The organism is Roseibium aggregatum (genome assembly GCF_017309185.1).
Classification (GTDB): domain Bacteria; phylum Pseudomonadota; class Alphaproteobacteria; order Rhizobiales; family Stappiaceae; genus Roseibium; species Roseibium aggregatum_B.
The window spans coordinates 56271-514208 of the sequence record NZ_JAEKJZ010000002.1; the positions used below are offsets into that span (position 1 = coordinate 56271).

The 457938-nt window shown below is 61.3% G+C and carries 420 protein-coding genes, 1 tRNA gene and 2 riboswitches (1 of these 423 cut by a window edge); of the genes, 229 read left to right on the forward strand and 192 right to left on the reverse strand.

Features of this window, described 5'->3' with window-relative positions; genetic code table 11:
- Window positions 1-62 precede the first annotated feature (62 nt).
- The 3 genes from JF539_RS12450 (at window position 63) to JF539_RS12460 (ending at window position 2456) form a co-directional block, all read left to right on the forward strand.
- On the forward strand, window positions 63-1031 hold the full coding sequence (locus JF539_RS12450; RefSeq protein WP_207140998.1) for a GGDEF domain-containing protein: 969 nt from the start codon (window positions 63-65) through the stop codon (window positions 1029-1031).
- A 100-nt stretch (window positions 1032-1131) separates the two neighbouring features.
- The gene (gene msrB / locus JF539_RS12455) at window positions 1132-1602 is read left to right on the forward strand and encodes a peptide-methionine (R)-S-oxide reductase MsrB (RefSeq protein ID WP_207140999.1); all 471 of its coding nucleotides are present in this window, start codon (window positions 1132-1134) and stop codon (window positions 1600-1602) included.
- A 104-nt stretch (window positions 1603-1706) separates the two neighbouring features.
- Window positions 1707-2456 (forward strand): substrate-binding periplasmic protein, encoded by a 750-nt coding sequence (locus tag JF539_RS12460; protein WP_209017262.1) that lies wholly within the window; start codon window positions 1707-1709, stop codon window positions 2454-2456.
- 27 nt (window positions 2457-2483) lie between these two features.
- Here JF539_RS12460 and JF539_RS12465 read toward each other — a convergent pair whose 3' ends face one another.
- Window positions 2484-2897, reverse strand: a complete 414-nt coding sequence (locus JF539_RS12465) for a winged helix-turn-helix transcriptional regulator (protein WP_207141522.1) — start codon at window positions 2895-2897, stop codon at window positions 2484-2486.
- 150 nt (window positions 2898-3047) lie between these two features.
- Between JF539_RS12465 and JF539_RS12470 the strand changes: the two genes are divergently transcribed.
- Both JF539_RS12470 and JF539_RS12475 read left to right on the forward strand, forming a co-directional pair.
- On the forward strand, window positions 3048-3905 hold the full coding sequence (locus tag JF539_RS12470) for an SDR family oxidoreductase (RefSeq protein ID WP_207141000.1): 858 nt from the start codon (window positions 3048-3050) through the stop codon (window positions 3903-3905).
- A gap of 144 nt (window positions 3906-4049) precedes the next feature.
- Window positions 4050-5288, forward strand: coding sequence for an MFS transporter (locus tag JF539_RS12475; protein ID WP_207141001.1), 1239 nt, complete (start codon window positions 4050-4052; stop codon window positions 5286-5288).
- On the opposite strand, the gene JF539_RS12480 is transcribed toward JF539_RS12475, so the two are convergent.
- Both JF539_RS12480 and JF539_RS12485 read right to left on the reverse strand, forming a co-directional pair.
- Window positions 5272-5475, reverse strand: coding sequence for a hypothetical protein (locus JF539_RS12480; RefSeq protein ID WP_207141002.1), 204 nt, complete (start codon window positions 5473-5475; stop codon window positions 5272-5274). The two genes, JF539_RS12475 and JF539_RS12480, sit on opposite strands and share 17 nt — an antisense overlap.
- Window positions 5476-5582: 107 nt before the next feature.
- Window positions 5583-5796, reverse strand: a riboswitch (cobalamin riboswitch).
- Window positions 5797-5856: 60 nt separating this feature from the next.
- A complete protein-coding gene (locus tag JF539_RS12485) occupies window positions 5857-6489 on the reverse strand; it encodes a hypothetical protein (RefSeq protein WP_207141003.1) in 633 nt (210 codons plus the stop codon).
- A 55-nt stretch (window positions 6490-6544) separates the two neighbouring features.
- On the opposite strand from JF539_RS12485, the gene JF539_RS12490 reads away from it, so the two are divergent.
- Both JF539_RS12490 and JF539_RS12495 read left to right on the forward strand, forming a co-directional pair.
- Window positions 6545-8629: a S9 family peptidase gene (locus JF539_RS12490; protein WP_207141004.1), complete on the forward strand. Its 2085-nt coding sequence runs from the start codon at window positions 6545-6547 to the stop codon at window positions 8627-8629.
- A gap of 197 nt (window positions 8630-8826) precedes the next feature.
- Window positions 8827-9210, forward strand: coding sequence for a hypothetical protein (locus tag JF539_RS12495; protein WP_207141005.1), 384 nt, complete (start codon window positions 8827-8829; stop codon window positions 9208-9210).
- Between the two features lie 6 nt (window positions 9211-9216).
- Here the strand turns inward: JF539_RS12495 and JF539_RS12500 are convergent, their stop codons facing one another.
- On the reverse strand, window positions 9217-10131 hold the full coding sequence (locus JF539_RS12500; RefSeq protein ID WP_207141006.1) for a LysR family transcriptional regulator: 915 nt from the start codon (window positions 10129-10131) through the stop codon (window positions 9217-9219).
- A 100-nt stretch (window positions 10132-10231) separates the two neighbouring features.
- Here JF539_RS12500 and JF539_RS12505 point away from each other — a divergent pair, with 100 nt between their 5' ends.
- The 3 genes from JF539_RS12505 to JF539_RS12515 are packed head-to-tail and all read left to right on the forward strand — an operon-like array spanning window position 10232 to window position 11221.
- The gene (locus JF539_RS12505; protein ID WP_207141007.1) at window positions 10232-10561 is read left to right on the forward strand and encodes a putative quinol monooxygenase; all 330 of its coding nucleotides are present in this window, start codon (window positions 10232-10234) and stop codon (window positions 10559-10561) included.
- Window positions 10558-10776, forward strand: coding sequence for a DUF2798 domain-containing protein (locus JF539_RS12510; protein WP_207141008.1), 219 nt, complete (start codon window positions 10558-10560; stop codon window positions 10774-10776). The genes JF539_RS12505 and JF539_RS12510 overlap by 4 nt, the downstream gene beginning before the upstream one ends.
- Before the next feature lie 19 nt (window positions 10777-10795).
- Entirely contained in the window at window positions 10796-11221 is a 426-nt protein-coding gene (locus JF539_RS12515) for a RidA family protein (RefSeq protein WP_207141009.1), read from the forward strand.
- 181 nt (window positions 11222-11402) lie between these two features.
- Here the strand turns inward: JF539_RS12515 and JF539_RS12520 are convergent, their stop codons facing one another.
- The 5 genes from JF539_RS12520 to JF539_RS12540 all read right to left on the reverse strand — a co-directional run bounded on the left by JF539_RS12520 (window position 11403) and on the right by JF539_RS12540 (window position 14441).
- Window positions 11403-11894 (reverse strand): GNAT family N-acetyltransferase, encoded by a 492-nt coding sequence (locus JF539_RS12520; protein ID WP_207141010.1) that lies wholly within the window; start codon window positions 11892-11894, stop codon window positions 11403-11405.
- A 25-nt stretch (window positions 11895-11919) separates the two neighbouring features.
- Window positions 11920-12852 (reverse strand): c-type cytochrome, encoded by a 933-nt coding sequence (locus JF539_RS12525; RefSeq protein ID WP_207141011.1) that lies wholly within the window; start codon window positions 12850-12852, stop codon window positions 11920-11922.
- 46 nt (window positions 12853-12898) lie between these two features.
- Window positions 12899-13360: a c-type cytochrome gene (locus tag JF539_RS12530; protein WP_207141012.1), complete on the reverse strand. Its 462-nt coding sequence runs from the start codon at window positions 13358-13360 to the stop codon at window positions 12899-12901.
- A 231-nt stretch (window positions 13361-13591) separates the two neighbouring features.
- On the reverse strand, window positions 13592-14194 hold the full coding sequence (locus JF539_RS12535; RefSeq protein ID WP_207141013.1) for a superoxide dismutase: 603 nt from the start codon (window positions 14192-14194) through the stop codon (window positions 13592-13594).
- Window positions 14195-14204: 10 nt separating this feature from the next.
- Window positions 14205-14441 (reverse strand): hypothetical protein, encoded by a 237-nt coding sequence (locus JF539_RS12540; protein WP_207141014.1) that lies wholly within the window; start codon window positions 14439-14441, stop codon window positions 14205-14207.
- Between the two features lie 33 nt (window positions 14442-14474).
- On the opposite strand from JF539_RS12540, the gene JF539_RS12545 reads away from it, so the two are divergent.
- Window positions 14475-15668 carry a YbfB/YjiJ family MFS transporter gene (locus tag JF539_RS12545; protein ID WP_207141015.1) on the forward strand — a complete coding sequence of 398 codons (1194 nt, stop codon included), beginning with the start codon at window positions 14475-14477 and terminating at the stop codon, window positions 15666-15668.
- 18 nt (window positions 15669-15686) lie between these two features.
- On the opposite strand, the gene JF539_RS12550 is transcribed toward JF539_RS12545, so the two are convergent.
- A complete protein-coding gene (locus JF539_RS12550) occupies window positions 15687-16544 on the reverse strand; it encodes a branched-chain amino acid aminotransferase (protein WP_207141016.1) in 858 nt (285 codons plus the stop codon).
- Between the two features lie 268 nt (window positions 16545-16812).
- Here JF539_RS12550 and JF539_RS12555 point away from each other — a divergent pair, with 268 nt between their 5' ends.
- The 6 genes from JF539_RS12555 (at window position 16813) to JF539_RS12580 (ending at window position 22895) form a co-directional block, all read left to right on the forward strand.
- The gene (locus JF539_RS12555; protein WP_207141017.1) at window positions 16813-17247 is read left to right on the forward strand and encodes a VOC family protein; all 435 of its coding nucleotides are present in this window, start codon (window positions 16813-16815) and stop codon (window positions 17245-17247) included.
- Window positions 17248-17368: 121 nt separating this feature from the next.
- Window positions 17369-18031, forward strand: coding sequence for a haloacid dehalogenase type II (locus tag JF539_RS12560; RefSeq protein ID WP_207141018.1), 663 nt, complete (start codon window positions 17369-17371; stop codon window positions 18029-18031).
- Between the two features lie 376 nt (window positions 18032-18407).
- Complete coding sequence (gene dctP, locus JF539_RS12565; RefSeq protein WP_207141019.1) at window positions 18408-19514, forward strand: TRAP transporter substrate-binding protein DctP; 1107 nt, start codon at window positions 18408-18410, stop codon at window positions 19512-19514.
- 266 nt (window positions 19515-19780) lie between these two features.
- A complete protein-coding gene (locus tag JF539_RS12570) occupies window positions 19781-21115 on the forward strand; it encodes a TRAP transporter small permease subunit (RefSeq protein ID WP_207141020.1) in 1335 nt (444 codons plus the stop codon).
- Between the two features lie 4 nt (window positions 21116-21119).
- The gene (locus JF539_RS12575) at window positions 21120-22475 is read left to right on the forward strand and encodes a TRAP transporter large permease (RefSeq protein WP_207141021.1); all 1356 of its coding nucleotides are present in this window, start codon (window positions 21120-21122) and stop codon (window positions 22473-22475) included.
- A 114-nt stretch (window positions 22476-22589) separates the two neighbouring features.
- A complete protein-coding gene (locus JF539_RS12580; RefSeq protein WP_207141022.1) occupies window positions 22590-22895 on the forward strand; it encodes a hypothetical protein in 306 nt (101 codons plus the stop codon).
- A 14-nt stretch (window positions 22896-22909) separates the two neighbouring features.
- Here JF539_RS12580 and JF539_RS12585 read toward each other — a convergent pair whose 3' ends face one another.
- The 3 genes from JF539_RS12585 to JF539_RS12595 are packed head-to-tail and all read right to left on the reverse strand — an operon-like array spanning window position 22910 to window position 27528.
- Window positions 22910-23329 carry a GFA family protein gene (locus JF539_RS12585; RefSeq protein ID WP_207141023.1) on the reverse strand — a complete coding sequence of 140 codons (420 nt, stop codon included), beginning with the start codon at window positions 23327-23329 and terminating at the stop codon, window positions 22910-22912.
- Between the two features lie 36 nt (window positions 23330-23365).
- On the reverse strand, window positions 23366-25531 hold the full coding sequence (gene scpA / locus JF539_RS12590; protein ID WP_207141024.1) for a methylmalonyl-CoA mutase: 2166 nt from the start codon (window positions 25529-25531) through the stop codon (window positions 23366-23368).
- A complete protein-coding gene (locus JF539_RS12595) occupies window positions 25528-27528 on the reverse strand; it encodes a methylmalonyl-CoA mutase family protein (RefSeq protein WP_207141025.1) in 2001 nt (666 codons plus the stop codon). The genes scpA and JF539_RS12595 overlap by 4 nt, the downstream gene beginning before the upstream one ends.
- Before the next feature lie 532 nt (window positions 27529-28060).
- Here JF539_RS12595 and JF539_RS27700 point away from each other — a divergent pair.
- Window positions 28061-28771: a LuxR C-terminal-related transcriptional regulator gene (locus JF539_RS27700; RefSeq protein WP_236042481.1), complete on the forward strand. Its 711-nt coding sequence runs from the start codon at window positions 28061-28063 to the stop codon at window positions 28769-28771.
- 101 nt (window positions 28772-28872) lie between these two features.
- Here JF539_RS27700 and JF539_RS12605 read toward each other — a convergent pair whose 3' ends face one another.
- Both JF539_RS12605 and JF539_RS12610 read right to left on the reverse strand, forming a co-directional pair.
- Window positions 28873-29280, reverse strand: coding sequence for a DUF4332 domain-containing protein (locus tag JF539_RS12605; RefSeq protein WP_207141027.1), 408 nt, complete (start codon window positions 29278-29280; stop codon window positions 28873-28875).
- Between the two features lie 44 nt (window positions 29281-29324).
- Window positions 29325-29705 (reverse strand): DUF2780 domain-containing protein, encoded by a 381-nt coding sequence (locus JF539_RS12610; RefSeq protein ID WP_207141523.1) that lies wholly within the window; start codon window positions 29703-29705, stop codon window positions 29325-29327.
- Window positions 29706-29870: 165 nt separating this feature from the next.
- On the opposite strand from JF539_RS12610, the gene JF539_RS12615 reads away from it, so the two are divergent.
- The 7 genes from JF539_RS12615 (at window position 29871) to JF539_RS12645 (ending at window position 38045) form a co-directional block, all read left to right on the forward strand.
- Window positions 29871-31430 carry a helicase HerA-like domain-containing protein gene (locus JF539_RS12615; protein WP_207141028.1) on the forward strand — a complete coding sequence of 520 codons (1560 nt, stop codon included), beginning with the start codon at window positions 29871-29873 and terminating at the stop codon, window positions 31428-31430.
- 200 nt (window positions 31431-31630) lie between these two features.
- Window positions 31631-33460, forward strand: coding sequence for a mechanosensitive ion channel family protein (locus JF539_RS12620; protein WP_207141029.1), 1830 nt, complete (start codon window positions 31631-31633; stop codon window positions 33458-33460).
- 168 nt (window positions 33461-33628) lie between these two features.
- Window positions 33629-35017, forward strand: a complete 1389-nt coding sequence (locus tag JF539_RS12625) for a dipeptidase (RefSeq protein ID WP_207141030.1) — start codon at window positions 33629-33631, stop codon at window positions 35015-35017.
- Between the two features lie 33 nt (window positions 35018-35050).
- Complete coding sequence (locus JF539_RS12630; RefSeq protein WP_207141031.1) at window positions 35051-35632, forward strand: TIGR00730 family Rossman fold protein; 582 nt, start codon at window positions 35051-35053, stop codon at window positions 35630-35632.
- Between the two features lie 145 nt (window positions 35633-35777).
- Window positions 35778-36368, forward strand: coding sequence for a DUF1131 family protein (locus JF539_RS12635; RefSeq protein WP_207141032.1), 591 nt, complete (start codon window positions 35778-35780; stop codon window positions 36366-36368).
- Window positions 36369-36444: 76 nt separating this feature from the next.
- Window positions 36445-37440, forward strand: a complete 996-nt coding sequence (gene meaB, locus JF539_RS12640; RefSeq protein ID WP_207141033.1) for a methylmalonyl Co-A mutase-associated GTPase MeaB — start codon at window positions 36445-36447, stop codon at window positions 37438-37440.
- On the forward strand, window positions 37437-38045 hold the full coding sequence (locus JF539_RS12645; RefSeq protein ID WP_207141034.1) for a pyroglutamyl-peptidase I: 609 nt from the start codon (window positions 37437-37439) through the stop codon (window positions 38043-38045). The genes meaB and JF539_RS12645 overlap by 4 nt, the downstream gene beginning before the upstream one ends.
- Before the next feature lie 25 nt (window positions 38046-38070).
- Here JF539_RS12645 and JF539_RS12650 read toward each other — a convergent pair whose 3' ends face one another.
- Window positions 38071-38646 (reverse strand): TetR/AcrR family transcriptional regulator, encoded by a 576-nt coding sequence (locus JF539_RS12650; RefSeq protein WP_207141035.1) that lies wholly within the window; start codon window positions 38644-38646, stop codon window positions 38071-38073.
- A 215-nt stretch (window positions 38647-38861) separates the two neighbouring features.
- On the opposite strand from JF539_RS12650, the gene JF539_RS12655 reads away from it, so the two are divergent.
- Window positions 38862-39341: a YHS domain-containing (seleno)protein gene (locus JF539_RS12655; protein ID WP_207141036.1), complete on the forward strand. Its 480-nt coding sequence runs from the start codon at window positions 38862-38864 to the stop codon at window positions 39339-39341.
- Window positions 39342-39492: 151 nt separating this feature from the next.
- Window positions 39493-40863: a TIGR03808 family TAT-translocated repetitive protein gene (locus tag JF539_RS12660; RefSeq protein WP_209017264.1), complete on the forward strand. Its 1371-nt coding sequence runs from the start codon at window positions 39493-39495 to the stop codon at window positions 40861-40863.
- A gap of 41 nt (window positions 40864-40904) precedes the next feature.
- Here JF539_RS12660 and JF539_RS12665 read toward each other — a convergent pair whose 3' ends face one another.
- From JF539_RS12665 to JF539_RS12675, 3 genes are all read right to left on the reverse strand, one after another.
- A complete protein-coding gene (locus JF539_RS12665) occupies window positions 40905-41708 on the reverse strand; it encodes a dimethylarginine dimethylaminohydrolase family protein (protein ID WP_207141037.1) in 804 nt (267 codons plus the stop codon).
- 74 nt (window positions 41709-41782) lie between these two features.
- Entirely contained in the window at window positions 41783-42805 is a 1023-nt protein-coding gene (locus JF539_RS12670) for an asparaginase (protein ID WP_207141038.1), read from the reverse strand.
- Window positions 42806-42840: 35 nt separating this feature from the next.
- The gene (locus JF539_RS12675) at window positions 42841-44019 is read right to left on the reverse strand and encodes an aminotransferase (RefSeq protein ID WP_207141039.1); all 1179 of its coding nucleotides are present in this window, start codon (window positions 44017-44019) and stop codon (window positions 42841-42843) included.
- Window positions 44020-44208: 189 nt separating this feature from the next.
- On the opposite strand from JF539_RS12675, the gene JF539_RS12680 reads away from it, so the two are divergent.
- Both JF539_RS12680 and JF539_RS12685 read left to right on the forward strand, forming a co-directional pair.
- Entirely contained in the window at window positions 44209-46002 is a 1794-nt protein-coding gene (locus JF539_RS12680) for an SPFH domain-containing protein (protein WP_207141040.1), read from the forward strand.
- Window positions 46003-46329: 327 nt separating this feature from the next.
- Window positions 46330-47727, forward strand: a complete 1398-nt coding sequence (locus JF539_RS12685) for a hypothetical protein (protein WP_207141041.1) — start codon at window positions 46330-46332, stop codon at window positions 47725-47727.
- A gap of 70 nt (window positions 47728-47797) precedes the next feature.
- Here the strand turns inward: JF539_RS12685 and JF539_RS12690 are convergent, their stop codons facing one another.
- The gene (locus JF539_RS12690) at window positions 47798-48493 is read right to left on the reverse strand and encodes a hypothetical protein (protein ID WP_207141042.1); all 696 of its coding nucleotides are present in this window, start codon (window positions 48491-48493) and stop codon (window positions 47798-47800) included.
- A 262-nt stretch (window positions 48494-48755) separates the two neighbouring features.
- On the opposite strand from JF539_RS12690, the gene JF539_RS12695 reads away from it, so the two are divergent.
- Window positions 48756-49781: a formamidase gene (locus tag JF539_RS12695; RefSeq protein ID WP_207141043.1), complete on the forward strand. Its 1026-nt coding sequence runs from the start codon at window positions 48756-48758 to the stop codon at window positions 49779-49781.
- A gap of 84 nt (window positions 49782-49865) precedes the next feature.
- Here JF539_RS12695 and hisI read toward each other — a convergent pair whose 3' ends face one another.
- The 4 genes from hisI to JF539_RS12715 form a co-directional block, all read right to left on the reverse strand.
- Window positions 49866-50354: a phosphoribosyl-AMP cyclohydrolase gene (gene hisI, locus JF539_RS12700; RefSeq protein WP_207141044.1), complete on the reverse strand. Its 489-nt coding sequence runs from the start codon at window positions 50352-50354 to the stop codon at window positions 49866-49868.
- Window positions 50351-50992: a GTP cyclohydrolase I FolE gene (folE, locus tag JF539_RS12705; protein WP_207141045.1), complete on the reverse strand. Its 642-nt coding sequence runs from the start codon at window positions 50990-50992 to the stop codon at window positions 50351-50353. The genes hisI and folE overlap by 4 nt, the downstream gene beginning before the upstream one ends.
- Window positions 50993-51172: 180 nt before the next feature.
- The gene (locus JF539_RS12710; protein WP_207141046.1) at window positions 51173-51970 is read right to left on the reverse strand and encodes a metal ABC transporter permease; all 798 of its coding nucleotides are present in this window, start codon (window positions 51968-51970) and stop codon (window positions 51173-51175) included.
- Complete coding sequence (locus JF539_RS12715; protein ID WP_207141047.1) at window positions 51970-52722, reverse strand: metal ABC transporter ATP-binding protein; 753 nt, start codon at window positions 52720-52722, stop codon at window positions 51970-51972. Before JF539_RS12715 ends, JF539_RS12710 begins: the two co-directional genes overlap by 1 nt.
- Window positions 52723-52806: 84 nt before the next feature.
- Between JF539_RS12715 and JF539_RS12720 the strand changes: the two genes are divergently transcribed.
- The 3 genes from JF539_RS12720 to JF539_RS12730 all read left to right on the forward strand — a co-directional run bounded on the left by JF539_RS12720 (window position 52807) and on the right by JF539_RS12730 (window position 57849).
- The gene (locus JF539_RS12720; RefSeq protein ID WP_207141048.1) at window positions 52807-53904 is read left to right on the forward strand and encodes a zinc ABC transporter substrate-binding protein; all 1098 of its coding nucleotides are present in this window, start codon (window positions 52807-52809) and stop codon (window positions 53902-53904) included.
- 330 nt (window positions 53905-54234) lie between these two features.
- Window positions 54235-55824, forward strand: coding sequence for a SulP family inorganic anion transporter (locus JF539_RS12725; protein WP_236042482.1), 1590 nt, complete (start codon window positions 54235-54237; stop codon window positions 55822-55824).
- Between the two features lie 210 nt (window positions 55825-56034).
- Window positions 56035-57849, forward strand: coding sequence for an adenylate/guanylate cyclase domain-containing protein (locus JF539_RS12730; RefSeq protein WP_207141049.1), 1815 nt, complete (start codon window positions 56035-56037; stop codon window positions 57847-57849).
- A gap of 27 nt (window positions 57850-57876) precedes the next feature.
- Here JF539_RS12730 and JF539_RS12735 read toward each other — a convergent pair whose 3' ends face one another.
- Window positions 57877-58743, reverse strand: a complete 867-nt coding sequence (locus JF539_RS12735; RefSeq protein WP_207141050.1) for a MurR/RpiR family transcriptional regulator — start codon at window positions 58741-58743, stop codon at window positions 57877-57879.
- Window positions 58744-59014: 271 nt separating this feature from the next.
- On the opposite strand from JF539_RS12735, the gene JF539_RS12740 reads away from it, so the two are divergent.
- The 4 genes from JF539_RS12740 to JF539_RS12755 are packed head-to-tail and all read left to right on the forward strand — an operon-like array spanning window position 59015 to window position 62904.
- A complete protein-coding gene (locus tag JF539_RS12740) occupies window positions 59015-59980 on the forward strand; it encodes a Bug family tripartite tricarboxylate transporter substrate binding protein (protein ID WP_207141051.1) in 966 nt (321 codons plus the stop codon).
- Entirely contained in the window at window positions 59977-60945 is a 969-nt protein-coding gene (locus JF539_RS12745; RefSeq protein ID WP_207141052.1) for a BMP family protein, read from the forward strand. The genes JF539_RS12740 and JF539_RS12745 overlap by 4 nt, the downstream gene beginning before the upstream one ends.
- Window positions 60945-61391, forward strand: a complete 447-nt coding sequence (locus JF539_RS12750; RefSeq protein WP_207141053.1) for a tripartite tricarboxylate transporter TctB family protein — start codon at window positions 60945-60947, stop codon at window positions 61389-61391. Before JF539_RS12745 ends, JF539_RS12750 begins: the two co-directional genes overlap by 1 nt.
- A 4-nt stretch (window positions 61392-61395) precedes the next feature.
- Window positions 61396-62904 carry a tripartite tricarboxylate transporter permease gene (locus tag JF539_RS12755; protein ID WP_207141054.1) on the forward strand — a complete coding sequence of 503 codons (1509 nt, stop codon included), beginning with the start codon at window positions 61396-61398 and terminating at the stop codon, window positions 62902-62904.
- A 306-nt stretch (window positions 62905-63210) separates the two neighbouring features.
- Here JF539_RS12755 and JF539_RS12760 read toward each other — a convergent pair whose 3' ends face one another.
- From JF539_RS12760 to JF539_RS12820, 13 genes are all read right to left on the reverse strand, one after another.
- Window positions 63211-64503 (reverse strand): amidohydrolase family protein, encoded by a 1293-nt coding sequence (locus JF539_RS12760; RefSeq protein WP_207141055.1) that lies wholly within the window; start codon window positions 64501-64503, stop codon window positions 63211-63213.
- A gap of 15 nt (window positions 64504-64518) precedes the next feature.
- Window positions 64519-65463: an ABC transporter permease gene (locus JF539_RS12765; RefSeq protein WP_207141056.1), complete on the reverse strand. Its 945-nt coding sequence runs from the start codon at window positions 65461-65463 to the stop codon at window positions 64519-64521.
- Entirely contained in the window at window positions 65460-66542 is a 1083-nt protein-coding gene (locus JF539_RS12770; RefSeq protein ID WP_207141057.1) for an ABC transporter permease, read from the reverse strand. The genes JF539_RS12765 and JF539_RS12770 overlap by 4 nt, the downstream gene beginning before the upstream one ends.
- Window positions 66539-68086: an ABC transporter ATP-binding protein gene (locus JF539_RS12775; RefSeq protein WP_207141058.1), complete on the reverse strand. Its 1548-nt coding sequence runs from the start codon at window positions 68084-68086 to the stop codon at window positions 66539-66541. Before JF539_RS12775 ends, JF539_RS12770 begins: the two co-directional genes overlap by 4 nt.
- Window positions 68087-68184: 98 nt before the next feature.
- The gene (locus JF539_RS12780; RefSeq protein ID WP_207141059.1) at window positions 68185-69192 is read right to left on the reverse strand and encodes a BMP family protein; all 1008 of its coding nucleotides are present in this window, start codon (window positions 69190-69192) and stop codon (window positions 68185-68187) included.
- Between the two features lie 212 nt (window positions 69193-69404).
- Window positions 69405-70229, reverse strand: coding sequence for a transporter substrate-binding domain-containing protein (locus tag JF539_RS12785; RefSeq protein ID WP_207141060.1), 825 nt, complete (start codon window positions 70227-70229; stop codon window positions 69405-69407).
- Between the two features lie 28 nt (window positions 70230-70257).
- Window positions 70258-70911, reverse strand: coding sequence for an SH3 domain-containing protein (locus JF539_RS27890; RefSeq protein WP_207141061.1), 654 nt, complete (start codon window positions 70909-70911; stop codon window positions 70258-70260).
- A gap of 228 nt (window positions 70912-71139) precedes the next feature.
- Window positions 71140-71490 (reverse strand): RidA family protein, encoded by a 351-nt coding sequence (locus tag JF539_RS12795; RefSeq protein ID WP_207141062.1) that lies wholly within the window; start codon window positions 71488-71490, stop codon window positions 71140-71142.
- 38 nt (window positions 71491-71528) lie between these two features.
- Window positions 71529-72632 (reverse strand): NAD(P)/FAD-dependent oxidoreductase, encoded by a 1104-nt coding sequence (locus JF539_RS12800; protein WP_207141063.1) that lies wholly within the window; start codon window positions 72630-72632, stop codon window positions 71529-71531.
- On the reverse strand, window positions 72629-73111 hold the full coding sequence (locus JF539_RS12805; protein ID WP_207141064.1) for a GNAT family N-acetyltransferase: 483 nt from the start codon (window positions 73109-73111) through the stop codon (window positions 72629-72631). Before JF539_RS12805 ends, JF539_RS12800 begins: the two co-directional genes overlap by 4 nt.
- A 2-nt stretch (window positions 73112-73113) precedes the next feature.
- Entirely contained in the window at window positions 73114-74043 is a 930-nt protein-coding gene (locus JF539_RS12810; RefSeq protein WP_207141065.1) for a 3-keto-5-aminohexanoate cleavage protein, read from the reverse strand.
- A 421-nt stretch (window positions 74044-74464) separates the two neighbouring features.
- Window positions 74465-75820, reverse strand: a complete 1356-nt coding sequence (locus tag JF539_RS12815; RefSeq protein WP_207141066.1) for an aspartate aminotransferase family protein — start codon at window positions 75818-75820, stop codon at window positions 74465-74467.
- 209 nt (window positions 75821-76029) lie between these two features.
- The gene (locus JF539_RS12820; RefSeq protein ID WP_207141067.1) at window positions 76030-76446 is read right to left on the reverse strand and encodes a VOC family protein; all 417 of its coding nucleotides are present in this window, start codon (window positions 76444-76446) and stop codon (window positions 76030-76032) included.
- A 497-nt stretch (window positions 76447-76943) separates the two neighbouring features.
- Between JF539_RS12820 and JF539_RS12825 the strand changes: the two genes are divergently transcribed.
- From JF539_RS12825 to JF539_RS28015, 3 genes are all read left to right on the forward strand, one after another.
- Window positions 76944-77738 carry an ABC transporter ATP-binding protein gene (locus tag JF539_RS12825; RefSeq protein ID WP_207141068.1) on the forward strand — a complete coding sequence of 265 codons (795 nt, stop codon included), beginning with the start codon at window positions 76944-76946 and terminating at the stop codon, window positions 77736-77738.
- The gene (locus JF539_RS12830; protein WP_207141069.1) at window positions 77735-79282 is read left to right on the forward strand and encodes a hypothetical protein; all 1548 of its coding nucleotides are present in this window, start codon (window positions 77735-77737) and stop codon (window positions 79280-79282) included. Before JF539_RS12825 ends, JF539_RS12830 begins: the two co-directional genes overlap by 4 nt.
- A gap of 499 nt (window positions 79283-79781) precedes the next feature.
- The gene (locus tag JF539_RS28015) at window positions 79782-80576 is read left to right on the forward strand and encodes a hypothetical protein (RefSeq protein ID WP_207141070.1); all 795 of its coding nucleotides are present in this window, start codon (window positions 79782-79784) and stop codon (window positions 80574-80576) included.
- Window positions 80577-80595: 19 nt separating this feature from the next.
- On the opposite strand, the gene JF539_RS12840 is transcribed toward JF539_RS28015, so the two are convergent.
- The 3 genes from JF539_RS12840 to JF539_RS12850 form a co-directional block, all read right to left on the reverse strand.
- A complete protein-coding gene (locus JF539_RS12840) occupies window positions 80596-82605 on the reverse strand; it encodes an ATP-binding protein (RefSeq protein WP_207141071.1) in 2010 nt (669 codons plus the stop codon).
- A 678-nt stretch (window positions 82606-83283) separates the two neighbouring features.
- The gene (locus JF539_RS12845) at window positions 83284-85083 is read right to left on the reverse strand and encodes a flavin-containing monooxygenase (RefSeq protein WP_207141072.1); all 1800 of its coding nucleotides are present in this window, start codon (window positions 85081-85083) and stop codon (window positions 83284-83286) included.
- A 447-nt stretch (window positions 85084-85530) separates the two neighbouring features.
- Window positions 85531-87273: a sigma-54-dependent Fis family transcriptional regulator gene (locus JF539_RS12850; RefSeq protein WP_207141073.1), complete on the reverse strand. Its 1743-nt coding sequence runs from the start codon at window positions 87271-87273 to the stop codon at window positions 85531-85533.
- Window positions 87274-87818: 545 nt separating this feature from the next.
- Here JF539_RS12850 and JF539_RS12855 point away from each other — a divergent pair.
- The 3 genes from JF539_RS12855 to JF539_RS12865 all read left to right on the forward strand — a co-directional run bounded on the left by JF539_RS12855 (window position 87819) and on the right by JF539_RS12865 (window position 89554).
- Entirely contained in the window at window positions 87819-88277 is a 459-nt protein-coding gene (locus JF539_RS12855) for a hypothetical protein (RefSeq protein WP_207141074.1), read from the forward strand.
- A 273-nt stretch (window positions 88278-88550) separates the two neighbouring features.
- The gene (lysM, locus tag JF539_RS12860; protein ID WP_207141075.1) at window positions 88551-88985 is read left to right on the forward strand and encodes a peptidoglycan-binding protein LysM; all 435 of its coding nucleotides are present in this window, start codon (window positions 88551-88553) and stop codon (window positions 88983-88985) included.
- 299 nt (window positions 88986-89284) lie between these two features.
- Window positions 89285-89554: a hypothetical protein gene (locus JF539_RS12865; protein ID WP_207141076.1), complete on the forward strand. Its 270-nt coding sequence runs from the start codon at window positions 89285-89287 to the stop codon at window positions 89552-89554.
- Between the two features lie 82 nt (window positions 89555-89636).
- Here the strand turns inward: JF539_RS12865 and JF539_RS12870 are convergent, their stop codons facing one another.
- The 5 genes from JF539_RS12870 to JF539_RS12890 form a co-directional block, all read right to left on the reverse strand.
- The gene (locus tag JF539_RS12870) at window positions 89637-91022 is read right to left on the reverse strand and encodes a homospermidine synthase (protein ID WP_207141526.1); all 1386 of its coding nucleotides are present in this window, start codon (window positions 91020-91022) and stop codon (window positions 89637-89639) included.
- An 832-nt stretch (window positions 91023-91854) separates the two neighbouring features.
- Window positions 91855-92406: a GNAT family N-acetyltransferase gene (locus tag JF539_RS12875; RefSeq protein ID WP_207141077.1), complete on the reverse strand. Its 552-nt coding sequence runs from the start codon at window positions 92404-92406 to the stop codon at window positions 91855-91857.
- 11 nt (window positions 92407-92417) lie between these two features.
- Window positions 92418-93548, reverse strand: a complete 1131-nt coding sequence (locus JF539_RS12880; protein WP_207141078.1) for a type III PLP-dependent enzyme — start codon at window positions 93546-93548, stop codon at window positions 92418-92420.
- Window positions 93549-94148: 600 nt separating this feature from the next.
- On the reverse strand, window positions 94149-95093 hold the full coding sequence (locus JF539_RS12885; RefSeq protein WP_207141079.1) for a pyridoxamine 5'-phosphate oxidase family protein: 945 nt from the start codon (window positions 95091-95093) through the stop codon (window positions 94149-94151).
- Between the two features lie 85 nt (window positions 95094-95178).
- On the reverse strand, window positions 95179-95799 hold the full coding sequence (locus JF539_RS12890; protein WP_207141080.1) for a glutathione S-transferase family protein: 621 nt from the start codon (window positions 95797-95799) through the stop codon (window positions 95179-95181).
- Window positions 95800-95976: 177 nt separating this feature from the next.
- Between JF539_RS12890 and JF539_RS12895 the strand changes: the two genes are divergently transcribed.
- From JF539_RS12895 to JF539_RS12905, 3 genes are all read left to right on the forward strand, one after another.
- Window positions 95977-96882, forward strand: a complete 906-nt coding sequence (locus JF539_RS12895; protein WP_207141081.1) for a LysR family transcriptional regulator — start codon at window positions 95977-95979, stop codon at window positions 96880-96882.
- A gap of 136 nt (window positions 96883-97018) precedes the next feature.
- A complete protein-coding gene (locus JF539_RS12900; protein WP_207141082.1) occupies window positions 97019-97396 on the forward strand; it encodes a VOC family protein in 378 nt (125 codons plus the stop codon).
- Window positions 97397-97471: 75 nt separating this feature from the next.
- The gene (locus tag JF539_RS12905; RefSeq protein WP_209017268.1) at window positions 97472-97867 is read left to right on the forward strand and encodes a GFA family protein; all 396 of its coding nucleotides are present in this window, start codon (window positions 97472-97474) and stop codon (window positions 97865-97867) included.
- 18 nt (window positions 97868-97885) lie between these two features.
- On the opposite strand, the gene JF539_RS12910 is transcribed toward JF539_RS12905, so the two are convergent.
- The gene (locus JF539_RS12910) at window positions 97886-98887 is read right to left on the reverse strand and encodes a hypothetical protein (RefSeq protein WP_207141083.1); all 1002 of its coding nucleotides are present in this window, start codon (window positions 98885-98887) and stop codon (window positions 97886-97888) included.
- A gap of 213 nt (window positions 98888-99100) precedes the next feature.
- Complete coding sequence (locus JF539_RS12915; RefSeq protein ID WP_207141084.1) at window positions 99101-100189, reverse strand: EF-hand domain-containing protein; 1089 nt, start codon at window positions 100187-100189, stop codon at window positions 99101-99103.
- 324 nt (window positions 100190-100513) lie between these two features.
- Between JF539_RS12915 and JF539_RS12920 the strand changes: the two genes are divergently transcribed.
- Together JF539_RS12920 and JF539_RS12925 are read left to right on the forward strand one after the other, a co-directional pair.
- Window positions 100514-101242 carry a response regulator gene (locus JF539_RS12920; protein ID WP_207141085.1) on the forward strand — a complete coding sequence of 243 codons (729 nt, stop codon included), beginning with the start codon at window positions 100514-100516 and terminating at the stop codon, window positions 101240-101242.
- Window positions 101239-102684: an ATP-binding protein gene (locus JF539_RS12925; RefSeq protein WP_207141086.1), complete on the forward strand. Its 1446-nt coding sequence runs from the start codon at window positions 101239-101241 to the stop codon at window positions 102682-102684. Before JF539_RS12920 ends, JF539_RS12925 begins: the two co-directional genes overlap by 4 nt.
- Before the next feature lie 17 nt (window positions 102685-102701).
- Here JF539_RS12925 and JF539_RS12930 read toward each other — a convergent pair whose 3' ends face one another.
- The 3 genes from JF539_RS12930 to JF539_RS12940 all read right to left on the reverse strand — a co-directional run bounded on the left by JF539_RS12930 (window position 102702) and on the right by JF539_RS12940 (window position 103993).
- Window positions 102702-103118, reverse strand: a complete 417-nt coding sequence (locus JF539_RS12930) for a cupin domain-containing protein (protein ID WP_207141528.1) — start codon at window positions 103116-103118, stop codon at window positions 102702-102704.
- 166 nt (window positions 103119-103284) lie between these two features.
- Window positions 103285-103629 (reverse strand): antibiotic biosynthesis monooxygenase family protein, encoded by a 345-nt coding sequence (locus JF539_RS12935; protein WP_207141087.1) that lies wholly within the window; start codon window positions 103627-103629, stop codon window positions 103285-103287.
- A gap of 28 nt (window positions 103630-103657) precedes the next feature.
- Window positions 103658-103993, reverse strand: coding sequence for an NIPSNAP family protein (locus JF539_RS12940; protein ID WP_207141088.1), 336 nt, complete (start codon window positions 103991-103993; stop codon window positions 103658-103660).
- A 78-nt stretch (window positions 103994-104071) separates the two neighbouring features.
- Here JF539_RS12940 and JF539_RS12945 point away from each other — a divergent pair, with 78 nt between their 5' ends.
- A complete protein-coding gene (locus tag JF539_RS12945; protein ID WP_207141089.1) occupies window positions 104072-104773 on the forward strand; it encodes an ArsR/SmtB family transcription factor in 702 nt (233 codons plus the stop codon).
- Between the two features lie 523 nt (window positions 104774-105296).
- On the opposite strand, the gene metH is transcribed toward JF539_RS12945, so the two are convergent.
- From metH to JF539_RS12960, 3 genes are all read right to left on the reverse strand, one after another.
- Window positions 105297-109025 (reverse strand): methionine synthase, encoded by a 3729-nt coding sequence (metH, locus tag JF539_RS12950; protein ID WP_207141090.1) that lies wholly within the window; start codon window positions 109023-109025, stop codon window positions 105297-105299.
- Window positions 109026-109245: 220 nt separating this feature from the next.
- Window positions 109246-110160 carry a methylenetetrahydrofolate reductase [NAD(P)H] gene (gene metF / locus JF539_RS12955; RefSeq protein ID WP_207141091.1) on the reverse strand — a complete coding sequence of 305 codons (915 nt, stop codon included), beginning with the start codon at window positions 110158-110160 and terminating at the stop codon, window positions 109246-109248.
- Window position 110161: 1 nt separating this feature from the next.
- Entirely contained in the window at window positions 110162-111172 is a 1011-nt protein-coding gene (locus JF539_RS12960; protein WP_207141092.1) for an ArsR/SmtB family transcription factor, read from the reverse strand.
- 334 nt (window positions 111173-111506) lie between these two features.
- Between JF539_RS12960 and JF539_RS12965 the strand changes: the two genes are divergently transcribed.
- The 3 genes from JF539_RS12965 (at window position 111507) to JF539_RS12975 (ending at window position 115507) form a co-directional block, all read left to right on the forward strand.
- Complete coding sequence (locus JF539_RS12965) at window positions 111507-112505, forward strand: HAD family hydrolase (RefSeq protein WP_207141093.1); 999 nt, start codon at window positions 111507-111509, stop codon at window positions 112503-112505.
- Window positions 112506-112509: 4 nt separating this feature from the next.
- Window positions 112510-114504, forward strand: a complete 1995-nt coding sequence (locus tag JF539_RS12970) for a multiheme c-type cytochrome (RefSeq protein WP_207141094.1) — start codon at window positions 112510-112512, stop codon at window positions 114502-114504.
- 217 nt (window positions 114505-114721) lie between these two features.
- Entirely contained in the window at window positions 114722-115507 is a 786-nt protein-coding gene (locus JF539_RS12975; RefSeq protein ID WP_207141095.1) for a hypothetical protein, read from the forward strand.
- Between the two features lie 21 nt (window positions 115508-115528).
- Here the strand turns inward: JF539_RS12975 and JF539_RS12980 are convergent, their stop codons facing one another.
- The 3 genes from JF539_RS12980 to JF539_RS12990 form a co-directional block, all read right to left on the reverse strand.
- Entirely contained in the window at window positions 115529-116392 is an 864-nt protein-coding gene (locus tag JF539_RS12980) for a hypothetical protein (protein ID WP_207141096.1), read from the reverse strand.
- Window positions 116393-116402: 10 nt separating this feature from the next.
- Window positions 116403-117410 carry a hypothetical protein gene (locus JF539_RS12985; protein ID WP_207141097.1) on the reverse strand — a complete coding sequence of 336 codons (1008 nt, stop codon included), beginning with the start codon at window positions 117408-117410 and terminating at the stop codon, window positions 116403-116405.
- A gap of 223 nt (window positions 117411-117633) precedes the next feature.
- Entirely contained in the window at window positions 117634-118719 is a 1086-nt protein-coding gene (locus tag JF539_RS12990) for a DUF2336 domain-containing protein (RefSeq protein WP_207141098.1), read from the reverse strand.
- A 521-nt stretch (window positions 118720-119240) separates the two neighbouring features.
- Between JF539_RS12990 and JF539_RS12995 the strand changes: the two genes are divergently transcribed.
- The 3 genes from JF539_RS12995 to JF539_RS27705 all read left to right on the forward strand — a co-directional run bounded on the left by JF539_RS12995 (window position 119241) and on the right by JF539_RS27705 (window position 122028).
- The gene (locus JF539_RS12995; protein ID WP_207141099.1) at window positions 119241-119474 is read left to right on the forward strand and encodes a hypothetical protein; all 234 of its coding nucleotides are present in this window, start codon (window positions 119241-119243) and stop codon (window positions 119472-119474) included.
- Between the two features lie 308 nt (window positions 119475-119782).
- Window positions 119783-121543, forward strand: coding sequence for an adenylate/guanylate cyclase domain-containing protein (locus JF539_RS13000; protein ID WP_207141100.1), 1761 nt, complete (start codon window positions 119783-119785; stop codon window positions 121541-121543).
- The gene (locus JF539_RS27705) at window positions 121540-122028 is read left to right on the forward strand and encodes a GNAT family N-acetyltransferase (RefSeq protein WP_207141101.1); all 489 of its coding nucleotides are present in this window, start codon (window positions 121540-121542) and stop codon (window positions 122026-122028) included. Before JF539_RS13000 ends, JF539_RS27705 begins: the two co-directional genes overlap by 4 nt.
- A 217-nt stretch (window positions 122029-122245) precedes the next feature.
- On the opposite strand, the gene JF539_RS13010 is transcribed toward JF539_RS27705, so the two are convergent.
- From JF539_RS13010 to JF539_RS13035, 6 genes are all read right to left on the reverse strand, one after another.
- Window positions 122246-122596, reverse strand: a complete 351-nt coding sequence (locus JF539_RS13010) for a hypothetical protein (RefSeq protein ID WP_207141102.1) — start codon at window positions 122594-122596, stop codon at window positions 122246-122248.
- Between the two features lie 70 nt (window positions 122597-122666).
- Window positions 122667-123314 carry a hypothetical protein gene (locus tag JF539_RS13015; protein WP_207141103.1) on the reverse strand — a complete coding sequence of 216 codons (648 nt, stop codon included), beginning with the start codon at window positions 123312-123314 and terminating at the stop codon, window positions 122667-122669.
- A 104-nt stretch (window positions 123315-123418) separates the two neighbouring features.
- Window positions 123419-124786: a hypothetical protein gene (locus JF539_RS13020; RefSeq protein ID WP_207141104.1), complete on the reverse strand. Its 1368-nt coding sequence runs from the start codon at window positions 124784-124786 to the stop codon at window positions 123419-123421.
- Window positions 124787-124863: 77 nt separating this feature from the next.
- The gene (locus JF539_RS13025) at window positions 124864-126204 is read right to left on the reverse strand and encodes a TfuA-like protein (protein ID WP_207141105.1); all 1341 of its coding nucleotides are present in this window, start codon (window positions 126202-126204) and stop codon (window positions 124864-124866) included.
- A 3-nt stretch (window positions 126205-126207) separates the two neighbouring features.
- Window positions 126208-127425, reverse strand: coding sequence for a YcaO-like family protein (locus JF539_RS13030; protein WP_207141106.1), 1218 nt, complete (start codon window positions 127423-127425; stop codon window positions 126208-126210).
- Window positions 127426-127571: 146 nt separating this feature from the next.
- Window positions 127572-131093 (reverse strand): indolepyruvate ferredoxin oxidoreductase family protein, encoded by a 3522-nt coding sequence (locus JF539_RS13035; RefSeq protein WP_207141107.1) that lies wholly within the window; start codon window positions 131091-131093, stop codon window positions 127572-127574.
- A gap of 149 nt (window positions 131094-131242) precedes the next feature.
- On the opposite strand from JF539_RS13035, the gene JF539_RS13040 reads away from it, so the two are divergent.
- Complete coding sequence (locus tag JF539_RS13040) at window positions 131243-131722, forward strand: Lrp/AsnC family transcriptional regulator (protein ID WP_207141108.1); 480 nt, start codon at window positions 131243-131245, stop codon at window positions 131720-131722.
- Window positions 131723-131737: 15 nt separating this feature from the next.
- On the opposite strand, the gene JF539_RS13045 is transcribed toward JF539_RS13040, so the two are convergent.
- Window positions 131738-133006, reverse strand: a complete 1269-nt coding sequence (locus JF539_RS13045; RefSeq protein ID WP_207141109.1) for an NAD(P)/FAD-dependent oxidoreductase — start codon at window positions 133004-133006, stop codon at window positions 131738-131740.
- Window positions 133007-133146: 140 nt separating this feature from the next.
- On the opposite strand from JF539_RS13045, the gene JF539_RS13050 reads away from it, so the two are divergent.
- Window positions 133147-134121, forward strand: a complete 975-nt coding sequence (locus JF539_RS13050; protein WP_207141110.1) for a sodium:proton symporter — start codon at window positions 133147-133149, stop codon at window positions 134119-134121.
- Window positions 134122-134185: 64 nt separating this feature from the next.
- The gene (locus JF539_RS13055) at window positions 134186-134968 is read left to right on the forward strand and encodes a DUF2259 domain-containing protein (protein WP_207141111.1); all 783 of its coding nucleotides are present in this window, start codon (window positions 134186-134188) and stop codon (window positions 134966-134968) included.
- A 9-nt stretch (window positions 134969-134977) separates the two neighbouring features.
- Here JF539_RS13055 and JF539_RS13060 read toward each other — a convergent pair whose 3' ends face one another.
- Window positions 134978-135817 (reverse strand): helix-turn-helix domain-containing protein, encoded by an 840-nt coding sequence (locus JF539_RS13060; protein WP_207141112.1) that lies wholly within the window; start codon window positions 135815-135817, stop codon window positions 134978-134980.
- Between the two features lie 127 nt (window positions 135818-135944).
- Between JF539_RS13060 and JF539_RS13065 the strand changes: the two genes are divergently transcribed.
- The 3 genes from JF539_RS13065 to JF539_RS13075 all read left to right on the forward strand — a co-directional run bounded on the left by JF539_RS13065 (window position 135945) and on the right by JF539_RS13075 (window position 138820).
- Window positions 135945-136334: a hypothetical protein gene (locus tag JF539_RS13065; RefSeq protein ID WP_207141113.1), complete on the forward strand. Its 390-nt coding sequence runs from the start codon at window positions 135945-135947 to the stop codon at window positions 136332-136334.
- A gap of 83 nt (window positions 136335-136417) precedes the next feature.
- Complete coding sequence (rpe, locus tag JF539_RS13070; protein ID WP_207141114.1) at window positions 136418-137089, forward strand: ribulose-phosphate 3-epimerase; 672 nt, start codon at window positions 136418-136420, stop codon at window positions 137087-137089.
- 120 nt (window positions 137090-137209) lie between these two features.
- On the forward strand, window positions 137210-138820 hold the full coding sequence (locus JF539_RS13075) for an APC family permease (RefSeq protein ID WP_207141529.1): 1611 nt from the start codon (window positions 137210-137212) through the stop codon (window positions 138818-138820).
- A gap of 196 nt (window positions 138821-139016) precedes the next feature.
- On the opposite strand, the gene JF539_RS13080 is transcribed toward JF539_RS13075, so the two are convergent.
- Together JF539_RS13080 and JF539_RS13085 are read right to left on the reverse strand one after the other, a co-directional pair.
- A complete protein-coding gene (locus JF539_RS13080) occupies window positions 139017-139364 on the reverse strand; it encodes a hypothetical protein (protein WP_207141115.1) in 348 nt (115 codons plus the stop codon).
- 144 nt (window positions 139365-139508) lie between these two features.
- Window positions 139509-140258, reverse strand: coding sequence for an SDR family NAD(P)-dependent oxidoreductase (locus tag JF539_RS13085; RefSeq protein WP_207141116.1), 750 nt, complete (start codon window positions 140256-140258; stop codon window positions 139509-139511).
- A 95-nt stretch (window positions 140259-140353) separates the two neighbouring features.
- On the opposite strand from JF539_RS13085, the gene JF539_RS13090 reads away from it, so the two are divergent.
- The gene (locus JF539_RS13090; protein ID WP_207141117.1) at window positions 140354-141274 is read left to right on the forward strand and encodes a LysR family transcriptional regulator; all 921 of its coding nucleotides are present in this window, start codon (window positions 140354-140356) and stop codon (window positions 141272-141274) included.
- A gap of 16 nt (window positions 141275-141290) precedes the next feature.
- On the opposite strand, the gene JF539_RS13095 is transcribed toward JF539_RS13090, so the two are convergent.
- Complete coding sequence (locus tag JF539_RS13095; RefSeq protein ID WP_207141118.1) at window positions 141291-141773, reverse strand: NUDIX hydrolase; 483 nt, start codon at window positions 141771-141773, stop codon at window positions 141291-141293.
- Between the two features lie 159 nt (window positions 141774-141932).
- Between JF539_RS13095 and purB the strand changes: the two genes are divergently transcribed.
- From purB to JF539_RS13115, 4 genes are all read left to right on the forward strand, one after another.
- The gene (gene purB / locus JF539_RS13100; RefSeq protein WP_207141119.1) at window positions 141933-143261 is read left to right on the forward strand and encodes an adenylosuccinate lyase; all 1329 of its coding nucleotides are present in this window, start codon (window positions 141933-141935) and stop codon (window positions 143259-143261) included.
- A gap of 201 nt (window positions 143262-143462) precedes the next feature.
- Window positions 143463-144212, forward strand: a complete 750-nt coding sequence (locus JF539_RS13105; RefSeq protein ID WP_207141120.1) for a metallophosphoesterase family protein — start codon at window positions 143463-143465, stop codon at window positions 144210-144212.
- A gap of 38 nt (window positions 144213-144250) precedes the next feature.
- Window positions 144251-144805: an RBBP9/YdeN family alpha/beta hydrolase gene (locus tag JF539_RS13110; protein ID WP_207141121.1), complete on the forward strand. Its 555-nt coding sequence runs from the start codon at window positions 144251-144253 to the stop codon at window positions 144803-144805.
- A gap of 264 nt (window positions 144806-145069) precedes the next feature.
- The gene (locus JF539_RS13115) at window positions 145070-145414 is read left to right on the forward strand and encodes a BA14K family protein (protein WP_207141530.1); all 345 of its coding nucleotides are present in this window, start codon (window positions 145070-145072) and stop codon (window positions 145412-145414) included.
- 350 nt (window positions 145415-145764) lie between these two features.
- On the opposite strand, the gene JF539_RS13120 is transcribed toward JF539_RS13115, so the two are convergent.
- From JF539_RS13120 to JF539_RS13130, 3 genes are all read right to left on the reverse strand, one after another.
- A complete protein-coding gene (locus JF539_RS13120; protein ID WP_207141122.1) occupies window positions 145765-145983 on the reverse strand; it encodes a hypothetical protein in 219 nt (72 codons plus the stop codon).
- Window positions 145984-146142: 159 nt separating this feature from the next.
- The gene (locus JF539_RS13125; RefSeq protein ID WP_207141123.1) at window positions 146143-146928 is read right to left on the reverse strand and encodes an HpcH/HpaI aldolase family protein; all 786 of its coding nucleotides are present in this window, start codon (window positions 146926-146928) and stop codon (window positions 146143-146145) included.
- A 226-nt stretch (window positions 146929-147154) separates the two neighbouring features.
- Window positions 147155-147478 carry a DUF1476 domain-containing protein gene (locus tag JF539_RS13130; protein WP_207141124.1) on the reverse strand — a complete coding sequence of 108 codons (324 nt, stop codon included), beginning with the start codon at window positions 147476-147478 and terminating at the stop codon, window positions 147155-147157.
- A gap of 308 nt (window positions 147479-147786) precedes the next feature.
- On the opposite strand from JF539_RS13130, the gene purC reads away from it, so the two are divergent.
- The 6 genes from purC to JF539_RS13160 all read left to right on the forward strand — a co-directional run bounded on the left by purC (window position 147787) and on the right by JF539_RS13160 (window position 150637).
- On the forward strand, window positions 147787-148551 hold the full coding sequence (gene purC / locus JF539_RS13135) for a phosphoribosylaminoimidazolesuccinocarboxamide synthase (protein ID WP_207141125.1): 765 nt from the start codon (window positions 147787-147789) through the stop codon (window positions 148549-148551).
- A 101-nt stretch (window positions 148552-148652) separates the two neighbouring features.
- Window positions 148653-149192 (forward strand): hypothetical protein, encoded by a 540-nt coding sequence (locus tag JF539_RS13140; RefSeq protein ID WP_207141126.1) that lies wholly within the window; start codon window positions 148653-148655, stop codon window positions 149190-149192.
- A gap of 109 nt (window positions 149193-149301) precedes the next feature.
- Complete coding sequence (gene purS, locus JF539_RS13145; protein ID WP_207141127.1) at window positions 149302-149541, forward strand: phosphoribosylformylglycinamidine synthase subunit PurS; 240 nt, start codon at window positions 149302-149304, stop codon at window positions 149539-149541.
- A 17-nt stretch (window positions 149542-149558) separates the two neighbouring features.
- A complete protein-coding gene (locus JF539_RS27710) occupies window positions 149559-149666 on the forward strand; it encodes a phosphoribosylformylglycinamidine synthase-associated small membrane protein (RefSeq protein ID WP_207141128.1) in 108 nt (35 codons plus the stop codon).
- Window positions 149667-149677: 11 nt separating this feature from the next.
- Window positions 149678-150343 (forward strand): phosphoribosylformylglycinamidine synthase subunit PurQ, encoded by a 666-nt coding sequence (gene purQ, locus JF539_RS13155; protein ID WP_207141129.1) that lies wholly within the window; start codon window positions 149678-149680, stop codon window positions 150341-150343.
- Between the two features lie 39 nt (window positions 150344-150382).
- Window positions 150383-150637: a DUF2164 domain-containing protein gene (locus JF539_RS13160; protein ID WP_207141130.1), complete on the forward strand. Its 255-nt coding sequence runs from the start codon at window positions 150383-150385 to the stop codon at window positions 150635-150637.
- A gap of 22 nt (window positions 150638-150659) precedes the next feature.
- Here the strand turns inward: JF539_RS13160 and JF539_RS13165 are convergent, their stop codons facing one another.
- Window positions 150660-151463: an AraC family transcriptional regulator gene (locus tag JF539_RS13165; RefSeq protein WP_207141131.1), complete on the reverse strand. Its 804-nt coding sequence runs from the start codon at window positions 151461-151463 to the stop codon at window positions 150660-150662.
- Window positions 151464-151574: 111 nt separating this feature from the next.
- Between JF539_RS13165 and JF539_RS13170 the strand changes: the two genes are divergently transcribed.
- Window positions 151575-152111 (forward strand): peroxiredoxin-like family protein, encoded by a 537-nt coding sequence (locus JF539_RS13170; RefSeq protein WP_207141132.1) that lies wholly within the window; start codon window positions 151575-151577, stop codon window positions 152109-152111.
- 234 nt (window positions 152112-152345) lie between these two features.
- Here the strand turns inward: JF539_RS13170 and JF539_RS13175 are convergent, their stop codons facing one another.
- Window positions 152346-152585: a DUF1127 domain-containing protein gene (locus JF539_RS13175; RefSeq protein WP_207141133.1), complete on the reverse strand. Its 240-nt coding sequence runs from the start codon at window positions 152583-152585 to the stop codon at window positions 152346-152348.
- A 102-nt stretch (window positions 152586-152687) separates the two neighbouring features.
- Here JF539_RS13175 and JF539_RS13180 point away from each other — a divergent pair, with 102 nt between their 5' ends.
- The 3 genes from JF539_RS13180 (at window position 152688) to JF539_RS13190 (ending at window position 155846) form a co-directional block, all read left to right on the forward strand.
- Window positions 152688-154196 carry a PLP-dependent aminotransferase family protein gene (locus tag JF539_RS13180; protein WP_207141134.1) on the forward strand — a complete coding sequence of 503 codons (1509 nt, stop codon included), beginning with the start codon at window positions 152688-152690 and terminating at the stop codon, window positions 154194-154196.
- Window positions 154197-154277: 81 nt separating this feature from the next.
- The gene (locus tag JF539_RS13185; RefSeq protein WP_207141135.1) at window positions 154278-154799 is read left to right on the forward strand and encodes a hypothetical protein; all 522 of its coding nucleotides are present in this window, start codon (window positions 154278-154280) and stop codon (window positions 154797-154799) included.
- Window positions 154800-154862: 63 nt separating this feature from the next.
- Window positions 154863-155846: a calcium/sodium antiporter gene (locus JF539_RS13190; RefSeq protein ID WP_236042483.1), complete on the forward strand. Its 984-nt coding sequence runs from the start codon at window positions 154863-154865 to the stop codon at window positions 155844-155846.
- Between the two features lie 15 nt (window positions 155847-155861).
- On the opposite strand, the gene JF539_RS13195 is transcribed toward JF539_RS13190, so the two are convergent.
- Window positions 155862-156536 carry a class I SAM-dependent methyltransferase gene (locus JF539_RS13195; RefSeq protein ID WP_207141136.1) on the reverse strand — a complete coding sequence of 225 codons (675 nt, stop codon included), beginning with the start codon at window positions 156534-156536 and terminating at the stop codon, window positions 155862-155864.
- The gene (locus JF539_RS27905) at window positions 156511-156996 is read right to left on the reverse strand and encodes a MarR family winged helix-turn-helix transcriptional regulator (protein ID WP_207141137.1); all 486 of its coding nucleotides are present in this window, start codon (window positions 156994-156996) and stop codon (window positions 156511-156513) included. The genes JF539_RS13195 and JF539_RS27905 overlap by 26 nt, the downstream gene beginning before the upstream one ends.
- 212 nt (window positions 156997-157208) lie before the next feature.
- Between JF539_RS27905 and purL the strand changes: the two genes are divergently transcribed.
- The 3 genes from purL (at window position 157209) to grxD (ending at window position 160127) form a co-directional block, all read left to right on the forward strand.
- Window positions 157209-159407 carry a phosphoribosylformylglycinamidine synthase subunit PurL gene (gene purL / locus JF539_RS13205; protein WP_207141138.1) on the forward strand — a complete coding sequence of 733 codons (2199 nt, stop codon included), beginning with the start codon at window positions 157209-157211 and terminating at the stop codon, window positions 159405-159407.
- Between the two features lie 42 nt (window positions 159408-159449).
- Window positions 159450-159683: a BolA family protein gene (locus JF539_RS13210; RefSeq protein WP_207141139.1), complete on the forward strand. Its 234-nt coding sequence runs from the start codon at window positions 159450-159452 to the stop codon at window positions 159681-159683.
- A 111-nt stretch (window positions 159684-159794) separates the two neighbouring features.
- Window positions 159795-160127, forward strand: a complete 333-nt coding sequence (gene grxD, locus JF539_RS13215) for a Grx4 family monothiol glutaredoxin (protein WP_207141140.1) — start codon at window positions 159795-159797, stop codon at window positions 160125-160127.
- A gap of 73 nt (window positions 160128-160200) precedes the next feature.
- On the opposite strand, the gene JF539_RS13220 is transcribed toward grxD, so the two are convergent.
- Entirely contained in the window at window positions 160201-160800 is a 600-nt protein-coding gene (locus JF539_RS13220) for a hypothetical protein (protein ID WP_207141141.1), read from the reverse strand.
- 433 nt (window positions 160801-161233) lie between these two features.
- Between JF539_RS13220 and JF539_RS13225 the strand changes: the two genes are divergently transcribed.
- Entirely contained in the window at window positions 161234-161515 is a 282-nt protein-coding gene (locus tag JF539_RS13225; protein WP_207141142.1) for an antitermination protein, read from the forward strand.
- Window positions 161516-161916: 401 nt separating this feature from the next.
- Here JF539_RS13225 and JF539_RS13230 read toward each other — a convergent pair whose 3' ends face one another.
- Window positions 161917-163341, reverse strand: a complete 1425-nt coding sequence (locus JF539_RS13230) for an aldehyde dehydrogenase family protein (RefSeq protein ID WP_207141143.1) — start codon at window positions 163339-163341, stop codon at window positions 161917-161919.
- 16 nt (window positions 163342-163357) lie between these two features.
- Window positions 163358-164332, reverse strand: coding sequence for an NAD(P)-dependent oxidoreductase (locus tag JF539_RS13235; RefSeq protein ID WP_207141144.1), 975 nt, complete (start codon window positions 164330-164332; stop codon window positions 163358-163360).
- A gap of 112 nt (window positions 164333-164444) precedes the next feature.
- On the opposite strand from JF539_RS13235, the gene JF539_RS13240 reads away from it, so the two are divergent.
- Window positions 164445-165323 carry a LysR substrate-binding domain-containing protein gene (locus tag JF539_RS13240; protein WP_207141145.1) on the forward strand — a complete coding sequence of 293 codons (879 nt, stop codon included), beginning with the start codon at window positions 164445-164447 and terminating at the stop codon, window positions 165321-165323.
- 150 nt (window positions 165324-165473) lie between these two features.
- Here JF539_RS13240 and ttcA read toward each other — a convergent pair whose 3' ends face one another.
- Window positions 165474-166415, reverse strand: a complete 942-nt coding sequence (gene ttcA / locus JF539_RS13245; protein WP_207141146.1) for a tRNA 2-thiocytidine(32) synthetase TtcA — start codon at window positions 166413-166415, stop codon at window positions 165474-165476.
- Between the two features lie 162 nt (window positions 166416-166577).
- Between ttcA and JF539_RS13250 the strand changes: the two genes are divergently transcribed.
- A complete protein-coding gene (locus JF539_RS13250) occupies window positions 166578-167066 on the forward strand; it encodes a LysM peptidoglycan-binding domain-containing protein (RefSeq protein WP_207141147.1) in 489 nt (162 codons plus the stop codon).
- Window positions 167067-167177: 111 nt separating this feature from the next.
- Here the strand turns inward: JF539_RS13250 and JF539_RS13255 are convergent, their stop codons facing one another.
- Together JF539_RS13255 and JF539_RS13260 are read right to left on the reverse strand one after the other, a co-directional pair.
- Window positions 167178-167834, reverse strand: coding sequence for a VPLPA-CTERM sorting domain-containing protein (locus tag JF539_RS13255; RefSeq protein ID WP_207141148.1), 657 nt, complete (start codon window positions 167832-167834; stop codon window positions 167178-167180).
- Window positions 167835-168328: 494 nt separating this feature from the next.
- Window positions 168329-169351, reverse strand: a complete 1023-nt coding sequence (locus tag JF539_RS13260) for an AraC family transcriptional regulator (RefSeq protein WP_207141149.1) — start codon at window positions 169349-169351, stop codon at window positions 168329-168331.
- Window positions 169352-169587: 236 nt separating this feature from the next.
- On the opposite strand from JF539_RS13260, the gene JF539_RS13265 reads away from it, so the two are divergent.
- The 7 genes from JF539_RS13265 to JF539_RS13295 all read left to right on the forward strand — a co-directional run bounded on the left by JF539_RS13265 (window position 169588) and on the right by JF539_RS13295 (window position 177877).
- Window positions 169588-170916, forward strand: a complete 1329-nt coding sequence (locus JF539_RS13265) for an NAD(P)/FAD-dependent oxidoreductase (protein ID WP_209017272.1) — start codon at window positions 169588-169590, stop codon at window positions 170914-170916.
- Complete coding sequence (gene peaA, locus JF539_RS13270) at window positions 170913-172478, forward strand: quinohemoprotein amine dehydrogenase subunit alpha (RefSeq protein WP_207141150.1); 1566 nt, start codon at window positions 170913-170915, stop codon at window positions 172476-172478. Before JF539_RS13265 ends, peaA begins: the two co-directional genes overlap by 4 nt.
- A 14-nt stretch (window positions 172479-172492) precedes the next feature.
- On the forward strand, window positions 172493-173929 hold the full coding sequence (peaB, locus tag JF539_RS13275) for a quinohemoprotein amine dehydrogenase maturation protein (RefSeq protein WP_207141151.1): 1437 nt from the start codon (window positions 172493-172495) through the stop codon (window positions 173927-173929).
- Window positions 173926-174258, forward strand: coding sequence for a quinohemoprotein amine dehydrogenase subunit gamma (qhpC, locus tag JF539_RS13280; RefSeq protein ID WP_207141152.1), 333 nt, complete (start codon window positions 173926-173928; stop codon window positions 174256-174258). Before peaB ends, qhpC begins: the two co-directional genes overlap by 4 nt.
- Window positions 174259-174281: 23 nt before the next feature.
- Window positions 174282-175370 carry a quinohemoprotein amine dehydrogenase subunit beta gene (gene peaD / locus JF539_RS13285; RefSeq protein ID WP_207141153.1) on the forward strand — a complete coding sequence of 363 codons (1089 nt, stop codon included), beginning with the start codon at window positions 174282-174284 and terminating at the stop codon, window positions 175368-175370.
- 96 nt (window positions 175371-175466) lie between these two features.
- Window positions 175467-177221, forward strand: coding sequence for an ABC transporter ATP-binding protein (locus tag JF539_RS13290; protein WP_207141154.1), 1755 nt, complete (start codon window positions 175467-175469; stop codon window positions 177219-177221).
- On the forward strand, window positions 177218-177877 hold the full coding sequence (locus JF539_RS13295; protein ID WP_207141155.1) for a hypothetical protein: 660 nt from the start codon (window positions 177218-177220) through the stop codon (window positions 177875-177877). The genes JF539_RS13290 and JF539_RS13295 overlap by 4 nt, the downstream gene beginning before the upstream one ends.
- A gap of 16 nt (window positions 177878-177893) precedes the next feature.
- On the opposite strand, the gene JF539_RS13300 is transcribed toward JF539_RS13295, so the two are convergent.
- The 5 genes from JF539_RS13300 to JF539_RS13320 all read right to left on the reverse strand — a co-directional run bounded on the left by JF539_RS13300 (window position 177894) and on the right by JF539_RS13320 (window position 181161).
- The gene (locus tag JF539_RS13300; protein ID WP_207141156.1) at window positions 177894-178073 is read right to left on the reverse strand and encodes a hypothetical protein; all 180 of its coding nucleotides are present in this window, start codon (window positions 178071-178073) and stop codon (window positions 177894-177896) included.
- Between the two features lie 171 nt (window positions 178074-178244).
- Window positions 178245-178679: a hypothetical protein gene (locus JF539_RS13305; RefSeq protein WP_207141157.1), complete on the reverse strand. Its 435-nt coding sequence runs from the start codon at window positions 178677-178679 to the stop codon at window positions 178245-178247.
- A gap of 18 nt (window positions 178680-178697) precedes the next feature.
- Window positions 178698-179381 (reverse strand): hypothetical protein, encoded by a 684-nt coding sequence (locus JF539_RS13310; protein ID WP_207141158.1) that lies wholly within the window; start codon window positions 179379-179381, stop codon window positions 178698-178700.
- 80 nt (window positions 179382-179461) lie between these two features.
- Window positions 179462-180343 (reverse strand): hypothetical protein, encoded by an 882-nt coding sequence (locus tag JF539_RS13315; RefSeq protein WP_207141159.1) that lies wholly within the window; start codon window positions 180341-180343, stop codon window positions 179462-179464.
- Between the two features lie 134 nt (window positions 180344-180477).
- Window positions 180478-181161, reverse strand: a complete 684-nt coding sequence (locus JF539_RS13320) for a Crp/Fnr family transcriptional regulator (RefSeq protein ID WP_207141160.1) — start codon at window positions 181159-181161, stop codon at window positions 180478-180480.
- Between the two features lie 308 nt (window positions 181162-181469).
- Here JF539_RS13320 and JF539_RS13325 point away from each other — a divergent pair, with 308 nt between their 5' ends.
- From JF539_RS13325 to JF539_RS13340, 4 genes are read left to right on the forward strand one after another with little or no spacing between them, the layout of a single operon-like run.
- A complete protein-coding gene (locus tag JF539_RS13325) occupies window positions 181470-182393 on the forward strand; it encodes a siderophore ABC transporter substrate-binding protein (protein ID WP_236042484.1) in 924 nt (307 codons plus the stop codon).
- Window positions 182390-183385, forward strand: a complete 996-nt coding sequence (locus JF539_RS13330; protein ID WP_328809249.1) for an ABC transporter permease — start codon at window positions 182390-182392, stop codon at window positions 183383-183385. Before JF539_RS13325 ends, JF539_RS13330 begins: the two co-directional genes overlap by 4 nt.
- Entirely contained in the window at window positions 183378-184319 is a 942-nt protein-coding gene (locus tag JF539_RS13335) for an iron chelate uptake ABC transporter family permease subunit (RefSeq protein ID WP_207141161.1), read from the forward strand. Before JF539_RS13330 ends, JF539_RS13335 begins: the two co-directional genes overlap by 8 nt.
- Window positions 184316-185077 carry an ABC transporter ATP-binding protein gene (locus JF539_RS13340; RefSeq protein ID WP_207141162.1) on the forward strand — a complete coding sequence of 254 codons (762 nt, stop codon included), beginning with the start codon at window positions 184316-184318 and terminating at the stop codon, window positions 185075-185077. Before JF539_RS13335 ends, JF539_RS13340 begins: the two co-directional genes overlap by 4 nt.
- Window positions 185078-185091: 14 nt before the next feature.
- Here the strand turns inward: JF539_RS13340 and JF539_RS13345 are convergent, their stop codons facing one another.
- A complete protein-coding gene (locus JF539_RS13345; protein WP_207141163.1) occupies window positions 185092-185379 on the reverse strand; it encodes a DUF2218 domain-containing protein in 288 nt (95 codons plus the stop codon).
- Window positions 185380-185467: 88 nt separating this feature from the next.
- Window positions 185468-187429 carry a TonB-dependent receptor domain-containing protein gene (locus JF539_RS13350; protein ID WP_209017273.1) on the reverse strand — a complete coding sequence of 654 codons (1962 nt, stop codon included), beginning with the start codon at window positions 187427-187429 and terminating at the stop codon, window positions 185468-185470.
- Window positions 187430-187703: 274 nt separating this feature from the next.
- Here JF539_RS13350 and JF539_RS13355 point away from each other — a divergent pair, with 274 nt between their 5' ends.
- Window positions 187704-188699: a helix-turn-helix domain-containing protein gene (locus tag JF539_RS13355; protein ID WP_207141165.1), complete on the forward strand. Its 996-nt coding sequence runs from the start codon at window positions 187704-187706 to the stop codon at window positions 188697-188699.
- Window positions 188700-188791: 92 nt separating this feature from the next.
- Here the strand turns inward: JF539_RS13355 and rpsD are convergent, their stop codons facing one another.
- From rpsD to JF539_RS13370, 3 genes are all read right to left on the reverse strand, one after another.
- On the reverse strand, window positions 188792-189409 hold the full coding sequence (gene rpsD / locus JF539_RS13360) for a 30S ribosomal protein S4 (protein ID WP_207141166.1): 618 nt from the start codon (window positions 189407-189409) through the stop codon (window positions 188792-188794).
- A gap of 234 nt (window positions 189410-189643) precedes the next feature.
- On the reverse strand, window positions 189644-190447 hold the full coding sequence (murI, locus tag JF539_RS13365) for a glutamate racemase (protein WP_207141167.1): 804 nt from the start codon (window positions 190445-190447) through the stop codon (window positions 189644-189646).
- A gap of 152 nt (window positions 190448-190599) precedes the next feature.
- Window positions 190600-191406, reverse strand: a complete 807-nt coding sequence (locus tag JF539_RS13370) for an RNA methyltransferase (protein ID WP_207141168.1) — start codon at window positions 191404-191406, stop codon at window positions 190600-190602.
- 44 nt (window positions 191407-191450) lie between these two features.
- Here JF539_RS13370 and JF539_RS27910 point away from each other — a divergent pair, with 44 nt between their 5' ends.
- A complete protein-coding gene (locus tag JF539_RS27910) occupies window positions 191451-191582 on the forward strand; it encodes a hypothetical protein (protein ID WP_268957554.1) in 132 nt (43 codons plus the stop codon).
- Between the two features lie 219 nt (window positions 191583-191801).
- Here the strand turns inward: JF539_RS27910 and JF539_RS13375 are convergent, their stop codons facing one another.
- Window positions 191802-196703: a 5'-nucleotidase C-terminal domain-containing protein gene (locus JF539_RS13375; RefSeq protein ID WP_207141169.1), complete on the reverse strand. Its 4902-nt coding sequence runs from the start codon at window positions 196701-196703 to the stop codon at window positions 191802-191804.
- 902 nt (window positions 196704-197605) lie between these two features.
- Here JF539_RS13375 and JF539_RS13380 point away from each other — a divergent pair.
- The 5 genes from JF539_RS13380 (at window position 197606) to JF539_RS13400 (ending at window position 203560) form a co-directional block, all read left to right on the forward strand.
- Window positions 197606-199822, forward strand: a complete 2217-nt coding sequence (locus tag JF539_RS13380; protein WP_207141170.1) for an NADP-dependent isocitrate dehydrogenase — start codon at window positions 197606-197608, stop codon at window positions 199820-199822.
- Between the two features lie 76 nt (window positions 199823-199898).
- Window positions 199899-200618: a hypothetical protein gene (locus JF539_RS13385; protein ID WP_207141171.1), complete on the forward strand. Its 720-nt coding sequence runs from the start codon at window positions 199899-199901 to the stop codon at window positions 200616-200618.
- Between the two features lie 303 nt (window positions 200619-200921).
- Window positions 200922-202118 (forward strand): RNA ligase RtcB family protein, encoded by a 1197-nt coding sequence (locus JF539_RS13390; RefSeq protein WP_207141172.1) that lies wholly within the window; start codon window positions 200922-200924, stop codon window positions 202116-202118.
- Complete coding sequence (gene prfH, locus JF539_RS13395) at window positions 202115-202756, forward strand: peptide chain release factor H (RefSeq protein ID WP_207141173.1); 642 nt, start codon at window positions 202115-202117, stop codon at window positions 202754-202756. Before JF539_RS13390 ends, prfH begins: the two co-directional genes overlap by 4 nt.
- Before the next feature lie 93 nt (window positions 202757-202849).
- Entirely contained in the window at window positions 202850-203560 is a 711-nt protein-coding gene (locus tag JF539_RS13400) for an HAD family hydrolase (RefSeq protein ID WP_207141174.1), read from the forward strand.
- A gap of 43 nt (window positions 203561-203603) precedes the next feature.
- On the opposite strand, the gene JF539_RS13405 is transcribed toward JF539_RS13400, so the two are convergent.
- Window positions 203604-209981 (reverse strand): Ig-like domain-containing protein, encoded by a 6378-nt coding sequence (locus JF539_RS13405; protein WP_207141175.1) that lies wholly within the window; start codon window positions 209979-209981, stop codon window positions 203604-203606.
- Here JF539_RS13405 and JF539_RS13410 point away from each other — a divergent pair.
- The 5 genes from JF539_RS13410 to JF539_RS13430 all read left to right on the forward strand — a co-directional run bounded on the left by JF539_RS13410 (window position 209980) and on the right by JF539_RS13430 (window position 215356).
- Complete coding sequence (locus JF539_RS13410) at window positions 209980-210168, forward strand: hypothetical protein (RefSeq protein ID WP_207141176.1); 189 nt, start codon at window positions 209980-209982, stop codon at window positions 210166-210168. The two genes, JF539_RS13405 and JF539_RS13410, sit on opposite strands and share 2 nt — an antisense overlap.
- Before the next feature lie 513 nt (window positions 210169-210681).
- Window positions 210682-211092, forward strand: coding sequence for a hypothetical protein (locus JF539_RS13415; RefSeq protein ID WP_207141177.1), 411 nt, complete (start codon window positions 210682-210684; stop codon window positions 211090-211092).
- An 11-nt stretch (window positions 211093-211103) separates the two neighbouring features.
- On the forward strand, window positions 211104-211625 hold the full coding sequence (locus tag JF539_RS13420; RefSeq protein WP_207141178.1) for a hypothetical protein: 522 nt from the start codon (window positions 211104-211106) through the stop codon (window positions 211623-211625).
- Window positions 211626-211793: 168 nt separating this feature from the next.
- A complete protein-coding gene (locus tag JF539_RS13425) occupies window positions 211794-213011 on the forward strand; it encodes an NADP-dependent isocitrate dehydrogenase (protein ID WP_207141179.1) in 1218 nt (405 codons plus the stop codon).
- Window positions 213012-213160: 149 nt separating this feature from the next.
- The gene (locus JF539_RS13430; protein ID WP_207141180.1) at window positions 213161-215356 is read left to right on the forward strand and encodes a non-ribosomal peptide synthetase; all 2196 of its coding nucleotides are present in this window, start codon (window positions 213161-213163) and stop codon (window positions 215354-215356) included.
- 39 nt (window positions 215357-215395) lie between these two features.
- Here the strand turns inward: JF539_RS13430 and JF539_RS13435 are convergent, their stop codons facing one another.
- Window positions 215396-216790: a PLP-dependent aminotransferase family protein gene (locus JF539_RS13435; protein WP_207141181.1), complete on the reverse strand. Its 1395-nt coding sequence runs from the start codon at window positions 216788-216790 to the stop codon at window positions 215396-215398.
- A gap of 78 nt (window positions 216791-216868) precedes the next feature.
- On the opposite strand from JF539_RS13435, the gene JF539_RS13440 reads away from it, so the two are divergent.
- Together JF539_RS13440 and JF539_RS13445 are read left to right on the forward strand one after the other, a co-directional pair.
- Window positions 216869-217816, forward strand: coding sequence for an EamA family transporter (locus JF539_RS13440; RefSeq protein ID WP_207141182.1), 948 nt, complete (start codon window positions 216869-216871; stop codon window positions 217814-217816).
- A gap of 151 nt (window positions 217817-217967) precedes the next feature.
- Window positions 217968-218615 (forward strand): glutathione S-transferase family protein, encoded by a 648-nt coding sequence (locus JF539_RS13445; RefSeq protein WP_207141183.1) that lies wholly within the window; start codon window positions 217968-217970, stop codon window positions 218613-218615.
- 8 nt (window positions 218616-218623) lie between these two features.
- Here JF539_RS13445 and JF539_RS13450 read toward each other — a convergent pair whose 3' ends face one another.
- Entirely contained in the window at window positions 218624-219319 is a 696-nt protein-coding gene (locus tag JF539_RS13450) for an aspartate/glutamate racemase family protein (RefSeq protein ID WP_207141184.1), read from the reverse strand.
- A gap of 152 nt (window positions 219320-219471) precedes the next feature.
- On the opposite strand from JF539_RS13450, the gene JF539_RS13455 reads away from it, so the two are divergent.
- Complete coding sequence (locus JF539_RS13455; protein ID WP_209017274.1) at window positions 219472-219840, forward strand: hypothetical protein; 369 nt, start codon at window positions 219472-219474, stop codon at window positions 219838-219840.
- Here JF539_RS13455 and JF539_RS13460 read toward each other — a convergent pair.
- The 3 genes from JF539_RS13460 to recA all read right to left on the reverse strand — a co-directional run bounded on the left by JF539_RS13460 (window position 219834) and on the right by recA (window position 225354).
- Window positions 219834-221126 (reverse strand): cyclic nucleotide-gated ion channel, encoded by a 1293-nt coding sequence (locus tag JF539_RS13460; RefSeq protein ID WP_209017275.1) that lies wholly within the window; start codon window positions 221124-221126, stop codon window positions 219834-219836. The two genes, JF539_RS13455 and JF539_RS13460, sit on opposite strands and share 7 nt — an antisense overlap.
- 205 nt (window positions 221127-221331) lie before the next feature.
- Window positions 221332-223989, reverse strand: a complete 2658-nt coding sequence (alaS, locus tag JF539_RS13465) for an alanine--tRNA ligase (RefSeq protein ID WP_207141186.1) — start codon at window positions 223987-223989, stop codon at window positions 221332-221334.
- 291 nt (window positions 223990-224280) lie between these two features.
- A complete protein-coding gene (recA, locus tag JF539_RS13470) occupies window positions 224281-225354 on the reverse strand; it encodes a recombinase RecA (RefSeq protein ID WP_207141187.1) in 1074 nt (357 codons plus the stop codon).
- A 338-nt stretch (window positions 225355-225692) separates the two neighbouring features.
- On the opposite strand from recA, the gene JF539_RS13475 reads away from it, so the two are divergent.
- Complete coding sequence (locus JF539_RS13475) at window positions 225693-226616, forward strand: PfkB family carbohydrate kinase (RefSeq protein WP_209017276.1); 924 nt, start codon at window positions 225693-225695, stop codon at window positions 226614-226616.
- A 113-nt stretch (window positions 226617-226729) separates the two neighbouring features.
- A complete protein-coding gene (locus JF539_RS13480) occupies window positions 226730-227647 on the forward strand; it encodes a pseudouridine-5'-phosphate glycosidase (protein WP_207141537.1) in 918 nt (305 codons plus the stop codon).
- On the opposite strand, the gene JF539_RS13485 is transcribed toward JF539_RS13480, so the two are convergent.
- Window positions 227644-230109 carry a mechanosensitive ion channel family protein gene (locus tag JF539_RS13485; RefSeq protein WP_207141188.1) on the reverse strand — a complete coding sequence of 822 codons (2466 nt, stop codon included), beginning with the start codon at window positions 230107-230109 and terminating at the stop codon, window positions 227644-227646. The genes JF539_RS13480 and JF539_RS13485 overlap by 4 nt on opposite strands.
- Window positions 230110-230425: 316 nt before the next feature.
- Here JF539_RS13485 and JF539_RS13490 point away from each other — a divergent pair, with 316 nt between their 5' ends.
- The 4 genes from JF539_RS13490 to JF539_RS13505 all read left to right on the forward strand — a co-directional run bounded on the left by JF539_RS13490 (window position 230426) and on the right by JF539_RS13505 (window position 234891).
- Window positions 230426-231631, forward strand: coding sequence for a cell surface protein (locus tag JF539_RS13490; RefSeq protein ID WP_207141189.1), 1206 nt, complete (start codon window positions 230426-230428; stop codon window positions 231629-231631).
- 63 nt (window positions 231632-231694) lie between these two features.
- Entirely contained in the window at window positions 231695-232624 is a 930-nt protein-coding gene (locus tag JF539_RS13495) for a DUF6384 family protein (protein ID WP_207141190.1), read from the forward strand.
- A 37-nt stretch (window positions 232625-232661) separates the two neighbouring features.
- Entirely contained in the window at window positions 232662-234119 is a 1458-nt protein-coding gene (locus tag JF539_RS13500; protein WP_207141191.1) for a hypothetical protein, read from the forward strand.
- A 280-nt stretch (window positions 234120-234399) separates the two neighbouring features.
- On the forward strand, window positions 234400-234891 hold the full coding sequence (locus JF539_RS13505) for a hypothetical protein (RefSeq protein WP_207141192.1): 492 nt from the start codon (window positions 234400-234402) through the stop codon (window positions 234889-234891).
- A gap of 40 nt (window positions 234892-234931) precedes the next feature.
- Here JF539_RS13505 and JF539_RS13510 read toward each other — a convergent pair whose 3' ends face one another.
- The gene (locus JF539_RS13510; protein ID WP_207141193.1) at window positions 234932-235663 is read right to left on the reverse strand and encodes a S1 family peptidase; all 732 of its coding nucleotides are present in this window, start codon (window positions 235661-235663) and stop codon (window positions 234932-234934) included.
- Window positions 235664-235823: 160 nt separating this feature from the next.
- Between JF539_RS13510 and JF539_RS13515 the strand changes: the two genes are divergently transcribed.
- From JF539_RS13515 to JF539_RS13540, 6 genes are all read left to right on the forward strand, one after another.
- A complete protein-coding gene (locus JF539_RS13515; protein ID WP_207141194.1) occupies window positions 235824-236435 on the forward strand; it encodes a CDP-alcohol phosphatidyltransferase family protein in 612 nt (203 codons plus the stop codon).
- Entirely contained in the window at window positions 236432-237358 is a 927-nt protein-coding gene (locus JF539_RS13520) for a phosphatidate cytidylyltransferase (protein WP_207141195.1), read from the forward strand. The genes JF539_RS13515 and JF539_RS13520 overlap by 4 nt, the downstream gene beginning before the upstream one ends.
- Before the next feature lie 51 nt (window positions 237359-237409).
- A complete protein-coding gene (locus JF539_RS13525; protein WP_207141196.1) occupies window positions 237410-238039 on the forward strand; it encodes a lysophospholipid acyltransferase family protein in 630 nt (209 codons plus the stop codon).
- Entirely contained in the window at window positions 238023-238568 is a 546-nt protein-coding gene (locus JF539_RS13530) for a hypothetical protein (protein ID WP_207141197.1), read from the forward strand. The genes JF539_RS13525 and JF539_RS13530 overlap by 17 nt, the downstream gene beginning before the upstream one ends.
- Before the next feature lie 141 nt (window positions 238569-238709).
- On the forward strand, window positions 238710-239681 hold the full coding sequence (locus JF539_RS13535; protein WP_207141198.1) for a hypothetical protein: 972 nt from the start codon (window positions 238710-238712) through the stop codon (window positions 239679-239681).
- Between the two features lie 4 nt (window positions 239682-239685).
- Window positions 239686-240099 (forward strand): hypothetical protein, encoded by a 414-nt coding sequence (locus tag JF539_RS13540; protein WP_207141199.1) that lies wholly within the window; start codon window positions 239686-239688, stop codon window positions 240097-240099.
- 42 nt (window positions 240100-240141) lie between these two features.
- On the opposite strand, the gene JF539_RS13545 is transcribed toward JF539_RS13540, so the two are convergent.
- The gene (locus tag JF539_RS13545) at window positions 240142-241020 is read right to left on the reverse strand and encodes a LysR family transcriptional regulator (RefSeq protein WP_207141200.1); all 879 of its coding nucleotides are present in this window, start codon (window positions 241018-241020) and stop codon (window positions 240142-240144) included.
- Window positions 241021-241133: 113 nt separating this feature from the next.
- On the opposite strand from JF539_RS13545, the gene JF539_RS13550 reads away from it, so the two are divergent.
- From JF539_RS13550 to JF539_RS13620, 15 genes are all read left to right on the forward strand, one after another.
- On the forward strand, window positions 241134-241973 hold the full coding sequence (locus tag JF539_RS13550) for a putative hydro-lyase (protein ID WP_207141201.1): 840 nt from the start codon (window positions 241134-241136) through the stop codon (window positions 241971-241973).
- A gap of 23 nt (window positions 241974-241996) precedes the next feature.
- Window positions 241997-243043, forward strand: coding sequence for a TRAP transporter substrate-binding protein (locus tag JF539_RS13555; RefSeq protein ID WP_207141202.1), 1047 nt, complete (start codon window positions 241997-241999; stop codon window positions 243041-243043).
- A gap of 10 nt (window positions 243044-243053) precedes the next feature.
- Window positions 243054-243587 carry a TRAP transporter small permease subunit gene (locus JF539_RS13560; protein WP_207141203.1) on the forward strand — a complete coding sequence of 178 codons (534 nt, stop codon included), beginning with the start codon at window positions 243054-243056 and terminating at the stop codon, window positions 243585-243587.
- Window positions 243584-244864 carry a TRAP transporter large permease gene (locus JF539_RS13565; RefSeq protein WP_207141204.1) on the forward strand — a complete coding sequence of 427 codons (1281 nt, stop codon included), beginning with the start codon at window positions 243584-243586 and terminating at the stop codon, window positions 244862-244864. The genes JF539_RS13560 and JF539_RS13565 overlap by 4 nt, the downstream gene beginning before the upstream one ends.
- 14 nt (window positions 244865-244878) lie before the next feature.
- Window positions 244879-245532, forward strand: coding sequence for a DUF2848 domain-containing protein (locus JF539_RS13570; protein WP_207141205.1), 654 nt, complete (start codon window positions 244879-244881; stop codon window positions 245530-245532).
- Between the two features lie 214 nt (window positions 245533-245746).
- Window positions 245747-247030, forward strand: coding sequence for an amidase family protein (locus JF539_RS13575; RefSeq protein WP_207141206.1), 1284 nt, complete (start codon window positions 245747-245749; stop codon window positions 247028-247030).
- A gap of 154 nt (window positions 247031-247184) precedes the next feature.
- Window positions 247185-248612, forward strand: a complete 1428-nt coding sequence (atpD, locus tag JF539_RS13580) for a F0F1 ATP synthase subunit beta (RefSeq protein WP_207141207.1) — start codon at window positions 247185-247187, stop codon at window positions 248610-248612.
- On the forward strand, window positions 248609-249088 hold the full coding sequence (locus JF539_RS13585) for a F0F1 ATP synthase subunit epsilon (protein WP_207141208.1): 480 nt from the start codon (window positions 248609-248611) through the stop codon (window positions 249086-249088). The genes atpD and JF539_RS13585 overlap by 4 nt, the downstream gene beginning before the upstream one ends.
- Window positions 249085-249366, forward strand: coding sequence for an AtpZ/AtpI family protein (locus JF539_RS13590; protein WP_207141209.1), 282 nt, complete (start codon window positions 249085-249087; stop codon window positions 249364-249366). The genes JF539_RS13585 and JF539_RS13590 overlap by 4 nt, the downstream gene beginning before the upstream one ends.
- On the forward strand, window positions 249363-249662 hold the full coding sequence (locus JF539_RS13595; protein WP_207141210.1) for an ATP synthase subunit I: 300 nt from the start codon (window positions 249363-249365) through the stop codon (window positions 249660-249662). Before JF539_RS13590 ends, JF539_RS13595 begins: the two co-directional genes overlap by 4 nt.
- Window positions 249662-250399 (forward strand): F0F1 ATP synthase subunit A, encoded by a 738-nt coding sequence (locus tag JF539_RS13600; RefSeq protein WP_209017277.1) that lies wholly within the window; start codon window positions 249662-249664, stop codon window positions 250397-250399. The genes JF539_RS13595 and JF539_RS13600 overlap by 1 nt, the downstream gene beginning before the upstream one ends.
- Window positions 250396-250647: a F0F1 ATP synthase subunit C gene (locus JF539_RS13605; protein ID WP_207141212.1), complete on the forward strand. Its 252-nt coding sequence runs from the start codon at window positions 250396-250398 to the stop codon at window positions 250645-250647. Before JF539_RS13600 ends, JF539_RS13605 begins: the two co-directional genes overlap by 4 nt.
- Window positions 250648-250662: 15 nt before the next feature.
- A complete protein-coding gene (locus tag JF539_RS13610; protein WP_207141213.1) occupies window positions 250663-251397 on the forward strand; it encodes a hypothetical protein in 735 nt (244 codons plus the stop codon).
- Complete coding sequence (locus JF539_RS13615) at window positions 251390-252919, forward strand: F0F1 ATP synthase subunit alpha (RefSeq protein WP_207141214.1); 1530 nt, start codon at window positions 251390-251392, stop codon at window positions 252917-252919. Before JF539_RS13610 ends, JF539_RS13615 begins: the two co-directional genes overlap by 8 nt.
- Window positions 252916-253785: a F0F1 ATP synthase subunit gamma gene (locus JF539_RS13620; RefSeq protein WP_207141215.1), complete on the forward strand. Its 870-nt coding sequence runs from the start codon at window positions 252916-252918 to the stop codon at window positions 253783-253785. The genes JF539_RS13615 and JF539_RS13620 overlap by 4 nt, the downstream gene beginning before the upstream one ends.
- 13 nt (window positions 253786-253798) lie before the next feature.
- On the opposite strand, the gene JF539_RS13625 is transcribed toward JF539_RS13620, so the two are convergent.
- The 9 genes from JF539_RS13625 to flgB all read right to left on the reverse strand — a co-directional run bounded on the left by JF539_RS13625 (window position 253799) and on the right by flgB (window position 261093).
- Window positions 253799-254233: a cupin domain-containing protein gene (locus JF539_RS13625; RefSeq protein WP_209017278.1), complete on the reverse strand. Its 435-nt coding sequence runs from the start codon at window positions 254231-254233 to the stop codon at window positions 253799-253801.
- An 8-nt stretch (window positions 254234-254241) separates the two neighbouring features.
- Window positions 254242-254859, reverse strand: a complete 618-nt coding sequence (locus JF539_RS13630; RefSeq protein WP_207141216.1) for a hypothetical protein — start codon at window positions 254857-254859, stop codon at window positions 254242-254244.
- Window positions 254860-254977: 118 nt separating this feature from the next.
- Window positions 254978-257530, reverse strand: a complete 2553-nt coding sequence (gene cckA / locus JF539_RS13635; protein WP_207141217.1) for a cell cycle histidine kinase CckA — start codon at window positions 257528-257530, stop codon at window positions 254978-254980.
- 151 nt (window positions 257531-257681) lie between these two features.
- Complete coding sequence (flhB, locus tag JF539_RS13640) at window positions 257682-258761, reverse strand: flagellar biosynthesis protein FlhB (protein ID WP_207141218.1); 1080 nt, start codon at window positions 258759-258761, stop codon at window positions 257682-257684.
- A 19-nt stretch (window positions 258762-258780) separates the two neighbouring features.
- Window positions 258781-259554, reverse strand: coding sequence for a flagellar biosynthetic protein FliR (fliR, locus tag JF539_RS13645; RefSeq protein WP_207141219.1), 774 nt, complete (start codon window positions 259552-259554; stop codon window positions 258781-258783).
- A 12-nt stretch (window positions 259555-259566) separates the two neighbouring features.
- Entirely contained in the window at window positions 259567-259833 is a 267-nt protein-coding gene (fliQ, locus tag JF539_RS13650) for a flagellar biosynthesis protein FliQ (protein ID WP_207141220.1), read from the reverse strand.
- Window positions 259834-259859: 26 nt separating this feature from the next.
- On the reverse strand, window positions 259860-260174 hold the full coding sequence (locus JF539_RS13655) for a flagellar hook-basal body complex protein FliE (protein WP_207141221.1): 315 nt from the start codon (window positions 260172-260174) through the stop codon (window positions 259860-259862).
- A gap of 65 nt (window positions 260175-260239) precedes the next feature.
- Window positions 260240-260650 carry a flagellar basal body rod protein FlgC gene (gene flgC, locus JF539_RS13660; RefSeq protein ID WP_207141222.1) on the reverse strand — a complete coding sequence of 137 codons (411 nt, stop codon included), beginning with the start codon at window positions 260648-260650 and terminating at the stop codon, window positions 260240-260242.
- Window positions 260651-260688: 38 nt separating this feature from the next.
- Complete coding sequence (gene flgB, locus JF539_RS13665) at window positions 260689-261093, reverse strand: flagellar basal body rod protein FlgB (protein ID WP_207141539.1); 405 nt, start codon at window positions 261091-261093, stop codon at window positions 260689-260691.
- A gap of 419 nt (window positions 261094-261512) precedes the next feature.
- Between flgB and JF539_RS13670 the strand changes: the two genes are divergently transcribed.
- The 3 genes from JF539_RS13670 (at window position 261513) to JF539_RS13680 (ending at window position 265115) form a co-directional block, all read left to right on the forward strand.
- Window positions 261513-263162 (forward strand): flagellar biosynthetic protein FliO, encoded by a 1650-nt coding sequence (locus tag JF539_RS13670; RefSeq protein ID WP_207141223.1) that lies wholly within the window; start codon window positions 261513-261515, stop codon window positions 263160-263162.
- 5 nt (window positions 263163-263167) lie between these two features.
- Window positions 263168-263929 carry a flagellar type III secretion system pore protein FliP gene (fliP, locus tag JF539_RS13675; RefSeq protein WP_207141224.1) on the forward strand — a complete coding sequence of 254 codons (762 nt, stop codon included), beginning with the start codon at window positions 263168-263170 and terminating at the stop codon, window positions 263927-263929.
- A gap of 106 nt (window positions 263930-264035) precedes the next feature.
- A complete protein-coding gene (locus JF539_RS13680) occupies window positions 264036-265115 on the forward strand; it encodes a DUF2336 domain-containing protein (RefSeq protein WP_207141225.1) in 1080 nt (359 codons plus the stop codon).
- A 149-nt stretch (window positions 265116-265264) separates the two neighbouring features.
- Here the strand turns inward: JF539_RS13680 and JF539_RS13685 are convergent, their stop codons facing one another.
- The 5 genes from JF539_RS13685 to JF539_RS13705 all read right to left on the reverse strand — a co-directional run bounded on the left by JF539_RS13685 (window position 265265) and on the right by JF539_RS13705 (window position 272760).
- The gene (locus JF539_RS13685; RefSeq protein ID WP_207141226.1) at window positions 265265-269503 is read right to left on the reverse strand and encodes a hypothetical protein; all 4239 of its coding nucleotides are present in this window, start codon (window positions 269501-269503) and stop codon (window positions 265265-265267) included.
- 176 nt (window positions 269504-269679) lie between these two features.
- Window positions 269680-270411, reverse strand: coding sequence for a MotE family protein (locus tag JF539_RS13690; RefSeq protein ID WP_207141227.1), 732 nt, complete (start codon window positions 270409-270411; stop codon window positions 269680-269682).
- Entirely contained in the window at window positions 270408-271010 is a 603-nt protein-coding gene (locus JF539_RS13695; RefSeq protein WP_207141228.1) for a DUF6468 domain-containing protein, read from the reverse strand. Before JF539_RS13695 ends, JF539_RS13690 begins: the two co-directional genes overlap by 4 nt.
- Window positions 271007-272203, reverse strand: a complete 1197-nt coding sequence (gene fliM / locus JF539_RS13700; protein ID WP_419247682.1) for a flagellar motor switch protein FliM — start codon at window positions 272201-272203, stop codon at window positions 271007-271009. Before fliM ends, JF539_RS13695 begins: the two co-directional genes overlap by 4 nt.
- 50 nt (window positions 272204-272253) lie before the next feature.
- The gene (locus tag JF539_RS13705; RefSeq protein ID WP_207141230.1) at window positions 272254-272760 is read right to left on the reverse strand and encodes a flagellar basal body-associated FliL family protein; all 507 of its coding nucleotides are present in this window, start codon (window positions 272758-272760) and stop codon (window positions 272254-272256) included.
- 280 nt (window positions 272761-273040) lie between these two features.
- Between JF539_RS13705 and flgF the strand changes: the two genes are divergently transcribed.
- The 5 genes from flgF (at window position 273041) to JF539_RS13730 (ending at window position 277404) form a co-directional block, all read left to right on the forward strand.
- The gene (gene flgF, locus JF539_RS13710; protein ID WP_207141231.1) at window positions 273041-273784 is read left to right on the forward strand and encodes a flagellar basal-body rod protein FlgF; all 744 of its coding nucleotides are present in this window, start codon (window positions 273041-273043) and stop codon (window positions 273782-273784) included.
- Window positions 273785-273807: 23 nt separating this feature from the next.
- Window positions 273808-274590 carry a flagellar basal-body rod protein FlgG gene (gene flgG / locus JF539_RS13715; RefSeq protein ID WP_207141232.1) on the forward strand — a complete coding sequence of 261 codons (783 nt, stop codon included), beginning with the start codon at window positions 273808-273810 and terminating at the stop codon, window positions 274588-274590.
- 18 nt (window positions 274591-274608) lie between these two features.
- Window positions 274609-275589, forward strand: a complete 981-nt coding sequence (gene flgA, locus JF539_RS13720; RefSeq protein ID WP_207141233.1) for a flagellar basal body P-ring formation chaperone FlgA — start codon at window positions 274609-274611, stop codon at window positions 275587-275589.
- Window positions 275589-276338 (forward strand): flagellar basal body L-ring protein FlgH, encoded by a 750-nt coding sequence (flgH, locus tag JF539_RS13725; protein WP_207141234.1) that lies wholly within the window; start codon window positions 275589-275591, stop codon window positions 276336-276338. The genes flgA and flgH overlap by 1 nt, the downstream gene beginning before the upstream one ends.
- 259 nt (window positions 276339-276597) lie before the next feature.
- Window positions 276598-277404: a lytic murein transglycosylase gene (locus JF539_RS13730; RefSeq protein WP_207141235.1), complete on the forward strand. Its 807-nt coding sequence runs from the start codon at window positions 276598-276600 to the stop codon at window positions 277402-277404.
- Between the two features lie 94 nt (window positions 277405-277498).
- Here JF539_RS13730 and dksA read toward each other — a convergent pair whose 3' ends face one another.
- Together dksA and JF539_RS13740 are read right to left on the reverse strand one after the other, a co-directional pair.
- Window positions 277499-277915: an RNA polymerase-binding protein DksA gene (gene dksA / locus JF539_RS13735; protein WP_207141236.1), complete on the reverse strand. Its 417-nt coding sequence runs from the start codon at window positions 277913-277915 to the stop codon at window positions 277499-277501.
- Window positions 277916-278077: 162 nt separating this feature from the next.
- Window positions 278078-278500, reverse strand: a complete 423-nt coding sequence (locus tag JF539_RS13740; RefSeq protein ID WP_207141237.1) for a flagellar assembly protein FliX — start codon at window positions 278498-278500, stop codon at window positions 278078-278080.
- Between the two features lie 343 nt (window positions 278501-278843).
- On the opposite strand from JF539_RS13740, the gene JF539_RS13745 reads away from it, so the two are divergent.
- From JF539_RS13745 to flaF, 9 genes are all read left to right on the forward strand, one after another.
- Window positions 278844-279986 carry a flagellar basal body P-ring protein FlgI gene (locus tag JF539_RS13745; protein ID WP_209017281.1) on the forward strand — a complete coding sequence of 381 codons (1143 nt, stop codon included), beginning with the start codon at window positions 278844-278846 and terminating at the stop codon, window positions 279984-279986.
- Complete coding sequence (locus JF539_RS13750) at window positions 279986-280294, forward strand: rod-binding protein (protein WP_209017282.1); 309 nt, start codon at window positions 279986-279988, stop codon at window positions 280292-280294. Before JF539_RS13745 ends, JF539_RS13750 begins: the two co-directional genes overlap by 1 nt.
- Window positions 280295-280789 carry a hypothetical protein gene (locus tag JF539_RS13755; protein ID WP_209017283.1) on the forward strand — a complete coding sequence of 165 codons (495 nt, stop codon included), beginning with the start codon at window positions 280295-280297 and terminating at the stop codon, window positions 280787-280789.
- Window positions 280790-281035: 246 nt separating this feature from the next.
- The gene (locus JF539_RS13760; protein WP_207141238.1) at window positions 281036-281431 is read left to right on the forward strand and encodes a hypothetical protein; all 396 of its coding nucleotides are present in this window, start codon (window positions 281036-281038) and stop codon (window positions 281429-281431) included.
- Window positions 281432-281831: 400 nt separating this feature from the next.
- The gene (locus JF539_RS13765; protein WP_207141239.1) at window positions 281832-283334 is read left to right on the forward strand and encodes a flagellin; all 1503 of its coding nucleotides are present in this window, start codon (window positions 281832-281834) and stop codon (window positions 283332-283334) included.
- Between the two features lie 414 nt (window positions 283335-283748).
- A complete protein-coding gene (locus tag JF539_RS13770; protein ID WP_207141240.1) occupies window positions 283749-285251 on the forward strand; it encodes a flagellin in 1503 nt (500 codons plus the stop codon).
- Window positions 285252-285539: 288 nt separating this feature from the next.
- Entirely contained in the window at window positions 285540-287039 is a 1500-nt protein-coding gene (locus JF539_RS13775; protein WP_207141241.1) for a flagellin, read from the forward strand.
- Between the two features lie 105 nt (window positions 287040-287144).
- A complete protein-coding gene (gene flbT, locus JF539_RS13780; RefSeq protein WP_207141242.1) occupies window positions 287145-287639 on the forward strand; it encodes a flagellar biosynthesis repressor FlbT in 495 nt (164 codons plus the stop codon).
- On the forward strand, window positions 287521-287898 hold the full coding sequence (flaF, locus tag JF539_RS13785; RefSeq protein ID WP_207141243.1) for a flagellar biosynthesis regulator FlaF: 378 nt from the start codon (window positions 287521-287523) through the stop codon (window positions 287896-287898). The genes flbT and flaF overlap by 119 nt, the downstream gene beginning before the upstream one ends.
- Before the next feature lie 280 nt (window positions 287899-288178).
- Here the strand turns inward: flaF and JF539_RS13790 are convergent, their stop codons facing one another.
- The 3 genes from JF539_RS13790 to JF539_RS13800 form a co-directional block, all read right to left on the reverse strand.
- The gene (locus tag JF539_RS13790; RefSeq protein ID WP_207141244.1) at window positions 288179-289717 is read right to left on the reverse strand and encodes a flagellar protein; all 1539 of its coding nucleotides are present in this window, start codon (window positions 289715-289717) and stop codon (window positions 288179-288181) included.
- A gap of 7 nt (window positions 289718-289724) precedes the next feature.
- Window positions 289725-291578, reverse strand: a complete 1854-nt coding sequence (flgK, locus tag JF539_RS13795) for a flagellar hook-associated protein FlgK (protein ID WP_207141245.1) — start codon at window positions 291576-291578, stop codon at window positions 289725-289727.
- A gap of 73 nt (window positions 291579-291651) precedes the next feature.
- Window positions 291652-293037, reverse strand: coding sequence for a flagellar hook protein FlgE (locus tag JF539_RS13800; RefSeq protein ID WP_207141246.1), 1386 nt, complete (start codon window positions 293035-293037; stop codon window positions 291652-291654).
- 302 nt (window positions 293038-293339) lie between these two features.
- Between JF539_RS13800 and JF539_RS13805 the strand changes: the two genes are divergently transcribed.
- Genes JF539_RS13805 through JF539_RS13835 form a run of 7 tightly spaced genes read left to right on the forward strand, consistent with a single transcriptional unit; the run spans window position 293340 to window position 300254 of the window.
- Window positions 293340-294185: an AAA family ATPase gene (locus tag JF539_RS13805; protein ID WP_207141247.1), complete on the forward strand. Its 846-nt coding sequence runs from the start codon at window positions 293340-293342 to the stop codon at window positions 294183-294185.
- Window positions 294186-294201: 16 nt separating this feature from the next.
- Entirely contained in the window at window positions 294202-294741 is a 540-nt protein-coding gene (locus JF539_RS13810) for a hypothetical protein (RefSeq protein WP_209017284.1), read from the forward strand.
- 46 nt (window positions 294742-294787) lie between these two features.
- Complete coding sequence (locus JF539_RS13815) at window positions 294788-295297, forward strand: SixA phosphatase family protein (protein ID WP_207141248.1); 510 nt, start codon at window positions 294788-294790, stop codon at window positions 295295-295297.
- Between the two features lie 46 nt (window positions 295298-295343).
- On the forward strand, window positions 295344-296837 hold the full coding sequence (locus JF539_RS13820; protein WP_207141249.1) for a YcjX family protein: 1494 nt from the start codon (window positions 295344-295346) through the stop codon (window positions 296835-296837).
- Entirely contained in the window at window positions 296834-297910 is a 1077-nt protein-coding gene (locus tag JF539_RS13825; protein ID WP_207141250.1) for a YcjF family protein, read from the forward strand. Before JF539_RS13820 ends, JF539_RS13825 begins: the two co-directional genes overlap by 4 nt.
- 56 nt (window positions 297911-297966) lie before the next feature.
- The gene (locus JF539_RS13830; RefSeq protein WP_207141544.1) at window positions 297967-299142 is read left to right on the forward strand and encodes a vWA domain-containing protein; all 1176 of its coding nucleotides are present in this window, start codon (window positions 297967-297969) and stop codon (window positions 299140-299142) included.
- Entirely contained in the window at window positions 299139-300254 is a 1116-nt protein-coding gene (locus JF539_RS13835) for a hypothetical protein (protein ID WP_207141251.1), read from the forward strand. The genes JF539_RS13830 and JF539_RS13835 overlap by 4 nt, the downstream gene beginning before the upstream one ends.
- A 9-nt stretch (window positions 300255-300263) precedes the next feature.
- Here JF539_RS13835 and JF539_RS13840 read toward each other — a convergent pair whose 3' ends face one another.
- Entirely contained in the window at window positions 300264-300692 is a 429-nt protein-coding gene (locus tag JF539_RS13840) for a universal stress protein (RefSeq protein WP_207141252.1), read from the reverse strand.
- Window positions 300693-300762: 70 nt separating this feature from the next.
- A complete protein-coding gene (locus JF539_RS13845) occupies window positions 300763-301551 on the reverse strand; it encodes an AraC family transcriptional regulator (RefSeq protein WP_207141253.1) in 789 nt (262 codons plus the stop codon).
- Window positions 301552-301769: 218 nt separating this feature from the next.
- Between JF539_RS13845 and JF539_RS13850 the strand changes: the two genes are divergently transcribed.
- Window positions 301770-302996, forward strand: a complete 1227-nt coding sequence (locus tag JF539_RS13850) for an MFS transporter (RefSeq protein ID WP_207141254.1) — start codon at window positions 301770-301772, stop codon at window positions 302994-302996.
- 445 nt (window positions 302997-303441) lie between these two features.
- On the opposite strand, the gene JF539_RS13855 is transcribed toward JF539_RS13850, so the two are convergent.
- From JF539_RS13855 to JF539_RS13865, 3 genes are all read right to left on the reverse strand, one after another.
- Window positions 303442-303762 (reverse strand): 2Fe-2S iron-sulfur cluster-binding protein, encoded by a 321-nt coding sequence (locus JF539_RS13855; RefSeq protein WP_207141255.1) that lies wholly within the window; start codon window positions 303760-303762, stop codon window positions 303442-303444.
- Between the two features lie 108 nt (window positions 303763-303870).
- On the reverse strand, window positions 303871-304233 hold the full coding sequence (locus tag JF539_RS13860; protein ID WP_209017285.1) for an Hpt domain-containing protein: 363 nt from the start codon (window positions 304231-304233) through the stop codon (window positions 303871-303873).
- Between the two features lie 250 nt (window positions 304234-304483).
- The gene (locus JF539_RS13865; protein WP_209017286.1) at window positions 304484-304696 is read right to left on the reverse strand and encodes a hypothetical protein; all 213 of its coding nucleotides are present in this window, start codon (window positions 304694-304696) and stop codon (window positions 304484-304486) included.
- 384 nt (window positions 304697-305080) lie between these two features.
- Between JF539_RS13865 and JF539_RS13870 the strand changes: the two genes are divergently transcribed.
- Window positions 305081-310867 (forward strand): antitoxin, encoded by a 5787-nt coding sequence (locus tag JF539_RS13870; RefSeq protein ID WP_207141257.1) that lies wholly within the window; start codon window positions 305081-305083, stop codon window positions 310865-310867.
- 77 nt (window positions 310868-310944) lie between these two features.
- Here JF539_RS13870 and JF539_RS13875 read toward each other — a convergent pair whose 3' ends face one another.
- The 5 genes from JF539_RS13875 to JF539_RS13895 all read right to left on the reverse strand — a co-directional run bounded on the left by JF539_RS13875 (window position 310945) and on the right by JF539_RS13895 (window position 316208).
- Window positions 310945-311478, reverse strand: coding sequence for a MarR family winged helix-turn-helix transcriptional regulator (locus tag JF539_RS13875; RefSeq protein ID WP_207141258.1), 534 nt, complete (start codon window positions 311476-311478; stop codon window positions 310945-310947).
- A gap of 126 nt (window positions 311479-311604) precedes the next feature.
- Complete coding sequence (locus JF539_RS13880) at window positions 311605-312210, reverse strand: ABC-type transport auxiliary lipoprotein family protein (RefSeq protein WP_207141259.1); 606 nt, start codon at window positions 312208-312210, stop codon at window positions 311605-311607.
- A gap of 26 nt (window positions 312211-312236) precedes the next feature.
- Window positions 312237-314231: an MlaD family protein gene (locus JF539_RS13885; protein ID WP_207141260.1), complete on the reverse strand. Its 1995-nt coding sequence runs from the start codon at window positions 314229-314231 to the stop codon at window positions 312237-312239.
- Window positions 314232-314241: 10 nt separating this feature from the next.
- Window positions 314242-315051, reverse strand: coding sequence for an ABC transporter ATP-binding protein (locus tag JF539_RS13890; protein WP_207141261.1), 810 nt, complete (start codon window positions 315049-315051; stop codon window positions 314242-314244).
- Window positions 315052-315059: 8 nt separating this feature from the next.
- Window positions 315060-316208 carry an ABC transporter permease gene (locus JF539_RS13895; RefSeq protein ID WP_207141262.1) on the reverse strand — a complete coding sequence of 383 codons (1149 nt, stop codon included), beginning with the start codon at window positions 316206-316208 and terminating at the stop codon, window positions 315060-315062.
- Between the two features lie 152 nt (window positions 316209-316360).
- Between JF539_RS13895 and dgcN the strand changes: the two genes are divergently transcribed.
- The 4 genes from dgcN (at window position 316361) to JF539_RS13915 (ending at window position 320209) form a co-directional block, all read left to right on the forward strand.
- Window positions 316361-317374 carry an N-acetyltransferase DgcN gene (dgcN, locus tag JF539_RS13900; RefSeq protein ID WP_207141263.1) on the forward strand — a complete coding sequence of 338 codons (1014 nt, stop codon included), beginning with the start codon at window positions 316361-316363 and terminating at the stop codon, window positions 317372-317374.
- The gene (gene dgcA, locus JF539_RS13905; protein WP_207141264.1) at window positions 317371-318354 is read left to right on the forward strand and encodes an N-acetyl-D-Glu racemase DgcA; all 984 of its coding nucleotides are present in this window, start codon (window positions 317371-317373) and stop codon (window positions 318352-318354) included. Before dgcN ends, dgcA begins: the two co-directional genes overlap by 4 nt.
- A gap of 29 nt (window positions 318355-318383) precedes the next feature.
- Window positions 318384-319070, forward strand: a complete 687-nt coding sequence (locus JF539_RS13910) for a helix-turn-helix domain-containing protein (protein ID WP_207141265.1) — start codon at window positions 318384-318386, stop codon at window positions 319068-319070.
- A gap of 83 nt (window positions 319071-319153) precedes the next feature.
- Entirely contained in the window at window positions 319154-320209 is a 1056-nt protein-coding gene (locus JF539_RS13915) for a calcium-binding protein (RefSeq protein WP_207141266.1), read from the forward strand.
- A 54-nt stretch (window positions 320210-320263) separates the two neighbouring features.
- On the opposite strand, the gene JF539_RS13920 is transcribed toward JF539_RS13915, so the two are convergent.
- Window positions 320264-321427: an MFS transporter gene (locus JF539_RS13920; protein ID WP_207141267.1), complete on the reverse strand. Its 1164-nt coding sequence runs from the start codon at window positions 321425-321427 to the stop codon at window positions 320264-320266.
- A 119-nt stretch (window positions 321428-321546) separates the two neighbouring features.
- Between JF539_RS13920 and JF539_RS13925 the strand changes: the two genes are divergently transcribed.
- Entirely contained in the window at window positions 321547-322671 is a 1125-nt protein-coding gene (locus JF539_RS13925) for a protein phosphatase CheZ (protein ID WP_207141268.1), read from the forward strand.
- Window positions 322672-322834: 163 nt separating this feature from the next.
- Here the strand turns inward: JF539_RS13925 and JF539_RS13930 are convergent, their stop codons facing one another.
- The 4 genes from JF539_RS13930 to JF539_RS13945 form a co-directional block, all read right to left on the reverse strand.
- Window positions 322835-324178, reverse strand: coding sequence for a globin-coupled sensor protein (locus JF539_RS13930; protein ID WP_207141269.1), 1344 nt, complete (start codon window positions 324176-324178; stop codon window positions 322835-322837).
- A 228-nt stretch (window positions 324179-324406) separates the two neighbouring features.
- The gene (locus JF539_RS13935) at window positions 324407-325420 is read right to left on the reverse strand and encodes a threonine ammonia-lyase (RefSeq protein ID WP_207141270.1); all 1014 of its coding nucleotides are present in this window, start codon (window positions 325418-325420) and stop codon (window positions 324407-324409) included.
- 149 nt (window positions 325421-325569) lie between these two features.
- Entirely contained in the window at window positions 325570-326619 is a 1050-nt protein-coding gene (locus JF539_RS13940) for a glycosyltransferase family 4 protein (protein ID WP_207141271.1), read from the reverse strand.
- A complete protein-coding gene (locus tag JF539_RS13945) occupies window positions 326616-327419 on the reverse strand; it encodes a UDP-2,3-diacylglucosamine diphosphatase (RefSeq protein ID WP_207141272.1) in 804 nt (267 codons plus the stop codon). The genes JF539_RS13940 and JF539_RS13945 overlap by 4 nt, the downstream gene beginning before the upstream one ends.
- Window positions 327420-327670: 251 nt before the next feature.
- On the opposite strand from JF539_RS13945, the gene JF539_RS13950 reads away from it, so the two are divergent.
- Window positions 327671-328450 (forward strand): SDR family oxidoreductase, encoded by a 780-nt coding sequence (locus JF539_RS13950; RefSeq protein ID WP_207141273.1) that lies wholly within the window; start codon window positions 327671-327673, stop codon window positions 328448-328450.
- Window positions 328451-328550: 100 nt separating this feature from the next.
- Here the strand turns inward: JF539_RS13950 and JF539_RS13955 are convergent, their stop codons facing one another.
- Window positions 328551-329825: an OmpP1/FadL family transporter gene (locus tag JF539_RS13955; protein WP_209017287.1), complete on the reverse strand. Its 1275-nt coding sequence runs from the start codon at window positions 329823-329825 to the stop codon at window positions 328551-328553.
- A gap of 540 nt (window positions 329826-330365) precedes the next feature.
- Here JF539_RS13955 and JF539_RS13960 point away from each other — a divergent pair.
- Window positions 330366-331208 (forward strand): fumarylacetoacetate hydrolase family protein, encoded by an 843-nt coding sequence (locus JF539_RS13960; RefSeq protein ID WP_207141275.1) that lies wholly within the window; start codon window positions 330366-330368, stop codon window positions 331206-331208.
- Window positions 331209-331230: 22 nt separating this feature from the next.
- On the opposite strand, the gene JF539_RS13965 is transcribed toward JF539_RS13960, so the two are convergent.
- From JF539_RS13965 to JF539_RS13975, 3 genes are read right to left on the reverse strand one after another with little or no spacing between them, the layout of a single operon-like run.
- A complete protein-coding gene (locus JF539_RS13965; RefSeq protein WP_207141276.1) occupies window positions 331231-332343 on the reverse strand; it encodes a TRAP transporter substrate-binding protein in 1113 nt (370 codons plus the stop codon).
- Window position 332344: 1 nt separating this feature from the next.
- Complete coding sequence (thiD, locus tag JF539_RS13970; RefSeq protein WP_207141277.1) at window positions 332345-333151, reverse strand: bifunctional hydroxymethylpyrimidine kinase/phosphomethylpyrimidine kinase; 807 nt, start codon at window positions 333149-333151, stop codon at window positions 332345-332347.
- Window positions 333152-333187: 36 nt separating this feature from the next.
- On the reverse strand, window positions 333188-333961 hold the full coding sequence (locus tag JF539_RS13975; RefSeq protein WP_207141278.1) for a hydroxyethylthiazole kinase: 774 nt from the start codon (window positions 333959-333961) through the stop codon (window positions 333188-333190).
- Window positions 333962-334029: 68 nt separating this feature from the next.
- A riboswitch (TPP riboswitch) is annotated at window positions 334030-334140 on the reverse strand.
- 122 nt (window positions 334141-334262) lie between these two features.
- Here JF539_RS13975 and JF539_RS13980 point away from each other — a divergent pair.
- Together JF539_RS13980 and JF539_RS13985 are read left to right on the forward strand one after the other, a co-directional pair.
- A complete protein-coding gene (locus JF539_RS13980) occupies window positions 334263-334499 on the forward strand; it encodes an Lrp/AsnC ligand binding domain-containing protein (protein ID WP_207141279.1) in 237 nt (78 codons plus the stop codon).
- Between the two features lie 32 nt (window positions 334500-334531).
- Window positions 334532-334942, forward strand: coding sequence for a hypothetical protein (locus tag JF539_RS13985; protein WP_207141280.1), 411 nt, complete (start codon window positions 334532-334534; stop codon window positions 334940-334942).
- 133 nt (window positions 334943-335075) lie between these two features.
- Here JF539_RS13985 and JF539_RS13990 read toward each other — a convergent pair whose 3' ends face one another.
- Complete coding sequence (locus tag JF539_RS13990) at window positions 335076-336074, reverse strand: DMT family transporter (RefSeq protein WP_236042485.1); 999 nt, start codon at window positions 336072-336074, stop codon at window positions 335076-335078.
- Window positions 336075-336425: 351 nt separating this feature from the next.
- Here JF539_RS13990 and sbmA point away from each other — a divergent pair, with 351 nt between their 5' ends.
- Window positions 336426-337439: a peptide antibiotic transporter SbmA gene (gene sbmA, locus JF539_RS13995; protein WP_207141281.1), complete on the forward strand. Its 1014-nt coding sequence runs from the start codon at window positions 336426-336428 to the stop codon at window positions 337437-337439.
- Between the two features lie 202 nt (window positions 337440-337641).
- Here the strand turns inward: sbmA and JF539_RS14000 are convergent, their stop codons facing one another.
- The 5 genes from JF539_RS14000 to JF539_RS14020 all read right to left on the reverse strand — a co-directional run bounded on the left by JF539_RS14000 (window position 337642) and on the right by JF539_RS14020 (window position 343403).
- Complete coding sequence (locus JF539_RS14000) at window positions 337642-339939, reverse strand: xanthine dehydrogenase family protein molybdopterin-binding subunit (RefSeq protein WP_207141282.1); 2298 nt, start codon at window positions 339937-339939, stop codon at window positions 337642-337644.
- Window positions 339940-340071: 132 nt separating this feature from the next.
- Entirely contained in the window at window positions 340072-341133 is a 1062-nt protein-coding gene (locus JF539_RS14005) for a succinylglutamate desuccinylase/aspartoacylase family protein (protein ID WP_207141283.1), read from the reverse strand.
- Entirely contained in the window at window positions 341130-342035 is a 906-nt protein-coding gene (gene rimK / locus JF539_RS14010) for a 30S ribosomal protein S6--L-glutamate ligase (RefSeq protein WP_207141284.1), read from the reverse strand. Before rimK ends, JF539_RS14005 begins: the two co-directional genes overlap by 4 nt.
- An 88-nt stretch (window positions 342036-342123) precedes the next feature.
- On the reverse strand, window positions 342124-342597 hold the full coding sequence (locus JF539_RS14015) for an ATP-dependent zinc protease (RefSeq protein WP_207141285.1): 474 nt from the start codon (window positions 342595-342597) through the stop codon (window positions 342124-342126).
- Between the two features lie 209 nt (window positions 342598-342806).
- Window positions 342807-343403, reverse strand: coding sequence for a VOC family protein (locus JF539_RS14020; protein ID WP_207141286.1), 597 nt, complete (start codon window positions 343401-343403; stop codon window positions 342807-342809).
- A gap of 242 nt (window positions 343404-343645) precedes the next feature.
- Here JF539_RS14020 and JF539_RS14025 point away from each other — a divergent pair, with 242 nt between their 5' ends.
- Both JF539_RS14025 and JF539_RS14030 read left to right on the forward strand, forming a co-directional pair.
- Window positions 343646-344626, forward strand: a complete 981-nt coding sequence (locus JF539_RS14025) for a DMT family transporter (RefSeq protein WP_207141287.1) — start codon at window positions 343646-343648, stop codon at window positions 344624-344626.
- Between the two features lie 116 nt (window positions 344627-344742).
- The gene (locus JF539_RS14030) at window positions 344743-345366 is read left to right on the forward strand and encodes a hypothetical protein (RefSeq protein WP_207141288.1); all 624 of its coding nucleotides are present in this window, start codon (window positions 344743-344745) and stop codon (window positions 345364-345366) included.
- A gap of 207 nt (window positions 345367-345573) precedes the next feature.
- On the opposite strand, the gene JF539_RS14035 is transcribed toward JF539_RS14030, so the two are convergent.
- The 3 genes from JF539_RS14035 to ade form a co-directional block, all read right to left on the reverse strand.
- Window positions 345574-347244 carry a long-chain-fatty-acid--CoA ligase gene (locus JF539_RS14035; RefSeq protein WP_207141289.1) on the reverse strand — a complete coding sequence of 557 codons (1671 nt, stop codon included), beginning with the start codon at window positions 347242-347244 and terminating at the stop codon, window positions 345574-345576.
- A 302-nt stretch (window positions 347245-347546) separates the two neighbouring features.
- A complete protein-coding gene (locus JF539_RS14040; protein WP_207141290.1) occupies window positions 347547-348704 on the reverse strand; it encodes an AAA family ATPase in 1158 nt (385 codons plus the stop codon).
- A 5-nt stretch (window positions 348705-348709) separates the two neighbouring features.
- The gene (gene ade, locus JF539_RS14045; protein ID WP_207141291.1) at window positions 348710-350431 is read right to left on the reverse strand and encodes an adenine deaminase; all 1722 of its coding nucleotides are present in this window, start codon (window positions 350429-350431) and stop codon (window positions 348710-348712) included.
- A 345-nt stretch (window positions 350432-350776) separates the two neighbouring features.
- On the opposite strand from ade, the gene JF539_RS14050 reads away from it, so the two are divergent.
- The 8 genes from JF539_RS14050 (at window position 350777) to eda (ending at window position 360493) form a co-directional block, all read left to right on the forward strand.
- Window positions 350777-352096 carry an ROK family transcriptional regulator gene (locus JF539_RS14050; RefSeq protein WP_207141292.1) on the forward strand — a complete coding sequence of 440 codons (1320 nt, stop codon included), beginning with the start codon at window positions 350777-350779 and terminating at the stop codon, window positions 352094-352096.
- A 27-nt stretch (window positions 352097-352123) separates the two neighbouring features.
- Window positions 352124-353140 carry a sugar ABC transporter substrate-binding protein gene (locus JF539_RS14055; RefSeq protein ID WP_207141293.1) on the forward strand — a complete coding sequence of 339 codons (1017 nt, stop codon included), beginning with the start codon at window positions 352124-352126 and terminating at the stop codon, window positions 353138-353140.
- A 178-nt stretch (window positions 353141-353318) separates the two neighbouring features.
- Window positions 353319-354368 (forward strand): ABC transporter permease, encoded by a 1050-nt coding sequence (locus JF539_RS14060; protein WP_419247683.1) that lies wholly within the window; start codon window positions 353319-353321, stop codon window positions 354366-354368.
- Window positions 354344-355141, forward strand: a complete 798-nt coding sequence (locus JF539_RS14065) for an ATP-binding cassette domain-containing protein (RefSeq protein ID WP_209017288.1) — start codon at window positions 354344-354346, stop codon at window positions 355139-355141. The genes JF539_RS14060 and JF539_RS14065 overlap by 25 nt, the downstream gene beginning before the upstream one ends.
- 81 nt (window positions 355142-355222) lie before the next feature.
- Window positions 355223-356170 (forward strand): carbohydrate kinase family protein, encoded by a 948-nt coding sequence (locus tag JF539_RS14070; protein WP_207141295.1) that lies wholly within the window; start codon window positions 355223-355225, stop codon window positions 356168-356170.
- A gap of 97 nt (window positions 356171-356267) precedes the next feature.
- Window positions 356268-357743 (forward strand): glucose-6-phosphate dehydrogenase, encoded by a 1476-nt coding sequence (zwf, locus tag JF539_RS14075; protein ID WP_207141296.1) that lies wholly within the window; start codon window positions 356268-356270, stop codon window positions 357741-357743.
- A 152-nt stretch (window positions 357744-357895) separates the two neighbouring features.
- A complete protein-coding gene (gene edd, locus JF539_RS14080; RefSeq protein WP_207141297.1) occupies window positions 357896-359716 on the forward strand; it encodes a phosphogluconate dehydratase in 1821 nt (606 codons plus the stop codon).
- Window positions 359717-359854: 138 nt separating this feature from the next.
- Window positions 359855-360493, forward strand: a complete 639-nt coding sequence (gene eda / locus JF539_RS14085) for a bifunctional 4-hydroxy-2-oxoglutarate aldolase/2-dehydro-3-deoxy-phosphogluconate aldolase (protein ID WP_207141298.1) — start codon at window positions 359855-359857, stop codon at window positions 360491-360493.
- 33 nt (window positions 360494-360526) lie between these two features.
- On the opposite strand, the gene JF539_RS14090 is transcribed toward eda, so the two are convergent.
- A complete protein-coding gene (locus tag JF539_RS14090; protein ID WP_207141299.1) occupies window positions 360527-361105 on the reverse strand; it encodes a PilZ domain-containing protein in 579 nt (192 codons plus the stop codon).
- 267 nt (window positions 361106-361372) lie between these two features.
- Here JF539_RS14090 and JF539_RS14095 point away from each other — a divergent pair, with 267 nt between their 5' ends.
- The 6 genes from JF539_RS14095 (at window position 361373) to JF539_RS14120 (ending at window position 366022) form a co-directional block, all read left to right on the forward strand.
- Complete coding sequence (locus JF539_RS14095) at window positions 361373-362164, forward strand: delta-class carbonic anhydrase (RefSeq protein WP_209017289.1); 792 nt, start codon at window positions 361373-361375, stop codon at window positions 362162-362164.
- Window positions 362165-362319: 155 nt separating this feature from the next.
- A complete protein-coding gene (gene pgi / locus JF539_RS14100; RefSeq protein ID WP_207141301.1) occupies window positions 362320-363942 on the forward strand; it encodes a glucose-6-phosphate isomerase in 1623 nt (540 codons plus the stop codon).
- A gap of 288 nt (window positions 363943-364230) precedes the next feature.
- On the forward strand, window positions 364231-364500 hold the full coding sequence (locus JF539_RS14105) for a glycine zipper domain-containing protein (protein ID WP_207141302.1): 270 nt from the start codon (window positions 364231-364233) through the stop codon (window positions 364498-364500).
- Window positions 364501-364588: 88 nt separating this feature from the next.
- Window positions 364589-364858 (forward strand): lipoprotein, encoded by a 270-nt coding sequence (locus JF539_RS14110; RefSeq protein WP_207141303.1) that lies wholly within the window; start codon window positions 364589-364591, stop codon window positions 364856-364858.
- 95 nt (window positions 364859-364953) lie between these two features.
- On the forward strand, window positions 364954-365226 hold the full coding sequence (locus JF539_RS14115) for a hypothetical protein (RefSeq protein ID WP_207141304.1): 273 nt from the start codon (window positions 364954-364956) through the stop codon (window positions 365224-365226).
- 142 nt (window positions 365227-365368) lie between these two features.
- On the forward strand, window positions 365369-366022 hold the full coding sequence (locus JF539_RS14120) for a class I SAM-dependent DNA methyltransferase (protein WP_207141305.1): 654 nt from the start codon (window positions 365369-365371) through the stop codon (window positions 366020-366022).
- 72 nt (window positions 366023-366094) lie between these two features.
- Here JF539_RS14120 and ald read toward each other — a convergent pair whose 3' ends face one another.
- Window positions 366095-367234 carry an alanine dehydrogenase gene (gene ald / locus JF539_RS14125; RefSeq protein WP_207141306.1) on the reverse strand — a complete coding sequence of 380 codons (1140 nt, stop codon included), beginning with the start codon at window positions 367232-367234 and terminating at the stop codon, window positions 366095-366097.
- Between the two features lie 180 nt (window positions 367235-367414).
- On the opposite strand from ald, the gene JF539_RS14130 reads away from it, so the two are divergent.
- The 3 genes from JF539_RS14130 to JF539_RS14140 all read left to right on the forward strand — a co-directional run bounded on the left by JF539_RS14130 (window position 367415) and on the right by JF539_RS14140 (window position 369610).
- Entirely contained in the window at window positions 367415-367885 is a 471-nt protein-coding gene (locus JF539_RS14130) for an Lrp/AsnC family transcriptional regulator (protein ID WP_207141307.1), read from the forward strand.
- Window positions 367886-367985: 100 nt separating this feature from the next.
- Window positions 367986-368861 carry an SMP-30/gluconolactonase/LRE family protein gene (locus tag JF539_RS14135; protein ID WP_207141308.1) on the forward strand — a complete coding sequence of 292 codons (876 nt, stop codon included), beginning with the start codon at window positions 367986-367988 and terminating at the stop codon, window positions 368859-368861.
- A gap of 266 nt (window positions 368862-369127) precedes the next feature.
- On the forward strand, window positions 369128-369610 hold the full coding sequence (locus tag JF539_RS14140; RefSeq protein WP_207141309.1) for a phosphate-starvation-inducible PsiE family protein: 483 nt from the start codon (window positions 369128-369130) through the stop codon (window positions 369608-369610).
- Window positions 369611-369678: 68 nt separating this feature from the next.
- Here the strand turns inward: JF539_RS14140 and JF539_RS14145 are convergent, their stop codons facing one another.
- The 11 genes from JF539_RS14145 to JF539_RS14195 all read right to left on the reverse strand — a co-directional run bounded on the left by JF539_RS14145 (window position 369679) and on the right by JF539_RS14195 (window position 379491).
- Window positions 369679-370875, reverse strand: coding sequence for a BatD family protein (locus JF539_RS14145; protein WP_207141310.1), 1197 nt, complete (start codon window positions 370873-370875; stop codon window positions 369679-369681).
- Window positions 370869-371483 carry a hypothetical protein gene (locus JF539_RS14150; RefSeq protein WP_207141311.1) on the reverse strand — a complete coding sequence of 205 codons (615 nt, stop codon included), beginning with the start codon at window positions 371481-371483 and terminating at the stop codon, window positions 370869-370871. Before JF539_RS14150 ends, JF539_RS14145 begins: the two co-directional genes overlap by 7 nt.
- Window positions 371480-372370 carry a VWA domain-containing protein gene (locus tag JF539_RS14155; RefSeq protein WP_207141312.1) on the reverse strand — a complete coding sequence of 297 codons (891 nt, stop codon included), beginning with the start codon at window positions 372368-372370 and terminating at the stop codon, window positions 371480-371482. The genes JF539_RS14150 and JF539_RS14155 overlap by 4 nt, the downstream gene beginning before the upstream one ends.
- Window positions 372367-373308 (reverse strand): VWA domain-containing protein, encoded by a 942-nt coding sequence (locus tag JF539_RS14160; RefSeq protein WP_207141313.1) that lies wholly within the window; start codon window positions 373306-373308, stop codon window positions 372367-372369. Before JF539_RS14160 ends, JF539_RS14155 begins: the two co-directional genes overlap by 4 nt.
- The gene (locus tag JF539_RS14165) at window positions 373305-373691 is read right to left on the reverse strand and encodes a hypothetical protein (RefSeq protein WP_207141314.1); all 387 of its coding nucleotides are present in this window, start codon (window positions 373689-373691) and stop codon (window positions 373305-373307) included. Before JF539_RS14165 ends, JF539_RS14160 begins: the two co-directional genes overlap by 4 nt.
- The gene (locus JF539_RS14170) at window positions 373678-374517 is read right to left on the reverse strand and encodes a DUF58 domain-containing protein (RefSeq protein WP_209017290.1); all 840 of its coding nucleotides are present in this window, start codon (window positions 374515-374517) and stop codon (window positions 373678-373680) included. The genes JF539_RS14165 and JF539_RS14170 overlap by 14 nt, the downstream gene beginning before the upstream one ends.
- Window positions 374511-375461 (reverse strand): AAA family ATPase, encoded by a 951-nt coding sequence (locus JF539_RS14175; protein ID WP_207141315.1) that lies wholly within the window; start codon window positions 375459-375461, stop codon window positions 374511-374513. The genes JF539_RS14170 and JF539_RS14175 overlap by 7 nt, the downstream gene beginning before the upstream one ends.
- A 369-nt stretch (window positions 375462-375830) precedes the next feature.
- Window positions 375831-377156, reverse strand: a complete 1326-nt coding sequence (locus JF539_RS14180; RefSeq protein ID WP_207141316.1) for a histidine kinase — start codon at window positions 377154-377156, stop codon at window positions 375831-375833.
- Window positions 377156-377827: a response regulator gene (locus JF539_RS14185; protein ID WP_207141317.1), complete on the reverse strand. Its 672-nt coding sequence runs from the start codon at window positions 377825-377827 to the stop codon at window positions 377156-377158. The genes JF539_RS14180 and JF539_RS14185 overlap by 1 nt, the downstream gene beginning before the upstream one ends.
- A gap of 158 nt (window positions 377828-377985) precedes the next feature.
- Window positions 377986-378570: a hypothetical protein gene (locus JF539_RS14190; RefSeq protein ID WP_207141318.1), complete on the reverse strand. Its 585-nt coding sequence runs from the start codon at window positions 378568-378570 to the stop codon at window positions 377986-377988.
- A 90-nt stretch (window positions 378571-378660) separates the two neighbouring features.
- The gene (locus JF539_RS14195; RefSeq protein ID WP_207141319.1) at window positions 378661-379491 is read right to left on the reverse strand and encodes a rhodanese-related sulfurtransferase; all 831 of its coding nucleotides are present in this window, start codon (window positions 379489-379491) and stop codon (window positions 378661-378663) included.
- 437 nt (window positions 379492-379928) lie between these two features.
- Between JF539_RS14195 and JF539_RS14200 the strand changes: the two genes are divergently transcribed.
- The 5 genes from JF539_RS14200 to JF539_RS14220 all read left to right on the forward strand — a co-directional run bounded on the left by JF539_RS14200 (window position 379929) and on the right by JF539_RS14220 (window position 385559).
- Entirely contained in the window at window positions 379929-380456 is a 528-nt protein-coding gene (locus JF539_RS14200) for a PAS domain-containing protein (RefSeq protein WP_207141320.1), read from the forward strand.
- Entirely contained in the window at window positions 380431-381768 is a 1338-nt protein-coding gene (locus JF539_RS14205; RefSeq protein ID WP_207141321.1) for a methyl-accepting chemotaxis protein, read from the forward strand. Before JF539_RS14200 ends, JF539_RS14205 begins: the two co-directional genes overlap by 26 nt.
- Window positions 381769-381939: 171 nt before the next feature.
- Complete coding sequence (locus JF539_RS14210) at window positions 381940-383217, forward strand: malonyl-CoA decarboxylase (protein WP_207141322.1); 1278 nt, start codon at window positions 381940-381942, stop codon at window positions 383215-383217.
- Window positions 383218-384057: 840 nt separating this feature from the next.
- Entirely contained in the window at window positions 384058-384750 is a 693-nt protein-coding gene (locus tag JF539_RS14215; protein WP_207141323.1) for a hypothetical protein, read from the forward strand.
- Window positions 384747-385559 carry a hypothetical protein gene (locus tag JF539_RS14220; protein ID WP_207141324.1) on the forward strand — a complete coding sequence of 271 codons (813 nt, stop codon included), beginning with the start codon at window positions 384747-384749 and terminating at the stop codon, window positions 385557-385559. The genes JF539_RS14215 and JF539_RS14220 overlap by 4 nt, the downstream gene beginning before the upstream one ends.
- 729 nt (window positions 385560-386288) lie before the next feature.
- On the opposite strand, the gene JF539_RS14225 is transcribed toward JF539_RS14220, so the two are convergent.
- The gene (locus JF539_RS14225; RefSeq protein WP_207141325.1) at window positions 386289-387230 is read right to left on the reverse strand and encodes a LysR family transcriptional regulator; all 942 of its coding nucleotides are present in this window, start codon (window positions 387228-387230) and stop codon (window positions 386289-386291) included.
- A 165-nt stretch (window positions 387231-387395) separates the two neighbouring features.
- On the opposite strand from JF539_RS14225, the gene JF539_RS14230 reads away from it, so the two are divergent.
- From JF539_RS14230 to JF539_RS14250, 5 genes are all read left to right on the forward strand, one after another.
- Complete coding sequence (locus tag JF539_RS14230) at window positions 387396-388361, forward strand: TAXI family TRAP transporter solute-binding subunit (protein ID WP_207141326.1); 966 nt, start codon at window positions 387396-387398, stop codon at window positions 388359-388361.
- Window positions 388362-388388: 27 nt separating this feature from the next.
- The gene (locus tag JF539_RS14235) at window positions 388389-390254 is read left to right on the forward strand and encodes a TRAP transporter permease (RefSeq protein WP_207141327.1); all 1866 of its coding nucleotides are present in this window, start codon (window positions 388389-388391) and stop codon (window positions 390252-390254) included.
- Window positions 390251-391588: an acyclic terpene utilization AtuA family protein gene (locus tag JF539_RS14240; RefSeq protein ID WP_207141328.1), complete on the forward strand. Its 1338-nt coding sequence runs from the start codon at window positions 390251-390253 to the stop codon at window positions 391586-391588. The genes JF539_RS14235 and JF539_RS14240 overlap by 4 nt, the downstream gene beginning before the upstream one ends.
- A 4-nt stretch (window positions 391589-391592) precedes the next feature.
- On the forward strand, window positions 391593-391910 hold the full coding sequence (locus tag JF539_RS14245; RefSeq protein WP_207141329.1) for a hypothetical protein: 318 nt from the start codon (window positions 391593-391595) through the stop codon (window positions 391908-391910).
- Window positions 391911-391991: 81 nt separating this feature from the next.
- A complete protein-coding gene (locus JF539_RS14250) occupies window positions 391992-392726 on the forward strand; it encodes a YrhK family protein (RefSeq protein WP_207141330.1) in 735 nt (244 codons plus the stop codon).
- 80 nt (window positions 392727-392806) lie between these two features.
- On the opposite strand, the gene JF539_RS14255 is transcribed toward JF539_RS14250, so the two are convergent.
- Complete coding sequence (locus JF539_RS14255; protein WP_207141331.1) at window positions 392807-393781, reverse strand: D-2-hydroxyacid dehydrogenase family protein; 975 nt, start codon at window positions 393779-393781, stop codon at window positions 392807-392809.
- A gap of 188 nt (window positions 393782-393969) precedes the next feature.
- Between JF539_RS14255 and JF539_RS14260 the strand changes: the two genes are divergently transcribed.
- From JF539_RS14260 to JF539_RS14280, 5 genes are all read left to right on the forward strand, one after another.
- Window positions 393970-394857 (forward strand): NAD(P)-dependent oxidoreductase, encoded by an 888-nt coding sequence (locus JF539_RS14260; protein ID WP_207141332.1) that lies wholly within the window; start codon window positions 393970-393972, stop codon window positions 394855-394857.
- Between the two features lie 198 nt (window positions 394858-395055).
- Window positions 395056-396153 (forward strand): tripartite tricarboxylate transporter substrate-binding protein, encoded by a 1098-nt coding sequence (locus JF539_RS14265; RefSeq protein ID WP_207141333.1) that lies wholly within the window; start codon window positions 395056-395058, stop codon window positions 396151-396153.
- Between the two features lie 54 nt (window positions 396154-396207).
- The gene (locus tag JF539_RS14270) at window positions 396208-398223 is read left to right on the forward strand and encodes a tripartite tricarboxylate transporter permease (protein WP_207141334.1); all 2016 of its coding nucleotides are present in this window, start codon (window positions 396208-396210) and stop codon (window positions 398221-398223) included.
- The gene (locus JF539_RS14275) at window positions 398220-399335 is read left to right on the forward strand and encodes a 4-oxalomesaconate tautomerase (RefSeq protein WP_207141335.1); all 1116 of its coding nucleotides are present in this window, start codon (window positions 398220-398222) and stop codon (window positions 399333-399335) included. The genes JF539_RS14270 and JF539_RS14275 overlap by 4 nt, the downstream gene beginning before the upstream one ends.
- Window positions 399332-401017 (forward strand): thiamine pyrophosphate-binding protein, encoded by a 1686-nt coding sequence (locus JF539_RS14280; RefSeq protein WP_207141336.1) that lies wholly within the window; start codon window positions 399332-399334, stop codon window positions 401015-401017. Before JF539_RS14275 ends, JF539_RS14280 begins: the two co-directional genes overlap by 4 nt.
- Here JF539_RS14280 and JF539_RS14285 read toward each other — a convergent pair.
- Window positions 401011-401904 (reverse strand): LysR family transcriptional regulator, encoded by an 894-nt coding sequence (locus JF539_RS14285; protein ID WP_207141337.1) that lies wholly within the window; start codon window positions 401902-401904, stop codon window positions 401011-401013. The two genes, JF539_RS14280 and JF539_RS14285, sit on opposite strands and share 7 nt — an antisense overlap.
- 61 nt (window positions 401905-401965) lie before the next feature.
- On the opposite strand from JF539_RS14285, the gene JF539_RS14290 reads away from it, so the two are divergent.
- Window positions 401966-402691: a transporter substrate-binding domain-containing protein gene (locus JF539_RS14290; RefSeq protein WP_207141338.1), complete on the forward strand. Its 726-nt coding sequence runs from the start codon at window positions 401966-401968 to the stop codon at window positions 402689-402691.
- Between the two features lie 22 nt (window positions 402692-402713).
- On the opposite strand, the gene JF539_RS14295 is transcribed toward JF539_RS14290, so the two are convergent.
- From JF539_RS14295 to JF539_RS14310, 4 genes are all read right to left on the reverse strand, one after another.
- Window positions 402714-403367 (reverse strand): dienelactone hydrolase family protein, encoded by a 654-nt coding sequence (locus JF539_RS14295; protein WP_207141339.1) that lies wholly within the window; start codon window positions 403365-403367, stop codon window positions 402714-402716.
- A 62-nt stretch (window positions 403368-403429) separates the two neighbouring features.
- Window positions 403430-404404 (reverse strand): TAXI family TRAP transporter solute-binding subunit, encoded by a 975-nt coding sequence (locus JF539_RS14300; protein WP_207141340.1) that lies wholly within the window; start codon window positions 404402-404404, stop codon window positions 403430-403432.
- 43 nt (window positions 404405-404447) lie between these two features.
- A complete protein-coding gene (locus tag JF539_RS14305) occupies window positions 404448-406382 on the reverse strand; it encodes a TRAP transporter permease (RefSeq protein WP_207141341.1) in 1935 nt (644 codons plus the stop codon).
- On the reverse strand, window positions 406379-407269 hold the full coding sequence (locus JF539_RS14310; protein ID WP_207141342.1) for an amidohydrolase family protein: 891 nt from the start codon (window positions 407267-407269) through the stop codon (window positions 406379-406381). The genes JF539_RS14305 and JF539_RS14310 overlap by 4 nt, the downstream gene beginning before the upstream one ends.
- 783 nt (window positions 407270-408052) lie before the next feature.
- Here JF539_RS14310 and JF539_RS14315 point away from each other — a divergent pair.
- The 4 genes from JF539_RS14315 (at window position 408053) to JF539_RS14330 (ending at window position 413164) form a co-directional block, all read left to right on the forward strand.
- Window positions 408053-409039 carry a sugar ABC transporter substrate-binding protein gene (locus JF539_RS14315; RefSeq protein WP_207141343.1) on the forward strand — a complete coding sequence of 329 codons (987 nt, stop codon included), beginning with the start codon at window positions 408053-408055 and terminating at the stop codon, window positions 409037-409039.
- A 156-nt stretch (window positions 409040-409195) separates the two neighbouring features.
- Window positions 409196-410974, forward strand: a complete 1779-nt coding sequence (locus tag JF539_RS14320; RefSeq protein WP_207141344.1) for an FAD-dependent oxidoreductase — start codon at window positions 409196-409198, stop codon at window positions 410972-410974.
- Window positions 410975-410986: 12 nt separating this feature from the next.
- On the forward strand, window positions 410987-412771 hold the full coding sequence (locus JF539_RS14325) for a thiamine pyrophosphate-binding protein (RefSeq protein ID WP_207141345.1): 1785 nt from the start codon (window positions 410987-410989) through the stop codon (window positions 412769-412771).
- 24 nt (window positions 412772-412795) lie between these two features.
- Window positions 412796-413164, forward strand: coding sequence for a cupin domain-containing protein (locus tag JF539_RS14330; RefSeq protein WP_207141346.1), 369 nt, complete (start codon window positions 412796-412798; stop codon window positions 413162-413164).
- Window positions 413165-413185: 21 nt separating this feature from the next.
- On the opposite strand, the gene JF539_RS14335 is transcribed toward JF539_RS14330, so the two are convergent.
- Window positions 413186-414163 (reverse strand): LysR substrate-binding domain-containing protein, encoded by a 978-nt coding sequence (locus JF539_RS14335; RefSeq protein WP_207141347.1) that lies wholly within the window; start codon window positions 414161-414163, stop codon window positions 413186-413188.
- Window positions 414164-414346: 183 nt separating this feature from the next.
- Here JF539_RS14335 and JF539_RS14340 point away from each other — a divergent pair, with 183 nt between their 5' ends.
- From JF539_RS14340 to JF539_RS14360, 5 genes are all read left to right on the forward strand, one after another.
- Window positions 414347-415612: an ABC transporter substrate-binding protein gene (locus JF539_RS14340; RefSeq protein ID WP_328809250.1), complete on the forward strand. Its 1266-nt coding sequence runs from the start codon at window positions 414347-414349 to the stop codon at window positions 415610-415612.
- A gap of 83 nt (window positions 415613-415695) precedes the next feature.
- Window positions 415696-416571 (forward strand): branched-chain amino acid ABC transporter permease, encoded by an 876-nt coding sequence (locus JF539_RS14345; RefSeq protein WP_207141348.1) that lies wholly within the window; start codon window positions 415696-415698, stop codon window positions 416569-416571.
- On the forward strand, window positions 416571-419105 hold the full coding sequence (locus JF539_RS14350; RefSeq protein WP_207141349.1) for a branched-chain amino acid ABC transporter ATP-binding protein/permease: 2535 nt from the start codon (window positions 416571-416573) through the stop codon (window positions 419103-419105). Before JF539_RS14345 ends, JF539_RS14350 begins: the two co-directional genes overlap by 1 nt.
- A gap of 21 nt (window positions 419106-419126) precedes the next feature.
- Window positions 419127-420584 carry an aldehyde dehydrogenase family protein gene (locus tag JF539_RS14355; protein WP_207141350.1) on the forward strand — a complete coding sequence of 486 codons (1458 nt, stop codon included), beginning with the start codon at window positions 419127-419129 and terminating at the stop codon, window positions 420582-420584.
- Window positions 420585-420642: 58 nt separating this feature from the next.
- Window positions 420643-421365 (forward strand): SDR family oxidoreductase, encoded by a 723-nt coding sequence (locus tag JF539_RS14360; protein WP_207141351.1) that lies wholly within the window; start codon window positions 420643-420645, stop codon window positions 421363-421365.
- 96 nt (window positions 421366-421461) lie between these two features.
- On the opposite strand, the gene JF539_RS14365 is transcribed toward JF539_RS14360, so the two are convergent.
- Genes JF539_RS14365 through tcuA form a run of 3 tightly spaced genes read right to left on the reverse strand, consistent with a single transcriptional unit; the run spans window position 421462 to window position 424803 of the window.
- Window positions 421462-422274: a sugar phosphate isomerase/epimerase family protein gene (locus tag JF539_RS14365; RefSeq protein ID WP_207141352.1), complete on the reverse strand. Its 813-nt coding sequence runs from the start codon at window positions 422272-422274 to the stop codon at window positions 421462-421464.
- Entirely contained in the window at window positions 422274-423419 is a 1146-nt protein-coding gene (gene tcuB / locus JF539_RS14370) for a tricarballylate utilization 4Fe-4S protein TcuB (RefSeq protein ID WP_207141353.1), read from the reverse strand. The genes JF539_RS14365 and tcuB overlap by 1 nt, the downstream gene beginning before the upstream one ends.
- Window positions 423412-424803 carry an FAD-dependent tricarballylate dehydrogenase TcuA gene (tcuA, locus tag JF539_RS14375; RefSeq protein ID WP_207141354.1) on the reverse strand — a complete coding sequence of 464 codons (1392 nt, stop codon included), beginning with the start codon at window positions 424801-424803 and terminating at the stop codon, window positions 423412-423414. The genes tcuB and tcuA overlap by 8 nt, the downstream gene beginning before the upstream one ends.
- A gap of 181 nt (window positions 424804-424984) precedes the next feature.
- On the opposite strand from tcuA, the gene JF539_RS14380 reads away from it, so the two are divergent.
- Complete coding sequence (locus JF539_RS14380; protein WP_207141355.1) at window positions 424985-425674, forward strand: GntR family transcriptional regulator; 690 nt, start codon at window positions 424985-424987, stop codon at window positions 425672-425674.
- A gap of 83 nt (window positions 425675-425757) precedes the next feature.
- Here the strand turns inward: JF539_RS14380 and JF539_RS14385 are convergent, their stop codons facing one another.
- The 10 genes from JF539_RS14385 to JF539_RS14430 all read right to left on the reverse strand — a co-directional run bounded on the left by JF539_RS14385 (window position 425758) and on the right by JF539_RS14430 (window position 434644).
- Window positions 425758-426192 carry a hypothetical protein gene (locus JF539_RS14385; RefSeq protein ID WP_207141356.1) on the reverse strand — a complete coding sequence of 145 codons (435 nt, stop codon included), beginning with the start codon at window positions 426190-426192 and terminating at the stop codon, window positions 425758-425760.
- 450 nt (window positions 426193-426642) lie between these two features.
- Window positions 426643-427170, reverse strand: coding sequence for a 2,4'-dihydroxyacetophenone dioxygenase family protein (locus tag JF539_RS14390; RefSeq protein ID WP_207141357.1), 528 nt, complete (start codon window positions 427168-427170; stop codon window positions 426643-426645).
- Between the two features lie 30 nt (window positions 427171-427200).
- On the reverse strand, window positions 427201-427902 hold the full coding sequence (locus tag JF539_RS14395; protein ID WP_207141358.1) for an SDR family NAD(P)-dependent oxidoreductase: 702 nt from the start codon (window positions 427900-427902) through the stop codon (window positions 427201-427203).
- Complete coding sequence (locus JF539_RS14400) at window positions 427899-428822, reverse strand: sugar kinase (RefSeq protein WP_207141359.1); 924 nt, start codon at window positions 428820-428822, stop codon at window positions 427899-427901. Before JF539_RS14400 ends, JF539_RS14395 begins: the two co-directional genes overlap by 4 nt.
- Before the next feature lie 59 nt (window positions 428823-428881).
- The gene (locus tag JF539_RS14405; protein WP_209017292.1) at window positions 428882-430087 is read right to left on the reverse strand and encodes an L-dopachrome tautomerase-related protein; all 1206 of its coding nucleotides are present in this window, start codon (window positions 430085-430087) and stop codon (window positions 428882-428884) included.
- A gap of 28 nt (window positions 430088-430115) precedes the next feature.
- Window positions 430116-430766 (reverse strand): RraA family protein, encoded by a 651-nt coding sequence (locus JF539_RS14410; RefSeq protein WP_207141360.1) that lies wholly within the window; start codon window positions 430764-430766, stop codon window positions 430116-430118.
- A gap of 61 nt (window positions 430767-430827) precedes the next feature.
- Window positions 430828-431820, reverse strand: a complete 993-nt coding sequence (locus tag JF539_RS14415) for a C-terminal binding protein (protein ID WP_207141361.1) — start codon at window positions 431818-431820, stop codon at window positions 430828-430830.
- Between the two features lies 1 nt (window position 431821).
- A complete protein-coding gene (locus tag JF539_RS14420) occupies window positions 431822-432835 on the reverse strand; it encodes a DctP family TRAP transporter solute-binding subunit (protein ID WP_207141362.1) in 1014 nt (337 codons plus the stop codon).
- A gap of 16 nt (window positions 432836-432851) precedes the next feature.
- On the reverse strand, window positions 432852-434141 hold the full coding sequence (locus JF539_RS14425) for a TRAP transporter large permease (protein ID WP_236042486.1): 1290 nt from the start codon (window positions 434139-434141) through the stop codon (window positions 432852-432854).
- Window positions 434138-434644 carry a TRAP transporter small permease gene (locus JF539_RS14430; protein WP_207141363.1) on the reverse strand — a complete coding sequence of 169 codons (507 nt, stop codon included), beginning with the start codon at window positions 434642-434644 and terminating at the stop codon, window positions 434138-434140. The genes JF539_RS14425 and JF539_RS14430 overlap by 4 nt, the downstream gene beginning before the upstream one ends.
- Window positions 434645-434804: 160 nt before the next feature.
- Between JF539_RS14430 and JF539_RS14435 the strand changes: the two genes are divergently transcribed.
- The gene (locus tag JF539_RS14435) at window positions 434805-435449 is read left to right on the forward strand and encodes a GntR family transcriptional regulator (protein WP_207141364.1); all 645 of its coding nucleotides are present in this window, start codon (window positions 434805-434807) and stop codon (window positions 435447-435449) included.
- A gap of 270 nt (window positions 435450-435719) precedes the next feature.
- Entirely contained in the window at window positions 435720-436820 is a 1101-nt protein-coding gene (locus JF539_RS14440) for an AbrB family transcriptional regulator (RefSeq protein ID WP_209017293.1), read from the forward strand.
- 179 nt (window positions 436821-436999) lie between these two features.
- Here JF539_RS14440 and JF539_RS14445 read toward each other — a convergent pair whose 3' ends face one another.
- Window positions 437000-438235, reverse strand: a complete 1236-nt coding sequence (locus JF539_RS14445) for a calcium-binding protein (protein ID WP_207141365.1) — start codon at window positions 438233-438235, stop codon at window positions 437000-437002.
- Between the two features lie 281 nt (window positions 438236-438516).
- On the opposite strand from JF539_RS14445, the gene JF539_RS14450 reads away from it, so the two are divergent.
- Both JF539_RS14450 and JF539_RS14455 read left to right on the forward strand, forming a co-directional pair.
- Complete coding sequence (locus JF539_RS14450; RefSeq protein ID WP_207141366.1) at window positions 438517-438963, forward strand: hypothetical protein; 447 nt, start codon at window positions 438517-438519, stop codon at window positions 438961-438963.
- Window positions 438963-439226 carry a hypothetical protein gene (locus tag JF539_RS14455; RefSeq protein WP_207141367.1) on the forward strand — a complete coding sequence of 88 codons (264 nt, stop codon included), beginning with the start codon at window positions 438963-438965 and terminating at the stop codon, window positions 439224-439226. The genes JF539_RS14450 and JF539_RS14455 overlap by 1 nt, the downstream gene beginning before the upstream one ends.
- A gap of 425 nt (window positions 439227-439651) precedes the next feature.
- Here JF539_RS14455 and JF539_RS14460 read toward each other — a convergent pair whose 3' ends face one another.
- Both JF539_RS14460 and JF539_RS14465 read right to left on the reverse strand, forming a co-directional pair.
- Window positions 439652-440359, reverse strand: coding sequence for a hypothetical protein (locus JF539_RS14460; RefSeq protein WP_207141368.1), 708 nt, complete (start codon window positions 440357-440359; stop codon window positions 439652-439654).
- A 706-nt stretch (window positions 440360-441065) separates the two neighbouring features.
- The gene (locus JF539_RS14465; RefSeq protein ID WP_207141369.1) at window positions 441066-442076 is read right to left on the reverse strand and encodes an alpha/beta hydrolase; all 1011 of its coding nucleotides are present in this window, start codon (window positions 442074-442076) and stop codon (window positions 441066-441068) included.
- A gap of 54 nt (window positions 442077-442130) precedes the next feature.
- Here JF539_RS14465 and JF539_RS14470 point away from each other — a divergent pair, with 54 nt between their 5' ends.
- Window positions 442131-442742 carry a GNAT family N-acetyltransferase gene (locus JF539_RS14470; RefSeq protein WP_207141370.1) on the forward strand — a complete coding sequence of 204 codons (612 nt, stop codon included), beginning with the start codon at window positions 442131-442133 and terminating at the stop codon, window positions 442740-442742.
- A gap of 259 nt (window positions 442743-443001) precedes the next feature.
- Here the strand turns inward: JF539_RS14470 and JF539_RS14475 are convergent.
- A tRNA-Lys gene (locus tag JF539_RS14475) sits at window positions 443002-443077 on the reverse strand.
- Between the two features lie 639 nt (window positions 443078-443716).
- Between JF539_RS14475 and JF539_RS14480 the strand changes: the two genes are divergently transcribed.
- A complete protein-coding gene (locus tag JF539_RS14480; protein ID WP_207141371.1) occupies window positions 443717-445492 on the forward strand; it encodes an acetolactate synthase 3 large subunit in 1776 nt (591 codons plus the stop codon).
- A 26-nt stretch (window positions 445493-445518) separates the two neighbouring features.
- Window positions 445519-446094 (forward strand): acetolactate synthase small subunit, encoded by a 576-nt coding sequence (gene ilvN / locus JF539_RS14485; protein ID WP_207141372.1) that lies wholly within the window; start codon window positions 445519-445521, stop codon window positions 446092-446094.
- Window positions 446095-446186: 92 nt separating this feature from the next.
- On the opposite strand, the gene JF539_RS14490 is transcribed toward ilvN, so the two are convergent.
- Window positions 446187-446627 (reverse strand): hypothetical protein, encoded by a 441-nt coding sequence (locus JF539_RS14490; RefSeq protein ID WP_207141373.1) that lies wholly within the window; start codon window positions 446625-446627, stop codon window positions 446187-446189.
- Window positions 446628-447071: 444 nt separating this feature from the next.
- Here JF539_RS14490 and serA point away from each other — a divergent pair, with 444 nt between their 5' ends.
- Together serA and JF539_RS14500 are read left to right on the forward strand one after the other, a co-directional pair.
- A complete protein-coding gene (gene serA / locus JF539_RS14495) occupies window positions 447072-448316 on the forward strand; it encodes a phosphoglycerate dehydrogenase (protein WP_207141374.1) in 1245 nt (414 codons plus the stop codon).
- Window positions 448317-448719: 403 nt separating this feature from the next.
- On the forward strand, window positions 448720-449208 hold the full coding sequence (locus JF539_RS14500) for a hypothetical protein (protein WP_207141375.1): 489 nt from the start codon (window positions 448720-448722) through the stop codon (window positions 449206-449208).
- A 25-nt stretch (window positions 449209-449233) separates the two neighbouring features.
- Here JF539_RS14500 and JF539_RS14505 read toward each other — a convergent pair whose 3' ends face one another.
- The 3 genes from JF539_RS14505 to JF539_RS14515 all read right to left on the reverse strand — a co-directional run bounded on the left by JF539_RS14505 (window position 449234) and on the right by JF539_RS14515 (window position 452581).
- Window positions 449234-450493, reverse strand: coding sequence for a sensor domain-containing diguanylate cyclase (locus JF539_RS14505; RefSeq protein ID WP_207141376.1), 1260 nt, complete (start codon window positions 450491-450493; stop codon window positions 449234-449236).
- Window positions 450494-450740: 247 nt separating this feature from the next.
- Window positions 450741-451370 (reverse strand): DUF1826 domain-containing protein, encoded by a 630-nt coding sequence (locus JF539_RS14510; protein WP_207141377.1) that lies wholly within the window; start codon window positions 451368-451370, stop codon window positions 450741-450743.
- Window positions 451367-452581, reverse strand: a complete 1215-nt coding sequence (locus JF539_RS14515) for a GTP-binding protein (protein ID WP_207141378.1) — start codon at window positions 452579-452581, stop codon at window positions 451367-451369. The genes JF539_RS14510 and JF539_RS14515 overlap by 4 nt, the downstream gene beginning before the upstream one ends.
- A gap of 211 nt (window positions 452582-452792) precedes the next feature.
- On the opposite strand from JF539_RS14515, the gene JF539_RS14520 reads away from it, so the two are divergent.
- The 4 genes from JF539_RS14520 to JF539_RS14535 all read left to right on the forward strand — a co-directional run bounded on the left by JF539_RS14520 (window position 452793) and on the right by JF539_RS14535 (window position 456892).
- A complete protein-coding gene (locus JF539_RS14520) occupies window positions 452793-453242 on the forward strand; it encodes a thiol-disulfide oxidoreductase DCC family protein (RefSeq protein WP_207141379.1) in 450 nt (149 codons plus the stop codon).
- A complete protein-coding gene (locus JF539_RS14525) occupies window positions 453235-454971 on the forward strand; it encodes an SDR family oxidoreductase (protein ID WP_207141380.1) in 1737 nt (578 codons plus the stop codon). Before JF539_RS14520 ends, JF539_RS14525 begins: the two co-directional genes overlap by 8 nt.
- Window positions 454972-455225: 254 nt before the next feature.
- Window positions 455226-455975 (forward strand): pyridoxine 5'-phosphate synthase, encoded by a 750-nt coding sequence (locus JF539_RS14530; protein ID WP_207141381.1) that lies wholly within the window; start codon window positions 455226-455228, stop codon window positions 455973-455975.
- A 131-nt stretch (window positions 455976-456106) separates the two neighbouring features.
- Window positions 456107-456892, forward strand: coding sequence for a hypothetical protein (locus JF539_RS14535; RefSeq protein WP_207141382.1), 786 nt, complete (start codon window positions 456107-456109; stop codon window positions 456890-456892).
- Window positions 456893-457122: 230 nt separating this feature from the next.
- On the opposite strand, the gene JF539_RS14540 is transcribed toward JF539_RS14535, so the two are convergent.
- Entirely contained in the window at window positions 457123-457737 is a 615-nt protein-coding gene (locus tag JF539_RS14540) for an MliC family protein (protein ID WP_209017295.1), read from the reverse strand.
- A 114-nt stretch (window positions 457738-457851) separates the two neighbouring features.
- Window positions 457852-457938, reverse strand: partial view of a siderophore-interacting protein gene (locus tag JF539_RS14545; RefSeq protein WP_207141383.1) — the final stretch only. 711 nt of this gene lie beyond the right edge of the window; 87 of the gene's 798 nt are visible here — the last part of the coding sequence; its start codon lies off the right edge, out of view; it ends in the stop codon at window positions 457852-457854.

Genomic DNA, 457938 nt, shown 5'->3' on the forward strand with positions numbered 1-457938 from the left:
TAAATGCCATTTCAATTTAAGTAGGGTGCCTGATCGGGTTTTTAAGTGAGGCAAAGAAGGCGATGGACAGCACGAAGGAAGCCGAATCCGGAACAGGCCTGCTCCATCCGTCGGCAATCGACTTTGAAACACTGGTAAACCTGAGCAGCGAAGCGATCGCCGTGATCGCGCTCGACGGCACGCTCGCGTTCGTGTCTCCCGCCGCGGAGAGACTGTTCGGCTGGAGTAAGGAAAAACTCGCCGGTCAACTCTCCGATCTGGTCTACCTCAGTGCGTCCGATCCGGATGGGGAACTGATGCACCGGATCCTCTCCGGTGGCGCGACACCCGACATCCCCCTGCCCCATGCGGATCTCCAGTTCCGATCCGCCTACGGCCCGATGATATGGGCGGAGGCCAAGGCGCATCTCCTTGTCGACGCCACCAGCACCCCTTACGCCTTCGCCGTCTATTTCCAAAATATTGCGAAGCGCAAGGACCTGGAAAACCGGCTTGAGGCCGCAACCCAGACAGATGCCCTGACCGGCCTGTTCAACCGGGGTGCTTTTGAAGACAGTCTGAGACGCGAATGGGCGATCGCCGTTCGGGAGAAGACACACACCGGACTGATAAAGGTGTCGCTCGACAAGTTCGAGGCCCTTGCCGAACGCTATGAGCCTGGCATCGCGGAAGAATGCCTCACGAAGGTCGCCCAAACGCTCAAGGAGACCGCCCGGCGACCGGCCGACGTCGTCGCGCGTACCGGCACTTCGGAGTTTTCGCTGCTGCTTCCCAGAACCCACGAAATGGGCGTCGAAACCATCAGCGCTTATATCCACGTCGCCATTCGGGACCTCGCCCTTCCCAATCCGGACAACAAGGCTGGAAGCGGCGTAGAGACGGCCTCTGTCGGCGCGGCTTGCGCAATTGTCGAAAAGGCAGGCGTTTCCGAAAGCTTTGAGACGATCCTGGCGGCTGCGGAAAACTGCGTATTTCAGGCCAGGCAGGAAGGCGGCAACCGTGTGAAGACGGTAACGAAACATATAGGTTAATGAAGCCTTTTCCCCTGACGCGCTTGCCTCGGATTCTCCTGTCTCCTATTTCTGTCGTGTCCCCAGCGATTTATGAAGAGTTGAAAGCCAGGAAATCGGTATGAGCAACGACGCCCCCCGCAAAACCGATGACACCAGGAAAGTCAGAAAAACCACCGCGGAGTGGATGCAGCAGCTCACGCCCGAGCAATTCTACGTCACGCGGCAGTCCGGTACGGAACGCCCGTTCACCGGCCCTTACTGGGACAACAAGCTTATCGGACGTTACGATTGCATCTGCTGCAATGCGCCCCTGTTCATGTCGGACACCAAGTTCGACGCGGGTTGCGGCTGGCCGAGCTTTTTCGACAAGGTCCATCCCGAGGCCGTGCGCGAACTGGAGGATCGCTCTCATGGCATGATCCGCACGGAAATTCGCTGCAGCACCTGCGATGCGCACCTCGGCCACGTCTTTCCCGATGGCCCGGAACCGACCGGATTACGATACTGCCTGAATGGCCACGCCCTGAATTTTGCCCATGGCGGCCAGACGCCCTCGAAATCGGATTCCGCTTCGGAAGAAGAAGCCTGAAGGCACCGGATTTTCAGTTCCGCGCTCCCCGGCCCTTTATAGTCCCGTAACGGAATCACGGGTAAAAAGTCCTATAATGTTTAATACCGGGGCGAGAGGCGAGCGTGAATTTCATTCCCAGGACACTACTGCGGACCGCGGGTCTTCTGACCTTGGCCCTGTTGTTGACAACAACGCAGGACCAAAGAGCCTCCGCGGCAGAGCGGATCGTTGCCTACACGGCTTACCTCCCTCCACTCTCCATCGATAAAGTGCAAAAAGGAATCGCAACCGAACTCATGGAGCTTGTCGGCGAAGAGGCCGACCTGGAGATGGATTTCCGGTTCGCCCCCTGGAAACGGGCTCAGGTTCTCGCGGAAAACACGCCGGGGAGCCTGATCTTCACGATTGCCTATTCGAAGGCAAGAGCAGACAGGTTTCAGTACATCGCGCCACTCATTTTCACCGAAAGCGCCTTTATCTCACTCGATGACTCAATCGACAGCTTCGAACAGGTCGTTGCGGCGGGAAAAATGGTCGGCGTTCATCTCGGCAGCCAGCGAAGTAAAATTCTGAAACGCGAGGGGGTCGAGAAATTCATTGAGGTTTCAAGTGCCGAACAAATGGCCACCATGCTGAAAGCCGGCCGCATCGACACCTGGTACACGATGAACCTCAGAGCGGTGCACATCTTCAAGAAGATGGGGTACGACAGTGGGAAACTCGTCATCGGCGCCCCGGTCAGCCACGGCGTGCAGTGGCTTGCCGCCAACAAATCCCTGGATCCGAAGATCCGGGCGCGATTGGCCAAGGCGATCTCGAAAGTCCGCAGGGATCCGCGGTTCTGGGAAATCGTGGACCGGTATTCGGGCTAGGACCGGCCGCAATCGACAGCAACGGCCTCATTCCCCCATCCGGGACATCTCAGCCGTCGCAACCTGTTTTGTGCTGACCTGGCCTTGAATCCGGCCGATATTCACCTCTATCCAGTCCGCCAGTTCGCGCACCTTCAAGGCCGCTTCCTTTCCGATCGGGGTCAGGCTGTAGTCGACATGGGGCGGCACCACCGGATGGGAAATCCGGTTGACGAAACCATCCGCCTCAAGGGCCTGCAGGGTTTGCGCAAGCATCTTTTCGCTGACCCCGCCGATCCGCCTGCGTAGCTCGGAAAACCTGTGCCCCCGCTCCAGCAGGACGATCAGCACAAGAACACCCCAACGGCTTGTCAGATGCCGCAGGACGTCCCGGGACGGACAGTTCCGGTTCAGGAGTTCGCCGCGTCTCACCTGATCTGAAAGAGTGTGTTCGCCATCCATTTCCATCCGCTCACGCCTCATCGTCTTGAAGACACAGGCACACTTTTTTTTTCAAAACTTACCTTTATGTATGTACTAACAAAAAGAAAGCATGGCGTCTACATAGCCCTTGTCGATTGAAACTCTGCTGCGAAATCCAGGAGAAATGCCATGCTTGCAGTCACAGGAGCCAACGGACAGTTGGGCCGTCTCGTTCTCAAACACCTTGAAAAAATCACCGACGCCCCGCTTCGCGCCCTCGTGCGCTCGCCGCAAAAGGCGGAGGACCTCGCATCGGACAGGATATCTCTGGCCAGGGCGGATTATGACGATCCGTCGACGCTTGTACCCGCATTGACGGGGGTCGACAGACTTCTGCTTATCTCGGGGTCCGAGGTCGGCAAAAGGTCGGCTCAGCACGCGGCCGTGATCGATGCCGCGAAAACGGCCGGCGTCGGTTTCATCGTCTACACCAGCTTGTTGAACGCGACCCGCTCGAGCCTGATCCTGGCCGGCGAACATGTCGAGACCGAAAAGAAGCTCGAAGCCAGTGCCCTCCCGCACGTCATTCTCCGCAACGGCTGGTACCTGGAGAATTTCACCGGAACGATCGCCTCGGCCCTCGAACACGGCGCGGTCGTCGGAGCGAGTGGCGAGGGTAAATTCTCGGCCGCGGGACGTGAAGACTATGCAGAAGCCGCCGCGATCGTCCTCGCCGGCAAGGACACCTCCAACCGCATCCTCGAACTCGCAGGCCATCCGGCCTTCTCCCTGAAGGACCTTGCTCTTGAGGTTTCGAGGCAATCGGGCCGGGAGATCCCGTTCCAGAACCTGTCGGAAGAAGACTACAGGAACGTTCTGATCGGCGCCGGCCTGCCGGAAGGTTTCGCCGCGGTTCTGGCCGACTCGGACCGCGGAGCGGCTCAGGGCGAACTCTTCAACGAAGCGACAACGCTTCAGGGTCTCATCGGCCACCCGACGAAGTCCCTGGCCTCCCTGATGTCCGGCACCGTAACAAACGGATCGTAACCGGACAGGATCGCCTTCGGCGGCGCCCGCCTGCGACGGCGCCGCCAATCCATTCCAAAAACTGCTGTCAAATTTCAATTATATTTGTTGGTCGAATGAATCGCGGACTGGTACCAAGAACCAGAAGACATTCGAAAGCCAGCCATGCAGCAGTCAACCCTATCCGATACCTTTGCCCAGGACGGCACCTACGCCTGGTTCCGGCTGGCCGTGTCGATCCTGCTCAGCACGCTGGGCGGCGCCGGCATGTGGGCGGTGGTCATTGTGCTTCCGGCGGTTCAGACCGGTTTCGGGATCGACCGGGCGGATGCGTCCCTGCCCTATACCGCCACCATGGTCGGCTTCGGCGTCGGCAACTACCTCCTCGGCCGCGTCGTCGACCGGTTCGGGATCGTCCCGCCGCTGATTGCCTCGGCCGTATTCCTGGGCATCGGCTTCGCGTTGGCCGCCATGGCCCGGGACATCTTCCTGTTCTCGCTCGCCCAGGGCGTCTTTATCGGTCTCGGCACGGCGGCGACCTTCGGCCCCCTGCTTGCCGACATCTCCCACTGGTTCCTCAAACGCCGGGGCCTCGCCGTCGGCTGCGCGGCCTGCGGCAATTATCTCGCCGGCGTTCTCTGGCCCTCCTTCATTCAATGGCACCTGCAATTCGCGGACTGGCGGGAGACTTACCTTCTGATCGGCGGCATCTGTCTCGTGACGATGGTTCCGCTTGCCCTGATCCTGCGGCGTCCGCCTCCCGAGGCGTTTCTCTCCGCCTCTTCCGGATCCAGCGCTTTCGGCACACAGACGACCAGCCTGTCACCCGCCGCCCTGCAGATGCTCTTGATGATCGCGGGCGTTGCCTGCTGTGTCGCCATGGCCATGCCCCAGGTTCATATCGTCGCCTATTGCGTCGATCTCGGCTATGGCGTGGCGCCCGGCGCCGACATGGTCGCGGTGATGACCGGGGCCGGCGTGATCAGCCGGCTTTCCTCCGGTTACATCGCGGACAAGATCGGCGGCGTGAAGACCCTGTTGATCGGATCCGTGCTGCAATGCGCCTCTCTGTTCCTGTTCATTCCCTTCAACGGCCTGACCTCGCTTTACCTGGTCTCGCTGATCTTCGGGCTCTCCCAGGGCGGCATCGTGCCGAGCTACGCCGTCATCGTGCGCGAATACCTGCCCGCGCGCGAAGCCGGACAAAGGGTCGGGCTCGTGATCATGGCCACAATATTCGGCATGGCGCTTGGCGGCTGGATGTCCGGCTGGATCTACGACCTCACCGGCTCCTATAACGCCGCCTTTCTCAACGGCATCGCCTGGAACGTGCTCAACATGGCAATCGCGGTGTTTGTGCTGATGAGCGGACGCACAGGAACGCAGGCTACGCTTCGTCGTTGACCGGTCTCACGACGCCGTCGCGCAGCCCTGTGGGAAACGGTGTCGGCACACTGGCTGCCTTGGCACCGGGGTCGTGAAGGCCCTGTCTGTTCGGCCTCATCGCCCGTGCCGCACGTTCGCTCAGACCGCTGGCGAACACCAGCAAATCGGAATTTTCGGCTAAAGTTTCCTGAGAAGTCCGGTCCATATCGCCCTCCGCGATTGCACGGAATGACGGAGGAACCGAATGTCGAAACGTGTCAGCAAACGCTGAGAAACCATGTCACTCGCTCCTTCCGGACACCCCGCCCGGGTTGAGGTTGAAGTTGAAATGGCAGGTCTCCTGACTTGCGGGTCGCCGCTTGCCCGATCCTTCCCGGACATTCGTCCAGTGGAAACTACAGGTTCGCTCGCCGCTCACAGTTGCGGGGGCAGTCACGGATTTGGCGCATATGTCCACGCCGCACCGTGTTCCCTTTTAATCCCGGGCCAGTGACTGGAACCGGGAACCATCTCCTTTTAAGTGCAGAGTTCCAATGCGCGTGTCAATGGTCGATACCGGCAGTCCAAACGTCGCTGATCTGGAAACTTAAAGCTGGCTCAAAGAAGGAGGGGCGACCCTCATCATCCTTTGCAGGGGGGACAGATCGAATTGACAGGTCTTCCAGTTTCTCTTGCGTGGAATTGCCTTCATCACGTGCTTGAAATTTTGCGGCACCAGTTCGTCTTTCATGTAAGCGAGCGGGCGCAAGGGTATCATCCCCTTGAACAGGACCGCGAATTGCATCCTGGTCATCACCTTGCCTTCGGAAAGAAAAGGACGGCCCGTTTCCGGATCGAAGCCGGATGTGTCCACAGTATCGATAAGTTGCGCATAAAGTCGCATGGCGTGGTCCGAACAGTTCGTTTCTTCCAGATAGTCGAGTTCCTCGACAAATTCCGGCGACTGGAACAGCCATTTGTGCGTCTTGGTCGTTTGCCTCTCGTTGAACACTTTACGGCGGGCGGCACCTTCTTCGACCTTGCTCTCTTGAATATCCGCAAAGCTCGTTTCAACGGTCGGTTTTGTCGGGCCAAAACCAATTGTCAGCCAGGCTCCGGCAACAAGCCCGACCAGACAGATCAGAAAATAGTCGAACGCAACCTTCAAAACACAACACTCCAAATTAGTGTCCTTCCGATAGCGTACAACTTTTAATAAACGGTGAGTGGCTCGCGACAAACCAGCGATTAGCTTCCCTCTTGCCTTCGAAAGGCAAAACGCCTACCTCGATGCCATGAAAAAAGACGCTCTCCCCCCCTGCGCCGACGCGCGCCCCGTCAAGCACGAAACCCACGGCATTTCCCGCCAGGACGACTATGGTTGGCTGCGCGCCGACAACTGGCAGGAGGTCATGCGCGATCCCTCCACGCTCGACGCGGATATCCGGGCCTATCTGGAAGCGGAGAACGCTTACCAGGAAGCCCAGATGGCGCCGACAAAAGAGCTTCAGGACACGCTCTTTTCGGAAATGCGCGGCCGGATCAAGGAAGATGACAGCTCCGTCCCCTCGCCGGACGGCCCCTACGCCTACGGCATGAAATACGAAACCGGCGGCCAGCAGCCGATCGTCTTCCGCACGCCGCGTGACGGCGGCAAGGAAACCATTCTGCTTCATGGCGACAAGGAAGCCGAGGGCAAGAGCTATTTCCGGATCGGCGGAGCCGGACATTCCCCGGACCACAAGCTGATCGCCTGGGCTTACGACGACAAGGGCTCGGAATTCTTTTCGCTGCGCCTGCGCGACAGCGAAACTGGCAAGGATCTCGATTACAGCATCGAGGACACGGCCGGCGGCGGTGTCTTTTGCGCGGACAGCAAGTTCATCTTCTATATCCGCCTCGACGACAATCACCGGCCGTCGAAACTGTTCCGCCACGAAATCGGCACGGACCCGGCCAAGGACGTGCTGATTTATGAGGAAAAGGACTCCGGTTTCTTCATGGGGGTCGGCAAGACCCAGTCGGGCGAGACGATCCTGATCGACATCCACGATCACGAGACCTCCGAAGTCTGGATGATCCCCGCCGATAAACCGACCTCCGACCCGGTTTTGATCGCGCCTCGCGAGACCGGCATCGAGTACTCCATCGACGATCACGGTGACACGCTCTACATCCTGACAAACGCGGACGACGCCGAAGACTTCAAGATCGTCACGGCACCGAAGAAGGCGCCCGGCCGGGACAACTGGACCGATCTGGTTGCCCACAAGCCGGGCTGCCTGATCCTGTCCCACTGCGTCTACAAGACATTCATGACCCGGCTGGAACGCGAAGACGGCCTGCCGCGCATCGTGATCCGCCGGCTGGTCGACAACGTCGAACATTCCATCGCCTTCGACGAGGAGGCCTATTCTCTCGGCATGGGCGGCGGATACGAATTCGCCACGGACACGATCCGCTTCACCTATTCCTCAATGACCACGCCGTCGCAGACCTTCGACTACAATGTCGAGACCCGCGCACGGGTGCTGCGCAAGGAACAGGAAGTGCCGTCCGGCCACGACGCCTCGGACTATGTCACCCGCCGCCTGATGGCACCGGCGGCTGACGGGGAAACCGTTCCGGTCTCCCTGCTCTACCGAAAGGACACGAAGCTCGACGGCTCCGCACCGCTGCTGCTCTACGGCTACGGCTCTTACGGCATCACCATTCCGGCCAGCTTCAACACCAATTGCCTGTCCCTGGTGGACCGGGGATTTGTCTACGCGATTGCGCATATCAGAGGCGGCAAGGACAAGGGCTTCCGCTGGTACAAGGACGGCCGGCGCGAGAACAAGAAGAACACCTTCACCGACTTCATCGCGGCCGCCGATCATCTGGTGGCGCAATCCTTCACGTCGCACGACCGGATCGTCGCCCAGGGCGGCTCCGCAGGCGGCATGCTGATGGGCGCGGTCGCCAATCTGGCGCCGGAAAAATTCGGCGGCATCATCGCGGAAGTCCCCTTCGTCGACGTGCTTGCGACCATGCTGGACGACACCTTGCCGCTGACCCCGCCGGAATGGCCGGAATGGGGCAATCCGATCGCCGACAAGGCGGCCTACGAATATATCGCCTCCTACTCGCCCTACGATAATGTCGAGGCGAAGGACTATCCGGCGATCCTCGCCGTCGCGGGCCTGACCGATCCGCGCGTGACCTATTGGGAACCCGCCAAATGGGTTGCCAGGCTGCGGGCGACGAAAACAGGCGATGCGCTGCTCATGCTGAAGACCAACATGGACGCCGGCCACGGCGGTGCTTCCGGCCGCTTCGACAGGCTGAAGGAAGTCGCCCTCAACCAGGCCTTCTCCCTGATGGTGGCCGGCAAGGCATGACAATCCATTCGAACTGTTGACGGAATCGGCCCGGGAGCGGGAGATCTTCCTCCTCCCCTCCCGCAACGGCCGCGACCGATTGGCACCAGTCCGAAAGTCCTTCGCTCGTGACTTGATTTTGGCGAAGTCATCGGATCAAGTGTCCTTGGAAACCTGCCCGCCGGGACTCACCCGGGACCTTCTTACCGGAGCTTGCCATGCGCCGCCGCCTCTTCGATCCGGTTTTCTCCGGAAAAAGACTGAAATCCGGTCTGCGGCTTTTTGCGGGAGCCGCGGCAATATTCAGTCTGGCTGCCTGTCAGCAGACACCGACGGTTGAGGATCTGCTGTTCGCGCCGACCGTCAGTGCGACCCGGGCTTCCATTCCCTCCACCTACAACACGCCCTATGACTGCCGCTCCTTTACCGGATCCGGCTGGAAAGGCATTGCCAGCGGAAGAGTGGACAGGTTCTCCGGGAACTTCCTTTTTTCCAACGCCGGATGCTTCAAGACCAAGGCTGAATGTCAGGCCTATCTGAACATCATGAGCGGCTACATTATCCAAACCCGCTATTTGCGCTGCGCACCCTATTCCGCCTAGAGGTCTTCAGATCTCATCGCCCGGGAGCCCGCCCTGGAAAACCGGACGCGCTTCAAGATACCGTTCCATGAAATCGCGAAGACACTTCGCCCGGGCGCTCAATAGCCGACCTGTCGGCCAAACCGCGAAAACATCCCGTTTCTGCCCCTGCCAGCGCGGTAAGACGCGCTGAAGCGTCCCGTTAGCGAGCCCCTTGACGCATTCCGTCACCGGCAACAGGGCGATTCCGTGACCATCGGCGGCAAACTGACTTGCGAGGCCTATGTCGTCGACGGCGATCGAGGCGTTGAGATGAAGCGTTTCCTGTGCCTCCGTCTCCCGCTCGGCAAGCTGCCAATGCGGCAGGGCCGAAACCCAGATCAGTTTGTGCGCCCTCAGATCCTGAGGCGATTCAAGCGTCTCCGCTGATGCCAGATACTCCGGAGACGCGACCAGCACCGTGGAGACGCTGCCGAGACGTTTTTGATACAGACGCAGATCCGTTTGCGGCCCGATACGCAGGGCCAGGTCGATCTGGTTTTCCATGAGGTCCTTTGGCTCGTTGCTGAGGGTCAGTGTCAGATGGATGTCGGGATAGGCCTTCAGGAACGCGGACCACATCGGTTCTAGAACGCCGACCGAGATATTGGTCGGCGCCGCGACCTTTAATCGCCCCCGCGTAGCGTGGAGATCCGCCATCAGTCCTTGAAGCTCGGTCTCCGCCTGCCGGACGAGATCCGCGAAGGTCTCGTAATACGCTTCCCCTTCAGAAGTGAGCCTGAACTTCCGGGCGGAGCGGTGAATGAGTTGTGCCCCGATTTCCTCCTCCAGCTTGCGCAAGCGGCGGGTGACCGTGGCGGCCGGCAATTTCAGATATTTGGCCGCCGCGGACAGACCTCGGTTTTGCGCGATGTGAACAAAGAGCGAAATATCGTCAAGCATGATTCCAATTTCGGAATTTTAATATCCATTCCTGGATATCGATTTTCAAAATCGGAATCAATATCTCTTCCATGTCGAAACAACAGCCACGGAGGCAGCCTTGCCAAACTATTTTATCAGCGCTGGAATCGAGCTACAGCAGGGAGCGGACCTGAAACAGGCGGAGAACGGGTTGCGCCTTCTCGCCGAACAGACCCGAACCGAACCGGGATGCATCCTGTTCGAGATCCGGCAGAACCTGAAAGAGCCACAGAAATTCATGTTGTGGGAGTGCTGGACCGGACCGCAGGCTCTGGCGGACCATTTCGAAATGCCGCACACCAAATCCTACCTCGCACAGAACCTGACTCAGGTCCGCTACATCGAGGAACTCGGAGAAATCGGCGAAACCCGAACCATTCACCCAAGGGAGATACGAAGCCACTCATGAGACAGAGATTGATCGCAGCCTTTTTGATGTCCTCCGGCCTGTCATTCCTGATGTCCTGTTGGGTGACGTATATCAATCTCGGCTGGTCGGACCTCTTTTTGAACCAATGGATGGGCGCTTTCCGCCTCGCGTGGCCGGTCGCTCTGGTCAGCGCCTTTTTCCTCGGCCCGCCCGTTCAAAGGGCGTCCGCCTACCTCTCCAGCCGCCTTCCCTGATTTGAGCCAAGGAACCGCCATGACGCTCACACGCCGGAACTTCGAAGAACTCGGATTGCCCGCCGGGCCCTATACCCATGCCGTAACCCACGGGTCCACCCTTTACACCTCAGGCTTGACCGCATTTGGTACACGGGCGCAGACCGGAACGGCCGGCGAGCAGACCGGTTCCGTTCTTGATCAGTTTGAATTCATTGCGGAAAAGCACTCAGCATCCCTTCAGGATCTCGTCAAAGTCACGATTTTCGCAACCGACCCGGTGGATATTCCAGCCATTCGTGAAACCTTGGAAGCCCGCTATGAGGACAATGTCCCGGCAAGCTCGCTGGTGTTGATTTCCGAACTGTTCGATCCCGACCTTCGCGTGGAAATGGAGGCGATCTTTGCCCTAAGGAGCAAACAGGCAGAAATACAACACCGCGTTGAAAATGAGACGGCTTCGTGAAACTACGGCTTTTCAAGACGCCACAACTGCCCTACATCCGCAAATAGGCACAGCGTTGCTAGTGAGTCTCAGGTCTGTGCGCAGACAATGCGAATAAGATATAATCAATAGCACTGAACCACCTGTTTCGGCAGGTGGTTTTCTTTTCCAAGGAACCGGTTTCGCTCCAGGAAAAGACAGTTCAAAGCACTTTTCGGAAGAACACCGTTTCTTCTATCGGGGTCACGTAATAGGCTTCCGTTTCCTCAAATCCGGCGGCCTGGTAGAGCCTGATGGCGCCACGCATGCTTGGCAGCGTATCCAGCACCATGTCCCGGTAGCCCGCGTTTCTGGCGGCGGCGACGACCCTTTCGACCAAAGCCGCCCCGATGCCGAGGCCACGCCCGTCCGGCAAGACGTAAAGCCGTTTCATCTCGCACGAGCCTTCCGTCCCGAACGGACGCAGGCCCACGCATCCCAAGACCTGCCCGTCCCCGCTTTTCGCCAGAAAGAGGGATCCCCTAGGCGGGGCGTATTTTCCCGGCATCGAGGCCAGTTCTTCCTCAAATCCCTGGTAGGAAAGATCGATACCCAGCCAGTCGACGTATGCTCGGAACAGAACCTTGACGGCCTCCAGGTCGTCCCGGTTTTCGACCGGGAAAATGGCAAAGGGGTCTGTCTGGTCTATCGGCATTCAGTCTCTATGCGTGTCGGACGGATCAATTCGGTTGCACGGCGACCGGCGGAATGGCCTTCAGATAGGCCGCGATCGCTTCGCGGTCGCTTGCCGGGAGTTTCGCCATGTTCTCCTGGACGTGAACCATTTCCCCGCCGACGGAATCGTATTCCGGCGTAAAGCCGCTTTCCAGATAATAGGCAATATCCGCAGCGTTCCAACCGCCAAAACCGCCGTCTGTGGGCGTGATGTCGGGAATGGACCCCTCACCGGTTTGCGCCGGCGCGCCCCCGAGCCACCTTGTCAGCTCCAGGCCACCGGCGAAATCGCGCGGCGTATGGCATTCGCCACAATGCCCGGGCCCTTCGACCAGATACCGTCCGCGCTCCCACAGCACGGTGTCCAGACCGTCTTGCGTCACGGGCTCGGAAATCACCGGTCCCGGTTTCAGATAAAGGCGTTTCCAGAGGCCGATGCCACGCCGGAGATTGAACGGAAACCCGAGATCATGATCCGCGGCCTTTCCGTCGACCGACGGCAGGGTTTTCAGGAAGGCGAAAAGGTCGCCGAGGTCGTCCGCGCTCATCCGAATGTAGGACGTATAGGGGAATGCCGGATAGTAGTTGCGCCCGTCCGGAGACGTGCCGTGTGTCATGGCATTCGCGAAATCCTCAAGCGACCAGCTGCCGATGCCGTCCGCCGTGTTTGAGGAAATGTTCGGCGCTACGAAGATGCCGAACGGCGTTTCCAGCCGGAGACCGCCGCCGAGTTTCAGGAGATCCTCCCCCTTGGCCCCGGATGCGGCGTGGCAGGAAGCACAGCCCCCTGCCCAGAAGACCAGCTCCCCATTGGCGGCATCGCCTTGCCTGAGCGCGGACGCGTCCTCCGCGCTCATCCTTGTGGGGGCGGAGAGAGCCCATGCCGCACCCGCCGCGGTCGCGCCAAGCAAAGCCAGGACCAGAATCGCCTTTTTCATCGGGCCTCTCACCATGTCGTTTCACACCGTGGCGGTTACGCCGACGTCAGTTCTTCTTGCGGTAGGTTTCGTGGCAGGATTTGCAGGTTCCCATGACCGGGCCGAAGGCTGCCTTGAAGCTGTCGAGATCCGCGGGGCCATCCTTGCCGGATGCCGCGGCCGCTTGCTCGGTCGCCGCCGAGAATTTGGCAAGTTCCGCCGCGAACCCGTCCGCGTCGTCCCAGATGGTGGCAGCGGCACCGGTATCGCCTTCGCCTGTCCCTTCCGGGAAGAATGCGCCGAACGACAGCGAGGCAGCCCGCATCGTTGCTATCGCCGCCTTTCCGGCCGCCGGAGAATAATCGACCCCGCCTTTCATCATGCCACCACCGAGGCCAGCCGCCGCACCGACGGAGCTCATGATGGCCTTACGCACAGCGACCGGATCATCGGCGGCCTGAGCCATGCCGGCCGTGAAACAAAGTCCCGCGAGCACGCCGAATGCCCCGAGTTTACGGTTAATGCGCATATCACTCTCCCTCTCGATCAACGCATCCGAAGATGCCAAACGCACAAGGTGGAGTACAGCGCATGAAAACCATGACAATAAAATCACGGTCCCGTGATCCGTTGTGGAAATTTGTAACGAACTGTAGCGCAGACCGGATTTGCGGGGTTGGTGCCGGCTAACCGCCTGCCGCAAAACGAAAAACCCCGGCCCTTGCGGACCGGGGTCTTCCAATGCCTTCAACCGGCAGCGTTACTTGGTCGCAGCTTCGTAGAGTTCCAGGACGTAGTCCCAGTTGATCATGCTGTCGACAAAGGCTTCCAGGTACTTCGGACGCGCGTTGCGGTAGTCGATGTAATAGGAGTGTTCCCAGACGTCGCAGCCGAGGATCGGCGTCGCACCGTGCACGAGCGGGTTCTCGCCGTTCGGGGTTTTCATGATTTCAAGCTTGCCGTCCTTGACCGCGATCCAGGCCCAGCCGGATCCGAACTGGCCGACGCCGGCCGCGATGAAGTCGGCGCGGAACTTGTCGAAACCGCCGAGATCGCTGTCGATCGCGGACGCAAGCGCGCCAGGCAGGGAGGTGCCGCCACCGTCCTTCTTCATCCATTTCCAGAAATGGATGTGGTTGTAGTGCTGGCCGGCATTGTTGAACAGACCCGCGTTGGTGCCATAGCTGCCTTTGACGATCTCTTCCAGGGACTTGCCTTCCAGACCGCTGCCGGCAAGCAGTTCGTTGCCTTTGGTGACATAGGCCTGGTGATGCTTGTCATGGTGAAACTCGAGGGTTTCAGCAGACATGTAAGGGGCAAGCGCATCGTAGGCGTAGGGAAGATCGGGCAATTCGAAAGACATGACAAACTCCTCAAATGGTCTGTGACCGACAGCCTGTGCGCTGTCCTGCGCCGGCTCTGTCACCGCGGAAAATAGAAAAGCCGGACGCTTCCGGCAAGCGCCGGACCCAAAATAAAATAATTTTTTTCTTTTCTTTTTCAGGGAACCAAATCCGGTATGGCGAAATACGTCCGGTTTCTTTGGCAGTGACATTTCCAAAAGGCCGTGGCAGGCTTGCCTCGCCCGCGACATTCGGCGCGTTCGTCAAAGACGTTTCGCCACAAAATCCAATGAGGTTCTCATGCCGTCAGAAGACCGCGCTCCGGTCGCGCTCGCCCTTGGCGGCCTGTTTTCCCTTGCAGCGGCCATGGGGATCGGCCGCTTCGTCTACACACCGATCCTGCCGTTCATGAGCGAAGGGCTTCCCCTGCCCGCCGACGACGCGGGACTGATCGCGGCGGCCAACTTTCTCGGCTACCTGACAGGCGCGCTGGCGGGGGCCGCGAGATCCCTGCCCGGCAATCCAAGAACCTGGTTTCTGGGCGGCCTTCTCGTCAGCGCCCTGACAAGCGCTGCCATGGCGGCAACGACGTCTCTTGAGGCTTTTCTCGCGATCCGGTTCGTCAGCGGTATCGCCAGCGCATTCGCGCTGGTCTTCTCCACGACGCTTGTGCTGGACCGGCTGGTTCAATCGGGCCGCGGCGGTCTTTCGGCATTGCATTTCGCGGGCGTGGGCTGTGGCATAGCCTTTTCCGCCCTGCTCGTCGCAACGCTTGCCCGTTTCGATCCGGACTGGCGTGCTCTCTGGCTGGGAAGCGCGGCGGCGACCCTGCTTTTCATGGCGGTGGCGGCCATCCTCGTGCCTGGCCAGACACAGGCCAAGACACAGGCCAAGGCCCAGGCCACGGCTCCATCGCCCGCCCAAGGTGCCCCGGAAAACCAAAAAGGGTACATGAACGGCGGGCTGATGCGCCTGATCCTGGCCTATGGCCTGTTCGGCTTCGGCTATGTGATCACCGCAACCTTTGTCTCCACCATCGCGCGCACCACTCCGGCACTTCAGTCCAGTGAGCCCTATGTCTGGCTGACTGTCGGCCTTTGTGCAGCCCCGTCCATTTACATCTGGAACCGGATCTCCGCGAACGCGGGTGTCCGAAGGGCCTTTGCATTCGCCTGTCTGCTGGAGGCCGCCGGCGTCGCTCTGACCGCCCTGACTCTGGAACCCGGTCTGTTCCTTCTGGGCGCCGCCCTGCTGGGAGTCACATTCATGGGCATCACCGCACTTGGACTGATGGAGGCAAGGCGTCAGGCTACGCCGGCGGGACCGGCCGCCGTCCGGCAAATCCTGGCTGTCCTGACCGCAAGCTTCGGCGTCGGGCAGGTTGTCGGCCCCTGGGTTGCGGGTGAACTCCACGCGGTCACGGGATCGTTTTCCACTGCTTCGCTCGCCGCAGCCGCGGCGCTCGTGGTAGCCGCCGGGCTCGCGGTTTTCTGATTCTGGAGCCTCCGCCGGTCAGGCGTGGGAAAAGTCCCAGTAAAGCTCGCGCGCCCGGGCCGCGATCGGGCCGGGCTGAAGGTCGCGGTCCTCGATGCGCTTGACGGGAACCACCTTGTTGTAGTTTCCGGTCGAGAAAATCTCGTCGGCCTCCAGAAACTCGCCATATTGCATGGTGCGCTCGAACACATCGTAACCGGCGGACCTGAGAAGCTGGATAACCCGCTGGCGGGTAATGCCGTTCAGGAACGTTCCGTTGGGGGCAGGCGTATGCACCTTGCCGTCCTTGGCCATGAAGATGTTGGCCGATGTCAGTTCCGCGACATTGCCGAGCAGGTCGCGCACCACGGCGTTGTCGAAGCCCCGCCCCTTCGCCTCCAGCATGGCCCTTGCATTGTTCGGATAAAGGCACCCGGCCTTCGCGTTGACCGGCATGGATTCCATGGTCGGTCGGCGATAGGGCGACAGGGTGATGCTCGAGGCGGCATCCTTCGGCGCCATCGGCGCGTCGAACAGACATAGGCAGAAGCGCGTTGTCTCCGGATCCGCGGAAATAACGCCGGCGCCATCCCCTTCCGCCCAATACATCGGCTTGACATAGAGCTGCCGGTCGCTGGAAAACTTGGCGCAACCTTCCCGCGTGAGCTCAACCATCTCGCCAACCGCCATCGTCGGCTTCAGGCCTAGCGCAAGCGCACTGTCATTCACCCGCTGACAGTGGAGATCCATGTCCGGCATCACGCCTTCGAAAAAGCGACCGCCGTCGAACACGCTGGACCCCAGCCAGGAAGCATGGGTGCGCGGACCCATGATAGGCGGATTGCCCTCATGCCATGTGCCGTCGATCCAGGTCCAGGTGTCGCTCGATCCGCTCATGTGGCGTTCCTCTTTTCCGGCGGGTCTTCGGTTTTGTGCCGACACAACACCGGTCCATCCGCAAGGTCAATAGCCTACCGGAAAATTGCAGAAAGTTGCTCTTTTTCTTTCCGGTAATGCCACAGACCCAAAACGCCTGATCCCGAAAACTCTGTTTTCAGCACAAATATTCCTGCACACAGGTCACCCGCGCGGGCTGTGTTATTGATTGACACGCCGCATAAAATGTTCTCTTTATGTTCCTATCTTGAAGAAACGAGAATCTACCATGGAACAACGCATTTCAGCGATAACCCTCATCGTGCCCGATGTCGCCGAAGCCCGGCGTTTTTTCGAAGAGGGTCTCGGCTGGCAGGTGAATGCCTCCCCCTCGCCCGAAGTTGTTTTCTTCCAGATCCAGGGCACCGTTTTCGCGCTCTACCAACGCGAGGCCCTGGCAAATGAGATCGGCCGCGCGGTGACCGATCAGCCGTCCGGCGCCGTTACACTGGCCTGGAACGGCCGGTCGGAACAGGCTGTCGACGAGGCCTTCGAACAAGCTGTCGCCGCCGGCGCCCTGCCCGTAAGGCATCCCGACAAGGCCTTTTGGGGCGGCTATTCCTCCTACGTGGAAGTGCCTGGTGGCCATCTTCTGGAAATTGCCTACAACCCGTTTTGGCCAATCCGCGCCGATGGCGCGGTCGAGCTGCCGCCACCGGCGTGATTTAGTCTCGTTTGGGCAAAACTTTTGTCGCAGGTATCGGCCTTGACGCCGAGGCTGCCCCGGGGTTCTCTTCCGCAATCCCGGATTGCTCCGGCGAAAACAGGCGTTGGAGGTCTGAATTATGGCGCATGCCGCTTTTGTGTTCGATGCATATGGCACCCTGTTCGATGTGCATGCCGCGGTGCGCAAGCATGCTGAGAAACTCGGCCCCGACGCACAGCGCCTGTCCTCGCTCTGGCGGGAGAAGCAACTGGAGTATTCCTGGGTCCGGGCCCTGATGGGGCAATACAGGGATTTCTGGGAATTGACGCAGCAGGGCCTGGACACCGCCTTTGCACTGGTGCCATCGGCCGACAAATCCCTGCGCGAGGAACTGCTCAGCGCCTATTGGGAACTCGACTGTTACCCGGAAGTGCCCCAGGTACTCACCGCTCTGAAAGCAACCGGCGCCAAGATCGCGATTCTTTCCAACGGCTCTCCGGACATGCTCGAAGCCGCGGCGAAGGCGGCGGGCCTCACCGAACTCTTCGACGAAATATTCTCTGTCGACGCCCTGAAGACCTTCAAGACCGATCCCCAGGTCTATGAAATGGTCACGACCCATTTCCGGATCTACCCGGAGGAAGTCTCCTTCCAGTCGTCCAACCGCTGGGACATTGCAGGCGCCACGGCTTTCGGCTTCAGAAGCGTCTGGATGAACCGGATGGGGATGCCGGACGAGTATCCCGATCTGGCGCCGCAGGCCGTATTGGCCGACCTGACCGGACTTTCGGCACTCGGCTGATTGCCGGAACCGAACCCCAGAAGACAGTCCGGACACCGCCGGGACAATCGTCTGGTCGCCCGGGCGAATATGCTCGCATGAAACGCAGCCCTCCGGTTGAATTTATTCAAAACTTTGACAGTACGATCTTTTATTTCCAAAAAAGAAAAGATGTTTTGCGCGGAACTCAAGCTTGCAGGATTTCCTGCTTGTAATATCCTCCCGATTGTATGGGAGGAATGGAAGTGTTGCGCACTTCCTCAATGTCAAATCCAGGGCTCTGAAAAACAATAACTTACAGATGCTTACTGGCTGACTGAGCAGAAAGATAAAGGGGTTCTTGAGGAGGGACCCCGCGCACGCGTTCATTGTCTCCCGGTCCGCAAGGGAGGAGACCATGACTAAACTTACCACACGCAGGCAGGCCCTGAAGAAAATCGCCGGGGCCGGCGCTGCCGGAGCGGCAACGCTTGCCGCACCGCATATCGCATCGGCCCAGGGCCAGACGACCACCTGGAAGATCCAGACATCCTGGCCCGGAGGCGCAGGCCTCCAGATCTTCAAGGACTGGTGCGGCACCATTGTCGAGAAAACCGGTGGGGAACTGGCTTTCCAGCCGTTCGGCGCGAACGATGTCGTCGGTGATTTCCAGCTTTTCGACGCCGTCAAGAACGGCGTTCTGGACGCCGTCAACCCGTTCACGATCTACGCCCAGGGAATCATCCCGGCCGCGACGTTCCTGACCAGCTATCCGCTCGGTCTGCGCAACCCGCACGAATGGGATGTGTTCTACTACTCGCTCGGCGGCCTCGAAATCGCGCGCGAGCTGTACGAAGCCCAGGGCATGAAATTCGTCGGTCCGGTTCATCACGGCCCCAACATCATCCACTCCAAGGTCCCGATTCGCTCCATCGACGACTTCCGCGGACGTAAAATGCGTCTGCCGGGCGGCATGGTCGCCGAAGTCTTCACGGAAATCGGGGCGGAAACCACGGTTCTGCCCGGCTCGGAAATCTTCCCGGCTCTTGAAAAAGGCACGATCGACGTGGCCGACTACGTGGGACCGGCAGTGAACTACTCGCTCGGCTTCAGCCAGGTGACCAAATACATCTCCATGGGCCCTCCGGGCTTCATGTCGCTGTATCAGCCGGTCGACCTCATGGACATCACGGTCGGCATGGATGCCTGGAACGCGCTCAGCCCGGCCATGCAGCAGTTCGTGGAAATGGAAACCCATGTCTATTCGGACGCGCATCACGCCGCGATCCAGAAGGCCGACCAGGAAGCCTGGGTCAAGTTCGAGGAAGACGGCACGGAAATCACCCGCCTCAGCCAGGAAGACGTCGAACTGATGACGGAAGTGGCGGTGCCGATCTGGTTCAACTACGCGAACCGGGACAAGGACAGCGCCCGTATCTTCAAGATCCAGCTCGACTACATGATGTCCGGATCCCTCGGATACGTGACCCCCGACCTGGTCGAAGGACTGGAACTCGACCTTTAAGCCCGGGCACGCTGTTGAAAACCGGGACGCTGATCGGTCGTGCCCCGGCAAGCGGAGCGCGACCCCACGGCCACTCGTTCCCAGAGCGGTCTTTTGCCGGTCCCGCATCTTCGCCAAAGCACCCTGCGGGGAAGATCCCGGGGGCTTACATCAACAGCCTGCCAGGTCGCAGAAAACGGACCCGCGCGAACATCTTGCGCGGGTCCGCTTGAATTCAACCGGAAGAACTTTCCCCAAGGGCACTTGGGAAGGTGGAAGGTTCCTGCATGCCTCATCTGGACTTCACGCTGCCGCATTGGGCCTATTGGCTCGGCTTGCTCATCTTTCCGCTGGTCGCGGCCAGCCTGGCCAAGCGGCCAAAGCCGAAGGAACGCCGTTACTCGGCGGTTCTCGGATACTTCATCCTAGTCACCGGCGGCATCCTCGGACTGCACAGGCTGTATCTGAGGAACCTGATCGGGCTGGTCTACATCCCCGTTTTCGTCTGCATCCTCTTCGCCAATGCGCAAAGCCAGAGCGCGCGCTCCATCGTTTCGGACGCGGCCAACCTTGTCCGCCAGTCCGAGCGCACGCTCGAGCGGGAAACGGAGCGGGTCAAGATCGCCGAGGCGGACCTGCCGGAGATGCGCCAGGCCCTTGCGGAGGCGGAAGCCGACGCGGAGGCCGGAAGCTTCGCCGAGCGCAGAGCGGAGCGCAACGTCAAGCGCGCGGAGCAGCGCATCGAACAGGGCCGCGAACGTATAGCGGAAGCCGAGGCGATACTCGAAACGGCGAAACCGGCCGCTGAAGAGGCCCGCGGCACACTCAGTTTCTGGGGCAATATCGCGAAATACGCTTTCTGGCTGCTGATCGCCGGCGTTCTGATCGACGCTCTTCTCCTGCCGTCCCTGGTGCGCAAGGCCAACGCAAACCTGCCGCCGGAACCGGAGCTCAGCGAGGCGGAGAAGAAGCTGAAAGCGTTGGAGGAATCCGAGCGCAAGGACGACGCAAGCCACGTCTCCGCCGGATGGACCGGATGGATCGACCGCCTGTCGCTCTATTGCGGCGAGTTCGTCAGCTATTGGGCCGTGATCGCCGTCCTCGTCTATTATTTCGAGGTGATGAGCCGCTACGTCTTCGGCAGCCCGACCAACTGGGCGCATGAGGCCATGTATCTGATGTTCGGCATGCAGTACCTGATCGCCGGCTCTTACGCCATGCTGACGGAATCCCATGTCCGGGTCGACGTTTTCTATGCGCCCCTGTCGAAACGGCGCAAGGCCGTCGTCGACCTCTTGACCTCCATCTTCTTCTTCATCTTCGCGGGCACCCTTCTGGTGACCTCCTGGATCTTCGCCTTCGACGCCATCGCCGTGCCCTCCGGCAACGCGCTGGTATCCGACTGGGCGCGCGGAGAGATCACATTCGGTGAAGTGCTCGGCACCTGGTCTCTCGGCCAGTGGAGCGACCCCAACGTTCGATGGGGGGAAATCAGCTTCAACGAGTGGGAAGTGCCGCTCTGGCCCATGAAGTGGGTCATGGTTCTCGGCGGCCTGCTTCTGGTGCTTCAGGGTATATCGAAATTCGCGCAGGACATCCGCGCGCTGACGGGCAAGGCGTAACGCAATGGGACTTGAAATCGGAATTGAGTGGCTGACACTCATCATGTTCGGCTCGCTGCTGGTCCTGCTCATGGCGGGGCTGCCTCTGGCCTTTGTAACCGGCGGTCTGGCCTGCGTGTTCCTGTTCGTCCTCGGCGACGAACGCGCGCTCAACATCGTGCCATCGCGCATCTTTCCGCTGATGACCAACTACCAGCTCTCTGCGATCCCGCTGTTCATCTTCATGGCGTCGATGCTGGAGAGAGCCGGCATCATCAACGAGATGTTCGACGTCATCTACAAGGTGCTCGGAGGGGTCAAGGGCGGCCTCGCGGCGGCAACCATCATCGCCTCGACGGTCCTGGCCGCGATGGTCGGCGTCATCGGCGCGGCGGTGGTCACCATGGGGATCATTGCCCTGCCCGCCATGCTCAAGCGCAACTACGACCCGAAGATCGCCATGGGGTCGATCATGGCCGGAGGCACGCTGGGCATTCTCATCCCGCCGTCGATCCTGGCCATCATCTATGCGGTGGTCGCCGAACAGTCGGTCGGCGAACTCTTCATCGGCGCCGTCATACCGGGCCTGCTGCTCTCCGGCCTTTACGTGCTTTACGTGATCATCAGCTGCACCATCGATCCGAAGAAGGGCCCCCCGATCCCGGTGGAAGAACGGATACCGTTCAAGGAAAAGGTCAGGCTGATGTCGAACATGTCCGCGCCGATCGCGTTGATCGTGATCGTCCTCGGCGTGATCTTCACCGGTGTGGCAACACCGGTCGAGGCCGCCGGCATCGGGACTTTCGGCGCGATCATCGTCGCAGCCATTCACCGCAATCTCGACTGGCAGACCCTGCGCGAAGCCTCACTGACAACGCTCAAGGCCTCCGCCATGGTCATATGGATCATGTTCGGCGCGACGATCTTCGTCGGTCTCTATGTGCTGGAGGGCGGACAGCAATTCGTGCAGGGCGCGCTGGAGGCGACCGGCCTCGGGCCCTGGGGTATTCTGATCATCATGCAGGTCGTGCTGGTGGTGCTCGGCATGTTCCTCGACTGGGTCGGCATTCTGCTGCTCTGCGTGCCGATATTCGTGCCGATCATCAAGGCGCTCGGCGCGGCCTCCTTCGGCCTCGACAACCCGGACGATCTCGTTCTCTGGTTCGGCGTTCTCTATCTGGTCAACATGCAGATGAGTTTCCTGTCGCCGCCATTCGGCTACGCGCTCTTTTACCTGCGCGGCGTGGCTCCGGCGGAAATCCCGATGACCGATATCTTCAAGTCGGCCCTTCCCTTCCTGGCACTGCAGATCCTCGGACTTGTCCTCTGCATGCTGTTCCCGGAACTGATCACCTGGCTGCCCAACCTCGTGTACGGATAACAAGGGAATCGGCTGGCGCGGTCGGACGCGCCAGCCTCGCACAAGTTCGCCTTTCTATCTGTACATCCGCAAATTTATCGATAGTCAACTTGCGGAGAGCACAGGCGAACAACCATGGGCCGCACAAAGTTTTTTCAAGAGAACCAGCCGGCTCCGGCAACGCGAACCCGGCTGCGCGGAGGGACCTTGCTGGACCTCGACAAGGCGCCGATCTGCGCCTGCACGCTCTATGATCTCGAGGACGGCAATATCGGGATCGTCCTGCCAGAGGACGACACAAAAGTTCCCGGCAAGGTCATTGTGAACGACGAGAAGGACCGCACCACGACCGCCGTCCGGATCCGCTGGCGCATGGGGCCCTATCTTTTCACAAGCTTTCTGGAAGAGCCTGTGCCGGCCGGGTCAGTCAACTCGGTCTGAACCGTCGGCCGCCTTCAGGTCCTGGGCACCGTCATTTCCTCGAAGCATTCGATGCTCCGGTCCACCGGATCCCAGGAAACGGCGCGGGAAACATAGATATTGCGCACCGGCCGGACACTCTCCGGATCGTCCAGCGACGACGCCCTGACGACCACGAGTCCCTCCATGCCGTCTCGCGTATGAAACACTGCGCTGCCGCAGACCGGGCAGAAGCGCCGGTTGATCGACCGCCCGCTGTCCGCCGTCTTGACGTATTCCGTGAGCTTGCCGGTCAATGAAAACGCGTCTTCGTCGAAGACGGTATGGGTGGCATGCCCCGTCCCACCGATCTTGCGGCAATCCTTGCAGTAGCACTGAGCGGTGATCGTCGGCGGCGCATCGCAAACGTAACGCACGGCTTCACACAGACATCCTCCGGTCAAACGCGTGCTCATCAAGACATCCTCCCGGCAAGTTGCGAACTCAGGCGGCTACTCCGCCGCCTCGGCCGGCTCATAGCCAAGCTGCTCGTTCAGTTTCCCGATCAGTCCAATGGCGGCCTCCGCGATGACCGTTCCCGGCGGGAAGATCGCCGCGGCCCCGGAGCGGTAGAGTTCGTCGTAGTCCTGAGGCGGCACGACACCGCCAACGACGATCATGATGTCTTCGCGCCCCTCGTCGGCAAGCGCCTTCTTCAGCGCGGGCACCAGGGTCAGGTGACCGGCCGCCAGCGACGAGACGCCAACCACATGCACGTCGTTTTCGACCGCCTGCCGGGCGGCTTCCTCCGGTGTCTGGAAGAGTGGCCCGATATCGACATCGAAGCCGAGATCGGCGAAGGCCGAAGCGATCACCTTCTGGCCGCGGTCGTGGCCGTCCTGCCCCATCTTGGCCACCAGGATACGCGGCCGGCGGCCGTCGTTTTCCTCGAAGGCCTCGACCAGTTTCTGAACCTTGTCGAGCGTTCCGGACATGGCGCCGGCCTCCCGCTTGTAAACCCCGGCAATCGACTTGATCTCCGCCTTGTGCCGGTCGAACACCTTTTCCATGGCCAGCGAAATCTCACCGACGGTCGCCTTGGCCCGCGCGGCCTTCACGGAGAGATCCAGAAGATTGTCCTCTCCCGAGCGCGCGCAGTCCGTCAGAGCCGTCAGAGCGGCCTGGGTTTCCGCCTCGTTCCGCTCTTCGCGCAGACGTTTCAGCTTGTCGATCTGCGCGGCACGGACCTGGGCATTGTCGACCTTCAAGACGTCGATCGCCTGTTCGTTGTCCGGCTTGTACTTATTGACACCGACAACGGTCTGAACACCGCTGTCGATCCGCGCCTGGGTCTTGGCGGCCGCTTCCTCGATCCTGAGTTTCGGAATGCCCTTCTCGATGGCCTTCGCCATACCGCCGAGGCTCTCCACCTCGCGGATGTGCTCCATGGCCTTCTCGGCGAGATCCGAGGTCAGCTTCTCCACATAGTAGGAGCCGCCCCAGGGATCGATGGTCCTGGTCGTGCCGCTCTCCTGCTGCAGGAAGAGCTGCGTGTTGCGGGCGATGCGCGCGGAAAAGTCCGTCGGCAGGGCGAGCGCCTCGTCGAGCGCGTTTGTATGGAGCGACTGGGTATGGCCCTGGGTCGCCGCCATCGCCTCCACGCAGGTACGGATGACGTTGTTGAACACGTCCTGCGCCGTCAGAGACCAGCCCGAGGTCTGGGAATGGGTTCTCAGAGACAGGGATTTCGGGTTCTTCGGCTGGAAGTTTTCCTCCATCAGGGTCGCCCAGATCAGCCGTGCGGCCCGAAGCTTGGCGACTTCCATGAAGAAATTCATGCCGATCGCCCAGAAGAACGACAGGCGCGGCGCGAACCGGTCGATATCCATGCCGGCTGCAACACCCGCGCGGGCGTATTCGATACCGTCGGCAATGGTGTAGGCCAGCTCCAGATCCGCCGTCGCCCCCGCTTCCTGCATGTGGTAGCCGGAAATCGAGATCGAGTTGAAGCGCGGCATGTTCTGGGACGTATACTTGAAGATGTCCGAGATGATCCGCATTGAGTGCTTCGGCGGATAGATGTAAGTGTTGCGGACCATGAACTCCTTCAGAATGTCATTCTGAATGGTGCCCGAAAGATCCTTCTGATCGACACCCTGCTCTTCGGCCGCCACGATATAAAGCGCCAGAACAGGAAGGACCGCGCCGTTCATGGTCATGGAGACGCTCATCTTGTCCAGCGGAATGCCGGAAAAGAGCGTGCGCATATCGTAGATGGAATCGATCGCCACCCCGGCCATGCCGACATCGCCCGAAACGCGCGGATGGTCGCTGTCGTAGCCCCGGTGGGTGGCGAGATCGAAGGCGACCGAAAGTCCTTTCTGGCCCGCGGCCAGATTACGCCGGTAGAAGGCGTTGGAATCCTCAGCCGTCGAAAAGCCGGCATACTGGCGCACCGTCCAGGGCTGCTGGACATACATCGTCGGGTAAGGCCCGCGCAAATAAGGCGGCAGGCCCGGCCAGGTGTCCAGATGCTTCAGGCCATCCAGATCCGCGGCCTTATAGACCGGAGACACATCGATATCCTCAGGTGTCCGCCAGCTTGGCCGGTCTCCCGGTTCCGCCGCGTCGAGGAGGTTCTTGAAGGGGACTTCGGAAAAGTTCGGGATCCTGCTCATGCCGGGACCTCCAGATCTGACGGTGCGACACCCAGATGGGCATGCGCCTCTTGCAGGAGGCTCAACAGATCGCACCCCGCAAAAAGATAGGTATCGATCCCGGCTTCCCTGTATCGCGTTTCATTGGCCCCGGGCTTGCCGGCCAGATAGAGGTGGCTCGCCCCGGCGGTTTTCAAGGCGCGGGCGGCTGTTTCGGCTTCAGCCTCGTAGATGTCGTCGGAGGACACCAGACAGGCAATCGTGGCGCCACTTGCCTTGAAGGCGGCCGTGAGATCCTCGATGGACCCGTAAACCTCAGCCGCAACCGCCTTGAGACCGCCGGCGGCAAAGGCGTTGGCACTCCAGGTTGCCCGCGCGGTGAACTTGGCCAAAGGCCCAAGGCTGGCCAGGAACACCGCCGGAGCGGCCCCGGTATCGATCGTGAAGGCGTCCGCCGCCGCGCGCAACCGCTCGAACGGTTCCGACGCACGGAAGGCCTCCAAAGACTTGAGGCTCTTGAGATCCGGTCTTTGTTCCAGCCGCATGGAGAGATCCGGCAAGGGCTGCCCCTCGAGGGCAGACTTGCACAGGGCTTTGAACCAGGTGCCGCCATCGGGCTCCGGAAGGCCTTCAAGCGGTGGCCGGCGGCTGGTCAGGTCGTGGCCTTCGCTGTGAAGAACATCGACCGGTTTCTCGAAAAGGTCCGGAAACTCGCTGACGCCGGTGATTGGCCGTTTCCGCCCGGCGACATTCTTTTCCAGGTCGCTGCGCGCCGAAAGGACCCGCTCCTGAATGAAGCCCTTGTGCAGCGCCTCGAAAACCCCGCCTGCGGCCTCGATTTCCTGGAAGAAAACCCAGGCTGCCGTGCAAAGGCTTTCGGTCCGGTCCTCGATGGCGCCGGATCCCGCAGCCGGATCCATCACCTTTGCAAGATTGCTTTCTTCCAGAAGAATGGACTGCGTATTGCGCGCGAGCCGCCGGGCAAAGGCGTCCGGCAACCCGGCTGCCAGTGTATGCGGCAGAACGCAAACGCTGTCGGCACCGCCAACGCCGGCCGCGAACGCGGCCACGGTGTTGCGCAGGAGATTGACCCAGGGATCGTTGCGGGTCAGCATCCGATGCGACGTGGACATATGCAGATGCATCGGTGATTGCGGCAGTCCGGCCCCGTCCAGAACGCAGGACCACAGAGCCCGGAAGGCGCGTGCCTTCGCGATGGTGCCGAACTGGTCGGCGTCGGCGGTCAGGTTGACGGAAATCCTGCCCGCCCAGTCTTCCGGCGCGAGTTTCGTACGCTCCAGCGAACGCAGATGAGCCGCGGCGCAGGCCAGCACAAGCCCGAGTTCCTGCGCCGGCGTTGCGCCCACGGAATGCCAGACCCGGCCGTCCGCCTTGACAACGCGGGCAGGACTGCCGAGACCGGCAACCGCCTCGACAATATCCCGGAAATACCGGTTGGCGACATCCATATCCGGCACAGAGAAGCCATGCATGGCAACCCATGCATAGGGATCTATCGAGGAAAATACCCGGACCGTCGTCGGGTCGATGCCTTGCTTGTCAAGATAAGCGAGCATCAGAGCCAGAACCTCGACGTTTTCACGCCCGGCCTCAAGCCTGATGTCTATAAGGTCTGGCTGCACGCCGTTCAAAAGCGCCGCCATACCCTCCATGTCCTCAATCCAGATGCCGTGACCATAAGAGGTCAGCGCACTGGAAAAGACCAGCTCAAGCCCGCTGGCGCCACCGACAAGATCCTCAAGGATCTGAGCGTTCGCCTTTGCCGGATCCGGAATATCGATCCTCTGGACGACGGACCAGTCGCCGTCCGCCGGGCGCAGGACACGGGCCGGCACGTCTGACCTGCGCGGATAAAGCGGCGCGATCTCCAGGCCGTCATCCGTTTTTCCGAACAGTTTTTCGCGCGGAACGCCTTTCAACGCCTTGTCGACAGATGCCCACCATGCCTCTTCGTCGGCGGTGTAAAAGCTCTCCGGTCCGGTGAAGCTGAGCGGCATTGCGTTCGTCTCCCTGAGCCAATCGGCTTTATTTTGTGCAAAGGCGTGTTGTTTTTGTTTTAGTCCCAGCTCGCGAAACTTTGCAACTCAGCACAAAGGGTAAGGTTTGTCCGCGCGCAGTTCAACGTTTTGACCTCTTGCGAACGCCGTTGAATTGCCCCTCTCCCGCAGTCCGGGTTTGCTTATCTCAACAAGAATGTTGTTGCACGAAGGGTTCACCGATTCTTGAGGCGAAAAAGTCAAAAACAAGAACTTAAGTATCAAGTTTTGCATTGCAAAAGATGGAAACAGACAATTTTTTGGCGCATTAAGTCAACTTAGCCATTTTTCCCTATTGGTACGATCATCAATTGTATTGTAGCTTAGCGTTGTTGACGCATGGGAAATTCACTCCCAACAAGAAGTGCGCAACGTTCGGGTCCTGTTTCACCTCCCTCACAGGTGATGCCGGATGCGCGATCCAACCCATCTGCGGACGTTTCCGGAAACACCGGAGCGGTCGCAAAAATAGCGGCAAACAAAGCCGCAAAGGATGTGCACAGTGCTTGATCAAACAGAATTGAAAAGCAAGCTGAGAGCTATTTCGGAGGCAAACGCCGCCCATCACGTTCTCGACATTTTGGAATCCAATCTGCGGCGCATGGGGGCAACGCATATTCTCATTACCGGCCTGCCGATGCCGAACCGCCCGATCGACAGTCTTGTTCAGCGGTTCCGGTGGCCGGACCAGCGCAACGACGGCATCGAAAGCACGTCGCTTTCCGCAAATGACAGCGCCCTCATGCTCGGCCTCGGCTCCAACCGGGCCCGGGTCTGGACCATCTCCGCAGGCGACATGGAACATTCCGATCTGCTCGCTTCCGCCGGTGAAGGCAGCCAGATCGTCGTCGTCCCGGTGACGGAACTCTATCCGTTCCAGGCCTTCGTCTTCGCAAGCGGTCCGTCTCTCCAGGTCAACAAATACGATCTGTCCAATCTCGAAGTTCTGTCGGCCGCCGCCTTCGCACGCCTGCGCGAACTGGGTGTGATATCCGGACAGCGTCCGGGCGCTCTGTCGACCCGCGAGCGCAGGGTTCTGGAACTGACCGCTTTCGGCAAGACAGCGGGCGAAATCGCGGATGTGCTCGAGATTTCCCAACGGACTGTTCACGCCCATCTGCAAAACGCCAGCGTGAAGCTGAACGCCTCCAACAAGACCCACACGGTGGTCGAGGCGCTGCGCTACGGCCAGATCAGCGTTTGAAACGCTCCGTTCGGCCGAGCAGCCGATCGATAATATAAAGGCGCGCCAACGGCGCGCCTCTTTTTTTGCCTGAGGGGTCTTCCCGGAAGACCTGCCTGTTTTCAGTAGGTCATCATCGCCGGCAGTTCCTTTGCCTGCTCGACCCATTTTGAAACCTGGCTTTCGCTTGGAACCTGACGCACGAGTTTCTTGTCCTCGTTCACTTCCTTCATTTTTTCCGCCAGGTTGGCCGCGTTGCGGTGCTTCAGTTCCTTCACCGTGTCGACGCCGGCCGCCTCAAGGAGCTCCGAGTATTCCTCGCCCACACCACTGATTCGCATCAGGTCGGCCATGTTGGCCCATTTCAGGATACGCTTGCCGTCAATGCCGGTCTCCTCTTCCAGAGCCTTGCGGCCCTTGGGGTCCTTTGCACGTTCCAGGTAAGCTTCCGTTGTCTTGATCCCCAACTCACCCAGTTTGGCGGCATAGGTCGGGCCGATGCCTTCGATTTCGTCGATGGAATAGGACATGCGCACTGAACTCCCTTTGAGACCGGCGGCAGAACCTGGGACGGTCAGATAAGCTGGCTCAACCCCGGAATTTTAGAAATCACTTCATCAACAACCTCGTCCCCGGCAGTTTCCTTAGCATAGGCAACCAGTTCTTTGGCAACACTTTGCACACCGTTCATGCTGAGACCGGCACTTGTCAATTCGTTCAGAGCCGCCATGGCGCCCATTGTTCCGCCCATACGGCTCAAAAAGCCGCCTCCCGCGCCTGCCGCCTCACGCTCCGCCACGAGATCTTCCGTCCCGGGCAAGGCATCGAAAATCTGCCGCATCTTGTCGTCCGGCGCTTCCTTGTTGAGGAAACCGAGAATGATGCCGACGGCCTTTTTCGCAAGGTCCTCGTCAATTCCAGCCGAAGTCATGATTCGGTTGATGAGTTCGTTCATGCAGCACCCCTGAAATAAATTTAAGCCCGCTTCGCCGGGCGATTCCTTCCAGCACTCTATACAGCCGGACGGGCAAGAACGTCGACAATTGCGGCAAACGGAAGCGCGCTTTTTCGAAAGGGCTTTGATAGGCTGCACGAAACGGGTCGGGATTCGGGGGAAAAGGTGAAGGGAACAGGCAGTATCTTTATCGGTGCCAGCACCAAGGATGAAACTCTGACACTCAAACTCGCCAACCGGCACGGCCTGATCGCGGGCGCGACCGGTACCGGCAAGACGGTGTCCCTGCAAATCCTGGCAGAGGGGTTCTCCAATGCCGGCGTTCCGGTTTTCTGCTCCGATATCAAGGGCGATCTATCCGGTCTCGCCGTGGCGGGAGCTTCCAAGGACTTCCTGGAAAAACGGGCCAGGGAAGTCGGTCTGGAAAAAACCTATTCGTATGAAGCCGTGCCGGCTGTGTTCTGGGACCTGCTCGGCGAACAGGGCCATCCGATCCGAACCACGATCTCCGAGATCGGTCCCCTGCTCCTGGCGCGCCTACTGGATCTGAACGACACCCAGGAAGGCGTGCTCAACGTCCTGTTCGAACTCGCCGACGACGAAGGCCTGCTCCTTCTGGACCTGAAAGACCTCCGCGCCATGCTGGTCCATGTGGCGGAACGGGCGTCCGAGCTGTCAACGGTTTACGGAAACGTCTCAAAGGCCTCCGTTGGCGCCATTCAAAGGCGCCTGCTCGTGCTGGAGCGCGAAGGCGGCGAGCATTTTTTCGGCGAACCGGCCCTCGACATCCGCGATTTCATCCGCTCGGCGCCGGACGGGCGCGGCGTCGTCAACATCCTGGCCGCCGACAAGCTCATGACGTCGCCACGGCTCTACGCAGTCTTTCTGCTCTGGCTCCTGTCGGAACTTTTCGAAGAGCTTCCCGAGGTCGGCGACCCCGACAAACCCAAGCTGGTGTTCTTCTTCGACGAGGCTCACCTTCTGTTCAGCGAGGCCCCGAAGGCTCTGATCGAAAAAGTGGAACAGGTGGTACGCCTGATCCGCTCCAAAGGGGTTGGCGTCTATTTTGTCACGCAGAACCCGCTTGACATCCCCGAAACCGTCCTGTCCCAACTCGGCAACCGGATCCAGCACGCCCTGCGCGCCTTCACCCCGCGCGACCAGAAGGCCGTGCGAGCCGCCGCGGAGACCTTCCGCCCCAATCCGGATCTCAACACCGAACGGGTCATCACCGAACTCGGCGTGGGCGAAGCGCTGGTCTCCACGCTGGAAGGCAAAGGCATTCCCTCCGTCGTCCAGCGCACGCTGATCCGCCCGCCCTCCTCGCAGCTCGGTCCGGTCACCGAGGCCGAACGACGAACGCTCATCCAATCGAGCGCGGTATTCGGTCTTTACGAACGCACCAAGGATCGGGTGTCCGCCTATGAGGTTCTGCAGTCGCGCGCCGAGGAGGAACAGCGCCAGGAACAGCGGCGCCGGGAAAAGGAAGACACGCAGGCCCGCAAGCATGGCGAACCCCGCCGCTCGCGCTCCGGTTTTCAGCTGCCGGATTTCGGCAGGGACGACCGTCCGCGCAAGGAAAGCGTGGAACGGCGCTCGCGCCGCCGCAGCCAGCGCGACACGGTTCTGGAGGCCGGCCTCAAATCGGCGGCCCGAAGCCTGGGTACCTCGCTCGGCCGGGCCTTGGTGCGCGGTCTTCTCGGCTCTCTGAAAAGAGGCAACTGACGAGCCAAATCAAAACGGACGCCACGCCAAAGCAATCGGCCAGTAACCCGATCCTTACTTCTTGCAATTAAAGTCAGACCCGACTTCCAGTTGCGAGTAGTGAAATGTTCTCCGATTGCTTTTCCTTGTCTTTTTTCACAAGACCGTTCCTCAACAAGCCGCCGTCGGGAAGACGCCTCGCCGGAGCGGTTGCGGGCGTCATGATCGCAATTGCCACCGGCACCTGCGCAGCCATCGCGGAACCGGCACCGCTAGACACCGCGAACGGAAAACAGTCTCACGATCTCCCGACGGAACGCCTTCAGCAGGCCCGGGACTTTCTGCGCAACAATCCGATCTCCCCCCCCGACACCGCCAGCCCGCGCGCCACGCTGGAAAGCTTCCGCTTCATCATGGGTGAGGTGACGACGCTGTGGCAGGAAATCCGGGCCTCCTACGAGAAAGGCAACAATGTCTTCCTGACAGTTGAGCAGGAGGACCAGCTTGTGCTCCTCGAAGCGCTTCTGGAAAAGGCCGGTCAGACTCTCGACCTCTCGGAAATCCCAGACACCTCGCGGGAACGGGCCAGCATTGAACTGGTGCTTCAATTGCAGGAGATCCTGGACCGGATTCCGCCCATCGATCTGAGCACCGTACCGGGCGAAACCGCCGGCACCTTCCGCACACCTCACAAGGGTGACAATCTGCCCGAACACTGGACCCTTCCGGGAACCAGCCTCACGCTGGTCCGCCAGCCGGACGGGGAACGTCACGATCACTATCTCTTTTCCGACGATTCCGTTGCTCGAATTCCGCAAGATTATGCGCTCTTGCGTGCCCTGCCCATTCGCGCGGACCGCGGCGAAGACCTGTTCGAATATTACATCTACACGCCGGGCAACCTGATCGCCCCGCGCTGGTATGAGTATCTCAAGCAGGGCCCATCGTGGCTGCACCGGCATTTCGCCGATCAGGCCTATTGGCAGTGGCTGGTCCTGGCCGCTCTCGTTGCCGCCTATCTCGGCGTCATCGCCGTCTATGTGCGCTGGCGAAGATGGCGCGCCGTCTCGATCCACGAGCGGACCCGTGCGTTCAACGCAATCCTTCATCCTCTGGCCGTCGTCGGCGGTGCGCTTCTGTTCCGCTACATCTGCGAGGATCAGATCAACATCACCGGCGCGCCGCTGCAACTGATCGGGACCGCCACGACCGCAGTCGTCTGGTCCGCCCTGTCCTGGCTGGTCTATCACTGCCTGCAGTTCTTCTACGTCTGGGTGGTTCAGGGCCCGTCGAACCAGACCGGGCTGGACGCCAGCCTGTTGCGCACCGGTTACCGGGTCGCATCCCTTGCGGTCGCACTTCTGGTTCTGGGCTACGGCGCAACGAAAATCGGCATTCCGATCTACGGCGTGATTGCCGGTCTCGGTGTCGGCGGTCTGGCGATCGCGCTTGCCGCCCAGCCAACCATCGAGAACCTGATCGGCGGCATCATCCTTTACGCCGACCGCATGGTGCGTGTCGGCGAGTATTGCGAGTTCGACGACCTTTCGGGGACCGTCGAGGCCATCGGCATCCGCTCCACGCGGATCCGCGCGCTCGACCGCACCCTGATCACCGTCTCAAACGCGGATCTGGCGAAACGCAAGATCATCAACTACAGCCATCGGGACAAGTTCCATTTCCGACACAAGATCGGACTGCGCTACGAAACGCAGCCACAGGCGCTGAAAGCCATACTGCTGGAAATCATGGCCTATCTGGAAGGTCACGAGAAGGTCGAGGAAGACCCGCTGCGCGTCCGCCTGATCGGGTTCGACGACTATGCCCAGACGATCGATGTCTATGCCTATGTCAACGCTTCCAAGATGGACGAATTCCTCGAAATCCAGCAGGACATGCTGTTCGCGATCCACGACATCATCGCCCGTTGCGGTTCGGATTTCGCCTATCCCTCCTCCACCGTCTATCTGGGCCGAGACCAGGGCTTGCCGGACTCGCGGATCGAGGAGGTTGCGGACGGTTCCCGGCAGTCCGACCCCCGCGCGGCCTGAAAACCCGGCGACACGTTTGGACCTTTTGATGCGGCGGAACCTTACCGGAGCCGGTTCGCACGAACGAACCGTTTGCGCTCCGCGTCATGTTATGGCCTGTTAGGATCTATCCGACAGGCCTGAGTCCCTTTGGCCTGATCCTGACCGTTAAAATCTCAAGGATCCGTCATGAGTTCCATCGACAAGGTTCTGGCGCGCATCGACGCCAACCTCGACAACAGTCTCGACCGCCTGTTCGACCTGTTGAAGATCAAGAGCATTTCCACCGATCCGGAATTCAAGGCTCCGTGCCGGGAAGCCGCCGAGTGGCTTGCAAAGGAACTGACGGGCATCGGCGTCGAGGCCTCCGTGCGCGACACGACTGGGCATCCCATGGTCGTCGGGCACCGCAAGTCCGGCAAGCCCGGTCCGCATGTGCTCTTTTACGGCCACTACGACGTCCAGCCCGTCGATCCGCTCGAACTCTGGAAAAGCGATCCGTTCGAACCACGCATCGAAACGCGAGAAGACGGCAGCAAGATCATCGTCGCCCGCGGGTCTTCCGACGACAAGGGCCAGCTCATGACCTTCGTCGAGGCCGCCCGCGCCTTTATCTCCGAGACCGGAGACCTGCCTGTCGACGTGACAATCCTGTTCGAAGGTGAGGAAGAATCCGGTTCACCGTCGCTGCACCCGTTCCTGACCGCAAACAGGGACGAGCTTTCCTGCGACCTGGCGCTTGTCTGCGACACATGCATGTGGAACGCCTCGACCCCGGCGATCGCGGTCACGCTGCGCGGCATGGTCGGTGACGAGATCATCGTCAAGGCGGCCAGCCGCGACCTCCATTCGGGCATGTACGGCGGTTCGGCGCAGAACCCGAACCACATCGTCGCCGAAATCATCGCCGGGCTTCATGACGAGAACGGCAAGGTCACCCTGCCCGGCTTCTATGACGGCGTCATCGAGCTGCCCGAGGATGTGACCAAGATGTGGGACGAACTCGGCTTTTCCGTCGAGGAGTTCCTCGGCGATGTCGGCCTGAAATATCCGCGCGGCGAAAAGGACCGCACACCGCTCGAACATATCTGGTCGCGGCCGACGGTCGAGGTCAACGGCATGTGGGGCGGCTACCAGGGCGCGGGCTCCAAGACGGTGATCCCAGCCGAAGCCCATGCCAAGTTCACTTTCCGCCTCGTCGGCGACCAGGACCCGGACAAGATCCAGGACGCCTTCCGCGCCTATGTCCGCTCCAAGATCCCCGCCGACTGTTCTGTCGACTTCATCGCCAAGGAAGGCAGTCCCGCGCTCAGGCTGGACTTCGCCATGCCCGCGCTCAAAAAGGGCAAGACCGCCCTTAGCGAAGAATGGGGCAAGGAAGCGGCCCTGATCGGCATGGGTGGCTCCATTCCCATCGTCGGCGATTTCAAGCGGATGCTCGGAATGGACACGCTGATGATCGGCTTCGGGCTCGAGGACGACCAGATCCATTCGCCGAACGAGAAATACAACCTCACCAGCTTCCACAAGGGCATCCGCTCCTGGGCACGGGTGCTCGACGAACTGGCCAAGAGCTGATCCAACTGCCGTTTTCTTTTCCTGGAGACGATCATGAAGTCCATATGTGTGTTTTGCGGCTCCAGTCTCGGCGCCCTAGAAGCTTACGCGGACGCGGCTGTCGCGACGGGCCGCGCCATCGCCGACAGGGGGTATCGTCTGGTCTACGGCGGCGCCAAGGTCGGACTGATGGGCACGGTCGCGGACGCCGCGCTGGCAGCCGGTGGTGAAGTCGTCGGCGTGCTCCCGAGAGCTTTGCAGGAAAAGGAGATCGGACACGAAGGTCTCAACGAATTGCACCTCGTCGGCTCGATGCACGAGCGCAAGGCGCTTATGGCAGAGCTTTCCGACGGGTTCATCGCCATGCCGGGCGGTGTCGGCACCCTGGAGGAAATCTTCGAGGTCTGGACCTGGGGCCAGCTCGGTTATCACGTGAAACCCTGCGGTTTCCTCAACATCGAGGGCTACTACGATCACCTGATTGCCTTCCTCGATCACCAGACCCGGGAGGGTTTCACCAAGAAAGCGATGCGCGACATGGTGCGGATCGCAGAAAGCCCTGAAAACCTGCTGGAGCTTTTCGATTCCTATGCTCCGCCCACGACCCCGAAATGGATCACCGGCGACGAAACCTGACCGGCGGGCTCGTTCAACCAAGGAGCCTCACCCGGTTGTTCACAAATGCACCCGGTGTCTTTGCAAAGCCGGCGGCAGTTGCTAAATCACCGTCGGAGCCGCGAAATAAAAAGCGGCCGGACCAATAACTTTGTGTGTCTTCTCAATGCGTTTCTTTTCCTGGGGCATTGCCCTGTTCGCCAGCGTTCTTGCCTCCGCCTGTGTTCCGGCAGACGGTCTCGACGGCACCTCCAGCCGGCTCGTTTCCACGTCGGATCTCACCCTCGTCAAGATCACCGAAGACAGCATCGGCGGCATTAACAGCGACACGCCCTACAGTTCCAAGGCGATCGAGGCGGCCCTTCCGGGCTTCACGACGGAAGGCATTCAGACCGCCACTGAGAACGCCACCGAATGGGCGACCGCCGCCTTCAACACGGACGGCTTCCAGGTCCTGCAGGTGTTCAAGGCCAAGAACGGCAAGATCCGGACCGTTCACGGCGTCACTCATCACCTGATGGGCCCCAACGGCGAACGCATCGGCATGACCTTCTCCGACATCGGCTCCGCCCGCTCCGACTGCCGTGTCGGCAAGAACCTTTGGCGCGGCATGGCGATCTGCAGGTCGGAAGGCCACCCGAACGTGGAACTGGTCTACGCCATTCCCGGCTACCAGGGACCGTTCGACCGGCTTCCGCCGTCGAAGGAACTGTTCGACGCCCAGCTGCAGCGGATTTTGTGGACGCCGAAGGCCTGATCCCCGGGGGCATCGGCCACGCCCTCCCCCAAAAGGCACAGTGACCTCCGCCGATTCTTGCCTTATGCCTTGTCCCATGACGACACGGGCAAAGATCGATCCGAAAGACCTCGCGGCCGACATCCTGGCCGGAAAGCGCGCCGCGCTGGCGCGCGCCATTACGATGGTGGAATCCCGCAAGCGTGAGCACCGGCAGATCGCGAAAGACCTGCTGCAGATCCTCCTGCCTGAAACCGGCAAGGCGTACCGGGTCGGGATCACCGGCGTGCCCGGCGTCGGCAAGTCGACGACCATCGACACGCTCGGCTCCAACCTGACCGAGGCGGGCCACAAGGTGGCCGTGCTCGCGGTCGATCCGTCCTCCACCCGGACCGGAGGCTCGATCCTCGGCGACAAGACCCGGATGGCGCGGCTCGCCGTGGACCCGCAAGCCTTCATCCGCCCGTCCCCCTCCGCCGGCACTCTCGGCGGCGTCGCCGCGAAAACCCGCGAGACCATGCTCCTGTGCGAGGCGGCAGGCTTCGACGTGATCCTGGTGGAAACCGTCGGCATCGGCCAGTCGGAGACCACCGTCGCCGACATGGTCGATTTCTTTCTGGTGCTGATGCTGCCCGGCGCCGGCGACGAACTACAGGGGATCAAGAAGGGCGTTCTGGAAATCGCCGACATGATCGCCGTCAACAAGGCCGACGGCGACGGTGCCCTCAGAGCCCGCTCCGCCGCCTCCGACTACCGCGCCGCCCTGCACATCCTGGCCCCGAGGTCGCCCAACTGGTCGCCGCCCGTCATAACGGTCTCAGGGCTCGCCAACGAAGGCCTCGACCATCTCTGGGATCAGATCGAAATCTACCGGACCCGCATGCAGGCAAGCGGCGAATGGCAGGACAAGCGCAGCCGTCAGCAGGTCGCCTGGATGTGGGACATGCTTCAGCAGCGCATGATGGAGGCGCTCAAGACCAACCACAAGACGGCGGACCGGCTGAAGGTGCTTGAGGAAAGCGTGCGCGAAGGCAACGCCGCCGTCTCCGTCGCCGTGGACGAGCTGGCCTCTCTGATGGGTCTCAACGAATGAAGACACCGGACAAGACCATCCTGGTGACCGGTTTCTCACCCTTCCCCGGCGCTCCGGTCAATCCGACGCAGGTGCTGATGCACCGTCTGCCTAAACGGCTTTCAAACCGCGAGACCGGCATCGATTTCGTCTTCCGCGTCCTGCCGACCACCTGGGCGGCCCGCGCCGACACAACGGCCAGGCTGCTCGAGGAGTTGCAACCCGATGCCGTGGTGCATTTCGGCCTCGACGGCACGCGACGGACGATCAACATCGAGACCCGCGCCGTCAACCGCGCCACGCGCATCCGACCGGACGCCTCCGGGCGGAAACCGGCACAGCCGGTCCTGACACCCGGAGCTGTGCGATACAGACCGGCGACCCTGCCCGCGCGTCCCTTGCGCGACGCGGCCCTGAGCGCCGGTGCTCCTGCGAAGATATCCGCCGACGCGGGCACGTATCTGTGCAACGCCACCCTCTGGGACACGCTCGGCTCCGGTACTCCGGCCATCTTCGTTCACGTGCCTTCGCTACCAAGGGGACGGCACGACCGAAGACCGGGGTTCACTTTGATAGAGGAAGCGGCGGTCCGGATCCTACTGGAAACCGCGAGACGGCTGCGCTGAAGCCATCGTTTCACTCTGGCCTCCGTTAATCGAGCAGCCGCTCGACCTGCCGGATGCAATCGCCCGCCATCTCGCGGGACAACCCGGCGCGGCCCAGGACGCGCAGGCCGAAATACGCGGAAAGCAGGCCTCTTGCCGTCTCGCGAGCCCTGGTTTCGTCAACCTCGGGAAGCTCTCCAACAGCCCTGAAAAACGCATTTTCCAGCCGCCGCACCATGGCTTGAAGTTTGGCTTCCGCTTGTCGGTCCGCGGCCGCCTTGTCGACAAGCGCGTTGCACAGGAAACAGCCGAGCCTGTCGCCGTCTTTGTGGGCGGCTTCCGCAACCTTCGAAAACAGTCCGAGGATACGAGCCCGGCCGGAACCCATGTTCGGGTCCGTCAGATATCCCACCGTGCCGCTGACGACCCGTTCGTTGTAACGGTCGAGCGCGGCCAGATAGACCGCGTTCTTGTCCTGAAAGGCCTTGTAAAAGGACCCTCTGGTGATCTGCATGACCCGAAGCAGGTCGTTCAACGAGGCCTCCTCGTAGCCGACATCCCAGAAAAGTCTCATGGCTTTGTCCATGGCCTCGTCGGGATCGAATTCACGTGGTCTTGCCATTTCTGCTCCAGTGTCCGGTTCCCGGTGGCTGCCTCACACCAATGTCAGCATCCGTCACACGCAAGTGTTTTGGACTTTACAGTTCCAAATCCTATCTCGGGTTCACCGGCAGGAAGCGACCCTTTCGACTAGTTAGGTACTAAATGGTACCGAATTATGTCCTTGCGTATTCCTCTCCCCGCCGGCCACGAACAACCTCTTGGGAGTCTCTAGAAATGTTTGCAAATCTGATCCGCAGCTCTATTGCCGCCGCCGTCGTTGTCACCGGCCTGGTCTCCAGCGCTTTCGGCGCCGGCGTCGACGTCAACGCAACCGTTACCGGCCTTGCCCTTCGCGGCGTCGATCCGGTGTCCTACTTCACCGAAGGTGCGCCGCAGGACGGCAACTTTGCCATCACCGCGGTCCATAACGGTGCCACCTACCGGTTCACTTCGGAAGAAAACAAGGCGCTGTTCAACCAGAACCCCGAGAAATATCTGCCGCAATACGGCGGTTTCTGCGCCTTCGGCACCGCGATGGGCGTCAAGGTGGACGGAGACCCGGATCTCTGGAAAATCGTTGACGGCAAGCTCTACCTGAATCTGTCCCAGAGCATTCAGGAACGCTGGAACACGGACGTTTCGGGTTTCATCGAGAAGGCCGACGTCAACTGGACCGACATCAAGGACGCCAACCCGGATGACCTGAACCCTTAATCGGCGCGTCCGGACGAAGCTGAAACCCGGCCGGGCTTCCGAGCCGGGTTTTCTTTTGGCTCCAGGCCTTTCGGCATGGCCCTTGCAGTTTTCCCCTCCAGAACCGCCGCGTTTCCCGATGCGGCCGGAAAACAGCAAGTGGCATGGGCTTATGAAACGGAATCTTCCCAGACTGAACCGCCGCGCGTTCCTTGCCGGGACAGGACTGTGCCTAATCGGGACAGCCGCACAAGCGCAGATGAAGGTCGCGGACTTGCGGGGATCGATCGATTCCGCCGATCTCGGACTTTTGCCAAACGCTGTCGACGACCAGTCCGCCCAGTTTCAGAATGCGGTGAACCGGGCCGTGGAACGCGGCCGGGCGCTGTTTCTGCCCGCGGGAACCTATCCGGTGTCGAACCTGCGCCTGCCCTCGGGAACGCTGATCGTGGGCGTGCCGGGCCGGACCCGGCTCGTTTATCAGGGCGGCGGCGGCCAGCTACTGCGCGCAGAGGGCGTCAGCAACATCGGCTTGACCGGCATCACTTTTGACGGCGCCAACCGCGCCATCGGCGATTTCACCGAGGGGTTGCTGCATTTCATCGGTGTCCGGACCCTGGAACTCGACAACTGCGAGATCGCGGGTTCGTCCAAGATGGGTGTCGTGCTGGACCGCTGCTCGGGCCGGGTGGAAAACTGCCGGATATCCGGCGCGGCCGAAGCGGGCCTGCGCTCGAACGAGGCCGTCGGACTGCGCATTACCGGCAACACGGTCTCCGACTGTGCCAATGGCGGCATCTGGGTGCATCGCTGGCGCGACGGCGAAGACGGCACCATCGTCTCCGGAAACCGGGTGGAACGGATCGGTGCGCGCTACGGCGGCACGGGTCAGTTCGGCAACGGCATCAACGTGTTCCGGGCCCATGGCGTGATGGTCTCCAACAACCGCATCGCCGATTGCGCCTTTTCCGCGATCCGCTCCAACACCGGCTCCAACGTCCAGATCATCGGCAATTCCTGTCTTCGCTCCGGCGAGACCGGTATCTATTCCGAATTCGCCTTTCAGGGCGCGGTCATTTCCAACAACATCGTCGACGGTGCGACCACCGGCATTTCCATCGCCAATTTCATGGACGGCGGCCGTCTGTCCGTGTGCTCCGGCAACCTGGTGCGCAACATCAAGGAAGACGGCCCCTATCCGCCGGAAGTCGCCGGCTTCGGCATCGGCATTTCCGCCGAGGCGGACACCGCACTGACCGGCAACGTCATCGAGGGCGCGCCGAAATTCGGCATGATGCTCGGCTGGGGGCCTTACATGCGCAATATCTCGGCCGCCCAGAACGTGATCCGCGATTGCGGCACGGGCATCGCCGTCACGGTGGTGGACGGCTCCGGCCCCGCGGTGATCACCGGCAACATCGTCCAGGGCTCGAAGAACGGCGCGATCCGCGGCTATCGCTGGCTGGAGCGAACGACCGGCGAGCTGAACGGCGCATCGGAGTTTTCGAACCTGACTGTCGAGGGCAATCAGATCGCCGCGTGACAAAATGGCGAGCTGAACCGAAACTGCAAACGCCGAAAAACCTAGCTCTCCAGGGCAAAACGCAAGGACAGGCAGGACAGCCCGCCATCCACCTTCCGCGCTTCGTGGGTCGGCAGGACGACGGTCTTGAAACCGGCTCCCTCGATGACCTCGAGTGTTTTCCGATAGCCTTCCGGCACCAGCACGACATCGTTCACCCGGATGACGTTGGCGGCATACTCCTCGCCGTCGGGAACAACCACGACCTTGCGGTCTCCGAAAAACCCGCTGTCGGCCATGATCCTGGTGGCGAGGATGACGTTGTCGCCGAGGGTGGAACAGGCGGTCTTGAAATGGAGCACGCCCTCCGGCGTTTCGCAGACTTCCGCCCGGTATCCCCAGCTTCTCAGAAGACCGGCAAAGGCCTCGGCCCCCTCTTCGTCGGTTCGGGCGGACAGCCCGATCACGATCGTGTCGTCGAGGGTCAGGATATCGCCGCCGTCGACGTGACCGGTTCCCGGCAGATCCACGACCTTCGAAAACCGCGCCTCGAGCGCCGGGACAATCTCCCGCCCTTCCCCTTCCCGGCTCGGCGCGCCCGGCCTGAGCCGGATGGCGCCCTCCGGCAGGCAGAAAGCCGGATCCTCGACGAAACAACTGTCGGGATAGGCTTCCAGAGCCGGCAGCACATCGACCTTCAGGCCGGCGTTTTCCAGAGCCTTGACATAAAGCGCGTGTTCCGCGCGAAAGGCCGCGCCGCTCGGGTCTCCGGCATCTACGGCGCGCAGACCGTTTGCCACGCTGTCCGCCGGAATACGTGTGATGGCATGCGTGAAGCGAAAGGACAGGCCCGGCTGGTGGGGCATGACAGGACTCCTGTTAATTCAAAATATCAAATAAAGGCTACAACTGACTGATAAGCAGAGAGGAGGAGACCTTCTTACACATCCTTCAGAGCCGATAACAGCGCCTGCGTCGGCTTGATATGACCGGCTTGCGCACCGCGACGGGTCAGAACCGGCGGGTTGACCAGGCCATCGAGCAAAGCGGCTTCGTCGTCGCTGAGGTCGAGCAGCGCTTCGAGCACCGCCGCCATCATAACTTCCGCCGCGCGGGTCGCCCCGTCGTCGCATTTGAGCGCGACGCCATATCCCAGTTCCGGCAGGGAGGCGCAGAACACCCCTTCCGCACCGGTCTTGACGAAGACCCGGCCGCGAAATCCCTCCATGACCTTCGTGCAGAAGCGGTCCGCGCCCGCAACCATGTAGGGTTCGTTGATACAGGCATCGTAGAGCTGCCGGGCGGAATCGGCGCGCAGCGGCTCAAGCCCCTCGCCCGTGCCGAAGGCGGCGAAGGCCCGGGCGAAACTTTTCAGCGGCGACGCATAGGTCGGAATGGAGCAACCGTCGATGCCGCAGACATCTTCGGAGAGACTGTCGCCGGTCAATTGCGCCATCACGCTGCGGACTTCCCGCTGTACCGGGTGCTCCGGCTCGATATAGCCGCGCGTCTCAACGCCCATGACCTTGGCAAGACCGAGAAAGCCGGCATGCTTGCCTGAACAGTTGTTGTGCAACCCGCAGGGGACCTCGTCAGCCAGGATAAGCCTGGCCGCGTCTTCCATGCGTTTCGGCCATTGCGGCCCGCATTCCAGCGCGTCTTCCGTCAATCCCGCCTTCAGCAGCATGACCCGGGCGGAATTGGCGTGCACCTCTTCCCCGTTGTGGGAGGCGCAGGCGAGCGCCAGCTCCGCGTCGGTCAAGTCCAGCGCCTCGGCCGCACCCGATTCCACCAGAGGCAGCGCCTGCAGCGCCTTGATGGCGGAGCGGGGAAAAACGCGTGCATCCACATCGCCTATTCCGCAGACGACACGGCCTTCCGTGTCCACGATCGCAACACTGCCGCGATGCGTGCTTTCGGTCAGGTTGCCGCGGGTAACGTCCACCAGTGCCGGATTGTCCATGAAACTTTCTTCCCGCTCTTCGTTGCCCCAAAAGCCTATGCGGATTCGGCCCTTTCCGCAGTCAAAAAGGCAGAAAGTCGCGCCAGTGCCTCGTCGATCACCCAATCCTGCTTGCAAAAACAGAAGCGGATATAACCGGACGGGGCATCCGACCCGTAAAAGGCCGAGACCGGCACGGCGGCAACGCCCGCCTCCCTGACCAGGGTCTCGCAGGCGGCCACGTCCGTTTCTCCAAGACCCAGACCTTCGAAACCGCAGGTCAGAAAGTAGGTCGCCGCGCAGGGCAAGACCGAGAAGCCGAGGTTCTTCAGTCCGCGCGCCATCCGGTCGCGCTTCGCCGTCAGATCCCCTGCCAGCTCCTCGTAATAACTGTCGTCCTTGCCGAGACCGTAAGCCACCGCCTTCTGCAGGTTGGGCGGCGTGGTGAAAGTGACCCACTGATGCGCCTTGGCGATCGGATCCATGAGCGCCGCCGGGCCGGTGACGTAACCGACCTTCCAGCCGGTGAGCGAGAAGGTCTTGCCCGCGGAACCGATCCGTACCGCGCGCTCGCGCATGCCCTCGAACGTCATCAGCGGACGATGTTTGGCACCGTCGAAAACGAGATGCTCGTAAACCTCGTCGCAAATCGCGTAAACATCGTGCTTGATGCACAGATCGGCGACGAAACCCAGTTCCTCATCCGAAAACACTTTCGCCGTCGGATTCATGGGATTGTTGAGCAGGATCGCCTTGGTCTTGTCCGAAAAAGCCGCTTCCAGCGCTTCCTTGTCGAGACGCCAGTCGGGCGGCGTCACCCGAACACGCACCGGCACGCCGCCGGCCTGTTTCACCAAAGGCAGATAACAGTCGTAAAGCGGTTCGATCAGCACGACTTCGTCGCCCGGCGACACCAGTGCGAAGATGCAGTCCGCCAGCGCCTCTGTCGCTCCCGACGTCACAAGGACCTCGGTTTCAGGATCGACCTCCAACCCGTGGAAGCGTCTGTTGCTTTCGGCCACAGCCTTGCGGAGTTCCGGCAGTCCAAGCATCGGCGGATACTGGTTGGGCCCGTCGATCAGCGCCTCAGCCGCGGTCTTGCGGATGTCCTCCGGCCCGTCCACATCCGGAAAGCCCTGCCCCAGATTGACGGCCTGATGGGTTCTGGCAAGGCGCGACATGGTCTCGAAGACCGTGGTTTCGATGCCTGTGAAAACCGGATTGGTCGGTTTCATGGTTCCTCCCAAGGTGTTTCGGCCGGTTCTAATCCTCCCTTTTAGGACAGTCGAGAAAATTCGCCTGCTGAGATCGTCAAACATGGAAATCCTGGATTTTACAGAAGCTTCGTTTGACAGGACTTCTGACGCTAGGTCAGATGACCCGCAGATTTCTTGCGGATTCGAACCGTTAACGGGGGACCGACGATGCTCAGCGTTGTTTTGGGATTTTTGGCCATTTTCATCGGCGTCGCCGCCGTGTTGCGCAGAACCGGAGCGCCGGTCGGCAGCAACCGCCTGGTTCAGGCGATCGCAAATCCATTCGCGGGTATCGTCCTGATCCTGGTCGGGCTGTTCCTGCTCCTGTCCACCTCCTTCATCTTCGTCGACGCCAACGGCGTCGGCCACCTGAAGCGCATCTATGCCTTCAAGGAACTGCCAGAGGGCCGCATCATCGCCCTGGACGGCGAAAAAGGCCCGCAGGCGCAGATCCTCGGCCCCGGCTTTCACTTCATCCCGCTGGTCCGCGTGCTTTACGATTTCGAGGAATGGGAAGTCGTCACCATCCCGGAAGGCTACTACGGTCAGCTCACCGCGCTTGACGGCGGCGCCATGCCGTCCGGCATGTTCATGGCTCCCGCCATTCCCGACGCGGAGGTCGGCGACATGCTCAAGGCGGAGAGCTTCCTGACCCAGGGCGGAATTCGGGGCCCGCAGGAAACGGTCCTCAAACCCGGCCAGTACCGCCTCAACCGCTATCTCTTCGACGTCCGCCTGGACGAGAACACCAATGCGACCATCATTCCGGCCGGCCACGTCGGTGTGGTCAAGTCCAACGTCAGCCAGCCGGGCATCAACTGCGTCGAGGAGGAGGTCTCCGCCTCCACAGCGTCCCGCGAGGCCTTGTCCGTTCCGCTCGTGCCGCGCGGCTGCGTCGGCATCTGGAAGGACCCGCTCTTTCCCGGCGCCTATTACCTCAACCGTCAGGCCTATGAGGTCACTCTCGTCGACACACGCGTTCAGACCTGGGAGTACAAGGGCGGCTACACCAAGCGGATCATCGATCTTTCCGTCGACCAGCAGGGCAATATCCAGCAGAACGAGCGCTCGGTTCAGGAACAGATCCCGGGCGACGCCGCCGACCGCGCCGTCTTCGTCAAGGTCGAGGGCTGGGACATACCGCTGGAGCTGCGCGCCCTCGTCCAGGTCGACCCCTCCAATGCCCCGGTCGTGGTCGGCTCCGTCGGCGGTCTTGAAGAAATCGAGAACCGCATCCTGACGCCGGCCATCCGCTCCATCGTGCGCAACGTCGCCGGTGCCTCGATCCGCGTTCCGGACAAGAATCCGGACGGCACGCTGGTTCAGCCCGCGAGCTTCACCGTACGCCCGACCAGGGTGCTCGACCTGATCGAGAACCGCGACGCCCTGGAACAGACCATCGAGCAGCAGATCAAGGTCGAAGGCAACAAGGCCGGGGTCGATATCCGCGAGATCCGCCTCGGCGAACCGGCGATCCCGCCGGAACTTCTCGTCTCCCGCCTGCGCGTGCAGCTCGCCGATCAGCTTTCGACAGCCTACGAGCGCGAAACGGACGCCCAGCAGAAGCGCATCGAGACCGAACAGGCACGCTCCACGGCCGACGAGCAGCCTCGTCTGGTGGAAGCGCAGATCGCCGTTCAGGTCGCCAATCAGCGCGAGCAGGAACGCGCCGCCCTAGGCCGCGCGGAACGCCAGTATCTGGAAGAACTGGCCCGCGGACAGCGCGCCCAGGTCGATGTTCTCGGCCAGGATCGGGTCGCCCTGCTCCAGGCGCTCGAAAAGCTGCTCACCTCGCTCGAGCGCAAGCCGGAACTGGTTGCTCTTGTCGGCAAACTGGTGCCGAACACGATCGTCGGCGGCGACGGCGGATTCGCCGGCGCGGCCGCGCTTCTGGGCGCCAGCCTGGGCCAGGCCCAGCAACCGCAACAGCCTGCAACCGGAAACCGGCCGGCGGCACAGTAGCGCCACGACCCCGACCGCCTTTGGCAGGAGACCCGGGACCTTTTCGGTCCCGGTCTGCCGGGATTGGCCGAACAAAAGGGACACCCGCGCCCACAACCGCAACGCAACAAAAAGTTGCGCAGCGTTTCGACAAATCTTGAAATTGCCGCAGCGGTATTTTTATGGCATCCTCAAAGGGTTGGCACAGGACCAACTCTCAAGAAGTAGGCACCGAACTGCGATTGTAGCAGTGCATCGTCAGCGGTTGATAGCCGCAGATGAGCGCCGGGACGGGGACTTCGGGCGGCCGTACCCAATAATTTCAGTACCAAAGAATTTTGGTATAATATGTTGATTTCGCTTTATTTTCCGTTCTCGGACCAGAGACGGTTGCTCCACCGGGATTTCGTTCCGATCGAAAAGCCGCATTGGCCCGTGCCGGACGATCCGGGCGGCCATATGCGCGGGATAGGCTCCGTCCGCCATCGCTGGAAACGGGGGTTCGAAGGCTGGGTTGGCGAAGACATGCTGGTCATCGGCGGATCGTCCTTCCGATTGGCCCTTCCCTTCAAGGACCCCGATGGACGCCTTGGCCGAATCCGGCTGATACGGAAGGCCTGCTTCTTCGACGGCATCCTCAACGGCCGGTTCGAATTTCTCATTTCCACCGAGAGAGAAGCCGGCACGAAGGATGAGATCAAGAGCCTCGTCGACTACCTGCTTCAAACGAAACTTCGCCTGCGAGACGGGAGCGGAAAGCTGCTGTTTCAGAGTGTTCTCGGCCAAGGTGGCAAGGCGGCTACCAACCTGTGGGCCAATGCTTCGACCCATCATAGGGAGGACGCCCACGCGGACGCCGTTCTGGCGCGCCGCCCCTTCTGCGTTGTCGAAAACGATCTGCCTCTGGAAGGACCGAAGTCCGGCATCGTCCAATACGCGTCGGATCGGTTCAACGTCTTCGCCGACATCGACCGCCTCAAGGACAGGCGGACCTTCTGCGATCTGTTTCTCTTGTCTTCGGATGCCGGTGATCGGGCGGGCCGCAATTCCGAAGTCTGGCAGACGACGCGCTATCTCAGGACCTACACTTTCCGCCTTATCCAGGACGTGGAGGCGGTTTCAAATTTGCTGACATCCCGAAAGATCGACATCGAAGACGATCGTGCGCAGTTGATTTTCAATCTCTACACCAAGCACATCTACCGCGCCGAACAGAGACTGACCGATTTTTCAGCCGGATACCTGATCGCCATGGGCTACGCCGCCTTCGAAGCCCTGTTTCCGGGCCGCTACGAGGATCTAAAGACTCGCATCCTGTCCTCCAGGATCCGGCCAAACGTTGCGAAAAAGCTTCTCAAACTCCTGGAAGATGCGGAAGCGTCCCAGCAGACGGTCAACCAGTACTACAAGCAGGAGATCATCATGGGCGACAAATACAGTGATATCGACGTTAAGGGTGAAGGCATCGCCATCGGCAGAGGCGCTTCCGCCACAGTCAGCAAGGGCGACAACGCAGATATTGCGGAAGTGATCCGGGAAATCGCCAAAACCATCCGCGAAACCAAGGATCGGCCGGATGCGGAAGTGCAGGCTGTTCTTGCGGAAAGCGCCGCCGAAAAGCTCAAGGAGGGCGACGAGAAAACGGCCGGAAGCCTGTTGTCCAAGATGTCCGGCTGGGCACTTGACCTTCTCAAGGCCTCCGGCACGGCTGCGGTCGCCGCCCTGGTCAAGTCCTACATGGGCTGACCTCCGGAAAGGTGTCAGGTTCTCCGGCGCCCCCGCCTGGTCGTCTCACGCGTCCAAGCCGCAACAGCGGTCAGCTGCGATTGTCCTCGCTGTCCCCCGCGGGCAGCCGGCGCCGCAACGCGTCTTCGACGAGAGGGACCAGATCCCGATGCCGCTCGTGCAGGTAATGATAGAAGGAATAGTGTTTCAACGTTGCTGAAAGCGGATAGATGTCATCCGCTCCAAGCCGGGTGATGATCTTCCTGGCAGGTGCCTCCGCAGCATATGCGATATCGAGGCGCCCCTGGTTCAGCATGGCGAACAACTGGCTTGGGTTTTCAACAGCCCAAACCTCCTTCGATCCCTTTGCCGCGTTTTCCGCAAATAACGCGCCCCTGACGTAGCCGGCACGATAATTCTTGAGGGCTTCGCCGGACAGGGTCTCGAGTTCGGGACGGTTCGTGAAACCATATGTCGCCATTGCCGCGAGCGGCACGTCGACCCTGACAAGCGACGGATATCGGTCTCCAATCAGATCGATGCGCACAACCTCCCCATCGCTTTTTCCCGCTGCGGCGTTCAGGATCGAACGGCTTGCCTTTTCGAAAGACACGTCGATCGCAATACCGAGGTCCGCATACGCGTCTCGCAGCACTTCTACGGCTTGAGGCGTAACGCCCGGCGCCTCGAAGGTGGAAAAATGAAGAACGGATTGCGCAAGCCCGGCCTCTGTGAATGCGGAAGCGAACAGGACGGTGCAGACGGCAAAACGAAACAGTCTCTTCACCCGGTTCATTGTCCTTGCTCTGTGCCTGGGTTCCGTCTCACGGTCCGTGGACTTTCCCTGCCCCCTCGAAACCAGAAGTGTACCACGGCGCGTTACAACTCGTCCAAATTCCCGGAATCAACAATAACAATATGTTGATTTAATTAAGTTTTGAACGCTTCGGAAACGTCACCTGCCCCGAGTCAGTCAGTTGACGTATTCGCCGGCGGAAAAGCCTGTGCTAGCAATTATGATATAACATTACGTTAGAAAGGAGCATGTTGTGGCTAGTACAGGCAGTGTCAGTGCATGGGATGAAGCCCTTCTCGTTGCGATGATCCAATACCCCGTCCCCGTAGTGACCGGACCGGAAGACATTCAGACGCAGGTCCAGCAGATCTGCAAAGCAGTCGACAGCACAAAGGCAGGTTATCCGGATCTCGACCTTATCGTGTTTCCCGAATACTCAACCCAAGGGTTGAACACGGCGATCTGGAGCTACGACGAAATGCTCCTGACGGTCGACTCCCCGGAAATCGGCGCCTTCAGGGAAGCCTGCAGGCGCAACAAGGTCTGGGGCGTATTCTCGCTGATGGAGCGCAACGACGACCCGTCGCTGCCCCCCTTCAACACCGCGATCATCGTCAATGCGGATGGCGAGTTGGCCCTGCATTACCGCAAACTCCAGCCCTGGGTTCCGATCGAACCCTGGTACCCGGGCAACTACGGCATGCCGGTTTGCGACGGCCCGAAGGGCTCGAAGCTCGCGGTTTGCATCTGCCATGACGGCATGTTCCCGGAACTGGCCCGCGAGGCGGCCTACAAGGGTGCGAACGTCTATATCCGCATTTCCGGCTATTCGACGCAGGTCAACGATCAGTGGATCTGGACCAACCGGACCAATGCCTGGCAGAACCTGATGTACACCATCTCCGTCAACCTGGCAGGCTACGATGGCGTCTTCTACTACTTCGGCGAAGGCACCGTCTGCAACTACGACGGCAACGTCATTCAGCAGGGCCATCGCAACCCCTGGGAAATCGTCACGGCCGAGCTTTTCCCGCGCCTTGTCGACAAGGCCCGCGAGAACTGGGCCCTGGAAAACAACATCTTCAACGTCGGATGCCGCGGGTATGTCGGTAAGCCCGGCGGTGAGACAGAGAATTATCTCACCTGGGTGCAGGACCTGGCGGAGGGAAAATACAAGCTCCCCTGGGACGACAGGATCCAGGTCCGCGACGGCTGGAAATACTATCCCGAAGGCCCGAAACTCGGCTCGATGGCCAAGTCGCAAACAGCCGCGGAATAGCTTTCAACAAAGGCTGTATGACCGGCAGCCCCCGCCGGGGCGGGCGCATCGCCTGCCCCGGCGCTTCCATTGTACGGGTTTCCCTTACAATTGCGTCGGATTCGGCGCATCGCCATAGACTTCGACCGGATCGAAGACCTTCTCTGTTTCGACGAAGGAGAGCTCGATCGCTCCCTCGCCGGGATTCACCGGAACCGTCCGGTAAAAACAGGATCGGTAACCGACGTGACAGCTCGCCCCCCCGGCCACTTCGACACGGAGCCAAACGGCGTCCTGATCGTCGTCGATCCGGATCTCAGCCACCTTCTGGACCAACCCGCTGGTCGCTCCCTTGTGCCAGAGACACTTCCGGCTCCGGCTCCAGTAATGGGCCTCTCCTGTCTCGATCGTGCGCAAAAGGGCTTCTTCATTCATCACGCCCATCATCAGCACTTCGCCCGAGACGGCATCCGTCGTGACCACCGGCAGGAAGCCGGCGGCATCGAATTTCGGCGCAAGAAACCTGCCTTCTTCCACCTGCTCGACCGAAACGCGTTCGGAAAACGAACGGCCCAAGGATTTGCTGCACGTCATTGACCGTATCCTTTGCCGGAAAGGTTGAGGGAAGAAAGAAAATCCCCACGCAGGTCCGCATCGCTTCGAAACTCGCCCAGGAGCCGGCGGGTCACCATGCTGACGCCCGGCTTTTTGATACCGCGCGTGGTCATGCACATATGCGCCGCCTCGATGACCACGGCCACGCCGCGCGGCTGAAGGACTTGCTGAATCGTGTCGGCGACCTGTGAGGTCAGCGTTTCCTGAATCTGCAGCCGTTTGGCGAAGACTTCGATGACCCGGGCAAGCTTGCTGATACCGACGACGCGGTCGGCCGGAAGATAGGCCACATGCGCCTTGCCGACGATCGGCACGATATGATGTTCGCAATGGGATTCGAAGCGGAGATCCCTGAGAACGATCATGTCGTCGTAATCGTTTGTCTCTTCAAAGGTGCGGGCAAGCAGTTCCGCCGGATCGCTGTCATAGCCTTCGAAAAATTCTTCATAGGCACGCACGACACGCGCCGGCGTGTCGATCAGACCTTCCCGATCCGGGTCGTCCCCCGCCCACTCAATCAGCAGACGGACGGCCGCTTCGGCGTCGGCGCGGTCAGGCTTTTTGCGCGGCGCTTGTTTTCTCCCGGACACGGCTGCGGGGCTCACAGCATAGGTCATTCGCTTCTCTTCTCCATCGTCCACATTCAAATAGAATTGATGTTATTTCATTACATTCCAAATTCGTTCACGTGCGAAACAAGAGCGTCGAAAAGCCACTTTTTGCTACCGTGAGGTCATGTTCATCGCTGTCTGCCTCGTGGACGCATTGAGACCTGCGTTAGGGTACGGGCCCTGAAGTCATTTTTGCGCAACACGCAGGGCCGATACCAAGGTCGAAAGCAGAAACAATACCGCCGCGACGCTGACGATCGTCGGACCGGTCGGGGTGTTGAACCGGTAGGCCGCCAGAAGTCCGGCCAGGGAAGCCAGCCCCCCGATCAGGCCCGCAATCACCGCCAGCGCCTCCGGCGTCCTGCTGAACGGCCGTGCCGTTGCCGCCGGAACGATCAGCATGGCCGCGATCAGCAGAACCCCGACGACCTTGATCGCGACCGCGACGACGATCGCGAGAGCAACGATCAAAACCAACTGCTCCCGTTTCGGGTCCACTCCCGCCGCATAGGCAAGATCCTGGTTGAGAGTTGCCGTCAAAAGGGCCGACCAGCGCCAGCCGATCAGGATCAGGACCAACACGGCTCCGCTCCAAATGATGGCAAGGTCATAGGGCCGGACGGCCAGGATATCGCCGAAGAGATAGGCCATGAGGTCGATACGCACACCGCTCACGAACGAAACGGCCACCAGTCCGACGGCCAGTGCCGAATGCGCCAGAACCCCGAGAAGCGTGTCCATCGCGTAACCCCGGCCGCTCAAGGTCGAGACCGTAAGCGCCATGACGATCGAGACCGTCAGGACACAGGCCAGAACCGAAATGGAAAGGGCCAGAGAGATCGCGACGCCCAGGATCGCCGCATGCGCGGTCGCGTCGCCAAAATAGGCCATTCGTCTCCAGACCACGAAACATCCAAGCGGCGCGGCCGCGAGCGCCACCCCCAGACCGGCCAGCGCGGCCCGCACCATGAAATCGTCAAGCATTACTGTGCCGCCTCCGGCCGTTCTCCCGTGTCATCGCAAAGGTGATCGTGCCGATGACCGTGATGGTGTCTGTAAAGGGCAAGAGCCCCTTCCGTTCCTTCGCCGAAAAGCGCCCTGTACTCCGGCGCCGACGCCACCTGTTCGGGCTCTCCCTGACAGCAGATGTGACCGTTCAGGCAAATGACCCGGTCGCTCGCGCTCATCACCACATGCAGATCGTGACTGACCATGAGAACGGCGCAACCGAAGCTGCGGCGCACGTCTTCGATCTGCCGGTAGAAACGCGCCGTACCGGGCTGGTCGAGCCCCTGCGCCGCCTCGTCGAGAATGAGAAGATCGGGATGGTCTAGCAAGGCCCTCGCCAGAAGAACGCGTTGAAACTGCCCTCCGGACAGACCGGTCATCTGGCGTTCGCCGAGATCCGGCACACCCGCCTGCTCCAACGCAACGCGGACCTTGTCGCGCCCCACCCTGCGCGGCAGTCCCAGAAACCGCTTGACGGTCATTGGCAGGGTCGCATCGATATGCAGCCTTTGCGGAACGTAGCCGATACGTAATCTGTCGCGCCGGTCCACCCGACCGGACGCCGGCTGAAGAGCGCCGACAATGACCCGCAGCAGGGTCGACTTTCCCGACCCGTTGGGACCGACAATGGTCACGATCTCTCCAGGGCAGATTTCGAAGTCGATGTTGTGAAGAACGGTGTTTCCGCCGAGACGAAGCGAAAGGTCTGAAATTTCGACAAGGTTCATGAGGGAGTGGCAGTCTGTCTTGATATGTTATTACGTAACATATACACGTTAAGCGCATGTCACACAATGAGTTGGAGATATTCCATGCGCAAAACTATGCTGGCCGCCGCCGTATCCACCCTGGCACTCACGGCCTCCGCCCGTGCGGAAACGCCGTCGGTTGCGGTCGACATCGCTCCTGTCCATTCGCTTGTCGCCAAGGTTATGGAAGGTGTCGGCACGCCGGACCTGATCGTGCAGCAGGGTGCGTCTCCGCACGGGTATTCGCTTCGCCCGGCCGAGGCGGAAGCACTGGAACACGCGGATATCGTGTTCTGGGTTGGCGAACCCCTGGAACCCTGGCTGGACCGGTCAATAGAGGCCCTGGCTGCTGATGCCAGATCGGTGGAATTGATGGAAACCGAAGGCACGACCGAGCTTGAGTTCCGCGAGGGCGCGACCTTCGAGAAGCACAGCCATGCTCACGGCGATGATCACGACGATCACGACCATGACGAAAAGCACGAAGCACATGACGACCACGATCATGACCATGACGAGAAGCATGGAGCCCACGACGACCACGGTCATGACCATGACGAGAAGCATGAAGCCCATGACGATCATGACCATGAAGAAGGCGAAGACCATGACCACGCCGCGCATGACGGCCATGACGATCACGACCACCATGGCCACGATCCCCATGCCTGGCTCGATCCGGAGAACGCCCGTGTCTGGCTGGACGTGATCGCAGCAAATCTCTCCGAACTGGATCCCGAACATGCGGCCACCTATGCGGCGAACGCGGCTGCGGGCAAAGAAGAACTGGCTGGCCTGATCGGAGAGATCAAAGCAGAGCTTGAAGGCGCCCAGGGCAAGAACTTCATCGTTTTCCACGATGCCTATCAGTATTTCGAAAACCGGTTCGGCATTTCCGCCACCGGCTCGATCAGACTGGGGGATGCATCGGATCCGAGCCCGGCCCGGATTGCCGAAATCCGCGACAAGGTCGCCGATCTGAAGATTTCCTGCGTCTTCTCCGAACCCCAGTTCAACGCGGGACTGGTCGAAACGGTGTTTGAGGGAACCGACGCCAAGATCGGCGTGCTCGATCCGCTCGGCGGCAATCTGACCGTCGGACCGGATCTTTACCCCCAGCTTATCCGCGATCTTTCGGGCAGCATCTCTTCTTGCCTGTAAGACCGAACACCTGGCCTGGAGCGGATTAACCGCTCCAGCACCGCACGCGGCTCAGCGGTGTGAAAACAGTTGCTGAGCCGAAAACCGGCGCATCCCTTTCCCGCCGGTCGCAAACAGGCGGGTCGCACCGGGGACACGGTAAGATCATGCCTCGGGAACCGGCGCAATTTGAGAGTGTACCTGTTCCCGCAGCCTGGCCTGACGGCCGCAGCCTTGCTGCGATGCAAAAAATCGATTAGAAGAACTCCAAATTGATATAGGTCAAATCGCCGGCAGATACTGGCCAGGCGTGACCGTCAAAACAAAACCCAAGAGAATTTGGAGACATTCTTGTCCGTACGTGCCGAGGCCACCGAGCCCGTTCAATCTGTCAAGCTGGATGCGTCCCGCGTAAAAACCGAGCTTCTTGCGGGGCTGACCGTTGCACTTGCGCTGGTTCCGGAAGCTGTCGCTTTTGCCTTTGTTGCCGGTGTGAACCCGCTCGTCGGCCTGTATGCCGCCTTTTTCATCGGACTGATCACCGCGTGTTTCGGCGGGCGTCCGGGCATGATTTCCGGCGCGACGGGTGCGCTGGCTGTCGTCATGGTAACCCTGGTCGCCAACCACGGTGTCGAATATCTGTTCGCGACCGTCGTTCTGATGGGAATTATGCAGATCGGTGTCGGGGTCCTCAAGTGGGGCAAGTTCATCCGCATGGTGCCGCACCCGGTGATGCTTGGCTTCGTCAACGGCCTCGCCATCGTCATCTTCCTCGCCCAGCTCGGACAGTTCAAGGTCCCGGACGGCCAGGGCGGCCTTGAATGGATGAACGGGTCCCAGCTTTATCTGATGCTGGGACTCGTTGCCCTTACCATGGCCGTGATCTGGTTCCTGCCGAAACTGACCACGGCCTTCCCGGCGCCGCTCGCCGGCATTCTTGTCGTCTCGGCTCTTGTCCTCGGCTTCGGCCTCGACACCCGCTCCGTCGGCGATCTCGCCTCGATCTCGGGCGGCCTGCCGGACTTCCATATTCCCATGGTGCCGCTCAATCTGGAAACGCTGGAAATCATCTTCCCCTATGCGGTGATCCTCGCCGCGATCGGCCTGATCGAATCCCTGCTGACGCTCAATCTCGTTGCCGACCTGACCCACACCAAGGGCGGCGCGTCGCGCGAATGCGTGGCTCAGGGCGCGGCGAACGTCGTAACCGGCTTTTTCGGCGGCATGGGCGGCTGCGCCATGATCGGACAGTCCATGATCAACGTGAAGTCCGGCGCCCGTACCCGTATCTCGGGGATTTCGGCGGCGCTCTTCCTGCTGTCCTTCATCGTCATCGCCTCTCCCTTGATCGAACGGATCCCCGTCGCCGCCCTGGTCGGCGTCATGTTCATGGTCGTGATCGGCACATTCGCCTGGGCAAGTCTGAAGATCGTGCACAAGATCCCGTTGACCGACGCCCTCGTCATGGTCGTGGTTACCTGCGTCACCGTCTATTCGGACCTTGCCGTCGCCGTTGTCGTAGGCGTGATCATTTCCGCCCTCGCCTATGCCTGGAACGCGGCCAGCCGCATTGACGCGCGCATCGGCACCAGCAAGGAAGGTTGGAAGGTCTACCGCTTGTCCGGCCCGCTCTTCTTCGGCTCCACCACCGGCTTCACCGATCTTTTCGATCCGGCGAACGACCCGGACGACGTGGTTGTGGACTTCATCGACAGCCGCGTTGTCGATCACTCCGGCCTCGAAGCCATCGATGCGCTGGCCTCCAAATACGAGACTGCCGGCAAGCGCCTGCACCTGCGCCATCTGTCCCCCGACTGCCAGAAGCTGCTCGACAAGGCCGGCAATCTGGTCGAGGTCTCCGTCCTGGAAGACCCTGATTATGAAGTCGCTGTCGACTACGGCCACACATTTGATCCCCAGGAACCGCAAAAGGCCACCTGAGGCCGAGGCAGGACATCCTTTGAGGGTGATTGCACCGGGACCCGCGCCTGTCTGGCCGCGGGTCCTTTCCGTTTCAAAGCGCATCTGCGGCGTAAACGCATTTCCGCATTGCCCTGACAACCGGTCTTTGAAAAAGTCCCGTCATGCACCCGTTCCGAATCCCTACGGGAACGAGTGCGGCCGCCGTGAAACCTGGTCCGGGACAATAACGTGTCAGTCCGCAACAAGCTCTTCATCACCCCGACGCTGTCCACCGTCATCGGCTCCTTCGTCCTGATCACCGCGGCGGCCATCCTCATCATCCAGGTGATCACATCGAACGGTCTCATCCGCCAGCTCGGCGGCGAGATCGTCGACCTCGGACTGGACTCTGCGGAGACCGCTATCGCAGAGCAGCTACACGCCATCACCGAAGCGGCAACCTTCACCGAAAAAGCCTGGTCGCGACACCAGCTCGACTTCAACGATCCGGACACGACACTGACCTACCTCTTCGGCGCAGTCGCTCCGATGGAGCAGGTTTCCTTTCTGGCCATGGTGAACGCGGAAGGAAACGGCGTCTTCGTGGAACGTGGCGAAGACGACGGCACCCTGCTCGGCAACACGATCTCGCTCACGCGCGACACTCCAACACTCACCCCTCTCTTCGAGAAGGCGGCCGGCGCCACCGATGCGTTCTGGAGCGAGGAGATCTTCATTCCCGAACGCGAGCACACCTATTTCATCTACACCCGCCCCCTCATCGAGGATGGCGACTTTCGCGGCAGCGTCTTGATCGGCATGTCGCTGTACCGGATGTCGGAGCTCACATTGCATGTCTCGACCGACGACATCAGCGTGTTTCTCCTGAAAGAGGGGTCGCACGACATGGTCGCGCACCCGAACCTCCACGAACGGTTCCACCACCTGAGCGCCGAAAATCCGCTTCTTTCCATCGGCCGGGTCCCCGACACGTTCCTGAAGGATTACCGGGAGATGACCCGGCTCGACAACGTGGCCTTCGACCTGGCCGAAGACCTCGACCTGCACGAGGGGATCGATGACGACGGACACAAGCGTTTCGTCATCCTGGAAAAGAAAAACGTCAACCTCGAAGGTCTTCCGGTCAGGATCGGCGTGCATTTTCCTGCCGAGTTTCTCGAACAGCCATTCAAGCAGCTCCTGGTCGCGATCGTGACGGGCGCTGGACTGCTGGTGCTGTCTCTGCTCGGCGCCATTGTGCTCGCCCACCGGATCGCCCAGCCGATCAAGCGGGCCGCGCTTGCCGCCAAGGAAGTCGCCGGCCTCAATCTGGATGCCATAAAGCCCCTGCCGGCGAGCGTCATCAGCGAAGTGGACGACCTCTCGACCGGCTTCAACGCCATGGTCGGCGGCCTGACCGCCTTCAATCGTTACGTTCCCAAAACACTGGTGCAGAAACTCTTGAGCGAGGGCCGCGCGGACGCTCCGCCGGAAGAACGCGAGGTCGCCGTGCTGTTCAGCGACATCGTCGGCTTCACCTCCGCGTCCGAAGGCATGTCCGCGACCGAAACGGCCGCTTTCGTCAATCATCACCTGTCCCTGCTCGGTGCGGAAATAGCCAGGCAAAACGGCACCATCGACAAATACATCGGCGACAGCATCATGGCCTTCTGGGGGGCGCCTGAGCGCCTGGACAATCCGGCGGAAGCCGCCGCGCGAGCCGCCCTCGGCATGGCGGCGGCGATCAGGAACGACAACCGGAAGCGGATCGCGGACGGCAAGGCGCCCGTCCACATCCGGATCGGGCTGCATATGGGACCTTTGGTGGTCGGCGACATCGGTGCGCCGGAGCGGGTCAACTACACGGTGATCGGCGATACGGTCAACGCGGCCTCCAGGCTCGAAAGCCTCGGCAAGGAAATCGATCCGGACGCCGATGTGATCATCCTCGCGTCGCGGGAAATCGCCAGAAATCTGTTCGCCGATATCGACTGGGCGGCGATCGGTCCGCATACCGTAAAAGGCCGCAACGAGCCCCTTGAAGTCGTGCGGCTGGTCATCTGACAACTGAGCGGCGCGGCTCCGGACGCCCTACCACTCGACCTGCAACAGCTTCTCGTTCACCGCGTCGACCGCGCGCAGGCGCTCACGCCCTTCCCTGCCGCTTTGCAGCGTTGCCCGCACGACGATCTGGTGGCAGAGCGCCAGTACCGCCGCGTGATTGAACTGCGGTCCGTCGGAATGGGTATGGCAATGGAAATGCCAGCGTGCGTCTGCGTGCCTCGCCATGCTTTCGTCCGAAATCAGCGCAAGTTCGGCGCCGGCCTCGAGGATCGCGTCGAGCAGACGCTTGGTTCCGGCCACCCTCCGCCGGAGCATGATCGCGATGACAAGATCTCCTTTTTGAATCCGCGCAACATGCTCGCCGAGCGTTTCCCCGCCTTGCGGAAACACCACGACTTCCGGGACGATCTTCGTAAGCTGCCAGAAAAGATAATGCGCAAAGGAAAAGCTGATACGCTGGCCGGCGATCCAGACCTTCCGGCTGGACAGGACCGCGCGTGCAAGGTCATCGAGCTCCCCCGCGTTCAGCTTGCCGAAGGTCCTGTCGAGATTGTCCTTCTCCTCGCGCATGTCCAGCGCCAGGGCGGCCGCGTTCGCTTCCGGCTCGGCATGCGCGAAGAATGCGCGAGACCCCGTCGCGCGCTCGTCCCGCACGGCCTTCTTCGCCTTGTCGTAACTTTCGAAGCCGATCCGCCGGATGAAACGTGAGACCGTCGCCTTCGAGACGTCGCACAGCCTGGCAAGCTCCTGGGCATCATAGCTGCCGAGTTCACCGGGAAAGTCCAGAAGGAACTCTCCAAGGCGCCGTTCCGCCGGACTGAGGTCCGTCAGGACCCGCTGGACACGGCTCAGAAAGGGTTCGTCTGGTTCGTGACTTTGAAACTCCGATTTCATACACGCAGTAAACGGTTTCACAACCCAAATGGCAAGAGCAATCGGATGACGGCACATCTGAGGAATGCTCCGAGAAACCTCGAAGCCGGAAAAATCACTAAATTCCGCCATTTTTTCTTAAGTTTCCGCTCAAGCCTTGATCACTGTGATCATATTTTCAGCAACAGGGTTATCTGCCTATATTTTCGCTTGCGCGAATTTTGAAATCATAATTTCATGACGTGGAACTCAAGTTTCTGAAATGGACTTCCCAACTCAGCGGAGTAACGACATGCCTGCAGCTTCCCGACTGACGATTGCCATCCTTGCCGCCGGTGTTGCGCTCGCCGCGCCGGCCGCCGCCGAAGCCGGTTACCCGGAACGGCCGGTTCGTATCCTTGTGTCCTTTCCTCCCGGCGGCTCCAGCGATCTGGTCGCAAGGCTGCTGGCGGAAGAACTGAGCAGCAATCTCGGGCAGCAGTTCGTCGTCGAAAACAAACCCGGCGCCGCCGGCACCGTCGCGGCCACCGAACTCAAGAATGCGGACAACGACGGCTACACCCTGATGCTGTCCAACCTGACACCGTTCAGCGTCGCGCCTACCCGTTTCCCCGACACACCCTATGATCCGGTCGCCGATTTTTCGCACATTGCCTATCTCGGCGCGGTTCATCTCGGGATGTTCGCCTCCCCTGAACTCGGCACCGCCGACATGGCGTCCTTTGTGGAAAAGGCCAAGGCTGAACCAGGCACCATCGACTACGGCTCTTCCGGTGTCGGCTCCTGGGGCCATGTTTTCGCCGTAGCCTTTGAAAACACGGCCGATGTCGAGCTGTCTCACATTCCCTACAAAGGATCGGGCCCGATGCGCCTCGACTTCCGCGCCGACGTCATCCCTGTGATGTTCGACGCCGTGCCGCAGAACCTGCCGAATGTCGAGGAAGGTAACGCCATTCCCCTTGCCGTGAGCAGCCCGGAACGTCTGGACATCCTGCCCGACACGCCGACCTTCACCGAACTCGGTTACGATATTGTCGCCGAGAACTGGCTGGGCATTTCAGGCCCCGCGGGTATCGATGCTGAAATCGTCGACACGCTTCAGGGCGCTCTTGCCAAGGCGCTCAAGTCCGACGACATCGCCAAGCAGTTCGACACCTGGGGCATCGTCCGCTCGGACATGTCGAGCGAAGAGTTCACCGACTATGTCGCGGCTTCGGCCAAGACCTGGGAGCCACTGGTCAAACAGGCGAGCAAATGATGCGCATTACCCCCGTATCCGCCGCCGGAAACGGATTGCCTGAAATCGCCGTCGTCGTCGTCGGCGAGGCCAACGACGAGGGCTTCAACGCCAGTGGTCTTGCGGGGGTGCATGCGGCTGACCGGGACGCATCCGCGAGGCTCAGCATCATAGATGGCCTCACCTACGATGCCGCGGCCATAACGGCGAGCCTCAGAACCGTCCTGCCGGACTTCGACGGGCTCGTTTTTATCGGCGGCCAGGGGGACAGCGTCATGCCGGACCTCTCCCGCGCATTCCCGGACAAGCGTTTTGCCATCGTGCAGGGAAAGGTTCTCGGACCGAACCTCGCCTGCTACGACGTCGCCCAGGAGCAGTCGGCGTTTCTCGCCGGCTGCCTCGCGGCCTGGCAGACACGCACGGGTACCGTGGGGCACCTGTCCGGCCACCGTGTCCGGCCGGGACTGAATGCCCGAGCGGCCTATGTGGAAGGCATTCGCCATGCCGATCCGTCTGTCCGCGTGCTGACCTCCTTTTGCGGCACGCAGGACGACAACGCCGTGACCCGGGTCTGGGCGGGAGCACAGATCGATGCGGGCGCGGACATCATCTTCACCATGCTCAACGGCGCGCGCGCCGGCGCCATCGATGCCTGCCGCGCCGGTTCGGCCTGGCAGATCGGCAATGCGCTGGACTGGGTCGCCCGGGAGCCCGACGTCTTCCTGGCTTCCGCCCTTGCCCGGATCGACCTCGGGGTCGAACGCGCGATATCCGATCTGACAGCCAAAACGCCGCCCCCCGGTGCCGTCTCGCTCGGCCTTGCGGAAGGCGATTATGTCGGTCTCAGTGTCGGCACAAGCGTTCCAAATCACGTCGCGGACCGGCTCCAGGAAGTCACCGAGGCGCTTCGGGACGGCAGGATCGGCTTCCGCACGGATTATGAGGGTCCCGAATTCCAACCGGAGCCGGCCACGGAGGCGCGCTGATGCTTATCCAAAAACTCAAGGCGCAGGCCGGTACGCTTCTCCTCCTGGTCATCGCGCTGACCTTCGTTGCAGGCGCCTTGACTGTGCTTGAACTCGGCACACCACGGCGTATGGGACCTGGTGCCTTTCCGCTGATCGCGGGCCTGATCCTTACCGGACTTTGTGTGGTCACGCTGTTCAGGGACCTTCGTATGCCCGCCGCCTATCAGGTGGCGGACTGGCGGTCGGTCGGCTCCGTCGCCGCTGCCGTCGCGGTTTTTGCCATCGTGACGCCCCTCCTCGGCGTCCTGCCCGCGGCCGGCGCCTGCGCCTTTGCTGCCAGTTTTGCCGTCGGCAGTCTGTCTCACGCACGGCGCGCCGCCCTCGTGACCGGCGCCGTGCTGGGTGTCTGGCTCATTTTCCTTGTCGGTCTGCGGCTGCCGCTTGAGGCTTTCAGGGGGTTCTAAGGCAATGCTGGACAATCTCGCTCTCGGTTATGCCACAGCCACGACGCCTTCGAACCTTTTTTATTGTTTCGTCGGAACCTTCCTGGGCACATTCATCGGCGTCCTGCCGGGATTGGGACCGCTTGCCGCGGTCGCGATGCTCCTGCCCGTCTCTTTCTACCTGCCGCCGGAGACGGCCCTGGTGATGCTGGCAGGTGTATATTACGGTGCCGAGTACGGCGGCTCGATCGCGTCCATCCTGCTCAACATTCCCGGCACGCCTTCCTCCTCGATCACCTGCATCGACGGGTATCCCATGGCACGGCAAGGCCGCGCCGGTGTTGCCCTCCTTATGACCGCGCTCGCTTCCTTCTTCGGCGGCGTCTTCGGCATTCTCGTCATCGCGGGTCTTGCACCCGCCCTCGCAGAATTCGCCCTCCTGCTGCAGCCCGCCGACTATTTCGCCGTCATGCTGCTTGGTCTTGTCGCCGCGTCCGTCGTCAGCAACTCCGGCACCCTGCGGGGCGTCATGATGGTGTGCCTCGGCGTCCTCCTTGGCAGCATCGGCGTGGACATCAACTCAGGGGAGACCCGCTTTACCGGCGGCGTCCAGGATCTGCGCGACGGTATCGGCCTCGTGGTCGTCGCCATGGGGCTCTTCGGCGTGTCAGAAGCGATGATGTCCGCGCGCGGGGCAACACCCTCCTACGCCACCGAAAAGGTCTCCTGGAGTCGTTTTCTGCCGGAGACTGGTGAATGGCTGCGTTCCCTTGCCCCCGCTCTCAGAGGAAGCCTCGTCGGGAGTTTCTTCGGCACCTTGCCGGGCACTGGCCAGACCGTCGCCTCTTCCATCGGCTACGCTTTGGAAAAACGCGTCTCGAGAAACCGCGACCAGTTCGGCAAGGGTGCGATCGAAGGCGTCGTCGTTCCTGAGTCCGCCAACAACGCCGCCGCCCAGACCGCCTTCATCCCGACACTGACCCTCGGCATCCCGGGCAGCACCACAATGGCGCTGATGATCGGCGCCCTGATGATCCACGGCGTCACGCCCGGCCCCCGGCTGATTTCCGAACACCCGGCGCTATTCTGGGGCCTGATCGTCTCGTTTCTCTTCGGCAACCTCTTCCTGCTGGTGCTCAACATTCCCCTGATCGGCATCTGGGTGAAGCTCCTGCAGATCCCGCATTACTTTCTCTACCCGGCCGTCGTGGTTTTGATTTCCATTGGCGTCTACAGCATCGATCACAGCCTGTTCGACGTCTGGACGATGCTCGGCTTCGGTCTGCTCGGCTACATTCTGCGGCTCTACCGCTTCGAACCCGCGCCCCTGCTCATCGGCTTCATCCTCGGCCCCATGATGGAGGAATACCTGAGGCGCGCCATGCTGCTTTCGCGCGGCGATCCACTGGTCTTTTTCGAACGCCCCGGCAGCGCCATCCTGATCGGCATTTCGGCGGTGCTTCTTGTGCTCACAGCCTTGCCGAGGCGCAGGCGCAAGGTGCAAGCCAATGAGGAAGTCGTGGAAAGCCGTTAGCCATCCGCCGAATCGAAGACACGACGTCAAAGCTGACACCGGACTTAACGCCTCAGCACTGCGTGCTCCCTCTCCCATTGGGACAGGTTATCTGGTGCCCTTGGCAAACGCCCAAAGAACATTCGGCAGCTTCCCCGAGTGTCACCCCGGCGGAGCGAAGCGAACAGCCGGGGCCCACTCGCTGATCCTCAAATCGAAGCAGTCGTGATTTTCAAAGAGACTTCGAGTTTCTCTGCTGCTCTGCAAACGAGTAGGCCCCGGGTCTCACTGCGTTCGCCCGGGGTGACACCCGGACAAGCTGCCAGCTCAATGCTCATGCGGCGCGTAGTCGGCCGGATCGACGGTATCAGGCCGCCCGTCCAGCATCAGGCTGGCCTGCCGCACGGGCGTCTCCGAGATCACCCGGCCACCCCGGACGACCTTCAAACGGGTCGCCTTCAGCCGGATCGCCTCGATCGTGTCGCGGGCCTGAAGCAGAACGAAATCCGCCTTGCAGCCCTTCTCCACACCGTAGCCTTCCAGTCCCATCGCCCTGGCCGGATGGGCGGTGACGCAGTCGTAGCAATAGCGGATCGCCTCCCGGCTGGTCATCTGCCCCACGTGCAGCCCCATGCTGGCGACCTCCAGCATGTCGCCGGAGCCCATCGAATACCAGGGATCCATCACGCAATCGTGGCCGAAGGACACGTTGATGCCATAGGCCCGCATTTCCGGAACCCGGGTCTGTCCCCGGCGCTTGGGATAGGTGTCGTGGCGGCCCTGGAGCGTGATGTTGATCAGCGGGTTGGCGATGGCATGCACCTCCGCTTCGGCAATCAGCGGCAAGAGCTTGGAAACGTAGTAATTGTCCATGGAGTGCATCGACGTCAGATGCGATCCGGCGACCCGCCCCTGAAGGCCAAGCCGCTGGGTTTCATAGGTGAGCGTCTCGATATGACGCGACATGGGATCGTCGCTCTCGTCGCAATGCAGGTCGACCATCAGCCCGCGTTCCGCCGCGATCTCGCACAGCCTGGCGACCGAGCTTGCACCGTCCGTCATGGTTCGCTCGAAATGCGGGATCCCCCCGACGACATCGACGCCCATGTCGAGTGCTTTCAGAAGGTTCCTTTCCGCCGTCGGCGAGCGGTAGAGCCCGTCCTGCGGAAAGGCGACGAGCTGAAGATCGATGTAAGGCTTGACCTTCTCGCGGACCTCCAGAAGCCCCTGAACGCCGGTGAGCTTGTCGTCGCAGACATCCACATGGGAGCGGATGGCGAGAAGTCCCTGGGAGACGGCAAGGTCGCAATAGCGCAGCGCTCGCTCCACCACCGCCTCGACCGTCAGGATCTCTTTCAGCTCTCCCCAGAGCGCGATGCCCTCCAGAAGCGTACCGCTCTGGTTCATGCGCGGCAGGCCGAGCGAAAGCGCCGCGTCCATGTGAAAATGGCAGTCGACAAAGGGCGGCGAGACCAGCAACCCGCCGGCATCGATCACCTGCCCCGCTTCGCCCTCAATGCCCTTTTCAACGGCGGCGATCCGCCCTCCGGAACAGGCGATGTCCATGCCCTTGCGGCCGTCGGGCAGCGTTGCGTTCTTGACGAGAAGATCAAAACTCATGGCTCAAGTCTCTGGTTAGCGCTGGCCGCGGAAATAAGGCACGAGCAACGCGCGGGGATAATCGGCGCGGCGCGCGACGACCACAAGGGCGGCGATTGACAGAAGATACGGCATCATCAGGAACACCTGGCCCGGAATGAAGCTGCCGACTTCCGTCTGCAGCCGCACCTGAAAGGCATCGAAGGCCCCGAACAGGAGCGCTCCCAGAAGTGCCTTGCCCGGACGCCAGGACGCGAACACCGTCAGCGCGATGCAGATCCAGCCCCGGCCATTGACCATGCCGAAGAAGAACGCGTCGAAGGCAGACATGGTCAGGAAAGCGCCGCCCAGCGCCATGATGGAAGATCCGGCAACGACCGCGCCGATCCGCAAGCCATAGACGGAGAGCCCCTGGGACTCCACCGCCGACGGATTGTCCCCGACCGCCTGAATGGCGAGGCCGAGCGGCGTCCGGTAAAGCACATAAGCGGTCGCCAGAACCAGAGCGAGCGCCAGAAAGGTCAGCGATGTCTGCTGGAAAAGCGCCGGCCCGATGAACGGCAGATCGGAGAGGACCGGGATATCGAGCGGCTTGAAGGCCTCGATACGCGGCGGTGACGACACATCCGGCAGGGCCGTCCGGTAGGTGAAGTAACTCAAGGAAGTGGCGAACAGGGTGACCCCGATCCCGGAGACATGCTGCGACAACCCGAGCGGCACGGTCAGGATGGCGTGGATCAGGCCGAAAAAGCCGCCGGCGAGCGCCGCGACGAGCACGCCTCCCCAAAGCCCCGCCCCGAGCCAGACCGCCATCCAGCCGGCCATGGCGCCCGCGGTGAAGATCCCTTCGATGCCGAGATTGAGCACCCCGGCCCGTTCGCAGATCAAGGCACCGATCACGCCGAAAATCAGCGGCGTCGCGATCCTGAGCGAGGCCGCCCAGAAATTCGCGGAGAGAAGGATGTCGAGAATTTCGCTCATTCGGCAGCCTCCCGGGACCTGGGCACTCCGATGAACCGAACCCTGAAGCGCAGGAACAGGCCGGAGACGAGCACGCACAAGAGCGCCATGGCGACGATCAGGTCGGCGAGATAATTGGAAACGCCGGTTGCGCGGGACATGGAGTCCGCGCCGACGAAAATGCTGGCGATGAAGAGCGCCGCGAAGACAACGCCGATCGGCGAAAGCCCGGCCAGCATCGCCACCACGATGCCGGAATAGCCGAAGCCCGGCGATAGATCCGCCGTCAGATAGCCCTTCAGTCCTGCGACCTCGCCAACGCCTGCCAGGCCGGCCAGCGCACCGGACAGAAGTCCGACCCGGACGAAAGTCGCCGTCACCGGAATGCCCGCGTGCTTCGCCGCCGCCGCATTTTCTCCGACCGCCCGGATCTCGAAGCCCCAGACGGTGCGTTTCAGAAGAAAGTAGACCCCGAGTGTCGAGACCAGCGCGATCACCAGTCCCCAATGGATGCGCATGCGGTTCATCAGCTTGGGCAGTGCCGCGCCGTCCAGGATCGGTTCGGATTGCGGCCAGCCCATGCCCATCGGATCCTTCATCGGCCCTTCGAGCATCATCTGTACGAAGAGCAGAATGACGAAGTTCAAAAGAAGCGTGGTCACGACCTCGTCGACCCCGAGACGGGTTTTCAGAAGCGTCGGTCCGAGCATGACAAGTCCGCCGGCCAGCGCCCCCGCCAGAACCACCAGCGGGATCAGAACATAGGACGGCCCGGAGACCATGCCGGTTCCGACCGCCACCGCCGCAAGCGCACCCGCATAGAGCTGACCTTCAGCGCCGATGTTCCAGAGCTTGGCCCGAAAGGCGACCGCGGCGGCCAGGCCTGTCAGGATCAGCGGCGTGGCCCGCGTCAGCATCTCGGTGAAGGCGAAAACCGATCCGAAGGCGCCCTTGACCATCAGGCCGTAGGCTTCGAACACGTTGAGGCCCGCAAAGAGCATCGGGACAGAGGCAAGGATCAGGGCAACGACGGCGGCAGCCACGGAAACGGCGATCATGCGCCCGAGCGAGGCCGGTTCCCTGGGTTCGAAACGGATCATGCAGCATCCTCCGCGCCATGTCCGGCCATGCGCAGCCCCAGGGTCCCGCGATCGAGCGTTTCCGTCGGCTCCGCGTTAGAGAGCTCGCCCCGGTGAATGACGGCGATACGGTCGGACAGGCGCATCAACTCGTCGAGGTCTTCGGAAATCAGGATCACCCCGGCGCCCCGCGCCCGGGCCTCGAGAAGACGACGGTGCACATCCGACGTCGCGCCGACATCCAGACCGCGCGACGGCTGGGCCGCAAGCACGACCCTCGGTTCGGTTTCAAGCGTCCGGGCAAGCACGATCTTCTGAATGTTGCCGCCGGACAGAAGCCGCGCCGGACTGTCCTCGCCCTGGCAGCGGATGTCGTAGGCCTTGATCATCTCTTTCGCGCGGGTCCGCATGGCCGCGAAGCGCAGGAGACCGAACCTCTGGTTCTCCGGTTTGCGGATCGATTCAATCGCCAGGTTTTCCGAAACGGTCATCGCTCCGACAATCCCGTCATGGTGGCGGTCCTCCGGTATGCGGGCAAAGCCGAGATCGATCATGGAACGTGCGTGGAGCGACCCGAGCCCCTCCCCCTCAAGTAACAGCTCGCCGGAGCGAACGGGCTCCAGACCGGAGATGACGCGCGCCAGCATGGTCTGGCCGTTGCCGGAGACACCTGCGATCCCGAGGATCTCACCCGCCTTGAGATCCAGGGACACATCGCGCAGCGCGTCGCGCCCACCGCCGGCGGAAACGTTTTTCAGGCTGAAAAGCACCGCGCCGGGTTCCCCCGGTTCGCGCGCCGTCTCGGCGATTTCGTGACCGACCATCAGTTCGGCAAGCTGGCGGCGGTCGCATCCGGACGTCTGCAGATCGGCCACCTTGCGCCCGCCGCGCAGGACAGCGACCCGGTTGGACGAGGCAAGCACCTCGGCGAGCTTGTGGGAAATGAAGATGATGCCGAGGCCTTCCCCGGCGAGTTTCTTCAAGACGGAAAAAAGGGTTTCGGATTCCTGCGGCGTGAGAACGGCGGTCGGTTCGTCCAGCACGAGCACCCGGGCGTCCCGGTAGAGCGCCTTCAGGATTTCGACGCGCTGTTTCTCCCCGACCGAGAGCTGGGAAATCCGCGTGTCCAGATTGACCGACAGCCCGGAGCGGGCCATCAGGTCGTCCAGCTTCTTGCGTGCAGGCGCCCGGGACGACTTGAGCGCGGCAAGAGGCTCGGTCCCAAGCAGGATATTGTCGAGCGCGCTCAGGTTCTCGGCCAGCGTGAAATGCTGGTGGACCATGCCGATGCCCGCTTCAAGCGCCGCACTCGGCGAACCGGGCTCGAGCGCATCGAGCTCCCCGGACGGGTCGGCGACCAGAACCCTGCCTTCATCGGCAACGTAATGGCCGAAGAGAATATTCATCAGCGTGGTTTTGCCCGCGCCGTTTTCCCCGAGCAGGGCCAGGATTTCTCCCTTGCCCAGGTCGAGCGAGACGTCGCCATTGGCCGTCAGCCCGCCGAAACGTTTGGTGATGCCCTCCAGCTTGAGAACAAGCGGGGCCTCTTGTGACCGGACCGTCATTCCACCCTCTAACAACCGGTTGCGCGAAACGGCCGCGCGACACATTCAGGCGCCGCGCGGAGAGCCGGTGGCGCTTGCGCGCCTCCGGCCTTGTCCGATCACATGGTGGATTTCGGCTCGGTGTCGTTGACGTTGACGCGGAAGAGACCGTCCATGATCTCCTGTTCCTTGTCCTTGGCTGCCTTCACCGCATCCGCCGGAGCAAGGCTCTCGTCGACGACAAAGCTGCCGCCGCCGGGGCCCATGAAGCTGAAGGGGCCGTAGTCGGCCGGCTCGAAGCTGCCGCCCTTGACGGCTCCGACCGCCTTGTCGATGGTCGGCTCCATGTGCCAGAGCGCGGAGGACAGGATGGTGCCCGGGTAGTCGCCGGCCGTATCGATGACGTTGCCGATGGCCAGAATGCCCTTTTCCTTGGCCGCGTCGGAGACGCCGAAGCGCTCGGCGTAGAGGATGTCCGCGCCCTTGTCGATCATCGCGAAGGCGGATTCCTTGGCCTTGGGCGGATCGTACCAAGAGTTGATGAAGGTCACGAGGAACTTGACGTCCGGATTGACGGATGTCGCGCCTTCCATGAAGGCGTTCATCAGCCGGTTCACTTCGGGAATGGCGTAGCCGCCGACCATGCCGATGACGTTGGACTTCGTGGTCGCGCCCGCGATCATGCCCGAGAGATAGCTCGGCTCGTGGACCCAGTTATCGAAGACGGAAAAATTCGGCTGGGCCGGACCGAAGGACGAGCCCATCAGGAAGGCCGTGTCCGGATATTCGGCTGCCACCTTGCGCGCGGCGCGCTCCACGGCGAAGGCTTCGCCGACGATCAGGTCCATGCCCTGCTCGGCGTATTCGCGCATGACACGTTCATAGTCGGTGTTGGCGACGTTTTCGGAGAAAGTATAGGTGATCTCGCCCCGGTCCTGCGCGGCATTGAGCGCCTTGTCGATTCGGCTCACCCACTGCTGCTCGACCGGAACGGTGTAGATCGCCGCGACCTTGATCGGATCCGCCGCGACGGCGGCAACCGGGGAAAACCCGGCGGCGGCGGTCAGAGCGAGCCCTGCCGCGAGAACGGCCCTGCGGGCCCTTGAGAACGGTTTTTGAAACGCCATTTTTCACCCCTGGATTTTTAATTGATTAAAAGAGATGACCACAAAACTTGCATGCCCACAAGTTGTGCTGACGTTGTGCCGGACATTTTTTGAACAATTGGGAAAATTTTTCAAACGGAGCCGCAAAGCATGCGTGAACACGTTCAAACGCACAATTTGAGGATGCACGTTCCTTCCTCAAGCCTTGGCTGAGCAGCTCCATCGGGCGGCGGTTATTCCGCCTTTTCGGAATAACCTTCCAGCATGTCGAGCCACTCGCCGCTTTCAAACCAGTAGACCTGAAGATCCTCAAGGAAACCGTTGGCCTCGTTCTCCACGATCCAGGCATTGAGGAAATTCAGCATGTGCGGGCTGTCCGGCCGGGTGACCATGCCCTGCCGGGTGGAAACAAGCGGTGTCTCTTCGGCGGCATAGCGGCCAGGATCCCGCGCGACGATGAAGGCGGGGTAAGGTGTCGGAACAATCGCACCGCTGACGGACCCGTCAAGGAAGGCGTCGCGCATGGCGGCCGGGTCTTCGTAAGGGACGAGTTCCGAGGATTTGAAATCGTTTGTCGCGGTCGCCTCGGCGATTGAACCTTTGAGCACTCCGATGCGAATACCCTCGTGATCATAGCCGCTTCCCGCCGCACCTTCCGGCAGGCCGGTCTTGTCGACCACCAGTGTGAAGTCCGTTCCGCCATACGGAGACGAGAAATAGACCTCCCGCGCACGATCCGCCGAAATCGATACACCGGAAATAATCACATCGACGTCGCCCGCCTTCAGGCTGGCGAAAAGCTCGTCGTAGGGCATTTCGACAAAGGTCAGGTCCACGCCGAGGGAACCCGCGACGGCCGAGGCCACGTCGATTTCGTACCCCATGCGTCCGCCGGTCTTGTCGTTGGCCAGCCAGGGAACGAGATTTTCGCTGGCGATGCCGACCTGAAGCGTGCCGCGGGATACTGCGTCCTCCAGGGCTTCGGCCGCAACCCCCGGCGCAACGGACAGGCTGGGGAGAAGCAGCGCCAGAGCAGTCAACACACGTGTTTTGGTCATATCTGTCACCTCGTCAGGGACGGGAAAATTAGCGGCGGCGTTGACCGCGCGGAGGCCTCGGCGCCGGACGCGTCCCCGGCCTGGGCTGGAAACTCGGCGGGCGCGTGCTGGGCCGGGACGGCTGCGGGGGACGGACAATCGGACGCCCCGGTTTCGGCGGCTGAACCGTCGGCGGCCGGTTGGCAGGCGGACGGTTCGCGGGAGGACGCACGATCGGATGGGTCGGTTTCGGCGGGCGCGCGATCGGCGGGGTCGGCTTCGGTGGACGGGTGCCGGGAGGCCGGTTGCCCGGGGGCCGGTTCGCGGGCGGTCTTGGCCGGTAGATCGGATAGTTCCGCCGAATGATCGGCAAACCGATATAGACGCCCATCGAGACAACGGGACGGCCATAATAGGTGCCGGACCCGGCATAGGCGAGATATCGTCCGGAAGCCCAGCCGCGCACACCGGCATACAGAATGTCACACCAGCCGTAGCCGTCCGTGCACTGGTAGACCGATACCAGCCCGCCCCGCGGAATGCTTCCCAGAACCTGGTAACTGGTTCCCGGACCGGCCCGGAAATTCAAGGTGGTGGTCGCGGTCGCCTGCCAGGAGGTCTGGGCGCCGGACGGGCCCGGCACCAGCCAGAGCACGGCAGCGAAAACGATCAGGAGCGGTAACCTTGGGGACGGGAATGCCATGGAAGAAACCCCTGAAATTTTCGGCAGCGATATCGAATTGAAATGCAGGGGGCTTGAACCCCGGCACTTCGGAATTAAAGCCGGTTATCCGCAGTCCCGACAAGTGTTTTCGGCCGGGTAAGTATTGATCATTACCAATGGCGGCGCGCGCGAACCGGCCGCGCGCGCCCGGGCATGCGCCCTCAATTGCGGCCCCTTCTCAAGACGAGCCCCGCTGTCAGACGTATGTCAGGCCACTGCCGCGACGACGATGATCTCGACCTTGTAGTCGGGCGTCGCCAGGCGGGATTCGCCGCAGGCGCGGGCCGGCGGATTGGCCGGATCGACCCAGGCGTCCCAGACCGCGTTCATCTCGGCGAAGTCGTCCATGCTTTCCAGCCAGATCGTCGCCTGCAGAATACGGGATTTGTCGCTGTCGGAGCGTTCCAGAAGAGATTCGATCTGCTCCAGGATGGTTTTTGTTTGGGCGGTGACGCTCTCGCCCGGCTTGCCGACCTGACCGGCAAGCCAGACAGTTCCGCCGTGAACGACGGCCTGGCTCATGCGCGGACCGCTGTCGAGACGTTTGATATCGGACATGCTTGCACTTCCTTGCTTTGTTGGAAAAAATTTTCCGCTCACGCCATGACGCGGGACGGATTGAGAGCCTGGACGACCTCGTCCGCCAGATCCGGTGCGCGCGAGAGGCACAGGTCGGCGGCAAGCTGCGACAGGGCCGGCGCCGTCTGCACGCCGTAACCTCCCTGCCCCGCCAGCCAGAAGAACCCCTCGGTGTCCGGCGCGAAGCCCACCACGGGCGTCCGGTCGGCGACGAAACTGCGCAGGCCCGCCCAGGAGCGCTCCACCCGCGTCACCTCCATCGTCACCGCCTGCTCGAAGCGGTGAAGGCCTTCGGCGAGCACCATGTCGTCGGGCCAGGCGTCATGCGGTTCGACCGGGTCCTCGTCCGCCGGAGAGACCATCAGCTTGCCCGCGTCGGGCTTGGCGTACCAGGTCTCCGACGCGCTGGCGACGAGCGGCCAGCCGGTGACATCCACGCCTTTCGGCGGCGGCACGATGGCCGCGGACCGGCGCATGGGCACGAGCCCGACCTTGAGCACCTTCGCCAGACCCGCGACCACATCCGCCCAGGCGCCGGCCGCATTGATCAGAACGGGTGCCTCGAAGGTTCCCTTCGGCGTCTCGACCCGCCAGACGCCATCGGTGCGGGCGATACTCTGCGCCGGCGCATCCGTAACGAACCGCGCGCCGTGCCGCCTGGCCAGCCGCGCGAAGCCCTGCAGGAGCCGGTCGACATCAATGTCGCGCGCATCGCGTTCGATGGCCGCCGCCGCAAGGCCGTCCCGGCGCAACAGCGGAAACAGCGCAACCGCTTCGTCCGGCGTCAGACGCTCCATGCCGTAGGAGCCTTTCAGATAGGTCTCCAGGGCATCGACTTCGTCGTCCCGCGCGATCAGCATCTCACCGCGCGGCGACAGCAGGCTCTCCTCCGAGATCCCCTCCGGTTCGACCAGCACCGCCTCGGAGGCGGCGGTAATGGCCCTGAGGGCCTTGTTACCGTAATTGCGGATATAGATCGCGGCGGAGCGGCCTGTGGAATGACGGCCGAGCGCGTCCTCCATTTCCAGCACGATGACTGCGGCCTCGGGCGCGAGACGCGCGGCGGCCCCCGCACCGGCGATGCCGCCACCGATAACCAGGAAATCGGCTGTTTCTGTCATGACGATTTCCTCAATGCGCTCAACCCGGGCTCCATCAGATCCATGACGGCTTCGCCTTCCCTGGCCTCGAAGCCCAACCGGTCGTAGAACCGGCGCGCATCCGGATTGTCGTCATAGACGGCGAGTTTCAGGAATGTGACGTTCCAGCTTTCCGGCGCATGGTCAAGAGCTGCTGCCAGAAGCCTTTGCCCGAGCCCTGCCCCACGCGCCTCCGCCGAGACCCAGAGGTCGGACACATAAAGCCCGGCGCCACCACGCGTGGTGGAAAACACCGGCGAGGCCAGAAGCGCTCCGGCGGTCTCCTGCCCCCGAAGCGCAATCAGCGCGAAGAAGGCCGGCGGCTCGGAAAAACCGTGAGCCAGCAGGTCGTCGACGCTGGCTTCGTGACTGTCGCCGAGATCCTCAGAAAGCCGGGTCAGGGCCTCGTGAAGCCTTTCGGCGTCCTCGGGTTCCACCTTTTTGATGACGATCCCGTCCATCGTCAGAACCCTACCTTCGCCGCGCCCTTCAGGCCGAGCATCTCCCTGGCGTCCTCAGGCGACGCCACCGTCCGCCCGAGCTCCTCGGCGATCTTGCAGATTTTTTGAACCTGGTCGGCGTTGGAGCGGGCCAGTTCGCCGCGCGCGATATAGAGATTGTCCTCAAGCCCGACGCGCACGTGACCGCCCATGCTTGCCGCGATTGACGCGAAGGGGATCTGCTGACGCCCGGCGGCCAGAACGGAAAAGAGGTAATCGCCGCCGAACAGCTTGTCGGCCATGCGCTTCATGTGCTGCAGGTTTTCCGGGTCGGCGCCGATGCCGCCCAGGACGCCGAAGACAAACTGGATGAAATAAGGCGGCTTGACGAGACCCCGGTCGGCGAAGTGGCGCAGCATGTAGAGATGGCCGACGTCATAGCACTCGAACTCGAAGCGCGCGCCCCGCTCCGCGCCCATGCGGATCAGCACCTGTTCGATATCCTTCGGCGTGTTCTTGAAGACGAGATCGTCGGAGGTCTTCAGGAACGGCTGTTCCCAGTCGTGCTTCCAGGTGTCGTAACGGTCCGCCAGCGGATAGAGCGCGAAGTTCATCGTGCCCATGTTGAGCGAGCACATCTCCGGCTGCGCCTTGAGCGGCCCTTCCAGACGGTCTTCCAGGGTCATCACCGCGCTGCCGCCGGTCGTCAGATTCACCACCGCGTCGCAGCCTGCCTTGATCTCCGGCAGGAAAGCCATGAAATCCGCAGCCTTTGCCGACGGCTGGCCGGTCTCCGGATTGCGGGCATGAAGATGCAGGATCGCGGCGCCGGCCTCCGCCGCCCCGATCGCCTGCCTGGCAATCTCTTGCGCCGTCACCGGCAGATAGGGCGACATGGTGGGCGTGTGGATGGAGCCCGTCACGGCGCAGGAAATGATGATCTTGTCTGTCACGGTCGAGTTCCCCCCGCTTCTGTCCGGTTCAGGGTTCGAGACCCCTCGAAAGCCATTGGAATTGCGTCTTCTTTCCCATTTTCAAGGCAGCCTGGCAAGGTACACCGTCGCCGCACGCACCCCTCTCCTCCTGAGCAGGTAGGAGTAATCACAACTGGCGCCGCCACGCGCCTCTTCCCTTATGGATGTAACGGAAAGACTGACAAAATCCTCTGACCGTCATTCCGGACAGCGTGCCGAGAAGCGGCATCGCATGAGCCGGAATCCAGACATCAGCGCGAGCGACAGCGAGCACATATTCTCGTAACTTCCTTTTCTCATTTGAGCATTGAGCGCCTTTGGCGCAGATTATGTCTGGATTCCGGATCTGCGTTCGGCTACCGCCTCACTTGTCCGGAATGACGCTTCGAGGGGTTGTCTATCACCCGACCCGCGCGCCCTGCCGCGAAATCCTGTCCAGAAGCTGGCGCAGCGAAAGGTCCAGGCCTTCGACGATTTCCGCGATATGGTCGGGCGTCGAGATCATCGGTGGGGCGACGATGAAGTGGTCGCCGCTGTAACCGCCTCGCGTCCGTCTGGAATAGATGATCAGGCCGTTCTCGTAAGCAATGTCGACCAGTTGGTTGTAGACATTGAGCTCCGCCGGCAGCGGCCGTTGCGTCGCCTTGTCCTCCACCAGCTCAAAAGCCAGCAGCAGCCCCTTGCCGCGCACGTCGCCGATGATCGCGTATCGCTCCATCAGCTTTTCGAGTTCATCCTGCAACAGCGTGCCGATCTCCGCGGCATTGCGGCAAAGGTCCTCCCGCTCGATCTCCTCCAAGACCGCGAGCCCCGCGGCGCAGGCGAGCGGATTGCCGGCATAGGTGAAGCCATGCAAAAAGCCGCCCGCGTCGAGCACGTTGGTCACGATGTCCGTGCGCGCGACCATCGCCCCGAGCGGCGCGTAACCGGCGGCAAAGCCCTTGGAGATGACCAGGATATCCGGATCGACGTCCCAGTGCTCGCCGGCGAAGAATTTGCCCGTTCGCCCGCCGCCGGACATGACCTCGTCGTGGATCAGGAGCACACCGTAGCGGGTGCAGATCTCCCGGATCCGCTGCATGTAGCCTGCAGGCGGCACCAGCGCGCCGGTGGAAGCCCCGCCGACTGGTTCGACGATGAAGGCGAGAATGGTTTCCGGCCCCTCGGCCAGGATCTTCTCCTCCAGCATGTCGGCATAGTGGTGGCCCGTCGCATCGTCGTTGGGATCGAGCCCGTCGAGATAGGCCCGGGGCGCCGGGATCTTCGGCATGGGCCGCATCATCGGGTCGAAGGGAGCGGTCAGCGGCGCATAGCCGGTGAGCGCAAGCGCGCCCAGTGTACAGCCGTGATAGCTCGGCTCGCGGGAAATCACCTTGGTGCGCTGCGCCTCGCCGATGGCGACCGCGTTCTGGCGCGCCAGCTTGATGGCGCTTTCCACCGCTTCCGAACCACCGGAAACGAAAAACACCTTGTCGAGGCCTTCCGGTGCCAGGCCCGCCGTCCTAGCGGCCAGGTTTTCCGCCGGCTCTGTTTCGAAATGCAGACGGTAGCCGAAGGTCGACTTGTCCATCTGCACCTTCATGGCCTCCAGAACGCGCGCGTTGGAATGGCCGATATTGCAGACCATGGCGCCGGACGATCCGTCCAGATAGCGCTTGCCGTCCTTGTCCCACATGTAGACGCCCTCGGCCCGGTCCAGCACCGGCCGCCTCTGGCGGGATTGATAGAAGAGATGGGAGGTTTGGGACTGGCTCATGGGGGGCGACCGGCTACGATGGAAGGAACCCCACTGATGGCATTGTTCCGCTTCACCGGCAAGGCATGCCGTGCCCTGCCGCGCTGCCGCACCGAAACTTGATGCCGCAGGCCCTCACTTCTTTGGAGCATGTCGCGCTTAATGGGAAATTTCCTGCATTGCGACGTGCGCTGGCGGGGTGTTGAAAAGTCCGGGTCTCCTTCGTCCCTCTACCCGTCCCGTCCGGGCTCGTCCGGGTCGTCGGAAAAAAGCGCGATCTTGTTTCCTCCGGGATCGCGCAGGTAGGCGACGTAAAAGCGGGGGCCGTAGGCCTCCCGGAAGCCCGGCCCGCCCTCGTCTGAGCCGCCCGCGGCAAGACCTGCGGCATGAAGCTCGCGCACCTGCTTCTGGCTGCGTGCCCGGAAGGCGATCATGGTGCCGTTCCCGGCCGAGGCCGGACGTCCGTCGAAGGGCGGCTTGATATAGACATCCGGTTGCGCGGCAAACCGGTCCGGCGGTTCGGGCAGCGTGTAGCTCAGCCCCTCGGAACTCTCCTCGAAATCATAGCCTAGGCCCGGCAGGAACGCGCAGTAGAACCGCTTCGCGGCCGCGACGTCATCGGCCCCGAGAGTGACATAGGCGATCATGCGGCTGGCTCCTTTTCGGGAGGTTGCTGAGTGAAAGGAGTTTACGGCATCGTCGCGGGGAGCGAACCCACAAAATTCCTGAGCCCGAAGCTGCGCGGGATCGCTCATTCCGGCGCGTTGCCGCCCCTCGAAAGACCGGCTGTTCCCAGCCGACCGCCCCCCCCCAGGCCGTCATTCCGGCCAGCGTGCCGCGAAGCGGCATCGCGTGAGCCGGAATCCAGACGTCAGCGCGAGCAACAGCGAGCACATGTTCTTCTATCTATCTGTTATCATTTGAGTATTGAGCGCCTCCGGCGCGAATATGTCTGGATTCCGGATCAGCGCGCAGCTGCGCTGCACTTGTCCGGAATGACCGTCCGAGGGTTTGTCGGTAGTCTGACTGTCCCGCCCCGCTTTTTTCGTCCAAGAGGCATCGATGCACGCCAAAACTCCCGGTTTTACCCTACTGAAAGGTCCCCACGGTAGACTTGTCCAAACCTCCCATGGACGAGAGACAGATGCCGTCTTCCAGTACCGCTTCCCTCGAAATTCTTAATCTTCACAAGCGCTTCAGCGAACCCGCCGTCAACGGGCTCTCGCTGAAGGTGCGTGAGGGCGAATTCTATGCCCTGCTGGGCCCGAACGGCGCGGGCAAGACGACAACGCTGCGGATGGTCGCGGGACTGCTCCAGGCCGATGCGGGCTCCGTCAGGATCTGCGGTATCGATGCCTTCGCGGACCCGATTGCCGCCAAGCAGGTCCTGGCCTGGGTCCCGGACGACCCGATGGTCTACGACAAGCTGACACCGGTCGAATATCTCGAGTTCGTGGCGGGCCTCTGGAACATGCCGCCGGACCTCGCGCGCTTCAGGGCCGACAGCCTGCTCGACTCCTTCGGGCTTGCCCCCCATTCAAACGAACGCTGCGGCGGGTTCTCGAAGGGGATGCGCCAGAAAGTGGCGCTCGCCGGTGCCCTGATCCACGAGCCCCGCCTGATCATCCTCGATGAGCCGCTCACCGGACTTGACGCAGGCTCCGCGCGACAGGTGAAGACGGTGCTCACCGGTCTTGTCGCTGAGGGCGTGTCGATCATCATGACCACCCATATCCTTGAAGTCGCGGAGCGCATGGCCGACCGGATCGGGATCATCGCCCGCGGACAGCTCGTTGCCGAAGGAACGCTGGAGGAGCTGCGCACGCGCGCCAGCGCCGACGGCCATTCCCTGGAAGACATTTTCCTGGAAATCGTGGGCGGCGGCGAAGGAGACCTCCATGAGCGCGCGGCGGATGACCTCGACGAGAAGGTCGCATGAGAGCGGTCCCGGCGCCTTCCGCCCTGATGCGGTTTTCCCGCCATGAGCTGCGGCTTGCCTGGCGCGACTGGGCCTGGATGTTCTCGGGCTGGCGCAACACCAGCCTGCGGCGCACGCTGATCGGCATGGGCCTCTTCTACGCGGTCATGCATCTGGTCGCCTACGCCGTGCTGTCCCCCCGTTTCGCCGCCGGGTTTGCGCTCGACCAGACCGCGCTGGCCATGCTTTCGGTGACGGTGCTGCTCAGCTTCACCATGATGCTGTCACAGGCGATGGAGTCGGTGACGCGCGCGTTCTACGCGCGCGACGATCTCGACCTGATCCTGTCGTCCCCCGCCCCCTCCCGCGACCTCTTTCTCGTGCGCATCGTCATGATGGCTTTGACAAGCTGGGCGATGTCGGCGCTGGTCATTTCTCCCTTCCTCAACGTTGCGGTGGCGCTGGACGGCGTGCACTGGCTCGCGGGCTATGCGGTTCTCCTGGCGGTCTCGCTGACCGCGACCGGAGCCGGTGTGCTGATCACGCTGTCGCTGTTCAAAACGGTCGGCGCGCAGCGCACGCGCTTCCTCGCGCAAATCCTGGCGGCGGTCGTCGGCGCGTCCTTCCTGATCGGGATGCAGGTGGTCGCGATCCTGTCCTTCCGCTCGATGTCCCGCTTCACGCTGCTCGATCCGGCCTTCCTGGCGGAGCATGCGCCGGGCGCGAACTCCGCGTGGTGGGTCCTCGCCCGCGCGGTCACCGGTGAGACCGGCGCGCTGATCCCGGTCCTCGCGGTGTCCGTTTTCTTTTTCGCGGCCGGCGCCTGGCGCGGCGCGGTCCAGTTCCGCAGCATTGTCGTGCTGGCGCTCGGGGTGACGGAAAAGACCCCGCGCGGACGCGCATCGGACCGGAGCTTTCGGGGCTATTCGCCCCTTGGCGCGCTCGTTTCCAAGGAACTCAAGCTGATTGCCCGCGATCCCTGGCTGATCTCCCAGACGCTGATGCAGGTTCTCTATCTCATCCCGCCCGCCGTCATGCTCTGGGTCAGCCTTGGCGACACCGCCGGGGTTTCCGTGATCGTCGCCCCCGTTGTCGTCATGGCGGTCGGACAGCTTGCCGGCGGCCTTGCCTGGCTGACCATCTCCGGCGAGGACGCCCCCGACCTGATCGCAACGGCCCCCGTCTCCGCGTTTACGACGCTCTGGGCGAAGGTGCTATCGGTCCTGGCGCTGATCGGGGCCCTGCTGCTGCCGATCACGCTGAGTCTGGCGCTCGTCTCGGTGTGGGGTGCCGCGGTCACCGCTGCCGGCGCCATGATCGCGGCGGCAAGCGCCATCCTGGTTCAGCTCTGGTTCCGCGCCCAGGCCAAACGCACCAATTTCCGCCGCCGCCAGGTCGCCTCGAAGGCCTCAACGCTCACGGAAGCCGCCGCCTCGATCGCCTGCGCGGCGGGCACGGCCCTCGTCGCGGCGGGCAGCGCGCTGGTGCTCCTCCCCCTTGCCCTGCTCGTGTGCGTGCTCGGGATCGCCTGGAGCCTCCGTCCGAAACACGGCGTGCAGGCCTGAGGGGGCGCGCGCGATGTCGTCGGCCCCGACAGCGACATAGGCCATTATGCGGCGGGTTCCTTTTCGGTGGTTTGCTTGGTGCAAAGAGTTTACTGGATCGTGCCGGGGTGTGGGACCATAGAATTCAGCGAAACAAAGTTTCGCAGGATCGGCCATTTTGCTCTGTTGTGGTGAAAGCCCGCTTTGCGTCCCCATCTCAAACGTTGGCTGGTTCTCGGTCGTATCTGCAAAGCTGTCATTCGCGGTGCGACATACGAGGTGTAAAAACTTGGAGAGCCCCCGTTCGCTGCCCTCGGCCCCAAGGCTCGAGAGGGGCGGTGGGTTGACTTGGGGGATGTAACTTTGCCCAGTGGATGAAGCTGAAACCGCAAGATCATAAGGTAGCGATTGCGATCGTTCAAACTTTTGCTGTAACAGAAATTCCAAATTCCCATCAGGCAAGCTTTGCGACGAGACATGAGTCGCACTCTGCTGCCTCTACTCTAAAAAAGGTAACCACGTGACTGTCGAGGATCGTCTTCCGGATCAGTTTTCACGGGACTTGCTTGCGGGCAGTCTCATGGTCGCCAAAGATCAGAAGAATCCTGTTCGTTTGCATCTTGCGGCGGCCGGATTGAGAGAATTGTTCGGACACATACTGCATGCGGACGCGCCTGACGATGAAGTACGCGCATGCGCTTGGTTCAAGCAGGAGCCGAACACGAAGACTGTTACGCGTCTTCAAAAAGCCATCTATTCCACCCAGGGCGGTCTGTCAGACGCATTCGTCGAACGGTTGGGATTGGACGTCGAAGATTTGCACCGCGCGGCTATCCGGTCGATAGAAGCCCTGAACAAAGCAACGCATGTTCGACCCGACACGCTGGTAAACGACGAAGCGGCCATCAAGTCATTTATCGATGAAGCCCTGGCGGCGCTTGAAGGTCTACTTCTGTCATTTTCTGAAGGACGAAGTGCCGTCAAAGAGGCCTTGGTGGATGATGTCTATCGTGCAATGTCGGACGCGTTGATCGAGCGGACCTTCGACGACATTGATATTCTGGCGGGCAAAGGATACGAAATCGACCCTTGGATCGACGATGCCGAAATCGAAATTGAAGCATTGGGTTCACAGGTGATCCTTGTGCGCTTTTCAGGCGTTGCAAATGTTACCTTGCACTACGGCTCCAAGCACGACGCTGTGGAAATCCAACATGACTTTCCATTCTGGCTGAGGTTCGAAGCGCCGGTTAAAAAGCCGACTGAGCTAACCCTTGTTGCCCATCATTTCGACGATACGTCCTGGTACACTTGAACAAAGCCCTGCTTGAAGGCTACTCCGCCGCCACGCCTTCTTCTGCATCAAGGGCCGAGATTCGTTCCCTCACCTCCTCACTCAGGTAGTCTGCGTTGATCGTACGCAGGTACCGCAAAGCTTCTTTGTCATTGGCCTGATACTCTAGGCGGCGCTTGTAAAAGGTCAGACGCCCCTCGGCTTCCTGGATGATTTCTCCCCAAGTCTTAGCCCAGACACGTATCTTGATCGGGTCATCAATTTCTAGCACCAGCCCACGAGGCTTGTCCTTTTGCCGGGCTTCGAACTCCGCATCTTTCGTGAAGCGGTTGGCCACAGCAACGAAGTCCCATTCGACGTTCGGGTGTTTGAAACGGTCATCAAGGGCCACAGCCTTTGCGTACTTCTTGATTTGGTTGATGACGTCTTCGTTTAGGTTCTGGCTAGGGCGCTTTAGCTCAATAACAAGGTGTTTTCGATCTTCATCGGTGGCCGTCGGCATACGGCACGACAGCATCAGATCAACGATGGCGGCTTTGCCTTCGGCGTCGAGAACGGGAGTACTTGGCGCGAGTGTCTTCCGTGCGGTACCATTGTCATTATCACTGCCCAGCACTTCGATATGGCTGCGCAGAACGGCGGACAGATCCTCGTCGTCGTTCATCAGGTTGAACTGCTCGCCGAATATCCATGTCTCTTGGGCGATAATTCTGTGAAGTTGGGACCGTTCGAGCAACTGATGTTTGGACTTTGGTTCAAATACCAAAATCTGTAGGGCTCGCAAGAACTCGAGACGATCGGTGACCGCTTTTGCGGCATTGATAACAGCTGTGAGGGAGGTTTTGCGAAGAAGGTCTGCCAGTTCCTCTTGCTTCGCCTTGGGAAGGTCTACAACGCTCTCCAGAATTGCAGGTAAGGCACCGGGTCCGGTCTCAATCGCGGCCTTTACAAGTTGAAGGATTAGTTTTTGCTGCTTAGACGGAGCCTTATCAAAGTCAGGGCTATAGTCGGCCAAATTCAATGCGACGACATCAAAGACTTGTCTTTCATTGATTTCGATGGGATCAGACGCTTTTCCTTCATAGGGATAGATCTTTGCCTCTTTCCACTCCTGAATTTTACCACGAGAACGCTCTGCTTCGCGCTCGCGAAAGTGCTCGCGCAACTTGGCTTTCGCTGCCTCGACAAGTGCCATGGAGGGCGGATCGAGCTCTATCAGTCCTTCCGAGTTATCGTCCGCAAGGTCCTGAAAATGGTCTGCGGTCAAATATGCTGTGAAGTCGAAGCCACGTGCATGAATCCCCGGAGCCATTTCGTGGAAACTGAAACGGCCGGGTAGGCAAAGCATCAGCTTTCGTTCGACCTTCTTTTTCCAGTCAATAATATTTAGTGTGGCTTTGTACTCATGACTATCTTCGGTAATCGCCGTAATTTCATACGGCGTGACGTCGCGAATTGCGTCTCGTGCGTCGATCTCTTCGCCATCATAGATGATACGGAAATCGGGGTCCTCGTAGAGTTGGAGCGCGAATACATCCCGGACCTGCTCGGCGAACCCATCTGCCGACCAAATTTCGAAATCTCGAACGACATTTTCGATTTCTACGGTGCAACCCTTGTTCGGGGACGGGACTGTATCTGAAATCGTGAAGCGTTTCAGATCCGATTTTTCACCACTGATAGAAAACTTCTTTCCAGCATGATGCGAAACCCACGTTACGCGCTCGCCAAGAGCAAATGCCTTGAAGCGGCCCTGTCCCTTTTCTCCATGGATTATTCTGCCACCGCTGGTCTTAACTGCCCGCTTCTTCCAGGAGCCACCCAATGATTGAAATAATGCTTCAACCTCGTCAGCCGGAATCCCGGTTCCATTGTCGACGACTCGAATGACGTCTAGTTTTGTAAGTTGGCCCTCTTCAAGCTCTACTTTTACTTCGCGTGCATCTGCATCGTAGGCATTCCAAATGAGTTCCGAAATGGCTGCCAGCGGTTTCGCGGTGGTAACTCGCTGAATATGATCATTTTCAACTTTAATCTCAATTTGCTGCACGGATCGGACCTCTGTGAGCGCTCAATTCCTGAACTAATCTCATGCGCCGACCGTGTTTTCAACCTGCAAGAGTAGCGTCCCACTCTCGTTTCATCCAAAGATCGGCCGAAGTCTGTGTTTCCAGGACTTCGCCTCGCCGCATGTTGTTAACGTCCCAACAGATAGAACTCCGCAATCCCCCGTTTCCCCTCTGCCGGCCAGAACTGCGCGAGAGCATCGATGAACTACCGGGTGAATTCCCGCACCTCGGCAAAGGTTAGTGTGCCATTCCGAGCGAAAAGTTCCGAAAGTCAGACAGAAAGCCAAGGCTCTACCGCACTCGTCGGTCTTGGTGGCAGGCGGCTTAAGGCCCTCATCAACGATCTCCGTCTGTGATAAGTGATGCAAAATGCACAACTGTAGGTCTGGTGAATTCAGCAAAGCAGTGCGGCGTCTTTGCGAGTGACCCAAAAGGGCCGGTATTGCCGACGCTTTCAGGGCCGACGAATGTCAGCTAACCGCAAACCGAGCACGCCAGCCGCCATTCCGCTCCCGGCCCCAAATCAGCCGTCTTCTGATTGACCTGCAAGACCTCGCGTAACACGCAACGCCCCACAACAAAAAGACCGGACACGCCACCCCACCTCACCCCGGTGAAGCACCGCGCCCGGCCTCAAATTCAAGCTCCCGCTCTCCCCGTCAACTCAAATGATGCACCGCCTGCAGCCCGTAGACCGGCGTCGGGACGCCCTCCATCCGGGCCTTGAGCTGCAGCGCCAGGAACTGGGAATAATGGCGCGACTGGTGGAGGTTGCCGCCGTGCATCCAAAGGTTCGGCACCTGGGTCGGCTTCCACATGTTGCGCTGTTCGCCTTCCCAGGGGCCGGGGTCCTTGGTGGTGTCGGAGCCTAGGCCCCAGCATTTGCCGAGCTTGTCCGCCGTTTCCTGGCCCATCAGGTCGGCCACCCAGCCGTTCATGGAGTTGTAGCCGGTGGCGTAGACGACGAGGTCGGCGTCGAGATGCGTGCCGTCGTCTAGGTTGACGCCGGTCTCGTCGAGCGAGACGACCTGGCCGCGCTTGAGCTTGATCTTGCCGTCGATGATGAGCTGGCTCGCGCCGACATCGATGTAATAACCCGAGCCGCGGCGCAGGTATTTCATGAAGAGGCCGGAGCCGTCGTCGCCCCAGTCGAGCCAGAAGCCCGCCTTTTCAAGGCCTTCATAGAAGTCCTTGTCGCGTTCCTTCATCTGCTCATAGGCCGGGATCTGGAACTCGTGCAGGATCTTATAGGGCAGCGAGGCGAAGATCAGGTCGGCCTTTTCGGTGGTGACGCCGTTGCGCACCGCTTCCTCCGAATAGAGCGCGCCGAGGCCGATCTCCATCAACGTGTCGGAGCGCACGATATGGGTGGAGGAGCGCTGCACCATGGTCACGTCCGCGTCGTTTTCCCAAAGGGCAGCGCAGATGTCGTGGGCGGAGTTGTTGGAGCCGACGACGACCACCTTCTTGCCGCTCCACCGGTCCGGGCCGTCGTGTTCGGAGGAATGCTGCTGCACGCCCCTGAACTTTTCCATGCCGGGGAAGACGGGCATCCGCTTCTTGCCGGACATGCCGGTCGCCATGACGAGCTGCTTCGGGTGCAGCACGACCTCCTCGCCGTCGCGGTCCACAACGACGGTCCATTCGCCTGTCTTTTCATCGAAGCTGGCGAATTTTGCGGTGGTGCGGGTCCAGTAGTTCAGCTCCATCACCCTGGTGTACATTTCCAGCCAGTCGCCGATCTTGTCCTTGGGCGCGAAGACCGGCCAGTTCTCGGGGAACTTGATATAGGGCAGATGGTCGTACCAGACCGGGTCGTGCAGGCAGAGCGACTTGTAGCGCTTGCGCCAGCTGTCGCCGGGCCGGTCGTTGCGCTCCACGATGATCGTCGGCACGCCGAGCTGGCGCAGGCGGGCGCCGAGCGCGATGCCGCCCTGGCCGCCGCCGATGATCAGGCAGTAGGGCTGGGTCTTGTAGCCGAGTTCGGCCGCCTCGCGCTCGCGCTCCTCCTTCCAGGTCTCGCGGTGCTTGCCCGCGCCGTGCTTCGCGCCGAGCGGGCGGTTGAAGCCGGAGGGTTCCTCGAAGCCCTTCAGCTCGACCATCGTGGTCAGCAGCGTCCAGATCTTGCCGTCCTTCAGCCGCATCAGGCCGTAGCCGCGCGCCACGTCTGTCTCGAAGCTGATCCAGGCGGTGATGACGCCGCCCTCCTCCGTGGGCTCCTCGCCTTCCGCCAGCAGCCAGTTTTTGGGTCTGGTCGTGGAAAGCTGGTGCTTCAGCATGTCCTCGACCTGGTCCTTGCCTTCCACCGTCTTGATGTTCCAGGTGAAAGTCACCAGGTCGCGCCAGTAGCAATCGTCCTGAAACATCTCCCGCGCCCGGGCGATGTCGTTTGTCTCCAGCGCCTCGCCGAAAGCGTCCAGAAACGCCTGGGTCCGGCCCGCAACAGTCTTGTCGAGCATGTGCTCCTCCCTTTCTTGTTGGTTGTTGATCCTCCAGCCTCGCGATTATCGGGGGGAAGCGTCCACAGGCAACGGGTTCCGGGCCCGAGACGGCGCAAACGGGGAGGAAAGCGCGCGCCTCGTTGCGCGCGCAACGGCGCGCAACACCAGGCAACGGCCGCGTTGTGTCAGGGCGCGACAGCTAGGGTACGGACTCATAAAATTGTGCTTTCAGGCGTCAATCGGGCACAGAAAAGCAAGGAAGAGCCTGCAGAGCTATGCTTTCGCATAGGTCAAAGGCTTTGACGCGGCTTTTCAACGCCCGATTGGTGTCCTCCGGATCGCTCAGGAAAGGGCTGTCTCCCGCGTTGCAAAATCTTGAAAACCTACCGGGTTTCCTGCGCTTTCACGCCTTGAATACAGTCCTTTCCTGAGCGACCTGAACGTACAATTTTATGGGTCCGTACCCTAGGGCCGCGTCAGGCCCGCCTTGCGGATGCGCCGCAGCACGGTGGAGCGGTTCACGCCGAGCCGCCGTGCCGCCTGCGCCATGTTCCAGCCGCAGGCGGCAAGCAGCGCTTCCAGGTCGCCCGCGCCTTCCGGCTCCGGTTCGGCCCGCTTCGGCACGGCGGGCAGGTCCGGCAGGTCGATGACCGAGCCTTCCGACAGGGCGACCGCGACATCCAGAAGCTGCTCCAGCTCCCGGATATTCCCGGGCCAGGCGCGCGATTTCAGCTCGGCCCGGGCCGCCGGCGACAGGCGCATCTCGGCCGTGCAGCGCCAGCGCAGCAGCCGGTCGATCAGCCAGTCCAGATCGGCCCGGTGGCGCAGCGGCGGCAGCGCCAGGGTGGCGCCCGCGACACGGTAAAACAGGTCTTCGCGCAAGATGCCCGCGAGCTCGGACGCGTGACAGCGGCAGGACGCCACGACGCGAAGGTCGCTCCGCCGGTCGAGCAGCGCCAGGAGTGCTGCCTGCCCCTCCGGCGGCATGTCCTCGATCCCGCGCAGGAACAAGGTGCCGGGTGCGGCATCGGCAAGGGCCTGGAGCGCATCGGCCCCGGTGCAGCGGACGGCGTGAAAGCCGCGATCCTTCGGGCCAGCCACATGGATCGCCCGGGCCAGCCGCTCCTTGCCGGTGCCGGTCTCGCCGGCGATCAGCAGCGGCACCTGCGTCGGTGCAAGCCGCGCCGCCTGCGCCAGAAGACGGCCCAGCGCCGGATCCGCCCCGGCGAAGCTGCCGAGCGCGCCCGGCAACGCCGTTTCGCGTTGCCTGAGGGCAGAGATCGTCTGCGGGGTCTGGGGCGCGATGGCGTGACCGTAGAGGCGGCGTCCGTCCTTCAGCCGCAACACCCGCTCCTCGGTCGGCCGTCCGCGCATCAGCTCCGGCAGATCGTCCACCGAAAGTTCCAGCCAGTCGTCGATCCGCGTGCCGATCAGGCTTCCGGCGACCTCCGGGTCGAGCGCCCGCCGCGCGCCCGAGGTCATGCCGACGATCCGGCCCGACCCGTCGAGCGCGACGGCGGCTTCGGGATCGACCTCCAGGAACTCGGGGCTGGTCGAGAAGCGCAGCACCCAGTCCCGCCGGGTCGTCGCCATCAGGTTGGCCATCTCGACCCGCCGCGCGGAGGCCGTCACCAGCCCCATGGCGAGGTTCTGCGAGGATTTCGGCGACGGCGAGCGCAGGAGCGAGATGTCGAGCACCGCGGAAAACTCGCCCTTCGTGTCGAAGATCGGCGCCGCGGTGCAGGAAAGCGGCGTATGCGCCAGTCCGAAGTGGTCGCTCTGGTGAATGGTAATCGCCTTGCCGGTGACGATGCAGGAGCCGACACCGCAGGTGCCGGCCAGATCCTCAGTCCAGTTCGAACCGAGATAAAGCCCGGCCTCGCGCAACTGGTCCTCAAAGCGCGGATCGCCGAAGAAATCAACGCAAACGCCCTTGGCGTCGGCGAGAAGCAGGACATAATTCTGTCCCGCGACCTGCTGGAACAGCGTCTGAAGGCCGGAGCGCGCGGTGGCGACGAGGCGTTCGGACTGCTCGCGGTGCTCGCGCAGCTCGGCTTCCGTCACCACATGGGCGGGATCCGGCCGCGCGGGATCCATGCCGTAGGTCTGAACGCAGCGCCGCCAGCTTTCCGCGACCAGGCTGTCCCGCCCGGTTTCCACGCCGCGCAACACACGGTCGATTTCATCGACATGTTCGAAATCAAGCATCGCGTCCTCCCAAACGGTTGCTCCTGCCGACTGTTGAAAAGCCTGTTTCTTTTTCGGTGTCACCCCGGGCAAGCGAAGCGCGACCCGGGGCCCATTCGTTTCCAGAGCCGCCGATTGCCCGGAAACCGTCCGGATACCGTCAGGCTCTTTACGCTCCGGAACCGCGAATAGGCCCCGGCTCTCCACTTGCGCTCCGTCCGGGGTGACAAACCGCAGCTTTCGTCAACAGCACCCTACGATAGCGCTTCGGAGGATCAGGCGCCATGCAGACCTTGATGGGCGTCTTTGCGCAGGATCGCTGACCGGTTTTTGACGGACCTTTGGTGAAGGCGCGCGGTTGCGAAATCTCCGGACGGATCCGGGCGCGATCTTGCCAACGGCCGCCCGGCTGGCCTATCCATTGGACCGGGCGACGCAGCGGACGAGTCGGAACCGGCCAGGCCCGGCTCCGGTACGCGAGTGCGATGCAAGCCTCACATGCCACCACGCAGGATGACGGGCCTCGGCGCCAACCGCCCAAGATCGATCTTCAGGAGATTAAGATCATGAAAGTAAAGAAGATTTCTGATCTCATTGACTGGACCCGGGCCATGCACCATCAGCTTGCCGAGCGCATGGCCGACGGCTCCGCGCAGCACCAGCAGGAACTGGCCAGGATGCTGCTGTCCTATCTTGCCGATCACGAGACGGCTCTGGAGAAAATCATCGACGGCTTCGAGCAGCGCGCCGATTCCAGGGCCCTTAACACCTGGGTATACGACTACCTGGAGCACAAGCCGATCGATCTCCGCAGCGGCGGCGACGTCCCCTTCGCGGACATGGACTTCGACGAGATCTGCAAGTCGCTGTTCGACGTGCACAACCAGGCGATCGATCTCTATCGGGAATTGCACAGGCGCGTCGACATTCCCGAAGCGAAGGAACTGCTTCAGGCCCTTCTCGATATCGAGGAGCACGAGACGATGCGTCTCGCCCAGCAGACCAACCGGATGCGGGACATGTAGCAATTTGGCGAGCGCTGCCCACGCGGACGGGAGAACCGGCCGCCCGGGCAGCGCTGCAGCGTCCGGTGGCCGCGTTATCGCGCAGGCCGCTGCATGGCCGCAGTCATCCGCCTGAAGGCGGCGGCCGCACGAAAGCTGCGGAGTTTCCGTGCCGCAGGGGCAATTTTCCTTTCGTCCGCCCCGCAATTCTGCAACATGACCCGGTAACGTGAATTGGCCGCGCCCCGGATGACCCGGCGACCGCGGCACAAGCAGTTTTGGAAGGACAGGGACATGGGATTCTTCGATTTCGTAAAGGACGCAGGCAAGAAGCTCTGGGGCGACGACGAAGCGCCGGAAACGGGCGCGGAAGCGATTGAGAAGGAAGTCGCAGCGCTCGGCCTCGACGGCGACGTCAAGGTCGAGGTGAGCGGCGACACGGTCAAGATCGCGGGCGCGGCGCCGACCCAGGAAGCGCGCGAGAAACTGATTCTGGCCGCCGGCAACGTGCTCGGCGTCGCCAAGGTGGAAGAGGAAATCGCGGTGGCGGCAAGCGAGCCGGAAGCGACGTTCCACACGGTCGAAAAGGGCGACACGCTCTGGGCCATTTCCGAGAAGGCCTATGGCAACGGCGCGAAATACGAGGCGATTTTCGAGGCCAACAAGCCGATGCTGTCCCATCCGGACAAGATCTATCCGGGCCAGGTGCTGCGCATTCCGGCCCTCTGACACTAGACACGGCCTCTGGCGGCGCCTTCCGGGCCGCCGGATGGCACTCTGTCGCGTCCGCGCTGACGAGGCCGGGTTCTGCCAAAGTCTCCTTCCGCGATACCCGGCGGGTGGTGGAAGGCCCCACTTGCGACCCCTGAGAAGACGATCTTTCGCTTCTTGCTCCCGGCGAATCGCTTGGGCTTTGATCGCATGACAACCCATGATACAGAAAATCGATAACGCACCTGAAATGCGTAAGGTCAGGTATTGATTTCAGACTTTTGGGGGCCGGGGTGGCGATTTGTTTCAAGGCGGGAGTGGCAGCAGCTCTCATCATTTCCGGTGCGTTCCTGGGCGGGTGCCAGTCGACATCCACCAATCAGCCGGAACCGAAGAACGCCTGCGAAAAAGCCAAACAGGCCGGGGATTACAACACGCCCGTAGGGCGCACCGTAGCCCGGGCGATATGTACGGGTCAGGCAGAAAAACTGAGCCGCAAGGAATACTATGTCTGGGCCTGGCGGGAACACACCCGGCAACGGACCTGCCAAATGAACACCGGAGAGCTTTGTCCGGTCGACTTTTAAGGCCTGCACCAATCGACCGTTGGTCTTGAGTTTTCTTTCCGTAGCGGCCCGCGCGCTCTCCGGCGCGGGCCGCTATGCTCAATCAGCGCACCAGGATGTTCCGGAACTGCCAGGGATCCTTGGTGTCGAGGTCTTCCTTGTAGAAGCCCGGACGGCCTTCCAGCGGTGTCCAGTCGGTGTAATAGCCCTTGACCGGTCCGAGATAGGGGCTCTGGATTTCAAGGCAGCGCTTGTAGTCCATCTCGTCGGTTTCCACGATGCCGGCTTCCGGGTTCTCCAGCGCCCAGACCATGCCGGCGATGACGGCGGAGGTTACCTGGAGGCCGGTGGCGTTCTGGTAAGGCGCGAGCTTGCGGGTTTCCTCCACGGAAAGCTGCGAGCCGTACCAGTAGGCGTTCTTCTTGTGGCCGTAGAGCAGCACGCCAAGCTCGTCGATACCGTCCTGCAGCTCGTCTTCTTCCAGCACGTGCAGCTTGTCCTGGATCTTGCCGGCGGAGCCGAACAGCTCATGCAGCGACAGCACCGCCACATTGGCCGGATGATAGGCATAATGGCAGGTCGGCCGGTAGGTGACCTTCTTGCCGTCTTCGACGGTGAAGAAGTCGGCGATCGAGATCGCCTCGTTATGGGTCACCAGGAAGCCGTATTGCGCACCCGGTGTCGGGCACCAGGTCCTGACACGGGTGTCGGCGCCCGGCTGTTCCAGATAGATCGCCGCCTGGCAGCCCTTCTTGTGCTTTTTGGCGTTGGACGGTTTCCAGGTCTCATGCGTTCCCCAGCCCAGTTCGGCCGGCTGGAAGCCTTCCGACAGGAATCCTTCCACGGACCAGGTGTTCCAGAACTCGTTCTGCGGCTTCGGTTCCTTGGCGCGCTGGGTGTCCCGCTCGGCGATGTGGATGCCCTTGACGCCCACCTTCTTCATCAGCTTCGCCCAGTCCTTGCGGGACTTCGGCTCCTTGAATTTCACGCCGGTGTCGGTGGCGATATCGACGAGCGCCTGCTTGACGAACCAGGACACCATGCCCGGGTTCGCGCCGCAGCAGGAAACCGCCGTGGTGCCGCCCGGCTTCTTCGCCTTTTCCTTGCGGACTGTTTCGCGCAGGGCATAGTTGGTGCGGTCCGCCGCCTTGGCCTTGTCGTCGAAGTAGAAGCCCGGCCAGGGCTCGACCACGGTGTCGATATAGAGCACACCGAGCTTGCGGCAGAGCTTCATCAGGTCGAGCGACGACGTATCGACGGACAGGTTGACAACGAAGCCCTGCCCCTCGCCTTCGCTCAACAGCGGCGTCAGAACGTCCTTGTAGTTTTCCGGCGTCAGCGCGACCTTCTCGAACCGGTAGCCCCGGTCGGTCACGAGCTTCGCTTCCGTGTCGACCGGATCGATGACGGTGAAGCGGGACTTGTCGAATTTGAAATGGCGCTCGATCAGCGGCAGGGTTCCCTTGCCGATGGACCCGAGACCGATCATCACCACAGGACCGGTGATGGTGCCGTGAACCGGCCAGTTGTCCTGCGCGACCGAGGTCTTGGGGGCTGCTTTCGGGGCTGCCTTTTTGGCGACAGGCTTTTTCGCCGCAGCCGGTTTGGCGGCGGCGGGCTTTTTCGCGGCGGGCTTGGTCGCGGCCGGCTTGGCGGCAGAGGCTTTGCGCGTTGCGGGTTTCGCGGCAGCGGGCTTGGCGGCGCTTGACGCTTTTTCAGCGGTGGGCCGGGTCGCGGCAGGTTTCCTTGCAGCGGCCGGTTTCGTGGCGGCCGGCTTTTTCGCGGTGGCGGGCTTGGCGGCTGCCGGCTTGCTCGCCGCCGGCTTGGCAGCGGTGGCGGGCTTCGCCGCGGCTGGTTTCGCCGCCGCCGGTTTGGCGGCGCCCGACGCGGTGGCGGCCGTTTTCTGAGCGGCGGCCCGGGTGGCCGCAGGCTTCTTGACCGCAGCGGGCTTTGCGGCCGCGGGTTTCTTCGCTGCGGCAGGCTTAGCGGCGGAAGATCTGCTTGCCGCCGGCTTTGTGCCGGCAGGCTTGCTTGCGGCAGGTTTTGTGGCGGCCGGTTTTGTGGCGGCCTGTTTCGCCGTGGCCGGTTTACGGGTTGTCTTCGGTGCCGGTTTCTTCGGCGCGCCGCCGTTGCTTTCGTCGGTCATTTATAAGCTCCAGTATCTCAACATCCCGCCGCCCGGCCTTACCGGATCGGGCAAAGGGGGGCCGTCTGCACAGAGGCGCACAAATTGCACCTTTCGCAAGGTGTGACGGTTTTTTCCCGAAAATTCAAGCCCGCGGCCGCTTTTTGTTGAAAAGCCCGGCCGCGAGGCTGCCTCGTCAAATCGCTTGTGGAAACAGGGACAGGCCGGTGGACAGCCCGATGCTCCCGGCCGCATCCAGGGCTCCCGCCGCCGTCAGCTCCCCGTTCAGGCCGGAAAGATGCCCTTGTGCGAGTTCAACCGCGAGAAATCTGTCATAGGCAACCGGTCCCGGCAAGGAAACGGCATCGAGCCGGCCGGCGGCAAAACCGAACCGGGCATAGAACGGCAGGTCTCCGACAAGAATGACCGACCCGTGGCCATGCAGAACCGCCTGGTTGAGCGCGTGACGCATCAGGCGGTCCCCGACCTTCAGGCCCCGGCGGCTAGGATCCACGGCCAGCGGACCGAGCAGCAGGGTCTGCGCACCGTTGCGGTCCACCACGGACCAGAGTCGAACCGTACCGACCAGCACACCTTCCGCGTCGAGCGCGGCATAGGCGAAAACCGGCAGACGGCCTTCGCGCAGGCGTTCTGACGTCTTGGCGAAACGCTCCTCGCCGAAACACAGGTCGAGAAGCGCCTCGCGGGCACCGGTATGCACCGGTGCCTCATCGACGATTTCAATCATGGCGAAAGCCTTTAGATAACGAAGGAAGCCAGCGGCGCGAAGCCGTTGAAGCCGACCGAGGAATAGGTCGTCGTGTAGGCGCCGCACGCCTCGATCAGGACCTTGTCGCCGATGGAAAGGCTGACCGGCAAATGGTAGGGCGTCTTCTCATAAAGTACGTCGACGCTGTCGCAGGTCGGACCGGCCAGCACGCAGGGCGCGGTAATATCGCCGTCACGCGGGGTGCGGATCGGATAGCGGATCGCCTCGTCCATGGTTTCGGCCAGGCCGTGGAACTTGCCGATGTCGAGATAGACCCAACGCACTTCTTCTTCCGCGGACTTGCGCGAGATGAGCACGACTTCCGCCTCGATCATGCCGGCGTTGCCGACCATGCCGCGGCCCGGTTCGATGATCGTCGACGGCAGACGGTTGCCGAAATGCTTGGTCAGCGCGTGGAAGATCGCCTCGCCGTAGCTCGGCACGCCCGGAACGTCTTTCAGGTAACGGGTCGGGAAGCCCCCGCCCATGTTGACCATCTTCAGCTCGATGCCGCGCAGCGCCATTTCCTGGAAGACGCCTGCCGCCATGGCGAGAGCGAAATCCCAGGCTTCGAGGTTGGCTTGCTGGGAGCCGACGTGGAAGGAGACGCCATGGGCGCCAAGGCCGAGACGGTGGGCGTGTTCCAGGACGTCGGGCGCCATTTCGGGGTCGCAGCCGAATTTGCGGGAAAGCGGCCACTCGGCGCCGACGCCGTCGCACAGGACCCGGCAGAAGACCCTGGAGCCAGGGGCAACGCGGGCGATCTTTTCAACTTCTTCGACGCAGTCGACGGCGAAGAGGCGGACACCGTAGTCGTAGGCACGCGCAATGTCCTTCTCCTTCTTGATTGTGTTGCCATAGGAAATGCGGTCGGCGGATGCGCCGGCCGCCAGGACCATTTCGATTTCGCCGACGGAGGCGCAATCGAAGGACGAGCCCAGGCTTTCCAGCAGCGACAGGATTTCAGGAGCCGGGTTGGCCTTCACCGCGTAATAGACGGAAGTGTCCGGCAGGGACCGGGCGAAGGCTTCGAAATTCTCGCGGACAATGTCCAGGTCGACAACGACGCAAGGGCCGTCGGCATCGCGCAGGCGGAGGAAATCTCGGATACGGTCGCTCATTGGGGGGCTCCCCTCTTTCTCAATCTCTAGCCGCAGGCACGCTGATTGGCTGGCGCGCGCGCTGCGTTCACGTCGCAGGGTGCCGCAAGCGCACCGGGCCTCCCCCGGGATGGAACCGGAGGCCGGGTTGACCTGCAGCGACGGTTGGGCAACGCGGCTCGAAAATCGAGCGCACTGCTTTCCCGCGTCGGGAATGCCGTTGATTGGATCGGGGAAACCGAACCGCACGTCGGGCAAGGATGTAACAAGTGCCTCTTCAGTGACGCCGGAGGTTGGAGACCCCGGCAGAGACCAAAAAAGCCCTCTTACGTCGTTGCTTTGAGCCGTCCGAACCTGCTGCCCGCCCCTTGGCGGTTTTCTTGGCAGCGGCCCCTTAAGAGATGTCCGTTTTCAACATCCCATGAACGGCCTCGGGCACGTGCGAATTTGGGCAACGGGTATATGCGCTGCTTTGCCGCCCGGCGCAAGGGGAAATACGCTTCGACCGGATTTTTTTCCCGGAAGTAACGACAGACGAATTCGCGCGGCATTTCAAAGCCCGGCCGAAGGACTATCCGAATGGCCGGACCCGTTCCTCGTGCGTTGTTCGGGGGTGAGAACTCAGCTGTCCGAACCCGCGCCGTCCTCCCAGCGCAGGCGTGATCCGTCTGACACCTCGACGATCTCCTCGATGGCGAACGTCACGGTGCGGGAGGCCATCGCCTCTCCGCTGTCCTCATCCAGACCGAAATCGATCCGGGCCCGCCCCGTCAGTTGCAGGAGCCTGCCCGCGCTGAAATCGATGAACAAAAGCCCCGCGCGCGGATCGAGCAGGATGTTGCCGAGCGTGTTGTAGAACCTGTTCCCCGCGAAATCCGGAAAACGGATCTCCCGTGGGGTTACCACCTCGACAAATCCCGGTTCGCCGCCGCGATGGGACACATCCATCCCGAACGTCCTGTCCTCCTCCCCGCTGCTTTCCGCGTCACGATAACCCGAGGCGATGAAGAACGTGTCCGCGGCCGCGATCCAGGACATCTGCGCCTCATTGAGGTCTTTCCCGCGCCGGGACGACGGCGACAGCGGGGTTTCCACCCGCGTGTGCCGGCGTTCGCGGATATGTTGCGGGCAATTCCCGAAGGACTGGTCGACGGCAAGCGTGAGGGCTCCGTCTGCGGCGGGAAGGACGCGGCCGTTGACCCGGTTCCGGCGCCGCGTTGCCGGCTCGATCCCCAGGACGCCCAGATCCGCCCCCAACGCGAATCCCTCTTCCAGGGCATCGCCGGAGACCGGCCGGGCGGCGATCCTCAGCCGCGTTGCCTCGGGCGACGTGACGAACCCTTCGTCGCCTTCCAGTAGCGTGGCCCACGGGCGGCCGGCCCGGTCGCGGGCAGAGACGACAACAAACGGGAGAGCTGAAAAGAACTCCCGGTGCTGATCCGGCATGAAACCGCGGATGGCCCGGCCGGCCCAGGATTCCACATCCCGCGCTCCAAGCCTTTCCTGTATCCGCCGTTCGCCGCGGTGAAACGGCGAAGGGCCGGTCGGTCTGTTTCTTTCAAACATGGGACAGAATCCTCTCGTTGAGCGGAAAACGGACCGGGAGTTCTCCCGGTCGCCAGGTACGGGTTTCAAGGCGCGTTTAGCGCCTTCAGGCGGCGAGACCCGCCTTGGTCGCCGGCATGGCCACGAACCCCGGAAGGGCCTCGATGCGTGCCAGCAGGGCACGAATGTTCGGATAAGGATCCAGGGAAACATTTCCCTCCGGTGCATGCGCCGTGTAGCTGTAGAGCGCGACATCGGCGATGGTCGGACGATCTCCGACGAGCCAGGCACGACCGTCCAGATAGGTCTCCAAATAGTCGAAGGCTGTCTTCGCGACGGTCTTGGCGCGCTCCGGATCGAGCGGACTGCCGAACACGTTTATCAGCCGCGCGGCCCCGGGGCCGTTGGCGAGTTCCCCTGCGGCAAAAGCCAGAAACCGGTGGACTTCCGCTTCCTGAAAGGGATCCGACGGCAACCAGTCCGGTGCATATTTCTTCGCCAGGTAGACCAGGATCGCATGGGAATCGGCCAGCACCGTCGCGCCGTCCTCGATAACCGGGACCCGGCCCTGAGGATTGAGCTTAAGGAACGGGTCCCGCTTGTGTTCTCCGGCGCGCAGATCGACCTCGACCAGTTCGTAGTCGAGCCCGGTCAGGCTCGAGAACAGTTCAACCCGATGGCAATGGCCCGACAAGGGAAAACGGTGGATCTTGATCGTTTTGGACATGTTGGCTTCCTTCTCGCTTCGAAAGGTCATGGAGGGGCCGGATCACTCGCTCGCCGGCCACCGACCGCAATATGGTGAGAGACCGGGATGGAAAAAATCTTCGATTTCATTCAATGATTATGTACATTTTGGAGATAAAAACCGACCGTTGCTCTGAATAGCCGAGAGCCTTCAAAGATGGACAGGATTGAAACCATCCGCGCCTTCGTCGCGGTTGCTCAGGAAAACTCCTTCACGGCAGCCGGCCGAAGGCTGGGCCTGTCGACCAAACTTGTCAGCAAATACGTCCGCCACCTTGAACAACGGCTGGAGACCCAGCTCTTCAATCGCACCACCCGAAGCGTCGCCCTCACCGACGTCGGGATATCCTATCTGGAGCGCTGCCGGCCGATCCTGGACCAGATTGACGATCTGGATTCCCTGGTCAGGGAACGCCAGAGCGCCCTGGCGGGCCCCATCCGGCTGACGGCGCCGACCGGGTTTGGCAGCACCCGCCTTACCGAAGCGCTCGTGCCGTTCCTGCAGGAGCATCCGCAGATCGAGCTCGCCATGAAACTGACCGACACCCGTGTTGCACTGATCGAGGAAGGTCTGGATCTTGCGATCCGGATCGGTTCGCTCCCGGATTCGACCTTGATCGCACGCAAGCTCAGCGACATGCCGATGGTTCTGTGCGCCTCTCCGGACTATCTGGAACGCCGCGGCCGGCCGGAAGACCCGGAGGCGCTCGCCGCCCACAGTTGCCTCGCCGACAGCAACCAGCCGGAACAAAATGTCTGGCGGATCCGCTCCCAGGGCAAGGAACATGTCCTGAAACTCGACGCGGCGATCCAGTGCAACGCCCCGGGCGCGCTCGCCACGATGGCGCTCGGCGGCCTGGGCATTGCCCGCTCTCCGCTCTACGCGGTGGAGAACCATCTTGAAGCCGGGCGCCTCGAGCCGGTTCTGCCGGACTGCGAGACAACCGTTCTCGGCGTCTACGCGCTTTATCCGCCAAACCGTCATCTCAGCCGGCGGCTAAGGGCCCTGATCGATCATCTCGCCGGTGAGTTCGGCATGCGCTGGTCGCCGGGGCTCCCGTAGTGCCAAAGGGCGTTGCCGCAGGGCGACCGATGGGCTATCAGGAAATCAGGCACCGTCCTGACCCAGCGGCTACGCTCCGGCAAACCGGCACCGACCGGTCCCCGTGGACACCGCAATCCGCACGACAGGATAAGGAATGCCTTCAATTTCTCCCGATACCCAATATCTCGGCCGCATCGCTGCAACGCTCGGCGTCACGGATATCGACCGCTCTTTCAGGATCTACCAGTCGGTTTTCGGCTTCGAAAAAGTCTTCGAAAACGGCGACCCGGTCGGTTTCATGATCCTGAAAAAGGACGAGGCCGAACTGCACCTGACCCTGCAAAAAGGCTACAAGGCCCCACCGTTCAATCAGGCGCACATGCTGGTCGCCGACGCGGAAGGCGCCTTTCAAGCCTGCCGTGAACATGGCTTGAGGATCATCCGGAACCTTCAGGACAAGGACTACGGCCTGCGCGCCTTCGTTTTCGCCGACCCTGACGGCAACCGGATTGACGTGGGCCAGTCCATCTGACGCTGAAAAGACGGTGCAGAATGCTCGCATCGTCGTTCCGCCCGCCGGAAGGACTGGCAAGAGGAAGGACGAAACATGCTTGAGGGAACCTGTCATTGCGGCGCGGTTGTCTGGCACCTGAACGCAAGGCCTCAATCGATCACGGCCTGCAACTGCACCGTCTGCCGTCGCTACGGAGTTTTATGGGCCTACGGCCACATCGGCCACGATATCCATGTCGAAGGGAAGACCGCCTCCTACCGGCGCAAGGACGGCGGTGACATCGACTTTCACTTCTGCGCGACATGCGCCAGCGTTACCCACTATGTCGGCAGGATCGCCGACAGGCACGGCCGCTACCGGACGGCGGTCAACATGCGCCTGACCGATCCCGACGGGATCGCCGGTCTGCCCATTCGCCACTTCGATGGTCTGGACACATTCAACGAGCTGCCCCGGGACGGCAGGACCGTTCGGGACATGTGGTTCTGAACGGAAGAGCCTTGCGTCTCAGGCGACCTTGTCCATCAGCGGATGAAGCGCCGGATGAATGTTCGGGCTCTCTTGACGGATGAAGCGCAACAGCGCCCTTTCGTTCTCGTGCAGGACACCGTCACGGCCAATCCTGTCCACGAGCCAGGCGGCCTCGTCTTCCGTGACCACTTCGTTGATGGCGATCTCCGCTTCCATGGCCGCTCCTCTTGCGGCAAAGGGATCCGGCCGCTCCCGGTAAGCGTCGCGGACGCCGCCAAGTCCCCCGCCAAACATCTTGCCGAAGAAACCGCTGATCCCGCCCTCGTAACCGCCGGGCTGGTTAAGCCAGTCCTCCCTTGCAAGCGCGACCTCGCGCGGCGGCGGTGTGAAGCCGGACAAGGCCATCAGGTAGCTGGCGACCGCTTTCGCAAACAACTCCGACCACGCCGGTGCGTTTTCCGCTTCGAGCGTCGCATCGTTCAGGTCGAACAGAACCTCCGCTTCCGGACGGGAAATCGCGACGCCGCCGCATCCGGCGCCCGCATAAAGCACCCGTCGGAGCAATTCAACTTCGCCGTCGCAGATCACGCCCGGCTTCAGCTGAGCGCCGCCGCGGGTCGCGCCCTCGCCTCTCAGAACCAGCTTCGCGACGGCGCGCAGCGCGAAGATCTCCAGCTCCTGCGGGGCTTCGCGGGCTTTTTCGAGCACGTGCAGAACCGCATCGAGCTCCGTCCGCGAACAAACGCGGCCGTCATACGTGATCTGGCCGATCAACCAGGCGGCATTGTCCTCCGAGACATAGCCCGCCGGCCTCGCCTGATGCACCAGAATGTCTCCGACCGCCTCCGGAAAGAGTTCGTACCAGGTCTCGGCGTAAGTCAGAGCCGCATTGTTCAAGGTAAACAGGGAAGCCCCTTCGTCCAGCGACACCGCCATGTCGCCGTAAATGTAGCGGCGCAAGGTAACGACATCGTCTTCGCTGACGTGCCCCGCGGCAATCCGGTCGGCGGTAAAGTCCAGCAAGGTCGGCTTGGTCATGAAGTCCCCCATAAAAGTGACAAGAGACCCTAGCCGCAAAATCTTGATATTCCCGTAACGGGAGACCGGATTGACGCAAGGACTTGAACGCGCGGCAACGAAGAAAGGGAGCCGGAAAGGAACCGGCTCCCTTATCGTTTCCCCGCTCATTGGGGGTGTTCTGGGCGGGAAAACGTCTCCGGCCGTGGGCTTAGCCGAAGAGAGCGAGTGCCGTCAGCCGCGCTTGTGCCAGCCTTTGCCACCCTTTTTACCGCCACGGCCCTTGAAGTCGGCATCGGTGATCACACCGTCGCCGTTACGGTCAAGCCGTTTCATCATGCGTTCCGTGCGCGCGCCGTGTTCCTCTGCGCTGATGCCGAGGCTGCCATCAGTGTCCATGCGCTGGAACATGCCGACCACGCGATCTTCATTGATGGCCAGCCACAGGGGACCGAAGTCTTCCAGAGTGAAGGAACCGGACCCGTTGGTATCGGCAAGCGCGAAAAGCTCCCCTTTCCGGGTGTCGAATTCCTCACGGGTCACCTTGCCGTCGCCATCCGTGTCAAACACGCCCAGGACCATTCGGGCCGATCCGCCATGGCCATGACGCCCGGAGAAGTGATCCCGGCCCGGACCGCGCCGGCCCCAGCCTTCGCCACGCGGGCCACCGCGTTCCTTGTGCTCCGCACGCTGGCCGCGGCGTTCGCCGCGCGGACCGTCACGGTCGTCGTCGTCAGCACGCTTGCCGCCGCGCTTTTCGCCCGGGCCGCGCGGACCACGATCGTCGTCGTCACGCATGCCGGGGCCGCGACCACCATGGACGCGTTCAAGCGTACCGTTGCCGTCCCGGTCCAACCGGCTGAACAGACGGTTCGCCGCCAGGTCCGTCTCTTCCTTGGTCACGTTGCCGTCGCCGTCCTTGTCCAGGAACTGAAAGCCGCGGACCATGAAGTCCCTGGAGCGGTCCAGGAACTGGACCTGGAATTCCTCAAGGGAGATTTCCCCGTCGCTGTTACTGTCCGCGGCGGCGAAATGGGCCTCACGGCCTTCCTTGATCTCCGCTTCGGTGATGATGCCGTCGCTGTCCAGGTCAAAGCGGTCGAACAGACGCTCGCCGGCAAACATGCCACGGCCCGGCCCAAAGCCGAAACCTCCGCGTTCGCCCATCATGGCAAAACGTTTTCCGGCGATCTGTTGAGCGCTCTGTTCTCTCTGCCCTGAGGCAGCGCCCCCCTGCGCCGATGCGGGAAGGGTGGTGTAAAGCGCGGTTCCGGCAAGGCTCGCGGCAAGAACGGCGACACCAAACTTTCTGAACGGGTTCATGTCAACAACTCCTCGGTTGGTTGATGCGTGGTTGGCGTTTCTCACGCTCCCGATGCGCTAGGCGAAGGATCTGTCCGCAGCCCCGCTCAGCGCATGGGGAGCGTGTGAAACGCAGGCTATAGGTAGGAGGCAATTGTCGCAGGAATACCGCCGGTAAGGGCTCCAAGTGTCGCCATCTGTCCCTTGGGACTTCACCGACACAGTTTGTTACAAGTTCGGCTCGCACAGGGAGGGTGCTGTTATTATTTTAGCCGTAGAAACCAAAAGACTGACGTCCGTCTCCGGCTCCCACGCCGGTTTCGGGCAGGAACACTGGAGCACAAGGTGAGCGATCCAAGCCCGCATATCCTGGTCGTGGACGACCATCGCGACATCCGCGAGACCCTGGCCCGCTATCTGATCAAGAACGGTTTGCGCGCCACCGCCGCCGAAAACGCCGCCGCCGCCCGCAAGGTCCTGAAGGTCGCCTCGATCGATCTCGTGGTGCTCGACATCATGATGCCGGGCGAGGACGGCCTGTCGCTGTGCCGCCATCTGGTGGAAACAGGATCGATGCCCGTCATCCTGCTGACCGCAATGGCGGAAGACACCGACCGTGTGATCGGGCTTGAAATCGGCGCGGACGATTATGTGACCAAGCCGTTCAATCCGAGGGAACTGCTGGCGCGCATCCGCGCGGTCCTGCGCCGGACCTCACTGGTTCCCAAGGAGCGCGACCCCATCGATCAGGAAAAACTGTCTTTCGACGGCTGGTCCCTGAACGTATCGCGGCGCGAACTGATCGATCCGGACAACAACTCCGTCGCCCTTTCCAGCGGCGAATTCCAGTTGCTGTGCGCCTTCCTGAAACGACCCAAAATGGTTTTGAACCGGGACCAGCTGCTCGATCTGACCACGGGGCGCACACCCGCGGTCTTTGATCGCTCCATCGACAATCAGGTGTCGCGTTTGCGGCGGAAGATCGAAGCCGATCCCAAAGACCCGAAGCTGATAAAAACCGTCTGGGGCGGAGGCTACATGTTCACCGCCGACGTGAAAGACGGGCTTGAATGAAAACGTCCAGACCAAACAAGAAGCTTCTGACCTTCCTGTGGCCGAAGTCCTTGGCGTCCCAACTGATCGTGCTTCTGGTGCTGGCCATCGTCGCGGCGCAGGCGTTGAGCGTCTGGATCTTTCACGACGAACGCCGGATCGCGCTCGTCGCGGCGGCCAGGGACAATCTCCTGATGCGCGCCGTCTCCGTCGCAAGCCTTCTTGAAGAAATGCCGCCCGCCCTCCAGGACAGGTTGTTGACGGCCAGCAGCAGCCGGAATGCCGTGTTCTGGCTGAACGCGACGCCCTTTGCGCCGGAACCCGGTCAGTCCCGGTTCGAAGAAAAGCTTCAGTCGATCGTCGCCAGGAACCTGCAGGACGGACATATCGTCCATGTCAACGTCCTCGCCGACGAAAAGCGAGGCTTGCGCAAGAAAGATGACGACGATGACGATGACGACGCCCGTGACTGGAGAAAGGTGCCCAAGCACGAGCGACAGGCGAAATTGCGCAAGGCATTGCGCAAGGCGGAGGATCTCAGGCTTTCCATAAGGATCTCGGACGGCCGCTGGCTCAACATCGCCACCAGCTACCGCCCGCCGCGCATTCCCTTCATTCCAATTCTGGTTCAGCTGCTGCTGACCGTAATCGCCACGGGACTGATCGTCGGATTCGTTATCAGACGGGTGACCCGGCCACTCAAGGAGCTTGCGGTCTCGGCGGAGAAATTCGGACGCGGCGAAGACCCTGTACCGCTTGAACCCAGCGGCCCGGGTGAAGTGCAGGCGTTGACCCATACATTCAACAACATGCGCGACCGCCTGAGCCGGTTCGTGAAGGATCGCACACGCATGCTGGCCGCCATCAGTCACGATCTCAGGACCCCGATCACCTCGCTGCGGCTCAGGGCCGAGTTCATCGAAGACGACGAAAACCGGGAAAAGATAATCGAGACACTCGACGAAATGGCTGCCATGACGGAAGCCACCTTGCGCTTCGCCCGCGACGAGGCTCAGACGGAAGCAGCGCAGAACGCCGATCTCGGCGCGATCCTGGAAAGCGTTGCCGGCGACCAGCAGGACCTTGGCAACGACTGCGCGGTCGACCTTGACGAGCGGATCGTTCTGCCCTGCCGCCCGGTCGCCCTGAAACGCGCGCTGCGCAATCTCATCGAAAACGGCATCCGCTACGGTGAAAGCGTAACCGCCAGCCTGTCGAAGGAAAGCGGCGAAGCAGTCATCCGCATTTCGGACAAGGGACCTGGCATTCCCGAAGACCGTCTGAAGGACGTGTTCGAACCTTTCGTGCGCCTTGAGGAGTCCCGCAGCGAGGAAACCGGCGGCATCGGCCTGGGACTGGCGATCACCCGCTCGATCATCCATGCCCACGGTGGCACGATCACGCTCAGAAACCGTGATGAAGGCGGGCTCGAGGCGGAAGTCCGGCTGCCGTTATCGCAATAGCGATTGAAACGGTGCGATTACTTCCGTCGCGAGACCAAAGCGCCCTCGAAAGTGGCATCGTCGACCGCTTCCAGCCACTCGGCCGCCACCCCGTCCTGCGCTTCCTGGATTGCCAGGTGAACCATACCCGTGTTCGGTCCCGCGCCATGCCAATGCTTGAGACCGGGTGGGATCCAGACGACGTCGCCCGGCAGGATGGACAACTTGTCCTGTCCCCACACCTGGATGAAGCCGGCGCCCTCCAGAACATGAAGGGTCTGGCCGAGCGGGTGGGTATGCCAGTGGGTACGTGCCTTCGGCTCGAAGGCGACCCGCAGGGCCATGACGCGCGCCGGCGCGGGGGCCTCGATCACCGGGTCCTGCCACACGGTTCCGGTGAAATACTCCGGATTGGCCCGTTTCGTCGGACGGGACCCGGCTTCGTAAACGGTCAGCACACTCACGGCGTCTCCTTTCCAGTCTCATCGATCGCGGTTCCATGACGGAGGTCCACCTTGTCAATTGATCAAGACAACACCCGAAATGGCAAGACTTATTCAGACGAATGTATCCTGGAACGCATAGCGCTGACAGAACCGGGCGGTTCCGAATGTCCCGGTCTCAGCCGTTCATTTCCCGGCTGTCCTGCGGTGCTTCGGCGCGCTCCTCCATGCCGTAGTCGCGCAGCACATGGGCCACGCGCAGACGGTAGTCCTTGAAAAAACTTGTCCGCCCGGCCTTCTGCGCCTTGCGGTGCTGGCTGAGCCTGCGCCATTCGTTCAGGGCGTCCTCGTCCCGGAAAAAGGAAACAGACAGGAGTTTGTCCGGATCGGTCAGGCTCTGGAAGCGCTCCACGGACATAAACCCATCGATCTGTTCGACCAGCGGCCGCATCTCCGCGGCCATGTCGAGATAGGCCTGTTTCTTCTCCGCATGCGGGATCACTTCGAAAATGACTGCGATCATCGGTCTGGTCCTCTCCCTATGCCGAGGGTCATAAACAACGGCCCTTGGTAGTGCCGTGCGGCACGGAGGCAAGTTTCAGGAAGGTGCGGTCCTCCTGCAAGATGAATTTTTCCTTCATCGCGAAGGCGTAGTTCTCCCGGCCGAGCGGATCGGCTGCCAGCCTTGCCCGATAGGCTTCGTAAGCGGCCAGATTTTCCAGGGAATAGACCCCGTAGGCGAGCGTCGTAGAGCCCTCATGGGGAGCAAAATAACCGATCAGATCGGCCCCGCAGCGCGGGATCGCCTGCCCCCAGTTGCGGGCGTATTCCTCGAAAGCCGCCTTTTTCGTCGGATCGATTTGATAGCGGATGAAACAAGTGATCACGGCATGTCCTTTTGTGTGGTTTTGAACGCCTCTGTGTGTCATGGTTTCCCGCACAGATGCTTCGATGGAGATCGAACCATGAAGGACGGACCTGATATTGCCCGCATCGGCGCGCTGATCGGCGATCCCGCCCGCGCCAATATCCTGAGCGCCCTAATGAACGGCAAGGCTCTGACGGCAACGGAACTGGCGGCGGAAGCCGGCATCACCGGACAGACCGCCAGCTCACATCTGAAAAAAATGATCGAGGGCGGACTGCTTTCCCAGAACAAACAGGGACGGCACCGCTATTTCACTCTGGCCGGCCCGGAGGTCGGCGCGACACTCGAGGCCCTGATGGGTCTGGCCGCCCGCAAGGGGCATCTGCGCACCCGCACCGGCCCGAAAGATCCGGCGCTGCGCAATGCCAGGGTCTGTTACGATCATCTTGCAGGAGACATTGCGGTGCGGATTTTCGACAATCTGAGCGCCCGCGGGTTTCTGGAGGCCTCATCGGACAAGGGAGGTCTTCGGCTGTCTCCCTCCGGCTCGGACTTTGTGTCAAGCCTCGGCATCGACCTCGCCGCGCTCCATGCCAGCCGCCGCCCCATGTGCCGGGCCTGTCTCGACTGGAGCGAACGGCGCAACCATCTTGCCGGAGGTCTCGGGGCTGCCATGCTGACCTGGTTTGAGAAGCAGGGCTGGGTGATGAGGGAGCCGGACAGCCGCGTCGTTCACATTTCCGCCAGGGGTCGGTCCGAATTGTTCGGGCTGTTTCCGGCCGCATGGCCCCAAAAATAAAAAACCCGGCTCGGGGCCGGGTCTTGCAAGAGGTGGGCAGACGTTTGGGGCAGTTAACGTCTAACGTTTTTCTTCTCATTATTGTTGGGGCCTGCTCAGGTCAGGCCCTTTTTCCGGACCCCGGAAAGGGCTCCCGAATACTCGGCATTGCTTCCCGCCAGGAGCGATAAAGCCGCGCGGGTAACCACGCAAGGCGATTCCGATTGTAGTCCTGACGGTGCTGAACCAGAAGAGATCTGGCTGTGTGCACATTCATTTCTGTTCTCCTTTGTTGTGCCCAGTTTCCCCGCGCGCCAACATCATGACGAATATATTAGCGCACATTGTGCACTTTTCAAGGGCGCACATTGTGCATTTTGTAGAAAATTGGTCTTTTCTTTCCGAGACCAATAAATTCGCTCTAAAAAATAATGTGCCTCCCGGGGCAAAACCACGGAAGGCACATGAACTTCGGATAAACAAATCGGGAGGAGCGCTCACGCCAACCTGAAACAGAGCGCCGTGCGGAATGTTCCGGTCGGGACTACTCCGCCGCTTCCATCCGCGCCGGATCGTAGTTCAATATCGGCGCCAGCCACCGTTCGGCGAACGCGACATCCCATCCCTTTCGGAACGCATAGTCCTCGACCTGGTCCCGTTCGATCTTGCCAACGCCGAAATAGTGGCTGTCGGCGTGGCCGAAGTAGAGCCCCGACACGGACGAGCCCGGCAGCATGGCGCGGCTTTCGGTGAGCTGGATACCCGTCAGGCGCTCCGCGTCGAGCAGTTTGAAGAGCGTATCCTTCTCGGTGTGATCGGGCTGTGCCGGATAGCCCGGAGCGGGACGAATGCCTGAATACTTCTCGGCGATGATATCTTCGACACCAAGCGCTTCGTCCGCGGCATAGCCCCAAAGATCCTTGCGCACGATCTCGTGCAGCTTCTCCGCGAAGGCCTCGGCCAAACGGTCCGCAAGCGCCTGGGACAGGATCTTGTTGTAGTCGTCCCCTTCCCGCGCATAGCGGGCCGCCAGTTCGTCCTCGCCGTGACCGGAGGTGACGGCAAAACCGCCAACCCAGTCCTTCACGCCGCTTTCCAGAGGGGCCACGAAGTCGCTGAGCGCCACGTTCGCGCGCCCACCTGCGGTTCGGGCCATCTGCTGGCGCAGGGTGTGGAACGTCGCAAGCGTTTCAGACCGGTTTTCATCGGTGAACAGGCGGATATCGTCGCCGACCGCGTTGGCGGGCCACAGGCTTGCGACGCCCCTTGCCGTCAGGAGTTTCTTCTCAACGATCTCGTCGAGCATGCGCCGTGCGTCGTCGTAAAGCGCCTTGGCTGCCGGACCGTAGCGGTTGTCGGTCAGGACCGCAGGATAGCGTCCCTTGATCTCCCAGGTCGCGAAGAAGGGCGTCCAGTCGATCAATGGCACCAGGTCTTCCAGCGGGAAGTCGTCGAAAACCGTCGTTCCGGGGGTCTTCGGCGCGACCGGAGGCTTGCCTGCGAAATCCGGCTTGAAGGCGTTAGCCCGCGCTTCCGCAATCGAGGTGCGCTGCTGCTTGCCCCGGCCCGCGGCGTGTTTTTCGGCGATATCGGCATATTCGGTGCGGATTTCCGAAAAATAGGGATCCCGCGCGCCTTCGCTCATCAGCTTGGAGGCAACACCGACCGCACGCCCAGCATCGGTCACGTAGATCGCCTGGCCGCGTTCGTAGTTCGGATGGATCTTCACCGCCGTGTGGATCTTGGACGTGGTCGCGCCGCCGATAAGAAGCGGCATCTCCATGCCTTCACGCTCCAGCTCGGCGGCCACATGGCACATTTCGTCGAGCGAGGGCGTGATCAGGCCGGACAGACCGATAATGTCGACCTTTTCCTGCCGTGCCGTTTCGAGGATTTTCGCGGCAGGAACCATGACCCCGAGATCGATGACCTCGAAATTGTTGCACTGGAGAACCACGCCGACGATGTTCTTGCCGATGTCGTGGACATCGCCTTTCACCGTCGCCATCAGGATCTTGCCGGCTGAAGACTGGCCGGTCTGGCCCAGTTCTTCCTTTTCCTTCTCCATGAAGGGCATCAGGTAGGCGACCGCCTTCTTCATGACACGGGCGGACTTGACCACCTGAGGCAGGAACATCTGGCCGGAACCGAACAAGTCGCCGACCACGTTCATGCCGTCCATCAGCGGCCCCTCGATCACATGGAGCGGCCGATCGAAGGACTGGCGGGCCTCCTCCGTATCCTCTTCGACGAAGTCGGCAATGCCGTGCACGAGTGCATGCTCCAGTCTCTTGGCGACGTCGAAGGTGCGCCATGTGAGATCGGCTTCCCGTTTCTTGCCACCCTCGCCTTTCCAGCGCTCGGCGGCTTCCAGCATGCGGTCGGTCGCGTCGTCGCAACGGTTGAGAACCACATCCTCGCACAGCTCGCGCAGTTCCGCGTCCAAGTCGTTATAGACCGCGAGCTGGCCTGCGTTGACGATGCCCATGTCCATGCCGCGCTTGATGGCGTGGTAGAGAAACACGGAATGCATCGCCTCGCGCACCGCCTCGTTGCCGCGGAAGGAGAACGACAGGTTCGACACACCGCCCGAGACATGGGCATGGGCCAAGTTCTCGCGGATCCAGCCGGTCGCCTCGATGAAATCGACGCCGTAATTGTTGTGCTCCTCGATCCCGGTCGCGACCGCGAAGATGTTCGGATCGAAAATGATGTCTTCCGGCGGAAAACCGACCTTTTCCGTCAGGATCTTGTAGGAGCGCGCGCAGATTTCGGTCTTGCGCTCGAAGGTGTCGGCCTGCCCGGTCTCGTCGAAGGCCATGACCACGACGGCCGCGCCGTAGCGGCGGACTTTTTTGGCTTGCTCGATGAGAGCCTCTTCGCCCTCCTTCATAGAGATGGAATTGACGACGCCCTTGCCCTGGATGCATTTCAGGCCAGCCTCAATGACGCTCCATTTGGAACTGTCGATCATCACCGGCACCTTGGCGATGTCCGGCTCGGCAGCGACCAGATTGAGGAAGGTGACCATGGCTTCTTCCGAATCCAGCAGCCCCTCGTCCATGTTGATGTCGATGATCTGTGCGCCGTTTTCCACCTGCTGGCGGGCGACGTCGAGCGCCGTGGAATAGTCGCCTTCCTTGATCAGCTTGCGGAAGCGCGCCGACCCGGTGACGTTCGTGCGTTCGCCGACATTGACGAAGTTGGTTTCCTTGGTGACCACGAAAGGCTCGAGGCCGGAAAGACGCATATGCGTCTCGACAACCGGTATGACGCGCGGCGCCTTGTCGGCCACGGCTTCCGCGATTGCCTTGATGTGGGCGGGTGTGGTGCCACAGCAGCCGCCGACTACATTCACGAGCCCTGCGGAAGCGAACTCCGCGACAAGACCGGCCATATGCTCCGGGCTCTCGTCATATTCGCCGAACTCGTTCGGCAGGCCGGCATTGGGATAGGCGCAGACCAGCGTGTCGGCGACCCGGCCCAGCTCATCGATGTGGGCACGCATTTCCTTGGCGCCGAGCGCGCAGTTGAGGCCGATGGTGAGCGGAGACGTATGCCGCACCGAGTTCCAGAAAGCCTCCGGCGTCTGCCCGGAGAGCGTGCGGCCGGACAGGTCGGTGATCGTGCCTGAAATCATCACCGGGAGGATCTTGCCGGTCTCCTCGAAGACCTCATCGATTGCGAAAAGCGCCGCCTTGGCGTTGAGCGTATCGAAGATGGTCTCGACCAGGATGATGTCTGCACCGCCCGCGACAAGACCGCGTACGGCTTCGGCGTAGGCGATACGAAGATCGTCAAAGGAAACAGCCCGGTATCCGGGATTGTTTACATCCGGAGAGATCGACGCGGTACGGTTGGTCGGCCCGAGCGCCCCGGCGACAAAACGCGGCCGGGACGGGTCCCTGGCCGTGACCTGATCGCAGGCTTCGCGGGCGAGCTTCGCGCTTTCGAAGTTGAGTTCGTAGGCGAACTCCTCCATGCCGTAATCGGCCTGGGCGATGGTGGTGGAGGAAAACGTGTTGGTCTCGACGATATCCGCACCAGCTTCCAGATAATCGACGTGGATCTTGCGGATCGCGTCCGGCAGGGTCAGGCTCAGGATATCGTTGTTGCCCTTGATGTCGCTCGGCCAGTCGGCGAAACGCGTGCCTCTGTAGTCGGCCTCCTCCAGCTTCAGAAGCTGGATCTCCGTGCCCATGGCCCCGTCCAGGACGAGAATGCGGCTCTTGGCAAGGTCGCGGAGGCGCTCGAAGGCGTCTGACTTGATCACGGGTTCTTCCTTCCAGATAGACTGGTCTGCTTGTGTAACGGCGCCTCAATGCACAGAGTCGCCAGTTGATTTGCTGTTTTGTCCCAACGGGTGCGGCTTCACCCTTCACTCCCGTCCCGGGTGCGAAGGGTAGCGGTAGGGTTCCCTTGCCGGGGCGTTGGAGACCACCCGGACAAGGTTCGCTGTTTCTTCTAAATGGAAGGAGCCTCCCCTACCCCTTTCAAGCCGCCAGATCTTCCCGCGTCTCCGGCTTTCCCATGCCCAGCATATGGCAGATGGCGAAGGTCAGGTCGGCGCGGTTCATGGTGTAGAAATGGAAGTCGGCGATGCCGCGGTCGACAAGGTCCATGACCTGCTCGCAGGCAACGGCGACACCGACCAGCTTGCGCGTTTCCGGATCGTTCTTGAGCCCGGCGAAGCGGCGGGCGACCCATTGGGGGATCGAGGTGCCGCATTTGGCCGAGAAAACCATGGTCTGCTCGAAATTGTGGATCGGCAGGATGCCGGGAACGACCGGAATGTTGATGCCCGCCGCCGCGATCCGGTCCAGATAGGCGTCGAAGAGATCGTTGTCGAAGAAGTACTGGGTGATGATCCGATCCGCACCCGCGTCGACCTTGCGCTTCAGATTGTCGATTTCGCTCTGCCAGCTGCCGCTTTCCGGGTGTTTTTCAGGGTACCCGGAGACGGAGATGTCGAAATTCGCGATTTTCTTGACGCCCTCCACGAGATCGGACGCATAGGCATAACCGCTCTCATGAGGCACATAGCGCGAACCGATGCCTTCCAGCGGATCGCCGCGCAGCGCCACGAGGTGACGGACGCCGAGATCCCAGTAGTCCTTGACGATGCCGTCTACTTCTTCCTTCGAAGCGCCGACGCAGGTCAGATGCGCGGCGGGCGCAAGATCCGTCTCCTTCAGGATCCGGTCGACCGTCTTGTGGGTGCGCTCGCGAGTCGAACCGCCGGCACCATAGGTCACGGACACGAAGGACGGACCGAGCGGCTCAAGCCGTTCCACCGTGCTCCACAGCGTCTCCGCCATCTTGTCGCTCTTTGGGGGAAAGAACTCGAAGGACGCCGTGATCGGCGAAGCGGCAGCCTGATGGGAACGGCGCGGATGAATGGCAGACATGTTATGCGACCTCTCGGGACGTATTTTGCGCAGGCAGGTCCGTGACGATCCGGCGGTCACGGGCAAGCCACAGTGTAACGGTTAGGTTGGTATCGTTGTCTTCACCCGGCACGAGGTCGGTGACCTCCTCCAGGTCCAGTTCTAGCGCCTCAAGCCAGCGCTCCATCTGCTCCCGGGAAAAGCCGAGACGGCGATGGGCATGCTTGTCGCGCAGGAATTCAAGCTCGTGCGGGGCAAAATCGACGATCAGCAGACGACCGCCGGGCCTCAGCGCTCGTGCGGCCTCCGCCAGCGCGCGGGCAGGTTCCGCCAGGAAATGCAGCACCTGATGGATCGCCACCACATCGAAGGACCGCGGTGGCACGTTCAGGGCATAGACGTCGCCATGGCGCACTTGCGCGTCACTCAGTCCCGCCTTGGCCAGATTCGCCCGGGCGACCGCGAGCATGTCGTGGGAGGCGTCGACGCCGAGGGCGGACCGGTATTGATCCTTGAAGACTTCCAGAAGCCGGCCGGTGCCGGTACCCAGATCCAGGAACGTCTGGAACGGCTTGTCGCCGAGCGCCTTGCGCATGGCGGCTTCCACGGCGTCTTCGGAGACATGCAGGGACCGCTCCCGGTCCCAGGTCAACGCCCGGGCGGCAAAATAGGCGGCCGCTTCCTCGGCCTTGGCTTTGCGGACAGCCTGGAAACGTTCCTGATCGGCGGCAAACACCGGATCTTCGGCGGAAATGCGCGCCACCAGGTCGCGGGCCAGATGCCCTTCGGGACCGTCGGCCAGCCGGTAATAGACCCAGGAGCCTTCGGGGAAACGCTGGATCAGGTCGGCCTCGGCAAGAAGCTTCAGGTGGCGGGAAATGCGCGGCTGGCTCTGCCCCAGGATCGCGGTTGCGTCCTTGACCGTCAGTTCGCTTTCCGCCAGCAGCGCCACCAGACGCAGGCGCGTCGCCTCGCCGACCGCCCTGAGGGCGGCAAGGGTGTCATCCAGGGAAAGGGTCTGCTCTTCGGTCATGCGCTCAGCCAACAATGTCGATATAAAGATATCTTTATATCATATCGACAGGCGATACAAGAGGCAGCGCTCCGCTACTTACGAATTGGTTCACAATCCCCTAATCCGGAAACTGACGGCTTGTCAGACGGCCCTGCGAGACAGTTGAACCAAGGCAAGGAGAAAATTCGGCTTGATCCGGGCCGGCTTCCAGAGGACAACTTAACGTTACGGGAGAGAATTGTTTTCCACGGCCTTCGCGAACGGGCCCCGGCGCAAAAACGGGAAGAAGGCCGCCGCTCCGATCCCTTCCGGAACGGAGTTCGGTTAAGAAACAAATCGAGAGGACACGTCCATGAATTGCAGAGCCGTCATTGCAGGTTTCAGCACCGCATTTGCGGCCGTGTTCATTTGGACCGCGAGCGCTTTCGCACAACCCGCGCCTCTTGCTTCCTGGAACGACGGCGCGTCCAAACAGGCCATTGTCGAATTCGTCGAGGCTGTCACGGCCGATGGCGGCCCGGACTATGTCGCACCGGCCGACCGGATCGCCACATTCGACAATGACGGCACGCTTTGGGTCGAGCACCCGATGTACACCCAACTCGCCTTCGCACTCGATCGGGTCAAGGCCCTGGCTTCGGAACACCCGGAATGGAAGACCACCCCGCCGTTCCAGGCCGTTCTTGAAAACGACATGGAGGCCCTCGGCAGGTCCGGACACAAGGGGCTCATGGAGATCATCGCCGCGACCCATGCAGGCATGAGCACCGACGCGTTTGAAAAGATCACCTCCGACTGGATCGCGACAGCAAGACACCCGAGATTCCACAGGCCCTATACCGACCTTGTTTATCAGCCGATGCTCGAACTCCTCGATTACCTGCGCGCAAACGGCTTCAAGACCTTCATCGTTTCCGGCGGCGGCATCGAGTTCATGCGGCCGTGGACCGAGGAGGTCTACGGCATTCCGGCGGAACAGGTCGTCGGCTCATCCATTGTGACCGAGTACACGGTCGTCGACGGCCTGCCAGAACTGATGCGCTTGCCGGAGATAGCCTTCGTCGACGACAAGGCCGGAAAACCGGTCGGAATCCTGACCCATATCGGCAAACGCCCGATCGCCGCCTTCGGCAATTCCGACGGCGACTACGAGATGCTGCAATACACGACGGCAGGTCCCGGCAAACGCCTCGGCATGTTCGTTCACCACGACGACGCCGACCGGGAGTATGCCTATGACCGGGACACTCATTTCGGCAGGCTCGACAAGGGGTTGGACGACGCCTCGAAGGAAGGCTGGCACCTGATCAGTATGAAAGACGACTGGAACCAGATTTTCCCCGGGAAATAACTCCGTGCGGGCACAGACTTCTTTCGGCCTCACCGCCGCCGGTTACCCCCTCGCTGTCACGATCGCTCTGATCCTGGCATCGCTTGTCTGGGGCGGTGCGGCTTTGGGCCAAGAAAACGCGCCCGCCTCCCCGCCAGCCCATGTCGGCACGCCCGTCTGCTCGGGATGCCACACGGAGGAAGCAGCCGCCTGGAAGCAGTCCCATCATGCGAAGGCCTGGATGCTCCCCGGCCCTGACAGCGTCGACGGTGACTTCGACAACGCGCAATTCACTCACAAAGGCAGGACGAGCCGTTTCTTCGAAGCGGAGGGCGCCTATTTCGTCGAGACGGAAGACGTCCCCGGCGAGCCGCAGACCTACAAGGTTGTCGGTGTCGGCGGGATAGCCCCGTTGCAGCAGTATCTCGTGGAAACGGAGCCAGGACGCTTCCAGTCCTTAGACATTGTCTGGGACCAGGAACAAAGGCGCTGGTACCATCTTTATGGCGAAGAAGCGCCACCTCCCGACGACGGCCTGCATTGGAGCGGTCCCTACAAGACCTGGAACAGCCGCTGCGCGGAATGTCACGCCACCGGCTTTGAGAAGAACCACGATCTTAGAACGAGGTCCTATTCCAGCAGGCAATCGGAAACCGGTGTCGGCTGCGAAGCCTGCCATGGCCCCGGTGAAGCGCATCTGGCCTGGGCAGCGAATCCGCAGACCTATGAGGCAAGTCCCTTCCCCGGCACGGGCGCACGCGGACTGGTCATCGGTTTTGAAAAGGATCTGCCGGAAACGGAGATCCAGCAATGCGCAGGCTGTCATTCACGGCGGGAAGCATTTCAGGACGGCAATCCCCTGCCCGGAACGCCCTATCACGACGCCTATCGTCTCGCCCTGCTGCGCCCGGGTCTCTATCATGCCGACGGTCAGATCCTCGACGAGGTCTATGTTTACGGCTCCTTCCTGCAATCGAAAATGTATTCCAGCGGCGTACGCTGCTCGAACTGCCACGAACCGCACAGCGGACAGATGAGTGCGGAAGGCAACGCGGTCTGCACCCAGTGCCATTCACCGGCCGGGAACGCCGAGTTTCCCATGCTCACAAGGAAACTCTACGACGACCCCAGCCATCACTTTCACGCAACAGGAACGCCTGGCGCCGAATGCAAGTCCTGCCATATGATCGAGCGGACCTACATGGGCATCGACGGGCGGCGCGACCATTCCTTCCGCGTGCCGCGCCCGGACCTGTCGGCGAAGCTCGGCACGCCAAATGCCTGTACCGATTGCCACAAGGAAAAGGCCCTGTCCTGGGCAGCGGGCGAAATTGCAGATCGGTTCCCGAACGCGAAGCACAGGCCCGCGCACTACGGCGAGGTTTTTGCAGCCGCCCGGCAGCAACGCGGCGCCCACGAGGAAGACCTGCTGGCGGTCGCGGATCAAAGGACGTTCCCCGGGATTGTCCGCGCCACGGCCCTGGAACTGCTCCAGGCAAGCGCCGCACCGGAAGTCGCCGGCAAGGCAGCGCCGCTGATCGAAGACGACGACCCGCTCGTGCGTGCCGCGGCCGTCGCCCTGCAGCTTCACGCGCCTCCGTCTGAACGGCTGCAGCGGATCGCACCGGCACTTGACGACGAATTCCGCTCCGTGCGCATGGCCGCCGCCCGGCTGTTGATCGGCGCGCCCATAGCCCAATTGCCGAAGGCGGCGGCCGAAGCCGCCGGTCGCGCCACACGGGAGTGGCAAGTGTCTCTCGCCAACAAGACCGACTTTCCCGAAACCCATCTCGCATTGGGGGGCATGGCCCTGTCGATGCGCAATCAGAATGCAGCTCTCGCCGCTTTTGAGGAAGCAACCCGGCTCGATCCTCAATTGATCGACGGCTGGATCATGCAGGTCCGTGTCAGGATGGCCATCGGCGATCTCGCAGGCGCGCAAAAAGCGCTGCAAAAGGCTCTCCTGGCAAACCCGGAGGATCCCAGCCTGAGCGCATACAAAACGCAACTTGGACGCTGAAGACAATACGATCGCAATACAATTGCAATTTAGCAACAGTCTTGAAGACCTTTGAACAAGAGGCTGCGAAGCAGGACCAATCAGCGAGAAACAGTGTTATGCTTCTAAGAGCCGAAACTATTTCGGAACACAGATCTTCCCCTAGGAGACTTCAGGCGATTTAGCGTGGGGCCGAACCGGAAGGTCTCCTTGAGCCGGCAAGAGCGGGGCAGGAACGATGCTGAAAGATGGTCTCTCAACACTCGCGGGCGCCGTTGCGATCGTTGCAACTCAACTACCGGCTCTGGCGGCTGACCTGCCATTGGAGCCGCAGCCGGCGCCTTCCCGGATCGTGGAAGACCGCTGGACCTTCAAGGTCACACCCTATCTTTGGGCGGCGTCGCTAAACGCCGAAACCCGGGCGGGCGACAGCCTGGAACTGCCGTTCCGCGATGTGCTGAAGAACCTCAACATCGCCCTGATGGCGACGGCAGCGCTGGAAAAGGGACGGTTCGGGTTCTATTCCGACCTTGTCTACATGCATCTGGAAGGCTCTGAATCGACGACGGCAAACCTCGTCAACGGTCCGTTGAATGCAAGGCTGGACGTGACGATGCAGAGCTTCATCACGACCAATTCCCTGGGCTATGCGTTTGTCGAAACACCGAGCACCGAAATCGCCGGGTTCGGCGGCTTTCGGTATCTCTGGCTGAAAACCGACCTCGATTTCTCCCTTGGCGGTTTCAGTGCCAGCGCCAGCACCGACGGCCAGGTAATCGATGCGGTCGCCGGCCTGCGCGGAGAAACCAGGTTGGCGGATCGCTGGTCCGTCGTCTATTACGGCGACATCGGCACCGGCCAGTCGGACCTGACATGGCAACTCTACGGCGCGGTTGGCTACGACATGAAATATCTGGATCTGTTTGCCGGCTACCGCTACATGGGCTGGCGCTTCGACGACGTGGCCAACCTCGACAGTCTGGACGTTCACGGCCCGGTCATCGGCGCGCGCTTCCGCTTCTAGCGCAGCCGCAGCCGGCCCAATTCACCCCTTTTTGCCGGCCAGCATGTGATCGAACCGCCCTTCCTGAACGCAGGCGGGCAAATCCTCCGGCGGGATGAGGTCCGTTCCTAGCAGTTCGCGCTCGTAAAGCTTGAAAATGTCGCTGGTATCGACGGTCTGTCCGTGAACCACAGAGGCGAGTTTGGTCCTGAAGGCCTCCAGTCCCCCCATGGACGAGAAGTGCCATCCGGCGTCGGGAATGATTTTCACCGGCCGGCCGATACCCGACAGGCTGTTGTTCCGGATCCTCAAGAACGGCTGGGTCACAAAGCCCGGGACATAGGCCTTCTTGGTCATTCTCGCCTTGGTCCGGCGTAATTGCTGCGGTGTCGTCAGGTATTTCTTCTCAATCATCCGCGAGCCCAAAAGCCAGGTCTTGTCCGGAACGACCCGGTTCAGATGATGCTTGTACAGACCCTGTTCGAACACCAGCAGCCTGCCCTTATAAAGCCGCCTTTCCAGAACCGTTTCAAGGACCGATGCCCGAACGATCTCGTCGACATCGGAAAGCAGGATCAGGTCGTCGCCGTCGCAATCTTCAAGCGCACGCGCGATGCAGTTGCGCTGAAAGTTCTCCCGCTCCCAGTCTTTCTTGCGCCGGTGCTGGTAGACGCCGAGTGCCGGAGGCAATTCGTCGGGAAACTCGACCTGCACATCGATTATCTTGTCCGCCCAGGCTGAAAAACGCTCCCGGTTTTCCTTGAAATAATAGGGTTTTTCCGTGCCGCGCTGGGTCTGATTGGCCTCCACCAGAACGAAACGGTCGACGAACGGTCCCATTTCGCGCAGGCGGATTTCCAGAAGGTCGAACTCGTTATGGAAGACGAAGCAGTCGAAAAGTTTCACCTGGGGCTCCTCACAAGCTCTTCCAAAGCCTGAACTGGGCGCGCATCGCTTTTTCCTGGAGGAACCGTATCGTCTTGAACATGGGCGACAACGTAAGGCCGGCGGACGGATGGGCACCGGACAGGAACACCTCCTCGAAGCGTTTCATCACCGGTTCGGGACGGTAGCCCTCGACCGAAGTCCGCGCCAGCTCTCTGTCTTTTGAACTCGGCTGGTACTGCGTCAGCAGCCGCACCAGATCCCCTCGCGTCCGGTAAAGCCACTCCGTCTTCGGCGTCATGCGGACATGGTTCCGGTCCATCCCGCCGGCCCAGCTGAACACGGGTTTGCCGAGCATCAGAAACTCCGCGATCGCCAGCCCGAAGCTCTCGCCGATCTTCTTGGCGTTCAGCCCGGCATCGCAACTCGCAATGAACCGCGCCTTTTCCTCAGGATCGACGATGGAGGGCAGGAAGAGCGCACGCGGATGATCGACAAATTTTTCCGTGTTGACGAACAGGAAATAGAGATCCGGCCTCTTTTCAAGCGACACCTCGACCGCCTTCTGGGCGAAAGGAATGTTGAACTGGTCGTAGCCTCCATAACGGCCGACCACGAAGGCGGTGTCCGGAATGTTCAACGCCGGGCGAAGGCTTCCCACAGCCTCCGGCAGATCCACGATATGCGGCACGGCCGGCGCCTGTCCGCCACTCATCCAGTCCGCCAGCCAATCCGAGACATAAGCGTAGACGTCACCGTGGGGCTCGAAATGGCGGAACACCGCATGAATGCCCGAGCGCCCACCGGCAAGGTCCAGAGGCCGTTTCCGGCCCTCGCGGATGTAATAGCAGAAGTCGAGCTGATACGGTTCGCTGACGGTCCGGCCGTCGTCACCGGAGGAGATCGGCACCAGCCGCAAGGTCTTTTTGAATTTCTCGACCACTTGCGGAGCGCTCTTGGCTTCGCTGTAGAAGACCACCGCCTCGTGGCCGAGAACATCCTGAACGCCGCGGGCATAATCGTAAATCGCGACGCTCATGCCTCGCTCGTTGATGCCCCCAGCCTGAAATCCGATCCGCATGCCGACCCTGTTTTTAGTTCGTGGCGGACCGATATCGGATTTCACGCGCAAGGTCCATGCCGGAGGCCGGAAAGGCGTTGGGGGCGCGGCTCACGATGCCGGGAGGGCCTGGGAGTGGCCACACGAACAAAAAGCCCGGCACAGGGCCGGGCTTGCAAATGCGGAAACCGTGACCGGTTCCTCAGTTCAAGACGGTCGAGGTCCAGTGAGACATTTTCCGTTTGGCCTCCGCGATCGTCATGCGCTCGAAGAGCGCCATGGACTCGCTGCGCACTTCCGGGGTCAGCCGGTGCCGCCACGGACCGATGGACAACAGCGAACTGATCGTGATGGACGAAAAGCCGGATGCCTTTGCAAGTATGACAAAGGGCTCAGGATTCGGCCGCACCATCCAGTGGCTCATTTCCTCGACGCCCGCGCGCACCAGCCAGGAAAAGGTGGCGACCGCCTCCGCGAACCGGTCCTCGGAAGCAAACCGGCGCAAGGCCGCTTCGTTGACCATTCCGCGTTTGGCCAGCAGGATCACCCGGCTGCGCGCCGTTTCGAAATCGTAGCGGCCCAGCCAGTACTGGTTGGACATATGCTGGGCCGCCACGTCTGCCGCTTCGTCCAGACGCACGGCTTCTTCCTCTCGGCCGGCTGCCTGGAGCTTCTTGCGCACCTCTTCGCTGGCGACCGCCACGAGGCTGGCAATATGCGCCTCGGCAAGGTCACCGCGTTCACTCAGCGAAAGCTGCAGCGTCGCATCGGCCGCCGCGTCACTGATCAGGACCATGAGCGAAGCGTCGGAGAGCGACGCACCTTCATTGCCGGCAACCTTCCGCTTTACCTTCAAATCGCCCTTGCGCACGAGAACGTCGGTCACCTCCTCAGAGAGGACTTCGCGCTGCGCGATTGCGAAACAATGGGTGTTGCCGCGCTTTTCCGCAATCTTGATCAGGTCGGTGTCGCGCAGGACAGTCGATCTGACCAGGATCGGTTCGGCCACCTCGATATCGTCATCCGCGAGCCGGCGGATGGTTTCCTCGGGTCCGCGGCGCAAACTTGACATTTGTTCCGCCACATAGCGGCGGACCTCTGCCTCGACCATATCGACGAGCCGCAGGAGAACCGAATCGTAAATATCGACCTGCTCGTCGGAGCAGCGGTCGGATGTCAGGGCGAACAGGGTTGCGACGTGCCGGGCGAGTTCCGCCCGTCTGGCGCTGCCAGCTTCACCGGTCAGCTCCGAAAAGTTCACCAGTTCTGTTTTCAACGCTTCAGTCATTGCTCGATACCAATTTCCATGTGTGCCTATCTGGCGTCGATAGCCACAATGGACCCGAGATTTAAAGAAGACCGAAACACGCTTTTAGAGAATGTAATTGTCTTTTTGTAAAACTTGATAGAAATTCTAAACGCATCGGAACGATCCACGGCAGAGCATTGTTTTTAAAAGATTATCCCGGAAAAATCGCTGCATTCAAAACCCAATTCCACACTCTGAAAGGCCTGTTTTTTTTGAAAATAAACGGCAAAAACGCCGAAATTCGACCTTTTCCAGCGGCGTTCTCGATGAATTTGTTAATCCGCCTCACGTGATGCCGAGACCATAGCCTCATCACCTTGCCTGACCCTTGCCTTCGGCTCCTCCAGACCACTCGACGCCTCTCGACCGAACCCCTGTTTCGCAATGCGCGGGATAGGCGCGACCTTCAATTTAAAAAGGAAAACATTTTTATATCCTGAGGCCATAAGTTGAGATATAAAGAAAGAAAAATATTTCTTTATTAGGAGGCCACGACGCTCATGGCGAAACCGTTCCCGGCCGTTCCCCGCTCCCGGACAGAGCGGCGCTGTAGCTTCCTGAAGAAAACCGCAAGTCTGTTCAGACGCTGGCTGACGCCTTTCCTGCCCCGTCGAAAACGGCGGCGCATTCCCGACGATCTGCTCCATGACGTTCTTCCCGACACCGCCCTGAGAGCGCGCGAGGAACTGCACCGGCAAGGCGCACCGTCTTCGAGAGACCTCAACGACCGATGAAGGACACGGGGCGCGAAGGAAAGCAAAACGAGATCGTGCCCCCCCTTCATTGATTGGCGAGCTTCGGGAATAACGGATCGTACGAAAACTGAGAGACCGCTTCCCGGGTTCAGGACAGTTCTCCCCCGGCGCCGCGAAAGGACCGGCTTCCCCGGCACGCTTCGGAACCGGAAGCATCGCGTCCGCTCTCGACACCCGGATTCGAGTTTTCTAGTGTGGGCGTTGCAGCTATAATGCTTTTGGAACAAGTTTCTCTTGTCGCCTATTCCTTTTGACCGAATTCAAACTCACGCCACGCGGACCATGGGATGATTGCTCAACAAAAACGCGGCAATGAACTATCCGCAGTGCTGTTCGCAGATATTTGCGGCTACAGCCATCTCATGTCGACCGACGAAGACCGGACCGCCAAACGCGTTGAGCAAGCCATCAATCTGGTCAGGGCTCTGGTGAAGGACTACGGCGGGTCGGTGGAAAATATCGCCGGCGACGGTATCCTGGCGCTCTTCAAGAATGCCTCCCAATCGATCAAGTTCGCCATTCAGATGCAACAGGAATTCCAGAAGGATGCCGTCTGGAACTCCGACAAGTTCCCCATTCAGTTCCGTGTAGGCATTAATCTCGGGGAAGTGCGGGAAAGCGCCAACGGCATTCAGGGACACAGTGTCAACCTCGCATCGAGAATCCAGGGGGTCGCCGAACCGGGCCAGATCTGCGTTTCGGCCGCTGTCAAACAGACGGCACGGAGCCTGGAGAACGTCCATTTCAGGACACTGGGCACGCCCTCCCTTAAAAACATTCAGGAACCCGTCGAAATATTCGCCATCGTTCCTGTCAACGAGGGCGAAGCGCCGCCTGATCCGGTTGTTCACCGCAAGCCTCTGAATGACCGGAAGAAAAACGAGAGTTCGATTGCGGTTCTGCCTTTCAGCAATATCACCGGCGAACCCCAACTCGTCCATCTCTGCAACGGCCTGGCCGGAGACATCATTGGAAACCTGACGCGGTTTCAGGACCTGCATGTCATTGCGCAAAGATCGTCATCCGCCTTCGCGGAAAAATTTCAGGAACCGAGCCTGATTGCCAAGAAACTGGGCGTGCGGTACCTGGTCGACGGTGGCCTGCAGCGCGCGGGAAGCCGGGTCCGTATCCTGGTGGAACTGGTCGAGGCACAGTCGGACCTGACGGTCTGGTCGGAACGCTTCGACGGCGACATGGGAGACATCTTCGATTTCCAGGACGAAGTGACCGCAGTCATCGCCTCCCGCCTTTCAGCCGAGGTCAATGCGGCGGAACTGCGCCGCCAGCGCGAAAATGCACCTTCCGATCTGCAGGCCTACGGACTGATTTTACGCGGCAAGGAAGTCTACCGGCGGCTTGACCGTGAAACCAACAATCATGCCCATAGCCTGTTCAAACAGGCCGCGGGGGTCGATCCCGGGTATGCCCGCTCCTACGTCGGCATGTCGCGCATGTTGAACGATGCCTGGCGTTTCAACTGGGCGGACCCGCCGGAGCAAGCGCTCGACGAGGCCTTGCTTCAGGCGGAAAGGGCAATCGGTCTGGCACCGAGCGACGCCCGGGGGCACGCGGCGTTCGGGCTGGCCTGCCTTTACAAGCGCCAGCACGAGGAGTCGCTTGCCGCCTATGAACGCGCGATCGAGTTCAATCCCAATGACGCAGACGTGCTGGCCGAGATGGGGCATTCCGTGTGCTGCAACGGCGATCCGGAACGCGCGGTGGGTTTGATCAAGAGGGCCATGCGGCTGAACCCCTGTTACCCGGACTGGTATCTCTGGCATCTGGGCGAAGCCTTTTTCGACATGCAGGATTACAAGTCGGCCGTTAAGACCCTGAAGCAGATGCATGACAAGACCGAAGGCTATCGCATGCTGACAGCCAGCCATGCGTTGATGGGAGATATCTCAACGGCCAACCGCTATGCGGAAAGGCTCCTCGCCACGCATCCGGAATTCACGATCAAGCATTGGGAAAACGTTCCGCCGGACCGCGAGCCGGGCCCTCGCGAACGCTTGATGGAGGGATTGAGGAAGGCTGGTTTCAAGTGAGCGATGAAGAAAAGTCACTGAAGCACGCGGTTGATCCGGTTTACCCATCCCAGAGGCCCTACCGGCTTCGCCCCGCCGTTGCATCCGATTTTTCTTTTTGCCGGACGCTTTATATCGAGACCATGTTTCCACTTCTGGAAGCCCTGGGCCGCCTGGACTGCGAGCGCGCTGAGAAGGCTTTCGAGACGTACTTCGATTGCAACGAAATCAGATTGGTGATGGTCGAGGAAACGGTGGTCGGCTGGATCCAGGTGTCGGAAGAACCTTCCCGGTTGAATCTCGACCAGATCTATCTGCTTCCCTCTTACCGCAACCGTGGCCTGGGCACGCTTCTGATAGAAGATGTCATGAAAAACGCGACCGCGATGGAAAAGCCGCTTCACCTCTCGACGGTGAAAGGAAATCCGGCAATCTCCCTCTACAGACGTCTCGGCTTCACCTTTTTCAGTGAAGACGAAACCAAGATCCATATGCAGTGGCAGTAACGCTTGCCCGCGTCCAGCGGCAGAGAACCGTCTCCCCTTCCCGTCCAGACCCCGGGTTCATAGAGTCCGGTTTGCATGTCGAACGCGAAGCCGCCAATCCGCCTTGTTGGGAGCCCCGTGATAAACCCCTGCAGCATGCATAAGCATCATTCTGCCGGGACTTCCTCGCTCGCCGTTTCCGGATAGTCACCTGAAAGCCGAGTTTTGGGGCCGAACCCTAAACTTTCGGAATCCTCTGAACAAAGAAGGCGTTTTCCGCGTCGGGCTCCATTTGCGTCTGCTGACCTCCGACCATGAACAAGGCTTCGATCTCGACGTTGAAGGACCCGTTCGCGCTTTCGTCGATCTCGACGTCTTTGCACTCGATCGCGGTCACTCCGATGACGTCGCATTGCTCCTCGGGAACGCTCACGGTGCCTTCAGCGCCGGACGCGGGCGTGAACTTCACCTTGACCTTTTTGCCCAACACCAGGTCGTGGCCGATGCTGGGAAAAATCAATATCTTGGTTTTGAGGGCTTCCCCCGTAGGAACATTCTTGTTGTCCGGGCTGCAAGACAAATCCGCCATTCTGAACTTCCCGCTTTTGGGCTTTGGGCCAAACGTTTCAAACTTGGTTCATTTGCCGACGCTGCCAGCGTCAGTCGCTGTTACCGCCATAGGCCTTGCCGCCGCTGTACGCCTTGCCGCCACTGTAGGCCTTGCCACCGCTATACGCTTTGCCGCCGCTATAGGCCTTTCCGCCGCTGTACGCCTTGCCACCGCTATAGCCCGACGCAGCCGCACCGGCCTCCGCTTCCAGCAGGATCTTCTCAAGCGGACCTGTTTCGGGGTCCAGCCTGATAAGATAGTCCCCCTTGTCGTATGACCAGACCATGATGTCGTCGGAGAATGCGGTACCGTTTACCGCAGTGCCGCCACGGTCGACACTGCCCGGCTGCCGGGCCAACCTTCTCTTCTCGGTCGACTGTTGCGGAACAGGCCCCTCCGCGGCGGTTCCTGCCCCGTGAACGAGGAAAATCTGCGGACGGGCAAAGTCGTAATACTGCCCTTCAAAGGCATACCCGTAGATGCGCGCGAATTGCGCTTTCCGGTGTTCGGTGGTCTCGTCAACCAGCAACTGTTTGATCAGTTGATTGTTCTCGCCATACCTCGGGACAGGAGCGGTAGACGTCTCGTTGGGTGGCGGACTCTTCTTCCTGGGGTCCGAAGGGTGCTTGTATTCCATATCCTCCATGACCCGGCCAAAAAGTAAAATCTCTGAAGTACTAAAAAGCGTTTCCGGCATGGAAGCCCCCCGGTGACCTGACACATTTACCGCTCAAACTACCGCCATAGTAGCATGGACCCTAGGGAAATCTACCGCAAACCAACTCTCTAACGCTTTGGAATTTACCCGTTTCCCATGCGGGCAAGCGCCATGCGAGTTGAAAAAGGCAGGTGGGAACATCCATGCCCGGCCGCTCCGTGGTCCTGACCGTCGGCAACCAGTGTCCGTGCGGAAAAGGCGTGGCTCGTTTCGTCCGGCGGCGTGAGACGGGGGCCCGCCGACACTTCACCGATGCCCCGGTTCCGCATGTTCACGGAAATGATCCGTTCGAAACGGCCACCGGTAACTTCCCGGTCGGCTGCGAGCATCGCCTGCGCGACATCTTCATAATTCAGGGTCAAGGACGACAGCCGTCGCCAGGTTCCGGCCAAAGCGATGCCCATATAGTCCCGCGCGCCGGCAAGCGCTTCCGCGAACTCATCCGGATCCTTCCGATAGGCTTGGTCAAAGAGCGGTTGAATGATTGCGACATAGTCGGGATCGTTTTCAATCCTGTCCGACAGATCCTCCAGATGCACCGAAATGAGCCCCGCTTCCACCAGATTTTCGTGAAAGACATCGACCAGGATATCGAACATTGCTCCGGTCAAAGGCTGCGACAGGTCGTGCTCGCTCGTCCAGCCGTCCTTGAATTCGAACAGGGTCCGATTGTTGGACGCCAGGCGCAATTGCTCCTGGTTTGAAACCTCCCCAAATCTGTTGAGATGGTTGAAAGTGTAAAGATTGCCGCGGCTTTCCGCCAACAGATCGTTCATCGGGGACTGGAAATGCATGAGCGAGATCAAGGAGACCAGGTCGGCCGCGGACTCGTGAAAGCCGAAATACTCCCCGTGAACGTCGTTCGTGTCCGGTATGCCGACCTCCTTGTAGATGATGAGGTGCCCGACTTCATGAGACAGAACGTCAAAGCTGAGGCCGAAATTCACATGCGCGCCGCTTTCATGCTCGTAAGAGCCGATTTCCACCGAACCGAAGCCGGCAAAGGCGTTGTCCAGACCGCGCAGGAACAAGATCTCCAGCCGATCGTAATGGCCGGAGAAATGCCATTCGATCGGATGGCCGAAATAGCCCTCCCAGATATCCAGCGTGAACCGGATCGAGCCGTAGGCATGGGCTTGCTCAAACTGCGGCGTCCCGAATCTCAGGTGGTCGAAGTGGCCTTCCGGACCGGGCTGCGCCGGAGGACGGATAGGCCCCTCCCAGGGCGGCTTGAAATGAACGGTACGACCCGAATGCTGGTAATATCCGTAGGGACTCTCCTTGCCCACCGGATCGATCACATACATGCGGTCGTCGGACGGCCCCTGGCTGGCGCTGCCCGCCGGTGTCGAGACCCAGACCAGCTCAGGCGTTCCCTCGTCCTCGAGACTGGGTAGATTCGGGAACAGCAGAAACCGGGTTCCAGGATGCGGAACTGATTTTGGATCCATGGGCTTTTTCTGCTTTCTCTTGTTCCGCAATCGCCGGCAGGGTGACCGCACCGCGTGCTTGTGCCAAGCGAAACAGACTATGGCTCATCTGACCGGGTCAGACTTTGCCGAAAAGAGTATTCCCGGGCGATCATTGAATCAAAATTGCTGCGATCTTCAATGTCAATCATCTTCAGATGATCATCAATACTTTCAGGCAAGGGTTGTCCGAGACAGGTTTCGAAGTACCAAAGCCGAAGACCGGCAACGGAAAACCCGCCGTCCAGGGTATCTTCTTCTCCAACCGGCGATTGATCCATAGCGGATTTCAATCCGGCCCTGTGGGCCAGCTCTTCGTAGGTGCCGTCAATTTTCAGTTCCGCGAGCAGAAACTGCGGGGCGCTGGACGCGACATACCGGCCAAGCGCATCGATACGGGCCTCCTCTGTAATCAGCGCATGAAGACCGGTCTCGTCGAGCCCGTTCCGCTCGCACCAGGATCTGAGGTCTCGGGTTGAATAAAGTCCGCGGTTCTCGCGGAATTTACGAAGCGTTCCGGGGAAATCCCCTTCCCCGGCTGTGGTTCCGCCTCCGCCCGGTTCGCTTGCCAGAAAACGTCCGGCGGCCCTGCGCCTGATGGCGCAATAGGAGTCGGGTTGCAGGCGCAGTTCGTCCAGAACCGCCACGCCCGTCCGGGCCTCCGGCGGGTTCGACGGGGTTGCATTGACCAGCCGGTCCCACATCACTGTCCATTCGAAAGCAAAAGACGGGACAGCCGGCCTGTCTCCCTGCGCGAGCCAGCTGGATACCGCATCGAGAAGCGCCAGCGCGTCTTCCTTTTTCTGATCGACCCGGCCTGTCGCCAGCCAGTTCTCCAGAGCCTGCCCGGCTTCGCTCATGTCCTCCAGACCCGCTACTGCCTCAAGCAGAGTGGTCCACTTTCGCTCGGGATAATAGGAGGATTTGGCGATATCGGCGAAACGGGACGCGGAACGCTCGTCCAGAATATGCTCGGCGACGGCCTTCCTCAACGTGGCGCGAATATTGACCATGGGTTCGCAAAGCGAGGGATATCCCAGTTCCGCGGGCCCGTGCAGCACCGCCACCTCGTCGTCGTCCTGAAGCGACCCGTCGCGAAAGGCCTCAAAGATATCGCCGACGCCGACCATCCCGAACTTGCAGAGTTCCGTGGCTCGAAGCGCGCCCATGCTGGATGCTCCGAAAACGGCGACGCCTTGCTCGATGGCCCACAGGATCTCCTTGTGCCAGACGGACGCCGCCCCCTGGAAATACCCGTCGATCAGACCGATGACCGATGGCCCGGATTGAGCGGCGAGATAGATATCGCCCATCTGGGCCGGCGGCCGGACGTCCGCCTCGAGCCGGCTGTCAATCTCGGCCTTGCTGATCGTCGGCCCGGCAAACAGGATCGTCTTCATGCGTCAGGCGTGTCCGGCACGCAGTCCCGGCAGGTAATCTTCGTGATCGTCCGGGCCTTCAAGGCCCGGGATGACGATCCTGACCACCGGTATCTGAAAGGCGTCGTTCGTGAGATCGACGCACAGCACCTTTTCAATACCCGCCTTGCCCAGTCTATCCAGCATCGTTTCAACGTCACTTTCGAAACTGTCGCCGGATCGGTCCACGAAGCGCGCAAAATCAAGAGGCTTCGGGGAGAACAGATCCATGAGCCTTCTGGCATGATTGTTTTTCTCTGTAATTTCATCTGCCTGGTATTCGCTCCGCCCAAGGTCGTCACGGGCGCCGGCGATATAGTTTGTCCTGACCTGTATGGCTTCGGTTATTGCCCGTGAAACCGCGATTGCCGGATCCAGATGGCACCCCGCCCCGCCGCCGGAATGGCCCAAGGGGACCTGCTCATCGACAATCAGGCAATAAAATGCCGGAATACCCACGTCACTGGTCATATCCCAGATGCCGGCCGCGAAGCCCGCCCGGCGCAGGGCTTGGAGGGAAACGAGGCACTCCGGGTCCGCAATCGTCGAAAGGTCAATTCGCGTCGTGGCGCGGGCCTTATCGGAAAGCCGGTTCCACAGGCTGTTGGCGTCCCGCTCCACAACCTCACAAATGCCGTGGGCAATCGCCTCAAGGATGTGATTTCCCGAGGCAAGTCCGTTCGTGCAGGACACAAAACACCCGCTTCCGGTGATGGCCGGCACCGTATAATTGGAGTGGACCATTTCAAACGGGAGCCAAACCGCTGTGCCTGTTGAAAGCTCCCGGCCTTCGATCCAGAAGATCCGGCGGTCCGGATGCCACGCACCTGACTTCAACTTGGGCAAGGCGTCCACGTCGACCAGATCATGATGAGCGGAAAACTCGTTGTAACTGCCGAATTTCAACGGCAGGACAATCCGCTCCGCGTGATAGTTTTCAATTGCCTCCATGGCGGCCGACGCCATGGCTGCGTCCAGAGACGTGCCTTTACCCTGCGAAATCGAAACCGACCTAGAGTTTGGGCGTACGGCCGAGACGACGGGCACGCCTATCCGGTCGAGACCGGTGAGATTCGCCAGCCTGGTAATGCCCATCTCGTCCAGAAAGGGCTTCACCTTTGCCAGCGTGCGCCCGGGAGGCACGGTTCTGTGTGTGCCTTCCCTATAGCGCTTGGCGGAATTGTCGAGTTCCTGAACGGGCATGTTCTTCCATTGGCTTGTTGCCGGAAGAACATCTCACACCGCATGAAATGACAATGCAATACGCATCGGTTTTTTCACCGAAACACGCGAAAGCATCGCACGGTCGACACACCGGGATGCTTCACATGCGATTGCCCTGGAGCGGCTTATTCCGCGGCAGCAAGGAACTCCTTCGCGGTGTCGGCCTGGTGGTTGCCGCCATCGCCGCTCTTGTTGAACCGTTCCAGCAGCGCCTGACGCTTTTCCGCAGCTTTCTTGAGGTTGGCTTCCTTGACCGGGCCAAACCCGCGGATCATGTCCGGGATACGGGCAACCTCAACCAGAAGGCCGTAATCGCCATCCGGCAAGCGATTGAGGAGCCTCGCGATATCCGCCTCATAGCTGGCGATCAGCGCCCGCTCCGCCTTGCGCTCCGCGGTCCGGCCGAACGGATCGTACCATTTGCCACGAGCGCCCTTGAACTTCGCAAGCAATGAGAAAGCACTGAAGACCCAGGGACCAAAGGCGATTTTTTCCGGGCGTCCGGTTTTCGGGTCCTTGCGATGAGCAAGGATCGGCGGGGCGAGATGAACCTTGAGTTTCTTCGGATCCTCGAACCGCTGCGCGATCTTTGTCCTGAAAGCCGGATCGGAGTAAAGCCGCGCGACCTCGTATTCGTCCTTGTAGGCCATGACCTTGAAGAGCATGTCCGCCACGGTCCGTGTCAGACGCAGGGTTCCCGCACCGTGCGCCTCGTCCTGCGCCTTCACCTTCGCCACAAGATCCGAATAGCGCGCCGCATAGGCCGCGTTCTGATAGGCGGTCAGTTCCTTCGCATTGAAGGCGATCTTCTCGTCCAGTGTGAAGGTCTCGGGTTTTGCTTCCGGCGGCAGCGCCATGAGGAGCTTGTCCGCGTTCGCCGCGAGCACCCGCCCGGCCCGGAAGGCCTTGATGTTGTTGGCAACGGCGGCGCCGTTCAGCTCCAGCGCGGTTTCGATCGCCTCGCCCGACACCGGCAGCGCGCCGCTCTGATAGGCCATGCCGACGAGCATCATGTTGGCATAGATCGCGTCGCCCAGGAGTTTTTCGGCGATATCGGCCGCATTGACCGGCAGATAGGTTCCCGATGCCGCGCGCAGGGCCTCGTCCATGCGCATCTCGTCGAAGGAAAGGGTCTGCTTCAGCACGAACTCGGCCGTCGGCGCCACCTTGGTGTTGGCAACCGTCAGGGTCTGGCCGCGATGGGCAAGCGTCAGCTGGTCCGCGTTGCTGGCGACCACCATGTCGCTGGCGATCAGAAGATCGAGACTTGCCGCCGGAACCCTTGGCCCCTCGATGGCCCTGTCGCTGGCGGCAAAGCGCACGTGAGAGGTCACCGGCCCCCCCTTCTGGGCAAGACCGGTCATGTCCAGTGTGGAGGCCTGCTTGCCGTCGACATGAGCCGCCATGGCGAGCACCGCGCTGATCGTGGTGACGCCCATGCCGCCGATTCCCGCGATGAGCGCGTTCTGCGTACGCTCCAGAGAGGCCAGCTCCGGCTGAGGCAATTCCTCGGCCAGCGCATCGATATCGACATCCGCCTTCTTCGGCTTCTTCAGCGCGGCCCCTTCCACTTCCACGAAGGACGGGCAGAAGCCCTTGATGCACGAAAAGTCCTTGTTGCAGCTTGACTGGTTGATGACCCGCTTTTCGCCAAACGGAGTCGCCAGAGGCTCGACCGACAGGCAGTTGGACTGGACCGAGCAGTCGCCGCAGCCTTCGCAAACCCGGTCGTTGATGAACAGCCGCATGTCCGGATCGGGAAACTGTCCACGCTTGCGCCGGCGGCGCTTTTCCGCCGCGCAGGTCTGCTCGTAGACGATCACGGACACGCCCTTGTAGGTCTGCAGGTCTTCCTGCACATCCATCAGCTCGTCCCGGTGGAAGATCTTTGTACCGGGTGCGAGATTTGACCAGGAACCGTAGTTTTCCGGGGTTTCCGAAACCACCGCAATGCGCTCGACGCCTTCGGCTTCCAGTTGGCGCGTGATCTGCTCGACGCTGAGCTGACCGTCGACCTTCTGACCGCCGGTCATGGCGACCGCGTCGTTGTAGAGAATCTTGTAGGTGATCGGTATGTTGGAGGCGAGCGCCTGTCGGATCGCCAGGATGCCGGAATGAAAGTAAGTGCCGTCGCCCACATTGGCGAAGACATGGCTGTCTCCGGAAAACGGCTGCTGGCCGACCCAGAGAATACCTTCGCCGCCCATTGCGATCTGGCCCTCGGTGGACCGGCCCGCCATTTCCGTCATCGCATGGCAGCCGATACCCGGCATCGAGCGGGACCCTTCCGGGGTTCTGGTGGAAGTCGAATGCGGGCAGCCGGAACAGAAATAGGGAATGCGGGCAGCCCGTTCCGCATGGCCTTGCGCCCACATCGCCTGTTTGGTCATCCGGGTCGCCACCGCACGCATGTCGTCGGAGACCATGTCCTGCGGCAGCCAGGCCGTCAGCCCCTCGATCAGCTCGCCGACGGAAAGTTCCAGCACGTCGGAGAGGAAATGCGATCCGTCCGGGCGGCGCTTGCCCCAGATCTCCGGGCGGCTCATGTCCGGCCAATGATAGGAGATGTCCTTGATCTGCGGCTCCATGAAGGCCCGTTTGTGCTCAACGACAAGAAGACGTTCCGTGCCGCGCGCGAAATCCCTCAGGCCGGTGGGTTCGAGCGGCCAGGTCATGGCAACCTTGTAGACGCCGAGCCCCATCGCCCGGGCCCTGTCTTCGTCGATGCCCATCAGATCGAGCGCCTGCAGCAGGTCCCGGTAGGCCTTGCCGGTGGTGACGATGCCGAATTTCGCATTGTCACGCATTCCGAAGGCCACCCGGTCGAGACCGTTGGTGCGCACATAGTTTTGCGCGGCCGGAATCCGCAGATCCCGCACCAGGCGTTCCGTCTCAAGCCTGTTGCCAAGCAGAAGATCGCGGTTCTGACGGTAGTCCTTGCGCGGATCGCCTTCCAGCGGCCGGACGAGCTGCAAACGGCCAGGCGTAATGTCGATCGTCGCGGACGCATCCATGGTGTCGGCGACACAGATCAGCGCGGTCCACAGGCTGGTGAAACGCGACATTTCCAGGCCGTGTAGGCCGAAGTCGAGAACTTCCTGGATATCGGAGGGATTGAGCACGGGCATTTCGGCATGCTCGAAAAAGAACTCGCTCTGAGCCGGCAGTATGGAGGACTTCGCCAGATGGTCGTCGCCGGCCAGCGCCAGCACGCCACCGTTGCGGTCGGTGCCGGAGGCATTCGCCTGCTTGAGCGCGTCACCGGCCCGGTCCACGCCCGGAGCCTTGCCGTACCAGATGCCGAAGACGCCGTCATAGTCTGTTGCCCGGCCGATCCCGCCCTCTCCGCGCAGCTTCTGGCTGCCCCAGACAGCAGTCGCGCCGAGTTCCTCGTTCACGCCCGGCTTGAAGACCGCGTCGATGGCCTTCAGGTAGCGCTTGGCCCGCATCAGTTCCGTGTCGTAGCCGGCCAGAGGAGAACCGCGATAGCCGGAGATAAAGGCGCCGGTCTTCAGGCCCGCCTGCCTGTCCAGCCGCGCCCGGTCCAGAACAATGCGAACAAGCGCCTGTATGCCGGTCAGATAAACCCGCCCGCCCGTGGCGACATATTTGTCTTCCAGCGTCACGGTTGGCACATGCACATTCATCCGACGTCCTCCTTAACGGCCACATGGCTCGGCCGCGCTCTCCCGCGCAGGCTACTGTTCAGATTAATATCATCCTTTTCTCACGCAATTTCTGTGCTATCGTGACAATAATCCATCCAGAGGCAGAATAAATTTTTCCCAAATAACCGATGACCGACAAATATCTTCTCGACTCTTCCGATATTCGCGTTCTCCGCGTGCTGCAACGGGATGCTTCCCTTTCCATTGCGGAGGTCGCCAAGGAAGCCGGCATGAGCCAAACCCCTTGCTGGCGCCGGATAAAACGGCTCAAGGAACAGGGAATCATCCGGCAGATCACAGCGATTATAGACCGGGAATCGGTCGGTTTGGGCTTTGTCGCCTATTCTTTTGTCAAATTGGCGGTGCCGAGCCGGGAAAACATGGAAACCTTCGACAAGCTGGTGCATCACTGGCCGGAGGTCGTGACCTGTGAGCGTATCACCGGCGCGGTCGACTATCTGATCAAGGTGGTCACCGACGACATCAAGACCTATGACAACTTCCTGCGCCTTAAACTCCTCGACAACACCCTGGTCTCCGACGTGCAGTCGCGCATCGTCGTCAACACGGTCAAGGATACGGTGGCATTGCCCTTGCGGGAAAACTGACGCCCGGTCGGCCACTCACTCCCAAAATCTCAGCGGCGACAGCCCCGTCAGGTCGACGGCCGGCGTTTTACCGACAATCGCCTCGGCCAGAAGCCGTCCGCAGACCGGTCCGAGCGTGAAGCCATCATGCGCATGACCGAAATTGAACCAGAGACCCGGGCTCACCGGCGAGGCTCCGATGACGGGAAGCGAATCCGGAAGGCATGTCCGGCAGCCCATCAAGGGCGTCTCCTGGAGTGCCTTTCCGAGCGGAAACAACTCTTCCGCCCGCTTCTTCGCGTGTCTGACGGCTATCGCATTTGGCGGGGCATCGCGGACAGCGAGTTCGATCCCCGTCGTCAGACGGATACCCCGATCCGTCGGGGCCAGCGCAAATCCGTTTTCGATATCGACCACCGGCCTCGACAGCGAAGCTCCGGAGACAGCACGGAAATGCATATGATAGCCACGCAGAACCGCCAGGGGATAGGTTTCGCCAAGCCCGTTCAGAACCTCCTGGGACCAGGCGCCCAGCGCAAGCACCGCATGGGGAGCGAAGACGGTTCCGCGCTCGCTTTCCAGAAGCCAGCCACCGCGCTGGCGCTGCAGCTTCCGCGCATCCGCTCTGAGATAACTTCCGCCTTCCTGGACGAACCCGCGCCAGAAGGCATCGACAACGCCTCCCGGATTGGAGACCGACCAGCTCTCCGGCCAGTGAAGGCCCTTGAGATTGGACCTCTTCAATCCGGGTTCCAGCGCCGAAACCCCGTCTTCCGCAAGTTCCTCGTAGGCCACGCCGAACACCCTTGCATAGTAGCGTTCGACCTCCGTCTTGCGGTAGGCCTCATCCGTTCTGGCGAGCTGCAGCCAGCCGCCCCGGCGATAGAACCGGTCGGCATTTGTTGTGCCGGCCAACTCCAGATGCTCCTCGACCGCGAGAGACCGCAGGGGCGCGATGGTTCTGGAATAGGCATCGGCGTCCGCTCCGTTGCTCGACTTCCGATACCGGCTGAGCCAGGGCGCCAACCGCAAAAGCGACCCGGGGTGGCAGGTAACCGCGCGTGAGGGACCGAACAACAGGCCAAGCAGTTGGGCCAGGCCGGCGGGCAAGACGTGCGGCACGAAGCCATTGCGCTGAATGATACCGGCATGTCCGGAAGAAGCCTCTTCCCCCGGATGGGTCCGGTCGACAAGAGCGGTGTCGAGCCCCAGACGGCGCAGATGGAGCGCCGTCGAAACACCGGCGATGCCGGCGCCGAGCACCATCACATCGAAGGAGTGGTATTGCCTTGCCTTTTTTGCCATTCCCGCTCCGGCGGCCCTTCGGGCTCTGGCTTCAGGACCCCGGATCCTTTAAGAGAGTTCTTTAGCCTGATGAACGACCTGAGCATCGGGTATCAGACCTAAGTGCCTGCCATGATTTGCACAAACTGGAGACAATCTAGATGATTCGACAGCTGGGCGCAGGGGTGGCATGGCTCGGTCGGCATGGAACCGCGGCTCTGGCTGTGAGTATTTTCATCGGCATGGCGCTACCGGCGCTGTCGAGCTATCTGCGGCCCTATCTGACGCTTGCCGTTTTCAGCCTGCTGACGCTGGCCTTCCTGCGCGCCGACCCTTACGCCATCAAGCAGCGTCTGCGGCATCCGGCGCTTCTGATTGCCGGGCTGGTCTGGATGATGCTCGGCGCCCCCCTCCTCACCTATGCCGCAATCGAGCTGACAAACCTCCGCGCCCTCGGTCCGGAAGTCATCCTTGCACTCTATATCGCAACCGCGGCCCCTCCGGTGATGGCGGCCCCCGCCTTCATCTACCTCCTCGGCCTCGACGCAACGCTGAGCCTGGCGCTTTCCGTGGCGGCTCTGATCGTGACCCCGCTCACCGCGCCCCTGGTCGGCCAGCTCATGCTCGGCCCGTCGCTGCCGCTCAGCGTGACCGGGCTTGCGGTCCAGCTCTCGCTGCTGCTTACCGGCGCCTTTGCGGTTTCCTTTCTCCTGCGCAAGCTCGCCGGTCCGGAACGGCTTGCCCGCAGCGCGCACCACGTCAGCGGCCTGAATGTGCTCCTGCTCCTGTTCTTCGCCATCGCGGCCATGGACGGGGTCGCGGTCAGCTTCGTCACAAAACCCCTGTTCACGCTCGGTCTGACGGGCCTGACCTTCGTGCTCGCCCTGTTGCAGATCGCCCTGCCGCTGATTATCTTTGCGCCTGCGACCCGCGAGGACGCCTACGCTATCGCCCATACCTGCGGTACGCGCAACATGGGGCTGATGGTGGCCGCCTTTGGCGGCACCATACCGGAATTCACCTGGCTCTGGTTCGCGATCGGCCAGTTTCCGATCTACATGCTGCCCATGTTCCTGAAGCCCTTCGTGCGCGTTTATTGTCATCTGAACAACAAAAGTGTGACGCCACAGACCTGACAGAGGCCGGTTGAAATCCTAAGACCGCGAAACCTGAGATTTATGGGTTTCAAGGGAGCGCCCGATGACCGTCTTTCAAGAAGATTTCAAAACCTCTTTCCTCTCGGCCTTTCTGAGCCTGCCAGTGGTTCTTGCCTGTCTCGCTCCCGTTGCACAGGCCGGCGACACGGCCGAGGCTCAGATCCTCGGCTTTTCGAAGGACGGGGCCTATTTCGCCTTCGAGCAATACGGGATCGAGGACGGCTCCGGCTTTCCCTACTCGGAACTCTTCGTGCTTGACGTCGCCCGGGACGCCTGGGTGAAGCCCGCGCCCTTCTATCTGCGTAACGAAAACATGGACGAAATCGAGGGTGAGAACGGCGCGACCGACTGGGACGCGCTGCTGTCTGCGGTGCGTGCGGAAAACCGCGCCAACGCACAAGAGCTGCTGCGGACGACGAAAATCGCCGGAAAAGGCAAGACCGTCGGCCACAATCCGCGCACGGAAATCACCGCGGACCCGCACCGGATGGCCGTCCATCCGCGCAACTTTCACCCTCTGGTCGAAGACCCGGTTGAACTGAGCCTGAGTGAATATGAGTTACCCTCGAAAAGATGCGCGGGCTACAGCATCGAGGGGACGAAGGGTTTCCGGCTGACCATGACCTACAAGGGTAAAACCCGTATCCTCAACGAGGATACCGGCATTCCCGAGAGCCGACGCTGCCCGCTCGGCTACCGGATCGAACGCATTGTCACCCATTTCCCCGAAAACGGCGCCCCGGTGTTTGCGGTTCTGGTGCAGATGGACGCTCACGGTTTCGAGGGCCCCGACCAGCGCTACCTGGCGATTACCGGGCGCTTATAATTCCGCCGGTCAGAGCCGCCCTTCAAGAAGGCGCCGGAACGCTTCCGCGGTAAAGTCATTGGCGGGAAAGAAAGCCTCGATCGCCAGTTCGGACAAGGTGACGTCGAGTGCCGTACCGAAAACCGTCGTTGTCGTCAAAAAGTCCAGCGGCCCGGCCTCACTTGCAAGTTTCAGCGGCACGGCGACACCGCCGAAGACGGATGTATCCGTTTCACCCGCATCCCGCCCTGCTGAAGGATCAGGATACGCTTTCAGTTCATCGATGAGGTCAATCAGCTTGGGATCGGCTGAAACCTCGACCTGCTCCGCCAGACGGGCAAGGATATGATCGCGCCATTCCCGAAAATTCAGGATGCGAGCTGCAAGGCCTTTCGGATGCAGGCTCAGGCGCAGCGCATTGACCGGAGGCTGCAACAGCTCTGGATCGACCCCTGCGAGAAACGGTTCGATCGCGGCGTTGGCGAAAACCATGGTCCAATACCGGTCAACCGCAATGGCCGGGTGTGGTTCATAGCCTTTCAGAATCTGCCGGACAGCACCGATGGCCACATGAAGAGCCGGATCGTCCAGCGACCGCTCGCCGTGAACCGGCGCGAAACCGGCGGCGACCAGCAGCCGGTTCTGTTCGCGAAACGGAACAGCCAGATGTTGGGCCAGCTTCAGAACCATCTCCCGGCTCGGCGAGGACCGGCCGGACTCCAGAAAACTGAGATGGCGTTGCGAAATTCCGGCCTCGAGGGCCAGATCGAGCTGGCTTCTCCGCCGCCGCTGGCGCCATGCGCGCAACAGATCGCCCACGGACGGACCGGTACTGGAAGGCGCAACAGGAAAAAGAAGGCTTTCACTCATCGGCAGAGCTTACACGGTTGGACCGCCCGAATTCCATTACCTCTCGCGTAATCGACGCGAGACAAAGAACCGGCCACCGTACCTCAACGGACGACAGCGGGTTGTCCATTACCGGAAAAGGTCTTCCATGATGAATCTCAAGTCCCTCGTCGTCTTCGATGCGGTTGTTTGCGCGGCATTCGGACTGCTGCTGATTTTCGGAGCGTCCCTGCTGGAGCGCCTGACGGGAATCCCTGAAGCGTTTTCGTTCCTGTGCGGCTTGTTCCTGATGCCCGTCGCCGCATTCATGGCCGTCATCGCCTTGCGTTTTGTAACGACCCCGCCGGCGGTCTGGGTGATTGTCCTGGGCAACGCGGCCTGGGTCGCGGCAAGCCTGGTCCTGCTCACACCGGGACTGATAGCCTTGAACGCGTTTGGCGTCGTCTTCGTCCTTTTCCAAGCGGTTTTCGTCGCGGTGCTTGCCTGCCTTGAAGCGAAAGCCTTGCTCTTCAGCAGCCCAACCGCGGTTGAGCGCTAGTTCGCCGCCCTTTGTCTTGCGCCGTCCGCGAAGGCGTGCTAGCGGGCCTGCATCCTGCAAAACAAGTTTCTGGAGCACACCGGATGACCCGCCCGCTCGCCATCGCCCCCTCCATCCTCGCCTCGGATTTCTCCAAGCTCGGTCAGGAAGTCCGCGACGTTGTGGAAGCCGGGGCCGACTGGATCCATCTCGACGTGATGGACGGCCATTTCGTGCCCAACATCACCTTCGGACCGGATGTCATTGCCAAGCTTCGCCCGCACACGGACAAGATCTTCGACACTCACCTCATGATCGAGCCCTGCGATCCCTATCTGGAAGCCTTCGCCAAGGCGGGCTCCGACATCATCACGGTACATGCCGAAGCCAGCACCCATCTCGACCGCTCGCTGCAGGCGATCCGCGCGCTCGGCAAGAAGGCCGGCGTGTCGCTGAACCCGGCGACCCCTGAAAACGTCCTGGAATATGTCCTCGACCGGCTCGACCTCATTCTGGTCATGACCGTCAACCCGGGCTTCGGCGGTCAGAAGTTCATCGAGGCCATGGTGGACAAGACCCGGCGCATCAAGGCGATGATCGGCGACCGTCCGATCGACCTCGAAATCGACGGCGGCGTCACCCCGGAAACGGCCCCGCTGGTCGCAGAAGCCGGCGCGAACGTGCTGGTGGCAGGGTCCGCCGTCTTCAAGGGCGGAACGGTCGAGAGCTATGCGGCCAATATCGCCGCGATCCGGAAGTCTGCGGAACAGGTCTAGATCCCCTATCCTTTAAAAACTTCGGCTTTTTCCAACGTCCGGAGGTGATGTGACTTTCCGTTGAGACGTTCCCTGCATTACCCTGTCCGTGACAGGACTGGGGGAATCGTCTTGGCGCATATGCATCGAAATATCGGCCTGCTGGGCCTGACGTTCGTCGCGATCAGCGGTATACTGGGGTCAGGCTGGCTGTTCGCGCCCCTGCTGGCGGCGCAGGCCGCGGGGCCTTCGGCGCTCATCGCCTGGGGGATCGGCGGCTTCTCCATGCTGCTCCTGGCCGCCACCTTCGCCGAAATCTCCACCATTCTGCCGGTCGCCGGCGGCATCGGCCGGGTGCCGCATTTCTCCCACGGTTCCGTGGTTTCCATGACCATGGGCTGGACGGCCTGGGTCGGCTACAACACGACGGCGACCATCGAGGTCGAGGCCGTTCTGCGCTATTCCAAGACCCTGGCGCCCTGGCTGTACGGATCCGATGGCCTGCTTTCGGCGGCAGGCCTCGGCGTCGCCTGCTTCCTGCTTCTGGTCTTCACGGTGCTCAACGCCTTCGGCGTCAAGTTCTTCGCCCGCCTCAACACCGCACTCACCTGGGTGAAGATCCTGGTCCCCGGCCTGCTCGCCGCCGTCATCCTCGCATCCGAATTCCGCTATGCCAACTTCAGCGCCTACGGCGGGTTTGCCCCCGAAGGCATCAAGGGAATCCTCTCCGCGATCTCCACAGGTGGCGTGATCTTCGCCCTGATCGGGTTCCGCCATGTGATCGACATGGCCGGGGAAGCGAAGAACCCCAAGGTCAACGTGCCCCTGGCCCTGGTTCTGAGCCTTCTTGTCAGTCTTCTGATCTATGGAGGACTTCAACTTGCCTTTCTCGGCGCACTTGACGAAACCCAGCTCCAGGGCGGCTGGCACTCGCTGAGTTTTCCGGGAGAACTCGGTCCCATGGCCTCGCTTGCGACCGCGGTCGGCGCCCTTTGGATCGTCAGCATCCTGGACACCAGCGCGCGCATTTCCAGCTTTGCCTCAGGCCTTGTCTCCGTCGGCTCCAACGCCCGGCTGGGTCTCGCCATGGCGCAGAACGGCCTCTTTCCGAAATTCATGGAAACCCTGTCGGAACGCGGCGTTCCGCTGTTTGCCCTGATGGTGAATTTCGTGGTGTCCGCGCTCTTCTTCATAGCGCTCCCCTTTAAGGAGGTCCTGGCGCTCAACACCTCCTCCATCGTGTTGTCTTTCGTCGTCGGCCCGGTCGCCGTGCTGGCCTTCCGCCGCCTTCTGCCGGACACGCCCCGCGCCTTCGTCCTGCCGGCCGCCCCCTTCACCGGCTGTTTCGCCTTCATCGTCGCCAGCCTGATCATCTACTGGTCCGGCTGGAACACAATGGGACACCTGGGGATCTGCCTCGCCGTCGGCTTTTGCCTGATGGCCTTCCGGGTGACACGCGGCGGCGTGGAAAGCCTCGATTGGCGGGAGGCGCTTTGGCTCGCACCTTACCTCGCGGGTCTGATGGTGTTGTCTTATCTCGGCACTTTCGGCGGCGGTGCCGGGCTGATACCGGTCGGACCCGATATCCTGGCCGTCGGGCTGCTCGCCACCGCCGTCTACGTCCTCGCCTTCCGCCTCGCCCTCAAGCCGGAGAAGTTCGAGCGCTACATGGCGGAGGAATTCAAGGACGAAGTTGAGGAATACGGAGCAGGCGGCGAAGGTCCACTGGAGGAGCCCGGCGCAAAATACTGATATTTTTTTGCAAGATTGCTCCAGCCCCCTCCCAGCAGTCATCCCGGCCAAGCGTAGCGCGAGCCGGGATCGGAGAGCCACTTCCCTCACGTTTTCAATGTTTCGCCACCAACACCTCGGCTCCCCACCGCCGGATCTCCGCTTGCGCTCCGTCCGGGGAGGAGGCGGAGCAGGCGCAGTGAATACAGGGCGCAGCTCAGGGCAGGTAGGTCAGGCTTTCAAGAAAGTAGCCCCCCTCGGCCTCGAAAAACTTCGCCAGAACGCCCTTGTCGTAAAGCTCGGAGCCTTCTTCCCAGTCCGGATCGTACTGACAGCCGACGTAGACATGGTTCGGGTTTTCCGCGTCGATCTCGGGGTCGTAGCTCAACGCCCATTCCGGCGTGGTGTCGCAGGCCCCAAGACTGGAAATGGCGGCCGCGAGACCGGCGGCGCCGGACGCCGACGACAGGATTTTCTTGAAGTCCGGCTCCGTGGCTCCGGCAGGACCTGAAACCGGAAGGATGGCTGCGACGAACAGAGCAAGTGACAGCGATCTGGGGATCATCTGGTTCTCCGAAAAAAGGATGGCCTAAGGGCCGCTGATTAAGACCACAAATGTTTAAAAGACTTCATTACGAGATTTGTCTGAACGGCCTGTCCGGAGACCCGACGGTTTCCGGACAGGCTCTGGGGCGCCGATCGTCAGCGGTCAGGAAACCGCCATCCCGCCGTCGACATGCAACTCGATGCCGTTCACGAAGCTGCCTGCGCCGGAAACGAGAAACAGCGCCGCTTGCGCGATCTCTTCCGGCTGGCCGAGCCGGCCGGCCGGGATCATGCTCGCCATGCCTTCAAGGAACGCAGGCCGTTGGTCCTCGGACACGCCCAGCTTGGCGAGGATTTCCGTGTCGACCGGTCCCGGACTGATGACATTCACCCTGATTTTCCGGTCCTTGAGTTCCCTGACCCAGTTCCGGGCAAAGGCGGAAATCGCGGCCTTCGTGCCGGCATAGAGCGTGTGGTTGTCCAGAACCTTGGTCGCAGCCAGAGAGCTTGTCAGAAGGATACTGCCGCCGTCGCGCAGAACCGGCAATATGGTCTGCACACCGAAAAAGACGCCGCGTGTGTTGATCGAGAAATGACTGTCGAATTCGTCCGGCGTGACCATCCGGGACGGCTTCAGATCGATCACCGCCGCATTCGCGATGTAGATATCGGCTCCACCGAACCGGTCCCGGACCAGAGCGGCCACCTCGACATGATGTTCGATATCGGCGACATCGCCACACACGCCGATCGCGCCGTGGCCGATTTCCGCGACGGCTCTGTCCAGAACATCCTGGCGGCGCGCGGTGACGATCACCTGAGCACCGCTGGACGCCAGCAGCTTTGCCGTTTCCTTGCCGATGCCGCTGTTGCCGCCCGTGACGATGGCGACCTTGCCTTCAAGTTTTTGCATGGTTTGATACTCCGTTGACACGGAGCGATATAGCCGCGCCGGCGGATCGTCATTAGATATGCCTTGCGCACAGGAGCTGTGTCGAGGAGGCCGGAATGTCAAACCTGCTGGCGGAGTCGTCTGGGCTCGTAGCCTTTGTCCGAAGCGTCGAAAGCGGGTCTTTCTCCGCGGCCGCGCGCGAACTCGATACCGCGCCCTCCGCGGTTTCCAGAAGCATCTCGCGGCTTGAGGGGAAGCTTGGCGTTCGATTGTTTCTGCGCTCCACCCGCGCCCTGAGGCTCACGCCCGACGGTCAGGCCTTTTTCGAACGGATTGCCCCGCTGCTGAAAGATCTGGACAGCGCCGACGAGGTTCTTGCAACGGGCCTGTCGGGCAGGCTGAAAATCAGCCTGCCGAACGAACTGGCCAGAGCGCTCACGGCTCCAATTCTCGAAAAGCTCGCAAAACCCAACCCGGCGCTTGAACTGGAAATCGGCATGAGCGACCGTCACGCAGACATCATTCGCGAGAATTACGACGTCGTCTTTCGCGTCGGCTATCTGCGGTCCAGCGAACTGACCGCCAGGAAACTTGCCGGGTTGCCGATGGTGATCGTGGCGTCCCCCGAATTTCTCTCCCGGCACGGAGAGCCTCACTCGGCAGACCACCTGGCATCCCTGCCTTTCGCCCGCTACGTGGCGAACGCCTCCCCGTTCGAGATCACATTCGCCGACGGGACGTCGATACGTCCGACGGGTCAGGCCGGTTTCGATTCGAGTTTCGGCCTGCACGAGGCCGCCCGCCTAGGAATGGGCGCCGCTTACCTGATGGAATGTGTCGTCGCGGAGGATATGCGCAGCGGCAGACTTGTCAGACTGGTCCCGGATCTGCCGCTGCCCAGCCAGCCTTTGCACGCCGTCCATGCCTTCGGCCGCAATGTGCCGAAGAAGGTATCGGCGCTCTGCGACCTGGTCTCGATGGAAATCGGCAGCCTTGCCGGCCCGGGAGAGCTTTCAGGCCCGCATGAGAAGGCTTGATCTTCAGATCGAGGCCTCAGCTGAAAAGCCTGCCGGGACGGCGGATGATTTCCGGCTTGGCAAGCTTGTCCGAGAGACCTGACGGATAGAGTTCAAGCCCTCTAGACGCCAGATCGTCCAACGTCATCCATCTGGCGGTTCCCCGCGTCTCGTCGCTTTCCAGAAAGTCGAAGCTGTCCTTGCCGTAAAAGCTGCTGTCGGTGAAATGGGCATGGCAGAGAAAGACGATTTCATGGCCGGCCGCACCGTGATGCTCGTAGAGGTTCTCCATCGTGAAATGGCTGTCGAGCAGCGAGATCCGGGCCCCGAGTTCTTCCAGAAACTCCCGCTGCAAGGCATCGCGCCAGGGTTCGCCGAATTCGACTGTCCCACCAAGCGGACGCATGCCCGTCACCCGTCCGCTGTCGTCGCAAACTTCCGACAGAAGCAGAGCGTCGTCCTGCCAGATCAGGGCAAGCGCTTTTACCGTAATCGTGTTGGCCGGGCGCCAGATGGTCATCGCAGTCTCCCCAGGGACGGTCCCCACCGCCGTCACGACGGTTAAAATTCACATCGCGCCGCCCCCGGCAAGCAAAAACCGTCCCTTCGCATTGAAGGGACCGCCCCCCTCTGGTATTCCGCTGCCAGATTTTTCCTTTATCAAGAGGTCCTGCCCGCGATGATCCCGCGCTACTCCCGCCCCGACATGGTGTCCATCTGGTCGCCGGAATCGAAATTCCGCATCTGGTTCGAGATCGAGGCTCATGCCTGCGACGCGCTGGCGGAACTTGGCGTTATCCCTCAGGAAGCCGCAAAGACCATCTGGGAAAAAGGCGGCAGCGCCACCTTCGACATCGAGCGTATCGACGAAATCGAGCGCGAAACCAAGCATGACGTCATCGCCTTCCTGACCCATCTGGCCGAAATCGTGGGCCCGGACGCGCGCTTCGTGCATCAGGGCATGACTTCCTCCGACGTGCTCGACACCTGCTTCAACGTCCAGCTGGTCAAGGCCACCGACCTCCTGCTGGAGGACATGGATGCGCTGCTGGCAGCAATCAAGCGCCGGGCGATGGAGCACAAGGACACGGTCTGTATCGGCCGCTCCCACGGCATTCACGCCGAACCGGTGACCTTCGGTCTCAAGATGGCCGAGGCCTACGCGGAATTCGACCGCTGCCGGACCCGCCTTCTGGCCGCCCGCGAGGAAATCGCCACCTGCGCCATCTCCGGCGCGGTCGGCACCTTCGCCAACATCGACCCGCGCGTCGAGGAACATGTCGCAAAGGCCATGGGGCTGAAGGCGGAGCCGGTTTCCACCCAGGTGATCCCGCGCGACCGTCACGCCATGTATTTCGCGACCCTCGGCGTGATCGCCTCCTCGATCGAACGCGTCGCGACGGAAGTCCGCCACCTGCAGCGCACGGAAGTTCTGGAGGCGGAAGAGTTCTTCTCCAAGGGCCAGAAGGGCTCGTCGGCCATGCCGCACAAGCGCAACCCGGTACTGACGGAAAACCTGACCGGTCTCGCCCGCCTGGTGCGCGGCTATTCCATTCCGGCGATGGAAAACGTGGCGCTCTGGCACGAGCGCGACATCTCGCACTCCTCCGTGGAGCGCATGATCGGTCCGGACGCGACGGTGACCCTCGACTTCGCCCTTGTCCGCCTCACCGGCGTCATCGACAAGCTGATGGTCTACCCGGAGCGCATGATCGGCAACATGGACCGGCTCGGCGGCCTGGTGCATTCGCAGCGCATCCTGCTCGCCCTCACCCAGGCTGGCTCGTCCCGCGAGGACGCTTACCGGCTCGTGCAGCGCAACGCCATGAAGGTCTGGGACAGCTATCAGGTGGCCGGATCGGCGTCCGTCGACTTCCTGACCGAGTTGCTCAACGACGACGACGTGCGCAAATACCTCTCGGAAGACGAAATCCGCGACCGCTTCGACCTCGGCTACCACACCAAGAATGTCGACGTGATCTTCAAGCGGGTCTTCGGAGACGACTGAACCGGGGCGCGACCCTGCCGGTTTCCAGGCCACCGGCACACTCCTTCCCGTTCTCGTGGCTTCCATGGCTTGACCATGGGACCCGTGCCGTTTCATATCCGGGGACGAAGAAAGAGCTGCAGGGCCGGGCTTGCCGGATCAAGTCCGGCAATGACCTGCGGCCGGGACCATAGACCCTTTTGATCTCCGATAGGCATCTTCATGAAAATCGCGCTTGTGTCCGATATCCACGGCAACGTTCTTGCCCTTGAGGCGGTCCTGAAAGACCTGAAGGCCGAGGCCCCGGACCTGGTCGTCAATCTCGGTGATTGCGTCTCCGGCCCGCTCTGGCCGGAGGAGACCGCGGTTCTTCTGCATGAACACAAATGGCCGACGGTGCGCGGAAACCACGACCGTTTCGTGCTCGACGATCCGATCGGTGAACTCGGGCCCACCGACCTGTTCGCGGCCGAGCGCCTGTCGGCGGAAAGCCGCGCCTGGCTTGAGACCACAGAGGCGACGATCCGGCTGGACGGAGGTATCCTGTTGTGTCACGGCACGCCAGATAACGACAACAGATACCTCACGGAAAAGGCCGAGGGCCCGAAGGGGCACCTTCCGGACGAAACCGCCCTGCTGAATGAACTGAAGGGTGAGGCAGCGCCGATAATCTGTTGCGGACACTCACACATTCCACGGGTGATCAGGCTGGAGAAAACCGGTCAGATGCTGATCAACCCCGGGAGTGTCGGCCTTCCCTCCTACCAGGACGACCATCCGCACAAGCATGTCATGGAAACAGGCAGTCCGCACGCGCGCTATGCACTGATGACCGACAACAACGGCGCCTGGAACTTTCAGCAGAAGATCCTGACCTACGACTGGGATGCCGCCTCCCGCGAAGCGGACAAGAACGGCCGTCCGGACTGGGCCCGTTCACTCAAGCACGGCTTCTACGGACCGCTGTCCTGAACGGTGCCGAACCGAGCTGCAACCACCGAGGCTGAACTGTGAAGATTTCAGAGACCGACATTCTCCTCATTCCAGGCTACGGCAAGACGCTGCCCGGCCACTGGCTGTTGCGCTGGCGCGACAAGATGGCCACGGCCCGCGTGGTCAAGCAGGCCGAATTGCACGCACCCAGCAAAAAGGAATGGCTGGACAAGCTAGTGAAAGACGTCGAGGCCTGCCAGAAACCTGTCGTCCTCGTGGCCCATTCGCTTGGCTGCATTCTGGTCGCCCACGGCGCCCACGCGCTGAAAGACAAGGTAAAGGGGGCCTATCTTGTCGCCCCGTCCGACTGGGATCGCGACGGCCTGGTCGAGGGGTTCGACGGCGGCGACTTCAGACCGGTCCCGAAGGACCCGCTCCCCTTCCCTGCCCATCTGGTCGCAAGCCGCAACGATCCGTTCTGCGACTACCAGCGTGCCCAGGAGTTCGCGAAAGCGTGGCGCGCAAGCTTTCAGGATGCAGGCGAAGCCGGCCATCTCAATCTTGAAAGCGGCCACGGCCCGTGGCCGGAAGGATTGATGTCCTTCGCCCACTTCATGAAGCGGCTGGGATAGCGCATCGAACATAAGCCCGCTTCGGTTTTTCCAGGGAGACGCAACGCGCTCAAAATCCCTTGGAAACGCAGGGAAATACTTTTCAGATTTTTGGAAATATCAGGAAATAAATTTGCCGAAGTTCGGCCATCTGTTTTTCGTAGTGTTTAAACTGGGAAAACAATGACGAACGGTGACGTTCGACAATATTCCAACAGGTATTTTTTGAAAATTAGAGAATTTAGAAAGTGCGCGGCAATGAGGTCGAAAAATTTCTTTTTGCGAATGCTTCTTACAGGCGCGATCGGGCTTGCATCGATTGCGTCAGCGGTCGCTTTTCCCATATTGCAAACGGCTGACGACTTCCGGTTAGAAAGCAGGCCGCAAAGCTATCCGGTTCAGTTTGGAGGCCCTCCTCCACCTCCCGGTGGCGGTTGGCGCCCGCCTCCACCGCCCCCTGGCGGCTATCGGCCTCCTCCTCCACCTCCTGGTGGCTACAGACCGGGACCTTTACCGCCACAGCACTATAACTGGTGCGCGCGCAAATACCGGTCCTATCGTCCTTACGACAATACCTTCCAGCCTTATCAGGGGCCGCGCCGGTCATGCCGGTCTCCATTCTGGAACTAGAAGCCCTGCAAGACTGAAATCGGTAACTCGGCCGGTGGCCCACCCCACCGGCCGATCTTTTTCTGTCCCATTGCCAAAGGCCCGGAAAGGCCGGACCGACGCCTGGGTCTTGAGCGGGCTTTAGGGTATGGACCCATAAAAATGTACATTCGGTCGCTCAGGAAAGGACTGTATTGAAGCTTTCGCAACGCAGGAGACAGCCCTTTCCTGAGCGATCCGGAGGACACCAATCGGGCATTGAAAAGCCGCGTCAAAGCCCTTGACCTATGCGAGAGCATAGCTCTGCGGGCTTCTCCTTGCTTTTCTGTGCCCGATTGGCGCCTGAAAGCACAATTTTATGGGGCCGTACCCTAAAGCTGCGGCGTCGGTTTCGGCCCCATGAGAGTGCCGATCTTGCGGGCGACGACATAGCTCACCGGAACGGCGACCAATGCCCCGGCCACAGCGCTTCCAATCAGCAGGAGCGGATTGAAATCGTTCACGCCGTAAACAGTCAGCGGTACAAGTGCCCCCGCGCCGGCAAGCGTCGGCCCGATGACGATGAAGAGAATTAGTGCCAGCTTCCACATGGGAGCCTCCCTCTAGGAAAGCGGCGGCAATCCGTCCGAATCCAAAGATCCCTAACCGTCGCAAGTCAATACTTGCCGATATTCGAATAAATGAATTCTATGTCCTTGACCCAGGTCAACTCAAGGCAAGAAAGAACAAGCCATGGTCGCGAACCTGTTTCAATCGGGACCGCTCAGGCCTTCGACTTCCTTGAGCGCCGCGCGGGCGGCGTGATCGAGGAAGATCGTGTCGAGACCGTAGTTGATCAACCTGAAGCCCTGACGGACCGCTTCGTCCGCCTTGTCTGCGCTCAGACAGAAGATCCCGGCAAGTTTGCCCGCGGCAATCGCCCGTTGCGCGATCTCTCCGCAGGCATTCGCGGTCCCCTCGCCATTCGGGTCGAGCGCGCCGCCCTTGCTCAGGGAAAGCGACAGGTCGCTCGGTCCCACGAAAACGCCATCGAGTTCCGGCACCGCCAGGATTTCGTCCAGCGCATCGATGGCGTCCTGGGTCTCGATCATGGCCATGGCAAGCGTCTGGGCGTTGGCCGCCTTCAGATATTGCTCGCTTGTCTGGCCGCTCAGCATGGCGGCCCGGAACGGCCCCCAGCTCCGATCGCCCTGCGGCGGATATTTGACGGAGCGGGCGAAATCTTCCGCTTCGCGCCTTGAATTGATCATCGGCGCGATCAGGCATTCGGCCCCCATATCGGCAAGCCGGCCCGCCATGGCATTGTCTCCGACCGGAATGCGCACGATCCGGTGCGCTCCCGCAAGAGCGATCAAAGGCAGCGACTCGCAGGCCGAAGCGAAATCGTGCATGCCATGCTGCAGATCGACGGTCACCGCTTCGTAGCCCGACCGGGCCATAAGTTCCGGCACCAGCGGCGCGGCGACGAAGGACCAGCCCGTGATCGCCGGTTTTCCGGACCGCAGTTTGTCGGCCAGGGTGGTTTTCTCGTTCAAGTGACAGCCTCCCGATAGTGCACCAATCGTCGTCGGTGTTCCCCCATCAAAGGCGCAAGAACGGTGCGGGTGCAAGTGTCCATCTCGCGAATTCGCATCTTCGGCAACCTCTTTCCCCGGCAACCGGTCCGCCTTGAGAGAAAATTTTGCCGATCTGACAAGGTACAAAAAACCCGCCGGGGACGGCGGGTTCATTTTCGAAACGCGATGAGGCGTTGATGAACGCTCAGCCTTCGTTCTGAAGCTGTTTGACTGCTTCGGCCATCAGCTCTTCCATGGTGCGGCGAATCTGATGATCGGACTGGTCGACGTTGCCGGCATCCAGATCGGCGCGAATCTTGCGGAACACATCCTCGTCGCCCGGCTCCTCGAAATCCGCCCGGACCACTTCCTTGGCATATTCGTCGGCCTTTTCGCCTTCATAGCCCAGCAGGCCGGCAGCCCAAAGTCCCAGCAATTTGTTGCGCCGCGCGTTCGCCTTGAACCGCAGCTCCTCGTCATGCGCGAACTTGTTTTCAAACCCTTGCTCGCGCTTGTCGAACGTGCTCATTCTCGTTGCCTCCTGAACTGCGCTGATGCACTTCCCCCCATATGGGGGCGATTTGGCCTCTTGCATATCCCCGCAAGGCCAGCAAATCAACGCAGTACCTTCACGCTTGCGCCAAAAGCATAACAAAGCGCCGGATCTCCCGGAAACATAAGATTGTACTTTTGTTCGGCTTCGGGTAAGTTCCGCGCCGCAAATTAGGGTTTGCCGCCTCAACGCGCCCGCCGGTCGACGGAAGTCCCGGTGGAACCAGGACAAGGTAAGCAATGACCCTTCCGATGGTTTCTCTAAAAAACGATACGGTATAGCCCATGAACCGCCGCCGGCGCATTTATGAAGGGAAAGGCAAGATCCTTTACGAAGGTCCGGAACCGGGTACCCTGGTCCAGCACTTCAAGGACGACGCCACCGCCTTCAATAACAAGAAACACGAGATTGTTGACGGCAAAGGCGTGCTCAACAACCGGATTTCGGAGTTCATTTTCAACAATCTGAATGCCATCGGCATTCCAACCCACTTCATCCGCCGCATGAACATGCGCGAGCAGTTGATCCGCGAAGTCGAGATCATCCCGCTGGAAGTGGTCGTGCGGAACGTCGCTGCCGGCTCCATCTCCAAGCGCCTCGGCCTTGAGGAAGGCACGCAGCTGCCGCGCTCCATCATCGAGTTCTACTACAAGAACGACGAACTCGACGATCCGATGGTCGCCGAGGAACATATCACAGCCTTCGGCTGGGCCACGCCCCAGGAGCTCGACGACATCATGGCGCTGGCCATCCGAGTCAACGATTTCCTCACCGGCCTGTTCCTCGGCGCCGGCATCCGCCTCGTCGACTTCAAGATCGAATGCGGCCGCCTGTTCGAGGGCGACATGATGCGCATCGTCGTCGCCGACGAGATCTCGCCCGACAGCTGCCGTCTGTGGGACATAGAGACCAACGACAAGATGGACAAGGACCGCTTCCGCCGCGACATGGGCGGCATGCTGGAAGCCTACCAGGAAGTTGCCAAGCGCCTCGGCATCATGGTCGCCAACGAGCGCCCGGCCGGCTCCGGCCCGACACTGGTGCAGTAACGCAACACACCCCGCAATCCTTGCGCGCATTTCTAGCGCAAGGATTGTGAGCTTCCCAACAGCACACTAACAATCCCCCTGTTAAAAATGAGGGGGGTGTCATGTTTATTCGTTCAATTGGTTTTTTGAAATTCCTTGCACTGCTGCTTGTTTGCGGCCTGCTATCTGCCTGCCAGACCTCGGGGCTGAAGCCTGGAAGCATCCAGACGAGCTACGCGCCCTCCGGTTGGACCAAGAGAACCGCGAACGGCATCACGGGTTACGTCTGTCATGTCCCACGCTGCAAATCCGACCGGGCCATCGGTTATGGCCCGATCCGGATAAGAGGCAACTTCGAAGAAGCCATCAAAAGCAACGAATTTTCGCCTGAGCTCTTCAATGCCATCAGTAATGTCTACACCATAGCTTCCAAGGGACAGTGGAAACTTCGGGCGACGAGGCGCATCGTTCGCAAGGATTATGCGGGCCTCGATTTCGCTGGTTATGTGCCCACCCGCAGTGGCCGGGTCTACGCCAAGGGCCGCCTGATCGTGCAGAACAACCGTGCATCCGCCCTCTTCGCACTTGCACGCAGCCAGGGCCTCGCCAACAGTTATTTCAGTAAATACATGGGTGCGACGTCGATAAAACGCATTCCGTAAATCCCAGCTTTTCCCGTCAGACCTCTTTCGCTTTTTGGGCTCCTCGTGTATGGGGAGCCCAATCTGTTTGTCACCGCCAGTGTCGCGGTCCGTAGCGGGAACCACACTCATGAAAGCACGCGTGATCGTCACCTTGAAAAACGGTGTCCTCGATCCTCAGGGAAAAGCCATCGAAGGCGCTCTCGGCGGTCTCGGCTTTTCCGATGTCGGATCCGTCCGCCAGGGCAAGGTGTTCGACGTCGAGCTGAGCGGAACCGATCAGGCCGCCGCGAAAGCCGAACTTGAGCAGATGTGCGAAAAACTGCTCGCCAACACCGTCATTGAGAATTACGCGATCGAAATCGCTTGAACATAAAGGCGAAGGCATTGGACGAGGACACCCGCAAGGCCATAAGCTTCATGGCGGTCAAGGCGGCGATCTTCATTCTGTTGCCCGCCGTGGCGGCCGTGATCGCCGTTCTCGTTCTGCTTTAGGGTCTAGCTCCATGAAAACCGCCGTCATCGTTTTTCCAGGCTCCAACCGCGACCGTGACATGTTCCACGCCCTGGAACTGATCACCGGCTCGCGCCCGCAGCATGTCTGGCACACGGAAAGCACCCTGCCGGATGTGGATCTGGTGGTGGTGCCCGGCGGCTTTTCCTACGGCGATTACCTGCGCTCCGGCGCGATCGCCGCCCGCTCGCCGATCCTGAAGGACCTTGTCGCCAAGGCCGACAGCGGCGTTTCGGTGCTGGGGGTCTGCAACGGTTTCCAGATCCTGACGGAAGCCGGACTGCTGCCGGGAGCGCTGATGCGCAACGCGGGCCTGACTTTCGTCTGCAGGGAAGTCCTGCTGGAAACGGTCAACACCGCGACCCGCTTTTCCGAAAAGTTCCGGAAAGGCCAGGTCTGGCGCTGCCCGGTTGCCCATCACGACGGCAATTACTTCGCCGATGCCGATACCTTGCAGCGGATCGAGGACAACGGCCAGGTCGTGTTCCGATACGCCGATAGCACCAACCCGAACGGTTCGATCAACGACATCGCCGGCATCATGAACGAGAAGGGCAACGTGCTTGGCATGATGCCCCACCCGGAAAACCTGGTGGAACCGCTCCACGGCGGTCTCGACGGCCGGCTCCTGTTCGAAAGCCTGCTTGACGCGGCCTGACACTCCCGCTCTTCCGGAGCACGGTTAAAGGAGCCGGACATGAGCGATTTCGAACTCGACAAGGACACGAGAACCCGTCTCGCCGGCCAGATCCAGCGCTTCATGGACGAGGAACTGGACGTTGAGATCGGCAACATGGACGCCGGGTTCCTGATCGATTTTCTGAGCGGCACGCTCGGCGCCCATTACTACAATCTCGGCCTGAAGGACGCTCAGGCTCTCTTTGCACGCAAGGCCGACGACATCGTCGACGAGATTTACGCGTTGGAGCGCAAGCCCGACGACAGAGGGTAAGCAGGAGTGAGGCGTGCCCGGCTCAGGCTGCCTCGTTGCCCCGCTTTTTAGGTGAGTGTCCGAAACGTCTTGAATAGGCTCTGGAAAACGCCGCCGGGCTGGCGAAGCCGCACAGGCTCGCGACGATCTTCACCTGACGGCCCGTTTCCAGCTCCGCCCTGGCGATATCGAGCCGCCAGTTGGAGAGATAGCCCATCGGTGTTTCGCCGACGAGGTCCTTGAAGGTGACGGCGAATTGCGTGCGCGACATGCCGGCTGTCGAGGCCAGCTTTTCAAGCGTCCAGGCTTCCCCCGGCGCTTCGTGAATGGCAACCAGCGCGACCGCGATGCGCGGGTGCGCCAAACCGCTCAGAAGCCCCGTATCCGCTTGCCCCTGTTCAAGGGCATGACGCAACAGCCGGATCACCACCACTTCGCACAGCCTTTGAAAGGCCGCCTGCCCGCCGCAGCGCGGCGTGGTCACCTCCTCGATCAGCGGCATGACAACCGCGGTCAGATAGGGCTCCTCGCTCAGCGACACCGACAGGCAATCCGGAAGCGCATTGACGAGGTGCTTGCCGATACCCGAAATCCTGATATGCGCCGCCACGAGCACCGCCTCGTCCGGCACGGGCCTCATCTGGGGAAAGTCCCCGGCGCCGTCGTCGCTTATAGGCGAAAACACCAGCCGCAGTTCGCCGCCACCGTTTCGATACACCTTCAGGTTCGCGTTATCCGTGTCATTGCCACCGGTCATCGCATTGACCACCTGGACCCGCAACCGGTCGATCAAGGACGACAGCCGATCCAGCTTGCCGCTGAAAGACACTCGGTAAGGGGCGGACACTTCCGTACTCCTGATCATATTTTTAGGATGTTTATGCGTAGATCGTTCACTACCTTAAAGGCATTCACGGCAAAAAGTGAAGTCCTTTCCCTTTCGAACCCAGGAAAAAAGATGCTCATCCCACGCCAACCGGTCCCGTCACTCAAGGTTGAAACACTATCCTCCGGCCTCTTCGATCTATCCGAAGACGGAGCGGATTTCGCAACGCTGGTCGTCTTCTACCGCGGCCTTCATTGCCCGATCTGCGCAACCTACCTCAAGGAACTCGGACGCCTGACGGCCGACTTCGCCCAGAAGGGCGTAAAGACGATCGCGGTTTCCTCGGACGACGCGGACAGGACCCGGCAAATGGCGGAAAAGGTCGCCCAGCCTGACCTGCGCTTCGGCTACGGCCTGCCTCTGACCGTCGCCCGGGACTGGGGTCTTTTCATTTCCACCAGCCGGGGCAAGACCTCCATCGGCATCGAGGAACCGGCACTCTTTTCCGAACCGGGTGTCTTCCTGGTAAGGCCTGACGGCACACTCTACTTCGCGTCCGTGCAGACCATGCCGTTCGTACGGCCGCATTTTTCGGAAATGGTCGGCGCGCTCGATTTCGTTCAAAAGAACGACTACCCGGCACGCGGGGAGTATACCGGGACCGTCTAGGGCTTCATGCAACGACGTCTATTTTCGAAAAAATGCCGGGCACGGGCTGCATCGTGCCCGGCATCTTTCATGAGGCGCCTGCGGCACCCCACGATCCGATCGCGCTCTTTCAAAACAGGCGGTTGGCTTGTTCTGGCGGCGAAGGCCTCGGCCACGCCTCCCAAACCAGACACAATCGCCTGTTTTAAGAGAGCGCGATCCGGGAGTTGCGCCGCCGATACATGGCCACCGGCATCAACGCCCGCCTCTGTAGCGCGTATCGATATCCCAGAAAGGACGCGTGGCTTCCTGGAGCGCGGCTTCCCGGCTCAGGCCCAGATCTTTCAGGGCAGCATCCGACAAATCGCTTAGCTGCCTGCGGGTCTGGCGCGTCCGGGACCACACGGCCAACCGGTTGAAAAGGGACCGAAGAAGGCTGCGCCTGAACCGGAAACGGGACAATTCACTCCCGCCGATTGTTTCTATTGAACTCATTTTCTTTCCTTTCAAGGGTGACAATGCACCATCGCCACGCATTGTATCGCACCAATCATATGAATTGACTCAATCTTGGATGCAATATATTAAATTGTCACCATGACAAATTGGCATCCAACACTTCCCGAGGGACAGGGTCCGCTTTATGTCCGGCTGGCTGACCGGATCGCTGAGGACATCGCCACGGGAACCCTGCCCGCCGGAGTGAAACTGCCTCCGCAACGCGATCTGGCCTATGACCTTGGCGTCACGGTCGGTACCGTCGGCCGGGCCTATGCCGTCGCACGGCAGCGAGGCCTTGTGAGCGGAGAGGTCGGCCGGGGCACTTATGTCCTGGGCAGCCGCGCGGAGACCGCCCTGGTGGAGGATGCGAAACCGGATCTCACCCGCGACACCACGGGGACGGGTGCCGGACCAATGGGGACACGCGCTGTGTCCTGGGTTCAAGGCGCAATGGAGGCTCCGTCCGACACGGCCTTTGCGGGCACCCGGATATCGGTGCCGGCCCCGGAGGCCATCCGCTTCGACAGCACCTCCGCGCCGGAAATCGGTCAGGCCGAAGCTATCCGCGAACTGACCACCGCGATAACCCGCGACACGCCGCACGAAATCGCCAGCTACACCCGCGACGTGCCGGACAGCTGGCGCATTGCCGGGCAAAAATGGCTGTCACGAAGCGGCTGGCAACCTGACGCCGGCAGTATCGTTCCCACCACCGGCGCGCAGGCCGCCATCATGGCGATCGTCGCGGCGACCACGGCCCCCGGAGACCAGGTTGCTTTCGAGACCCTGACCTACAGCTCCATCGCGCGCGGCGCCGCCCTGACGGGGCGCAGGCCGGTTCAGATTGAGCGGGACGACCAGGGCCCCCTCCCCGACGACCTTGCCCGGGTCTGCGCGCAGCGCCATCCGAAACTCCTGTTCGTGATGCCGTCCATGCACAACCCAACAACCGGACTGATGGGCGAGGACCGGCGCGCCGAGATCGTCGCCGTCGCACGGCAGCATAATCTCTGGATCATCGAGGACGAGGTCTATGGCTCCCTCAGGGAAACCGGGCTGACACCCCTGGCCGCCCTCGCTCCGGAACGGACCTTTCACGTCGGATCGCTGTCCAAGTCGGCCACCGCCGGCGTTCGCGGCGGCTGGGTCTCCAGCCCCACGCCGCATGCGCAAAGGCTCTATACGGCGCACAAGATGCTGACCGGAGGCATTTCGTTCCTTCTGGCCGAACTTTCCGCGCGTCTCGTGCTCACCGGCACGGCGGAAAGCTTCCGTGGGAAGATCCTCGAGGAAATCGCCGCCCGGCAGAGCCTCGTGCAAAAACACCTCGGCGCGTTCGAACGGGAAACGGCCCCCGACTGCCCGTTCTTCTGGCTGAAGGTTCCCGACCCTTGGCTTTCCGGCACCTTCAAGGCCGCGGCGGCGGCCTCCAACGTCCTTGTCGATGACGAAGACGAGTTCAAACCCGGCCGGTCGGACAAGGTTTATCACCGCGTGCGCATCGGCATCACCAACCCGCTGACCCGTGGGGAGACCGAGGACGGCATCATCGCGCTGAAGAACCTCCTGGAAGACGGCACGGCCTGCTACGACAGTTTCGAGTAAGGCTTCCCGTGTTTCGACGGGCTTGGTCCGGGCCCTTTCCCCTGCCATACTCGTGCATGTGCTCTCCGGAGGCCGCGCACGATGAAGCATTCCACGCCGATCTGGATCAAGCTTACGGGCGCTGCCCTGCTTCTCTACTGCACCGTCGTGCTTGGCACGGTCTACCGCTATAACCAGGCCATCCTTTCGAAAGCCGACTATGCGGAAATCACCGGCGGCGGCTTTATTTACAACTACCGCATTGCCGACATCCGCAGCGGCATCACCGTCGGACTGCAAAAGCCCCTGCCGCTTGGCACCCGTCTTGTCGCGGAATTTGAAAACCCCGCCGGCGGCACAATCTCAATCGAAAAAGCGGTCTCCCATGCGAGACGCACCTACAGCTTCGAAACGCCTTCATTGTCAGGTGTCGAAGCGCAGCACAGCTACGCCGCCGTGCTGCGGGTGATCGACCCGCATACCGGCCGGGAGATCGAACGCCATGAAAAGGTGTTGAAAAGCACGGTTGTCCCGAAAGCCATGCCTTCCAAACCGCTGACGATCGGGCCCGGTTATTTCCCCAACCCGGACCTGACACCAGGACCGAAAGGGAAATTCAGGTGATCCCGATCCCAGATGCACCTATTGTGCGGCGGGGCCCCAATCCCCATTTGGCGGGAACCTCCTTTGAAGGTCTCCGAAAAAATGGTCGCGATTGAAATTCTGCTCGGGTTAGTCCTGCTGGTCGCCGGTGGCGATATCCTCGTGCGCGGGTCCGTTGGACTGGCCCAGCGCTTCGGCATCTCCGAACTTCTGATCGGGCTGGTGCTGGTCGGCTTCGGCACGTCGACGCCGGAACTCATGACAAGCCTTCTTGCCGCCATGAACGGCTCGCCCGGCATCGCGGTCGGCAATGTCGCCGGATCGAATATCGCAAACATCCTGCTCATCCTGGGCCTGTCCGCGCTGATCTGTCCGATCGCGGTCAAACCGGCCGCGCTCCTGCGCGACGGGCCGGCGAACGCGCTTGCCGCCATCGCCTTTGCCGCCCTTGCGCTTTCGGGAAGCGTCGGCCGCCTGGAAGGCATCGCCCTTCTGACCGCTCTTGCAGTCTATCTCGTCGTCACCTACCGGATGGAAAAAGGCCAGGACACCCCATCCGCCGAGCTCCACCGCAGCGAGGCGCAATCCGTCACCGCGCAACCGGCCGCGTCCGGTCTGCTGCTCAACCTGCTCCTGGCTTTCGGCGGATTGGCGATGATCCTCGGCGGCGCCCATTTCCTGGTGACCGGCGCAACCAGTTTTGCCGCGGCTGCAGGTGTGAGCGACGCCGTGATCGGGGTTACCGTCGTGGCCGTCGGAACGTCCCTGCCGGAACTGGTGACCTCCGTCATTGCCGCCTTCAGACGGCAGACGGACATCGCGCTCGGCAATATCCTGGGTTCGAACCTTTTCAACATCCTCGGCATTCTCGGCGTGACGGCGGCGTTCGCCCCCTTGCAGGTCCCGGGCGAAATTGCCGGCTTCGACATATGGGTGATGCTGGCGGCCACCCTGGCGCTGATCGTCTCTTCCATGAGCGGCTGGCGGATCTGCCGCAAGGAAGCCGCTCTGATGCTGATCGCCTTTGCCGGCTATGCGGGGATCGTGACCTTTAATGCCCTGGTCTGACCGAACGACCGCGGGTCACGAAGGACCGGGTTCCACCGCCAGCGCGCAAAAGGCCGGCATGTCCCCGAAGGGTTCCTCCCGGACATCGACATCCTGGAAGCCGGCCCGGCAAAGGTCCTCCGCGAAACGGGAAATCCAGGCCCTGCCGTCCCTGGCCGTCGCGCATCGGCCGCGCGGCTGAAAGGTGGTCGCAAAGGTGCCCCCCGGTTTCAGGCGCCTCCGGACCTCGTGCAGAAACGCCTGCCGCTCTTCGACGAATTGCAGGACGTTGCAACTGAATACCGCGTCGAAGCGCCGGTCTCCCGGCAGGTCCGCCAGGACGCCCTCAAACAAGTCCAGCCGATCAGCCTTCAGGGCCTCTCCGTTCCTTTTCGCAGCCTGGGCAATCATCTGCGAGGAATGATCGAGGCCCGTAGCGTGCACACCCTCGATCGTTTCCAGGACGGCCTTGACCCCGATCCCCGGACCGCAGCCGATCTCCAGCACCTCCGCACCAGGCTTCAGCGCAAGGAGTCCGACCGTCCACTTGTTCCGGCCGATATTGGATTCGCGATTGGCCATGATCCAGCCGGCCACCGTTCCCAAAACCCCATGAGGCCTTTTGAACTGGCCGACGATGGCTTTCTGATAGGCGGGAACCGCTCTTCTCCCACTGTCCAGATCGTCAGTTGCTTTCGAGCTCTTCCGCATCGGTCTTGCCTTCCAGATTGTTCAATCTCGTTTGAAACGCCCGAAGGGTTCGGCAAGTCTCCCGCAGACGCCCGTCGCTCCAGTCGCGCGAAATCTGCCGCAGAAGCTTCCCCTCTTCTTCATGGATCGCCTGGAACAGGTCCCTGCCCCCATCCGTCAGGGCAATCAGAACAGACCGCTTGTGCTCGGGATTGGGGAGGCTCTCGACCAGCCCCATCTTTTCCAGCCGGTCGACCAGTGCCTGCATCGACTGGCGGGTCATCGCCTTTGCCCCAGCCATTTTCGGAACCGGGCTCGGCCCCTCCTCGGTCAGAAACTCCAGGACGGCCCGCAAGGAAGCCGTCAGGCCGCAGTCTTCCAGCATCCGGTCGGACAGTCCGGCCAGAGCGCGAAAGGTCCTGCGCACTTCGACAATGAGGTCCCGCAGCGCCGCGACTTCGATTTCAGACGGTTCGGACATGCACCCTCCAATTTGACAGCCTATCTGTCATATAGATTTTGACAGATAGGCTGTCAATTGCGTTTGTCCTCCACAAAGTTTTTGCCTTGCTCTCCCCATTTTCCGGACAATCTGCTAAACGGCGGCTTCAAAGCCGCCTCTATCGGGTGGCGCAAGCACAGCGGCTCAAACACAGCGGCCCGAACACTGCGGCCCAAACACTCCGGAACGTCATGATCCCGAACGACATCAAGATCACGCCCGACCTGATTGCCTCCCACGGCCTGAAGCCGGACGAATACGAGCGTATTCTGGAACTTATCGGTCGCGAGCCGACCTTCACCGAGCTCGGCATCTTCTCCGCCATGTGGAACGAGCACTGCTCCTACAAGTCTTCCAAGAAATGGCTGAAGACACTGCCGACCGAAGGCCCGCGCGTGATCCAGGGGCCGGGCGAGAACGCCGGCGTGGTCGACATCGGCGACGGGCAGGCGGTGGTTTTCAAGATGGAAAGCCACAACCACCCGTCTTACATCGAGCCCTATCAGGGGGCCGCGACCGGGGTCGGCGGCATCCTGCGCGATGTCTTCACAATGGGTGCGCGGCCCGTGGCCGCCATGAACGCGCTCCGCTTCGGCGAACCCGATCACTACCGCACCCGGCATCTTGTCTCCGGTGTCGTTTCCGGCGTCGGCGGCTACGGCAATTCCTTTGGTGTGCCGACCGTGGGCGGCGAAGTGGAGTTTCATGCCCGCTACAACGGCAACTGCCTCGTCAACGCCTTCGCCGCCGGTCTGGCGAAAACAGACGCGATCTTCCTGTCGGAAGCCAAGGGGGTCGGCCTGCCGGTCGTCTATCTCGGTGCCAAGACCGGCCGCGACGGGGTCGGCGGCGCAACCATGGCCTCGGCGGAATTCGACGACACGATCGAGGAAAAACGTCCGACCGTTCAGGTCGGCGATCCGTTTACCGAGAAGTGCCTTCTGGAAGCCTGCCTGGAACTGATGGAGACAGGCGCCGTCATCGCCATCCAGGACATGGGGGCCGCCGGCCTCACCTGTTCGGCCGTGGAAATGGGCGCCAAGGGCGATCTCGGCATCGAACTCGACCTCGACAGGGTGCCCGTGCGCGAGGAGCGTATGAGCGCCTACGAAATGATGCTGTCGGAAAGCCAGGAGCGCATGCTCATGGTGCTTCGCCCGGAAAAGGAGCATGAAGCCCAGGCGATCTTCAGGAAATGGGGCCTCGACTTCGCAATCGTCGGCGTCACCACCGACACCCTGCGCTTCGTGGTCAAACACCAGGGCGATGTCGTCGCCGACCTGCCGATCAAGGAATTGGGCGACGAAGCCCCGGAATATGATCGTCCGTGGATCGAACCGGAGAAGCGCCCTGTCCTGTCCGCCTCCGAAGTTGCCGAGCCCACTGATTACGCCGAAGCGCTCCTGACCCTGATCGGCAACGCCAACGGCTCCTCCCGCCGTTGGGTCTACGAACAGTATGACACCCTGATCCAGGGCAATACGGCAGCCTCTCCCGGCGGCGATGCCGGCGTGATCCGCGTCGAAGGCACCCGAAAGGGCCTCGCCTTTTCCGTCGACGTTACGCCCCGCTACTGCGAGGCCGACGCGTTCGAGGGCGGCAAGCAGGCAGTCGCCGAAGTCTGGCGCAACCTGACCGCCGTCGGCTCCGAACCGCTGGCGGCCACCGACAACCTGAATTTCGGCAACCCGGAAAAGCCGGATATCATGGGCCAGTTCGTCCATTGCATCAAAGGCATCGGCGAAGCGTGCCGTGAACTCAACTTCCCGATCGTCTCGGGCAACGTGTCGCTTTACAATGAAACCCACGGTGAAGCGATCCTGCCGACTCCCGCCATCGGCGGTGTCGGTCTCCTGCCGGACGTCACCGTGCGCGCCGGCACGGCATTTGCGAACGAAGGCGACGCGATCCTTGTTATCGGCGGGCTTGGCACCCATCTCGGCGCCAGCCAGTACCTGGCGGACATTCTCGGCCGCGAGGAAGGCGCCCCGCCCCCGGTCGATCTGGCTGCGGAGAAACGCCGCGGCACCCTTGTCCGGCAATTGATCGGCGCCGCACGGCTGACCGCCGTCCACGACATCTCGTCCGGCGGTCTCGGCGTGGCGCTCGCGGAAATGGCGATGGCCGGCGGGATCGGCGCCACGGTCAGAATCGAGGGTACCGCCCATGCCGCGCTGTTCGGGGAAGACCAGGGCCGTTACGTTATCTCGGTCGCGCAGGACAAGCTCGAAGCGGTTCAGGAAGACATCCTCGACGCGGGCATCGACGTTCAACAAATCGGCACCACGGGCGGCACGGATTTGACTGTTGAGGGGGTTCTCACCATATCCGTTGCAAACTTGAAAAAAGCACACGAGAATTGGTTTCCGAATTACATGGCAACTGCCTGAGACGGTTGTCTTACAGGAACCTGACAAAAGGACCGATGCACGATGCCGATGAACGCGAATGAGATCGAAACCCTGATCAAGGCGGCTCTGCCCGACGCTCAGGTGGAGATCCGGGATTTGGCTGGTGACGGTGACCATTATGCGGCGAACGTCGTCTCGGAAGCCTTCCGCGGCAAAAGCCGCGTACAACAGCATCAACTGGTCTACCAGGCACTGAAGGGCAACATGGGAGGGGCGTTGCATGCCCTGGCGCTTCAAACCAGGGCGCCGGACTGACCGCGCCGGATTGACATGGTGCCGCGCCAGGCACATGTGAAGTTGAAATTCCCGCCGCAAGTCGCCACACAAGACGGAAGACCGGCGGAACCAGACACAAAGGACGGATAAATGAGCATCCAGGACTGGATTAAGAACGAAGTCGACACCAACGACGTGGTGCTGTTCATGAAAGGCACGCCGAACTTCCCGCAATGCGGGTTCTCCGGTCAGGTCGTTCAGATCCTCGACTATGTCGGCGCACCGTACAAAGGCATCAACGTTCTGGAAGACGACGATCTGCGTCAGGGCATCAAGGACTTTGCCAACTGGCCGACCATTCCGCAGCTCTACATCAAGGGCGAATTCGTCGGCGGCTGCGACATCATCCGCGAGATGTTCCAGAACGAGGAACTCCAGGGGCTGCTCTCTGAAAAAGGCATCGACGCCAAGAAAAGCGCCTGAACGGACACTCCTTAAGAACACCAGATGACGAGGGGCGGATTATCCGCCCCTTTTTCGTTCGGCCCGTCGCAGCCTATTCGTCGAGAAACCTGAAGTTTTTCAGCAACACGCCGCCCCGCGTTCGCGGAAAATCGTTTGGAGCCGGAAGGTCCAGACGCGACGCCACCACATTGGCGATCGCCACGATCCCGTCTCTCGAGTTCGGGTTCAATATTCCGACGATTCGCAGATACATCTTGCCTTCGACCGCGTCTTCGTAGCTCCCGATGACTTCCACGCCGTTGTAGTCGCCGATCCTGACGGCCCGAACCAGGTCGCGCGTCGGCTTGGCGTGATTGGCGACCGCTCGCTGAAATGCAGTCCCGGCGAGAAGACGGCCGACGGCGTTCAGGCGCTCCTGCGTCGTCGCCAGCTTCAGTGTCATCGGAACGAACTGGATGTTCTCGATCAGCTTGCGGTCTTTGGTGATGAAATTCAGCTTGACGAACGCGCTTCCCCGCCCTGGCGCCTGATCCATCAGGACGACGACGTCGTCCTCCGTCGGAACGAGAAAGGAAAACGGCGCCGGCACCGCAAGGCCGTGGCGGCTGGCGAAGGCCTCATCAACCCGGACGGTCTTGCCGACGACCAGCCCCTCAACGGAAAGCAGATTGAATTTCACCGTGCCGCTCATTTGTTGCGCCGAAGCCGGGAGGGAACAAAGCAGAGCCACGCAAAGAAGAAGGCCGCAGGTCTTTCGAAAAAACATGATCATATCCGAAGTCGTGTTCTGAAAAGGTCGCAGGAGAAAGGAGGACACCTGAATAACGACCCGGCGAACGGGGATCTGTCAAGGATCGGGACCGGATCTCTGCCGCCGAAGTTATGTCTCAAGTTTTCCGTAACGGCAGATCTGTGCCGGGCGGTAGAACGTGGCGCGCAGCTTATCCAAGGTTTAGCCGAATCGAATCCGGCCAAATTGGGGCGTGCACTCGGCAAAATGTGCCGAATCACCTAAGCTGAACGCAAGGTGAATGCGGATTTCAGGGTGAGTACAGGTGTGTTCCGCCATTTTCCGACCATATCGCACGGCCCAAAGGACGGGCCGGGAAATGGGACCGGGGATTATGAAGAAATTTGCAGTAGCGACGACAACCACATGCGCTCTGGCTCTGACCGGAGTGGGCCTTGCCCTTTCGGGCGGCGCAAAGACCGATAGCGAACTGCGACGGATCGACTGCCAGGCCATCACCATGTTCATCCCCTCCCGGTACAAGAGTGCCGAGGAACTCTGCGCCAACTATGGCGGCGTGGCCCTGAAGGACGCACTGCCCAGCGAAAAGGGACTGGTTATCCTGGTCCGCAATCAGCCCATGGGCGGCTTCCAGGGCGGCAACACCGTTCGCTGAGGGTCGACAAGCCGGACAGACCCTTGACGTTCGGATGCTGTTGGAAGCGGCGCTTGTTCCGGCCGCGAATTTGTCCGCATAGCCATCAACTGCCCTATGGAACAGCGCCTCTGAGTGAACGTGCCCCCCCCTCTTTCCGGAGGTGCTTCGAAGGAAATCTTCTATCCTTGGAGGTCCGGGAACGTCTTGTCCGCCAGGGCGTTGACGGAAAGCATAACTGTTGCGGCACAGGCAAAACCCGCGCTCAAGGCGCTCACGATTGACTTCACAGCCGGTCTCCATGGGTTAGGACGCCTGGCTGGGACATGGCTCGGCGCAATCTCTAATTCATGAGTTTTATACTCAAGTTTTTAGATCTTGTCCAGCCGGCTCCTCGATCTATTGCTGGAGGGGCACACCCCTCACCCCGAGATCGCCTTCACCTCCAGAAAATCCTCCAGGCCGAATTCGCCGTATTCCCGGCCGTTTCCGGATTGCTTGTAGCCGCCGAAGGGTACGTCCCAATCGGGGCTGCCGCCGTTGATGTAAACGCTGCCTGCGCGCAGTTTCCGGGCAACCCGCCTGGCCCGCTCCGGATCGCCTGTCTGGAGATAGGCGGCCAGGCCGTAAGGCGTGTCGTTGGCGATCGCGATGGCGTCTTCTTCCGTATCAAACGGGATCATCACCAGGACCGGCCCGAAGATCTCGTTGCGGGCAATGGACATGTCGTTGGCGACATCCGCGAAGACGGTCGGCCTGACATAGTAGCCGGTTTCGAATCCCTCCGGCCTGCCCGGCCCGCCGGCCACCAGGCGCGCGCCCTCCTCGATGCCTTTTTCGATATGACCCTGGATCCTGTCATATTGCTGCTCGCTGATCACCGGCCCGATGTGATCGCCTTCCTGCGCGGGATCGCCCACCTGGACGCTGTCCGCGACCCTGCCGGCGAGAGCTACCGCTTCGTCATAGACGGTTTGCTCGACAAGCAAGCGGGTAGGCGCGTCGCAGGATTGTCCGGAATTGGAGAAACAGCTTTCTATCGAATAGCTTATCGCCGTTTCCAGATTCGCGTCGGCAAAAAGAAGGTTCGCGGATTTCCCGCCAAGTTCCAGCGCAACGCGTTTCACGGTCGGCGCCGCGTTGCGGCTTACCGAGATCCCTGCCCGGGTCGACCCGGTGAAGGAGATCATGTCGATATCCGGATGCAGGGACATGGCCTCGCCGACGCTCGGGCCGTCGCCATTGACAAGATTGAAGACACCCGGCGGGCATCCCGCCTCGTCGAGGATTTCCGCGAACAGCAGAGCGGAAAGCGGCGCGATCTCGCTCGGCTTCAAGACCATGGTGCAGCCGGCGGCGAGTGCCGGAGCGACCTTGGCCACGATCTGGTTGATTGGCCAGTTCCACGGCGTGATCAGACCGCAGACGCCGACCGGTTCGTGCCGGATGAGACTGCCGCCGCGCGGACTCGGACGTTCGAAGACATGCGACTTCAACGCCTCCAGCGTCGCCTGCAGATGACCGGTACCGGCCGGGGTCTGCTGCTCGCGGGCGAAGGTCTTGGGAGCCCCCATTTCCAGACGGATCGCCTCGTCCATCTCCGGTGACCGGCGCCCGTAAACACCGACGATCCGTTCCAGCAGGGAAACACGCTCTTCGACGCGCGTATCCGACCAGGTCGCAAACGCCCTGCGCGCAGCCGATACGGCCAGATCGACATCGGCAGGAGACCCCAGAGAAATCGTGGCGACAGGCTGCTCGGTTGCCGGATCGATCACTGAAAAATCATTGGGAACAACCGGTTCTACCCATTTTCCACCGATATAGAACTGCCGTTTCTCGATCATTGATCCGTCACCGCTTTCAAACATATTCGATTTGCCGCGCCCCGTGCGGCACGACCTCATATCCAGGCTCTTCCGGCTCGTCGTCAACCATTTCCGCGGGAAAATCCGGCGCGAGGATAGCCAGGCCGGTCGCCTCTTCCAGCCGCCTGACGATGTTCGGCGACAATTCACGCGGTCCGTAGCGCTGGATACCATCGGCGAAGATCCGGTTGAGCAGCGGCGAGACCTCCAGCGGCACGTCATGGGCGTCCGCGAGCGCCTGAAACAGGCCGATATCCTTGGCGACCAGATCCATGGTGAAGGAGATGTCGCGCGAACCGTTCAGGATGACCTGGCTTTCGGTCTCATGCACGAAGGACGTGCCGGAGGAAATGCGGATCGCCTCGTAAGCCGTTCCGAGATCCATCCCCGCGGCCTTGCAGGTGACCAGCGCCTCGACACAGGAGACCAGATTGGCCGTCGCCAGATAGTTGGTCACGACCTTAAGCACGGAGGCCGAGCCGATCTCGCCCGTGTGCAGCACACGCCGGCCGAGAACGGTCAGGAATGGCAGAGCTTTCTCGAAGGTTGCGCGCGAGCAGCCGGCGAAGATGGAAATATTGCCGGTCGCCGCCCGGTGGCAGCCGCCGGAGACAGGGCACTCGATGGCCTCCGCCCCGGTCGCGATCACTTTTTCCGCCAGCCGCCGGACTTCGTTAGAATCTGTTGTCGACATTTCAGCCCAGATCCGGCCCGGGCCGATCCCTTCCAGAATGCCATCCGGCCCCTCGATAACGGCTGCACAGGCGGCCGGGCTCGGCAGGCAGGTGATAATCACATCGCATGTTTCGGCGAGTTCCTTCGGCGACCGGCCGCGTTTCGCGCCTTTTCGCACAAAGCTCTCGACCAACAATTCGTTCAAATCGTGCACGACAAGGTCGTAACCGTTGCGCAGAATGCTGCCCGCCAGCTTGCCGCCGACATTTCCAAGACCGATGAACCCGACACGCATGCGAATGCCCCTTTTCAAGGATTGAGTGCGTATCAGGATGCTCTCCCCGAAAAACAAAGAGAAACGATATAAACAATAGACATTACACGTTTTATTTTATCAATTGAGGGTCATGGACTCACTCCCGAACCTGCTCTGGCTCAGAAGCTTCGAGGCTGCCAGCCGGCTTGGCAGCTTTACGGCGGCCGGCGTCGAACTCGGCCTCACCCAGGCGGCGGTAAGCGGCCATATCAGCGCGCTGGAAACCCGGCTCGGCCATGCCCTCTTTCACCGCACCACGCGCAAGGTGGACCTCACCGAAAGCGGACGCGCCTATCTTCCAGCCGTCCGCAAGGCTTTGCAGGACCTCGCCAAATCGACCGAAAACCTCTTCGGTGGCAAGATATCCGGCGCCGTGACCCTGCGCGCGCCAATCTCCGTGGCGACCTTGGTCATAGCACCAGCGCTGGCCGCGTTTCTGGAAAGCCAGCCGGAGCTCAACATCAGGCTCCTCTCGGCGATCTGGGCCGACACCGCCCTGGAAACCAATATCGATTTCGAAATCCGCCTTGGCGCCGGCCAGTGGCCCGGCTGCCAAGCGGAAAAGCTCGGAGACGATTTTGTCGTGCCCGTCTGTTCGCCGTTCCTGGCAAAGGGCCTGAAGACGCCTGCCGATCTGCTGAAGCTGCCGCGCGCGCATATTCTCGGCTTCGACGATCACTGGCCGCGCTTTTTCGAAACCCTGGCACTCCCGGTTCATAGCCCGACGCCCTCCGTCACGGTGGACACGTCGATTGCCGCGCTTGAATGGGTGTCTTCCGGCGGTGGCGCCGCGCTGCTCCTGGAACGCGCCGCACGCCCTCTGGCGGCAAGCGGCCGCATTGCCATACCTTTCAAGGAAAAGATCCCTTTGGGACAGGGGCACTATCTCATTCACCGCCAAAACGCCCCACCTTCGAGACCCGCTGTCAGGGTGACGGAAAATTGGCTGAGGGAACTGTTCGGAAGTTGAGCGAAGTTTCTTTCTCTGCCTCATCCTGAGGAGGATCGTCAGATCCGTCAAAAAGGATGAGCGGCATAATCCGGAGCAAGCGGCCCATCCTTCGAGACGCGTGCAAGGTCGCTCCTCAGGATGAGGTCAGATATCGTTCCAGAACAGCTCCTACTCCGCCGCAAACAGCTTCGCCGTCATCGCAAGGCTAGCGCCACAGGGCTCTTCGTCCTCGTCGCCATCCGTCTTCGCCGCGCCTTCGGCGGGCCTCAGATTGACGAAATCGTAGAGCGAGCGGTCAAGCAGATGAGACGGCCGTGTGTGGCCGAGCGCGCGCGCCATGACGCCAAGTCGGCCGGGACTGGCCTTTTCCCAGCCCTGCAGCATACGCTTGACCTCCTCGCGCTGCAGGCCGTCCTGCGAGCCGCAGAGATTGCAGGGAATGATCGGGAACCGCATGCCGTTCGCGAACTTCGCGATATCGCTTTCCGCCGAATAGGCGAGCGGGCGCAACACCAGAAGGTCACCCTCGTCATTGATCAGCTTCGGCGGCATGGAGGCAAGACGCCCGCCGTGGAAGAGGTTCATGAAAAAGGTTTCCAGAATATCTTCCCGGTGATGGCCGAGAACGATGGCCTCGCAGCCCTGTTCCCGCGCCACCCGATAGAGGATGCCGCGCCTGAGGCGGGAGCACAGCGAGCAATAGGTGCGGTTTTCCGGGATCTTGTCGGTGACAATGGAATAGGTGTCCTCGCGCACGATGATGTGCTCGATGCCGTTCTCTTCAAAGAACTTCGGCAGAATGTCCGTCGGAAACCCGGGCTGGGCCTGATCGAGATTGCAGGCAATCAGATCAACAGGCAGAAGGCCACGCCATTTCAGCTCGATCAGAACCGCCAAAAGCGTGTAGCTGTCCTTGCCCCCGGACAGACACACCAGCCATTTGGGCCGGGTCTCCTGCGTAATCCCCTCCGGCAGCATGCCGAAATCGCCGATCGCCTCACGCGCCTGCCGCAGGAGCCGCTTGCGCAGCTTCTTGAACTCGACGCTGGACGGCGCGCCGCGCAAGAGCGCGGGGACATCCGTATCTGTACTGTCGGCAATGTCGTTCATTCAGGCGGCCTTCGCGCGCGTTCGTGTCTTCTGTATTCGCGCTGACATAGCGGATTGTCGGCACAATACCAAGGCGAAAGGGCGGATTTCCGTAACGTAATATGCTATAAACCTCTGGCTGCGGGGCCTCAGAATTTCTTTTGCAGAAGGAAAGGCATTGTCATGACGGCGACACTCGATATTCAGCAACCGCAGCCATTCGATCTGGTGGACAACAAGATCCTGATTGCCGGAAACGCCACCGCGTTCGAAGGCGCGCTTACGATCCGCGTTTCCGACGGCCACGACGAATATGCCTCCTTTACCCAGGTCGGCGCTCTCGGGCTCAGGCAGTTTCAGGGCTTCATCGACATTCCCGAAACGAACAGCTTCCAGCTCAGCCGTTTGTTCCTGACACTTTCCGACGACACCGGCAATGAGAACGGGCCGTCCGTCGTGGTCCCCGTCCTGTTCGGTCCGAAGATCCTCCCCGGCTATGGCGGTTGGCGGCCCTATACGGTCCAGTCCGGCGACACGCTGACCAAGATCGCGCAAGCGGAATACGGCAACAGCAACTTTCAGCCGATCTTCGAAGCGAACCAGGACATCCTGACCAACCCGAACCTCATCTTTCCGGGCCAGATGCTGAGGGTCCCGAGGGACGATATTTAGATTTTTTGCGAAGTGGGCTAGGAACGACCCGACCTCATCTTGAGGAAACGCTCGTGTCCCGGCCTGCATGAGGCCGGGACAAATGTTTGGATTTTTTGAGTGATGACGGACTCAGGCGACTTTCTTACGCCGCGCAACTAGCCCAATTCCGAGCAATCCCGACAGCATGAGTGGTATACCTGCGGGTAGCGGAACAGGCGTCACTAGATCTGGAGGAAGCGCTTCGTTAAACGATATGTTGTCGATAAAAAAGTCGAATTGATTGCCAAAATCTACTGTAGACAAGCCACGAATCTGAACCGTGTCACCTGTCGCAGCAAAACCAATAGTTTGAAAACCACCAGATGTGTTGCTTGGTAAACTGAAGATTGCAGAATTTCCAGCGTTGTCAGAAACCTCATACGATGCTTCGACGGTCATGCCATTGAAAACATCGAGAAAGAAATTGGTGATATTTTCGCTGAAGGATACTGTGATTGGATTTTGTGCTCCTGTCAGAACAGCACCACCAGAAGGAAAATCTGCGGCTCCGTATGTAACAGTATCGTTACCTGGTAGATTTGTGGCGCCGCTTAAAAACGTGCCGCCATCTAAGGTCACATCTACCGACCCAATAGTTATAGTGGGTGAGATCAAGCTAGCAGCAGCGAATGTTGTTGGCCCAGTGAACCCTTGATCGTCAAAGTTAATAGTCACGGCTAGCGATTGCGAAGAATACGCGACCATAATCGCCGAAAATGTTAAGACACCAAAGTACTTCTTTGTCACTATCATTCCCTCTGTTACTTATAATTAAAATAGCCCCCAATAGAGGGGCAGAGAACAAATGGTTAAAAAACCATTTACAATTAAAAATTGTTAACAGAGCTGTACGATAAAGTCGAGGCCTATTTCGATGCCACCGAACCGCCCCCACCTGCGTACGTACCACTTCCAGTCCGTGCGGAATAATTGGCTCAGGTAATAGTTATCGGATTCCCAATTTGATTTTGCTTTGATAGATGAGTTGCCGACATGATTTGGAGATCGGCAATGCGCCCTATGTTTAGTGACGAAGACTGGACGCTTGCCTTGTATATTTTCGTAGCTGTTTGCAACGCGTTGGCGCGAATGCTCGCAACGACCGCCTGTTTCTCGAAGCGCTAGATTACTTCACGCTGCGCAACACATTCAGAAACAAGTGCGCCATCCTTCAAGTCGGAACTCTTGATCCTCCTCAGGTTGAAGTTGTTTTTGCGTGATTTGTGAAAGCCAGCTTCGGCCTAGATCTTCACCTTCTCGAAGCTCTGGCGGTATTGCTTCGGCGTCAGGCCGGTGCGCCGCTTGAAGGCGCGCTCGAAGGCCGACTGGTCGGAATAATCGAGTTCGCAGGCGATCTGGGCGAGCGAATGGGGCGTGTCGATGAGCGCGTGGCGGGCAACCCGGAAACGGCACTCGTCGAGAAGGGTCGAGAAGCGGATGCCCTCCTCGCCCAGGTGCCGGTGAAGCGAGCGGCGCGACAGGCCGAGGCGGCGGGCGATGCTTTCCTGATCCGACGTACCGGTTCCCAGACCCGCGAATATCGCGGTCCGCGTCCGGTCCATCAAGGAAGCGCCGCGTGCCTTGAGCATCAGGTCGCGGCTGAGGCTTTCAAGCGCCCGGCGGTAACGGTCCGTATCGTCCTTCGGCATCGGGGCATGGAGCACCGTCGCGGGAAAGCTGAGCGAATTGGTCTCGCATTCGAAAAGGCAGAAGGCGCCGGCGGTCTCCGCCCAGCTTGCCATCGACCGGGCCGGGCTGTGCTCGAAACAGATCAGGTCCGGGTTCCAGTCGTCGCCGGCGCCCCGGCGGATCAGCTGGGTCAGGACCGAGAGCGTGAATTCCGCGTCCTGGCGGCGCGGCCAGATATCCGGATTGACGATCCGGTAGGTCACCGTGGCGACACCGTCTTCCACGCTCAACTGAAGATCGGTTTCGCTTTGAACGAACTTGATGAAGCGTTCGAACGTCCTCAGCGCCGAGCCGACGGTGGACGCTGCAAGCAGCGCGTCGCCCAGTTCGCCCAGGTTTCGCAAGTCGAGAAGAGGACCCGATTTCCAGCCGATATTCGGCTGACCGAGAACCGCCGCGCCGCGCTCGTAGATTTCGACAAAGGAAACGAGAGGGATCTCTTGCTGCCAGTCCCGCCAGGCGGCGACGGGCACGCCGCTTTGCCGTCCCAGGGCCGCCGCTTCCAGGCCGGTCTGAGTCAGCAAATTGTGCAGGCCGAACAATGCGCCAGAAATGATGGTTGCGCCCTTGGGCATGACCAGCGCCCCGGTAATTACGGATCTCCAATACCTGTCCGCCGCGTAAACGGCGAACCGAAGAAAAACTACACCAAATAATAGCCGGCGCCGCAATCGCTTATGACCGCTTTTTAGCCGTGCCTTCTAATTTGGCCGAAAATGTCGAGAAGCCCCCTCAACGCCCCTCCTTAATGGCAGGACAGAGATCCGGGACGCACCGTGAAAACACGGGCGCCGGATGAGGGAACAGCATTTTGACCAGCTACGACGTGGCAATTGCCGGCGGCGGCCCCGCCGGTGCGTTCACCGCGCATGAACTTGCGCGTGCCGGGCTCAGCATCCTGCTGATCGACCCGGCGGTCACGCGTCCCCGCCTTGAAGGGCTGGGCGAACGCGTCGCGCATCTTCTTGAAAAACGAGGACTTCACGAGGCCCTGGCCGCAGCCGGTCGGCCCGTGCGTCGTTCAATTGCCTGGGCAGGCCTTCAGGAGCCTTCAAACGGAGAAAGGCTCGTGCGCCGTCACGACTTCGACGCGGCCTTGCGACGGGCCGCCGTCGAGGCGGGCGCCATCTTCCTTCAAGCCCGTGTCAGCCGTGTCGAAAGCGCCGGTCTGGGAGACGGCGTATCCGTGAAGCTTTCGAGCGGAGAAACGGTTACCGCCCGGCTCCTCGTCGACGCGCGCGGCCGCCAGGCACCGTCGGCGACCCGGCTCAAGGGCCCGCAGACCCTGGCGATCTCGGCCCTTTTGACAACCCCGCCTCAAACCGAAGAAACACATGTCGAGGCGGCCCCCCAGGGCTGGATGTGGTCGGCGCAAGATCCGGATTTCGGCCACTGGCTACAGATCTGCGTCGATCCCGACGGCCTCAAGGGCGCCGGACAGGAGGCCCTGGCGGAGCGGATGCACCGGTTCCTGTCGCAGCCCCGGTTCAAGGACCGCTTTCCGGACACCTCCTTTCAGGGACCGCTGTTTGCCCGGCATGCCGGTCTGGTCCTTGCCGCACCGAAGCTTGACGGTCCGGTCATTCCGGTTGGCGATGCGGCCGTCGCCATCGACCCGCTGTCCGGCCATGGCCTTTTCTGGGCACTTTCGTCCGCGCTTTCGGCGGTTCCAAGCGTGCTCAGCATTCTTGACGGCCCCGAGACCGGCTACGATCTCGCGACCCGTTTTTTCCACGACCGCGTGGTCGCGACCTTCTGGCGCCAGGCCCGGGTCGGCCGCGACTTCTACCGGCTGGAAAAGGACCTCGCCGGCGAACCGTTCTGGGAACAAAGAGCCGTCTGGCCCGACGACACCCCCGCGCACACCACCGAGGACGGCGTGCGCATGGACCGGCGGGTCGTCGTCGACAACAACCGCCTGAAAGAACGCGACATTCTCGTCACGCCCGAGCATCCGGACGGAATTGCCTTCATCGCCGGCGTTCCGGTCTCCGACCTGACCGGATTTCTGCGCGCGCCGGTGCCCACGGATGAAGCGACGACACACCCATCCCCCGCTTTCGCCGCAGCTCTCCAATGGCTGGAGAGCCGGGGCCTGCTTCACGACATAAAACCGACCAAAACGAGGGAAACAGCATGATCGAACGATTGCGAAAGGGGCATGCCGCCGGTCTCGCCGGACTGCTTCTTCTGACCCCCATACCGGGGCTGGCCCAGGACGGGGCCACGCTGCTTGAGGAAAACTGTGCCGGCTGCCACGCACCGGGCGAAAACGGTGCGCTCAGCCGGATCGCCGGCCAGCGCAAGTCGCCGGAAGGCTGGCTCATGACCATCGTGCGCATGCGCCTCTTCCACGGCATGGAAATCGACAACGATGTCCAGAGCCAGCTGGTTCACTATCTCGCCGACACCCAGGGCCTGGCACCGAGCGAGACCGAAGGCTATCGCTACATTCTGGAGCGGGAACCTGCAGTCGTCGAGGAAATCGACGCCCCGCTCGGCGAAATGTGCTCCCGATGCCATTCCGGTGCCCGCGTCGCACTGCAGCGTCGCACACAGGACGAATGGGATCTTCACATCGACTTCCATGTCGGCCAGTGGCCGACCCTCGAGTATCAGGCGCTCGGACGTGACCGGGAATGGCTGAAGATCGCGCGCGAGGAAGTCGTGCCGATGCTCGCCGAAAAATACCCGTTTGAAACGGAGGCCTGGTCCACCTGGCAGAGCGCTGAGAAGTCGGATGCCAACGGCACCTGGGTGTTCACGACGCGCCTGCCTTCCAAGGGCGAAGCCTATGGCACTCTCGAGGTTTCCGGCGAAACCCAGCCCTACACGGTGGCCGGAACGCTCAAGACGGCAAATGGCGACGAATTCGCGGTATCCGGCAAGCTGAACGTCTACACCGGCTACGAATGGCGTGCGAACATCGAGATCGGCGGCACGACCTACCGTCAGGTCCTGGCGATGTCGGAGGACGGCAGCACGGTTTCCGGCCGCCAGTTCCTGCACGCCGAAGACAGCCTCGGCGCGGCGTTCAAGGCGGTCAAGGCAGGTGACGGTCCGGCGATTGCCGGCGTGGTCCCCTCCACGCTCGCCGCCGGCGAGGCAACAACCGTGCAGATCGTCGGTACCGACCTTTCAAGCATCGACCTCTCCGGAGCCGTGGTCGCTTCCGGCGGAACGGCCAACGCCTACGGCGCCGCCATCGAGTTGTCGCCTGACGCCGGCACGGACGGCACCGTGAGCATCGCCGCCGGTGACGCTTCGGACAAGGACGGTCTTGCCGTCTACAGCCACATCGACAGCCTGAAGGTGGAGCCTGAATTCGGCGTTGCCCGTGTCGGCGGCGGCGGCGGATCGGCCGGCAAGGTCCCTGCCCGCTTCGACGCGGTCGGTTACTGGAACGGCCCGGACGGCCAGGCCGGAACCGAGGACGATGTCCGCATCGGCATCATCCCGGCGACCTGGTCGGTCGCGGCCTTTAACGAGGAAGCCGAAGTGCTCAAGGATGTCGAGCATGCGGGCGAGATGGACACAAGCCTCGGCATCTTCATGCCGGCGGTGGCGGGCCCCAATCCCGAGCGTCCGTTTTCCACCAACAACGCGGGCAATCTGAAGGTAGTTGCAACGAACGGCGATGTCTCCGGCGAAGGCCAGCTCATCGTCACCGTGCAACGCTGGAACGATCCCCCGATCCGCTGAGGAGGTTTGACGACATGGGTTATCTCTTCTTTCAACCGCAGAACGCGCATCGGGTGAACGTGGACGGGCGTCATCTCCTGTTCCACGTGCCGACCACCTCCCTCTTCGAGATCGACCGCCTCGACAGCGACGTGATCGATCTCTTCGCGGACCGCTCGAAGGTCAGCGAGACGGATGTGCGCGCGCGCTTCGAAGGCCGGGTCGATCCCGACCTGGTGACGGAGCGTCTCCGGTCCCTTCTGGACCTCGACATCATCACCGACGGCCGCCCGCCCAGGGCGGAGCGGCCGCCGGTCCATATCGAGAACTTCCCGCTGACGACGATCGTCCTGAACGTCAACACGGGCTGCAATCTGTCCTGCACCTACTGCTACAAGGAGGACCTCGACACGCCCTCAAGGGGCCGGCGCATGGCGTTTGATACGGCGAAACGCTCCATTGAGCTGCTTCTTGCCGAAAGCCCCGACCGTGACAGCTACAACGTCGTCTTCTTCGGCGGCGAGCCGTTGAGCAATCTCGGCCTGATCAAGGACGTGGTCGCTTATTCCGAGGACCGCTTCGGCAATCTCGGCAAGCGGGTCGACTTCACCCTGACCACCAACGCAACCCTGCTGACGGAAGAAATCGTCGACTGGCTGAACGCCCACCGCTTCGGCCTGACGGTTTCCATGGACGGACCGAAGGCGCTTCACGACAAGAACCGCAAGACCGTCGGCGGCAAGGGCACTTACGATGTCGTTGCCTCCAAGACGAAGATGCTTCTGGAACGCTACACCTCGCGGCCTGTCGGCGGCCGGGTGACACTGACCCGTGGCGTCACGGCCGTCTACGATATCTGGGATCACCTGAAGAACGAGATCGGCTTCCACGAAGTCGGTTTCTCGCCGGTGACCTCCGGCCCGGTCACGCCCTTCAACCTGACCGGCGACGAACTGGTGACGGTCTTCGAAGAGATGAAGCGGCTTGGCCGGCTTTATCGCGACGAAGCGCTTCAAGGCCGAAATATCGGCTTTTCCAACATGCACCAGCTGATGACCGATCTCTATGAAGGCCGGTCCAAGGCCCTGCCCTGCGGCGCGGGCCTCGGCATGCTGGCGGTCGACCACGAGGGCAGCCTCAACCTGTGCCACCGCTTCACCGGCTCCGACATGGAGACCTACGGAACGGTGGACGGCGGCATCGAGAAACAGAAGCTCGCCCGCTTCATCGAGGACAGGGCCGACCGGACCGAAAAGGGCTGCTCGACCTGCCGCATCCGCAACATCTGCGCCGGCGGCTGCTACCACGAGAGCTACGCCCATTTCTCCGACCCGATGAAACCGACCTACCACTACTGCGATCTGATGCGCGACTGGGTCGATTTCGGCATCGGCGTCTATGGCGAGCTGATCGACGGTGCGCCGGCATTCTTTTCAGATCACATCATGCCTCGGAGGGCATACGGCAAATGAGACACTTGAAACCCCTCAACCAGAAGGCCGACAAGGTCGTCAAGGCGGTCGAGACCGACAACATGGACGAAGTCCGCGCGATGCAGACCGTCGTGGCCGGCTGCGCCTCAACCCTGGACCCGGGCTGGGAGGTCGACCCCTTCGGCGGCGTCGCGGCCCTGTGCCAGCCGATGGAGGCCGATCTCTACGGCTGTTCCGACCCGTGCTGGTGGCCTGCCCAGGTGCCGGACACGATCAATTCCTACAAGGACTGGAACGCCGACGCCGACAACGCCGGCAAGGACTGGCGCTCTCTCGGCACCGTCTTCCCGTCCGACAGCGAAACCTGAAACGCGGCAAGGAGTTTACCAACATGCGAAATCTGATCGCAGCCACGGCCGCCGTCTGCCTGGGGCTCTCCGCCCTGCCGGCGCTGGCCAAGGACCTCATCGTCACGGTCGCCAAGCCGGACCGCCTCTATGTCATCGACGCCAAGGCGCGCACCGTCGAAACCGACTGCAAGCTCGACTTCAACCTGATCCCCGGTGTCATCGCCATGTCTCCCGACAACAGGATCGCCTATATTCTCGCCGGGCGATGGGAGAATGTGTACGGCGTGGATCTCGAAACCTGCGAAACGGTGTTTTCCGCCCATCAGTCGGACGGAGATATAAGGCGCAAGACCATCGCCTCGCTGGCCGTCTCCAAGGACGGCAAGGAAGTCTACACGGTCCGCAACCCGGTCCGGATCCTGGCCGACCGCTACGAGGTGCTTGAGCCGGAGCTCGCCGTCTACGACACCAGCGCCGGCCTCAAGGCCGAACCCGTGCGCACCTTTCCGGCCCCGCGCCGCATGACGGTGATGGCGACCGGACGCAACGGCATGCTTTACGCCGCCGGACACGAAATCTACGCCATCGACCCGAAAACCGGTGAGACCACGATCAAGATCGCGAACAAGTCCTGGGACCGGCCGACCTATTCCGGCCCGGACGTGCTCGCCTTCTGGCCGATCGGCACGCAGGCGGACGAATTCATGCTGCTTTATTCGGCGGCGGTCTTCACCGACGAGTCCCAGAGCGAACTCGCCGATTTCATCTGGGGTTACGAGAGCGTCGATCTCACCACGGGCGAAAGCGAGATCGAGGATTTCGCCAGCTTCGAGGTGATCATGTTCTCCGCAATCCGCGATCCGAACGACAAATCCAAGCTCTACGGGGTCTACACCCAGCTCTCCAAGCACGATCTTGAGACGAAGGAACTGGTCAAGCGGGTCGACCTGCCCCACACCTACTACTGCATCAACATTTCCTCAGACGGCAAGGAGATCTACGTCGGCGGCACCAACGACGACATCGGCGTCTACGATGCCGAAACGCTGGAACGCATCGGCGAGATCCTGCTGCCCTCCGGCGGCGACATGGCCGCCGGCACGATGCATGTGATCAGCACGGGAAGTTGACAAAAGACCATTCAAGATGCGCCGTCCCGGCCTCAGACCGGGGCGGACAAAAAATAATGTAAAACAGAGAAATAACACAGAAAACTAATGCACAGCATGAAACAGGCGACAGCATTGACGGGTGTACCGGAGGCCGACAAGGCGACACGTCGGCCGACGCTTCTGCGCGTCCTCCTGAAACGCCTGTTCGGCCCGCGCGAGGCGCTGTGGCTGACACCTCTGGTGCTGCCTTACCGCTGGCCGCTGGCCGCCCTGTTCGCTTTGTCGCTTGTGACCGCCCTCGCGGCCCTGATCCCGCCTTATCTGACCAAGCTCGTCATCGACCGCGGCCTGATGGCGGGCGACAAGCAGGCGCTGGTCTTCTTCGTGGTCCTGCTGTTCGCCGTCGGCCTCGCGGCGCTCGCGCTCGGCGCCGTCAATTCGCTGCTTCACCTGCGGTTTTCCGCAAGGCTTCTGGCGGACCTGCGCCGCGCGGCCGTGAAAACCATCTTGGCGCAGTCCCCGCGCTGGCAGGCCCGGCAGAAGACCGGCGAACTCATGAGCCGCCTCGACGGTGACGCGGGCGAGGTCCAGCAGTTCACCTTCGCTGTCCTGGTTACCGGTGCAGGCAGTCTGTTGCGGCTCTTGGGCGGGCTCGTCATGCTGTTCGTGCTCTCGCCGAAGCTCGCCGTTCTTGCCCTGGCACTTGCCCCCGTCGAGCTCTTCTTTTTCGCCCGGGCGCGGCCGCTCACCCATATGCGTGCCCGCGATGTCCGCGCGGCACGTGGTCATCTGGCCTCCAGCCTGGCCGAAACCATCGCCGGCCTGACTTCGCTTCGCGCGCTCAACGCGACACGGCAGGCCGAAGACCTGATCGACAGGCGTCAGAACGCTCTTGTCGCCGCGTTGATGTCCTCGCAGGTCTGGAGCGAGGTCACCAGGTCTGTGCCGATGGTGCTGACCGCAATCCTGCGCGGCGCGGTCTTTCTGATCGGCGGCCTTGCGGTCATCGAAGGCACCATGCCGCTCGGCTCGCTGATCGCCTTCACCGCCTATCTGGGTTTCCTGATCGGACCGATGCAGTCGCTGATCTCGCTGTGGCACGGCCAGGCCCGCATGAAGGCGGCGCTCGACCGGCTCGACCATATCATGAGCGCGCAACCGGACGTCCGCGCCCCGGAAACGCCCCTCGCCCTGCCCGCCGGACCCGGCCCGCTTGTCCTGTCCGACATTGCCTATGCGCCCACGGAAGGTGCCGCCCTGTTCACCGGCCTGAGCACCGTCATCCTGGCGGGCAGCAAGGTCCGGCTATCGGGGCCGTCCGGCGTCGGCAAATCCACTCTTTTGTCGCTATTGCAGCGGCACGACGATCCGGGCGCCGGCAGCATACTCCTGCATGGGATCGATCTGCGCCGCCTGGCCTTGAGAGACCTGCGCGAGGCGGTTGCCCTGGTGCCCCAGAAGGGACACGTCTTTTCCGGAACGCTGGCCGATAATCTGCGTCTCGGCTGCGCCCAAGCAAGCGATGAAGACATGCGCCGGGTCCTCGACCTTGTCGAACTGGCCGGCCGTTTCGAGACGGCGGGACCCGACACCCGCCTGGGCGAAGGCGGCCTGGAGCTTTCCGGCGGCGAGCGCCAGCGTCTTTGCCTTGCCCGCGCTCTCCTGCAACCGTTCCGGATCCTCCTCCTCGACGAAAGCCTTTCGGAGGTCGATCCCGAGCGGGTCGGGCGGATTATGGCAAGAATTGACGGGACTTATAGCGAACATACGCGCATTGTCGTCACGCACAGCGACAGCGACCGCTACGGAGATTTCGACATGGAGATCGACCTGAAGACCTTCGCGCCGGGCCAGGGTGCGGCCTCATGATCCGCGTCGGACTGATCGACGGCGCCCTGCCGCCGGACTGGCCGGGAGTGACGGTCCGACGCCGGTTCTGCACGATCGACGGTGCCGACCTGTCCCGAAAACACGCCTCGGCCATGGCCACCACCATCGGCGCCTATTGCGAGGATTTCAAGATTATCAATGCCGTGGTCTTTCCCGGCTCTCTTTCAACCACGCTCGGCATGGTCTGCGACGCACTCGAATGGCTGGGCGACGACCCGCCGGACATCGTCCTGTGCTCTTTCGGCTCGGCACGGGCTTCCGTCGAGCTTTCTGTCATGACGTCCCGCCTGCAAAACGGCGGCAGTCTTGTCGTCGCCTCGGCGCCTGCCAGAGGCGACCCTGTCTACCCCGCCGCCTATCCGGATGTCATATCGGTGCAGGGCGATGCCCGCTGCGGACCGGGTGAGATCTCGCGTCTCGATCTGCCGCAGGCTACCTTCGGGGCCTGCCCGCAGGCGCTTGGTGTGCCGGAGATCCGAGGAGCGAGCGCCGCAGCCGCCCATGCCGCCGGGCTTTTGGCGCAAAGCGGCGCCACTTCCGCGCCTGTGGCCGCCGGCGATCTTCTTCAGCATGTCCGCTACACCGGGCGTGAACGCAAATCGCCGGAGCTGAAGCCGGAGCCACAGCCCGCCTGAAGCCCGCTTGCGCGTCTCAGTCTTTCTGGAGCTTCGCCGCGATCCTGGAATGCAGATCCGCCATCTGTTTCTGGTCGAAGCCGGTCAATGTCGAGCACTCGCTTTCGGAAATACCGTTGGCCATGTAGTTGAGAGCGTTGGCCAGCGCGACGAGTTCGTCCTTGCTGAAGCCGATTTCAATGGTTGACGAAGTCATGGGGTCCTCGACGGTGATCGGAAGAAACAAGAAACCTGCCGGCACCGGTCCGGCAGGTGTCTTTTCCAGGCTGGACCGGGACAGGTGCTGCTGGAACAAGAAGTGTAATACCAAGTCTCATTGAGTGGGACTCATCTGTCGAGTCCGGCCCCCTGCCCGACCGGCCTCGTTTCAGTTCAGATTGTCGTAATAGGTCATGCCGGAGGTCGGGCGAAACGCCGTGCCGCAGTCGAGAGGCTTCAGATTGGTGATGATGACCGTTCCGGTCGTCGCGTCCCAATAGCCGTGACGGTTGTTCGCAAGGGCCTTGTCCGCCGTCGGCGCATTCAGAATTCCCTCCAGAAACACCGCGAAGCCGGCCGCACTGCCAATCGTTGGCAACGGAAAAGCCAGTCCGGCGATGTCCGTACCGTGCACGAATTCCGCGTGATGTTTCACAAAGGCATGCCCGTGCGCGATATCGGTTGCGAAATCGTGATTGGTCGCGGCCGTGCAGTTGTTGACCGCATGGGCCGGGGTTGGCCAGGCGGTAACCGTTACCACCGCTGCCGTCACACCCGCCAGGGCAATGGCAGCCAGGGCGGATTTGAACCTGTTGGTACGCATTTGCTGTTCCTTTCCAGTTCAAGTGTCAATCGTGAAGGTCTTCAAGAGACCAGCCTGTGAGAGGTCGGTGATCAGGCCGGCCTGCGTTTCCTCGTCCACAAACTTGCGGGCGGTATCGGGCGATCCGAGTTGGTATCCGTTCCAGGCGACATCCACCGTTAGGGAAATGTTGAAGGTGCTTCCGAAAACGCCCGACTTCTTCTCCTTGCGCAGAACGAAACCCGTCTTGACGAAATTGAGCGAGGGCGCGTCGCTCACCGCCGCGTTGACCAGACCGAAACTGATGGTGGGACGAACGCTTGGACCTTCGCCCGGCTGCGCGACGATTGCGTCGAAGATCTTGTCCAGGGGCGGTTCGAAAAACGCCCTGAACGCCGCTTTGAAGGCCTCGTCCAGACCAAGCGTTTCCAGCACTTGCGCGGCGGCGAGGTCCACCAGATCCACGCTTGCGCTGTCCTCGTCCGCGACAATCTCGCTTGCGGAATTGGACGAAATATTCGCGGCCGTCAGGCCGGGAAGATTGCTCATGGCTTTCTGGAGGGCGCTTGTGCCCTCGGAGGCCGGCTGTCCGGCCACGTAATGGGCGGCAATGCCGAGGTAATTCACCAGCAGACGCTGCTGTTCAGCCAGGTCCTTGCCTGGCTTCTGCAAACGCAACAGAACGTATCCGGGCTGGTAACCCGTCAATTCGGCCTTGGACATGAGAAGCTCCCGTCGTGATCTGAAGCCGAAAGGAAGACTTCCCGCTTCAGAACGCGTTGTCTTGGATGCGCGGGCGTCGGCTAGTTTTTCGTCGCCGCGTTGGAACCAAAGAAGTTCTTCGCCTTGGTGATGTCGTCCTTGGTCGAGCCGGTGATGACGGCGTCCCAGTCATCCTTGTTCTTCTTGTTGGCGGGATTGTTCATGGTGGCCCAGTTCAGGAGCAAGGACCCCTTCTGGTACTTGAAATCGAAGTCGAACTCTTCCGCCGAACCGCAGGTCGAATAGACCGTCTTTTCCTTCTCGGTGAACGAGATGAAGTAATATTCGGCAACGCTCTTCAGCTCCCAGATTCTGGCTGAATTCAGGATCGGCTGATAGCTGAAAGACAGGTGATAGGTGTTCATTTCCTTGTATTTGGACTTGATCCCCGCGGAGATCTGGTCGCCCAAGGACGTGAGAAACGATCCGAAGGCCGGCGCGATGGCTTCAGCCGCGGCCCAGGTTATGAGGTTTTCAAGGAATTTGGTCGCAATCTGGATGCCCTTTATGTGCTCCTGATAGCGGTAACTGGTGATATCCGTGGGCGTGTAGAACTCCGCCGGAATGTTGCTGAGCGGCGCCTGCCAGTTGTTCGGATCCGCCCACTTGTCCGGCTGCCGCTGATAATTGTGGGTCATCCAGGCGGTGACCAGACCCAGGCCCGATTGCAGGTAAAACTGCTGATCCGACAAAAGCTTGGCGAACACCTTCTTTTCCTCCTCCGGAAGATCGTCGGGAATTGTGCCGTTGAATTGCAGCACCGAACCGGTGGTGTTCTGGTCAGCCTGAAACATTTGCGGCGTCTGGCCCTGCGGATCTTCCGCAAGAGCCAGTTCCGCCGCCGCCAGCAGACTGTGCCGGGCTGGAGAGGGAACGAAAAAGGTACTGGCATTTGAGATCTTTTCGGCGAGTGCGGCACTCATGAGAACCTCCCGTCATGGAGTTGCATTTCTGAAATCTTCATCTCGAAGATGCATCAACCATAAGATGCGCTCAGCCCGGCGCCTGTTCCCTGGGGAACAGCTGCACGACTTTTTCGTCCGCCCTTGCACCGCCCTCAAACGGGTGCCGCGAAGCTTTCCAGAATGTCGGGATTGACGAGCTGAATCCGGCCGGCCTCGATCCTGATCGCACCCGCGGCCTTGAAAACCTGCAGATGCTGGTTGACCTTGGGACGTGTCGCATTTGTGAGAAAGGCCAGCTTTTCCTGGGAAAGAAACACCGGCGTCAGGTTAAGGAGCGCAGGCTGCATTTTCAGGAAGACAAGCAACTGGCGCGCGAGCCTCTCCCGCAAGGAACAAAGCGCAAGCATCTCCGCCGTTCCGGTCGCGGCCGCATATCTCTCCAGGAGGAGGTTTCGCAAGGACTGGTTGAAAGCCGCATCGCTGTCCAGCGCTTTCAGAGCATCGTGCTCGATGCACAAGGCGAGCGTCGGCTTTTCGGCGATCAGATCGGCCCGGCTTGCGAAGCCCGTCGCCGTCGCGGTCAGGCCGGCGATATCTCCGTCCATATAAAAGGCAAGAATGAACTCCCGGCCAAAAGCCGACGTCAGACTGACTTTCGCCAGCCCGGTCACGATCAGGATGAGCGTCTTGCTGGTCGTTCCTTTCGAGAGAAGATACCTGCCTTTGTAATAGGTTCGGCTGACCGACCGCGACGCCAGAAAGTCCTTTGCATAGCTGTCGAGGTCCCGGAAGAGGCGGTTTCTTGAAATGATCGTCAGCCGATCTTCATGATTCACGGCATGCCCCCCAAGCACTCCCCGAACCGGAAACGCCCTGCCTTGCTTTACCCAACGTAATCAGATACTCAACTCTAGTTAAAGATGCGTTCTTTTCATTTTCAATTTTAAAGTTAATCACATTCACGACAAGGGGGCGGCGGTTTTTCGGCGCAGCCGACGCGGATCTCTTGATTGTACTTGAAGATTTTGGCATTGCTTGCGACGCACCGCGGCCCGGCGAAAAGCCGACAGCCCGCAGCCGACTTACCTTTCGCTCAGCCAAACCAAAGGGTTAGCCAGGCGGCATCGAACGCGTGGAGTTTGATATGCCCAGAACCCTTTTGCATGCGTTTATGGCGGCGCTATGCGCACTCACCGCTCTTCAGCCCCTCCAGGCCGAACCGGTGACCGTGGAGACGGCCCGAGGCCCGGTGAACGTTGCCGAAATCCCGAAAAAGATCGTCGTTTACGACATCGCCGCCCTCGACACGCTGACCGCTCTCGGTGTCGAAATCGCGGGAACTCCGGACAATGTCTATGTCGACTACCTCGACGAAGTCCGCGCCGCCGCCGAGCCGGTGGGAACGCTGTTCGAACCGGATTTCGAAGCCGTTTATGCGCTTCAGGCGGACCTGATCGTCACCGGAGCGCGGTCTTCGAAGCAGACGGAGGCCCTCGCCGAGCTCGCTCCAACCATCGACATGACCATTTCCGGCGACCGGCTCGTCGAACAGGCCCGGGCCCGTCTAGCGGCCTATGGCGCATTGTTCGGCAAGCAGGAGCTGGCCGCCAAGCTGGATGCGGACCTGCAGGCTTCCATCGACACCGTCAAAAACGCCGCGAAAGGCGCGGGCAAGGCTCTGATCGTTCTGACCAACGGGCCCAAGATCAGCGTTTACGGGCCCGGCTCGCGTTTCGGCTGGATGCACACGGATCTGGGCATTGAACCGGCTTCGGCGGATATCCACGCCTCCAATCATGGCGAAGCTGTCTCGTTCGAATTCATCCGCGATCTCAATCCGGATTGGCTTCTGGTCGTCGATCGCGCGTCCGCCGTCGGCGCGAATTCCGCGAGCGCGAAAGCAACGCTGGACAATCAGCTGGTCGCCGAAACAACGGCCTGGAAAAAGGGTCAGGTGATTTATCTCGATCCGGGCAGGATCTACATCTCCTCTGGAGGCTACCAGGCGCTTCAGGCAACCCTTGGCGAGCTGGCCGACGGTCTGAGCGGACAGGCCGGGAGCCAGTGACCCGAACGCGGGACCGGTCAAAACGTCTTCAGGGCGTCCCGGCAGGCCTTTTCTGGCTTGCCGGGCCGGTTCTTGCCGGATTGGTCGTCGCCAGCCTTTTGACCGGCGTTGCCGATCTCGATCTCGACGGACGGTTTTCCGGCGAGGCCGTCGAGCTGTTGCTGGTCAGCCGGCTGCCTCGTACGCTGGCAGCCCTGTTGTCCGGCGCTTCGCTCGCCGTGGCCGGGACAATCATGCAAATGCTGGCGCGCAACCGGTTTGTCGAACCCACGACGGCCGGGACCGCGGAATGCGCAGCCCTTGGCCTGCTGCTGGTCACGCTGCTTCTCCCCTCCTCCTCCCTGTTCATCAAGATGATCGTGGCAAGCGCCAGCGCCCTGGCCGGCACAGCGCTCTTCGTGACGCTGATCCGGAGGCTGCCGCCGACACAGCCGTTGATGATTCCGCTGACAGGCATCGTTTTCGGCAGTGTTGTCGGCTCTGTCGTGATGTTTATCGCCTACGAGACAGACCTTCTGCAATATGCCGGGGTCTGGATGACCGGTGAGTTCTCGGGCGTCGTCAAGGGACGCTACGAGCTCTTGTGGGGATCGGGCGCCGCTCTGGTGATCGCCTATGTCTTCGCCGACCGGTTCACGATTGCCGGTATGGGCAAGGACGTGTCCGTCAGTCTCGGCCTCAACTACCGGCAGGTCCTTTGGATCGGATTGCTGATCGTTTCGCAGATCACCGCCTTTACGGTCATCACGGTCGGCATGCTGCCTTTCGTCGGACTTGTGGTCCCGAACATCGTGCGCCGTACAATGGGCGACAACACGCGCCAGGTGCTGCCGCTGGTCGCCCTGACCGGCGGCGCGCTTGTGCTGGCCAGCGACGTGATCGGCCGCCTGATCCGCTACCCTTACGAAATCCCGGCCGCCACGATCTTCGGCGTCGCAGGCACGGCGATTTTCCTCTGGCTTCTGTTTTCCAGGCAGGCGCAGCGTGGGTAGAAAACTTCTCGCGCTCAGCCTGCTCGCCCTTTTGTCGATTGCCGCCTTCCTGTTGTTGGGCACGCGCGGCAACTGGGAATTTGCGCTGACCTTCCGCGCCGGCAAACTGATTGCCCTGATCTGCGTCGCCATTGCCGTGGCCGTCGCCACGGTCGTCTTCCAGACCTTGTGCGCCAACCGCATTCTGACGCCGTCGATCATGGGCTTCGACACGCTTTACGCCCTGTTCCAGACCCTTCTGGTGTTCCTGCTCGGCTGCCTCGGCTATGCCGGTCTCAACGCGGAACTGAAATTCCTGCTCGAGCTTCTGCTTCTGGGAGGCGGAGCCTTTCTGCTCTTCGGACTGCTGCTGGGTGAAGGCGCCCAGGATCTCTTCCGGATGCTTCTCGCCGGCGTGATCTTCGGCATCCTGTTTCGAAGCGTCGGCAACCTTCTGCAACGCCTGATCGATCCAAACGAGTTCGCGGTGGTGCAAGGGGCGCTTTTCGCCAGTTTCAACTCCGTCAACACTGGCCTGCTGCGCATGGCGGTCCCGATGGTCGTGCTCAGCACCGCTCTGGTCTGGTGGCGCCGGCACCGACTGGACGTACTGGCGCTCGGTCGAAATCATGCCATCAGTCTCGGTCTCAACCACCGCGGTGAGCTCTTCTTCTTTCTGTCGATCGTCAGCATACTTGTGGCGGTTTCGACCGCGCTGGTCGGGCCTGTGGCCTTTTTCGGCCTGTTGATCAGCGCCGCCGCCCATGAGGTGTTGCGCACCCACCGGCACAGCCTGATCCTCGTGGCTGCGAGCCTCCTGGCAATCATCGCGCTGGTCGGCGGACAGGCCGTGTTCGAACGCGTGCTTGGCATGGCCGGCACGCTGGGACTGGTCGTGGAGTTCCTGGGAGGTCTTGTTTTTCTCGCGATGATCTTCAAAAGAGGCATGGCATGATCGAAATTGACAACGTGTCCTTCCGCCATGGCGTGGCTCCGGTCCTTCAGGATGTCACCCTTTTGCTGCCGAAAGGCGGTCTCACGGCCCTTGTCGGGCCCAACGGAGCGGGAAAATCAACCCTGTTCAGCCTGATGGCCCGGTTGCTGAAACTGCAGTCCGGAGAAATCCGCTTCGACGGAATGGATGTTGCGACCACCACGTCCATGGAGCTGGCGCGCAAGATTGCCATCCTGCGCCAGGACACCCATGTCACCGCCCGTCTGACGGTGCGGGACCTGATCGGTTTCGGCCGGTTTCCCCACCACCGCGGGCGGCCCGGGCCGGACGACGAGGAAATGATCGAAAAAGGCCTGGAGCTGTTCGAGCTTTCAGGCCTGTCGGAGCGCTACATAGACGAATTGTCCGGCGGCCAGCGGCAACGCGCGCTCGTGGCCATGGCCTACGTGCAGGACACGGATTATCTCCTGCTCGACGAGCCGCTGAACAACCTCGACATGCATTTCGCCAGAACCCTGATGAAGCAGCTGCGCTACCTTGCGGACCGGTACGGGAAAACGATTGTCGTCGTCCTTCACGACATCAACTACGCCGCCGCATACGCGGACCGGATCGTCGCCCTGAAAGACGGCCGGCTGTCCGCGCAAGGGACGCCCGAAGAGATCATGACGGCGGACTGTCTGGGCGCGCTTTTTGACATGGAGATCGTCATTGAAACCGTCCGCGGCCGGCGGATCGCGTTGCATCACGCCGGCTAGATACGGAGCCTCCTTCAGGAGACCGTCTGCCACTGCAGCTTCAGCTTCTCCCGCCACGCGAAACGCTCCAGATGATCGTCGATCACGGCTTTCGCCCGATCCAGGTCCGATTGTTCCTCGGATTCGCACCGGATTGTCAGCCTGTCTCCCTCGGCCTCCATGGAACAGAAACCGAAGGGAAAATTCACTTCGCCCCGGCTGGCGTCCCACTCGGCCGGAACCTTGTGGGCAAAATGCTTGCACAACTGCTGCAGATATTTCGAGGCTGCGGCGGTTTGCGCCGTCGTGGTGACAATGATCATTGGCCCTGGCTTTCTTGTTTCGCTGGGTTCTTGAATCGGGAAAAAGCTGAAAGGGAACCGGATGAACCGGTTCCCTCTGCGCATGTCTTCAGAATTTTGCGGTTGCCGTCAGATAGAAGCTCCGGCCCGGAGAGTTTACCGGCGTAACCCTGGAAGTCATGGGATAGCTGGAACGGCTGTAATAGGTCTCGTCGAACAGATTGTTGACCTCGCCGCGCAGGGTAAAATCGGTCATTCCGAATTTCGGCGCCCACTCGGCGAATATGTTGACCACCTCATAACCGGGCAAAGGGTTCTCGAAACCGTTGTCCTCCAGATCCTGGTCGGAGTAGTCGAAGGCGATTTCCGCGTTCGCTCCGAGCGTCAGATCCCAGTTCTGGAACGTGTAACCTGCTCCGAGCGAGAGCATGTCCCCGACCGGAACGGCCGAATTGATGTCGCCATAGAGCGCGCTCCGGTCACCGTATTCGACATCCGTGTGGGTGTAGGCCACGGAGACATAGGCCATATCCCAATCGTACCGGGCCGAGAGATCGACGCCTTTCGAAATCAGCTCGTCGCCGTTGACGCGGGAGCTGATCCCGTAGTCGAAATCGATCGTGTTGAACATGTGAATGTAAAACAGATCGGCGCCAAGCGTCAGGCCATGGTTCTGGTAGGTGAGACCGATCTTGGCGTTATGGGCGGTCGTCGGATCGAGATCGTCGGAATACACATAGTCCCGGGCATGGTAAAGCGCGGCCTCGGACTGCTCGATCCCCCCGAAGACATAGGCATATCCGGCATTCGCCGTAAGGCCTTCGAAGACCTCGTAACCGACGTTGATATTGGGCGAAAGGCCGAAGTTGTTGAAGGTCTGGTCATCGACCGCACGATAGCTCTGGAAATCGGCGCGCAGACCAGTCGATACATCCAGCCGCTCGAGCGGCGTGAGGCGCGCCTGCATGTATCCGCCGACATTAAAGATGGTTTCATCCGCATCGGTGGCAAACCAGAAACGTTCGATATCGACATGGTCGCGGTAGAAATCGACACCCGCCGTGACCGTTCCCATATCGAAGTGAAACCGGTTCTGAACATGACCGCCAAAGGACTGAAGATCGGAGTTGAAGTCACCGCTCGCTCGCGTGTAATGCGGCTGGCTCGGGCGGTCGAGCTGGTTGCGGTTATAATAAAGCAACACTTCCGGATCGAAATTCCCTTCCGCGCCCTCGAGAGTGTATTTGAACGTCAGGGTCGTGCGCTGATAAAGGTTGTCGTTGAAGTCGTCGCTGACGAAACCCATGTTCGCGCGCAAGCGACGGTATCCGTTGTCGCGGTAATATTCGCCCGAAACCTCGAAGCGGTGGCCTTCCTGGCTTTGATAGGCCAGCTTGGCGAGACCGTTCCAGAGATCCGTCGCGGTCCCGAGTTCCGTGCTGCCGTCCCCGTCATCGTAGTCCTGACCTTCCGCTCGCGTCAGCGCACCCAGATACTCGAACCCTTCGACGGTGCCATAGCCGGCACCCGTTCCGGTCAAGGTCATGGAGTTCGTGTCGTACCCCAAGGACACCAGCGCGCCCATCTGCTGCCCGTTTCGCAACAGGTCCCTTGCATCGGCGGTCTCGAAATTGGCAGTGCCACCCAATGCGCCCGGACCGTCGTCGGACGGCGCGACGCCGTCATTGATCTCGACCGCCTTCAGAAACAGGGGATTGATCCCCAGATCGCCGTTATGGTGCCAGAGATTGTTCTTCTGACGCGCTCCATCGACGGTTACGTTGAGTTTCGACTGATCGATACCGTGAACGTAGAATTTCTGAGAAGCCGGAGAGCCGCCCGCCGTCGTCACTGCCGGATTGGCCTGAAAGAGCTGCTTCAGATCGGCCGGCTGCCGCTCCTCGATCTCTTCCCGTGAAATGTCGATACTGCTTTCAAGCGTTTGAAACTTATCGGCTTCAGTGTCCTGAACGACAACCGTGTTAAGCTGTTGCACCACTTGCGCCTGCGCCGTGGCCGCCATGAGGGAAAGACCGCTGGCCGAGGCCAGAACCACTGCCTTCTGTTTCATTCCACGCTTCATTTTATAACCCCGCCCCGAGCCGGCCCACCACCGCCGGAAGAGGCGCGCTGACACGGCTTAAACTTGACTTAAATTCTCATATATTTGATAAGGGGGTTGAAGGAATGGAACAATTCCGAATGAGTTTGTCAGTCACCCAAACTTGTTTGCGAAATCCGGCCGCATGCCGGAGTGACCCTTTTCTTAAGAGTTGCTCAGTCAGGACGGCAGGTAGAGCCCCTACGGTTTCCCTTAATCCAGAACTCTGAGAGCAATCGCCGAAATGTTTGTCTCAACCGACTATCACAAGCATTACGTCACCAAGAAAGATCTCATGTCGTCGGCCGAAGCAGGCCGGACACACTGGGTTGGACCGGAACTCGGAACAGGAGATCAGGTCCTGCGCGGCGCAATCGATTTCATGACGATCGAGAAGGGACTGTCTGTCCATTATTCGAATGCCGAAGACCTTCACGACCTCAAAATCGAAACGCAATTCGGCCCCCGGCTGAGCGTTTCGCTGTTTCTGGAAGGTCAGGTGGAAGCATCGGTCGGTTCATTCCGAATTCCGATGCCCCACTACGACGGCGAAGCCCGCCGTTGGGTGCCCGTCGCAACGGCTTATTCTCAAAGCCGCGTCGAGACCTTCGTTCGGCAGGCGCGCAAGGGCGTAAGGTTCAAGAAGGTGACCATCTCGATCTCGAAAGCATGGCTGTTTTCCCACCTGGATGTGACCGACCCGGCTTTTGGCGCGATCAAGTCCTTTACCGAGAACCATCTCTCCAACTTCGACTGGCTTCCGAGCGCGCACGCCGTCACGCTTGCCGAACAGATTATCGCGGCGCCTGTGAAATCGCCCTTCCAGTACAGGCTTTATGTCGCCGCGCGCGTATTCGGTCTTCTTGAAGAGGCCTTCCGCCAGTTTTCCGGACACGGCACCGAGGTTGAAGCCGCTGCCCCGATGGAACAGGACAGGCAAAAACTGCAGGCGATCGAACATTATCTGAGCGGCAGAAAGGGTGGTTGGGTCACCGCCGAGGAAATGTCCCGCGAAGTCGGCATGAGCCAGAACTCGCTTCAGCGGCTCCTGTCGCGCAGCTACGGCCTTTCCACGTCCCGCTTCATCCGGCGGTTCATGCTGGAAAGAGCCCGGGAGATCCTGGAACGCGACGGCGCGACGATCTCGGATGCCGCCCATCTCGCCGGCTATTCCAGCCCGGCCAATTTCGCCACCGCCTTCAAACGGGAATTCGGACTGTCTCCGAAACAGGTCGTCTGAGACCGGGTTTGGTCGCAGCGCAAAGAGCCCGCCCAAAAGAAAAAGGCCCGCCAAGCGGCGAGCCTTTCCGAAAAATCCATATTCGGCGGCAGTTACCGCGAATAGAACTCGACCACCAGGTTCGGCTCCATCTGCACCGGATAAGGCACATCGGAGAAAGCCGGAACGCGGGCGTAGGTCGCGGTCATCTTGTTGTGGTCGGCGTCGACATAGTCCGGAACGTCGCGTTCCGCGGACTGGACCGCTTCCAGAACGAGTGCAAGCTGCTTGGAGCGCTCACGCACTTCGATAACGTCGCCCGGACGCAGCTGATAGCTCGGGATGTTGACGCGCTTGCCGTTGACCTTGACGTGGCCGTGGTTGATGAACTGGCGCGCGGCGAAGACGGTCGGCACGAATTTGGCGCGGTACACGACCGCGTCCAGACGGCGCTCCAGAAGACCGATCAGGTTTTCCGAGGTATCGCCCTTCAGACGCGATGCTTCGGCATAGACCTTGCGGAACTGCTTTTCGGAAATGTTGCCGTAGTAGCCTTTCAGCTTCTGCTTGGCGCGGAGCTGAACACCGAAGTCGGACAGCTTGCCGCGGCGGCGCTGGCCGTGCTGACCCGGGCCGTATTCACGCTTGTTGGCCGGGCTCTTCGGACGACCCCAGATGTTTTCGCCCATCCGGCGGTCGATTTTGTATTTAACGCTATGGCGCTTCGACATCGCGGTTTCCTTTGGTTCGCGTTGTTCTTCTAAAAAGGAAACGCGCCCTCCTTTATCCTGACGGCCCTCAAAGGGTCGATCGGATCGACAGGGATCCAGCTAGACGGCGCCGGCCGGACACCCACGGGTGCGTACATCCGGAAGGCCGATGCCCGCCGGATCGCGCGGACATACAAGCTCCCTCCCCCATTGTCAATGCAATGCACCGCAACAAGCGGGACAGCGGAGAGATTTTCAGAACCTTTCCGCCTGCAGCCGCAGACCGAAACCGGCAAGCAGGCGTTCCAGCCCCGGGTCCCGCGGCCTGGAGGTGAACACCGCACGGTCCGGCTCGCGCGACGGGGCCGTAGCCGTACGGTCTCCCAGAACCCGCACAAGCTGCCTGGCGATCGCTTCCGCCGGGTCGAGCCAGTCGACAGGCCAAGGCGCAATCTTGCGGAAGCGGTTCGCGAGGAACGGATAATGGGTGCAGGCCAGCACAACGATGTCCGTGCGCCTGCCGTCGCGTTGCAGAAAACAATCGGCAATCTCGACACGAAGCGCCTCGTCGGACACCCCTTCGCCGCGCAAATGCCGTTCGGCCAGCTCCGCCAGAACGTCCGAGCCGACAAGGCGTACATGGCACTGGCTGGCGAAACTTTCGATCAGGCCCTTGGTATAGGCCCGACGCACGGTACCGGGTGTCGCCAGCACCGAAACAAGCCCTGAGGAGGTGCGTTCCGCCGCCGGCTTGATCGCCGGGACGGTACCAACGATGGGGACGGACGGATGCGCCTGGCGCAATGCGTCCCCCGCAAGGGTGAACGCGGTGTTGCAGGCAATCACCACCGCTTTGGGACGATGCACGGAAAGGAGTTCGCCAAACAGCGACAGGATACGCGCCTTCAACTCCTCCTCCGGCCATCGGCCGATCGGAAAGGCGGCATCGTCGGCCACATAAAGCAGTTCCTCGTATGGAAGAAGGTACCGTGCCTCGCGCAGAACCGTCAGCCCGCCGAGCCCGGAATCGAAAATCAGAACCGGCCCACTCTCAGCCATCTCATGCCTTTCGCGTCCTATTCCCGAACCAGTCCTCAGACTTTGAAACCGGACCTACAAACTTGCGAACCCGAATCCTTTGCCATGGGGAAAGGCTTAGGGTCAGGGCGAGACCTGGACCGGGACAAACATCATGACCCGCACGGCAATGCCTACTCCCCGTCCCCACTCTTGTCCTTGCGCGGCCGCGTTTCGCGCTTTTCCAGGGAGGCGACGACGCCGCGCAGGGCGCGGACCTCCTGATCCGTCAGCTCCGCCTTTTGAAAGATGTTGCGCAAGGTCCTGACCATATGCGGCCGCCGTTCGGGAGGGCGGAAGAATGTGGCGGCGTCCAGCGCTCCCTCCAGATGCTCGAAGAACCGCAAGACGTCCTCCTTCTTCGCCGGCGGATGCTCCTCTTCCGACAGAATGAAGGGCAACGCGCCGGAGGTCGCCGTCTTGCGCCATTCATAGGCGCAGACCAGAACCGCCTGAGCGATATTCAGCGACGCAAAATCCGGGTCGACCGGCAGGGTGACGATCTCGTCGGCCAACGCGACTTCCTCATTGTTGAGGCCCCAGCGCTCGCGGCCGAACAGGTAGCCGGTGGCCTGGCCCTTGTCGCCGAGTTCCACGGCCTTTTGCGCGGCCTCGTCCGGACCGCGCACGGGCTTGGGAACCTCCCGGGAGCGCGCCGTGGTGGCGTAGACGAATTGCAGGTCGGCGATGGCGGCCTCGACGCTGTCGAACACCTGGACCGCATCGATGACGTGATCGGCCCGGCTCGCCGCGGCCCGTGCCTTCTCGCTCGGCCAGCCGTCACGCGGGTTGACGATCCTGAGATCCACCAGGCCGAAATTCGCCATTGCGCGTGCCGCCGTACCGATATTTTCGCCAAGCTGCGGTTCGCACAGGATCACCGCCGGCGGTTTTGCCGTCACCGCACGGGCCTCGTCTCTGATCTTTGCGTTCTTGCTCATGGATCGGGGATTTAGCGGTTTCCGGCGAGAATGGGAAGATCGCCATGCCTGAATTCAACGATCCGGTCTCCGGCCGAAAACAAAATGACCCGAACTGCGAAGTCCGGATCATTCAGATTGCTGACAAACCTCACGTAGTCATTCCGGCCAGCGTGCCGCGAAGCGGTGTCGCGTAAGCCGGAACCCAGCTGACAAGAGCGAACTTCAGCGAGCACCTTCTCTCATATCCAGCTGATGTAATTTGGGTATCGAGCGCCTTTGGCGCAGAAGATTTCTGGTTTCCGGATCTGCGCGCAGCTCCGCTGCACTTGTCCGCAATGACCGTTTGAGAGTTTGTCAGGAGCGTGAGTGACCCGGGCCGCGAGGTCCGGGTCATTGCGATACGGGTTGACGGATTAAGCCGTAAACAGGTCGCCCGTCATGTTGAACCGCGCCAGAAGCGGATCGTGATCGCTTGCGTTGTTGTCCGGGAAACCGAAGTCAAGATTGACATGGACTGCATCGATTTCCGCGGCCGCCAACAGGGCGTCGTTCACCAGGATATGGTCGAGCATCTGCGAGTTGCCGTTGAAGATGAAGCTGTACTGGTCCTCCAGCTCCAGGAAATCCACCAGGTTGATCAGCTCCGCCGTATCGTCTCCGCCGTTGGCAAGAGCATCGAGCGTATCCGAGAACTGGAAGTCGTTCATGTCGCCGAGGACGATGACATTGTTGCCGTCGGCGATTTCCCCTTCGACAAAGGCGTTGATGACCGTAGCCTGATCGACACGCTGGTCGAGCGTCACCTGGACCGGAGGCTGATTTTCGCCGAAAAGGCCATCGTCCTGGGACTTGGACTTCAGGTGGTTGCCGACGATCGTCACCGTCTCACCGGTAAGGTTGAAGGTGAAGTCGCCGACAAGCGGCTTCCGGGTGCCTTCGTAAGCGGCTTCCGCCGCGGTTCCATCGCCGCCTTCCTCGAATGCGCTGTCCTCGATCTTGCCGAGGGACGCCGGATCGAGCGTGACCCGAGCCGGATTGTAGAGGAAGGCATTCTGGATATTGGCGCCCGGTTGGCCACCGTCGGCCCCGTCGACCGGATCGATGGAGGCGAAGGCATACTGAGGCCCGCCGGCGATGGCAATCGCGTCCACCAGTTCCTGCAGGGTTTGCGAGGCGTTGGTGACACCGTCGTCGGTCGCACCGCTGTTGTCCTGGATTTCCTGCAGCGCGATGACGTCCGGGGCGTTGAGGTTCCGGACGATGGTCTGGGCCAGCATGTCCAGACGGTCGACTTCCGCATCTGACGGATTGCCTGTGTCCGGGTTCAGGTTCAAGGTGTTGACGGTCGCCACCGTCATGTGTGTGAGGTCACCGTAGAGCGCGCTGGTTTCCTGCTCACGCCCGCCGGAAACGACTTCCACGTCCTCGACCAGCTGCAGCTTGTAGGCGCCGAAGGTGTAATCCATCACGCCGACCGGGTTCGCTGCGAAGGTGTCGCCGGTGAAGGCGAACGGCGCATCGACGAGAGCATCGTCGGTGAGCAGGATCTCCGGATTGAAGTCGCCTTCGGAGACAACCGCGTTCTTGTTGCCTTCCGTCCCGCTTTCATCGCCACGGCCTGCCGCCAGGGTGACTTCGCCGAACCGGTTGGTGCCGGCGACAACCAGAGGATTGTCGACCTCCACCAGCATGCCTTCCAGGCTTTCCAGGAAGTCGATGGCATCGGTTTCCGGATCGAAGCTGGCCAGGCCGTCGTCGTCGATAACGTCGGTCGGCTGGATGCGGTCGACACCGAGAACCACCGCGTCCGGCAGGGCATTGCCGGTAGAAAGAACGCTCACACCGGTCATCGAGATCTCGGTCAGAGAAAGCGCCGGTTCGAACTGATACTCCACGACCGATCCGTCAACCTGGACTTCATGGCCGACGGCAAGCCCGCTTGCGGACCCGTAGACGAAGACACCGTCGGAGGTGGCGATGTCGCCATCGCCTTCCGCGTCCTGGATATAGAAGCCGTTCGCTGCTATGGCCGTCACGATACCGGTGGTCCGGACTGTCTCGCCTTCATAACCGGAGCGATGTCCAGCACCCTGGATGTCGTAGATCGCGACTTCCGCCGGTCCGCTGACGATTCCGTTGGCAGACGTCGGTGTGTTGACCGCGGGATCGTTGTTGAAGTCCAGCAACGCCCAGTCGTCAGCCGTGTCGGTGTCGACCCCGTCTTCCACGCGCACAACCCCGGCCGGAAGGAAGGATCCGTCAGGACCAACCACCGGTGCGTCGAAATGGAAGAACTCGGCGGTTTCTCCGTCGGAAACCCCCACGGTGTCGAGAACCACCTCGGCACCGCTCACCGCCGATCCCGTCAGGCTGGCGGTTTCGACAAGGGCAAGCGTATAGGAGCTGTTCTCGACGAACCCGTCGGCCAGCAGAGCGTCCGGCGTTACGCTGTAGGTCGCCTGCGCGGTGCTGTTCGCTACCAGATAGAAGCCGTTATCGCCGATGACCGCGTCATCCGCGAAATCGAACTGCCGGTCGATCGAACCGTTGCTCGACTGATCGTCGCTCTCCACGACGATGAGGCTCAGGCCGGCAAGAGACTTGCCCGGGGTGCCGTACAGTTCGATATATTCGCTGTCGGCACCTGTTGTGCTGCCCAGAACTTCGTTGATAACGAGAACGTCTTCCGCTTCCGGCAGAACATCGTCTTCGCGGAAGTTGAGGTTCTGGATGCGTCCGTCTTCGCCGAGGCCCGTGTCTTCCTCGTCGTAGGCCGTGTCGGCCGTGGCGAAGTTGTCGGCCAGGTATTCGGCGAGCGCGTCCTGTTCGGTGCCGTCGTCGGCAAAGGTTGCGTCGCCGGTGGCGACCCCTTCCTGAACCAGCGGCGTGGCGTTGACACGGGCGATCACGTCCGGATCGCCGAGTTCGCCCGCATCCGGGTCTTCGTTCAGGTTCGGGAACGGATAGCCGTCGCCACCGCCGATGAAGTTGCCGTCTTCGTCAAAGCGCGATGCCGCCAGGAAGTCGAGGGTCACGACCCGGAACGTCGCGTCAGCGTCGCCCGCGATCTCGCCGTCGCGCACCAGTTCGGCAATCAGGTTGCCGTCATCGTCGAAGATGCCCGCGTTGACGATACGAGCCCCTTCCGGCAGGTCCGGGTCGTAGGACAGTTTCACGCCCGAGATCTGCGGGAACCGGCCCGAGACGCCCGGAACCGCGCTGACGCCGTGCTCCAGCAGGGCGACGATTTCCGTCTTCGTCAGTGTCAGCAGGGTCAGGCCGTTGTTGAAGGCCAGCGTGGTCTTGATATCGTTCTCGGAGATGCCGCCCTCGGGCTTCACCACATTGCCGTCACCGTCGACAACCTCTTCGTTCGGCAGGCGTTCGGCTTCGGAACCGCCCGGAGGAACGACGGTCTGTCCGATGGAGGCGCGGATGCCGCCGCCGTTCTTGATCGAGATCACGACTTCCGCGTCGCCTTCGAAGAACTCGTCGGCGTATTCGCGGTTGGCATCGGCGGTCAGGTTGCCGAGGTTGGTTTCCTGGGTCCGCACGCCATCCGGATCACCCGCATCGCCGGAGCCGGAGCGGTTGCCGTTCAGGAACACGTTGGAAACGCCGAAGACGTTCGATTCCGTTTCCACGATCTCGTCCTGGATCGCATCCACGATCGCCTGGATTTCCGGATCGATCAGGCCTTCGGCATCGAGATCCGCCACGCCCTGGTCGTCGGTGGCATAGGCGCCGGAGACCTCCGCATCGTAACTGTCGGCGATGATGTTGCCGTCGGCGTCGAAGTCGATGACCAGGCGGCCGACATATTTGTAGCTGCCGTCGGTGTTGACCACCGCGGTAGCCGTGCCGCCCGCGTTGGTGACGAAGGTCGGATATTCGCCCTGGTCGCTGTCGCCGTCTCGGGCGCGATCGTTGTCGTCGAACAGGCGGGTGTTTGAGCCGCCGGCGACGATGATGTCGACATTCTCAAGGCGCTCGGCCAGAGCCAGCTCGATATCGATCTGCTGCATGTGGGCGAGCAGGATGATCTTGTTCATCCCGGGGTTCGCCGCAAGCAGGGCGTCAACTTCCGTCTGGATGATGGCGGCCAGATCGTCGAGCTCTTCGCTCGTCGGGGTGGAGCCCGCCCAGACCGGCGAGATGCCGAGCGTGCCCGGGCTGGAGATGGAGCCGAGCGTCGGGGTGGTCGCGCCGACGATGCCGATCAGCTCGCCGTTGACGTCGATCACGGTGGAGGAGCTGACCGCGTTGCCCTGCGGCGCCTGGCCGCCGTCGACTTCCAGAGGCGCCAGGTTGGCGTCGGTGGAGTAGTCCAGGTTGGTGGACAGATACGGCATGTCCGTGCCGGTAAAGTCCAGGCCGTCGAGCGCGGTGCCGGAGAGCGCACTGAAGTCGCCCGCGGCGTCGCCGCTGATCAGACCGGCGAGTTCCGCGGTGCCGAAATCGAACTCATGGTTGCCGAGCGCGATTGCCTGAACGCCGAGTTCATTCTGGATCTGGATGTCGGCGATGCCGCCGGAACCGAACACGGCCTCGGAGGCATCGTAGAAGAGACCCGGAATGAAGGCGTCGCCGGAGGACAGCGTCAGCGTGTTGTCGGCAACCCCGTCGTCGCCGAGGTCTTCGCCGCGCAGGGCGTTCAGGACCGCCGACAGGTTCGGAGCATCCTCAATCGCCCCGAGAGCCGCTTCCTGATCTGTGAAGTGCAGAAGCTCGAGCGTGAAGGTCTCCGGCTCGACAAGACTGATCGTCTGGTCCTTGAACTGCAGGTATTCGACATTGACCAGTGTGTCTTTGCCGTCCCTCCGGCCCCAGCGCAGGTCTGTAACCGTTACCTCGTCGCCATCGCGATCGATCTCATAGTCCGACAGATAACCTGAAAAGACAGCCGTGTCCTCGCCATCGCCGCCATAGATAAAATCTTTGCCCCTGCCGCCCTTGATGGTGTCATCACCGGCGCCGGCGAAGATCTTGTCGTTGCCGTTCTTGCCTCGGATGTAGTCGTCGCCGCTAAAACCGAGGATGATATTGTCTCTGCTATTGCCCTTCAGCGTATCGTCGCCCGGTGTACCGATCACCAGATTGCCGAAGCTGAAACCCTTGTGGAAGAAACCGAACAGTCCGGATTTTTCGTGACCGAAACCGCCGAGGTCGAATCCGGATTTTTGAAAGCTGAAGCCTTGCAGGTTGGCGCTGAGCTTCTCGATGGCTTCGTCGAGGCCATGCGACTTTTCAGAAAAAATCGTGTTCTTGATTGGTGTGAGTCCACGAAGAAAATTTGAGCTGGAATGAAAACCCATGTCGGTTCCTTACCTTTGGTCCTTGCATCACCCGACACTGCCCCCCTTCGCCAGAGCCCTCCCGGACCCGCGCATGCTTTGCCAGCGTAAGAAGTTGAACGTCAGAATGACTAAAACTGATGACAGCCTCGAAAAATTGCGTAGGTGCGCGTAGCTAGCAGCGGCATTTAACAGATTAATGAATGGTTAAATAAGCAAATCAAAGTGTATAAAGAATATATAGACAGCTAATTTAATTCGCCTTTTAAATCCAATATTTGAGATCAATGAGTTGATTTAAATTTATTTCATTAATCACAATTGATTTTTACATGAAAAATAAAAACAAAACTTGGAATGAGCCAAAATATTTCCCTGTATTTCGGCCGGAGCTTAGAGTTCCCAAGCAGCAACAAGGGAAGAGGAAGCACCGACGGCAGGTTGAACGAACGATCTGGCCTCCGAATATATTTCCAAACATTTCCAACGCGGCGAAGGAATCCTCCTTCACCCTGGCTCTGCCGGGTCTGACGAAACAATCGGCCTCGTCTTGTTTTACGAAACCTGAAGAAAGCGCACGGGGTGCACAGCCGAATGCCTATGCCACAAACCTGTTTGCATGCGTCCCGTGACTTCGACGCCTTCATCAGGACCTGAGCCACATAGCCCTCAACACCTTCAACGAATTGGTCCACACCTGCGCGAAAGCATTCGATAATCCGGCAGCAACGGATTTCGATTAACCGTCCTCCCGATTGCCTTTTCCGACACCTTTGCTAGAACTCCCCCCAACCGTCCGCCCTACGCCTTCCGTTGGGCTGGCAATTGATTGCGTACAATTGTATACGCATGTCGAAATCCCCCGGAGGGGCACTCCGCCGTTCCGGATGACCGCATATCGAACACTGGGAAATGGAAGAGCCATGGCCGACATCATCTACACCAAGGTCGACGAAGCACCGGAACTGGCAAGCGCCTCGTTCCTGCCGATCATCCGCTCCTTCACCAAGGCCGCCGGCCTCACGATCGGCACCAAGGACATCTCCCTCGCCGGCCGTATCCTGGCGAATTTCCCGGAATACCTGAACGAAGGCCAGAAGCAGTCCGACGATCTCGCCGAACTCGGCCAGATGGTGAAACAGCCGGACGCCAACGTCATCAAGCTGCCGAACATCTCCGCCTCCCAGCCACAGCTCAACGCGGCAATCAAGGAACTGCAGGCCCAGGGCTACAAACTGCCGGAATACCCCGCCGAGCCGAAGACGGATGAGGAAATCGCCGTCAAGGCCAAATACGACGCCATCAAGGGCTCGGCCGTGAACCCGGTCCTGCGCGAGGGTAACTCCGACCGCCGGGCGCCGAAGGCGGTCAAGGAATACGCCAAGAAGAACCCGCACCGCATGGGCGAATGGCTGCCCACCTCCAAGACCCATGTCGCGACCATGGGCAAGGACGACTTCTTTTCCAACGAGAAGTCGGTGACAGTCGCGCCGGAATCCGTCGGAACCGCGAAGATCGAATTCGACGCCGCAGGCGGCGACCTGAAGGTCATGAAAGCCGACTTCCAGCTTGACGCCGGCGACGTCGTCGACGCCACCTACATGAGTGCAAAAGCGCTCGCCGCCTTTCTGGAAAAGGAAATCCAGGACGCCAAGAACCAGGGCGTTCTGTTCTCCGTCCACCTGAAGGCCACCATGATGAAGGTCTCCGACCCGATCATCTTCGGCCATTGCGTCAAAGCGTTCCTGAAGGACGTCTTTGCCAAGCACGAGGACACCTTCCGCGAGCACGGCGTCAATCCGGACCTCGGCATCGGCGACATCGAGGCCAAGCTCGCGACCTTGCCGCCGGCCAAGGCGGAAGAAATCCTGGCCGACATCAAGACGGCCATGGACAATGGTCCGGCCATGTACATGGTGAACTCCGACAAGGGTATCACCAACCTGCACGTCTCCTCCGACGTCATCATCGACGCCTCCATGCCTGCGCTGATCCGCGCAGGCGGCAAGGGCTGGGGCCCGGACGGCAAGGAACACGACGCCAAATGCGTGATTCCGGACAGCTCCTATGCCGGCGTCTACTCAGCCGTCATCGACTTCTGCCGGGAAAACGGTGCCCTCGACCCGGCCAAGATGGGCACCGTGCCCAACGTCGGCCTGATGGCCCAGAAGGCCGAGGAATACGGCTCCCACCCGCAAACCTTCCGCGCGCCCTCGAACGGCACCTTCCGCATCGTCGATCAGGAAGGCAACACCCTGATCGAACACAGCGTCGAGGAAGGCGACATCTGGCGCGCCTGCCGCACCAAGGACGCCCCGATCCGCGACTGGGTCAAGCTCGGCGTCACCCGTGCCCGCCTCTCCGGCATGCCCGGCATCTTCTGGCTCGACAAGTCCCGCGCCCATGACGCGGAACTGATCAAGAAGGTTGAAACCTATCTGCCCGAGCACGACACGTCCGGTCTCGACCTGAAGATCATGGCACCGACGGAAGCCGCCAGATACACCACCGAGCGGATCGCGCGCGGAGAAGACACGATCTCGATCACCGGGAACGTGCTGCGCGATTACCTGACCGATCTCTATCCGATCCTGGAAGTCGGCACCTCGGCCAAGATGCTCTCCATCGTGCCGCTGATGAACGGCGGCGGCCTGTTTGAGACCGGCGCCGGCGGTTCGGCGCCCAAGCACGTTCAGCAGCTGATGGAGGAAAACTACCTGCGCTGGGATTCGCTCGGCGAATTCTGCGCCCTCGGCGCATCGCTGGAGCATCTGGCGAATGCCAATGACAATGCCAAGGCCGCAGTCCTTGCCGAGACCCTCGACAGCGCGATCGAGAAACTCCTCGACAACGACAAGTCCCCGGCGCGCAAGGTCGGCGGTCTCGACAACCGGGGCAGCCACTTCTACATCGCGCTTTACTGGGCCAATGCCCTGGCCGCCCAGGACAAGGATGCGGAGCTGAAAAACCACTTCGCCCCCATTGCGGAGGCTTTGTCCTCCAACGAGGACAAGATCGTGGCGGAACTGAACGGCGTTCAAGGCAGCCCGGTCGACCTTGGCGGCTACTATCATGCCCCGCAAGAGAAAGTCTCCACCGCAATGCGACCCAGCACAACCCTTAATAGAATCGTTGGATAAAGCACTGAAATAGTGTAGGGATACGGGGCGGCTCCGGCCGCCCCTTTTTTGTATCATCCGATGAAGCGTGCGTCTTATGACCGACAGTCCCGTCCAAAATCCAAGGATTCTGACGAGCGCAGGCAAGAAAGAGGTTTCACTTTTTTCGCCCCGCGACAAGCCGCATGCCAACAGCTGGTGGATGGAAACCAGTTTTCTGACGCATACGCTTACGGACAATGATCAGCTGACACTTGAGGCTGCCCTGGAAAAGGCCGTAAACGGTAACAACGCCGTGCTTGTCTCCGCTCTTGGCACGGTCGCCAACGAGCTTCACGCACGCCTGGTTCACCTGGGCTACATGGTACCCGGTCCGGAGTCGGTCCCTTCGGAAATGGTGGACTTCCAGGAAGCCTATGCCCTTACGGAATACGGCACCGCGAAACTCCCGGAGTTTCTTGCGAAACAGCGGCTCCAGTGGCAGATTTTCAACGGAGACCCTGCGCCTGTCGAAGATTTCGCCGGTACCTTCAACGGAATGACGGTCCACCACCGAGGCCTTTCGACGGAGGCTCTGATCTACTTCCGGGAATTCTTCGCGTCGGTCGAAAACACGATCGAGGTCGAGCCCCGCTCCCCTCGTGAGAGTCTTCTCGGCGTTTATGAAACGCTTAGGGTCGTTGAGTCCCGCGGCGGATCCGTCTGGGCCACCACAGAAATCGGATCGATGAACGCGCCGTTTCTCCTCGACATTCTGCTGAGTGAGCGGGGCAATTCCCAAGCAAGTGCGGCAGCACCCAAAAAAGAGAATGAATAAAAAGGCTTACTTGGAGAATAGTCTCGCAAAGCTGTCGTAACCGGAACGCAACACCAGACAAAAACCGGCATCGCGGACGTTTTCCCGCTTGCGAACAACCTAACCAGCCACTATCTCATCCGCACACGCGCTGCGGCGCTGCACTTTTTGTGAGAACGGGATACCGGACATGACCATCATGCACCGCGCGCCCAAAGAGGCGGCAAACCTTCGCTGATCCGCGCTGGCGGTGCGTCGAAGGCGAACCAGGACAAGAGACAGTCTTGCTCCTGATGCGACTTATGTTCTCAAAAAGGTCCCCACATGGGCACTTTTCAAATCGAAGGGGCTGAGCCTGTTCGGCATTCCGCTCCCATTCACCGTTACTATTCAAAAAATTCCTGGATCGAAGGAGCCGCGGAAGATCAGCTTTCGCTCGTCGCGGGCATGTCCGGAATTGCCAGCGTCGCCGCCTTTCCGGACTTGCATCCGGGCAAATATGGCCCGGTCGGCAGCGCCATGATGTCCGACCGGATCTTCCCTCAGCTGATCGGGAACGATATCGGCTGCGGCATGTCGCTGTTCGCGCTGGACCTGCCTGCTCACAGGCTCCGGCTCGACAAGGCAGCGCAGAAAATCCGCGTGCTCGAAGAGCCGTGGGACGGCGACGCGGCCTCACGGCTCAAGGCTGACGATCTTCCGCCCGACCTCCACACGGCATCGCTCGGCACGATCGGCGGTGGCAATCACTTCTGCGAGCTGCAGCAGGTCGAACACATTTCGGACGAGGCAGCCCTCCGGGACACCGGGATTGCCAGGAAAAGCCTGCTGCTGCTGGTTCATTCCGGCTCCCGATCATTCGGCATGTCCGTTTTCGGCACCGTTCTGGAGGAGTTCGCCGGGCTCGATGCGGACAGCCCCAAGGGGCGGAGTTATCTTGAGGCCCACTCCGGGGCGGCCCGCTGGGCAAGCCTCAACCGCCGGCTCATTGCCGAACGCGCGGCAAGTGCCTTGCGTTGCGACATCCAGCCGGTCGCCGACGCTCCGCACAATCTGATCGAGGTTAAGCTGGATGGCCTTCTGCACCGAAAAGGCGCCGCGAAGGCGGACCTCCCCCTTGTTCCGCTGGCCGGATCGAGAGACGCGTTCAGCTATCTGCTGAAACCGCTTGCCGGCAAGCCTGAGGCACTGGCCTCCCTCGCCCATGGCGCGGGACGGAAATATGACCGGCGATCCATGAACGGTCGTGCGGGCACTACCCGGTCGGACCGGGAAAACCTGGCCCGCACCTCCTTCGGCGGCCTTGTCATCTGCGAGGACCGCCAACTCCTGATCGAGGAAGCCCCGAACGCCTACAAGGATCCCGCCCAGGTGGCGGGGGACCTTGAATCGGCAGGCCTGGCCGCCCCCGTGGCAACGCTGAAACCCTTGCTGACCTTCAAGAAGGCGGTAAACGACACACTGGAAAACGCCCGCCGCGACAAGCGGCAACGATTGGCGGACCGGAGGGCGCGGCGATGACACGGAAGGGACGAACCAGACTTCTGGTGACCAGCGGCGACGGTCCGCGCGAATGCCGGCTTGCCGTCAGCCACGTACTTAAGCGCATGGAGCAGGAAGCAAGCGCCGCGGGGCTTCGCTTCGAGGCACAGCGCGCGGACACCCCAGACGGCGGCGACCCGGCGTCGGCGCTTGTGACTTTGAGCGGCGAGAATACGGACCGTTTCGCCAGGCGCTGGTGCGGAACGGTGCAATGGACCAGCCAAAGTCCGTTCCGCCCGCACCACAAGCGGCGAAACTGGTTTGTCGGCATCTTCGAAGCCGGCACAGAGGAGGCACCGGAGGCGGTCCTGACACCGAAGGCGCTCAAGGTGGAGACCTTCCGCTCCGGTGGACCGGGCGGTCAGCACCAGAACACCACCGACAGCGGTGTTCGCGTAACCCATCTCGAGACCGGGCTGTCGGCGTTTTCAACCGACGAACGGTCTCAGCACCGGAACCGGCAGGTCGCCCTTGACCGGCTTGCGGCGAAGTTCATCCTGAGAGCCGAGGAGAGCAAGGCCCGCGACCGGTCCAACCAGAATCAGTTGCACAAGCAGCTGGAACGGGGCAATCCGGTGCGCAAGTTCAAGGGAGAACGGTTTGCTGAAGCCACCTGAAGCGGCGACCGGCACTCCTGCGGCCCTTTGCGTTCCTCCCAGCGGTGAACGCTTGGCCTCAACGTGCTGTCCGAGGAGTGAAGACGCAACGCCATGAAAACCGGGATCCAGGCCATTCTCTTCGACAAGGACGGAACCCTGCTCGACTTCGATGCGACCTGGACGCCGGCTTACAGGTCGGCAGCCCTCTTCGCCGCCGGTAGCGATACGCTTGCCGACCGGCTTCTGAGTGCGACAGGCATGGATCCCGTCACCGGCAAATCGGCGGCGGGTTCGCTTCTGGCAGCGGGAAACACCCGGGAAATTGCCGAAGCCTGGATCGATTTGGGCTGTGCTCACCGTCTTGAGCAGCTGACCTTGCAACTCGACCGGATCTTCATTTCAGCGATGCGCGAGGCTGTACCGATCGCCGGCGTTCCCGAGATGCTTGAGAGACTTGAGAAGCTGGGGTTCGGACTGGGCGTTGCCTCAAGCGACAGCGAACCCTCCATCCGTGCTTTTCTGGAAGGCGCCGGTCTGACGGCAAGGTTCTCGTTTGTCACCGGATACGACACCGGTTTCGGCCCCAAGCCGGAACCGGGCATGGTGCTCGGTTTTGCCGAAGCAATCGCTCTTGACCCTGCCCGGATCGCGGTCATCGGCGACAACACCCACGATCTCGAGATGGCCCGCGCGGCCGGAGCCGGGATGGCAATCGGTGTTCTGACCGGTACAAGCCGGAAACAGGACCTTGAAGCCCTGTCGGACACGGTGCTCGAAAGCGCCGCCGACCTGCCGGACTATCTCGCTCATGCCAACCGCTAGCCTTTCCGGAGACATCCGTGCCGGACAGGATTTTCGGCAAGGGTCAGACGATCAATTCCATGTCGTCGACAATGATCGCCTTGGATCCTGAAACAACCACTTCGTCCACGGTGTCGAAAATCGTATCGTCGAGCGCGAGAGTGTATTCCCGGTTTCCCTTGACCCGGAAGCTCTCGCTGCCGACCAGTTCACCGTCCAGGTAACCCTCGATGACGATGGTCACCTTGGTCCCGCCAACAGCCGTGAAAACCGCTTCCTCGAAATCGAAACTGTCGCCATCGACCTTAACGAAGGACAGGCTGCGGCCGTCGGTCAGTGCCGCGTAGTCCCCTTCCGAAACACCGGCGGCCCGATTGGTGACGATCGCGTCGGTGAACACGAAACCGTCTTCAGCGCCGACGGCCTCGCCCAGGGTGCCGGTTTCAAACCCGATCGAGTACAGGTCCCGGGTGCCGTTGATCGTGATTTCCGCGGTCGCCATGTCGGTGCCGCCACTGCCGTCCGAGATCTCGTAGACAAAACTGTCCGTCGCGGTCTGGCCCGAATAGACATCGGCAAATGCCCCGTTCGGATCATAGGTGAAGGAGCCGTCGCTGGCGAAGGTGACAATGGCGCCGGAGGCCAGGGTGACCGACCCGCCTGTCTGCCCCGCCAGAGACACGAGCGAAACGCCGCTTTCCGGATCGTTGTCATTCGCCAGCAGGCTTCCTGTCAGTGCATTGGTATTGTCGGTGGCAAAGCTGTCGTCTTCGGCTTGCGGCGACATGTTGCCGACTTGAGCCCCGTCGCTGTCCGCGACAACCAGAATGTCGTCGACGTAAAAAGATCCCTGGCCTCTGACGACGATTTCATCGACGCTGTCGAAGCTCTCGTCGAAAGTCAGGGTATAGGCACCCTTGGATTTCATCGTCACCATCTGCGAGGCGACGAGAATGCCGTCATCATAGGCCTCGATCCAGACACGCGGCTTCTTGCCGCCCGCCTTCTGGATGGTCAGGCCGTCGAGGTCGAAGTCCACATCCGACGCGGAGATGGTAAAGCCGCTCGAAACCCCGGAGAGATTGCCTGAAAGCTGTCCACCCGTCGTGATGTCCAGACCGTTGAAAACGAGACCGCTCTGGCCGGCGAAAGTTCCTGGCGCAAAGCCTTCGAAATTGATCTCGGAGAGGACCTTGGTGCCGGAAACGGTTACCACCGCTGTTGCCTGATCGAAGCCACCATTGCCGTCCGAGACCTCGTAAACGAAACTGTCTGTTGCCGTATCGCCAGCGTAGAGCTCCGGGAAGGCGCCGTTCACGTCGTAGGTGAAGGATCCATCACTTGCGAACGTGACGATCGCACCGGAAGCCAGGGTGACCGTGCCACCTGACTGCCCGCCTACACTGACGAGAGACATGCTGTCGCCGTCCGCGTCGCTGTCGTTGTCAAACAGGCTATCGGTCAGAAGATCCGTGTCTTCGATCGTATAGCTGTCGTCGACCGCTACCGGGGACTGGTTGGCGTCCAGCGTGCCGTCGACGCCGGTTCCAAGCGAGATGTCGTCGAGATAGAAACCGCCCTGCGCCCGAACGACGACCTGGTCAATGTTGTTGAAACTGTCGTCGAAGGTGACGTCATAGGCTCCCGACGATTTCAGCAGCACGTAATGCGTTCCGACCAGAACTCCGTCGTCATAGGCGTCGAACCACACCTTCGCCTGTTTGCCGGAAGCCTTCTGGAGGGAAAGGCTGTCCAGGTTGAAGTCCGCGTTGTCCGCCGTGAGGGTGAAGCCTGTGGAATAGGCTTCCATCCCCCCGGACAGTCGCCCCGTCGCGGTGATGTCCACACCGTCGAACGTCAGCCCGTGCTGACCGGCAAACACGCCCGGAGCGAAGCCTTCGAAATCGATCTGCGCCAGTTTGCCCGTGCCTGTAAGGGAAACCACCGCCGTTGCCATGGCCGTGCCGCCCTTGCCGTCGGACACTTCATAGACAATGCTGTCGGTCTCGCCGGAGCCTTCGTAAACGTCGGAGAACGCCCCGTTCGGATCGTAGGTGAACGTCCCGTCGCTGGCGAAGGTGACCAGAGCGCCTGAGGCCAGCGTCACCGAACCTTCCGAATGCCCCGCCACAGTGACGACGGACAGGCTGTCGCCATCAGGATCGCTGTCATTGTCGAGCAGGTTCCCGGTCACGGAACTCGCGACACCGGTCGTATAGCTGTCGTCGACCGCGACCGGGGACTGATTGCCGTCCAGCGTGCCGTCGACGCCGGTTCCAAGCGAGATGTCGTCGAGATAGAAACCGCCCTGCGCCCGAACGACAACCTGGTCGATGTCGTTGAAACTGTCGTCGAAGGTGACGTCATAGGCTCCCGACGATTTCAGCAGCACGTAATGCGTTCCGACCATAACCCCGTCGTCATAGGCGTCGAACCACACCTTCGCCTGTTTGCCGGAAGCCTTCTGGAGGGAAAGACTGTCCAGGTTGAAGTCCGCGTTGTCCGCCGTGAGGGTGAACCCTGTGGAATAGGCCTCCATCCCCCCGGACAGGCGCCCCGTCGCGGTGATGTCCACGCCATCGAACGTCAGCCCGTGCTGACCGGCGAATGTGCCCGGAGCAAACCCTTCGAAATCGATCTGCGCCAGTTTGCCCGTGCCTGTAAGGGAAACCACCGCCGTTGCCATGGCCGTGCCGCCGTTACCGTCGGACACCTCATAGACAAAACTGTCGGTCTCGCCGGAGCCTTCATAAACGTCGGAGAACGCCCCGTTCGGGTCGTAGGTGAACGTTCCGTCGCTGGCGAAGGTGACCAGAGCGCCCGAGGCCAGTGTCACCGTTCCAGCCGCTTGACCGGCCACGGACACGACCGAAAGGCTGTCGCCGTCTCCATCGCTGTCGTTGTCGAGCAAATTTCCGGCAACGGTAGCCGCGACACCGGTCGTATAGCTGTCGTCGACCGCAAGCGGAGACTGGTTTCCGTCCAGCGTGCCGTCGACGCCGGTTCCAAGCGAGATGTCGTCGAGATAGAAACCGCCCTGCGCCCGAACGATGACCTGGTCGATGTCGTTGAAGCTGTCGTCGAAGGTGACGTCATAGGTTCCCGACGACTTCAGCAGCACGTAATGCGTTCCGACCAGAACTCCGTCGTCATAGGCGTCGAACCACACCTTCGCCTGTTTGCCGGAAGCCTTCTGGAGGGAAAGGCTGTCCAGGTTGAAGTCCGCGTTGTCCGCCGTGAGGGTGAAGCCTGTGGAATAGGCTTCCATCCCCCCGGACAGTCGCCCCGTCGCGGTGATGTCCACACCGTCGAACGTCAGCCCGTGCTGACCGGCAAACACGCCCGGAGCGAAGCCTTCGAAATCGATCTGCGCCAGTTTGCCCGTGCCTGTAAGGGAAACCACCGCCGTTGCCATGGCCGTGCCGCCCTTGCCGTCGGACACTTCATAGACAATGCTGTCGGTCTCGCCGGAGCCTTCGTAAACGTCGGAGAACGCCCCGTTCGGATCGTAGGTGAACGTCCCGTCGCTGGCGAAGGTGACCAGAGCGCCTGAGGCCAGCGTCACCGAACCTTCCGAATGCCCCGCCACAGTGACGACGGACAGGCTGTCGCCATCAGGATCGCTGTCATTGTCGAGCAGGTTCCCGGTCACGGAACTCGCGACATCGGTCGTGTAGCTGTCGTCGGCCGCATTCGGCGCGGCATTCGCACCGACGGACGCATCCGTGTGGGTGACGATGGCGATATCGTCGACATAGACTGCCGCCTGGCCCCTCACGACCACTTCGTCGATACTGTCGAAGCTCTCGTCAAAGGTCAGCGTGTAGGCGCCTTTGGATTTCATAGTCACCGATTGCGAGCCGACAAGGACGCCGTCGTCATAGGCATCGATCCAGACTTTCGGCTTTTTGCCCCCCGCCTTCTGGAGCGTCAGGCTGTCAAGATCGAAATCTTCGCCGGCGGCGGTAATGGTGAAGCTTCGCGAATATCCGGACTGCTCCCCAGAAACAGTCACGCCGGTCGTGATATCGAGGTCAGTGAAGACAAGATTGTTCTGTCCGTAGAAAGACCCTTCCGCCAGCCCTTCGAAGTCAATGACGATTGGATTGTCGTCGAGTGGAGGCGTCTCGCCATAGACGGTCACATTCACCGTCGCGGTGTCGTAGTTGCCCTGACCGTCCGAGATCCGATAGGTGAAACTGTCGCTGCCGGTCTCTCCGGTTTCCAGCTGGAAAAAGGCCCCGTTCGGGTCGTAGTCGAAGGTTCCGTCCGCGTTGACCGTGAGCAAGGCTCCGGACGCAAGCGCGATCTGACTGCCGACCCCCGCCTGAGACCCGTTGACCATGTCCAGGGTCAGGGCATCGTTTTCCGGATCGCTGTCGTTGTCGAAGACGTTGCCGGCGAGCGTCCCGGATTCCAGAACGTTGTAACCGTCGTTTGCGGCAACGGGAGCGTAATTATCATAAGCGCCGTCGATGGAGAGCGTCACGTCCGCAGTGCCGGTGGCGTAGCCGTCGGAAACCGAATAGGAGAAGGTCTCCGTCCCTGTTTCTCCGACCGCAAGCAGGTCGAACGCGCCGTTCTGATCGTAGTCCAGGGTGCCGTCAGCGTTCAGCGTGACAATGGCGCCGGAGGCCAGTTGCACCGATCCGCCAGTGGCAATGCTGTTGCCGTCGATGGCGACAATCGTCAGGGCATCGTTTTCCGGATCGCTGTCGTTGGCCAGAACGTCCAGGCCGGTCAGAACGACATCTTCGCCAACGGTGCCCGTATCGCCCACGGCGACCGGCGACTCGTTCGGTGGAATGGTCAGATAGTCCACGACATACTGATAGGTCACGGTCTGGTCGGAGAAGCCCAGCCATTCCACCGTGCTTTCCACCAGATCGATGGCTCCGTTGACGACCTCAAGAAAGCTGCCGGTTACATCGAAGGTGTAGTCGGCGAGCGCGCTGGCGAATTGGACCGTATCCGTGCCGGAGCCGCCGTAATATGTGTCGTCCCCGCCGCTGTCGTGAAAGGTGTCGTTACCGCCGTTGCCGGTCAGAATGTTGTCTGCGCTGTTGCCGTAAAAGGTCTCGGAACCCGCCCCGCCGATGGCGTTTTCGATGATGGTGCCTTCGGCAATCGTCAGGTTGCCGATCTTGCCGCCGATATTGGAGGTGGACGGACTGGTGGACAATCCGTTACTCGGCGCCAGGTTGATCAGCGTATTGTTGCTGTAGCCGGACAGGTCCAACGTGTCGATGCCGCCGCTATCGACAATCGTCGAAGCCGTCTTGTAGGCGTAGCTCGACCACTGGGCCCAGATGTCGCTGACGGCCGAGGTGACCGTTGTATTGAAGCCCCAGGTCGTATCCTCGGTGAAGGCATTGGACACGCCATAGCCTTGAGACCCGTAAAGCGCGTCCAGGGCCATCCAGTCAACGGACATCGGGGTCTGAAGATAGAGGCCGGAGGCATAGATATTGGTGTTTTCCGTCTGGCTGAAATAGGACATCATCGATGCCTGCCAGCTGTCATTGTCGAAATCGTTGCTGACGCCGAAGTTCGCCGTGCCGTTATAGTCCCCCTGATGGCCGAGGCCGAGAGCGTGGCCGACCTCGTGGAAGATGGTCTGCAAAGTGTAATCGTTATAGGTCGAGGTGCCGCCGGACCAACTGCTGGCAACGTTGATCACGCTGACATCAAGGGTCCCGTTGGTGTAATAGTAGGCAGAGTAGGCATAAGCGCCGGAATCGTTGTCGGTGAAGAAGAAATCGACCACCGTATCGTTGGTCGACGTCGTCTCCTCGAAATCGATGCCGAGCGTCGCCTCATAGAGCTTGAACACCTCGCGGACCAGAGCCTTGCGCTGCGCGCTCAGTCCGTTGCTGTCCTCCGAAAAGCCGGAAACATTGTAGTAGAGAACGCCGTCATTCGGATCGGCCCCGGTAGATCCCAGGTTATGGGACCAGCTGCCGTTGGACCTTGAAGACGTCCAGTTGACATCATCCCAGAACCCGCTGATCAGGTAATCGGCCAGGTCCGATAGAGGAGCCGCAGCCGAAGTGGTTGCGGATTTTCCCGTTCCGCCATCTCCGGCATCAAGCTTGAAAAGGGCCTCATCCCTGGCGCCGCAGGCTCCGCAGGGACAAGACAGCTGGTCGTGAATGATCGCGCCGCCTTCGCCCTCAGCCGGTGCGAAGGCCTCGAATGCCTCCCGCCCGGCGCTAGTGCCCGGTTCTTCGAATTCCGTCCAATCGGCCCCTTCACCAACAGCCTCATCCGGTGCATCGAAGCCTGAGCCGACCGCCTCCGTTGGCGCGAGATCGTCATCGCCAGAGCTTTCCCCGCTCTCAAACAGGGAATCGAACAGGGTTTTCAATGAGGTGGTACTGCCAACGTCCGTTGGGTCTTCGGGTCGTCCCGCCCCCTCCTCGACCGCCTGCGATCCGTTCATGACAAAACCGCCCGCCACCGATGGCGCGGCAGCCTCGCTTGAACCTGCGGCGGCGCCGGTCGACACGGTGCTTTCAGAAGCCGCCGTGTCCGCAGTATCGTTCGTTTCCACACCCACCGGCGCACTTTCGGAAAGGCTCCACGACCAGGACCCGTTCGAAAACGAGGCGCTCACCGGCGCCCCGTAGGACGCCAGCGGGATGGTCTGACCGTTTTTTAATCCATGGGCAAACGCCGGATACATTGGGCCTCCCAACGCGATTCTCAGATCTGCTTGGCGGAATTCTTTACAAGCCGCTTCGCCTGACTGCTCGTTATTCTTACAATGCAGTACAACACTCAGGCGTGAAAATTCGCTGAATCTAATGTGTAAATTTATTCAGCCCTTTTATCCTTTTTTAACGCTACGGAATTGCCGCACAACGGGCTGACGGATCAGCATTGCACGCGTTGATTGAACCGCCTCAGACATTGAAACGCAACAGGATTTTTTCCACTGTTTTCCCCTCGGGAGGCTTTTGATTTCTAGGCTGGGCATCAACGCACCAAGCCCCCTTTGTCGCGAAATCAAGCAGCAGCATTCTCGAAACGATAGCACCTGCCAAAAACCTATTATCGCCGCTCGTCCGAAGATGGCTGGCCTTCGGCTTTTCGCTTGCGCTAGGTTTGGGACCTTGCAGCAATCTCTACGGACTTTTTTAATGAAACGAGTTTCTTTTCTTCTTTTAGCCTTTGTCTCGTCTTCCGTCGCAAGCGGTGCAAGCGACTGGAAACCTGCCGGTCTTCCAGCCTACGCCCGGAATATCCCCTATGTCGCGATCGGCGGCGACGGCCTGCTCTACGAGGTCACATCCAACAGAAACGGCTATGTCTTTACCTCGATCCTTGAAACCTACCGGTTTCAGCCATCGGGAAACGCTTTCGCGGGAGAGATTCTCGCGGGCAAACAAGTGACCTACCTTGGCGCGTCCTGTGACGCTTCGACCGGCAACGCATCGGGAACGTGGTCCGTGAGCGGCACGGGACTGGACTTCGCGGTCGCGACCGGAAACGACGCACGAATGGTCTTCCGGCTGCTGTCCACCGGCCTGACGCCATCCCACTCCTGCTGATGAGGGCATTGATGAGATATTTCAGGCATTTGGCGCTTTTGATCGCCCTGCAGGCTCCCTGGACCGCGGCGGCCGCCCCTCTGGAAGATTACTTCTTCGGTTTCAACACCTGCTACGGCCGGTCCTATCCGCTTGAGCACCTTAACAAGAACCCGGACCAGCAGGTCATAGAAATGGCGATCAGCCATTTTCCCGCAAAACAGAACCTGCTCGGCATGGAAAGCCCCTACCAGCCCTATCCGGACACGCCACGGCTGGTTCTGAAGCTGGATGTCTGGATGCGCGGGAAAGACAATCCCTGGCAGGAGAACGCTATCTGCGGTGCGGACGGAGACAGGCTTCTTTGCCGGATCGGGTGTGACGGCGGCGCATTCCACCTGACGGCCCGGCCGGAAAACCGGCTTCTTCTGACACTCGACCGGGAGCTTTACTTCACCCAGTGCGATGCGGGAGACGCTGTTCTCAACCGCACGAAGGCGGACTCGGCCTTTCTTCTGTATCCGATCCCCCAATCTCACTGCCGGGACAATTAGGGTACGGACCTGGCAACCAGCATGCCAAGGATATTACGTCGCAAGCTGGACACGCCTCTTGCGCCGCACAAAACCATTGTATACAAGCGCACACAAAAGTTTTCAGGTACAACGCATACCGTGAAATTCCCTCCGCACTCCTCTCAAAATCGCGAGGCAGAACGATCCATGGCAAAGATCAAAGTCGACAATCCCGTCGTCGAGCTCGACGGCGATGAAATGACCCGTATCATCTGGGCCTTCATCAAGGACAAGCTGATCCACCCCTATCTCGACATCGACCTTCTTTACTACGATCTTTCGATCCAGAAGCGCGACGAGACCGACGATCAGATCACGGTCGACGCCGCCGAGGCGATCAAGAAGCACGGTGTCGGCGTCAAATGCGCGACGATCACGCCGGACGAGGCCCGGGTGGAGGAATTCGGCCTGAAGCGCATGTATCGCTCGCCGAACGGCACGGTCCGCAACATTCTGGGCGGCGTGATCTTCCGCGAGCCGATCATCATGCAGAACGTGCCGCGTCTGGTGCCCGGCTGGACCCAGCCGATCATCGTCGGCCGCCACGCCTTCGGCGACCAGTACCGCGCGACCGACTTCACCTTTCCCGGCAAGGGAAAACTGACCATGAAATTCGTCGGTGAGGACGGCACGGTCATCGAGCGCGAGGTCTACGACGCGCCGTCCGCCGGCGTGGCCATGGCCATGTATAACCTGGACGAGTCCATTCGCGATTTCGCCCGCGCCTCCCTCAACTACGCCCTGCAGCGCAAGGTGCCCTGCTATCTTTCCACCAAGAACACGATCCTTAAAGCCTATGACGGCCGCTTCAAGGACCTGTTCCAGGAAACCTACGAGGCGGAGTTCAAGGAGAAATTCGCCGATGCCGGAATCTGGTACGAACACCGGCTGATCGACGACATGGTCGCCTCCGCCCTGAAATGGTCCGGCGGCTATGTCTGGGCCTGCAAGAACTACGACGGTGACGTTCAATCGGATACGGTGGCCCAGGGCTTTGGCTCGCTCGGCCTGATGACGTCCGTCCTCATGACGCCGGACGGAAAGACGGTGGAGGCGGAAGCCGCCCACGGGACCGTCACCCGCCACTATCGCCAGCACCAGAAAGGCGAAAGCACCTCGACCAACTCCATCGCGTCGATCTTCGCCTGGACCCGGGCCCTTGCCCATCGGGCCAAGCTCGATGGCAACGACAAGCTCGCCCGCTTCGCCAAGACGCTTGAAAGCGTCTGCATAAAGACAGTGGAATCCGGCTACATGACCAAGGACCTGGCCCTGCTTGTCGGCCCGGAGCAGGCCTGGCTGACGACCACCGGCTTCCTGGACAAGATCGACGAGAACCTGTCCAAGGCGATGAGCGAGCTGTAAGGGCGGCGGCCCGACCCTGTTAGAAAAACGCGTCCCGGCACGTCACGCCGCCCCGTAACTTTTGCCAACCTCGGTCAGATGAGTTCTTGTTAACCGAGGTTGGTATAAGACCAAGCATCGGGCGCAACGAAAACGTGAAGGCTGGTGGCATGACGCGAACAGAAATGACCGGCACCCAGAAAACGGCAGGCAATCCGGACATCGAATTCACCCGGCTTGAGGACATTGGTCTTGCCGCGAGCGGACAACCGTCGCAGCACCGGCTGGAAACGCCAGCCACGTCGCCCTGGACCGATGCCATCGACCGGCTGAAGGCGCGTTTTCCAGGCCACACTGCGGACCAGATCGCCATAGCCGTGTTCTCGACATATGCGGCACGCGTAAGCGAGACCAAATCCACTGCCTTCGCATACGCCTGCGGTCCGTCGACGGACCTTGCCGTTTTCGAGTTTGGCGTCCTGGCAGAGGACACCTTTTCCGACGCTCTCGCCAAGGTCGGCCGCGCCGGGGTTTCCGCGACGGATGAAACCTCCGCGAACCTCTCCGCGCGAAACCAAGACAGTGCCCCCCTGGTGGTTACGCTCGGCGACCGACCGGCAACGGTTCCTGGTGGCGGCGTTCAGCTTCACTGCCACAGCGATGGCAAACTGACCTGGATACATCCCGGCACCCTTGCCGCGGACAGCTTCGGTCTCATCGAAGAGCGCATGGCAGCGCTCGCGGCCGGGATCGCCGAGGACCCCGAGCTGCCGCTGGTCCACCAGCCCATCATGTCGGCCCGGGAACGCAAACTCGTTGTGGAAACCTGGAACGCCACCGACCGCCCCTATGCCGATAACGGCGGACTGGTCGCGATGATGGAACGCTGCGTTGAGACAACCCCGGATCATCCAGCCCTGATCTACAAGGAAGAGGCCCTCAGCTACGCCGAATTCAATGCCCGCGTGAACCGCCTTGCGCATGTCCTGCGAGCCAAGGGCGTCGGCCGAGACACATTCGTCGCGCTGTTCATGGATCGCAGCCTGGAAATGGTGATCGGTCTCTGGGCAACACTCAAGGCCGGCGGCGCCTATGTGCCATTGAACACGGAGGATCCGGCCGCACGTCTGACCGAAATTATCGAGGATTGCAAACCGGTTGCGGTTCTGACGCAGGCGCATCTCAGGGACCGGATTGAAACGGAGTTTTCGGACGTCATCGTGCTGACGGAAGGCGGTGACACCGGTCCCGGTGGCGAGAGCCAAAATCCCGAAGTCGAGATCGGAGCAAACGATCTCGCATATATGATCTACACTTCAGGCTCCACCGGGAAGCCGAAGGGCGTGGTCATCGAACATGAAGCGATCCACAATCGCGTTGTGTGGATGCACGAGGAGTACGGCCTCGATCCGCTGGACCGGGTTCTGCAGAAGACCCCCTACACTTTCGACGTCTCCGTGTGGGAGTTCCTCTGGCCCTTTTCGGTCGGGTCTACGCTGGTGGTGGCCGCGCCCGGCGGTCACATGTCGATCAGATACCTACAGCGCGTTATCCAGCAGTCGGGCGTAACGCATCTGCACTTCGTTCCGTCGATGCTGCGCCTGTTCCTTCTTGCTCCGGCGCTCGAGAACTTGCCGATCAAGAAGCTGTTCTGCTCCGGCGAGGCTCTCGGTTTCGACCTCGTCCAGTCCTTCTACGAAAAGGCCAATGATTTCGTGGAAGTTCACAATCTCTATGGCCCGACGGAAGCGGCCGTCGATGTCAGTTATTTCGCCTGCCCGCGCCATCCTGCGGATCACAGCATCCCGATCGGCAGGCCGGTCGCCAATACCGGCCTTTACGTGCTCGACGAGTACGACCAACCGGTCCCGGTCGGCGTTCCGGGCGAACTTCACATCGGCGGCATTCAACTGGCGCGCGGATACTGGAACCGCGAGGACCTCACTCGGGAGCGTTTCATTCCCTGCCCCCTCCCCGACGCTCCGCACCGGCGCCTCTACCGGACCGGGGACCTGGCCTATTTCCGCCCCGATGGCGAAATCATCTATCTCGGCCGAAACGATTTTCAGGTGAAGATCAACGGCGTGCGCATGGAACTCGGCGAAATCGAGGCGGCCATCCGTTGCGCGGAAGGCGTCAGGGACGTCGTCGTTGTCGCGGAAGAAACCGATGGCAACAAGAGCCTGGTGGCCTATGTGGCCGCCGATACGGGCGACGAAGCGATGGCGGCCGCGGTCAAGAACGCGGTGTCGGAGAAATGCCCTGTTTTCTACATCCCGCAGGAGGTCCGGTTCCTGGCGGAAATGCCGCTGACGGTGTCCGGCAAGATCGACCGCAAGGTTCTCAAGGACCAGAAACGGCTCTAAGAACCCGGGACGTGTGACCGCGACCGGGAACCCCACCCGTCAAATGACGATGGAAGATCCGCTCGGCTGCTGTCTCAGCACACCGGCGACGATCTCGAGGCCCCGCTTCACCCGGTCCTCGCTCGCCTCGTGGCTGACGCAGATGCGAATGGCCTCCGGCGCGTCAGGCGCGTTGGGCGCAAATGAGCGGCCTTCGCTGACCAGAACACCAAGGCGAGCGCATTCGGCGCTGAACACGTCGGCCCTCCAGCCATCCGGAAGAGGCACCCAGGTGTGGAAGCCTTCTGAAACTGCTGGCCGCGCAACCGCACCAAGCGTTTGCCGAACGATCCGCTGCCGGTGGGAGGCGACACGAATTTGTTTGCCACTGAGTTCGGCCACCGTTCCGTCCGCTATTAATCGGGTTGCCACCTCCAGGGTCAAGGGCGGTGTCATCCAGACGCTCAGGTTCACCGATTGGTGCAGCGCCGGGGCGAACGTCTTCGGAGCCTTGAGAAAGCCCACCCGCAGCCCGGGCGCGACCGCCTTCGACAGGCTCGTTACATAGACCGTCGTTTCCGGCGCCAACTGCGCCAGCGGCGGCGGCTTGTCGGGCTTGAGCGGCCCGAACACATCGTCCTCGATCAGGATCACACTGTGGCGGTCGGCAATCTCCGCGATCCGCTGCCGCCGCGCACCGGACAAAGTGGCCGTGGTCGGAGCCTGCAGTGTCGGCGTGAGGTAAAAAGCGGAGGGATTTGCGTCACGGCACCATGCCTCGAAGGCCTCCGGAATTACACCCTCGCCATCCATCGCGACTGATCCGGTTTGCAGGTTGAGACGTGCGGCCATCGCGAGCACAGGCGTGTAGGTCAGCGCCTCCGTCAGCAGAAGGTCCCCGGGCCGCAACAAGGCCGTCAGGGCGCACAAAATACCATGCTGCGCTCCGACCACCGGAACGATGCAGTCGCGTTCCGCATCGACGCCGCACATCTCAAGCCACATCTGGCCGGCTTCGCGGTGATGAACGAGATCCGCGTCGGTCTGATAGTCGAGCAAGGACCGCAAGCCTGTGTCTTCCGCGATGCCCGAGATCGCACGGCGAATGTGGTCTTCTGAAAAACCCGGTATCGGCAGATTTCGGGACAGGTCAATTGGGCCCTTGTCCGCCCGCAGCAAGTTTTCCGCTTCGGCCCGGTCCGGTTCCGCACCTGCGGAACGCACAAACGTCCCCCGGCCGACCTCTCCCTTCAGAAGCGCCCGCTTCAAGGCTTCGGCGTAGGCCCGGCTGGTCGTGTTCGGGGAGATCCCCAGTTGATAGGCCAGCTCCCTGTGCGGCGGCAGGCGCGTTCCTGCGGACAAACGCCCCGTCGCGATATCCTCCGCCATGGCCTCCACGATCCGGAGGTATTTCGGACCGCTCCGGTAGGAGAGGTCTGGAACCCAAATTGCCATCAGATCAATCTTTCTATTGAACTGATGCAGTTATGGATGCAATTCCTGTTGCCGTCAAACTCATCACGGTCTCCTGCCATGTCGCTTTTCTCTCCCTCAGCCGGGAAAGGCATCGCCCTCTCCCTCGTTTGCCTGGTTCTTCTCGGCATCATGCCGGTCATCTCGAACCTGCGGCCTTCCGATACCGGCGCGCTCAGCTTCGCCTTTGCGCTGTCGGTCTGGCAGGTCGCCTTCGCCGCACCCGTGTTGGGCTGGGAACTGAGAACCGGAACCAGAGGCATCTTCGGTCTTCACCTCTCCCGCCGCCAACGCGGTCGCATGATTGCCGTGGCGCTTTTCACCGGCGCACTCTTCGGCCTCTCGACTTACCTCTACGTTCTCGGGGTGGAAAAGGCCGGTGCGGCCAACGCGGCGATCGGTATCCAGGCCTATCCGCTGTTCGCGATCCTGTGGGAAACGCTTTTCCTGAAACGCCGGAAGACCGGCGTGGAACTGGCCATAACGGCCGTCTTGATCGGTGCACTCTATCACCTTGGCACAGGCGGCACCTTCCTCATGTCCGGCCTGTCGCCCTGGTTCCTCGTGTCACTCGGGGTTCCCCTGCTCTGGAGCGTCGCGCATGTCATCATCAAGGAGGAGCTCGGTAGCACGCCGATCACGCCCGCCCAGGTGACATTCTTCCGAGTGGTGATTTCGACCCTGTTTCTGGCAGTCGTTCTGGCCCTCGTCAGTCCGTCGGGGCTCGCCGCCGGACTGAAGGCGATCCTTCAGACGATGTCGGCCGTCATGGGCCTGGTCTATTTTCTGGAGCTGATCGTGTGGTTCTACGCGATGCGCCACATCGACGTGTCGCTGGCCAGTTCCATCACCACCCCCTGGCCCGCCCTGACGATGGTTCTCGCCGTGCCGCTTCTCGGAGAAGCCATCGCGCCCTATCAGGTCGCGGCACTTGCCGTCGTTGTGACCTGCATTTACGGCCTGACACTCGCAGGCCTGCGAAAACACAAGGCTCAGCATGCAGGTTAGAGATATCGGCAACGCTCCGTATTCCTGCCTGTGCGATGTGAACGCCAATCGGTACAGTGTGTGACGCATCGGGACGTTTTTACGGTAGTCCTGCAATAGGCTGAGGCCCGTTAGTTTGCCGAAACCCAAGCCGAGGAAACGAAACGCCGTCATGATCGATCTGTTTGGCGCCGACTATTCCGTCTATGTGCGCTCCGCCCGGCTCGCGCTTGAGGAAAAGGGCGTGGCCTATGCGCTTCGTCCTGTTGACGTGTTTGCTGCGGGAGGACCGCCGGAAAGTTATCTCGCCCTCCAGCCGTTCGGAAAAATTCCGGCGCTCAAGGACGGAGACTTCGCTCTCTATGAAACCCAGGCCATCCTGCGCTACGTGGACGAGGCCTTCGACGGCCCTGCCCTTCAGCCCGAAACGGCCAAGGCCCGCGCCCGGATGAACCAATGCCTCGCGATCCTGGACAACTACGCCTACCGGACGCTGGTCTGGGGCATCTATGTCGAGCGTATCGTGAAGACGCAGGACGGCCGACCGGCGGACGAAGTCGCAATCGCCTCCGCCCTGGGTCTCGCACGCACCGTCGTTTCCGCCCTCGAAGCGCTCGCCGCCCCCGGCCCGTTCCTGCTCGGGGAGCGGCCGACCCTCGCCGATTGTCACGCAGCCCCCATGCTCAGCCTGTTCGAACAGGCCGAGGAAGGCCAGATGGTGCTGAAATCCGCGCCGAAGCTTGCAACCTGGCTTGAAGCTTTCCGGACGCGGCAGAGCTTTCAAAAGACGGAACCCGCGATTTCCGAAACATCAGAATAGCCGCTGCTTCAGCCCTTGAGCGCGAAATCCAGTGCCGCCTTCGCGTGCAGCACCGTCGTGTCAAACGCAGGGATCTCGAAATCCTCCGCCTTGACCAGAAGACCGATCTCCGTACAGCCGAAGATAACGCCGTCCGCCCCTTTCGAGGCCTCCTTGGTCACCACCTCCAGATAGGTTTCCTTGGAATCCGGCCACACCTCGCCCCGGCAGAGCTCTTCGTAGATGATCCGGTGGATTTCCGCCCGGTCTTCCGGCTCCGGCACCCAAACGTCGATGCCATGCGTCTCGCGCAGGTAGCCTTTGAGGAAATCCTGCTCCATCGTGTACGCGGTGGCAAGCAGCAGCGGCGCCCTGCAACCGGCCTCCTTGATCGCAGGCGCGATGCTGTCGGCGATATGGAGGAGTGGAGTGTCTATGGCCGCCTGCACCTCAGCCGCCATCTTGTGCATGGTGTTGGTGCAGATCAGCAGGCACTCGGCGCCACCCCGCTCAAGATTGCGCGCGGCCGCCACCATCAGCTCCGTCGCCCGTTCCCAATCGCCCGCCGTCTGCGCGGCCTCGATCTCGGCGAAATCGAAGGACCAGACAAGGCACTTGGCCGAATGCAGCCCCCCGAGCCGGTCCCGTGCCATGCTGTTGAGGACCCGATAGTAGACAGCGGTGCTTTCCCAGCTCATTCCACCGAGCAATCCAATGGTTTTCATGATAGCGTTCCGCCTGCCTGGGGTCTTTGGAGAAGTCGAAATTGACCGCGCTTGAATCATTTTCTGAACAAAGACATTTTCGCATTACATGTCAGCTTCTTAGGAGATTTCTCTTAAGCGCCGCGCTGCTGACTTTCGCAAGTCTAGGCGCGATGGCCCAATCCGTCTACGAGCCGGCGCGCGGAAGCGGCGAGCGTGGTGCCATTTTGAACACTTTGCGCCCGATGCTGGAAGCCCGGGTCGGACCGCCGGTCGAATTCATCGTGAACTGGTTGCGTGCCGGTGAAGGCTGGGCGTTCGTGCAGGTCTCGCCGCAGCGGCCGGGTGGAAATCCCATCGATCTCAGACGAACGACCTTTGCCTCGCAGCTGGACTATATGGACGGCATCGTCACATACGCCCTGCTGCGTTATCAGCACGATCGCTGGAACCTGATCGATTTCGTTATCGGCCCGACGGACGTTTTCTGGCAGGGCGATCCGCTTTATGAAAGACTGCCACGGGGACTGACGCCTTATTGAGAAGGCGTTTTCGTCTTGTCACCGTCGTCTTCGCCCTCGTCCACATCCTTGTCCTCCGGGCCGCATTCGCTTTCCTCGAAAAGCTCGGGTTCCGTGCGCGCCTCTTCGCCATCGGCAAACACGCCTGCCTGCTCCAGTTCTTCCTCGGCCAGTTCTCCAAGGACCTTCTTGCCGGCCTCCGCCCGTTCCCGCGCTTCTTCCATGATCTTGCGCGCGAGCGCCGCATCCCGGTCCATGAGGTTTCTGAGAGCTTCCGCCTCGAGAATCAAAAGCTGGCACTCCCGGTAGGCTGTCACTTTGGCGGTCCGGCGCGTCTGGTTGATAAGCGCCAGCTCCCCGAAGAAACTGCCTTCGCCGAGATAGATCGTGTCGTGAGGCAGCTTGATTTCCACCTCCCCCTCGGAGATGAAATACATGCGGTCGGCGACGTCGCCCCTCTCGGCGATTGTCAGGCCCTTGCGCACTTTCTGCGCCTGCAGGAGCTTGGTGACTTCCGCGATTTCCGTCGCTTTCAGGTCCTCGAACAGGGGCACGCGAGCCACCATCGACCAGGTGATCACGAAATCGCGGCTGTGGATCTCGCGTGCGAAGGCCGACGCGATGATGCCGACCGGCAGTGCGATCAGACCGTAGCCCATGAGCATGACCACGTTGCTGACCAGTTTGCCCAGATTGCTCACGGGAACGACATCGCCGTATCCGACCGTGGTCACGGTCGTGATGGCCCAGTAGATGCCATGCAGGATACTGCGGAATTTTTGCGGTTGATCGTCGTTTTCGATCAGGTACATCAGCGTGGCCGACAACAGGATCACGCCGAAGATGATCATGGTCGATCCGAGCAGCGCGCGCCGTTCCGACGCGACCGCGGAAATCAGCGATCGGAGCGCCGGCGAGTAGCGGGCGAGCTTCAAAAAACGCAGCAAGCGCAGGATAACGACGACCGTGACGGCCTGGTTGGGAAGAAACAGGACAAACAGCAGCGGCAGCGCGCCGATCAGATCGACAAGCGCATCCGGCTGGAGCGCGTAGCGCAACCGGGACCAGAAAGGACCGTACCGGCGCAGGGGCGGATGAAGATCCGCCACGTAAAGCCTCAGAACATATTCGATGACGAACACGAGACCGCAGGCGAGCTGGACAAAACTCAGATGCGTGCCCAGGGCCTGCCTGATTTCCGGAACCGTCTCGAGAACGGCCAGAACGATATTCCCGATGATGAGAACCACCAGAACCTGGCGCAGCGCCCGCGCGGCCAGCTTCCGCTTGCCGGTATCCTCAAGCACTTCGTAAAGTGCTCTTTTGAACCCCTCCCGATACACCGCGTTCCCCGTTTCCGCTTCGTTCCTCTCCTAAATATCCGAAGAATGGTTAAGGACAAAGTTACCACGCGCCGAACGTTGTCCAGCGCGCTGCGGATTTCCGGCTTTGCAGGTCCTTGGACCGGGTATCGGCTTTGGGGTCCGTACCCGTAAATTCAGTTTTCAGGCGTCAAAGACCACCGAGATGCGCCTCGATCGCCGAAACCGCGGCATCCGCCTTCGCACCGTCCGGGCCGCCGGCCTGGGCCATGTCCGGACGACCGCCGCCTCCCCGCCCGCCGAGGGCTTCGGAGCCGATCCTGACCAGATCCACTGCGCTGACCTTGTCGGTCAGATCCTTTGTGACCGCCGTGACAATCGCGGCCTTGCCGTCCTCGGCCACGTTGATCAGAACCACGACGCCGGATCCGAGTTGAGCCTTGGCCTCGTCGGCCATGCCCTTGAGGTCTTTCGGATTGATGCCTTCCACGGTCCGGGCCATGACCTTGAAGCCGCCGACCTCCTTGACCGGAGCCGCGCCGGCTTCGCCGCCCCCCATGGCGAGCTTCTTCCTGGCATCGGCCAGCTCTTTTTCAAGGCGCTTGCGCTCTTCGACAAGCTGCGCGATCCGGGCCGGAGCTTCGTCCGCGCCGGTCTTCAAAAGTCCGGCAATGTCGCGCATGCGCTTGTCCTGCGCGTCGAGATAGGCCCGGGCCTCCGATCCGGTCAGGGCCTCGACCCGGCGAACGCCGGCGGCGACAGCGCCTTCGGAAACGATCTTCACCAGACCGATATCGCCGGTGCGCCTGACATGGGTGCCGCCGCACAGTTCGAGGGAATAGGGCTTTCCGGCCTTGTCGCCGTGCAGCGCCGTGCCCATGGAGACGACCCGGACCTCTTCGCCGTATTTTTCACCGAAAAGCGCCATCGCTCCGGCCTCGATGGCATCGTCCACGGCCATCAGCCGCGTCTCGACCGGAGCGTTCTGGAGAATGATCTCGTTGGCAAAGGTCTCGACGGTCGCCAGTTCCGCGTCGTCCATCGGCTTTTGATGCGAGAAGTCGAAGCGCAGGCGCTCCGGCGAAACCAGCGATCCCTTTTGCGCAACATGGGTTCCAAGCACTTCCCGCAAGGCCTCGTGCACAAGGTGCGTGGCCGAGTGGTTGGACCGGATTGCCGTGCGGCGGGCATGGTCGACCTTGAGTTCCAAAGCCAGCCCCGCCTTCAGTTCGCCTTCCTCGACGGTCACGCTGTGAACGAACAGACCGTCCGCCTTCTTCTGGGTGTTGGTCACCTTGACCCTGACCCCGGGCGCGATCATCAGGCCGGTGTCGCCGACCTGACCGCCGCTCTCGCCGTAAAAGGGCGTCTGGTTCAAGATCACGAAGCCGCTCTGACCCGCGGCAAGCCCGTCCGTCTCCGCATCGTCGGCGACCAGACCCGCGACGACACCTTCCGCCGTCTCGGTCTCGTAGCCCAGAAAATCCGTGGCGCCGTGCTTTTCCTTCAGAGCGAACCAGACCGTTTCCGTGGCAGCCCCGCCGGAGCCGGACCACGCCGCCCGGGCTTCGGCCTTCTGGCGCTCCATGGCCGCGCCGAAACCATCGACATCGACGCTGATATCGCGAGCCCGGAGCGCGTCCTGGGTCAGATCGAGCGGGAAACCGTAAGTGTCGTAGAGCTTGAAGGCGGTTTCGCCGTCGAGCTGCCCGCCAGCGGAAAGGTCCGCCGTGGCGCCGTCCAGAAGCCCCAGTCCGCGTTCCAGCGTCTTGCGGAAACGGGTCTCTTCGAGTTTCAGCGTTTCGGCGATCAGATCCTCGGCGCGCACCAGTTCCGGATAGGCCCGGCCCATCTCGCGGACCAGCGCGGGAACGAGCTTGTGCATCAGGGGATCGGCCGCGCCCAGAAGATGGGCGTGACGCATGCCCCGGCGCATGATCCGGCGCAGAACGTAGCCGCGACCCTCGTTGGAGGGCAGCACGCCGTCGGCGATCAGAAAGCTTGAGGAACGCAGATGGTCTGCAATCACCCGGTGACTGGCAAGGGCCGCCCCTTCCGCATCCACCCCGGTCGCGTTCTCGGACGCTGAAATCAGCGCCTTGAAGAGATCGATGTCGTAGTTGTTGTGAACACCCTGCATGACCGCAGCGATACGTTCGATTCCCATGCCGGTGTCGATCGACGGGCGCGGCAGATCGAGGCGTTCCGCCTCCGTCTGCTCATATTGCATGAAGACCAGGTTCCAGATCTCGATGAACCGGTCGCCGTCCTCTTCCGGGGATCCCGGAGGTCCGCCCCAGATGTGATCGCCGTGATCGTAAAAGATTTCCGAGCAGGGACCGCAGGGACCGGTATCGCCCATGGACCAGAAATTGTCCGAGGTCGCGATGCGAATAATCCGGTCTTCGCTCAGACCCGCGATCTTCTTCCACAGATCGAACGCCTGATCGTCCTCGGCGTAGACGGTGACCAGCAGCCTGTCCTTGGAAAGGCCGAATTCCTTGGTGACCAGGGTCCAGGCAAGCTCGATGGCAAGCTCCTTGAAATAGTCGCCAAAGGAGAAATTGCCGAGCATCTCGAAGAAGGTGTGGTGCCGGGCCGTGTAGCCGACGTTGTCCAGATCGTTGTGCTTGCCGCCGGCACGTACGCATTTCTGAGACGTCACGGCCCGCGAATAGTCGCGTTTTTCCAGGCCGGTGAAGACGTTCTTGAACTGGTTCATGCCCGCGTTCGCGAACATCAGGGTCGGATCGTTGCGCGGTACCAGAGGCCCGGACTCCACCACCTCGTGGCCGTTCTTGTTGAAATAGTCCAGAAAGGCGGAGCGGATTTCATTTACGCCGGTCATTCGGGTCTCGCATCGGTCCATGCCCGAAGAGCCGGGCAAATTGAATTACGCAATGGCGCCGGATGTGAAGCAATCCGCGCACCGGAACAGCCTTTTAACTTTGACCTCCAACCCTGTCCAGCGGTTGCAGGCCTAGTGGCGCGTTGGAAGTCGCAAGAAATCGGAAACTCTGTCTCATCCGCTGCTCTAACATGACGGACAACGACAAAAGGGCCTCCCCCGAGACGGGAAAGGCCCTGAATGGCCGGACAGAGGTCCGGAACGGCTCGACAGCCTTTCGGCCGGCCTAACTCAATCGTCCGCGGCTTCCTCGGGCGCGGCGTCCGGGTCGATGATCGCATCGGCGATCAGGCCCGCGTTCTGGCGCACGGCGAGTTCGATTTCCTCAGCGACCTCCGGATTGTCCCTCAGGAACTGCTTGGCATTCTCGCGGCCCTGACCGAGGCGCTGGCTGTTGTAGGAGAACCACGCGCCGGATTTTTCCACGACATTGCCCTTCACGCCAAGGTCGATCAGTTCGCCCATCTTGGAGATGCCCTCGCCATAGACGATATCGAACTCGACCTGCCGGAACGGCGGGGCAAGCTTGTTCTTGACGACTTTCACCCGCGTCTGGTTGCCGACCACCTCGTCCCGGTCCTTGATCGAACCGATCCGGCGGATATCGAGACGGACGGAGGCGTAGAATTTCAGTGCGTTGCCGCCGGTCGTCGTTTCCGGCGAGCCGAACATCACCCCGATCTTCATGCGGATCTGGTTGATGAAGATCACCATGCAATTGGATTTGGAAATCGAGGCGGTCAGCTTGCGCAGGGCCTGGCTCATCAGCCGCGCCTGCATGCCCGGCAGGCTGTCGCCCATCTCGCCCTCGAGTTCCGCCTTCGGGGTCAGCGCGGCGACGGAGTCAATCACCAGCACGTCGATCGCTCCGGAGCGCACCAGGGTGTCGGCGATTTCAAGCGCCTGTTCACCGGCATCGGGCTGGGAAATCAGGAGATTGTCGATATCGACGCCCAGCTTGCGTGCATAGATCGGGTCGAGCGCGTGTTCCGCATCGATGAACGCACAGATCCCGCCATCTTTCTGGGCTTCCGCGACCGTATGCAGCGCCAGCGTGGTCTTGCCCGACGATTCCGGACCGTAGATCTCGACGATACGTCCGCGCGGCAGCCCACCGATCCCGAGCGCGATATCCAGACCGAGAGACCCGGTCGAGACCGATTGCACCTCGACCGCCTGGCCTTGTCCCATCTTCATGATGGACCCTTTGCCGAAGGCTCTCTCAATCTGGCTGAGCGCCGCATCCAGCGCTTTTGTCTTATCCATCTGGCTGCTTTCTACGAGACGAAGTGATCTTTGTGACATGGCTACGCTCCTTATTCCACGATGGACGCGCTGTTTCAATGAATGCGTTTGTACACATTTTGTTCTCTTTTTGCAAGCGCTCAAAGGTAGTTGGAACTTAAGCGGAAATGCGCCTTTGTTTCCAATATGTTCTCATCTGTTCAAATTTAAATTTACGTTACGTCAATTTTGAAAAGAACAAGACGAGACAACGAGGCTCCGGAGAATCATGCCCTCCCGCGAGAACTCTCCCGGTTGCCGCACCCGCGCGGATCCGGTAGAGCATCGGATCTAGACCGGGACGGCCTCAAGAAGCCGGCCGGTGTACCCGGCGCTGTTCAATCGGAGCTTTCCCTTCCGTGTCTCCTTCGGCAATCCGTCCCGTTGTCGCCATCGGCGCGGTTCATATGGACACAATCGCCCACGCGTTCCAGGACATCCGGCCGGAGACGTCGACGCCGGCGCAATTCGGAACCTCCCCCGGCGGCGTTGCCACCAATGTCGCCAGGGCCTTGAACCGCCTGGGCCTTGAGACCTGTCTTGTCGGTTCCGTTGGAGACGACGGCGCGGCGCAGGCGCTGACCCGCCAGCTCGACGCGGAAGGTCTTCGCCTTTGCCTCGTGCCCCGGCCGGGCTTTGCCACCGGACGCTATGTCGCCCTGCACGACCCCGACGGCTCGCTCAAGGCGGCCTGCGTCGACGACCGTATCCTGTCGGAGGCCCCGGCAGATCTTTTCGACGCCGTCCTCGATGAGATCGCCGGGACCGCGCCGGGCCGAACGATCTGGTTCGTGGAAGCCAACCTGCCGGCCCCGGTGCTGACCCGCGTTCTGGAAAGGACCGGCTCGGGTCTGGTGTTTGCCAATGCGGTCTCAAACGCCAAATCCGTCCGCTTGAAACCGCATCTCCGCCGGCTGAACTGTCTGATGCTCAACCGGGGCGAAGCCGCCGCCCTGACCGGGAAGCCGGAAGGCACTCCGCTTGCCGCACTCGCCGAAGCCTTGCGGCACACAGGCCTTGAGACCTTCGTCCTGACCGATGGCGGTTCGCAACTGATGGTTCTGGAAGACGGTTCGTTTGAGCGCTTCGTTCCGGCTGTCACCAGTATCGTCGATGTGACGGGTGCTGGAGATGCCCTGACCGCAGGTATCATCGCGGCGCTCGCCAGGGGCTTTTCCCTGAAAGAGGCCGTGCCGTTCGGCCTTTCGGCTGCCGCCCTCACCCTGCGCACGACCGGCGCCCTGGCCGGATCGCTTTCCTGGGCAGCCCTCGGCGGCAACTGAAACAATCGTGTCTGGACACCGGCGGCATCGAGCGCTATGGCCCGGTTTGAAGAAGCAGATAAAGCCCCTTGAGAGGGCAAGAACGAAAGGCGTTTTCCGTGACAGATACCGCTATGGCCGAGGCTTACAGGGACCTGATTGTCTTCAACGGCGAGGTCGACGACGCACTGTCCCGAGGCAAGCCGGTCGTTGCCCTGGAATCGACCATCATCACCCACGGCATGCCGTTTCCTAAAAACGTCGAAACCGCCCGCCGGGTCGAGGCCGATATCCGGGCGGAGGGCGCCATCCCGGCGACGATCGCGCTGATGGACGGCAAGATCAGGGTGGGTCTCGACGACGCCGAACTCGACCGCCTCGCCCGGGCTGAAAGTGTCATGAAATGCTCGCGGGCGGACCTGACATTTGCGCTCAGTACCGGATGTTTCGGTGCCACGACGGTGGCGGCAACGATGATGGCGGCCCATCTTGCGGGACTGAAGGTTTTCGCCACGGGGGGGATCGGCGGCGTTCACAAGGGCGCGGAACAAAGCTTCGACGTTTCCGCCGATCTGGACGAACTCGGCCGTACGCCGGTCTGTGTCGTTTCGGCCGGCGCCAAGGCCCTGCTCGATATTCCGAAAACCCTGGAGGTGCTCGAGACCCGTGGGGTGCCGGTCATCGCCTTCGGGACGGAAGAGCTTCCGGCCTTCTGGTCGCGGGCCAGCGGTTTGAAAGCACCCTACAGCCTAAACTCTCCAGCCGAAATTGGCGCGCTCCTGAAGATGCGTGACAGGTTTCCGGACCACGGCGGCGTTCTGGTCGCGAACCCGGTGCCGGAGGACGCAGAAATTCCGCAGGAGGAAATGGCCCGGTATATCGACACCGCGCTCGGCCAAGCGGAAAAGAACGGTGTCCGGGGCAAAGAGGTCACACCTTACGTTCTGGGCGCGATCCTGGACCTCACGAACGGCCGCAGCCTCGAGACCAACATCGCGCTGGTCCGCAACAATGCCCGCCTTGCGGCGCGCATCGCGGCGGAACTGGTCTAACTGCTGCCCTTTTCCGGGCCAGGGGGCGTTTCCACAGCGCTTTCGTGAGGTTTTTCGGTGAGAGCCCGCCTTTCGATGGCCGCGACCAAGCGGTCGACGTCCTTCAGATGCAGGTCCCGCTGGGGAAACGGTATCTCGACCCCCGCCTTGCCCAATTCGTTGTAAACGGTGAAATAGAGATCCGATTGGGTTGTCAGGATGTTCTCGACGTTTTTCAGATAGCACCTGAGCTCGAAATCGAGCGAGCTGTCGCCCAGTCCCTTGAACAGGACGAATGGGGCTGGGTAACGGGCGACGGTGTAGTGACCGCGCGCCGCGGCAAGCAGGATCGACTTCACCTGTTCCAGATCGCTGCCGTAGGCTATTCCGACCGGCAGGATCAGCCGTCCGGTCTTGGAAGACAGCGTCATGTTCTTCACCGTCCCGGCAATCAGATCGGAATTCGGAATAATGACGTCGTGCCGGTCGAAGGTCTCGATGCGCGTCGAGCGGACCGAGATCTTGCGCACGTAACCCGATTGTCCGGAGACCTCGATCCAGTCCCCTTCCTTGATCGGACGCTCGATAAGAAGAATGATCCCGCTGACGAAGTTTGACACGATGGTCTGAAGGCCGAAGCCGATACCGACCGAAAGCGCCCCCGCGACCACCGCGAGACTGGCGAGATTGAGACCCGCCGTGGACACCGCGATAAGCGCGGCAAGGGTCAGGCCGATATAGCCGGTACCGGTGACGATCGCCGTCTGCGCACCGGTGTCCATGCGGGTCTGCGGCAGAACGGACGCCTTCAGCAAGTTCTGCAGCCACCGGGTTACCGCCACACCGATCCCGAAGACGGCGGCAAGGACAAGAACGGTGTTCAGCGACAGGCGGATATCGCCCAGTTGGATACCATCGCGCACCAGCCGCCAGAACTCGACAAGGTCGGTCGGTCTGGCACCCCAGCTCAAGGCGATGAGCGGCAGGAAGACGACCGTCAGGAGACAGATGAGGCCAATTGAAAAGAAGACGGGCTCCCGGTCCTCGTCGGTCGTCTCCGTTGCCGCTTTGAAAATCAGCAGGGCGACGTGATAGAGCAGGAACCCGACTCCAAGCAGCGCCACCGTCACGATCATGGGCAGTGTCGCGATCCGTGAAAGCTGAACGTAGCCGGCCAGCGCCACAACAACCGCAAGCACGGCCGAGGCTTTCATCAGAAGCGAGAGAAACAGCAAAAAGCCCGAATCCCGCCGCGTGACCGCGGCATCGCTCTCGCCATCCTCGGCCTCTTGCTCCCCGTCCGGGAGTTTTGGCTGTGTGGCGCCGTCGTGCCTGCCGCGATCGTTTCTCAAAACGCCCGCCAGCAGCCATAGCAGGATTGCCGCGAAGGCGATCAGCGGTGTGGACGCCACGGAGGTTGCTGCCGGCTGGAAGTCGTAGTCCCGTTCCAGGGCCTCGACAATCACTTCAAGAACGAGAAAGACCCCCAGGGCCTGACACAGACGCAGACCGAGCCGGGCCTCCCGTTCGCCCAGATTGAGCAGCCGCCACCCCTGCTGCCCGGGTGAGAAGATCGTGTGACCGAGCCAATGGGCCAAAACCATGATCAGGGCCATCACCGGCGTGGCCACAATCACGGTCCTCGCGGAGTTCGGCTGAATGCCGATCAAGGGGACGATCGCGACAAGGGCGGCCGCCCCGACCGCCGGCAGAACAAGGAAGTTCAAATTGCAGACAATCGCGAATAGCAGAGCCTTCGGACCGCTTTGCTGCCGCTCGGCCAACGCGATGAGCCGGCGGGAAACCCATCGCTGAAACACCGCAAGAAAGAGGAAACCGAGAACCCCGAGCCCGATGGCCATCGGGATGGTCTGGTCCAGGCGCTTCGAAACGCTGGGACGGGCAAGTTCACTCGCAATATCCCGGTTGAGCCTGTTGAAATACTGCCGGATGTCCGCCAGGCCGGCTTCCCAGGTCGACGGTTTCAAGGGAGACGGATATCGCTGGGACATGCTTTCCCACTCGCGGGCTCGCAATTGCCGGTCCACCAGACGGATCAGGACTTCAGCCTGTCTCAGTTTTTCCCTCGCCGCCCGGATGGGCGCATCTGCCTGCGCCAGCTGTCCGTTCAGTTCCAAACGCCGGAGCGCGATCTCCTCCGCTTCCTTTTGACCGTCATCGGGAGGCGGGCCAAGGGCGGCCAATTGCGCCCGCAGCGTGTCGGCCTCGACGCTGCCGCGCTGAACGATGGCGTTGTTCAACTGCCGGACCTCGGCAAGCTGGGCCCGCAGTTGCTCCAGCGCATTGATGGAGACCACCCTTTCGTTGAGCGCCGTTACCGCCCTTTGGAAGAGCTCGGGGCGGGCCTGCGCGCTTTCCGCAACGGGCCCATTGTGCTGCGCGGTCGCCGGAGCGCCGGCAAGACAAACCGCGAAAAGAACAATCCGCACAATCTGAACGAAGGCATGCCGGGACTGTCTCATGTATTTTTTGCTCTTTGTTGTGCCGCTGACCGCTTCCGACCGCCGCTTGAACCTTGGTCTGACAATCGGCAAGACGATTGTCAATTCCAAGGCAGACGCCAGGCGGCGGCGACCGGACGAAAAGTCCCATGGCAGCACCCCCGAAATGAGACTGTCGCAAAAGCCGCATATGGATAAGCGTCGAAGCTCAGGCAGGAACGCGCTACGCCGTTGACAGGACGGCGCAACCCTGCCCTTACTTGCGGCACGAGACGCAACGGCATCGCCGGACGGAAAATTGTTCAGAATCCGGACCGTATCCCACAGGAGGCCAGACATGACAGACGCGGCAACCCCTTCAGCCCCGGAAACCGTACCGGCTCCCGCCGGCGGTTTTTCACCGCTTCAGTATCTTGACCGCGCGCTGTCGACGCTCCGCGACATCGGCATCACGCCGGAAAGCGAAACCGACGCGCCGATCAATGCCCTGCTCGAGCAGATTTCCGATCTGTCGCCCGACAAGGTGCTGATCATCACCCGAACGCTCGCCCAGGCGTCCAACTTCAACGAAGTCGTGCGCTCCCAGGTCCAGCAGATGGATATCGGCGAGCGATACGAGGAAATCACCAACGCGTTCAATTCCATCCGCGACGACGCCAAGGCGCTGGTCGATCAGCTGGCGGACGGCAAGATCTCCTTCACCGAGAACCTTGCCAACAAGTGGCGCGACATGCGCCGCGGCACCATTTCCGACCGCTTCGACGACATCCGCGGCACCTACAAGGAAGTTGCCCGGGCAACCAAGGACCAGATCGAGCGCGAACAGACGATCCTGGAAGCCTATCGCGATTTCCGCGGCGCGCTGAAAAACGCGGAAGTGACCGCGCTGGAGATCCTGAACATCGCCGGCGGCAAGCTGGACGCCGCCAAACAGGCCTTGGAAGCCGCGTCCAAGGAAGTCGAGTCCTATGCCGGTGACGATCTGGCGCAAAAGGCCCGGCTGGAATTCGCGCGCGATGAAAAGATGCGCGAAATGCAGGACGAGGAGAAACGCTACCAGATCGCCAAGGACCTCTCCGACAATCTGACGATCGGCTACAACACGTCCGAAGTGATCATGGCGCGGCTGGTGCAGACCACCAACGCCAAGGAACGCGTTTACGCCCAGTCGGTGAGCTTCTTCTCCACCAACGAGTCGGTCCTGACCGCCCTCAACGCCTCCTTCACCGGTTTGCAGGGCCTGCATGAATCCACCGAAACGCTGAACGCCATGAAGGAAGGCGTCAACAAGAGCCTTGAAACTCTTGCGGAAATCGGCGACGAGGTTCAAAAGAAGGCGCTGGAGGCTGGCTATGGCCCGACGGTCGCTGCCGCGTCGGTCAAGAAGCTTGTCGATTCGGTGGTCAACTTCCAGGTTCAGTCGCGCGAGATCATTACCGAGATGCGGGACATGTCGACCAAGAATTCCGAGGAGATCCGGCTGGCGGTGGAAGACGGCAAGCGCCGGCTCGCCAAACTGACCGCGGAAGGACAGGCCCTCTAAGGCATTGGAAAGGTCCGGCGAAGCGGAAGCCTTCGCTTCGCCCGAACTTGAGAAGACGAATACATGGCTGACAAATCCGGCGGCGCTCCTCTCGACGATTTGATGATGGCGATGGACGTGGTGGACACGCTCCGTCACGAGGAAGGTCAGGTCGCCCGTGAATTGAAGACGGACGAGCGCGACAAGGCCATGGTCGAACGGCTCCGGCAGGTCTATGCCGCCCAGGGGATCGAGGTTCCGGACCGCATCCTCAAGGAGGGCGTCGAGGACCTGAAGCGCGACCGTTTCGTTTACGCGCCGCCGGCAGCCGGGTTCCAGCGCACTCTGGCGATGATCTACATCTCGCGCAGTACCTGGTCCAAGTGGCTCGCAGGCGTCCTGGCCGTGCTCGTGGTCGCCGCCGCCGCCTGGTATGTTCTGGTCGCCCTGCCCAAGCAACGGGCCGAAGCCGAGCTTCTCGCCTGGCTTCAGGCCTTGCCGGCAACCTATGGCGAGCTTGTGGACCGCATCGACGCGCTCACGGAGAACGCCGATATCGAGGCACAGGCGCAGCAGCTGGCGGGAGACGGCCGCCTCGCGCTCCAGGACGGTCAAAACGAGACCGCCTTCAAGGCGGAGGCGGACCTGCGCCAGCTCGCGGCGGATCTTCAGGAAGTCTTCGAAGTCCGGATCATCTCCCGCGAGGGCGTGCCGACGGGCATCTCCCGGATCCCCCCGACGAACCGCAACACCGAAAACTACTATATCGTCGTCGAGGCGGTCGATCCGGACGGCGCCATTTTGAAACGCACCATCGTTTCAGAGGAAAACAACAAGTCCGAGAGTGTCGACAAATGGGGGCAGCGGGTCTCCAAGACGATCTATGACGCGGTCCGGCGCGACAAGATGGAGGACGGCATCGTCCAGCAGGGCATTCTGGGCCAGAAGCGGCGCGGGGAGCTCGACATCAAATGGCGCGGCGGCGTTCAGGACGGAGCAATCACGGAATGGTAGGGGCTCCGGACCGACCCAGAGATCAGGAGACTAGGCAATGCTGACCGGACGGCAGACACTTGGCACGATCGAGCAGTCTCTTGCCGACCTGCGCCGCGAGGAGGCTGAGCTCAGCAAGCGCATCGAGCGTGCGACGCGGGCGCTGACCGACCTTCAGGAGCGTCAAAGCGAAGCCTATCGCGACCTGGCCCGGTTCCGCCTCGATACGGATGCCGCGGGCACGCTGAACACCCGGCTGGACAGCGCCGCGCGCGAAGCCCGGAGGCTGCTCGACAAACGCAGCGCCGACTACAAGGTCTTGACCGAGCAACTGCGCGATTGCGAAACGGAACGCAGCCAGCTCCAGAAAAAGCGCCTGGAACTGGACAATGCCCGCGACGCGGCCGAGAACCAGATGGACGAACTGATGGAGGCGGTCGACGACCGGCTCGAAAAGGACAGCGCCTATCTTGCCCAGCGCGAAGCCACCGAAGCCGCGACGGCAACCGCCGAAGCCGCTGCGGAAAAGGCGCGAACGTCCGAACAGGACCGCCAGCAAAAGGGCAAGGCCTACGAGGCCGACCCCTTGTTTCTCTATCTCTGGCAGCGCGGTTTCGGAACACCGGACTACAATTGCCGGGGTCTGATCCGATCGCTCGACGGATGGGTTGCCGGCCTGATCCGGTATCATGACGCACGGGCGAACTACGCCATGCTGACCGGAATACCCGAGCGGGTGGCGAAACACGCGGAACGTTGCGCCGAAATCGCGGAACAGGAAGAAGCCAAGCTCGCCGAATTCAGCCGTAATGCGATGACCGACGCGGCCGGCGCCGACCTGGTCGGCACGATCGAAACAAACAGCGAGGAAATCGACCGGATCGACGGCGAGCTCGATGCGCTCGACCGGCGGATCGAGACGCTGTCCAGCGCGCTCGCGGAGTTTTCCGGCGGAGAGGACTCCGACTTCCAGAAAGCGGAGGAACATCTCGGCCTGTCTCTACAATCCGACGACCTCAACGACCTGTTGCGGATAGCCCTCGACACGCCCTCGCCGGAAGACGAAAAGATCATTCAGCGCATCCAGGATTTCAAGGAACGGGTCGAACAGGTCGCGCGAGAAATCCGTCAGGACAGGGAGTTGCAGCGCGACATCGGCCGGCGCCGCGCGGAACTGGCCGACGTCATCAAGCGGTTCCGGTCCAAAGGGTACGGCAGCTGGGACTCCACCTTTTCCGACGACAACCTGACAACGGTTCTTTTGAGCGAACTTCTCAAGGGCGCCATTACCGGGGCGGACTATTGGGCACGCGCGGAACGCTCCCATCGGCGGCGCAAACCGCGTGGCCGGCGCGTCGCCTTCCCCCAAGGAACGGGCCTGCCGAAATCAATGGGCGGCTTCGGCGGGTTCGGCGGCCCTACGGGACGCAAGTCCGGTGGCAGTTTCGGCGGTGGCGGCTTCAAAAGCGGGGGCAGTTTCGGCGGAGGCGGGTTCAAGACGGGCGACAGTTTCTGACCGGCAAGGCCCCGCGAAAACGTCTTGCGGCAAAAGATCCGGCTTTGCCCATGTCCCGCCACAAGGCTTCGTTAGGAGAGTTGTGTCAGTTTCTGACAGGGGGATACAAGAACCGGGAAATCCCGCTTGGTTGAACGCCCACCATGTCATGGGGAACAACGTCCGTTTGTGCTTGCAACCGGTCGAGAGCTTACAAGTTGAACGAATGAGGGTCTTGCGGGTACAGGTGATCTGGAAAAGATCAGCACCCGAAATGACGATTTAAAATCTGGAACAGCCGATGCGACACATTGTATTTCTTAGCCTGAGCGCCTTCGCCCTCGCCGCTTGCCAGTCCTCCCAGCAGTCGTCGACCCGTCCAGATCAGCCGCAATTGAGCGTGCCTGCTGGCGCCCAGAGCATCAACATTGCGGCCGCGCCGGAAGCGGTCCGCTCCGCACTTGTGGCCGGCGCGCAGGAAAAAGGCACCGTGGTGTTGCAGAACGAGCCGAACATGGTCGTCATGGAGCGGACCATGACTGGAGAAAACCCTGCCCTGGACAGCGAGTTCGGCCCCTCCGACAACGGCCAGCGCGTGATCCGCATTCGGGTCCGCTTTTCCGGTGCGGCCTGCCAGACGCTTGCCGTGCAGGACCTCGCGGTCATCAACAACGTGCGCACCGCTCTTGAACAAAGTTTCGTTCTGCCCGGCAACCCGAACACCATGCAAAGCCTGCAGGGTCTGAAGTCGCGCGCCGAGCGATCCAGTTCGTGCCCGCCGGTATCTTCCTGACCGCATGGGTGTAATCCCCGGCGCGTATGCCGGGACGGCTTCAGGTTTCCGTCAGCGTCAGCAATATGTCCGCGTACCAGGCGCAATTGAGACCGAGTGCCTCATCGAGTTCCATGTCCCGCGTTCCCACGTCGAGCCGGGCCGAATGGACGCCAAGCAGCTTCCAGGGAAGGTCCTTGTCGTCTCCTTCGGGTCCGGGCACGCGCATCACCACGGGCGCGCCGCTAATACCACGGTGCGTCCTTCCATCGGTTAGGAAATACCCCATCCCCTGAAAGCGGAACCCGAAGGACGAGGCGACCACCGCCTGGCGGACCACGGGCATATGATGCAGGGAATCGTGAAAGCCGAGCGGAAACCCGACAACCAGCACGGAGGAACCGATCTCGACATGGTCCTCAGGGTCGCAAAGGTGTTCCGGCCCGAAAGCCCGGTAAAGGAATTTCTCCGGCAGAGCGCTCTTTTCGATTTCGATCATGGCGACATCAATGTCCCCCGCCGTGTCGGTCCCCTGGCGCCAAAGGCGTTGGCCGTTCCGGTAAAGCGGTACGGAAAACGCGACGGCCTCGGCCAGGTTTTCAGGATCGCTGTGTAGCTCGATTTCGATCCGGGACGGTCGATGATTGCTTGCCTCGTCGATCATCACATGCCGGCTGGTCGCCAGATACAGCCGGTTTTCACGCTGAAAAAAGAACCCGCTGGCATTCGTCATGTGCCGTGTTCCATCGAAGGTGGAAACCCGTGGCACGGTCAGCAGAACGGGATCGATCATTGTTTTCTTTCTCCAGGTCGCGGCAGTCTAACGAATAACACCGGTGGCCCCGGATCGTTCCCGAACAACCGAGTGGCGCAAGCAAGAACGGCGGCTTTCAAGGCGTGCAATCCGGTGTAGCATATCCATGTGTTTCCAGAATCGCATTGCCGGAAATGAGATGCCAACAATCTACCAGTTGAAATCCCGCTTTCAGGATCTGCTCCGGCCCATCTGCCGGAAACTTGCCGCCGCCGGTGTCACCGCCAATCAGGTGACCGTTGCTGCGCTTGTGCTGTCCGTGCTGGAAGGGCTTGCGCTCTGGCTTTTCCCGGGAGCCCCGCTGCCGCTTTTGCTCCTGGCCCCGGTCCTGTTCATCCGCATGGGCCTCAACGCGATTGACGGCATGCTGGCGCGCGAGCACGGCCAGAAGTCCGATCTCGGCGCTATCCTCAACGAACTCGGCGATGTGCTCGCCGACGCGGCGCTCTACCTGCCCTTCGCCCTTGTGCCCGCCATGATGCCGGACCTGGTGATCGGTCTCGTCGTCCTGGGACTTGTCGGTGAGATGACCGGGGTTGTCGCGGTGATGATCGGAGCTTCCCGGCGGTATGACGGCCCCTTCGGCAAGAGCGACCGGGCAGCGCTCTTCGGTCTTTGCGGGTTTCTCGTCGGCCTCGGCCTGAGCGCCCCCCTCCTCTACCAGTTTCTCTTCGGCGCCGGCCTGCTTCTGTCCGCCGTCACAATCGTCAACCGGGCCCGCGCTGCGCTCAAGGAGAGTTCGCCTTCATGACCCTGCTTCCGATTCACTGGGCCCTGATCGGCATCTGGGGACTGCTCGCGGCCGCAAGCGTGCTTGTTCTCTGGATTTCAAGCCGGTCGAAGAAAAACGTGACCGAACTCGTCCAGCGCACCCAGAGCTGGTGGGTGATGGTCGCGGTCTTCACGCTGGCGTTTCTGGTCGGCAAGACCGTTTCGGTCGTCGTCTTCGCACTGGTGAGCTTTCTGGCGCTCAAGGAATATTTTTCGATGATCCCGACCCGGCGCGCCGACCGGCGGGTGCTCTTCTGGGCCTATCTCGCCATTCCGGTTCAGTATTTCTGGGTCTACGACAGTTATTACGGCATGTTCGCGGTCTTCATCCCCGTCTACATGTTCCTGTTCCTGCCGTTCGCCAGCCTGCTCTCCCAGCAGACGGACGGGTTCCTGCGCGCGGTCGGCACGCTCAACTGGGGTCTGATGCTCTGCGTCTTTTCCATCAGCCACGCAGCCTTTCTCCTGATCCTGCCGCCAACGCCCCAAAGCAGCGCCGGCGGGCCCGGCCTGCTGCTGTTTCTCGTCTTCCTGACCCAGTTCAACGACGTCGCCCAATACACCTGGGGCAAGCTGTTCGGCCGCCGCAAGATCATTCCCGGCGTCAGTCCCAATAAGACCTGGGAAGGGTTTCTGGGCGGGGTTGCGACCACGTTCGTCCTGGCGCTTCTGACGGCCCCGCTGGTCACCCCGTTCGATCTGGCCCATGCGGCGGCGGCCGGGCTGCTCATCCCCGTCGCGGGTTTCGTCGGCGACGTGACGGTTTCCGCGCTGAAGCGCGATCTCGGCGTGAAGGACACCGGCAGCCTGATCCCCGGCCACGGCGGTATCCTGGACCGCATCGACAGCCTCACCTTCACGGCTCCCCTGTTCTTTCACTTCACAAGGTATTTCTACTATTAGGAGGTGGAAAAATGCGTCCGCTCAGCCAAACGCCGGGAGCCGCCTGACCCGATGCTCCAGAAGATCTTCTACCTCTTCGTCAAGATCGCGGTTCTGTTCCTGCTCGGCCTCAACGTCCGGCGCAAGGAGCTGCTGCCGTCGGACGGTCCGGCGATTGTCGTCGCCAACCACAACAGCCACCTGGACACGATGGTGCTGATGGCCCTGATGCCGCTATCGAAGCTGAAGGACATCAAGCCTGTCGCCGCCGCCGACTATTTTTTCTCCTCCCCCTGGAAGGCCTGGTTCTCGGAAAACGTCCTCGGCATCATTCCGGTTGACCGGGGCGGCGCGAACCGGACCAACGATCCCCTGGAAGGCTGCTACCGGGCCTTGAACGAAGGCAAGGTGCTGATCCTCTTTCCCGAAGGCTCCCGGGGTGAACCGGAACAGATGACCGGGCTGAAAAAGGGTGTTTCCTACCTGGCCGAAAAGTTTCCCGAAGCTCCGGTCGTTCCCGTCTTCACCCACGGCCTCGGCAAGGCCCTGCCCAAGGGCTCGTTTCTGCTCGTCCCGTTTTTCTGCGACATTTTCATCGACGAACCAATGACTTGGGAGGGAAACCGGATTCAGTTCATGAACCTGCTCCAGGAGCGTTTTTCGGTCCTCTCCAGGGAAAAAAACTTTGCGCCCTGGGAGTAAGACGCTCGCGGCCCTCTGGGGCCTGGCCGAGGCGACGGTCTTTTTCATCGTTCCCGATGTTCTTCTGACCTGCCTCGCGCTTTCGTCTCTCAAAAAAGCGCTTTGGGCCAGTCTCGCCGCCGCCCTCGCAGCCGTGTTGGGCGGAGTGCTGGTCTGGGTCTGCGCTGCCGGGTTCCCGGAAGCAACATTCGCCTTTCTGCGTCATGTGCCTGGCATTTCAAACGCCACCTTCGCCACGGTTCGGGACCTTCTCGCGCAAGGCCTCTTTCCCGGCATGCTTCAAGGGGCCTTTACCGGCGTGCCCTACAAGATCTTCGCGGCGGAAGCCGGCGCCACCGGTAGTAACCCCGTGCTTTTTGCCGTTGTATCGCCACTCGTCAGATTCCCGAGATTTGCGATCATGTCGCTGATCGCTTTCGGACTGTCCGGACTTGTCGGAACACGCCTTTCATCCCGCCGGAAGACAATGGTCTGTCTCACGCTCTGGGCCATGTTTTATGTCGCCTATTTCAGGGTTGTCGGGTGGTGAGCGCATGTCCTCACCTGCCGAAAGGCAGGTGGTCGCGGCATTGAGATCAACCGGCCGCGAATGCTGCCTTTTGTCCGCCACGTTCTCGATTATCATGTGATCCAGGTTTTTTAAATTTTTAATTGCAGAAGAGCGAACGACATGGGTTCCGACTATTTTCAACAGGCGGCGGATGCCGCGGGCAAGGCATTTACCGACCTTGGGGACACCCTCGAGAAAAAAGCGTTGTCGACGCTTCAGTCAAAGAACGCCGACGGCATTCCGGCTCATCCTCTGGCAAACATGGCGAATGCGCATTTGCGCAAGGACAAGTCCAGCGCGGCACTCTTGCAGGCAGCCATCGACCACCTGACGGCAAAGGCAAAGACATCGGCCGCTTTCACCGCCGAAGACAAGGCCTTCATGAAGTCGCTTTACGAGTCCTTCTGGTATGGGGGAACCTACAAGGGCTACTATGAGGCGGCCATACTCGCGAACCACTATGTGAATGGAGGCGGGGCAAGGCTCTTCATCAACGCCGACTGCTACATCGGATCCGTGATCGTGCGCGACACGATGGCGGCAATGGTCGATTACCTGAAATCGAAGGGGATCCCGGCAACCGGGCATATTGAGCTTGTCAGTTCGAACCCGCAATTCCTCGGCTCAAGCGCGGCGAGCGGCCTGAAACGCAAAGGCCGGAAACTGAACAGCCAGGGCTATATCCTGCCGGAAGGCGCGCTTTTGACCGAACAGGACAATCTCAGGCTCAAGAACGCGGATCACCGGTTCTTTCTCAAGGTCACAGCCAGGAAGACCGGCCGCATACAAAGTTTGAAGGACACCCTTACCGGCCTCAACAACAGCTGGAACAGCGGCCTTCAGGGCAATATCCACGCCGCTCTGGGCATTGGCGCAACCGAGACCTCGATAGAGAAGCTGAAAACCCTGAACGACGACTATGCGCTCTACTGGAGCGTCGAAAGCCTCTATGATTTTGAGCCGTTTCCCAAACCCTATTACACGAATCTGCCGATTGCCCAAGGAGTCGTCCTGAAGCTGCCGGACGGATTGTCTCATTATTTGACAAAGGTCGGCGTCGCCAAAGACTTTCACTACTATTCCGAATGGTGACACCTTGATTTGCCTGAAAACTCCGCAACGGCTCCTCGGCATGGCCGCCCTGGCCTTGCTGACGGTCTCATGCGACCGTGACGCCGCCGAAAACGACACCCGCCCGTGCCACGATCTGGATATTCTGACCGAATACAAAAATCCCGACCTCCCGGCGCAGGACAAGATGCTCGTCCTCAGGCAGAGCGGTTTTCAGGACAAGGCCTTCATTCTCGAACTCTACGCCGCCGGCACGACGTTCGACACCTGTAACAGGAGTTCGAACGAGCCCATGACGCAACTCCTCGTCGACCCAGAGGAAGGCGCTTTGCAGGCAATCGTTCTCAAGGGGCAGGACTTGCAGCTGGTCCGGCAAGACGGTGACCCCACACCGGAGCGGCCGATCGCCGACCTTTCGGTGCGGGTTCTGCCTGACTGAGAACCAGAACGGCAAGGCGGTCTTGAGTTTACGGGGCGCCGACTACCCGTAAATCGCCGCGTGATGGGCAACCGCGACCTCTTGCGCAACTTTCGCTGCGCGGGCGATGAGTTCGTTTCTCGGCTCGCCGATATAGGTGGCCGTGAAGCGCAAGGGCGTGGCCTGCCACCCCGGATCGAAGGTCGCAATCCGGTTTTCCTCCACCAGTCTCCGCCCGAGCACATGCGGCAGAATGCCGACGCCGATGCCGGACGCCACCATCTCGAAGCCGGTCGAGAGCGAATTCGTCGGAAAGATCTGCGCCGTACTGCCGTAGCGGTCGCGAAGTTCCTGCGTCAGTTCCCGGTGCGGCCGCGACAGGCGATTGTAGGTGATCACCGGCGTGAGGCTGAGATCCGGTTCTTCCAGGCCGACCGGCCGGTACCAGGCAAGTTCGAAGGGCGGCAGTTCGAGATTGTCGGCACTGTAGTCGGACACCGGCCCCATCAGGATCGTCAGGTCGAGAGAGCGGTCAAGAAGCATTTCGCGAAGGTGCAGGGAGATGTCGACGGAGACCTCGATCGTCAGGCGCGGAAAACTGCGATGCAGCTCCCTGAGGAAGTCAGGAAGCCAGGTCTGCGCCACCGTCTCGGCGACCCCGAGCCGCAACAGACTGGTGATGCTGTCCTCCGCCATCACATCGCCCTTGATCCGTTCCATGGTCGCCATGATCTGCTCGGCGTGCTGTCTAAGGAGCACGCCTTTGCGTGTCAGTACGACACCTGTCGACACCCGGCTGAACAGCTCGGTTCCAAGATAGCTCTCCAGGCTCGATATCCGTGTCGAGACGGCGGGCTGGGAGATATTCATCTGCTCGGCCGCCTTGCGCACGCCGCCCATGCGGGCGACCGTCAGGAAGGTTCTGAGCTGCTCGAAGGTCATGCGGATCACCTCACCAAAGCGATAAAATAAATTTATCACTTTGGACAAAAATTGACGATTTGACTTGATAGCAGATCCGCCGCAGCATTTTAAGATCATCTTTCGAGGCGGACATGACGAGCGGACCTGTCGAATTTTCCGAGCTGCTGAAACTGGACACGCCCTCCCAGCGCCAGGCGATCCGCGCGGGCCGCTACACCGGGCACACCGCCGGGCTCGCCAAGGGCAGGCTGCAATGCAATCTCGCCATCCTTCCCGGCGAGTTCGCCGATGATTTCCTGGAATTCTGCAGGCTGAACCCGAAGTCCTGCCCTCTGGCGGGGGTATCGGATCCTGGAAACCCGGTCGTTCCAAGGCTTGGAAGGGATGTCGATATCCGTTTCGACGCAGCCCGCTATAATATCTATCGCAATGGAAAACTGGACGGGCAGGTCAGCGATCTGAAGGACCTGTGGCGGGACGACCTCGTCGCCTTCGCCATCGGCTGTTCCTTCACCTTCGAAAATGCCCTTCTGGAAGCCGGGATCGCAATGCGCCACATCGACTGCAATGTGACCGTGCCGATGTTCAGGACAAGCATCGAAACCGCGAAAAGCGGTCCGTTCGGCGGCGGCATGGTCGTTTCCATGCGGCCTATTCCACAAGAGCGCCTGGAGGAAGTCCATGGGATCTGCCGCAAGTTCCCCCTCGCCCACGGTGCACCGGTCCACGCCGGCGACCCGGGTGCGATCGGCATCGAGGATCTCGGCCGTCCCGACTGGGGAGATCCTGTTGCCGTCAGGGAGGACGAAGTCCCCGTTTTCTGGGCGTGCGGTGTCACGCCCCAGGTCGCGGTCATGACCGCAAAACCACCGCTGGCGATCACCCATGCGCCCGGCGCCATGCTCATCGCCGACGTCGGCGAAACCACCGGTCCGATTTACCCCTATAACGATAACCAACTGAAATATTGAACCAAACAGAGGATGAACACGTTATGAGAAAAACGACGATACTCTCCGCGATTTCGCTGATCGCCCTGTCCGCCGGCACGCTGGCCCAGGCGGAAGAACTGTCCGTTGTCGGCAGCTGGAGCGGTCTGCCGCTTCACAAGCAATATGAAGCGCCGTTCTGGACCGAGAAACTGCCTGAGCTGTCGGGCGGCGACCTGACGGCGACCCTCACCACCCACGACCAGATGGGCATTTCCGGCGGCGATGTTTTCCGCATGCTGTCGGAAGGCGTTTTCGATGTCGGCATGACGGTCGCCGACTACGCGGTCTCCGACAGCGTCCCGCTGGAAGGGCTTGATGTGCCGCTGATCGCGACCGACGCGGCCACCGCGAAAAAAGCCGTTGAAGCGGCCCGTCCGATGATCGACGACATCTACAAGGACGTCTTCAACGCCAAGGTGCTCGGCATCGCGCCCTATCCGCCGCAGGTGGTCTTCTGCAATGCCGAAATTGCGTCTCTGGACGATCTGAAAGGCAAGAAGGTCCGTGCCTCGGGCCGCATGACCGCGAAATTCCTGGAAGCTTTGGGCGCGGAAGGCGTCAATGTCAGCTTCGGTGAAGTTCCGGGGTCCCTGCAGCGCGGCGTGGTCGATTGCGCCATCACCGGAGCCGGCTCCGGTTACAACGCGGGCTGGTGGGAAGTCTCCACCCATCTGATGCCGTTGCCGCTCGGCGGTTGGGACCCGGTCGTCACCGCGATCAACCTCGACAAGTGGAACGCGCTCTCCGACGAGCAGAAGGCCATGCTTGAAAAGGGCGTCAAGGAAGGCCTGGAAGCCCCGGCCTGGGACTCCGCTCAGGATGCGCTTGAAAACGACGTTGCCTGCCTGACGGGCAACGGCGAATGCCCCTATGGTGACGCCCGGGGCCTGATCCTCGTCGAGGCAAGTGAAGCCGACCAGGCCAAGGCCAAGGAAGTTCTCCTGACCGAGGTCCTGCCGGACTGGGCCGAACGGGCCGGCGGCGACTGGGCCAAACGCTGGAGCGACAGCGTCGGCGCCGTTACCGGTGTGAAGCTGGAAACGAACTGAGGCACCTCTCATGACGCCCCTGGTTTCGCTTATCCGGCAGATCAACGACCGTGTGGCCATCGCTGTCGGTCTGATGCTGCTCGGATGTGTGGTCTTCACCCTGATCGAGATTGCCGCCCGCCGTCTGGGCGGCTCTCTCGGGGGCGTTGACGAGATTTCCGGCTATGTGATGGCCGTGACGACAAGCTGGGGGATCAGCTATGCCCTGACGGAGCAGGCCCATGTGCGCATCGACCTGCTCCGCCAGCGGCTCGTGCCTCTGGGCCGCGCGGTTTTCGACATGCTCGCCCTACTCTGTCTGGCCGCCACCGCGATTGTGGTGGCCTGGCGTGGCTGGGGCGTCCTGGAAAAGACCCTTTCCAACGGCGCCCGCGCCAACACGCCTCTGGAGACCCCCTTGTGGATCCCCCAGTCGCTGTGGTGGGCGGGCTGGCTCTGGTTCGCCGTCTCGGCCAGCCTTCTGCTTGTCGCCGTTCTCAAGAACCTCCTGTCCGCCGACTTCAAGGCCGTCGACGACATCGCCGGCGCGAGGGAAGAAGCATGATCGCCTTTACCTCACTCGGCCTTCTCGGGCTTCTCGCCCTGTCCATTCCGGTCGGCGTCGTCCTCTTTCTGCTCGCTTTCGGCATCGACACCTTCTTCAGTCCCTTCCCGCTGATGCGCGGTCTCGGCCAGGTGGTCTGGTCGTCCTCCAACAGCTCCACACTGATTGCCATTCCGCTGTTCGTGCTGCTGGGCGAAATCCTGGTGCGCAGCGGCGTCGCGAAACGAACCTACGCGGCGCTTGAAAAATGGGTCGCCTGGATGCCCGGCGGCCTGATCCACGCCAATATCGCCACCTCGACCATGTTCTCCGCGACATCCGGCTCCTCGGTCGCAACCGCCGCGACGGTGGCCACGGTCGCCATGCCTCAAGCACAGACCCTCGGTTACAATCCGAAGCTCTTTTCCGGGGCGATCGCCGCCGGCGGCACGCTCGGCATCATGATCCCGCCGTCGATCAACCTGATCGTCTACGGCTTCCTGACGGAAAGCTCGATTCCGCAACTCTTCCTCGCCGGTCTGGTCCCCGGCCTGCTGCTCGCCTGCCTCTTCATGGCGATCACGGTCGTTCTCTGCGGTCTTCGCCCGTCGCTCGGCGGACCGCGCCGGTCGAGCACTTTCGCCGAAAAGCTCGACGGTCTGGCCGATCTCCTGCCGATCCTCGGGCTCTTCGCCGCCATTGTCGGCTCCATCTACGCCGGTTGGGCCACGCCGACGGAAGCCGCCACGGTCGGTGTCGCGATCTCGATTCTGATTGCCTGGCACCAGAAGGCGCTCAGCCGGGACATGCTGCTCGATGCGCTTCGCGGGTCGGTGAAGACCTCCGCCATGATCATGCTCGTGGTGATAGGCGCCTATGTTCTGAACTTCGCGCTGACGGCCGCCGGCGTCAGCCGGGCGCTGCAAAGCCTGCTCACCGGCCTGGGGCTCGGCCCGCTCGAAACCCTGCTGGTCATCGTCCTGATCTATATCGTGCTCGGCTTCTTCATCGAGACCCTGTCGCTGATGGTGGCGACCATCCCGATCGTCGTGCCGATCATCGTCCAGCTCGGCTACGACAAGATCTGGTTCGGCATCCTGATGATCATCCTGGTCGAGATGGCTCTGATCACGCCGCCGGTGGGACTGAACCTCTATGTGGTCCAGTCGGCCCGCAAGGGAGGAAGCTTCAGCGACGTCATGCTCGGCTGCATCCCCTACGCGCTCACGATGCTGGCCATGGTCGGACTGCTCATTCTCCTGCCCCAGCTGGCCCTGTTCCTGCCGTCAACCCTTTAAAGAGGCTTAACTCCATGAAGTTCGAAACAGAGACTGGCGCGCTCGAATGCACGCCCGACAGGCTCATTGTCGCCGGTTGGACCGGGCGGGACCGGTCAAAGGTCGATCATCACATCGAGGAACTGGCCGCCATCGGCGTGCCCGCCCCTTCCACGGTGCCGCTTTACTACCAGTGCTCACCGTCGCTTCTGACGCGGGAGACCTCCATTCAGGTGCTCGGCAAGGAGACTTCCGGCGAAGCCGAACCCTTCCTTTTGAAACAGGATGGCAAGATCTGGCTCGGTCTCGCCTCGGATCATACCGACCGCGCGCTCGAGGCTCATTCCGTCGCCGCCTCCAAACAGATCTGCGCCAAGCCCGTTGCGGCCGAACTCTGGCCTCTCGATGAGGTTGCTGCCCGACTCGACGACCTCAAACTCCAGTCATGGATCGTCGAAGACGGAGACTGGGTGCCTTATCAGGACGGCACGCTGGCCGCGATCCTGCCGCTGGAAACCCTGATGGCCGGCGCCGGCCTGAAAGACGGCACCGCCATGCTCTGCGGCACACTTCCCGCAATCGGCGGCGTGCGCCCGGCCAGGGATTTCAGGATGGCGCTGACCGACCCGAAAACCGGCAAATCCATCGAGGCGGCCTATTCGAGCTCAGTTCTAGAAATCGTGTCGTGATATCTGATTGGCAAGACATCGTTTTTCAATGCAATCCTCACCGATGTCACCCCGGACGTAGCGAAGCGGAGATCCGGGGCCGGCGAGCCACCCAATAAGAGTGGTACTACCTCTTCGGCTCTCCGATCCCGGCTCGCGCGTTGCTTGGCCGGGATGACGACGGCAAGGTATAAGCTTGAGGATAGGAACATAGGAATTTGGAGGAAGTTTTTGCATGACCACGCCGTTTCCCTGGAGCCCCGACACCGCGGAAAACCGCCTGGAGACGGCCCTTGAAAGAGCGAAGAACGACCCGGCAGCGAAATCCGTCTACCTGAAGCTCCTGGAAGACCGCGCCCGAAGCCAGGCAAAAGTTGCGGCAAGCCTGGACGGTCCGCTTGCGGGCGCTCTTGTCAGCGTGAAGGCGCTCTTCGACGTTGCCGGCGAGGTCACCACCTCCGCGACCAAGGTTCTCGCGGACGACCCTCCCGCGAAAACCGACGCGCCCGCGATTGCCCGCCTGGAGGCAACCGGCGCCGTGCTGACCGGCCTGACCAACATGTCCGAATTCGCTTATTCCGGCCTGGGTCTGAACCCGCACTACGGCACGCCGCAGAACCCGGTCTATCCCGGCTGCGCGCCCGGCGGTTCGACCAGCGGCGGCGCCGTCTCCGTGGCCCTCGGGCTGTCTGACATCGCCATCGGCAGCGACACCGGCGGCTCCTTGCGCATTCCGGCGGCTTTCACCGGCATCGTCGGGTTGAAGCCCACGCAAAGCTCTATCCCGATGGACGGCGGCAAGCCTCTTTCCGACAGTCTCGACAGTTTCGGCCCGATGGCGAAAACGGTCGCCGCCTGCGAACTCGTCTGGCAGATCATGGCCGGAGCACCCGTCAGCCCCGCCCCCGCGCGAACCGCCAATCTCATTGTTCCGGTCAATTTCGGCTTCAGCGAAATGGAACCGGTCATCGCGGAAGGGTTCAGGAGCGTTGTTGCCGCCCTGCGGGCCGCCGGAATGAGCGTGACCGAAAAGGAATTCAAGGCGATTTCGCTCTACGACAAGGTTCCGCCCTGGCACATGACCTCGGTCGAGTCCCGGGCGCATTTCGAGGAGCATTTCCAGACCCGGCCGGACGACTTCGACCCCCGTGTCCATGCCCGCATGGCCCGCGCCGGCGAGATTTCTGCGGTTGAGTATCGCCAGACCCTGAACCGGCGCCAGACCTTCATAACGGCCTTCCGAGAAGAGCTCGGCAACGACATGCTGCTACTGCCAACCTCCCCGATCCTGCCGCCGGAGATCGAAAGCCTGTCGGACGACGATACCTTCAACCGGCTGAATCTTCTCGCCCTTCGCAACCCGTCTCTCGCCAATGTCGCCGACGGCTGCGCCATCGCCCTGCCCTATGAACACACGGGCAAGACGCTGAGCGCGATGCTGATTGCCGGTGGCGGGCGGGACGAAAATCTGCTGGCCTGCGCCAAGGTGGTGGAAGAGGTTCTTTCCGGGATAAATTAGGCCCCGCGCCACAGCGCCTGAGAGACATTTCCTGACCACCTTCCCGCCTGCGGCGATCGGTCCGGCGCCCTCGCGTGACCGGTTGATCTGAATCGTGTCTTATCGGTTTCAATCCGGTATCATCAAAATTCAGGTTGTTCAGGGACTAGGTTCAGTGGCGTCCGAAACTGCCAGGCATGGAAAAGTCGTCGCGATCCGTGGAGCGGTGGTCGATATCGCCTTCGCCGAAGGCTACCTGCCGCCGATCAACGACGCGCTCAGGATCGAGGCCCCGGACAGCGCGCCTGTCCATGTCGAGGTGCAGGCGCATGTCGACATGACGACCGTAAGGACAATCGCGCTGCAGGCGACGACCGGGCTCCGGCGCGGCACGGCGGTCCGCCCCCTCGGCAGACCGCTGGACGTGCCGGTCGGCAAGGCGGTTCTGGGACGACTGCTCGATGTCTCCGGCGAAGTCCGCGACGGCAAGGAGCCCCTGCCCGACGACGTGCCACGGAGCCCGATCCACCGCGACCCGCCGCGCTTCGCCGTCGAAAACGGCCATCCTGAGCTGTTTCGCACGGGCATCAAGGTGGTTGATCTGCTCACCCCGCTCGCCCAGGGCGGCAAGGCGGCTATGTTCGGCGGCGCGGGCGTCGGCAAGACGGTCCTTGTGATGGAGCTGATCCATGCGATGGTCGCCGGATATCAGGGCATTTCGGTGTTTTCCGGTGTCGGCGAGCGCTCGCGCGAGGGGCACGAGATGCTCTCGGACATGACGGAAACGGGCGTGCTTGAACGCACGGTTCTGGTCTACGGCCAGATGAACGAACCGCCCGGCGCGCGCTGGCGGGTGCCGATGACGGCCCTTGCGATCGCCGAGCATTTCCGCGATGAGGAACGCCGCAACGTGCTTCTCCTGATGGACAACGTCTTCCGCTTCGTGCAGGCGGGCTCGGAAGTCTCGGGCCTGCTCGGCCGGCTGCCGAGCCGGGTGGGGTATCAGCCGACGCTCGCCAGCGAGGTTGCCGCCCTTCAGGAGCGCATCGCCAGCGCCAACGGTCATTCCATCACCGCCATCGAGGCGGTCTACGTGCCTGCCGACGACTTTACCGATCCGGCGGTCACCACAATCGCCGGCCACGTCGATTCCATGGTGGTGCTGTCACGCGCCATGGCCGCCGACGGCATGTATCCCGCCATCGACCCGATCGCCTCCTCCTCGATTCTGCTCGATCCGCTGATTGTCGGCGAGGACCATGAACGCGTGGCCAACGCCGTCCGCCGCACCATCGAGCATTACCGGGAACTGCAGGACGTGATTTCGCTTCTCGGCATGGAAGAACTCGGCCAGGAGGACCGGCTTCTGGTGGGCCGTGCGCGACGGCTGCAGCGTTTTCTCACCCAGCCGTTCAACGTGACCAAGGCCTTCACCGGCCTGGAAGGCCGTTCGGTCTCCCTGGACGACACGCTGAAAGGATGCACTGCGATCCTGGAAGGTGAGACCGACGACTGGGACGAAAGCGCCCTCTACATGGTCGGCACCCTGGAGGAGGCCCGCGCCCGAGACGCTGCCGCCAGGACCGACAGGGGCGCGGCATGAAGACAGGCCTGCATCTGACCGTCACCACACCGATGGAGGTTCTTGTCGATTCCACCGGAGTGGTCTCCTTGAGGGCGGAGGACGACAGCGGCGGTTTCGGCATCCTGCCGGGACATACGGAGTTTCTGACCGTGCTGCCCGCCTCGGTGCTGCGTTGGAAGGACGCGGACGGCGGCCTGCATTTCTGCGCACTTCGCGGCGGGCTCTTGACGGTGACCGGCGGCTGTGAAGTGGCGGTCGCCGCGCGCGAGGGCCTGTTGGGCGACGACCTGCAGGCCCTGCAAGGGGAAGTCGCCAAGCTGCGCGCAGACGAAGCCGATTCCGTCCGCCGGGCCAGGGTTGAGGAAATGCGTCTGCATGCCCAGGCGCTGCGCCAGCTCATGCGCTACCTGCGTCCGGGCAGCACCGGTGCGCTAGACCATCCGCCATCGATCCAGGCAAACCGCGACGCCGGCCCGGGAGGCTCAGGCCCATGACCCGGGACGAAAAGGATCACCTGGCCGAAGCCGCCCGCCGTGTGGCGAAGCGGGACGAAATGAGCCGCAAGGCGCCCGAACCCTCGCTCGGCAGCCGCCTGGGCCAGATCGGCATTCTCGGCTGGGCCATTGTTATTCCCATGCTTCTTGGCGTCGTGCTCGGCCGGCTGGCCGACCGGTATTTCGAAACCGGGATCTTCTTCACCGCTCCCGCCATCCTGATTGGCGCGGCAATCGGCTTTCACGCCGCCTGGAAATGGATGCACAGCCAGCAATGATGTCCCTGTTTGCCATGCTCCAATCGCTGCCTCCCGCCGCCACCGCCCTGTTCGGCCTGGTCCTGGGCTTCGCGCTCGGGCTCATCCATTTCGCAAGCCTCCGGCGCGTGGTGGACCTTTACACCGGAGCCGCGCCGGTCGCGCGCGCCTTGATCCTGCATATCGCCCGCTTTGTTCTCGTCATCGCGGGGCTGGGCCTGCTTGCCTTTCTCGGCGCATTGCCGCTTCTGGCCGGTGCGCTCGGCATACTGCTCGCGCGCGCCGCCGTTCTCCGCCTGACCCGAGAGGCATCTTGATGGAAAACCCGCTCACCCTGGAGCCGCTGTTGTCCATCGGCCCGGTTCCAATCACCGCGCCGGTGGCAGTCACCTGGGCGATCATGCTGGCGCTGACGCTCGGATCCTGGCTTGCCACGCGCAGGCTCAGTCTTCAGCCCGGCAAGCTGCAGACCGTGCTTGAGCTCTTCGTGACCACCGTCGACGGCCAGATCCGCGACACGATGCAGACGGACCCTTCCCCCTACCGCACGCTCATCGGCACGATCTTCCTCTTCGTCCTGATCGCCAACTGGTCGTCGCTCATTCCGGGTATAGAACCGCCCACCGCGCATCTGGAAACCGACGCGGCGCTGGCCCTGATCGTCTTTGCCGCCACCGTCTGGTTCGGGATCGCGACGCGCGGGCTGAAAGGCTATCTGGCCACATTCGCCGAACCGTCCTGGGTTATGATCCCGCTCAATCTCGTGGAGCAGATCACCCGGACCTTCTCGCTCATCGTGCGCCTGTTCGGAAACGTGATGAGCGGCGTGTTCGTGGTCGGCATCGTTCTCTCCCTCGCCGGCCTCCTCGTGCCGATCCCCCTGATGGCGCTCGATCTTCTGACCGGCACCGTGCAGGCATACATATTCGCGATCCTCGCCACCGTCTTCATTGGCGCCGCCGCCAATGGCGAAGCCCCCGGGGACACCTCCAGCAAAACGCCTTCACAGGCTCCAACCCAGGAAACCTCCAACCAGGAGACTGAGACCCCATGACCGGAAATCTCGTCGAAATCGTCAGCATCCTTGCCGCCGCGCTCGCCGTCTCCTTCGGCGCCATCGGCCCCGCTCTGGCCGAAGGCCGGGCCGTGGCCGCCGCGATGGACGCCATCGCCCGCCAGCCAGAAGCCGCGGGAACACTGTCGCGCACCCTCTTCGTCGGTCTCGCGATGATCGAAACCATGGCGATCTACACGCTGGTGATCGCTCTCCTGGTGCTCTTCGCCAACCCGTTCGTGCAGTAGGAAACGGTCCGCGCGATGCATCTCGACTGGTGGACATTGGGACTGCAGACGGTCAATGTCGTGGTCCTGTTGTGGATCCTCAAACGCTTCCTGTTCCGCCCGGTGGCGAAAATCGTCGCCGACCGGCAGGCGGCGGCGGACGTCGAGCTGCGGCGCGCCAGGCAGGCCCGCGCGGAAGCCGAAAAGGCCCGCGACGCCGCCAGAACGGCGACCTCCGATATCGCCGCCCAGCGCGCGGGACTGCTCGTCAGGGCCGAAGAGGAGGCCGAAGCCGAAAAGGCCAAGTTGCTGGAAGCCGCCGAGGCAGAGGCAGAGGCGGCACGCGAGGCGGCACGGGCCGAACTCGACCGCATGCGCGCCGCCGAGACACAGGCGCTCACCGATGCCGCGGGCACGCTTGCCGTCGACATCGCCGAACGGCTGTTTGCCCGTCTGCCCGAGGAGGCCCGCATCAACGGCTTCATGGGAGGGCTCGTCAAGGCCGTCTCCGCCCTGCCCGACGCAGCGCGTGCGGAGATCGCCTCGGCCGGACCGGTGCGCCTGCGCGCCGCCAGGGCGCTGACAGCGGACGAGACCGATCGCCTCGAGGCCAGTCTCAGCGAAGTGCTTGCCCATCCGGTCGAAGTGGCCGTGGAGAGCGACGAGACACTCATTGCCGGCCTGGAGCTCGATGCGCCGCAGGCCGTCGTGCGCAACCATTTTCGCGCCGACCTCGACCTGATCCGGCAGGAGTTGACCCGTCATGACTGAGCCTCAGCCCCTGTCGCGTTGGCTTGACACCAGCCGCGCCCGGCTGGACCGCACGGAACTGAGCCCGGAAGCCGAGGCGATTGGACGCGTGGTGCATCTTGCCGACGGGATCGCCCGCATTTCCGGCCTGCCGGATGTCGCGCTCGGCGCGCTGCTGCGCTTTGAAACCGGCCATTACGGCTTCGCACAGGCGCTCGACCGCGACACTCTCGACGCGGTGATGCTTGACGAGACCGGGACCCTTTCGGTGGGTGGCAGGGTCACCGACACCGGCGAGGTCCTGAACGTTCCGGTGGGTGACGCGCTGCTCGGGCGGGTGGTCGATCCGCTCGGACGCCCGCTCGACGACGGTCCGGCGCTTCATAGCGGGGCCACTCTGCCGGTCGAGCGTCCCGCCCCGTCGATCATCGACCGGGCGAAGGTTTCGGAACCTGTCGAAACCGGTGTTCTCGCTGTCGACAGCCTCTTCGCGCTCGGACGAGGCCAGCGCGAACTGATCGTCGGCGACCGCGCCACCGGCAAGACATCGCTCGCCGTCGACGCGATCATCAACCAGAAGAACAGCGACGTGATCTGCGTCTATGTGGCGGTCGGCCAGCGGACCACGGCGGTGGACCGGGTGATCGCCGCCATACGTCAGCATGGCGCGCCGGAACGCTGCATCTTCGTTGTCGGCAATGCCTCCGCTCCGCCGGGACTGCAATGGCTTGCCCCCTTCACCGGCATGACCATGGCCGAACACTTTCGTGACAAGGGCCAGCACGCGCTCATCGTAATCGACGATCTGACCCGCCACGCGGCCACCCACCGGGAACTGGCGCTGCTCACCCGTGAGCCACCGGGGCGCGAGGCCTATCCGGGCGACGTCTTCTATCTGCATGCCCGCCTTCTGGAGCGCGCCGCGAAGCTTTCGCCGGAACTGGGCGGCGGTTCGCTGACGGCTCTGCCCATCGCCGAGACCAACGCGGGCAACCTCTCCGCCTATATTCCAACCAACCTCATCTCGATCACCGATGGGCAGATCGTGCTCTCCACCCACCTCTTCGCCGCCGGTCAGCGGCCCGCCGTGGACGTGGGCCTGAGCGTGAGTCGGGTGGGCGGCAAGGCCCAAAGCCCGGCTCTTCGCGCCGTCTCCGGGCGGGTTCGTCTCGATTACGCGCAGTTCCAGGAACTGGAAATGTTCACCCGCTTCGGCGGCATTTCCAACCCGCGCGTGATGGACCAGATCGCACGGGGCGAGCGCATCCGCGCCCTGCTCACCCAGCCGCGTTACGCCAACCTGCGCGGTGTCGAACAGGTGGCCCTGTTGTCGGCCCTCGGCGACGGCATCTTCGATGCGCTGCCGGTGTCCTCGCTTTCCGAACTGCGCCGACGCCTGCCTCCCTGGCTCGACACCCATGCTTCCTACGCTGTCACGGCCCTTGGCGGCGGAGGCGAGCTGACACCAGACCTGCGCGCCCGGCTTTCGGAACTCGTAAGAGATCTCGCGCGCGAGATCCTGCCGGAGGACCCGGCGAAATGACCGGACGCCTCGCCGAAGTCGAAGCCCGCATGGAGACGGTGAACAAGCTGTCGGCGGTGATTGGCGCCATGCGAGGCATCGCCGCGGCACGGACCCAGGAAGCCAACCGCCACCTTGAAAGCATACGCACCTACGCCGACACGATCGGGGATGCGATCGGCCAGGCGCTCGCCTTTCTTCCTGGTGCCTGTGCGCCGCTTTCGGACGGGGCGGCCGACGGCGCCGGACGGCGGGCCATCGTCGTGTTCTGCGCCGAACAGGGTTTTGCCGGGGCCTTCAGCCGCCGGGTCCTGGACCTGGCCCGCGAGACCATGCGCCTGTCGCCGCAGGACGGCCACGATCTCCTCATCGTCGGCAGCCGGGGCTTGCCGGACGTCGAGGAGGCAGGTCTCGAGGTGGCCTGGTCGACGCCAATGATCAGCCATCCGAAAAAGGCCGGCGGTCTTGCCGGACGGATCACGGAGGCCATCTACGAGCGGCTCGCCAGCAGAGAGATCTCCGAAGTGTCGGTCATCCACAGCCTGCCCGGACCGCCGGGCGAGGATGACCTCCTTATCAAGCGTCTCGTGCCTTTCGATTTCTCCCGGTTCCCCGCCGCCCGCCACGTCATCGCACCACGCCTCACCCTGCCGCCGGAGCAGCTTTTCACCCGGCTGGCGGAAGAATACGTCTTCGCGGAGCTGAGCGAAGCGGTGGTTCTCTCCTTCGCGGCGGAGAACGAGGCACGGATGCGGGCGATGATCGCGGCCCACGACAATGTAACGGAAACGCTCACCGATCTGACCGCCAGCGCGCGACGGCTTCGCCAGGAGGAGATCACCAACGAGATCGTCGAACTCGCGACCGGCAGCCAAAAGGAGCGTTAGCCGGCTCTCGGCCTTACGTCCTCAGAGCGTAACGATAGGGTTCCTCGAACACGTCGATCACTTTGGTTCCGGCCTTGATGATCGCGCCGTGTTCCGCGCCGCTCGGAATATCGTAGATCGCGCCCGGCCCGAAGACCCGGGTTTCACCGGCGATTGTGAATTCGATTTCCCCATCCAGCACCGTGCCCCACTGGGCAAGATGCGAATGCGGCGGGAGGACCATGTCCTTGACAAAATCGAAGAAGACCACGAGCCCCTTGTCCGACTGGATCGCGTAGCTTTTCACCACGTCGTCGGGAAAAGGAACGTCCAGGGCGGGAAAGGTCTTGATGAAGTCCGGCAGGTCCATGAGCATATCTCCAGATGGCAGCGTGTGGGCAAATATGCCCGCGCCGAGACACCCGATCAACTCGTGGCGCGCCTTGCCGAACGAGCCGTCAAAAGCCATCAAATGGTTCAAGATGACCGGGAAGGACTCGAGCCGCTGTTGCCTTGAAGATATCGGCTGAGCTTGTGCCACCCGACGGCGACCGCCAGCCCCGCGCCTCCTCCGGCGCCAATGGCACTGAAGAGGGTTTCCGTCATGGGCTCCTCGGCGTTCTCAAAGCCTCTGCGCATGCCGAAGATGCCCGACCAGTCATAGGCAAGGATATCGCTGACGCTCTGATCGTGCGCGATCATGAAATACCCCGCCCCCGCGATCATGCCGACGATCGGGATCAGGGGATATTCCGCCTGTATCGCCCGTTTCTTGCGCTCTTTGTCTTCCCGAAGCGTTGCTTGCAGACCGCGGAACTGGAGATAGAGGATCACACCGACGATCGCCATGACCGGCAGGATCGTGAGCGCCTGCGAACCGGCATCCCGCGCCGCATAAAGCGAACCACCGGTGATGCCCAAGGTGATGAGGGTGGCCGCAACAATCGGCCAGGGACGCTCGGCGGCGGCTTTCACCAAGACCGGATCTTCGTAAGTGTCCATCGCCGGAAGACCCGGCAGACGGGTCCTAGCGGCCGCTGCCTGCCGCCGGCTTGCTGTATCGTCTCGTCTGCCGAAAGAGTGCTGCTGTCTCATGCCACCGTCCCCACAATCCAGACGATGTGAACGATACACAATTCAACTTAAAATTCGCTTACGCTCTTCGAACGGATTCGAACATGAGCCGAGAAGATGAAGGGAAAACAGGATCTGCCTACCCGTTCAACACATCCTTCACGGTCGTCGCCAGCTGCTTCAACGTGAAAGGTTTGGGCAGGAAGAAGAACTGCTCCCCTTCAGGCAGGTTCTCCTCAAAGGCGTCTTCCGCATAGCCCGAGACGAAGATGATCTTGAGATCCGGCTGGGTCTTGCGCAGCTCGACAAGAAGCGTCGGACCGTCCATTTCCGGCATCACCACATCGGAGACCACCAGATCCACCTGACCGTCGACTTCTTCCATCACCTCCAGCGCCTCGTTGCCCGAGGCCGCCTCGTAGACGGTGTAGCCGCGAGACTGGAGCGCGCGGGCGCCGAAGGCGCGCACGGCCTCTTCGTCCTCCACCAGCAGGATGGAAGCGGAGCCGGTGAGATCGGCAACCTTTTCGGGTTCCATCTCCCTGGCCTCCGGTTTCTTCTCTTCCACCACCTGGGGAATGTAGCGCGGCAGGAACAGGCGGAAGGTGGTGCCGAGATCGACTTCCGACGTGCAGAAGATGAAGCCGCCGGTCTGTTTGACGATGCCGTAGACGGTTGACAGGCCCAGCCCGGTGCCCTTGCCCACTTCCTTCGTGGAAAAGAACGGATCGAAGATCTTTTCTATGACGTCGGGTGGAATGCCGTGCCCGGTGTCCTCCACTTCCACCAGCGTGTATTCGCCCGGCGGCATGCCCCGGGAGTTCTCGAACTGGGTGGACTCGGCCTCCGACACGTTCTTGGTGCGGATCGTAAGCCGGCCGCCGTCGGCCATGGCGTCGCCGGCGTTGACCGCAAGATTGACGATCACCTGTTCCAATTGGTTGAGGTCGGCCATGACCGGCCACAGGTCGCGCCCGTGAACCACCTTCAGCTCCACCTTCTCGCCGAGCAGTCGGTCGAGCAGGATCGAGAGATCCGCCAGAACGTCGTTGAGTTCAAGCTGCTGCGGCCGGAGCGTCTGGCGGCGTGAGAACGCCAGCAGCTGGCGCACCAGGCCGGCAGCCCGGTTGGCGTTCTGCTTGATGTTCATGATGTCCTGGAAGGACGGATCGGTCGGACGGTGGCTGGCGAGCAGCAGATCGGAGAAGCCGATGATCGCGGTCAGAACGTTGTTGAAATCGTGGGCGACCCCGCCGGCGAGCTGGCCGATGGCCTGCATCTTCTGGCTCTGGGCGAATTGCGCCTCCAGCGCCCGCTGCTGGGTCGTTTCCAGCGCGTAGACGATGGCCGCCTCGCCGTCGCCCTCGCCTTCCTGAACGGCCGAGACGTAGAAGGTCGCCGAGCGCGGATCGTTGCCTTCCACCAGCGGAATGTCGACAGGAGAAATCTCGCCGATGCCGTTTGCGGCGGCCTTCAGGGCCTTCACCAGTTCTTCCCGGCCGCTGTCGGCGACATAGGCTTCCAGCTTCGGCGACTCGTCGTCCGTATCGATTGCGCCGAACAGTTTCAGGAACGGCGCGTTGGTGCGCAGAACCCGGCCTTCCTTGTCGAGCGAGGCAATGGCGATCGGCGTGTTGTTGAAGAAGCGCGCGAACCGCACCTCCGCCGCCCGGAGCGCTTCGGAGGCCTCCTCGCCGCGCGAGCGGTTGAGCACAAGCGTACGGCTGTCACCCGCATGGCCGTTTTCGCCGAAGGGCACCCGATGAAGCAGGCGAACCGGCAGGCCCCGGCCGTCGCGGGTGACGAAATCGAGATCGAAGGTCTCGCTCTTGACCTCGCCGGCCTGTCCCTTGACGGACCGGATCAGTTCGGTGCCGTCGCCACGCACAATTGCCGCGAGATCGAGGTCGCCGGCATCGAACTGGGCGAGATCGTAGCCGAGCCAGTCGGCGAGCGTCGCGTTGAGATAGACGATGCGGCCTTCGCCGTCGCAGGAGAAGAAACCGGCCGGCGCGTGATCGAGAAAGTTGATGACCCGCTGCAGTTCCTGGAAGGAGTTTTCCTGCTCCGCCCGATCCCGGGTAATGTCGGAGACTTGCCAGACCGCCATTTGCCGGCCCTTGCCGCCCTCCCGCGCAACCTGCAGGGGACGGACGGACACCCGGTACCAGCGAGCCGTTCCTTCCGCTCGGCCGAGGGGAAACGGCATGCGGATTTCCTCCTGCGCCCGGCGTCCGTCGCGCATCGCCTGGGACAGCCGGAAAATCGCGTCGGCGGCATCCGGATCGGAGGAAAAGACCCGCTCGACCACCCGGATATCGGCGGCGGTCTCCGCACCGGTCAGATCCGCATAGGCCTTGTTGGCATAAACGAGCCGGCCTTCGATGTCGGTGATCAGCGCGCCGTCCTCAAGCGTGTCGACAAAGGCGGAGGCAAGCGGATTGGCTTCCCCGGGGCGCGAAGACAGGCGCAGGAAACCGATCGCGCCCGCGAACAGGCAGAACACGCCGACAACGGCCAGAATGCCGAGCAGCGCGAGAATGAACGGCTGGGCGACATCCCGGTCCATCACGGCAAACGCCGCCGCCGCACCGACGAGCAGCAGCGCCAGGCCGATCAATAGACCTATGTTACCGGACCGCTCCGGCCGGCTGATCATCGGCCCGCTCGGCGCTCCGTCCATATCACTCATCCGTCCTGTCTCCCGGGCCCGATTCGATTCTGATCGGGGCCACTCTTAAGCATTCTGTGCTTACCGCCCAATTTCAACCGATATGACGCCAAGTCCTGTTGAAATTCACCTGTTTGGCCCACCCGGCGGCTGGAGAATTCTCCGCGATTGCCTATTGGGATCGCCACGCGGCGCGCTTGCGCATGCGGAAGACGAAGCCGATCACCTCCGCGACCGCCTTGAAATGCTCTTCCGGCACTTCCTGATCGATGTCCACCGTCGCGTAGAGCGCCCGGGCGAGAGGCGGGTTCTCGACCACCGGAATCTCGTTTTCCTTGGCGACTTCCCGGATCTTGAGCGCGGTCGCATCCGTGCCCTTCGCCAGGCAGAGCGGCGCGCCCATGCCGTCCTCGTATTTCAGCGCCACCGCGTAGTGGGTCGGGTTGGTGACCACCACGGTTGCCTGCGGCACCGCGGACATCATCCGCTTGCGCGAACGCTCCATGCGCAACTGACGGATCTTGCCCTTGACCTGGGGGTCCCCTTCCGTCTGCTTGTATTCTTCCTTGACTTCGCGCAGCGACATCTTCTGCTTGTTGAACCATTTGTTGCGCTGATAGACGAAATCGGCGGCGGCCACGACGGTCATCACCGCCAGGATGGCCGCCAGCAACTGCAGGATCAGCACCCGCGCCTCTTCCAGGATCACCGTCTCATCGGCAAAGATCATGATTTCCGTTTCGTCGCGATGCGGCCACATCACGGCCACCATGATCGCGCCCACCACGGAGATCTTGATCACGCCCTTTGCGAAATTCACCAGGCTGTCGGAGGAGAAGAGCCGCTTGAAGCCGGACGCCGGCGACACCTTGGAAAACTTCGGCTTGATGGTTTCCGCGGTTAAAAGAGGCTGGTGCTGGATCAGGTTGCCCGCGACCGCCATGACGACCAGGGCCAGGAGCGGCACCCCGACGATCAGGGCGACCGACTCGCCCGTGTCCCGCCAAAGCGCCTTCAGTCCAAGCCCGTCAGCCGGAATCTGGTGCGAATGCTCCAGAAAGCCCTTCATCAGGTTGCCCAGGGATTCAGCGGTTCCCGGCGCGAAAATGGCGATCATCAGCGTCGCGCCCGCCAGCGTGAACCAGGTGCTCACTTCCTGGGATTTGGGAACGTCCCCCTTGTCATGCGCGTCCTTCAAGCGCTTTTGCGTGGGGTCCTCTGTCTTTTCTGAGTCGTCGCTATCGCCGGCCATTTGCGCCCCGAACCCGCCGTTACCCTAGGATGAACTTGCCGAGCGCTTCCTGGAAATGCTCCAGGTAAAACGTCATCAGCGTTGCGACCAGCACCATGAGCAACAGCAGTCCGACCGCAATGTTCACAGGCATGGCAATGAAGAAGATCTGCATCTGCGGCATCAGCTTGTTGAGCAGACCGAGGCCGAAATAGAAAACAAGACCGACAACCAGGAACGGCGCGCTCATGCGCACCGCGATGGAAAAGACATGCGCGACCGTCTGGGTCGCGTTCATGCTGAAGTCGCCGACAGGAGGCGCCAGTCCCGGCGGGAAGATCTCGAAACTGTCGTAAAGAGCGGCGATCACCAGGTAATGGGTATCTGTCACGAAAACCAGGGTGATGCCGAGAATCGACAGGAAGTTGCCGTAAAGCGCGCCCTGCTGCCCTTCGTTGGCGATGTCCGTCCCGAGAGCGAAAGCGAGACCGGACTGGTTGGCCATGATGATCCCGGCGATCTGCAGCACGGATGTGATCAGCTTGGCGCACAGGCCGATGCCGAAACCGATGGCGAACTCGCCTGCAAGCAAAACAAGAAGCCTCACCGGATTCGACGTCAGGTCGGCCGGATACTGCGGCGCCCCGTGCGGGTAGAGCACGAGGGTCAGCGCAAGAGCCAGCGTCAGGCGCATCCGGGTCGGGATCGAACTCTCCCCCAGTGCCGGCAGCAGCATCAGCATGGTGCCGAGACGCGCGAACATCAGCATGAAAGCGGCGGCGGCATCCGGCAGAAAGTCGAGCTGGATCGTCATTTGGGCCGCGCTCTACCCGGTTGTCAGGATCATTTCGGCGATCCGTGCCATGAAAGACTGAAGCAACTGGCCCATGAACGGCAACGTGATCAGAAGCGTCACGAAGATCGCCAGGATTTTCGGAACGAAAACCAGCGTCATTTCCTGGATCTGGGTCAGGGCCTGAAAGAGCGCGATGACGACGCCCACGAGCAGCCCCACGATCATGACCGGCCCCGCAACCAGGATCATGGTCCAAACCGCTTCGCGGGCAAGATCGAGAACTATGGCACCCGTCACGTTGCGCCCCTCAGAAATTCAGCCGCTCAGATCGGCATCCGCATGATTTCCTCATAGGCCGAGATGACCCGGTCGCGCACCGTCACCATGGTCTCCAGGGCGACCTCGGTTTCGGCGACCGCGGTGACGACATCCACCACATCGGTCTTGCCTTCGATCATGCCAACCGCCTTTCGGTCGGCCTCCCGCCCCTGATCGACGACGGTTTCCACCGCTTCCTGCACCATCTGACCGAAGTCGACGGACTGCCGTTCGCTCGCGGTCTCGTCGAGGCTGCGGGCCTGTTGCTGCAGTTTCGCCGCCATTTGATAGGCGTTGTTGGCAATTGACGGAGTGGACATGGCTCGCCCTCCCTTTCATGGTCGGTTACTCGGCTTGAAAGCGCGCGGGACGCCGCCCGCAGGCGTCAGGCCTTCAGGATGTCAATGGTTCGCTGCAGCATGCGCCGCGTCGATTCGATCACGTTCAGATTGGCTTCGTAGGAGCGCTGCGCCTCGCGCATATCGGTCGTCTCGATCAGGGTGTTGACGTTGGGCTGCAGCACATAGCCGTTGTCGTCCGCCGCCGGGTGGCCCGGCATGTAGGTCGACTTGAAGTCGCTCTTGTCTTCGGCGATTTTTCCAAGCTCGACCGTCTCCGCGCCGAGCTCCTTGTCAAACTGGCTTTTGAAGGTCGGAATCTTGCGCCGGTAGGGCTCTTCGTCCGGTGTCCGCGCGGTCGAACTCGCGTTGGCGATGTTTTCGGCAATCACCCGCATCCGCCCGTTTTGCGCCTTCAGCCCGCTGGCTGAAACGAACAGGGATTTGATCAGGTCCATGTCATGGCTCCTTCAGGTGCCGTAAGCGTTCGACGGCCTCAGGCACTCTTCGATAACGCGGTCCGGATCAGCCCGAGACCTTTGGTGTAAAGGGACGTCGCCGCCTGATAATCCATCTGGTTCTGGGTGATTTTCATCATCTGCTCTTCCAGATTGATCGCGTTCCCGCTGGGCGTGACTTCGAACGAATCCTCTTTTTCGACCTGGACATTCGTCTGTCCGGTAAGGGTTCCCTTGATGTGGCCAACCTTCGTGGTGTCGGTCGCAAGACCGAAGGTCTGCCTGCCGATATGGTCCGCGAAGGAATAGGTCTTGACCTCCTTCGCCTGGTAACCCGGCGTATCCGAGTTGGCGATGTTCTCGGCCAGAACGCTCTGGCGGGTCTGGTGCCATTGCATCTTAGATTTAAGCGCTTCGAAGAGCGGCAGATCCGTGAAAGCCATTTTCATTCACCATTCGTTAACCCTGCAGGCAATCCTTGCCGGGCAAATGGTTAACGAAAAGTTAACACCCGTTAACGACTAACCCCGACCTCGGCCAAAAACTGGTGGAGGAGCTCAACATTCCTTTGCATTTCGCAAAATGAACCACCTCCGGGTAGGGCAAATTCTGCCCACCTCTGTTAATTTCAAGGACTAGAGAGATTCGTCTTTGATCGGCAAGAAGGCAATGGAAGGCCTCCCGGCGCTCTCCGGTTCGGATGCGGCATCGAACGGAATAAAAGGAAGAGCTTAGAGCGCGGCCCTCTGAAATTCAGCTTCGAGAATTACTGGGGATAAACAGCAAAAGCCCCGACCGGAGCACAAACGAAAAGTAAACGGCAACCGTAGCGAACCGCGGGTCAGCGCTGCACGAGGAAAAAATGAACGAATGGATTGAATCAACTTTCAATGTCAGCGGAGGCGTTACTCAGGCGGTTGCGGTGATATTGGCCCTGGCTGTGGTTTTACTCCTCTTCGGCCTGTTTATTTTCATCCTGAAAAGACTGATGGGCGGGGGCGCCCCTCAAAGCAGAGGCCGGCAACCGCGGATCGCGCTCATGGACAGCGCGACAGTCGACGCCAGGCGGCGCCTTGTCCTTGTCCGCCGCGACAACGTCGAGCATCTGCTTCTGATCGGCGGCCCCAGCGATGTGGTTGTCGAACAGAACATCGTTCGCAACGCTCCCCTCTCCACCGGCCGCCCCGCGGTTCATCAGGCTCCCGCCCAAAACGCATTCCAGGCCGCCTCCCCCTCGCTCAAGGTTCCCACCGCCCCCGGACCGGACATTCCCCTGGCGCCCACCGACCGCGCTCCGGACCCCGAACCGTCCGCACCGGTTGTCCCGGCGCCCGCCAGAACGGCCGGCGCCGCAGCCGCACCGGTCATGCCGACGGCACGATTTGACGCTCCACCGGCGGTCAAGACCTTTTCGGCGCCTTCCGCCGCTCCGGAGCCGACCATCGACAGAGACGACCTCAAGGCCGTGAAGCCTTCACGGTCCGGTCCTCTATCCGCAGCCACTCCGGAAACCGCGGCACCACCGCTGAAACTGCCGGAAAACCAGACAGAAAATCCCCCGGAGAAGCTGGCCGCAAAACCGTCGCAGTCGATGGAAAAGCCTGCGGCCGGGACACCGGAGCCCGCTCCGAAAAAAGAACCAACGATTGAATCCGCCAATCCCTCCCTGTCCACGATCAGGTCCCTGGCGCGGTCCTTCACGTCCCACGACCGGCCCAACTACGGCAGCCAGACCATCACGCCACCGGCCTCCGGCCCCGCCGCAAGGGCGAAGACGGCGCTGTTAAAGCCCCTCGACCCGGCGCGGGTGTCTGAGCGGACCGAACCTGTTGTCGAAGACACCCCGGCCGGAAAGAACGCCGAAACGGACCCCGGCGCCGGAAAGCCGGCCGAAACGAAGAGCACGACGCCGGTCTCGACGCCGGACGAAGCCCCCATCAGCGCCATCCACAAGGCGCAGGGCGGCGTTCCGGAAAAAACAGCCGCCGAAACCGGTGAGGCATCAGACATCACCGAACCGAAAGCCGCCGGTCAACAGACCGGGGATGCACCTGCCGTCGCCGACGCGGATGCGGACCGGCCCGAGGCACCTACATCGGAAAATGCCGACGCGAAGACATCGACCGGCTCCTCTCCGGCTTCCCTCGTTGAACTTCTGGCAGAGAAAGCCACGGATGCGCCGCCCTCAGCCACTGCCGGCAACGCGTCCGGGCCCGAGGTGAGCCTGGATCTGTCAGATCTCCTTGAGGACACGCCTTCTGCGCCTGCCGCGCCCGAATTGATGGCTCCGCAGCCGGACGCCCAGGCCGAGGAAACCAGTAAGCAAACGCAGGAACAAGCGCAGGTCCGAGCGCCACAACAGGTCGCCGGAGAGACAAAGGCTCCCGAAGTCAAAGTCTCCCCGCCAATCGGCCATCCCGGCCAGCGCTCATCGCAGGGATTGGGCGACAAGAACCCGATCGAAGACGAAATGGCCAAGATCCTCGACGAACTGGGCGGGCGGCCAGGCTGATGACCATGAGCGGACGGTCCGCGAACTGGCACCGCTTGGGGTTTGTCGCAGCGGCGTTCTTCGCCCTCGTCTTTATCCTCGCTGGTCCCGCCGCGGCTCAGGAAATCTCGGTCGGTTTCGGCGACGACGCAAGCCTGACAGAGCGCGCGGTACAGCTTGTCATATTGCTAACGATCCTGTCGCTCGCGCCTTCGATCCTGGTGATGGTGACCAGTTTCACGCGGATCGTCGTGGTCCTGTCCCTTCTCAGGTCGGCAATCGGACTGCAGACCGCGCCGCCGAACATGGTGATGATCAGTCTGGCGCTTTTTCTGTCGGCGTTCATCATGATGCCCACCCTCCAGGCGGCTTATGATGAGGGCGTACAGCCGCTGGTCGACGGCGACATCGAGTTCGATCAGGCGTTCGAACGGGCTTCGGACCCGTTCCGTACATTCATGCTGTCTCAGGTCCGCGAAAAGGACCTGGCCCTGTTTCAGGAGCTTTCCGGGCAGGAAGCGCCTGAGGGGCCAGAAGACCTGTCCATGGCCACACTCGTTCCCGCCTTCATGATATCCGAACTGCGGCGTGCGTTCGAAATCGGCTTCCTGCTCTATCTGCCGTTCCTGATCATCGACCTCGTGATCGCGTCCGTGCTCATGTCCATGGGCATGATGATGCTGCCACCGGTGGTGATTTCCCTGCCGTTCAAGCTGATTTTTTTCGTGCTCGTTGACGGCTGGAATCTGGTCGCCGGATCCCTGGTCAAAAGTTTCGGCGGCGGCTGAACCGCCTCAAATCCGATTAAAAGTAGAGGAAAATTAAGATAGTAGTGCGAATACTGACACCTTGACGGGAGGCCATCGCCACCCATGGATACGTCGTGGTAAGTCGGTGATACAGCAGCAACTTGAACAACTCGCAAGGATCAGGGAACCGGAAGCCAGATCGAAGCTGATCCGCACCCTTGTCGGCGAGTATGCACGCTCTCAGGACTACGACCCCACCGATCTGGAACGCGATCTGTTTTCGAGGATCGTCCTGTCCGTTTTCGATCAGCTCGATCGGGCGGCACGCTACGAACTGGTGGTGAGGCTCGCCAAGACCGACCGCATCATTTCCGAACTGGCCGACCGGCTGGCACGCGAGGACTACGCGCTCTCCGAGCCTGTCATCGAGTGTTCCCCGGTCATCAGCCAGTCCGCCCTGCTCGGCCTGGCCAAGAACGGAGGCGACGACAAACGCCTGTCCGTCGCACGCCGTCCCGACCTCAGCGAAGAGATCTCCGACACGCTCATCGCCCGGAGCAGCCGCAACGTCGTGCATTCCCTTCTCCACAACATGGATGCCCCCTTTTCCGTCCGCGGCACCCTCGCCCTTTTGATTTTCGCCAACACGGAAGTCGAAGTGCTTGCCGGCATCGCCAAGCGGGCCCTCAAGGACGAGGACTTTCTGGAGACCCTGACCTACGTTCTGGAAACCAACTGCCCTCTGATCCCGCCCCCCCTCAAGAAGGCGCTCGAAACGGGAGACCTGGAACGGCTTGCCCATCTCATCGACGACCTTGAGCGGGACGGCGACATCGAACTGGACGGCGTCCTGTATTGCCGCCATGAGGCCAGCATTCAAATCGCCAATGGGGAATTGTCCTTCGATGCGATCCTGCGCACCCTGTTCGAGGAACAGCGTCTGGACGCGGCGATCTGGCTGATCGGACGCAAGATCAACCTGTCCGACGATGTCGTTTCCGACACTCTGAAGTCCGACGCGGACGGTGCAATTCTGCGCCTAATGCTGCAGACCGGGATCCACGAGAAGACCTACCGCGACTTTCTGAAAGCCCGCTGCCAGTGGCTCGACCGCAGCACCCGGGCGATCCCGGAACTGGTGATGCGCTACAAGGCGGAACTGAAAAAGCCACGCCACTCCGGCACGCAGCCGCCCGCGAACATCACGGCGAACGCGGGGACATAAGGTCGGCCCATAATACCAAGCGAACCTCCAAAGGCCCCGGTCAGATGGGTCTCGTCATGAGCGTTTGCTACGACGCTCTGCCCAGGCAGCGGTCGATCTGACCTGAATTGAAATCCCGGGAACCAGTCAATCGGTGGCAAGCCCTGCCGTCAGCCCGCCTGTGGCTGCGCGTCCGCCGAAGCCTGATCCGGGCTGCGATTGGGAGACATGTACTGCCGGCGGTACTCTTGGAGGAAGGTCTCCAGCGAGTCGATTTCCGCCAGCCGGTTGGCAACCTCGAGAAACTCGACGCCTTGCGACGCCACCGGACGGGTGACGATCTCGAAGGCCAGCGCCTCCGGACTGTCGGCCATCTTGCCCATGTATTTGGTCTGCAGCCGTTCCAGGCTGAGCTGGTCTCCGGCCAGAGAATAGGCAATGGCCGCGCGCAGGATGTCCCTGCGTTCCAGATCGTCCAGCGGAATATTGTCCGACCATCGGGAGCCGTGCATGGCCTCAAGCTGCTCGCCCGCATCCCGCCAGCTCTCGGCGGCCCAGAACGTGTCGGCCCGCAGCCGGTCGACATCGGAACCCCGCATGTTGCGGACCAGCTCCAGCGCCAGATCCGGCCGGCCGCTTTCCGTTAGCGCCCGCGCTTCGACGATGTTTCGCTGGCGTTCCAGCGTCGACGGCAGGCTCGCCTGCCGCGTGCGGTTGAGCACCCTGAGCGCTTCATCCGCCTTGCGGTCCATGAGGTAAATCGCGGCGAGATCCGCGGCGATCTGGGCTCTAGCGGCTCCCTTCAGCCGGTTGTCGACCTGATGGCGCAGGAGTTCCGTCGCCTGGTCGAGAAGGTCGACCTCGACGAGGCGCTTCGCCAGAAGACGAACCATTTCGTCGCCTTGACGGCCGATCGGCGTCATCTCGCGAAAATCGTAATAAAGCGCCAGAGCCTTGACCGTCGGCATCTCGTCGGCCTTGCCGTCCAGGAAGAGGGCGTTGAAGAGACCGTTCATTTCTTCCTGGAGCAGCCGGGTGGTGTCGGAATCCGGATTGGCCTGCACCGCCGATTTCATGGCCTCGAACGCTTCCCGGTACTGGCCGCGCTCCGCATGGAGTTGCGCCAGAAACCGCAACGTCTTCAATTCGATCTCGTCGCCGCGCCAGGAGGTCGCCAGAGCCGCCAGCCGGTCGATGGCCTCGTCCGCGTCGAGTTCCCCGTCCCTGTAACGTATGCGCAGGGCGCGATACTCCGCCTCGGAGGCACGTGGGCGGTCTTCCGACCGGGTCACCAGATCGAACACGGTCAGGGCTTCCTGAGACCGGCCCGAGGCATCCGCCACCCGGCCGCGCAGAATGTCGTAGCGGGCAGCCTGGTCCGAGGTCACCTCACTCGGTTCGATCTCGGCCAGAACGGCGTTCGCGGCGCCGAAGTCGTTCACTTCGACAAGGGCCTGCGCCGCGGCAAGCTTGAACTCCGTCTGAATCGCTGGCGGATAATTGCCGATCACCGCGCGGCCACGCGGCATGGAAATGCGCGCGGCGGTCCAGTTGCCGAGCTTCACATCCACGATGGTCTGCCAGACGGCGGCGTCCGGGCTGTTTTTCAGATCGCGCCGGTTCAGATATGGATAGGCCGCGTCCGGGCGCTGCGCCATGGTCTGGGCGGCTCCCATCATCAGATTGAACGAACTGTCCTCGGCCAGCGCCGGCTCTTCTTCAAGCGCGAGCTTCATCAGGCCGAGAGCTTCCGGGGCGAACTGATGTGCCAGATAGAAGCGGGCCAATGCCAGAAGCGGTTTGCGGCGCCTGCCTTCCGGGGCTGCGGTCAGCCGGTCCTGCAGCTCCTTCAGCCGGGACCGATACGCCTCCGGACCGAAGGTGCTCAGGGAAACGAATTCGATGGTCTCCGTCTCGTCCGGATCGACAATCGTGTTGAAGGCTCCCGTACCGCCTTTCAAATGCTTGCTCGACAGGGCGAGACCGCCACCTTTCTCGATGATGACGTCGTCCCCGAGGATCTTGACGTTCACATCGTCGGACTTGGTGACGAAAGCCACGCCTTGCGCCGAACTCAAGGCATCGAGGTCGACGAATTTCTGCGGTTTCAGAAGTCCGCGCGGCGGGCCGAACCCGGTGATCAGCGATATCGTGTCACCCACGAACGGATCGCTGATCGAGCGGATATTTTGCGGGTTCTTGTAGTGGACGCGCAACACGGACGCGCCGTCGTCCCTGATCGTGCGCTCAAGCTGGAGCGGAATGGACGGTTCAAGAATCAGATCACCGATAACCAGCGACCAGGCATTGCCGTCCACGCCGACCGTCGCAAGAACAGGGTCGTTCATGTCCAGGCGCAGGATCTGGTAGTCGTCGAACTGTTGGACATCGATCGTTTCGGTCGTCTCCGCCAGGGCGGACATCATGCCGCGCGTGTCGATGGTCGCGTCGGTGTCGAAAACAAGCCAGATACTTTCGTTCCGCCGGAAGACGGCACTTGATACCGGTTCGGAAAACGGAAACACGACACGCACCGTGTTGCCGATCCTGCGCGCTTCCGCCGAAACGAAATTCCGGGTCGCTTCCGCGAAATTCTCGGGTGGCCGTTCAGGAGATGGCGGTCCCTGTTCGTAGTCCTGCCCGCCGGAGGCGCGCCAGGTCTCAGGAACGCCGGCTGGACGGGGCGGTAGCTGGATGCCGGCTGGAACCTCGCTGCCGCCGAGTGACTGAACATCTTGAACTTGCACCGCCGAGGCCGGCGCGCCAGGGTCCGGCGCTGCCGTCTGGGGCTCCGTATCGAGTGCCTGCACGGCCGGGATGCCGTTCTCGGCGGACGCCGGCTGCTGCGCGGGTGCAGCCGGAGCCTGTTTCGAAAGATCCAGCATCGGCGCCGGACGGACGATTTCCTCATCTTCCGGCGCGGCGTCTGAGAGCGGCAAAGCCCCGGCAGACTCAGGAGGGGCCTGCGGCTCCGCCTGGGCAACTGTCGTCGTGTCCACAGCGGCCGGAACTTCGGTGTCCCGGTTGTCGGCATCGGGAATCGCCGCGGTCACCAGTTCGTCATTCCCGTCTGCCGCAGCCGCTCCGGACATCGCTCCCATGAGAAGTTCGGGGGCGGGAAGCGTTTCGACCGCCGAAGCGGTCGTGCGCGTGATGTCATCCTCCGCATCTGCGACAACCGTCGTCTCGGGAGGCGCTTCGCCCGGTCTCGGTTTCCGTGGCGGTATAGCTGCCAGCCTGTCGCCTTGCGGTTCACCCGATGTCACGGCCACCGGCAAGGGGGCCTGCGACAGGGCGGTATTGAACTCAGCCCCGTCCTGCAGATTTCCCTGGACCCCGGGCGCTTCGTCCACCGCTCCCTGATCCGCGGGGGCTTGTACACCCTCCCCCTGCCCGGGTGGAGCCAACGGCACGGCCGTGTAGGCGGGTGACTCGTCGGCCCGTGACTCTTTCAGCGCGTTTCCAGCCCTCGCGCCCGCTGTGGGGGTGGATGGCTCTCCCCTTGGGTCCTTGACTTCCCTCGTGTCCCGCAACCCGGGCGCGGAAATCATGTTTTTCCTGTCGCCGTTCTCCCCGCCGGAGAGTTCCTTGTCGATCATCGCGTTGATCGGGTCGGTGGCCTGCATGTTTTCAGGCGTCACGTCGATCACATAGGTCTTTTCTTCGCGGAAGGCGCGGATGTCGACCGAGGGTTCCACACGCATCAGGAACTTCAGCTTGCCCTTGTCCAGAAACGCCGTCGCATCGATGACCCCCTGGGGCAGATGCGCTCGCAAATGCGAGACGTCGAGCTGGGCAGGATGACTGAAGGTAACCTTGATGATATCGTTTTCCCGCACGAAAGCGGTGTCGAAATTGACCGACCAGTCGAAGACCAGACGGGTGAAGGTGGGGTGCTCGCCGACATGCAGGCTCACCTCCGGGCCTTCCTGGACCTTCAGCCGCGCCTGCTCCAGGGCGCGCACCTTGCGCATTGCCGCTTCCGCCCGTTTGGCGAGTTCACGGACCACATCGTCGGGAAGCCCCGGCGGCAGACCCGTCCAGCTCATTGGCAGAATGTCGACGAAAAGCTTCTCGCCCGCTTCCAGCGTGTTGATCTGGTACTGGCCCTTGAGGGCGAAGCGGATCGCACTGCCGTCCGGGTCGCGGCGGGCGATCGCGATATAATCGGTCAGATCGAGCGGCACGTCATCGACATTGATGTCGATCGGCTCCTCGAAGGAAATTCTCAAGACGCCACCGGTGATCACGGCATCAAAGACCGGCAGCAGCGTCCGGTCCTTGAACGTCAGAACCATCCGGCCGTAGCCCTCTTCCTGAGAGACCGAGAGATCGACCGGATCGAGGGTTTGAGCCAACGCTGCCCCGCCCAGAGGCGAAAACGCGACAAGCAGCCATAGGCAAAGCATGGCGGCACCACGCACAGCCGATCGAGCTCCGCGATTTTCAGCGGATTGGCAGGCTTTCCGAGATGTCAGGAATGGTCCTGGCAAGGTGCTCTGTCCCTGGATGACGGCAACACTCTTTTGTAAACAAGTGTTCTTAACGTGCCCTTACGCGGTCCTTATAAAACCGCTCTCTTCTTTCAGTTTGACGGGATTTTCGGCAAGACATCCTGCATGGGACCCTGCGTCACTTTCGCCTCGTTTGCATCTTCGTCCTGGTTGGGGTCGTCGCTGGCGATGGCAACGGTCAGCTTTTCCGCGGCCTCGGGCGACATCTTGGCAAGAATGGCGGCCATCTTCCTGGCCTTCATCTGCCGCACGACCTTCAGCAGGATCGGCATGCTGAGCCGGTCGAAAATCCGCGCGGCATCCTTGGGCTTCATGTTCTCGTACATGGTCACCAGAGCCGCGATATCGTCTCTTTCCTGTTCTTCCTTTTGCTCGACCGTCTCGCCGATGCTTTCTTCCAGCTTGCGTAGCTCATCGAGCTGCTTCTGGATGCGCTGCTCGGTCGCCTTCAGGAGCTTTTCCCTGAGATCCAGTTGACCTTCCTGCTCCTGAAGGGTTTCACGCCGCTTGCCCAGGCTCTCCAGGACCGCTCTTTCGGCCGCGGATCCGCCAATTTCCAGGCTTTGCGGAAGAACGGGCTGTTCCTCGGCATCTTCACCGGCCGTTTCCGCGGCGGCTGGATCCGTGTTTTCGCCCGCCATATCCGGCGCGGCTTCACCTGCGTTCTCAGTGGCTGTTTCCTGCGCGACCGCGCCATTGATGGGAATGCTGGCGCTGTTCGGCCCCAAAACGAGGCCGAGCAGCTTCAGGGCAAGCAGGGCGCTCGCCGATAATCCCAAAAGTGGCAGCAGCCTCAGGTTCATGCGGCGGCGCCCTTGCGCTTGCGGAACTGTTCCAGCCGGGCGGTCGCTTCCGCCGCAGCACTTCTTATGTCGGAGGCACGGCTGCCGCGCTTGCGCTCCGCTTCCACGGGGGGCGCGGCAGGTGCCGCAGGCGTCGTCAGGAAGGCGTAGTCAGCCGCCGGCGCCTCGTTGGAATACACCGGCCGCTCGCCATAAGCCTGATGTTCCACGGCATAGGCGTCGCGCTGGGGGGGATCGCGGCGGGCGGCGTCCCGTTCGGTCGTGGCGGCACGGGCGGCTTCCGCGATTTGCGAAATCCGGGCAAAAATCTTTTCGCCTTCTCCGACCTGCCGGGCGAGAACGCCGGACATGGATTCGGCCTGCTTCAAACGGCTGCCCAGGGTCTTGTCGGCCTCCGCTGCGGTGGTCTTCAGCCCCAGGATCGCCCGCTCGGCGATTTCCGTCGCGGTCATGAGCTCCGAAATGGTCGCCCGCAGCACTTCCTCATCGGCCCTGAGCCTTTGAAGACGGCGGTTCAGCATCCAGCAATAACCGATGGTAATCAGCAACAGGACCGCGACCAGCCCTTCAATGATCATTCCGAGTGGCAATGTGGTCATTGTTGCTCCATTTCGCTTTGCATGGCGCGCTCGAAAGCGGCCAGGGTCATTTTCGGCTTGCGCAGGTTCTGGGCGACCCTGATGGCAATGGAATCCTCCACCTTGCCAAGGGTTCCCTCGGTCAGCTCGACATTGCCGCATTTTATCGTGACCGGATCGCTTGGGTCGATGTCGAAAACCAATGTTTGCCCAACATCCAGGCTCAAAACCCGGCCGAGCGGCAGATAAGTTTCGTAAAGAACCGCGTCGACCTCGACTTCCGCAGCGTGAATCTCGGTCGCCAGGTGACCTTCCCAGATCGGATCGCGGCCGAATTTCTCGCCCATGAACATCTGAAGCAGCAAATCGCGAATCGGCTCCAGCGTCGCATAGGGCATCATGATCTCGACCGAGCCGCCCCGGTCTTCCATGTCGATCCGGAGTTCGACGAGGATAGCCGCGTTGGCGGGTCTGGAAATTGCCGCGAAGCGCGGATTGGTCTCCAGCCGCTCGAGATTGAAATGCACCGGCGAAAGGGGAGCGAACGCCTGTTCCGCATCCTGAAGGATCAGGGACACCATCTGTTGAACGAGGCCGGTCTCGATCGTCGTGTAGGGACGGCCTTCGACACGCACGGCGGACGTCCCCCGCCCGCCGCCGAGCAGCACGTCGATGATCGAGTAGATCAGGCTCGACTCCACGGTGATCAGACCGAAACCGTCCCATTCTTCCGCCTTGAACACCCCCAGGATGGCCGGCAGCGGGATGGAATTCAGATAGTCGCCGAAACGGACCGAACTGATGGAATCGAGCGAGACTTCCACGTTGTCGGAGGTAAAGTTGCGCAGCGAGGTCGTCGTCAGGCGCACCAGGCGGTCGAACACGATTTCGAGCATCGGCAGACGCTCGTAAGAGACCATCGCCGAATTGATGAGCGCCCGGATGCCGCTCTGGTCGCCGGCGATCGTGTCCTCGATATTGAAACCGAGAAGGTTGTCGATTTCCTCCTGGTTGAGCACGCGGTCGGCGCCACGGGTGGCGTTTTCCAGATCCGGCTCGCTGTCGTCGATCATCGCCGCCCATTGGGCCGCCATGTCGTCCGAGCTCCCCGCGCCCTGCTCCTCCAGCGCGGCGCCCCAGGCGGCGGCGAGATCGTCGTCGTCGTCGCCTCCCGCGCCCTGCTCCGCAAGCGCGGCGCCCCAGGCATCGGCCATGTCCTCTTCGGACAGGTCGTCGTCTTCGTCGGTATCAGCCATTCACAACGTCACTGAACAAGGATTTCCTTGAACAGAACCCCTTCCACCTTTGCCGGGTAAACCGACAGATTGATCCGCCTGAGCAATTCTTCCTTCAGGCGGAACAGACCGGCGGATCCTTCCAGATCCGCGGGGCGAAGCTCGCGCAAGTAAATCTGGAACGCATCCAGAATACGCGGCAGGTATGGTTCGATCTGCTCGATCATGGCGCGATTCTCAACCTCAAGCGCAATCCGAACCTTCAGATAGGTCGTGCGTCCGTCGGTCGACAGGTTCACCGTCATTTCGGGAAGATCGTAAAAGACCACCGGCTTTTGAACTTCCTGCGGCGCCTCACCAGCGCCCGGCGCGGGTTCCGGATCGCCTGCCAGGAGAAAGAAGTAGGCCGCCCCGCCCGCTGCGAGCAGAACGACGAGACCGATCCCACCGAACAGAATTAGCTTTTTCTTCCCGCCTTTGGCAGCGCCTTCGGCGTCTTCAGCCTCGTCGCCGGCCGCGGCGTCTTCGTCAGCCATTCCGCACTCCGCATCTTCGAGCGCTCGCGCGCGCTCAATTATTACTAAAGAGTTAATGGTTAACGAATGGTTACCGATCCACTAACCCGAGTCACCGGGCAAAAATTGCCAAGCGGTTAACTTCTGCCGGAATCTCTTGCCGCACGCACCCGCACCCTTTCGTTTTTACCCAGATTTCCCAAGGATTTAAAAACTGGCACGGCTCCTGCATTAACCTTAACGAACCCGCCTGTCTGGGGAGACCGGCCGGTTCATCGGGGAGCACAAGGGAACCGTTCATATGGAGAACGCTCAGCTAGTTGCCTTATCCAGGCAGTCGATTTTGCGAAACCATCTCGACGTGATCGCCAACAACATGGCGAACATCAACACGACCGGATACAAGTCGCAGAATCTTCATTTTGTCGAATACGTCATGCCCGTCGCCGACGGCACCGCGTTCGAGCCGGAAGACCGCGCCATATCCTATGTGGACATGTTCACGACGCGCACGGATTTCGATCATGGCTCGATCAAACTGACCGGAAACGAATTCGATCTCGCACTGAACAGCGACGGCTTTTTCGTGGTGCAGATGGAAGACGGAACCGAGGCCTACACACGGGCCGGGTCCTTCCACCTCGACGCCACGGGACAGCTCGTCACGTCCGGAGGCCGGCCGGTTCTGACCGAAGGCGGGCCGATCACCTTCTCTCAGGAGGAGGACGGCCGGGTGCTGATCTCCAGTGACGGCACGATATCCACCGAACAGGGCGGCCGCGGCCGGATCAGGGTTGTCGACTTTGAGGATGTGCGCACGCTGGAAAAAATCGGCGACACCATTTTCAAAGGCGAAGACCCCGCCCCCGCCCAGGAGGTGCGCCTGGTTCAGGGCGCGATCGAGAATTCCAACGTTTACGGCGTCACCGAAGTCACCCGGATGATCGAGGTCACCCGCGCCTACGATGCCACTTCCAAGGTGGTCAAGGACCTCGACGAACTTCGCCAGCAGGCGATCTCGACGCTCGGCCAGCTGCAGGCCTAAGTCGGCTTTAGGGACAAGAAGACATGAAAGCACTCCACATCGCCGCGACCGGCATGAAAGCCCAGGAACTCAATGTCGAGGTGATCTCGAACAACGTCGCCAACATGCGCACGACCGGATTCAAGAAACAGCGCGCGGATTTCCAGGACCTTCTTTATCAGAACCTGCGCCGGATGGGCACGGAGACATCCGACGCCGGAACGATCGTCCCGACCGGTATCCAGATCGGCTCCGGCGTCAAACTGGCGTCTACCGCGCGGATCATGTCGCAGGGCTCCCTGGAACAGACAGACAAGGTCCTTGACCTTGCCATTCGCGGCGAAGGCTTTTTCCAGATCGAACTTCCCGACGGCACCACGGGCTACACGAGAGACGGGTCTTTCGAACGCGACGCCGACGGCCAACTCGTCACGGTCGACGGCTACACCGTCATGCCCGGCATCACCATTCCGGACGACACTCAGGACGTGACAATCTCCAATACCGGCGAACTCCAGGGTGTCGACGCGGGCGGCAACACCGTCCAGCTCGGACAGATCCAGCTCGCCCGCTTCGTCAACAAGGCAGGCTTGAATGCCATTGGCGACAACCTGTTTCTGGAAACCGACGCCAGCGGCGCGGCTGTCACCGGCAATCCTGGCGACAACGGTCTCGGCGGTGTCCAGCAGTACTACCTGGAAATGGCCAATGTGGACGCGGTGACGGAAATCGCCGATCTGATCGCGGCCCAGCGCGCCTATGAGATGAACTCGCAGATCATCCAGGCGGCCGACGAGATGTACTCCACAACCACCAACCTCCGCTAAGACTGAAAGGCTGAGACGATGAAACACCTGCTGAAAGCCGCAATCGGCCTCGTGCTGGTGAGCCTGGTTTCCGGTCCTGCCGAAGCGGACGACCGGCCGGTTCTTCGCTCCCAGGTGATGACCCTGTCGGAGATCGTGACTGTCGGAGACTTTTACTCGAACGCCGGAGTGATGGCTTCCAAGCCACTCTTCCGCTCCCCGGACATGGGAACCTCCGGCAACGTGTCCGCAAGGGACGTTGCCGAGCGCGCCCGGGCGGCGGGCCTCCGGTTCGCGGGAACCGACGGTCTCAGAACCGTCGTCGTTCACAGGGGCGCGACGAAGTTCGAACAGGAGCAGCTGGAAGGACTGGTGCGGTCCGCCCTCGCGGAACGCAACGCCGGTCTCGACCCGGACAGCCTGGACATCAGACTTGTGCAGGCGCCGGCGCGCGTTCTGGCCGACCCGAAGGTCCATGACCCGGTCCGCGTCGACCGGGTGGACTGGTCGAAGGGCAGCGGGCAATTCACCCTTCACGCAACCGTTGCCGCGGAACACGGTACCAAACCGCTCACCCTTACCGGCTCGGCTCGGGAAATGATCGACATCGTCACGCTGGCGCAGCCCTTGCGCCGGAGCGATATCCTGACGGAGAACGATCTGACGATCCAGCGCGTTGCGCGCAACAAGGTGCCGGCCGGAGCGCTGCTCGATGCCGGAGACCTCGTCGGAATGGCGGCGAGAACCAATTTGCGTCCCGGCGCGCCGCTGTCGCGCAAGGATTTTCAGCGCCCCGTCCTCATCCGCCGGGGTGAAAAACTCACCGTAACCTTCGAGATGCCCGGCATGAAGCTCACATCCCGCGCCCAGGCCATGGACGATGGCGCGAAGGGCGATGTCATCGATGTCATGAACATTCAATCCCGGCGCATCGTCCCGGCAACGGTCGTCTCCCGCGGTCAAGTACGCGTTCACACCGCCAATCCGATTGTCGCAAGCCTTAACAGCGAGACCAACTGATGCTGACGCTTCTTCCCAGACACCTGCCGGCCAGCCTCGCCCTCGCCGCGCTCCTTGCCGGATGCGGCACGGCTGACCAGTTGGCGAATGTCGGCAAGCCTCCTGCCCTGAACGCGATCCAGGACCCGACCACGACCCCGGGCTACCGCCCCGTCCAGATGCCGATGCCGGAACCGCAACAGGCTCACTACAACCCCAATTCGCTCTGGCAGTCCGGCAGCCGCGCGTTCTTCAAGGACCAGCGTGCCAGCCAGGTCGGCGACATTCTGACGGTGGTGGTCACCATCGACGATGAAGCCGAGTTCGAAAACACCACCCAGCGCAGCCGCACGGAAGCCAACGGGGCCGGAGTTGGCGGCGCGCTCGGCACCGCAATCGACACCGTCTTCCTGCCCGCCGGCATGGCGGCCAGCAATCTCGGCGATGTCAACAGCAACTCCAACTTCCAGGGCAGCGGCAGCGTCGACCGCGAAGAGACGCTCACCACCACCATCGCCGCCGTCGTCACCCAGGTCCTCCCGAACGGAAATCTGGTCATCGAAGGCCGGCAGGAGGTCCGTGTGAACTTCGAGGTCCGCGAACTGATCGTTGCCGGTATCGTCCGGCCCGAGGACATCACGGCGAACAACCGGATCGCCAGCGAGATGATAGCTGAAGCCCGCATCGGGTACGGCGGCCGCGGCCAGATCACGACCGTGCAGCAGCCACGTGTCGGCAATCAGGTTCTCGATATCCTGCTTCCGTTCTGATTTCAGAACGGAAGCGCGTTCCCCCGGCCGGCTTCCGGTAAGGTGTTCTAGAAGCCTTCCCGGTTCCGGCTGACGACGGGCATGGCGTCTCGCTCCCCGAGCGCCGTGCCCGTTCTCTTGTCCGGCTCGGGAAGAGGAAATTTCCCGAAACGCTTTTTTCCGGTTCAATTCAGCTGATCGCCGGGTGACGCAGGGTCGAATTGAGCTAAAATAAAGACCTCAGAACCGGTGACCGATGCCGGGGTACAGTGGGGACTCCATGCGCTTTTTGATCGTCTTTGTTTTCGGCCTGGCAGTCTTGTCAGCCTCGCCCGCCTTCAGCGCCAGTTGCGGCAACGGACCGGGAGGGTTCGAAGCCTGGAAACAGGCCTTCATCGCGAACGCCTCCAGCTACGGCCTCAAGCAACGGGTCGTGAAAAACGCCCTCAAGAATGTCAGCTACAATCCAAAGGTCGTCCGCCTCGACCGCAACCAGAAATCCTTCAAGCTCAGCTTCAATCAGTTTTACGCCAAGCGCGTCAACAACGCCATGATCCGCCGGGGGCAGAAGCTCGGAAAGACCTATCAGCGAATGTTCAACGGCATCGAGCGCAAATATGGCGTTCCCGCACCGGTCATTCTTGCCATCTGGGGACTGGAAACGAACTACGGCAGCTTTTCGGGCAACATGTCCGTGCTGCGCTCGCTGTCGACGCTGGCCTACGACTGCCGCCGCTCGGCCTTCTTCACCAATGAACTGGTCAACGCCCTGATCATTGTCCAGCGGCGCGACATGACCCCCGCCGAGATGAAAGGCGCCTGGGCCGGAGAACTGGGCCAGACCCAGTTTCTGGCATCGTCTTATGTCAAATACGCGGTCGACTATGACCGAAACGGCCGGCGGGACCTGATCCGGTCCATTCCGGACGTTCTGGCCTCAACGGCAAACTATCTGGCCCAAAAAGGCTGGCGGCGCGGTCAGGGCTGGGGGCCGGGAACCGCGAATTACAATGTCTTGAGGCAATGGAACAAGGCGAGCGTCTACGTTCAGACCATTTCCGTCATGGCCGACAAAATCGCCCAATAGCATTGCACAAAAGAAAACAGCCTTCCCGTGTCGGGGAAGGCTGCAGGAACTCGAGCGCCGACTCAGCGGTCAACGCATTGCCGTTTCCGGAAAGTCAGTCGTCGCGGTAGACCTTTTCGCGGCGCTCGTGCGCTTCCTGGGCCTCGATCGACAATGTCGCGATCGGCCGGGCTTCGAGGCGCCGCAGCGAGATCGGTTCCCCGGTCTCCTCGCAGTACCCGTAGCTTCCGTCGGCAATGCGTTCCAAAGCATCGTCGATCTTTGAAATCAGCTTGCGTTGGCGGTCGCGGGCACGCAATTCGATCGAGCGGTCCGTTTCGGAGGATGCCCGATCGGCGAAGTCCGGGTGATTCTGACTTTCTTCCTGAAGGTTCGCGAGGGTTTCCTTGCTCTCTTTCAGTATCTCTTCTTTCCAGGCAAGCAGCTTAAGTCGAAAGTACTCGCGCTGCCTGTCGTTCATGAACGGCTCGTCTTCCGAGGGTCGATATTCAGACTCAATTTCAACCGTCATCGATAGCTCCGGATTACCGTTAGGCCGGGCGCAATATATAGCCGGTTGTTTCAACCGACAACGGTTCATTTGCTAAAAATAGTTCAAAAGAAAGTTTTTAATTTTCAAACCCTTGCGTCATTTTAGGACGATTTCGCCGGTAAATTTGACCCTTGCGCGCGCTCACTGATCCGGAAATCGGCCAAGCTTCGCCAGTTCCACTTTCACCCGCAATTCGATTTCCTCAAGCACCGAATCTATCTCCGGATCCCCGCTGGACGCTCGTTGCGAAACCTGCTGGGCGAGAAGCTCCAGCCGCTCCTCCGGCACGTGCCCGGCAAGCAGATCGGCACGCACCATTTCCAGCGCATTGAGGAGCTTGTGGCCGTGCCTGGTTGCTTTCGAGCGGCGGGCATCGCGCTCGTCGACTTCCTGCAGCGCCAGCAGGGCATCCATGCCCTGAATGGCTCCGCCGCCCGCGGTTTGCGCGGACTGAACCACCTCGCCGCCAAGATCCGGCGTGAACTGGTCCGTTCCGCTTGGCGCCCGTTTCTTCGCGCCTCTCCCCTGAACGCCGGTGATCGGTTTGTTGCTCGTGATACGCATGGTCGTCTTTCCCGTCGGGCTGACGAAGGTCCCGACCCCTTCGCGGCATGGCCGGGCCAATCGGGACGAGCAGCCGGTAGCCGTCAGATTCTGCCGGGAAGAGTAAATGAAACTGCGCCCTGGAGGCAATATTTGCCGGGCAGCTGCAACGTTCCATCCTTCCAGACCGTCACTTTTACGTGGATAGTACCATCGATTTTCCACCACAGACCGCAGAATCCGGCCAACTTACAAATCCGAGACAAGCGGCTGCCCAAACTGGCACGGCTCTCGCATTACGCAATTCGGGATAATGCAAACCGGCATTGCGGCCGGACACCGGACAGACGGACCAGAAACAGTGATGCGACACTTGGGTGAAAAAATTTCCGGATGGATAAAGCGTCTCACGCTGGCCGCCGTCACAGTGACCCTGGTGAGCGGGCAGACCCTGCCGTCCGCCGAAGCCGCGTCCAGGATCAAGGACATCGCCGATTTCGAAGGGATCAGGGAAAACCAGTTGATCGGCTACGGTCTGGTCGTGGGCTTGAACGGCACCGGTGACTCGCTCAACAACTCGCCCTTCACCCAGCAAAGCCTTCAGGCCATGCTGGAGCGCCTCGGCGTAAACACCCGGAACACCGCGTTGAACACGGACACGGTGGCCGCCGTCATGGTCACCGCCAATCTGCCGCCCTTTGCCACGCAAGGCACGCGGATCGACGTGAATGTCAGCGCTCTCGGCGATTCGACCTCGCTGCAGGGCGGCACTCTTCTGGTCACGCCGCTGGTCGGCGCGGACGGCGAAGTCTATTCCATAGCGCAGGGGTCGGTCGCGATCGGCGGCTTCTCGGCGCAGGCGGACGCGGCCTCCGTGGTGCGCGGCGTGCCGACCGCGGGACGCATCGCCAACGGCGGCCTTGTGGAACGCGAGCTCGATTTCAAGCTGGCGTCGCTGACCACCTTGCGGCTCGCGCTGCGCAACCCCGACCTGACGACGGCCAGACGGATCGCCCTGTCCATCAACGAACTGATCGGCCTGCCAACGGCGGAACCTCTCGACCCGGCAACCGTGCGACTGGATCTGCCGCAGCAATTCGATGGCAACATCGTCGACCTTCTGACCGATATCGAGCAGCTTATCGTCGAGCCCGATCTGGCGGCGCGTATCGTTATCGACGAGAATTCCGGCATCATCGTGATGGGCCAGGACGTGAAGGTCTCGATGGTCGCCGTGGCCCAGGGCAACCTGACCGTCACCATCGCGGAATCTCCTCAGGTCTCCCAGCCCCTTCCCTTCGCCAATGGCCAGACAGCCATCACCCCGCGTTCGGATGTCGGCGTTCAGGAGGACGGAACCAAACTTGCGATCGTGCCCAAGACCGTCACATTGAAACAGCTTGTCGACGGCCTCAACGCCCTCGGCATCGGCCCGCGGGACATGATCTCCATTCTTCAGGCCATCAAGGCGTCCGGCGCCCTGCAGGCGGAAATCGAGGTGCTGTGATGCTTACGACCGCAACCCCGCCCACTGTTCAGCCCACGCCGATGGACACACTCAAGGGCGTCGACACCAGCGACAAGACGGCGGTCAAGGAAGCGTCCAAGGAATTTGAAGCGGTTTTCTTAAACACAATGCTTCAGAATATGTTCACAGGACTTGAAAACGGCGGCACCTGGGGCACCGGTCACGGAGCGGATGCCTGGCAGAGCCTGCTGATCGACGAATACGCGCGTTCAATTTCGGAGGCCGGGGGCATAGGTCTCGCCGAAAGCGTCGAACGCGAACTGCTGAGATTGCAGGAAGGGGGCTAAATGACCGCGCAACCGAATACCACTTCGTTTCCGTTTTCGCTCGAAAGACCGACCAGCCGGCAGGACGCCGAGAACTTCTGCTCCGCCCTGTCGGGAACGATGGAAGCGCTCCTGTCCGTCATCGAGATGGAAACCGACCTCGTGCGCGCCGGCAAGCTCAAGGCCGCAGGCGAACTGCAAGCGGACAAGGCCCGTTTGATCCATGAATACACGCGCGGCATGATGACGGCGAAGGAGCATTCGGTCGCGCTCGGAAATCTTTCCCCTGCCGCGACCCAGTCCCTGCGCCGCCAGCACAGCGAATTCCAGCCCGTTTTGCGGATCAATCTTGCTGTCCTTTCAACGGCGCGCGATGTCGCCAACAGCATCGTGTCGACGGTTGCCAAGGTGGCGGGTGCGAAGAATGCCAATGCTCCGACGACCTACGGACGCAATGGCTCCGCACCCACCGGCCCTCAATCCGCCCGAGGCATCGCGGTTAATCAATCTCTTTGAGAATAGATTTCACCGGTCTTCATTTCTCCTGAGCGCGGCCCCGCACTGCACGCGCCGCCTCGGGCAGCCGCCCTTCGCGTGCCGGTGCTCGAAAGCACCACAACCGGGCGCGGAAACGAATCGGAAACAGCCGCAACCGGATAGAACCGTGCCCTTCCAATTCTAACTTTTCCGTTAACGGAAGATTCATTCCCTTGCGTTATATTTGATGATGACGGGTGTGTATCTAGTAACCCGGAGGGAAAGATGTTGGATACGGGACTTGCCCGGCCGCCATCGCCGACCTACACGGCGATTACGCCGGTTACACGGGCTCCGGACCGAAACGAACCGGCCGCCCAGACGGAAATGCCTGCGGAAGAAACGGTGAGACCCTCGGCCCAGTCCGAGAGCAACCGGAAGGCCGCGGAAAACCAGACCAACCGCCGCTCGCTGAGGGACGGCACCGCACCGCAGGTCGATCGCCGGAACGTTATCGATCCGGAAAGCGAAAGCATGGTCTATATAGCGACCAATATCGACACGGGAGAAGTCGTCCGACAGATTCCGAGCGAAACGCTTTTGCGACTGAGAGTTTATAACGAAAGCCTGGAAGCACAACGCTCCCAGTCGGAAAAACAGTCGGTCCAGCAGACAGCCTGACCGCGCGCCTCTTCTTCAAGCTGTTTGTCCGGAACAACCATCACCGACCCTGGGCGATGGATAGCCGCATCCGGCCCCAATTGACGCCGCCCTGCCCGTTCCCGACCGCCACGATCGTTCGCGCCCGCGCACCGATCCCACCTGTTATCGCTACGTCCAAGCGGGCTGCTCGAAGCGCGCCCGGCAGCCACGACGCGATATCCGCCTCCCTTCCGGCCGGAAGCAACTCCGGAACAGTTCCCGCGAAACAATCCAAGTTGTCTCCCGGCTTTCGTAAACAGTTGTAAAGGTTAATTTCCACTAACCATCTTTCTTTACGAGCGGTTTTCTTCTTTCAGGCTTTGTTGTGCGCGGGTCCAGGACGGATCCATGTACCTCGTATTCCTAGAAAGGATGCAAAATGTCAGATATTACTCTGTCCAGCGCAGTCCGCGCGAACCTGAACACTCTCCAGACCACCGCGAGCTTCATGTCCGATGTCCAGAACAAACTGGCCACCGGTAAGAAAGTGAACTCCGCTCTGGACAATCCGAACAGCTTCTTCACCGCGTCCGGCCTGAATGCACGTGCAAACGACCTGTCCACCCTTCTGGACGATATGGGTCAGTCGGTTCAGACGCTGAAAGCCGCTGATGAGGGTATTTCCAGCATCACCAAGCTGGTTGAATCGGCAAAGGCGAAAGCCAACCAGGCTCTGCAGACGCAGAGCCAGTACGAGCGCAAGCAATTCGCCGAACAGTACAATGAACTGCTGAACCAGATCGAAGACATTGCCAAGGACAGCTCCTACAAGGGCAAGAACCTGCTCGCAGGCGACGGCAACGATCTGTCGACGATCTTCAATGAAGACTCCACGTCCAAACTGGATGTTGACGCTGTCGACTACACCGACACGACTCTCTCCACCGGCCTGAACCTCTCCGATCTCGAAGAAGGCGAAGGCAGCGCGACCGCGTTCACGCTGAGAGGCGGCAAGACGACGATCACCCTGACGGATGGTACGACGACACTGAACTCCGGTTCTACCCTGTCCGACTCCAACGCCCTCACGGCCGGTCACACGCTTCAGTTCGTCAACAACGCGGCTGGAACCACGACCGCCCTGGCAGCCGTCGGCAACACCGTTACTGCCGGTGCTACGGTTCAGGATCTTGTCGACGAGTTGAATGCCGTCGATGGTGTCCGTGCCGAGTTCGACAACTCGACCGGTGAACTGAGCATTTACAGCGATGAGGACTTCTACGTCGCGACTTCGACGTCCCTCACCGCAACCGTCACCGGCTTCGCTGTTGACGCAACCGCTCTTGCCACCACGACCGCCCTGCTTTCGGACACCGCTTCTTTCGCGGTCGGCGACACGCTGACCCTGACGGACGGCAACGGCTACGAGCTGGGTTCGCTGGAAATCGAGGACGACACCACCGTTGATGACCTCGTCGACTTCATCGACGACTTTGAAGGCGTCACCGCGGACTTCAACTCCTCCTCGGGCGCGCTGAGCCTCACTTCCGAAACCGACCTGACGCTGGAAAGCGACAACGGCAACTTCGCGAGTGACAACTTCAGCACTCCGAGCGGCGGCGTCTCCATCAGCGCCCTGACCGACAGCGGCTTTGCGACCGACAACGACATCAACCGTACGGTTGACCGTCTGAACTCGGCCCTTGGCAAGCTCAGAACTCAGGCGTCGTCCTTCGGTACCAACCTTTCGGTCATCGAAAACCGTCAGGACTTCACCAACAACCTGATCAGCACGCTGGAAGAAGGCGCCGGCAAGCTGACCCTGGCTGACACGAACGAAGAAGGTGCGAACCTTCTGGCCCTGCAGACCCGTCAGAGCCTCGCGTCCACGTCCCTGTCCTTCGCCGCCCAGGCGGACCAGAACGTGCTGCGTCTGTTCTAAGACCGGCCAAACGGTTGACACGATCTGGAAAAGCGGGCTCAGGCCCGCTTTTCTTTTTGGGCTGCCGACCCCACGCAGCCTGTCGAGTGCGAATCGAACGCACCGACTCGCGGAACTTCCCGGTCCCTGAACGCTCGCGCCGGTCCGGCGTTTTTGTTGACGCAGCGTCCCCGGAGGTTCTCGCCTTCCGCTGCCACGGCAGCAGATCGTCAAGAATGGCCATCCAGTGGTCCGTCTGACAGAGCGACCACGCGACCCCCTTGTTAATAATGGCAATTTGCAGGTCCGATTAACGTTTTCCTAGGCACGATTTCAGCCACGATTAACCAATGTTTAAGGTTAACGGGCAATCCTCGTTTCACCCTGCTCAGGAAGAGCAGCAGTACCAGTGACCCAGGAAAGGGATAAACTAAGATGGCTGACATCACGCTGTCCGCTGCCGTTCGGCAAAACCTCCTTACGCTCCAGACCACCGCGAATTTCATGTCCGATGTCCAGAACAAACTGGCCACCGGCAAGAAGGTGAACTCCGCGCTGGACAATCCGAACAGCTTCTTCACCGCGTCCGGCTTGAACGCCCGCGCGAACGACCTGTCCACCCTTCTGGACGATATGGGTCAGTCCGTTCAGACTCTGAAAGCCGCCGATCAGGGTATCACCAGCATCACCAAGCTGGTTGAGTCGGCAAAAGCGAAAGCCAATCAGGCCCTGCAGACGCAGAGCCAGTACGAGCGCAAGCAATTCGCCGAACAGTACAACGAACTGCTGATCCAGATCGAAGACGTCGCCAAAGACAGCTCTTACAAGGGCAAGAACCTGCTTGCAGGCGACGGCAACGATCTCACGACGATCTTCAACGAAGACTCCACGTCCAAGCTGAAGATCTCCGCTGTCGACTACACCGAAACCTCGCTCTCCAACGGCCTGAACCTCTCCGATCTCGTCGAAGGCGAAGGTGGTGCGGCTGCGATGGAACTGCGTGGCGGCAAGACCACGATCACTCTGACGGACGGCACCACCACGCTGAACACCAGCTCGACGCTGTCCGACTCCAACGCCTTCACGGCCGGTCACACGCTTCAGTTCGTCAACAACGCAGCTGGAACCACGACTGCCCTGGCAGCCGTCGGTAACACCGTGACGGCTGGCTCAACCGTCCAGGACCTTGTCGACGAACTGAACGCCGTTGACGGTGTCCGTGCGGAGTTCGACAACTCGAGCGGCGAGCTGAATATCTACAGCGATGAAGATTTCTACGTCGCAACCAGCACGTCGCTCACCGCGACCGTGACCGGCTTCGCAGTTGCTGCAACCGCCCTTGCCACCACGTCCGCGCTCCTGTCGAACACCGCCTCCTTCGCGGTCGGCGACACGCTGACCCTGACGGACGGTAACGGCTACGAACTGGGTTCGCTGGAAATCGAGGACGACACCACCGTCGACGACCTGGTCAACTTCGTCAACGACTTCCAGGGTGTCGAAGCCGACTTCACGTCTGCTTCCGGATCGCTGAACATTCTCTCCGAAACCGACCTGTCGCTGGAAAGTGACAACGCCAACTTCGCGAGCGACAACTTCAGCACTCCGAGTACGGGTGTATCGATCACGGCTCTGACCGACAGCGGCTTCGCGACCGACAACGACATCAACCGTGTCGTCGACCGGCTCAACACCGCCCTGTCGAACCTGAGGTCCCAGGCCTCCTCCTTCGGTACCAATCTCTCCACCATTGAGATCCGTCAGGATTACACCACGACGATGATCAATACCCTGGAAGAAGGTGCCGGCAAGCTGACTCTGGCGGATACCAACGAAGAAGGCGCAAACCTTCTGGCCCTGCAGACCCGTCAGCAGCTCGCTTCGACTTCCCTGTCCTTCGCCTCTCAGGCGGATCAGACGGTGCTCTCGCTCTTCTAAGCGCGATAGAATCAGTCGAATCAGGAATTTACATTCAGACAAACAAAAGCGGCGGGCCTATGGTCCGCCGCTTTCATTTTGCCCGGAAGCACTTGAAACACTCAAAATTTTTCCTCTGAGGAATCAGCTACTTAAAAGAAATCTTTTGGTAACTTTTATTTACAGCAGGTTAACCGGTGCATCGCGGATTAACTTTCTGTTCAGTTTTATGGTCAAGGTGCGCGCTCTACTTAGTGCCGATCAGAGCAGCCCTTCCCGAGTACTGAAGAGAAAAAGCGGTGAAGTCTGATGCCTGATATTGTTCTTTCCAGCGCAGTCCGCGACAACCTGCTGTCGCTCAAACAAACGGCCGATTTGCAGTCGCTGACGCAGAACCGGCTTGCGACCGGGTTGAAAGTCAACACGGCGCTCGACAATCCAAACTCCTACTTCACGGCCCAGTCCCTGAACGACCGGGCGGGAGATCTTGCCAATCTGCTCGACAATATGGGTCAGTCGGTCCAGACGCTGAAGGCAGCCGACAAGGGGATCACATCGATCACCAAGCTGGTTGAGTCGGCCAAGGCCATCGCCAATCAGGCGCTGCAGACCTCCAGCGAATACGAGCGCAAGCAATTCGCCGAGCAGTACAACGACCTCCTCGAGCAGATCGAGGACATGGCGCGGGACTCCAGCTACAAGGGCAAGAACCTGCTTGCCGGCGCAGGCAACGAACTGGAAGTGATCTTCAACGAGGACAGCACGTCCAACCTGACGGTCGATCCGGTCGACTTCACCGACACCACCCTGGACGACGGTCTCAATCTGGACGACCTCGACACGGGCGGGACGGGTACATCGTCCTTCAACATGTATGGCAGCTCGTCCACCGTGACCCTGACAGGCCTGCAGGCCTCCTCTCAGCTGACCGACCTGGTGAACTGGCAGAACGGCGACCACGTCACGATCACCCAGGGGACGGAAACGGTTACACTGACGGTCGGCACCGATATTGTCACGGTTCAGGACTATATCGATGCCCTCGACGATCAGCCCGGCATTCATGCAAGCTTCGACGAGGCGACCGATTCCATCACGATCGTGACCGGTCTCGAATCGTCCATCAGCATCGCCAAGGACGCCGCGGCGGGTGCTCCGAGTACGACGACGGGCGGCGGCAGCGCGACCGGTGCGGCGACGGTTACGACCGTGACCGCGCTGAGTTCCACGGCCACGCTGATCACTTCCGGCGGCTTCCAGGCCGGCGACACGATCACGATTACCGACGGCAACGGTTTCGAGCCGGCCTCCATCGAAATCGACGAAGAAACCACGGTCAGCGACCTGGTGAACTTCATCAACAACGTCAAGGGGCTCGACGCGACTTTCTCAGGCGGCATGGTGAGCCTGATCGGGGAAGTCTCCTTCGACATCAGCAGTTCCAACAGCGACTTCAACCGGATGACGGTCGGCAGCACGACCGGAGTGGTCGGCCTGAGCGCCGCCGCCTCTGATTTCAAGAGCGACACAGACATCGATCGAACGCTGCAGGCCATCAATGCGGCACTCGATGAACTTCGAAACGCCGCCCGGTCGATGGGTACGGCGCTTTCCACGGTTGAAATCCGGACGGACTTCACCGAGAATCTCATCAACACGCTCGAAGTCGGCGCCGGGGAACTGACGATTGCCGATATGAACGAGGAAGGCGCGAACATGCTGGCCTTGCAGACCCGCCAGCAGCTTTCCTCAACCGCCCTGTCCCTGGCAAACCAGGCCGACCAGAGCGTCTTGAGCCTGTTTGGTTAAGGCCGTTACGGTTAATACAAGCAGTGCTAATCATTAAGGTATTGGGCGGGAACGTTAACCAATTTGTTAATGTTCTCGCGGATACTCAAGCGTGGAGGTCACGGAATGGCGCTCAAGGTCGAGCTGAAACCGGGCGAACGGATCATCATCGGTGACAGTGTCATCACCAACGATAATCAGCGAACCCGCCTATTTATCGAAGGCCAGGCGCCCATTCTGCGGGAAAAGGATATTTTGACCCCGGCAACCGCCGATACGCCGGCTAAACGGATCTATTTGGCCGTTCAGCTGATGTATCTGTCGAACGACATGGAGAAGATTCAGGAGAATTACTTCACCCTCGTCAACGACATCGTAAAAGCGGCTCCGAGTACCATCCCGTACGTCACAAGGATAAGCAACGCGATTTTAGCCGGCGCCTTCTACAAAGCATTGAAAGAAGCACGCAAGCTCATCGAATATGAAGGGAAGCTGATCGGTCATGTACAAGCAGGCAGCACAGGCTTACCAGAAAGCGAGCCAGGTGGCGGTGTCACCGAGGGAGCTGGAAGCGAATCTGCTGATGAAAGCCGCAGCCCGGCTGCAATTGATCAAGGATGAGTGGGAAGAGTCCTCGCTTGCGGAAAAGGACGACGCACTGGTCTACAACCGTAAGCTATGGACGGTTCTTGTAACCTCCGCGACGAGCGACAGCAGTCAATTGCCGCAAGCAATCAAGAACAACATGGCATCGCTGGCTGTTTTCATTTTCAAACAGACATTCGATGTGATTGCGACGGAAAATCCCGAGAAACTGAACTCGATCATAAGCATCAACCGCTCGATCGCCGAGGGACTGCGCGCGGAGCCGGAAGAATAATCCGCACTCACCAAAGTTTGAAGAAAGGCCGGACTGACGTTCCGGCCTTCTTTTACTGACAAACCGTCAGACGGTCATTCCGGACAAGTGCAGCGGAGCTATGCACAGATCCGGAAATCGTCTGCGCCAAAGGCGCCCAATACTCAAGTTACATCAGATAGATATGAGAGAAGGTGCTTGCTGCCGCTCGTGCTTGTCAGCTGGATACCGGCTCACGCGACACAACTTCGCGGCGCGCTGTCCGGAATGACTTCGTGAGGGTTGTCAGCCGCGCTCGCTATCAGAGATAGTCGGACAGGCTCAGGTTGAACACGATGGCAGTCGCCTGGTAGGAGACCTCGATGGTGTTCTGCAGTTGCAGTATCTCGGCCGCCAGCAGGTCCTGATCGACGCCTTCGATCTCCGCGATCGTTCCCTCGTAGCTGCTTTTCATCAGGACGTGCCGGTCGTCGGTCTGGGTGACCGTGCGGTGGGTGATGGCGATATCGGTCGCGATGTCGACGATCCCTGACTGGTCGACCCCTTCCGGGTGAAGCAGAGAGCGCAGATTGGCGGACAACGTGTTGTAGTACTCTTCGTCGGTCGCCGTGCCGCCGGAGAAATCCGCAGCCACGAAAGCGGCAAGGGCCTGAACCAGTTCCTGAATCGGTTCCTCGTTCGCCCTGACGCCGTAGTTCACCGTCAAATTCGAATCGACGACCGCGTTCTTGTCCTCCCGGGCATCGGTCGTGACCGTATTCCGGCCGGTGTACCAGGCCGTCGTGGTCGTCCCTCCCGCGATCAGGGCCGTCGCCGTATCGAAGGGGGGACCGTCCACGCGCTGCGGTTCGGCACCGGAAAACGTGCTGAAAAACTCGTCGGACGCCCATTCGTCGGAAACCGCCTTCAGGGTCGTCAGCGCCTGGTGCTCGATTTCATCGGCGATCGCATCCCTGAGGTTTTGCGCCGTTTCCTCAAGATCCGCACCGATGGCGAATGTGCCTTCGGTCTCGTTGGAGGTCGCCGCCGTGAACTCGATGGTAACCGTCTCGGTATGAGTGGGCGGCAGGGTCAGCTCGACGGAGATCGTCTCGCCCAGGTTCGGCTGCCCGGTGAACTGGATGTCGACGGTATCCGGATCGGCGGCCGCCGGACCTGTGATCGCGACATTGGTCAGGGTCGACGTGACGGCGGAAATATCGAAACCGAAATCATGGGCGCCGTCTTCGGCGATCGTGAACGTGGAATCCGTCGGGATCGGCCCGGGGGCGTAGTTCGTCGTCAATGCGGATGTGGTCGTGCGGCCGGTATTCGTCGCGCCGAGATTGGCCTCCTGATATTCGCTCATGACCGTCCGGAGCCCGTCGAGACCATCCGCGCCGTTCAAAATCGCATCGATGGTCGCGACCGGATCGTTCACCGCGTCGGTTCCCCCGAAGACATAAAAGCTGGCGACTTCCGTGTTCAGGATGTTGACCGCTTCGTTCAACAGGAGTTCCGCCCGGGACTGGGTTTGGGTCTGACCGTCGTCCTGAAGCACGAAATCGTTCGAATCGAGGGCGGATTTGGCGTCTTGCCGAATATCCTCCAGCCTTTCGAGCGACATGGTCATGGTTTTCAGGTGCAGATCGGTGATCGTGATTGTCTGCTGAAAGGTCTCGATCATGCTGACTTTCTGGGTCAGTTCGATATCGAGGAGCCTCCGGTCGCCGATTTCCCCGTAGGTCGTTCCGCTCTTGCCGCGCGCCAACTGCGTGGTCTTTTCCGACAGGAGGTCGTTCAGCTCGCCGAGCTGGCGCGTCAGATAGGTCCGTGAGGTGGTTATGGAAGAGACGGTCATGGTTTCACTACAAGATGTTCAGGAGCTCGTCGAAGAGCTCGTTGATGGTCTGCATCACCCTGGCATTGGCCGCGTAGGCGTTCTCAAGCTGCACCATGAAGGCCAGTTCCGTATCGAGGTCCACCGCGTAGCTTTCCTCGTAGCGGATCGCCAGGTTGACGGTGAGGGTCTCCTTGGCCTGCTGATAGGTGGCCGCGTCTTCGGCCTGATTGCCCTGGAACGCCACGGTCTGGTTGACATAATCGAGCACCGTTCCCTGGAACGGCGACGAAGCGCTGCCGATGCCCGCAGCCGGGTCGAAATACGCGGTGCCGGACGCAAGGGCATCCGCCAGAAACTGGGCCCGCGCGGGATCGTTCGCGGTGTTGGCCGTCGGCGTCGTCTGATAGTTCACCAGAAGCGCGCTGTCGGTCAGAAGATCCGGGTTGACCCGGATGCCGCTCGCAAAGCCAAGACGCTGGCTGCCATCCTCCAGCGCGTCGGTGAAAAGCTCCGGCCCATCGCGCTGATCAACGAAAATCGCAAGGCCGAGCCCCTGGTCGGTATTCGCCGTGACCGTCACGTCGGCGGTCAGGCTCTCGACGCTGGTCGGCGCGCCGGTATCGCCCAGAATGCGCAGCTCGTCGGATCCGTTGTTGCTGACCTGAAGGCCGGTGGCGCCAAGCGCGGCAATGATGTTGGTGATGTAGGTCGCTTCCGTTCCACTGGATATATCGATCCCGAAAACCGTGTCGTTCGGATCCGCGGTCGCCGAATTGTCCAGAGGCAGAAGCGACGGATCCTCAACCGCCACAAGGGTGACGGACTGCTCGACGCCCGAACTGTCCGTGTATTCCAGGGAAATCGTGTTTCCGGGCTGCAGAGCGGAGACGTCGAGATCGAAACCGGTATCGGGCGCGACCGTGACGGCCGTGCTGTCGACCGTGACGTTCGAGAAGGCAAGCGACAGTTCCGCCGCGATCGTGTCCAGCTGCGCTTGCGCCTCGACCAGAATGTCGTCCCTGAGCTCTGCTGTTGCAACCAGTGTCCCTGACCGGGACGCGGAGATCAGATCGTAGGTGGAACCGCCCGGTGTCGTGACGGTGACCGTGTTGCCGGCCTGTCCGGGCTGAAGCAGATGCGTGGGCGTGAAACTCAGGGTGGATGCCCGATTGTCGGCATAGAGCTGTTGTCCGTCGGCGGTCTGAATGAACAGCGTGCCGTCGGTGTCCTTGCTCACATCGACATCGATGTACCCGGAAAGCTGCTCCAGGAGCCTGTCGCGCTCGTCTTCCATGTCCGCCGTGGACACGCCGGCCTGCTCCGCTTCGCGGATGGTCTCGTCGATATCCTCGATACTTGAAAGAATATTGTTCACTGTCTCGGTCTGGCTGGCCAGAGACGTATCCGCTTCCTGCCGCAGGTCCGCGATCTGCTCGTAGGAGGTGCTGAGTTCCCGGGCGATGGCCTCGGCGGCCGAGACGACCTCCTTTTGCGCGGCGTAGCTCCCCGGCTCGTTGATCAAAATGGACAGCGCGGAAGACAACTGCGTCGACAGGGCCGCCAGACCGCTATCGTCATCGATCGTGCCGAAAATGTCGTCCAGCCTGTCGGTGAAGTCGGCGATTTCCTTGGCGTAATTCGTATCGGCGAGCGAATTGAAGTAATCTGTCTGAAGCTGTTCGTTGACGACACGGCGAATTTCCGTCGCCGTAATCCCGGCGACGTTTCCCTGGCCATCGAAAAACGCGTCCGCCGAAATCGTTTTCTTGGAATAGCCGGCCGTATCCGCGTTCGCGATGTTGGTTGCCGTAACATCCAACTGACGCTGATTGTAGGAAATTCCGAAGACCGCGGTGTTGAGGGCGCTTGTCAGACCCATTGCGGCGTCTCCCTGGTTTAACGCGACTGAACCGGACGGGCCGACGGGTCAGAACCCGTCGGCGGTCAGGATGTTACCGGACCATGTTCAGGGCATCGTCCAGCATCTCATCCGCGGAGGTGACCACCTTGGAGTTCGCCGAGTAGGCCTGCTGGGTAATGATCAGTTTGGAGAACTCGTCCGCGATGTCCGCGTTGGAGAGCTCCAGCTTCTTCGACAGGATCTGCCCGCCCCCGGACAGATCGGCCGCTCCGGACGATGTCGTCGAAGCGAAAGCCGCCCCATCGACACGCTGCAGATACTGCTCGGCTTCGAAGGTCGCCAGCGGAATCTCGTAAACCGCCCGGCGCTGACTGTTGGAATAGTTGGCGATCACCCTGCCCGCTTCGTCAACGGTGACACTGGTCAACTCACCCGCCGGATAGCCGTCCTGGTCGAGAGACACCGAACTCGCCGTTCCGTCGGGATCGGAATACTGGGTCAGATCCCCGCCGGAAAACGTGACCTCGACGTTGGTCGCGGTCGATCCGTCGATGACCAGAGAGGCGATGTCGAAGCCGTCGCCGGTGCCGTTGACCGCACCGATCGAACCCGCGGTCAGGGAGTTGAGCGCACCGGAACTGGTGAAATCCGCATCGCCGACGTGCCACCAGGAATTGGTCGCGTCGCCATCGGTGTTGATGTACATGCCCCAGGTATCGAGCACAACGGGCGGCCCCACATCCGCGTTCGCGATCTTCGCGTAGCGGACTTCGACATTCATCGCCGTGCCGTTGTCATTGTAGATGGTGATCGAACCGCCGGAAATGGAGCTGTCCAGGAAGGCGAGTTCGTCCGCGACCGGAATGTCCGCGCTTGCGGTGACACCGGAGTCCAGCAAGGCGGAAGCAATCGAGCCGTCATAATCGTTGGTTTGCGGAACGCGCGGCAGGTTGGCCTGATACTCCACAGTTGTGGTCGCGGAGGCCGGCAGCGGCTGATTGTCCACCAGGACCACGGTCGGATTGTCGCCCACCGGATTGCCGGTGATCGGGTCGAGCGGAAAGCCCTGCAGGTAATAGCCCGCCGCGTTGATCAGGTAGCCTTCCTGGTCGCGCTCGAAGTCGCCGCCGCGGGTATAATAGGTTTCCTCAGCGAACGTCGTCGATCCATCGACCACATCGGCCGCCTTGGTCACGACGAAGTACCCTTCCCCGTTGATCGCCATGTAGGTGTCCACATCGACGGACGTTATATCGCCCTGAACGGTGTTGGTCGCACGGGAAGTGGCAAAGGTGGTGCCGGAGACCTGCTGGAACTGATTGGCTCCGCCGCCCGCGACAAGATCGGAAAAGGTCGTGTCGAGCCGCTTGTATCCGGTCGTTTGCGAGTTGGCGACGTTACCGGAGATGTTTTCAAGAGCCGTTGCCTGCGCGGTCAGTCCGGAAACCGCCGAATTGATAGCCCCATAAATACCCATTTTTCATCCTCTTGATTGCCTTGGGCACAGTGACGCGGGCATCCGCCCAAAATCGCCTCCCTCCCCGCAAAGGACGTGCCAACTCCGACATTTCCAATTTTTTCCAAGCCTTTCCAATTATTTAGGTGTTACACTATGATTTCCGAGCATGTCCGGACTCCCGGCAATTCAGGCCGAAGGGGCAAAAACTTCCACACAAGCTGGGCAAGACTATCCCTCCGGTGCCTAGCGGCTTTCGGGGACTTGCGTCCGCGGTCGGAGCCTGCCACTTTTCCGCGGATTGAAACGAAATGGATGACCATATGCGCTTTGAAGGAACCGACGACTATATCGCAACGGAAGACCTGCGGATCGCCGTCAACGCCGCGGTTGCCCTGGAACGCCCGCTTCTCGTCAAGGGGGAACCCGGCACCGGCAAGACCGTTCTTGCCGCCCAGGTGGCCGAGGCACTGAAGGCCCCGCTCATCGAATGGCATGTCAAATCGACCACCAAGGCGCAGCAAGGCCTTTACGAGTACGATGCGGTTTCCCGTCTTCGCGACAGCCAGCTCGGCGACGAGAGGGTGCAGGACATCAACAATTACATCCGCAAGGGCAAACTCTGGGAAGCCTTCGTCGCCCCGGAAAGGCCTGTCCTTCTGATCGACGAGATCGACAAGGCCGACATCGAATTTCCCAACGACCTCCTCCTGGAACTCGACCGTATGGAGTTTCATGTCTACGAGACGGGCGAGACCGTCCGGGCCAGACAGCGTCCGGTAGTCATCATCACCTCAAACAACGAAAAGGACCTGCCGGACGCTTTCCTGCGCCGTTGTTTCTTCCATTTCATCAAGTTTCCCGACCCTGAAACCATGGCCGAGATCGTCGAAGTCCATTTTCCCGGCCTGAAGAAGCGCCTGCTGAACGAAGCCCTGCGCCTGTTCTTCGAGGTGCGCGATGTGCCCGGACTGAAAAAGAAGCCGTCGACCTCCGAACTGATCGACTGGGTCAAACTTCTTTTGAACGAAGACGTCGATCCCGAAACGCTTCGTCAACAGGATAGTACCAAACTGATCCCGCCGCTGCATGGCGCGCTTCTGAAGAACGAGCAGGACGTTCACCTCTTCGAACGTCTTGCATTCATGGCCCGCCGGGAACGCAGCTAAACAAGAGGAAAACATCTTGCCTCAACGGCCCGCAGCCCTGCTTCCGATTGCCGTCGTGCTTGTGTCCGTCTTCTGCGCCCTTCCTGCGCGCGCTCAGGTTCCACCCGAGGAGGAAGCAGGCTGGCAGAGCGATGTCGGCGGTCTGAGCCATTTCTCCGGGCTACGCTGCCCCGACACGATCGGGTCGTTTTACCGGGTAAAGGCCATGGCAAGCGACGGCGTCAGTCTGGCGGGATGCATCTATACCGGTCAGGACGGCCTCACCGCCGTCCTGCGCAAGCACCTCCTGGGCACCGGACGGCGTGAAGCGCTGGCCTTTTCCAGAAACTACAAGTCCGCCGGCTTCGAACCGGTCAAAATGAGCGGCGCCGCCGCATCCGGCATCTCGTTCCGGACACGGAACTGGACACCGTCGAGCCTGTTGGAAACCTTCTGGTATTTCTCCGGCGAAAAGGCGGACTATACTCTGTGGATCGCTTACACGTTGCCCGCCCAGGAAGGAGAAGTCGGACCGGCGCTCGAGGTCTTCACCGACGCGCTGGCCCTTCAGAACTGACCCGGCCGGACGGCTGGCCCGCAATACCATTAGGCTGAACGAAACCATGCGCCTCCTGCTTCTGAGACATGCCAAATCCGACTGGGGAGATTCCGATCTTGCGGACATCGACCGGCCGCTCAATGCGCGCGGCAAGGCGGCCGCTCAGACAATGGCAAGGTATCTGAAAGAGAACGGCCTGCTACCGAATCAGATCCTGTGTTCGACCGCGCAGCGAACCCGGGAAACCCTCTCCAGACTGCTGCCTCAGATGCCGTTCGAAGCCCAGATTCAATTGATGTCCGACCTCTACAGGCAAAGCGAGGACGACTATATCGGCCTGATCCGCAAATACGGCGGACGAACGCAGAACCTTATGGTGATCGGCCATAACCCGGCGACAGAACTGACGGCTTTCAACCTGTCCGGCACCGGCGACGGCAACGCGCTTTCGGAAATCCAGGAAAAGTACCCGACCGGGGCGCTCGCCGTGATCGATTTCGACATCGCGGACTGGTCGGAGCTTGAAGTCAGGACCGGCCACCTGGAAAGATTCGTCAAGCCGAGGGACCTTTAATTGCACTCGAGCGCCTTCGCGCCTACATCACGCGCTGGAGGTGCCCGTGAACCCTTTGACCACACTTGCGGAAGAAACCCGGCTGACCCTGGCGAACCTTGCCGATGCAGCCAGCGACCTGACCGTGCCAAGCCTTCGGCTCGGCGTGACCGGTCTGGCGCGGGCCGGCAAGACGGTGTTTCTGACCGCACTGGTGCACAATCTGGTCCACGGTGGGCGCCTGCCTGTGTTCAGCGCGGCTGCGGGCCGGCGCATGACCGGCGCGCGGCTGCAGCCTCAACCTGACGACACCGTCCCGCGCTTCGAATACGAGGCCCATGTCCGCGATCTGATCGGCAACCGCGTCTGGCCGGAATCCACCCGCCAGGTCGCCGAACTGAGGCTGACGATCGACTATGAAAGCGCGTCCTACATTCATCGCAAGCTCGGCCCGGGCCGCCTGCATGTCGACCTGATCGACTACCCGGGCGAATGGCTTCTGGACCTGCCACTCCTGTCCAAGGACTACGCGGCCTTCTCCAGGGAGGCTCTGGACCGGGCCCGGGCGCACTATCGCAAAGAGATTGCCGCCCCTTTTCTCGAAACGCTGAAGCAAGCGCAGCCCGACGCGCCGGCGGAAGAACCGAGCGCGCAAAATCTCGCCGGCTGTTTCAAGACCTATCTGGCCGCCTGCCGGGCCGATACCCACGCGCTCTCCATGCTGCCGCCCGGACGTTTCCTGATGCCGGGCGACATGGACGGCTCCCCCGCGTTGACCTTCGCGCCCCTGGACATTCCCAGAGACGCGCCCGCCGCCCGGTCCGGAACGTTGCGCGCCATGATGGAGCGGCGCTACGAGGCCTACAAGGCCCATGTCGTGAGACCTTTCTTCCGGAACCATTTCGCCAGGCTCGACCGCCAGATCGTTCTCGTGGATGTGCTTCATGCGCTGAATGCCGGACCGCATGCGGTTGCGGATCTGGAAGTGGCCTTGAGCGAAGTCCTCGAAGCCTTCCGGCCCGGCAAACGAAGCTGGTTGTCGTCCATCCTGACGCGGCGCATCGACCGCATTCTCTTCGCCGCCACCAAAGCGGACCACTTGCACCGCTCCGACCACGACCGGCTGGAAGCCATTCTCAGACGGCTGGTGTCAAGAGCCGAAGAACGCGCCCGCTTCAAGGGCGCGGAGGTCGACGTTCTCGCGATGGCCGCCGTGAGGGCAACCCGGGAAGCGACCGTCAGGCACCGGGGAGAGGAACTGCCGGCCATCCTGGGAACGCCCCTGCCCGGAGAGCGGCTGAATGGTGACGCCTATGACGGCGAAACGGAAATCGCCATGTTTCCCGGCGACTTGCCGGAAAACGTTGAATCGCTTTTTGGACAAGCTGAATCGTTATCTGAAGATGCCCGTGCAGCGTTCCAGGCCGCGCAGAGCGATCTGCAGTTCCTGCGTTTCCGACCGCCCAGTCTGGACACAACCGCCGAAGGCCTCACCCTGTCCCTGCCGCATATCCGCTTGGACCGGGCGCTTGAATTTCTGATTGGAGACCGACTGGCATGACCGGGACCATTCCCCCTTCAGGCCCGGCGTCCGGGCCCCCTTCCACCCGTAAGCCCGCTGCGTTCCGTCTTGATGACAGCAAGGTGCGGTTGACCGACGACGAGACCCGAAAGCCGTCGGCCAACGAGACACTGATCACCGAAACCCTGCTGGAAGAGGACGTTCCCCGCCTGCCGCGCGAGGCCAGCACGCCGCGCACCGGTTTCAATTTCGGAAAATGGCTCACGATCGGGCTCGGAGGGCTCGCGTCCCTGGCGGTCGGCCTGGCGGTTGACAGCCTGATCCGCGACCTTTTTGCCCGAACCGACTGGCTTGGCTGGCTGGGTATCGCTCTGGCCGCGCTGGCCGCCCTGGGTCTGCTCGGACTGGTTTTCCGCGAGATCGCCGGAGTGCTCCGGCTCGGCCGGATCGACCATCTGCGCGAGCGGCTGGCAACCGCGGCGGAAGCGGACGATGCCAGGGCCGCGACCGCCACTTTGAAGGAACTTCTGGCGCTCTATGCCGACCGGCCGGAAACGGCCCAGGGCCGCAAGATCCTGGCAGGCCATATGCGCGAGGTGATCGACGGAGCGGATCTGGTCAAGCTTGCCGAGCGCGATCTTCTGGCGCCACTCGATCAGGAAGCCCGCCGGATCGTCATGAACAGCGCCAAGCGGGTTTCGGTCGTCACGGCGGTCAGCCCGCGTGCGCTGGTCGACCTTCTGGCGGTCCTGTTCGAGAACCTGAGAACCATTCGCCGCCTGTCCGCCCTTTATGGCGGGCGGCCCGGAACGCTCGGTTTCCTGCGGCTCGCCAAACACGTCATGGCTCACCTGGCGGTGACCGGCGGCATGGCGGCCGGCGACAGCCTGGCGTCCCAGGTTCTCGGTCACGGCATCGCCGCGCGTCTTTCCGCCCGGCTTGGCGAAGGCGTCGTCAACGGTCTGCTGACCGCCCGGATCGGCATCGCCGCCATCGCCGTCTGCCGGCCTTCGCCCTTCATCGCCACCAACGGACCGACCGTGTCGGAGTTCATGGGCGAACTGGTGTCTTCTTCCGAGAAGGCAGAAAGGGAAGGCTCGACAGACGCTTGATCCGTTCGCGCCCGGAAGGTCTCGACAGCCCTTCCCGGCGCCGTTACCCTCCGGCCATGTTCATTACCTTCTTCACAGAGCTGAAATCCGCCGGCCTGCCGGTGTCCCTGAGAGAATATCTGTCGCTGATGGAAGCGCTGGATCAGGATCTTGCGGAAAAACGCGTCGAGGACTTCTATTATCTCGCCCGCGTCGCCCTGGTGAAGGACGAGAGCAATCTGGACAAGTTCGACCGGGTGTTCGGCCACGTTTTCAAGGGGCTCGATCTGATGAGCGATGTCCCGGCGACCGAACTCCCGGAAGAGTGGTTGCGCAAACTCGCCGAAAAGCATCTGAGCGAGGAGGAAAAGGCACAGATCGAGGCGCTCGGCGGCTTTGAAAAGCTGATGGAGACCCTGCGCGATCGACTGAAGGAGCAGGAAAAGCGCCATCAGGGCGGCAACAAGTGGATCGGTACCGCCGGCACCTCTCCCTTCGGCGCTTACGGCTACAATCCCGAGGGCGTGCGCATCGGCCAGCACGAAAGCCGGCACAGACGCGCTGTGAAGGTCTGGGACAAGCGGGAATTCAAGGACCTCGACGACACCCAGTTGCTCGGTACCCGCAACATTCAGGTGGCGCTCAAGCGCCTGAGAAACTTCGCCCGCACCGGCGCGGCCGATGAACTCGATCTCGACGGCACCATCCGCTCGACCGCCCACAAGGGGCTTTTGGACATCAAGATGCGACCCGAACGGCACAATGCCGTCAAGGTGCTGCTGTTCTTCGACATCGGCGGATCCATGGACGACCATATTCGTGTCTGCGAAGAGCTTTTTTCAGCCGCCCGCTCCGAATTCAAGGTCATGGAGCATTTCTACTTCCACAATTGCCTTTACGAATACGTCTGGAAGGAAAACCGCCGCCGCCACACCGAGCGCATCGCGACCATGGACGTGCTGCACAAGTACCCTGCCGACTACAAGATCGTTTTCGTCGGCGACGCGTCCATGAGCCCCTATGAGATCGCCTACGCCGGTGGCTCGGTCGAGCACTGGAACGAGGAACCGGGCGCCGACTGGATGCGGCGCGTCACCGGACTTTACAAGAACGCCATCTGGCTCAATCCCGTACGCCAGGAACACTGGCATTACACCCATTCGATCCAGATGCTCAACGAGCTGATGGACGGACGCATGTTCCCGATGACCGTGGAAGGGCTCACCGAAGCCATGAAGGAACTGGCCCGATGAGCACGTCGGGTGACAACACCGGCTTTTCCGCCCACAGCACAACGTCCGGCATGGTCGGAGGCGGCTTCTACAACGCGAATTCCTCACCGCAATGGAAGGCCATCGAAGCGGTTCTGCCGTTCTTGGACCAGGCAGCGCAGGGTCTTCCGGTCACGGGAAGCGGCCCAGTCTGCCTCGCCGATTTCGGCTGTTCGGAAGGACGCAATTCGATCGAGGTGATGCAACGCGTCCTCGCGTCGCTTCTCCCCCGCACCGACCGCCCCGTTCAGACGATCCACTCGGATCTTCCCACAAATGATTTTTCGAAGCTGTTTTTGAACCTGCGGCCGGAAGGTCGACCGGTGTTCGACTGCAATCGTGTGTTCTCCGCAGCCGTCGGCGGCTCGATGTACGACCAGCTTCTGCCCGACCGGTCACTGCATCTGGCAACCACCTTCAATGCCATTGGATTTCTGTCCCGCCGGCCGGTGGAGGCCTTGCCGGGGTACATAATTCCGAACGGGCCCAGCAAGGAGCGAGGCAACGGCTTTGTGGCTGATGACGACAGGAGCGCCTTTGCGGAGCAGGCGAAGCAGGATGTCGGAGTGTTTTTGCAAAGGCGTGCCCGAGAGCTGGTTCCCGGCGGAAAATTGCTGGTTCAGGTCTTCGGCGCCAATGAAGCCGCAAGCACCTGCGACGGTCTCTATGATCTCTTGAACGACGCCGTCCTAGTCCATGTCGACCAGGGGGAGATCAGCCGGGAGACCTACGAGCGCTATTATCAGCCTGTCTATATGCGCACGCTTGACGAGTTGATCGCACCGGTGACCGAAGACAGTCATGGCGCGGGTGGGCTTTTCGAAATAGAAGAGACCAAATCCTACGAGATTGCCGTCCCGTTCAACGAGCGTTTCCGGTCTGACGGAGATCTGGACCGTTACGCGACAGATTACGTCAATTTCTTCCGCGCCTTCACCCAGACCGTGCTCACCAATGCCCTGCCCGAAACACCGGACAGGGACACGTTGGTCAATCGCGTTTATGAAAAGGCCGTTGATCTGCTCAAGGCAAATCCGGAACGTTATCCGTTCCGCTATATCGCCATCGCCATGCTGCTGACCCGGCGAGGCTAAGCGTTCTTGTCAGCCGCCGCGCAGCACCAGCACCGAACAAGGGGCATGACGCACGATATGGGCCGCGTTGGAACCGATGAAATAGGTCGAAAGCCCCGGCTTGTGCGACGTCATCAGAACCAGGTCGCAGTCGGCTTTTCCGGCCTCCTCGATCACCTCGTTGTAGACGACGCCCATCCTGACGTAACAGTCCACCGCCCCCTCGGGCACATCCAGTTCCTTGCCGATTCCCTCGAGAACCGCTGTGCTTTCGCTGATTTCGCGCTCCTGCCAGCCTTCCGGCAATTGGCTTGCGACGAAGCTCTGCACTTCCGGGCAGACCGCCAGCAGATGAATCTTGGTGCCGTAGTCTCTTGCAAACTGCGCGGCTTTTTGCAGAGCCTCCTTCGCGAACTCCGGTTCGGCCGGATCGACGGGCACGAGAACTTTCTTGAACATTGCTAGTCTTCCCCAAACAGTAGATCTGACAAGTCTTCGCTCCGCAGGCAGGAGTCCGCTTTGAGCCAGATCAATTCAGATCCGCGCCGCCGAAATAGCGGCCGGGCGTGACCCCGAAAGCCTTGCGGAACGTGGCCACGAAAGCGCTCGGCCCCTCATAGCCAAGTTTGTGGGAAACGTCGGACACGCTTCGCCCGGACGCAAGCAGTTCCAGCGCGCGAAAAAGTTTTACCTGCCGGCACCAGGTGCGGTAATTGAGCCCGGTCTCCGCCTTGATCCGGCGTTCGAAGGAGCGGACCGACGTGGCGCACCGCTCGGCGGCTTCTCCCAGAGACGGAATTCGGGCCGGACAGCGCACCACCTCCTCGCAAAGCGCGCGCAGGCGCAAGTCCTGCGGCATGGGCAGCTGCAAGGGAGCGGCCGGCAGCATCTTGAGCTGATCCAGGATCACAGAGGCAATGCGCGCGGCGGGTCCCGTCTCCGTCTCTGATCTCGGATAGGACATGAACTCGAGGATCAGCGCCCGCAAAAGGGTCGTGACCTGCATGACCTGCGGCGTTTTCGGCAGGTCTTTGGTGTGGGCGTACTGAACATAGATATAACGGATCTCGGTGTCGCTCAGATACCGGGTCTGGTGCCCCACGCGCGGCGGCAGCCACACCGCTCTCTCGGGCGGAACGAAAAAGGTGCCCAGTTCGGTGTCTATGGCGATCGATCCCCTGACCACGTGAAAAAGCTGCGCGGCGTCGTGGGCATGCCAGTCGTTGCTCAGGCCTTGCGGCTGCGTCCGCGCGTAGCCGATGATCGGCGCGGCAACCGCAAACTTGGGAAATTCCGCCAGTTCGGGATGAATACCCATGAAGCCCGGTCGTCCTCTTCAAAGGGTCCGCCTTGGCTGCAAAGGCGGAACACCTGCACTGCTTTCTGTCCAGCCCCGCAGGTCAAGGAGGACGCAACGGGATAATTTTTGGCGGGTCGCAGCAATTTGATGACAAAACAGCGCTAACACGCAACATTCTAATGGGTTTAGAAGCTACCGACAACGCTCTTTGAATTTCCTTGTTTCAGGGTTCTTGAATGACCTATTTCACGCAAAACGCTCATCCGGACGAAACGAAAGGGTGGCGGTCTCCGGCGGTTCTCTTGATGATCATGGCAGGCGCCATGCAATTGTCGTTTGCCGCCTGGTGGAACCTGATGAACAATTTTGCCGTTCAGGAACTGGATTTCACCGGCCGCGAGATCGGCATTCAACAATCGATCCGCGAAATTCCGGGCTTCCTGAGCTTCCTGGCGGTCTATCTGCTCCTGATCATGCGCGAGCAGACTCTTGCCTACGCCTCACTGCTTTTGCTTGGCGTCGGGGTTGCCGTGACCGGTTATTTCCCGACGGCGATCGGTTTCTACGTGACGACATTGGTCATGTCCGTCGGCTTCCACTATTACGAGACCATGGCCCAGTCGCTGTCCCTGCAATGGCTGCCGAAAGCGACCGCCGCGGCCAGCATGGGCAAGATCATCTCCGTCGGAGCCTTCGCGCAGTTGATCGCTTACGGATTGATCTTTGTCGGCTGGAAAGCCTTCGATCTGTCCTTCACAGTGGTCTTTGCGATCGCGGGCGGTCTGACCCTCATCGTCCTTGCGTTTCTGGTGATCGCCTACCCTCAGTTCAAGGAAGGTGTGCCCCAGCGCAAGAAGCTGATCCTGCGCAAACGATACTGGCTGTTTTACGCCCTCACCTTCATGGCCGGCGCCCGGCGCCAGATCTTCACCGTCTTTGCCGGCTTTCTGATGGTTGAACGGTTCGGCTATGACGTCCACGAAGTCGCCGGCCTGTTCCTTCTCAACGGCGCGTTCAACATGCTCCTTGCACCGAAGATCGGCAGCCTGATCGTCCGGTTCGGCGAGCGCAAGGCTCTGATCCTGGAATACATTGGCCTGTTCGTGGTGTTCCTCAGCTACGCCTTTGTCACCAACGCCACCCTGGCCGCCAGCCTCTATGTGATCGACCACGCCTTCTTCGCGATAGCGATTGCCATCAAGACCTATTTCCAGAAAATCGCCGACCCGGCCGACATCGCGCCCACCGCGGGCGTCGCCTTCACGATCAACCATATCGCGGCGGTGTTCATTCCGGTTCTGTTCGGTTTCATCTGGCTCGTCTCCCCGGCCGCGGTCTTTCTCGCCGGAGCTGTCATGGCGCTGGCCAGCCTGTTCCTGGCCTCGCTCATTCCTGACGTCCCCGAGGAAGGACGGGAAGTCGACTTCTGGTTCAGAAAACCGTCGACACAGCCGGCGGAGTAATACCAACCAGAACTAACAGAAACTCATCTGATGACACGTTCCTGTTAGTTGCGGGTGGTATCAGGCGTCTCAACCTGCTCTTTCGGAAAACCTTGTCGTCCCGGCCTTGAGCCGGGGCAGCAACGGGTAACATTCGCTCCAGACAGTTTGAACGGAGCGATAAGGCGTCCAGTCGTCCTAGAGCCTTTCACGGTTAGATTGAAGCATTCTGCCGGAGCAGATTTGGTTCAAGGCCAAGGGCTTTGACGAAGGCCGTGCTGGCTGCACGGTCGAGGCAAAGCCCGACGGCATTGGGCCAAATCGGCCCGGCCCTTCGGGTTCGCGTCCGGCGGCCGCCTGCTTTGTCGCGCCGCTTGCCCATAGCCCGCTATGGGCTTCACGTCCCTCCGCGCAGCTCGACTCGCCGGATGACAAACAGAATGCTTCAATCTAACCGTGAAAGGCTCTAGGCCTGGCGCTCCGGCACATGGACGATCAGTCCGTCCAGGTCGTCCGTCACCTTGATCTGACAGGAAAGACGCGAGGTCGGCTTCACGTCGTAGGCGAAGTCGAGCATGTCTTCTTCCATGGGCTCGGGCGCTCCGGTTTTCTCCTGCCAGCCTTCGTCGACATAAACATGGCAAGTCGCGCAGGCGCAGGCACCGCCACACTCCGCCTCAATACCCTGGATCATGTTCTTGATGGCGTTTTCCATCACCGTGGAGCCGACAGGCGCCTCGACATCGGTCTGGTTTCCATCGACGGTGATAAATGTGATTTTAGGCATAAGTCGCGTCCGAGCCCTGATATGGAAGATTTCAGCCCAACGGACATAAAGGTTCCGCCGGAAAGGTCAAGGACACGCCGGAAGAACGCGTCAAAGTGACTTGCCGGCTCACCCGGTCAGAAGATCGACGATATAGCTGTTGGCTTCCATGACCGCCGCGCAGAGAGCCTCGCAGGAGCCTTCGGATGCTCCCGTCATCGAAGTTTCCAAGGTTTCGCAGACCTGCGCGACACGCTCGGCCCCGATCGCCCGCGCCGATCCTTTGAGGGTGTGGATCAGATCGCGCCGCACCGAAGCATCGGTCTCGTCCGCCAGCCGCTCCAGGGTGTTCGAGGACTGCGATTTGAAGAGATGCAGAACCTGAACTTCAAGGTCCCGGTTTCCCAGCGTGTTCGTTGCCAGTTGCACCAGATCGATCGGTGCTTCCGGCCCGGCGCGACCGGACACGCGGGCCATGGAGGAAGGGGCCATGAGGGTGCTCCAAACTACTCGATACCTGGCTGACGGCACCCCGCCGAAAGCTTTCACTGACAAAAGTGTGCGCTTTAAGCCCGAATACAGGGTTAATCCGGCCGCCCAAACGGTGTTTGGCAGGCAATGTCCCCAAAAAATTGTTTTCTTGGTTAACGCGTTTTAAGGCAGCCTCGAAAAGCACCCGAAAAAAAGCCTTGCGTTTCCGTCATTTTCTAAACTGCAAAAAATCCGCCCGGACGATTCGCCGTTAACTTTTTTTGTCTTTTTGACTTGCCGAAAGAGCCTCGACCGCTGCAGGCGTCAGCTTGCAGACCAGCCAATCGGGCTTGATTGGATTGGAAAACCAAGGCTCTGCCCAACCGGCATCGATACAGGCGCGGATGGTGCGCGCCGGAATTTCACGTCCGTCGTCATCGAAAAGAGGCAGTTTGCCTCCGGGCTGAGCCAGCCCCTTCCGCAACCAGCGCTTTTGCGGAGCGGAGAGCTTTCCCGTTTTAAGGGCAGTGGCATTCGTGGCGTCCTGGGCCGCCCTCAAAGCTTCCGATTTGGTCGATTCTGGCATCAGGACAGTCCCCTAAGTGATTCACACCGTTGCCGTTTCTTGTTCGTTAGGAGAGATTGTGCCATTACAGTTATCGATGCGGCAAGGTGGGGAGTAAACCGTCGAACGTAAAAGTTCGCGGTCGGTCAGCGGCGACCCTCCTCAATAGAAGACGGCGTTGCTATGCTTGTGCAGGCAAGACGACCGTCGACCCTAACGCATCCGGTAGACCTTGGAGTGCTGCGGCAAGCAGCGAGCCGGCTATACCGGTATGTAATGAGTACGGATGTGAGGCGACCCTAAATGGCAAACCCGACAAAGGCGAAAGACCCGGCGGAAGCGGCTCTGTCCGCGGTGGAAGAGGCCTTGAAGCTCGACTTCGGCGGCCCGGACATGGCGGCACCGGAGACGGCTCCCGATGCGAGCGCGGCGGTGGAAACGGAACCCGCGCGCAAGTCGCAGGCGGCAACCCAAAGCCCGTCCCCACGCGAAGAGCGTCAGGCAAGGCGGCGCGGCCGCGGCGGACGCCCCCCGGCAGCCAATGACGACCGCCGCAACATCGGCAATCTGATCTACGCGCTCCAGCGCCGTCCGTCCTCTGCTCCCTTCTGGGGAGCCCTTGCCCTGAGCGCCGTCTGGGCCGCTCTCGGCACCAGCCTGTTCATGTCGGCCTTTTCCGACCAGGTCGCAGCCTTGAGCGATCCCCAGAGCCTGCTCAGCTCTCCCGAAATGATCCTGGCGGCGGTCGGCATCGTCGTTCCGATCATCTTCTTCTTCGTCATGGCCATGATGATCTGGCGGGCCCAGGAAATGCGCATCGTCGCACGGGGCATGACCGAAGTCGCTCTGCGTCTCGCGGAACCGGAAGACATGGCCAAGGAATCCATCCTGAGCGTCGGCCAGGCAATCCGGCGCGAAGTCGCGGCCATGGGCGACGGTATCGAACGCGCGATCGCCCGCGCCAGCGAGCTGGAAGTCCTGGTCCACAACGAGGTGTCGTCGCTCGAACGCTCCTACAACGACAATGAACTGAAGATCCGCGCCCTGATCGAGGAACTCGTCAGCCAGCGTGAATCCATCGTGATGAACGCCGAGCGCGTCCGTGAGACCATTGCCGGCGCGCACGAGAAATTCTCCTCTCAATTGTCCGACACGACAGGCGATCTCGGCAGCACTGTCGACCAGGCTACGCAGCGCATGATCGATGCCGTCAACAGACAGGTGGAAGAACTGACCTCCACCGTCGACTCCCGCATCGAGTCCCTGGGCGCTACCCTCAATGCCTCCGGCACCGAACTTGTCGACTCCCTCACGGTCCGCGCCGAGGACTACGTGGCGCGCCTGTCCACCACGGGCAGCGAACTGGTCGACAATCTCGCCGAAACCGGCTCCACCATGTGGGAAAGCCTGTCCGCGCGCGGCAACGAGGTCAACGACCGGTTCGCCAGCACGGCCACCAGCTTTGTCGAGACCTTCACGGCCCGCAGCACGGAGATCAACGAGACCCTGAACGCCTCGAGCACCTCCGTGGTCGAGACCCTGAGCAGCAAGGCCGACGAATTCCGCACCACGCTTGAGTCCACCGGCAGCAGCGTCGGCGAGATCATCACCCAGCGAGGTGAAGAGATTAACGCCAACCTGTCGCTGACCTCAGGCCGTCTGATCGACACGATCACCTCCCGGACCGAGGAACTGGTCACGACCGTGGACACGCGCGTCACCGCGCTGGACACCTCGCTGGCGGAAACCGGCGCCCGGGTTGTGGACAGCATCTCCGAGCGCGGCCAGGCCGTCACCGACACCATCTCCATGCGCGGCGCGGAGATCGTCGAGACGCTTTCCGGCCGCTCCACCGAGGTCGCGGAAATTCTGCGCGGCACCGGCGAGAGCATTGTTGTCGACCTCTCCCTGCGCGGCGGCGAAATCGCGGCCAAGCTGGACGAAACCGCCGGTTCGCTCACCCAGACCATCTCGGTGCGCGGCGGCGAACTCGCCGACAAGCTGGACACCATTTCCGAGCGCATCTACACCGCCATTTCCATCAATGGCAGCGAGCTGGACGCCCGTCTGGCGGCGCGCGGCAACGAAATGGCCACCATTCTGGAACAGCAGACCATCGGTTTCCGCGACACGCTGGAAGGCGTCGCCGGGGAATTCGCAACGGGGCTCAGCAGCCAGACCGGCGCCCTCACCCACAAGCTTGCCGAAACCGGCACGCAACTCGCCGAACTGATCGGCAGCCGCGGCGACCGCGTCGCGCAGGACATCAACGAGGTCAGCGGCAAGATCGCCGAGACGCTCGAAGTCCGGGGCTTGGCGCTTCAGGAAGGCCTGTCCAGCCGTCTCAGCGAACTGGAGACGATCGTCGGCGAACGCGGCGGTCAGCTGATCGATGCCTTCGACACAAAGACCCTGCTCCTGTCCGAAGCGCTCGATTCAAGACTTGCGACCTTCGACACCACGTTCGCAACCCGGCTCGATACCATGGATGCCTCGCTCGGCAACCGGATCGAAACCATGGACCGTTCGCTGGACAGCCGGCTCTCGACCATGGATGCGACGCTCGCCGACCGCATTTCCACCCTGGATAGCACGCTGGAGAGCCGCTACACCTCGATGGATGCGACCCTGACCGATCGCATATCCTCCCTGGACACCACTCTCGACAGCCGGCTTTCGACGATCGACGCAACGCTGACGGGACGGATCGCAACCCTCGACGGCACGCTGGACAGCCGTATCGCCTCCCTGGACGGGACGCTCGACAGCCGCATAGCTTCTTTGGACGGGACACTCGAGAGCCGCATTTCCACGCTGGACGGCACGCTCGACAGCCGTATCTCCACCTTGGACGGTGCTCTGGAAAACCGTGTGACGACCATGGACAGGTCCCTCAGCGAGCGGATCACGACCATGGACGCCTCGCTCGGCAGCCACATCAATACACTCGATCTGACCCTGGACCAGCGCACCGCCGCCTTTGAGGCCACGCTGGAGGCGCGCACCCAGATCCTGTCCGACGCCATCGAAAACCGGACCACCGGGATCAGCGACGCGCTGGAAGAAAAGACCCGCAACATCACCGACGTTCTCGCCGATCGTTCGGACGCCATCACCCTTCAGCTCGGCCAGCGGATCGAAGCCGCCGGCAACACGCTGGCGGAACGTGCGGAGGAAATCGGCAACTCCCTTTCCGGCCGCGTGGACGATGCCGCCGTCGCCATGGCGGAAAAAGCGGAGCTCCTGTCGGCATCGATGACATCGGGCACCGACCGGATCGACGAGACCCTCGATGCAAGGGCCCGCCAGATTTCCGAAACCCTGATTTCCAGGACCAAGGAAATCGCCAAGGCCTTTGTCGACGGCCAGGAAGAAATGACCTCGGCCCTCGACAACCGCCTGTCGGAAGCCGGCAACGTCCTGGGCAGACAGAGCGAACAGCTGACCGACTCCCTGTCGGAACGCATCGCCGAGATCAACGTCTCCCTCGGCGCCAAGGTGTTCGAGGTTGCCGAAACCCTCGACAGCCGCGCGACCCAGCTCGAAACGATCTTGAACGAACGCCTGGAGAGCATCTCCGGCACGCTCACCGGCGAAAGCGAGCGCGCCCGCGATATTCTGACCGCCGTGATCTCCGAGGCCGGTGCAACGCTTTCGACCGAAAGCACCCGGTTGCGCGACATGGTCCAGGAAGCCGTCACCGGCGCGGTTGAGACACTGTCCAGCGAACGGACCAAAACCGTAGAGATCGTCGATGGCGCTTTGGGTCAGGCAACGGACAAGCTCACCACCGAGGGTGACCGGATGCGCCAGATCGTGCTGAGTTCGGTCGGCGAGGCGCGCGGCGTTCTCGTCGGCGAAAGCCAGAAGGCCTCCGACGCGATCACCTCCGTCATGCAGCAGGCAACGGCCTCCATGTCGGGCGAAAGCGACCGGATCCGCACTCTGGTCCTGGCCGCGGTCGGCGATGCCGCCCGCGCGATGGCCGCCGAGAGCGAAAACGCCCGAACGCTTTACGCAGGCACGCTCGCCGAGTTCACCGGCTCGCTCACCGGCGAAAGCGAAAAGGTTCGCAACCAGCTCTCCGGTCTGATCGCCGAAATCTCCGGCAATCTCTCGGCCGAAAGCGAGCAGGCCCGCGCGACGCTCACCAAGACGCTGGAGGAAATCCGGGGTCAGATGTCGAACGAGGCCGGCGTCGTTCGCACCCGCGTCAACAACGCGGTTGCCGAAGCCGCCGATCTTCTGGTCGGCCGGGGCAATCAGGTCGCCAGCGAACTGCTTGAAAAGGCCAACGCCCTCAACGAAGCCTTCGCCGCGCGCTCCGGCGAACTTGCGAAAATCATCGGAACGGACGGTAACGAGCTCATCGGTGCGATCGAAACTCGCGCCGGCGACCTCACCGGCCGCCTGTCGGAGGTTCATGGCGCGATCCTGGATGCGATCACCGTCAAGGGCCGCGACATGACCGAAACCTTCGCGCATACGGGGCTCGACGCCACCCGCTCGCTGGTCGAGGCCGGCGACCGGATCGTCACCAGCATCAACGAGCGCAGCGATCAGGCAACCACACTGCTGACCGACACGAAGCGCCGCCTGGAAGCCGATGTGACGGAAATCCTCAACAAGATCGAGGCCTCCAACACAAACCTTCAGGGCATCGTCTCCGCCGCCGGAGAAAGCCTCAACGAGGTCGAAGGCAACCTTGCCCGGCGTGCCGGCGAGTTCCGCTCCGCCGTCGACCGGGCCGTCACGGAGACCAACTCGACCACATCGCTCATCTCCGAACAGGTCTCCAACCTGCGTGACGTCACCACGACGACACTGGCGGATATCCAGAACCTGACCGGCCGGTTCCACGATCACTCGGAGGAACTGACAAAGGCCGCCCGTCATCTGGAGGACACCAACCGCTCGGTGGAAAGCCGCGTCGGCGAGCGCCGCACGGCCATCGAGGAAGTCGCCGAAACGCTGCTGGCGAAGACCGAGGCGGTCGACTCTCTCATGCGCTCGTTCACGCAAACGCTCTCCGAGACGCTGGAATCGGCTGACGACAGGGCGCGCGACGCGGCCAACATGCTGGGTGCGGCGGCCGAAGCCGCATCCAAACAGGTTGCCGAACAGTTCGAGTCGATGCGCCTGACCGCCGGCATGGAAGGCCAGAAGGCCCGCGAGGCGATCCGTTCCGCGCAGGACGACATCATCTCCGAGATGACCCGCACGGTCAGCGATGCCTCCGAGCGCTTCAACGACGCGGCAACCCGCATGCGCGATGTCGCCCGCGACGTCCACCGCGAACTGGAAGCCACCCGCAACGAGCTGAAGCAGGGCGTCCTGAACCTGCCGGAGGAAGCGGAGGAATCCTCCGCAGCCCTGCGCAAGGTCGTCAACGAACAGATCCGGGCTCTGACAGAACTGTCCGAGATCGTCTCGAAACAGTCGAACGCGCTCGACATCTCGCGGCCGCAGCAGGCTGCCGCGGGTGCTGCGCCGCAGCCGGTTCAGGCATCGGTCCAGGCTCCGGCGAACTACGCTCAACAGGCACCGTCGCGCCCGCAGGCCCAGGCAGCGCCTGTCCGCGAGACGCGGCCGGCGCCCAACCGGGCTCCGGAGCCGCGCCGACAGCAGGCCGCGTCCTCGGACACCGGTTCCTCGGGCGGCAAAGGCTGGGTGGCGGATCTGCTGCGCCGCGCCTCGCGTGACGACGATGCCGGTTCCGACACCGATGTGAGCCGCACGCCGCTGCACACGGTCGAAAGCCTCAATTCGCTGTCCGTGGACATCGCACGGGCCATCGATCACGAGACCTTCGTCGACCTTTGGAACCGCTACCGCGGCGGTGAACGGCATGTTTTCACCCGCCGTCTCTACACGCTTCAGGGCCAGCAGACTTTCGACGAGATCCGTCAGAAATATGCCCGCGACCCTGAATTCCGCACGGCGGTGGAACGCTACGTGACCGACTTCGAGCAGCTTCTCGCCCAGGTCGCGCGCAATGACCGGGACAACATGCTTGGCCAGACCTACCTCACCTCGGATACCGGCAAGGTCTACACCATGCTGGCGCATGCGAGCGGCCGACTGGACTAAGCTCTGACGAACAAGACATGAAAAAGGCGGCCCGGTGGCCGCCTTTTTTGTAGCTGTCGAATAACCAGATTTCGGTCTCAGCCGACCGGTCCTTTTTCGTCCCCTGCCAGATTGGCCCGGATCCTGCCTGCAACCGCCAGAAAAGCCGAGATATCGGCCTGGCTCAGGCCGCTCAGCATCCGGCGCTCCACCGCCTTGAGCTTGGGGGCGAGATCCTCAAAAACCGCCCTGCCCTCGTCCGAAAGCCGCAACAGAAAGCTCCGTCCATCGGCCGCGTTGGTTTCACGCACCAGAAAGCCCCGCTCCTCCATGCGTTTTACCGCACGGCTGACGACGACCTTGTCCATGCTCGAGCGGGACACAATCTCCGTTGCCTGAAGTCCGTGCGCGTTGGAACCGAGAATGGCCATGGTGCGCCACTCTGCCGGAGACATGCCGTAGTCGCGCTGGTAGACCGCAGAAAGCGCCTGGGTCACATCGGCGTAGAACACCCGCACGAGATAAGGAAAGAAAAGTTCCAGGTCGAATTCGGGCTCCGCTACGGCAGCGTCCCGCCCGTTTATCCCTGGTAAGTCCGGTAAGCTTTGTCCCGGCGCGGTGTCGTCGGTCATGAAAATTCCTGCCAGCCGAAGAGTCGTGCAGGGTAATTCTAAGATTAAACTAGTTTCAATTGCAACAAGACTTACCGGAAGCCCAGCGTTTCCGGGGCATTCCGGCCTGTTTTCAAGCGGCGGAGTTCAAACGTGCTTCAGTGTCCAGGCAGTAATCGCGCTGAACACCCTGTCCGCGGACGCATTCATGGCTTCCACGGCCTTGTCGACAGATGTGCTTCCCGCAGGCGTTTCCGCGCGGAAGACTTCCGTTGCAACAGTCCGGCCGTTGCGGTCGTTCACCACCCGCGCGGAAATTTCCACGACGCCGCGGCTGGCGCCGCCAACCCGGAGTTCGAAAGCCCGGATTTCCGTTTGTAGCTGATAATCGATCAAAAGACCGTCGCCCGGCACGCCGACACCGCGCAGGCGTCCGGTGTTCTGCAGCGTTTCCTGGAGCTTGAGCTGAACGACGTTGGGCAGCGTATCCGCCCAGGCCGATCCCGGGAAATACGTGTAGACCGGCCCCTTTTCGACCACCGCGATATAGCTGCTGTCGAGCGCCTTCAGCGCCCGGGGCGCGGCGACGAGCACCTGAACACGGCTGGACCGGCCCCGCAGAGACCCGACATCCGCCGCCTGAAGACTGTAATAAGCGGAGGGCGCCGTGCTTGCGCAGCCGGAGACCAGCACACCGAGCCCGAGCACGCCCAAAACACTCCGGCGGCTCACGCCCGTGGTTGAATTCCTCATTCGCCCCTGCCCCTTGACGTCATGCTTCATCGCCGCCGTCCACCGTTGTAAGTCGGAACATCCTCGCCCCCGAAAATGATCCGGTTCGGACTGCGTTCGAAACTCTGGGCCGCCCGCTGGATCGCGACCAGCGTCCGGTTGACCTGTGCCAGGGCAGCCGTGAAATCCGCCGACCCCTGCGTCGCGAATTTCGAGAGGCCGCCGGCAATCGAATCTGCCCGGCTTTCAAAGGCGACGGCAACCTTGCGGATCGCCTGCGCGGCCAGCGTAGCCTCCTTGATCAGGCCTTCGCCGTCGCCGTCCACCATGGTGGAAACCTTTTCGACCAGGCCCTCCACCCGCACGGACGTTGAATTGAGCGTCGCCGTCATTTCCTTGGCATCGGTGATGATCTGATCCACGTCGGGCGTGCGCTTGCTCAGGTCAGACGTCATTTTCTGAACGTTGTCGGCCGCCTCGCGCGCGCTTGCCAGAATTGCCGGAATCCCGTTTTCCCCGTTAGTCAGGTCGGACGCGGCGGTCTCCACGGAGCCGACAATATTGGCGATTTTTTCCGGTTCCACCGCGGTCAGAAGATCGTTCGCGCTCTGCAAGGTCTCGGAGAAGCGTTCGGCGGCGACCTGGACGTTTTCGACAAGCTTGGCAATGCGGTCGTCCTCGCCCCTGACCGTAGCGGACACCGCTTCGAAATTCTCCACCGTTGCCTTCGTGGCGGCGATGATTTCGTTGATCTGGCTCTGCTGATTGTTGATGTTGTCGACCACGCTGGCGACACCGTCGACCGTCTTGCCGACTTTTTCGGGGTCGACGCTCGCCAGAATATCGTCCACGCGTCCCAGGGACGCATTCAGCCCGTCGGAGAAGGCTGTCACGGAGTTGACCACTTCCTCCACCTGAACCGGATCGATGGCGGAGGCAATTTCGACGGCACGCGTGGCAACCGCATCCACTTTCTCGACGATATCGCGCGCACCGTCCATGACTTCGGCGATGGCGCCCTCGCGTTCCTGGATAGTCGCAACGATTTCGTTGATATTCTGCATGGTACCGCTGGTCGAGGAAATCAGCTTTGAAATGTCGTCGGACTTTTCGTTGATGACGCCCGCCAGTTTCGCCGCGCCCTTCACGACGTCATTGACATCCTTGGGATCGACCGCGTCGACGACCTTGCGGACCTGCCCGATACCTTCATTCAGTTGATTTGTGAACGCCTGCAGATCCTTGGCGACGCCCTCGGCGTCGGCCATGATGCCGTCGATGTTTTCGCTGGCCTTGCCGAGACTTGCCGAAAACTTGCCGATCTCGTCGACAATGCCGGTCACCTTGTCGGAGGGGACCGCCGCCAGCAGCCGCTCTCCCTGCTCAACGAGTGTCTCCAGCCGTCCGGACAGGCTGGAGAACGAGTCGGACGCCTTGCCGATGCTCGCCATGAAGTCCTTCACGCCGTCCGAATTCGCGGCAAGGGCCGCGGAGAAAGTCTCGACGTTCTGAATGGTGTCGGTGATCGCCGGGCGGTTTTCCTTCAACACATCGTCGATTGTCTTCATGGTCGAGTCGGCCCGCTTCAGCACATCGCGCGCACCGTCGACGATGTCATCGAAAAAGGACCGCTCCGCATAAAGAACCGGGACCTTGCCGCTGTCCTCCTGAAGCAACAGCGGAGAGCTGGACGTGCCACCGCTCAGGTCGACGTAGGCGACGCCGGTCAACCCGGTGAAATTCAAGGTGGCCTTGGTGTCCTCACGAAGCGGTGTCGTCGGTTTGATGCCGACTGTCGCGATGACCTTGGTCGGATCGTCCGGGGCAAAATCAAGCGATTTGACGTCCCCGACCTTGATCCCGTTGAAGAGAACCTGTCCTCCGACGGGCAGCCCTGTCACCGGGCCCGGAAAGAAGACCTTGAGTTCGACATTCTGCCGGGATTCCGCCGTGACGGCGAGCCAGTAGACAAAACCGAACGCGGCGACCAGCACTGCCACCATGAAGGCACCGATCAAAATGTAATTCGCCCGGGTTTCCATTCAGTCCAACCTATGCTCGCCGAAGGGCACGTTCACCCCGGAAATAAGACTTAATCCAGGGATCGTCGTTTTTCATCATGTCGTCCAGTGTTCCGATGGCCAGAACACGCTTTTTCCCAAGAACGGCAATGCGATCGCAGATAGAGTGCAGGCTATCGAGATCGTGTGTGACCATGTAAACGGTCAGTCCCAGGGTCGAACTTAGATTTGCAATAAGCGAATCGAACGCCGCTGCTCCGATCGGATCGAGCCCCGACGTCGGTTCGTCCAGAAACACCAAATCCGGATCCAGTGCAAGAGCCCGGGCCAGGCTGGCCCGCTTGATCATGCCGCCCGAGAGCTCCGACGGCAATTTGCCGGCGGCGTCCTGAGGCAGGCCGACAAGTTCCAGCTTCAAGGTGGCAAGCTCATCCATCAGCCTGGGCGACAGGTTCAGATATTCGCGCATGGGCAACTGGATATTCTGCTTGACGGTCAGTGCGGAAAACAGAGCTCCTTGCTGGAACAGCACGCCCCAGCGCCGCTCCACCCCCTTGCGTTCCTTTGGCGTCGCGGTCGCCAGATCCTGCCCGAAGACGGAGATTTTTCCCGCCCGTTTCGAGACAAGTCCGAGGATTGCGCGCATCAGAACCGACTTGCCGGTGCCGGACCCGCCGACAAAGCCGAGAACTTCGCCACGGCGCACGTCCAGATCCAGATTGTCCAGAATGACCTTGCTGCCGAAGCCGACGGTGACACCGCGCACGGAAAGCACGTGTTCCGTTTCCTCCGCGTGTCCGGCCGCGTTGCCTGGCTTGTCTTGCGGTTCGGTCAGCGGCATCGTTCCTGTCAAACTCCGATGGCGGCGAAAAACATGGCAAAAAACCCGTCCACCACGATCACGAGGAAAATGGCTTTCACAACCGACATCGTAGTATGCCGGCCGAGGGATTCGGAAGACCCTTCGACCTTGAGACCTTCGACACAGGCGATCAGGCCGATGATCAGCGCCATGAACGGGGCCTTGACGATGCCAACGACCAGGGTCTCGGTCGTAATCGCCGCCTGGAGCTGCGTCAGGAACGCCGCCGGAGGAATATCCAGATAGGCCCAGGTCACCAGGCCCGACCCGAACAGGGCCGCCATGTCGGAAATGAAGGTCAGGATCGGCAGCGCGATCATCAGAGCGAGGATGCGCGGCAGGACAAGAACCTCTGTGACGCTCAGACCGATCACGGAAAGCGCGTCCACCTCCTCCTGCATGCGCATGGCGCCGAGTTCCGCGGTGAAGGCGGACCCGGAGCGGCCCGCGACCATGATGGCTGTGAGAATCACGCCGATTTCGCGCAGAACCAGGATGCCCGCGAGGTCGACCACAAAGATGTCCGCACCGAATTGCTTGAGATAGAAACCGCCCTGCTGAGAAATGATGGCGCCGATCAAAAAGCTCATCAGAGCGACGATCGGAACCGCGCCGATGCAGCTGCGGTCGAACTGAACGGCGACCGAGATGCCGCGCAAGCGCCTGGGATGCAAAAGGACTGTGGAGACAACCAGTCCCAGAGAGCCCAGAATGTGCAGCATCGCCAGCGCATCGTACCAAGCGTCCACCACAACCCGGCCGGTCTGCTCCAGGAAGTCCAGCACAGATGACCCGCCGCTCTCCGGCTTCCAGGCCGGCGGATGATGCCGCTCGATCTCGTGGAACAGGGTTTCGCGGACCGGGGAAATGCCCTGAAAACCGACTTTCTGGCCCTCGAACTCCAGTTGCCCCCGGGTACGGTGGATCAGCCAGGCGCCGCTGGTGTCCAGATGCTCGACCCCGGAAAGGTCGATACAGGTCAGCCGCGCGCCCCGAACCTTGAGTTTGCCGATCGCCTTTTCCGCTTCCGCGATGGTGTTGATGGTCCAGTCGCCGGTAAGCGTCAGACGCTGGCCACCGTCGCCGTCCGCCAGCAGATGAAGCTCCGGCGCAACGTTTTTTTCCAAGAATGCCATTCCGGACGGCTGCCCTCTTGCCGCTGGTTCGATATCCCCCGTATACCTGATGGAAGAGTTCAATACCAACCGTCTATAACCATGATCCTGTTGACGGATCATCACCCGGGACGGTTGGATCGTCGTACAGCAGCCACTTGAAAGCTTTGATCATGGAAATTGCGCATCCCTATCTCTTGTTCCTCGGTGACGTTCACGATGCCCTTGCCGCCAAGACCGCGACCGGAATCGTGGATTGGCGCAAGGACTGGTGTCTTGGCCAGGTCCGCCTCGAAGGGTGCGCCGCGGACACGGGGCTGCCGGACATGTCGATCGCCGAAGGCGCGGCTGCCGGCGTAAAAACCTTTGTCATAGGGGCCGTCAATGCCGGAGGCCGCTTGCCGGAACACTGGATTTCCTCCGTCGTGGAAGCGCTCGACGCGGGGCTCGACGTCGCCTCCGGCCTGCACATCCGTCTCGCAAGCGTTCCGGCCATCAAGGAAGCGGCTGAGCGAAACGGCCGGGCACTCCACGACGTGCGCCACAACAACGAGACCTTTGCGACCGGTAAGGGCACGAAGCGGACCGGCAAGCGCATACTCGCGGTCGGAACCGATTGTTCGGTCGGCAAGAAATACACCGCCCTTGCCATGGACAAGGCCATGAACGAGCGCGGGTATAAAAGCACGTTCTGCCCCACCGGCCAGACCGGCGTCTTCATTTCCGGCCGAGGCGTCGCCCTCGATGCGGTGATCGCCGATTTCATTTCGGGAGCCGCCGAATGGCTGTCCCCGGCAACCGACGAGAACCACTGGCAGATCGTTGAAGGCCAGGGCTCGCTCTTCCATCCGTCGTTCGCCGGCGTCACGCTCGGCCTCCTGCACGGCTCCCAGCCCGACGGGTTCATCGTCTGCCACGAGCCGACCCGCACGAAGATGCGCGGCGTCGAGGCGCCCTTGCCGACCATCCAGCAGGTCATCGACCTGACGATCCAGTGCGGCAAGCTTACGAATCCCGACATCAAGTGTGTCGGAATCGCGGTGAACACCAAGGCGCTGGCGGAAGACGAGGCGCTCGCCTATCTCGCCAAGCTGGGCGAAGAACACGGCCTGCCGGCCACGGACCCGGTCCGCTTCGGCATGGAGTCCATCGTCGACAAGGTCGCAGCGGACTTCGGCGCGCCATGACCTTTTTCGTCCACATCGAAACCGAAAGCTTTGAAATCGCGGGCGGTTTCAAGATTTCCCGGGAGACGCGAACCCATGCCCGCGTCGTGGTCGTAACGATTTCCGACGGCCCCCACACGGGCCGGGGGGAGTGCGTGCCCTACCCGCGTTACGGCGAATCTCTGGAAAGCGTCCAGACCCAGATCGAGCAGATCGCGCCGCTCCTGAAGGACGGTCTGTCCCGCGCCGAGCTGCAAGGGGGCATGCCCGCCGGAGCCGCGCGCAACGCGGTCGATTGCGCCTTGTGGGACCTGGAGGCGAAGCGGACGGGAAAACCGGCGGCGGAACTGGCCGGCATCGGAGCGCTGAAACCCGTAACCACGGCTTTCACGATCAGCGTCGACGCGCCGGACGTCATGGCGCAAAAGACGCTGGCGGCCGCGCACAGACCGCTCTTGAAAATCAAGCTTGCCGGCCCTGGCGACGACGAGCGCATCACCGCCGTTCGGACCGCCGCTCCGGACAGCACCCTGATCGTGGACGCCAACGAGGCCTGGGACGAAAGCTGCTTTGAACGAAACATGGCGGCCTGCGAGGCAGCCGGCGTCGCCCTGATCGAGCAGCCCCTGCCCGCCTCGGACGACGGTCTTCTGGCCGGATTGAAGCGCACGGTCACGATCTGCGCCGACGAAAGCCTTCACCCCGGCAAGGGGATCGAAGGGCTGAAGGACAAATACGACGCGGTCAATATCAAGCTCGACAAGGCGGGCGGACTGACGGAAGCTCTCAATCTCGTGAAAGCCGCGAGGGAGCAGAACTTCCAGATCATGATCGGCTGCATGCTCGGTACGTCCCTGGCCATGGCGCCCGCCGTGCTGATTGCGCAGGCGGCCGATTTCGTCGATCTTGACGGCCCGCTGCTACTGGCGAAAGACCGGTCCCCGGGCTTGCGCTTCGAAGGCAGCACGCTCTACCCGCCCGAGCCGGAGCTTTGGGGATAAGGCATTCGAACACGGAGCCTCGGACTTTCATGAACGTGTTCGGCAACGATTGGGCAAAGCTTTGTCAGGAATACCGCTTGCGCCGCGGCCTGAAACAGGAAGCCATGGCGCAGGACTTCAATGTCGACCAGTCGACCGTAAGCCGATGGGAACGCGGCGAACGGGAACCCGGCATGGCTGTGAAACTGGCGATTCTGGACGCCTTGTCTTCCAAACGTCCCGAGCGGGCCGATCAGGCCCTGCAGATCCTGCTGGAGCATAGCGGCTCGGCCGTGGCCTTGTGGGGCGCGGACGGCACCCTGCTCGGACTGTCCAGGCGTCTCGCCCGTGAGTTCGCCGGCTTCACCGGGGTTCAGGACCCGATCGGCCGTACGCCTGCTGAGCTTTTTGAAGACAAGGGCCTCATGGAGAGCGTCTTGCAGCTCTTTCGCGAGATCGGCTTCTTCGAAGGCATCGTTTCCTACGCCCAGATCGCCCACAAGCCGCTGGCCAATCCGAATCGGGTCGCTGTCGGCGGTCTGACGTCCGCCTCCATCTTTCCCGTCAGGCTGACACACGGTCTCGTCGGCATGATGTGCATCTACGATCACGACGCGCTCGCCGAAGCCCCTGACGACGAGGACGCTTTTTCAGCGTTCTGGATTGATGCGGCAAGCGGGCGGACCGGGCATGCCCTCCGCAGGATCGAAACGGCAGGCCAGCCGGCCCCGGCATAATTCGGCATATTTGAAAGCGTGTCCGGAAAGTCTCTCTCCTCTAGCTTGGCGTTGCTGGCGGGCGATCGAGCGAGGAGAAACGCATGAACAGAATTCAAGGCACCAGGTTTAGCGATTGGCTGGAAGGAACCCTCCTTTCGGATCTCATCGAAGGCGGTGCCGGCGACGACGACATTTTCGGCTATTCCGGCAACGACATCCTTAAGGGACAGGACGGAAACGACCGGTTGTTCGGCGGTGACGGCGACGACGACCTGACCGGAGGGCGGGGCGACGACCGTCTCGAAGGCGGACAGGGTAACGACACGCTCCAGGGGAATGCGGGCAACGACATCCTGGACGGCGGTGACGGCAACGACACGCTCTCCGGTTCGAACGGCAACGATACGCTTTCGGGTGGCGACGGCGACGACAGCCTCCACGGCGGACGGGACAACGACGTTCTGAGCGGCGGCAGTGGCGACGATACGCTGCATGGCAACGGCGATGACGACACCCTCTCCGGCGGTGACGGCACCGACTACCTTTACGGCGACAGCGGAGACGACGTGCTGGAAGGTGGAGCGGGCACCGACCACCTTTACGGAGGAGACGGCAACGACCATCTGCTTGCCATGTCCTGGGCCGGTGAGCCCGTTCCCGCCCAGGATGCGGACGCACAGGTGAATTCCGGCGAACCGCTGGCGGACGATGACGTTCTTCAGGGTGGAAACGGCGCCGACACGTTCGAATTCCGCTGGCTGATCGACGCCAGGGACGAAATACTCGACAAGCACCGGGATGCCGACGGCAATGTCGACTATTCCATGAACGGCGTTGCCGGAGAGAACGACAACGTTCACGACCACTGGGTCGAATCCATCGGCGTGAAGACGGTGGCCGATTTCAATCCGGACGAGGATACGCTGGTCTTCGCCGGACATACCGTGCAACTCGACGAGATCACCTACGAGGATATCGACGGCGATTCCAAACTCGATTCCGTGCTGACATTCGTCAGCAATCAGGGCGGAAACGGCGGCGCGCACGACGGGGACTACGTTGGTACGGTCATCGTTCTGGACAATCTCATCGAAACGGCATCCGTCGACGCAGGGGTGTTTTACGGGGTCGAGGATCCCTACTCGATCATCGGTTGATTGGAGACTGCCGGGTCCGGCCCACCTCGGACCCGGAGCGCGCCGGAACGGTCCTCAAATGGCCATGCGACGACGCACAAGCGGCGTCAGCAGGACCATCAGGACCGTTCCGGAAGCCGACAGAACGGCCATCAGGGCGAACGGTGCATCCGGATCGACTTCGTAGAGCAATCCCGAAACGCTCAAACCCGCCGCCATCTGGATCCCGACGGAGGTGGCCAGCAACCCCTGCCCTGTCCCGGCCCATCGGCTCGGCACGACCTTCGACAATATGGCGACGGCGCCAAGGTGGGACGCACCGAAGGAAAGCCCGTGCAGGAGTTGCAGCGCCGCCATGGCGGCGAAAGTGTCCGCCAAGGGAAACAGGCTCCACCGGAGAACAGCGGCGAGCCCCGCCACGATCAGGAAGACCGGTGGATCGAACCGCAGCGCGAGCCTGCCGGCGACCGTGAAAAGCGCGATTTCCGCGACGACGCCGGTTGCCCATAGGACGCCGATGGCAAAGTCGGGGACATGCATCGCCTGCCAGTAAAGCGTTCCGAAGCCGTAGAATGCCGCATGGCTCGCCTGAAACAGGCCAAGAACGGCAAGGACCGGCCAGAACCAGACCGTCCTGAACGGTGTCGCCTCTTCTGAGTCCCCTTCCTGCGCATCCGTTTTGCCGCGCTTCTGCCCCGGCAAAGACATCGCCACCGCACCGTTCATGCAGGCAGCCGCCACGATCAGCGCAATCACCATCCAGGCCGTCCCTTCCGCCGCGAGTGTCCCTCCCACCAGGTTCGCCGCCACGAACCCTGCCGATCCCCAAAGCCGCATGCGCGCGTAATCGGCGCCGGTATTGCGCACCACATCCAGCGCGTAGGCGTCGCTCAAGGGCACGATCGGCGCGTTCAAGACCATGTATCCGATCGTCGCCAGCGCCACGACGGCAATTCCTCCGGGAAGAGAATATAACGAGAGGAAGACTGCACCGGCCAGGGAATAGACAAGAATGAACAACCGCCGCTGTCCGGACCTGTCCGACAGGTTCGACAGGATCGGGCTGGCCGCGATCCGGGCGATCGTGCCCGCTCCCAGAATGAGGCCGATCTCCGCGGCGCTTGATCCGCCCAGTTCCAGAACCACGGGAAAGAACGGCAGAAACAAGCCGAATCCGAAGAAGTGGCTGGCAAACAGGCCAGAGACCCGAACACCAATGGCAGGAGCGTGTTTAGACATGAAAACCCGGACGGTCGCCCCCCTAAAAGGATGTTAACGATTTTCGGCTTAAGGTGGGGTTGAAGTTGTCCGTGTTACGGCAAAAGACGACCCACAGGCAAGTTGAGAATAGCGTCGACATGAAAGCTGAAGAAGTGCAGGAACAACCGGAACTGATCGGCGAAGCTGAGTATCAAACGCTTGAGCAGACCCTGATGGAATCCGACCGTGGCCGCCGGTTTCTGAAAGAATTTCTCAATCGCAACAGGACCCCGGAAACAAAGGAGATCCTGACAGCGATCCAGAGTCTGGAAAAGGTCGTCACTCGCCAGCGAAAGGTGCCGGATCTCGACAAGATCCGCCTGGACATCGCCGACATGCACGAGGCGATCGAGCGGACAAAGAAGGAAATCTCGAACATAAAGGCGGAAGACGAGGACAGCAACCGCTTCGTCAACGCCTCGCACGAGCTCGACGCGATCGTCTCCCAGACCGAAGGCGCGACGCAATCCATTCTGGAAGCGGCGGAGCAAATTCAGGAAAAAGCCTGGGTTCTGCGTGAGAACGGCGCCGACGACAGCGTCTGCGACGACATCGACGCCAAGGCCACTGAAATCTTCATGTCCTGTTCCTTCCAGGATCTCACCGGACAGCGTACCAACAAGGTCGTTCAGGTTCTGCGTTACCTGGAAAGCCGCATCAACCTGATGATCGGCATCTGGGGCATCGAGGACCTCGAAGCCGACGCGACGGCCGGGCCGGTCGACACCCGCCCGGACGCCCATCTTTTGAACGGTCCGCAGCTTACCGGTGCCGTTTCGCAGAACAGTGTCGATGAGTTAATGTCCGTCAGCTCTTCCGTTCTTGACGCCGCACTGGAAGAAACCGGTTCGTCTCAAGAAACCGCGGACGCCGGATCCGAGACCGCAAGCGAGGCCGATGTCGACGCCATCATGGCAGACGCCGGCGACACGGACGAAGACGTTTCGACTGGCGAGGAACCCCTCGACGCCGCAGCCATCGACGACATGTTTGCCTCGGCTCCGGAAACCGACGAAGACGAACCTGCCGACGAATCCGCCGACGACCCTGACACCACACTGGACGAGGCAGCCATCGAAGCCCTGTTTGACCAGGAAGTCGGCGCGGCGGCGGAAGAAGAAGCCGAATCCGACGCGGAATGGGAAATGACCGATACCGAAGCCGATGGCGATGACCCGATCGAGCAGCTTTCCGAAGCCGAACGTCAGGCTCTCTTCAACTAAAAAACGCCGCGACTGAGAAAACGAAAGGCGCAGCCACCGGCTGCGCCTTTTCAGTTTATCCGGCCAGGTTCACCCGCAACCATGGAGTGGACGATGCCTGCCGGGCTCTTTCCGAGGGCCGGGAACCATCGATCACGATCCCCGGCGGTCCTTCACCGGAAGATCAGGCAACATCCCGATTGATCGCACTGAAAAACCGGTCCGCCTGATTGTGAAGGCTTTCGGATTGCGATTTCAGTTGCGCGGACATGTTCCGGATCGATTCCACGGTTCCCGCGACACTTTCCACCGAACCGCGCACCGCCGTGATTTCCTGCGTGAACTCCTGGGTGCCCTGCGCGGCGATCTGCACGCTTGCGGAAATTTCAGAAGTTGCCGACGACTGCTGTTCGACCGCCGAGGCAATACCGGTCGCGATTTCAGACAGGTCGCCGATAATGGTGGTGATCCCCTCGATATCGCGAACGGATTCTCGCGTTGCCTGCTGAATGCTGGCGATCTGTTCGGTGATGTCGTCCGTCGCCTTGGTGGTCTGGCTGGCCAGTTCCTTCACTTCAGCGGCAACCACCGCAAACCCCTTGCCCATCTCCCCTGCACGGGCCGCTTCGATCGTGGCGTTGAGCGCAAGGAGATTGGTCTGTCCCGCAATATCGGAGATCAGGCCGATCACGGAGCCGACCTTGTCGGCGAATTCCACCAAACGCGCGATCGACTGATTGGTGTGCCGGGCCTCGTCGACCGCCCTCAGGGACAACTCCCGCGACTGCGCGGCCTGCCGGCCGATTTCCGTGATCGAGGCCGACATTTCCTCCGTCGCGGTCGCGCTGGACTGAACGCCCATAGCGGTTTCCCCGGAAGAGGCATCCATCCTCGACATGCGGTCGGTGATGACCCCGGTCTCGCCGCTCAAGCTTCCGGACGTCACCTCAAGCTGATCCGAAGCCGTGCCGAGGGCATCGACAGTCGCTCCCAGCGTCTGCTGGAAGTCGCCGATTGCATCCTTCAAGGCACGTTCGCGCTCCACGGCATCGTCGACCATTTTATCGTGATAAGCCGAGACCGCGACATCCATGTCCAGCATGACGAGTTTCGAGATGACATTCATCATCCGCGCGCGCTTCGCGGCACTCAAGAAACGTTTCTTTGCCAGAACGTTGGAGAGTTCGGCGATGAGAAAGGAGTAGCTGCCGATATACCAGCTCGGATCGAGGCCGATCCTGACATGGGCCAGGCCGATTCTTTGCGCGCCATCCTGATAGGACTGATCCAGCTTTCCGGCAAAAAGCTCTTCCCAATGTGCCGTTTGAGCCGCAATCAGTCGGGCCTGCTGGTCACCGACAAGCGTGCGAAGGTGAGGAATGGTTTTCACATGATCGTAAAACCGCTCGAGAATGGCCGGCAGTTCGGGCTTCAGCGACACCCAAAGGGACTTGGCGATTCCCCGTTCCTCGTCCGTGATCTGAAAGAACTTAAGCCGGTCTTCCAAAGCTTGATTGTTTTTTCCCATGCTGGCACCTAACATCAACTCGTCCTCCCGAGATGACATCTAAGTGCGGAAAGTCAACAACAACCTAACTCAAAAAATATAATTGCAAAAAACCGCACTTTTTTACAAGTCATTGAAAATTATATATTTTCCGACAAATAAACACCTGGTTGCGGTCTTATTTTCATCTATCCTAAATTTATTTATTTAGAAATTACAGATATAAATTCATTCTCGAAAGAATTATTCTCAATTGGAAACCGACTTCAAAATAGTTTCCGGGTCCGCGTTTCCACCAGTAAGTACAATGCAGATTTTTTTCTTTCTCAGCGGCAGTTTTCCGGAGAGGACGGCCGCCAGTGCCGCAGCGCCCCCGGGCTCAACGACAAGCTTAAGCTCGGAAAAAGCAAAAGCAACAGCGTCAAGCACCTCGTCATCCGTCACCAGGAGACCGGTACCGGCCAGACTGCGCAAAATGGAAAAACCTATCTCACCTGGCGCTTCGGATAACAGGGCATCGCATATCGACCCTGCCTTGAGCTGATTTGACTGAATGCATCCCGCTTCCAAAGACCGTTTGTAATCGTCGAACATCGCCGGCTCGACAGTGTGGAAACGTGTCCCCGGGGACTTGCCAAGAAGCGCCAGGGCAATCCCGCTCGACAGTCCGCCGCCGCCGGTACATGCAAGAACGTCGTCGAGCTGCACACCGAGCGCCGCCGCCTGGTCCGCTATTTCCAGACCGACCGTGCCCTGCCCTGCGATAACGGCAGGATCGTTGTATGGGTGCACGAAAGTCGCTCCCGTTTCCGAACAGATACGGGCGGCGATGGCGTCGCGGTTCTCCCGGCTCCGATCGTAGGTGACGACTGTCGCACCGGACGCGCGCGTGCGTTCCAGTTTGATCCGTGGCGCGTCGGAGGGCATGACAATGGTTGCCGGCATGCCGAGCAGCTTCGCGCTCGCGGCAACCCCTTGCGCGTGATTTCCCGACGAACAGGCCACGACGCCCCGGGCGCGTTCGCTTTCCGGGATCTGGCAGAGCCGATTGAACGCTCCGCGAAATTTGAAGGAACCGGTCCGCTGGAGGTTTTCCGGCTTGATCAGGACCGTCGCTCCGCAGCGCTCGTCCAGGACAGGGTGACGCAGAAGCGGCGTGACCAGGGCTTCCCCGCGAATACGCTCCGCAGCGGCCTCGATATCGGAATAGGAAACCGTTTGTTCCGACACGGCCGCTTCCGGCTGAATTGGACTGTCCGTCATCGTCGTTCCGCGCTCCTTTGAAAGGCTCAGGGCCAGGAACAGACGACTAGAGAGAAATTTCCCGCATGGCAACAACCGAAAGCAACGCCTCTCAAGCGCGCGGGAAACACTGCCGGCGGACATGACGCACATGCGTCATGCAGTTCAGATCATTGCGCCGCCTTGGCCTCGGCGATGGTGTCGTTGTGAATGTCGTGCGCCGCGATGCAATTGTCCAGAAACTGCCGGGCACTCGCTGCCCAGGTGTAATTCAGGGCAATTTTCCGGCAGTGGTCGCGCGGAATGTCGAGCGCGGCTTCCGCGGCTTCCTGAAGGTTCTCGGAAAGCACCCCGGCACCCGTGTCGCCGATCACGTCCAGCGGCCCCATCACCGGAAAGGCCGCGACGGGAACCCCGCAAGCAAGAGCCTCCAGCATGACATTGCCGAAGGTGTCGGTCAGCGAGGGAAAAACGAACACGTCCGCGTCGGAATAGTGCCGGGCAAGGTCCTCGCCGGTTTTCGACCCGGTGAAAAGAACATCCGGGTATTCCTTGCGCAGCGACTCCAGTTGCGGACCGCCGCCGACCACCACCCTGGATCCGGGCAACTTGAGGTCGAGGAAAGCCCGGATGTTTTTTTCAACCGAGACACGGCCCACATACATGAAGACCGGGCGAGGCAGATCGGCGGGAAGAACGCTGCCCTCATAGGGCTTGAAAAGGTCTTCGTCGACTCCGCGCGACCAGCGCATCAGGTTCTCGAAGCCGCGCTCCCTCAGGTCCTTTTCCAAAGAGCCTGTCGCCACCATGCAGCCGGAGCCGGAATTGTGGAACTTCCGCAACCAGCTGTAGGACCATGACAGAGGTACCGGCAGCCGCGCCGAGACGTATTCCGGGAACCGGGTGTGGTAGCTGGTGGTGAAGGCGTCGCCGTTGCCGCGAGCGACACTCGCCGCAAGCAGACCCAGCGGTCCTTCGGTGGCGATGTGGAGATGCTCGCAGTCGAATTCCCTGATCTTGCGGCGCACAGCGCCCCGAAGGGTCAGGGACAAACGGATCTCCGGGTAGGTGGGACAGGGGATGGTCTTGAAATCCTGAGGGCTGAGGACCTCGACCCGCACACCGATCGCTTCGAGCTCCGCTGCCGTGCGCTCAAGTGACCGGACCACGCCATTTATCTGGGGATGCCAGGCATCGGTTACGATCAAAATGGAACTCATGCGGCGACCGGGGCTTCCTTGGACTTTGTCCGTATTTCCCCGATCTGGGCTTCCTCCACCCATCGGATCACCTCAAAGGTTCCATCGTGGTGCTCGACGACCGCGGTGCAGCTTTCCACCCAATCGCCGGTATTGATATAATGGACACCGTTCATGTCCCGGTCCGCGGCGTGGTGAATGTGACCGCAGATCACGCCGTCGACGCCCTGGCGGCGCGCTTCCTCGGACAGCGCCTCCTCGAACCGGCCGATGAAGCTGACGGCGTTTTTCACCTTCAGCTTGGCCCAGGCCGACAAAGACCAGTAGGTCAACCCGAGCCGCCGGCGCACGACGTTCACCCAGGTGTTGACGCCAAGCGCCGTGACATAGGCCTTGTCGCCGAAGAAGGCGAGCCACTTGGCATGGCGGATCACGACATCGAACTGATCGCCGTGAATCACGAGATAGCGCTTGCCGGTGGCGGCCTCGTGAACGTGGCTGTCGGCCACCTCGACGCCGCCGAAATGGGTGCCGAGAAAATCGCGCAGGAATTCGTCGTGATTGCCCGGGATATAGATGATCCGAGCGCCCTTGCGGCCTTTCCTCAAGATTTTCTGCACCACGTCGTTGTGAAGCTGCGGCCAGTACCACGACCGCTTCAAACGCCACCCATCCGCGATGTCGCCGACAAGATAAATCGTCTCCGCGTCGTTATCCTTCAGAAAATCAAGCAGCAACTCCGCCTGACATCCGCGCGTTCCAAGATGAACGTCAGAGATGAACAAGGCCCTGTAATGCCGCGCTGTCTCCGAGGTGGACATAGCACTTCTCCAATCTGCCATTGGGCCGCTATAGACGCGATTCAAGTATCACTATTATGACAAACCCAAGACTTCCTGTCCGGCAATTTCTTCCAGCCGGGCGTTTGGAGCCGCGGACGACGGGACAAAAACAGCTGTTTCCGGAAAGCTTCCTTCAGCAGGACCCGTGGCGCGACAGGCACGGTTGACAAGTCCCCGGCCGGGTGACCAAAAAGCCAAGGGAGGCGGCCCGGCAATCAAGGAGAAGTGACATGGATTTGGGATTGAAGGGGAAAAAAGCGATCGTTTGCGCCTCGAGCCGGGGCCTTGGGCGAGGCTGCGCCGAAGCGCTCGCCGAAGCCGGCTGCGACCTTGTCCTGAACGGACGTGACGAAAAGGTTCTGGCAGCAACCCAATCCGAACTCGAAGAGCGCTTCGGCGTTTCAATTCAGCGGGTTGCAGCGGATGTATCGACCAGGGCGGGACAGGACGCACTGCTTTCGGCCTGCCCGGCTCCGGACATTCTCGTCAACAACAACGGCGGGCCGCCGCGGCGCGATTTCGCCGACCTTGACCGGGACGCCATGCTGGAAGGCACCATCCAGAACTTCGTGACGCCCGTTGAACTGATCCAGGCGGTCGTGCCCGGCATGAAGGAACGCGGCTTCGGCCGGATCGTCAACATAACCTCCATCTCGGTGAAAATGCCGATCGAGGGCCTCGATCTGTCCAGCGGCGCCCGCGCCAGCCTGACCGCGTTCCTCGCCGGCGTGTGCCGTCAGCTTGCGCCGCACGGCATAACCGTCAACAACCTTCTTCCGGGCAAGATGGATACGGACCGCCTGAGAGGCGGCTTCGAGCGCTCCGCGAAACTGTCGGGCAGAAGCAAGGAAGAGGTCCGCGCCCAACAGGCTGCGGAAATCCCCGCGCGGCGCTTCGGAAACGCCGAGGAATTCGGCCAGGCCTGCGCCTTCCTGTGTTCGCAGCATGCCGGCTATATCACCGGCCAGAACATTCTCATGGACGGCGGGCTCTTCCCGGCGGCCTTTTAGCACACGACCTCCAGGACCAAAGTCGCTTCCGCAAAAAAAGACCCCGGCCGCAAGGCCGGGGCAGTGTCAAACACGAAGCGTGCCAAACTTCGCGTCGGGATCAGAACTTGTATCTGAGAGACGCGGAGAAGATGTTCACCTGACTGTCGACGTCGGCGACATAGGTACCGATATTGGCGTTATAGTCCTGATGACCGGGGGAAATATCGATCTTCGTGTCGGCCGGGATCAGGTGCGAAAACCCGACATCGAACGCAAGGTGTTCCGTCGGCTTCCAGGACGCTCCGGCGGACAGCCACAAACGATCGTTGTCCGGCAACCGGGTGGAACGGATATCCTCGTCGATCGGCGACAACTCGTAGCCGACGCCGGCCCGCAGGGTCAGTTGATCGTTCCAGTCATATTCCCCGCCGACGGAGAAGAACCAGCCGTCGTCGTAGTTGAATTTCAGGTCAGGCAGCCCGGTCGGATTCGTTGTCGTCCCGTCAGTGGCCTTCAGATGCACCGTGCCGAGCCGGCTCCAATTGGTCCACTCCACTGTGCCCAACGCACGGAACTTTTCGGTTATGCGCTGCTTTGCAGAGAGCGTGACCATTTCCGGTGTGATGAGCTTCGCTTCGATGCCGGTCCGGCTCGCATTCGCAACGCCGACACCCGGCGCGGCGGGATTGATGAAATGCCCTTCAAGCTCATGAAAGACGGCCGACCGGAAACCCACGCCGATTTCCGTTCCCTCGATCGGCTTGACGGTGAAGCCCGCGGTGGCTCCGAACCCGACGCTGCCCCCCTTCACTTCGGATGACGGCACCTGCGATGTCACCGACGCCCGGAACGGATAGGCGGATTTCAGCCGCACCTGAAGGTATTCCGCCTGCAGACCCAGAGCGACGGAGATCATGTCGTTGAACTTGTAGGCCACGGATGGGGTCGCGTTGACCGAGAACACCTCCGAAGAACGCGAATAGTACTGCCCGGCCCAGTTCGTCCCGGGTTTCGTCGCCAGGCCGAAAGGCGTGTTGACCGCCAGGCCGAAGTACCAGTTGTCGTTCAGTCCGTACCCGACATAGGTCGACGGGATCCAGGCATTGGAAGCAATGTCGCCGCTTCCCGTCGAACTCGCTCCGAAACCACCTGTCAAGGCGTTCACGAGCCCCTGCGGCGTGAAGTCTCCGTTGACGTCGGACTGGGGAGCGATGAACGAGGAATGGCTTTCGGTGGTCAGCCCGTGCCCAGCCCCGGTCAGCGTGGCCGGATTCCAGAAGATCGAGGAGATAGACTCTCCCGTCGTGCCGTTCCCGGCAAACGATGTTCCCTGATAATAAGCGCTTTGCTCGCGCAGGGCGAAGCCGCCGCCGAAAGCGTTGCCCGCAATCATAGATAGCGCCAATGCGGTCCCTGTCAGAAGGACCCGTTTTTTATTTGCCCTTGGCATGGATATACCTCCCATCCCTTTCCTCCGAAGGAATCTTGTCTCCTGCCAATAGCTTTTCCCAAGAGCGCACCCCGTTTCAACTGCTTAGTTGACCATGACCGCACTCAAATAACATGTGCTGCATTGCAATATATTGGGCATTCCTTCGTTCAATCTTTTTCTTTTCTCAAAAAAAACGCTTGAACAGCCCCCAACCGAGACTCTTCGTCACAGGAATGATACAACTTCGTAAATTTGCTCAAATTTTAGGCAACCACACACCCACCTTCCGTTTGCGTCATTAAATCTTCGATCGTTGCGGCTTTACCACAGGTTTCCTAGGGTCACATGTGGGAAAAAGCGTCCATTCGCGCCTCTCCTGCAGGGGCGGAACGGATTGGGGCAACACCAGACTTGCCAAACCGGCCTGTTCACCGACACTCGAAACCGGCAACGGATGCCGGGTCCCGACGGGACAAACTCAATCAATTTGCGGGAGGTTTCATGAAACTCGTGCGTTACGGTGCGAAAGGCGCCGAAAAACCCGGCCTGATCGACGCAAAGGGGCAGCTGCGGGATATTTCCGCTTTGATTTCCGATCTCGATGCGCAGGCCTATACCGCGGAAAGTCTCGCCTTGCTCGAAGGGCTCGATCCTCAGACCCTGCCCCTGGTCGATGGCACGCCACGTCTTGGCGCGCCCATCTCCCGGCCCGGACATTTCATCGCCATCGGGCTGAACTACCGCGACCACGCGGCGGAGGCTGGCATGGCCATTCCGGACGAACCGGTGGTGTTCACGAAGGCGCCTTCCTGCGTTTCCGGTCCGCACGACGACATTGTCATCCCCGCCGGATCGACGAAACTGGACTGGGAAACGGAACTCGCCCTGATTATCTCCAGACCCTGCTGGCAGGTCCGCAAGGAGGATGCACTCGACCATGTCGCCGGCTATATGGTCTGCAACGACGTCTCCGAACGGGCCTGGCAGATCGAAGGCACCGGCCAGTGGACGAAGGGCAAGAGCGCGCCCACCTTCGGCCCTCTCGGCCCCTGGCTGGTCACCAGGGACGAGATCCCCGATCCGCAGGTCCTCGATCTCTATCTGGACGTGAATGGCGAGCGCCGCCAGACCGGCAACACCGCCACCATGATCTTCTCAGTCGCCGAGATCGTCTCCTATCTGTCGACGCTGATGCGGCTCGAACCGGGCGACGTCGTGACCACCGGCACGCCCCCCGGCGTCGGCATGGGCATGAAACCGCCGGTTTTTCTCAAACCCGGCGACGTCGTGACCTTGGGAGTCACCGGCCTCGGGGAACAGAGCCAGACAGTTGTGGCGGACTAACGAGGCCTTTTCTCAAGAACAGTTACGCCGTGCCGTCGCGGGCCGCGAGGAAGCGGCGCATGGCGACGCTGCTCCAGGGGGCGAGACGGGTCCGGGCGGCCTCGTAACTGTCAAGGATCTCCCGGTTGAGGGGATCCTTCTCCGCGAACTCCACCAGAACCTTTGCGGCGGTTTCCCGCAAAGCGGCGAGGACGTCGTCCGGGTAGGGCCTGACGGTCACGCCGTCTTCTTCCTGCAGCAGTTTCAGGCTGCCGGCGTTCTCCCAGTCGCTTTCGGCAAGCGCCCGGCCGTTTTCCGCCCGGCAGGCCTCCAGCACGATCGCGCGCAGATCCTCCGGCAGGCCTTCGAGCGCGGTTGTGTTGAAAAGGGCCTCGCCGGTCCCGTTCGGCTCGTGAAAGCCCGGTGTGTAGTAGGACTTGGCCGCCTTCTGAAAGCCCATGGCCCGGTCCGACCAGGGCCCCAGAAACTCGGTCGCGTCCAGAACGCCGGTCTGCAGCGCCTGGAACAATTCGCCGGGCGGCAGGCTCACCGGCGTCGCGCCGAGCCGGCGCATGACTTCGCCGCCCAGGCCCGGCATGCGGATCTTCAAGCCTTTCAGGTCCTCAAGACTGTCGATCTCCCTCTTGTACCAGCCGCCCATCTGGACACCGGTATTGCCTGCCATGACCGGCTTCAGGCCGAAGGGTTCGTAGAGCCTGTCCCAGAGGGCCTGCCCGCCGCCCTGTTCGATCCAGGAAATATGCTCGTGCGGCAGGAGCCCGAAGGGGACGGCGGTAAAGACCACCGACGCCGGGATCTTGCCCTGCCAGAAGAAGGACGCCGTGTGAGCCATTTGCGCCGTGCCGGCCGACACCGCGTCGAAAACGCCAAGCGCCGGAACCAGTTCGCCTGCCCCATAAAGACGGATGCGGAAGCTGCCTCCGGAGAGTTCTTCGACGCTGTCGGCGATCCGCTGCGCGCTTGTTCCGGGACCGGGCAGGTTCCTGGGCCAGGACGTTACCATTTTCCACTCTGTTCCGGCGCGCCCCTGCGCCACTGCGGGAGCGGCGAGCAAGCCTGCACCGGCGATCGCGGAGGCGCCCAGAACCGCGCGGCGGCTCACCTTCGGTCGGTTGCGGAGAGATGTCCCTGCCATTCTACTTGCTCCAAAATGCGTGGAAGTGATGAACCGGACCGTGACCGGCGCCGATCTTGAGACTATCGGCGGCGGCAATCGCCCCGTGGATATAGGCCTTCGCGGCCTGGATTGCGTCTTGAAGACCGTCGCCCCTGGCAAGACCGGCGGCAATCGCGGAGGAAAGCGTGCAGCCGGTGCCATGAGTGTTTTGCGTCTCGATTCGTTGCTCGCGCAGCCACAGGGCCTTGCCATCCCTGTCCAAGAAAAGGTCCGCGCTCTCCGCCCCCTCTCCATGACCGCCTTTCAGAAGCACGGCTTTCGCGCCGAGTTTCAGCAACTGCTCCGCCTGATCCCGCATCACAGTATCGCTTGGGGCAACACCGGTCCCAAGCATACGCGCGGCTTCGTGAAGATTGGGGGTGATCAGATCCGCGAGCGGGACCAGGACGCTAATCAGGCAATCGACGGCGCTATCCGCCAGCAGCGGATCCCCGGACGCCGCCACCATGACCGGGTCGAGCACCACCGGCCCGGTCTCGTGGGCCTTCAGTCCGGCCGCCACGCTCTCGATCGTGTCCACACGGGAGAGCATGCCGATCTTGGTGGCGTTGACCTTGAGGTCCGAATAGACCGCGTCCATCTGCGCGCGGACGAACTCCGGCGGCACATCGTGGATCGCGCTCACCCCGAGCGTATTTTGTGCCGTCAGCGCCGTAAGCACGCTGGCACCATAAACGCCGTTGGCGGAAAAGGTTTTCAAATCGGCCTGAATTCCGGCTCCGCCGCCGGAATCGGACCCTGCAATGGTCACCGCGATCGCGGTCATGGCAAACTCCTTTTGAACGTCGAGGGGAAGGACCGCTCAGGCGGTCTTGAGCCGGATCGCGATGTCGCGAGAGGTCATGGCGTAAAGCGCATCCAGGAGTTCCGGCACCAGGCTTCCCGGTCCCTGGGCCTGTTCCGCCGCCATTTCGCCGGCGATGTTGAAGACCGAAAGACCGCAAGCCGCGGCAAGCGCCCTGTCCTCTTCGACCGAGGCGAAAGCGGACAGCACCGCCCCCCCGGCACATCCGGTCGCCGTCACCCGCGCCATCAGCGGATGCCCGTTCAAGAGGCGGAAATCCTCGCCCGAGCTTTCGATCCGGTCTTCCGCACCTGTGACGGCAAACACGGTTCCCGCCGAAATCAGAGTGTCGATATCCGCCTTGTCCGGAAACAGCGCGTTCAGCTCGGCTTCGTTCAACCGCACCAAGTCGGCGCCGGAGGCCAGAAGTTCACGCGCAAAACCGCAGCGCGACGGCGACCGGTTGACGAAAACCGGATCGATCCCGACCGGCCGGCCCGCTTCCCTGGCTGCGGCGATGGCCAGCGGAATGGCCTTGCGCCGCTCTTCGTCCAGCGTCCCGAGATTGACGAGAAGCGCGTCGGCACTCGCGGCAAAGCCCGCCACTTCATCCGCGGAGACGGTCATCGACGGAACGGCGCCAATGGCAAGAAGCACGTTTGCGGTAAAGGTCTGCGCGACCGCATTGGTGATCGCGTGGACCTTCGGGCCCCGTTCGCGGACCCGCTGAAGCAGGTCAAACACCTTGTCGGCGGACAGCGATTGCGTCGACGCCGCGATGGACAGGCTCATTCCGTACCTCCTGTGGAGATCCGGTCCGAACATGCTGAACGTTTGAAGTGAGAGGCGCGCAACGCCTTGGAGATCTTCATCTCAAATCCCTCCGCCGGTATCAGCCGGATCAGGTTCAAGGAGTTGGCCATCCGCCTCTCAGCCCGATCCGGGATCGCCGGGCACCCCCATGAGATGCTTTTACTGCTAACAAGGCCGACCCGGGATTGCAAGCCCCGCCCCCTTCGGCGATTGACTGAAAGTAACAGATAGGCGATGTCCTTTTGAACGTCCGCCCAAACAGTAGAATCCGGAGCGCCGCATGACCCCGTTTTTCGTGATGATCAAGTGCCAGCTGGGCAAGACCTACCAGGTCGCCAACGCAATCGCCGACGCGGAGATCGCCTCGGAGGTGTACTCGACCAGCGGAGATTACGATCTTCTGGTGAAGTTTTACGTTGAAGACGGCTCGGATATCGGCCATTTCGTCAATGAGAAGGTTCACCCGATCGAGGGTGTTCAGGATACGAAATCCATCATTACCTTCAAGGCGTTCTGATATTTGACCGTTTCCGGAATTGGAGATTTTTCATGGGTTTGAGAAAACCGGCTGCGCTGTTCTTGGGTCTCGCGGCCCTGTCGCTTTCCACGGCCGCCCCCGCATCCGCGCAGGGCATGCCGCCGGAGCAGATCAAGAACATCCTTGACCTGACCAAGACGAGCTGGGTGTCATTCCGTGACTGGCAGGGGCAGGAGCTGATCTATTTCACGCATCTCGAATCCTGGAAATGCGGCATCGATTACGTGTTCTACGGCCTGAACGGCGGCCCGCTCGATCAGGAATGGCAGCTTGACGAATGCGACCCGAACAATCCCAATGTGGTTTTGAAGGAAAAGCCCTACATCGCCCTGCCTCTCGGGTCCGCCCAGTCCATCAGCGTGCAGCTGATTTTCAAAGACGGCACGAAAAGCACGGCGGAAACCTTCTTTTACAAACCGTAATTGGCGCCTCCGGCGCGCAAAGTTGCCGATTTCCGGATCCGCGCTCGGCTGAAGCCTAACCTGTCCGGGAAGACGGTCCGGAGAGTTCGCCGGCAATCCGGGCCACAGGAGAGGCTCTCCGTCTGTACTCCGGTCACGACTTCGACGGAGACGAGGCCCGCCTGTCCTTGGTGCGGTCGAGGCCCAGCCTGCGTTCGCGGAAGATGACGAAAACGCCGGCGGCGGTCACGATCAACGCGCCGGCGACGACAGCCGTTTCGGGAACATCGGAGAAAACCACCCAACCGATGATGATCGCCCACAGCATGTTGACGTAATCGAACGGAGCGATAGTGGACGCCTCGGCGAAGCGATAGCTCTGGGTCAGCAGGATCTGGCCGACACCGCCGGCCAGACCGATCAACAGCAGCAGCCAGCCCGTGCCGGCATCCGGCACCACCCAGGCCTGGCCGGGCACGAGAGAACCGAGCGGCCATGTCAGAAGAGCGAGCACCGACGACGCCCCGGAAAACCAGGTGACGATGGTAGAGGTCCGCTCGGTCTCGCACAGCTTGCGCACGGTGATCATGGCGAGCGCGGCGAATGCTGCGCCGAGGACCCCGAGCAGCGCACCGATTGACGCGGAACTGTCGTACCGGCCTTCGCCGAGATGCGGCGAAAGCACCACCAGGATTCCGAAAAACCCCACGCCGACCGCGCTCCAGCGATAGATGCGCACCGTCTCCCCCAGAAGGAAATAGGACAGCACGACGACCATCAGCGGTGTCGCGAAACCGATGGCAGTCGCATCGGGCAGCGGCAACAGATGGAGCGCCGTGAAGGAAAAGACCATGGCGGTCAGGCCGACGGCCGCCCGCGTCAGGTGACCGACCGGGTTTCGCGTCCTGATAGCAAGCCCCAGTTCCCGGCGCATGGCGACCATGAGGAGAACCGGAAACAGGCCGATGAAACTCCGGGCAAACACCAGCTGCCCCATGGGAACGGTTTCGGCTGCGATCTTCAACGCGGTCAGCATGATGTAGAAGGCAATGGATGCCGCCAGTTTCAGCGCGATGCCGAGCAAGGGTGCCTGCCGGGTCATGCCAGTCGGCGCGGGAGGACCGCTGAAACGGCTTCGAAGTCCGAGAGTCATTGAATGCGTCTCATTCGACCGGCGCGCAAGAAACCATTCGTGACGCGCCGGGCCTGGAATCACGAAAGCCGAGAAAAACCGCTCCAAAACCGCTTGCGGCCGGTATATGCGCTTACCGGGCTTGGGAAGACAGACGCTGGGCAGGAAAAACAGATATGGATCGACAGTATCACGTGAATTTCAACGTTTGGCAATGCGAACCGGGCCGCAAACGCCGGTATCCTCGGATAGCCCAATCGGATCCTGTGATTAAAAACTCTTCACAACTGCCTCGATTGGCACCAGCAGTCTCCTATTGAACCAAGAGCTACCTATAATTCTGTAAAACCGCGATTCGAAAGGCGTATCCCCATGTTCCGTTCGTTTTTTAAAAACCGCAAGTGGTTCCTGTGGGCCTGGGTGGGATCGGTCCTTATCCTGGCTGTCACCTGGTACAAGGTTCAGCTGGATGTCCGGATCAACGAGTGGTTCGGGTCGTTTTACGACACCATCCAGAAGGCCCTGTCGGAACCGGGCGCCGTGACGATGGACAAATACATGGCGGAGCTGATGACCTTCTTCTGGATCGCCGCCCTTTACGTCGCAATCGCCGTGGTTCTGGACTTCTTCATCAAGCACTTCATTTTCCGCTGGCGAACGGCCATGAACGATTATTACATGTCGCACTGGCATGTCGTGCGTCACATCGAAGGCGCCTCTCAGCGCGTCCAGGAAGACACCATGCGCTTCGCGCGCATCATGGAGGGCCTCGGCGTTTCCTTCATGCGCTCGATCATGACGCTCATCGCGTTCCTGCCTCTTTTGTGGGAACTTTCCAAACACGTCACCGAACTGCCCTGGATAGGGCCTGTCGCGCACTCCCTCGTCTATGTCGCTCTGTTGTCCGCGGCCTCCGGCACCGTTTTGCTTGCGGTTGTCGGCATCAAATTGCCGGGTCTTGAGTTCAACAACCAGAAGGTCGAAGCGGCCTATCGCAAGGAACTCGTCTATGGCGAGGACAACGAAGACCGCGCCTCTCCGCCGTCGGTCGTCGAACTTTACGCGAATGTGCGCAGAAACTATTTCCGCCTCTTTTTCCACTATCTCTACTTCGACGTGGCGAAGTGGTCCTACCTGCAGGCAACGGTTCTCGTACCTTATGTCGCCCTCGCGCCGACCATCGTGTCCGGCGCCATTACCCTCGGTGTCATGCAGCAGATTGTCCGTGCCTTCGGACGCGTGGAAAGCTCTTTCCAGTACCTTGTCAACGCCTGGACGACGATCGTGGAACTCATCTCGGTCTACAAGCGTTTGCGCGCCTTTGAGGAGAATATCTGGAAATACGAAAGCGAAGGCGGAAGCCCGGTTCCATTGCCTGCCGAATGACCTGAGCCACAGTGAACGCCGAGGCGTTTCAGGCGTGCATCGGCCGGGCGCGGAGCGCCGGTCGGTTCGCCGCTCGGTTCATGTCGTGAAGGTCAAGCTCCCGCTGGAAGCCATTGTGGAATGCAGGAAAATGCTAAATCGGCCTCGCCACATCCGGTGAAAGGCGCCCCCCCCCAGGGGACGCCTTCCGCCTTCTCCCGTCTTACCGAGCCGCGCGTATGGCCTCCCAGACGCGGACCGGCGTGGCCGGCATGTCCAGAAGCTCCGTCACACCGGCACCGTCCTTCAAGGCCATCTGGACCGCGTTCATGACCGCCGCGCAGCCGCCAATGGTACCGGCTTCCCCGGCTCCCTTGATGCCCATGGCGTTGGTGGTCGAAGGCACGTTCCGGGTCTCGAAGTGGATATCGCAAAGGTCGGCGGCCCTGGCCAGCTGGTAGTCCAGCAGCGAGGCCGTCAGAAGCTGGCCGTCCTCGTCGTAGACCGTGTGTTCGCACAGCGCCTGACTGATCGCGGAAACCGCACCGCCGTGCACCTGCCCGGCCAGAAGCAGCGGGTTCACCGTGACCCCGAAATCGTCAACGATGACATAGTTCACGATCGCGATATCGCCGGTTTCCGGATCGACCTCGACCTCGCAGACATGGGTGCCATTGGGATAGGTCGCCTCGCTCTGCCTGACCTCGTCGCGCGCCGTCAGGGGGTCGCCCGCGCCCGCCGCGATTTCGGCCAGGGTCACCTGCTGGTCGGTCCCCACAACGCGCACGACGCCGCTGTCAAGCTCCAGATCCTCGACCCCGGCTTCCAGGCGGTCGGCCGCGAGATCCTTGATCTTCTTGACCAGAGCGACGCTGGCGCCCTTGACGGACGGCAACCCGATGGGAATGGAGCGCGAACCGCCCGTACCGCCGCCCTTGCGGACGCGGTCCGTGTCGCCCTGGATAACCGTAACCTCCTCGATGTTGATGCCGAATTGCTCGGCCACAACCTGGCTGTAGGCGGTCGCATGGCCCTGACCGTTGGTCTGGGTTCCGATCAGGAGGGTGAGATTGCCGTCTTCGCCCAACTCCAGCGTCGCCTCCTCGCCGCCCGGAAAGGCGCAGGCCTCGATATAGGAGCAAAGACCGATCCCGCGGTATTTGCCATTGGCCGCGCTGGCTTGCTGGCGCTCCTTGAAGCCGTCCCAGCCGACAACCTCCAGCGCCTTGTCCAGATGGCCGGAGAACTCTCCGGTGTCGTACATGCGGCCGGTCTGGGTGGTATAGGGAAGCTGATCCGGCGCGATGAAGTTGCGCCTGCGGATCTCGACCGGACCGAGCCCGGTCTCCTCGCCCGCCTTCTCGATCAGCCGCTCGATCAGATAGGCCGCCTCCGGACGCCCGGCTCCGCGGAACGCGTCCGTCGGCACCGTATGCATGTACACGCCCTCGACTTTCGCGAACACGGCCGGAATATCGTAAAGGCCCGATGTCATGGACGTGCCGACAAAGGGAATAAACGGGCCGAACTGGTGGAGGTAAGCCCCCATAGCGGCCTTGACGTGAACCCTCATTCCAAGGATCCGCCCCTCCGGGTCGAGCGCGAATTCGCCCCGGGTCAGATTGTCCCGTCCGTGGGCGTCGGTCACGAAATGATCCATTCGCTCGCCCGTCCAGCGAACCGGCCGGCCGGTCTGCTCCGCCGCCAGCAAGGTCAGCGGGTATTCCCGGTAGCAAAACATCTTGGTGCCGAAGCCGCCGCCGACTTCCGGCGTGATCACCTGCAGCCGGCTCTCATCGATACCGAGTATTTCGCAGACGACGCCCCGCATGCCATGGCCGCCCTGCGTGCCGACGGTCAGCCTGAAACGGCCACTGTCCGGGTTGAGTTCCGCGACGCAGCCGCGCGGCTCCATGTAGTTCGCCACGATGCGATTGTTAACCAGGTCGACGGAGACGATCCTGTCCGCCTCTGCAAAGGCGGCATCCGTCTTGCTCTCGTCCCCTTGCCCGAACGTGAAAGCGACATTCGTTCCGAACTCGGGCCAGACCTTCACCGCATCCGGCGCCAGGGCGTTCTCGATGCCAACCACCACATCGAGCGGCTCGTAGTCCACTTCGAGCATTTCCGCCGCATCCCTGGCGGCATTGAGGCTGTCGGCGACAATGAAGGCGATCGAGTCGCCGACAAAACGCACCTCATCGGCGCACAGGACCGGCTGCTGCGGCAGCGGAAAATCGGTTCCGTCGATCTGCTTCGGCCGGGCACGGGTCGGCATCGTCTTGCCGGAAAGCTCCGCGCCGGTCAGAACCAGGCGGACACCTTCCATCTGCCGAACATCGTCAACATTTTCCAGCGAGATCCTCGCATGGGCCATGGCGGACCGCACGACCACGCCATGCAGGCAGCCTTCCGGCATGTAGTCGGCCGTGTAGATCCCCTGCCCGATGACGAGCGGGTCGTCTTCCTTGCGGCGCAACGGGGCGCCGACACCGAATTTCGGAGTGACAATCTGGTTCATGAAATTGGACCTGTTGTTTTGGGAAGACCTTCCCGGAAAACATCCGCGCGCCGGGAGCGCCGGTTCACAATAAACATAGGACCTGAACGCCCGCGAGGCCAGAGTGCGGAAGGAACGAGTTTGAATCGCACCCTAAATGATCTCATCCTCGTCGAACAGGGGATCGGCCTCGAGCTGCGAGGCCAGGCTGTCGAGGGTCGTTTCCGCATCGTAGCGTTCGTGGAACCCGGCGATGTGAAACAGCCCGTCTCCCTCGTTGACCACGGGCAGATTGGTCCGGCCAACGACGAGCCCCCCCTCCACGGCAAGCACGTCGCGTTCGTTTTCGCCGAAGGGGTCGGAAACAATGCCCAGCAGCATTTGCGGTTCGACTACGTCGCCGACCGATTTGAAGGGCCTGAGCAGGCCGCCGGCGGGCGAACGGACCCAGGAACTGGATTGGCTCAGGATCGAACGGACCTTCGGCCGTGTGATGCCTTTCGCCCCGACCATTTTCAGCGCCCGCATGACCCGCAACACGCCGGAAACGCCGGCGCGAATGGCCATTTCGTCGAAACGCAGCCCCTCGCCCGCCTCGAACACCAGAACATCCGCGCCGTTCGCCTGAGCCGCTTCGCGCAACGAGCCTTCGCGCAGCTTGGAAGTCAGGATCACCGGCGCACCGAAAGCCTTGGCAAGCGACAATGTGTCCGGCCGCGATGGTGAAACCCGGATCTGCGGCAGATTGGTCCGGTGGATGGCCGCCGAATGCAGATCGATGCCGAAATCCGCGCGATGGACAATTTCGGTCATGAACAGATGCGCCAGCCGCCCGGCGAGCGAGCCGCGCTGGCTGCCCGGAAAGGAACGATTGAGATCGCGCCGGTCCGGGAGGTACCGGGAATGGTTCAGAAACCCGAAGGCATTGACGATCGGAACGACCATCAGGGTGCCTTTGAGGTTTTCCAGCTCCGGCGCCTCAAGTTGCGGCGCCTTAAGGATCCGCCGCGCGATCTCGACGCCGATCACCTCGTCGCCGTGTATGGCCGCGCTGACGAAAAGCACGGGACCCGGTTTGCGCCCGTGAAGCACATGGACCGACATGGTGACCGGCGTGTGGTCCGACAAGACGCTGACCGGCAGATCGACCGTGCGCCGCGTGCCCGGCGCGATGGAATGCTCGCCGATCTTGAAAGGTTTGACTTTGGTGCTCAACCGCGCCCCTTGGTTTTCGTTTTACCCACAACGGCGTTCTTCGCCAGAAAATCGATGATCTTGCCGGCGACATCGATGCCGGTGGCTTTCTCTACGCCTTCCAGTCCGGGAGAGGAATTCACCTCCATGACGACCGCCCCGTGATTGGAGCGCAACATGTCCACACCGCAGACGTTCAACCCCATTGTCTTGGCCGCCCGGATTGCCGTCGAACGTTCTTCCGGGGAGATCTTGATGGCGGCCGCGCTGCCGCCCCGGTGCAGGTTCGAGCGAAACTCGCCTTCCGCACCGGTCCGCTTCATCGCCGCGATCACCTTGCCGCCGACCACCAGGGCGCGAATGTCCGTGCCGCCGGCCTCCTTGATGAACTCCTGCACCAGAATGTTCACGTTGGCACCCCGAAAGGCCTCGATGACCGACTTCGCGGAACGTTCCGTGTCGGCCAGAACCACACCGATCCCTTGCGTTCCTTCGAGAAGCTTGATGACCACCGGCGCGCCGCCGGCCGTCGCCAGAACCTCCTCGGTCATCTTGGGATCGTGGGCGAAGGTCGTGACCGGCAGACCGATCCCGTCACGGGCGAGCAACTGCATGGAACGCAGCTTGTCGCGCGACCGGCCGATGGCCACGGATTCATTGAGCGGATAAACGCCCATCATCTCGAACTGGCGCAACACTGCGAGACCGTAGAACGTAATCGAGGCCCCGATCCGCGGAATAACCGCGTCGAACCCGGTCAGTTTTTCGCCGTTGTAATAGATTTCCGGCCGCCGCGAGGCGATGTTCATGTAGCAGCGCAACGTGTTGATGATTTCGAGTTCGTGACCGCGCTCTTCCGCGGCCTCCTTCAGCCGCTTGTGCGAATAAAGCTCGGGATTCCGTGCCATCATTGCGATTTTCATCGAGTCCGTTTCCTTGGTCTTGACCTGCTCCGGCCGATGCCGAAACACCCGATTTCCGTTGGTTGATTTGGCCGGCGCGTGAGCCGGATCAGTGCTTGACGGCCGTAGCCGGCTTGCCGGCCAGGAAGGACCGGCCTGCATCCACCAGCACATTATGCCGCCGGATGGCCGTTCGCCCCAAAATCATGTCGAACCCCATGTTGGTCCGGTCCGCGAGCGACACGTCCACATGCCAATGATGCCGTCCGAGATGCAAAAGGGTGCGAATAACGATCCGCTGCTCCGGCACACCGCTGGTGTTCTTGATGCTGCGCTCGTCCAGCACCGGCACTTCGGCCTTGATCACCGTATGGTGACGCGACGCAGGCACCCGAAAACGAACCCAGTTGCGCCCGTCCCGGTCAAAAACTTCCCAGTCCTCGGCATGGAGCGCGGAGGTACGTGCACCGGTGTCGATTTTGGCCCGCATGTCGAAGACGCCCAATTCGGGCAAGCTCACGATTTCACGCCAACCGATAACATCCGCAGCGGCAATGGGACGCCGCTTGTTAGCCCTTGTCATTCAACAAACCCTGGCACCTCTGTGCAGGCTCACACCGGCAATTTTGATCGTTTCGAGCATTGCATGAGCCACCAGGCAACGCAACCGATTGCAGCAGCGCCCCTGTCCGCGCGCCCCGGTCATCAACATGATTGAAGGCGTGTGCGCGATCGCCGAGAGCCACCGCAAGACAATCGATCGGGCCTCAGGGTACTCCCCTGCGCCGGCGTTTAACCCTCTGACGAACAATAAGGATTTTTGACGCTTCTGTCCTCGGACAGGCTGCGCCGGGATTGCCGTGTCAGATGCTCGATCGCGTCCGCCAGATGGACTTCCTGAATATTGTAGTCGCCGCGGGCCACACGGAGCCTGTGTGCCTCCAGCATCACCTCCCCCATGGCGACGCCTTCGGGTGGCACGAACCGGTAGCTCGCCAGTTCGATCAAAAGTCCAAGGGGATCGCGGAAATAGATGGAGTCCATGAAGCCCCGGTCTTTTGGGCCGCTGTGGTCGATCCCCCGGGCATCCAGCCGCTCCGCGACCTGGCGAAAGGTTGCCTGGGAGACCGCAAGCGCCAGATGATGCACGCAGCCGATTGTCTGCGGCGCCGGCCCGGCGTCCGGCTTGCGGTCCTCGTTGGTGAAGATCGTGATCAGCCGGCCGTCTCCCGGATCGAAATAGAGATGGCTCTGGTTCGCGTCGTCCAGGTTCGGTTGCTCGAAAACGAAGGGCATGCCGAGAAGGCCTTCCCAGAAATCGATTGAGGTCTGCCTGTCCGCCCCGACCAGGGTAATGTGGTGTACACCTTGCGTCTGGATCTTCTGCATCGGTTGTCCTCCCGTTTCGCGGTAATGTAGGGGACATGTTCTTTCCAAGGCAAACGTCCACAGCGCACCTTCTGCGATCATCTGGATCTGGGCGATCCATGCCCCCTTTCCTTCGCGGTGAAAACCGATAAGCTTGTTCCCGCTGCAACAACCCGCTAGTACCGGGTGACCGCCCCAAATCCGGGCCTTGGCCTTCGCTCCCGTCCGTTCGGCACATTCGCCAGTTCCCGGCAAGGATTGAAATGGATACGTCCCCCAAAGACCCGGCGCCACCGGAGGCTGCCGGCAACGGCGTCGGCCGCAAGATTGCCCGGATGACGGCTCATCTGCCGTCCAACACCATCGGCGCGCTGTGGATTCTCCTGGCCTCGTTCCTGTTTTCAATCATGGTCACCCTGATCAAGGTGGTCGGACAGGATCTGAGCGTCTTTCAGATTCTCGTCGTCCGGCAGGCGGTCATGCTGTCAATCGTCGCGCCCAAGATCCTGAGCGGTCTCCCCACATCGCTGTCAACGCAGCGCCCCGGACTTCAAATCGTCCGTATCGTCGTCGCCACGACCGCGATGTTGAGCGGCTTCACGGCGATCATCGAACTGCCGCTGGCCGACGCCACCGCGATCAGCTTTTCCAAGACATTCTTCGTGACGATATTCGCCATCTGGCTGCTCGGCGAAACGGTCGGCGTCCATCGCTGGAGCGCGACGATCGTCGGGTTTCTGGGCGTCCTCCTGATGCTCAACCCCCATGGCAGCGGCTTTATCGACCCTTACGCCCTGCTCGCCATTCTGGGTGCCGCCTGCGCCGGCCTTGTCATGATCGTTGTCCGCCTTTTGACCCGCACCGACGCTCCGGTCACCATCCTGACCTATCAGGCGATCGGTGTCGGCCTGATCATGCTGGTTCCCGCCATCATGACATGGCACGCCCCAAGCCTTGGGCAATGGGGGCTGCTCGTCCTCATCGGGATCATCTCCTGGGCTGCGCAAATGTCCAACATACGGGCTTTCCGGGCCGGCGAAGCGACAGCAATCGCGTCGCTCGACTATACCCGGCTGCTCTACGCGACCGTTCTCGGGGCGGCCATTTTCGGCAACTGGCCGCGGCTGGAGACACTGCTCGGCGCCGCGGTCATCATCGCCGCTTCCATCTATACCGTCCGCCGTGAAGCCAAACGCGGCCGCGAGCTTGCCCGCGCCGCCGACGCGCGGGGATATTCGAACTGAACGGCGGGACTTCGTGGTTAACCTCAGGTTAAAAATTCGATTGCGAATTTTTCCGGATGTTGCTATCGGTGATTGAAGTAAAGAGTACAATTTAATGGCTTAGACGGAGCAATTTAATGAATTTTCTCACGCGCACTGTGGCTGCTGCCCTGACTGCGTTCGGTCTCATGACCGGCGCGGCCTCCGCAGCACCTGTGATCAATTTCGATGTGGCTGGCGCAAGCGGCGGTTCCTCTGTTTCCGTATCCGGCTTCAACGGCCTGTTCAGCGTCGGCAGCATCTCGGCAAACCTGGCGTCCGGGCTGGACTCCACGGTGTTTTCTCTTGCCAAGGGCGAGAGCAAAACCTTCGACTTCTTCACCCTCAGCACCGATGGCGGCGCCGGCAAGTACAGCGTGTCTGCAACGCTCGCGTTTGACGACCCGTCCGGCACCGGCACAGCCGACGCTTCCGGCGGCGGCAAGGCGATTTCGTTCTTCGGCATCGTTTCGCTCGGCAAACTCTTCTGGCAGGCCGGTTCCCTTCCGGATTACCTGTTCACCTCCAACGGCTCTCTGTTCTCCGTCGACTTCGCGGACGGCGTCGCGCTTGTGCTCGGCGGTACCGCAACGATCACGGCAACCGTGACCGCCATCGAGGTTGTTCCGGTCCCGGCGGCGCTGGTTCTCATGCTCAGCGGTTTGTTCGGTCTCGGGGTCTTCAGCAGGTTCCGCGGGAGCCGCAGCGCACCGACCGCTTAAACGTTTGAATACAAATTAGGTTTTCAAACCGAGGCCGCCTCTTTCAGAAGGCGGCCTCTTTTTTATTTTGGAGCAGATCGCGTTTTATCGGTTTGCTTTTCGCTGTTTGAAATCAAAAGCTTGAACGCAAGAAGCGATGTGAAATAGTTCCAGCCAGACGAGACACGCTCTCACCGCCTTTTGCGGGGTGTCGCCAGGGAGCAGCCACTACGCGCTCCTGGCCTGAACCTCCGCCCGTTTGCGCTCTTCTTCCTCCACCAGTTCCTTCTTCGACAGCTTGCCGACCATTGTCTTCGGTAACTCGTCCCGGAACTCGTACTCCCTGGGCAGTTCTATGGTGGACAGGTGGTCCTTCAGGAACGCCTTCATCTCCTGCGCCGTGATCGAATGCCCTTCCTTCAGTTTGATGAAGGCCTTGGGAGACTGACCCCGGTATTCATCCGGCACGGCGATGACGATCGTCTCGTCCACGGCCGCGTTCTGATAGATGGCCTCCTCGATCACTCGCGGATAGACGTTGTAGCCGGAACACAGGATCAGGTCCTTGATCCGGTCGACCAGAAAGATGAAGCCATCCGGGTCCCGGTAGCCGACATCACCCGTGTGCAGAAAACCGTCTGCGGTGATCGTGTCTTGCGTGGCGTCGTCCCGCTTCCAGTACCCCTTCATCACCTGGGGGCCGCGCAGCATCAGTTCACCCTTCTCCCCCTCGGCAACTTCGCTCACCCGGTCCTCGATATTCACGAAACGCGCTTCCGTGCCGGGAACGAGACGGCCGATCGATCCGCCCCGCCGGCTTTCGTCAAGCGGATTGACCGCGGCAACCGGGGACGATTCCGTCAGGCCGTACCCCTCCACCAGAATACAGCCGGTGAGCTTCTCGAAACTCTCCATAACCTCGAGAGGCAGCGGCGCCCCGCCTGAAATGCATAGATTGATGCTCGACAGGTCGTAGTGAGCGGTCATCGACGCATTGCTGATCGCGGTATAGATGGTTGGCACGCCGGGAAACAGCGTGACCCTCTTGCGTTTGATCGCATCGAGCAACGCCTTCAGTTCGAACCGGGGCTGCAGCACCATTTCCGCGCCCAGAAGGACCGACAGGTTCTGCCCGACCGTCATCGCGAAGACGTGAAAGAACGGCAACACGCACAGCATCTTCTCCTCACCCGGCCGGGCTTTCGCAAAAACGCAGCGCATCTGTTCGATGTTGGCGGAAAGGTTCGCATGGGTGAGCATGGCGCCTTTCGGAACGCCGGTGGTACCACCCGTATACTGCAGCACGGCGACAGCTTCCTTCGGGTCGATCGCAACAGGCTCCGGATGCGCGCCGCTGTGGAGCAGTTCCTCAAAACGAATATGGGCGTCATCTCGCGGAATATCGGCGAGTTCCTTGCGCTTGAAGAGCTGAAACAGCACCTTCTTCAGGGGAGGCAGGCAGAAGCTCATCGGACAGACGACGATCTTGTCGAGAGCCCTTTCCTTGCGAACCGCCTCGACCTTGTCGTAGATCACCTTCAGGTCCATCGTCACCATGATGCGGACATCCGCGTCGCGCGCCTGAAAAGCGATTTCGCGCTCAACATAGAGCGGATTGAAATTGGCGACCGTTCCGCCAACCTTCAAAATCGCGAAATAGAAAATGGTGTAGAAGGGGGTGTTGGGCAGGCAAAGTCCAACGTGCACCCCGGGGCCGACTCCCATCGCCTGGAGCCCCGCGGCAACCCGGTCGGCATAGGCGCCGATTTCGGCGTAGGTCCAGACCTTGCCCATGAAATCGGCGGCCGGTCTCGGCCCGAATTGCGCAACGCTGGTTTCGAGATATTCGTGTACCGGACGTGGCCTGAAAGCCGCGTTCCACTCCTCCGCAGTCGTCATAACGTTCTCCAAACGTGTCTTATTCACCTCACTGCGTAATCGGACCCCTTCCCGGAACACACGGAAAAGAAAGGTACTTTCCCGGCCATTCCCTCCCTCAGGTCCGGTCCGCGAATGAAGCGTCACCTCTGTGGGCTTCGTATGACATGCCGCAACCTTCCGTAAACGTCAACCGGCGACGTAACGACACCCCTTCATTTTCTTGCCGCAGTTTCCCGAGTACACGTAGATATGTCTCCGGTGGCAATCGGCAACACAGTCTTCGGCCGGATGCCCCCTGCCGGAGCTGTTCACCCCTGAATTCACCGCTTCGGCCAGTTCCATCTGGGCGGTTCGATACCGTCCACGACAGTCTCGCCCAGTTGCTTGCGCAGATTGTAGTGCGCACATCCCGGCAATGCCGAGAGCGCGGCCACCAGACTTTCCGCGTGGCTGACCACGATTACCTGGGTCTTTTCCGCAGCCGCACCGATGAGCCGACCAAGCGGCTCAAGAAGCTCCGGATGCAGGCTCGTCTCGGGCTCGTTCAGGACGATCAGCGGTGCCGGCCGGGGCGACAGAAGCGCCGCGGCAAGAAGCAGAAAGCGCAGCGTCCCGTCCGAAAGTTCCGCGGATTTGAGCGGACGCAGTAGGCCTTTCTGTTTCATAAGCAGCTCGAAATACCCGTCATTCACCGTTATCTCGACCGAGGCGCCGGGAAACGCGTCCTCGACCGCCTCCGCCAGGGCGTGCTCATCGCCGATCTCCAGAATGGTCTGGAGCGCAGCCGCGAGGTCACCGCCGTCACCGCTCAAAACCGGCGTCCGCGTACCAATCCTGGGAACCCGGGCCGGAGCGTCCCGGTCGGTGCGCAGGTGATCGTAAAACCGCCAGGCGCGCATCCGCTCCCTGAGCACAAGCAACTCCAGCCCGTCTTTCGGGTTTGCCGCGTGGGTCATCATGCTGTCGAAGCGGGCAAGGTTCTGGACGACCGGAACGCGCTGCCCCTTGCCGTCGAGCACCCGCACGGCCGGACCGTTGCGGCCGGCGATTTCGTTGGCACGCGAAAGCGCTTCTCCGGCCCAAAGCGCCTCCGTCTTGATTTCCGGGTCCATGGCAAAGAACGACCGGCCGGCATCCGAAGGCAGCCCGAGGTCGATGGCATAGCCGTAGTCCTCGTCGGCAAAACCGAGCTTCAGACTGACGACGGATTTTCGCACGGTCCCCTGAACCGGCACCTCCCCCTGCTTCATGCCGCGAGAAAAGGCCTCAGGTCCCGCCCAGAGCGTCGATTGCAAGCCACCTTCCGCCGCCAGCGAGGCGATCGCCCGGCCCTGCGCCACTTCGGCCAGAAGCCGGATCGAGCGGTAAAGACTCGACTTGCCGCTGCCGTTTGCCCCCGTCACCAGCGTGATGCGGTCCAGTGGCAGGACCAGATCGCGCAGGGAGCGATATCCGGAAACCGCAAGCGTCAGGATCACGCGGCTTAACTCCCCTGATCCACCAGTTCGAACCTGTCAACGTCGAACACCCCGAAATCGGTGATTTTCAGATGGGGAATGACGGGAAGCGGCAGGAAGGCCACCTGCAGGAAGGGCTCAGCCAGCGTGCAGCCCAGCGCCCTTGCCGCAGCCCGCAGACCCTCAAGAGATGTCTTCACGGTTTCAAACGGCTCCAGGCTCATCAGGCCGGCCAGCGGCAGGGCCAATTCCGCCTTGACGCCATCGCTGTCGGCAACCGCGAAGCCGCCCTTCATGGCGATGACACGATTGACCGCATGGGCCATGGCCACCTCGTCCGCTCCGACCACACAGATATTGTGGCTGTCGTGACCGACGGAGGAGGCAATTGCCCCCCGTTTCATGCCGAAACCGTTGACGAAGCCGAGACCGATATTGCCGGTCCCCTTGTGACGCTCGACGACGGCGACCTTGAGAACGTCCTGGTTGAGATCCGCGAGCGTTTTTCCGCCCGCAACAGGCAAGGTCCGCTTCAGATGCTCGGTGATGATCCGGCCCGGAACGACACCGATGACATCTGCTTCGCTGTTGCGGGCCGGGATGTCGAACTTTTGCGCCGTGATCGCCCCGACCCTGACGCTGTCCAGCCCGACGGGCTGAACCGTTCCACGTCCGGCGAATGCGTCGTCACTGGCGAGGGTACCGCCGCAAATCACCTGTTCAACACGGCACTGCGAAAAATCGCTCAACAAGACGATATCGGCCCGCTTGCCCGGTGCGATCACACCGCGGTCCTTCAGGCCAAAGGCGTTTGCCCCCGACCAGCTCGCCGCCCGATAGGCGTCGAGCGGCCGTATCCCCTTGGAAATCAGGCGTCGGATCATGCTGTCCAGATGGCCTTCCTCAGCGATGTCGAGGGGGTTGCGGTCATCGGTGCAAAGCGCCACGAAGGCGGAAACGTCCGGTGTCAGGATCGGTGCCAGAGCGTCCAAATCCTTGGAGACCGATCCCTCGCGCATCAGGATGGTCATGCCCTTGGACAGTTTCTCACGCGCCTCATCGGCGCTTGTCGCCTCGTGGTCTGTGCGGATCGCCGCTGCCAGATAACCGTTGAGCGCCAATCCCGTAAGAAGCGGAGCGTGGCCATCGATATGACCGTCCTGAAAGGCTGCCAGCTTGGCCAGAACCTTGGGATCGCGCGCGAGAACGCCCGGAAAGTTCATGAATTCCGCTAGGCCGATGACGTTCGGATGGTCGCGAAACGGCAACAGGTCCTCGATCTCGAGGCAGGCTCCTGCGGTTTCAAAAGAAGTCGCGGGCACGCAGGACGACAGGTTGACCTTCAGGTCCATGACCGTTTCGAGAGAACTGTCGAGGAAATAGCGGATCCCCTCCGCCCCAAGCACATTGGCGATCTCGTGAGGATCGCAGATCGCGGTGGTCACCCCGTGCGGCAGCACGCAGCGATCGAACTCGAAGGGGGTGACAAGGGAGGATTCCACATGAAGATGGGTATCGATAAATCCGGGGACGGCGGTCAGCCCCTGCCCGTCCAGAACGGTCTCGCCACTGTAGTCGCCATGCGTGCCGACAATGCGGTCGCCCACGATTGCGATATCCGTTTCAGTTGTCGTGCCGTCGACCACGCTGAAAAGGCGGCAATTCCTGATTACCAGCTCGGCGGGCTGATCGCCGGTTCCCGCTGCAATGGCCCGGGCGAGAAACGCTTCGTTATGTTTGACCGGCATGTGCCCTCACTTCGATTCCAATCTGTTTTCAAGCATACAGGCGCGCGCGGAAGATCAAACCGGTTTCGGGCCGGGACCTCGCAGGGGCGTCAATGCGGATGCCACCAGGGAGGTCCGGCCCCGGAATGTCCGCCTAAAGAAATTCCGCAGCGTAATTTTGTTCCGGTTCGGTCCTTCGCCAATCCCCAAGCACTTCAGGTCCTTACCGCATGACAACACAGTTTCTCCGCAGCGCAGCAGCGAAAGGCGATTGACAGAACGTCGTTAAGGGAGAAAAATTTCATCAAAATAAATTATTTTAAAGCCGCCGGAAAACGGCGCACTTGTTCGGGAGGAACAGGGACGGTGACGGAGACCCGCAAAAACGGCCGCGGCTCGAATTCCGCGCAGCTGCGTAAATATAACGAACGCATCGTGCTGCAGATCCTGCGGCGTGCCGGCGAAGCCTCCAAGGCCGATCTCGCCCGCGCGGTTCAACTCACCAATGCCGCCATCGGAGCGATTATTCAGAACCTTATCGAGGAAGGACTGATCGTCGAGGTCGGCAAGCGCCACGACGGCAGCCGGGGCCAGCCGGCGACGCTGTTGCGTCTTGCACCGCGCGGTGCCTTTTCGTTTGGCGTCCGTCTGGACCGCACCAATCTCGAAACGGTGCTGATGGACTTCTCCGGAACCATCATCGACCGGATCGTCCACGACATGATCCTGCCCAGCCCCGAGCGGACCCTGGAGATTCTGACGGAAGATCTTTCCCGCCTGCGGACCCATCTGAGCGACGAGGACAGCGACCGGATCACCGGAATCGGTCTCGCTCAGCCGTTCAATCTGGGGGCCTGGTTGCGCGAGCTCGGGCTTCCCGCGGCCGACTTCGGAAAATGGGAGGGGTTCGACATGGCACAGGCGCTGGAGGACGCCTGCGGTCTGCCGGTCTTCAGTGAAAACGACGGAACCGCCGCCGCCGTAGCGGAACTCTTTTACGGGCTCGGCCGCCAGAACGATAACTTCCTGTATCTGTTTCTCGGCCCCGCCATTGGTGGCGGGTTGGTACTGAACGGCGATGTCGTGCGCGGAACATCCGGAAACGCGGCCGACGTCGCCATGATGCCGGTGCCGCCGAGCAGTCTGTCGACGGCTCCCGAGTCACGACACGGCTGGGACCTATTGCTGACCCGGGCGTCCCTTGTCGCCTTCGCCCGGCACATGTCGCCCGAAGGCTTCGCCGGATTGAGCCGGCCGGACCTGCAAGATGCCGTCGAGCGCGACGATGTCCTGTTCAAAGAGTGGATGGCGGACTGCGCCGATGCCGTCGCCCTCGCGCTCCGGTCTGCCTACGCGCTTCTGGACGTTCCCCTGATCGTGATTGACGGCGATCTGAGCGGGCGCTTCCCGGAGGTGTTCCGCGAAGCGCTCAAGGCGGCGGTGCAAACCGCCGCACCGGAACAAAGGCAGTCGCCCGACATCGAAATCGGCAGTTTCGGCCACGACGCCGGCGCCATCGGTGCGGCCAGCTTGCCGCAGTTTTTCAATTTCTCGCCCCGGGCAACGATCCTCACGGGCGGGAAGGACAAGGGACCCGCTGGAGCCGGAAACTCGGAGGAGAAATCCGGATTTCCGGCACGGGCAGCGCGGTTTGGATCGCATCTGGCCACATCCAGCCGCCGTTAGTTAAGAAGGCCAGGGAGGAAAACGCAAATGATCCGCAAACTTCTTGCAACCGGCTCGGTGCTCGCGGCCATGGCGGCCGTCCCGGCGGCCGCGGCCGACATTTCAGCCTGTCTGATCACCAAGACGGATACCAACCCCTTTTTTGTGAAGATGAAGGAAGGCGCGACCGCCAAGGCGGAAGAACTCGGCATTGAACTGAAATCCTTCGCCGGCAAGATCGACGGCGACCATGAAACCCAGGTTGCGGCCATCGAAACCTGTATCGCCGATGGTGCAAAGGGCATTCTGCTGACCGCGTCCGACACGTCGTCCATCGTGCCCGCCGTTCAGCAGGCCCGCGACAACGGTCTCCTGGTGATCGCCCTCGACACCCCGCTCGACCCGATCGACGCCGCAGACGCCACCTTCGCGACCGACAATTTCAAGGCCGGTGAACTGATCGGCCAGTGGGCCGCCGCCAGCCTGGGCGACAAGGCCGCGGACGCTAAGATTGCCATGCTCGACCTCGCCATCAGCCAGCCGACCGTCGGCGTTCTGCGCGATCAGGGCTTCCTGCAAGGCTTCGGCATCGAACTCGGCGACCCGAACAAGTGGGGCGACGAAACCGATCCCCGCCTTGTCGGCAACGACGTGACCCAGGGCAACGAGGAAGGCGGCCGCCGTGCAATGGAAAACCTGCTGGCGAAGGACCCGATGATCAATGTGGTCTACACCATCAACGAGCCGGCAGCCGCGGGAGCCTACGAGGCGCTGAAAGCCATCGGACGGGAAAACGACGTCCTGATCGTTTCCGTCGACGGCGGCTGCCCGGGTGTCCAGAACGTCAAGGACGGCGTCATCGGCGCGACATCGCAGCAATATCCCCTGCTGATGGCCTCTCTCGGCATCGAGGCGATCAAGGCCTGGGCGGACAACGGCTCCAAGCCTGAACCGACCGAGGGCAAGGACTTCTTCGACACCGGCGTCGCACTCGTCACCGACAAGCCGGCCAAGGGCGTGGACTCCATCGACACCGCCAAAGGCAAGGATCTCTGCTGGGGTTAGGCCCCTCAGGACTGAACCGGAAGGGGTGCGGCTTGCCTCACCCCTTTTTCCAAGGGCCACAAAAGGTTAAACGGGCATGACCTTAGAAAGCAAACCGGCAGGCGGACCAGCGGACTACGAAACCGCGGCGGCAGCCAGCCCCAAGGCCGTCGCCTCGTTCGACGACCACGGCCATGGCATCGGGCACAAAATCCAGCACACGCTGCATCAGACCCCGTCCCTGGTTCCACTGATCGTCCTGATGCTGTCGCTGATCGTGTTCGGCCTCCTGCTCGGCTCGAAGCTGTTCTCTCCCTTCGCCCTGACCCTGATCCTGCAGCAGGTCCAGATCGTCGGGATCGTCGCGGCCGCGCAGAGCATTGTCATTCTCACCGCCGGCATCGACCTGTCCGTCGGAGCGATCATGGTGCTGTCCTCCGTCGTCATGGGCCAGTTCACCTTCCGGTACGGCCTGCCGGTCGAAGTCTCTGTCGCCTGCGGTCTCCTGTGCGGAACGTTGTGCGGCTACATCAACGGCATCCTGATCGCCTATGTGAAACTGCCGCCCTTCATCGTGACGCTGGGCATGTGGCAGATCGTTCTGGCCACCAACTTCCTCTATTCCGCCAACGAGACCATCCGCTCGCAGGAAATCGCCGAGACGGCGCCGCTGCTGCAGTTCTTCGGCGGCAATGCAAACCGGGACCTTCTGGCGGTCATCGCACCCAATTTCGATTCCCACACGAACGACAACGCCCTTCTGGGCGTCCTTTACCAGACTAACTTCACCTACGGCGTGATCTTCATGGTGCTGCTCGTGCTCGTTCTGGCCTACGCGCTCCGGCAGACGGCCTGGGGACGGCATGTTTACGCCGTGGGCGACGACCCCGAAGCCGCCAAGCTCTCCGGTGTCCAGGTCAACCGTGTCCTGATTTCGGTCTACATGCTCTCAGGCCTGATTTGCGGTTTCGCGGGCTGGGCCATGATCGGCCGCATCGGGTCCGTCTCGCCGACCACCGGCCAACTCGCCAATATCGAATCCATCACCGCCGTGGTGATCGGCGGCATTTCGCTCTTCGGCGGACGCGGGTCCATCCTTGGCACCCTGTTCGGCGCATTGATCGTCGGGGTCTTCACCTTGAGCCTGCGTCTGCTTGGGGCGGATGCCCAGTGGACCTACCTGCTGATCGGCATTCTCATCATCGGCGCGGTGGCGATCGACCAATGGATCAGAAAGGTCTCTGTGTGATGGAACCCGTTCTCCAAGCCCGCAATCTGGTCAAACGCTACGGCCGCGTGGTGGCCATGGACCACGCCGATTTCGAACTCTACCCCGGTGAGATCCTCGCGGTCATCGGCGACAACGGGGCTGGCAAGTCGACGCTCATCAAGGCTCTCAGCGGAGCGGTGCGCCCCGACGACGGCGAGATCCTGCTCGACGGAAGTCCTGTCCATTTCCATTCTCCCATCGACGCGCGCGACGCCGGCATCGAAACCGTCTACCAGACGCTCGCCATGTCGCCCGCCCTGTCGATCACCGACAACATGTTCATGGGCCGGGAACTGAGAAAACCCGGCTTCAGGGGAAAATGGCTGCGCCAGCTCGACCGCAGGAAGATGGAGGAAATCGCCCGGGAGAAGCTCAACGAGCTCGGCCTGCTCACCATCCAGAACATCAACCAGGCGGTCGAAACCCTGTCCGGCGGACAGCGCCAGGGGGTGGCGGTCGCCCGGGCGGCGGCCTTCGGCTCCAAGGTCGTGATCATGGACGAGCCGACGGCGGCGCTCGGCGTCAAGGAAAGCCGCCGCGTGCTGGACCTGATAAAGGATGTGAAGGCGCGCGGCTTGCCCATCGTGCTGATCAGTCACAATATGCCCCATGTCTTCGAGGTCGCCGACCGCATCCATATCCACCGCCTCGGCCGGCGGGCCTGCGTTATCAGACCGTCGGACTTTTCCATGTCCGATGCGGTCGCCATCATGACGGGCGCGATGGACCCGCCGGAGACCCTGGCGGCTTGACCGCAGCGCGATCTCAAAATAATCGGTCCGGAGCCGTCGGACCGATTGCCTTTTGAACACCATGAACGATCTGGACTGTTTATGTATCTAATTTGCGGTGAAGCCCTGTTCGACCTTTTCGGCGAAGCGTCGTCCGGGGACAGCCTTTCCTTTGACGCCCGTATCGGCGGCTCTCCATTCAATGTGGCCATGGGTCTTGCCCGGCTGGAGGAACAGGCAGCATTCTTTGGCGGCATTTCAAACGACGCGCTCGGGGAAAAACTCGTCCAGAAGCTCGTAGTCGAGGGCGTCTCGGACCGGTACGTGCTCAGAACGGACTACCTGACCACGCTCAGCCTGGTGCAGAAGGACGAGCACGGCCATCCGGCCTACACCTTTTACGGCACAAATGCCGCCGACCGCATGGTTACCGCCGACAGCCTTCCCGATTTCGACGCGCCGCCCGCTTTCCTGCATGTCGGCTCCTACACCGCCCTCGTGGAACCGGTCGCAAGCGCGTTCAAAACGCTGATCGAACGCGAAAGAAAGAACGCACTGATATCCTTCGACCCCAATATCCGCCCGACCGTGGAGCCGGACATGACGCTTTGGCGGCGGAACACGGAAACGCTCGTCCCGCTCGCCGATCTCGTGAAGGTCAGCGACGAGGATCTCGCCCTGATCGCACCGGACGAAGCTGTCCGGGACATCGCCCGCAGATGGCTCGGCGACGGCGCCGGCCTCGTGATCGTCACGCGGGGCGGTGACGGCGCGTCCGTCTTCGCGCCGGGGATCGAATTCGACACGCCCGGGATCGCCGTCGAGGTCGAGGATACGGTGGGGGCCGGCGACACGTTCCAGGCCGCCCTTTTGTCCGGCCTCAAGACACTGGGAGCCGTCAGCCGGGACACCCTGTCGGCCCTTGACGAAACCCGTTTGCGCCGTCTTGCTGAATTTGCCGTCAAGGCAGCCGCCATCACCTGTTCGCGCCGCGGTGCCGACCTGCCTCGGAAAGATGAACTGCACAAAGAATGGGCCACCTTGAAATGAGGGGCTGACAAGAGAATTAAATCGATTTAAACACCCTCGAACCGATCCGGCATCGGCGTTTGTGACGGCAGATCGGACTTTTTGGAGGAATTTGTTTATGGCGGTACGCGTCATTGAAGTTGAAGAATTCGATCTGATCGTATTTGGAGCCTCCGGAGACCTGGCTCACCGCAAGCTGATGCCGGCCCTTTACCACAGGGCCGCGGACGGACAGATGCCGCACGACGCGCGCATCGTTTGCAGCGCCCGCCGCGACTACACGGACGAAGAATTCCGGGATTACGCGAAAAACGCCCTGCAGGAGCACGTCAAGGATCTTGAGGACGAACCTCTCGAGATGTTCCTGAACAGGCTGCGCTACGTCAAGACCGATGCCGCCTCGGGCGAGGGCTTCGAGGACCTCAAAGTCATTCTCGAGGAACGGCCGGACGTCACCCGCGCCTTCTACCTCGCGGTGGGCCCGGACCTGTTCGGCACGATCTGCGAGCACCTCGGTGAGATCGGGGTGGTCAACGATCATTCGCGCGTGGTCATGGAAAAGCCCATCGGCAAGGACGGCGCCTCGGCCCGGGCCCTCAACGACACGGTCGGCGCGGTGTTCTCCGAGGACCAGATCTTCCGTATCGATCACTATCTCGGCAAGGAAACGGTGCAGAACCTCATGGCGCTGCGCTTCGCCAACGCCCTGTTCGAGCCGCTCTGGAACGCTGCCCATATCGATCACGTCCAGATCACCGTGGCCGAGTCCCTCGGCGTCGGCGGCCGCGCCGGCTACTACGACACGGCGGGCGCGCTTCGGGACATGGTTCAGAACCATATTCTGCAGCTTTTGTGCCTCGTGGCGATGGAACCGCCGGAGTCCATGAACGCGGACAGCGTGCGGGACGAAAAACTCAAAGTTCTCAAGGCCCTTGCCCCGATTACCGAACAAAACGCTCAAAAGCTGACCGTGCGCGGTCAATATAGGGCCGGCGCGTCGGCCGGCGGTGCGGTGCCGGGCTATCTGGAGGAACTCGGCCATACGGAAAGCCAGACGGAAACCTTCGTCGCCCTGAAGGCGGAAATCGCCAACTGGCGGTGGGCCGGTGTGCCCTTCTACCTGCGCACGGGCAAGCGTCTGGCCCGCCGCGTTTCGGAAATCGTGGTCCAGTTCCAGCCGATCCCGCATTCGATCTTCGACGCGGAGGCCGGCGCGATTACCGCCAACCGCCTGATCATCCGCCTGCAGCCGGATGAAGGCGTGCAGATGCAGATCATGATCAAGGACCCGGGCCCCGGGGGCATGCGCCTGCGCCAGGTCCCGCTCGACATGAGTTTCGCGGAAGCCTTCAAGGTGCGCAATCCGGACGCCTACGAGCGCCTCATCATGGATGTCATCCGAGGCAACCAGACCCTGTTCATGCGCCGCGACGAGGTGGATGCCGCCTGGGCCTGGATCGATCCGATCCAGGCGGCCTGGGCCTCCCTCAAGGACGCACCCAAGGGCTACACTGCCGGAACCTGGGGACCTTCCGCGTCGATCGCCCTTGTGGAGCGCGACGGCCGGACCTGGGCGGAAGACGACGGCGTCTGAGCCGGTTCGGCGGGCCTCGAGCCCGTTACGGCGCCGTCACCTAAATCGATTAGCAAGACTGCAACAAGTCAAGCCGGTCCCGGCTGACGAAGTCGGAAGGCTCCGTGGTTCCAGTCCGCGAAGCCTGCAACGGGGCCCGAAAAGGAGAAGCCATGACACTCCAGGATCGCATCGGCGACGTCACGGAACGGATCGTCAAGCGCAGCCATGACAGCCGATCCGCCTACATGGAACGGATCGCCAGGGCAGCCGACAAGGGACCGCAGCGCTCCCGCCTTTCCTGCGGCAATCTCGCTCACGGTTTCGCCGCCTGCGGCCTGGCCGACAAACAGGCACTTTCCGGCGATGTGGTTCCGAACCTCGGCATCATCACCTCCTACAACGACATGCTTTCCGCTCACCAGCCCTATGAGACCTACCCTTCGCTAATTCGGGACGCCGCTCATGAGATAGGAGCCGTTGCTCAGGTCGCCGGCGGGGTTCCGGCCATGTGCGACGGGGTCACCCAGGGCCAGGAAGGCATGGAACTGTCGCTTTTTTCCCGCGACGTGATCGCCATGGCCGCCGCCGTCGGCCTGTCTCACCAGATGTTCGACGCCGCCGTCTTCCTCGGCATTTGCGACAAGATCGTTCCCGGTCTGGCGATCGCCGCTCTTTCCTTCGGTCATCTGCCGGCTGTCTTCATCCCCGCCGGGCCGATGACCACCGGCATTTCCAACGACGACAAGGCCAAGGTCCGCCAGCTCTATGCCGAAGGCAAGGTCGGTCGCGACGCCCTGCTGGAAAGCGAATCGAAGGCCTACCACTCTCCGGGCACCTGCACATTCTACGGAACGGCCAACTCCAACCAGATGCTGATGGAAATCATGGGCCTGCACATGCCGGGCGCGTCCTTCGTCAATCCGGGCACGCCCCTGCGCGACGCCCTGACCAGGGAAGCGGCCAAGCGCGCGCTGGCGATTTCGGCGCTCGGCAACGAATACACCCCCGTCGGCGAGATCATCGACGAAAAGGCCATCGTCAACGGCGTCGTTGGACTGCACGCCACCGGCGGCTCCACCAACCACACCATGCACCTGGTGGCGATTGCCGCCGCGGCCGGAATCCGGCTGACCTGGGACGATATCTCCGATCTTTCCGACGCCGTGCCGCTGCTCGCCCGGGTCTATCCGAACGGCAAGGCGGACGTGAACCACTTCCAGGCCGCCGGCGGCCTTGCCTATCTGATCCGGGAGCTCCTGTCCGCCGGCTACCTGCACCGGGACGTGAAAACCGTCTACGGCAGCGATCTCTCCGGGTATACGGTCGAGGCGAAACTTGACGCTGAAGGCAATGTCACTCGGGAAGAGGTGCCCGCGGACTCCGGGGACGAAACGGTTCTCGCTCCGGTAACGAAAGCCTTCCAGCCCACCGGAGGCCTGAAAATGCTCTCCGGCAACTTCGGCAAGGCGGTGATCAAGATTTCCGCCGTCGCCAGGGAACGCCATGTAATCGAAGCCCCTGCCCGTGTGTTTCATTCGCAAGAGGATTTCCTGCAAGCCTTCAAGAACAAGGAACTTGACGGCGATGTCGCTGCCGTCGTCCGCTTCATGGGACCGAAGGCCTGCGGCATGCCGGAACTGCACAAGCTGACCCCCTCTCTGGGCATCCTTCAGGATCGCGGCCACAAGGTCGCGCTGATCACCGACGGGCGCATGTCAGGCGCCTCCGGCAAGGTGCCGGCGGCCATTCACGTGACCCCGGAAGCCGCCGCCGGCGGCCCGATCGCTAAGATCCGCGACGGCGACATGATCCGCATCGATGCGGTGACCGGCACACTTGAGGTCCTGGTCGACGACGCGGAGTTCAACGCAAGGCCGGCCGCGACCCAGGACCTGAGCGAGCACCGGTTCGGCGTCGGCCGCGATCTCTTCGCAGCCTTCCGGGCGAATGTCGGCACGCCGGATACCGGCGCGCATGTGTTCGGGATATGAGGGAAGTCATTTAGATGACGCAGCGCCGGGACCCGGTGTTTTCGAAAGAATGTTGCTGAGAAAAACGGTCCCGTTTGCGATGAATAGCGCCCTGCTTGCGCAGAGGTGCAGGATTTTAGGGAGTTTGAGAGTAAAACGATGGCCCAGGACATAGCAAAAATCGAACAGGTCATGCGCGCGGCACCGGTCATCCCGGTGCTGATCGTGGAAGATCCGAAAAAAGCCGTACCGATGGCTGAGGCCCTGGTGCGCGGCGGTCTGCCGGCGATCGAGATCACCTTGCGGACACGGCATGCGCTTGAAGCCATCGACGCGGTCAACGAACATGTCGAAGGCGCCATTGTCGGGGCGGGCACAGTCCTTGACGCCAGGCAATATGACGCGGCCGTCTCCGCGGGCGCGCGTTTCATCGTCTCGCCCGGCGCGACGGAAGCCCTGATCGGTGCGGCCGACGAACACAGCGTTCCGTTGCTGCCGGGCGCGGCCACGGCCTCCGAGGTCATGTTTCTCCTGGAACGCGGCTATGAACGGTTGAAGTTCTTCCCGGCCGAACAGGCCGGCGGTGCCTCCTATCTGAAATCCCTCTCCTCTCCTCTTGCAGCCGCTCAATTCTGCCCGACGGGAGGGATCACGCCTGAAAAGGCAAAAGACTACCTGAAATTGCCGAACGTGCTGTGTGTCGGAGGGTCCTGGGTCGCTGATGCGAAGGCGATCGAAGACGAAGACTGGAGCGGCATCGAAGCCCGCGCCCGTGCTGCGGCGGATCTGGCTGGCTGACAGGCTCTTGCCCCGCGGCTCGTCCCGCCACGCTCAGTCTTCGCCGATGTTGTCCTGATCCTGCTCGTCGCCCCCTGTGGCACGGTCCCAGAGGAGGCGCAAACCGCCGGACGTTTCGTTGCGCCAGGCGAACTCGGCCACGACCGGCCTTTCAAATTTCGGCATCGTAAGCAAGACCTCCTCCGGCAACGCCGACAGGCCTTGCGCCGAGATCCGGCAGCCGTTGTTACCGGCATCTATGATCGTGCCGGTAATCTCCGTAATTCCCTCAAGGTCGGCGACCTTCACCTGAATGCTGACATTGTTGCGTTTCTCCCGCCGCTTGTCGGAGACGGTTTTCTCACTCTTGGAAAAAACCACGGCCGCATTGTTGCCTTTCACCGAGGTGACCTGGGCCTTGACGAGTTTTGCCGAATCTTTCGGACGGATGCCGATGGACTTGTAGAGGTCGCCGACATCGACGGACGTCAAACGGCACCCCCAGGAACTGACATTTGAAACGACCGCGTTGATAACGGCCAGATTTTCGAAATCGATTACGAGGACCTCTTCCTCAGCCTCGGGCTGGTCCTCGAGGTGCGATAGTCCATGTGGAGATTTGTCGTCTGCCATGAATCATTCTCACTCTGCGCGTCGCTTATGAATACTACAATTTTCGCAAACGAACGACAGATATGATGCAGTGTAACTTACGGCATTAGTAAGAATGACACCAACATAAATTGTTAACCAAGTATCAGACTAGTACTGCTTATTGAAAAAGATCATACTAGGATGCCACGATGCAACCGGTAACGTAAACGATTTCCACCGATTATGCCAAGCGACGGCAATCGAGGTTCCCTCTGCCCCAATGCATTTACTCGAAGTGAGGCTGCTGTGAAATTTCCTGAAAAGACCTTTCTTGCAACCCTTGCCGTTCTGGGCACCGTTTCAACGGCTCAAGCGGCAATGTTGTGTGAGGGCTTCGGCCCCCAGACCCCCCGTGACATTTCAGACAAGGCCGGCCAGAACACCGCAAGCGTCGCCATCGCGCCTCCGGCGAACGAGCTCAATCTGTGCAACCTCCACACTCATACGAACGCCGAGCACAAGGGCCCGGGCTTCTCCGTCTTTGCCGGCGACGGCGAGCACGGCGGTTATAAATGCGGCAATACCGGCGAACTGACGGATGCGGAACTCAAGGAACCCGCCAGCCATGCGTATCACGGTGTGAAACCCGGTGATACGATCGAGGTTCACTGGGTCTATTCCTCCTGCAATGTCCAGCCTGGCAAAGGCCTTGGCTCCTGCCTCTCGGACAGCTGCGCCAATCCGCAATTGCGCGTCGAATCCCAGGTCTTCCTCGTCGTCAACGACCCCAAGGCGCTGAATTTCCTCGATTTCGCCTACGATGGGAATATCGAAAACGGCCGTCATCAGGCCAAGGCCCTGCCATCGGGCACCGGCGAACCCGTCACCTTCATCGGTTCGACCACCGGACCGAGCTACACTCAAGCCACCTGTTCGCCGTTTCAGGTCACCTGGAGCGTGCGTCCGCAATGCGCGAAGCTGGATATCAATTCGCTGAATGCCTGGGCTGATAACGGCAACGTTTTCGAAGAAGACCACTCCCACGGGGTTCGCCAGCTCGTCACCGCAAAAGAACTGCTGGCACCGATTACGGACTGACATACCCGCCTCAAACGACGACAGGCGGCCGGTTGCCAAACCCGGCCGTCCGATCCGATTTCCTCTCCCGCTTCCAAAACCTCTGTGGTATCCCATGCGCGGCACCGCCCAAGGCTGCGGACCTGCTGAATTTAAATCGATTTTAGAGGTGTTTCATGACACTCGAAGCAGCATTCGGTTCTCTCAAGCAACATGCCGGAGAGTTCAAGTCCACCACACTCCGGGAGCTATTCGCCAGCGACCCTGCCCGGTTTGAGACTTTCACCGCCGAATGCGGCGATCTGCTTCTGGACTACTCCAAGTCGAAAGTCGACCGCAAGGCGATGGAGCTGTTGCTTGAGCTCGCCCGGACCGCGGACGTCGAGAGCAAGCGCGCCGCCATGTTCGCCGGGGAGAAGATCAACGCCACGGAACGGCGTGCGGTGCTGCACACCGCCTTGAGAAACCGTTCCGAAGCCCCGGTCATGGTCGACGGCACCGACGTGATGCCGGAAGTCCGCGCCGTGCTCGATGCCATGGCGGATTTTTCCGAGGCCGTGCGCTCCGGCGAGCTGGTCTCCTCCACCGGAGCGCCTTTTACCGATGTGGTCAACATCGGCATCGGCGGCTCCGATCTCGGTCCGGTCATGGCAACGCTTGCGCTTGCGCCCTATCATGACGGTCCGGAGCTGCATTACGTATCCAATGTCGACGGCGCCCATATCGCCGACACATTGGAAAAGCTCGATCCGGCGACGACCCTGATCGTCGTCGCTTCGAAGACTTTCACCACCATCGAGACCATGACAAACGCGCAGACCGCGCGAGCGTGGATCGCAGAAACACTGGGCGAGGATGCGGTCGGTGCCCATTTCGCGGCCGTTTCCACCGCCCTCGAAAAGGTGGCCGCCTTCGGCATCGATGAAGACCGGGTATTCGGGTTCTGGGACTGGGTCGGCGGCCGCTATTCGATCTGGTCCGCCATCGGCCTGCCACTGATGATCGCCATCGGTCCCGATGCGTTCAGCGACTTCCTGGAAGGCGCCTTCGCCCTCGACACCCATTTCAAGGAGGCCCCGCTGGCCGAGAACCTGCCGGTCCTGATGGCCCTGGTCGGCATCTGGAACCGGGACGTGCTCGGGCTTTCGTCCCGCGCCGTTCTCCCCTACGACCAGCGCCTCTCCCGCCTGCCCGCCTACCTGCAGCAGCTCGACATGGAATCAAACGGCAAGCGGGTGAAACTCGACGGCAGTGCGGTGGATGTGGACACGGGCCCGGTGGTCTGGGGCGAACCCGGCACCAATGGCCAGCACGCCTTTTACCAGCTCCTGCACCAGGGCACGACGGTCATCCCCTGCGAATTCCTGATTGCGGCGCAAGGCCACGAGGAAGACCTGAAGCACCATCACGACCTTCTCATCGCCAATTGCCTTGCCCAGTCCGAGGCCCTGATGCTTGGCCGGACGCTCGAGGAAGCGAAGGCGCTTTTGAAAGCCGGCGGCAAGCCGGACGAAGAGGCCGACCGGCTCGCGCCGCACAAGGTGTTCCCGGGCGACCGCCCGTCGATGACGCTCACCTACGACAAGCTGACTCCCTTCGCGCTTGGCCGCCTCATCGCGCTTTACGAGCACCGCGTTTTCGTCGAGGGCGTCATCTGGGGAATCAATTCCTTCGACCAGTGGGGTGTTGAACTCGGCAAGGAACTGGCGACCGCGCTTCTCCCGATGGTCAAGGGTGACGCGCCGGCCGAAGGCAAGGACGCCTCGACAACGGGGCTTTTGGCGGCCCTCAAGGGTTGAAGAATCGCCGGGGGAATCGAAGCTGTGTGAAAACACGGATGCGTCGCTTCGCCCGGCCACCCGCCTTATTTTTGCCCTACCGGCATCTATCAGTCTGTAGCAGCCTGTCGTGCGAATGTTGTGTTTCATGACCGTCACAAGCTGCTGGGAGGAAAGAAGGATTGCCCCGGAACGGAAAGCAGCTTAGTTTCGGCAGGGACATTTCAACGCCATCGGTTCGCGGAATGAATTCGAAGGGCAAACCATTGACTGCACCGTCTTGAACGGTTCTGAAGGGAGATCACTTTTATGAAGAAGTTTGTCTTGCTTGCTGCTGTCGGCATCGCTCTTGCCGGCTGCCAGTCCGACAGCCAGACGGACCGCGCCCTTGTCGGCGGCGGTTTGGGCGCCGCTACCGGCGCCGCAATCGGTGCCGCCGCGACCGGCGATGTCGGCGGCGCACTGGTCGGTGCAGCGATCGGTGGCGCGGGTGGCGCGATCGTCGGTTCCGCGACGACCCCGAAAAACTGCGTGGCCTACGACCGCTACGGCAACCCCTACCGCGTCGCTTGCCCGTAAGCGAAAACAGACGGATCAGGTCACGCCCCCGAATCGTTCGGTTGGGACGTGACCTCGTCTACGGCTGAATTGCCGGTTGGGGGTTAGGATGAAGAGACTTCTTTTGATTGCCGTTGCGGCGGTTTCGCTGGCCGGTTGCCAGTCCGACAGCCAGACGGACCGCGCTCTCGTCGGCGGCGGATTGGGTGCGGCGACAGGTGCAATCGTCGGCGCGGCCGCGGGTGCGGGTGCCGGTCCGGTTCTCGCAGGCGCCGCCATCGGAGCGGCGGGTGGCGCCATAGTCGGCGCGGCCACCACTCCGAAAAACTGCACGGCTTACGACCGCTATGGTCGCCCCTACCGGGTTGCCTGCCCTTGAGCGGGATCGATATTGGATAACCTCGAGCCGGTAAGGTTCTGTTAACCATAAGTCCTCACCTTGGCGGGAGGTTTACTTTCGCCAGGGATGCTCCGATGAAACCCGTCATAGCTGTAGCGGCCTCTGCCTTGCTGCTGGCCGGCTGCGTCAACACCGAAAGCCAGCGCGACAGAATGCTGATCGGCGCGGGTCTTGGCGCGGCGACCGGTGCGACCATTGGCGCGGTCGCCGGATCGACGGTCAATGCCACCCTTGCCGGCGCGGCTCTTGGAGCCATTGGCGGCGGCCTCGTCGGCGTCGTCACCACTCCGCGCAACTGCATCGCCCAGGATCAGAACGGCACGCCCTACAAGGTGCGCTGTCCCTGAGAAGCGTTTCACTTCCATGCAGGCCGATTCGGCCAAAGCCTGTCTCGTTCTATCCGCGTCGCGACGTCAATCGTGCTGTGGCTTGCACCACGCCGCTGCCCGTTGTTAGGGTTTCCATTCCCTTCAATGAGTGGGCATGTTCATGACCGAAAGCAGCAAACCCGAGACTCCGGACAGTCTGTCGCTGAAAGCCGGTTCGACGGACAGTGAAACCGTCGCCAGCTATTACGATCAGTTCGCGGAAACCTACGACACCACTCTTGCCGGATGGAACTATCATGCGCCGGACGAAACCGTTGCGCTCATGGCTCCCCACCTTCTGCCCGGTGCGCGCATACTCGATGTCGGCTGCGGCACCGGACTGGTGTCCGAGGCCCTGAAGAAGCGGGCAAGCTATCGGGTCGACGGCATCGACATTTCACCGGCCTCCCTCACGCTGGCGGAGCAGCGCGGCACCTATGAGAGACTGATCTGCCATGATCTGCAAAAACATCCCCTGCCCTGCAGGGACGATGACTATGACGCCGCGATCTCGGTCGGTGTCCTGACCTATATCGAAGATCTTCTGTCACTGTTCCGCGACCTCTGCCGCTGCGTGCGTGGCGGCGGCGTGATCGCCTTTACCGAAAGGTCCGACCTCTGGCAGACGCTTGATCTTGACGGCAAGCTGAAGGCCCTCGCCGACGAAGACCTGTGGTCGGTCCTCCATGTGAGCGAACCCCGGGCCTATCTGCCGGGCAACAAGGACTTCGCGGAGGAAATCAAGGTAATACATACCCTTTGCAGGGTTTGCTAAGACGTTGAGGTCTTTCCCAGACAACAAAGGCCGGTCAAATGACCGGCCTTTGCGCATTCGAGACAGTCGGAATCAGGCCGCCTGGCTGGCGCCTTCCCGGGCAAGCGCATCGGCGGGGGACACATAGGTGTATCCGAGCGCGGAGGCGACCGCCTCGCAGGTCACCTGACCGCCGATGACGTTCAGGCCCGGCAGGAAATACGGATCGTCGAGAAGGGCCTTCTTCGCCCCCTTGTCGGCCAGCGCCAGCGCGAAAGGCAACGTGGCGTTGTTGAGGGCATGTGTCGAGGTCTTCGGCACGGCGCCCGGCATGTTGGCGACGCAGTAGTGCACCACTTCGTCGACAATGTAGGTCGGGTCGGAATGGGTCGTCGCCTTGGAGGTCTCGAAGCATCCGCCCTGATCAATCGCGACATCGACCAGCACCGAGCCCGGCTTCATGCGGGAAACGAGGTCCTTTGAGACCAGCTTCGGCGCGGCCGCGCCGGCAACAAGAACGGCGCCGACGACAAGGTCGGCTTCCAGGACATGCTTTTCCAGTGCCGCCTTTGTGGAATAGACCGTCTTCAAGGCCGGACCGAAGGTCTGGGAGAGATTGCCCAGAACCGTCGTGCTGCGATCGAGCACGGTGACATCGGCACCCAGACCGAGTGCCATGGTGATCGCATGCGAGCCGACGACACCGCCGCCGATCACGACAACCTTGGCAGGCGCAACACCCGGTACGCCGCCGATCAGGGTTCCGCAACCGCCGGAGGCTTTTTCCAACGCCTTTGCACCGGCGATCACCGACAGACGGCCGGCAACCTGGGACATCGGCACCAGAAGCGGCAGCCCGCCCTTGGCGTCGGTCACGGTTTCATAAGCGATGCAGGTCGCGCCGGACTTGACCAGATCGGCGGTCTGCTCGGCATCGGGAGCCAGATGCAGATAGGTGAACAGGATATGATCCGGGCGCAGCATCGCGCGCTCAACGGCCTGAGGCTCCTTCACCTTCACGATCATCTGGGCGGCATCGAAGACATCCTTCGCGCTCGCCAGAATTTTCGCGCCAGCGGCTTCGTAATCGGCATCGCTCGCGCCGATGCCCGCGCCGGCATTGGTTTCGACAACGACCTCATGACCGCGGGCAACCATTTCAACGACACTGTCGGGGGTCAGCCCGACACGGTATTCATGATTCTTGATTTCCTTCGGCACACCGACGCGCATATCCATTACTCCTCTGGAAGCGTTTTTGATTGTGCGGAAATTCTACGCCTGATCGCGTCGAATGTGCTTGCGTTCCTCATGTTCAAAACCAGCCAACTCACAATCTGATTGCGCTTTTTGGTTATTTCATGAAATAATCTGCGACACATCATTAAAATCAAGCAATATATGCGACGCAACATGACCCTCGATCGGATCGACCGGAAAATTCTCGACATACTTCAAAGAGACGGCCGGATCGCGAATGCGGATCTTGCCGACAAGGTCGGTCTGTCCGCCTCCGCCTGCCTGCGCCGTGTGCGAACCCTGGAGGAAGCGGGCATCATCGAACGCTATGTCGCGCTTCTCGACCAGCGCAAACTCGGGCGGCTCATGGATGTCTTCGTCGAGATATCGCTCACCGGCCAGTCCCAGGAGACGCTGGAAAATTTCGAGCGCGCCGTCGCCCGCTCGAGCGAGATCATGGAGTGTTTCCTGATGGCCGGTGACGCCGACTATATCCTGCACTTGACCGCCGAGGATCCTTTGGATTTCGAGCGCATCCACCGCGACCACCTTGCCCGCCTGCCCGGCGTCCTCAGAATGAAGTCCTCCTTCGCCATCCGGCCCATCGTGCGGCGCACGGCCATTCCCCTGGACGGCGGAGGATGAGGCCGGCCGGTATGACACCAGGCATCATTGCAGCCTCGACGCCGGGATTATATAGTCCGCTTCCATTCATCCGCCCGAGCCTCGCAAGGAACGCCGCCCGGTGACCCATAAGATCACCCGTTTTCTCAACACCACCTATCAGCTTGCCGAATGCCCCACCTGGGACGACAGACAGAACCGCCTGCTCTGGGCGGACATCCAGGGCCGAACGATCCAGTCGATGGATTGGGAGACGAGGGACATCACCACCTGGCATTTCGACAACGAGGTCGGCTCCTTCGGCCTGACAGACGACGACCGGCTTGTGGTCGCCGTCTGGGACAAGGTCCTGCTGTTCGATCCGCAGACGCAAAGCAGCGAAATCCTGGCCGAGGTGCAGGCGGACGAGCCGCGAACCCGGCTGAACGACGGCAAGGTCGGACCGGACGGCGCCTTCTGGGTCGGCACCATGGACATCGAGTCCCCGCGCGAGCCCATTGCCGGCCTTTACCGTGTGGATGGCCACGGCGAGGTCCATGAGATCCGCGACGAGCTGCAATGCTCCAACGGCCTCGCCTGGACTCCCGACGGAACCTACATGTATCACGCCGACAGCTCGCCCGGCTGGATCGAATATTATTCCTTCGCCCCTGAAACCGGGACACTCGGCTCGAAGATGCTTTACGCCCAGCAGACGAACAAGACCGGCCGGCCAGATGGCGCCACGGTCGATTCCGAGGGTAATTACTGGAGCGCGGGCGTTTCCGCCGGCCTGCTCAACTGCTTCGCTCCGGACGGCAATCTGCTACACGCGATCAAAATGCCCGTCGACAAGCCGACCATGCCCTGCTTCTGCGGGCCCGATCTCGACCAGTTGATCGTCACCAGCATCAAACAGCCCGACGACCCCGACGCGCAGTCGGGCGGCCTGTTCCTGGTGGAAGGCCACGGCCGGAGGGGATTGAAGTCCTACCGGTTCAAGACGTCCGCCGGTTGATCCAAGAGGCCCCTGCGGCGCTAAAAAAGGGACCGGTTCCGTACATCTGGTCTACAAGCGCGCCGCCTGAAACTTGCCGTTGATCGTCTCAACGGCCACAGCACTCAATTGCCACAGTTTTGTCAGCCGGCTGCGGTGTTCGGTCCGGCGGTGCCTTGTTAAAGTAGCCGCGGCATCAGGCAGCCGGGAATGCCCGGCCTGTTCCCTGCCGTCTCACGTGTTGAAGCGAAACGAACACCCGTTCTGAAATCGAAAGAGCAAGACAAATGCACGATCAGGGACCGGACAAGGAACCGCTCATAATCTTCCTGCAGAAGATCATCTATTTTTCCGTGCGCATTCTCGCGATACTGATGGTGCTGGTCATTCTCATGGGTGTGATCGACGTCGGCTGGACCCTTTACCAGCGTGTCCTGGACCCACCGAGCTACATCCTCACGATTCCCGATATTCTGGGTGTCTTCGGAGCTTTCATGGCGGTGCTGATCGCCATCGAGATTTTCATCAATATCACGATCTACCTCCGCGAAGACGTGATCCACGTGAAGATCGTGATCGCGACCGCGCTGATGGCCGTCGCCCGGAAGGTGATCATTCTGGATATGGACAAGGCTGGGCCGCTCGACCTGTTCGGACTGGCCGCCCTGGTGTTCGCCGCCAGCGGGGCCTATTGGCTCGTTCACAAGACGCCCGCCTTCAGGCTGCAACTGCCTGACGAGAAACCGAGCAGCAATTCCGACAAGGACTGACGGCCGGCCGTTTCGCTCCGAACGCCCTGGGCGGCATACCGCCGCACAAGGTCCCGCAGCCGCTCCCATCAAAGACCCGTAGAGCTTCGACCCCGCAGCCTGCCTTTCCGTTTGAGGAGCCCCTTCACGTATCGTTTCGCATTGAAGGACGACCGCGTTTCCGGCCTTGCGAAAATAGCCCGATCCAGATCCTCTGTCGCGTCTTCCACTTCGACCAGACCTAGCGTTCGCCGTCTGGAAAGGTATCGCTCGACCGCCGACCGAAGCGCAGGCAAATCGTCCTGCCTTGCGGCGGCAGCCAGCGCGTGACGGGTCGGGTCGAAGGGCGACCAGCGTCTCAACAGACGCAGGACCCCCTCCTTTCGGCTCAGTGAAGTCCCGGTCAGGATATATCCAAGTCCGATCAGAAGACCTCCCCCAACTACGCAGAAGGCCGCCGTCAAATAAAGAGCAGGCAATCGCTCCGATCCCGCACGGTTTGCCTCGAAGCTGGCATAGCCGAAGGGAATCGCCGGAATTTCAGCCGTTCGCAACGTCCTCGTCCCAGTATCGAACCATGGTATTTCTATGGGAGGCAGGACGCCCGGTTCCCCGGTTTTGGGGCGAAGATGCCATTCCCAGGCGACGCTTGCCCGCGGACCGTCCACAGACAGCTGAATCTCCCGGACCTCGGGACCGGTGAAACTGATCAGCCAAGGCTCGCGGATCTCAGGCCTCGGCGGCAGAAGATGCGGCAGCGTGCCGTCGGCGTGGATCGTGACCTTCCGGATCAGGGTCTCGCCGTCGCGCAGTTCGCCTGGGGAGGCAGACAATTCATCCTCCACCGTGAGGCTCCGGGCGGACAGCGGCGCACTTTTCCCCGGAAAGGGAGCGACTTGAAGCGTGAGTGGTTCGGCGTGCACCTCCAGGGTTTCACGCCCTCCGTTTCCCGCCACCACCGTGAGCTCATGGGTGACCGGCCCGATCTCAAGGGAACCCGCCTGACGGGGGAAAAGAGCGATGCGGCGCTGGAACACGAGAACGGCGCGGCCCTTCACCCTCTCCTCCTTCCAGCTGTCGCGCGCCAACTGCACCCAATCATAGGCCTCTGAATCGGGGAAAATAAGCGTCTCCAACGTGATCCGGCGCGTGTATTCACCCCGGATGGTCACCGCGATCATTTCGCCGACCACGGGCCGTATTCCGTCCGGCACGACAAGGCGCAGGCTTTCGGCACGGGCGGCCCCTGTCAGAACCAGCAGAAGAAACGCAAGACGGATCACCACGGATTGCCCTCCTCCGGCCGGATCAGGCCCAGACCCGCCCTGCGCTCATATTCCTTTGCAAGACGCAGCCGCAGGAACTCGCCCGGATCGTCGGAAATCGTCGCCAGCCATTCTTCCGAAGCAGCGAAACCACGTGCTTCGAGCTTGCGCTGCCGTTCAGGTTGCGGTGCATCGGGCCAGCCCCAGGGACTTTTTTCAGCATCGCCCGATCGCCCACCACGGGCGGAAAGCCGCCCCGGCGCAACGCTGTCGCCCCGCGTCTTCGGAACGAATGTGTCGACCAGGTCGCGCAGGCTGCGCGCCTCCGTGTCGCCCGGGTTCGCGAACAGGACCGCGTCGAAATAGGCAACCGACAGCGCGTATTGCTCCGTTGCCGCCAGTGTCAGCGCCCGGTTGAAGGTCTGCCCCCGCCCTGCCCCGGCCAGGGTTCTGTCCGCTTCCATGTAGTTCCCGGCCCGGTAGAGCGCCAGACCCCTTGCTGCCGGTTCGCTCAACAGGACGTTTGCGCCCGGCAGTCCGCCCCAGAACGCGAGGCGCCCCCAGGCTTCAGGGCCGGCAACCGCGAGGCATAAAAGACCGAGCAGGAAGCCGAGAGCAACCCGTTTCATACCGTCCTCCGGAACAGCCCGAGCACGGGGATCAGGGCGAGAGCCGCGACGAAGGGGCCGAGGTCGCGAAAGCGTAACGCGGTGACCGCCCGCTCGCTCCGCAAAGCACCGGTGGCCGATATCCGCCGCAGCACCCGGTCCGGGTCCCGGGCCGTTGCGGACACTGCCATATCGTCGAGCCTCGCGAAGACATCCCCCGCCACCGGCGGTCCCACGCTCCCGGAAAGGGACAGGAGCGAGAGGCGGACGCCTCCGTCCGTCAGTCTTTCGGCTTCGGCGACGGCTGCCGCATCGATCCCGCCGCCATCGGAAATCAGGACGAGATCGGCATCTGGAATCCCGCTCAGCATTTCGCGCGCGAGCGCCAGGGCTGCCGCCGGCCTGCTGCCTTCACCCGGCATGATGTCGGGGCCAAGCACCGCAATCTGGGTCCCCAGCGTGGTGGGGTCCTCTGTCGGAGCGGCAACGTCATACGCCTCTCCACCGTAAAGGATCAGTCCGATGGCACGTCCGTTCGCGGCCCCCAGGATCTGCGCCGCGGCCGCCTGAGCGTCGGCGAGTGCCGGGCTTTCGGAAACGGACCGCGACATGTCGATGGCGATCAGCATCGCACCGTTGCCCGCCAGCACGGGGGCATCGTCGCGCGGCACGGCCGGTCCCGCGAGACCGGCGGCAACGAAGCCTGCTGCCAGCAGACAGGACAAGCCGGACCGGTCATTTCCGACATGAAGATGTCCGAGTGAGCGCATGGCCGCAAGCATCGGCGGGGACAGGACCTTCTCCCAACCGCCCGCACCGCCGCCGCGACGCCATGCCCAGAGCGCCAGCAGGATCAGGATCGGCAGCACCGCAAGCCACAAGGGCCGGAGCAAGGTGAACTCGCTCATCCCTGCCTCCTCAGACCAAGGAAAACCAGCAGGAGAAAGGCCGCGCCGGCGGGCCAGATCCAGAGCGTACGCCAGTACCGCAAGGGCGGTCGCCGCATGGGGCTCGGTTCAAGCCGGTCCAGCGTCGCGGCCATGGCCTCAAGATCGGACATAGTCCGCACTCTGAAGTATGTCCCTTCCCCGATATCCGCGATGGATCGCAACGCTTCCGCGTCGACCGCGTCTCGGGCCTGCGGCCTTGATTCCAGGTCTTCCGGGCCGAGCGCGATGGTGTGCACCCTGATGTCATGACGCACCGCGAGCCCAGCGACATCGGTGGCGCGTACCTTGCCTGAGGTGTCGACGCCATCGGACAGGAGCACGGCGACCTTTGTCGCGGCACGGCTCTCCTCAAGCCGTTTGACCGCAAGACCGAGGCCGTCCGCGATGGCCGTGGCACGGCCGGAGATACCGATCTGGGCCGTTTCAATGGACCGGGCGACCGACCCCACGTCAAAGGTTGGCGGCTGCGCGACATAGGGGCGCTCGCCGAAGATCACGAGACCGATACGGTCGCCCCTGCGCTCGGCAACGAAGGCCGAGGCAACCTTTTTGACGGCCGCCAGCCGCGACAGCGGCTGACCGTCCAGCGCGAAGTCCTCCTTGATCATGCTGCCGGAAAGATCGAGCACCAGAATGATTTCCCGTCCGGAAAACGGCAGCAGATCGGTCGTTTCCGAAACGCGCGGGCCGGAGAGCGCGACGACGAGCGCCACCCACGCAGCGACCAGAAGCACCGGCCCGCTCCGCCCTCCCCGACCGGCTGAGGACTGCGCCGCGGCAAAGACGCCGTGCGGCACGGTCAGCGCGGCCTTCACCGCGCCGATCCTCGTCAGGAACCTGTGCACCAGCAGGGGAAGCGGCAGCAGAAGCAACGCCAGGGGAAAGGTGAGACTCATCCGTCGCGCCCCCTGTCACCATCGGCTCCGGAAGAGCTTTCGGCCGAAACCGGTCGTTTGGCGCTGAGCGCTATTCGTTCCAGAGCCTCGCCGGACGGAGGCGGTTCAAGACCGTAGGCCGCCGGGCGCAATTCCTCCGGCAGGTGACCGAGGATCCTGGCTATCGCAAGAAGGCGATCTTCGGGCGGCAAGTCCCGCGTCGCGCGGATCAGCGTCTTGCGCGACGGGCGCCGGGTCGTGAAGGGCAAGATCAACAGCGATAGGAGAGCCGAGACGATCAGCCCCGCGCCAAACAAGGCCAGCAGGTCGCTCGGGCGAAGCGCCATCAGCCCCGGGGGCAGGCGTCCCTCTGGCAAGGCGGCGATCAGGTCAGCCTGCGTCATCCGGTTCCACCTCAAGCGTAACACCCAGAGTCCGCAACCGTGCTGTCAGCGGCGCAATCTCCACCGGACGCAGCCGCGCCATCAGGCGCGATCCGCCGGAACGGATCGGCAGGGCCTCGTCCGGAGGAGACACTTCCGCCGGATCTGGAGAAAAAAGCAGCGTCAACCGCCTGCGGCGGGACAACCGGCGCAAGGCGGGCTCGTCGTCCGGCGCGATTGCCTCTGTGTTGCTGGCAAGCCAGATCAGGGCTCCCGGCGGCGCCAGCCTTGCCGCACGCACAAGTGCAGCCGACAGAGACGGGAAATCTCCATTGCTTTCGAGCGCCCGATCATGCTCATGCGCCAGCATGTGGGCAATGGCGCTCATGTGCGGGACCCCGGTCCGTGCCGGCAGGGCCGATATACCGGAGGAGGTAACGGTCAACGCTGCGACCGACGCTCCGCGCGCAGCAGCCTCCCAACCACGCCGGGCCAGGGACCGTGCTGCCCGGACAGAGCGCAGTGCCTCGCCGGTTCCCCAGAGCATGGAAGGCCTGAAGTCGGCGATCAGGAGCACGGTGTCGTCGCGGTCCTCGTGAAAGCTTCGCACATGGGGGCTGCCGGTACGGGCCGTCGCCGCCGGATCGATCCGTCGGATGTCGTCTCCTTCCGAAAACGCCCGGATCTCCCGCAGGTCCATCCCGGCGCCCGGCAGTCTGGCCGGAACCGCCCCCGGTCTCCTTGTCGCCGGGCGATGCTTTTCCGGACGGTTCGATGTCACCCGCAGGGCCATCAGCTCTGCGGCACCTATCCGGATACCCGGCTGGTCCGGCACGGCTCTCACCATGGCTCCACCAGACGCAACACGTCGTCGACAAGGCTGCGGCCGGTCCGCCCTTCGCTGACGGCGGCCCAGTTCGGAACGAGGCGGTGGGAAAGCACATCCGGCGCGAGCGCCTGGGCATCCTCCGGCAGGCCGTAGTCCCGGCCTTTCAGCCAGGCCCGGGCCCGGACCGAGGCGGCCAGCGCCAGGGTGCCGCGCGGGGAAACCGGGTGCTCGACCCACTCGGCAACGGCGCCACCGACACGCGAGGCCATGACCAGCCGCACGATGAAATCCTTCAGTGCCGGAGCCAGGTGCACCTGCGCGACCTCCGCCTGGGCGGCATGAAGGTCTTCGGTCGACACCGGCAGGGAGGGTGACGACGGCGGGGCGGCTTCCTCGGCTTCGACAAGGTTGAGGATCGCGAGTTCCTGCCCGGCATCGGGCAACTCGAGCGAAAGATGCAGGAGAAACCGGTCCATCTGGGCTTCCGGCAGGGGAAATGTCCCTTCGTGCTCGATCGGGTTCTGCGTTGCGACGACCATGAAGAAGTCAGGCAGGGGCCGGGTCGTGCCCGATGTGGTCACCTGACGCTCGGCCATCGCCTCCAGAAGAGCCGACTGCACCTTGGGGGGAGCGCGGTTGATCTCGTCCACCAGCACCAGCGCATGAAAAAGCGGGCCCGGAATGAAATCGAAGTTTCCGGTTTCCGGCCGGAAAACCTGTGTGCCGGTCAGATCGGCGGGCAGCAGGTCCGGGGTACACTGGATCCGGCCGTGGCTGCCGGGCAGATGGGATGCCAGCAGTTTGACGGTGCGGGTCTTGGCGACGCCCGGCGGCCCCTCGATCAGCACGTGACCGCCCACCAGCAGGGCGATCAGCAGCCGTTCGACCATCTCCCCGTGCCCGATCAGCCCTTCCGAGACATCCGTCTGCAACAAGGTGATCGGATGACTGAGTGTATCCATGTTCTAGAGCCTTTCACGGCTAGATTGAAGCATTCTGTTTGTCATCCGGCGAGTCGAGCTGCGCGGAGGGACGTGAAGCCCATAGCGGGCTATGGGCAAGCGGCGCGACAAAGCAGGCGGCCGCCGAACGCGAACCCGAAGGGCCGGGCCGATTAGGCCCAATGCCGTCGGGCTTTGCCTCGACCGTGCAGCCAGCACGGCCTTCGTCAAAGCCCTTGGCCTTGAACCAAATCTGCTCCGGCAGAATGCTTCAATCTAACCGTGAAAGGCTCTAGCCTCCCGGAAAAAGAATGCCCGCGCCGGGCGAAAAGCGCCAGAGAGGTCTTCCCGCAGGGAACGGGAAGATATCCCGTTTCAGCCGGTCCCGTGTCAGTTTGAAAGGTGGACACTGGCGCGCATGCCCTGCTTCGCGGTGTCGAGCGAGAACCGTCCTCCGAGCGCATTGACCCGTTCGCGGATGCCGAGCAGGCCGTAGCCATCCCCGGCGGGCAGGTTTTCGCGCGCGCCGCCATCGTCGGTCACCGTAAGGGAGATCCCCTCGCCCGCAATCAGGACGACAGCAACAGCCTTCGGCCTTCCGTGCCGGATCGCATTGGTCAGGCATTCCTGTGCGATCCGATAGAGACTAAGCGCAAGGTCGTCGGGGATGGCGTCGATATCCCCTTGCAGCTTGAGTGTGAACCGGACATTCGGCAGACGGCCGCGCCAGCCCGCGACAAGCCGGTTCAGGGCGGCGTCCAGACCGAGTTCGTCGAGATCGGGCGGCCGCAGCCTGGAGAGTTCGTTACGCAGGTTCTGCATCATCTGGCCGGTGATCTCGCCGATCCGTTCGCCGTCCTTCGCAGTCGTCTCACCGGACTGCGCGACGGCCGCCGCCAGCGCGCGCGTGGCCGCCAGGCATTGGCCGAACTCGTCGTGGAGCTCCCGTGCCAGGGCACGGCGCTCGCTTTCCTGGACCGTGAACAGCCGCCGGGTCAGATCGGTCCTGGTCTCCCGCGCCTCCTCCAGGGCTTCGGCTGTATCGTTGAGCGCCAGGCTCAATCGGTCGAATTCCCTGACATGCTGACGTGGTTGCCGGGTCGCGAAGTCTCCGCTTTGCAGGCGTTCGATGCCGCGCAGGATCGTTCGGAAAGGTGCCAGCAGGCGCGCGACCAGAAGACCGGTCAGAACAGCGCCTGCCACCGCGATACCGAGTGTCAGCCGCATCAAATCGCCGATGCGGTCCCAGGCGCGAAAGACGATCACTTCCGACTCGGCGAAAGCGGTCACCTGGGCGTCGGTCACATAGCGCGTGCGAACCGGCCTCACGATCGGGGCCGGAATCAGCCCGATACGCTCCGCAAGCGCACCGAACCATTGGGGCGGGTTCGATTCCGAAACGACATAGGAACCGCAACGGCGGTGACTGGGCTCTCCGGCCGAACCGAATTCGACACAGACACCGGGGGCGATCAGTGTCCATCTCGGGAAACTTTGCCAGTCACGAAAGGCCGGCACCGGCGCGACGCCGCCGAAGGCAAGCCCCATGAAATCGGGGCGCGCGGCGATTGCCTCCGCCACCCGCTCGGCCGTGATCCGCGCGTTCTGGCGGGCATCGTCAGCGGTTGCCCAAAGAACCCAGCACGTGCCGAAAAAGACGACCGCCAGTTGCGCGGCCAGGAGGCGCAGGACGAGCTGTGGCAGAAGCCCGCGCATTACCCGAACTGGGTCAGGCCGGCCCGCTGCGCCTTGAGCACCAGATCGGCATCGCCGGACGCATCAAGCTTGGCCCGAACCTGCGAAAGGTTGTTCTGGATCGTCTTCGCGGAGAGGCCGAGCGTCCGAGCTATCGCCCGGCCGTTCATCCCGTGGGCAAGCAACTGCAGGATTTCCAGTTCCCGCCGGGTGAGGCTCCCGAGATCGTCATGGCCGAGCGACGTCTGGGCAACGTCCTGCGCCACGTCGGAAGACAGGACCCGGCGTCCAGACACGACCCGTCCAATCGCACTGACCAGTTCTTCCGGCGGGCTGCTTTTGGAGACGAACCCGCGTGCACCGGCGGCCAGGGCCTTTCGCGCGAAAACCGCTCCCTGGTGCATGGATACGATGATGATCCGCGCCGAAGGATTGTGAGCCAGAATGGCCTCGACCGCCGCCAGGCCTCCGGCTCCCGGCATGGAGAGATCCATCAGGACGATGTCCGGCTCATGGGTCAGAAAGGCGGCCAGTGCCGTTTCTCCGTCACCGGCCTCGGCGACGACCGCAAGTCCCGGCTGGCGTTCGAGCAGCCGAAGATAACCCTCCCGCACGATCGGGTGGTCGTCGGCCAAGAGAATACGGATCGCTCCCATGTTGAGATAATACCGCAGCCCCGCCAACGAGCTCAACGCATCCTTTGGGGTGTAAAATGACGCCGGAACGGTAGCTCGAAAAAATGCTCCGGTCCTGTACTCGCGCTCCGGTCTTTCCCGGGGGCTTGCCACTTGTGTTCAACAGACCGCGTCGCGGTTTGGGACGGCCGCCGCGACGTTTGTGACCCGACCGGTTACCGGCAGCCGCTCACGTAAATCGGCTTCCAGACCTTTCGTGCAGGCTGCACCTGAACCTGGCGGCTCACGGTCTTGTAAACGGCCGGTTTGGTGACGACGTATTTGAACGCCTCCTGCAGGAGGACCTTTTCCTTCACGGTCTTGTAAACCGCAGGCTGGCGAACGGCGACCCTGGAGGCGGGCTGCACAAGCACCTGTTCGCCGACGGTGCTGTAGACCGCTGGGATTTTCACCTTGCAGAGGATTTTCCGGCCGTTCACACGGCGGTACTCCCAGCCGATGCTTGCCGGTTGGGACAGAACCTTGCGATAGCGCGTCTGGTAGACCGCAGGCGTCTTCCGATAGCTGACCCGTTCGGCCTGCACGAGGACCCGGCGGGTTCGATAGCCGTAGACCGCCGGCTTGCTCGCTTCGTAGCTTGACGCCGCCTGAACCAGGACCCGCTCGTTGACGGTCTGGTAGACCGCCGGCACAATCGCCTGTTCGTAGCAGGAGAGCGTCTTGCCTCCGGCGAAAACGGGCGAACTCAACACGGGACCGACCGCTAACGCGGCGGCCGCGCTCCAGAACCTGCGACGCATGACACTTCCCCCAGTCTGGCGCAGAAAAACACTGCATCCATGACCTTAGGGAAGAAGCCCAACGGGTTAAAGCAAAAAAGTAAATTTCCGTTAAGAATTGGACGTCCGCAGTTCGTCCGCCGCCGCATCGCGGCGCGTGCCCAGTTCGTAGTCGGTGTCTTCGTTGATGATATGCCGGGCCTCCTCGGGCACCCAGGCCCCCCAGCAGGGTTCAAGCTTGTGGTCCACCGACACCCGGTCGTCGAAGACGAAACACTCGCCCTTCCAGAGGCTTTCGTCTTCCGGAACCTTTTCCAGATAGTTCAGAATGCCGCCTTCAAGATGATAGACCTCGTCGAAACCGTGCTTCAGCATCCAGCCGGTCGCCTTCTCGCAGCGGATGCCGCCGGTGCAGAACATCGCCACCTTGGGCTTTTTCTTCAGCTCTTCCTGCCCCTCCACCCAGGCGGGAAACTCCCGGAAAGCCTGGGTTTCGGGATTGAGCGCCCGCTCGAAGGTGCCGAAGGCGAATTCGTAATCGTTGCGCGTGTCGATCACCACCACATCCGGATCGGAAATCAGATCGTTCCAGTCTTCCGGTTTAACGTAGGTTCCGACGATCTCGTTCGGATCTATGCCATCGACGGCAAGACGCACGATCTCCTGCTTCAAACGCACCTTCATGCGCTTGAACACGTGCCGGTGCGTCCAGGCTTCCTTGTGGGTCAGACCGCGCAGTCGCGGGTCGGAGCGCAAATGGGCCAGCACCTGCCTGACCCCTTCCTCGGGGCCGCAGATCGTGCCGTTGATGCCCTCGCTCGCCAGAAGCAGACTGCCGCGCACGTCCCGCTCCACGCAGAAGGCCTTTAATGGAGCCCGCATGGCCTCAAAGTCCTCAAGCGGCGTAAACATGTAAAGGGCGGCAACAAGAAAGTCGTTCATCTGCTTGTTCTTTTTCTTCGAAGAGCGCTGGCCGTCCTGAGGACGCCGGACACGGAAATGTCGGACGCGGTTTCAGGTCTAGCCGGTTGCCGCTTTCTATACAGCGTCCCGCCGGTATCTGCAAAGCCCGTGAATTTTCGTACTTTGCGGATGCCAGGTCATCTTCCGCCATCTGCTTCCGGTCGATTGGTAAAGAGTTCCGCAGCCGGATGCTTTGCTGAAATTCTTCGCCTCGAGGTCTTTATTGCCCAAACATTGCGAAAAATACTATCGGAAGTAACGTCATGCAATTTTAAAGTAAGATAATCGAACATCAGAAATGATACGTACAATTTAGCTTGCCTGATTTCAGGAAAAGACGCTCAAATTAGAAATATATTAAGCAAAATCGCCTCAATCTCGAACATGAACTAATGACCTTCTATGGTGACTTGAGAATGGCTCGAAACAAGGTGATGCCGACGGGCGTCGAGAGGTTCTTTTCGGAACACGACCTGATCGTTTCCAAAACCGATACGCGTGGACGAATAACATATGCCAACAAGCTGTTTCGAGACATCGCCGGCTTCGACGGAAAAACCCTTCAAGACGCGCCGCACAGCCTCATTCGCCATCCCGACATGCCGCGATGCGTCTTCAAGCTGTTGTGGGACACCATCGAGGCCGGCCGGGAAATCTTCGGCTATGTAATCAACATGTCCGCGAACGGGGACCACTACTGGGTCCTGGCTCATGTCACCCCGAGTTTCGACGCCAAGGGCAGGATTATCGGCTATCACTCGAACCGCCGGGTTCCCAACCGGACGGTCGTCGAAGATGTCTTCATCCCTCTCTATGCCCAGCTCAATGAAACGGAACGCAAGGCGGCCGACCGGAAAAGTGGCCTGAAGGCCGGCTACGACCAGCTGATGTCCGTCCTCGAATCGAAAGGCGTGAGCTATGACGAGCTCATTCACTCTCTATAACGCCTGTCTCGCTGCCGGGGTTTCCCTTCTGGCCAGCCTGGCGGCGGGTCTTGCCTTTGCCGCGGGCTGGCCATCGCTTGCGGCCGCCGCGACCCTGCCGGGCCTCGCCGCGACCGTCTTCGTTCTTGTGACCCTTGTCCGCGCGCGCCGGGGGCTGGCCAGGGCGACCGAGGTCTGCGACAAGGTCGCCCGCGGCGATTTCGAGGCGCGCGCCTGCGATTTCGTCGAGGCCGGCGAGGTCAGCCGGATGATGTCCTCGATGAACAATCTGATCGACCGGACCGACGCCTTCATGCGCGAGGCAGCCGCCTCCATGATCGCCATTCAAAACAATCACTATTACCGGACGATCCAGCCCGGTGGCCTGAACGGGAGCTACCTCCAAAACGCCGAGACCATGAATGCCGTCATAGGCACCATCAAGGGACGGGTCGGCGCCTTCCGCCAGTCGACGGACTCCTTTGAAAACCAGATCGGACAGATTGCCGACAGCCTGATGTCCTCGGCCGGGAGCATGTCGGGCACCGCGGGCGACATGGAAGCGAGCGCGGTCTCGAACGCGAAGGTGGTCACCTCGATCGCGAGAGCCGCCGACGAGACCTCGCAAAACGTGAATTCGGCGGCCCTTGCCGTCGAACATCTGAGCGAAAGCACCGAGGAAATCAGCGGCCAGATCGAACGCTCCATCGAAATTGCCCGCGAGGCCGTCGACCAGGTGGCCCAGGGTCAGGACAAGGCCAACGGCCTGCGCACATCGACGGAAGCGATCGGCGAGATCATCACCTTCATTTCCTCCATCGCCAACCAGACCAACCTCCTGGCACTCAACGCGACGATCGAGGCGGCGCGGGCTGGAGAGATGGGCAAGGGGTTCGCGATCGTCGCCTCTGAAGTGAAGGAGCTCGCCACCCAGACCGCGAAAGCGACGCAGGAAATCACGGCATCCCTGGAGGAGGTCGATACGGCCAGCCGGGACACGGCGCGGGCCTTCGACACGGTTTCGCAAACGATCCGGCAAATTGAGGAAATCACCGAGATCATTTCCGCGGCGTCGCGCAAGCAGGCCGATGCCGCCCGCGATATCCGCGACAACGTCATGAACACGGTGGAATGCACCTCGCACGTCACCTCCATCGTGGAAAGCGTATCGAAAAACGCCGAAACGACCCGCGCGGCCTCCACGACGGTGCTGAATTCCGCCGAGACCATGAGCTCCAATGCCGGTCAGCTGACCGACGCGGTGACGGCCTTCTTCCAGTCGCTGCGCAAAGGCCCGATGGACAAGCAGGATCACGAAACCGAGGCAGCCTGAGGCATTCTTGGCCAACCGGTTTCGCTTCGGCTCCAAATCCGCCCGCGTTTTTTCCAGTGTCGCGAAAGCTCCGGCTGACAGGGTCGCCTTTTGGGCAATTGGGCTCTTGCCCATGCGCCCCTATCTCAAGGAAAGTGCTGCCCGACCGATTGGGACACCCTGGAGGCCTACATGACGATTCTCGGTGACTTGCTGTCGACCCTTTTTGAACGCCGGTACCGCAGGGCGGCGCTCGAACGGCCCGATTCGAGGTCCCTGGACGAACTGATCAATGCGCTGGTCGGTGCAACCGGAGAGATCTCGGGTCAATCCGCCGCGTTCCACATCCTGCAACGCTATCAGGACATGGACGACAGCGCCAAGCTCGGCTTTTTTCATCATATCGCCGCCGACATGAACATCGACCCGGACAAGGTCCGCGCCGCCCTTGACGCCTACGAGGCCGCTCCCGGTAAGCACACCTACCGAGCTTTCATGACCGCGGTCGAACCGGATAGGCAGGAGCTGATCCGGCGTCTCAATCAGGTGCCTCGCGCCACCGAGGCCCTGGTGCGCATGCGCGCCGACCTCATCCGCCTGGGCGGCGGCGACAACGAGCTTCAGGCGCTCGACCAGGACTTCCGCCACCTGTTCGTGTCCTGGTTCAATCGCGGCTTTCTGGTCCTGCGGCCGATCAACTGGGAAAGCCCGGCGCATATCCTGGAAAAAATCATCGCCTATGAGGCCGTCCACGAAATCGCCAGCTGGGAGGACCTGCGCCGCCGGCTCGCGCCGGACGACCGCCGCTGCTTCGCCTTCTTCCACCCGTCCATGCCGGACGAACCGCTGATCTTCGTCGAGGTCGCGCTGACAGCCGACGTCCCCGGCTCGATCCAGGACCTGCTCGCCGAGGACCGGCCGCACGGCAGGGCCGACAGGGCCAGAACCGCCGTGTTCTATTCCATCTCCAACTGCCAGGCCGGGCTCGCGGGCATTTCCTTCGGCAACTCGCTGATCAAACAGGTCGCCTCCGACCTGGCCGCCGAGCTCCCCGGACTGAAGACCTTCGTCACCCTGTCGCCGATCCCCGGCCTGACCAAATGGCTGGACAGTCAGGAGATCGCCTATGCCGGGGCCGACGCGAAACAGCTGCGAACGCTTGCCGCCCATTACCTCCTGTCCGCCAAGCGCAAGGACGGTCAGCCGCTCGACCCGGTGGCCCGGTTTCATCTGGGCAATGGCGCGCAGGTCCATGCCGTTCATGCGGATGCGGACATCTCCGACAAAGGCCGCGCCCAGTCCGCCGGCGTCATGGTCAACTATCTCTACGACCTCGCCAAAGTCACCCAGAACCTCGAACGCTTCGCAGGCTCCCTGGAGATCGCCGCCTCCTCGGACATCCGCTCTCTGGACACAGCCGCCAAAAAACAGGACCTCAGGCCGCAGGAGAAGGAACTGGCGGTCGAGTGACGCGCACACGCCCGGCGCGGCGCCTTAAGTCTCGTTGCAGGGCGGCCCGCCGTGCTCCAGCAGGTCTCCTCACGATTGCCTTCGCAAAAGAAAACCGTCGTGGGTTCCAGACTACCGTGAGATCCAAACCCGTCGCCTCCGGCGCGCTCACGGAACCAGCATCGGTTCGACCGCTTCTAGAACTGTGAACGCGTCCCAGATCTCCCTGGGTGTCATCGTTTCCGTTGCCCCCGATGCGGTGGATCTGCAGAAGAAACCAAGCCAGCATATCCCGCTTTTGGAATAGGCAGAAGCTGGTATGGGATAATGGAAAAGCAGTTTCTATAAATTTCAAACTTAGGTAGCGTTAAAATCGGCAAATCCACCAAGTTTGAAATTAAAACCTGTTGATGAACACTATATATAATAGACCAACGAAGACTATGTTTCATTTTAGGAGATGCCGCGTGCGACGGGGGGCGACATCACTCCCATAGATTGTCGGCCCGCCTTTTGGCCCACGCACTGGCGCTATCGGTTACCGATACCTTCGGAGCTTCGTCGTAGGCGTCTTTCCAAACAGAAAATCTGTTGGTACGCCAACTTTGTTGAGTCTAGTTCCGATTGGCAAGGGCATCAATAGAAATCTCTACACACTTCGTAAAACTACCCAGGAAGCGCGAAACATCTACTTCCACTCTCTAATCCCACTTGCTAGCACACCTAGGACGAGCGAACTTTACAACCCGGTTGAAATTGAAGGACCAGGATACAACTCGATGAAATTCAAAATTAATAAAGCATTGACTGTGAGCCTCCTAATTTTAAAGATACGTCGTTTGCTTGAGGATAAAACCTGTGATGGAAAATTCTTGGACCCAAGATGAGTTGGCAGAAGCTATCGAAGAGAAAACTAAAGATGTGTGGGAAAAAAATCGAAACCCTCTTTTGCTCAGCGAACTAGGAATGGAGCTTTCGAAACAAAAGGGGGACTATCGAAGTGCAATCGCACCATTAAAGCTTAGGCAGTTCATTGCCACTCAACTTTCCAGCAGAGTGGTTATAATCACCCACCCGACACAGCAACAAAAGATCGCACTCATACCATCTGGAGAGCAGTTTTCTTTTGACGATACTACCCAGAGGTCAACTAACAAAACCAATGAAAGCGAAAGGATTAAAGCTTCTATTTGGGCCGCCTTTGTAAAACCAATACCAGCAAATTCGACAAGGTACTTGGATATAGCCGGGCAGGAATTGCGCTTCCAAGATGTACCAAGCAACTCCCCCCCTCCCAGTCAAACTTCAAAACAGATTCCATCTGGCCTCGTCATAGATGGACGCAGCTCAAAGTATGACGCACAAGAAGTCGCAGATACAATCAAGACTTGGGCATCAAAAAACAACTTACCTGAAGAAAAACTTTATATTCGAGAACTCAAAACCAGGCCCCCTAAAAATAAATTCTTTGAAGTATTCCAAGGGCTGAGCGAAAGCGATTTGCGAAGGATACAAATACCATTTGATATCATAATGAAATTGGCTCAAAAATGAAAATTTCTTTTATTTTACTGACAAATCAGAAAGATTTGAAAAAATATTTTTCCGTTACCGGTATCGGGATGGTTCCGAAGGAAATTCGTGAAAAGCATGGGGCAGATCATAAGTTTTTCACTAAGCCTCCCCATCTAGACGATTTAACGTATTGCTTAAAGATAAACAGAGAAAATCCAGATTCAGCAATTGCAATTTTGTCAGATTCAGAATATCGATCAAATATTTTTGATTTAGAAGTACCAACAAGTATTCTTCAGGCGCGGGAACGTAACATTAAGACTGAATTGTCTCGCGTAATTACTTTCTGGATCAAAAGATTGAACTCCCTAGAACAGACTTTCAAACCAATGGGCAATCGTAAAGCTCTTTTACTGCCGTTTCCCAATTTCAAAGACACAACTGCGCAACAATTATGGTCATCCATAAACAAAAATCTGGGCGAAAGAACTTTTTCGTTAATTGTCGAAATAGAGAAACTAGTTTCTCATTTAAGAGATAAAGAGTTTCCAAAAAAGAAAGGAGGATATCGCGACAAGTACTTCGTAGACGAACGTGGATATCATTTTCAGTATGGACATGAAAGGCATTCTCGTCCCGTAGTTGAGGGAAATGGCCACACTGCGAAGTGCGCCTTCAACTCTCAGCTTCGCTTCGGTTTGCCGTACGACTTTGAGCGGCACTATAATCTCTCGCTCGAAGACAACAGAAATCTAAAAGGGCGACAATTCGTCAACTGTCACAATCAAACGCATACTGCTGAGAGTTGCGACCATCTAAATATTTTTCCAAATAGTTTCATAAATTGAAATTGAAAATGGGCGCTAAAGCGCCCATTTTCGACTCAAATATCTAAGCTTAACTACCTTGCACCGGTTCGGTAATGCCAGATCACGACGTAGTCGATCTTTCCGTCACCCGTCATCCCTGCAGTAGGCTCCCAAATGCTTACGGGCTGTAAGTTCCACTTGGGCGCATGCAAAGAGCTTTCTTAGATACGAGTTGTTTCAAACTCTGAACTGAAAGAGCCATACTCAGGCTGCGGAGTCAACAGCTACATAGAAGCCTGCTACATTTTTTAAAACGCGATCGGTTAACATTTAGTTCCGATAAACTTTTAGGCACCAAACAAAAAAGTATTTAGGAATCCTCCTCCTGAACGTCAATAGACGACTCTCGAGGCTTTCCATCACTTCCCCTTCCCAACCAGCCGGTCATAAGCCGCCAGATCCACCAGCAGACAATGCTTCGGCACGCGTTGAATCTTCACGTTCCGGGCGTTCAGGCCACGCAGACCAGGTTTTCGGGGGCCCGTTCAGCGCCGTTGACCAGCCGCCTTCGAATAAATCGCTTTCCCGGAAGACCTTGTTCAAGGCCGGATGCTTGCCGCTTGGCACGGCCAGGAACGGGCCGTTGCCCGGGCCTTCCGCCTTCAAAAGACCGCGGCCGGCGAGTGCCAGTTTTTCCTTGGTCCATTTCAGATCGATAAAGTGATCGTTGCTTTCGAATTCGACAGGAACCGCGGACCATAATCCGGCTTATCCCTCTCCCCCCTCCTCCAGCGGCTCCTCCAGCCCCCTCGACAGGTCCGCGCTGCGGACGAGATCCAGAAACGCGGTCGCGGCCGGTGACAGTACGTGGCCGGCCCGCCAGATCACCCCGATCTGGCGCACCATTTCAGGAGCGCTCAGGCGGCGGTAGATCAGGCTGCCGGTTCGAAGCACCGGCAGGGTCAGCACCGGCAAGGCGGTAACGCCCAGGCCCTGGGACACGAATGCGCCGGCGGTGGCAAGATGGGCGACCTCGAAACGCGGCCGGAACAGCAGGTTCTGCTGTGAACAGGCCGCTTCGATCAGGTCGCGCACGCTGGTTCCCCGCGCCATGGCGACAAATGGCTGGCGGACGAGTTCTTCCCACGTGTAGCTGCGCGGCTCCGAAAGAGCACCTCCGGCGGCCCCCACGGCCACGAAACGGTCCGACAGAAGATGGCGGAACGAAATCCTGTCCGATGTCTCCACAGCGCCTGCGGTGAACCCCAGATCCGCTTCCCCCTGCTCCACGCTGCGGATGACCTGATCCGACAGGGCGTCGTTGATCTGCACGTCGATATCGGGATGCTCGGACAGGAAACGGGCGACGACGGAGGGCAACAGGCCTGCGGTGACGGACGGCAGGCCCGCGATGGTCAGCCGTCCCCGGTGCGCCGCCAGATAGGCGTCGAATTCCGCCCCCGCGTTGGCGGCGGTGTTCAACACGCGCTCCGCCAGCCGCAACAGGGTTTCGCCCTGCGGCGTGAGAGAGACATTACGTGTATCCCGGTTGAAAAGGCGCGTGCCCAGCCTTTCTTCCATCCGCGCGATCTGCCGGCTCAGCGCCGAGGCGGACAGGCCGATATCCTCGGCCACGGCGCGAAAGCCCGAACCGGAGGCGAGCGCACAGAACACGCGCAAATCATTCAAGTCGAATTTGTTGCGTTCCATGCAACAATTATTTCCAATAAATCACTTCACGCAACAAAAGTCTTGCGACACTTTGCTTAAAGGCGGGAAAGCCTGTCCGGAGACCTGGGAAAAGGGGGTCACCGGGAAAGGCATCCCCGTCCGGACATATCCGCCCGTCTTGCGGGCCTTTGGGAGGAGACATTCATGCGACTTTCACATCTCGCGCTCGCGGGCGCTCTCGCGCTCGGTCTCGGCTTGCCGGCCTCGGCCCAGGAAAAGCTGCTGATCGGGTCCACTTCCGCCTCTTCGAGCCACTACGGTTATTTCGTCGCCGTCGCCAAGCTGGTGAACGAAAAGGCGGATGGCCTCGAAGCCTCGGTGGTCGAAACCGGCGCGACACTCGACAATCTCCGCCGTATCCAACGCGGCCAGATCGACCTCGGTCTTGTAACGACAAACGTCGCCCAGCACGCGGCCGCCGGCACCAACAAGTTCGAAGGCAAGCCGATGGATCTCGGCCTGCTTTGGGTTTACACCGGCGCCCCGCAAAACGTCATCGTCCGGGCGGATGCCGAAGTCGGCAGCCTTGAGGAACTGAAAGGCGTTCGTTTCAATCCCGGTATCAAGGGGTCGGCAACGGAAAGCACCACCGAGGCGGTATTCGACGCGCTCGGCCTCAGCGCCGATTACGTACGCGGGTCCACCACGGACGTCGTCGACATGATCAAGGACAATCGCGTTGCCGGCTATGTGAAATCGGGAGCCGGTCTGAAACTCGATGGGTCGACCCTCGATATCGCCACCTTCACCCCGATCAAGGTGCTCAGCCTGAGCGATGAGCAGAAGGCGAAGCTGGCGGAGACCATGCCGGATGTGTCGCTTGTGGATATCCCCGCCGGCGCGGCCGAAGGCATCCCCGCCTATTCGACCTGGAGTTTCGGCGTCGGCGTTGCCGCGGGACCGGAGCTCTCCGAGGAGGCCGCCTACAAGATCGTCAAGGCGATCATGGAGGATGACTCGGTTCAAGGCGCCGCCATGGCGTCCGTCAAGGGCGTCAACCTCGCTGACCTGACCCTGCAATATGCGACCATTCCGCTGCATCCGGGTGCCGCCAAATGGTATCGCGAGCAGGGAATTGACATCCCCGCGCATCTCCAGCCGAAAAACTAAGACCGGACCGGGGACAGGGGAAACGCCGTGCTGACGCGCATTCGTGACGGACTGGCTCTTCTGACGGGAGCCTTCGTCTTCTACACCGCGGCGACCGGGCCGTTCGAAAGCCTGATCCAGCGCGCGATTTTTCTGGCCCTGGTGGTCTGCCTCGGCCTTGCGGTCTACCCGCTCGGCCACGGCAGACGCTGGCGTCCCCTCGGGATCGCCATCGATCTCGCGGCCGCGGGTGTCACACTGGCGGCCTGCTGTTACATCGTCGTCAACTACGACGAGATCATGACCAGCCTTCCCTGGGCGACCCGGCTTGACATGATCCTGACGGCCGGGCTTGTCCTGGCCGTACTGGAGGTCGGCCGGCGGGCGGTCGGGATCATCTTTCCCGCCCTGGTCATCGCCGGGCTCGCTTACGCGCTCCTCGGCGACCGTCTTCCCGGCGCGCTCGCCCACAGGGGCTTCGACCTGGCCTTCGTCACCGAAACCATCTTTCTGGGCGATCTCGGCATCTGGGGCATGCTGACCGGCGTTGCCGCGACCGTGATCGCCGCCTTCGTCCTCTTCGGCGCCTTGCTGCTTCACACCGGCGGCGGCCAAAGCTTCATGGACCTCGCCATGCGGCTCGGCGGTCGCCAGCCCGGCGGCGCGGCGAAGATCGCGACCATCGCCAGCGGCCTGTTCGGCATGATTTCAGGATCCGCAGTCGCGAATGTCGCGACGACGGGCAATTTCACCATTCCGATGATGAAACGGCTCGGCTATCCGCCCGCCTTTGCCGCCGCCGTTGAAGCCGTGGCCTCGACCGGCGGCCAGATCGCGCCCCCGATCATGGGCGCGGCCGCCTTCGTCATGGCGGAAATCCTCGGCGTTTCATATGTCACGATCATCGCTGCCGCCGTGGTTCCGGCGCTTTTGTTCTATCTCTCTGTTTTCGTCACGGTTCACATCGTCTCGGTACGCAAGAACCTGAAACTCGTGCCGGAAGACGAACTGCCCGCCTGGTCCACGATCCGGGCGCCGCGCCGGGTCCTCCCCATTCTCGCCGCCCTCGGTGGATTGGGGATCGGTGTTTTTCTCGGCCGCTCGGTTGCGACCGCCGCCTTCTACGGCATTGTCGGGCTGCTCATCGCGTTTGTCGCCACATCCGCGGGCAAGATGCCTCCTCGCCGCATGATCGGGCTGATCCTCGAGGGGATAGGCGATGCCGGCAAAGGCATGGTGATCATCGGCGTACTGCTGGCCGGGGCGCAGATCCTCGTTTCTATGATCAACCTCACCGGCATCGGCGTCACCTTGAGCTCCCTGATCGTCGCGCTTGCGGGCGATTCCGTGCCGCTCGTCGCCCTGATCGTCGGCGGTGTCTGCCTGATCATGGGCATGGGGCTGCCGACGACGGCGGCCTATGTGCTGGTGGCGGCCGTTCTCGCTCCGGCCATGACGGCCGTGGGCATCGACCCGCTCGCCGCCCATCTCTTCGTGTTCTACTTCGCAACCATCTCCGTCATCACGCCACCCGTCTGCGTCGCGGTCTTCGTTGGCGCCGGCATCGCACAGACCAACTGGCTCCCGGCTGCCTTCGAGGCGGTACGCCTGGGAGCGGTCACCTATGTGGTGCCCTTCCTGCTCCTCATATATCCAGGCATGACCGGTCAGGGCGGCGTCATGGAATTCGCCAATGCGATCCTGTCCGGCCTGGTGCTCGTGATTGCCATCCCCTCCCTCCTGAGCGGCCAGAGGCTGTTCGCGATACGCTCTCTGGACATCCTTGTCCTTAGCGCCTGTATCGCGCTTGCCATCTGGCCCTTCCCCGCTGCTCCGCTCCTGGCCGGAGTGCTGCTCATGGCCACATGGCATCTCGGGAAACCGCGCCGCCTCGCACCCGGACAAGCCCAATGAAGACACTGAGACTTGGCACCGGCGCCGGCTTTTCCGGCGACCGCATCGAGCCGGCGGTCGACCTCGCCGAGAGGGGCGATCTCGACTACCTTGTCTTCGAATGTCTTGCCGAGCGAACGATCGCGCTTGCCCAGCAGGCCCGACGTCTGGATCCGGGCGCGGGCTACGACCCCATGCTTGAGCCCCGCATGCGGGCGATCTTGCCGATCCAGACACGGCGCAGGTTCAAGATCATCTCCAACATGGGGGCGGCCAACCCTGTCGCAGCCGCGCTGAAAACCCTGGAAATCGCCCGGGACCTTGGCATCAGGGGACTTCGCATCGCCGCCGTCACAGGAGACGACATTCTGGCCGCGGTTTCCGGCACGGATTTCACGGTCCTGGAAACCGGCGAAACCCTGCGCGCGTTCGAGAAGCCTTTCCTCTCCGCCAATGCCTATACGGGGGCCGCGCCGATCGTCGCCGCCCTTGAAGCCGGCGCCGATGTGATCCTGACCGGCCGCGCCTCCGATCCCGCCATGTTCCTTGCTCCGCTTATTCACGAGTTCGGCTGGCGGATGGACGATTGGGAAAAGCTCGGCCGGGGAACGCTGGTCGGGCACATGATGGAATGCGGCGGCCAGGTGACCGGAGGCTATTTCGCCGATCCCGGCTACAAGGACGTTCCCGATCTCGCCAATCTCGGCTTTCCCATCGCCGAGGTGGACGCGGACGGCAATTTCACCGTCACAAAGCTCCCCGGCACCGGCGGCAGGGTGAGCGAGGCCACCTGCAAGGAGCAATTGCTTTACGAGGTCCATGACCCGGCAGCCTACCTGCAGCCGGACGTGGTCGCGGATTTTTCCAACGTTCTGATCGCGCAGGAAGCCCCCGACCGGGTCCGCCTGCACGGCGCCACAGGCCATCCGAAAACCGGAATGCTCAAGGTCTCGCTCGGCTTTCTGGACGCTTATGTCGGCGAGGGACAGATTTCCTATGCCGGGCCAGGCGCCGAAGCGCGCGGGCAGCTGGCGCTGGAAATCCTTCAGCAACGCCTCGCAACCGCGCAGCCCGCCCTTCGCGAGAGCCGGGGGGAACTGATCGGCATCGACGCGATCCTTGGCGCCATGCAGCCCGATCGCAGGCCAGCGCGGGAAGTCCGGCTCAGGTTCGCCGCCAGGGCGGAGACGGCCGAAGCGGCCGGCCGCGTCGGCAACGAAGTCGAAAGCCTGTACCTGAACGGTCCGGCGGCCGGCGGCGGCGTCACCAAATCGGTCCGGGAAATCGTGGCCATCGTGTCAACGCTCATTCCCGAAAGCCTCATCGTGCCCGGTCTCGAAGTCCTGGAGAGTTAGCCCCATGCTGTTGCGCGACATCGCTCACTCCCGCACCGGGGACAAGGGCAACATTTCCAACGTCTCCGTCATCGTTCACGACATGAAGGACTGGCCGCTCGTTCAGGAAAGACTGACGCCGGAGCGGTTGCGCGCGCATCTTTCCTGGCTTCCGGTCGAAAAGATCGAACGCTTCTCGCTCCCTCAACTCGGCGCCCTGAACTTCGTTCTTCACGGTGCGCTGAAGGGTGGCGTGACCCGCTCTCTGGCACTCGACGCCCACGGCAAATGCCTCAGTTCGGCGGTGCTTGAACTGGACTTGAACGCCCCCGCGTGCGATTGAACGGGAGTTTGAACCGCGCACCGGCCCTTCGAGTGCGATAACCGCCTCATTTCCGGAGGCAGCCTTTTCCCGGACGCCGCCATGCCGCATCTGTTTGTCAACCGGCCACGGGTCTACGATCTGATCCGTCAGGACAAGGACCTGAAAAAGCAGTTCCGCTGGGAAACGATCAACGCCGTGTTCTACAAGCTGGGCGGGTTGATCTTCGTCATCGGCAGTATTCTGTTCTACCCGTCCCTGTCGGCCTACCAGAACCTGGGCGCCTGGCTGTTCGTCGCCGGCTCGGCCCTCTATCTGACCGTGACGAGCCACGATCTGGTCGAATGCATTCGCTACCGGCGGATCACCACGGAAAAACTGACGGTCTGGGACCGGCTGGAACTCGGCGCGGCCCTCGCCTACACGGCCGGTACGATCCTGTTCGTCGCCGGCAGCATCCTGTTTCTGTCCTATGTCGACCGGGCACATCTCGGCGCCTGGTGTTTCGTGCTCGGCAGTCTGCTTTTCGTCGTCGGCGCGACCGTCAACGTGCTTCAGATCGTCCAGGCGGAAAACATGGTCACCCTGCAGCTCATGAACCTGACCGCAATCACCTTCGTCACCGGCTCGGTCCTCTTCACTGTCGCCTCCGTCCCCTATCTCTGGTCCCTGGCTGACCCCGCCGACGAAACCCGCCTCGATGCCTACCTCGCCTCCCAGTATGTCGCGGGCAGCCTCCTGTTTCTCCTGGGCGGCGTTTTCAATTACTGGCGGGCGTTCGTCTTTATCCGGGGCAAGGTAAAGCGCGCGGAACCGGTGCGGATGTCGCCAGGCTGAGCGTCGGAAATCCGAGTGAAACCCTCAGCCTTGTCCTGCAACAGGACCGGAAAAACGCCCCCCTTTGCAGACCCAAAGGCTCAGCCCTCACAGACCTCCGGATTGATCATGTTGATCGGCTTGCCGTCCGCATAGGCAACCACCTGGTCGAAAATGTCGGAAAACTGCAGCTCGAATTCATCCTCCGTGACGAAGCCGATGTGAGGCGTGGCGACCATATTGGGGTGATTGACCAGCGGATCCCCGGGATCGGTCACCGGCTCCTTGTCGAACACGTCGATCGCGGCAAAGCCCGGACGGCCCGCGTTGAGCCCTTCCAGGAGGGCGCCCTCCCGGATAAGTCCGGCACGCGAGGTATTGACGAAAATCGAACCCGGTTTCATCGCGGCAAGGTCATTCTCGGTCACGATGCCACGCGTTGTCGGCACGAGACGCAGATGCAGGCTGACAACATCGCACCCGGAGAAAAACGCCTCGCGGCTTTCCGCGACCGTCTCACCGTCCTGCCGCGCCCGTTCCCGCGAGGTCTCCGAGGCCCAATAGACGACCTTCATGCCCAAAGCCTTCGCGTAACCGGCGACGGCCCCGCCGATACGGCCATAGCCGTAAAGACCGAGCGTCCTCCCACGCAGCGTCTTGCCGACTCCCATCTGCCACGCTCCCTCCCTCAGGGAAGCCATCTGCGCCGGGATCTGTCTGGCGCTCGCCAGGATCAACGCGAGGGTATGTTCGGCGGCGGCATAGGACGGTGTGCCGGCATGCATATTTGAACACAGCAGCACGCCATTTGCCGTGCAGGCCTCCATATCCACATGGGGATAGCCGCTGCGCTGGCTGATAAGTTTCAGTTTGGGCAACCGGTCCAGAAGCTCCTTGGTCACTTTCGTGCGCTCGCGGAACAACACGACCGCGTCGAAGTCCTGGAGCCTTTCGACGAGCTCATCCGTACTCTCGGCTCGATCGTTGAAGACCGTGACCTCCTGGCCTTCAAGCTTCGAAAAACACGGTAAGGTTCTCAGCGTATCGAAGTAATCGTCAAGTATCGCAAGTTTCACGCCTGCCCTCCCCGGTTCTGGCGTTTTTCTCTTCTGATTTGCCGAAGGCTAATGACCTCAGCAAATCAAAGCTATTCAATATTGGTTCGCGCCTATTGATTTTGCGTCCATCACGCTCCTCGACCCAGACAGGCCGGCCTTTTGCTTCCTATAAACGGACGGGTTCGGAGTGTTCCAGGGGGGAGAAAATGAGCGAAAAAATCACATTCATCGGCTTCGGCGAAGCGGCCAGCGCGATTGTGAGCGGTTGGGGACCATCACGCCACGAGGTCTTTACCTACGACATCAAGCTGGACGATCCTTCGACGCGCGGCGAAATTGTAGACCGGTGTTCGAAATTCGGCGTCTGGCCTTGCGATACCCCTCAAGAGGCTCTCCAAGACGCGGATCTGGTTTTATCCACCGTCACTGCGGATCAGGCCACCGAGGCCGCGCGCGCAGCATCACCATTCCTGAAGGCGGGCCAGGTGTGGCTGGATCTCAATTCCTGCGCGCCCTCCTCCAAGGTGAAATCCGCCGGTCTGATCGAAGCCGCAGGAGGACAGTATGTCGATGTGGCGGTCATGGCGCCTGTCTATCCCAAACTGAACAGGGTGCCTTTGCTGGTCGCCGGACCGCATGCCGATGAGATCGCTCCCCGGCTCGCCGGACTTCCCATGTCGCCCCGCGTCGTTCCGGGCGACATCGGCGCCGCGTCTTCCATCAAGATGATCAGGTCAATCATGGTGAAGGGGCTCGAGGCGCTGACGGCCGAGTGCACGCTCGCCGCCGTTGCCGCCGGTGTGCAGGATGAGGTTTTCGCCTCCCTCCTGAAAAGTCATCCCGGTACCGACTGGCCCGCGCAAACGTTCTACAATTTCGAGCGCTCCATGGTGCATGGCGCCCGGCGCGCCGCCGAGATGGAAGAAGTCGCCAGGACGCTTCAGGACCTTGGCTTGCCGTCGGATATGGTCACGTCAACCGTCAAATGGCAGCGCAAGCTCGCCGCAGCCGACGTTCCCGCCCCTGAAAACGCCAGACAGATAAATCCGGAAACGATCGCGCATGCCTTGCTGCCACACATTCGGTCGAGCTGATACCGAGGCTTGATGTTCTGCTGCGAATGCCGGGAGGTGTTTCAGTGATGCAGGAAATTCATCAATCGTTCCGATAAACGAATTTGTCTAAGTATTTTCCCTATGCCAGCCTGAGGATCCAAGCGCTTTTCCCTGTCTGAACCGAAAAAATTTCCGGGCGGACAAGGAAGCACTGAAGCATGACTCTGGGAGGAAATCATGAGCTTCACGAATGCACTTGGCCGCGGTCTCGCGGCCTTGCTCGCCGGCGTGTCACTGGCAGGCATCTCGACTTCGTCACAGGCGGAAGCCGATTTTTCGGGAAAAACGGTCGAATTCGTAATCCCGTTTGCGGAATCCGGCGGCTCCGCCCGCTGGGCCAACTTCTTCGCACCGCTGTTAAGCGAAGCCCTGCCCGGCAAACCGACGGTTGTCGTGCGCTATCGGCCCGGCGCGGGCTCCACGAAGGGCGCAAACTGGTTTCAGCGTCAGACGACCGATGACGGCACAGTGATCTTCGGATCGTCCGGCTCGACCCAGTTTCCCTATCTGCTCAACGATCCGCGCGTGAAATATGAATACAACGACTGGCAGGTCGTGCTGGCCTCGGGCGTTGGCGGCGTTGCCTATCTGCCGCCCGATATCGCCAGGAAGTTCGACGGCGACGCGAACGATCTCAAGGACATAGAGTTCATCTGGGGAAGCCAGGGAGCGACTCGCCTCGATCTGGTGGCCAATCTTGCCTGGAAGATGCTGGGCATGAACGTCCAGCCGGTCTTCGGTGTCGAAGGACGCGGCGCGGGCCGCCTGATGTTCGAGCGGGGCGAAGCCAACATCGACTATCAGACCTCACCGGCCTATCTGAAGAGTGTCGTGCCGATGGTGGAGGCCGGCAGGGCGGTCCCGATGATGACCTGGGGCGGACTGGACGAGGACGGCAACATCGTGCGGGACCCGACCTTCCCGGACATTCCAACCTTCAAGGAAGTCTGCGAAGCGACCGAGGGCTGCGAAACCTCAGGCACCGCCTGGGAGGCCTGGAAGGCCTTCTTCATTGCCGGGTTCCCGGCTCAGAAAATGGTATTCTTGCCTCAAACCGCGTCCGAGGACGTGGTTGCCGCCTACGAGAAGGCTTTCAAGGACATCATCGCACGCCCCGATTTCAAGGAAATCTCGTCCGTAACCCTGGGCGTTTACCCGCAAATGACGGGCACTGCCGCCGACAAGGCCAAGAAACTGGCGACCAATGTCCCGGCCGAAGCGAAAACCTATGTGGTTGACTGGCTTGAAACCGACTACGGCGTTTCGCTGAAATAAGTCCCGCGGGTTCCGTCTGGGCGGAACCCGCCCCTCATTGACTACAGGATAATTATGGAACTGGTCGCAACCGCGCTACCGGCGCTGGGGGAAGCATTGTCGCTCATCTTCCAGCCCGCCCAGTTGGGATTTCTTCTGATCGGCGTGCTGCTCGGGCTATCGGTCGGCGTCTTTCCGGGTCTCGGAGGCATCGCAGGCCTGAGCCTCGTTCTGCCTTTCATGTTCGGCATGGATCCGGTCTCCGGTCTTGCGCTCATGGTCGGCCTGATCGCCGTCGTTCCGACTTCGGACACCTTCGCATCCGTTCTGCTTGGAATTCCGGGATCCACGGCAAGCCAGGCCACGGTTCTCGACGGATTTCCCCTCGCCAGGAAGGGCGAGGCGGCCAGAGCACTTTCCGCCGCCTTCGTGTCGTCTCTTTTCGGCGGCCTGTTGGGCGCCTCCGTCCTGACCTTTTTCATCTTGATCGCGCGACCGCTGGTGCTGGCCTTCGGCCTGCCGGAAATGCTGATGATCACCCTGCTCGGCCTGTCCATGGTTGCGGTTCTGGCCGGGCGCATTGCGCTGAAAGGGATCGTCGCGGCCGGCCTCGGCCTGATGGTGGGGACGGTTGGCGAAGCCGGTGCCGGCGGATCCCTGCGCATGTCGACCTATGACGTTCCGTATCTGATCGACGGTTTCTCTCTGGTCATTGTCGGTCTGGGCATCTTCGCCATTCCCGAAATTGTCGCGCTCTTGCGCCAGGATCGGGCGATTTCCAGGACCGGCGGGCTGGGCAAGGGCTGGCTTCACGGGCTCAAGGACTGGCTCTCCAATTTCTGGCTGTCCGTGCGGTGTTCCCTGATCGGCGTCACTGTCGGCGTGATCCCCGGGCTCGGCGGTTCGGTGGTCGACTGGATCGCCTATGGCGCCACTGTCCAGACCTCCAAGGACAAGTCACAGTTCGGCAAGGGCGATATCCGGGGCGTGATCGGTCCGGAATCGTCAAATAACGCGAAGGAAGGCGGCGGCCTGGTGCCGACGCTGATTTTCGGCATCCCCGGGTCCGGGAGCATGGCCGTCTTTCTCGGCGGGCTCGCTCTTCTCGGCTACGATGCCGGACCGCACATGGTCCGTTACGAACTTGACCTCACCTACACGATTGTCTGGTCGCTGGCGCTTGCAAATGTCATCGGCGCCGGATTGTGCATCGTCCTTTCCGGTCAGATTGCCAAGCTGACGACGATACGCTTCACACTCGTCGCCCCTTTCCTGTTCATGGTGATCGCCTTCGCGGCCTTCCAGTCGCGCCAGTCCCTCGGCGATCTCGTCTCTCTCATGGCGATCGGTGTCATCGGGATTTTCCTGCGCCGTTTCGACTGGTCGCGCCCCGCTTTTCTGATCGGCTTCGTGCTCTCCCACCAGGCCGAAAACTTCTCGAACATGGCCAATCAGATCGCGGGCGCGAAATTCCGCCAATCGTTCGAGGCAGGCATCCAGTATATTGCCTCTCCGATCGTTCTCATCATCCTGACCCTGACGGTACTTTCCGTTGTCATCGGTATCCGTCAAAGCAAGCATATTCTCGGCAACGGCCATCCAGTTCACGGTGGCAAGAAGGCACCGATCGTCTTTCTCCTGTGCGTTACCGGTTATCTGCTGGCGGCCTTTTTCAACGCGGCCTCCATCAGTCTTGTGAGCGACAAGATCTTTCCGCTGACGATCGGCGCCGTGTCGCTGGCCGGCTGCCTGGCACTTCTGGTACGCATGATGCTGTCGCCCGAAACCGACCCGGTCTTCACCGACTACGAACGCGGCGGCGAAGACGGACAAGCTCCCCACGGGCTCTGGGCAACTCTGGCCTGGTTCGGCTTCCTGCTTCTCCTGTCCGCCCTTTTCGGCTTCATCATCGCCCTGACGGTCTTTTTCCTCGCATTCCTGCGCATCCGCGCCGCGGTCAGCTGGTTGACCACCTTCATTCTAACCACCGCTGCGATCGCCTTCATCTGCCTGCTCGGCGGACTGCTCGGCCGGGACTTCCCACCCGGGCTTCTGCAATCCTACGTCAACCTGCCATGGCCACTGACATGACACAGAAAGCCGTTCCCTTCCTCTTCATGCGCGGCGGAACCTCAAGAGGTCCCTATTTTCAGCGTAAGGATCTCCCGGCAGACCTGGACCGGCTGTCCCAGGTTCTGATTTCGGTGGTCGGTTCGGGCTGTTCCACCAACATTGACGGTCTCGGAGGCGGAACGGCGGTGACCACCAAGGTTGCCATGCTCAGTCCGTCGGAACGCCCGGGCGCGGATGTCGACTATTTCTTCGCTCAGGTCAGCGTCGAGGACCAGTTCGTCGACTATTCGCCGACCTGCGGCAATATCCTTGTCGGCGTCGGCCCCGCAGCCATTGAGATGGGCATCGTTCCTCCCGCCGGAGACCAGACACCCGTCCGCATTCACTCGGTCAACACCGGTGCCCAGGTCGAAGCGCTGGTACAGACGCCCGGCGGCAGGGTCAACTACGAAGGTGACATCGCCATCGCCGGCGTTCCGGGTGGCGCCGCACCGGTGGCATTGAATTTTCTCGACGTGGTCGGCTCGCGGACGGGCGCGCTTCTGCCGACAACCAAGGCCTGTGAGACCATCGAAGGTTACGAAGTCAGTTGCGTCGACGTGGCAATGCCCATGGTGATCGGCCGGGCCGGGGATTTCGGCGTCACCGGATATGAGTTGCCCTCCGAACTGGATGCCAACGCCAGCCTTTTGAAGCAGATCGAAACCGTCAGGCTGGAGGCAGGACGGAAAATGGGCCTCGGAGATGTCAGCTCTTCGGTAGTTCCGAAATTCGGGCTGATCTCGGAAGCCCGCTCGGGCGGGCATTTCAGCACACGCTATTTCATGCCCTGGAAATGTCATCCAACGCTGGCCGTTACCGGCTCGCAATGTCTCGCGGCCTGTTCGCTCATTCCCGGTTCCATTGCGGAGGGGATCGCGCGCCCCGTGACAGCCTCGCCCGCCCTGCTTTCGATCGAGCATCCCGCCGGGTTGATGGAAGTCACGGTGACCTTTGAGCGAACGGAAAGCGGCGTGAAATTTATCTCTGCCGGTTTGGTGCGAACGGCACGGCTGATTGCCCGCGGCGAAGTCATGGTTCCGGAGAACGCTCTCGCCGGCTCGAACGACACTCGGGAGATTACGCAATGAATGATAAAGCGGACCACGGCCACCGGATATACGACATGCTGGCGCGTGTTTTCATCAACGAAGGCGTTTCGACCTGCTTCGCCCTCCTTGGAGATGCCAACATGGCCTGGGCAACCCGTCTGGCGGACGCCGGCTGTCGGATGATCTACGTCCGTCACGAACATTGCGCGGCGGCGGCGGCCATGGCCTATGCTCGCAAGACCGGGGAGACAGGGGTGGCGACGGTGACCTGCGGGCCCGGACTGACCCAGCTCATGACGGCCTTGCCCGCCGCCGTTCGCGCGCGCCTGCCGCTGGTGATATTCGCCGGCGAGGCCCCCTTGAAGAATGCCTGGTACAATCAGGGTATCGACCACGCCCCCTTCATTACCGCAACCGGCGCCGCCTATCTGCCGCTTCATCTGCCCGAAAGAATGGCGGAAGCCACCAGAGATTCCTTTCTGCAAGCCCGCAGAGAACGGCGGCCGGTCGTCCTCGGCGTCCCGTTCGATCTCCAGGCCCGGTCCTGGCCCGGACAGCTGGAACTGCCGGTCCCCGCGCGGCAAATTCAGCCAAGGCTGTCCCCCGTTCCTCCCAATGAAGACGACCTGGAACAGGCCGCCGAACTGGTGGAGAGCTCCAGACGCATCATCGTGATGGCCGGCATGGGCGCGGCCGAAGCGGGCGCCGCCGCGGCCTGCCGGGCGCTGGCTGCACGTTGCGACGGTCTGCTGGCGACCACGCTTCCAGCGCGCGGTCTGTTTCACGATGATCCCTATTCGCTCAATATCGCGGGAGGGTTTTCAAACCGCGTCGGCAGGGAGTGCTTTTCGGAGGCGGACCTGGTGATCGCCGTCGGCTGCTCCCTGGCCCATCACAATTCGGACGGAGGCAAGCTCTGGCCCAAGGCCAAGGTGCTGCAGATCGACACCGATCCGGTTTCCGTCAGCCAGGGACGCCTTGCGGCGGAAGCCCATCTGCGCGCGGACGCGAAACTCGGAGCTTCGGCCCTGAGCGAGTCTCTCAGGCAACGGGTTCCGGACTGGCGGAGCCCCGCTCTGGCGCGGCGCATCGCAACGGCCCCCGCGGACGACACGGAATTCGCCATCGAACCGAACGTTCACGATCCCCGGGACGCGGTAACCGCCCTGGAGGCGGCGCTGCCCGCCGACTGGCAAATCGTGAATTCCTCCGGGCACTGTTCCTACTTTTTCGCGCAGATGCCTTCGCGTCCCTACGAGAAGTTTCTGACGATCCGGGAATTCGGAGCGATCGGAAACGGCATTTCCTTCGCCATGGGCGTCGCGGCGGCTCACCCGGACGATACAATTGCGCTCTTTGACGGCGACGGCAGCCTGCTCATGCACATCCAGGAACTGGAAACCATATGGCGCCACAAGATGAAAATTCTGATCATCGTCCTGAACGACGGTGCCTACGGATCGGAAATTCACAAGCTGCGTGCCGAGGGCCTCTCGGACGAAGGGGCTGTTTTCGGCCGTACCGATCTCGCCGCCATCGCCCGCGGCTTCGGTGTGGCGGGGCAAACGGTCGATAACCTGGGATCTCTGCCGGAGCTTGTCCGTGCCTTTCAGTCCGGGGGCGGCGTGGCGGTCTGGGATATTCCGATCTCCGACAAGGTGGTCTCGCCTGTCATTCAGCGGGCCCATCCGAAACTTCCGGTATCCAGCCCGGTTCAGTGATTGTCCCTGAGGCAGGCCCGGATGATCTCCAGAAGCCGGGTGGCCGGGCGCGAAAGCGGAAGCCCCTTGCGGGTCACGACCCCAAGCGTTCTCTGCATTTTCACGTCGGAAAAGGGAAGTGCCTTGAGCTGCGCCCCGAAGAGACCGGACGTCAGCGACGGCAATACGGTCAGCGCCACCCCTTCCGCGACAAGGCGCATGGCCATGGCGGAATTCTGAACCTCGTAACGCCAGACGAATTCCGAGCTGTGTTCGCCCAGGGCTTCGTCGATCAGTTTGCGGTTGGTCGACTGGGTCTTGATGCGGACGAAATCGAGGCCGGAAAGATCGGCCCGGGTGATGCTGTCTCTGGAGGCGAGCGGATGATCGCAAGGCACCAGGAGAACATAGGGTTCTGTGTAGATCTCCTCTATGTCCAGATCCCAATGCCGCGCTCCGACGACGGATATGCCGAACTCGACCTCGCCTTCCTGCACAAGCTCGTAGATCCGCGCCACAGGCTGGTCTTCAAGCTGAACGCTCACATTCGGACATTCGCAAGAGAATGTTTTCAAGATGGAAGACAGATAACAATAGGCGAAGGTCGGCAGACAGGCGAAGCTGAGCTCTTCCTGTTTGGCCCGTCCCCGCTGCCGCAGGCCCGAATAGGCATCGGCCAGCTGGCGCAGGTCGCGGCGGACCTGGGGAAGAAGTTTCTGCCCCTCCTTCGTCAGCGACACTTCCCTGGTGGTCCGCACGATGAGTTGCACGCCAAGATCCGCCTCCAGTTTGCGGATCCGGTGGCTGAGCGCGGTCTGCGACAGGTTCAGATAGGACGCCGCCTTGCCGAAGCTTCCCAGTTCGGCAACGGCAACAAATGCCTCAAGACCCAGATAGTCTGTTCTCATGAACGGCTGCTCCTCTCCCAAAAAGCCGCTTTAATCGTCTCACCCGACGCAGGAGGAACGAATGAACCCAACGTCAGACATCGCGGCCCTGCTCGCGCCTTCCTCTACCCTGCGCGTCGGCATCAACATGTCCAACAAGCTGCTGGTCAGCGGGACCGACGAGGAAGGAAATCCGTTCGGCGTGTCGCCTGATGTCGGCAAGGCAATCGCCGACCGCCTTGGCGTTCCCGTCACCTACGTGCCCTACCCGTCTCCCGGCGCTGTCGCGGATGCCGCGGACAGGAACGAGTGGGATATTGGCAATATCGGTGCGGAACCGGAGCGGGCCAAGACGATTTCCTTCACAAGTCCCTATTGCGAGATCCAGGCAACCTTTCTGGTCCGCGCGACCGTTTCCCATACCCGCGCAGCCGAACTCGACCGCCCGGACATCCGCATCGCGGTCAAGGATCGAACGGCCTACGGCCTCTGGCTCCAGCGTAACTTCACGCGGGCCCGTCTCGTTCTCGTCGACCCTGGCAGCGATCCGTTTCAGGTGTTTCGCGAACAAGGTCTTGAAGCCCTTGCCGGATTGCGGTCGGGCCTTTCCAGAGACATGGCCGGATGTCCTGACTGCCGCCTGCTGGAAGATGCATTCACTTCCGTAAGACAGGCGGTTGGAACGCCGACGAGGAACGCGGCAGCCCTGCCCTGGCTTCAGAAAGCGGTCGACGATCTCAAGTCTTCCGGCAAGATCCGGGAGTTCATCGACCGGCACGGCGCAAACGGGCTTTCCGTGGCGCCCTAGCATCGGACGTCTGGAACCGAACCTAAAGAACCTTCTCAAGAAACGCTGCCGTTCTCTCATGCGCGAGATCGGCGGCCTCCGGCACATATGTGGGACGAGCGTCATTGGCGAAGGCATGGCCCGCCTCATACATGTGAACTTCAAGCTCCGGCAGATAGGCCTTAACCTCTTCGAGCATTTCCGAAGGCACATGATCGTCCGTGGTACCGAAATGTCCGAGCACCGGCGCCTTCAAGGGACTGTCGAGATATTGCGGCAGACGGGTTCCGTAAAAGGACACCGCACCGGCCACATCCAGTTTCTGCGCGCAGCGGATGGCCAGCCCCCCTCCCCAGCAAAAACCGATCGCAACGACCTTGCCGCCTTTCGATTTCAGATACTCGACCGTAGCTCCGACATCCGTCATCGTCTCCGAGAGATCGGACGCAAGCATCAGGTCCCGTCCCTTGAGAGCCTGATCGAAAGGAATGACCGCACCGCGTTCCTTGCGGTCGAAGAGGGCGGGGATCGCCACTTCGTAGCCGAGTTTGGCATAGTGCCCGGCAACGCTCTTCAACTGGTCCGTGACCCCGAAAATTTCCTGGAGGATGACAATACCGCCTTTCCTGGTCCCTTCCGCCGGCTCGATCCAGCATTCGAATTGGTGGCCATCGGCCGCGGTTAAAGTCGTCATCATGTGTCGTTTCCCAACTGTTTGAACAATGAAACGGGACACCCTCGAAGGATGCCCCGGCTGTCTTATTGACCGACCGGAATACCGGCTTCCTCGTAATACCTCAGCGCGCCGGGATGGTATTCGACCGCATTGGCCGGAGCCATGGCCTCCGTTTTTGCCCGTGCAAAGGCACCGAAGGAAGCCTTGAGAGCGTCCTTGTTCTCTGCCACCGCCTTGGTCATCGTGTAGACGAGGTCCTCGTTCACGGACGCATTGGTCAGCATCATCCAGGGGATCTGCATGATGGTTGCACCGCTGTCCTGCAGGCCGTTTATGTTTTCGTTTTTCGGCAGGTTCACGAGGTTCCCGGCGGGCAGATATTTCTTGAATGCAGCAGTCCCTTCCTCGGAAGGGTCCTGCGACACGTAACAAAGGCCACCACGCGACTGGAGTTTCACCGAGGCCTGCTGCCCCGCACCCGAATTGAGGCTGACAAGAGCGACATCCACCAGGCCGTCGCCGAGAGCATTGATACCCGCGACAAAGCTGGCGACCGGCACCTTTGTGAAGTCATCGTAGGAAAGCCCCCCATTTGCGAGACCTCCGGCGATATAGAACGGAATGATGGTCGACGAGGTGTATTCCGACGCAATCCGCAGATCCGATGCCTTGGCCTTCAGGTCGGCTACCGTCTTAAGACCGAGATCGCATGGCGCCATCAGTCCGGTCGTCAGCGGAAACATCGTCCCGACGAGCCTGAGGTCCGGATGCTTGCGATCGTAGTTGCCGGTTCCCGTGGCGGCGTATTCCACTTCGACACCGTTTGAAAACCCGAAATCCACTTCACCGCTGTTGATCAGCGGCAGGTATCCGACGAGCGGCTGCGTCCGCGCGGTGATCCCCGCGTCGTTTGCCACCTTCGCGACCGCCTGTCCGGAATTGTAGGCGAGCGACCCCTGCGCACCCGTGGCGATGGTCACGACCTGGGCTTTCACGGCCGTTCCGCCCGCAAGCAGGCAGACAAGGCCCGCTGCCATGTATTTCGTCAGATTTCTCATCTCGGTTCCTCCCTTGAGATTTGATTTCGGATGACGCGCGGCTTCAGGACACCTCCCTGTGCCCGACCGGCGCTGCGTCGAGACCTCGGCCTGACATGATCTTGATCGTGACCGCCATGAGAATGGCCGCGAGCGCCCCGGCCGCATGAATGTCTTCCAGGGCAGGCAGAAACCCGAGCGGAAGCGCCAGGAATCCGGCGGCGACGAACCCGAGACGCGTGAGGGGCCCGAGCTTCTTGCTCCAGTAACCGACAATGCCCAGGGTGACGGCCGCGACGCCGACCGCCGTCAGCAAGGCCGCCAGGGCGATTTCCGCCGCAGTGCCATCCAGAAGCAGAGCCGGAGAGGCCACGAAGACGAATGGAAGAATGAATGCGGCCCAGCCCACTCGCATGGCCGCCAGTCCCGTTCCCAGAGGATCGGCCTTGGTGATCGTCGCTGCCGCGAAGGCCGCCAGGGCCACCGGCGGGGTGATCATCGACATCATGCCGAAGTAGAGAATGAACAGATGGGCCGCGACCGGCTGAATGCCCGCCTCGACAAGCGACGGGGCGACAAGCGCGGCGAGAAGAACGTAGACCCCGGAGGTCGGCATGCCCATGCCAAGGATCACGCAGATCACCGCGGAAATTCCGAGGAGCAGGATCACGTTGGAGCCCACCGCATCGACAAGAACCAGAGTGAGCGCGAACCCCAGGCCGGTCACGTTCAGTATACCGATCACAAATCCCGCTGACGCCACCACGAGAATGAGATCGACCATGCCTGTGCCGGTCTCGACAAACACCTTGCCGAGCGATCGGACAGTGAGGCGTTGCCCCCGGTAGCCGCGCAAAAATCCGACGAGGACGATCGCGGTGGACGCGAGCAAGGCGGAATCTTCAGGATCCAGCCGCCACCAGAAAAGCGCAGCCAGAAGAACGCCGAAGGGAATGGCGAAATGCCAGCCGTCCGCCAGCACCTGTCGGGCGCTCAGCACCTCCTCGTCCGTGGCGCTGATCCGGTCGCGCCCGGCGATAAGGTCTACCTGCACGAAGACGGCAAGGTAGTAAAGCAGCGCGGGAAGAAGTGCCGCGCCAGCCACAACCATGTAGGAGATATCCAGAAACTCGGCCATCAGAAAGGCGGCGGCCCCCATGATGGGCGGCGTGAGCTGTCCTCCCGTCGACGCCACCGCTTCGATGGCGCCCGCATCCTTCTTGCTGTAGCCCCCCCGCTCCATCAACGGGATCGTGACCACTCCCGTCGTCACCACATTCGACACGGCGCTTCCCGAGATCGAACCGAACAGTGCCGATCCCACCACCGATATCTTGGCGCTCCCGCCACGGCTTCTCCCGGTTGCCGCCATCGCCAGATCCGTGAAGAACGTTCCGCCCCCGGCTGCGAACAGCAACCGGCCGAAAAAGACGAACAGGAGAACGATGATCGTCCCCACCGCCAACGGCATGGAAAACACCGCACTGGGGTCGAAACCGACGTATTGCACCAAACGGACAGGGCTCAATTCCTTGCCGATCAGGCGGCCTGGAACCTTGTCGGCAAAGAGCGCGTAAACGAGAAAGACCGAGACGATACCGAACAGCATCCATCCGGCGCGACGGCGGATGCCTTCCATGACGGCAAGTGTCACCACGGCCCCAATGACCGTGATCTGCCATGGGCGATAGGCCTGCTCTTTCAAAAGCCAGCTGAAATCCGCGGCCGCATACATGAGCACGACAAAAACGGCGATTGCGATCGAACCGTCGATCCAGTCGACTTTCGAGCGTGTCTCGCCCGTTCTGTCGAAGCGCAAATAGGCAATCGTCAGGGCCAGTCCGAGCTGAAAGGCCATGTATTGTTGTGTGAGAATCGCAACGCCCAGACGGGTCGGTGCTTCCAGGTTCCACAAAATACAGGCAACGCACATGACGCTCGCCAGGACGGCGACGATCCAGTCGACCGGGGTGGACCGATGGCCCTCGGCCGCACTCATGAACACGTCTCCCGTTCTTCCGGCCAGTAGAGCCGCATGGGATTGTCGACGAGAAGCGCGCGCTGCAGCTCCGGTGTCGGGGCAATTCGCGGAATGACGTCAACAAGCGCGCCATCGTCCGGCATATGCGATTTCATGTTCGGGTGCGGCCAGTCCGTGCCCCATAGAACCCGGTCTGGAAACGCTTCCACCAGCGTGCGCGCGAACGGGACGACATCGTCATACGGCGGACCGGCGACGGTCAGCCGTTCCGGGCACGAGACCTTGACCCAGATGTTTTCGTTTTCGCTCATCAGCGCCTGAAAACTTTTGAAGGACGCTGCCTGCGTTCCGGCGCCCACATCGGGGCGCCCCATGTGATCGACGACGAGCGTTCCGGGAAGCGAGAGAAGGAAGGGCTTGAGTTCCTCCAGATCCGGCGCTTCGAAATAGACGACGATATGCCAGCCATGACGGACAACCCGTTCCGCGATCTCGCGATAGATATCCTTTGGCGTTGCATCCACGAGCCGCTTGACGAAGTTGAAACGCACAGCCCTGACGCCGGCCCGGTTGAGTTCCTGCAACTCGTCGTTCGAAACGTCCGGACGGACCACGGCAACGCCACGCGCCTTACCGTTCGAGGCGGCAAGAGCATCGACGAGCGCCCTATTGTCGCTGCCGTGACAGGTCGCCTGAACAATGACGTTCCGGCTGAAGCCCAGATGGTCGCGAAGCGCGAACAGTTTTTCCTTCGGCGCATCCACCGGCGTATATTTGCGTTCCGGAGCGAACGGGAAAACCGCCTCCGGTCCAAAGACATGACAATGAGCGTCAACCGCCCCCTCCGGCACCGAAAAATCGGGTTTCCCGGGCGTTGGATGAAACGGCAAATAGTCTGGTGTCACGGTTCGCCCACCTCCTCACGATATGAAAGACAATTGCATCGGCGGGAGCGTCACCGACGGAGTTCTTGACCGCCGCCCGGATCATTCACCGGTTTCGAACGAGCCCTCCGCGCAACGCGCATGCGCCTGATCCGGCCAGAGGGGGCTCCGAATTGAAGGCCATGATGTCTGACCACGACATACGCACGGTCTAGACCGTCCCGGTCGACGTATCCTGGTGATCCGCTAACGCCCGACACGTCCTGACGACCGCCTGGCCGGCTAAACGCTCTGAACGCAGATGCCTGGCCGAGAGACTGTTTCGGTGCTTTCAATATCGGGTTTCGGGTCATGCACGGCCTCCCCGCCGCGATGCCGAATGAGGCGAGCACCCGGCCTGCCGGCTGCGCCTTCGGATTTCTCTCCGATCATGGAACCTCCCAGTTCTGAACTGCAAAAGTACTAGGGACATTTCCCTTCGGGAACCATTTGAAACTCGGAAGTTTCGGATAAGAAAATCCTATAAGCGCGTTGAAAACTCCGTCGGCCGCAGGATAGGCAAAACGGAGAATCCCGATTGTTTTCAAGCCTTAAGGCATTTCGAAGGTTCGCCAAGTCGCCACATCAGGTGAAGCCAGCTTCTTCGAAGTTCCCCCCGACCGAGCTATAAGCGCCACTTATGACCCCCTAGGTATTTGGTATTTTTCCAAATCCGGCCCCTCACCTAGTCTCTCCCAGCCGAAGACCTTCGAGAAGAAGGCACGGACCGGGCGGCTTTCGCCCCGACTGTCCTGGGAGGATATCATGTCGAACAACTGGAAGAGAAACTGCCGGATCGCCCTGGCCGGGCTTGGCGTCGTGGCTTTCGCCGCCGTTTTCGCTGTCGAGGCCAAGGCTGCGAACGCACCGCTGATCGCGGTCTTTACCAAGAACAATACCAACCCGGCCTACGCCGCGGCTCGCAGGGGTGTCGATCTGGTCGCCAGGGAAAAAGGCGCCACGACGGCGCATTTCGTTCCGGAAAGCCCCGACAATGTCGAACAGCAGAAGGCTCTGGTCGTCGAAGCGCTGGCGCAGAAACCGGACCTGGTGATTTTCGTGCCCGTCGACGACAAGGCGATGGTCGAGGACGCCGCGAAGTTCACGCAAGCGGGCATTCCCGTCGTCTCCTTCGTCAACCGGCTCGAAGGGGAGTTCGTCGCGCACGTTGGGTCCGACGATGTCGCCGTCGGCTATAATGGCGCCAAGGCTCTGTTCGAGGGTATGGACGGTGCCGGCAAAGTTCTGGCGATCGAAGGCAATCCGGCCGCCCCCACCAGCCGGAACCGTGTCGCCGGCATGAAAAAGGCGGCAGACGAGTTTCCGGATATCGAAGTCCTCGAGATCGTCACCGGCATGTACCAGAAGCCCGCCGCCTACAACGTCACGGTCGAAGCGCTCAGGAAACATCCTGAAATCGACGGGATCTGGGCCGCCAACGATGTCATGGTCTACGGGGCACTGGACGCAATGAAGGAAGCGGACCGCTCCGCCAAGCTCGTAGGCGCCAACGGACTCGACGGTGCGATCCGTCTGATCGAGGAAGGCACGATGCTCGCGACCGTGGAATTCAGCGCCTTCAAGATCGCCTGCACCGCGGCCCGGGCCGGACTGCGCCACCTGAACGGTGAAGACGTCCCGGCCGATATTACGGTTCCCTCCGTTCTCATCGACAGCCGCAACCTCGAACCATGGAAGGTTCCCTTGGAGGAACGCGACTGCCCGAGCTGGGAAGAGATCGTGAGACCTTAACGATCCGGGCCGGTTGAGGTTGGAGAAGGACAAGCGTCATTTCTAAAATCAATCGGCCCATCGAAGAATGAATTTGCGCCAGGCCCTCAAAGCCATAACCCTTTCATCCCGGATCCATGGGAAGGATCCGACCGTCAACGTTGGGAGGCGTTGAGAATGTCCGCATCGGGGACAGACGAGGACAGCTACAGAGAAGACCGCTTCGACCTGATCGTTCTGGGAAGCGGCGCCGCGGGTCTGACCGCGGCGCTGACCGCCCGGTTTTACGGCCTCTCCCCGGTGGTGCTCGAAAGCCAGCCCGTCATCGGCGGCACCAGCGCGCGGTCCTCCGGCACTGTCTGGGTGCCCGACAGCAGTTTTCTGCGCCGCGAGGGCGTTACCGATGATCGGGAAAAGGTGGAACGCTATCTGGCCGGACTGGTCGGCAACAAAGGACCCGACGGCCCCTGGCGCAGGTTCCTGGACGCCGCTCCCGCCATGCTGGACGAGATGATCGCCAAAGCGAGGCTGACGTTCAAGCCGTTCATGGCCGCGCCCGATTATCGCCAGGATGTGCCGGGAGCCGCTCCCGGCGGACGCCCGCTCGAACCACAGGCCTTCGACGGCCACTTGCTCGGAGAAGATTTCGAGCGTCTCGCGCGCCCTTTGCCTGAACTGATGGTGTTCGGCGGCATGATGGTCACGCGCAGCGAGGCGGCGAAGCTGTTGAAGGCGGACAGAGACCTGGGGGGTATGTCTCTAGGTGTCAGACTGATGCTTCGATATCTCCGGGACCGGCTCAAGCACGCGCGGGGCACCCGTCTGGTTCTCGGCAACGCCCTCGTCGGCGCGCTCCTGAAGACCTGCCGGGACAATGCCATCCCGGTGTGGACCAGTGTTCAGGTCGATCGGCTCACTCTCGATGCCAACCGGGTTGCCGGGGTGGATGGCAAGCATAACGGCAGAACGCTTGCGCTCGTCGCCGAAAAGGGGGTCGTACTTGCGGGCGGCGGCTTTCCCGCAAGCGCCCGGATGCGTGAAGAGCACCTGCCGTCGCCAACCCCGCCGGATACGCCCGCTGCTCCTGGCTGCGTCGGTTCGACGATCGAGCTTGCCCGAACGGCCGGCGCGGCCCTTGGACCGTCCGGTCTGGACAACGGTCTGTGGTTCCCGAGTTCGATCTTTCGCCGGGGTGACGGCACCGACGCAGTCTATCCGCACATCATTCTCGACCGCCCCAAGCCCGGCCTGATCGCCGTCAACGGCGCCGGCAAGCGCTTCACCAACGAGGCGATCTCCTATCACGAATTCGTCCGGGCCATGTATGCCGAGACGGAGAAAGGCGGCGACGCGGTACCCGCCTGGCTCATCGTGGACAGGAGCTTCATCGCCAAATACGGGCTCGGCGTCATCCGGCCGCGGACGCCGTCTTTGCGCAAATATGTCCGGTCCGGATATTTGCTCGAGGCCGAAACGGTCCGGCTACTCGCGATCCTGGCGGGTTTGCCCCCCGATGACCTGGAAGCAACCGTGGTGCGGTTCAACGCATTTGCCGCGGACGGAACCGATCCGGACTTTCACAAGGGCGAGACGATTTACGACCGGGCCAACGGCGATCCGGAGGTGGGGCCGAACCCCTGCCTCGGCCCCATCACACATGGGCCGTTCTATGCATTGAAGGTCTGGCCGACGCCCCTTGGCACCAGCCGCGGGCTCCTGACCGATGGCCACAGCCGGGTGCTTAACGAGAATGGCGAGCCGATTGCCGGGCTCTATGGCTGTGGCAATGACGTTCAATCCGCTTTCGCCGGCGAATATCCCGGTGCCGGTGCCCAGCTCGGCCAGGCCATGACCTTTGGCTGGCTCGCCGGACGCCACGCCGCGAACCACCCGTTTTCCCCGGCCGGCATCAAATCGCCGGAAGAAACCGAACAACCCCTGAGACATCCTGCCTAGAATGAGGAATAGATGAGCAAGCGCAAAGGCGGTGACCTGATCGCCGAGTTTCTGGTCAAGGAGAAGATCCCTTACGTGTTCGGGATCTGCGGCCACGGCAATGTCGGCCTCCTCGACAGCCTTTACGACGTGAAGGACGAGGTCAAGCTGGTCTCGCCCCGTCACGAACAGACCGCCGTCCACATGGCGGACGGCTTCTTCCGGGTCAGCCACAATCCGGCGGCAACGCTGACCTCCACCGGCCCGGGATCCGCCAACCAGATCATGGCGCTCGCCGTGGCGCAGACCGATTCCTCAGCGGTGTTTTCCATCACCGCGAACGTGCCGACCTCGCAGTTCAACCGGGGCCCGTTCCAGGAACTGAATCAGCACCACCAGGCCGACTTCAACAATGTCATCAAGCCGGTGGTGAAGCGGTCGTTCCAGCCGACCCGCGTGGAGATGCTGCCGCTCGCCATGCGCCAGGCGGCCCAGACCATGACCTCCGGCCGTCCGGGCCCGGTCAATCTCGACGTGCCCTATAATCTCTTCGTCGAAGAGGCCGAAGTGAAGGAAGAACCGGCCTGGGCCGGGTTCAACACGCGCCGAAGCGGCGCCAGCGAGGCGGATGTCGCCCAGACCACCGACTGGCTGCTGAACGCCGAGCGTCCAGTGATCTTCATTGGTCACGGCGTCACGCTGTCGGAAGCCGGCGAGGAACTGGTCGCGCTCGCCGAGCGGCTTTCGATTCCCGTCATTTCGTCGCCCAATGGCATGGGCTGCATCGACATGCGCAACGCGCTGTCGCTCGGGTTCATTGGCCGCAACGGCGCTTATCAGGCCAACCAGGCCGGACGGCATTCGGATCTGGTTCTGGCCGTCGGCGCGCGTTTCGACGACCGGTCTGCATCGTCCTGGATGCCCGGCTATTCCTGGAACTTCCCGGAAACGAAACTCATCCATGTCGACGTCGATCACGCGGAAATCGGCCGGAATTATCCGCCCGACATGGGCATTCTCGCCGACGCGAAAGCCTTCCTGAAACAGATCCTGAGCGAACTGGACCGGCGCAACGTGGCCGCCGGCGGCCGACTGGAGAGCTGGCGCGCCCAGATCGCTGGCTGGAAAGCCGAATGGGACAAATTCGTCGCGCCCGGTTTCGAGATGCATTCAAGCCCGATCCGTCCGGAACGCATTGTCGCCGACTGTCGGAAAGTCATGCCGGATGACGCGATCATCACGCTCGACAGCGGTATTCATCACAACTGGTTCATGCAGTTCTGGGAATCCCGCCAGCCGCAATCCATGCTGAACACCTGGGGATATTCCGGCATGGGTTTCGGCCCGAGTTCGGCTCTTGGCGCGAAACTCGCCGCCCCGGACCGGCCCGTGGTGTCTGTCTGCGGTGACGGTGGCTTCACCATGGTGCCCCATGTTCTCTGCACGGCCGTGGAATACGAAATCCCCGTTGTCTGGGTGGTCTGGAACAACTTCGCCTGGGGGGCGATCCGCGACCTGCAATATGCCTATTTCGACGGACGGGAATACGGCACCGCGTTCTATCAGGGCCCGAACCGGGAACCCTATAACCCGGACTTCGCCGCCTGGGCCCGCGCGTCCGGTGTCGATGGCTACACGGTGACCAAGTCGCAGGATTTCGCCGGCGTTCTGGAACAGGCGATTGCCGCAAACAGGCCGGCGCTGATCGATGTCCATGTCGACGCGGATGTCCGCCCGCCGGCGACGGGCGCCTGGGAGCTGCCGCCGATCCCCCCCAAGCAGCCGGTCTTCGGCACGCCCTGGAGCCCCGGAAAATAATCTCAAATCAACTGGAGGAACAACATGGCGGACAAAGGCGAAGCCTCGATCCGGAATATCGCGGAAGAACCCTGGCAGCAGTTTCCCGCCCACTATGGCGGCGCCCTGTCGAAAGCCCTGGTCCATCCGGACACAACGGGCTCGAAGCAACTCGACTACAGGATCTCGACATACCAGCCGATGGCCTACGTGGAACGCCACGTTCACAAGGTCCAGGAGCAGGTCTATCACGTTCTCGACGGCGAAGGCCTGATGGAGATCGGTGACCAAAAGCGCGTTGTCCGCAAGCACGACGTGATCTTCCTGCCGCCCGGCACCTGGCATTCCATCCAGAACACCGGGCTGGGCGACCTGACCTTCATCGTCGTGACAACGCCGCTGAAGGACGAGTGACTTTCAGTTCGAGCGAGGCGGTCAGATCATGACGCTGGTCGCCTCGACCGTCTTCAGAACCTCGTAGTCCTCGAAGCCGTGACAATCTTCATTTTCGACGAGTTCGGCCGCGGTTTCCTTCACCACTGAGGCAACGACCGCGGCCGCCGTAGACAACCGCTCCGACGGCAGAGCATACAAGAAGTTCCGGCGACGGAAACGGGCGTCGGAAACCGGCAGACAGCGCCATTCGCGTCCCCGCGCGCCTTCATGCATGATGGCCCCCATGGGCTTGATCGTCGCGCCGATATCGTCGTAGACGCAATTCATGAGAAGCGACAGGCTGTCTATCTCCGCGACCACGTTGGTGCCGAGACCCCTGTTCTCGAATTCGGCGGCAATGCGTTGCCTGAGCCCGTGAGAACCGGTCGGCAGAATCAGAGGCAAATCCGCAGCTTCCGCGATGGTGATCGAGGTCCTGTCGTCAGGCACCAGCTTGCTGTGCTTCGGCACCAGCACGAACAGCTCCTCCACCAGAAGCGGTTCCACCGTCAGCTCGCTGGACATGTCGGAGGAAAACAGCACCGAGAGGTCCAGTTGCCCGAGGCGCATGAGATGGCTGATATGTCCGCTCATGCCTTCGACAACGTTGAGCAGGATGCTGGGATAGCGCTGACGGATCTTGCGCACCAGATTCAGCCCCAGGGCGGAAACGGTCGTTGCCGGAAGTCCGACGGAAACCATGCCGTGCACCGCGCCTGTGTCGCTGCGGGCGATGGAAAGCGCCTGTTCGAGCTGACGCAGCATGAAACGGGCATGATGGTAAAGCGCGAGACCGTTCTCGGTCGGCGAGACGCCCTTCGAGGAACGGTGCAGCAACGGCTTGCCGACCTCGTCTTCAAGCTTGGCGATCTGCTGGCTGAGCGCCGGCTGGGCAATGTAGAGCTCGCGGCTGGCTTTCGACAGGCTGCCGCTCTCAACTATCTGAACGAAATAACGAAGTTGGCGTGTATCAAGCATGGCGGCGATTGAAACTCAATTCAGGCTATAAGTCCACCTTATATCCCGTCTCTATATTTAATATTTCCGGAAAAAACCGGTATTTTTTAAGATCCTCCCATCATCGGCCAAGCTGACTCGAAGATCAGCGACAAAAACAGACAACTGAATATTTTTCGGGATGTGCACAATGGGAGGAAAACCGTGACACAGTACCATGATACCAAGGGGCGCAAGAGCGCTCGAATGACCCGGCGGTCCGCGCTCAAGTTCGGCGCCGCAGGTCTCGCGGCCGGCTCCGTGCTTGGAATGCCGTCCATCCTGCGCGCTCAGGACGTCGTCAAGATCGGCCACCTGACACCGAAGACTGGCTTTCTCGGAGTGCTCGGGGAATATGCCACGCTCGGCATCCAGCTCGCCGTCGAGCAGATCAATTCCGCCGGTGGCGTCAACGGAAAGACCTTTGAACTGCTCTCGGAAGATTCGATCAATCCGGATACCGCGACGACCAAGGCCCAGCGCATGATCGAGCGCGACAATGTCGATTTCCTGATCGGCGAGATCAGCTCCGCATCGGCGCTGGCGATTTCCCAGGTCGCGGCCCGCAACAAGAAGCTGTTCATCGCGGTCGGACCGCGCTCCGACGTGCTGCGCGGCAAAAGCTGTTCGGAATATATGTTCTGCTGCGACATTCCCAACACCGTGATGGTGAACGCGGTCGGTGGAGCGCTGAAGCGGAACGGCATGGTCGACGGCAAGAAGTTCATGACCCTGACCGCCGACTATGTGTTCGGCCACGATCTTCTGAAAGCGGCGAAGGCCTTTTTCGATGCCAACAACGCGACCCTGGTCACGGACGAACTGGTGGCGACCGACGTCACCGACTTCAGCCCTTTCCTTCTGAAGGTTCGCCAGACCCAGCCTGATGTTGTCTGCCTCAACCTTGCCGGCAACCAGGTGACCAATTTCGTCAAGCAATATGCCGAGTTCGGCCTTCCCTATCCGACCGTCGGGTTCAACCTGAACACCGCGGACGCCTGGGCGGCCGGTGTCGGCAATCTTTCCGGAACATGGCCGACCCCTTGGTACGACACGCTTCAGACCGACGGCTCCCAGGCCTATGTGGCCGCCTTCAAGGAAGCCAACGGCAAGCTGCCGGAAAACCATTCCTGGATCTCCTATGTCGCCATGAACATCATGGCCAAATCCATTGGAGAAACGCAGTCCACCGGCACTCCGGATCTCATCCAGTATCTGGAATCGGGCGCGAAATTCGACCTTCTGAAAAACCGGGAGGGCTATTTCCGCAAGGGCGATCACCAGCTCATTCAGGAAGCCTTCGCCTTCTCCGTCGACGGCAGCGCCAGCAATGAGCACGACATGATCGTTCTCGGCCAGCCGGTTCCCGACCCGGATCAGGAACTGGAATCGATCTTCCCGACTGTCGAGGCAGGCGGCTGCACCCTCTAGCTTGAGACGCGTCGCTCCAGACGTGGCCCCATCCCACGCGCTGCCGCCTCGGGCGGCAGCGCCCTTCGACAACTGGATTTACAATGCAAATCGTCTTCTTGCTCGAGCAAGTGGTCAACGGCCTCGTGCTCGGAGGATATTACCTGCTGATTGCTCTGGGTCTGTCGCTGATCTTCAGCGTCGGCGGCATCGTCAATCTTTCGCACGGCGCGTTCTACACGCTGGGCGCCTATGTCTCCGTCACGCTCGGAAAATATCTCGGCTTCACGGCCGCTGCCGCCATTTCGCCCTTTCTCGTCGGTCTCCTCGGTATTCTGTTCGAGCGCTTTATCCTGCGCCGGTTCTACCGGGAAGACCCCATCCTCAGCCTTCTGGTCACCTTCGGCCTGGCAATGGTCGCCGAACAGGCGATCCGCATGATCTGGGGTGCCGCTCCCCTGCCCGCCTCAATGCCGGGCGCGTTGCGCGGTCCCGTCATGGTCGGCGAGTTCCTGTTCTCGAAATACCGGCTTCTGATGCTTGCCATCGTCGTCGTCATCCTGGCCGGCATCTGGATGCTTTTGAACAAGACATCGTTCGGTCGCGTCGTGCGTGCCGGTATCCAGCAGCCCGACATGGTCGCAGCCCTCGGCATCAGGCTTCAGCCCTACATGACGACGGTCATCGTGCTCGGCGTCGGGCTTGCCGCCCTGGGAGGGGCTTTGTTCGCGCCGATCACCATCGTGCATCCCGCCATGGGCGCGGAAATCCTGACCGTCGCCTTCGTCATCGTCATCATCGGCGGGCTTGGCAGCTTCTGGGGCGTCATCCTGTCGGCCCTGCTTGTCGGCGTGGTGCGCGGCGTCACGATCCACTTCTATCCGCCCGCCGGCACGGCCTCCATCTACGTCCTCATGTTCCTGGTGCTCATGTTCCGCCCGCGCGGTCTGTTGGGCGAGCGCATCGAGAAATTTGAATAATGAAAACGACCCTTTTCGAAAAATACAAACCGCTCTGGCTGGGTATCGCCGGGCTTGTCGTCCTGCCCGTCCTGATGCCGGCAATCGGACTGACGGTAAACACCGCCTCGGTGGTGGTCATACTCGCGATTGCCGCCATCGGCCTCAATCTTCTCGTCGGCTACACAGGGCTGCACTCCTTCGGCCACTCCATGTGGTTCGGCATCGGCGCCTATGCGGCCGCGCTGGCGCAGCTGAACTGGTTTCCGAACCAGATCTTCGTGCCGATCCTCTTCTCCATGGCCTTCATCGCGGGCATGGCGTTGGTGGCCGGCTTCCTGATCCTGCGCCGCAAAGGGGTGTATTTCGCTCTCCTGACCCTGGCGCTGGTCGCCCTCAGCTATACGATTTCGTTCCGCTGGACGGAGGTGACCGGAGGCGAAGACGGCCTTGGCGGCCTGCAGCGCGGATCGCTCGGCCCGATCGATCTCGACAACGCGGTCAACTACTATTGCCTCGTCGCCGCGGTCGGCGCACTCGTCCTCTTCGCGATGGTCCGCCTGCTGCGCTCCCCCTTCGGCCATGTGCTTGTGGCCATTCGGGAAAACCAGCAGCGCGCCTCCTTCCAGGGCTACAACATCCAGCTCTACAAGCTGATTTCCTTCGTCCTGTCGGCGGTCATCACCGGTCTGGCCGGTGCCTTGTCGGGGTTCGAACACTATATCGTCACCGCCGAAGCGACATCGGTGGCACTCTCGGGCGAACTCCTCGCCATGGTCGTCATCGGAGGGATGAACAACATTCTCGGCCCGGCGATCGGGGTGATCTTCTACATCGTCTTCCGCGAGATGTTTTCCATCTGGACCGCCAACTGGCTGTTCTGGTTCGGTCTCGTCTTCGTCGCCTTCGTGCTTTACTCGCCGGGCGGAATCGTCGGCATCTGGAGCCAGATCCGTCACCGGCTGCGTCCGCCCCCCTCCGTTTCCGCCGCCATGAGCCGCCGCAAGATCTACGAGGGCCTGCCCCTGCCGAAGTTCCTGCAGCCGAAACCGTCCACAGGACCGGTTCTGCAAGTCAGCGGCATTCACAAGGCCTTCGGCGGCTTCAAGGCGGTCAACGATGTCAATCTGTCCGTAGACAGCGGTCAGATCCATGCCCTGATCGGACCGAACGGTGCCGGCAAGACCACCACCTTCAACCTGATTTCAGGCATGTTTCCGCCGTCGAGCGGATCGGTCCGACTGAACGGCATCGACATCGCCGGATTGCCGCCAAACCGGATCGCGGAGAAGGGACTGGCCCGCTCGTTCCAGATCACCAACCTGTTCGAAGGGGTGTCCATCTACGAGAACCTGCGTCTCTCGGTGCAGGCCAAGCACCCCAGCCGCTACAATATCTGGCGCGACATCGACAGTTACGGGGACGTGCACGACCACACGGAAGAACTGACGAAGTTCCTCGGCCTGGAAGGCATCGAGGACATCGCGGGCGGCGATCTTTCCTACGGCGGTCAGCGGCTGGTCGATCTCGGCATCGCGCTCGCTTCCAAACCCCAGATCATCCTTCTGGACGAACCGCTCGCCGGTCTGGCCGCGGCCGAACGCGAACGCGTGTCGAGCCTCGTCACCCGAATGGCGGAAAACATTCCGGTTCTGATCGTCGAACACGACCTGGACCGGGTTCTGTCCCTGTCCCAGGTCGTGACCGTCATGAACCAGGGCGAGGTTCTCATGACCGGCTGCCCGGAAACCGTCCGCGCCGACCGGCATGTGCAGGAGATCTATACGGGTACGGGAACACCCCCTGTCACCGGTCGCATGGAGAGCCATGAGACGGACGCGGCGCCGCTTTTGACCATCGACAAGATCAACACCTTCTATGGCAAGAGCCACATTCTCAACGATGCCTCGCTCAATATCCGCAAGGGCGAGATCGTGGCTCTGCTCGGGCGAAACGGTGCGGGCAAGTCCACCTTGCTGAAAAGCCTTGCCGGGCTGGTGCCGCCGAAATCGGGGAGCATCCGTTTCGACGACAAGGAACTGACAGGCCTGTCGGCTCCCGAGATCGCCCGCGCCGGCGTCGGTTACGTGCCCCAGGGGCGCGGCATCTTCTCCGGCATGACCGTTGGCGAGAACCTCGCTCTCGGGCGCCTGGCGCGAGCCACCGACGGCCGGTCCGGCGTGGTCTGGAGCGAGGAGAAGATCCTCGAAGTCTTCCCCCGGCTGAAGGAACGCTATCACACGCCGGCCGACTTTCTCTCAGGCGGCGAGCAGCAGATGCTCGCCGTGGCAAGGGCTCTGTCCGGGAACGTGCAGCTGCTCCTTCTGGATGAACCTTTCGAGGGTCTGGCCCCGGCCATTGTCGAGGAACTGTTCAGGATCTTCGACAAGCTGCGCCAGGAGCTGCCCATTCTGATCGTCGAGCACAATCTGGATCTGGTTCTCGCCCTTTCCGACCGGGTTTTCGCCCTGGAACGCGGTGCCGTGTTCCATGAAGGTCCGGCCGAAGCGCTCCTGACCGATATCGACTACCGCAAAGAAATCCTCTGGCTTTGACCCTGCAGGAAAGGATTTTTCATGACCGAAGCAACAAACATGAAGACACCGGGTCAGATGGATAAATTTCCCCTGCTGATCGATGGATGCTGGGAAGCCGGAGAGGGAACACCCTTCAGCCTTCTGAACAAATATACGCTCCAGCCGGTGGCCGATATCGCAACCCCAAGCGATGCACAGCTCGCCCGGGCCATTGAAGCCGCCGCCGGAGCGTTTATCACCGGTGCGCCAACGCCGTACGAACGTGGGACGATCCTTCAGACGGCATCCCGTCTTGTGGCGGAACAGCGGGCGGAATTCGTCCGGATCATGCAGATGGAGGCGGGCTTCACCGCATCCGACGCGAACGGGGAAATCGGCCGCTGCATCGAAACCCTTCGCCTGTCGGCCGAAGAAGCCCGCAGGCTTGCCGGGGACGTCATACCGATGGAAGGCGCTCCCAACCAGTCCGGCAGGCTCGCCTTCACCCTGCGCGTTCCTCTGGGCGTCGTGGCTGCGATCACGCCGTTCAACGCGCCGCTCAACACGGTTGCCCACAAGATCGCACCGGCGTTCGCCGCCGGAAACAGCGTTATCCTGAAACCGTCCAGCAACACGCCTCTCACCGCCCTGAAACTGTGTGAGGTACTGGTGGAAGCCGGCATGCCGACAGGTTTCCTTTCTCTGGTCCAGGGCGGCGCCAGGGTCGCGGAAGCCCTGCTTGCCGATCAGAGAATCCGCTTTTTCGCCTTCACGGGCAGCACCGAGGTCGGCCGGTCGATTCAGCAGGCTGCCGGACTGCGTCGAACCCAGATGGAACTCGGCTCGATTGCCTTCACACTTCTGTGCGAAGACGCGGATCTGGAAAAGGCGCTGCCGAAGATCGGCAGCGCCGGCTACCGCAAGGCGGGCCAGGTCTGCACCTCGGTTCAGATCCTGCTGGTGCAAAGGACCATCTTCAGCGAAGTTCAGGACCGGCTGGCAAAGATCGTCGCCAGCCTTGCCTATGGTGATCCGGCAAACCCGGACACGGTGGTCGGACCTCTGATCTCCGAAAAGGAGGCGATCCGGATCGAAAACTGGATAGAAGAGGCCATTGCCGGCGGAGCCAGAAAGCTTGCGGGCGGAACGCGCGAAGGCGCGGTCATCACACCGACTCTCCTGACCGGCATCGATCCCGCCATGAAGGTGGGGGGCTGCGAGATCTTCGGCCCCGTCGTCTGCCTCGAGCCCTTCGATACCCTGGAAGAAGCAATCGACCGGGTCAATTCGACCCCGTTCGGGCTTGCGTCGGGTATCTTCACCCAGCGGATCGACAACGCCTTCAAATCGGCCCTCAAGCTGGAGGTCGGTGGCGTTCACATCAACGAAACCTCCAGTTCGCGCGTCGACATGATGCCCTACGGAGGTTCGAAGGACAGCGGCTTCGGCCGGGAAGGCCCCCGTTACGCGGTTCATGAAATGACCGAGGAACGGGTCATCACGATCACCCTTGGCTGAAACCGGCCATGAGACATCGGCCGGGAAACGAAACCCGGCTCACGAAGAGGACAAAGACATGAGCAAGAAAATCGCCATCGTATTCGGCGGCTCGAGAGGGATCGGCGCGGCCAGCGTCCGGAAACTGAACCAGGACGGCTTCGATGTCGCCTACACCTATGTCAGCAGTGCGCCCGAAGCGGTCGCGCCGCAGCCGGGCACCAAAATCGAGGCCTACAAGGTCGACATCGGCAATCCCGGCGAAATTGCGAAAGTCTTCGCCGATGTCGCCGATCATTTCGGCGGTGCGCCAACCTGCGTCTTTGCGAATGCGGGCATCAACGTGCCGCCCGCGCCGATGGCCCAGTTCGATCCGGAGAACTTCCGCAAGCTTGTGGAGGTCAACATCGTCGGCATGTTCAACATTCTGGCCGAAGCCGCCCGTCAGGTGGCGGATAACGGGACGATCATCGCGACAACCACGACACTCGTGCGCCACGCGGTTCCGGGTGTCGGGCCCTACAGCGCGACCAAGGCGGCCGTCGAATGCCTGGTCCGGTCCATGGCGAAGGAACTGGCCGGACGGGGTGTGCGTGTCAACGCGGTGGCGCCGGGACCGGTCGACACGGACCTCTTCCGCGCCGGCAAGGACGAAGCCGCCCTGCAGCGCTCCGCTTCCATGAGCCCGCTCAACCGGGTCGGCCAGCCGGAGGAAATCGCCGAGGTCGTCTCCTTCCTCGCCTCCGACAAGGCCTCCTGGGTGCTCGGACAGATCATCCAGCCGAACGGCGGGCTGATCTGAGGGAGACTCAGGCTTCCACACTCGAACTTCCGGCAAAACCTCTGAGATTGTCATCCCGGTCTTGGCTGACGCCAAACCGGGATGACAACGGGATAGCTAAAACCCGACCGCCCTTAGCGCAGCAACGGACTTTGCAATCTCCGTCTCCGGCTCAGGACAGATGATTTCCAGAATGCAGGCCTGTTCGTAGCCGGCATCTTTCAATGCCCCGGGCAAACGATGAAAATCGATATCCCCCTCGCCGACCGGATCGTGCCGGTAGAGGCTTGCCGTCGTATCGGAGAGATGCAAGAGCCCGAGCCGGGGCGACACGGTCTGAAGCCCCGCCGCCGGATCTTCGCCGATGAAGTGGGCATTGGCGACGTCATAGCAGATCTTCAGTCGGTCATCGCCGTAGGCCTTCAGGATGTCCATCAGCCCTTCCGCATCCGGAATGAAGGCAAAGGGCATGTTCTCCAGGAAGATCTCGACACCGTTTTTCTCCGCGACCGGCAGCAGCCGGTCAAGCGACCGGAAGAAATGGCCTTCGAGAAGCTCGCGTGGCAAGGGAAACAAAGGATTGGCCTTGCCCGGCCCCAGGATCAGCGCCCCCGCACCGATCTCGCCGGCGATCTCGATGAAGCGCTCGTTGAGACCGAGGCTGGCCGCGCGCATCTCCTCGCTCGCCGCCGTGATATTGAGCTCCACGTTGGACGTGTTGACGCTCGTCAGCCCGATACCCGTTTGGGCCAGCACGGACTGGTAGTCCTGGATCTGCCCGATCGTATCCGAAACCCAGAAATGGCCCGGAAAAAACATCTGCTCGACTTGGGCAACACCCCGATCCGCCAGAAACCTGAGACAATCCGCTCCCGTCATGGATTGGGAGAAGGCATAGGTGTTGATGCCGAAAAGATCTCCGAAAGCCATCACGCCGCCTTCCTGATCGCATCCGCGGGACGATCCGCCTTTCGTTCGGCGGCATAAAGAACCAGCGCCCCGAAGCGATAGATGCCGTGAACGAACTTGCCATAGGGCATGGTCAGGAACAGCGCGAAGACCACGCCCAGATGGAGCGACAGCATCACGCCCATCAGCGGCGTTTCCCTCAAGGCCATCAGCAGCAATCCGCTCAAACCTGTTGCGAACAGCATTACGAGGAAAGCGGCTTCCATGCCCTTCGCCGACGGGTCCAAAAGGTCCGGGTGCCGTTTCCTCTTGGCATGGGCAAGCCCGACCGGCCCGATCACCAGTCCGACCCCGCCCAGAACGCCGAAGAGTTTCGGCAGGGAAAAAAGACCGTAGGGCGCTTCCCAGCCGAAGGCGTAGTGGTAGATCGTACCCGTAGAGGTCGCCGCGAAGCACAGGAGAAAGCCGTAGAAGGTCAGGTGATGATAGAGGCGCCGGTTGTCGGTCGGCTTCTCGTCCTCATTGTAGCAGCCGACCCCGCCGCCATCGAGATAACGCAACTGGCCCGCATCCTTGATCGCCTGCCAGACGGACGGGATCCGACCGGCGGAAACGCTCTTGGCGCCGATTTCTTTCCAATAGGTCCGAAAGCCCATCGAGACGGCGGCCAGCATGTAGAGAAACACCGCCCCGAACAGCAATGCCATGACATTGTGCGGCATCAGCTTGTAAAAGCTGCCGCCGGAAAACAGCACCTGCGGATCGTGCCAGAGCGCAAACCCGGCGATGAAGGCGGCCACCGACAGCGCGGCAATCGAACTGATGGCCAGACCGTTGCGGTCGAACAACGGCTGGAACGCCTTGGGCCAGGCATAGGACCGGTAGCTGTCGGCCCGTACCTTCGCGAGCGTCTGCGGCACGTTGACGTCGAATTCATGCGGCGGCGAAAACTGGCAGTCCTGATAGCAGGCGCCGCAGGAGTGGCAGAGGTTCGCCAGGTAGTTCAGATCGCCCTCTTCGAAACTCCGGCGCAGTTCCATGGCCGGAAAGACCGCGCACAATCCCTCGCAGTAGCGGCAGGAATTGCAGACCGTCATCAGGCGCGCGGCTTCGCGCAACGGGTCCGTGGACAGGGTTTCGGAAAACCGCGGATCCTTGTCAAACATGGCTGGCGGCTCCTTCTCCCGCAATCTTGCCGAACACACTGCCGATGGTCATGCCGATCCCGGCGGCATAGCCCTTGCCGAGCACGTTGCCGGCCATGATCTCGCCCGCCGCATACATGTTGTCGGCCTGGCCGCCACCCTCGAGCTGCATGCGCGCGTCCTTGTCGACGCGGGTGCCGAGATAGGTGAAGGTGATGCCCGGCCTGACCGGATAGGCGTAGTAGGGCGGGTCTTCCAGCTTGCGCGCCCAGTGGGTCTTTTCGATTGCCAACCCTTTGGTGTGACAGTCGTCGAAGACCGTGTGGTCGAAGGTCCCCGGCTGAACCGCGTCATTGAAGGTTCCGACCGTCTGTTCGAATGCCTCGACAGGCAGCTCCAGTTTTTGCGCGAGCTCCGCGATGCTTTTTCCTTCAATCGGCGGGAACAGCGACGGCATGAAACTCTTCAGGGATTTGGAATCGAAGACGATATAGGCGATCTGGTCCGGCTGGGCGGCGACGAGCCGGCCCCAGATGGCATAGCGCTTCGGCCAGAAATCCTCGCCCTCGTCGTAAAAGCGCTCGGCGTTCCTGTTGACCACGATGCCGAAGACGACGCAGTCCAGGCGCGTGATGATGCCGCCGTCGAACTTCGGCGCGCGGGCGTCGATGGCCACCGCGTGGCACTGGGTCGGATCGCCGATCGCTTCGACGCCCTTGTCGAGCAGAAGCCGCAGGACATCGCCCCGGTTATAGGGCGTACCGCGGATCAGGAAATTTTCCGCACAGTCGCCCCAGCCTTCCTTCAGCCAGTCGATATTGGCCTCGAAGCCGCCGGCCGCGGCGACCAGCGCCTTGGCCTCGATCCGGAGCGGCTTGCCGTCCTTCTCAGCCAGCGCGGAGGAAAAGTGGCCGTTAACCAGCTCGATATCGGTCACCGGCGTATCGTAAAGCACGAAAACGCCAAGCGCCTCGGCGGTCTTGTAAAGCGCATTGAGCATTGCACGGCCGCCGCCGAGAAAGAAGGAATTGGTTCGACCCAGGCTGAGCGTCCCGCCCAGCGACGGCTGAAAGCGCACGCCCTGGTCCGCGATCCAGACCAGCATCTCCTTCGATTTGGCGATCATGTGCCGGGCCAGGTCTTCGTCCGTGTTGCCTTCCGTCACGCGCAGGAGATCGTCGAAGAATTCCTCTTCCGTATAGGGTCCCGTAAGCGTGTCGGTGGCGGTATCGTGCGCGCAGCGCATGTTGCGCGTGTGCCGCGTGTTGCCGCCCCGATAGAACTTCGGTGCTTTCTCCACGACAAGAACATCCGCGCCCTTGCGCCGGGCGGCGATGGCCGCGCACAGCGCCGCATTGCCGCCGCCAATGACGAGCACATCGGTCTGTATGCTCTCCTCCACCATGAATTCCTCTCCCCGGCGTTCCGCACCCGATGGTCGGAAACACGCCGCCTGCCACGCCTCAATTTAGTATACTCTAGTATACTAAATATCAAAATCAATCAGTTTTGCAGTATCTTGCAAAATTGGCGTACAAAGGAACCGCGACGAGACAGACCCCTTCCACAGACAGGGTGGCAAACCTTTGACAGACGACCAGATTTCCGCACCCGGACAGCGCGCTCGCGGCCGTGGCGCGAATTCCCGAGGCAGCAAGGTCTACCAGGAGCTGCTTGAGCGCATGCGCAACGGCATGCTGAAGCCGGGTACGCGCCTGCGGGAAGACGAGATCGGCATTGAGCTTGATGTCAGCAGGACGCCGGTCAGGGAAGCCTTCAACCGGCTGCATGCAAGGGGTCTCGTGGAAAGTTCTCGCGGCGGCTGGACGGTCGCCGAACTGAGCCGCGGACAGATCATGGAACTCTATGCGCTGAGGGCCGTGCTGGAAGGTGCCGCGGCCCGTTTCGCCGCCGAAAACGCGCAACCCGCGGACCTCGCCGCCCTGCGCATCGCCGCCTCGGGTTTCGAAAAGGCCGCCTCCGGCGAGACCGCCCGGGCGAACGCCAATATCGTCTATCACCGGACAATCTACGCGGCCGCCCACAACGCCTATCTGGAGCGCATGCTGGAGGATCTGAACGATTCCCTGGCGCTTCTGCCCAGCACAACCTTTTCCGTTTCCGGACGGTCACAAGCCGCGATCGCCGAGCACCAGGCGATTACGGACGCCATACTTGCGCGCGCTCCGGCGCAAGCCGAGACCTCAGCGCGAAATCACATCGAAAACGCCATGGATGCGCGACTGCGGATGTTGTTCAGCGACACCGGAAGGTAATTGCAACGAATGCGCCGGTTTGAGGATCTGTTTTGAACGACTGATCCAATGCCAGGCGTGATTTCGGCATTGCCCTGCCAACCTCAGTCCCGCTCCCATTTCCGCAGCGAGCCGGATCGGTCATATTCGGCCTCGAACCACTGCCCGTCCGCGGTTTTCCCTTCGATCTCGATCTCATCGTCCTTCAGCTCGATTTTTGAGATCAGCGCCCCGTGCGGGTAATCCGGGCTGTCCTTGAAATGGCTTGGCAGAACCGCTTCGATCAGATCCACCTTGAACAACCCGTGGTGGTCCGCCTCAATTTCTTCCAGCTCGAAACCGTGATGAAAATCGATTTCGACACGGATGCCGCCCGGCAAGCGGCCCTCCAAATCAGGCTGTTTGCGGCCTGGATGCCAGCTCACCTCTTGCAGACCGATTTCCTGCACGAGGTGCTCTACCGGCTCGGGCAACGGCTGCGCGAACACGGCTCCCGCCGGCACCGTGAGAAGGAAAAGAGAAAGGAGAGTTTGTTTCATGGTGTCCTCTGAGGGGGTTTGGTCTGGAGTTGATCGGCCGGGCCCCTCCCCGCACCGTCCGGCCGGTGGCCGGAGGCGGTTTCGCGGTTCAACCAACCGGTCGGCAGCTTGCGCGGCTCCAGAATACGGCTGTCACAGAGAAGAGCGGTAAGTCCCGGCAGAAGTGCACTTTCAGGCGCAAGCATATTCAAAAGCGCCCCGCCGCGTCGGTGATCCACCGCCGCGGGTCAGCGGCGGTTTTCGCTCTGGTACGTCCGCAAGGGCGTGTCTCGCCTGAAAATGATCGGCTCTGATCGTTCATGGATCCCGCACTCGTTTGTCGGCACCGATAAAGGACCGTCAAATGCAGCGCAAACCGGGAAATGTATCAAACTATCGCAGAACCGCGGCGAAGGCTGGAAGGGACGGCCCTATTGCCACTACCCTCCCGAAAGACCGGAATTCAAGTCCTCATCTGAGGAACTGATCCACATAGTCTTCACCAAGACCGACAGATTTATAGTGCTCGCGGCACATGTCGATCTTCGTAAAGACATCCTCGTACCCAAGGTGCTTTCCATAGGGATCGACGTAATACATGATGCCGTTCACCTGAAACAACGTGATCATTTCCTCGACATCGTCGGGCACCACGAGTGTGTGCGTTTCGCCGGGCGGCTCATAGACATATCCCCCGGCTTCCGCGATCCAGTCGTGTTCCAGATAGTGCCAGCGTCCCTTGAGAACGAAACCGTGAACCGGGTTGGGATGCCGGTGCCGGGACAGCACGCCTGATTTCCGGACACGGAGAAGATTGACCCAATATCCCTGGCTTCTGTTGAGGCACAACGGACGGAACCAGACATTTTCCGCCTGGGGAACCCAGACCCTTTCGTCGTCCGGTATCGCGGCCGGAACGACGATTTCGGCTTGTGCATCCCTCGGAAAAGGCAACTGGTAGGGGATGCGCGGGTTCTCGTCTTTTTCGGTTACAGGCATGGTCGCTCCTCTCCGGTATACCTCGGCTGTTCAGACAGCGGAGTATCCTCCGTCCACGGGATAGACCGCCCCCGTGACGAAACGTGCTTTTTCACTCAACAGCCAGGCGGCCAGGGCACCGACCTCCTCCGGCTGTCCCCAGCGTCCCAATGGCGTCCGGCCGAGAATTGCGCTTTCGCGCTGACTGTCGCGGCGCAAGCCCGCGGTCATTTCCGTCTCGATCCAGCCGGGCGCAACCGCGTTGACACGAATGCCGTCCGAAGCCCAGTTCGCAGCCAACGATTTCGTCAACTGGGCAACACCGCCCTTCGACGCCGAATAGGCAGGAACCAGCGCCCCGCCGAAATAACTGAGCATCGACGCCGTGTTGACGATTGCTCCCCCTGAACGCTCCAGAAACGGGTGAGCCGCGAGGCACATCCTCATCGTTCCCGTCAGATTGACGTCGATGACCTTGCAGAACTTGCCGATATCGTATTCCTCGCCCCGCAACAGGATACCGGCGCAGTTCACCAGGCCGTCAAGCTGGCCCAATCCGGTGAAGAGCTCGGCAATGCGGTCTTCATCGGTGACATCGAGCCTGACCGCTGTGAGACCGTCGTCGTCAGGACAGGCCGCAACCTCGTCATCGTTGACACCTGTCGCGGTAACCGCCCAGCCCTCCGCAAGCAAGGTTCGTGTCACACCCAGTCCGATCCCGCGGGTTCCCCCCGTCACTAGGGCGTGTTTCATGCCGCACGGCCTGTTTTCAGGAACTGCTCCACGTCGTCCCGCCGTGGCATCGGCGCCACCGCGCCGTAGCCCTGGGTGGAAAGCGCCGCCGCGGCGTTGGCGTACCGCGCGGCATCGTAAGGGTCACGCCCCGCAGCCATTTCCGCAAGGAAGGCACCGTCGAAGGTGTCCCCCGCCGCCGTCGCGTCCACGGGTGTTACCGGCAACCCCGGCACCCGCCGGCGCTCGTCCCGAAGAGCGATGAGAGTGCCATCCTTGCCCAGGGTCAAGGCAACGATTTCGCAGCCCAGCGCCAGATAGAAATCGGCTATTTCGTCGGGATCGGTCAGTCCGGTAAGCTGAACTGCATCCTCCAGACCGGGCAGCGCGATATGCGCTTTTGCCATGGCCGCATGCGTGACCGCCCTGGCCCGCTCCAGCGGCCAGAGGTTGAGCCGCAGATTGGTGTCGTAGGAAACCCAGCCCCCGGCGTTGCGGCAAACCTCGATTGCCTTGAACACGGTGTCGGCCGCGGTTTCGGATATCGCCTGACTTATGCCGGAGACATGCAGGATACGAGCGCCCGCGATGTAGTCCGCCGACAGGTCCGCCGGCGTGATCAGACTGGCCGCCGACCCTTTACGCCGATAGGTAAAGGAATGACCGCTGGCGTCGTGACTGACAAAGTAAACCCCGGTTGGAGCGTCCGAATCCACCGGGATTTGAGAAGTGTCGACCTGTTCCGACTGCCAGAGCCTGAGAAAATCCTCGCCAAAGGCGTCGCTCCCGACGCGTGTCAGATATCCGACGGAGGCCCCCTGCCGGGCGGCCGCGATGGCGGCGTTGGAGGTGTCGCCGCCATGCCCCTTGAGAAAGCGTCCGTCCCCCTGCTCGTTGAATTCGAGCATCGGCTCGCCGAGACAAACGATATCGGGTTGCATGTTGAAATCCTTTTTACCTGGGAAACCGGCCACGTTCCGAAAAACGCGGCCGGAATTTTTTACTCGGCGGTGTAGGCCTGACCGACATCGCGAATGCGCCAGATCCGGAAATTGGGGATCTCGGGATCGTCGAAATTCATGTCCCCGTCGACCCACACATGCAGGTGGTTGGACACGACATAGAGCGACCCGTCCGACCCCCACGCCAAAGTGTCGGGCCAGTTCATCTCCGGGTGATGGGCAAAACGGCTCAGCTGTCCGGTCTTGCCGTCCAGCTTCATCAAGCCGTCCAGCGAGAGCGCGGTCATATAGACGTTGCCATCCCTGTCGGCGGTCATTCCGTCGGTGTTGGAAGGCAGGGACGTCTCGACACGAACCGCGTTTTCAATGACCGTCTCGCTTGTGTCGAAGTCACGCAGCAGATCCGTGTTCAGGCTGTAAAGCGTGTTGCCCGTCAGATTGGTCCAGTAAAGCGTGCCTTTGTCTCCGGACAGGGCGATACCGTCCGCCCCGGTCTTCATGCCGCCGCCTTTCAGCACCTGCCGGTCGTCGATATTGAAGAAGAAATGCGGCTCGTCATTTGTGAATTTGTGCTGATCCAGGATGCGCCGTGCCTTTCCGGCATTGCTGTCGTAGACGATCAGCCCGCCGTGCAGCGGATTGCAGAAGATACCGCTGTCGGTGATGTAGGCGAAGCCCGTGTCGTTATCGACGGCAATGTCGTTCAGGAAAGAGCATTTCGGATCGGCTTCGCTGGCGGAGAAGACATGACGCCCGATCTCCTTGCCTGCCTTGATGTCCCACAGAACGAGCTTGGCGTCGCCTTCGTTCATCTTGCCGGCGACATGCCCCTGATCCAGGATCCACATGACGTCGTTGCGGTCGATTTCAAAGCCCAGGACCGCCTTTAGCCCGTTCGCATTGGAAACAGCGTTCATCTCCTCCGACGGAAAGGCCTCCAGCACCCATTCGTCGCCATCCTTCACCAGCTTCGACAAGGTGGCGGGGATGTCCGGCCCTCCCCAGCGCGCGGTCGAAACATAGATGGTGCCGTCGCTGTCGACCTTGGCTCCCTGAACCAGCGCCTTGCCGTGGAGATCGCTTTTCTCCCAGACCGATTGAAGGTCTTCCGAAACGATCCGGTATGGCAGACTGTTCCATTCGGCAACCACCTCCGGCCGGGGCACGTCCTGCGCGCCGGCACTCCAGGACGCCAGAACGGCGCCTGCAAAGGCCGCCGTGGCGGCCTTTTTCATCTGTTTCATTCCCATTTCCTTCCTCCCGTTTGCAGGTTCAGATCCGGCCGTATTTTGCAAGCCCTTCGCGCAGGGAACCCGCCTGCATGATCAGCTTGGCCTGCTCGGCTTCCCGGACGTCGATTTCCCGCGCCATTTCAAGGATCTCTTCCGCCTTGCCGATCGGAACCACGACAACGCCGTCGATATCGCCGACAATGATGTCGCCCGGATGCACGATCACGTCTCCGATCGGCACCGACACGTTGGCGTCCAGCGTCTTGTGCCGCCCGAGGGTCGTTCCGGGTGACGAGGAACGCGCGAAAACGGGAAAATCGTAGTCGCGGCGGATTTCCGTGATGTCGCGCACCGCCCCGTCGAGGACCGCGCCCTCATGCTTGTTGGCAACCGCTCCGGCGGTCATCAGTCCGCCCCAGACCGCGACGTTCGCGTCTCCCGCGATCGAGATGACGATGACCGATCCCGGCTCGGACTCGTCGATCGCGTCCAGCGCATGTTGCGGCGGCACGAATTCGTCGGTCGGTCCTTCAAGCACGGTAACCGCGGGACCGACGATCTTCTTGTCGTTGATACGCGGCTTAATGGCCTGATCGAGATAGCCTTTTCTGCCTGTGATTTTGTCGACCGCGTCCGCGACCGACGCCGTGGCGGTTTCCCTGAAACCCGCGATCAAATCCTTCATTTCCATCCTTGACACTCCTGTAGAGGCGCCGTTTGAGAACGGCTGCCGGATTTGGTGGGCCTTCGCCTCACCACTGGTTGACCCAATTTTGTGGAGGACTTCCCGCCAGAACCCGAGCCAGCTCGGCTCCGGCGCGCCGCTGCAGCTCGCCGACAGACGCCTCGGAATACCAGCCGCAGTGATCGCTGAGCACCGTGTTCGGCGAACTCAAAAGCGGGTTGTCGGAAGCCGGTGGCTCGGTTTCGAAGACATCGATCCCGGCACCGAAAATTCGTTTTTCGCGCAAAGCCGCCGCCAGCGCGGTTTCGTCGACGAGACCGCCGCGCGAAACATTCACCAGGATGGCGCTTTTCTTCATCAGGGCGATGCGGCGCGCGTCGATGATGTTGCGTGTTTGCGCGGTGAGAGGCGCGTGCAGACTGACGACATCCGCCGTTCTGCAAAGATCGTCGATCGCCGCGGCTTCAACCCCAAACGTCTCCGTGGTGCGTCCGTCGAGGTTCGGATCGCTCACCAGGACCCTGGAAAACCCGAGCGCTCTGAACCTCTCGCAGGCAGCGCGCGCGATGCGCCCGAAACCGATCAGGCCAAGCGTCGCGTTTCTGTGACCCGGGATCGGGCTGAGTTGCCCTATTCCCCATTTGCCCTGCCGGACCTCTCCGTCGCGCGCGACCACGCGCCGGGCAACCGCGAGGTAAAGCGCGACAGCGTGATCGCTGACTTCGTTTTCCGCGCCGTAGTCGGGAATGTTGGCGACATAGATTCCGCGTTCCCGTGCCTTGTCGAGATCGACATTGTCGACCCCGACGCCGTAGCGCAGGATGAGTTTCAACCCGGGAAACCGGTCATAAAGCGCGGCATCGACGCGGCGCTCACGAATGAGCACCGCGAAGACATTCTTGTCGGCAAGAGCGGAGACCGCGTCTTCTTCCGCCGGGACCGCGAGCACGCGGGCGCCGAAAGGCCTGATCGCCTCCTGCTCCGGCATATAGTCCGCATATCCGGGCTCGAGAACGGCCACAAGCGGGGTCTCCATGGAACTGGCAGTCTCCGCCCGCATGTTACTGGTTCCGGTACTTTGCAACCGCGTCGTCGAGCTTGCCCGGCCATTCCTCGCCGATCTCGCCGACGATGTATTCCCGAACCGCGGGCTGCGCCAATTCGCGGAACTTGGCCTTCTGTTCCGGGCTGACCGGAACGACCTCGAGACCCTTTTCGGCCAGGATGGTGGCGGCGTTCGCGTCCTGGGCGGCCGTCATGCCCCGGTGAATGACCTTGGCGATCTCGACACACTGGTCGACGGCGGTTTTCTCGGCGTCGGTGAGGCCCTCATAAAAGCTGTCGCTGATCATGTAGGCGTGCCACGAGAACACGTGCCCATCCAGCGAGACATACTTCTGATGCTGGTAAAGGGAAGCATCGACGATGTTGGTCACGCCGTTTTCCTGACCATCCACGACGCCCTGCTGCAAGGCGCCCGGGAGCTCCGGCCAGGGAACCGGTGTCGCCGATGCGCCCAGAGATTCCACCAGCCGCGTCCAGACAGGTGCCGTCATGACGCGCATCTTGAGCCCCTTCATGTCCTCCGGCTCGTCGACAGCGACCTTGGAGTTTGTGAAGTTGCGCACACCGTTGTCCGCCAGGCCCAGGACCCGGATGCCGGTCTTGGCGCGCATGTCGTCGAACATCTCCTTGCCGAACTCGCCGTCGACGATGGACCACGCCATGGCCTGGTCGTCGAACAGATAGGGCATGGCAAAGACGGCGAACGGCTTGTAGACGGCGGAAATCGGACCGTCGTGCACGACACCCATCTGGATCGTGCCCAGTTGCAGGCCTTCGATGATCTGGCTCCCGTCGCCCAACTGGGACGCGGGGAAAACCTGGACGTCGATCGAGCCGGAGGTTTTGCCCTCGACGCAGCTCTCGAACGCGAGGGCGGCGGCATGCTTGGGCGCCGAAAGATCCGCGGCCTGGAAATGCGCGTATTTCAGGTCCTTCGCCTCGACGGCTGTTACCGCCGTCGTAATCGCCAGAGCGGCGGTGGCACTCAGTAGCCGTGATGTCAGTTTCATAAGTTTCCTCCCATTGTTAACTTGAAAAACCCAGAAGACGAGGTAGCGCGGTGCTGATTGCGGGGATCAGGATGACCAGCAACAGAACCGCCATTTCCGCAGCAAGAAGCGGCAGAACGGCGCGCGACAGGCCTTCAATTCTGAGACGGCCGACGGTCGCGATAACGAAGAGAACCGGCCCCACCGGAGGGGTGATCATGCCGATGGTCAGATTGAGCACGAGCATCATTGCAAACTGCAGCGGATCGATGCCGAACTGCGCGGCAATCGGCCCGAGCACGGGCGTAAGAATGATCAGGGCAGGCAAAGTGTCGATGAACAGCCCGCACACAAGGGCAAACCCGGCCAGCAGGAACATGACGGCAAGCTTGTTGCTCGTCAGCGCGGCGATCGAGGCCGCCAGGGACTGAGGTATCTGCAGAAACGTCAGCAGCCAGCCAAAGACCGATGCCATAGCGACAATCAGCAGAACCGAAGAGGTCGTGACACTGGCGCGGACCAGCACGGTGTAGAGTTTCTCGAGCGAAAGGGTGCGCAGCACAAATCCGAGCAGCAGCGCGTAGGCGGTCGCGATCGCACCTGCCTCGGTCGGCGTAAATACGCCACCCAGAATGCCGCCCAGAATGATTGCCGGCATCAGCATCGCCGGACACGCACGCAAGGCGCTGCGGGTCAGCTCGCCGGAACCGGCGCGCGTTTCGCGCCCTCGGTAACCTTTCTTCACCGAAATGAGATGGTTGGTTGCGGCAAGGGCGCCGCCAAGGAGCAAACCGGGCACGATCCCGGCCATGAACAATCCCGCGACGGTAACCCTGCTGTCGGAAATGGCGTAAACCACCATGAGGATCGAAGGCGGGATAATCGGCCCGATGGTCGCGGTCGCGGCCGATAGCGCACCTGCGTAATTGGCCTCGTAACCTGCCTTGCGCATCATGCGCATCACGATCGCGGAGGGTCCAGCCGCGTCCGCAAGAGCCGAACCCGAAATTCCGGCAAACAGCATCGACACGAGAACGTTCACGTGACCGAGACCGCCCCGGATATGCCCGACGAGATCGTTGGCGAACCGCAGCAGAGCGGCGGTCAGTCCGCACGCCGTCATCAGTTCCGACGCCAGAATGAAGAATGGCACCGCCATCAGGGGAAAGGAATTGATCCCGCCGAACATCCTCTGGGGAATGAGCAGCGGGCTGAGCGCACCGTCCACCAGGATGGCGGCGGTCGACGCGATCCCCATGGTAAAAACCACGGGCAGGCCCAGAGCGAGGGTCGCGAAAAACAGCACGATCAGGATAGAGCCCATCATAACGGGGTGTCCTGCTCGTCCAAAACCGCATCCGCCTCGAACTCGTCGGCCACGAAAGCCCGGCAAACAAGGGCCAGATGGCAGAGAAACAGGGCCGCCCCCAGGGGAACGGCGAGATAGGGAATTCCGCGCGAAATACCGGTCGCCATCGTTTCCTTGTTCCACCCGAATGCAACGAAACGGACGCCGTAATAGAAGATGAGCGCCATGAAGCCGGCCATGAGCGCAACCGCGCCCCAGCGAACGATCCGTCTCAGGCGGTCCGGCAGAAAGGCGGTAACAATGTCGATCTCGACCAGGCGACCGCTTCTCAGCGCGAGACCCGCGCCGGCGAACACGCCGAAAATCATCAGGAACCTGGCAACTTCCTCTCCCCATGACAGGGAGACACCGAAGACGTAACGACCGATGACATTGGCGAAAACAATCACGAACATCGCGGCCAATGCCCCGGCCACAAGCAATCTGTTGACGGCAATCAGCAAGCGCTCGAATTGCGCCATTCATTCCTCCCGGAGCGCGTGCCGCCGGTTTTTTCCGGGCGGTCTCGTTTGACTATCATGAAACTGGCATACTGGCATACAGTATGTCAATATCCAAAACACTGTGCACAAGATGCAATTGGGTCTATAAGCGCCAACGAGGACAGAGAACGAGAGATGCATGCTGAAAATCCAAAGACCTAAATCCTTCGCGGAACAGGTGTCGGACGTGCTGCGAAGCCAGATCATCAGTGGCGAACGCGACATGGGCGAAGCGCTGTCGGAATCAAAAATCGCCAAAGAACTCGGCGTCAGCAGAACGCCGGTCAGGGAAGCATTCGCCCGGCTGGAACTGGAAGGGCTGGTGCACACTGAGCCTCAAAGAGGCACGTTCGTTTTCACGCTCGGACGCTGTGCCCTCGTCGATATCTGCGACGTTCGCGTTTGCCTGGAGACCACGGCCCTTCACAAGGCCATGGAACGCGACCCGGCCGGTTTGGCGAAGAGCCTGAAGGACATCACCCGCAAAATGACGAAAGCCCGGAAAAAGGGCGATGACCGGGACTATCTCAACCTGGACACGGAGTTTCATCAGAAGTTCTTCGATCACGCCAAGAACGACTTCCTGAATGATGCCTATCAAACCATCGCCGCAAAGATGGCCTGTCTCCGCAACAAGCTGGGAAATCATCCCGAACACATGGAAAAATCCTACGGCGAACACCTGGAAATCGCGGATCTTCTGGCCGAGAGCGAAACCGACCGGGCCATCGAGGTCATGATCAGGCACATCGGCCGAAAAGACGGGTCGTACTGGAACATCTAACAGTTCACGGCCCCGCTCCCCAAGCAAACGGCGGCAACGGCCGGGTGCTCCGCCCTGGCAAGCGAATCGAGTCCGCGAGAAAGCAACGTTTCCCTACCTGTTGACGTCCATGGTGAGACCCGGCTCACGGCTGAGAGGAAACGGCAGCGATCCGCAAGCCGCCGGAAGCCGCCGCCCGGGCGCGCCAACGGCCCGGAACGGCGGGCTTCCCAATCGACCCCAAAATAGTATACAATAGTATGCAAAATACAGTTCACGCATGTGGGTCACTTGACATTTCAATCCTCGCATTGGCAGCAATGCCTGACCACGCTCCTCATCGCGGCGGCGGGCGCCGCCGTCTTCCGGTATCTGGACTTCCCCCTTCCCTTTTTGTTCGGCCCGATGTTCGCCAGCCTTGTCGCGGCCCTGGCCGGTGTCCGCCTGCGCACTGTCGCACCCGTTTCGAAGGCCGCGCGCACGGTTCTGGGCGTCGCGGTCGGGGCATCGATCACCCCCGCAGTCTTCATGCAATTGCCGAACATGGCGCTTTCGGTCGCTCTGGTGCCGCTCTACCTGCTGGTCATCGCAGGTATCGGCGTGCCTTTTTTTCACAAGGTATGCGGCCTCGACCGGGTGACGGCCTACTATTCCGCCATGCCCGGCGGACTTCAGGACATGGTTCTTTTCGGGGAGGAGGCCGGCGGGGACGTCCGGGCCTTGTCGCTTATTCATGCGACACGGGTGCTCCTGATCGTGAGTCTTGCACCGCTCATCCTGACCGGCATCATGGAAGCCTCGCTCGCAAATCCGGTCGGCGCACGCGCCGCGACCCTGCCCTGGCAGGAACTTCTCATCATGGCGGCGGCAGCTCTCTTCGGCTGGAAGCTGGCGGAACGGGCCGGCATGTTCGGAGCGGCCATTATCGGACCGCTGATAGCCGCCGCCGCCTGTTCACTGGCGGGATTGATCCACTCGCGCCCGCCCGCGGAGGCGATTCTGTTCGCCCAGTTTTTCATCGGGACCGGCATTGGCGTCGGCTATGTCGGCGTAACGCTCAGGGAACTGCGCAATTACGTCGCTACCGGTGTGCTCTATGTCGTTCTCCTCGCGATTCTCGCCGTCATCTTCTCCGAAATCGTTGTCCTGAGCGGCCTGGCTGAGCCGCTCGAAGGCTTCCTGGCCTTTGCACCGGGCGGGCAGGCTGAAATGACCGTGCTCGCCATCATTGCCGGCGCCGATCTGGGTTACGTGGTCGTCCACCACCTGACCCGTCTGGTTCTGGTCATCCTTTGCGCGCCGGTCTTCGCCGGCTACCTTTTCACGCAGAAAAACGGAAGCGGGTCCACTGTAGCTCCGCCGGAGAAACCCGAAGACCGACGCCAAGACTGAAGCCGAAGCCATAACCTTTCCCGGCGGTAAACCGGCCGAGAATCCGGAAACGGCTCCGAACGCCGGATAGTCTCTTTGCGCTCTTGCGCGGCGTTGCTCGCGGGCTCCTTCGAAACAAACGCCCCCGAGAGGTCCCGGGGGCGTTTGGTTTCAGCAGTCACAACGGTTTCGTAGACGCGTCAAACCAGGAAGAAATCGTCCTGAAAGACGATATTGTCGACGATGCCCGCATCTGCATCGCGCACAACGATCCGGTCTCCGTCGCCTTCAAGATGGATGATCGCATTGCCGTTGCGTTCGACCACCCGAAGGATTTCAGCCCCGGCTTCAAGAACAATGGTGTCCTCGCCGGCATCGAAATCGGTGATCACGTCCCGGTCCCTGACACCGCTTTGACTGTCGGCACCAAAGATGAACGTGTCGGCGCCCTCTCCTCCGGTCAGACGGTCATTTCCGCCGCCGCCGAAAAGGAACTCATCGGCATCCGTTCCGACGAGCCGGTCGTTTCGTCCCGTACCCTCGATGGTAATGGGATCAATCTCCGGCTCGGGCTCCGGTTCGGGCTCGGGATCAGGCACGGGAGCCGGATCGCCGTTCCCGTCGGCAAGCGAAAAGCCGAGATCCTGGAACGTCAGGTCATGGGACTGCGCGGTGAAGTCGGTGACCCGGGCAACGTCCTCGATGGTTTTGCCGAGCGCCTCCAGGGCCTCGGTTTCGAAGACGTATTGGCGCGAAGAGGAACCGAAGTTGAATGTCGAAACCTCCCTGAGCGCGAGCGCCTCACCGGTGGTTCCGTCATTGAACAATATGGTCGCCAGCCCTTCCGTTGGAGTGTCGGTGAAGTCACCGCTATCCGCGCCATTGTCACGGACACCGTCGGCATCGAAGAGTTCCGCCCCGGTTACCGAGGTCGCGCGCAACTCGGTTCCGAGGAAACTCTCGACAAACTGCTGGCCCACGAACTGCTGCGAGGATTGCGGCAGAAGACCGTACTCCAGGGTTTGCAGAGGCGTGGTCAGCGGTTGTCCGATGAACAATGTGTCTTCGGTGACCCGGGTTGCACCTGCCGTCACCGTATCCAGGGTCCGCGACATGAAATAGGTCGCCCCGTCGACTTCAAAGACAACGCCGGCGAACCTGCCCTGGTCCGTGGTCAGACCCACGGCGCGGACCTCCGGCATCTCTGTCGCCACGACGGTCCCGTCGATGGTGAAGGTCACCGCCTCGGCCGGGGTCGAAAAATCCTGTCCCTGGATGATGAGAGGCCTTGCCGGGGCAAGAAACTCCGCGTCCGCTTCGGAGGATTCCGTTACCTCGAGCGTCACCGATGTCAGGCTGGTCCCCGCGGTAACATTTCCATCCGCGAGGCTGTATCCGTCGAGGCGGAAGATTTGACGTTCTAGTACAATGGCCATGATGGCTCCCGATTGTGATGCACCCCCGGGGACATGCTCTTCAGAGGCCCTCGAAAAGCAATTCAAACAAGATAACGATGGGATAACGACAGCGTTGGCGTCTTCAGCCTGCCGGCTTGGAAATGGCCCTGCGCCTCGGTCCGGGGCAGTCTCGCCGGCGGTTTCAGCCCTGCAGTCAAGAGAAACTGTGGCTGGACTTGGGGGAAACCGGTTTTGGTGTCGATTTTAGAAAGAAGCTTTGCTAATTTGGAAATCTGAAATGAAGATGGGAGGGTCTGACGGTGTCGATAGAGGCATTCCCCGAAGATACTGAAAGCGGACGGCTAGATCACGAACAGATCGTTCATGAGTGGTTTCTCGATTTGTTGAGAGATCGTCCGGAAAAGCAGATCGCCGATATTCTCGGCGTTTCCAGTTCGAAGCTCTGGAAACTGAAGAAGGGGCAGCAACGGCTCAAGGCAACCGAGCTGGTAATCCTGCACCAGAGGCTCGACGCGCCGCTGCCGGATCTTGTTTCAGGCGGCAGGAAGAGCACCGGCGCCGCCTCGTCTACCAAAAAGACCGACACCAAGAGCCTGTTCGACTTCGCCTATGACCGCGTCTGTGACCTTGAAAGACGGAAACCGGAAGAGCAGAGAGTTGATGAATTTGAACGCCTGGAACAAGTCTTTCACATTTTGAAAACGATCCAGGAAACACCGGAAGCGTTGGAACTGAAGGACCGTTAATGAGCGAAGACCATACCTTTTCCGAGAAGCAACTGACGTTTCTGCAGTTGTTTCATATTGCCGCCCGGTACGATTGCCTGTGCATCCTGGACTATTATTGCATGAACGAGTTCGACCACGACAGGGTGACCAGCCTGACGGACGACGAACGCGTGCGCCTGGTTGAGCTCGCCGAACGGGAAATCTTCGCGGAAGCGATAGAAAAGGGCTATCGGCCGAACAGGGTCTCAAGCGAGGTTCAGTACAATGGCCTTCTTTGTTGAGAAGCTCGACCTGTCGCGGATAGAAAGTGGCGAGGCAGGCGACGGGGCGCAGTTCATGTACCGTTTCTGGCTCCGCAACGAGGGCCACATGAACCGCGACAGCGGCATGACCCATCTGTCGAGGCAACTCATGCTGTTTCGGCCGGAATACATTCCAGGCGACGTCCCGCCGGTCGGGCTGATCGGCAAGGACACGACCTTCCGACGCTACATACCCACAACCAACGAACCGACCAGTCTGCCGCTCGAATACCGGTCCATGATGGCCCCGGGCTACCATGCCGCGATTGCCGGCGAGCCCTGGTTCGATATCCAGCGCACCGGCCAGATGATGGGCGAAGGCACTCCGGATCTCATTCTCGAGCGGCTGATTTTGCCTTTCCGGACAGCTGCCGGGTTTGAGCGGCTCTTCTGCCTGTTAACCCTCAGGGAGGAGGTTTCGCGATCCGGTCGATCAGATCCAGAAGATCGTCGCGGCGGTTTCCGGCCAGGAACAGATCGTTGTCGATCGGGATGGGTCCACCGGCCTGCCATCGCACCGCGTTTTCAACCAGAAGCGTGAAGCCGCAGGAACGGAAAAAGCCGTCCTTGAAGACACGCTTTTCCATCCAGCCATAGTAGAAATCGGCATCCCACTCGTCCAGGGCCTCGATCTGCGCGATCCGGTTCAGGAGCCCGCCCAAATGGCAGTTCTGCCATTCGGGGCGCACCTCCGTGCCGCCGAGGTAGACCGTGTCGCCGGTGATCGACTGGGCGAACCTAGGCTGGTCAGCCGCCAGCACGACCTGGCCACCCGTCTCGGCCGGAAAGCAGCGGTGAAAATGCTTGCGCCAGTAGTCTGCAAGCGACTGCGGCGGCCGGATCGGATCCAGCCGGGCGCACACGCGGCCAACCATGCGCCCCCGGTCATCGGTCAAGGCAAGCCAGAAGGCCCTTCCGCTCGAAAAGGTCTGCATTCTTGGCGTGAAATGCGCCTCCAGAACCTTCAGCCCGGCCGCCTCGGCCATGGCGTCTACCATCTCGAAATCGTGACCGCGCTGAAGTGTCAGCCCGTAGCCGATAAAAACCGAATCAATCGCGCCCCATGCTCTCTTTAACAGGATCGGGTCCACCCCTGATCTCAGTTTGCCCATGCCTATGTGTCCTGTTTCTTTTTTTGAAAGTATTATTTCTGTTTCCGAACAAACCGATCGCGATCCACGACACACCTCATATAATCGCAACACTTACGGGTCGGTTGACAGAAATAACTGAGCAGGCAACAGGTTAAGTGCTTCGTTCCTCCCGCCAAAGAGGAGTGTATCAAGGGAATTGCATGCATATACCGAATGCTCCTGCACCCGTCGCCAACCGGCCTCTGGAAATAACGCAGGCGCTCATGAAGATTCCACTTGGAAGGGCAGATCGCTCCGAAGATTCCGATTGGCAAGACGCGCAGTTGAGCATCCTACTGCTTTCCGGACAGATTAAAACCAACCTGCCGGACACTCGCGAGACAAAAAACAAGCTTTGATGGTCTTCGAACCCAGCAGAACGTGCAGCGCCGAAGGAATACCCTTCGGAAAGGCAAGATCTCTCGTCGTTCATACCGCGGCAGTCGAGCGATGAAGCCAGTCGCTTCTGCCTTTCTAAGGGACGTTGGTGGTGGGTGAATGGGGGGCGAACCCCGGGCCCGCTGATTGCAAACTATAAAATAGTGTTATTATTCAATAATTTATATCCTTGCTCGCACTGTTTCCGAGCAATCAAAAACTAAACCTGACAGGCATGAGTTTGACTGGCACAAAACGTCCGCCTCGAGCCTAAGTTGATCGACGCTGCGCGCTGCAAGATAGTCGGCTAGCGACTCTCTGCAAAGTCCTTGACCCAGTCGGAAATTGTATCCAGTGCACCGGGTGCAAAGGCGTAACGCCCCTCCAAAAGGTATCTGGCGACGGCGTAGTAGGACCAGTCTTCGGACAGTTGGCAGTTGTAGACAGATGCCTTCAAGAGCCCATGCGTCGCATCAGGCAAGATCGTGATACGGGTGGCCGAGTCTTTCCGGCCGAGCATTTCTTCAAAGATTGCGGCGTTTCGAGTTGGATCGACGTTGAGGTCCTCCGCTCCCCAGAGCGCCAAAAGAGGAAGCCCCAGCGAAGACAAAGCCTGCCGCGAATCCACGCCTCGATTCTGGCGGACAAATCTCCAACGTTCGGGGGACATGCCAACCGGAGCGTCGTCTGCAGTAGCTTTTCTCCCAAATGCGCGGTCGTCCTCAAGGTCTTGCTCTGCAAGAGCGGTGTCAATCTCCTGCTCGCCAAGCCCCTCTCGGCGCAACCGCACCCGGGTGAAATACTCTCCCTGATCCTGCCAGGAAACCGCCGCGCCAATCAGGATCAGAAAATCAGCATCGGCGTTTGTCAGGGATGGCAAAACCCATCCGGCTTGTGAAAAACCAAGTGCACCGATTGCTGCTCCTTCAAAACGCTCTTCCAGGAACTGAAGAACACTTCGAGTTTCGTCGGTCCGATCCGACATCGATTGAAGCAGCCAGTTTCCATCCGACGATCCGACACCGGGTTTGTCCCAGGACGCAACCGCAATCCCGCGATCAAGAAGTACATTGATCATGGGCGCGTAACCGCCTGCCATGGTCCGGTCTTGCGCGCCATCCCCGTGAACTATCGCAACGACGGCAATCACCGTGTCGTCGGGAAGCCAGATCGTGCCTGATAACTGGTCGTCGGAGACTGTAACGCCGAATGGCTCGCTCACCCGGCGGTCCAGGTCATGATCTGCCAGGCGCCAGAGCATGACACCTGCCGCCAAGGCCGACACCAGCCCGGCCATCAGAACCGCCCGCAGTTTCATTTGAATTCAGACTTTCTCGTTCCCATTTCAATTGAGACATAGAAAGCGTCTACCGTGAAAACAATCTATCAGTCCGAACCATTTGTCGTCGAAAACGGCCTCCGACCCGAACACCGCCGGCAAGCTGCCCGTGGATACTGGCGCGCCTTTTCGCGCAAGCTCCGGTATCCGCTTGGGCCGGAGGAGAAGGCCTTGTCCTTCATTGAAGGCGTTCTGGACCCGACCCACGCCATTTCTGCAGTGTCAAAAGACGGGCAGTTTCTGGGGATGGCCGGTTTCAAGTCGCCCAAGGGCGCACTCGTCGGTGGCGGTTTTGGTGATCTTGCCCGGACTTACGGATGGATTGGTGCCGCGCTGCGCGGCACCCTGATCCATGTTCTGGAACGGGACTGCGCTGAGGGAACCCTCCTGATGGATGGCATTTTTGTTGAGCCGCCGGCCAGAGGTCAAGGCGTCGGAACAGCGCTTTTGCATGCCGTGGAAGCGCATGCTGCTTCCATGAAGCTGCAGCATGTCAGGCTTGACGTTATCGACACGAATCCGCGTGCCCGTGCGCTCTATGAACGAGAAGGGTTTTCAGAGCGGTCTGTCTTGTCACTTGGTCCGTTAAAGCCGATCTTTGGCTTTTCCTCCGCAGCACAGATGACAAAAACCGTCGGGCGCTGATGAGCATAAGCGGCCCTTCAAGGACCTGGAGGGAACGGCCGTCTCGTCTCGCAGACCAGACAAAACTCAACGCCCATCGAACGCCAGATCCACGACGCCCGCCAGGCACAGGCGAAGGCCTGATTTCAAGCAGATCAGGAACAGAACAAACCGTGCGACGTCGCAAGGAAGTCGCACAGCGTCGTATGTTCCCGCTTTGATCACGGCGCAAATTTTGCGCCTTATGCGAATTTCTTCTTCAAAATCAAAGAGAAAGAGATGGTGGGTGAGTGGGGGCTCGAACCCCAGACCCGCTGATTAAGAGTCAGCTGCTCTACCAACTGAGCTACACACCCATAAGCGGTTGCGCCGCGAAATCCGCAGCGGCCGGATGGCGGGGATATAGCGTGCGAAAACGCTGTGCGCAACGGGTGTGTGACATTTTTTTGTCAAGGCCGCGATCGCTTCGGCACAAGGTCCGGACATGCACTGCAAGGCGTTTTGCATTGCTTCGTCCTCTCGCCTTCCGGCGTAACTTTCAAAAAGAACAGACCCCTTCCGCGCAACAATCGAATTTTGGGGTTGACCGGCGAAAGCCGCCTCACTAGTGTGCCGCGCAACAGGCCCGGGCGGACATGCTGGACCTGTGCGGGCTTGCGGGCGCTTAGGCTGCCGGCGGGACCGGAGCGGCACGTGCCGCGCCGCATGTCCATGGACAAGGCCCCAGGGCCCGCAGGATCGAAGGACCGGGACGACATGGCAATGTCGCTCATTCTAGTAGTGGTAGGAAAGCGCGCCCTCCAGGCGGGATGACCCCGTTCGGACAGGATGGCGCGCGACCAAGGCTCCCCAAGGGGCCTTTTTTTATTGCCGCCGTCCGACGATGCCCTTCCCCTCCCCCGACCTTCGAGACCGCGGACCGCGCGGCCGGAAAAACGACAAAAGACTGAGCCAGGGCCTGAATTCTCGGGCCGGTAAAACGCAAGGACGAGAGAATGACACGGGAAATGACCGGCGCCGAAATGGTCATCCAGGCGCTGAAAGACCAGGGAGTTGATACCATCTTCGGCTACCCGGGCGGTGCAGTGCTTCCCATTTACGACGAGATCATCCAGCAGGAGGGTCTGGAGCACATTCTCGTGCGCCACGAGCAGGGCGCTGGCCATGCGGCGGAAGGCTATGCGCGCGCCACCGGCAAGCCGGGCGTGGCGCTGGTCACCTCCGGTCCCGGCGCGACCAACATGGTGACCGCGCTGACCGACGCCATGCTGGACAGCATCCCGCTCGTCTGCATTTCCGGCCAGGTACCCACCCACCTCATCGGCAACGACGCCTTCCAGGAATGCGACACGGTCGGCATCACCCGTCCCTGCACCAAGCACAACTGGCTGGTGCGCGACGTCGACGACCTGCCGCGCATCCTGCACGAGGCGTTTTACGTCGCCACCTCCGGCCGACCGGGCCCGGTCGTCGTCGACGTTCCGAAAGACGTCCAGTTCGCCACCGGCACCTACCAGGGTCCGACGCCGAACCCGGCCGCCTCGCACAAGAGCTACCGGCCGCAGATCAAGGGCGACGCGGCGGCGATCCGTCAGGCGGCGGAGATGATGGCCGCTGCCAAAAAACCGGTTCTTTATACCGGCGGCGGCGTCATCAACTCCGGCCCGCAGGCCTGTCAGCTGCTGCGCGAGCTGGTGTCCCTGACCGGTTTCCCGATCACCTCTACCCTGATGGGGCTCGGCGCGTATCCCGCGTCCGGCGACAACTGGCTCGGCATGCTCGGCATGCACGGCACCTATGAAGCCAACATGACCATGCACGACTGCGACCTGATGGTCTGCATCGGCGCCCGCTTCGACGACCGCATCACGGGGCGCACCGACGCGTTCTCGCCGGGCTCGCGCAAGATCCATATCGACATCGACCCGTCCTCGATCAACAAGACGATCAATGTCGATCTGCCGATCATCGGCGATGTCGGCCATGTTCTGGAAGATCTGGTCCGCATCTGGCGGTCGTCTTCCATGAAGGCGGACGCCAAGGCCATGAAGGACTGGTGGCAGCAGATCGACGCCTGGCGGGCGCGCAATTCGCTGGCCTACAAGCCGAACGAAGACGTCATCATGCCGCAATACGCCATCCAGCGGCTTTACGAACTGACGAAGCACCGCAAGACCTTCATTTCCACGGAAGTCGGCCAGCACCAGATGTGGGCGGCGCAGTTCTACGGCTTCGAGGAGCCGAACCGCTGGCTCACCTCCGGCGGCCTCGGCACCATGGGCTACGGCCTGCCGGCAGCCATCGGCGCGCAGGTGGCCCATCGCGACGCGCTCTGCGTCGATATTGCCGGCGACGCCTCCATCCTGATGAACATCCAGGAGATGTCGACGGCGGTTCAGTTCGGCCTGCCCGTGAAGGTGTTCATCCTGAACAACCAGTATATGGGCATGGTCCGCCAGTGGCAGCAACTGCTGCACGGCAACCGCCTGTCCCACTCCTACACCGAAAGCCTGCCGGACTTCGTCAAGCTGGCCGAGGCCTATGGCGGCGTCGGTTTCCGGGTGGAGAAGCCCGGCGATCTCGACGGCGCGATCGAGGAGATGATTGCCGTCGACAAGCCGGTCCTGTTCGACTGCCGTGTCGCCAATCTCGCCAATTGCTTCCCGATGATCCCCTCGGGCAAGGCCCACAACGAAATGCTGCTGCCGGACGAGGCCAACGACGAAGCGGTTGCCAACGCGATCGGCTCCGAAGGCAAATCCCTCGTCTAGACCCCGGCTTTAGGAAAGTTGACACAATGAACGCACAACAGAATGTGGACGCGCCTTCCGCCTATTTCCTGGCCGAAGTCAGCAACGAGACCGAAACCCACACGCTCTCCCTATTGGTCGACAACGAACCGGGCGTTCTTGCCCGGGTGATCGGCCTGTTTTCCGGCCGAGGCTACAACATCGACAGCCTGACGGTCTCGGAAACCGAGCACGAACGGCACCTGTCGCGGATCACCATCGTGACCACGGGTACGCCGATGATCATCGAGCAGATCCGCCATCAGCTCGACAGGCTGGTGCCGGTCCATCGGGTGACGGACCTGACCGTGCGCGCGAAACGCACCAACCAGGACAAACCGCTGGAACGCGAGCTGGCGCTCGTCAAGGTGGCCGGGACCGGCGAAAAGCGCCTGGAGGCCCTGCGCCTTGGCGATGCCTTCCGCGCGACCGTCATTGACGCCACCACCGAGCATTTCGTCTTCGAGATCACCGGCCGGACTTCCAAGATCGAGCAATTCATCGCGATCATGAAGCCGCTCGGCCTGGTGGAAGTCTCCCGCACCGGCGTCGCGGCCGTTCAGCGCGGTCCGGAAGGGCTTTGAAGCTCTTTCAAATCCGTCTTTGCTCGGACTGAGAGCCCTTTGGCCCCGACAAACGCCCCCGCCGCTCGCCAGCGGCGGGCGGAAATGACGGCTTATTGGGATTTGCCATAGTCCGGGCGCCAGTCGCTGATCTGGCCCCCGTGGCTCATGATCTTGAAACTCAGCTCGGGGATCCAGGTCACCCCGGCGATGCGCCCGAGAAATTCCTCTTCCAGCTGCAACAATCCGCCTTTGCGAATATAGACCTTGATTGAGCAGACCTGCATGCCGCATTCCAGACTGGTGCCCGGTTTCCCGCTGCAGGTGATCCCCTGGTGAGACAGGACAAGGTCGTCGCGGCCGTCGCCATTCAGATCGGCTTCAAAGACGCCGTCCGAGCCGAAAGACCCGGCACGGCCGCCGCATCCGTCGGCAATCGCCTGTTGCATCAGATATTGCGTCGCCTTGGAAAACGCGTGAGAAGGCGATGGAGACATCAAGCTGCCCGCGGCGATCAGGCCGGCGAACAAACCGAGGCGGCATAAAAAACGCATTTCAGACTTGCTCCATCAGAAACCACAAAACAATCGAGCCACGGTATTTGCTTTCGGCAAGACACGCCAGCACGGACAGGCCGGAAACCCGGCCAAGTCGCATCAGACCTGGGAAGGGTCGGATTTTCGTCGATACCCTGACGCTGGTACCGGTTTCCCGTGCATTTTGCCGCAGTCCGCGCGATCTCCATTTGCGCCTCCGAACCCGAGCATGGTGGAATTGATGTCATTGCCGAAAACCGCACTGGAACTGGGCCGTTACTGGTCACCATATTGAATCTGATGTTCGTTCCGAGCATGCCGCGACTTGAGACGAACTTCAGATTCAGGTGACTAGACGCGACACGGATGAGCGCGTATACGACACCGGCATACCGCGCCGGAAGCGGCGCACTTCTCATGCTTTCTGAGACGACTTCAGTTCTAGACAAAGGCTTCAAGCCCATGATCCACGGTCTCTCTCGGCCGAAAAACCAGATTCGCTGGCTGCTTTTGGAAGGCATTTCGCCGACCGCCTGCGCCGTTCTGGACAAAAACGGTTACACCAATGTGGAAATCCTGCCGGGCGCGCTGGAAAAGGACGCGCTGATCGAAAAGCTGCAGGACGTGCAGATCCTCGGCATCCGCTCGCGTACGCAATTGACCGAAGAGGTGCTGGAAGCCGCCAAGTCGCTTGTGGCCGTCGGCTGTTTTTCCGTCGGCACCAATCAGGTCGACCTGAAAGGTACGCTCACCCGCGGTATCCCGGTCTTCAACGCCCCCTTCTCCAACACCCGCTCGGTCGCGGAACTGACCATCGCCGAAATCGTCATGCTGATGCGCGGCGTCTTCACCAAATCCGCCGCCGCCCACGAGGGCCGCTGGCTGAAGAGTGCCGCCGGGTCCCATGAAGTGCGCGGCAAGACGCTCGGCATCGTCGGCTACGGCAACATCGGGACACAGCTCTCCAATCTGGCCGAGGCCATGGGGCTCCGGGTCATCTACTACGACACGGTCGACAAGCTGCAGCACGGCAACGTGATGCCCGCCGACAGCCTGGACGCGCTTCTGAGCGAAGCGGACGTGGTGTCGCTGCATGTTCCCGACACCCCGAACACGCGCAACATGATCCGCACCGAACAGATCGCGAAGATGAAGAAAGGCGCGTTCCTGATCAACAACGCGCGCGGCCAGGTGGTCGACATCGACGCGCTCGCCGAGGCGCTGCAATCCGGACAACTGGCCGGCGCGGCGATCGACGTCTTCCCGGTGGAACCGAAATCCAACAAGGACGAGTTTTTCTCAGCCCTGCGCGGCCTGGACAATGTCATTCTGACCCCGCATGTCGGCGGCTCCACCGAGGAGGCTCAGGCACGCATCGGCGAGGAAGTCTCCAAGCGGCTGGTGGAATACTCCGACGTCGGCTCCACCGTTGGCGCGGTCGCCTTCCCGCAGGTGCAGTTGCCGAAGGGAACGGACGCGACCCGCTTCATCCAGGTTCACCACAACGCGCCGGGCGCCATGCGAACCCTGAACGACCTGTTCACCCGCCACGACCTCAACATCTGCGCCCAGTACCTGCAGTCCCATCAGGACATCGGCTACGTGGTTCTGGATGTGGACAGCATGGTCGAGGATCCGGTAAAGATTCTGGAAGAGATCCGCGCCCTGCCGAACACGATCCGTGCAAGGTTGCTGAACCGGGTTTGAGTCGGGCCGTACGGGTAAACCATAAGGCAAAGTCGCGCGTTAGAGTTGGTTTGAGTTTCAGACCTGGGAACGCTGCCGTTTCATTCGGTGTCATCCCGGTCAAGCGGCGGCGCTGAACCGGGACCCACTCGCCTTTCGTTTCAGGAATGACCGAGGTCTGACCCATCTCGCTCTGGAAATGAGCAGGCCCCGGCTCTGCGCTTCGCTGCGTCCGGGGTGAGCGCAGAGGGAATGCGCGTGCCATTGGCCAAAGCTGCCGCAAACGAGCGCAAGGCAGGGATGGTCAGGCAGGCAAGCAGTCTCTTCGCGTTCTCCTGAAAATCTGCAAAAATCCTCCTCAAGAACCCGGAGCGGACGATTTACCTCTTCGTCTGTCCACCCACCGGAGGTAATTGTCTTGTCCATGCAACAGTTTCACTCACGGCGCTGGTTGCGCCGTCATCGGCTCCGCTTCCTGACGATGGTCGTTGCGTCGCCGGCCGGCTATCTGGTCGCGCTCTGTGTGGCGGCCACGCAAATGTCCGAGGACGACATCTGGTTCATTGCCCTGCTGGGCGGGTTTTCCGGCGCGGTTGCCGGTCTTCTTCTGTCCGGTCTGTTCGGTCACCCCGGCAGGAAGGGCTGGCTGCTCAGCGTTGCGGCGTCGCTGCTGAGCCCTTCTCTTGGCGGGGCCGTCGTCGGAAGCGTCTTTAGTCCCGGCGGGGGAACGGTCCTGGGTGCGGTCATGCCTTTGATGACATTCACCCGCTTTTCGTCCTTTTCACTCTGGCTCGCATGCCTTGTGACCGTTCACCTGAGCATTCGATACCTGCGGCTTAGATTTCCGGCGGGTGATGACCTGGCCATCAAGCCCGAGCACCTGTCGGAAAGGCAGCTGTCGGCATTCGATTGAAACCGCCGGTCGAACGGACGGTCCCTTATCCCGCAGCCTGCGGACCGAACACCTGGTTGCGGCCGCGCTCCTTGGCCTCGTAAAGCCGCAGGTCTGCTGCCTTGAAGAGTTCGTCCAGGGTTTCGCCATCCGCCGGCGCGCTGGAAATGCCGATGCTCACGGTGACCTTCTCCGTGAGATACATGGCGCTGAACCGTTCGATGGTCTTGCGGATCCGCTCCGCGAGCGACACGCCGCCGTCGGCTGGCAGATGTTCGCACAAGAGCACGAACTCCTCGCCCCCGACCCGGTAAAGATGATCGTCGGAGCGCAGGTTCTCCGTCAAAAGCCCGGCAATCGACCGGAGCACCTCGTCGCCACTCTGGTGGCCGAGGCGGTCGTTGACCTGCTTGAAGTGATCGATATCGATCACGAGAAGCGACAACGGCCGGTTTTCCTCCAGGCTCTTGCGGATGATCTCCGGCGCCTCCCGGTCGTACTGGCTGCGGTGATAGACCCCTGTCAGATGATCCCGGACCGAGGCTTCCAGAAGCTGATGATAGCGCTCCCGGTAGGTCAGGACCTGAAAGACATCCTTCAGCGGACGATTGGAGATCCAGCTCTCCTCGTGATCGAAGAACTTCAGATAGGCGACAAAGAAACCGGTATAGACAACCGTTGCGCCCAACTTCGCCACCCAGCCGCCGTAAAAGGCCTGCCAGGGCGCGCCGGACACATAGTGAAGCGCCAGAAAGAAACCGATCTGGTCGAGGGTCAGAACGATGGCGCCGCAGGCCAGAAACCTCAGGCAGAGATGCCGCCCGAACCTGTCGCCGAGAAACTCGTAAAGAACGATGATGGCGATGGCATCGACGAACAGAAGCAGGGTTCCCCAGATCATGAGAAGCCCCATCTCGTCGATGAAGGCGATATCCGGCAATCTGCCCGCCGTAACCGCGACCGTCTCGTGGTTACGCAGGATCATCACGAGGCCGACCATCAGGAAATTGCCGATCAGAAGCCCATAGATCGGCTGGCGCGCCGTCAGGGCGTCCTCGCGGATATAGAGCAACAGGATCATCAGTAGCTTGCCGGAAAAAAGCACTGTCGATCCGGGTGAGACGATGCCGAAGGGCAGCTCGATGTAAAAGACGCTCGCGAGATAGGTTTCCAGGAAATGCATGACGCCGAGCGCGCACAGAAAAATTCCGATGCCTATTTGCTTGCGCATGCGCAACAGGCCCATCATCACGCAAAAATAGAGCGCCGCCTGAGCGAGTAGAAGAAGCGTGTTTGTGAGGGCCATGAGAAAAGGTCGGACGGTAGCTGCAGCCTGCGATTACACAGTCTGCCTTGATTCCTCCCTGGGGCGAAACAGAAAAATTCAGAATTTACCCGTGAAAATTGATTAAATTTCAGCCAGCGGAAACAGCCGGAAACCGTTAGGCCTGGAAATACTTGTCTCTCTCTCTCCAGAAAGGCCATATCTGGGATGTTTTCACCGCACCCTGATAAAGTTGCCACTTCTGCGTGTGTTATTCACTTTAGGCAATCTATCGAGAGACCGGATCGATCACCAGCAGCAGCCGTGCGCCCGCCAGGGCACCGCTGGCAGGAGAGCGATGCAGGAGACCGGTTTCCTCGCCTCCCGGCCATTGACGGCCGCGAAAGAGCCCGACGGCCCCGCAAGGAACCTTGCCGATCCTCTGAGGGTCTTCCACGACATCGCCTGGAACATACTCCGTGCCGGACCCGCGATAGGTGCACAACAACCTTGCCACCACATTGTCGACGTGGAACTTCGGACAAATTACTTCCTCCGACACATCGAACCGGACCCGGACCATGCGGACATCCGCGACCTTGGCAAGCACCAGCGCAAGAGCTGCGGCGTCGCTGGCCAGCATGTCGCGCTCTGGGCAGACCGGCACCTTGGAGTATTCGCAGGCCGTCATGACCGCCGCCTCGACCAGATGCACCGGCACCGTCGTGCGCAGCTCTGGCAACTGGTCGACGGAAAGACCGTCGAGCCAGTCCTGAAAGCGCCGCTCAGGCGTGCGCGTCCAGATGGCCGCGGCAACGCCTGGACGGCCGATATCGGCGAGAATGTCCGCGTCCCGCCCGATGATCACGTTTCGAGCCGCGGCCCGGTCATGTGGTGAAAGATCTCCAGCCAGGCTCATGCCGCCTGCTCCGCGCGTCCCCAGCCGGGGAAGGGATCGGGCAGGTGCTTGAATGCGGCCAGATCGTCCCCCGCCTCTTCGCCCAGAAGGCAACCGTCCAGCCGGTCTTTCAGCCCCGGCCAATCGATACCAGAGCCGATAAAAACGATTTCCTGACGCCGGTCGCCGAACGGCTCCACCCAGAGCGAGCGGGCATAATCCAGGGCGCGCGGGTCGTTCGGCCAGCGGCTTTGCGGCACCGACGCCCACCAGCGGCCGATCGGACCGACGCTGGAAAGCGCGCCGGCGAGCGAGAATTCCGCCACCCAATCCGGACGCGTCGCCAGCCAGAAATGCCCCTTGGCCCGGATAACACCCGGAAGCGGCCCGTTGAGAACCGGGTGGAGCTTGGCGGGATCGAAAGGACGCCGCGCCCGGTAAACGAAGGAAGCGACGCCATACTCTTCCGTTTCCGGCACGTGATCGGCGAAACCGTAAAGCTCCTTGGCCCAAAGCGGATGCTCGTGGGCCTTCTGAAAGTCGAAGAGCCCAGTGTTCAGGATATCGGCGGTCGGCACTTCGGCGAAATCGCATTCGATGATTTTCGCGTCCGCGTTCAGGCTGCGCACGATCTTGCGCGCCGCGTCGACCTTGGCCGGCTCGGCGGCGCTGACCTTGTTCAGAACAACGACATCGGCGAACTCGATCTGATCGGTCAAGAGATGCACCAGCGTGCGCTCATCGTCCTCGCCCAGCGTCTCGCCGCGGTCGCTCAGGAAATCGTGGCTGGAGTAATCGTGCAGGAGATTGACCGTATCGACCACTGTCACCATCGTATCGAGACGCGCGACATCGGACAGGCTTTGCCCGAGCTCATCGCGGAACTCGAATGTTGCTGCCACCGGTAAAGGCTCGGCGATCCCCGTGGATTCGATCAGCAGATATTCGAACCGTCCGTCCTCTGCCAGCCGGCGCACCTCTTCCAGTAGATCGTCGCGCAGCGTGCAGCAGATGCAGCCGTTGGACATCTCGACCAGCGTCTCGTCGGTCCGGCTGAGTTCGGCGCCACCGGCGCGCACCAGATCGGCGTCGATATTGACCTCCGACATGTCATTGACGATGACGGCGACCTTCAGCCCCTCGCGATTGTTCAGGACCTTGTTCAAAAGCGTGGTTTTTCCGGCGCCCAGAAAGCCGGAGAGAACCGTGACGGGAAGACGGCGGTCAGACAATGGAAGCTCCCTCATTTGTTACGTTATTACATAACTAATGTCTTCCCAGGTGTCTGACAAGAACTTTCAGGCAAGCGCTTGCCCGTTGCCGGGTTCCGTTCCGAGAACGGTTCAGGCTTCAAGGCCCACCTCCAAAGGCGCGCGTATACCTGGGAACGCGCGTCTGCTATCAATCATGGAACCGCCAACAAGCCTTGCCCGTGATTACCAAATGTCTGACAAGCGCCCCGCACCGGAAAGCGCGGAAGCATCCAGCGCCGGCACGAAACCGCACCGGAACCTGATCGTGTTCGACGCGGAGTGTGTCGTTTGCTCCGGTTTTGCCCGTTTCATGGCGAAACACGACAGACACGCCGGCTACCGGTTCGCCAATGCGCATTCCGGGTCCGGAAAGGCGCTTTATCGGCGTTTCGGCCTGGACCCGGAGCTGATGGAAACGAACATCGTGATTTACCAGGGACGCGCCTATATCAAGATGGCGTCCTTTACCGCCGCCATGCGGAGCCTCGGCTGGCCCTGGCGGGCCCTGACCGTCCTCGATCTTCTGCCCCGGGCCTCCGCCGACTGGCTTTACGACCGGATCGCGCGAAACCGCTACCGGTTCGGGCGGCGGACCTGCCCCCTTCCCTCGCAAGCGCTCAAGGACAGGCTGATTGACTGACAGTCCGGAAAAAAGGCGGGTCGTCATTCTGGGCGGTTACGGCGTCTTTGGCGGAAAACTCGCTGTATCCCTGCTGCTCAACCCGTGCTTCGACGTCCTTGTGGCCGGGCGAAGCCTTGAGAAGGCGGAAGCCTTTTGCGCCCGCCATGGCGGCACGCCCGTACGTCTGGACCGAGACGCTGCCGACTTCCCGGCAATCCTTGCCACCCTTTCCCCCTTTGTCACCGTGGATGCGGCCGGCCCTTTTCAGGCCTATGACGGCAACCCTTATGTCGTTGCCGCAGCGGCCGTGGCGGCCGGAAGCCACTATCTCGATCTGTCGGACGATGCCGAGTTCACCGCCGGAATCCAATCGCTCGATGCCTCCTCCAGGGCTTCCGGGTTGGCGGTCCTCTCCGGTGTCTCAAGTGTTCCCGCCCTTTCCTCCGTCGCCGTTGAAAGCCTGCGAACGGACTTTCGCCGTCTCGACCTGATCGAGAGCATTATCCTGCCCGGCAACCGTGCGCCACGCGGCCTTTCCGTGATCCGGGCAATTCTCGCGCAGGTTGGCCGCCCCCTCACCGTCTTCAGGGATGGCGCTGCGGAAACGGTTCCCGGCTGGTCCGGACTTTCCAGGCGAAGGCTGGGGCCAGGCGGTAAAGACGGTCTTCCGCCGCGCTGGTCCTCCTTCATCGGCGCACCGGATCTCGCTCTTTTTCCCGACCATTATGGTGCCCGGACAGTTCTCTTCCGCGCCGGCCTGGAGCTGTCCCCCATGCATCTCGGGCTCTGGCTGCTTTCCTGGCCGGTTCGGCTCGGGCTGATCAGGTCCCTGGAACCGGCCGCGAAGGCGCTCCAATGGGCGGCGGACCGGCTTGAACCCTTCGGAACGGATCGCGGCGGCATGGAAGTCGCGATTTCGGGGCTGGGAACCGATGGATTGCCCCTGACCCGCCGCTGGACGCTGATCGCCGAAGCCGGCGACGGGCCGCACATACCGGCCGTCGCCGCATCGATCCTGTGTCGACGATTGAGTGAAGACGGAGTTCCCCCCGGAGCCCGTGCCTGTCTCGGTGCATTCACGCTTGATGACATCAACCAGGCAACCCGCCATCTTTCGGTCCGGACCTTTACCGGAACGCTGGAACAACCGGTATTGTTCCAGCAGGCACTGGGTTCGGAATTCAAGGTCCTGCCGGACCCGGTGCGCGCGCTGCACACCGTCTTCGACCGCCGCCGCTGGTCGGGCAGGGCGAAGGTGACCCGGGGCCGTTCGCTTGGTGGCAATCTCGTTTGCCGGGTCGTCGGTTTTCCTCCGGAAGGCGAAGACACCCCCGTAAAGGTGACCATCGAAAAGCGCGGAGACCGGGAAATCTGGAACCGTTCCTTCGGCGACAGAACATTCAGATCCATTCTGAAACTGTCGGGCTCCGAAGGCACGGGGCTGGTGAACGAGCGTTTCGGGCCGGTATCCTTCGATATCGCTCTCGAGCGCCGGGACGATGGACTGCACTATCCCGTCAAACGAGGCTGGCTACTTGGCCTGCCGGTTCCGAAATGGCTTCTCCCCACAAGCGAAGCGACAGAAACGCACCAGGATGGCAGGTTCCGTTTCGACGTGAAAATCTCCCTGCCGGTCTTCGGATTGCTCGTTCACTATCAGGGCTGGCTCACTCCCGAGCATCCCACGGAACAACAAGGGACCCGGCGCGCCGACCGGAAAGATCCCGTGCCGGAAAAATCCTCGTAACCGTTCTGCAGGCGTTTGCTGTCTGAGCGGAACGGGCGCATGCCGGTACAACGTTGTCAGTCCACCCCGGCATCCCTGCGCATGACCATCCATCTCCTGACCACGCCCGGGATATCCGGGCTCGCGGCGACAAGCGGGAACATTGTCTCTAGTGACAATTTCCCGTTTGACTTCAATAGCTTTTCCAACAAACTTGGGGATCTGCTCAAGGCCCTTGAATCAGACACTGAACCGCTTCATCCGGAATTTGAACAATGCCCGCCGTCTCGCGTCTCTCCGTCAACGTCAATGCCGTCGCCATGCTGCGCAACCGGCGCGACCTGCCCTGGCCGAGCGTCACGGGCCTTGCCGCGATTGCCATGGAAGCCGGTGCCAAGGGCATCACCGTGCATCCCCGCCCGGACGAGCGCCACATCCGCAAGGCCGATGTGTTCGACCTTGCCGAGCTGATCGAGGAGCGGTTCCCGAACAAGGAACTGTGCCTGGAAGGCTACCCTTCTCCGGATTTCCTCCGGCTGGTGGAAGAGGCCCGGCCGGAGCAGGTTCTGTTCGTGCCCGACGACCCGGATCAGACCACCTCCGATCACGGCTGGGATTTTTCGAAAGACACCGGTCAGCTTGAAACGGCGATCGCTGCATCGCGGGAATGGGCCGTGACGGTCTCCCTGTTCTGCGATCCGGACCCGGCCGCCCCGGAGCATGCTGCCCGTGTCGGAGCGGAACGGATCGAGATCTATACCGGGCCCTACGGAGCCTGCCACGACGATCCCGGCAAGGCCTTGAAGGAACTCGGCAGGGTCGCCGCCACCGCGGAAGCCGCCCATGCAGCCGGGCTCGGCGTCAATGCAGGCCACGATCTGACGGTCGAAAACATCCCGGCGTTGCTCGCCCGGGCGCCCTTCATCCGGGAGATGTCCATCGGTCATGGCTTTACCGCCGATGCGCTGATTTACGGTTTCGCGGAGAGCGTCAACCGGTTCCGCAGCGCCATGGGCGAGATCTGACCTCTCGTTTCCTGACGCGGGCGACACCTGACGGCACCGCACTTTTTCCGATGCGGTTTGACCGGAACGCGCAGAAATTGCATCCTTCACCTGAACACCCTTACCGGCAGTGACAGGGCGGGGAGCTGGCAATGGACACGATCTCATCCCGGGAATACAAGCTCATCCTCAACTCCGGCCGCTTCCGGGACCGGTCGGCGGGAAGCAACGCGTTTCAGGACATGGTCGGGTTTCTTGCCGAAAAGCTCGGCGGTGAAATCAAGCGGCAGGACAAGGAGGAGCGCCGCAAGACGCTCTATCTCGATACGGAGGATTTCCGCCTCAGGGCCGCGGATTATTCCATGCGCCTGCGCTATGAGGAGGAAACCGACGACTTCAAGCTCTCGCTCAAGTTCCGGTCCCCCGATCTGATCCTGGCCGACGCGGCCTCGGTCGAGACCAGCGACGACAAGCGGGCCGAAATGAAGTTCGAGGAGGACCTGCTGCCCCCTTTCGAAAACGTCTTTTCCCGCTCAAGCGCCATCCGCTTCAAGAAGAAACCCGACCTCTCGAGCGTGGCCGACGCGGCGAAGATCTTCCCGGTCCTGAAAAAGCTGGACCTTTCCAACAAGGCGAAACTGAAATCCGTCAACGATTTCACCGCCAGAGAAGTCTTCCGCAAGCTTTGCAAGATCGATTTCAGGAAGGCGAAACCGATCAAGATGAGCCTGAGCTTCTGGTATGCAGGCGGCGTCAGCGAATGGCCGCTGATCGCCGAATGCGCCTTCGACTTCGACCAGGGCGACAACACGGAACGGTTCGACCTCGATCAGGTCCGGCGCGCCAACGAACTTTTCCGATTGCTGCAAAAACAGCCAGGCTGGTTCGACACATCCTCGACCACCAAGACGCGGTATGCCTACGAGGGGCTGCGTTGAGCGTTCGCCCTGGGTCCTGGCGTTAGCCTTCAAACAGATCGTCCTGGAAGAGCGTTTTTCCTTTCCATCAACCTCATTCTGAGGAGGGCCGTCGGGCCCGTCTGCAAGGACCGGCGGCACCCGCAGGCACAAACGGCCCATCCTTCAAGACAGGTTTCAAGCGCTTCCTCAGGATGAGCGTGAAAGGAAGAAGCGCAATCCAGACAAAGATTTGCAATATATGTAGAAATTCAACCGCGAACCTTGCAGTCGAAGGAATTTCCCTGGGGCCATTCGACCGTGGCCTCATCCCCCTTGATCCAGAAGACCAGTCCGAAGTCGCCCTCATATCGAGCACCCGAGCCGGTCGGCCCTTCGACGACGATCTCGGTGCTGTCGCCGCGTTCCAGACGTGCAGAGGGCGGTTCCGTCTGGAAGAAGGTGGCGACGATTTCATCCGCCGGGTTACCGTTGCAGGTATAGAAGACCGGCGCCCCGCCCGGGATCAGGATGTACCTGGCGGTCAGGACCGCAATGCGGCGCGCATAGGCGGAACGGATGCAGGCCAGTTCGTCCTCCGCCTTCCAACAGTCGTCCCGTCCCTTGACCCAGCCACGCTGGACGGCCTTGAGCTCCTTCAGGGCGGCCTCACCGTCCGCAACGGTTTTCAGTTCGTCGAGGGCATTCGCGTAAGTGCCCGCAAGCTGCCGGTCGAGGACGGCCAGGTCGTCATTCGAACAGATGAGCATTTCCGCCGAGCTTTCCGCCTTGCCGCAGTCAAAGGCCGGATCCGTCGCCACGGCAACCGTCACGCCGGAAAAAATGCCCCCCAGGAAGATCCCGATCACACAAAACAGCTGCCTCACCTTACCCTCCCCACCTGTCACGCTCTTTACGCAAAGAGAACTATACTAACGGGAAAGACACGGCAGGAGTATGGTGGTTTCGAACCTCGTCGGTCGAAGGCAGCGCCAAGAGGCTCAGGCCGCCTCCTCCCGCTTCATCTGCTGGTGTTCGTCCTCGACCAGGCCGATTTTCCAGTAGCCGGAAATATAGGCGTCTTTCTT

What these genes read in the sequence shown, in the direction of transcription:
- JF539_RS12450 (WP_207140998.1), top strand. Translation starts at nt 63, where the DNA reads ATGGACAGCACGAAGGAAGCCGAATCCGGAACAGGCCTGCTCCATCCG.
- msrB (WP_207140999.1), top strand. Translation starts at nt 1,132, where the DNA reads ATGAGCAACGACGCCCCCCGCAAAACCGATGACACCAGGAAAGTCAGA.
- JF539_RS12465 (WP_207141522.1), bottom strand. Translation starts at nt 2,897, where the DNA reads ATGGATGGCGAACACACTCTTTCAGATCAGGTGAGACGCGGCGAACTC.
- JF539_RS12470 (WP_207141000.1), top strand. Translation starts at nt 3,048, where the DNA reads ATGCTTGCAGTCACAGGAGCCAACGGACAGTTGGGCCGTCTCGTTCTC.
- JF539_RS12475 (WP_207141001.1), top strand. Translation starts at nt 4,050, where the DNA reads ATGCAGCAGTCAACCCTATCCGATACCTTTGCCCAGGACGGCACCTAC.
- JF539_RS12480 (WP_207141002.1), bottom strand. Translation starts at nt 5,475, where the DNA reads ATGGACCGGACTTCTCAGGAAACTTTAGCCGAAAATTCCGATTTGCTG.
- JF539_RS12490 (WP_207141004.1), top strand. Translation starts at nt 6,545, where the DNA reads ATGAAAAAAGACGCTCTCCCCCCCTGCGCCGACGCGCGCCCCGTCAAG.
- JF539_RS12495 (WP_207141005.1), top strand. Translation starts at nt 8,827, where the DNA reads ATGCGCCGCCGCCTCTTCGATCCGGTTTTCTCCGGAAAAAGACTGAAA.
- JF539_RS12500 (WP_207141006.1), bottom strand. Translation starts at nt 10,131, where the DNA reads ATGCTTGACGATATTTCGCTCTTTGTTCACATCGCGCAAAACCGAGGT.
- JF539_RS12510 (WP_207141008.1), top strand. Translation starts at nt 10,558, where the DNA reads ATGAGACAGAGATTGATCGCAGCCTTTTTGATGTCCTCCGGCCTGTCA.
- JF539_RS12515 (WP_207141009.1), top strand. Translation starts at nt 10,796, where the DNA reads ATGACGCTCACACGCCGGAACTTCGAAGAACTCGGATTGCCCGCCGGG.
- JF539_RS12520 (WP_207141010.1), bottom strand. Translation starts at nt 11,894, where the DNA reads ATGCCGATAGACCAGACAGACCCCTTTGCCATTTTCCCGGTCGAAAAC.
- JF539_RS12525 (WP_207141011.1), bottom strand. Translation starts at nt 12,852, where the DNA reads ATGAAAAAGGCGATTCTGGTCCTGGCTTTGCTTGGCGCGACCGCGGCG.
- JF539_RS12530 (WP_207141012.1), bottom strand. Translation starts at nt 13,360, where the DNA reads ATGCGCATTAACCGTAAACTCGGGGCATTCGGCGTGCTCGCGGGACTT.
- JF539_RS12535 (WP_207141013.1), bottom strand. Translation starts at nt 14,194, where the DNA reads ATGTCTTTCGAATTGCCCGATCTTCCCTACGCCTACGATGCGCTTGCC.
- JF539_RS12545 (WP_207141015.1), top strand. Translation starts at nt 14,475, where the DNA reads ATGCCGTCAGAAGACCGCGCTCCGGTCGCGCTCGCCCTTGGCGGCCTG.
- JF539_RS12550 (WP_207141016.1), bottom strand. Translation starts at nt 16,544, where the DNA reads ATGAGCGGATCGAGCGACACCTGGACCTGGATCGACGGCACATGGCAT.
- JF539_RS12555 (WP_207141017.1), top strand. Translation starts at nt 16,813, where the DNA reads ATGGAACAACGCATTTCAGCGATAACCCTCATCGTGCCCGATGTCGCC.
- JF539_RS12560 (WP_207141018.1), top strand. Translation starts at nt 17,369, where the DNA reads ATGGCGCATGCCGCTTTTGTGTTCGATGCATATGGCACCCTGTTCGAT.
- dctP (WP_207141019.1), top strand. Translation starts at nt 18,408, where the DNA reads ATGACTAAACTTACCACACGCAGGCAGGCCCTGAAGAAAATCGCCGGG.
- JF539_RS12570 (WP_207141020.1), top strand. Translation starts at nt 19,781, where the DNA reads ATGCCTCATCTGGACTTCACGCTGCCGCATTGGGCCTATTGGCTCGGC.
- JF539_RS12575 (WP_207141021.1), top strand. Translation starts at nt 21,120, where the DNA reads ATGGGACTTGAAATCGGAATTGAGTGGCTGACACTCATCATGTTCGGC.
- JF539_RS12580 (WP_207141022.1), top strand. Translation starts at nt 22,590, where the DNA reads ATGGGCCGCACAAAGTTTTTTCAAGAGAACCAGCCGGCTCCGGCAACG.
- JF539_RS12585 (WP_207141023.1), bottom strand. Translation starts at nt 23,329, where the DNA reads ATGAGCACGCGTTTGACCGGAGGATGTCTGTGTGAAGCCGTGCGTTAC.
- scpA (WP_207141024.1), bottom strand. Translation starts at nt 25,531, where the DNA reads ATGAGCAGGATCCCGAACTTTTCCGAAGTCCCCTTCAAGAACCTCCTC.
- JF539_RS12595 (WP_207141025.1), bottom strand. Translation starts at nt 27,528, where the DNA reads ATGCCGCTCAGCTTCACCGGACCGGAGAGCTTTTACACCGCCGACGAA.
- JF539_RS27700 (WP_236042481.1), top strand. Translation starts at nt 28,061, where the DNA reads ATGTGCACAGTGCTTGATCAAACAGAATTGAAAAGCAAGCTGAGAGCT.
- JF539_RS12605 (WP_207141027.1), bottom strand. Translation starts at nt 29,280, where the DNA reads ATGTCCTATTCCATCGACGAAATCGAAGGCATCGGCCCGACCTATGCC.
- JF539_RS12610 (WP_207141523.1), bottom strand. Translation starts at nt 29,705, where the DNA reads ATGAACGAACTCATCAACCGAATCATGACTTCGGCTGGAATTGACGAG.
- JF539_RS12620 (WP_207141029.1), top strand. Translation starts at nt 31,631, where the DNA reads ATGATCGCAATTGCCACCGGCACCTGCGCAGCCATCGCGGAACCGGCA.
- JF539_RS12625 (WP_207141030.1), top strand. Translation starts at nt 33,629, where the DNA reads ATGAGTTCCATCGACAAGGTTCTGGCGCGCATCGACGCCAACCTCGAC.
- JF539_RS12630 (WP_207141031.1), top strand. Translation starts at nt 35,051, where the DNA reads ATGAAGTCCATATGTGTGTTTTGCGGCTCCAGTCTCGGCGCCCTAGAA.
- JF539_RS12635 (WP_207141032.1), top strand. Translation starts at nt 35,778, where the DNA reads ATGCGTTTCTTTTCCTGGGGCATTGCCCTGTTCGCCAGCGTTCTTGCC.
- meaB (WP_207141033.1), top strand. Translation starts at nt 36,445, where the DNA reads ATGACGACACGGGCAAAGATCGATCCGAAAGACCTCGCGGCCGACATC.
- JF539_RS12645 (WP_207141034.1), top strand. Translation starts at nt 37,437, where the DNA reads ATGAAGACACCGGACAAGACCATCCTGGTGACCGGTTTCTCACCCTTC.
- JF539_RS12650 (WP_207141035.1), bottom strand. Translation starts at nt 38,646, where the DNA reads ATGGCAAGACCACGTGAATTCGATCCCGACGAGGCCATGGACAAAGCC.
- JF539_RS12655 (WP_207141036.1), top strand. Translation starts at nt 38,862, where the DNA reads ATGTTTGCAAATCTGATCCGCAGCTCTATTGCCGCCGCCGTCGTTGTC.
- JF539_RS12660 (WP_209017264.1), top strand. Translation starts at nt 39,493, where the DNA reads ATGAAACGGAATCTTCCCAGACTGAACCGCCGCGCGTTCCTTGCCGGG.
- JF539_RS12665 (WP_207141037.1), bottom strand. Translation starts at nt 41,708, where the DNA reads ATGCCCCACCAGCCGGGCCTGTCCTTTCGCTTCACGCATGCCATCACA.
- JF539_RS12670 (WP_207141038.1), bottom strand. Translation starts at nt 42,805, where the DNA reads ATGGACAATCCGGCACTGGTGGACGTTACCCGCGGCAACCTGACCGAA.
- JF539_RS12675 (WP_207141039.1), bottom strand. Translation starts at nt 44,019, where the DNA reads ATGAAACCGACCAATCCGGTTTTCACAGGCATCGAAACCACGGTCTTC.
- JF539_RS12680 (WP_207141040.1), top strand. Translation starts at nt 44,209, where the DNA reads ATGCTCAGCGTTGTTTTGGGATTTTTGGCCATTTTCATCGGCGTCGCC.
- JF539_RS12685 (WP_207141041.1), top strand. Translation starts at nt 46,330, where the DNA reads ATGTTGATTTCGCTTTATTTTCCGTTCTCGGACCAGAGACGGTTGCTC.
- hisI (WP_207141044.1), bottom strand. Translation starts at nt 50,354, where the DNA reads ATGACGTGCAGCAAATCCTTGGGCCGTTCGTTTTCCGAACGCGTTTCG.
- folE (WP_207141045.1), bottom strand. Translation starts at nt 50,992, where the DNA reads ATGACCTATGCTGTGAGCCCCGCAGCCGTGTCCGGGAGAAAACAAGCG.
- JF539_RS12710 (WP_207141046.1), bottom strand. Translation starts at nt 51,970, where the DNA reads ATGCTTGACGATTTCATGGTGCGGGCCGCGCTGGCCGGTCTGGGGGTG.
- JF539_RS12715 (WP_207141047.1), bottom strand. Translation starts at nt 52,722, where the DNA reads ATGAACCTTGTCGAAATTTCAGACCTTTCGCTTCGTCTCGGCGGAAAC.
- JF539_RS12720 (WP_207141048.1), top strand. Translation starts at nt 52,807, where the DNA reads ATGCGCAAAACTATGCTGGCCGCCGCCGTATCCACCCTGGCACTCACG.
- JF539_RS12735 (WP_207141050.1), bottom strand. Translation starts at nt 58,743, where the DNA reads ATGAAATCGGAGTTTCAAAGTCACGAACCAGACGAACCCTTTCTGAGC.
- JF539_RS12740 (WP_207141051.1), top strand. Translation starts at nt 59,015, where the DNA reads ATGCCTGCAGCTTCCCGACTGACGATTGCCATCCTTGCCGCCGGTGTT.
- JF539_RS12745 (WP_207141052.1), top strand. Translation starts at nt 59,977, where the DNA reads ATGATGCGCATTACCCCCGTATCCGCCGCCGGAAACGGATTGCCTGAA.
- JF539_RS12750 (WP_207141053.1), top strand. Translation starts at nt 60,945, where the DNA reads ATGCTTATCCAAAAACTCAAGGCGCAGGCCGGTACGCTTCTCCTCCTG.
- JF539_RS12755 (WP_207141054.1), top strand. Translation starts at nt 61,396, where the DNA reads ATGCTGGACAATCTCGCTCTCGGTTATGCCACAGCCACGACGCCTTCG.
- JF539_RS12760 (WP_207141055.1), bottom strand. Translation starts at nt 64,503, where the DNA reads ATGAGTTTTGATCTTCTCGTCAAGAACGCAACGCTGCCCGACGGCCGC.
- JF539_RS12765 (WP_207141056.1), bottom strand. Translation starts at nt 65,463, where the DNA reads ATGAGCGAAATTCTCGACATCCTTCTCTCCGCGAATTTCTGGGCGGCC.
- JF539_RS12770 (WP_207141057.1), bottom strand. Translation starts at nt 66,542, where the DNA reads ATGATCCGTTTCGAACCCAGGGAACCGGCCTCGCTCGGGCGCATGATC.
- JF539_RS12775 (WP_207141058.1), bottom strand. Translation starts at nt 68,086, where the DNA reads ATGACGGTCCGGTCACAAGAGGCCCCGCTTGTTCTCAAGCTGGAGGGC.
- JF539_RS12780 (WP_207141059.1), bottom strand. Translation starts at nt 69,192, where the DNA reads ATGGCGTTTCAAAAACCGTTCTCAAGGGCCCGCAGGGCCGTTCTCGCG.
- JF539_RS12785 (WP_207141060.1), bottom strand. Translation starts at nt 70,229, where the DNA reads ATGACCAAAACACGTGTGTTGACTGCTCTGGCGCTGCTTCTCCCCAGC.
- JF539_RS27890 (WP_207141061.1), bottom strand. Translation starts at nt 70,911, where the DNA reads ATGGCATTCCCGTCCCCAAGGTTACCGCTCCTGATCGTTTTCGCTGCC.
- JF539_RS12795 (WP_207141062.1), bottom strand. Translation starts at nt 71,490, where the DNA reads ATGTCCGATATCAAACGTCTCGACAGCGGTCCGCGCATGAGCCAGGCC.
- JF539_RS12800 (WP_207141063.1), bottom strand. Translation starts at nt 72,632, where the DNA reads ATGACAGAAACAGCCGATTTCCTGGTTATCGGTGGCGGCATCGCCGGT.
- JF539_RS12805 (WP_207141064.1), bottom strand. Translation starts at nt 73,111, where the DNA reads ATGGACGGGATCGTCATCAAAAAGGTGGAACCCGAGGACGCCGAAAGG.
- JF539_RS12815 (WP_207141066.1), bottom strand. Translation starts at nt 75,820, where the DNA reads ATGAGCCAGTCCCAAACCTCCCATCTCTTCTATCAATCCCGCCAGAGG.
- JF539_RS12820 (WP_207141067.1), bottom strand. Translation starts at nt 76,446, where the DNA reads ATGATCGCCTATGTCACTCTCGGGGCCGATGACGTCGCGGCCGCGAAG.
- JF539_RS12825 (WP_207141068.1), top strand. Translation starts at nt 76,944, where the DNA reads ATGCCGTCTTCCAGTACCGCTTCCCTCGAAATTCTTAATCTTCACAAG.
- JF539_RS12830 (WP_207141069.1), top strand. Translation starts at nt 77,735, where the DNA reads ATGAGAGCGGTCCCGGCGCCTTCCGCCCTGATGCGGTTTTCCCGCCAT.
- JF539_RS12845 (WP_207141072.1), bottom strand. Translation starts at nt 85,083, where the DNA reads ATGCTCGACAAGACTGTTGCGGGCCGGACCCAGGCGTTTCTGGACGCT.
- JF539_RS12850 (WP_207141073.1), bottom strand. Translation starts at nt 87,273, where the DNA reads ATGCTTGATTTCGAACATGTCGATGAAATCGACCGTGTGTTGCGCGGC.
- JF539_RS12855 (WP_207141074.1), top strand. Translation starts at nt 87,819, where the DNA reads ATGAAAGTAAAGAAGATTTCTGATCTCATTGACTGGACCCGGGCCATG.
- lysM (WP_207141075.1), top strand. Translation starts at nt 88,551, where the DNA reads ATGGGATTCTTCGATTTCGTAAAGGACGCAGGCAAGAAGCTCTGGGGC.
- JF539_RS12870 (WP_207141526.1), bottom strand. Translation starts at nt 91,022, where the DNA reads ATGATCGGTCTCGGGTCCATCGGCAAGGGAACCCTGCCGCTGATCGAG.
- JF539_RS12875 (WP_207141077.1), bottom strand. Translation starts at nt 92,406, where the DNA reads ATGATTGAAATCGTCGATGAGGCACCGGTGCATACCGGTGCCCGCGAG.
- JF539_RS12880 (WP_207141078.1), bottom strand. Translation starts at nt 93,548, where the DNA reads ATGAGCGACCGTATCCGAGATTTCCTCCGCCTGCGCGATGCCGACGGC.
- JF539_RS12885 (WP_207141079.1), bottom strand. Translation starts at nt 95,093, where the DNA reads ATGTTTGAAAGAAACAGACCGACCGGCCCTTCGCCGTTTCACCGCGGC.
- JF539_RS12890 (WP_207141080.1), bottom strand. Translation starts at nt 95,799, where the DNA reads ATGTCCAAAACGATCAAGATCCACCGTTTTCCCTTGTCGGGCCATTGC.
- JF539_RS12895 (WP_207141081.1), top strand. Translation starts at nt 95,977, where the DNA reads ATGGACAGGATTGAAACCATCCGCGCCTTCGTCGCGGTTGCTCAGGAA.
- JF539_RS12900 (WP_207141082.1), top strand. Translation starts at nt 97,019, where the DNA reads ATGCCTTCAATTTCTCCCGATACCCAATATCTCGGCCGCATCGCTGCA.
- JF539_RS12905 (WP_209017268.1), top strand. Translation starts at nt 97,472, where the DNA reads ATGCTTGAGGGAACCTGTCATTGCGGCGCGGTTGTCTGGCACCTGAAC.
- JF539_RS12910 (WP_207141083.1), bottom strand. Translation starts at nt 98,887, where the DNA reads ATGACCAAGCCGACCTTGCTGGACTTTACCGCCGACCGGATTGCCGCG.
- JF539_RS12915 (WP_207141084.1), bottom strand. Translation starts at nt 100,189, where the DNA reads ATGAACCCGTTCAGAAAGTTTGGTGTCGCCGTTCTTGCCGCGAGCCTT.
- JF539_RS12925 (WP_207141086.1), top strand. Translation starts at nt 101,239, where the DNA reads ATGAAAACGTCCAGACCAAACAAGAAGCTTCTGACCTTCCTGTGGCCG.
- JF539_RS12935 (WP_207141087.1), bottom strand. Translation starts at nt 103,629, where the DNA reads ATGATCGCAGTCATTTTCGAAGTGATCCCGCATGCGGAGAAGAAACAG.
- JF539_RS12945 (WP_207141089.1), top strand. Translation starts at nt 104,072, where the DNA reads ATGAAGGACGGACCTGATATTGCCCGCATCGGCGCGCTGATCGGCGAT.
- metF (WP_207141091.1), bottom strand. Translation starts at nt 110,160, where the DNA reads ATGTCTGCCATTCATCCGCGCCGTTCCCATCAGGCTGCCGCTTCGCCG.
- JF539_RS12960 (WP_207141092.1), bottom strand. Translation starts at nt 111,172, where the DNA reads ATGACCGAAGAGCAGACCCTTTCCCTGGATGACACCCTTGCCGCCCTC.
- JF539_RS12965 (WP_207141093.1), top strand. Translation starts at nt 111,507, where the DNA reads ATGAATTGCAGAGCCGTCATTGCAGGTTTCAGCACCGCATTTGCGGCC.
- JF539_RS12975 (WP_207141095.1), top strand. Translation starts at nt 114,722, where the DNA reads ATGCTGAAAGATGGTCTCTCAACACTCGCGGGCGCCGTTGCGATCGTT.
- JF539_RS12985 (WP_207141097.1), bottom strand. Translation starts at nt 117,410, where the DNA reads ATGAGCGTCGCGATTTACGATTATGCCCGCGGCGTTCAGGATGTTCTC.
- JF539_RS12990 (WP_207141098.1), bottom strand. Translation starts at nt 118,719, where the DNA reads ATGACTGAAGCGTTGAAAACAGAACTGGTGAACTTTTCGGAGCTGACC.
- JF539_RS12995 (WP_207141099.1), top strand. Translation starts at nt 119,241, where the DNA reads ATGGCGAAACCGTTCCCGGCCGTTCCCCGCTCCCGGACAGAGCGGCGC.
- JF539_RS13000 (WP_207141100.1), top strand. Translation starts at nt 119,783, where the DNA reads ATGATTGCTCAACAAAAACGCGGCAATGAACTATCCGCAGTGCTGTTC.
- JF539_RS13010 (WP_207141102.1), bottom strand. Translation starts at nt 122,596, where the DNA reads ATGGCGGATTTGTCTTGCAGCCCGGACAACAAGAATGTTCCTACGGGG.
- JF539_RS13015 (WP_207141103.1), bottom strand. Translation starts at nt 123,314, where the DNA reads ATGCCGGAAACGCTTTTTAGTACTTCAGAGATTTTACTTTTTGGCCGG.
- JF539_RS13020 (WP_207141104.1), bottom strand. Translation starts at nt 124,786, where the DNA reads ATGGATCCAAAATCAGTTCCGCATCCTGGAACCCGGTTTCTGCTGTTC.
- JF539_RS13025 (WP_207141105.1), bottom strand. Translation starts at nt 126,204, where the DNA reads ATGAAGACGATCCTGTTTGCCGGGCCGACGATCAGCAAGGCCGAGATT.
- JF539_RS13030 (WP_207141106.1), bottom strand. Translation starts at nt 127,425, where the DNA reads ATGCCCGTTCAGGAACTCGACAATTCCGCCAAGCGCTATAGGGAAGGC.
- JF539_RS13035 (WP_207141107.1), bottom strand. Translation starts at nt 131,093, where the DNA reads ATGAATGTGCATGTGCCAACCGTGACGCTGGAAGACAAATATGTCGCC.
- JF539_RS13040 (WP_207141108.1), top strand. Translation starts at nt 131,243, where the DNA reads ATGACCGACAAATATCTTCTCGACTCTTCCGATATTCGCGTTCTCCGC.
- JF539_RS13045 (WP_207141109.1), bottom strand. Translation starts at nt 133,006, where the DNA reads ATGGCAAAAAAGGCAAGGCAATACCACTCCTTCGATGTGATGGTGCTC.
- JF539_RS13050 (WP_207141110.1), top strand. Translation starts at nt 133,147, where the DNA reads ATGATTCGACAGCTGGGCGCAGGGGTGGCATGGCTCGGTCGGCATGGA.
- JF539_RS13055 (WP_207141111.1), top strand. Translation starts at nt 134,186, where the DNA reads ATGACCGTCTTTCAAGAAGATTTCAAAACCTCTTTCCTCTCGGCCTTT.
- JF539_RS13060 (WP_207141112.1), bottom strand. Translation starts at nt 135,817, where the DNA reads ATGAGTGAAAGCCTTCTTTTTCCTGTTGCGCCTTCCAGTACCGGTCCG.
- JF539_RS13065 (WP_207141113.1), top strand. Translation starts at nt 135,945, where the DNA reads ATGATGAATCTCAAGTCCCTCGTCGTCTTCGATGCGGTTGTTTGCGCG.
- rpe (WP_207141114.1), top strand. Translation starts at nt 136,418, where the DNA reads ATGACCCGCCCGCTCGCCATCGCCCCCTCCATCCTCGCCTCGGATTTC.
- JF539_RS13075 (WP_207141529.1), top strand. Translation starts at nt 137,210, where the DNA reads ATGCATCGAAATATCGGCCTGCTGGGCCTGACGTTCGTCGCGATCAGC.
- JF539_RS13080 (WP_207141115.1), bottom strand. Translation starts at nt 139,364, where the DNA reads ATGATCCCCAGATCGCTGTCACTTGCTCTGTTCGTCGCAGCCATCCTT.
- JF539_RS13085 (WP_207141116.1), bottom strand. Translation starts at nt 140,258, where the DNA reads ATGCAAAAACTTGAAGGCAAGGTCGCCATCGTCACGGGCGGCAACAGC.
- JF539_RS13090 (WP_207141117.1), top strand. Translation starts at nt 140,354, where the DNA reads ATGTCAAACCTGCTGGCGGAGTCGTCTGGGCTCGTAGCCTTTGTCCGA.
- JF539_RS13095 (WP_207141118.1), bottom strand. Translation starts at nt 141,773, where the DNA reads ATGACCATCTGGCGCCCGGCCAACACGATTACGGTAAAAGCGCTTGCC.
- purB (WP_207141119.1), top strand. Translation starts at nt 141,933, where the DNA reads ATGATCCCGCGCTACTCCCGCCCCGACATGGTGTCCATCTGGTCGCCG.
- JF539_RS13105 (WP_207141120.1), top strand. Translation starts at nt 143,463, where the DNA reads ATGAAAATCGCGCTTGTGTCCGATATCCACGGCAACGTTCTTGCCCTT.
- JF539_RS13115 (WP_207141530.1), top strand. Translation starts at nt 145,070, where the DNA reads ATGCTTCTTACAGGCGCGATCGGGCTTGCATCGATTGCGTCAGCGGTC.
- JF539_RS13120 (WP_207141122.1), bottom strand. Translation starts at nt 145,983, where the DNA reads ATGTGGAAGCTGGCACTAATTCTCTTCATCGTCATCGGGCCGACGCTT.
- JF539_RS13130 (WP_207141124.1), bottom strand. Translation starts at nt 147,478, where the DNA reads ATGAGCACGTTCGACAAGCGCGAGCAAGGGTTTGAAAACAAGTTCGCG.
- purC (WP_207141125.1), top strand. Translation starts at nt 147,787, where the DNA reads ATGAACCGCCGCCGGCGCATTTATGAAGGGAAAGGCAAGATCCTTTAC.
- JF539_RS13140 (WP_207141126.1), top strand. Translation starts at nt 148,653, where the DNA reads ATGTTTATTCGTTCAATTGGTTTTTTGAAATTCCTTGCACTGCTGCTT.
- purS (WP_207141127.1), top strand. Translation starts at nt 149,302, where the DNA reads ATGAAAGCACGCGTGATCGTCACCTTGAAAAACGGTGTCCTCGATCCT.
- purQ (WP_207141129.1), top strand. Translation starts at nt 149,678, where the DNA reads ATGAAAACCGCCGTCATCGTTTTTCCAGGCTCCAACCGCGACCGTGAC.
- JF539_RS13160 (WP_207141130.1), top strand. Translation starts at nt 150,383, where the DNA reads ATGAGCGATTTCGAACTCGACAAGGACACGAGAACCCGTCTCGCCGGC.
- JF539_RS13170 (WP_207141132.1), top strand. Translation starts at nt 151,575, where the DNA reads ATGCTCATCCCACGCCAACCGGTCCCGTCACTCAAGGTTGAAACACTA.
- JF539_RS13175 (WP_207141133.1), bottom strand. Translation starts at nt 152,585, where the DNA reads ATGAGTTCAATAGAAACAATCGGCGGGAGTGAATTGTCCCGTTTCCGG.
- JF539_RS13180 (WP_207141134.1), top strand. Translation starts at nt 152,688, where the DNA reads ATGACAAATTGGCATCCAACACTTCCCGAGGGACAGGGTCCGCTTTAT.
- JF539_RS13185 (WP_207141135.1), top strand. Translation starts at nt 154,278, where the DNA reads ATGAAGCATTCCACGCCGATCTGGATCAAGCTTACGGGCGCTGCCCTG.
- JF539_RS13195 (WP_207141136.1), bottom strand. Translation starts at nt 156,536, where the DNA reads ATGCGGAAGAGCTCGAAAGCAACTGACGATCTGGACAGTGGGAGAAGA.
- JF539_RS27905 (WP_207141137.1), bottom strand. Translation starts at nt 156,996, where the DNA reads ATGTCCGAACCGTCTGAAATCGAAGTCGCGGCGCTGCGGGACCTCATT.
- purL (WP_207141138.1), top strand. Translation starts at nt 157,209, where the DNA reads ATGATCCCGAACGACATCAAGATCACGCCCGACCTGATTGCCTCCCAC.
- JF539_RS13210 (WP_207141139.1), top strand. Translation starts at nt 159,450, where the DNA reads ATGCCGATGAACGCGAATGAGATCGAAACCCTGATCAAGGCGGCTCTG.
- grxD (WP_207141140.1), top strand. Translation starts at nt 159,795, where the DNA reads ATGAGCATCCAGGACTGGATTAAGAACGAAGTCGACACCAACGACGTG.
- JF539_RS13220 (WP_207141141.1), bottom strand. Translation starts at nt 160,800, where the DNA reads ATGAGCGGCACGGTGAAATTCAATCTGCTTTCCGTTGAGGGGCTGGTC.
- JF539_RS13225 (WP_207141142.1), top strand. Translation starts at nt 161,234, where the DNA reads ATGAAGAAATTTGCAGTAGCGACGACAACCACATGCGCTCTGGCTCTG.
- JF539_RS13230 (WP_207141143.1), bottom strand. Translation starts at nt 163,341, where the DNA reads ATGATCGAGAAACGGCAGTTCTATATCGGTGGAAAATGGGTAGAACCG.
- JF539_RS13235 (WP_207141144.1), bottom strand. Translation starts at nt 164,332, where the DNA reads ATGCGTGTCGGGTTCATCGGTCTTGGAAATGTCGGCGGCAAGCTGGCG.
- JF539_RS13240 (WP_207141145.1), top strand. Translation starts at nt 164,445, where the DNA reads ATGGACTCACTCCCGAACCTGCTCTGGCTCAGAAGCTTCGAGGCTGCC.
- ttcA (WP_207141146.1), bottom strand. Translation starts at nt 166,415, where the DNA reads ATGAACGACATTGCCGACAGTACAGATACGGATGTCCCCGCGCTCTTG.
- JF539_RS13250 (WP_207141147.1), top strand. Translation starts at nt 166,578, where the DNA reads ATGACGGCGACACTCGATATTCAGCAACCGCAGCCATTCGATCTGGTG.
- JF539_RS13260 (WP_207141149.1), bottom strand. Translation starts at nt 169,351, where the DNA reads ATGCCCAAGGGCGCAACCATCATTTCTGGCGCATTGTTCGGCCTGCAC.
- peaA (WP_207141150.1), top strand. Translation starts at nt 170,913, where the DNA reads ATGATCGAACGATTGCGAAAGGGGCATGCCGCCGGTCTCGCCGGACTG.
- peaB (WP_207141151.1), top strand. Translation starts at nt 172,493, where the DNA reads ATGGGTTATCTCTTCTTTCAACCGCAGAACGCGCATCGGGTGAACGTG.
- qhpC (WP_207141152.1), top strand. Translation starts at nt 173,926, where the DNA reads ATGAGACACTTGAAACCCCTCAACCAGAAGGCCGACAAGGTCGTCAAG.
- peaD (WP_207141153.1), top strand. Translation starts at nt 174,282, where the DNA reads ATGCGAAATCTGATCGCAGCCACGGCCGCCGTCTGCCTGGGGCTCTCC.
- JF539_RS13290 (WP_207141154.1), top strand. Translation starts at nt 175,467, where the DNA reads ATGAAACAGGCGACAGCATTGACGGGTGTACCGGAGGCCGACAAGGCG.
- JF539_RS13295 (WP_207141155.1), top strand. Translation starts at nt 177,218, where the DNA reads ATGATCCGCGTCGGACTGATCGACGGCGCCCTGCCGCCGGACTGGCCG.
- JF539_RS13300 (WP_207141156.1), bottom strand. Translation starts at nt 178,073, where the DNA reads ATGACTTCGTCAACCATTGAAATCGGCTTCAGCAAGGACGAACTCGTC.
- JF539_RS13305 (WP_207141157.1), bottom strand. Translation starts at nt 178,679, where the DNA reads ATGCGTACCAACAGGTTCAAATCCGCCCTGGCTGCCATTGCCCTGGCG.
- JF539_RS13310 (WP_207141158.1), bottom strand. Translation starts at nt 179,381, where the DNA reads ATGTCCAAGGCCGAATTGACGGGTTACCAGCCCGGATACGTTCTGTTG.
- JF539_RS13315 (WP_207141159.1), bottom strand. Translation starts at nt 180,343, where the DNA reads ATGAGTGCCGCACTCGCCGAAAAGATCTCAAATGCCAGTACCTTTTTC.
- JF539_RS13325 (WP_236042484.1), top strand. Translation starts at nt 181,470, where the DNA reads ATGCCCAGAACCCTTTTGCATGCGTTTATGGCGGCGCTATGCGCACTC.
- JF539_RS13340 (WP_207141162.1), top strand. Translation starts at nt 184,316, where the DNA reads ATGATCGAAATTGACAACGTGTCCTTCCGCCATGGCGTGGCTCCGGTC.
- JF539_RS13345 (WP_207141163.1), bottom strand. Translation starts at nt 185,379, where the DNA reads ATGATCATTGTCACCACGACGGCGCAAACCGCCGCAGCCTCGAAATAT.
- JF539_RS13350 (WP_209017273.1), bottom strand. Translation starts at nt 187,429, where the DNA reads ATGAAACAGAAGGCAGTGGTTCTGGCCTCGGCCAGCGGTCTTTCCCTC.
- JF539_RS13355 (WP_207141165.1), top strand. Translation starts at nt 187,704, where the DNA reads ATGTTTGTCTCAACCGACTATCACAAGCATTACGTCACCAAGAAAGAT.
- rpsD (WP_207141166.1), bottom strand. Translation starts at nt 189,409, where the DNA reads ATGTCGAAGCGCCATAGCGTTAAATACAAAATCGACCGCCGGATGGGC.
- murI (WP_207141167.1), bottom strand. Translation starts at nt 190,447, where the DNA reads ATGGCTGAGAGTGGGCCGGTTCTGATTTTCGATTCCGGGCTCGGCGGG.
- JF539_RS13370 (WP_207141168.1), bottom strand. Translation starts at nt 191,406, where the DNA reads ATGAGCAAGAACGCAAAGATCAGAGACGAGGCCCGTGCGGTGACGGCA.
- JF539_RS27910 (WP_268957554.1), top strand. Translation starts at nt 191,451, where the DNA reads ATGCCTGAATTCAACGATCCGGTCTCCGGCCGAAAACAAAATGACCCG.
- JF539_RS13375 (WP_207141169.1), bottom strand. Translation starts at nt 196,703, where the DNA reads ATGGGTTTTCATTCCAGCTCAAATTTTCTTCGTGGACTCACACCAATC.
- JF539_RS13380 (WP_207141170.1), top strand. Translation starts at nt 197,606, where the DNA reads ATGGCCGACATCATCTACACCAAGGTCGACGAAGCACCGGAACTGGCA.
- JF539_RS13385 (WP_207141171.1), top strand. Translation starts at nt 199,899, where the DNA reads ATGACCGACAGTCCCGTCCAAAATCCAAGGATTCTGACGAGCGCAGGC.
- JF539_RS13390 (WP_207141172.1), top strand. Translation starts at nt 200,922, where the DNA reads ATGGGCACTTTTCAAATCGAAGGGGCTGAGCCTGTTCGGCATTCCGCT.
- prfH (WP_207141173.1), top strand. Translation starts at nt 202,115, where the DNA reads ATGACACGGAAGGGACGAACCAGACTTCTGGTGACCAGCGGCGACGGT.
- JF539_RS13400 (WP_207141174.1), top strand. Translation starts at nt 202,850, where the DNA reads ATGAAAACCGGGATCCAGGCCATTCTCTTCGACAAGGACGGAACCCTG.
- JF539_RS13410 (WP_207141176.1), top strand. Translation starts at nt 209,980, where the DNA reads ATGACAAAACCGCCCGCCACCGATGGCGCGGCAGCCTCGCTTGAACCT.
- JF539_RS13405 (WP_207141175.1), bottom strand. Translation starts at nt 209,981, where the DNA reads ATGAACGGATCGCAGGCGGTCGAGGAGGGGGCGGGACGACCCGAAGAC.
- JF539_RS13415 (WP_207141177.1), top strand. Translation starts at nt 210,682, where the DNA reads ATGAAACGAGTTTCTTTTCTTCTTTTAGCCTTTGTCTCGTCTTCCGTC.
- JF539_RS13420 (WP_207141178.1), top strand. Translation starts at nt 211,104, where the DNA reads ATGAGATATTTCAGGCATTTGGCGCTTTTGATCGCCCTGCAGGCTCCC.
- JF539_RS13425 (WP_207141179.1), top strand. Translation starts at nt 211,794, where the DNA reads ATGGCAAAGATCAAAGTCGACAATCCCGTCGTCGAGCTCGACGGCGAT.
- JF539_RS13430 (WP_207141180.1), top strand. Translation starts at nt 213,161, where the DNA reads ATGACGCGAACAGAAATGACCGGCACCCAGAAAACGGCAGGCAATCCG.
- JF539_RS13435 (WP_207141181.1), bottom strand. Translation starts at nt 216,790, where the DNA reads ATGGCAATTTGGGTTCCAGACCTCTCCTACCGGAGCGGTCCGAAATAC.
- JF539_RS13440 (WP_207141182.1), top strand. Translation starts at nt 216,869, where the DNA reads ATGTCGCTTTTCTCTCCCTCAGCCGGGAAAGGCATCGCCCTCTCCCTC.
- JF539_RS13445 (WP_207141183.1), top strand. Translation starts at nt 217,968, where the DNA reads ATGATCGATCTGTTTGGCGCCGACTATTCCGTCTATGTGCGCTCCGCC.
- JF539_RS13450 (WP_207141184.1), bottom strand. Translation starts at nt 219,319, where the DNA reads ATGAAAACCATTGGATTGCTCGGTGGAATGAGCTGGGAAAGCACCGCT.
- JF539_RS13455 (WP_209017274.1), top strand. Translation starts at nt 219,472, where the DNA reads ATGGCCCAATCCGTCTACGAGCCGGCGCGCGGAAGCGGCGAGCGTGGT.
- alaS (WP_207141186.1), bottom strand. Translation starts at nt 223,989, where the DNA reads ATGACCGGCGTAAATGAAATCCGCTCCGCCTTTCTGGACTATTTCAAC.
- recA (WP_207141187.1), bottom strand. Translation starts at nt 225,354, where the DNA reads ATGTCACAAAGATCACTTCGTCTCGTAGAAAGCAGCCAGATGGATAAG.
- JF539_RS13480 (WP_207141537.1), top strand. Translation starts at nt 226,730, where the DNA reads ATGGCCGAGGCTTACAGGGACCTGATTGTCTTCAACGGCGAGGTCGAC.
- JF539_RS13485 (WP_207141188.1), bottom strand. Translation starts at nt 230,109, where the DNA reads ATGAGACAGTCCCGGCATGCCTTCGTTCAGATTGTGCGGATTGTTCTT.
- JF539_RS13490 (WP_207141189.1), top strand. Translation starts at nt 230,426, where the DNA reads ATGACAGACGCGGCAACCCCTTCAGCCCCGGAAACCGTACCGGCTCCC.
- JF539_RS13495 (WP_207141190.1), top strand. Translation starts at nt 231,695, where the DNA reads ATGGCTGACAAATCCGGCGGCGCTCCTCTCGACGATTTGATGATGGCG.
- JF539_RS13500 (WP_207141191.1), top strand. Translation starts at nt 232,662, where the DNA reads ATGCTGACCGGACGGCAGACACTTGGCACGATCGAGCAGTCTCTTGCC.
- JF539_RS13505 (WP_207141192.1), top strand. Translation starts at nt 234,400, where the DNA reads ATGCGACACATTGTATTTCTTAGCCTGAGCGCCTTCGCCCTCGCCGCT.
- JF539_RS13510 (WP_207141193.1), bottom strand. Translation starts at nt 235,663, where the DNA reads ATGATCGATCCCGTTCTGCTGACCGTGCCACGGGTTTCCACCTTCGAT.
- JF539_RS13515 (WP_207141194.1), top strand. Translation starts at nt 235,824, where the DNA reads ATGCCAACAATCTACCAGTTGAAATCCCGCTTTCAGGATCTGCTCCGG.
- JF539_RS13520 (WP_207141195.1), top strand. Translation starts at nt 236,432, where the DNA reads ATGACCCTGCTTCCGATTCACTGGGCCCTGATCGGCATCTGGGGACTG.
- JF539_RS13525 (WP_207141196.1), top strand. Translation starts at nt 237,410, where the DNA reads ATGCTCCAGAAGATCTTCTACCTCTTCGTCAAGATCGCGGTTCTGTTC.
- JF539_RS13535 (WP_207141198.1), top strand. Translation starts at nt 238,710, where the DNA reads ATGGGTTCCGACTATTTTCAACAGGCGGCGGATGCCGCGGGCAAGGCA.
- JF539_RS13545 (WP_207141200.1), bottom strand. Translation starts at nt 241,020, where the DNA reads ATGACCTTCGAGCAGCTCAGAACCTTCCTGACGGTCGCCCGCATGGGC.
- JF539_RS13550 (WP_207141201.1), top strand. Translation starts at nt 241,134, where the DNA reads ATGACGAGCGGACCTGTCGAATTTTCCGAGCTGCTGAAACTGGACACG.
- JF539_RS13555 (WP_207141202.1), top strand. Translation starts at nt 241,997, where the DNA reads ATGAGAAAAACGACGATACTCTCCGCGATTTCGCTGATCGCCCTGTCC.
- JF539_RS13560 (WP_207141203.1), top strand. Translation starts at nt 243,054, where the DNA reads ATGACGCCCCTGGTTTCGCTTATCCGGCAGATCAACGACCGTGTGGCC.
- JF539_RS13565 (WP_207141204.1), top strand. Translation starts at nt 243,584, where the DNA reads ATGATCGCCTTTACCTCACTCGGCCTTCTCGGGCTTCTCGCCCTGTCC.
- JF539_RS13570 (WP_207141205.1), top strand. Translation starts at nt 244,879, where the DNA reads ATGAAGTTCGAAACAGAGACTGGCGCGCTCGAATGCACGCCCGACAGG.
- JF539_RS13575 (WP_207141206.1), top strand. Translation starts at nt 245,747, where the DNA reads ATGACCACGCCGTTTCCCTGGAGCCCCGACACCGCGGAAAACCGCCTG.
- JF539_RS13585 (WP_207141208.1), top strand. Translation starts at nt 248,609, where the DNA reads ATGAAGACAGGCCTGCATCTGACCGTCACCACACCGATGGAGGTTCTT.
- JF539_RS13590 (WP_207141209.1), top strand. Translation starts at nt 249,085, where the DNA reads ATGACCCGGGACGAAAAGGATCACCTGGCCGAAGCCGCCCGCCGTGTG.
- JF539_RS13595 (WP_207141210.1), top strand. Translation starts at nt 249,363, where the DNA reads ATGATGTCCCTGTTTGCCATGCTCCAATCGCTGCCTCCCGCCGCCACC.
- JF539_RS13600 (WP_209017277.1), top strand. Translation starts at nt 249,662, where the DNA reads ATGGAAAACCCGCTCACCCTGGAGCCGCTGTTGTCCATCGGCCCGGTT.
- JF539_RS13605 (WP_207141212.1), top strand. Translation starts at nt 250,396, where the DNA reads ATGACCGGAAATCTCGTCGAAATCGTCAGCATCCTTGCCGCCGCGCTC.
- JF539_RS13610 (WP_207141213.1), top strand. Translation starts at nt 250,663, where the DNA reads ATGCATCTCGACTGGTGGACATTGGGACTGCAGACGGTCAATGTCGTG.
- JF539_RS13615 (WP_207141214.1), top strand. Translation starts at nt 251,390, where the DNA reads ATGACTGAGCCTCAGCCCCTGTCGCGTTGGCTTGACACCAGCCGCGCC.
- JF539_RS13620 (WP_207141215.1), top strand. Translation starts at nt 252,916, where the DNA reads ATGACCGGACGCCTCGCCGAAGTCGAAGCCCGCATGGAGACGGTGAAC.
- JF539_RS13625 (WP_209017278.1), bottom strand. Translation starts at nt 254,233, where the DNA reads ATGGCTTTTGACGGCTCGTTCGGCAAGGCGCGCCACGAGTTGATCGGG.
- JF539_RS13630 (WP_207141216.1), bottom strand. Translation starts at nt 254,859, where the DNA reads ATGAGACAGCAGCACTCTTTCGGCAGACGAGACGATACAGCAAGCCGG.
- cckA (WP_207141217.1), bottom strand. Translation starts at nt 257,530, where the DNA reads ATGAGTGATATGGACGGAGCGCCGAGCGGGCCGATGATCAGCCGGCCG.
- flhB (WP_207141218.1), bottom strand. Translation starts at nt 258,761, where the DNA reads ATGGCCGGCGATAGCGACGACTCAGAAAAGACAGAGGACCCCACGCAA.
- fliR (WP_207141219.1), bottom strand. Translation starts at nt 259,554, where the DNA reads ATGACGATCCAGCTCGACTTTCTGCCGGATGCCGCCGCCGCTTTCATG.
- JF539_RS13655 (WP_207141221.1), bottom strand. Translation starts at nt 260,174, where the DNA reads ATGTCCACTCCGTCAATTGCCAACAACGCCTATCAAATGGCGGCGAAA.
- flgC (WP_207141222.1), bottom strand. Translation starts at nt 260,650, where the DNA reads ATGGACCTGATCAAATCCCTGTTCGTTTCAGCCAGCGGGCTGAAGGCG.
- flgB (WP_207141539.1), bottom strand. Translation starts at nt 261,093, where the DNA reads ATGGCTTTCACGGATCTGCCGCTCTTCGAAGCGCTTAAATCTAAGATG.
- JF539_RS13670 (WP_207141223.1), top strand. Translation starts at nt 261,513, where the DNA reads ATGAACGAATGGATTGAATCAACTTTCAATGTCAGCGGAGGCGTTACT.
- fliP (WP_207141224.1), top strand. Translation starts at nt 263,168, where the DNA reads ATGAGCGGACGGTCCGCGAACTGGCACCGCTTGGGGTTTGTCGCAGCG.
- JF539_RS13685 (WP_207141226.1), bottom strand. Translation starts at nt 269,503, where the DNA reads ATGCTTTGCCTATGGCTGCTTGTCGCGTTTTCGCCTCTGGGCGGGGCA.
- JF539_RS13690 (WP_207141227.1), bottom strand. Translation starts at nt 270,411, where the DNA reads ATGAACCTGAGGCTGCTGCCACTTTTGGGATTATCGGCGAGCGCCCTG.
- JF539_RS13695 (WP_207141228.1), bottom strand. Translation starts at nt 271,010, where the DNA reads ATGACCACATTGCCACTCGGAATGATCATTGAAGGGCTGGTCGCGGTC.
- fliM (WP_419247682.1), bottom strand. Translation starts at nt 272,203, where the DNA reads ATGGCCGATGCCTGGGGCGCCGCGCTTGCGGAGCAGGGCGCGGGAGGC.
- JF539_RS13705 (WP_207141230.1), bottom strand. Translation starts at nt 272,760, where the DNA reads ATGGCTGACGAAGACGCCGCGGCCGGCGACGAGGCTGAAGACGCCGAA.
- flgF (WP_207141231.1), top strand. Translation starts at nt 273,041, where the DNA reads ATGGAGAACGCTCAGCTAGTTGCCTTATCCAGGCAGTCGATTTTGCGA.
- flgG (WP_207141232.1), top strand. Translation starts at nt 273,808, where the DNA reads ATGAAAGCACTCCACATCGCCGCGACCGGCATGAAAGCCCAGGAACTC.
- flgA (WP_207141233.1), top strand. Translation starts at nt 274,609, where the DNA reads ATGAAACACCTGCTGAAAGCCGCAATCGGCCTCGTGCTGGTGAGCCTG.
- flgH (WP_207141234.1), top strand. Translation starts at nt 275,589, where the DNA reads ATGCTGACGCTTCTTCCCAGACACCTGCCGGCCAGCCTCGCCCTCGCC.
- JF539_RS13730 (WP_207141235.1), top strand. Translation starts at nt 276,598, where the DNA reads ATGCGCTTTTTGATCGTCTTTGTTTTCGGCCTGGCAGTCTTGTCAGCC.
- dksA (WP_207141236.1), bottom strand. Translation starts at nt 277,915, where the DNA reads ATGACGGTTGAAATTGAGTCTGAATATCGACCCTCGGAAGACGAGCCG.
- JF539_RS13740 (WP_207141237.1), bottom strand. Translation starts at nt 278,500, where the DNA reads ATGCGTATCACGAGCAACAAACCGATCACCGGCGTTCAGGGGAGAGGC.
- JF539_RS13745 (WP_209017281.1), top strand. Translation starts at nt 278,844, where the DNA reads ATGCGACACTTGGGTGAAAAAATTTCCGGATGGATAAAGCGTCTCACG.
- JF539_RS13750 (WP_209017282.1), top strand. Translation starts at nt 279,986, where the DNA reads ATGCTTACGACCGCAACCCCGCCCACTGTTCAGCCCACGCCGATGGAC.
- JF539_RS13755 (WP_209017283.1), top strand. Translation starts at nt 280,295, where the DNA reads ATGACCGCGCAACCGAATACCACTTCGTTTCCGTTTTCGCTCGAAAGA.
- JF539_RS13760 (WP_207141238.1), top strand. Translation starts at nt 281,036, where the DNA reads ATGTTGGATACGGGACTTGCCCGGCCGCCATCGCCGACCTACACGGCG.
- JF539_RS13765 (WP_207141239.1), top strand. Translation starts at nt 281,832, where the DNA reads ATGTCAGATATTACTCTGTCCAGCGCAGTCCGCGCGAACCTGAACACT.
- JF539_RS13770 (WP_207141240.1), top strand. Translation starts at nt 283,749, where the DNA reads ATGGCTGACATCACGCTGTCCGCTGCCGTTCGGCAAAACCTCCTTACG.
- JF539_RS13775 (WP_207141241.1), top strand. Translation starts at nt 285,540, where the DNA reads ATGCCTGATATTGTTCTTTCCAGCGCAGTCCGCGACAACCTGCTGTCG.
- flbT (WP_207141242.1), top strand. Translation starts at nt 287,145, where the DNA reads ATGGCGCTCAAGGTCGAGCTGAAACCGGGCGAACGGATCATCATCGGT.
- flaF (WP_207141243.1), top strand. Translation starts at nt 287,521, where the DNA reads ATGTACAAGCAGGCAGCACAGGCTTACCAGAAAGCGAGCCAGGTGGCG.
- JF539_RS13790 (WP_207141244.1), bottom strand. Translation starts at nt 289,717, where the DNA reads ATGACCGTCTCTTCCATAACCACCTCACGGACCTATCTGACGCGCCAG.
- flgK (WP_207141245.1), bottom strand. Translation starts at nt 291,578, where the DNA reads ATGGGTCTGACAAGCGCCCTCAACACCGCGGTCTTCGGAATTTCCTAC.
- JF539_RS13800 (WP_207141246.1), bottom strand. Translation starts at nt 293,037, where the DNA reads ATGGGTATTTATGGGGCTATCAATTCGGCGGTTTCCGGACTGACCGCG.
- JF539_RS13805 (WP_207141247.1), top strand. Translation starts at nt 293,340, where the DNA reads ATGCGCTTTGAAGGAACCGACGACTATATCGCAACGGAAGACCTGCGG.
- JF539_RS13815 (WP_207141248.1), top strand. Translation starts at nt 294,788, where the DNA reads ATGCGCCTCCTGCTTCTGAGACATGCCAAATCCGACTGGGGAGATTCC.
- JF539_RS13825 (WP_207141250.1), top strand. Translation starts at nt 296,834, where the DNA reads ATGACCGGGACCATTCCCCCTTCAGGCCCGGCGTCCGGGCCCCCTTCC.
- JF539_RS13830 (WP_207141544.1), top strand. Translation starts at nt 297,967, where the DNA reads ATGTTCATTACCTTCTTCACAGAGCTGAAATCCGCCGGCCTGCCGGTG.
- JF539_RS13835 (WP_207141251.1), top strand. Translation starts at nt 299,139, where the DNA reads ATGAGCACGTCGGGTGACAACACCGGCTTTTCCGCCCACAGCACAACG.
- JF539_RS13840 (WP_207141252.1), bottom strand. Translation starts at nt 300,692, where the DNA reads ATGTTCAAGAAAGTTCTCGTGCCCGTCGATCCGGCCGAACCGGAGTTC.
- JF539_RS13845 (WP_207141253.1), bottom strand. Translation starts at nt 301,551, where the DNA reads ATGGGTATTCATCCCGAACTGGCGGAATTTCCCAAGTTTGCGGTTGCC.
- JF539_RS13850 (WP_207141254.1), top strand. Translation starts at nt 301,770, where the DNA reads ATGACCTATTTCACGCAAAACGCTCATCCGGACGAAACGAAAGGGTGG.
- JF539_RS13855 (WP_207141255.1), bottom strand. Translation starts at nt 303,762, where the DNA reads ATGCCTAAAATCACATTTATCACCGTCGATGGAAACCAGACCGATGTC.
- JF539_RS13860 (WP_209017285.1), bottom strand. Translation starts at nt 304,233, where the DNA reads ATGGCCCCTTCCTCCATGGCCCGCGTGTCCGGTCGCGCCGGGCCGGAA.
- JF539_RS13870 (WP_207141257.1), top strand. Translation starts at nt 305,081, where the DNA reads ATGGCAAACCCGACAAAGGCGAAAGACCCGGCGGAAGCGGCTCTGTCC.
- JF539_RS13875 (WP_207141258.1), bottom strand. Translation starts at nt 311,478, where the DNA reads ATGACCGACGACACCGCGCCGGGACAAAGCTTACCGGACTTACCAGGG.
- JF539_RS13880 (WP_207141259.1), bottom strand. Translation starts at nt 312,210, where the DNA reads ATGAGGAATTCAACCACGGGCGTGAGCCGCCGGAGTGTTTTGGGCGTG.
- JF539_RS13885 (WP_207141260.1), bottom strand. Translation starts at nt 314,231, where the DNA reads ATGGAAACCCGGGCGAATTACATTTTGATCGGTGCCTTCATGGTGGCA.
- JF539_RS13890 (WP_207141261.1), bottom strand. Translation starts at nt 315,051, where the DNA reads ATGCCGCTGACCGAACCGCAAGACAAGCCAGGCAACGCGGCCGGACAC.
- JF539_RS13895 (WP_207141262.1), bottom strand. Translation starts at nt 316,208, where the DNA reads ATGGCATTCTTGGAAAAAAACGTTGCGCCGGAGCTTCATCTGCTGGCG.
- dgcN (WP_207141263.1), top strand. Translation starts at nt 316,361, where the DNA reads ATGGAAATTGCGCATCCCTATCTCTTGTTCCTCGGTGACGTTCACGAT.
- dgcA (WP_207141264.1), top strand. Translation starts at nt 317,371, where the DNA reads ATGACCTTTTTCGTCCACATCGAAACCGAAAGCTTTGAAATCGCGGGC.
- JF539_RS13910 (WP_207141265.1), top strand. Translation starts at nt 318,384, where the DNA reads ATGAACGTGTTCGGCAACGATTGGGCAAAGCTTTGTCAGGAATACCGC.
- JF539_RS13915 (WP_207141266.1), top strand. Translation starts at nt 319,154, where the DNA reads ATGAACAGAATTCAAGGCACCAGGTTTAGCGATTGGCTGGAAGGAACC.
- JF539_RS13920 (WP_207141267.1), bottom strand. Translation starts at nt 321,427, where the DNA reads ATGTCTAAACACGCTCCTGCCATTGGTGTTCGGGTCTCTGGCCTGTTT.
- JF539_RS13925 (WP_207141268.1), top strand. Translation starts at nt 321,547, where the DNA reads ATGAAAGCTGAAGAAGTGCAGGAACAACCGGAACTGATCGGCGAAGCT.
- JF539_RS13930 (WP_207141269.1), bottom strand. Translation starts at nt 324,178, where the DNA reads ATGGGAAAAAACAATCAAGCTTTGGAAGACCGGCTTAAGTTCTTTCAG.
- JF539_RS13935 (WP_207141270.1), bottom strand. Translation starts at nt 325,420, where the DNA reads ATGACGGACAGTCCAATTCAGCCGGAAGCGGCCGTGTCGGAACAAACG.
- JF539_RS13940 (WP_207141271.1), bottom strand. Translation starts at nt 326,619, where the DNA reads ATGAGTTCCATTTTGATCGTAACCGATGCCTGGCATCCCCAGATAAAT.
- JF539_RS13945 (WP_207141272.1), bottom strand. Translation starts at nt 327,419, where the DNA reads ATGTCCACCTCGGAGACAGCGCGGCATTACAGGGCCTTGTTCATCTCT.
- JF539_RS13950 (WP_207141273.1), top strand. Translation starts at nt 327,671, where the DNA reads ATGGATTTGGGATTGAAGGGGAAAAAAGCGATCGTTTGCGCCTCGAGC.
- JF539_RS13955 (WP_209017287.1), bottom strand. Translation starts at nt 329,825, where the DNA reads ATGATTGCGGGCAACGCTTTCGGCGGCGGCTTCGCCCTGCGCGAGCAA.
- JF539_RS13960 (WP_207141275.1), top strand. Translation starts at nt 330,366, where the DNA reads ATGAAACTCGTGCGTTACGGTGCGAAAGGCGCCGAAAAACCCGGCCTG.
- JF539_RS13965 (WP_207141276.1), bottom strand. Translation starts at nt 332,343, where the DNA reads ATGGCAGGGACATCTCTCCGCAACCGACCGAAGGTGAGCCGCCGCGCG.
- thiD (WP_207141277.1), bottom strand. Translation starts at nt 333,151, where the DNA reads ATGACCGCGATCGCGGTGACCATTGCAGGGTCCGATTCCGGCGGCGGA.
- JF539_RS13975 (WP_207141278.1), bottom strand. Translation starts at nt 333,961, where the DNA reads ATGAGCCTGTCCATCGCGGCGTCGACGCAATCGCTGTCCGCCGACAAG.
- JF539_RS13980 (WP_207141279.1), top strand. Translation starts at nt 334,263, where the DNA reads ATGACCCCGTTTTTCGTGATGATCAAGTGCCAGCTGGGCAAGACCTAC.
- JF539_RS13985 (WP_207141280.1), top strand. Translation starts at nt 334,532, where the DNA reads ATGGGTTTGAGAAAACCGGCTGCGCTGTTCTTGGGTCTCGCGGCCCTG.
- JF539_RS13990 (WP_236042485.1), bottom strand. Translation starts at nt 336,074, where the DNA reads ATGACTCTCGGACTTCGAAGCCGTTTCAGCGGTCCTCCCGCGCCGACT.
- sbmA (WP_207141281.1), top strand. Translation starts at nt 336,426, where the DNA reads ATGTTCCGTTCGTTTTTTAAAAACCGCAAGTGGTTCCTGTGGGCCTGG.
- JF539_RS14000 (WP_207141282.1), bottom strand. Translation starts at nt 339,939, where the DNA reads ATGAACCAGATTGTCACTCCGAAATTCGGTGTCGGCGCCCCGTTGCGC.
- rimK (WP_207141284.1), bottom strand. Translation starts at nt 342,035, where the DNA reads ATGAAAATCGCAATGATGGCACGGAATCCCGAGCTTTATTCGCACAAG.
- JF539_RS14015 (WP_207141285.1), bottom strand. Translation starts at nt 342,597, where the DNA reads ATGACAAGGGCTAACAAGCGGCGTCCCATTGCCGCTGCGGATGTTATC.
- JF539_RS14020 (WP_207141286.1), bottom strand. Translation starts at nt 343,403, where the DNA reads ATGCAGAAGATCCAGACGCAAGGTGTACACCACATTACCCTGGTCGGG.
- JF539_RS14025 (WP_207141287.1), top strand. Translation starts at nt 343,646, where the DNA reads ATGGATACGTCCCCCAAAGACCCGGCGCCACCGGAGGCTGCCGGCAAC.
- JF539_RS14030 (WP_207141288.1), top strand. Translation starts at nt 344,743, where the DNA reads ATGAATTTTCTCACGCGCACTGTGGCTGCTGCCCTGACTGCGTTCGGT.
- JF539_RS14035 (WP_207141289.1), bottom strand. Translation starts at nt 347,244, where the DNA reads ATGACGACTGCGGAGGAGTGGAACGCGGCTTTCAGGCCACGTCCGGTA.
- ade (WP_207141291.1), bottom strand. Translation starts at nt 350,431, where the DNA reads ATGCCGGTCAAACATAACGAAGCGTTTCTCGCCCGGGCCATTGCAGCG.
- JF539_RS14055 (WP_207141293.1), top strand. Translation starts at nt 352,124, where the DNA reads ATGATCCGCAAACTTCTTGCAACCGGCTCGGTGCTCGCGGCCATGGCG.
- JF539_RS14065 (WP_209017288.1), top strand. Translation starts at nt 354,344, where the DNA reads ATGGATCAGAAAGGTCTCTGTGTGATGGAACCCGTTCTCCAAGCCCGC.
- JF539_RS14070 (WP_207141295.1), top strand. Translation starts at nt 355,223, where the DNA reads ATGTATCTAATTTGCGGTGAAGCCCTGTTCGACCTTTTCGGCGAAGCG.
- zwf (WP_207141296.1), top strand. Translation starts at nt 356,268, where the DNA reads ATGGCGGTACGCGTCATTGAAGTTGAAGAATTCGATCTGATCGTATTT.
- edd (WP_207141297.1), top strand. Translation starts at nt 357,896, where the DNA reads ATGACACTCCAGGATCGCATCGGCGACGTCACGGAACGGATCGTCAAG.
- eda (WP_207141298.1), top strand. Translation starts at nt 359,855, where the DNA reads ATGGCCCAGGACATAGCAAAAATCGAACAGGTCATGCGCGCGGCACCG.
- JF539_RS14090 (WP_207141299.1), bottom strand. Translation starts at nt 361,105, where the DNA reads ATGGCAGACGACAAATCTCCACATGGACTATCGCACCTCGAGGACCAG.
- pgi (WP_207141301.1), top strand. Translation starts at nt 362,320, where the DNA reads ATGACACTCGAAGCAGCATTCGGTTCTCTCAAGCAACATGCCGGAGAG.
- JF539_RS14105 (WP_207141302.1), top strand. Translation starts at nt 364,231, where the DNA reads ATGAAGAAGTTTGTCTTGCTTGCTGCTGTCGGCATCGCTCTTGCCGGC.
- JF539_RS14110 (WP_207141303.1), top strand. Translation starts at nt 364,589, where the DNA reads ATGAAGAGACTTCTTTTGATTGCCGTTGCGGCGGTTTCGCTGGCCGGT.
- JF539_RS14115 (WP_207141304.1), top strand. Translation starts at nt 364,954, where the DNA reads ATGAAACCCGTCATAGCTGTAGCGGCCTCTGCCTTGCTGCTGGCCGGC.
- JF539_RS14120 (WP_207141305.1), top strand. Translation starts at nt 365,369, where the DNA reads ATGACCGAAAGCAGCAAACCCGAGACTCCGGACAGTCTGTCGCTGAAA.
- ald (WP_207141306.1), bottom strand. Translation starts at nt 367,234, where the DNA reads ATGCGCGTCGGTGTGCCGAAGGAAATCAAGAATCATGAATACCGTGTC.
- JF539_RS14130 (WP_207141307.1), top strand. Translation starts at nt 367,415, where the DNA reads ATGACCCTCGATCGGATCGACCGGAAAATTCTCGACATACTTCAAAGA.
- JF539_RS14140 (WP_207141309.1), top strand. Translation starts at nt 369,128, where the DNA reads ATGCACGATCAGGGACCGGACAAGGAACCGCTCATAATCTTCCTGCAG.
- JF539_RS14150 (WP_207141311.1), bottom strand. Translation starts at nt 371,483, where the DNA reads ATGAAACGGGTTGCTCTCGGCTTCCTGCTCGGTCTTTTATGCCTCGCG.
- JF539_RS14155 (WP_207141312.1), bottom strand. Translation starts at nt 372,370, where the DNA reads ATGAGCGAGTTCACCTTGCTCCGGCCCTTGTGGCTTGCGGTGCTGCCG.
- JF539_RS14160 (WP_207141313.1), bottom strand. Translation starts at nt 373,308, where the DNA reads ATGAGTCTCACCTTTCCCCTGGCGTTGCTTCTGCTGCCGCTTCCCCTG.
- JF539_RS14165 (WP_207141314.1), bottom strand. Translation starts at nt 373,691, where the DNA reads ATGACGCAGGCTGACCTGATCGCCGCCTTGCCAGAGGGACGCCTGCCC.
- JF539_RS14170 (WP_209017290.1), bottom strand. Translation starts at nt 374,517, where the DNA reads ATGGTGAGAGCCGTGCCGGACCAGCCGGGTATCCGGATAGGTGCCGCA.
- JF539_RS14175 (WP_207141315.1), bottom strand. Translation starts at nt 375,461, where the DNA reads ATGGATACACTCAGTCATCCGATCACCTTGTTGCAGACGGATGTCTCG.
- JF539_RS14180 (WP_207141316.1), bottom strand. Translation starts at nt 377,156, where the DNA reads ATGCGCGGGCTTCTGCCACAGCTCGTCCTGCGCCTCCTGGCCGCGCAA.
- JF539_RS14190 (WP_207141318.1), bottom strand. Translation starts at nt 378,570, where the DNA reads ATGCGTCGCAGGTTCTGGAGCGCGGCCGCCGCGTTAGCGGTCGGTCCC.
- JF539_RS14195 (WP_207141319.1), bottom strand. Translation starts at nt 379,491, where the DNA reads ATGAACGACTTTCTTGTTGCCGCCCTTTACATGTTTACGCCGCTTGAG.
- JF539_RS14200 (WP_207141320.1), top strand. Translation starts at nt 379,929, where the DNA reads ATGGCTCGAAACAAGGTGATGCCGACGGGCGTCGAGAGGTTCTTTTCG.
- JF539_RS14205 (WP_207141321.1), top strand. Translation starts at nt 380,431, where the DNA reads ATGACGAGCTCATTCACTCTCTATAACGCCTGTCTCGCTGCCGGGGTT.
- JF539_RS14210 (WP_207141322.1), top strand. Translation starts at nt 381,940, where the DNA reads ATGACGATTCTCGGTGACTTGCTGTCGACCCTTTTTGAACGCCGGTAC.
- JF539_RS14215 (WP_207141323.1), top strand. Translation starts at nt 384,058, where the DNA reads ATGGAAAATTCTTGGACCCAAGATGAGTTGGCAGAAGCTATCGAAGAG.
- JF539_RS14220 (WP_207141324.1), top strand. Translation starts at nt 384,747, where the DNA reads ATGAAAATTTCTTTTATTTTACTGACAAATCAGAAAGATTTGAAAAAA.
- JF539_RS14225 (WP_207141325.1), bottom strand. Translation starts at nt 387,230, where the DNA reads ATGGAACGCAACAAATTCGACTTGAATGATTTGCGCGTGTTCTGTGCG.
- JF539_RS14230 (WP_207141326.1), top strand. Translation starts at nt 387,396, where the DNA reads ATGCGACTTTCACATCTCGCGCTCGCGGGCGCTCTCGCGCTCGGTCTC.
- JF539_RS14240 (WP_207141328.1), top strand. Translation starts at nt 390,251, where the DNA reads ATGAAGACACTGAGACTTGGCACCGGCGCCGGCTTTTCCGGCGACCGC.
- JF539_RS14245 (WP_207141329.1), top strand. Translation starts at nt 391,593, where the DNA reads ATGCTGTTGCGCGACATCGCTCACTCCCGCACCGGGGACAAGGGCAAC.
- JF539_RS14250 (WP_207141330.1), top strand. Translation starts at nt 391,992, where the DNA reads ATGCCGCATCTGTTTGTCAACCGGCCACGGGTCTACGATCTGATCCGT.
- JF539_RS14260 (WP_207141332.1), top strand. Translation starts at nt 393,970, where the DNA reads ATGAGCGAAAAAATCACATTCATCGGCTTCGGCGAAGCGGCCAGCGCG.
- JF539_RS14265 (WP_207141333.1), top strand. Translation starts at nt 395,056, where the DNA reads ATGAGCTTCACGAATGCACTTGGCCGCGGTCTCGCGGCCTTGCTCGCC.
- JF539_RS14270 (WP_207141334.1), top strand. Translation starts at nt 396,208, where the DNA reads ATGGAACTGGTCGCAACCGCGCTACCGGCGCTGGGGGAAGCATTGTCG.
- JF539_RS14275 (WP_207141335.1), top strand. Translation starts at nt 398,220, where the DNA reads ATGACACAGAAAGCCGTTCCCTTCCTCTTCATGCGCGGCGGAACCTCA.
- JF539_RS14280 (WP_207141336.1), top strand. Translation starts at nt 399,332, where the DNA reads ATGAATGATAAAGCGGACCACGGCCACCGGATATACGACATGCTGGCG.
- JF539_RS14285 (WP_207141337.1), bottom strand. Translation starts at nt 401,904, where the DNA reads ATGAGAACAGACTATCTGGGTCTTGAGGCATTTGTTGCCGTTGCCGAA.
- JF539_RS14290 (WP_207141338.1), top strand. Translation starts at nt 401,966, where the DNA reads ATGAACCCAACGTCAGACATCGCGGCCCTGCTCGCGCCTTCCTCTACC.
- JF539_RS14295 (WP_207141339.1), bottom strand. Translation starts at nt 403,367, where the DNA reads ATGATGACGACTTTAACCGCGGCCGATGGCCACCAATTCGAATGCTGG.
- JF539_RS14300 (WP_207141340.1), bottom strand. Translation starts at nt 404,404, where the DNA reads ATGAGAAATCTGACGAAATACATGGCAGCGGGCCTTGTCTGCCTGCTT.
- JF539_RS14305 (WP_207141341.1), bottom strand. Translation starts at nt 406,382, where the DNA reads ATGAGTGCGGCCGAGGGCCATCGGTCCACCCCGGTCGACTGGATCGTC.
- JF539_RS14315 (WP_207141343.1), top strand. Translation starts at nt 408,053, where the DNA reads ATGTCGAACAACTGGAAGAGAAACTGCCGGATCGCCCTGGCCGGGCTT.
- JF539_RS14320 (WP_207141344.1), top strand. Translation starts at nt 409,196, where the DNA reads ATGTCCGCATCGGGGACAGACGAGGACAGCTACAGAGAAGACCGCTTC.
- JF539_RS14325 (WP_207141345.1), top strand. Translation starts at nt 410,987, where the DNA reads ATGAGCAAGCGCAAAGGCGGTGACCTGATCGCCGAGTTTCTGGTCAAG.
- JF539_RS14330 (WP_207141346.1), top strand. Translation starts at nt 412,796, where the DNA reads ATGGCGGACAAAGGCGAAGCCTCGATCCGGAATATCGCGGAAGAACCC.
- JF539_RS14335 (WP_207141347.1), bottom strand. Translation starts at nt 414,163, where the DNA reads ATGCTTGATACACGCCAACTTCGTTATTTCGTTCAGATAGTTGAGAGC.
- JF539_RS14345 (WP_207141348.1), top strand. Translation starts at nt 415,696, where the DNA reads ATGCAAATCGTCTTCTTGCTCGAGCAAGTGGTCAACGGCCTCGTGCTC.
- JF539_RS14350 (WP_207141349.1), top strand. Translation starts at nt 416,571, where the DNA reads ATGAAAACGACCCTTTTCGAAAAATACAAACCGCTCTGGCTGGGTATC.
- JF539_RS14355 (WP_207141350.1), top strand. Translation starts at nt 419,127, where the DNA reads ATGACCGAAGCAACAAACATGAAGACACCGGGTCAGATGGATAAATTT.
- JF539_RS14360 (WP_207141351.1), top strand. Translation starts at nt 420,643, where the DNA reads ATGAGCAAGAAAATCGCCATCGTATTCGGCGGCTCGAGAGGGATCGGC.
- JF539_RS14365 (WP_207141352.1), bottom strand. Translation starts at nt 422,274, where the DNA reads ATGGCTTTCGGAGATCTTTTCGGCATCAACACCTATGCCTTCTCCCAA.
- tcuB (WP_207141353.1), bottom strand. Translation starts at nt 423,419, where the DNA reads ATGTTTGACAAGGATCCGCGGTTTTCCGAAACCCTGTCCACGGACCCG.
- tcuA (WP_207141354.1), bottom strand. Translation starts at nt 424,803, where the DNA reads ATGGTGGAGGAGAGCATACAGACCGATGTGCTCGTCATTGGCGGCGGC.
- JF539_RS14385 (WP_207141356.1), bottom strand. Translation starts at nt 426,192, where the DNA reads ATGAAACAAACTCTCCTTTCTCTTTTCCTTCTCACGGTGCCGGCGGGA.
- JF539_RS14390 (WP_207141357.1), bottom strand. Translation starts at nt 427,170, where the DNA reads ATGCCTGTAACCGAAAAAGACGAGAACCCGCGCATCCCCTACCAGTTG.
- JF539_RS14395 (WP_207141358.1), bottom strand. Translation starts at nt 427,902, where the DNA reads ATGAAACACGCCCTAGTGACGGGGGGAACCCGCGGGATCGGACTGGGT.
- JF539_RS14400 (WP_207141359.1), bottom strand. Translation starts at nt 428,822, where the DNA reads ATGCAACCCGATATCGTTTGTCTCGGCGAGCCGATGCTCGAATTCAAC.
- JF539_RS14405 (WP_209017292.1), bottom strand. Translation starts at nt 430,087, where the DNA reads ATGAAACAGATGAAAAAGGCCGCCACGGCGGCCTTTGCAGGCGCCGTT.
- JF539_RS14410 (WP_207141360.1), bottom strand. Translation starts at nt 430,766, where the DNA reads ATGGAAATGAAGGATTTGATCGCGGGTTTCAGGGAAACCGCCACGGCG.
- JF539_RS14415 (WP_207141361.1), bottom strand. Translation starts at nt 431,820, where the DNA reads ATGCGGGCGGAGACTGCCAGTTCCATGGAGACCCCGCTTGTGGCCGTT.
- JF539_RS14420 (WP_207141362.1), bottom strand. Translation starts at nt 432,835, where the DNA reads ATGAAACTGACATCACGGCTACTGAGTGCCACCGCCGCTCTGGCGATT.
- JF539_RS14425 (WP_236042486.1), bottom strand. Translation starts at nt 434,141, where the DNA reads ATGATGGGCTCTATCCTGATCGTGCTGTTTTTCGCGACCCTCGCTCTG.
- JF539_RS14430 (WP_207141363.1), bottom strand. Translation starts at nt 434,644, where the DNA reads ATGGCGCAATTCGAGCGCTTGCTGATTGCCGTCAACAGATTGCTTGTG.
- JF539_RS14435 (WP_207141364.1), top strand. Translation starts at nt 434,805, where the DNA reads ATGCTGAAAATCCAAAGACCTAAATCCTTCGCGGAACAGGTGTCGGAC.
- JF539_RS14445 (WP_207141365.1), bottom strand. Translation starts at nt 438,235, where the DNA reads ATGGCCATTGTACTAGAACGTCAAATCTTCCGCCTCGACGGATACAGC.
- JF539_RS14455 (WP_207141367.1), top strand. Translation starts at nt 438,963, where the DNA reads ATGAGCGAAGACCATACCTTTTCCGAGAAGCAACTGACGTTTCTGCAG.
- JF539_RS14460 (WP_207141368.1), bottom strand. Translation starts at nt 440,359, where the DNA reads ATGGGCAAACTGAGATCAGGGGTGGACCCGATCCTGTTAAAGAGAGCA.
- JF539_RS14465 (WP_207141369.1), bottom strand. Translation starts at nt 442,076, where the DNA reads ATGAAACTGCGGGCGGTTCTGATGGCCGGGCTGGTGTCGGCCTTGGCG.
- JF539_RS14480 (WP_207141371.1), top strand. Translation starts at nt 443,717, where the DNA reads ATGACACGGGAAATGACCGGCGCCGAAATGGTCATCCAGGCGCTGAAA.
- ilvN (WP_207141372.1), top strand. Translation starts at nt 445,519, where the DNA reads ATGAACGCACAACAGAATGTGGACGCGCCTTCCGCCTATTTCCTGGCC.
- JF539_RS14490 (WP_207141373.1), bottom strand. Translation starts at nt 446,627, where the DNA reads ATGCGTTTTTTATGCCGCCTCGGTTTGTTCGCCGGCCTGATCGCCGCG.
- serA (WP_207141374.1), top strand. Translation starts at nt 447,072, where the DNA reads ATGATCCACGGTCTCTCTCGGCCGAAAAACCAGATTCGCTGGCTGCTT.
- JF539_RS14500 (WP_207141375.1), top strand. Translation starts at nt 448,720, where the DNA reads ATGCAACAGTTTCACTCACGGCGCTGGTTGCGCCGTCATCGGCTCCGC.
- JF539_RS14505 (WP_207141376.1), bottom strand. Translation starts at nt 450,493, where the DNA reads ATGGCCCTCACAAACACGCTTCTTCTACTCGCTCAGGCGGCGCTCTAT.
- JF539_RS14510 (WP_207141377.1), bottom strand. Translation starts at nt 451,370, where the DNA reads ATGAGCCTGGCTGGAGATCTTTCACCACATGACCGGGCCGCGGCTCGA.
- JF539_RS14520 (WP_207141379.1), top strand. Translation starts at nt 452,793, where the DNA reads ATGTCTGACAAGCGCCCCGCACCGGAAAGCGCGGAAGCATCCAGCGCC.
- JF539_RS14530 (WP_207141381.1), top strand. Translation starts at nt 455,226, where the DNA reads ATGCCCGCCGTCTCGCGTCTCTCCGTCAACGTCAATGCCGTCGCCATG.
- JF539_RS14535 (WP_207141382.1), top strand. Translation starts at nt 456,107, where the DNA reads ATGGACACGATCTCATCCCGGGAATACAAGCTCATCCTCAACTCCGGC.